At 46.6% G+C, this 461,373-nt stretch carries 402 protein-coding genes, 26 tRNA genes, 5 rRNA genes, 1 riboswitch and 3 other annotated features (2 of these 437 only partly in view); of the genes, 364 read left to right on the top strand and 69 right to left on the bottom strand.

Annotated features, from left to right (window positions below):
• From MKY66_RS25365 to MKY66_RS25285, 17 genes are all read left to right on the top strand, one after another.
• Positions 1-294 carry the 3' portion of a DedA family protein gene (locus MKY66_RS25365; RefSeq protein WP_036607012.1) on the top strand. Its footprint begins 321 nt before the window's first position, so only the last 294 of its 615 coding nucleotides appear in the window; its start codon lies off the left edge, out of view; the stop codon is at positions 292-294.
• Between the two features lie 2 nt (positions 295-296).
• Positions 297-866: a thioredoxin family protein gene (locus MKY66_RS25360; protein ID WP_036607014.1), complete on the top strand. Its 570-nt coding sequence runs from the start codon at positions 297-299 to the stop codon at positions 864-866.
• A gap of 6 nt (positions 867-872) precedes the next feature.
• Positions 873-1,505: an MBL fold metallo-hydrolase gene (locus tag MKY66_RS25355; RefSeq protein WP_036607016.1), complete on the top strand. Its 633-nt coding sequence runs from the start codon at positions 873-875 to the stop codon at positions 1,503-1,505.
• A gap of 511 nt (positions 1,506-2,016) precedes the next feature.
• Positions 2,017-2,283: a hypothetical protein gene (locus tag MKY66_RS25350; protein WP_339806319.1), complete on the top strand. Its 267-nt coding sequence runs from the start codon at positions 2,017-2,019 to the stop codon at positions 2,281-2,283.
• A gap of 104 nt (positions 2,284-2,387) precedes the next feature.
• Positions 2,388-2,918 (top strand): RNA polymerase sigma factor SigY, encoded by a 531-nt coding sequence (gene sigY / locus MKY66_RS25345; protein ID WP_076212623.1) that lies wholly within the window; start codon positions 2,388-2,390, stop codon positions 2,916-2,918.
• A 2-nt stretch (positions 2,919-2,920) separates the two neighbouring features.
• Positions 2,921-3,256 (top strand): YxlC family protein, encoded by a 336-nt coding sequence (locus MKY66_RS25340; RefSeq protein WP_076212620.1) that lies wholly within the window; start codon positions 2,921-2,923, stop codon positions 3,254-3,256.
• Complete coding sequence (locus MKY66_RS25335) at positions 3,249-3,479, top strand: hypothetical protein (RefSeq protein WP_179088545.1); 231 nt, start codon at positions 3,249-3,251, stop codon at positions 3,477-3,479. Before MKY66_RS25340 ends, MKY66_RS25335 begins: the two co-directional genes overlap by 8 nt.
• Positions 3,480-3,611: 132 nt before the next feature.
• A complete protein-coding gene (locus MKY66_RS25330) occupies positions 3,612-3,995 on the top strand; it encodes a hypothetical protein (protein ID WP_024631336.1) in 384 nt (127 codons plus the stop codon).
• A gap of 205 nt (positions 3,996-4,200) precedes the next feature.
• Positions 4,201-4,488, top strand: coding sequence for an Asp-tRNA(Asn)/Glu-tRNA(Gln) amidotransferase subunit GatC (gatC, locus tag MKY66_RS25325; protein WP_036607033.1), 288 nt, complete (start codon positions 4,201-4,203; stop codon positions 4,486-4,488).
• 27 nt (positions 4,489-4,515) lie between these two features.
• A complete protein-coding gene (gene gatA / locus MKY66_RS25320) occupies positions 4,516-5,973 on the top strand; it encodes an Asp-tRNA(Asn)/Glu-tRNA(Gln) amidotransferase subunit GatA (RefSeq protein ID WP_076212617.1) in 1,458 nt (485 codons plus the stop codon).
• A gap of 26 nt (positions 5,974-5,999) precedes the next feature.
• Positions 6,000-7,439, top strand: coding sequence for an Asp-tRNA(Asn)/Glu-tRNA(Gln) amidotransferase subunit GatB (gatB, locus tag MKY66_RS25315; protein WP_076212615.1), 1,440 nt, complete (start codon positions 6,000-6,002; stop codon positions 7,437-7,439).
• A 96-nt stretch (positions 7,440-7,535) separates the two neighbouring features.
• Positions 7,536-8,000 carry a GNAT family N-acetyltransferase gene (locus MKY66_RS25310; RefSeq protein WP_076212612.1) on the top strand — a complete coding sequence of 155 codons (465 nt, stop codon included), beginning with the start codon at positions 7,536-7,538 and terminating at the stop codon, positions 7,998-8,000.
• Positions 8,001-8,032: 32 nt separating this feature from the next.
• Complete coding sequence (locus MKY66_RS25305; RefSeq protein ID WP_076212609.1) at positions 8,033-8,743, top strand: MgtC/SapB family protein; 711 nt, start codon at positions 8,033-8,035, stop codon at positions 8,741-8,743.
• A gap of 147 nt (positions 8,744-8,890) precedes the next feature.
• Entirely contained in the window at positions 8,891-9,484 is a 594-nt protein-coding gene (locus tag MKY66_RS25300) for a hypothetical protein (RefSeq protein WP_076212606.1), read from the top strand.
• A 26-nt stretch (positions 9,485-9,510) separates the two neighbouring features.
• A complete protein-coding gene (locus MKY66_RS25295; protein ID WP_076212603.1) occupies positions 9,511-10,920 on the top strand; it encodes a DUF4097 family beta strand repeat-containing protein in 1,410 nt (469 codons plus the stop codon).
• 167 nt (positions 10,921-11,087) lie between these two features.
• The gene (gene perR / locus MKY66_RS25290) at positions 11,088-11,510 is read left to right on the top strand and encodes a peroxide-responsive transcriptional repressor PerR (RefSeq protein ID WP_026081471.1); all 423 of its coding nucleotides are present in this window, start codon (positions 11,088-11,090) and stop codon (positions 11,508-11,510) included.
• 139 nt (positions 11,511-11,649) lie between these two features.
• The gene (locus MKY66_RS25285) at positions 11,650-13,380 is read left to right on the top strand and encodes a glycosyl hydrolase family 18 protein (RefSeq protein ID WP_083657167.1); all 1,731 of its coding nucleotides are present in this window, start codon (positions 11,650-11,652) and stop codon (positions 13,378-13,380) included.
• Between the two features lie 242 nt (positions 13,381-13,622).
• On the opposite strand, the gene MKY66_RS25280 is transcribed toward MKY66_RS25285, so the two are convergent.
• Positions 13,623-14,003 (bottom strand): DUF2614 family zinc ribbon-containing protein, encoded by a 381-nt coding sequence (locus MKY66_RS25280; RefSeq protein ID WP_036607050.1) that lies wholly within the window; start codon positions 14,001-14,003, stop codon positions 13,623-13,625.
• A gap of 122 nt (positions 14,004-14,125) precedes the next feature.
• Here MKY66_RS25280 and MKY66_RS25275 point away from each other — a divergent pair, with 122 nt between their 5' ends.
• From MKY66_RS25275 to MKY66_RS25185, 19 genes are all read left to right on the top strand, one after another.
• Entirely contained in the window at positions 14,126-15,004 is an 879-nt protein-coding gene (locus MKY66_RS25275; RefSeq protein WP_076212600.1) for a nucleotidyltransferase-like protein, read from the top strand.
• A gap of 457 nt (positions 15,005-15,461) precedes the next feature.
• A 16S ribosomal RNA gene (locus MKY66_RS25270) occupies positions 15,462-17,014 on the top strand.
• 307 nt (positions 17,015-17,321) lie between these two features.
• A 23S ribosomal RNA gene (locus tag MKY66_RS25265) occupies positions 17,322-20,249 on the top strand.
• Together the 16S and 23S rRNA genes with 15 tRNA genes alongside form the textbook arrangement of a ribosomal RNA operon.
• 66 nt (positions 20,250-20,315) lie before the next feature.
• Positions 20,316-20,391 (top strand) — tRNA-Asn (locus tag MKY66_RS25260).
• Positions 20,392-20,394: 3 nt separating this feature from the next.
• A tRNA-Ser gene (locus MKY66_RS25255) sits at positions 20,395-20,486 on the top strand.
• 9 nt (positions 20,487-20,495) lie between these two features.
• Positions 20,496-20,567 (top strand) — tRNA-Glu (locus tag MKY66_RS25250).
• Between the two features lie 67 nt (positions 20,568-20,634).
• Positions 20,635-20,710 (top strand) — tRNA-Val (locus MKY66_RS25245).
• Between the two features lie 17 nt (positions 20,711-20,727).
• A tRNA-Met gene (locus tag MKY66_RS25240) sits at positions 20,728-20,801 on the top strand.
• A gap of 27 nt (positions 20,802-20,828) precedes the next feature.
• A tRNA-Asp gene (locus tag MKY66_RS25235) sits at positions 20,829-20,906 on the top strand.
• Positions 20,907-21,001: 95 nt separating this feature from the next.
• Positions 21,002-21,077 (top strand) — tRNA-Phe (locus MKY66_RS25230).
• A 21-nt stretch (positions 21,078-21,098) separates the two neighbouring features.
• Positions 21,099-21,174, top strand: a tRNA-Thr gene (locus MKY66_RS25225).
• A 9-nt stretch (positions 21,175-21,183) separates the two neighbouring features.
• A tRNA-Tyr gene (locus MKY66_RS25220) sits at positions 21,184-21,269 on the top strand.
• 6 nt (positions 21,270-21,275) lie between these two features.
• Positions 21,276-21,349, top strand: a tRNA-Trp gene (locus MKY66_RS25215).
• A gap of 29 nt (positions 21,350-21,378) precedes the next feature.
• Positions 21,379-21,451 (top strand) — tRNA-His (locus MKY66_RS25210).
• Positions 21,452-21,473: 22 nt separating this feature from the next.
• Positions 21,474-21,548: transfer RNA gene (locus MKY66_RS25205), tRNA-Gln, on the top strand.
• Positions 21,549-21,552: 4 nt separating this feature from the next.
• Positions 21,553-21,627 (top strand) — tRNA-Gly (locus tag MKY66_RS25200).
• A gap of 6 nt (positions 21,628-21,633) precedes the next feature.
• Positions 21,634-21,707, top strand: a tRNA-Cys gene (locus MKY66_RS25195).
• A 6-nt stretch (positions 21,708-21,713) separates the two neighbouring features.
• A tRNA-Leu gene (locus MKY66_RS25190) sits at positions 21,714-21,792 on the top strand.
• 183 nt (positions 21,793-21,975) lie between these two features.
• Positions 21,976-22,902: a methyltransferase domain-containing protein gene (locus MKY66_RS25185; protein WP_083657041.1), complete on the top strand. Its 927-nt coding sequence runs from the start codon at positions 21,976-21,978 to the stop codon at positions 22,900-22,902.
• A gap of 495 nt (positions 22,903-23,397) precedes the next feature.
• Here the strand turns inward: MKY66_RS25185 and MKY66_RS25180 are convergent, their stop codons facing one another.
• Positions 23,398-25,788, bottom strand: coding sequence for a helix-turn-helix domain-containing protein (locus tag MKY66_RS25180; RefSeq protein ID WP_076210919.1), 2,391 nt, complete (start codon positions 25,786-25,788; stop codon positions 23,398-23,400).
• Between the two features lie 559 nt (positions 25,789-26,347).
• Here MKY66_RS25180 and MKY66_RS25175 point away from each other — a divergent pair.
• The 12 genes from MKY66_RS25175 (at position 26,348) to MKY66_RS25120 (ending at position 36,808) form a co-directional block, all read left to right on the top strand.
• Entirely contained in the window at positions 26,348-26,656 is a 309-nt protein-coding gene (locus MKY66_RS25175) for a hypothetical protein (protein WP_017692311.1), read from the top strand.
• Between the two features lie 35 nt (positions 26,657-26,691).
• On the top strand, positions 26,692-27,363 hold the full coding sequence (locus MKY66_RS25170; RefSeq protein WP_017692312.1) for a PspA/IM30 family protein: 672 nt from the start codon (positions 26,692-26,694) through the stop codon (positions 27,361-27,363).
• 5 nt (positions 27,364-27,368) lie between these two features.
• Complete coding sequence (locus MKY66_RS25165; protein ID WP_017692313.1) at positions 27,369-27,602, top strand: PspC domain-containing protein; 234 nt, start codon at positions 27,369-27,371, stop codon at positions 27,600-27,602.
• A gap of 17 nt (positions 27,603-27,619) precedes the next feature.
• The gene (locus tag MKY66_RS25160; protein WP_076210921.1) at positions 27,620-28,129 is read left to right on the top strand and encodes a PspC domain-containing protein; all 510 of its coding nucleotides are present in this window, start codon (positions 27,620-27,622) and stop codon (positions 28,127-28,129) included.
• Position 28,130: 1 nt separating this feature from the next.
• Entirely contained in the window at positions 28,131-28,838 is a 708-nt protein-coding gene (locus tag MKY66_RS25155; RefSeq protein ID WP_076210923.1) for a PspA/IM30 family protein, read from the top strand.
• A 150-nt stretch (positions 28,839-28,988) separates the two neighbouring features.
• On the top strand, positions 28,989-29,636 hold the full coding sequence (liaF, locus tag MKY66_RS25150; protein WP_036605686.1) for a cell wall-active antibiotics response protein LiaF: 648 nt from the start codon (positions 28,989-28,991) through the stop codon (positions 29,634-29,636).
• A gap of 31 nt (positions 29,637-29,667) precedes the next feature.
• Complete coding sequence (locus MKY66_RS25145; RefSeq protein ID WP_076210925.1) at positions 29,668-30,783, top strand: sensor histidine kinase; 1,116 nt, start codon at positions 29,668-29,670, stop codon at positions 30,781-30,783.
• A complete protein-coding gene (locus tag MKY66_RS25140) occupies positions 30,725-31,393 on the top strand; it encodes a response regulator transcription factor (protein WP_091020933.1) in 669 nt (222 codons plus the stop codon). Before MKY66_RS25145 ends, MKY66_RS25140 begins: the two co-directional genes overlap by 59 nt.
• 204 nt (positions 31,394-31,597) lie before the next feature.
• Positions 31,598-32,347: a YwmB family TATA-box binding protein gene (locus MKY66_RS25135; RefSeq protein WP_076210927.1), complete on the top strand. Its 750-nt coding sequence runs from the start codon at positions 31,598-31,600 to the stop codon at positions 32,345-32,347.
• A gap of 215 nt (positions 32,348-32,562) precedes the next feature.
• Positions 32,563-34,113, top strand: coding sequence for a glucose-6-phosphate dehydrogenase (zwf, locus tag MKY66_RS25130; protein ID WP_076210929.1), 1,551 nt, complete (start codon positions 32,563-32,565; stop codon positions 34,111-34,113).
• Between the two features lie 360 nt (positions 34,114-34,473).
• The gene (locus MKY66_RS25125) at positions 34,474-34,872 is read left to right on the top strand and encodes a DoxX family protein (protein ID WP_024634146.1); all 399 of its coding nucleotides are present in this window, start codon (positions 34,474-34,476) and stop codon (positions 34,870-34,872) included.
• Positions 34,873-35,224: 352 nt separating this feature from the next.
• Complete coding sequence (locus MKY66_RS25120; RefSeq protein ID WP_074096423.1) at positions 35,225-36,808, top strand: peptide chain release factor 3; 1,584 nt, start codon at positions 35,225-35,227, stop codon at positions 36,806-36,808.
• A gap of 235 nt (positions 36,809-37,043) precedes the next feature.
• Here the strand turns inward: MKY66_RS25120 and sspI are convergent, their stop codons facing one another.
• A complete protein-coding gene (gene sspI, locus MKY66_RS25115) occupies positions 37,044-37,277 on the bottom strand; it encodes a small acid-soluble spore protein SspI (protein ID WP_036673259.1) in 234 nt (77 codons plus the stop codon).
• A 128-nt stretch (positions 37,278-37,405) separates the two neighbouring features.
• Between sspI and MKY66_RS25110 the strand changes: the two genes are divergently transcribed.
• From MKY66_RS25110 to MKY66_RS25075, 8 genes are all read left to right on the top strand, one after another.
• Positions 37,406-38,107, top strand: coding sequence for a TrkA family potassium uptake protein (locus MKY66_RS25110; protein WP_076211287.1), 702 nt, complete (start codon positions 37,406-37,408; stop codon positions 38,105-38,107).
• A 26-nt stretch (positions 38,108-38,133) separates the two neighbouring features.
• Positions 38,134-38,925, top strand: a complete 792-nt coding sequence (locus tag MKY66_RS25105; protein ID WP_076211289.1) for an RNA methyltransferase — start codon at positions 38,134-38,136, stop codon at positions 38,923-38,925.
• A gap of 215 nt (positions 38,926-39,140) precedes the next feature.
• A complete protein-coding gene (locus tag MKY66_RS25100; protein WP_256704219.1) occupies positions 39,141-39,650 on the top strand; it encodes an SMI1/KNR4 family protein in 510 nt (169 codons plus the stop codon).
• A 326-nt stretch (positions 39,651-39,976) separates the two neighbouring features.
• Positions 39,977-40,735 carry an SDR family NAD(P)-dependent oxidoreductase gene (locus MKY66_RS25095; protein WP_076211294.1) on the top strand — a complete coding sequence of 253 codons (759 nt, stop codon included), beginning with the start codon at positions 39,977-39,979 and terminating at the stop codon, positions 40,733-40,735.
• 60 nt (positions 40,736-40,795) lie between these two features.
• Positions 40,796-41,881: an alkene reductase gene (locus tag MKY66_RS25090; protein ID WP_076210931.1), complete on the top strand. Its 1,086-nt coding sequence runs from the start codon at positions 40,796-40,798 to the stop codon at positions 41,879-41,881.
• Between the two features lie 175 nt (positions 41,882-42,056).
• The gene (locus MKY66_RS25085) at positions 42,057-43,055 is read left to right on the top strand and encodes an NADP-dependent oxidoreductase (RefSeq protein ID WP_076211295.1); all 999 of its coding nucleotides are present in this window, start codon (positions 42,057-42,059) and stop codon (positions 43,053-43,055) included.
• 61 nt (positions 43,056-43,116) lie between these two features.
• The gene (locus tag MKY66_RS25080) at positions 43,117-43,695 is read left to right on the top strand and encodes a TetR/AcrR family transcriptional regulator (protein WP_076210933.1); all 579 of its coding nucleotides are present in this window, start codon (positions 43,117-43,119) and stop codon (positions 43,693-43,695) included.
• 89 nt (positions 43,696-43,784) lie between these two features.
• Positions 43,785-44,567, top strand: a complete 783-nt coding sequence (locus MKY66_RS25075; protein ID WP_076210935.1) for an SDR family oxidoreductase — start codon at positions 43,785-43,787, stop codon at positions 44,565-44,567.
• Here the strand turns inward: MKY66_RS25075 and MKY66_RS25070 are convergent.
• Complete coding sequence (locus MKY66_RS25070; protein ID WP_076210936.1) at positions 44,544-44,837, bottom strand: hypothetical protein; 294 nt, start codon at positions 44,835-44,837, stop codon at positions 44,544-44,546. The two genes, MKY66_RS25075 and MKY66_RS25070, sit on opposite strands and share 24 nt — an antisense overlap.
• A gap of 797 nt (positions 44,838-45,634) precedes the next feature.
• Between MKY66_RS25070 and MKY66_RS25065 the strand changes: the two genes are divergently transcribed.
• Positions 45,635-46,222: a sigma-70 family RNA polymerase sigma factor gene (locus tag MKY66_RS25065; protein ID WP_076210938.1), complete on the top strand. Its 588-nt coding sequence runs from the start codon at positions 45,635-45,637 to the stop codon at positions 46,220-46,222.
• Positions 46,209-46,958 (top strand): DUF3600 domain-containing protein, encoded by a 750-nt coding sequence (locus MKY66_RS25060; protein ID WP_076210940.1) that lies wholly within the window; start codon positions 46,209-46,211, stop codon positions 46,956-46,958. Before MKY66_RS25065 ends, MKY66_RS25060 begins: the two co-directional genes overlap by 14 nt.
• Positions 46,959-47,033: 75 nt before the next feature.
• On the opposite strand, the gene MKY66_RS25055 is transcribed toward MKY66_RS25060, so the two are convergent.
• Positions 47,034-47,909 (bottom strand): AraC family transcriptional regulator, encoded by an 876-nt coding sequence (locus MKY66_RS25055; protein WP_076210942.1) that lies wholly within the window; start codon positions 47,907-47,909, stop codon positions 47,034-47,036.
• A 108-nt stretch (positions 47,910-48,017) separates the two neighbouring features.
• Between MKY66_RS25055 and MKY66_RS25050 the strand changes: the two genes are divergently transcribed.
• The 35 genes from MKY66_RS25050 (at position 48,018) to MKY66_RS24880 (ending at position 89,933) form a co-directional block, all read left to right on the top strand.
• Complete coding sequence (locus tag MKY66_RS25050) at positions 48,018-49,175, top strand: Gfo/Idh/MocA family oxidoreductase (RefSeq protein ID WP_076210944.1); 1,158 nt, start codon at positions 48,018-48,020, stop codon at positions 49,173-49,175.
• A gap of 479 nt (positions 49,176-49,654) precedes the next feature.
• Positions 49,655-50,719, top strand: a complete 1,065-nt coding sequence (locus tag MKY66_RS25045; protein WP_143760312.1) for a hypothetical protein — start codon at positions 49,655-49,657, stop codon at positions 50,717-50,719.
• Positions 50,720-50,733: 14 nt separating this feature from the next.
• Entirely contained in the window at positions 50,734-51,993 is a 1,260-nt protein-coding gene (locus tag MKY66_RS25040; RefSeq protein ID WP_076210948.1) for a hypothetical protein, read from the top strand.
• A 32-nt stretch (positions 51,994-52,025) separates the two neighbouring features.
• Positions 52,026-53,060, top strand: a complete 1,035-nt coding sequence (locus MKY66_RS25035; protein WP_076210950.1) for an SAF domain-containing protein — start codon at positions 52,026-52,028, stop codon at positions 53,058-53,060.
• 14 nt (positions 53,061-53,074) lie between these two features.
• Positions 53,075-53,758, top strand: a complete 684-nt coding sequence (locus MKY66_RS25030) for a hypothetical protein (RefSeq protein ID WP_076210952.1) — start codon at positions 53,075-53,077, stop codon at positions 53,756-53,758.
• 1 nt (position 53,759) lies between these two features.
• Positions 53,760-54,599, top strand: coding sequence for a hypothetical protein (locus tag MKY66_RS25025; protein WP_017692338.1), 840 nt, complete (start codon positions 53,760-53,762; stop codon positions 54,597-54,599).
• Between the two features lies 1 nt (position 54,600).
• Positions 54,601-56,508 (top strand): ATPase, T2SS/T4P/T4SS family, encoded by a 1,908-nt coding sequence (locus tag MKY66_RS25020; RefSeq protein ID WP_076210954.1) that lies wholly within the window; start codon positions 54,601-54,603, stop codon positions 56,506-56,508.
• Positions 56,505-58,577, top strand: coding sequence for a hypothetical protein (locus tag MKY66_RS25015; protein WP_076210957.1), 2,073 nt, complete (start codon positions 56,505-56,507; stop codon positions 58,575-58,577). The genes MKY66_RS25020 and MKY66_RS25015 overlap by 4 nt, the downstream gene beginning before the upstream one ends.
• Positions 58,578-58,595: 18 nt before the next feature.
• Positions 58,596-59,087, top strand: a complete 492-nt coding sequence (locus MKY66_RS25010) for an ABC transporter permease (protein ID WP_076210959.1) — start codon at positions 58,596-58,598, stop codon at positions 59,085-59,087.
• 33 nt (positions 59,088-59,120) lie between these two features.
• On the top strand, positions 59,121-59,501 hold the full coding sequence (locus tag MKY66_RS25005) for a hypothetical protein (RefSeq protein ID WP_076210961.1): 381 nt from the start codon (positions 59,121-59,123) through the stop codon (positions 59,499-59,501).
• Positions 59,502-59,514: 13 nt separating this feature from the next.
• Positions 59,515-60,063 carry a hypothetical protein gene (locus MKY66_RS25000; protein WP_076210963.1) on the top strand — a complete coding sequence of 183 codons (549 nt, stop codon included), beginning with the start codon at positions 59,515-59,517 and terminating at the stop codon, positions 60,061-60,063.
• Positions 60,050-61,033 (top strand): hypothetical protein, encoded by a 984-nt coding sequence (locus MKY66_RS24995; RefSeq protein ID WP_076210965.1) that lies wholly within the window; start codon positions 60,050-60,052, stop codon positions 61,031-61,033. Before MKY66_RS25000 ends, MKY66_RS24995 begins: the two co-directional genes overlap by 14 nt.
• Before the next feature lie 30 nt (positions 61,034-61,063).
• Positions 61,064-65,068 (top strand): type VII secretion protein EssC, encoded by a 4,005-nt coding sequence (essC, locus tag MKY66_RS24990; RefSeq protein WP_076210967.1) that lies wholly within the window; start codon positions 61,064-61,066, stop codon positions 65,066-65,068.
• A 128-nt stretch (positions 65,069-65,196) separates the two neighbouring features.
• The gene (locus tag MKY66_RS24985) at positions 65,197-65,469 is read left to right on the top strand and encodes a WXG100 family type VII secretion target (RefSeq protein ID WP_076210969.1); all 273 of its coding nucleotides are present in this window, start codon (positions 65,197-65,199) and stop codon (positions 65,467-65,469) included.
• 71 nt (positions 65,470-65,540) lie between these two features.
• Positions 65,541-66,290: a vWA domain-containing protein gene (locus MKY66_RS24980; protein ID WP_076210971.1), complete on the top strand. Its 750-nt coding sequence runs from the start codon at positions 65,541-65,543 to the stop codon at positions 66,288-66,290.
• An 18-nt stretch (positions 66,291-66,308) separates the two neighbouring features.
• On the top strand, positions 66,309-66,590 hold the full coding sequence (locus MKY66_RS24975) for an EsaB/YukD family protein (protein WP_076210973.1): 282 nt from the start codon (positions 66,309-66,311) through the stop codon (positions 66,588-66,590).
• Positions 66,591-66,627: 37 nt separating this feature from the next.
• Positions 66,628-67,986 (top strand): hypothetical protein, encoded by a 1,359-nt coding sequence (locus MKY66_RS24970; protein WP_076210975.1) that lies wholly within the window; start codon positions 66,628-66,630, stop codon positions 67,984-67,986.
• 21 nt (positions 67,987-68,007) lie between these two features.
• Positions 68,008-68,817 (top strand): hypothetical protein, encoded by an 810-nt coding sequence (locus MKY66_RS24965; protein WP_076210978.1) that lies wholly within the window; start codon positions 68,008-68,010, stop codon positions 68,815-68,817.
• Positions 68,818-69,093: a WXG100 family type VII secretion target gene (locus MKY66_RS24960; RefSeq protein ID WP_076210980.1), complete on the top strand. Its 276-nt coding sequence runs from the start codon at positions 68,818-68,820 to the stop codon at positions 69,091-69,093.
• A gap of 17 nt (positions 69,094-69,110) precedes the next feature.
• Positions 69,111-69,470 (top strand): WXG100 family type VII secretion target, encoded by a 360-nt coding sequence (locus MKY66_RS24955; RefSeq protein WP_076210982.1) that lies wholly within the window; start codon positions 69,111-69,113, stop codon positions 69,468-69,470.
• A gap of 12 nt (positions 69,471-69,482) precedes the next feature.
• Entirely contained in the window at positions 69,483-74,294 is a 4,812-nt protein-coding gene (locus MKY66_RS24950; protein WP_076210984.1) for an RHS repeat-associated core domain-containing protein, read from the top strand.
• Positions 74,291-74,650 (top strand): hypothetical protein, encoded by a 360-nt coding sequence (locus tag MKY66_RS24945; RefSeq protein ID WP_076210986.1) that lies wholly within the window; start codon positions 74,291-74,293, stop codon positions 74,648-74,650. Before MKY66_RS24950 ends, MKY66_RS24945 begins: the two co-directional genes overlap by 4 nt.
• 709 nt (positions 74,651-75,359) lie before the next feature.
• The gene (locus MKY66_RS24940; RefSeq protein ID WP_076210988.1) at positions 75,360-75,713 is read left to right on the top strand and encodes a hypothetical protein; all 354 of its coding nucleotides are present in this window, start codon (positions 75,360-75,362) and stop codon (positions 75,711-75,713) included.
• Between the two features lie 469 nt (positions 75,714-76,182).
• Positions 76,183-77,418, top strand: coding sequence for an S-layer homology domain-containing protein (locus MKY66_RS24935; RefSeq protein ID WP_143760315.1), 1,236 nt, complete (start codon positions 76,183-76,185; stop codon positions 77,416-77,418).
• Positions 77,419-77,432: 14 nt separating this feature from the next.
• Positions 77,433-78,062, top strand: a complete 630-nt coding sequence (locus tag MKY66_RS24930) for a hypothetical protein (RefSeq protein WP_256704220.1) — start codon at positions 77,433-77,435, stop codon at positions 78,060-78,062.
• 55 nt (positions 78,063-78,117) lie between these two features.
• Positions 78,118-80,799 carry a DUF5704 domain-containing protein gene (locus tag MKY66_RS24925; RefSeq protein WP_256704221.1) on the top strand — a complete coding sequence of 894 codons (2,682 nt, stop codon included), beginning with the start codon at positions 78,118-78,120 and terminating at the stop codon, positions 80,797-80,799.
• 176 nt (positions 80,800-80,975) lie between these two features.
• Positions 80,976-81,284: a hypothetical protein gene (locus tag MKY66_RS24920; protein WP_256704223.1), complete on the top strand. Its 309-nt coding sequence runs from the start codon at positions 80,976-80,978 to the stop codon at positions 81,282-81,284.
• A 28-nt stretch (positions 81,285-81,312) separates the two neighbouring features.
• On the top strand, positions 81,313-81,510 hold the full coding sequence (locus MKY66_RS24915; RefSeq protein WP_339806280.1) for a hypothetical protein: 198 nt from the start codon (positions 81,313-81,315) through the stop codon (positions 81,508-81,510).
• Positions 81,511-81,585: 75 nt separating this feature from the next.
• Positions 81,586-82,560, top strand: a complete 975-nt coding sequence (locus MKY66_RS24910) for a lipase family protein (protein WP_256704224.1) — start codon at positions 81,586-81,588, stop codon at positions 82,558-82,560.
• Positions 82,561-82,653: 93 nt separating this feature from the next.
• Positions 82,654-83,970, top strand: a complete 1,317-nt coding sequence (locus tag MKY66_RS24905; RefSeq protein ID WP_076210992.1) for an S-layer homology domain-containing protein — start codon at positions 82,654-82,656, stop codon at positions 83,968-83,970.
• A 35-nt stretch (positions 83,971-84,005) separates the two neighbouring features.
• On the top strand, positions 84,006-87,341 hold the full coding sequence (locus MKY66_RS24900) for a DUF5704 domain-containing protein (protein ID WP_256704235.1): 3,336 nt from the start codon (positions 84,006-84,008) through the stop codon (positions 87,339-87,341).
• Between the two features lie 171 nt (positions 87,342-87,512).
• Entirely contained in the window at positions 87,513-87,794 is a 282-nt protein-coding gene (locus MKY66_RS24895) for a hypothetical protein (protein WP_076210994.1), read from the top strand.
• 21 nt (positions 87,795-87,815) lie between these two features.
• Positions 87,816-89,111 carry a DUF2974 domain-containing protein gene (locus MKY66_RS24890; protein ID WP_076210995.1) on the top strand — a complete coding sequence of 432 codons (1,296 nt, stop codon included), beginning with the start codon at positions 87,816-87,818 and terminating at the stop codon, positions 89,109-89,111.
• A gap of 31 nt (positions 89,112-89,142) precedes the next feature.
• Positions 89,143-89,418: a hypothetical protein gene (locus MKY66_RS24885; protein WP_076210997.1), complete on the top strand. Its 276-nt coding sequence runs from the start codon at positions 89,143-89,145 to the stop codon at positions 89,416-89,418.
• Between the two features lie 326 nt (positions 89,419-89,744).
• A complete protein-coding gene (locus tag MKY66_RS24880) occupies positions 89,745-89,933 on the top strand; it encodes a hypothetical protein (RefSeq protein WP_339806272.1) in 189 nt (62 codons plus the stop codon).
• A 311-nt stretch (positions 89,934-90,244) separates the two neighbouring features.
• Here the strand turns inward: MKY66_RS24880 and MKY66_RS24875 are convergent, their stop codons facing one another.
• Complete coding sequence (locus tag MKY66_RS24875) at positions 90,245-90,565, bottom strand: helix-turn-helix domain-containing protein (protein WP_036605715.1); 321 nt, start codon at positions 90,563-90,565, stop codon at positions 90,245-90,247.
• 415 nt (positions 90,566-90,980) lie between these two features.
• Here MKY66_RS24875 and zwf (MKY66_RS24870) point away from each other — a divergent pair, with 415 nt between their 5' ends.
• The 4 genes from zwf (MKY66_RS24870) to yunB all read left to right on the top strand — a co-directional run bounded on the left by zwf (MKY66_RS24870) (position 90,981) and on the right by yunB (position 95,741).
• Positions 90,981-92,435, top strand: coding sequence for a glucose-6-phosphate dehydrogenase (zwf, locus tag MKY66_RS24870; protein ID WP_036605716.1), 1,455 nt, complete (start codon positions 90,981-90,983; stop codon positions 92,433-92,435).
• A gap of 539 nt (positions 92,436-92,974) precedes the next feature.
• The gene (gene gnd, locus MKY66_RS24865; protein ID WP_076211001.1) at positions 92,975-93,868 is read left to right on the top strand and encodes a phosphogluconate dehydrogenase (NAD(+)-dependent, decarboxylating); all 894 of its coding nucleotides are present in this window, start codon (positions 92,975-92,977) and stop codon (positions 93,866-93,868) included.
• Between the two features lie 86 nt (positions 93,869-93,954).
• On the top strand, positions 93,955-94,599 hold the full coding sequence (gene fsa / locus MKY66_RS24860) for a fructose-6-phosphate aldolase (RefSeq protein ID WP_036605718.1): 645 nt from the start codon (positions 93,955-93,957) through the stop codon (positions 94,597-94,599).
• Positions 94,600-94,862: 263 nt separating this feature from the next.
• Positions 94,863-95,741 (top strand): sporulation protein YunB, encoded by an 879-nt coding sequence (gene yunB / locus MKY66_RS24855; protein WP_076211003.1) that lies wholly within the window; start codon positions 94,863-94,865, stop codon positions 95,739-95,741.
• An 88-nt stretch (positions 95,742-95,829) separates the two neighbouring features.
• Here yunB and MKY66_RS24850 read toward each other — a convergent pair whose 3' ends face one another.
• Entirely contained in the window at positions 95,830-96,900 is a 1,071-nt protein-coding gene (locus tag MKY66_RS24850; RefSeq protein WP_076211005.1) for a M23 family metallopeptidase, read from the bottom strand.
• Positions 96,901-97,140: 240 nt separating this feature from the next.
• Between MKY66_RS24850 and lipA the strand changes: the two genes are divergently transcribed.
• Together lipA and MKY66_RS24840 are read left to right on the top strand one after the other, a co-directional pair.
• The gene (gene lipA / locus MKY66_RS24845; RefSeq protein WP_017692371.1) at positions 97,141-98,040 is read left to right on the top strand and encodes a lipoyl synthase; all 900 of its coding nucleotides are present in this window, start codon (positions 97,141-97,143) and stop codon (positions 98,038-98,040) included.
• Between the two features lie 14 nt (positions 98,041-98,054).
• Positions 98,055-98,474, top strand: a complete 420-nt coding sequence (locus tag MKY66_RS24840) for a YutD-like domain-containing protein (protein WP_256704225.1) — start codon at positions 98,055-98,057, stop codon at positions 98,472-98,474.
• A gap of 28 nt (positions 98,475-98,502) precedes the next feature.
• Here the strand turns inward: MKY66_RS24840 and MKY66_RS24835 are convergent, their stop codons facing one another.
• Positions 98,503-99,306, bottom strand: a complete 804-nt coding sequence (locus tag MKY66_RS24835; RefSeq protein WP_076211007.1) for an NAD kinase — start codon at positions 99,304-99,306, stop codon at positions 98,503-98,505.
• A gap of 104 nt (positions 99,307-99,410) precedes the next feature.
• Positions 99,411-100,664, bottom strand: coding sequence for a sporulation integral membrane protein YlbJ (gene ylbJ / locus MKY66_RS24830; protein ID WP_076211009.1), 1,254 nt, complete (start codon positions 100,662-100,664; stop codon positions 99,411-99,413).
• A gap of 151 nt (positions 100,665-100,815) precedes the next feature.
• On the opposite strand from ylbJ, the gene MKY66_RS24825 reads away from it, so the two are divergent.
• The 3 genes from MKY66_RS24825 to MKY66_RS24815 all read left to right on the top strand — a co-directional run bounded on the left by MKY66_RS24825 (position 100,816) and on the right by MKY66_RS24815 (position 102,376).
• On the top strand, positions 100,816-100,980 hold the full coding sequence (locus MKY66_RS24825; RefSeq protein ID WP_155984997.1) for a hypothetical protein: 165 nt from the start codon (positions 100,816-100,818) through the stop codon (positions 100,978-100,980).
• A 243-nt stretch (positions 100,981-101,223) separates the two neighbouring features.
• The gene (locus MKY66_RS24820; RefSeq protein WP_036605723.1) at positions 101,224-101,601 is read left to right on the top strand and encodes a globin; all 378 of its coding nucleotides are present in this window, start codon (positions 101,224-101,226) and stop codon (positions 101,599-101,601) included.
• 43 nt (positions 101,602-101,644) lie between these two features.
• Positions 101,645-102,376 carry a DUF2225 domain-containing protein gene (locus MKY66_RS24815; RefSeq protein WP_076211011.1) on the top strand — a complete coding sequence of 244 codons (732 nt, stop codon included), beginning with the start codon at positions 101,645-101,647 and terminating at the stop codon, positions 102,374-102,376.
• Between the two features lie 12 nt (positions 102,377-102,388).
• Here the strand turns inward: MKY66_RS24815 and MKY66_RS24810 are convergent, their stop codons facing one another.
• Positions 102,389-102,622 carry a hypothetical protein gene (locus MKY66_RS24810; RefSeq protein WP_017692378.1) on the bottom strand — a complete coding sequence of 78 codons (234 nt, stop codon included), beginning with the start codon at positions 102,620-102,622 and terminating at the stop codon, positions 102,389-102,391.
• Positions 102,619-102,789, bottom strand: a complete 171-nt coding sequence (locus MKY66_RS24805) for a YycC family protein (RefSeq protein ID WP_017692379.1) — start codon at positions 102,787-102,789, stop codon at positions 102,619-102,621. Before MKY66_RS24805 ends, MKY66_RS24810 begins: the two co-directional genes overlap by 4 nt.
• A gap of 301 nt (positions 102,790-103,090) precedes the next feature.
• On the opposite strand from MKY66_RS24805, the gene MKY66_RS24800 reads away from it, so the two are divergent.
• Both MKY66_RS24800 and MKY66_RS24795 read left to right on the top strand, forming a co-directional pair.
• Positions 103,091-104,890, top strand: coding sequence for a M3 family oligoendopeptidase (locus MKY66_RS24800; protein WP_076211013.1), 1,800 nt, complete (start codon positions 103,091-103,093; stop codon positions 104,888-104,890).
• A 287-nt stretch (positions 104,891-105,177) separates the two neighbouring features.
• Complete coding sequence (locus MKY66_RS24795; protein ID WP_076211015.1) at positions 105,178-105,588, top strand: O-methyltransferase; 411 nt, start codon at positions 105,178-105,180, stop codon at positions 105,586-105,588.
• Positions 105,589-105,668: 80 nt separating this feature from the next.
• Here the strand turns inward: MKY66_RS24795 and MKY66_RS24790 are convergent, their stop codons facing one another.
• Complete coding sequence (locus tag MKY66_RS24790; RefSeq protein ID WP_076211017.1) at positions 105,669-105,902, bottom strand: alpha/beta-type small acid-soluble spore protein; 234 nt, start codon at positions 105,900-105,902, stop codon at positions 105,669-105,671.
• Positions 105,903-106,106: 204 nt separating this feature from the next.
• A complete protein-coding gene (locus MKY66_RS24785) occupies positions 106,107-107,081 on the bottom strand; it encodes an aldose 1-epimerase (RefSeq protein ID WP_036673298.1) in 975 nt (324 codons plus the stop codon).
• 245 nt (positions 107,082-107,326) lie between these two features.
• Positions 107,327-107,594, top strand: a binding site (T-box leader).
• A 73-nt stretch (positions 107,595-107,667) separates the two neighbouring features.
• Here MKY66_RS24785 and trpS point away from each other — a divergent pair.
• The gene (gene trpS, locus MKY66_RS24780) at positions 107,668-108,660 is read left to right on the top strand and encodes a tryptophan--tRNA ligase (protein ID WP_036605729.1); all 993 of its coding nucleotides are present in this window, start codon (positions 107,668-107,670) and stop codon (positions 108,658-108,660) included.
• Between the two features lie 126 nt (positions 108,661-108,786).
• Here the strand turns inward: trpS and MKY66_RS24775 are convergent, their stop codons facing one another.
• Complete coding sequence (locus MKY66_RS24775; protein ID WP_076211019.1) at positions 108,787-108,993, bottom strand: hypothetical protein; 207 nt, start codon at positions 108,991-108,993, stop codon at positions 108,787-108,789.
• A 120-nt stretch (positions 108,994-109,113) separates the two neighbouring features.
• On the opposite strand from MKY66_RS24775, the gene MKY66_RS24770 reads away from it, so the two are divergent.
• Positions 109,114-109,335, top strand: coding sequence for an alpha/beta-type small acid-soluble spore protein (locus tag MKY66_RS24770; RefSeq protein WP_056702318.1), 222 nt, complete (start codon positions 109,114-109,116; stop codon positions 109,333-109,335).
• A gap of 116 nt (positions 109,336-109,451) precedes the next feature.
• Here the strand turns inward: MKY66_RS24770 and MKY66_RS24765 are convergent, their stop codons facing one another.
• The gene (locus MKY66_RS24765; RefSeq protein WP_076211021.1) at positions 109,452-110,432 is read right to left on the bottom strand and encodes a metal-dependent hydrolase; all 981 of its coding nucleotides are present in this window, start codon (positions 110,430-110,432) and stop codon (positions 109,452-109,454) included.
• A gap of 424 nt (positions 110,433-110,856) precedes the next feature.
• On the opposite strand from MKY66_RS24765, the gene MKY66_RS24760 reads away from it, so the two are divergent.
• Entirely contained in the window at positions 110,857-111,468 is a 612-nt protein-coding gene (locus MKY66_RS24760) for an SCO family protein (RefSeq protein WP_036605732.1), read from the top strand.
• Between the two features lie 75 nt (positions 111,469-111,543).
• Here MKY66_RS24760 and MKY66_RS24755 read toward each other — a convergent pair whose 3' ends face one another.
• Both MKY66_RS24755 and MKY66_RS24750 read right to left on the bottom strand, forming a co-directional pair.
• Positions 111,544-111,891 (bottom strand): toprim domain-containing protein, encoded by a 348-nt coding sequence (locus MKY66_RS24755; RefSeq protein WP_036605733.1) that lies wholly within the window; start codon positions 111,889-111,891, stop codon positions 111,544-111,546.
• Positions 111,892-112,415: 524 nt separating this feature from the next.
• A complete protein-coding gene (locus tag MKY66_RS24750) occupies positions 112,416-113,591 on the bottom strand; it encodes an MFS transporter (RefSeq protein ID WP_076211023.1) in 1,176 nt (391 codons plus the stop codon).
• A 190-nt stretch (positions 113,592-113,781) separates the two neighbouring features.
• Here MKY66_RS24750 and MKY66_RS24745 point away from each other — a divergent pair, with 190 nt between their 5' ends.
• The 8 genes from MKY66_RS24745 to MKY66_RS24710 all read left to right on the top strand — a co-directional run bounded on the left by MKY66_RS24745 (position 113,782) and on the right by MKY66_RS24710 (position 123,784).
• Positions 113,782-114,264 (top strand): ATPase, encoded by a 483-nt coding sequence (locus tag MKY66_RS24745; RefSeq protein WP_174806458.1) that lies wholly within the window; start codon positions 113,782-113,784, stop codon positions 114,262-114,264.
• An 18-nt stretch (positions 114,265-114,282) separates the two neighbouring features.
• Positions 114,283-115,428 carry a transglutaminase domain-containing protein gene (locus MKY66_RS24740; RefSeq protein ID WP_036605735.1) on the top strand — a complete coding sequence of 382 codons (1,146 nt, stop codon included), beginning with the start codon at positions 114,283-114,285 and terminating at the stop codon, positions 115,426-115,428.
• 105 nt (positions 115,429-115,533) lie between these two features.
• Positions 115,534-117,570, top strand: a complete 2,037-nt coding sequence (locus MKY66_RS24735; RefSeq protein ID WP_076211025.1) for a penicillin-binding transpeptidase domain-containing protein — start codon at positions 115,534-115,536, stop codon at positions 117,568-117,570.
• Between the two features lie 395 nt (positions 117,571-117,965).
• The gene (locus MKY66_RS24730) at positions 117,966-119,915 is read left to right on the top strand and encodes a penicillin-binding protein 2 (protein WP_179088519.1); all 1,950 of its coding nucleotides are present in this window, start codon (positions 117,966-117,968) and stop codon (positions 119,913-119,915) included.
• 236 nt (positions 119,916-120,151) lie between these two features.
• Positions 120,152-121,096: a zinc ABC transporter substrate-binding protein gene (locus tag MKY66_RS24725; RefSeq protein ID WP_076211030.1), complete on the top strand. Its 945-nt coding sequence runs from the start codon at positions 120,152-120,154 to the stop codon at positions 121,094-121,096.
• Positions 121,097-121,127: 31 nt separating this feature from the next.
• On the top strand, positions 121,128-121,949 hold the full coding sequence (locus MKY66_RS24720) for a metal ABC transporter ATP-binding protein (protein WP_256704226.1): 822 nt from the start codon (positions 121,128-121,130) through the stop codon (positions 121,947-121,949).
• Between the two features lie 3 nt (positions 121,950-121,952).
• A complete protein-coding gene (locus tag MKY66_RS24715; protein ID WP_076211032.1) occupies positions 121,953-122,912 on the top strand; it encodes a metal ABC transporter permease in 960 nt (319 codons plus the stop codon).
• A complete protein-coding gene (locus tag MKY66_RS24710) occupies positions 122,912-123,784 on the top strand; it encodes a metal ABC transporter permease (RefSeq protein ID WP_047841304.1) in 873 nt (290 codons plus the stop codon). Before MKY66_RS24715 ends, MKY66_RS24710 begins: the two co-directional genes overlap by 1 nt.
• 150 nt (positions 123,785-123,934) lie before the next feature.
• On the opposite strand, the gene MKY66_RS24705 is transcribed toward MKY66_RS24710, so the two are convergent.
• A complete protein-coding gene (locus MKY66_RS24705; RefSeq protein ID WP_083657048.1) occupies positions 123,935-125,068 on the bottom strand; it encodes an SMP-30/gluconolactonase/LRE family protein in 1,134 nt (377 codons plus the stop codon).
• Between the two features lie 244 nt (positions 125,069-125,312).
• Between MKY66_RS24705 and MKY66_RS24700 the strand changes: the two genes are divergently transcribed.
• The 4 genes from MKY66_RS24700 (at position 125,313) to MKY66_RS24685 (ending at position 129,243) form a co-directional block, all read left to right on the top strand.
• Entirely contained in the window at positions 125,313-126,008 is a 696-nt protein-coding gene (locus MKY66_RS24700) for a TetR/AcrR family transcriptional regulator (protein ID WP_143760316.1), read from the top strand.
• Between the two features lie 300 nt (positions 126,009-126,308).
• Complete coding sequence (locus tag MKY66_RS24695) at positions 126,309-127,058, top strand: Cof-type HAD-IIB family hydrolase (RefSeq protein ID WP_076211034.1); 750 nt, start codon at positions 126,309-126,311, stop codon at positions 127,056-127,058.
• 54 nt (positions 127,059-127,112) lie between these two features.
• Entirely contained in the window at positions 127,113-127,553 is a 441-nt protein-coding gene (locus MKY66_RS24690; protein ID WP_047841365.1) for a DUF456 domain-containing protein, read from the top strand.
• 61 nt (positions 127,554-127,614) lie between these two features.
• Positions 127,615-129,243, top strand: coding sequence for a polysaccharide biosynthesis protein (locus MKY66_RS24685; protein ID WP_076211035.1), 1,629 nt, complete (start codon positions 127,615-127,617; stop codon positions 129,241-129,243).
• Positions 129,244-129,445: 202 nt separating this feature from the next.
• Here the strand turns inward: MKY66_RS24685 and MKY66_RS24680 are convergent, their stop codons facing one another.
• Complete coding sequence (locus MKY66_RS24680; RefSeq protein WP_076211037.1) at positions 129,446-130,732, bottom strand: DUF2515 family protein; 1,287 nt, start codon at positions 130,730-130,732, stop codon at positions 129,446-129,448.
• A 142-nt stretch (positions 130,733-130,874) separates the two neighbouring features.
• Between MKY66_RS24680 and MKY66_RS24675 the strand changes: the two genes are divergently transcribed.
• The 6 genes from MKY66_RS24675 to MKY66_RS24650 all read left to right on the top strand — a co-directional run bounded on the left by MKY66_RS24675 (position 130,875) and on the right by MKY66_RS24650 (position 136,554).
• A complete protein-coding gene (locus tag MKY66_RS24675) occupies positions 130,875-131,219 on the top strand; it encodes a thioredoxin family protein (RefSeq protein ID WP_017692403.1) in 345 nt (114 codons plus the stop codon).
• A gap of 518 nt (positions 131,220-131,737) precedes the next feature.
• Positions 131,738-132,661, top strand: a complete 924-nt coding sequence (locus MKY66_RS24670; protein ID WP_339806253.1) for a heme A synthase — start codon at positions 131,738-131,740, stop codon at positions 132,659-132,661.
• A gap of 165 nt (positions 132,662-132,826) precedes the next feature.
• Positions 132,827-133,543, top strand: a complete 717-nt coding sequence (locus MKY66_RS24665) for a Cthe_2314 family HEPN domain-containing protein (protein WP_076211040.1) — start codon at positions 132,827-132,829, stop codon at positions 133,541-133,543.
• Positions 133,544-133,679: 136 nt separating this feature from the next.
• A riboswitch (SAM riboswitch) is annotated at positions 133,680-133,821 on the top strand.
• Between the two features lie 126 nt (positions 133,822-133,947).
• The gene (locus MKY66_RS24660; protein ID WP_076211042.1) at positions 133,948-134,979 is read left to right on the top strand and encodes a methionine ABC transporter ATP-binding protein; all 1,032 of its coding nucleotides are present in this window, start codon (positions 133,948-133,950) and stop codon (positions 134,977-134,979) included.
• Positions 134,980-135,639, top strand: coding sequence for a methionine ABC transporter permease (locus MKY66_RS24655; protein ID WP_047841298.1), 660 nt, complete (start codon positions 134,980-134,982; stop codon positions 135,637-135,639).
• A gap of 75 nt (positions 135,640-135,714) precedes the next feature.
• Positions 135,715-136,554, top strand: coding sequence for a MetQ/NlpA family ABC transporter substrate-binding protein (locus MKY66_RS24650; RefSeq protein WP_076211044.1), 840 nt, complete (start codon positions 135,715-135,717; stop codon positions 136,552-136,554).
• A gap of 123 nt (positions 136,555-136,677) precedes the next feature.
• Here MKY66_RS24650 and MKY66_RS24645 read toward each other — a convergent pair whose 3' ends face one another.
• Positions 136,678-137,637, bottom strand: coding sequence for a DUF2167 domain-containing protein (locus MKY66_RS24645; protein WP_339806247.1), 960 nt, complete (start codon positions 137,635-137,637; stop codon positions 136,678-136,680).
• Positions 137,638-137,849: 212 nt separating this feature from the next.
• On the opposite strand from MKY66_RS24645, the gene MKY66_RS24640 reads away from it, so the two are divergent.
• Positions 137,850-138,629: an SDR family oxidoreductase gene (locus MKY66_RS24640; RefSeq protein WP_017692411.1), complete on the top strand. Its 780-nt coding sequence runs from the start codon at positions 137,850-137,852 to the stop codon at positions 138,627-138,629.
• A gap of 138 nt (positions 138,630-138,767) precedes the next feature.
• Here MKY66_RS24640 and MKY66_RS24635 read toward each other — a convergent pair whose 3' ends face one another.
• Positions 138,768-139,013 (bottom strand): NifU family protein, encoded by a 246-nt coding sequence (locus MKY66_RS24635; protein WP_053783253.1) that lies wholly within the window; start codon positions 139,011-139,013, stop codon positions 138,768-138,770.
• A gap of 80 nt (positions 139,014-139,093) precedes the next feature.
• On the opposite strand from MKY66_RS24635, the gene MKY66_RS24630 reads away from it, so the two are divergent.
• A complete protein-coding gene (locus MKY66_RS24630; protein WP_076211047.1) occupies positions 139,094-139,348 on the top strand; it encodes a YuzB family protein in 255 nt (84 codons plus the stop codon).
• Here the strand turns inward: MKY66_RS24630 and MKY66_RS24625 are convergent.
• Entirely contained in the window at positions 139,345-140,406 is a 1,062-nt protein-coding gene (locus MKY66_RS24625) for an NAD(P)/FAD-dependent oxidoreductase (RefSeq protein WP_076211049.1), read from the bottom strand. The two genes, MKY66_RS24630 and MKY66_RS24625, sit on opposite strands and share 4 nt — an antisense overlap.
• Before the next feature lie 234 nt (positions 140,407-140,640).
• Positions 140,641-141,747, bottom strand: a complete 1,107-nt coding sequence (mqnE, locus tag MKY66_RS24620; RefSeq protein WP_076211051.1) for an aminofutalosine synthase MqnE — start codon at positions 141,745-141,747, stop codon at positions 140,641-140,643.
• A 630-nt stretch (positions 141,748-142,377) separates the two neighbouring features.
• Here mqnE and MKY66_RS24615 point away from each other — a divergent pair.
• From MKY66_RS24615 to rarD, 6 genes are all read left to right on the top strand, one after another.
• Positions 142,378-142,734 carry an iron-sulfur cluster assembly accessory protein gene (locus tag MKY66_RS24615; protein ID WP_036605753.1) on the top strand — a complete coding sequence of 119 codons (357 nt, stop codon included), beginning with the start codon at positions 142,378-142,380 and terminating at the stop codon, positions 142,732-142,734.
• 224 nt (positions 142,735-142,958) lie between these two features.
• Entirely contained in the window at positions 142,959-143,600 is a 642-nt protein-coding gene (locus MKY66_RS24610) for an NAD(P)-dependent oxidoreductase (protein WP_047841293.1), read from the top strand.
• 290 nt (positions 143,601-143,890) lie between these two features.
• Positions 143,891-144,256: a hypothetical protein gene (locus tag MKY66_RS24605; RefSeq protein WP_083657050.1), complete on the top strand. Its 366-nt coding sequence runs from the start codon at positions 143,891-143,893 to the stop codon at positions 144,254-144,256.
• A 223-nt stretch (positions 144,257-144,479) separates the two neighbouring features.
• Entirely contained in the window at positions 144,480-144,923 is a 444-nt protein-coding gene (locus MKY66_RS24600) for a hypothetical protein (RefSeq protein ID WP_256704227.1), read from the top strand.
• Positions 144,924-145,055: 132 nt separating this feature from the next.
• On the top strand, positions 145,056-145,565 hold the full coding sequence (locus tag MKY66_RS24595; protein WP_076211055.1) for a hypothetical protein: 510 nt from the start codon (positions 145,056-145,058) through the stop codon (positions 145,563-145,565).
• Between the two features lie 219 nt (positions 145,566-145,784).
• On the top strand, positions 145,785-146,663 hold the full coding sequence (gene rarD, locus MKY66_RS24590) for an EamA family transporter RarD (protein ID WP_076211057.1): 879 nt from the start codon (positions 145,785-145,787) through the stop codon (positions 146,661-146,663).
• Positions 146,664-147,208: 545 nt separating this feature from the next.
• Here the strand turns inward: rarD and MKY66_RS24585 are convergent.
• The 3 genes from MKY66_RS24585 to MKY66_RS24575 all read right to left on the bottom strand — a co-directional run bounded on the left by MKY66_RS24585 (position 147,209) and on the right by MKY66_RS24575 (position 149,893).
• Complete coding sequence (locus tag MKY66_RS24585) at positions 147,209-147,664, bottom strand: hypothetical protein (protein WP_076211062.1); 456 nt, start codon at positions 147,662-147,664, stop codon at positions 147,209-147,211.
• A gap of 482 nt (positions 147,665-148,146) precedes the next feature.
• On the bottom strand, positions 148,147-149,160 hold the full coding sequence (locus MKY66_RS24580) for a glycosyl hydrolase 53 family protein (protein ID WP_051446931.1): 1,014 nt from the start codon (positions 149,158-149,160) through the stop codon (positions 148,147-148,149).
• A gap of 505 nt (positions 149,161-149,665) precedes the next feature.
• Complete coding sequence (locus MKY66_RS24575; protein ID WP_017692425.1) at positions 149,666-149,893, bottom strand: hypothetical protein; 228 nt, start codon at positions 149,891-149,893, stop codon at positions 149,666-149,668.
• A gap of 248 nt (positions 149,894-150,141) precedes the next feature.
• Here MKY66_RS24575 and ppk1 point away from each other — a divergent pair, with 248 nt between their 5' ends.
• The gene (gene ppk1, locus MKY66_RS24570) at positions 150,142-152,223 is read left to right on the top strand and encodes a polyphosphate kinase 1 (protein WP_036605760.1); all 2,082 of its coding nucleotides are present in this window, start codon (positions 150,142-150,144) and stop codon (positions 152,221-152,223) included.
• Here ppk1 and MKY66_RS24565 read toward each other — a convergent pair.
• On the bottom strand, positions 152,183-153,712 hold the full coding sequence (locus tag MKY66_RS24565; protein ID WP_076211064.1) for a Ppx/GppA phosphatase family protein: 1,530 nt from the start codon (positions 153,710-153,712) through the stop codon (positions 152,183-152,185). The two genes, ppk1 and MKY66_RS24565, sit on opposite strands and share 41 nt — an antisense overlap.
• 26 nt (positions 153,713-153,738) lie before the next feature.
• Positions 153,739-153,993, bottom strand: coding sequence for a hypothetical protein (locus MKY66_RS24560; RefSeq protein WP_076211066.1), 255 nt, complete (start codon positions 153,991-153,993; stop codon positions 153,739-153,741).
• A 238-nt stretch (positions 153,994-154,231) separates the two neighbouring features.
• On the opposite strand from MKY66_RS24560, the gene MKY66_RS24555 reads away from it, so the two are divergent.
• Together MKY66_RS24555 and MKY66_RS24550 are read left to right on the top strand one after the other, a co-directional pair.
• Positions 154,232-154,891 (top strand): YheC/YheD family protein, encoded by a 660-nt coding sequence (locus MKY66_RS24555; protein ID WP_076211068.1) that lies wholly within the window; start codon positions 154,232-154,234, stop codon positions 154,889-154,891.
• 355 nt (positions 154,892-155,246) lie between these two features.
• Positions 155,247-155,390: a sporulation histidine kinase inhibitor Sda gene (locus tag MKY66_RS24550; protein WP_017692430.1), complete on the top strand. Its 144-nt coding sequence runs from the start codon at positions 155,247-155,249 to the stop codon at positions 155,388-155,390.
• A gap of 21 nt (positions 155,391-155,411) precedes the next feature.
• On the opposite strand, the gene MKY66_RS24545 is transcribed toward MKY66_RS24550, so the two are convergent.
• Complete coding sequence (locus tag MKY66_RS24545; protein WP_074096361.1) at positions 155,412-155,663, bottom strand: hypothetical protein; 252 nt, start codon at positions 155,661-155,663, stop codon at positions 155,412-155,414.
• Between the two features lie 75 nt (positions 155,664-155,738).
• Positions 155,739-156,740 (bottom strand): NAD(P)/FAD-dependent oxidoreductase, encoded by a 1,002-nt coding sequence (locus tag MKY66_RS24540; RefSeq protein ID WP_036673343.1) that lies wholly within the window; start codon positions 156,738-156,740, stop codon positions 155,739-155,741.
• 630 nt (positions 156,741-157,370) lie between these two features.
• On the opposite strand from MKY66_RS24540, the gene MKY66_RS24535 reads away from it, so the two are divergent.
• The gene (locus tag MKY66_RS24535) at positions 157,371-158,564 is read left to right on the top strand and encodes an NAD(P)/FAD-dependent oxidoreductase (RefSeq protein ID WP_036605766.1); all 1,194 of its coding nucleotides are present in this window, start codon (positions 157,371-157,373) and stop codon (positions 158,562-158,564) included.
• On the top strand, positions 158,561-158,815 hold the full coding sequence (locus MKY66_RS24530; RefSeq protein WP_017692433.1) for a hypothetical protein: 255 nt from the start codon (positions 158,561-158,563) through the stop codon (positions 158,813-158,815). The genes MKY66_RS24535 and MKY66_RS24530 overlap by 4 nt, the downstream gene beginning before the upstream one ends.
• 286 nt (positions 158,816-159,101) lie before the next feature.
• On the opposite strand, the gene hemQ is transcribed toward MKY66_RS24530, so the two are convergent.
• Positions 159,102-159,848, bottom strand: a complete 747-nt coding sequence (hemQ, locus tag MKY66_RS24525) for a hydrogen peroxide-dependent heme synthase (RefSeq protein ID WP_036605768.1) — start codon at positions 159,846-159,848, stop codon at positions 159,102-159,104.
• 274 nt (positions 159,849-160,122) lie between these two features.
• On the opposite strand from hemQ, the gene MKY66_RS24520 reads away from it, so the two are divergent.
• Both MKY66_RS24520 and MKY66_RS24515 read left to right on the top strand, forming a co-directional pair.
• A complete protein-coding gene (locus MKY66_RS24520; RefSeq protein WP_076211070.1) occupies positions 160,123-160,416 on the top strand; it encodes a YuiB family protein in 294 nt (97 codons plus the stop codon).
• Between the two features lie 387 nt (positions 160,417-160,803).
• Positions 160,804-162,339: a helicase DnaB gene (locus MKY66_RS24515; protein WP_076211072.1), complete on the top strand. Its 1,536-nt coding sequence runs from the start codon at positions 160,804-160,806 to the stop codon at positions 162,337-162,339.
• A 111-nt stretch (positions 162,340-162,450) separates the two neighbouring features.
• On the opposite strand, the gene MKY66_RS24510 is transcribed toward MKY66_RS24515, so the two are convergent.
• Positions 162,451-163,269 carry a hypothetical protein gene (locus tag MKY66_RS24510; RefSeq protein ID WP_076211074.1) on the bottom strand — a complete coding sequence of 273 codons (819 nt, stop codon included), beginning with the start codon at positions 163,267-163,269 and terminating at the stop codon, positions 162,451-162,453.
• 255 nt (positions 163,270-163,524) lie between these two features.
• On the opposite strand from MKY66_RS24510, the gene MKY66_RS24505 reads away from it, so the two are divergent.
• Together MKY66_RS24505 and MKY66_RS24500 are read left to right on the top strand one after the other, a co-directional pair.
• Positions 163,525-164,748 carry a sigma-70 family RNA polymerase sigma factor gene (locus tag MKY66_RS24505; protein ID WP_076211076.1) on the top strand — a complete coding sequence of 408 codons (1,224 nt, stop codon included), beginning with the start codon at positions 163,525-163,527 and terminating at the stop codon, positions 164,746-164,748.
• 173 nt (positions 164,749-164,921) lie between these two features.
• Positions 164,922-165,587: a Type 1 glutamine amidotransferase-like domain-containing protein gene (locus MKY66_RS24500; protein WP_076211079.1), complete on the top strand. Its 666-nt coding sequence runs from the start codon at positions 164,922-164,924 to the stop codon at positions 165,585-165,587.
• Between the two features lie 515 nt (positions 165,588-166,102).
• On the opposite strand, the gene MKY66_RS24495 is transcribed toward MKY66_RS24500, so the two are convergent.
• A complete protein-coding gene (locus MKY66_RS24495) occupies positions 166,103-167,749 on the bottom strand; it encodes an RNA polymerase sigma factor (RefSeq protein WP_076211081.1) in 1,647 nt (548 codons plus the stop codon).
• Between the two features lie 617 nt (positions 167,750-168,366).
• Complete coding sequence (locus MKY66_RS24490) at positions 168,367-168,852, bottom strand: hypothetical protein (protein WP_076211083.1); 486 nt, start codon at positions 168,850-168,852, stop codon at positions 168,367-168,369.
• Positions 168,853-169,050: 198 nt separating this feature from the next.
• Here MKY66_RS24490 and MKY66_RS24485 point away from each other — a divergent pair, with 198 nt between their 5' ends.
• Complete coding sequence (locus tag MKY66_RS24485) at positions 169,051-170,451, top strand: fatty acid--CoA ligase family protein (RefSeq protein ID WP_076211085.1); 1,401 nt, start codon at positions 169,051-169,053, stop codon at positions 170,449-170,451.
• Between the two features lie 144 nt (positions 170,452-170,595).
• On the opposite strand, the gene MKY66_RS24480 is transcribed toward MKY66_RS24485, so the two are convergent.
• On the bottom strand, positions 170,596-173,418 hold the full coding sequence (locus MKY66_RS24480) for an endo-beta-N-acetylglucosaminidase (protein ID WP_076211087.1): 2,823 nt from the start codon (positions 173,416-173,418) through the stop codon (positions 170,596-170,598).
• A gap of 445 nt (positions 173,419-173,863) precedes the next feature.
• Between MKY66_RS24480 and MKY66_RS24475 the strand changes: the two genes are divergently transcribed.
• From MKY66_RS24475 to dnaI, 11 genes are all read left to right on the top strand, one after another.
• Positions 173,864-175,651, top strand: a complete 1,788-nt coding sequence (locus tag MKY66_RS24475; RefSeq protein WP_179088525.1) for a sensor histidine kinase — start codon at positions 173,864-173,866, stop codon at positions 175,649-175,651.
• A gap of 19 nt (positions 175,652-175,670) precedes the next feature.
• Positions 175,671-177,185 (top strand): response regulator transcription factor, encoded by a 1,515-nt coding sequence (locus MKY66_RS24470; RefSeq protein ID WP_076211307.1) that lies wholly within the window; start codon positions 175,671-175,673, stop codon positions 177,183-177,185.
• Positions 177,186-177,466: 281 nt separating this feature from the next.
• Positions 177,467-178,939 (top strand): ABC transporter substrate-binding protein, encoded by a 1,473-nt coding sequence (locus MKY66_RS24465; protein WP_036673370.1) that lies wholly within the window; start codon positions 177,467-177,469, stop codon positions 178,937-178,939.
• A gap of 77 nt (positions 178,940-179,016) precedes the next feature.
• Complete coding sequence (locus MKY66_RS24460; RefSeq protein WP_036605780.1) at positions 179,017-179,946, top strand: ABC transporter permease subunit; 930 nt, start codon at positions 179,017-179,019, stop codon at positions 179,944-179,946.
• A gap of 23 nt (positions 179,947-179,969) precedes the next feature.
• The gene (locus MKY66_RS24455; protein ID WP_074096347.1) at positions 179,970-180,890 is read left to right on the top strand and encodes a carbohydrate ABC transporter permease; all 921 of its coding nucleotides are present in this window, start codon (positions 179,970-179,972) and stop codon (positions 180,888-180,890) included.
• A 36-nt stretch (positions 180,891-180,926) separates the two neighbouring features.
• Complete coding sequence (locus MKY66_RS24450) at positions 180,927-183,281, top strand: glycoside hydrolase family 3 N-terminal domain-containing protein (RefSeq protein WP_076211091.1); 2,355 nt, start codon at positions 180,927-180,929, stop codon at positions 183,279-183,281.
• A 4-nt stretch (positions 183,282-183,285) separates the two neighbouring features.
• On the top strand, positions 183,286-186,501 hold the full coding sequence (locus MKY66_RS24445) for an alpha-mannosidase (RefSeq protein ID WP_076211093.1): 3,216 nt from the start codon (positions 183,286-183,288) through the stop codon (positions 186,499-186,501).
• 255 nt (positions 186,502-186,756) lie between these two features.
• Positions 186,757-188,076 carry a glycoside hydrolase family 125 protein gene (locus MKY66_RS24440; protein WP_074096344.1) on the top strand — a complete coding sequence of 440 codons (1,320 nt, stop codon included), beginning with the start codon at positions 186,757-186,759 and terminating at the stop codon, positions 188,074-188,076.
• The gene (locus MKY66_RS24435; RefSeq protein WP_076211095.1) at positions 188,073-191,252 is read left to right on the top strand and encodes a beta-galactosidase; all 3,180 of its coding nucleotides are present in this window, start codon (positions 188,073-188,075) and stop codon (positions 191,250-191,252) included. Before MKY66_RS24440 ends, MKY66_RS24435 begins: the two co-directional genes overlap by 4 nt.
• Entirely contained in the window at positions 191,249-194,032 is a 2,784-nt protein-coding gene (locus tag MKY66_RS24430; RefSeq protein WP_076211097.1) for an alpha-mannosidase, read from the top strand. The genes MKY66_RS24435 and MKY66_RS24430 overlap by 4 nt, the downstream gene beginning before the upstream one ends.
• Before the next feature lie 263 nt (positions 194,033-194,295).
• Entirely contained in the window at positions 194,296-195,246 is a 951-nt protein-coding gene (gene dnaI, locus MKY66_RS24425; protein ID WP_076211099.1) for a primosomal protein DnaI, read from the top strand.
• Positions 195,247-195,425: 179 nt separating this feature from the next.
• On the opposite strand, the gene MKY66_RS24420 is transcribed toward dnaI, so the two are convergent.
• On the bottom strand, positions 195,426-195,581 hold the full coding sequence (locus MKY66_RS24420) for a YqzM family protein (RefSeq protein ID WP_143760318.1): 156 nt from the start codon (positions 195,579-195,581) through the stop codon (positions 195,426-195,428).
• A 263-nt stretch (positions 195,582-195,844) separates the two neighbouring features.
• On the opposite strand from MKY66_RS24420, the gene trxA reads away from it, so the two are divergent.
• On the top strand, positions 195,845-196,162 hold the full coding sequence (gene trxA / locus MKY66_RS24415; protein ID WP_017692451.1) for a thioredoxin: 318 nt from the start codon (positions 195,845-195,847) through the stop codon (positions 196,160-196,162).
• Between the two features lie 293 nt (positions 196,163-196,455).
• Positions 196,456-198,543: an excinuclease ABC subunit UvrC gene (gene uvrC / locus MKY66_RS24410; RefSeq protein WP_076211101.1), complete on the top strand. Its 2,088-nt coding sequence runs from the start codon at positions 196,456-196,458 to the stop codon at positions 198,541-198,543.
• Here uvrC and MKY66_RS24405 read toward each other — a convergent pair.
• Entirely contained in the window at positions 198,512-200,209 is a 1,698-nt protein-coding gene (locus tag MKY66_RS24405; protein ID WP_076211103.1) for a type II CAAX endopeptidase family protein, read from the bottom strand. The genes uvrC and MKY66_RS24405 overlap by 32 nt on opposite strands.
• 606 nt (positions 200,210-200,815) lie before the next feature.
• Here MKY66_RS24405 and MKY66_RS24400 point away from each other — a divergent pair.
• Both MKY66_RS24400 and MKY66_RS24395 read left to right on the top strand, forming a co-directional pair.
• Entirely contained in the window at positions 200,816-202,156 is a 1,341-nt protein-coding gene (locus MKY66_RS24400; protein ID WP_143760319.1) for a TrkH family potassium uptake protein, read from the top strand.
• Positions 202,157-202,210: 54 nt separating this feature from the next.
• A complete protein-coding gene (locus tag MKY66_RS24395) occupies positions 202,211-202,882 on the top strand; it encodes a TrkA family potassium uptake protein (RefSeq protein WP_076211105.1) in 672 nt (223 codons plus the stop codon).
• 60 nt (positions 202,883-202,942) lie between these two features.
• Here MKY66_RS24395 and MKY66_RS24390 read toward each other — a convergent pair whose 3' ends face one another.
• Complete coding sequence (locus MKY66_RS24390; RefSeq protein WP_074096338.1) at positions 202,943-203,866, bottom strand: LysR family transcriptional regulator; 924 nt, start codon at positions 203,864-203,866, stop codon at positions 202,943-202,945.
• Positions 203,867-204,161: 295 nt separating this feature from the next.
• Between MKY66_RS24390 and MKY66_RS24385 the strand changes: the two genes are divergently transcribed.
• The 6 genes from MKY66_RS24385 (at position 204,162) to MKY66_RS24360 (ending at position 210,653) form a co-directional block, all read left to right on the top strand.
• A complete protein-coding gene (locus tag MKY66_RS24385; protein ID WP_036605792.1) occupies positions 204,162-204,830 on the top strand; it encodes a succinate dehydrogenase cytochrome b558 subunit in 669 nt (222 codons plus the stop codon).
• A gap of 43 nt (positions 204,831-204,873) precedes the next feature.
• Positions 204,874-206,616 carry a succinate dehydrogenase flavoprotein subunit gene (sdhA, locus tag MKY66_RS24380; RefSeq protein WP_036673387.1) on the top strand — a complete coding sequence of 581 codons (1,743 nt, stop codon included), beginning with the start codon at positions 204,874-204,876 and terminating at the stop codon, positions 206,614-206,616.
• A 532-nt stretch (positions 206,617-207,148) separates the two neighbouring features.
• A complete protein-coding gene (gene sdhB / locus MKY66_RS24375) occupies positions 207,149-207,913 on the top strand; it encodes a succinate dehydrogenase iron-sulfur subunit (RefSeq protein WP_036605794.1) in 765 nt (254 codons plus the stop codon).
• A gap of 175 nt (positions 207,914-208,088) precedes the next feature.
• On the top strand, positions 208,089-209,063 hold the full coding sequence (locus MKY66_RS24370; RefSeq protein WP_076211108.1) for a metallophosphoesterase: 975 nt from the start codon (positions 208,089-208,091) through the stop codon (positions 209,061-209,063).
• Positions 209,064-209,120: 57 nt separating this feature from the next.
• Positions 209,121-209,852: a metallophosphoesterase family protein gene (locus MKY66_RS24365; protein WP_076211110.1), complete on the top strand. Its 732-nt coding sequence runs from the start codon at positions 209,121-209,123 to the stop codon at positions 209,850-209,852.
• A gap of 168 nt (positions 209,853-210,020) precedes the next feature.
• The gene (locus tag MKY66_RS24360) at positions 210,021-210,653 is read left to right on the top strand and encodes a GNAT family N-acetyltransferase (protein ID WP_076211112.1); all 633 of its coding nucleotides are present in this window, start codon (positions 210,021-210,023) and stop codon (positions 210,651-210,653) included.
• A gap of 486 nt (positions 210,654-211,139) precedes the next feature.
• Here MKY66_RS24360 and MKY66_RS24355 read toward each other — a convergent pair whose 3' ends face one another.
• Both MKY66_RS24355 and MKY66_RS24350 read right to left on the bottom strand, forming a co-directional pair.
• Positions 211,140-211,949, bottom strand: a complete 810-nt coding sequence (locus MKY66_RS24355; protein WP_076211119.1) for a histidinol-phosphatase — start codon at positions 211,947-211,949, stop codon at positions 211,140-211,142.
• 30 nt (positions 211,950-211,979) lie between these two features.
• Positions 211,980-212,882: a LysR family transcriptional regulator gene (locus MKY66_RS24350; protein WP_036605798.1), complete on the bottom strand. Its 903-nt coding sequence runs from the start codon at positions 212,880-212,882 to the stop codon at positions 211,980-211,982.
• Between the two features lie 457 nt (positions 212,883-213,339).
• Here MKY66_RS24350 and MKY66_RS24345 point away from each other — a divergent pair, with 457 nt between their 5' ends.
• The 5 genes from MKY66_RS24345 to MKY66_RS24325 all read left to right on the top strand — a co-directional run bounded on the left by MKY66_RS24345 (position 213,340) and on the right by MKY66_RS24325 (position 218,437).
• A complete protein-coding gene (locus MKY66_RS24345; RefSeq protein ID WP_036605799.1) occupies positions 213,340-213,798 on the top strand; it encodes a chemotaxis protein CheX in 459 nt (152 codons plus the stop codon).
• A gap of 56 nt (positions 213,799-213,854) precedes the next feature.
• On the top strand, positions 213,855-214,628 hold the full coding sequence (locus MKY66_RS24340) for an SDR family oxidoreductase (RefSeq protein ID WP_047841269.1): 774 nt from the start codon (positions 213,855-213,857) through the stop codon (positions 214,626-214,628).
• A gap of 435 nt (positions 214,629-215,063) precedes the next feature.
• Positions 215,064-216,437 carry a DEAD/DEAH box helicase gene (locus tag MKY66_RS24335; RefSeq protein ID WP_076211121.1) on the top strand — a complete coding sequence of 458 codons (1,374 nt, stop codon included), beginning with the start codon at positions 215,064-215,066 and terminating at the stop codon, positions 216,435-216,437.
• Between the two features lie 27 nt (positions 216,438-216,464).
• Positions 216,465-217,217, top strand: coding sequence for an ABC transporter ATP-binding protein (locus tag MKY66_RS24330; RefSeq protein WP_036605802.1), 753 nt, complete (start codon positions 216,465-216,467; stop codon positions 217,215-217,217).
• 2 nt (positions 217,218-217,219) lie between these two features.
• Positions 217,220-218,437, top strand: a complete 1,218-nt coding sequence (locus tag MKY66_RS24325) for an ABC transporter permease (protein WP_076211122.1) — start codon at positions 217,220-217,222, stop codon at positions 218,435-218,437.
• Between the two features lie 156 nt (positions 218,438-218,593).
• Here the strand turns inward: MKY66_RS24325 and MKY66_RS24320 are convergent, their stop codons facing one another.
• The 3 genes from MKY66_RS24320 to MKY66_RS24310 all read right to left on the bottom strand — a co-directional run bounded on the left by MKY66_RS24320 (position 218,594) and on the right by MKY66_RS24310 (position 221,068).
• Positions 218,594-218,722 (bottom strand): hypothetical protein, encoded by a 129-nt coding sequence (locus MKY66_RS24320; RefSeq protein WP_017692471.1) that lies wholly within the window; start codon positions 218,720-218,722, stop codon positions 218,594-218,596.
• Between the two features lie 251 nt (positions 218,723-218,973).
• Positions 218,974-220,272 carry an aminotransferase class I/II-fold pyridoxal phosphate-dependent enzyme gene (locus MKY66_RS24315; RefSeq protein ID WP_076211124.1) on the bottom strand — a complete coding sequence of 433 codons (1,299 nt, stop codon included), beginning with the start codon at positions 220,270-220,272 and terminating at the stop codon, positions 218,974-218,976.
• Positions 220,273-220,450: 178 nt separating this feature from the next.
• Positions 220,451-221,068: a pyridoxamine 5'-phosphate oxidase family protein gene (locus MKY66_RS24310; protein WP_076211126.1), complete on the bottom strand. Its 618-nt coding sequence runs from the start codon at positions 221,066-221,068 to the stop codon at positions 220,451-220,453.
• 157 nt (positions 221,069-221,225) lie between these two features.
• Between MKY66_RS24310 and MKY66_RS24305 the strand changes: the two genes are divergently transcribed.
• Together MKY66_RS24305 and MKY66_RS24300 are read left to right on the top strand one after the other, a co-directional pair.
• Positions 221,226-222,683 (top strand): PLP-dependent aminotransferase family protein, encoded by a 1,458-nt coding sequence (locus MKY66_RS24305; RefSeq protein ID WP_076211129.1) that lies wholly within the window; start codon positions 221,226-221,228, stop codon positions 222,681-222,683.
• Between the two features lie 178 nt (positions 222,684-222,861).
• On the top strand, positions 222,862-223,647 hold the full coding sequence (locus MKY66_RS24300) for an AraC family transcriptional regulator (RefSeq protein WP_036605807.1): 786 nt from the start codon (positions 222,862-222,864) through the stop codon (positions 223,645-223,647).
• A 347-nt stretch (positions 223,648-223,994) separates the two neighbouring features.
• Here the strand turns inward: MKY66_RS24300 and asd are convergent, their stop codons facing one another.
• Complete coding sequence (gene asd / locus MKY66_RS24295) at positions 223,995-224,786, bottom strand: archaetidylserine decarboxylase (protein ID WP_062837904.1); 792 nt, start codon at positions 224,784-224,786, stop codon at positions 223,995-223,997.
• 85 nt (positions 224,787-224,871) lie between these two features.
• Positions 224,872-226,002 (bottom strand): YheC/YheD family protein, encoded by a 1,131-nt coding sequence (locus tag MKY66_RS24290; protein ID WP_076211131.1) that lies wholly within the window; start codon positions 226,000-226,002, stop codon positions 224,872-224,874.
• A gap of 375 nt (positions 226,003-226,377) precedes the next feature.
• Here MKY66_RS24290 and MKY66_RS24285 point away from each other — a divergent pair, with 375 nt between their 5' ends.
• On the top strand, positions 226,378-231,525 hold the full coding sequence (locus tag MKY66_RS24285) for a WIAG-tail domain (RefSeq protein ID WP_076211141.1): 5,148 nt from the start codon (positions 226,378-226,380) through the stop codon (positions 231,523-231,525).
• Positions 231,526-231,695: 170 nt separating this feature from the next.
• Here the strand turns inward: MKY66_RS24285 and MKY66_RS24280 are convergent, their stop codons facing one another.
• Positions 231,696-233,261: a M4 family metallopeptidase gene (locus tag MKY66_RS24280; protein ID WP_076211143.1), complete on the bottom strand. Its 1,566-nt coding sequence runs from the start codon at positions 233,259-233,261 to the stop codon at positions 231,696-231,698.
• A 60-nt stretch (positions 233,262-233,321) separates the two neighbouring features.
• Between MKY66_RS24280 and MKY66_RS24275 the strand changes: the two genes are divergently transcribed.
• The 32 genes from MKY66_RS24275 (at position 233,322) to MKY66_RS24120 (ending at position 266,506) form a co-directional block, all read left to right on the top strand.
• Entirely contained in the window at positions 233,322-233,444 is a 123-nt protein-coding gene (locus MKY66_RS24275) for a hypothetical protein (protein WP_339806199.1), read from the top strand.
• A 436-nt stretch (positions 233,445-233,880) separates the two neighbouring features.
• Positions 233,881-234,837 (top strand): glycosyltransferase, encoded by a 957-nt coding sequence (locus tag MKY66_RS24270; RefSeq protein ID WP_083657056.1) that lies wholly within the window; start codon positions 233,881-233,883, stop codon positions 234,835-234,837.
• A 41-nt stretch (positions 234,838-234,878) separates the two neighbouring features.
• Positions 234,879-235,991, top strand: a complete 1,113-nt coding sequence (locus MKY66_RS24265; RefSeq protein ID WP_179088521.1) for a glycosyltransferase family A protein — start codon at positions 234,879-234,881, stop codon at positions 235,989-235,991.
• A complete protein-coding gene (locus tag MKY66_RS24260; RefSeq protein ID WP_047841258.1) occupies positions 235,991-236,764 on the top strand; it encodes a glycosyltransferase family 2 protein in 774 nt (257 codons plus the stop codon). The genes MKY66_RS24265 and MKY66_RS24260 overlap by 1 nt, the downstream gene beginning before the upstream one ends.
• Complete coding sequence (locus MKY66_RS24255; RefSeq protein ID WP_076211145.1) at positions 236,761-237,492, top strand: sugar phosphate nucleotidyltransferase; 732 nt, start codon at positions 236,761-236,763, stop codon at positions 237,490-237,492. The genes MKY66_RS24260 and MKY66_RS24255 overlap by 4 nt, the downstream gene beginning before the upstream one ends.
• 5 nt (positions 237,493-237,497) lie before the next feature.
• On the top strand, positions 237,498-239,039 hold the full coding sequence (locus MKY66_RS24250) for a GT-D fold domain-containing glycosyltransferase (RefSeq protein WP_339806188.1): 1,542 nt from the start codon (positions 237,498-237,500) through the stop codon (positions 239,037-239,039).
• Between the two features lie 66 nt (positions 239,040-239,105).
• On the top strand, positions 239,106-240,833 hold the full coding sequence (locus tag MKY66_RS24245) for a glycosyltransferase family 2 protein (protein ID WP_256704228.1): 1,728 nt from the start codon (positions 239,106-239,108) through the stop codon (positions 240,831-240,833).
• A 402-nt stretch (positions 240,834-241,235) separates the two neighbouring features.
• A complete protein-coding gene (locus tag MKY66_RS24240) occupies positions 241,236-242,186 on the top strand; it encodes an aminoglycoside phosphotransferase family protein (RefSeq protein WP_076211147.1) in 951 nt (316 codons plus the stop codon).
• Positions 242,187-242,406: 220 nt separating this feature from the next.
• On the top strand, positions 242,407-242,685 hold the full coding sequence (locus tag MKY66_RS24235) for a glutaredoxin family protein (protein ID WP_076211148.1): 279 nt from the start codon (positions 242,407-242,409) through the stop codon (positions 242,683-242,685).
• A 196-nt stretch (positions 242,686-242,881) separates the two neighbouring features.
• Positions 242,882-244,225 (top strand): LLM class flavin-dependent oxidoreductase, encoded by a 1,344-nt coding sequence (locus tag MKY66_RS24230; RefSeq protein ID WP_076211150.1) that lies wholly within the window; start codon positions 242,882-242,884, stop codon positions 244,223-244,225.
• Between the two features lie 172 nt (positions 244,226-244,397).
• On the top strand, positions 244,398-246,041 hold the full coding sequence (locus MKY66_RS24225) for an ABC transporter substrate-binding protein (RefSeq protein ID WP_076211152.1): 1,644 nt from the start codon (positions 244,398-244,400) through the stop codon (positions 246,039-246,041).
• A gap of 41 nt (positions 246,042-246,082) precedes the next feature.
• On the top strand, positions 246,083-247,015 hold the full coding sequence (locus tag MKY66_RS24220) for an ABC transporter permease (protein ID WP_076211154.1): 933 nt from the start codon (positions 246,083-246,085) through the stop codon (positions 247,013-247,015).
• Between the two features lie 61 nt (positions 247,016-247,076).
• Positions 247,077-247,994 (top strand): ABC transporter permease, encoded by a 918-nt coding sequence (locus MKY66_RS24215; protein WP_076211156.1) that lies wholly within the window; start codon positions 247,077-247,079, stop codon positions 247,992-247,994.
• Between the two features lie 123 nt (positions 247,995-248,117).
• Positions 248,118-248,666 carry an NADPH-dependent FMN reductase gene (gene ssuE / locus MKY66_RS24210; RefSeq protein ID WP_076211159.1) on the top strand — a complete coding sequence of 183 codons (549 nt, stop codon included), beginning with the start codon at positions 248,118-248,120 and terminating at the stop codon, positions 248,664-248,666.
• A gap of 69 nt (positions 248,667-248,735) precedes the next feature.
• Positions 248,736-249,608, top strand: a complete 873-nt coding sequence (locus tag MKY66_RS24205; protein ID WP_076211161.1) for a LysR family transcriptional regulator — start codon at positions 248,736-248,738, stop codon at positions 249,606-249,608.
• 128 nt (positions 249,609-249,736) lie between these two features.
• Positions 249,737-250,798 (top strand): LLM class flavin-dependent oxidoreductase, encoded by a 1,062-nt coding sequence (locus MKY66_RS24200; protein WP_076211164.1) that lies wholly within the window; start codon positions 249,737-249,739, stop codon positions 250,796-250,798.
• A 50-nt stretch (positions 250,799-250,848) separates the two neighbouring features.
• Entirely contained in the window at positions 250,849-252,075 is a 1,227-nt protein-coding gene (locus tag MKY66_RS24195) for an amidohydrolase (protein WP_256704229.1), read from the top strand.
• 333 nt (positions 252,076-252,408) lie between these two features.
• Complete coding sequence (locus tag MKY66_RS24190) at positions 252,409-253,269, top strand: diaminopimelate epimerase (RefSeq protein WP_076211167.1); 861 nt, start codon at positions 252,409-252,411, stop codon at positions 253,267-253,269.
• A gap of 43 nt (positions 253,270-253,312) precedes the next feature.
• Positions 253,313-254,107, top strand: coding sequence for an SAM-dependent methyltransferase (locus MKY66_RS24185; protein WP_076211169.1), 795 nt, complete (start codon positions 253,313-253,315; stop codon positions 254,105-254,107).
• 66 nt (positions 254,108-254,173) lie between these two features.
• The gene (locus tag MKY66_RS24180; RefSeq protein WP_076211171.1) at positions 254,174-255,469 is read left to right on the top strand and encodes an opine metallophore biosynthesis dehydrogenase; all 1,296 of its coding nucleotides are present in this window, start codon (positions 254,174-254,176) and stop codon (positions 255,467-255,469) included.
• A gap of 216 nt (positions 255,470-255,685) precedes the next feature.
• The gene (nikA, locus tag MKY66_RS24175; RefSeq protein ID WP_076211173.1) at positions 255,686-257,314 is read left to right on the top strand and encodes a nickel ABC transporter substrate-binding protein; all 1,629 of its coding nucleotides are present in this window, start codon (positions 255,686-255,688) and stop codon (positions 257,312-257,314) included.
• A 79-nt stretch (positions 257,315-257,393) separates the two neighbouring features.
• Entirely contained in the window at positions 257,394-258,326 is a 933-nt protein-coding gene (gene opp1B, locus MKY66_RS24170) for a nickel/cobalt ABC transporter permease (protein ID WP_076211175.1), read from the top strand.
• Positions 258,326-259,213, top strand: coding sequence for a nickel/cobalt ABC transporter permease (gene opp1C / locus MKY66_RS24165; protein ID WP_076211177.1), 888 nt, complete (start codon positions 258,326-258,328; stop codon positions 259,211-259,213). Before opp1B ends, opp1C begins: the two co-directional genes overlap by 1 nt.
• Positions 259,194-260,027, top strand: coding sequence for an ABC transporter ATP-binding protein (locus tag MKY66_RS24160; RefSeq protein ID WP_076211179.1), 834 nt, complete (start codon positions 259,194-259,196; stop codon positions 260,025-260,027). The genes opp1C and MKY66_RS24160 overlap by 20 nt, the downstream gene beginning before the upstream one ends.
• Positions 260,005-260,751: an ABC transporter ATP-binding protein gene (locus tag MKY66_RS24155; RefSeq protein ID WP_076211181.1), complete on the top strand. Its 747-nt coding sequence runs from the start codon at positions 260,005-260,007 to the stop codon at positions 260,749-260,751. The genes MKY66_RS24160 and MKY66_RS24155 overlap by 23 nt, the downstream gene beginning before the upstream one ends.
• A gap of 13 nt (positions 260,752-260,764) precedes the next feature.
• Positions 260,765-261,958 carry an MFS transporter gene (locus MKY66_RS24150; RefSeq protein ID WP_076211183.1) on the top strand — a complete coding sequence of 398 codons (1,194 nt, stop codon included), beginning with the start codon at positions 260,765-260,767 and terminating at the stop codon, positions 261,956-261,958.
• Entirely contained in the window at positions 261,955-263,220 is a 1,266-nt protein-coding gene (locus MKY66_RS24145; RefSeq protein WP_305956059.1) for an MFS transporter, read from the top strand. The genes MKY66_RS24150 and MKY66_RS24145 overlap by 4 nt, the downstream gene beginning before the upstream one ends.
• A 235-nt stretch (positions 263,221-263,455) precedes the next feature.
• A complete protein-coding gene (locus tag MKY66_RS24140) occupies positions 263,456-264,652 on the top strand; it encodes a GTP-binding protein (protein ID WP_076211188.1) in 1,197 nt (398 codons plus the stop codon).
• Between the two features lie 278 nt (positions 264,653-264,930).
• Positions 264,931-265,200 (top strand): 30S ribosomal protein S14, encoded by a 270-nt coding sequence (gene rpsN, locus MKY66_RS24135; protein ID WP_036605831.1) that lies wholly within the window; start codon positions 264,931-264,933, stop codon positions 265,198-265,200.
• A 43-nt stretch (positions 265,201-265,243) separates the two neighbouring features.
• The gene (locus tag MKY66_RS24130; RefSeq protein ID WP_179088522.1) at positions 265,244-265,579 is read left to right on the top strand and encodes a DUF3024 domain-containing protein; all 336 of its coding nucleotides are present in this window, start codon (positions 265,244-265,246) and stop codon (positions 265,577-265,579) included.
• A gap of 207 nt (positions 265,580-265,786) precedes the next feature.
• Positions 265,787-266,263 carry a DUF2975 domain-containing protein gene (locus MKY66_RS24125; protein WP_076211191.1) on the top strand — a complete coding sequence of 159 codons (477 nt, stop codon included), beginning with the start codon at positions 265,787-265,789 and terminating at the stop codon, positions 266,261-266,263.
• A 9-nt stretch (positions 266,264-266,272) separates the two neighbouring features.
• Positions 266,273-266,506 (top strand): helix-turn-helix transcriptional regulator, encoded by a 234-nt coding sequence (locus MKY66_RS24120; RefSeq protein WP_076211193.1) that lies wholly within the window; start codon positions 266,273-266,275, stop codon positions 266,504-266,506.
• A gap of 78 nt (positions 266,507-266,584) precedes the next feature.
• Here the strand turns inward: MKY66_RS24120 and MKY66_RS24115 are convergent, their stop codons facing one another.
• Positions 266,585-267,442, bottom strand: a complete 858-nt coding sequence (locus tag MKY66_RS24115; RefSeq protein ID WP_076211195.1) for an AraC family transcriptional regulator — start codon at positions 267,440-267,442, stop codon at positions 266,585-266,587.
• Positions 267,443-267,617: 175 nt separating this feature from the next.
• On the opposite strand from MKY66_RS24115, the gene MKY66_RS24110 reads away from it, so the two are divergent.
• Entirely contained in the window at positions 267,618-269,690 is a 2,073-nt protein-coding gene (locus MKY66_RS24110) for a beta-galactosidase (protein ID WP_076211197.1), read from the top strand.
• A 130-nt stretch (positions 269,691-269,820) separates the two neighbouring features.
• Here MKY66_RS24110 and MKY66_RS24105 read toward each other — a convergent pair whose 3' ends face one another.
• On the bottom strand, positions 269,821-270,864 hold the full coding sequence (locus MKY66_RS24105) for a helix-turn-helix transcriptional regulator (RefSeq protein ID WP_076211199.1): 1,044 nt from the start codon (positions 270,862-270,864) through the stop codon (positions 269,821-269,823).
• A 237-nt stretch (positions 270,865-271,101) separates the two neighbouring features.
• Between MKY66_RS24105 and modA the strand changes: the two genes are divergently transcribed.
• The 21 genes from modA (at position 271,102) to MKY66_RS24000 (ending at position 288,367) form a co-directional block, all read left to right on the top strand.
• Positions 271,102-271,974 (top strand): molybdate ABC transporter substrate-binding protein, encoded by an 873-nt coding sequence (gene modA / locus MKY66_RS24100; RefSeq protein ID WP_076211201.1) that lies wholly within the window; start codon positions 271,102-271,104, stop codon positions 271,972-271,974.
• A complete protein-coding gene (modB, locus tag MKY66_RS24095; RefSeq protein WP_083657062.1) occupies positions 271,971-272,657 on the top strand; it encodes a molybdate ABC transporter permease subunit in 687 nt (228 codons plus the stop codon). Before modA ends, modB begins: the two co-directional genes overlap by 4 nt.
• Before the next feature lie 272 nt (positions 272,658-272,929).
• Positions 272,930-273,262 carry a hypothetical protein gene (locus tag MKY66_RS24090; RefSeq protein WP_017692504.1) on the top strand — a complete coding sequence of 111 codons (333 nt, stop codon included), beginning with the start codon at positions 272,930-272,932 and terminating at the stop codon, positions 273,260-273,262.
• Between the two features lie 297 nt (positions 273,263-273,559).
• Complete coding sequence (locus MKY66_RS24085) at positions 273,560-274,399, top strand: transporter substrate-binding domain-containing protein (RefSeq protein WP_083657064.1); 840 nt, start codon at positions 273,560-273,562, stop codon at positions 274,397-274,399.
• A gap of 23 nt (positions 274,400-274,422) precedes the next feature.
• A complete protein-coding gene (locus MKY66_RS24080) occupies positions 274,423-275,160 on the top strand; it encodes an amino acid ABC transporter permease (protein ID WP_076211202.1) in 738 nt (245 codons plus the stop codon).
• A 32-nt stretch (positions 275,161-275,192) separates the two neighbouring features.
• Positions 275,193-275,903, top strand: a complete 711-nt coding sequence (locus tag MKY66_RS24075; RefSeq protein WP_036673453.1) for an amino acid ABC transporter permease — start codon at positions 275,193-275,195, stop codon at positions 275,901-275,903.
• Entirely contained in the window at positions 275,900-276,652 is a 753-nt protein-coding gene (locus tag MKY66_RS24070; protein ID WP_017692508.1) for an amino acid ABC transporter ATP-binding protein, read from the top strand. Before MKY66_RS24075 ends, MKY66_RS24070 begins: the two co-directional genes overlap by 4 nt.
• 121 nt (positions 276,653-276,773) lie before the next feature.
• On the top strand, positions 276,774-277,061 hold the full coding sequence (locus tag MKY66_RS24065; protein ID WP_017692509.1) for a hypothetical protein: 288 nt from the start codon (positions 276,774-276,776) through the stop codon (positions 277,059-277,061).
• A gap of 23 nt (positions 277,062-277,084) precedes the next feature.
• Positions 277,085-277,426, top strand: a complete 342-nt coding sequence (locus MKY66_RS24060) for a hypothetical protein (protein ID WP_017692510.1) — start codon at positions 277,085-277,087, stop codon at positions 277,424-277,426.
• Positions 277,423-277,722, top strand: a complete 300-nt coding sequence (locus tag MKY66_RS24055) for a hypothetical protein (RefSeq protein WP_076211204.1) — start codon at positions 277,423-277,425, stop codon at positions 277,720-277,722. Before MKY66_RS24060 ends, MKY66_RS24055 begins: the two co-directional genes overlap by 4 nt.
• 1 nt (position 277,723) lies before the next feature.
• The gene (locus MKY66_RS24050; protein WP_051446920.1) at positions 277,724-278,065 is read left to right on the top strand and encodes a hypothetical protein; all 342 of its coding nucleotides are present in this window, start codon (positions 277,724-277,726) and stop codon (positions 278,063-278,065) included.
• Positions 278,066-278,319: 254 nt separating this feature from the next.
• Positions 278,320-279,414, top strand: coding sequence for a glycosyltransferase (locus MKY66_RS24045; RefSeq protein WP_076211206.1), 1,095 nt, complete (start codon positions 278,320-278,322; stop codon positions 279,412-279,414).
• Positions 279,415-279,474: 60 nt separating this feature from the next.
• Positions 279,475-280,614: a glycosyltransferase gene (locus MKY66_RS24040; RefSeq protein WP_076211208.1), complete on the top strand. Its 1,140-nt coding sequence runs from the start codon at positions 279,475-279,477 to the stop codon at positions 280,612-280,614.
• A 66-nt stretch (positions 280,615-280,680) separates the two neighbouring features.
• The gene (locus MKY66_RS24035) at positions 280,681-282,312 is read left to right on the top strand and encodes a glycosyltransferase family 4 protein (protein WP_143760321.1); all 1,632 of its coding nucleotides are present in this window, start codon (positions 280,681-280,683) and stop codon (positions 282,310-282,312) included.
• Positions 282,313-282,326: 14 nt separating this feature from the next.
• Positions 282,327-283,418 carry a UDP-N-acetylglucosamine 2-epimerase (non-hydrolyzing) gene (wecB, locus tag MKY66_RS24030; RefSeq protein WP_076211326.1) on the top strand — a complete coding sequence of 364 codons (1,092 nt, stop codon included), beginning with the start codon at positions 282,327-282,329 and terminating at the stop codon, positions 283,416-283,418.
• Positions 283,411-284,397, top strand: coding sequence for a polysaccharide biosynthesis protein (locus MKY66_RS24025; protein ID WP_017692517.1), 987 nt, complete (start codon positions 283,411-283,413; stop codon positions 284,395-284,397). The genes wecB and MKY66_RS24025 overlap by 8 nt, the downstream gene beginning before the upstream one ends.
• Positions 284,394-285,221, top strand: a complete 828-nt coding sequence (locus tag MKY66_RS24020; protein WP_076211210.1) for an SDR family oxidoreductase — start codon at positions 284,394-284,396, stop codon at positions 285,219-285,221. Before MKY66_RS24025 ends, MKY66_RS24020 begins: the two co-directional genes overlap by 4 nt.
• Positions 285,203-286,144, top strand: a complete 942-nt coding sequence (locus tag MKY66_RS24015; RefSeq protein WP_076211212.1) for an NAD-dependent epimerase/dehydratase family protein — start codon at positions 285,203-285,205, stop codon at positions 286,142-286,144. The genes MKY66_RS24020 and MKY66_RS24015 overlap by 19 nt, the downstream gene beginning before the upstream one ends.
• Positions 286,141-286,857: a glycosyltransferase gene (locus MKY66_RS24010; protein ID WP_076211214.1), complete on the top strand. Its 717-nt coding sequence runs from the start codon at positions 286,141-286,143 to the stop codon at positions 286,855-286,857. Before MKY66_RS24015 ends, MKY66_RS24010 begins: the two co-directional genes overlap by 4 nt.
• Before the next feature lie 96 nt (positions 286,858-286,953).
• A complete protein-coding gene (locus MKY66_RS24005) occupies positions 286,954-287,670 on the top strand; it encodes a glycosyltransferase (protein ID WP_076211216.1) in 717 nt (238 codons plus the stop codon).
• Between the two features lie 166 nt (positions 287,671-287,836).
• The gene (locus tag MKY66_RS24000) at positions 287,837-288,367 is read left to right on the top strand and encodes a GNAT family protein (RefSeq protein ID WP_076211218.1); all 531 of its coding nucleotides are present in this window, start codon (positions 287,837-287,839) and stop codon (positions 288,365-288,367) included.
• Positions 288,368-288,511: 144 nt separating this feature from the next.
• On the opposite strand, the gene MKY66_RS23995 is transcribed toward MKY66_RS24000, so the two are convergent.
• Both MKY66_RS23995 and MKY66_RS23990 read right to left on the bottom strand, forming a co-directional pair.
• Positions 288,512-288,682 carry a hypothetical protein gene (locus tag MKY66_RS23995; RefSeq protein ID WP_167483784.1) on the bottom strand — a complete coding sequence of 57 codons (171 nt, stop codon included), beginning with the start codon at positions 288,680-288,682 and terminating at the stop codon, positions 288,512-288,514.
• Positions 288,679-289,917 carry a glycosyltransferase family 4 protein gene (locus MKY66_RS23990; protein ID WP_076211220.1) on the bottom strand — a complete coding sequence of 413 codons (1,239 nt, stop codon included), beginning with the start codon at positions 289,915-289,917 and terminating at the stop codon, positions 288,679-288,681. Before MKY66_RS23990 ends, MKY66_RS23995 begins: the two co-directional genes overlap by 4 nt.
• 186 nt (positions 289,918-290,103) lie before the next feature.
• On the opposite strand from MKY66_RS23990, the gene MKY66_RS23985 reads away from it, so the two are divergent.
• Together MKY66_RS23985 and MKY66_RS23980 are read left to right on the top strand one after the other, a co-directional pair.
• Complete coding sequence (locus MKY66_RS23985; RefSeq protein ID WP_076211222.1) at positions 290,104-290,463, top strand: hypothetical protein; 360 nt, start codon at positions 290,104-290,106, stop codon at positions 290,461-290,463.
• A gap of 218 nt (positions 290,464-290,681) precedes the next feature.
• Entirely contained in the window at positions 290,682-292,211 is a 1,530-nt protein-coding gene (locus tag MKY66_RS23980) for a DHA2 family efflux MFS transporter permease subunit (RefSeq protein ID WP_256704230.1), read from the top strand.
• A gap of 65 nt (positions 292,212-292,276) precedes the next feature.
• Here the strand turns inward: MKY66_RS23980 and MKY66_RS23975 are convergent, their stop codons facing one another.
• The gene (locus MKY66_RS23975; protein ID WP_339297880.1) at positions 292,277-293,359 is read right to left on the bottom strand and encodes a glycosyltransferase family 4 protein; all 1,083 of its coding nucleotides are present in this window, start codon (positions 293,357-293,359) and stop codon (positions 292,277-292,279) included.
• 424 nt (positions 293,360-293,783) lie between these two features.
• Between MKY66_RS23975 and MKY66_RS23970 the strand changes: the two genes are divergently transcribed.
• The 9 genes from MKY66_RS23970 to MKY66_RS23930 all read left to right on the top strand — a co-directional run bounded on the left by MKY66_RS23970 (position 293,784) and on the right by MKY66_RS23930 (position 302,327).
• Positions 293,784-294,917 carry an ATP-binding cassette domain-containing protein gene (locus tag MKY66_RS23970; RefSeq protein WP_076211226.1) on the top strand — a complete coding sequence of 378 codons (1,134 nt, stop codon included), beginning with the start codon at positions 293,784-293,786 and terminating at the stop codon, positions 294,915-294,917.
• Positions 294,914-295,630, top strand: a complete 717-nt coding sequence (locus MKY66_RS23965) for an ABC transporter permease subunit (RefSeq protein ID WP_076211227.1) — start codon at positions 294,914-294,916, stop codon at positions 295,628-295,630. Before MKY66_RS23970 ends, MKY66_RS23965 begins: the two co-directional genes overlap by 4 nt.
• Before the next feature lie 4 nt (positions 295,631-295,634).
• Positions 295,635-297,029 carry a GldG family protein gene (locus MKY66_RS23960; protein ID WP_076211229.1) on the top strand — a complete coding sequence of 465 codons (1,395 nt, stop codon included), beginning with the start codon at positions 295,635-295,637 and terminating at the stop codon, positions 297,027-297,029.
• Positions 297,026-298,042 (top strand): DUF4340 domain-containing protein, encoded by a 1,017-nt coding sequence (locus tag MKY66_RS23955; protein WP_076211231.1) that lies wholly within the window; start codon positions 297,026-297,028, stop codon positions 298,040-298,042. Before MKY66_RS23960 ends, MKY66_RS23955 begins: the two co-directional genes overlap by 4 nt.
• A gap of 238 nt (positions 298,043-298,280) precedes the next feature.
• Positions 298,281-299,270 carry a YhcN/YlaJ family sporulation lipoprotein gene (locus tag MKY66_RS23950; protein WP_076211233.1) on the top strand — a complete coding sequence of 330 codons (990 nt, stop codon included), beginning with the start codon at positions 298,281-298,283 and terminating at the stop codon, positions 299,268-299,270.
• A gap of 360 nt (positions 299,271-299,630) precedes the next feature.
• Complete coding sequence (locus tag MKY66_RS23945; protein WP_076211329.1) at positions 299,631-300,239, top strand: type IV toxin-antitoxin system AbiEi family antitoxin domain-containing protein; 609 nt, start codon at positions 299,631-299,633, stop codon at positions 300,237-300,239.
• Positions 300,239-301,159, top strand: coding sequence for a nucleotidyl transferase AbiEii/AbiGii toxin family protein (locus tag MKY66_RS23940; protein WP_076211235.1), 921 nt, complete (start codon positions 300,239-300,241; stop codon positions 301,157-301,159). The genes MKY66_RS23945 and MKY66_RS23940 overlap by 1 nt, the downstream gene beginning before the upstream one ends.
• A gap of 172 nt (positions 301,160-301,331) precedes the next feature.
• The gene (locus tag MKY66_RS23935) at positions 301,332-301,556 is read left to right on the top strand and encodes a helix-turn-helix transcriptional regulator (RefSeq protein ID WP_017692532.1); all 225 of its coding nucleotides are present in this window, start codon (positions 301,332-301,334) and stop codon (positions 301,554-301,556) included.
• Between the two features lie 231 nt (positions 301,557-301,787).
• Complete coding sequence (locus MKY66_RS23930) at positions 301,788-302,327, top strand: DUF4303 domain-containing protein (protein ID WP_076211237.1); 540 nt, start codon at positions 301,788-301,790, stop codon at positions 302,325-302,327.
• Between the two features lie 156 nt (positions 302,328-302,483).
• Here the strand turns inward: MKY66_RS23930 and MKY66_RS23925 are convergent, their stop codons facing one another.
• A complete protein-coding gene (locus MKY66_RS23925) occupies positions 302,484-302,822 on the bottom strand; it encodes a hypothetical protein (RefSeq protein ID WP_076211239.1) in 339 nt (112 codons plus the stop codon).
• Positions 302,823-302,968: 146 nt separating this feature from the next.
• Here MKY66_RS23925 and MKY66_RS23920 point away from each other — a divergent pair, with 146 nt between their 5' ends.
• The 4 genes from MKY66_RS23920 (at position 302,969) to MKY66_RS23905 (ending at position 306,323) form a co-directional block, all read left to right on the top strand.
• Positions 302,969-303,832 carry a MurR/RpiR family transcriptional regulator gene (locus MKY66_RS23920; protein WP_076211241.1) on the top strand — a complete coding sequence of 288 codons (864 nt, stop codon included), beginning with the start codon at positions 302,969-302,971 and terminating at the stop codon, positions 303,830-303,832.
• Between the two features lie 9 nt (positions 303,833-303,841).
• Positions 303,842-304,570, top strand: a complete 729-nt coding sequence (gene nagB / locus MKY66_RS23915) for a glucosamine-6-phosphate deaminase (protein WP_076211331.1) — start codon at positions 303,842-303,844, stop codon at positions 304,568-304,570.
• The gene (gene nagA / locus MKY66_RS23910; RefSeq protein ID WP_076211243.1) at positions 304,567-305,787 is read left to right on the top strand and encodes an N-acetylglucosamine-6-phosphate deacetylase; all 1,221 of its coding nucleotides are present in this window, start codon (positions 304,567-304,569) and stop codon (positions 305,785-305,787) included. The genes nagB and nagA overlap by 4 nt, the downstream gene beginning before the upstream one ends.
• 164 nt (positions 305,788-305,951) lie before the next feature.
• The gene (locus MKY66_RS23905) at positions 305,952-306,323 is read left to right on the top strand and encodes a hypothetical protein (RefSeq protein WP_036673485.1); all 372 of its coding nucleotides are present in this window, start codon (positions 305,952-305,954) and stop codon (positions 306,321-306,323) included.
• 580 nt (positions 306,324-306,903) lie between these two features.
• On the opposite strand, the gene MKY66_RS23900 is transcribed toward MKY66_RS23905, so the two are convergent.
• The 3 genes from MKY66_RS23900 to MKY66_RS23890 form a co-directional block, all read right to left on the bottom strand.
• Positions 306,904-308,490, bottom strand: a complete 1,587-nt coding sequence (locus tag MKY66_RS23900; protein ID WP_076211246.1) for an oleate hydratase — start codon at positions 308,488-308,490, stop codon at positions 306,904-306,906.
• 154 nt (positions 308,491-308,644) lie between these two features.
• Positions 308,645-309,280, bottom strand: a complete 636-nt coding sequence (locus tag MKY66_RS23895; RefSeq protein WP_256704232.1) for a TetR-like C-terminal domain-containing protein — start codon at positions 309,278-309,280, stop codon at positions 308,645-308,647.
• 972 nt (positions 309,281-310,252) lie between these two features.
• A complete protein-coding gene (locus MKY66_RS23890) occupies positions 310,253-311,608 on the bottom strand; it encodes a dipeptidase (RefSeq protein WP_076211248.1) in 1,356 nt (451 codons plus the stop codon).
• Between the two features lie 215 nt (positions 311,609-311,823).
• Here MKY66_RS23890 and MKY66_RS23885 point away from each other — a divergent pair, with 215 nt between their 5' ends.
• The 7 genes from MKY66_RS23885 (at position 311,824) to MKY66_RS23855 (ending at position 324,474) form a co-directional block, all read left to right on the top strand.
• The gene (locus MKY66_RS23885; RefSeq protein ID WP_083657068.1) at positions 311,824-314,229 is read left to right on the top strand and encodes an AraC family transcriptional regulator; all 2,406 of its coding nucleotides are present in this window, start codon (positions 311,824-311,826) and stop codon (positions 314,227-314,229) included.
• Between the two features lie 332 nt (positions 314,230-314,561).
• A complete protein-coding gene (locus MKY66_RS23880) occupies positions 314,562-315,491 on the top strand; it encodes a sugar ABC transporter permease (RefSeq protein WP_026081491.1) in 930 nt (309 codons plus the stop codon).
• Between the two features lie 12 nt (positions 315,492-315,503).
• Positions 315,504-316,391 carry a carbohydrate ABC transporter permease gene (locus tag MKY66_RS23875; protein WP_017692544.1) on the top strand — a complete coding sequence of 296 codons (888 nt, stop codon included), beginning with the start codon at positions 315,504-315,506 and terminating at the stop codon, positions 316,389-316,391.
• Between the two features lie 18 nt (positions 316,392-316,409).
• The gene (locus tag MKY66_RS23870) at positions 316,410-317,915 is read left to right on the top strand and encodes an extracellular solute-binding protein (RefSeq protein WP_076211251.1); all 1,506 of its coding nucleotides are present in this window, start codon (positions 316,410-316,412) and stop codon (positions 317,913-317,915) included.
• Positions 317,916-318,047: 132 nt separating this feature from the next.
• Positions 318,048-321,401 (top strand): glycosyl hydrolase, encoded by a 3,354-nt coding sequence (locus MKY66_RS23865; RefSeq protein ID WP_076211252.1) that lies wholly within the window; start codon positions 318,048-318,050, stop codon positions 321,399-321,401.
• Positions 321,376-322,239, top strand: a complete 864-nt coding sequence (locus MKY66_RS23860) for a polysaccharide deacetylase family protein (protein ID WP_083657069.1) — start codon at positions 321,376-321,378, stop codon at positions 322,237-322,239. The genes MKY66_RS23865 and MKY66_RS23860 overlap by 26 nt, the downstream gene beginning before the upstream one ends.
• 57 nt (positions 322,240-322,296) lie before the next feature.
• On the top strand, positions 322,297-324,474 hold the full coding sequence (locus MKY66_RS23855; protein WP_256704233.1) for a glycoside hydrolase family 88 protein: 2,178 nt from the start codon (positions 322,297-322,299) through the stop codon (positions 324,472-324,474).
• Between the two features lie 190 nt (positions 324,475-324,664).
• On the opposite strand, the gene MKY66_RS23850 is transcribed toward MKY66_RS23855, so the two are convergent.
• Complete coding sequence (locus MKY66_RS23850) at positions 324,665-325,540, bottom strand: DUF72 domain-containing protein (RefSeq protein ID WP_076211256.1); 876 nt, start codon at positions 325,538-325,540, stop codon at positions 324,665-324,667.
• Positions 325,541-325,772: 232 nt separating this feature from the next.
• Here MKY66_RS23850 and MKY66_RS23845 point away from each other — a divergent pair, with 232 nt between their 5' ends.
• The 5 genes from MKY66_RS23845 to MKY66_RS23825 all read left to right on the top strand — a co-directional run bounded on the left by MKY66_RS23845 (position 325,773) and on the right by MKY66_RS23825 (position 329,873).
• Complete coding sequence (locus MKY66_RS23845) at positions 325,773-326,516, top strand: class I SAM-dependent methyltransferase (protein WP_076211258.1); 744 nt, start codon at positions 325,773-325,775, stop codon at positions 326,514-326,516.
• 27 nt (positions 326,517-326,543) lie between these two features.
• Positions 326,544-327,527 (top strand): MBL fold metallo-hydrolase, encoded by a 984-nt coding sequence (locus MKY66_RS23840; protein ID WP_076211260.1) that lies wholly within the window; start codon positions 326,544-326,546, stop codon positions 327,525-327,527.
• 199 nt (positions 327,528-327,726) lie between these two features.
• Positions 327,727-328,143: a hypothetical protein gene (locus MKY66_RS23835; RefSeq protein WP_076211262.1), complete on the top strand. Its 417-nt coding sequence runs from the start codon at positions 327,727-327,729 to the stop codon at positions 328,141-328,143.
• Positions 328,140-329,183 carry an FAD:protein FMN transferase gene (locus MKY66_RS23830; RefSeq protein ID WP_076211264.1) on the top strand — a complete coding sequence of 348 codons (1,044 nt, stop codon included), beginning with the start codon at positions 328,140-328,142 and terminating at the stop codon, positions 329,181-329,183. Before MKY66_RS23835 ends, MKY66_RS23830 begins: the two co-directional genes overlap by 4 nt.
• Positions 329,184-329,219: 36 nt before the next feature.
• On the top strand, positions 329,220-329,873 hold the full coding sequence (locus tag MKY66_RS23825) for a ferric reductase-like transmembrane domain-containing protein (protein WP_076211266.1): 654 nt from the start codon (positions 329,220-329,222) through the stop codon (positions 329,871-329,873).
• Between the two features lie 162 nt (positions 329,874-330,035).
• Here the strand turns inward: MKY66_RS23825 and MKY66_RS23820 are convergent, their stop codons facing one another.
• Positions 330,036-330,602 (bottom strand): phosphatidylglycerophosphatase A, encoded by a 567-nt coding sequence (locus MKY66_RS23820; RefSeq protein WP_017692570.1) that lies wholly within the window; start codon positions 330,600-330,602, stop codon positions 330,036-330,038.
• A 186-nt stretch (positions 330,603-330,788) separates the two neighbouring features.
• Between MKY66_RS23820 and MKY66_RS23815 the strand changes: the two genes are divergently transcribed.
• The 10 genes from MKY66_RS23815 (at position 330,789) to MKY66_RS23770 (ending at position 341,170) form a co-directional block, all read left to right on the top strand.
• Positions 330,789-331,844: a GerMN domain-containing protein gene (locus MKY66_RS23815; RefSeq protein ID WP_076211267.1), complete on the top strand. Its 1,056-nt coding sequence runs from the start codon at positions 330,789-330,791 to the stop codon at positions 331,842-331,844.
• A 302-nt stretch (positions 331,845-332,146) separates the two neighbouring features.
• Positions 332,147-332,902 carry a ribonuclease PH gene (gene rph / locus MKY66_RS23810; protein ID WP_017692572.1) on the top strand — a complete coding sequence of 252 codons (756 nt, stop codon included), beginning with the start codon at positions 332,147-332,149 and terminating at the stop codon, positions 332,900-332,902.
• A gap of 1 nt (position 332,903) precedes the next feature.
• Entirely contained in the window at positions 332,904-333,527 is a 624-nt protein-coding gene (locus MKY66_RS23805; protein ID WP_017692573.1) for an XTP/dITP diphosphatase, read from the top strand.
• A 115-nt stretch (positions 333,528-333,642) separates the two neighbouring features.
• On the top strand, positions 333,643-333,828 hold the full coding sequence (locus MKY66_RS23800; RefSeq protein ID WP_339806148.1) for a hypothetical protein: 186 nt from the start codon (positions 333,643-333,645) through the stop codon (positions 333,826-333,828).
• Between the two features lie 49 nt (positions 333,829-333,877).
• Positions 333,878-334,720 carry an STM4015 family protein gene (locus MKY66_RS23795; RefSeq protein WP_076211268.1) on the top strand — a complete coding sequence of 281 codons (843 nt, stop codon included), beginning with the start codon at positions 333,878-333,880 and terminating at the stop codon, positions 334,718-334,720.
• 21 nt (positions 334,721-334,741) lie between these two features.
• Entirely contained in the window at positions 334,742-335,989 is a 1,248-nt protein-coding gene (locus tag MKY66_RS23790) for an STM4014 family protein (protein ID WP_076211271.1), read from the top strand.
• On the top strand, positions 335,982-336,767 hold the full coding sequence (locus tag MKY66_RS23785; protein WP_076211273.1) for an STM4013/SEN3800 family hydrolase: 786 nt from the start codon (positions 335,982-335,984) through the stop codon (positions 336,765-336,767). Before MKY66_RS23790 ends, MKY66_RS23785 begins: the two co-directional genes overlap by 8 nt.
• A 47-nt stretch (positions 336,768-336,814) precedes the next feature.
• Complete coding sequence (locus MKY66_RS23780; protein WP_076211275.1) at positions 336,815-338,203, top strand: STM4012 family radical SAM protein; 1,389 nt, start codon at positions 336,815-336,817, stop codon at positions 338,201-338,203.
• On the top strand, positions 338,200-339,060 hold the full coding sequence (locus tag MKY66_RS23775) for an STM4011 family radical SAM protein (protein ID WP_076211277.1): 861 nt from the start codon (positions 338,200-338,202) through the stop codon (positions 339,058-339,060). Before MKY66_RS23780 ends, MKY66_RS23775 begins: the two co-directional genes overlap by 4 nt.
• 412 nt (positions 339,061-339,472) lie before the next feature.
• Positions 339,473-341,170 (top strand): methyl-accepting chemotaxis protein, encoded by a 1,698-nt coding sequence (locus MKY66_RS23770; protein WP_076211279.1) that lies wholly within the window; start codon positions 339,473-339,475, stop codon positions 341,168-341,170.
• Positions 341,171-341,317: 147 nt separating this feature from the next.
• Here MKY66_RS23770 and asnB read toward each other — a convergent pair whose 3' ends face one another.
• Positions 341,318-343,162, bottom strand: a complete 1,845-nt coding sequence (gene asnB / locus MKY66_RS23765; protein ID WP_076211281.1) for an asparagine synthase (glutamine-hydrolyzing) — start codon at positions 343,160-343,162, stop codon at positions 341,318-341,320.
• A 192-nt stretch (positions 343,163-343,354) separates the two neighbouring features.
• On the opposite strand from asnB, the gene MKY66_RS23760 reads away from it, so the two are divergent.
• Together MKY66_RS23760 and MKY66_RS23755 are read left to right on the top strand one after the other, a co-directional pair.
• A complete protein-coding gene (locus MKY66_RS23760) occupies positions 343,355-343,654 on the top strand; it encodes a hypothetical protein (RefSeq protein ID WP_017692581.1) in 300 nt (99 codons plus the stop codon).
• 31 nt (positions 343,655-343,685) lie between these two features.
• Positions 343,686-344,042 (top strand): hypothetical protein, encoded by a 357-nt coding sequence (locus tag MKY66_RS23755; RefSeq protein WP_076211283.1) that lies wholly within the window; start codon positions 343,686-343,688, stop codon positions 344,040-344,042.
• A 186-nt stretch (positions 344,043-344,228) separates the two neighbouring features.
• Here MKY66_RS23755 and MKY66_RS23750 read toward each other — a convergent pair whose 3' ends face one another.
• A complete protein-coding gene (locus tag MKY66_RS23750) occupies positions 344,229-344,522 on the bottom strand; it encodes a DUF4870 domain-containing protein (RefSeq protein WP_017692583.1) in 294 nt (97 codons plus the stop codon).
• A 441-nt stretch (positions 344,523-344,963) separates the two neighbouring features.
• On the opposite strand from MKY66_RS23750, the gene MKY66_RS23745 reads away from it, so the two are divergent.
• The 3 genes from MKY66_RS23745 to MKY66_RS23735 all read left to right on the top strand — a co-directional run bounded on the left by MKY66_RS23745 (position 344,964) and on the right by MKY66_RS23735 (position 350,360).
• Positions 344,964-345,037: transfer RNA gene (locus MKY66_RS23745), tRNA-Arg, on the top strand.
• A 198-nt stretch (positions 345,038-345,235) separates the two neighbouring features.
• Positions 345,236-346,006, top strand: coding sequence for a class I SAM-dependent methyltransferase (locus MKY66_RS23740; protein ID WP_076217265.1), 771 nt, complete (start codon positions 345,236-345,238; stop codon positions 346,004-346,006).
• A gap of 394 nt (positions 346,007-346,400) precedes the next feature.
• Positions 346,401-350,360, top strand: coding sequence for a S8 family serine peptidase (locus MKY66_RS23735; protein WP_076217266.1), 3,960 nt, complete (start codon positions 346,401-346,403; stop codon positions 350,358-350,360).
• Between the two features lie 128 nt (positions 350,361-350,488).
• Here the strand turns inward: MKY66_RS23735 and MKY66_RS23730 are convergent, their stop codons facing one another.
• Positions 350,489-351,325 carry an MFS transporter gene (locus MKY66_RS23730; RefSeq protein WP_339807183.1) on the bottom strand — a complete coding sequence of 279 codons (837 nt, stop codon included), beginning with the start codon at positions 351,323-351,325 and terminating at the stop codon, positions 350,489-350,491.
• Positions 351,326-351,501: 176 nt separating this feature from the next.
• On the opposite strand from MKY66_RS23730, the gene MKY66_RS23725 reads away from it, so the two are divergent.
• Positions 351,502-352,788 carry an IS110 family transposase gene (locus MKY66_RS23725; RefSeq protein WP_339807176.1) on the top strand — a complete coding sequence of 429 codons (1,287 nt, stop codon included), beginning with the start codon at positions 351,502-351,504 and terminating at the stop codon, positions 352,786-352,788.
• 290 nt (positions 352,789-353,078) lie between these two features.
• On the opposite strand, the gene MKY66_RS23720 is transcribed toward MKY66_RS23725, so the two are convergent.
• The gene (locus MKY66_RS23720) at positions 353,079-353,531 is read right to left on the bottom strand and encodes a hypothetical protein (protein ID WP_339806136.1); all 453 of its coding nucleotides are present in this window, start codon (positions 353,529-353,531) and stop codon (positions 353,079-353,081) included.
• A gap of 768 nt (positions 353,532-354,299) precedes the next feature.
• A tRNA-Arg gene (locus MKY66_RS23715) sits at positions 354,300-354,373 on the bottom strand.
• 326 nt (positions 354,374-354,699) lie between these two features.
• Here MKY66_RS23715 and MKY66_RS23710 point away from each other — a divergent pair.
• The 66 genes from MKY66_RS23710 (at position 354,700) to yajC (ending at position 420,903) form a co-directional block, all read left to right on the top strand.
• Positions 354,700-355,542 (top strand): hypothetical protein, encoded by an 843-nt coding sequence (locus tag MKY66_RS23710; RefSeq protein WP_256704391.1) that lies wholly within the window; start codon positions 354,700-354,702, stop codon positions 355,540-355,542.
• Between the two features lie 138 nt (positions 355,543-355,680).
• Positions 355,681-357,021, top strand: coding sequence for a trigger factor (gene tig, locus MKY66_RS23705; protein ID WP_076216931.1), 1,341 nt, complete (start codon positions 355,681-355,683; stop codon positions 357,019-357,021).
• A gap of 379 nt (positions 357,022-357,400) precedes the next feature.
• Positions 357,401-357,991, top strand: coding sequence for an ATP-dependent Clp endopeptidase proteolytic subunit ClpP (clpP, locus tag MKY66_RS23700; protein WP_076216932.1), 591 nt, complete (start codon positions 357,401-357,403; stop codon positions 357,989-357,991).
• A gap of 12 nt (positions 357,992-358,003) precedes the next feature.
• Positions 358,004-359,257, top strand: coding sequence for an ATP-dependent protease ATP-binding subunit ClpX (gene clpX / locus MKY66_RS23695; protein ID WP_076216933.1), 1,254 nt, complete (start codon positions 358,004-358,006; stop codon positions 359,255-359,257).
• 120 nt (positions 359,258-359,377) lie between these two features.
• On the top strand, positions 359,378-360,475 hold the full coding sequence (gene ispG, locus MKY66_RS23690) for a flavodoxin-dependent (E)-4-hydroxy-3-methylbut-2-enyl-diphosphate synthase (protein ID WP_076216934.1): 1,098 nt from the start codon (positions 359,378-359,380) through the stop codon (positions 360,473-360,475).
• Positions 360,476-360,642: 167 nt separating this feature from the next.
• On the top strand, positions 360,643-362,397 hold the full coding sequence (lonB, locus tag MKY66_RS23685; protein ID WP_076216935.1) for an ATP-dependent protease LonB: 1,755 nt from the start codon (positions 360,643-360,645) through the stop codon (positions 362,395-362,397).
• 86 nt (positions 362,398-362,483) lie between these two features.
• Complete coding sequence (lon, locus tag MKY66_RS23680) at positions 362,484-364,823, top strand: endopeptidase La (RefSeq protein ID WP_076216936.1); 2,340 nt, start codon at positions 362,484-362,486, stop codon at positions 364,821-364,823.
• A gap of 156 nt (positions 364,824-364,979) precedes the next feature.
• Positions 364,980-365,636, top strand: coding sequence for a ribosome biogenesis GTP-binding protein YihA/YsxC (gene yihA / locus MKY66_RS23675; protein WP_076216937.1), 657 nt, complete (start codon positions 364,980-364,982; stop codon positions 365,634-365,636).
• A gap of 267 nt (positions 365,637-365,903) precedes the next feature.
• Positions 365,904-366,491 (top strand): non-ribosomal peptide synthetase module, encoded by a 588-nt coding sequence (locus tag MKY66_RS23670; RefSeq protein ID WP_076216938.1) that lies wholly within the window; start codon positions 365,904-365,906, stop codon positions 366,489-366,491.
• Between the two features lie 336 nt (positions 366,492-366,827).
• The gene (gene speD / locus MKY66_RS23665; RefSeq protein ID WP_036673526.1) at positions 366,828-367,229 is read left to right on the top strand and encodes an adenosylmethionine decarboxylase; all 402 of its coding nucleotides are present in this window, start codon (positions 366,828-366,830) and stop codon (positions 367,227-367,229) included.
• A gap of 342 nt (positions 367,230-367,571) precedes the next feature.
• Complete coding sequence (gene hemA / locus MKY66_RS23660) at positions 367,572-368,957, top strand: glutamyl-tRNA reductase (protein ID WP_076216939.1); 1,386 nt, start codon at positions 367,572-367,574, stop codon at positions 368,955-368,957.
• Positions 368,958-369,010: 53 nt separating this feature from the next.
• A complete protein-coding gene (ccsA, locus tag MKY66_RS23655; protein WP_076216957.1) occupies positions 369,011-369,799 on the top strand; it encodes a cytochrome c biogenesis protein CcsA in 789 nt (262 codons plus the stop codon).
• Between the two features lie 5 nt (positions 369,800-369,804).
• Positions 369,805-370,455 carry a bifunctional precorrin-2 dehydrogenase/sirohydrochlorin ferrochelatase gene (locus MKY66_RS23650; RefSeq protein ID WP_076216940.1) on the top strand — a complete coding sequence of 217 codons (651 nt, stop codon included), beginning with the start codon at positions 369,805-369,807 and terminating at the stop codon, positions 370,453-370,455.
• 2 nt (positions 370,456-370,457) lie between these two features.
• Positions 370,458-371,414, top strand: a complete 957-nt coding sequence (gene hemC, locus MKY66_RS23645; protein ID WP_076216941.1) for a hydroxymethylbilane synthase — start codon at positions 370,458-370,460, stop codon at positions 371,412-371,414.
• 4 nt (positions 371,415-371,418) lie between these two features.
• Positions 371,419-372,981: a uroporphyrinogen-III C-methyltransferase gene (gene cobA, locus MKY66_RS23640; RefSeq protein WP_076216942.1), complete on the top strand. Its 1,563-nt coding sequence runs from the start codon at positions 371,419-371,421 to the stop codon at positions 372,979-372,981.
• A 102-nt stretch (positions 372,982-373,083) separates the two neighbouring features.
• Positions 373,084-374,085, top strand: a complete 1,002-nt coding sequence (gene hemB, locus MKY66_RS23635) for a porphobilinogen synthase (protein WP_076216943.1) — start codon at positions 373,084-373,086, stop codon at positions 374,083-374,085.
• Between the two features lie 26 nt (positions 374,086-374,111).
• Positions 374,112-375,416, top strand: a complete 1,305-nt coding sequence (gene hemL, locus MKY66_RS23630; RefSeq protein WP_076216944.1) for a glutamate-1-semialdehyde 2,1-aminomutase — start codon at positions 374,112-374,114, stop codon at positions 375,414-375,416.
• On the top strand, positions 375,413-376,321 hold the full coding sequence (locus MKY66_RS23625; RefSeq protein ID WP_076216945.1) for an RluA family pseudouridine synthase: 909 nt from the start codon (positions 375,413-375,415) through the stop codon (positions 376,319-376,321). The genes hemL and MKY66_RS23625 overlap by 4 nt, the downstream gene beginning before the upstream one ends.
• Before the next feature lie 366 nt (positions 376,322-376,687).
• Complete coding sequence (locus MKY66_RS23620; protein ID WP_083657415.1) at positions 376,688-378,223, top strand: LysM peptidoglycan-binding domain-containing protein; 1,536 nt, start codon at positions 376,688-376,690, stop codon at positions 378,221-378,223.
• A gap of 155 nt (positions 378,224-378,378) precedes the next feature.
• Positions 378,379-378,660 (top strand) — a binding site (T-box leader).
• A gap of 61 nt (positions 378,661-378,721) precedes the next feature.
• A complete protein-coding gene (locus MKY66_RS23615; RefSeq protein ID WP_076216946.1) occupies positions 378,722-381,388 on the top strand; it encodes a valine--tRNA ligase in 2,667 nt (888 codons plus the stop codon).
• Positions 381,389-381,466: 78 nt separating this feature from the next.
• Positions 381,467-382,843, top strand: a complete 1,377-nt coding sequence (locus tag MKY66_RS23610) for a folylpolyglutamate synthase/dihydrofolate synthase family protein (RefSeq protein ID WP_076216958.1) — start codon at positions 381,467-381,469, stop codon at positions 382,841-382,843.
• A 56-nt stretch (positions 382,844-382,899) separates the two neighbouring features.
• Positions 382,900-384,219, top strand: a complete 1,320-nt coding sequence (murC, locus tag MKY66_RS23605; protein WP_047841184.1) for a UDP-N-acetylmuramate--L-alanine ligase — start codon at positions 382,900-382,902, stop codon at positions 384,217-384,219.
• Between the two features lie 116 nt (positions 384,220-384,335).
• Positions 384,336-385,565 carry an SPOR domain-containing protein gene (locus tag MKY66_RS23600; protein WP_076216947.1) on the top strand — a complete coding sequence of 410 codons (1,230 nt, stop codon included), beginning with the start codon at positions 384,336-384,338 and terminating at the stop codon, positions 385,563-385,565.
• A gap of 145 nt (positions 385,566-385,710) precedes the next feature.
• Positions 385,711-385,953: a DUF4321 domain-containing protein gene (locus MKY66_RS23595; protein ID WP_036605903.1), complete on the top strand. Its 243-nt coding sequence runs from the start codon at positions 385,711-385,713 to the stop codon at positions 385,951-385,953.
• A gap of 94 nt (positions 385,954-386,047) precedes the next feature.
• Positions 386,048-386,659 (top strand): Maf family protein, encoded by a 612-nt coding sequence (locus MKY66_RS23590; protein ID WP_076216948.1) that lies wholly within the window; start codon positions 386,048-386,050, stop codon positions 386,657-386,659.
• 37 nt (positions 386,660-386,696) lie between these two features.
• Entirely contained in the window at positions 386,697-387,386 is a 690-nt protein-coding gene (radC, locus tag MKY66_RS23585) for a DNA repair protein RadC (protein ID WP_076216949.1), read from the top strand.
• A gap of 183 nt (positions 387,387-387,569) precedes the next feature.
• Positions 387,570-388,604, top strand: a complete 1,035-nt coding sequence (locus MKY66_RS23580) for a rod shape-determining protein (protein WP_017692612.1) — start codon at positions 387,570-387,572, stop codon at positions 388,602-388,604.
• A 185-nt stretch (positions 388,605-388,789) separates the two neighbouring features.
• On the top strand, positions 388,790-389,662 hold the full coding sequence (gene mreC, locus MKY66_RS23575; RefSeq protein WP_047841182.1) for a rod shape-determining protein MreC: 873 nt from the start codon (positions 388,790-388,792) through the stop codon (positions 389,660-389,662).
• On the top strand, positions 389,662-390,195 hold the full coding sequence (gene mreD / locus MKY66_RS23570; RefSeq protein ID WP_036673543.1) for a rod shape-determining protein MreD: 534 nt from the start codon (positions 389,662-389,664) through the stop codon (positions 390,193-390,195). Before mreC ends, mreD begins: the two co-directional genes overlap by 1 nt.
• 74 nt (positions 390,196-390,269) lie before the next feature.
• Positions 390,270-390,932, top strand: a complete 663-nt coding sequence (gene minC, locus MKY66_RS23565; RefSeq protein WP_017692615.1) for a septum site-determining protein MinC — start codon at positions 390,270-390,272, stop codon at positions 390,930-390,932.
• A gap of 3 nt (positions 390,933-390,935) precedes the next feature.
• Positions 390,936-391,730, top strand: a complete 795-nt coding sequence (gene minD, locus MKY66_RS23560) for a septum site-determining protein MinD (RefSeq protein WP_053783092.1) — start codon at positions 390,936-390,938, stop codon at positions 391,728-391,730.
• Positions 391,731-391,879: 149 nt separating this feature from the next.
• Positions 391,880-392,731, top strand: coding sequence for a M23 family metallopeptidase (locus tag MKY66_RS23555; protein ID WP_076216950.1), 852 nt, complete (start codon positions 391,880-391,882; stop codon positions 392,729-392,731).
• A complete protein-coding gene (locus tag MKY66_RS23550; RefSeq protein WP_076216951.1) occupies positions 392,724-393,584 on the top strand; it encodes a M50 family metallopeptidase in 861 nt (286 codons plus the stop codon). The genes MKY66_RS23555 and MKY66_RS23550 overlap by 8 nt, the downstream gene beginning before the upstream one ends.
• A gap of 106 nt (positions 393,585-393,690) precedes the next feature.
• The gene (locus MKY66_RS23545) at positions 393,691-394,941 is read left to right on the top strand and encodes an Rne/Rng family ribonuclease (RefSeq protein WP_036605911.1); all 1,251 of its coding nucleotides are present in this window, start codon (positions 393,691-393,693) and stop codon (positions 394,939-394,941) included.
• Between the two features lie 56 nt (positions 394,942-394,997).
• Positions 394,998-395,082 (top strand) — a sequence feature (ribosomal protein L21 leader region).
• A gap of 14 nt (positions 395,083-395,096) precedes the next feature.
• A complete protein-coding gene (rplU, locus tag MKY66_RS23540) occupies positions 395,097-395,408 on the top strand; it encodes a 50S ribosomal protein L21 (protein WP_017692620.1) in 312 nt (103 codons plus the stop codon).
• Between the two features lie 14 nt (positions 395,409-395,422).
• A complete protein-coding gene (locus MKY66_RS23535) occupies positions 395,423-395,752 on the top strand; it encodes a ribosomal-processing cysteine protease Prp (protein WP_036605912.1) in 330 nt (109 codons plus the stop codon).
• Between the two features lie 23 nt (positions 395,753-395,775).
• Entirely contained in the window at positions 395,776-396,087 is a 312-nt protein-coding gene (gene rpmA, locus MKY66_RS23530) for a 50S ribosomal protein L27 (protein ID WP_017692622.1), read from the top strand.
• Positions 396,088-396,177: 90 nt separating this feature from the next.
• Positions 396,178-396,975 carry a Spo0B domain-containing protein gene (locus MKY66_RS23525; protein WP_256704389.1) on the top strand — a complete coding sequence of 266 codons (798 nt, stop codon included), beginning with the start codon at positions 396,178-396,180 and terminating at the stop codon, positions 396,973-396,975.
• A 17-nt stretch (positions 396,976-396,992) separates the two neighbouring features.
• Entirely contained in the window at positions 396,993-398,303 is a 1,311-nt protein-coding gene (gene obgE, locus MKY66_RS23520; RefSeq protein ID WP_076216952.1) for a GTPase ObgE, read from the top strand.
• 229 nt (positions 398,304-398,532) lie between these two features.
• On the top strand, positions 398,533-398,970 hold the full coding sequence (locus tag MKY66_RS23515; RefSeq protein WP_017692625.1) for an ACT domain-containing protein: 438 nt from the start codon (positions 398,533-398,535) through the stop codon (positions 398,968-398,970).
• Between the two features lie 58 nt (positions 398,971-399,028).
• On the top strand, positions 399,029-400,315 hold the full coding sequence (locus MKY66_RS23510; protein ID WP_017692626.1) for a homoserine dehydrogenase: 1,287 nt from the start codon (positions 399,029-399,031) through the stop codon (positions 400,313-400,315).
• A 115-nt stretch (positions 400,316-400,430) separates the two neighbouring features.
• A complete protein-coding gene (thrC, locus tag MKY66_RS23505) occupies positions 400,431-401,501 on the top strand; it encodes a threonine synthase (protein ID WP_036605915.1) in 1,071 nt (356 codons plus the stop codon).
• Positions 401,498-402,466: a homoserine kinase gene (gene thrB, locus MKY66_RS23500; RefSeq protein ID WP_076216953.1), complete on the top strand. Its 969-nt coding sequence runs from the start codon at positions 401,498-401,500 to the stop codon at positions 402,464-402,466. Before thrC ends, thrB begins: the two co-directional genes overlap by 4 nt.
• Entirely contained in the window at positions 402,463-403,335 is an 873-nt protein-coding gene (pheA, locus tag MKY66_RS23495) for a prephenate dehydratase (RefSeq protein ID WP_076216954.1), read from the top strand. The genes thrB and pheA overlap by 4 nt, the downstream gene beginning before the upstream one ends.
• 148 nt (positions 403,336-403,483) lie before the next feature.
• Complete coding sequence (gene ilvE / locus MKY66_RS23490; RefSeq protein ID WP_017692630.1) at positions 403,484-404,368, top strand: branched-chain-amino-acid transaminase; 885 nt, start codon at positions 403,484-403,486, stop codon at positions 404,366-404,368.
• A 195-nt stretch (positions 404,369-404,563) separates the two neighbouring features.
• Complete coding sequence (locus MKY66_RS23485) at positions 404,564-406,192, top strand: LysM peptidoglycan-binding domain-containing protein (protein ID WP_076216955.1); 1,629 nt, start codon at positions 404,564-404,566, stop codon at positions 406,190-406,192.
• A gap of 549 nt (positions 406,193-406,741) precedes the next feature.
• Positions 406,742-408,294: ribosomal RNA gene (locus tag MKY66_RS23480) — 16S ribosomal RNA — on the top strand.
• A 310-nt stretch (positions 408,295-408,604) separates the two neighbouring features.
• A 23S ribosomal RNA gene (locus MKY66_RS23475) occupies positions 408,605-411,532 on the top strand.
• Positions 411,533-411,608: 76 nt separating this feature from the next.
• Positions 411,609-411,725, top strand: a 5S ribosomal RNA gene (rrf, locus tag MKY66_RS23470).
• Between the two features lie 84 nt (positions 411,726-411,809).
• Positions 411,810-411,885 (top strand) — tRNA-Asn (locus MKY66_RS23465).
• Positions 411,886-411,889: 4 nt separating this feature from the next.
• A tRNA-Glu gene (locus MKY66_RS23460) sits at positions 411,890-411,961 on the top strand.
• Positions 411,962-412,083: 122 nt separating this feature from the next.
• Positions 412,084-412,159: transfer RNA gene (locus MKY66_RS23455), tRNA-Val, on the top strand.
• A 17-nt stretch (positions 412,160-412,176) separates the two neighbouring features.
• Positions 412,177-412,250 (top strand) — tRNA-Met (locus MKY66_RS23450).
• Positions 412,251-412,277: 27 nt separating this feature from the next.
• A tRNA-Asp gene (locus tag MKY66_RS23445) sits at positions 412,278-412,355 on the top strand.
• Between the two features lie 23 nt (positions 412,356-412,378).
• Positions 412,379-412,453: transfer RNA gene (locus tag MKY66_RS23440), tRNA-Gly, on the top strand.
• 6 nt (positions 412,454-412,459) lie between these two features.
• Positions 412,460-412,536 (top strand) — tRNA-Arg (locus tag MKY66_RS23435).
• A gap of 16 nt (positions 412,537-412,552) precedes the next feature.
• Positions 412,553-412,631: transfer RNA gene (locus MKY66_RS23430), tRNA-Leu, on the top strand.
• 7 nt (positions 412,632-412,638) lie between these two features.
• Positions 412,639-412,712, top strand: a tRNA-Pro gene (locus MKY66_RS23425).
• Positions 412,713-412,915: 203 nt separating this feature from the next.
• Positions 412,916-413,608, top strand: a complete 693-nt coding sequence (locus tag MKY66_RS23420) for a BofC C-terminal domain-containing protein (protein WP_076212537.1) — start codon at positions 412,916-412,918, stop codon at positions 413,606-413,608.
• 331 nt (positions 413,609-413,939) lie between these two features.
• Positions 413,940-414,443: a crossover junction endodeoxyribonuclease RuvC gene (gene ruvC / locus MKY66_RS23415; protein WP_017686765.1), complete on the top strand. Its 504-nt coding sequence runs from the start codon at positions 413,940-413,942 to the stop codon at positions 414,441-414,443.
• Positions 414,440-415,054 (top strand): Holliday junction branch migration protein RuvA, encoded by a 615-nt coding sequence (gene ruvA / locus MKY66_RS23410; RefSeq protein WP_036616866.1) that lies wholly within the window; start codon positions 414,440-414,442, stop codon positions 415,052-415,054. Before ruvC ends, ruvA begins: the two co-directional genes overlap by 4 nt.
• Positions 415,055-415,109: 55 nt before the next feature.
• A complete protein-coding gene (gene ruvB / locus MKY66_RS23405) occupies positions 415,110-416,120 on the top strand; it encodes a Holliday junction branch migration DNA helicase RuvB (protein WP_076212534.1) in 1,011 nt (336 codons plus the stop codon).
• Positions 416,121-416,226: 106 nt separating this feature from the next.
• Entirely contained in the window at positions 416,227-418,314 is a 2,088-nt protein-coding gene (locus tag MKY66_RS23400) for a SpoIID/LytB domain-containing protein (protein ID WP_143760338.1), read from the top strand.
• Between the two features lie 6 nt (positions 418,315-418,320).
• The gene (gene queA / locus MKY66_RS23395) at positions 418,321-419,349 is read left to right on the top strand and encodes a tRNA preQ1(34) S-adenosylmethionine ribosyltransferase-isomerase QueA (RefSeq protein WP_076212515.1); all 1,029 of its coding nucleotides are present in this window, start codon (positions 418,321-418,323) and stop codon (positions 419,347-419,349) included.
• 35 nt (positions 419,350-419,384) lie between these two features.
• Complete coding sequence (gene tgt / locus MKY66_RS23390; protein WP_076212514.1) at positions 419,385-420,521, top strand: tRNA guanosine(34) transglycosylase Tgt; 1,137 nt, start codon at positions 419,385-419,387, stop codon at positions 420,519-420,521.
• A 67-nt stretch (positions 420,522-420,588) separates the two neighbouring features.
• Complete coding sequence (yajC, locus tag MKY66_RS23385) at positions 420,589-420,903, top strand: preprotein translocase subunit YajC (RefSeq protein ID WP_076212512.1); 315 nt, start codon at positions 420,589-420,591, stop codon at positions 420,901-420,903.
• Between the two features lie 125 nt (positions 420,904-421,028).
• On the opposite strand, the gene MKY66_RS23380 is transcribed toward yajC, so the two are convergent.
• A complete protein-coding gene (locus MKY66_RS23380; RefSeq protein WP_076212510.1) occupies positions 421,029-421,421 on the bottom strand; it encodes a TIGR04086 family membrane protein in 393 nt (130 codons plus the stop codon).
• 181 nt (positions 421,422-421,602) lie between these two features.
• On the opposite strand from MKY66_RS23380, the gene MKY66_RS23375 reads away from it, so the two are divergent.
• Positions 421,603-422,361 carry a DUF421 domain-containing protein gene (locus tag MKY66_RS23375; RefSeq protein WP_256704262.1) on the top strand — a complete coding sequence of 253 codons (759 nt, stop codon included), beginning with the start codon at positions 421,603-421,605 and terminating at the stop codon, positions 422,359-422,361.
• A 3-nt stretch (positions 422,362-422,364) separates the two neighbouring features.
• On the opposite strand, the gene spoVB is transcribed toward MKY66_RS23375, so the two are convergent.
• Positions 422,365-423,957: a stage V sporulation protein B gene (spoVB, locus tag MKY66_RS23370; RefSeq protein ID WP_076212508.1), complete on the bottom strand. Its 1,593-nt coding sequence runs from the start codon at positions 423,955-423,957 to the stop codon at positions 422,365-422,367.
• 227 nt (positions 423,958-424,184) lie between these two features.
• Between spoVB and MKY66_RS23365 the strand changes: the two genes are divergently transcribed.
• The 6 genes from MKY66_RS23365 to MKY66_RS23340 all read left to right on the top strand — a co-directional run bounded on the left by MKY66_RS23365 (position 424,185) and on the right by MKY66_RS23340 (position 430,696).
• Positions 424,185-424,424 (top strand): post-transcriptional regulator, encoded by a 240-nt coding sequence (locus tag MKY66_RS23365; protein ID WP_036617497.1) that lies wholly within the window; start codon positions 424,185-424,187, stop codon positions 424,422-424,424.
• Positions 424,425-424,515: 91 nt separating this feature from the next.
• Entirely contained in the window at positions 424,516-425,766 is a 1,251-nt protein-coding gene (gene secD / locus MKY66_RS23360) for a protein translocase subunit SecD (RefSeq protein ID WP_076212506.1), read from the top strand.
• On the top strand, positions 425,756-426,664 hold the full coding sequence (secF, locus tag MKY66_RS23355; protein WP_076212504.1) for a protein translocase subunit SecF: 909 nt from the start codon (positions 425,756-425,758) through the stop codon (positions 426,662-426,664). The genes secD and secF overlap by 11 nt, the downstream gene beginning before the upstream one ends.
• A 73-nt stretch (positions 426,665-426,737) precedes the next feature.
• A complete protein-coding gene (locus tag MKY66_RS23350; RefSeq protein WP_076212502.1) occupies positions 426,738-427,697 on the top strand; it encodes a cation diffusion facilitator family transporter in 960 nt (319 codons plus the stop codon).
• Between the two features lie 40 nt (positions 427,698-427,737).
• Positions 427,738-430,146 (top strand): single-stranded-DNA-specific exonuclease RecJ, encoded by a 2,409-nt coding sequence (gene recJ, locus MKY66_RS23345; protein WP_076212500.1) that lies wholly within the window; start codon positions 427,738-427,740, stop codon positions 430,144-430,146.
• Between the two features lie 37 nt (positions 430,147-430,183).
• Entirely contained in the window at positions 430,184-430,696 is a 513-nt protein-coding gene (locus MKY66_RS23340; RefSeq protein WP_017686780.1) for an adenine phosphoribosyltransferase, read from the top strand.
• Between the two features lie 157 nt (positions 430,697-430,853).
• Here the strand turns inward: MKY66_RS23340 and uraA are convergent, their stop codons facing one another.
• Positions 430,854-432,167 (bottom strand): uracil permease, encoded by a 1,314-nt coding sequence (gene uraA / locus MKY66_RS23335; protein ID WP_076212498.1) that lies wholly within the window; start codon positions 432,165-432,167, stop codon positions 430,854-430,856.
• Positions 432,168-432,541: 374 nt separating this feature from the next.
• On the opposite strand from uraA, the gene MKY66_RS23330 reads away from it, so the two are divergent.
• From MKY66_RS23330 to MKY66_RS23275, 12 genes are all read left to right on the top strand, one after another.
• Positions 432,542-434,719: a bifunctional (p)ppGpp synthetase/guanosine-3',5'-bis(diphosphate) 3'-pyrophosphohydrolase gene (locus MKY66_RS23330; protein ID WP_036616894.1), complete on the top strand. Its 2,178-nt coding sequence runs from the start codon at positions 432,542-432,544 to the stop codon at positions 434,717-434,719.
• A gap of 12 nt (positions 434,720-434,731) precedes the next feature.
• Positions 434,732-435,193, top strand: a complete 462-nt coding sequence (dtd, locus tag MKY66_RS23325) for a D-aminoacyl-tRNA deacylase (protein WP_076212496.1) — start codon at positions 434,732-434,734, stop codon at positions 435,191-435,193.
• A 76-nt stretch (positions 435,194-435,269) separates the two neighbouring features.
• Positions 435,270-435,437 carry a hypothetical protein gene (locus MKY66_RS23320; RefSeq protein WP_179088542.1) on the top strand — a complete coding sequence of 56 codons (168 nt, stop codon included), beginning with the start codon at positions 435,270-435,272 and terminating at the stop codon, positions 435,435-435,437.
• A gap of 265 nt (positions 435,438-435,702) precedes the next feature.
• Positions 435,703-436,209 (top strand): type 1 glutamine amidotransferase domain-containing protein, encoded by a 507-nt coding sequence (locus MKY66_RS23315; protein WP_076212494.1) that lies wholly within the window; start codon positions 435,703-435,705, stop codon positions 436,207-436,209.
• Between the two features lie 104 nt (positions 436,210-436,313).
• A complete protein-coding gene (locus MKY66_RS23310; protein WP_076212492.1) occupies positions 436,314-436,760 on the top strand; it encodes a hypothetical protein in 447 nt (148 codons plus the stop codon).
• Between the two features lie 628 nt (positions 436,761-437,388).
• Complete coding sequence (locus tag MKY66_RS23305; protein WP_076212490.1) at positions 437,389-438,657, top strand: SEC-C metal-binding domain-containing protein; 1,269 nt, start codon at positions 437,389-437,391, stop codon at positions 438,655-438,657.
• 781 nt (positions 438,658-439,438) lie between these two features.
• Positions 439,439-440,692 (top strand): histidine--tRNA ligase, encoded by a 1,254-nt coding sequence (gene hisS / locus MKY66_RS23300; RefSeq protein WP_076212488.1) that lies wholly within the window; start codon positions 439,439-439,441, stop codon positions 440,690-440,692.
• A gap of 213 nt (positions 440,693-440,905) precedes the next feature.
• Positions 440,906-442,684, top strand: a complete 1,779-nt coding sequence (gene aspS / locus MKY66_RS23295; RefSeq protein WP_036616911.1) for an aspartate--tRNA ligase — start codon at positions 440,906-440,908, stop codon at positions 442,682-442,684.
• A gap of 18 nt (positions 442,685-442,702) precedes the next feature.
• Positions 442,703-443,461, top strand: a complete 759-nt coding sequence (locus tag MKY66_RS23290) for a tRNA threonylcarbamoyladenosine dehydratase (protein WP_017686791.1) — start codon at positions 442,703-442,705, stop codon at positions 443,459-443,461.
• A gap of 438 nt (positions 443,462-443,899) precedes the next feature.
• Positions 443,900-445,198 (top strand): NCS2 family permease, encoded by a 1,299-nt coding sequence (locus tag MKY66_RS23285; RefSeq protein ID WP_076212486.1) that lies wholly within the window; start codon positions 443,900-443,902, stop codon positions 445,196-445,198.
• 85 nt (positions 445,199-445,283) lie between these two features.
• Positions 445,284-447,062: an ABC transporter ATP-binding protein gene (locus MKY66_RS23280; RefSeq protein WP_076212484.1), complete on the top strand. Its 1,779-nt coding sequence runs from the start codon at positions 445,284-445,286 to the stop codon at positions 447,060-447,062.
• A gap of 225 nt (positions 447,063-447,287) precedes the next feature.
• The gene (locus MKY66_RS23275) at positions 447,288-449,468 is read left to right on the top strand and encodes a UvrD-helicase domain-containing protein (RefSeq protein WP_076212481.1); all 2,181 of its coding nucleotides are present in this window, start codon (positions 447,288-447,290) and stop codon (positions 449,466-449,468) included.
• A 127-nt stretch (positions 449,469-449,595) separates the two neighbouring features.
• Here MKY66_RS23275 and MKY66_RS23270 read toward each other — a convergent pair whose 3' ends face one another.
• Both MKY66_RS23270 and MKY66_RS23265 read right to left on the bottom strand, forming a co-directional pair.
• Entirely contained in the window at positions 449,596-450,498 is a 903-nt protein-coding gene (locus tag MKY66_RS23270) for an EamA family transporter (RefSeq protein ID WP_076212470.1), read from the bottom strand.
• Positions 450,495-451,238 carry an SDR family NAD(P)-dependent oxidoreductase gene (locus MKY66_RS23265; protein ID WP_076212468.1) on the bottom strand — a complete coding sequence of 248 codons (744 nt, stop codon included), beginning with the start codon at positions 451,236-451,238 and terminating at the stop codon, positions 450,495-450,497. The genes MKY66_RS23270 and MKY66_RS23265 overlap by 4 nt, the downstream gene beginning before the upstream one ends.
• A 136-nt stretch (positions 451,239-451,374) precedes the next feature.
• On the opposite strand from MKY66_RS23265, the gene MKY66_RS23260 reads away from it, so the two are divergent.
• The 4 genes from MKY66_RS23260 to crcB (MKY66_RS23245) are packed head-to-tail and all read left to right on the top strand — an operon-like array spanning position 451,375 to position 454,405.
• A complete protein-coding gene (locus tag MKY66_RS23260) occupies positions 451,375-452,265 on the top strand; it encodes a LysR family transcriptional regulator (RefSeq protein ID WP_047844075.1) in 891 nt (296 codons plus the stop codon).
• A 42-nt stretch (positions 452,266-452,307) separates the two neighbouring features.
• Positions 452,308-453,615, top strand: a complete 1,308-nt coding sequence (locus MKY66_RS23255) for a replication-associated recombination protein A (RefSeq protein WP_076212466.1) — start codon at positions 452,308-452,310, stop codon at positions 453,613-453,615.
• Between the two features lie 32 nt (positions 453,616-453,647).
• Positions 453,648-454,049, top strand: a complete 402-nt coding sequence (crcB, locus tag MKY66_RS23250) for a fluoride efflux transporter CrcB (protein ID WP_076212464.1) — start codon at positions 453,648-453,650, stop codon at positions 454,047-454,049.
• Positions 454,046-454,405 carry a fluoride efflux transporter CrcB gene (crcB, locus tag MKY66_RS23245; protein ID WP_076212462.1) on the top strand — a complete coding sequence of 120 codons (360 nt, stop codon included), beginning with the start codon at positions 454,046-454,048 and terminating at the stop codon, positions 454,403-454,405. Before crcB (MKY66_RS23250) ends, crcB (MKY66_RS23245) begins: the two co-directional genes overlap by 4 nt.
• Positions 454,406-454,536: 131 nt before the next feature.
• On the opposite strand, the gene mnmA is transcribed toward crcB (MKY66_RS23245), so the two are convergent.
• Entirely contained in the window at positions 454,537-455,661 is a 1,125-nt protein-coding gene (gene mnmA, locus MKY66_RS23240) for a tRNA 2-thiouridine(34) synthase MnmA (protein WP_076212460.1), read from the bottom strand.
• Between the two features lie 321 nt (positions 455,662-455,982).
• On the opposite strand from mnmA, the gene MKY66_RS23235 reads away from it, so the two are divergent.
• Positions 455,983-456,402: an Rrf2 family transcriptional regulator gene (locus tag MKY66_RS23235; protein ID WP_076212458.1), complete on the top strand. Its 420-nt coding sequence runs from the start codon at positions 455,983-455,985 to the stop codon at positions 456,400-456,402.
• 182 nt (positions 456,403-456,584) lie between these two features.
• On the opposite strand, the gene MKY66_RS23230 is transcribed toward MKY66_RS23235, so the two are convergent.
• Complete coding sequence (locus MKY66_RS23230; protein WP_076212457.1) at positions 456,585-457,001, bottom strand: hypothetical protein; 417 nt, start codon at positions 456,999-457,001, stop codon at positions 456,585-456,587.
• A gap of 132 nt (positions 457,002-457,133) precedes the next feature.
• Here MKY66_RS23230 and MKY66_RS23225 point away from each other — a divergent pair, with 132 nt between their 5' ends.
• The 5 genes from MKY66_RS23225 to alaS form a co-directional block, all read left to right on the top strand.
• Complete coding sequence (locus tag MKY66_RS23225; protein WP_076212455.1) at positions 457,134-458,285, top strand: cysteine desulfurase family protein; 1,152 nt, start codon at positions 457,134-457,136, stop codon at positions 458,283-458,285.
• A 164-nt stretch (positions 458,286-458,449) separates the two neighbouring features.
• Positions 458,450-458,971: a PRC-barrel domain-containing protein gene (locus MKY66_RS23220; RefSeq protein WP_017686814.1), complete on the top strand. Its 522-nt coding sequence runs from the start codon at positions 458,450-458,452 to the stop codon at positions 458,969-458,971.
• A gap of 10 nt (positions 458,972-458,981) precedes the next feature.
• Entirely contained in the window at positions 458,982-459,191 is a 210-nt protein-coding gene (locus tag MKY66_RS23215; protein WP_017686815.1) for a hypothetical protein, read from the top strand.
• Positions 459,192-459,485: 294 nt separating this feature from the next.
• Entirely contained in the window at positions 459,486-460,553 is a 1,068-nt protein-coding gene (locus MKY66_RS23210; protein ID WP_076212453.1) for an AI-2E family transporter, read from the top strand.
• 434 nt (positions 460,554-460,987) lie between these two features.
• Positions 460,988-461,373, top strand: partial view of an alanine--tRNA ligase gene (alaS, locus tag MKY66_RS23205; protein ID WP_074096207.1) — the 5' portion only. Its footprint extends 2,245 nt past the window's final position; the window shows 386 of its 2,631 coding nt (coding positions 1-386); the start codon lies at positions 460,988-460,990; its stop codon lies beyond the right edge, outside the window.

The following is a 461,373-nucleotide window of genomic DNA, read 5'->3' as shown; positions in this document are numbered from 1 at the left end:
ACAGGTGTCATTTTCACGGCTCGTTTTGTTCCGGTGGTAAGACATGCAATCTCCATCCCGGCTGGCATCACGAAAATGCACACAGGCAAATTCATCTTGCTTACTACACTCGCTGTTATACCTTGGACTGCATTGTTTATATATTTAGGGATGATTCTTGGAGATCAATGGAAGCATATTGATGAGAAAGCGGCACCATATGTTATGCCTATTTTGCTTGTCGCTCTCGCCCTTATGATTGTTTATGTACTTATTAAATGGATGAATGTTCGTAAAAAGAAAGGAAGTGTCTAGTCATGGGTAAACCCAACTTGTCTCACAAATTCGGTAAAGGTCTTCCACCAAAAGAGTTTATCGAGAGCATGACCAAGAACCAAAGTGAATTCCAGGCCAACTATGATAGCTTTACTTGGTCGAACGAAGAGGATCGTGAGTTCTTTGAGAGCCTGAACCATCGCGATGATCTGCGTGTGTTAATTCTGGCTGCTGACTGGTGCGGGGATGTTGTCCGTAATATTCCGGTTGTGTTCCAGGCGCTTGAAATCTCAGGAATTCCAACAGAAGTTCTGATTATGGAGAACCATCCGGAAGTGATGGATGAGTTCCTGACGATGGGTGGCCGTTCCGTGCCAGTCGTTATTTTTGCAGATACAGGTGGTCATGTGTTAGGTCAGTGGGGACCTCGTCCGCAGCATGTACAGGAAGTCATGATTGAATTCAAACGCCTTAATCCGGATCGTGAAGCAGCAGATTATCAAGAAAATTTGGCTGTAGCGCGTCAAGAGATTGGTAAACGTTATGGGGAAGGAACGGAGTCACATGCGGCCATTATCCGTGAGCTGCGTGAACTGATTTCGGGTTACTAAGCCGATATGCTTAACATTCGTACGTTTACACTAGGCCCGCTTCAGACCAACGCGTATCTTCTACAAGGAGATGATCCGGGCAAAGCCGTCATTATCGATCCAGGCATGAATCCAGGGCCGCTGCTTAAGGCGATCCAAGACTTGGAGATTGAAGCCATTCTCCTCACTCATGCTCACTTTGATCATATGGGCGGGGTAGATGAGATCCGTAAATTGAAGGGATGTCCCGTTTATCTTCACGACTTGGAGAGCGACTGGCTCACCACCCCGAAATTAAATGGATCTTTGAATTGGCCGCAGGCGACACCACCACTATCGACAGATCCGGCTGAATATGCCATGGACGAAGGGCAGAAGCTGAATCTGATTGGTCATACGTTTAAAGTGTTCCATACACCTGGACATTCCCCAGGCAGTGTAAGTTTGCTTTGTGATAACGACCTGTTTGCCGGTGATGTGCTGTTCCGCATGGGTGTAGGCAGAACGGACCTGACAGGAGGGCGTGAACGGGATCTGATTGATTCAATCCAGAACAAGCTTTACACCTTTGCTGATGAGGTTAAAGTATATCCAGGTCATGGTCCCAAAACGACCATTGGTTATGAGAAACAGAACAATCCTTACGTGTCCGCAAGATAATCCGACATGATATGTGAAGAAAGTCTGGACAAGTGACAACTTTTTCATTAGAATAGCAATTAGTTGTTACAAAGCGTTAAGGCATCATCTAACTGAAGCATTACCAAGAAACACCCAACCTCGCGAAGCACGCAGACTGTGGTCTATACCCGGTTTGCGTTCTTTTTTTGTTTTCAGCCCCTTTTTATCGCAGAATTAGCCTTTTTTACGCTACATAGAGATGTAAGATGCGCTTCATCACAAGCCAGTTTGAGACCAATAGCAAGTTAGCAGCAAGTACAGGTTGATTTAGAAAAAAAGAATTTAAGAAAATATTATATAAGTTGAACTAATCATTTACATGATAACGGAGAGGACAGAAAAAACCTGTAAAAGCGAAGCGTTCGCCTTTATCACCGGATTTTCCCTTTAAGAAAAGGGAATCAAAAAATCTGGGGATAACAGCGATTGGAAGGTTATTCTGTCATCGTAGTGTCAGTGTAAATAATCTTTAGTTCAACTTATATAGATCATGAGAGTGGGGAATATCAAAGTGGAGAAACCAAGAGTTATTCCGTTGGGACAGCGTGTCGAGTATCCGATCATTGAAGAAAACCGTCGTATATTGGAAAGTGGGAAAAGAGAAACGGGTACTGAGCAAGCTTTAATACATAACCCTGGCGTGACCAATGAAGTGATGAAGTCTCAGCAGAATGTATGGACAAGCCGTGTTTTAAGAAACGGAGCCCGCAACCAACCGTGGTTCGACAAGCTGCAGAATTATCGGAATCAAGTCTGATTGCCCGGGAAATTGTCGGGTTTTAATTTTTCTAGAAATTTCATTGAACGTTTTTGCAGAGCCTGTCGTATTAACTCCAGATTGAACGGAAAGCAGGTGATTTCATGATAAAGGCAGCTGAGCTGGAAGAGGTACGCAGAGCGGTATCGGGAGACGATAGCGCACTCGCAGCGTTGTTGCAACGTCACTACACGTTTGTGTATAAGTATCTAGTCAAAGTTACGATGGACGCTAACCTCGCAGAAGAGACGGTGCAGGATACGATGATTCGTTGTATGGAAAATATCCATCGATATGACGGCACGTCTGCCTTTTCATCATGGATGATCACCATTGCTACCCGCATCTATATCGATAAGACAAGACGTAAGAAGAGAGAACAGAACTGGCTTGCTCTCATCCGGGATCAGGCCGTACGTCGATTCCGCTGGCAGCTTGAGACTCGGAATGAAGAATGGACAGATGTCATGGATGCGATGACAAGACTGACACCCGAACATCGTGTTGCAGTGCTACTGAAGCATTATTATGGATACGGGTATGACGAGATCGGGGAAATGCTGGGTATTCCTGCGGGAACGGTGAAGTCACGCACAGCTTATGGTCTCCGTCAGTTAAGAAAGGAGCTGGAATAAGGATGAGCAGATCAGATGATGCACAAGAACAAGAAGTTGTAGAACGATTGCAGCAACACATGAAAGTGCTGGATGATGCATTTGAGCCGACAAGTATTCCTTCCTTGGGTTCACTTGAAGCCCAAGTCAGGGAACGGAGACAGATTAGACGTCGAGCCAATTGGATTGAGATGATATGTTTCTGGTTGGTTGGATTGCTTGCCATTACCTTCGGGGCATTATTTTTTGTATCTGCTCCAGCTCTATATTTGGGAATCCAGGCTCTTGGTACAGCAGTTGCGGTGATTTTGGTTGTGATCTGGGCAGGACGGCGCCGGAAGGAGGTTCGTCATGAATAAAATGCATTATTCATTGGATGAGGTTTCTCCACTGTGGCTTACATTGCTTGGCATTTTTCTTCTGGTTCAGGGCACATGGATCTTTCAGGACGCACGCAAACGTGGACGTTTCCCCTGGTTATGGGGATTATGGGGCATCACAGGATTTCCCACGCCGCTCATAATATACTGGTTTGTCGTAATTCGATTACAGCGCAAGCCAGGTGCACGTAATCTGAAATAACATCATTTTAAAAATGGAAAAAAAGATTTTGCACAAATATGTTGTTTAATTCTAGTATTCCTAGACATCGTTATTCTTTTCTAGTAGACTATACAAATAAATATTAATGATAGACTACCAGGAGGTTAGACGATGCTGCGATTAGGAGAGAAGGTTGTCATCGTCGCGGATGCGTTTGAGCAGAATCTTCCTGTGGGGGAATATGGTTTCATCATCGCTTATGACCGGAATCCGGACAATGCGTTCGATTACGTGCTTCGAGTGCCGCAGGTAAACCGGAACTTTTTTGTTCCATCCGGCGACGTCGATCTGGAAGAGGTTCTGCTGAAGCAGGAAGCTGAGCGGGTCGAGCGAGAAGCGTTGATAGATTACGCCCTTGCGACACACAATGAGAAGCTGTTTCATCATCTGATGAACGGAGATTTTCAAGCTGTGGAAGAGGAAGAGGAAACCGCGAACGATGTTATGTCACAGGCGGATTTTATAAAGCAGGTTAATCTGCGTGCATGGATTTAGAATTTTAAGAGTCGGCTGATGCCGGCTCTTTTTTATTTTATAAGTTTGATTTCAGCTTCCCGGAAGCCTGTCAGGTCATTTGCATTGAATTGTCGAACTATCTCACCTATAATGAAAAAAGTTATCTTGAGACTTTAGCCCGTTAAACGAGCGATTCGTTTCAGGTCGTTTCGGGAATCAGAACGAATGAAGGAGGCATCCGCTAATGAGTATTTCGAATAATGACGTTCAGCATGTGGCCAAGCTGGCCCGGCTCAACTTGACTGCTGAAGAAGAACAGACCCTGACAGGTCAGCTGAACGCGATTTTAAAATATGCAGAAAAGCTGAATGAGCTGGATACAGAAGACATCGAGCCCACCACTCACGTTCTGCACGTAAGCAATGTTATGCGTGAAGATGAGACCAAAGAAAGCCTGTCGATTGAACAGGTGATGCGCAATGCACCGGAAGAAGAAGACGGGCAGTTTAAAGTGCCTGCAGTAATGGAATAACGGATAACCGGAAGGAGGACAAAAACTGTGAGTTTATTTGAACAATCGTTGCCTGAGTTACATAACAAGCTGCATGCCAAAGAACTGTCGGTCAGCGATCTGGTGGATCAGGCGTATCAGAACATTGGCGCGCATGACGATAAAGTTAAGGCATATTTGGCTCTGGATGAAGAACAAGCACGCGCTCGTGCACGTCAACTGGACGACCGTCTTGTTAGCGGCGAGGAGAAAGGTTTGCTTTTTGGTCTGCCTGTAGGTATTAAGGATAACATCGTTACGAACGGACTGCGCACGACGTGTGGTAGCCAATTCCTTCGTAATTTCGACCCGGTGTATGACGCGACAGTTGTCGAGAAATTGAAAGCTGCGGACACCGTAACTATTGGTAAACTCAACATGGACGAATTCGCCATGGGCGGCTCCAATGAGAATTCAAGTTTCTCCCCTGTACGTAATCCATGGGCACTGGATCGTGTTCCAGGAGGTTCCAGCGGTGGTTCTGCAGCGGCTGTGGCTGCGGGAGAAGCGTACTTCACGCTTGGATCAGATACAGGTGGCTCCATCAGACAGCCTGCTTCGTATTGCGGTGTTGTTGGATTGAAGCCAACGTACGGACTTGTTTCCCGCTTTGGATTGGTTGCATTTGCATCATCCCTGGATCAGATTGGTCCTTTGACGAAAAATGTTGAAGATTCTGCTTATGTATTGCAAGCTATTTCCGGATATGACGCCAAAGATTCGACTTCTGCAAAAGTAGAGATCCCGGATTATTTGAGCGGACTGACAGGTGACGTCAAAGGGCTTCGCATTGCTGTTCCGAAGGAATACATCGGTGAAGGCGTCGATCCACAAGTGAAAGAAACGGTTTTGTCTGCATTGAAAGTTCTTGAAGGGCTCGGGGCAACATGGGAAGAAGTATCCCTTCCGCATACCGAATATGCGGTGGCTACGTATTACCTGCTGGCATCTTCAGAGGCTTCTTCCAACTTGGCTCGATTTGATGGTGTACGTTATGGCGTACGTGCAGACAATCCGGATAACTTGCTGGATCTGTACCATCAATCCCGCAGTCAAGGCTTTGGTCCCGAAGTGAAACGACGTATCATGCTTGGAACGTATGCACTCAGCTCGGGTTACTATGATGCCTATTATCTGAAAGCACAGAAGGTACGTACATTGATCAAACAGGATTTCGACAATGTATTTGCCAAATATGATGTGATTATCGGACCAACTGCGCCAACTACGGCGTTCAAACTGGGTTCACAGGTGGATGATCCACTTACGATGTATCTGAACGATATTTTGACGATTCCGGTTAACCTTGCTGGTGTACCTGCTGTTAGCATTCCATGTGGATTCTCGGATGGATTGCCTGTTGGCCTGCAGATTATCGGTAAAGCCTTTGATGAAACCACCGTATTGCGTGTAGCGCATGCGTTTGAACAAAATACAGAATTCCACAAGCAGCGTCCGCAGCTGTAGACTGCCCGGAACGGAGGAATATAGAAATGTCCGCATCTAAATATGAAACGGTCGTTGGACTTGAAGTCCACGTGGAGTTGCATACCAACTCCAAAATTTTCTGTGGCTGCTCCACAGCTTTTGGAGCTCCGCCGAACACGCATACCTGCCCGGTCTGTCTCGGACATCCGGGCGTACTGCCAGTACTGAATCGTCAGGCGGTAGACTACGCCATGAAGGCAGCGATGGCCCTGAATTGTACGATTGCTGATGTCAGCAAGTTTGACCGTAAAAACTACTTTTACCCCGACTCACCAAAAGCTTATCAGATCTCGCAATTTGATCAACCAATCGGTGAGAACGGCTGGATTGATATCGAAGTGAATGGTGAAACGAAACGAATTGGCATCACACGTCTTCACTTGGAAGAAGATGCAGGGAAGCTTACACATATCGATGGCGGATACGCGTCTTTGGTGGACTTCAACCGTGTTGGTACCCCGCTGGTGGAGATTGTATCCGAACCTGAGATTTCTTCTCCGGAAGAAGCGCGTGCGTATCTTGAAAAATTGCGTGCAATCATGCAGTACTGTGATGTATCGGACGTGAAGATGGAAGAAGGTTCACTGCGTTGTGACGCCAACATCAGTTTGCGTCCACATGGACAGGAGAAGCTGGGAACAAGAGCCGAACTGAAAAACATGAACTCCTTCCGTGGTGTTCAGCGTGGTCTCGAATATGAACAATATCGGCAAGCTGAAATTCTGGATGATGGCGGTGAAGTGGTTCAAGAGACACGTCGTTGGGACGAAGCTCAAGGAAAAACACTGTCGATGCGTGGTAAGGAACAGGCGCATGACTACCGTTATTTCCCGGACCCGGATCTCGTGAAGCTGCATATTGATGAAGCCTGGAAAGAGCGCATCAAGGCTACCATACCTGAGCTCCCAGACGAACGTAAAGCTCGTTACACGGCTGATTATGGATTGCCTAGCTATGATGCAGAGGTTATTACTTCATCCAAGGCTATAGCTGATCTTTTCGAAGATAGTCTGAAATACACTCAGGATGCGAAGTCCGTATCCAACTGGATCATGGGCGACTTGCTGGGTTACCTGAATACGAGCAATCTTGAAGTGACTCAAGTTCCACTGACAGGTCAAGGTTTGGGTGAGATGATTGGCCTGCTTGAGAAGGGCACAATCAACAGCAAAATTGCCAAAACGGTATTCAAGGAAATGCTGGAGAGCGGCAAGCTTCCACAGCAGATCGTTGAAGAGAAGGGTCTTGTGCAGATTAGTGATGAAGGCGCCATTCTTGCCATCGTTGAGCAGGTTGTAGCGAATAATCCTCAATCCGTGGAAGACTATAAAGCTGGTAAACAAAAAGCCATTGGCTTCCTTGTTGGTCAGGTTATGAAAGAAAGTAAAGGCAAGGCGAATCCCGCTCTAGCCAACCAACTGCTTGCAGATGTACTGAACCGCTAATCCTTCCGGTGAGGCCGGACAGAAAGAGGCTCGTCCCTGTGACAGCCTCTTTTTGGTATTGATAGATACAAATGCATTTCGGACGGGGGAACGGATATGAACATTCAACCATTGTCACTGCGTGATCTGGAGACGTTGGGACAGTTATGGAGACTACAACATGTAGCTTATCGATTGGAAGCTGAAATCATCGGATTTCAGGAGATTCCTCCTTTGATGGATACGATGGAGACACTTCGGGATTGTGGAGAGAGTTTTTATGGTTGTATCCATGATGACGGAGAACTTATCGGGGCTGTCGCTGTAGCGGAGGAAGAGGAGAATACACTGACCATTACACGAATGATGGTGCACCCGGATCATTTTCGCAAGGGAATTGCGGCATCTTTGATGACGTATGTGTTGGAACAGCATGCGGATCTTCCGCGTTATATCGTCTCCACAGGAACGTTGAATCAACCCGCAGTGAATCTGTACACCAAATTTGGTTTTAATCCCGTGGAAGTCACACAGATTGCACCTGGAGTGGAATTAACGACTTTTCACAAGAATAAACTTTAATAATATTAACAACTTGAGGAGGAATACCGACTTTGGGCGATCCCTGGTTCATTGATGAGTGGCACATTTTATTACGATTATTGCTGGCTATGCTGCTTGGAGGGCTCGTAGGCCTGGAGCGGGAACGGTCCAATCATGCTGCCGGTTTGCGTACCCATATCCTGGTATGTCTTGGCTCTGCACTAATTATGATGTTGTCTGTTTATGGCTTTAAAGATTTTGCTAATGAATTAAATGTAAGGATAGATCCAGCGCGTCTGGCTACTGCTGTAATTACTGGTGTCGGATTCCTGGGAGCAGGGACAATTCTCTTTACGGGAAAATCCATTACGGGACTGACTACAGCTGCTTCAATCTGGGTTGTTGCAGCCATTGGGCTCGCAGCAGGTGCGGGATTCTTTTTTGCATCGATCGTATCCACCGTCCTGGTATTGCTTAATCTCTGGGTATTTAACAAATTAGAGCTGAGGTATTTACGAGGGAACAAGATGCATGTTGTTACACTTCATACGTTGTCAGAACCCGGTTTTCTGGAACAACTGTCTTCATGTATGGAGCAGGAGAAGATCAAGATCCGTAAAATTACTGTGAATGAACAAGACCTGGCATATGCAGAGATGATATCGGTTGAACGCAAAATTGAGATTGTGCTGCATGTCCAGGTACCGCATGATTTCGAAACAGTAGGGCTTGTATCCAAGTTAAGACAGTGGGAACACGTGACCAAGGTGTCGATCGAATAAATGAATTACAACCCTCCAGAGGCCAGTAGTGCCGGAGGGTTTTTGGTCATATCCATATTTCTTCCAGTTACTCTCCTTGCTCTTTAGGGTACTATCTAACCAAATGCATGAAGAGCGGAAGGTCAGATCAGAAGAGAGGAGTATGTTATGAAACGGAGACGTCAATTGAACCAAAAGACCCGTAGAGTTCAGACCAAACCGGTCAGAAATCGGGCTCACAAGTTTATTGCGGGATTACTGAGTGCCATTATTCCTGGCCTGGGTCATATTTATCTGAGATTGTACATGAGAGGTTTGACCTTTATGCTGCTTGTTTTGCTTGATCTGTCAGCAGTATTGTACTTCTCATCCATTGGAATACAAATCAATGTGCCATTGCTCATCTTGCTGGCTTTGTGTATTCCGGTTATTTACTTTTACAATGTATATGATGTGTTGCAATCTGCAGATTGGGTCATGATGCGCAGACGTAGAGCAGTAACCCAGGCAACTTCGGACAAGCCGATAACCAATGAACGTTCTACACGAGATGCAATGATGGTCTGGGAGAGAGGCATATCGTTTGGATTACTTCTGATTGTGGGAGGATCTTTGATGGTACTTTTTTTCCGCAAACCACGTTGGTTTCAAGAGCTTCTCGCCATGTACGGCGGATATTCATTTGCGGTTCTCATGATTGTAGGCGGTTTGCTTCTGTTTGGTCGTGAGTTCTGGGTGATGTTGAACAAGAAAAAAATGTAGTGGAAATGATACGAGGAGGGAACGTGATGAACCGTAAAGTCCGGGTTGGCCGCTATACGGCTGCCGCCTTAATCATAGCGGTCGGTGTGCTGTTGATTTTGGATAAACGGTGGGGAACTGACTATGTATATGAGATGGTGGACTGGTGGCCATTTTTGCTCGTTGTTTTGGGTGTTGAATATATTGTGCTGTTCCTGTGGACACGCAGAAGAAACAAGGTGCAATCGGATAACCCGAGCAATCCTGATGAGCAAATCAAAGTACGTTTCAGACCCGATGCCAAAGGCATTCTAACCTCACTGATTTTGGCAGCTTCCGTATTTATCGTCACCGAGCAGGATCACTACATGCACTTATGGAATAGAGTGAGTCTAAATCTCGGAGCGGCATCCATGGACTACAGTCAAGCGGCAGGATATATGGAGGATAAGGGCACGATTCGTGTACCTGTTCGCATGGATACGTCAGATCTGGTGGTTGAAGGTGTCAACGGAGATATCTCGGTACAACGCGGAGATACGGATGAGATTGAAGTACGGACGGTGATCTGGGTAGATCAGACGACGGAAGTACAGGCAAAGGCCGTTGCAGCAGCCTCTTTTGTAGAGGCCGATGGTACAAAAGTAATTTATATCAAAGCTACAGGCAAGACGTATGGAGACAATGAAAAAACGCAGCCACGGATGAATCTTACCATTACGATCCCGGATGATCGTCGTTTTAATCTGGATATTCGAACTTCCAATGGAGCCATATTATTAAACCGTCCGGAAGCCATTAGTACCATATTGGCCGAAACGGGTAACGGACGTATCCGGATTACCAATGCTGTTGGAGATATCTCAGGGAAAACGTTGAACGGAGATGTCATTGTAGCCAACGCTATTGGTAATGTCGATCTGGACAGTAACCGTGGAGACATGAAGGCTCGCGGTATTTCCGGCGATGTAGATCTTACTACACAAGTGGGAAGTATCAGTATTGCGGACTCCGTTGGTGTATTCACCGCAGAGACACGCAACGGCAATATTACGCTGGATGGAGCCAATCTGGGAATCAAAGCCCAATCGCTTAATGGCAGTATTAACATCGTATCTACCAAAGTCGGAGGAGACTGGGATGTGTACAGTGCTGTGGGAGCCATTAACGTATTACTTCCTGATCGTGGAGACTACAGTCTTGCGGGTTCCAGCAGTTATGGAGATCTAAGTACGGATCTGCCTTTCAAAGTACAGAATAAAACCATAGAAGGCCAGCTCGGTGAGGGTGAATACAGAGTCAAAATCGAAGGAAACAGCGATCTTAGCATTCATCGGAACCCGGCTGTATCTACGCCTGAAACAGTTACACCTGACTCTGAAGATACGGCTGAGAATCTGGAACAGACTACCGAGGACGGACCAAATTCCCAGCAGGATTCTACCGAGGTTCCTTGACTGCCGCGTTGACAATAAACTTGTAATCGCCGTACAATAAATGTACACTGGCAAGATTACACGGCATGAAAGATGGATTGTCGTTCTTAATGGCCGGGAATCAACTCTGAGCGAGGAGACAGTAACTTACTCTTCACCAGAGAATGAAAGGTAAGGCGGTGGGTTTTATGGCAACACGTGTCCAACATGCGTTGGAGCATCTGAAAACGACCGGTGTCCGTATTACACCCCAGCGTCATGCCATATTGAACTATCTGATGGAATCCATGGGGCATCCGACAGCCGATGAAATTTACCGAGCCCTTGAACCCCAATTTCCCAGTATGAGCGTGGCAACGGTATATAATAATTTGAAGATGTTTCTGGAAGCTGGCATGGTCCGGGAATTGACATACGGAGATAATTCAAGTCGCTTCGATGCCAATGTGACGGATCATTATCATGTTATCTGTGATCAATGCGGCAAGATTGAAGACTTCAGCTATCCTTCACTCAAAAGTGTAGAGCTTCAGGCGGAGTCTAGTACAGGATTCGAAGTACACGGTCACCGATTGGAAGTATATGGCGTTTGCAAAAGTTGCAGGGATTAAGAGAGTTGAATTACAATATTAACGTGCAGAATTCAGTATGGATTCTTCACGTTTTTTTTTAGCATTTATGCAAATGCTCATCTTGATAACAACTTATGCGCACATCCTTATGATCAGCATAATTAACGGAGGTAGACGTTTGGGTAGAAAAAGCAGATATACACGTCAGAAGCGACGTTCATTTTGGCCCGGTTTTCTCGGGGCTTGTCTGATCGCCGGGGGGACTTACTGGCTTATAACGAATGTATGGTTGAACCAGACCCATGAAGACCCCGACTGGGTAGGAAGAAGCCAGCCTATTTTTGTAGATGGGCAACTGATGGATGGAGACGCTCTGGGTACAGGAGATCAACTCAAGTTGCCTGTAGATGTGCTGCAAGAAGCAATTGATGCAGGCATACGTTATGAATCAGAATCGGGAGATATCATTATTGCCTCTCCTCAGCGAGTCCTTCATATGAAAGATGGAAGCACACAAGCAGAACTTAATCACAAAGATTATCCCATGACAGTTAAGCCTGAGGTTAAGGACGGAGAAGCCTATATTCCGCTCAAACCTTTGAAAGAAGTATATGGCATAACCGTACAGGAAGATTCAGTAACAGGTGCTGTGCTGCTGATGCGTGGAGGGGACATGATACAGTATGCAGAGATTGATACGTTATCATCCAAAGCGGACAAGACTGTGCCGTTATATAAACGTGGGGGAGAATCCTCACCAATCATTGCCGATATGGAAAAGGATGCAAGGGTACGTGTATGGCAGACGGGTGATAAACAGAGTTTTGTTCAACTCGATAATGGATATGCCGGATATGTAGATAATGATTATATTGTCCTCACCGAGAAAAAGAAGGTGGACTTGCCCAAGTATACGCTGACTGCAGCAGAGAAGAAGTGGCAGAATAAACCGGTAAATCTGGTTTGGGAAGCCGTGTACAATCGTCAGCCTGATGTGGGCTCTATCGGTAAAATGCCAGGTGTAAATGTGGTCAGCCCCACATGGTTTCATATTACGGATGGGCAGGGCACTGTGAAAAGCAAGGGAAACCAAGCTTATGTGAACTGGGCTCACCGTTCGGGTATGGAAGTATGGGGACTCATGGATAACAGCTTTGACCCGGACGTTACAAAAGAAGCTGTAGCTTCTTACGAGACACGCACGCATATTATTGAGCAGATGTTAGAGTATGCACAGACGTATCAACTGGATGGTATTAACATCGACTTTGAGAACGTGTATACAGATGACGGGCCAAACATTACGCAATTTGTGCGCGAGATCAAGGCGATGGCACGTATACATGGATTGATGTTATCGATCGATGTAACACCAAAATCAAACAGTGAGATGTGGTCTGCCTTTCTGGACCGCCGTGCATTAGGTTCTTTTGCAGACTATGTTATTGTGATGGCTTATGATGAACATTGGGCGGCCAGTCCCAAGGCAGGTTCGGTAGCTTCTCTGCCTTGGACCGAGGCTTCCATGAGACGCATACTTGAGGAGGATGAAGTCCCTTCTAACAAGTTGATCATGGCGGTTCCGCTCTATACCCGGATATGGACGGAAGAGAAGAATGATCAGGGTGAGGTTAAAGTATCTTCCAAAGCGGTGGGCATGAATACCATTGTGGAGCTGATCCAAGAGAAGAAACTCAAACCTGAACTGGATCAGGCAAGTGGACAGAACTATGTGGAATATAAGGAAGACGGAGCTACCAAGAAAATATGGATCGAAGATGCCGTGTCCCTTCGGGCGCGTGTGGATTTGATTGCTTCGTTGAAGCTGGGCGGAGTGGCTGCGTGGAATCGGAGTTTTGCTAATGCCTCTGCATGGGAGGTATTGAAGCAGGCTGGTTACCAGAAATAATTTACTTGAACTCTGAGTGTCTGCTTGCTTCAAATTTTCTCATTGGATACCATCATACGTACAGTCTACCGTTTTATTGGTCGTAGAACTTATAACATAATTTCATATCTTAGCTTTTGATAACAGTAATAAGGGCTCACTTATAAGCCAAGTCCAAAAAGGTCCGGTAAACATAATACCGGGCCTTTTTTGTTCTTCAATGAAATTAAGGTAAAACATTTAGCGTTGGTGATCATTTGGTGCTAACCATCGGTGGGGGGAGCTTGTGTAGAAGGCGATTTCAGTTGTTGACTGGTCATATTGGCCTTATTAGGGTCCAGGGTGAGGATGGTATGACAGAACATACAACGATCCGTTTTGCCAAGCATTTTGGTTAACTTCCCGCATTCCGGACAGTCGACTTGTACTGCACTGGTGGAGAGCATACCCGCCCAGAAATAAATGGCTAGACTGGCCATCATGGCAATCAGTCCAATGACGAGTCCTACAGCTGCAAATACTTTGCCTGCATGTCCCCAGAAAACAATCCCGGCTGTTCCCAGTATCATTAGGCCCATACCTAGCATGGTCAGTAGTAATCCCCAAGTGCGAAAAGCATTAATTTTTGCTGATTTAAAAATCATGAAAAATGCTCCTATCGTATGAGTAGTATTGGACCTGGAAAAGAAGGAAACTTCAGTCTGGATGTAGAATTACATTATAACTGACTTGGCGCTTATCTGCCATGAAATGTATGGAGGGAATCGTGGAATTAAAGAACCTTGCTTTTTTGTCCGAACAGTCGGAAGAGACAGGGGCAGTTGGGGCTATCGCTTATTCCCACCCGGTAGAGCGATTCCACGGCTCCCTAATTCAAGATTTCGAATTATTAGTACTTGTTGTTCATAATGATGATCAATTGAAGTCGGCGGTGGGACATTACAGATATGGTGATCTTCGTTATCAGATGATCTATGCGAGCCATCATGAATTAAAGAGTAGTGTAGTTACCGGGAATCATAATAATCTCACCCAGTGTCTGATTGAAGGTGAGATTATCTGGGAAGCGGACAGCACCTTAAGTGATTTGCGAGAAGAACTGTCTGCCTTTGGGGCAGAATTGCGTGAGCAGAAGCTGCTTCATGAATTCACCAGTTTCTTGAGAATGTATGTGGAGGCCAAACGTCATATTCAGGAAGGTCATGTTGTAGACGCCTACTACAATGTATTAGAGGCTCTGGGGAACTGGGCAAGAATTGTATTGATTGAACAGGGGATATACCCGGATCATGCCGTCTGGACACATGTGCAGAATCTGGATCGCGCTTTATGGAAACTATATCAAGAGCTTACCGTGAGCTCGGAGACGCTGGAGCAGCGAGTAGAGCTTGTCCTGCTTGCCTGTGAGTTTTCGGTAATGTCCAAAATGAGTGAATGCTCAGAACTGCTGCTGCGTGTGTTAAGAAGTCGCAAGGAGCCGTGGAGCATGAATGAGCTTGTTCATCACCCGCAGTTAAGATTTGTTCGAGAAGATCTGCCTTTGGTGATACGTAAGCTGGTCTTTCGTTCTATAGTAAAAGAATCGGCAGGATGGCCATCAATCGGAGGAGAGGGCCGGGAGATTCGGTATTGGATTGAGGCATAACCTTCTCCAGAAGCCTGACATTATATTGATCACATAAGGGAGGGGAAACCTTCCTTTTTTGTTTGTTTAATAATTTATAAAAAGATGTTGACTCTCATTCACGATATATGATACATTATATTTCGTTCCTCAAACGAGATTATCGCCAACAAATGATAATTTCTTCAGAGGAAAAGTGAAGAACTAAAGCTTCAAAAAAGAAATTTAAAAAAGTTCTTGACGAAAACAAACGAAATGTGTTACATTATTTAAGTCGCCGCCGAAACTTGGTTGAGACGAAAAAGAAGTAAAACAAATCGTGTTTGATCTTTGAAAACTGAACAACGAGTGAGTAAACATTCTGCTTGCAGAATGAACGCAAAAGTTTGAAACAAGCCTTGGCTTGGATCGACTGGAGCACAAATGAGATTTTTAATCTCGCCAGATTCAAAATGAGCTTATCGCTCTTTTCAATACTTTATTGGAGAGTTTGATCCTGGCTCAGGACGAACGCTGGCGGCATGCCTAATACATGCAAGTCGAGCGGACTTGAAGAGAAGCTTGCTTCTCTGATAGTTAGCGGCGGACGGGTGAGTAACACGTAGGCAACCTGCCCTCAAGTTTGGGACAACTACCGGAAACGGTAGCTAATACCGAATAGTTGTTTTCTTCGCCTGAAGAGAACTGGAAAGACGGAGCAATCTGTCACTTGGGGATGGGCCTGCGGCGCATTAGCTAGTTGGTGGGGTAATGGCTCACCAAGGCGACGATGCGTAGCCGACCTGAGAGGGTGATCGGCCACACTGGGACTGAGACACGGCCCAGACTCCTACGGGAGGCAGCAGTAGGGAATCTTCCGCAATGGGCGAAAGCCTGACGGAGCAATGCCGCGTGAGTGATGAAGGTTTTCGGATCGTAAAGCTCTGTTGCCAGGGAAGAACGCTTGGGAGAGTAACTGCTCTCAAGGTGACGGTACCTGAGAAGAAAGCCCCGGCTAACTACGTGCCAGCAGCCGCGGTAATACGTAGGGGGCAAGCGTTGTCCGGAATTATTGGGCGTAAAGCGCGCGCAGGCGGTCATTTAAGTCTGGTGTTTAATCCCGGGGCTCAACCCCGGATCGCACTGGAAACTGGGTGACTTGAGTGCAGAAGAGGAGAGTGGAATTCCACGTGTAGCGGTGAAATGCGTAGATATGTGGAGGAACACCAGTGGCGAAGGCGACTCTCTGGGCTGTAACTGACGCTGAGGCGCGAAAGCGTGGGGAGCAAACAGGATTAGATACCCTGGTAGTCCACGCCGTAAACGATGAGTGCTAGGTGTTAGGGGTTTCGATACCCTTGGTGCCGAAGTTAACACATTAAGCACTCCGCCTGGGGAGTACGGTCGCAAGACTGAAACTCAAAGGAATTGACGGGGACCCGCACAAGCAGTGGAGTATGTGGTTTAATTCGAAGCAACGCGAAGAACCTTACCAGGTCTTGACATCCCTCTGATCGATGCAGAGATGTATCTTTCCTTCGGGACAGAGGAGACAGGTGGTGCATGGTTGTCGTCAGCTCGTGTCGTGAGATGTTGGGTTAAGTCCCGCAACGAGCGCAACCCTTATATTTAGTTGCCAGCACTTCGGGTGGGCACTCTAGATAGACTGCCGGTGACAAACCGGAGGAAGGTGGGGATGACGTCAAATCATCATGCCCCTTATGACCTGGGCTACACACGTACTACAATGGCCGGTACAACGGGCTGCGAAATCGCGAGATGGAGCCAATCCCAACAAAGCCGGTCTCAGTTCGGATTGCAGGCTGCAACTCGCCTGCATGAAGTCGGAATTGCTAGTAATCGCGGATCAGCATGCCGCGGTGAATACGTTCCCGGGTCTTGTACACACCGCCCGTCACACCACGAGAGTTTATAACACCCGAAGTCGGTGGGGTAACCGCAAGGAGCCAGCCGCCGAAGGTGGGATAGATGATTGGGGTGAAGTCGTAACAAGGTAGCCGTATCGGAAGGTGCGGCTGGATCACCTCCTTTCTATGGAGAATCGTTTCCTGCAACGGAAACATTCAAATATGCAGCTTAGCTGCAAACACTCACTCGTTGCTCAGTTTTGAGAGCTCAAACTCTCAAACAGCTTGCTTTTGCATGGAGCTTGTTCTTTGAAAACTAGATATCGAAACGAAACAAACGCGAATTAGAACATTCCTTTTTAGCTGAACTTGTGTTAAGCAAGTTTCAATAAAAACGGTAGATTGCTGGAGCGAGTGATCGAAATGGAGCGACTTTTGGATTTGGACGTAGTCCAAACCAAGCGGAGCGACAGCTCGAACACGAGCGCAATGGTTAAGCTACTAAGAGCACACGGAGGATGCCTAGGCGCTAGGAGCCGATGAAGGACGTGGCGAACAACGAAACTGCCTCGGGGAGCTGTAAGCAAGCTTTGATCCGGGGGTGTCCGAATGGGGAAACCCAGCTGGGGTAATTTCCAGTTACTCACAACTGAATACATAGGTTGTGTAGAGGCATACCAGGGGAACTGAAACATCTAAGTACCCTGAGGAAGAGAAAACAATAGTGATTCCGTCAGTAGCGGCGAGCGAACGCGGAGAAGCCCAAACCAGAGAGCTTGCTCTTTGGGGTTGTGGGACGTCTCACATGGAGTTACAAAGGAACCGGTTAAGCGAAGAGGTCTGGAAAGGCCCGCCAAAGAAGGTAAAAGCCCTGTAGTTGAAAGTCTGTTCCCTCCGAGACGGATCCCGAGTAGTGCGGGGCACGTGAAACCCCGTATGAATCCGGCAGGACCATCTGCCAAGGCTAAATACTTCCTAGCGACCGATAGTGAAGCAGTACCGTGAGGGAAAGGTGAAAAGCACCCCGGAAGGGGAGTGAAATAGAACCTGAAACCGTGTGCTTACAAAAAGTCAGAGCCCGTTTTAGGGGTGATGGCGTGCCTTTTGTAGAATGAACCGGCGAGTTACGTTCCCGTGCAAGGTTAAGGTGAAGAGCCGGAGCCGCAGCGAAAGCGAGTCTGAATAGGGCGACATAGTACGTGGACGTAGACCCGAAACCGGGTGATCTACCCCTGTCCAGGGTGAAGGTGCGGTAACACGCACTGGAGGCCCGAACCCACGCATGTTGAAAAATGCGGGGATGAGGTGGGGGTAGCGGAGAAATTCCAATCGAACTCGGAGATAGCTGGTTCTCCCCGAAATAGCTTTAGGGCTAGCCTCGGAAAACAGAGTCGTGGAGGTAGAGCACTGATTGGGTGCGGGGCCCGCAAGGGTTACCAAGCTCAGTCAAACTCCGAATGCCATAGACTTACTTCCGGGAGTCAGACAGTGAGTGCTAAGATCCATTGTCAAAAGGGAAACAGCCCAGACCATCAGCTAAGGTCCCCAAGTGTGTGTTAAGTGGGAAAGGATGTGGAGTTGCACAGACAACCAGGATGTTGGCTTAGAAGCAGCCACCATTGAAAGAGTGCGTAATAGCTCACTGGTCGAGTGACTCTGCGCCGAAAATGTAACGGGGCTAAACACACCACCGAAGCTATGGCTTGATGCTTTGCATCAGGGGTAGGGGAGCGTTGTATAAGGGTTGAAGGTGTACCGTAAGGAGCGCTGGACATTATACAAGTGAGAATGCCGGTATGAGTAACGAAAAGATCAGTGAGAATCTGATCCGCCGAAAGCCTAAGGGTTCCTGAGGAAGGCTCGTCCGCTCAGGGTAAGTCGGGACCTAAGGCGAGGCCGAAAGGCGTAGTCGAAGGACAACAGGTCGAAATTCCTGTACCACCGTAAGCCGTTATGAGCAATGGGGGGACGCAGTAGGGTAGTGACGCGGACTGATGGATGTCCGTCTAAGCAGTAAGGCTGATGTGTAGGCAAATCCGCACATTGTAAGGCTGAGCTGTGATGGGGAGCGAAAATTATAGTAGCGAAGGTCATGATCTCACACTGCCAAGAAAAGCCTCTAGCCAGGTGATGGTGCCCGTACCGCAAACCGACACAGGTAGGCGAGAAGAGTATTCTAAGGCGCGCGGAAGAACTCTCGTTAAGGAACTCGGCAAAATGACCCCGTAACTTCGGGAGAAGGGGTGCCCCGGTAGTGTGAATAGCACGAGGGGGCCGCAGTGAAAAGGCCCAAGCGACTGTTTAGCAAAAACACAGGTCTGTGCGAAGCCGTAAGGCGAAGTATACGGGCTGACGCCTGCCCGGTGCTGGAAGGTTAAGGGGAGTGGTTAGGGAGTAATCCCGAAGCTGTGAACCGAAGCCCCAGTAAACGGCGGCCGTAACTATAACGGTCCTAAGGTAGCGAAATTCCTTGTCAGGTAAATTCTGACCCGCACGAATGGCGTAACGACTTGGGCGCTGTCTCAACGAGAGATCCGGTGAAATTTTAATACCTGTGAAGATGCAGGTTACCCGCGACAAGACGGAAAGACCCCATGGAGCTTTACTGCAGCTTGATATTGAATTTGGGTACGATCTGTACAGGATAGGTGGGAGCCTTTGAAGTGTGAGCGCCAGCTTGCATGGAGGCAACGTTGGGATACCACCCTGATCGTATCTAGGTTCTAACCTGGTACCGTAATCCGGTGCGGGGACAGTGTCAGGTGGGCAGTTTGACTGGGGCGGTCGCCTCCTAAAGAGTAACGGAGGCGCCCAAAGGTTCCCTCAGAATGGTTGGAAATCATTCGAAGAGTGCAAAGGCATAAGGGAGCTTGACTGCGAGACCTACAAGTCGAGCAGGGACGAAAGTCGGGCTTAGTGATCCGGTGGTACCGCATGGAAGGGCCATCGCTCAACGGATAAAAGCTACCCTGGGGATAACAGGCTTATCTCCCCCAAGAGTCCACATCGACGGGGAGGTTTGGCACCTCGATGTCGGCTCATCGCATCCTGGGGCTGAAGTAGGTCCCAAGGGTTGGGCTGTTCGCCCATTAAAGCGGTACGCGAGCTGGGTTCAGAACGTCGTGAGACAGTTCGGTCCCTATCTGTCGTGGGCGTAGGAAATTTGAGAGGAGCTGTCCTTAGTACGAGAGGACCGGGATGGACGTACCGCTGGTGTACCAGTTGTTCCGCCAGGAGCACCGCTGGGTAGCTATGTACGGACGGGATAAACGCTGAAAGCATCTAAGCGTGAAGCCCCCCTCAAGATGAGATTTCCCAGTATGTAAGACCCCTTGAAGACGACGAGGTAGATAGGCTGGGGGTGGAAGTGCAGCAATGCATGGAGCTGACCAGTACTAATCGGTCGAGGGCTTATCCAATAGCAAGTTGTAATTCGCATGTTTCGTTTCGAATCTAGTTTTCAGAGAACGATCTCTGAAGCATATTCCCTGATAGCTCAGTTGGTAGAGCACTCGACTGTTAATCGAGTTGTCACAGGTTCGAGCCCTGTTCGGGGAGCCATATGGAGAGGTGTCCGAGCTGGCCGAAGGAGCACGATTGGAAATCGTGTAGGCGTCACAAGCGTCTCGAGGGTTCGAATCCCTCTCTCTCCGCCATAATATTAAGGCCCGTTGGTCAAGGGGTTAAGACACCTCCCTTTCACGGAGGTAACAGGGGTTCGAATCCCCTACGGGTCATAATAACTTCAAAAAAAGAAGTTGATTTTTACAACAAGATTATGGTATGATCATAAATGTGTTGTTCGGAGGCTTAGCTCAGCTGGGAGAGCATCTGCCTTACAAGCAGAGGGTCGGGGGTTCGATCCCCTCAGCCTCCACCATATAAACTTTATAATGACGCGGGGTGGAGCAGCCCGGTAGCTCGTCGGGCTCATAACCCGAAGGCCGCAGGTTCAAATCCTGCCCCCGCAATTATACTTTCCTTTGAGAAAGTGATCTGGAACCGTGGTGTAGTTGGCCTAACATGCCTGCCTGTCACGCAGGAGATCGCGGGTTCGAATCCCGTCGGTTCCGCCATTTAATCTTTACATGAGGCAAACTGTTCACTACATCTGCTGTATGGCACTGATGCCCTATATAAAGTGTAAGGAATTAAGATTAGACTTTATTATGGCTCGGTAGCTCAGTCGGTAGAGCAGAGGACTGAAAATCCTCGTGTCGGCGGTTCGATTCCGTCCCGAGCCACCATTTTTAAAAACAATTTAATAAGCCGGTGTAGCTCAACTGGTAGAGCAACTGACTTGTAATCAGTAGGTTGGGGGTTCAAGTCCTCTCGCCGGCACCATGTAATCCTGGAGGATTAGCGAAGTGGCCAAACGCATCAGACTGTAAATCTGCTCCCGTACGGGTTCGGTGGTTCGAATCCATCATCCTCCACCAGTTTTTAGGGGCATAGTTTAAAGGTAGAACAACGGTCTCCAAAACCGTTGGTGTGGGTTCAATTCCTGCTGCCCCTGCCAATTAACTTTTTAGAAATTAACCTTTTATGGCGGTCGTGGCGAAGTGGTTAACGCACCGGTTTGTGGATCCGGCATTCGGGGGTTCAATTCCCCTCGATCGCCCCTTTGTTTTTTTATTTTTTATTGGGGATTAGCCAAGCGGTAAGGCAACGGACTTTGACTCCGTCATGCATAGGTTCAAATCCTATATCCCCAGCCATTATGCGGACGTGGCTCAGCGGTAGAGCATCGCCTTGCCAAGGCGAGGGTCGCGGGTTCGATTCCCGTCGTCCGCTCCAAAATATGGCGCCATAGCCAAGTGGTAAGGCACAGCTCTGCAAAAGCTTTATCCCCAGTTCGAATCTGGGTGGCGCCTCCAGCATATGCCGGCGTGGCGGAATGGCAGACGCGCTCGACTCAAAATCGAGTGGGAAACCGTGGAGGTTCGAGTCCTCTCGCCGGTATATTGAATAGCCCTACATGTTGCTTATGCAATGTGTAGGGCTATTTTTATTTTATATGAAACGATTTATGTGCAGTAAGAAAATCTAGAGTAAGAGAAGATGGACGTTAATAAAGATTGACGTATGATTATATTGAGTATATTGTAGATAAGTAAAGTCTTTAATATGGAGGAGTGAAGTAGAGTGACTAATGGAAAAAATGTATCGGATACCGATCTGTTATTTGATCTTTCTGTATGGGAAGAGGCTTGGAAGAATCGTCCGAGAAGTTCAAAATATAAGAAGAAAAGCGCCCCCTTTAATATAGAAGGAGCTTTTGAGCGATGGGCCAGGGATTATCATGCACAGTCGTTCACTGAAGAAGGAAAGCAGCGTTCTGAACGCATTATGGGCTGGATTGAAAACCAGGGTGTGGAATTCTCAGGATTATCCATTTTGGACATTGGAGCGGCCTCAGGCATATTTACCATTCCTTTTGCGGAAAAGGGGGCAAGTGTGACGGCAGTTGAGCCTTCTGAGTTGCTTGTCTCCCTTATGAAAGAGACGATACCTCCAGCTCTGGAATCCAAAATCGAAATCGTAAACGAACGATATGAAGAAATCTCCATTAAGGATAAAGGCTGGGAGAAGAAATATGACTTTGCATTTGCATCCATGTGTTCGGCGATGTCGGATTGGGAAACGATTGAGCAGGCGATCAACTGTGCCCGGAAGTATGTGTATATAAGTACTATGGCGGGACAGAAGGAACACACACTAATGGATGAACTTAAAGATGTACTGGGTGTAACTTCTTCATACAAGGCCGGTGATATGGGGTATATCCAGCAGTTGCTGTATTTGAAGGGTTATTCTTATACGATGATCATTACGAGAGAAGTTAACTCATTTGAAGTACCGGTGGAAGAGATTATCGAGAAGCTGCCAGAATGGCTTAATACGTATGAGTTACCATCGGATGAAGATTCCCTCAGATTGGCTGAGGTTTACATTAGCGATAAGTACAAGGATAGTACGGTGACCTTCTCACGTGGAGGAAGATTTGGTAAAATTCTAATTCAACTTGAACAGCCAAATATGAAAACAGTTCGCACTAAGGATAAGCGATAAATCGTATAGGCTTGTTACGTATACAGGAGTAGGAATCGGGACGGGCAACTTAGTCTTACGTCTGAGATAACGCTAGCAAGCAATGCACCGCCACCACAAGAAGATGCACGTGTGAAACATATGAAGTTAAGATTGCAGAAGTGAAGTTGTAAGTGGAGGGAGCAGGTTATGTGCTCCCTCTTTTTTTGAAGTGAATAATTAATTGACTATACTAAAAAAAATCCTCGGTTACTTGAAGATGTTAAGCTGCTTCATGAGACTGCACATGGGCTAAAGCCAACCTTAATTCAAACATCGAGACAACGAAAAACATAACACATACCTAGTTTTCAGAGAATGATCTCTGAAGCATATTCATTCCCTGATATTTCAGTGGTAGAGCACTTCACGGTTAATCGAGTTGTCACAGGTCCTAGCCCTAGCCTTGTTCGGGGGGCCATATGGAGAGGTATCCGAGCTGGCCGAAGGAGTACGACTTACTATCGTGCTCCTTTTCTAATTTCTGTTCGACACTTCTACTTTTTGCTTACGCTCCCGATACTGGCCGGGGGTGATTCCTTCCCATTTACGGAATGAACGGATAAAGTTTTGCGGATTATTGTACCGAAGTCGTGCTGCGATATCTTTAACGGTTAGATCACTTTCATCCAGCCATTTTTTAGCGATGTTAAATCGGTACTTGGTCAGATATTCACTAAATGCACAGCCTGTCTCTTTGCGGAAGACACTACTTAAGTAGTTGGCATTGTAGTGAAGCTTCAAGGCACATTCCTCAAGCGTCAGATCCTTATCATAATCTTGATGAATCATAGCAATCATTTTCTCAGATATATGCTGATACTGGGCGTACTGTCTCGCTTTAAAAACCTGGATGACGGGCAAGATGACTTGATATTTAAACCAATCCTCAACTTCAGCAGCGTACTGCAAACTATGAAGTTCATGAAACATCGAGCCACGACCTTGGGAGATCTGTCCGAGTCGTATGCCAGATTCCTGAGTCATTTGCAAAATATGTGTGAGTAGCCTCGTAAGAGCCACCTCATACTCCTCGGGTGTAACCTCCATACCAAAGATTACTTCAAGCAGTTGTTTCAGAAGAGCAGAGGCCTGGACTTCATCCGCACTTTGAATAGCTTGGATCAACGAATATTCCAATGATTCCGGGTAGGTCATGGACCAAGTGGGAGTGTAATGATCTATGTTCTCATATTGAAAAATAATTCCTGTTCCCAGCTTCATCCGATGCCTCAATGCTTCTATGGCTTCTGTGTAAGCTTGAGGGATGTGATGTAGAGAGTTGTGCGGCTGGCTGAATCCTATACTGACTTGAAGAGCTAGAATCTCATCAATCTGTTGTTGTAACTGGTCTGTTAATACATATAGCTGTTGTGAAAAAATAAACTGGTCCTGTTCAACGGTCCCAATCACCGTGGCTACCGTATGTTCCAGCACAATGGGAAGCAATTGTTGGTTATGCACAACCGTTTCCTCCAATATATTTTGAATAGCGAACAATAAGAGGTCACGATCACTAGCTCTATATTTTGTATGATTAACAAGATCGGCCTGTAGTGTAATAACAGCAATTTGTTGCCATTCCCGAACCTGATGTGTGTAGCCATATTCATGCAGGGTGTCATGAAGAGTATGAACAGGGATCTTATCCTGGAACAGATTCATCATAAAATGATTGCGAATCTGCAACAGATGCATATTAATTGTGTTCTCTAATTGGGAGTGAGAGGCAGATAATTGTGAGACCCCTGCTCTGATCTGTTCGAACTCATCAGAAAATGGTGGTGATTGCTGAGCCACTGTGTTTCCTTCTTTGGACAGATGGTTGTCACCAAGTTGGGTTAAAAGTTTACGAATCGGGACATGCATTCGCTTGGAGCCGAGCCAGGCGAGTAATAATGAAAGTAAAAGTAAGCAGATACTGATATACAAGGTGTGTAATCCGATATTGATATATTCTTGTGTCAGAATATTGGTAGGTGAGATTAGAACATAAGTCCATCCTTTTAAGGTAGAAGGGCTATACGTCAGGGAGTAATGTGTATCGTCGATCTTAACTTCCCGTTTTTCAAAGCCTGTTGAAAATGTGATGGGTGATAGTTTGGTTATGTTGGCTTCCGTATCCCGATCCTGTAATCCAATGGCAGACAACGGTTGTCCAATGTATACAGGATTGGGATGGACCAAGATACGTTGTTCCCGATTCAAAATGATCAGTCCTGAGGCAGCATTGCTTAAGGAGGCTTCTCCTAGTGTATTTTGCAAAGAACATGCAGGAATTCCCGCAATCAGGGCAGCATCGGAAGACGTATTCAGATTCGGAATAGATCTCGCTAGGGCAATATGATAGATACAGCCTGTACCGGGTGAACGCTCATCATTGCTGAACACCGATGAAGGGGAGAGTTGCCATCCAGAGGTTAGCGTATCCGAAATCAATTCCTTCATGGGAAGAGCCAGTGGAAAATCCGTATTACGATATAATCCGGCATGATCAATAAGCCAATTCTGAGATTGATTCACCAGGGTAATATCCAGCAAAGGTTCCCATGACCTCATATTCTGAAATTCGCTCTGCAACTTGTCGGCAAGTAAAGGTCCGTTCCCTTCTAGTGAAGAAGAAGCAGACAGGGAACGAAGGGTTACTGGAGAGCGAACGGCCTGATCAAGCATATAACTGACTGTAGCGAGTTTGTGCTCTACGTTGGATTGCATTTGTTCCAGCAACTGTCTATTGGCCTGTGTACGATGCAGCTCAGTTTGGTTTGATGAATAGATAAATGCGGCAATTCCCGTTAACAAAATGGGCAGGGTGCTTAACAGGATTCCGAAGATGATCATTTTATGGAGATAGCTGATTGGTCGCACAGTTTCAGTTCCACCCCTGACATTAGAAATAGTAACACTTTCTATTTTAGTAAACGCTTACATATAGAACAATCTAAATTTTGTTTATTTGGATAAATAAGTAATTTATTTGAGGCAAAAGAAATTGGCATTGGATTATTGATATGTACTCCTTTTGAAATGAAAACCTGGGATACAACTTCGATGGATTGTCTCGAATACGGAATAAGGGGAAACGAAAGCGAAGGGTAAACGTAAATAGAGACATGGACATCATTCTGTATACCTGGCGATATCGGGTGAAGTGGAGCCAGAATACGGGTAATAGAAGTATCTTGGAGTGCTATTCAGCTTAGGTGGAACGTTGGTCTTATATAGGGACAGTCAAAGGTCCAACTAGATCCCCGACCTGAGTCTAGGATGAAAAACCGTCCACGGTCTGTTTTGAAAAGTCGCGGAATCCCCTAGAATAAGGACATAAGGTTAAACAAGAAACAAAGAAGCAAAAAAACAAGAAACAAACGAACAAATGACTCAACACATTAAAAGGAACGAATGGAAAGGGCGGTGAACAACAATTATGAGATTAAATAAGGGAAATGGCTGGGCGATTGTATTGATTGCGCTGGGTGCACTACTCCTCTTCGGAAAGTTAACTCCACTTCTTGGACACTTAATGGGTTATCTGATTCCGGTCCTGATGATTGCACTGGGATACTACGGAGTTAAACGAGGGAATGTGATGCTTGGCTGGATTGTTCTCATCATCGGTATCATCTCACTGATGGGTAAACTGGCATGGTTGATCGGACCGATCATCGCGATCGGGTTAATCATCTTTGGTATCTCAATGCTAAGCAATAACCGCAGTCGTCGTGGTCGGTACTAAGCTTTCACGATTATGAAAAGGAGGGACAGAACATAATGAGTGTATTTCGTCGAATGCGGGATATTACCGTAGCCAATCTGAACGAACATTTGGAGCAAAGTCAGGACCCAGTCAAACTGATTGATCAGTTCCTGGTCTCGACCCGCCAAGACATCGGTGAAGCCGAGAAACTTCGTCATCAATATGCAAGCCATACCAGACAAATGAAACAACAAGCCGATCAGGCAGCAGGTATGGTGAACAAACGGGAAGAACAGGCATCCATGGCTCTGAAAGCAGGGGAAGAACATCTTGCTAAGCTGGCCTTGCAGGAGAAAATCCTCCACGAGGAAAAAATGGAACAGTACAATGAATTGTATGCACAAAGTTATGCGGCATTACAGGAGCTGGATGAACAGATCGATCAGCTGAAGGTTGAATATCAGAATGTATACAGCAAACGCCAATATTACTACGCTCGTATGCAGACGATTCAGTTACAACAACGTATGAACCAGAGAGGCAATCACAACGGTCAGAATGTACCCCGTATGTTTAACCGACTGGATGATCAAGTCTCTGATCTCGAATATGAAGCACAAAGTCTCCGCGATATCCGGCGGATGAATCAAGATGGTTCAGGAGTGACTGGCAGCATGTCATCCTCTACGTTGGATAAGGAACTGGAACGCTTAAGACAAAAATTGAACAATGACAGAAAGGAGTAGTCACAATGAGTAAATTATACCGCTCGGCGCGTAATCGAATGCTAACAGGTTTGATCGGTGGCATTTCTGAAAATCTCGGATTGAGTACCACGCTGCTACGTATCATTTTCTTCATCAGTATTTTCGCTACGGGAGGTACATCATTGTTGATCTACTTCATCGCTGCATTGGTGGTACCAAAGGAATCCAATCACGTTGATCCATATGCTTATGATTCCAACGTAAGAGGATACAAGTAAACGAAAGGAGCAAGCACATGAGCAAATTATACCGCTCAACGCGTGACCGGATGTTAACCGGCTTGTGCGGCGGAATTTCCGAAACCATCGGAATGGATTCCACCCTGTTGCGTATCATCTTTGTTATCAGTATCTTCGTAACTGGCGGCACGTCGTTGTTAATATACTTTATTGCAGCACTGGTGGTACCAAAAGAACCGTATCCGCCTTATGATCCATATGGCTACGGTCCGGGCCAAGGCCCTGGTCCTGGCAGAGGATACAACAACTATGATCATCAGCCACCAAGAGGTCCTTTTCAAAATAATCACAACCAACAAGGTCCTGGTAACTTCGGTCCCGGCCCTGGATTCAACGGCAGACCTCAATCTGGTCCCCGTTCTTATGACAACAACGCCTACGGAGCAGGAGCACCGCAAGAAAGTGAACTTGATTCCATGATGAAAGATATCGAGAAAAAAGCACTGAAAAAAGAAGTTGAAGAGCTTCGCCAAAAATTATCTCGTTACGAGAAGGGAGAAAAGTAAAATGGGAGTATTTAAACGGATTAAGGATATGACGAAAGCATCGGTAAATGATATGTTGGATAAAGTAGAGGACCCGATTGTAATGTTGAACCAGTACTTGCGTGATATGGAGGCTGAGATTCATGAGGCAGAGGTAACTGTTGCCAAACAAATGGCAAATGAGCGTCGCATGAAACAACGTTTGGATGAAGCAGAGCGTACTTCGGTACAACGTGAGTCCCAAGCAGAAGCTGCTCTGTCTAACGGTCAGGAAGAAGTGGCACGCAAGTTGTTGGAAGAGAAAATCTACTTTGATCAAAAAATTACGGAGTACAGCGAACTGCATGCACAGGCCGAAGCACAAGCAAAAGATCTGTTGCAACAGTTGCATGATATGAAAGATGAGTTCTACAAAATGCGTAACAAACGTAATGAACTTGTATCCCGTGCACAAATGGCAAAAGCCAAAAAACAAATGTCTTCCATCAACAGCTTGCATTCAATCGAAAGTGGCGGCGCATCACTTGGATTCCACCGCATGGAAGAGAAAATCATGCAGCTGGAAGCTGAAGCTGACGTAGCTCGTGCACCTTATCGCAACACATCATCCACGTACACGAATCCTGTAGATGTGGAAAAACAGTTCAAAGTGGATCAGCAATTACAAGCCCTCAAAAATAAAATGGGCAATGGTTCCAAGAATGAAGCGAACGGAACTTCAAAAGAATAACTGTTCGCTTAGTGGACAATATGATATTCTATAAATCGTGTATAATGTACGGTTGGTAGAACAAAAGTTAAGCCATACAGGACTTCATTGCCTGGTATGGCTTTTCCGTTGAATAAAGAGAGATTAACTTACAGAGGGGGTGCGGCAGGGATGAATCAAAAGAGTAAATGGCTTGCAGTTGTCATTATGATTATTGGCACAATGATGTTATTGAATGACAATATTAACTTCCTGACCGCTGCCGCACTGATTCTGTTAACGGTTGGAATGCTTCAAGTCCGCAATGGGGATACCCGCAAAGGTCATCGGTATCTCGGCATTGGTGCGGCACTGTTATTGCTGGATAATTTAATGATTGTATTTTTGATTGTACTTGCTTCTTTAGCTTACTTTTATTCGAAAAACAAAAAGATTCATCTAGACGAAGGCGTTATGAAGAAACAGAATTTCATGGCTCGTTACTACTGGGATCAATCATCTTGGACGTTACGTAGTATGAGTCTGTGGCATGCCATAGGTGAGGTTAACGCAGATCTATCTCTTTCGATTCCGGAGGAGAAACAAACAATTGTGCTGCTGCAAGGAGTTATGGGTAATGTTCGCCTTACACTACCAGAAGATTATGGTGTGGAGATTGAAGCATCGGTTCTTTTCGGCCGGATTAATCTTCTTGGAGAACAAGATAGCGGCATGATGAACAAATTAGTATGGAGAACGCCTGGATATGAATCCAGTGAACATAAAGCAAAATTTGTCATTTCTTATATTGTTGGCGACCTAAACATCAGCAATCCGTAGTAAAATAGATGAAGAGAAGGAGGAGACCCCGATGAAGACAAAACGACATACCGACATGGTAACCCGAAGTATGGGTGAAGGGATCCTCCTGGTTTTCATTGTGCTTGCTGTTATTTTGTATGTATTGTATACATATGGTTATCTTGCTCCGTTTGCAGGCTGGCGGCATCTGATTCAATCGGGTCTGGCCTTATTGCTGCTTCTGATTGGAATCGGTGCGGTCTTTGGGTTCTATCAGAGTTACCGGGTTAAACGCCGGCTCGAACTGCTGAGGGAAACACTTCTACTGTGGGAGAAGGGCTCTCTATCACGCACTGTACCTGATCTGGGCGATGATGATGTGGGCCGTTTAAGTGAGCAACTCGGACGAATCGGCAAAAAGTGGGAAGATCAGATATCTTCGCTCCAGCGATTGTCTACTCATAATGCACAGCTTGCTGAACAAGCCAGAATTACGGCTATTGTGGAAGAGCGGCAACGTTTGGCACGGGAACTGCATGATGCGGTATCGCAGCAATTGTTCGCGATATCCATGACAGCAACAGCCGTTGGACGGAAGATGGAGAAGGATTTTGAACGTGCTCAGCGGCAGGTGGCTTTGATTGAGGAGATGGCTTCGGTAGCTCAGTCCGAGATGCGTGCGTTACTGTTACATCTGCGGCCAGTCTATCTGGAGGGTAAACATCTTGAACAAGGTCTGCGTGATCTGGTGATGGAACTGAAAACAAAAGTACCCATGGACATTGTGCTCGAAATGGACGAAGACATTGATCTGATCAAAGGCATCGAGAATCATCTGTTTCGAATCGTTCAGGAGGCTATGTCCAATACGTTACGGCATGCAAAAGCGGAAAAAATGGAGATACGGATCCAGCGCCGTACTGATGCGATCCGGGTATTGATTCGTGATGATGGGCAAGGCTTCGATCTGGATGAGAATAAACAAGCTTCCTACGGTCTGGCTAACATGCGTGAACGTGTTACGGAGATTGGCGGGGCCATACAATTTGTAACAGCGCCTGGTAAGGGAACGCGGATTGAGATTACGATACCTTTGATGAACGATGAAAGCGAGGAAGAACATGTCAATGGAACCGGAAGTCGAAACGGAGACGGAAACGTCGATCAAAGTATTGCTCGTGGATGATCATGAGATGGTACGTATTGGTCTTGCAGCGGTACTGGATACCGAAGATGGAATTGAAGTTGTTGGTGAAGCAGGTAGTGGAGAGGAAGGCATTCGGCTTGCACAGGAATATAAGCCTGATGTTGTTCTGATGGACCTGGTTATGGAAGGAATGGATGGCATTGAGGCTACTCGTCAGGTACTTAAAATGTATCCGGAGTGCAAAGTCATCGTATTGACCAGTTACCTGGATGATGAAAAAATGTATCCTGTCATTGAAGCAGGCGCATTCAGTTATCTGTTGAAAACATCAAGAGCCAATGAAGTGGCAGATGCGATTCGCGCAGCCGCTCGCGGGCAATCCGTTCTGGAGTCACAGGTGGCTTCGAAAATGATGAATCGCTTCCGGCAGCCACAGGCAGCAGCTCCTTTGCATGATGAATTGACAGACCGTGAAATGGATGTGCTCCGATTGCTCGCCAAAGGTAAATCGAATCAGGACATCGCTGATGATCTGATCATCGGTATCAAGACGGTCAAATTCCATGTCACGAATTTACTGGCAAAATTGGGCGTAGACGACCGTACACAGGCCGCGATCTATGCTTATAAAAATGGACTTGCAGAGTAATAACAAGAACTATATGCAATAACATAATCAAGCCAAAGAACCGTGCATTAATGTGCGGAAGTTATAGAGAATGGAAAGCTCCGATCTGCCATGCATGTGGCGGGTGGGGCTTTTTTGTTGTGTGCAGAAGAAGTATAGCAAATATGCGAAAGGGGCATGCTGTTGATAGATTCATAGAATGCAAGAAAGAAGCGGGGGATTCGAATGTTAAATCGTTGGATGACAGCAGGTATATTGGCAATAGCAATCATAATTCTTATTGGTGTGACACAGGTATACGCGGAGAAAAACGAATCCAAGGCTGCCCAACTGGAACAGTTAATCGATACTGCTGACAGCGTGATTGATAATGTGGATCGTCTAATTATTAAATGGCAAGGAGAAGGCCGGGGAGAAGCACAAGCACAAGCGGCATTACTGGCCAGTCACTTGGGACTGGAACAACCGGTACGGGTACGCCAGACGGGCCATGATGTGTATCGCAGTGAGATGGTTGTCAATGAGGCTACTGGAGCAGCAGGGATGTTGGTTAATGTCATCGAGACAGGAGATAACGGCTACTACGCCATCGTACAAATTTCAGGGGATGCACACACGGATCGGAAGGCATTAATGACAGTACATGAACAGATCGGTCAACTGCTTGTAGACTCAGGGATGAAGGCAAGCTGGAATATGTCTGTGCAAGGTACAGCAGTTACTGCTACTGAATATGATGCGAGTCAGCAACTGGAACTGATCGAAAAACAGCTGTCCACAAAGGTGGATATCGCCTCCGTTGAACGTTATACAGATGCAGGCACTGCAAGTGTCTCTTATAAGGCGGCTGAGCTGCCCCTATCGATCAAGAGTGGCTCGCACATGTTAAATATGCAACTCGCAGTTCACCAGGTTGGGGAAGAGGTCGATAATCGAATTACAGTTGGGTTTCCGGTGATTACGATTGAATATTAAGGGATGGATTTTTCATGAATTGGGACCCAATATTGAGAATCTTTATCAGAAAAATGAGTTTGAAATAGTGCATCCGTTCAGTTGATATGCTAAAATGGCATCACATCCAAGAAGGAACTTGCTGGTAATTGACAGTTGTATGTCGTGCATATATAACACCATTACATAGCTCGGGGAGAGCGTGAAGGTTATCTTCCCGGAAGAAAGAGGAGCCCATGGTTGAAAAACAATTGCAAGATGAAGTACAGACACCAGGCGCAGTATTTTTCATTTTTGGAGCAACGGGTGATTTGGCCCGCCGGAAGCTGTTTCCGGCTATCTACAGTCTTTACCGCGAAGGCAAGCTTGCCGAAGACTTTGCGGTTATTGGCGTAGCACGTCGTCCGAGGTCCCCAGAAGAATTCCGGGAAGACATCTATGAATCCATTAAGGAGTTCTGCCGTTATGCAGCGGGCGAACCTGATGAGTGGAACACTTTTGTCGAGCATTTTGAATACAAAGCACTGGATATCAATAATGTGGAAGGATTCAAAGAACTGCGTGCGCAGACGGAGCATCTGGAATCAAAGTTTAACACGCCGGGGAATCGGTTGTTCTATCTGGCACTGGCACCTGAGCTGTTTGGCAGTGTCTCGTATAGTTTGCGGGACGGCGGTATGTTGGAAAGTCAGGGGTGGAACCGTTTGGTGATCGAAAAACCATTTGGTTATGATCTGCAATCCGCTGAACATCTGAATGAACAGATTCGTGAGGTGTTCCGTGAAGAGGAAATCTATCGGATTGATCATTATCTGGGCAAGGAGATGGTGCAAAATATCGAAGTGATCCGCTTCGGGAATGCTTTTTTTGAACCGCTCTGGAATAACAAACATATTGCCAACGTTCAGATTACGCTCGGTGAAACAGTAGGCGTGGAAGAACGTGGCGGTTATTATGATCACTCCGGTGCACTGCGTGATATGGGGCAGAATCATATGCTGCAGATGCTGACGATGATTGCGATGGAACCGCCAAGTCGCCTGTTCCCGGAGGATATTCGGGATGAAAAGGTGAAGGTATTACGTTCGTTGCGGGCGTTCACATCGGATGAGGAAGTGAGCAACAACGTTGTGCGGGGACAGTATGCCGAAGGGGAGTACCGTGGCAAGCAGCTTCCCGGTTATCGTCAGGAAGATAAGGTTGATCCGCAGTCGAATACGGAAACTTATTTTGCAGCACGTGTATTCGTGGATAATTTCCGCTGGGCGGGAGTTCCATTCTACATTCGGACAGGCAAGCGTCTTCCGGTGAAAACGACCGAGATCGTAGTGGAGTTCAAGTCGATGCCAAACAACGTGTACCTTGGGAAAAAGTATAAATTGGAGCCGAATCTGCTGGTCATTCGAGTGAATCCGATGGAAGGCATATATATCAAAATCAATGCCAAGAAACCAGGCTCAGATTCCGAGATTCAGCCACTTGCAATGGATTTCTGTCAGAGCTGCATGATTGGAATTAACTCGCCTGAAGCATATGAACGTCTGTTGCACGACGCCGCAGAGGGGGATTCTACGTACTTTACCCGTTGGGATGAAGTGGCAACAGCCTGGTCTTTTGTGGATCGGATCGCAGCAGCCTGGGGACAGAATCAGGGAGAGCTTCATACGTACCCTGCTGGAACATGGGGGCCAGAAGCGACAGATAAGCTGCTGGAGCAGGACGGATTCCACTGGTGGCCAGTGAATGGTCAGGACGAGGACAGCGTGATCTGGCAAGTGAATGGTTAGGGTAAGGGCATTAACAATATACACAAGATGACTGAGCCTGGGGAAATCGCAAATATTGCGGTGTACCCAGGCTTTTTAGCGGGGGAAAGGTAGGTATCCATCATAAGGAAATAAGTAATTTAAATTAAGTTGTTGACAAAAAGTAAGTATGTAACTTATACTCAACACATGAGTTAAAGAGTTACGCAAATGACAAACTTCATTCGGGCAAACGTTTCGGATAAGTTATCATTCATGAGATAAAATGTAAACCAGTTGAAGGGGTTTGCGACACAGAGAATCATGAAGAAAAAAATTTAGCATAATATCTTTAATCTAAGAATACTATTTTGTATATATTGAATGGAGGAAAAGAAAATGATGTTGGATGTAGGATTGTTGTTGATTCGTTTGGTGATTGGATTGTCGTTCATGGCGCACGGGGCACAAAAGCTGTTTGGATGGTTCGGAGGTTACGGGATCAAGGGTACAGGTGGCTGGTTTGAATCGATGGGCATGAAACCAGGTGCATTGGTAGCGTTACTGGCTGGACTCGCTGAATTCGGTGGTGGACTGTTGCTGGCTCTGGGTCTGCTTACACCGGTAGGTGGCATTCTGATTGCATTGACGATGGTTATTGCCATTGTGAAAGTCCATGGAGCGAACGGATACTGGTCCACACAGAACGGATTCGAATATAATCTCGCGATTCTGGTGATTGGTGTAGCGCTGGCCCTGACGGGTGGCGGACAATACGCGCTGGATGCATTGATTTTCTAAACCCGATAAATAAAAATGAATGAGGAGTGCCTGGATGCCATGAAAATGGCTGAAGGGTGCTTTTTTTTGCAAGTGAAAAGAGAATAATCTGCGGTAGTAATCGGTTATTTTCGGTAAAGATTATGGTACAATAGGAGAGTTGGGTTAAGAAGCAGTTCACGGTATACATGAAAGCACAGATTTTGAGGAGGATGAACTCCATTGTAAATGTGTAAAATTAATCTAGTGTGTAAATACCTAGTACGTAAAAACTCGTGTACAATCAACCGGCCTCGCCGGATTGCATAAAGATTGAATGATGGACCGGCCATGCCGGATTAACGTGAATGAACGGACGAAAGGGATTAAACCTATGAGCAAAGCTGCAAATGATATTCTTCAACAGGAAGTGGACAAACGCCGGACGTTTGCCATTATCTCTCACCCGGATGCGGGTAAAACTACATTGACCGAGAAACTGTTGCTGTTCGGGGGCGCGATTCGCCTTGCGGGAACGGTAAAAGCTCGGAAAGCCAGCAAACACGCAACAAGTGACTGGATGGAAATTGAGAAACAACGGGGGATCTCAGTTACCTCTTCCGTAATGCAATTTGATTATCTGGATCATCGCGTCAACATTCTGGATACACCGGGTCACCAGGACTTCAGTGAAGATACGTATCGTACACTGACGGCTGCCGATAGCGCGGTGATGTTGATTGACGTTGCAAAAGGTGTCGAGGCACAAACGATCAAGTTGTTCCAGGTATGTGCGAAGCGTGGCATTCCAATCTTTACGTTTATCAACAAACTCGACCGTGAGGGTAAAAGCCCATTTGACCTGATGGAAGAGCTTGAAAATGTACTGGGTATTCGTTCGGTTCCGATGAACTGGCCTATTGGTACAGGTCGCGAGCTGTGTGGTGTCTATGACCGGATGAAAAATCAGGTGGAATTGTTCCAAGGGGACGATCACTCGACGATTAAAGTACAAAAGGTAGATGGCTACAAAGATCCGATTATCCGTGAGATGGCAGGAGAATACCTGCATGATCAATTGTGTCAGGATCTGGAGTTGCTGGATATTGCGGGCGACCAATTCGACATGGAGAAAGTTCAACGCGGCGAATTGACACCTATTTTCTTCGGTAGTGCGATCAACAATTTCGGCGTACAGACTTTCCTGGAGAACTTCCTGGAACTGGCACCGAAGCCTGAACCACGTCGCAGTACGGCAGGAGAGATTCAGCCAACAAATGAGAAATTCAGCGGTTATGTGTTCAAGATTCAGGCAAACATGAACCCGGCACACCGGGATCGTATTGCGTTCCTGCGTATTGTGTCAGGCAAGTTCCAACGTGGAATGAGTGTGAAGCATACTCGTGTGGGCAAAGAAATCAAGCTGTCACAGCCACAGCAATTCCTGGCACAAGACCGGGATATTGTCGAAGAGGCATATGCTGGCGATATTATCGGTTTGTTCGATCCGGGTATCTTCCGGATTGGTGATTCACTGAGCCAAGGCAGCGAGATTGTCTTTGAGGAGTTGCCAACGTTCTCACCAGAGATTTTCGCCAAAGTTACTGTGAAAAATGCGTTGAAACATAAACAGTACCAAAAGGGAATTGATCAGTTGACGGAGGAAGGAACCATTCAGGTGTTCCAAACGGCAAGTTTCGACGAGACAATCCTCGGCGTAATTGGTCAACTTCAGTTCGAGGTATTTGAATACCGGATGAAAGGCGAGTATGGGGTAGATGTGCAATTGCAGCGTATGCCTTATCAGTTCGCTCGCTGGATCGTGGACGAGAATCTGGACCCAAGCAAATTCCGGATTAACTCTGCACTTGTAAAAGATAAAAAAGGAAATTATGTAGTGCTCTTTGAAAATGAGTATGCAATGAGAACGGCTATGGATAAAAATCCTACAGCTCAATTCCTGGAGACTGCGCCTTAAGTGAAGACAGAAGTATTTCGTGGGAGTTGTTAAAAGATTAGTTGAACGTGACAAGCTCATGTGATGAGATAGAGCTTGTTAAAAATAAGATCCCTCCGCCGATTGGCGGAGGGATCTATTGCTTTTGCTATACACCTTACTTAGAGGCGGGTATGATCCAGCCGAATAAGGGAAAGCTTTCTTTTGCAGACAGAACAAACGTAATGATGGTTACCTTACCCCTCCAATGCTTCGATTAACGAAGCGGTTGAACGGGAATGGTGTGCAGATGCTCCTGCGCGATTTGAATGAGTTCTTCCTGCTTGGCAGGTTCAGTGTTCTTCCAGATCATCTCGAAAATAGCGCCAAGTCCAGGTAATGCAGCTTCCGGTCCATCTACTGAACCTTCAATCATCTCCCGGAGCTGATCATCACTCTTGTCATGAACTTTATGAACAATCGCTTCACGCAGGCTTAATGTAATGGGCATCGCAATTCCCTCCTCGTATATTCGGCTGCTTTAATACTGTTCCCTGGGAAGCGCTAGCGCATTCAAGTTTATCAGGCTTTGTGGTATACTACGAAGGATTATTTACGTTAGCATGGGTATCCGTAATGATGCGTCATGCTGAAGTGCAGCGGGAGGTTAAGACCCTAATGGCCAAGAAACAGTATGCCGTAATTGGGATGGGACGGTTCGGATCAAGTGTTGCCAATGCACTGAGCGGTATGGGATTCGATGTGCTGGCAATTGATGCGGACGAGCAGCGGACTCAGGAGATGTCCAATGTGGTGACCCATGCGGTATCGGCAGATTCAACAGATGAAGAAGCGCTGCGTGCGCTGGGCATACGAAATTTCGACGTTGTCGTTGTGGCAATTGGTGAAGATATACAGGCAAGTATTCTGACAACCCTGATATTGAAAGATATGGGTGTACCGGTGCTGATCGTAAAAGCTCAAAATGAGCTTCATGGTAAGGTATTGCAGAAGATTGGTGCAGATAAAGTCATCTATCCTGAGCGGGATATGGGACTACGCGTAGCCCATCATCTGACCTCGCCTAATATACTGGATTACATCGAGTTATCTGAGGATTACAGCATTCTGGAGATGAGAGCTTCCGAGCAAATGATCGGTAAAAACCTGATGGAATTAAACATCCGTGCACGTTTTGGTTGTAACGTGATGGCGATTCGCAGTGGGAATTCGATGAACATCTCGCCGTATGCGGAGGACCGGATCGAGGCTGGAGATGTGCTGATCATTGTAGGTCACAAGGATCATTTGACGAAAATGGAGCTTGCGTATCCGAAGTGATGGATGCAGATGGGAAGGATGGAAAGATGGATATTGTATCACCGCAAAATACACGTGTAAAAGAATGGGCACAGTTGCTGGAGAAAAAGCATCGTACCCGTCAACATAAATATATCATTGAGGGCATTCATTTGGTCCAGGAAGCATTGCGCGCCGGAGCAGATCTGGAGTGTATCGTGTACGACGGAGAGCAAGGCGTACCTAGCGAACTCGCCGGGCTTGAGAATCCGCTACAGCGTGTGGAGTGGGTTAGTGTATCTCCTGCGGTTATCGCCAAATGTACGGATACGATGACACCACAGCCTGTATTCGCGATTGTACGTAAAGGCAGTGAGCCACTGGAAAGCCTGATCACAGGAGTTCGTGGACTTGTGGTTGTGCTGGATGGGGTGCAGGACCCAGGTAATGTAGGGACAATCATCCGTAGTGCGGATGCAGCTGGAGCTGCTGGGGTTGTACTTGGCGCGGGCTGTGCTGATGTGTATAACCCGAAGACGATTCGTTCGACGATGGGGTCATTGTTTCATTTGCTCATTGTGGAGGGCCAGTTGGAATCCTTGCTTCCCGAAGCGAAGGCTGCGGGCGTGAAGCTGGTAAGTACTTCTTTGCAGGCAGAGCACTCATGTTATAGTTATGATTTTACGCAGTCGGTATGGCTTGTCATTGGTAACGAAGGCAAAGGCATCTCGGATGCTACGGCACGTTTGGTAGATGATGCGATTACGATCCCGATGCAGGGACAAGCTGAGTCACTTAATGCGGCAATGGCGGCAACGATTCTGTTGTTTGAGGCGATGAGACAGCGGATGTTTAACTAACTAATAATTCCTGTCCATTTCCCAATTAACTGTCCCTAACTAAAAAATTGACTTTCCCCCAACCACCAAAGGCTGGAACCTGGTTGCCGCTTTTCCCAACCATTTTTCCAGTCTTTTTGTCTTTGTCTTTGAAGTACCACAGCAGGGATTTTCCATTCAAATCCCGAATAGGTGATATAGTTTCTATCTCTTAAGCTGATGGGCAGGTGTATAATTTGGAAATTAATAATGGAAAAGGAAACAATCACTTTAGGGAATTTATGACTTGGGCAGGGGAAAAGGGCTGGGACATAATGAGTAAATCCGGTTCGCAGTCACATTTAAACAGCAGCGTTACTTCAAGATATAAAGGACTTCCAGATGAATATTTAGAATTTCTAAATGTAGTTGAAAAATGCGTTGCACCGGATGAGCAAACCTGGTTTATTTGTGAGGCTGAGTTCAACAATAGCACGGAGACCGCATTCCAATGTAATGAATTTGAAATGCTTAGTTTGGAGGCAGCAGAGGGTGATTCTATTTGGCAGTCAGACATAACGGCCTGGTGGGATCATCACTTGCCGATCGTAATGTCTGTGGAAGATGGATATTCCTTCTATGCCATTGACTTAACAACTGACAGAGGAGCTATTGTCCGTGGATGTGAGCCTGAATTTGAAGAGGTTGAAAAGGTATCCGATTCGTTTGGAGAATTTCTGGCATGGATGATGTCGAATTCAGATTAGCGTAACTAGGAAAGGTTGATGGTTATACTTGTGGCCATTGGCCTGACAGTAGATTATTCAATGAAAGAAAAATTAGTTCTGCTTAATTTGAAGGATTGAAACGATATAGGAATTCTTAATTTATGATATAAATGGTTTATATAGCTATTCTCATTTAAGTATGTTCCAAGCATATGTTCTACATATAAAATAATTCTTTACTGTTCGTTCTAGAAATGATATGCTAACAGCAAGTTAGTTCTAACTGCTTTTTTTTGCACAATAAAGAACGATCGTTCTCAAAACTGAAATTACACTAATCTAAAGAATATGAGGGAGAGAATATGATGAAATACACCGTAATTACAGGAGCAAGTTCAGGAATTGGATATGAAACAGCATTGGCATTTGCAGCACGGGGCAAAAACTTGATTTTGGTAGCTAGAAGATTGGATAAGCTTGAAGAGCTTAAATCGACTATTCAGGGTATCGATTCTAAAGTGAATGTTGTCGTTCACACAAGCGACCTGTCTGTTACCGCAGAGGCTTACGAACTGTATAACGATTTGAAGGAATATGAAATTGAGACTTGGATTAATAATGCCGGGCTTGGAGAAGGCTCGTTCATTGCTGAACAGAATTTGGATAAAGTGGAGATCATGCTGCGTGTTAACATCGAATCTTTGACCATTCTCTCTACATTGTATGTGCGAGATTATGCAAATGTCGAAGGTACTCAGTTGATTAACGTCTCCTCCGCACTCGGATATGCCATTGCTGTAGGTAGTGTTGCTTATTCTGCATCGAAATACTACGTTAGCGCCTTTACAGAAGGTCTTGCCAAAGAACTGGAACTGAAGGGTGCAAAACTAAAAGCGAAGGTGCTTGCACCAGCGATCACGGAAACAGAGTTTGTACAAAAATCAATTGATGCTGAAGGATTTGATTACAAAGCGAATATGTCCAAATATCACACAGCTAAAGAAATGGCAGGCTTCATGATCGATCTGTATGATCACCACGAAGTGGTTGTAGGCATTGTAGACCAGAACTATGATTTTCAGCTGACAGGCGCAATCTACCCGGTCATTTCAGAATTGAATTAATACAGCAGAATCTAGAGGATACATCTACAAAATCTCAAATAAGAAGAGGAGTACATCCAAATGGAAAAGATATGGAGTAAAACGAAGATTGGCAACATGGAATTGCCTCATCGACTAGCGATGGCACCTATGACACGCAGTAGAGCACAAGAAGATGGTACACCTGGAGAGTTGGCGGCACTTTATTATGCTCAGCGTGCAACGATGGGACTTCTGATTACAGAAGGAACACAGCCTTCTGATGATGGACAGGGTTACTTGTGGTCACCTGGCATTTACACCGATAAGCATATTGAAGGATGGAAAAAGGTAACCGATGCGGTGCATGAAGCTGGCGGATATGTATACATCCAATTAATGCATGCGGGTCGCATGTCACATCCGGACAATACCCCGCATCATCGTCAACCGGTTGCTCCATCTGCAATCGCACCTGGTGTAGAAATGTTTACGGCTACAGGGATGCAGGATATCCCCGTTCCCCGGGAATTGAGTCAGGAGGATATTCAATCGACCATCGCTGATTTCCGAAAGGCAGCAGCCGCAGCGATCGAAGCAGGGGCAGATGGCGTGGAAATTCATGGAGCCAATGGCTATTTGATCAATCAATTTTTAGGAGAAAATTCAAATACACGCACAGATGAGTATGGCGGATCTATTGAAAATCGTGTTCGTTTTGCGATTGAAGTAACCAAAGCCATCGTGGAGGAAATAGGCGCAGAACGAACTGGCTTCCGTATCTCACCAGGGACACCGCTGGGTGGAATTCAAGATGGCGAACAAGGCCCTGAACTCTATCGCTATCTTGTAGAAGAATTGGCTCAATTGGATTTGGCTTACCTTCATGTTATGCATCTTGGAGATGAACAACTGCTCCAAGACATTCGTTCGATCTGGCAAAATCCACTGTTGGTCAATCGGGCTGGAAGAACGTTGGATGATCTTAGTGTAGATCTAGATCGTGGTCTCGCTGATCTGGTACCGGTAGGTGTATGGTCCTTAGCTAATCCGGATTTCGCGGAACGACTTCAACAGGGGGTGCCACTGAATGAAGCAGATCCGACAACATTCTTTGGTTTGGGAAGTAAGGGCTACACAGATTATCCTACGTTGGAAGAATTAAAGTCGCAAGAGGGGCTACACTAGCACAAAGCATGGAGCATGGCGTACAACTGAATACTGTGCGCCATGTTCCTACATAAGTTGAACTAATCATTTACACGATAACAGCGATTGGAGGGTTGTTCTGTCATCGTAGTGTCAGTGTAAATAATCTTTAGTTCAACTTATATAGTCTATAAGCAAAGGAAGAGGATAAATGATGAGAGCAGCTCAAATACAGAAATACTCCAAAAAAATCCAAGTGGAAATCAATGATATTGAGATACCTCAGATTCATAGCCGTGAGGTCCTTGTCAGAGTAAAAGCTGCGGGTGTAAATCCGCTGGATATCTTGAATATGAATGGCAGTGTTCGGATGATTGCCGACTATACGTTACCTTTAACTTTAGGGAATGAATTATCTGGTGTCATTGAAGCTGTCGGTGATGATGTTTCGAATTTTAAAGTAGGGGACTCGGTTTATACCAGGTTGCCACTGAATAAAATTGGTGCTTTTGCTGAATATGCGGCTGTGCATGAGGATGACTTATCCATAATGCCTGAAAATCTGTCTTTTATCGAAGCTGCTGCGGTACCCCTTACTGCCCTGACCGCGTATCAAGCATTGCATGATGTACTCCAAGCTGAGCCGAATAAAAAGCTGTTTATTCCTGGTGGAACGGGTGGATTCGGTGCGATGGCCATCCCGATTGCCAAGTCCATGGGATTAACGGTGATTACAAGTGGCAGTGAAAGGGGCAGAGCACGTAGTTTATCCATTGGAGCAGATCAATTCATTAATTATAAGACTGAGCGTTATGCTGATATCCTGTCCGATATCGATTATGTCATTGACACTTTGGGTGCGGACGAGATCAAAGCTGAACTGAGTATTTTGAAACCACAGGGGAAATTAGTTTCTTTGAAGGCGGGACCCAACTATCGCTTTGCAGTGGACAGTCAATTCCCGTTGTGGAAAAGAGCATTGTTTGGTCTCGTAGGTGCACGCCTGGATTCTTTAGCGCGTAAGAATCAAAATGAATATCGTTTTTTATTTGTGCATTCCAGTGGGATCCAATTGCAAGAAATCACTTCTCTTGTAGAAAAAGAAGACATTAAACCTTCGATCGATTCTACGTATACGTTTGAGGACATTGAAAAGGCATTGATCAAAGTATCAACGGGTCACTCCCAGGGCAAAGTCATTGTTACCTTTTAAAGGCTCGTTAAGATCATGCTTGTGTTATTCAATGTTTGTTTTCTGAACAGGAGGGAAGCCAATGGCGAGAAGCAAAGAGTTTGAAGAGTCTGTTGTACTGGATAAAGCGATGAGACTTTTTTGGGAACAAGGTTACGAGAAGACGTCTATGACGGATCTGGTTAATCATATGGGAATTCATCGTAAAAGCTTGTATGACACATTTGGTGACAAACATACCTTGTTTCTAAAGTCAGTTGATCTGTATGATCACAAAATCAGCTCCGCTCTTGCAGCAGGCGTAAAGCGTTCTAAAACGGCAACGGAAGCACTTCAGTTTATATTTCTTTCTTTAATTCATGGAGAGGAATCTCCAGCATCAGGCTGCTTCATTGTTAATTCGACGGTAGAATTGGCGGCACGTGATGACGATATAAACAACCGATCGATAGAGATGTTTGCCAATACGGAGAAACTAATCAAGGACATTATTGTGTGGGGACAGCAGGAAGGTGAATTCACAACCGAGTACAACGCCGAAGTATTGGCGGAATATCTGCATAATGTAGGCGTTGGGTTAAGGGTGATGGCCAAAACTTCGATGACCAAAGAAAAACTTCTTCGTATCGCGATGCTATCCATGGATCTCATACGGAGGTAGTCTATTTTTTTTACTATTATAGAACGTTCGTTCAAATATTGATGTTCCAGATGAAACACATTTTATAGAAAAGAGAGGCAGGCAACAACATGAGAAAGACAGTTCTAATCACAGGGGTATCGGGTGGGATCGGTAAAGAGTTAGCAGATCGGTTTGCCAAAGGTGGACATCATATTGTGCTGGTAGCACGAAATGAGGGTAAAATACAGGATCTAGCTCAGGAGTATCAGAAAAAGTATGGTATTCAGGCAACGGTTATTGCCAAAGATGTAGCGGCACCTGGGGTACCACAGGAGATTTATCATGAGCTGAAGGAAAAGGGCATTGTTGTTGACTATCTTGTCAACAATGCAGGTTTCGGTCTGTTCGGGACGTTTATGGAAACGGATCTGGAACAAGAAGTTAATATGATTGACGTGAATATCAAGGCTTTAACCGTCATGACCAAGCTATTCTTGCCGGATATGATCCAACGTGGGCAAGGCGGTGTGATGAATGTGGCCTCGTTGGTAGGTTTTTTTCCTGGACCGATGATGTCGGTATATTATGCAACAAAGGCATACGTGCTATCGTTCACTGAGGCTTTGGAGAATGAAGTAAGCGGAACGGGCGTTACGGTAACGGCACTGTGTCCAGGTCTGACATCTACCGGATTTGTGGATCGTTCGGGTATGGGGGTCTCAAAGATGCTGCAAGGCCCGATCATGGAAGCGGGACAGGTAGCGGAAGAAGGGTATCGAGGCTTTTTGGTTGGCAAGACATTAATTATGCCTGGTGCTCGAAATCGATTCATCGCGTTTATGCCGCGGTTGTTGCCGCGTAAGATGATGACTCGCATAATTAGATCCTCACAGGACAAGACAGGACATTAAAACATAAAAAGGAACTGGTCGATTTGATCTTTTATGATTCCCCCCAAGTAACCGTTTCATGGAATGAGGATAATAAGGTAGTTGTTTTGCAATGGAAGAGCTTAGTATGGTGATCCATGAATTGATAACTCCCGTGTGACTCAGAATGGCACCGCTGATAATCGTGATCTCATTCGGAATTGGAATTCCGAAAGGCCCTAATGAGAAGGCAAAATAAAAAATCAGATAACCATACTGATGAAGTAGCTCTAAGATCGTATTACTGATCATTGTTTTGCCTCCTCTCTTGTTGATATAGCAATCTTAATGAAAAAAACTAAGGAATTAATGAGCATATTTCTGAAGAAAATCTAAAGAATACATAAGCAAAGCCAAACAACTTATGTTTAAGAGAAAAAAGCCTTGCCAACGTACTGGCAAGACTTGAACAGGTAGAACTACTCAGAAGCGGTGATCAAGTGATATGAATTTCTGAATATCAAATAAAGTTTGCCTCAAAAAGGAACGTATAAGCTAGCTCGAGTTGATTACCTATATCTTTATCTGTAAGGAAGAGGATGAGCATCAAAGAAGAGCCGAGACGTCATAATGACGACTCAGCTCTTTTTTGATGTCCCTGGGGATCAGACTTCTTTGAAATCAGATTATTGTAGGAAGTAGAACCATCTGAATTTGGTACCAGCAACAATAAACAAAACAATCCATCCCCATAAAAACAACAAACGTAGAGGTCGTGGAATCAGGAGATATTCTGAGTACAATTTGCTGAAAAGTTTCATTACAGTAGTGACCACCCTGCTAAGTTACTCCCTTATTTCCGCTTTCGAAAGAAAAAGAGACGATAAGTTAACCAAGATCCCAATAAGTCTATATACCGTGACGTAGGCCTCGAATTAAATTCTGGATACAGAACCTCTAATTATATCAAAATTAGGTATATTATATCATGATAAACACCAGAGGACCTTTTTGTGTCAGATTCAGCCATACCTACTCATTCAATAAATAAATCGAACGATATGATGCTGGCATGCCAATATATAGTGTAAGGAGGAGGGGGATGGATAATGAGTGAGCAAGATGAGTACATAGAACTTGTAACGTTAATACGGGCGGGGCATGAAGAAGCTTATGGAGAATTATATGAGAAAACAGTGACGAGGATATATCAAACTGTGCGATTTCTCATCAAGGACAAGTCTGATGCGGAGGATGTAGTACAGGAGATTTACATTCAGGCGTATCGATCATTGGCGCGATATGATGCGGAGCGTGCTTTTCGTCCCTGGTTGATGGGGGTGACGATGCGACAGGTTCAGAGTTATCGACGCAAAAGATTGATGCAGTTTCGGTTTGGTAAGCGGATCGAGAAATCTGACGTTGGACTAGAATATGATTTTTCCACTGATCTTGTCAACAAACTGGCAAATCGTCCTCTCCTGGAACAGGTGCGTCGTTTGCCGTACAAGCTGCAGCAGGTGGTTACACTTCATTATTTGAATGAATACACGCAAGAGGAGATTGCTGGCATATTGGAGATTCCGATTGGAACCGTAAAATCGCGCATACATGCGGCGCTGGCGAAGTTAAGACAGAAAGAGAAGATGAATCCAAGATTGCGGGGAAAGGTGGAGGATCTGCATGAAACTCGATGAACAGTTGCGAACAGCCTACCAGGAAGAGACCAAAGACTGGTCCGTTCCTGCGAGAATTAAACATAAAATGATGGATGGTATTCGAAATGATTCACACATCAGAAGAAATCGAAGAAAATGGCTGGTCACTGGGCTATTAGCAGTTGTGCTCGTTATTCCCACCGGAGCCTACGCAGGATACACCTATCTCGCAGACGGAATATATGGTTCGAAGGAGAATATCGCTGTTATGGGGGGAACAGCTGAGGATTATATGAGGTTGGAAGCAAAGCTGCAGACGGCAAAGGCCCATTTCAGCGAAGAAGAATTTGTTCAGTATATGGACTTGCTGAAGCAAATGGGGCAAATGGCCGTGAAGCATGCTGATTCTCAGGGCAATATGCATCCAGAGCAGTGGAGTACAGTAGAGCAAGAACGATATAACCTTCTTGTAGCTGAGCTGGAACCGTTTTTCGAGAAGCTGGAAGCTGTGAGTACTGCTTCACAAAAGGATCCTATGAATGAGCAACAATTCTGGACGGAGCAGTTGGCGCGGGCGGAGGAGATGTTAACTAAAGAGGAGTTTACCGAGTTGAAATCTGTGTATGAACAAATGAAGGCGTATGAAGTGATGGTGGTGGACAAGGATGGAAGTATTCATGATGAACGCTTGTCAGTGGAACAGAAGGATGATTTGAGGCAATTAAGAGAGCGACTTATTCCGTATTTGGAGAAGTTGGGGCTTGATGTGCGGTGAAGCAAGTGAAATCGGTTTGTACGTGAAGAAGCGGAGAAGTGAATTCTTTCGCTTCTTTCTTGTTGTTGTGATCCATTACTTCCTCCCCTGCACCTTCAGCCGATATTGATGTGGTGTAGAGCCTGTGGTAGTACGGAATACTTTGCAAAAGTAGGAGGGGCTCGTCATACCGACACGGTGACCGATTTCGGGAACGGTGAGCGAGGATCGAGTGAGCAGCACACAGGCATGACGGATGCGGGTGGCTTGAGCATAAGCAACGATGGTGGTGCCAGTCGCTTTTTTGAATACATGAGATAGATGATAGGGGGACAGATGAAGAGTATCTGCGATATGCTCCAAACGAAAAGGTTCTTGGTAATGCTGCTCAATCCATTGCATGATTGCTTCGGCATGAGGGTGAAGAACGTTTGCACTGGACGAGAGTACATCTCCGGAGCGGCGTTGCTGCCCGTCCTGCCACAGATAGCGAAGTTGTGCGAGCAGATCCAATAAAAAGAGGCGTGTATCCTCCTCTATTTCGTGAGGAAGCAGACCTGGATACGTATCTGCATATTGTTCCATTCGTTGAACGAGTGGGGATGTGGCAGCAAGTCGGATGGGCTGAATGGGGGATTGCTCTTCCAGCAGATCCTGTATGAAGTCGTGAGTAACGATAAATTGGGGCCAATGTGCCTTCAGTAGATCAAGTTCAACCATGAGTACATTTCGAATGAAAGGCTGCTGTCTGGATACTTGAATCTGGATGTGGTGCAATTGAAAAGGTCGAAAAATCATGAGCATACCGGGTTCAAGGGAGAAAACCTGACCTTCGGTTATCAACTGCCCATATCCTTCGTGAATATAGGTTATCTCCAGCTGCGAATGAGCATGGAACACTTCGCGAGACGTAGTGTTGGATGTACGACGACAGACCAGATTAAATTGTTCTCCCAGAAAGATGGACTTCATGAATGCCTCCCTTATCATGCGCAAGATAGTTTTATTTTAGCACAAGATGAACGCATAAAAGCGCTTTATTATTGTGTATTGTGAAGGGAATAAGGGAGGTATGCAACGATGTTAAAAGTGGCTATTATCGGAGCAGGTGCAATTAGTGGAGCACATATCTCAGCATATATGGCGTTCCCTGAGCGATGTCAGATTGTTGCTGTGGTCGATATCTACGTGGAAAAAGCACAGAAGCGAATTAATGAATATGGTCTGGAAGGTGCACAAGCTGTCACGGATTACACAGAGTTACTTGCCCAAAACATTGATCTGGTATCAGTCTGTACACCACCGTATACGCATGCTCCCATTGCGTGTGATTTCATGCAAGCAGGTGCACATGTGTTGGTTGAAAAACCGATGGCATCTTCCCTGGAGGAAGCGGATCTGATGTTGAGAGCAGCGCAAGCAAGTGGCAAGTTGTTATCCGTAGTAGCACAGAATCGTTTTACGACACCAATGATGAAGTTAAAAGGTGTGCTGGACAGTAAACGGATGGGACCGATTGTACATGTGCAGGTTGATTCGTTCTGGTGGCGGGGCCACAATTATTATGATCTGTGGTGGCGCGGGACATGGGAAAAAGAAGGCGGAGGCTGTACGCTTAATCATGCGGTGCATCATATTGATGCCATGCTCTGGATGATGGGACCTCCAGTGGAGTTACAGGCGATGATGACAAATACGGCACATGATAATGCCGAAGTTGAGGATATATCCATGGCGATGCTTCGCTTCCAGGAAGGGGCGCTTGGCATGATTACCAGTTCCGTCGTACATCACGGAGAGGAGCAACAGTTAATTTTTCAGGGCAAAGAAGCCCGGGTATCTGTACCTTGGAAAGTGGTTGCTTCTACCGCGCGGAATAACGGATTTCCGGAACCGAATCGAGAGTTGGAACACCAGATTCAGAAGCTCGCTGACGAATTACCGGAGATCACTCATGTCGGTCACGCTGGGCAAGTTGAGAATGTGTTAAACGCTATTGAGACAGGATCACCCCTTCTGGTGGATGGCCAAAGTGGTCGGAATACGCTTGAACTGATTGTGGGTATCTATAGGTCGGCAAGTACGGGAGAAAAGGTTGTTTTTCCACTAGGGGCGGAAGACGCGTTTTACACAAGAGAAGGAATTATGCAACATGCCGTACACTTTTATGAAAAAAAGAAGACGGTGGAGAACTTCGAGGATTCGAGTATTACACTCGGGAGCAAGTTGGATTTTTAATGCAAATTTTTAGTGTTTTTTAGACTATTTAATCATTTATTTTGTGATAAGAGCAATATGAAAAACTATAGAACAAGTGGGTGAAATATCCAATAAAACGCTGTTAGATCAATTGATCTGGCAGTTTTTCTGGTTGGCTACATACTTGGAAATTTTCTTGTTTTTCAATACCACTCAATTTAATTGGAAATGAAAAAGGAAATTCAGGATCTGAACTTAACAATGTCTAGGACTGTTGTGAAAATAAAGGACTATATTCTTAGGTACAATTGGTCATAAATAACAAAAATATGTTGTAAAATTGCTGAAATGGGTCTATTATTTAATCTGCTGTTACTTATTTATTCAAATGCTAGGTACTAAGAACCAAATTAGATAAGAATTTGATTATATTTGAAATGGGAAAAATGAATGAAAAATTGGAATTGTGAAATTCATGAAATTACATAATTTTCAAGAAAGTGGGTTAAAGGAACTACATGGGGGATTTTGGGAAGTTAACAATCGGTTCTATGTTGTCTATTAATATTGTTTTATTTATCATTGGATTTTTAATGTACAGGAAATGGCGAAACCCAACATACTTAAAGTTTTTGGGAGCTTTTTCTTTAATGTTATTTGCAAATGCGGGTATGGCTCTGATGCCTCATAAGCTCATGTCTGCATATATGTTTTTCATATCACTCTATGCAACGGGAATGATAATTGCTCAAATCGGGATATTTCGACTTTATTACAACAAACGAACAGACAAACTTTATGTACATTTAGGCGGAACTGCGGTTACTTTGATTACTGCCGCAATGTCTTTGTTCTTACCTGTACAAATGAGTTCCTTTTTAGTGTTTCTCTCTGTAGTAGGTGTGACATTGTACACACTCGTCAAGATTTTTCCGGATGTCGGGCTAAATCCGCAGTATTTTATGGTAACGATCCTTTTTGCAATGCAGCTATTGATGCATCTATCAGGCGCATTTACAGGTTATGAACTATTGGCAGAACTTAGTTTGATTTTGAGTGTTTTTGCTAGCTTCATAGTGTTCACGATGATTTTTGAAAAGATTATTGGGGTTATGCAAGCTGCGACATACACATCAACACGGGATGAAGTAACAGGTTTGTTCACGCAAAAACATTTTATTCATCAAGCTAATCAAGCTTTATCCAAAGGGAAGACAGTAGGGGTATTATACATAGAAATTCAGAATCCAGCCCACATTTCGGAGGAAGAGTCCTTTAAAAGAGCGGGAAGAGCCGTGGGAAGGGCTTTGGAAGGTAGTGGATTTGCTGGACGTTACCAAAGTAATGTCATTGTAGCTCTTATAACAAGTTCTAATTTACCATTAGCAGAGCTGGCTAACTCCATAAGGATGAAAATTGATGTTGAAGCCTCAAGTACTGTACTGATTGGGTATATTGACACTAAGCCTGAATTTACATTGGATGATCATATCCGTGAGGCGAAAGAAGGCGCTGTTCGAACGAAGCAAAGTGGGCTTAATAGAATCTTTGATCTAGACCAAAGTAAAATTTTAGCGGATTAATGGAGGCAACCATAGTGAATGCGGTTATCATTTCCAGTAAAGCTTCTACGCTAGTACATGAAGCTATAGGGAATACAGATGTTAGTTTTGAAAAAGTAGGTCGCTTTGAGAGTGGTCAGTTTATCGAATTTTGCCAAGCTGTAGCTAGAATTAACATCAATGCATTTATAACTGATCTAGACTGCACCGATTCAAATACTTTTCTACGTGGAATTAGTCAATATCGAACAGTGCGTTCAAATACTCGAATTATTGTCATTGCTCTTGATCGTTATGAGGATGACGGAGTCGTTCATGAATTGGCAGATATGGGGATCAACGTTGTTACAACCTCGCCAGGAACGAAGCCAAAGTCCATTATTCCAGCACTGCGCAATTTATTGCCAAATCAAGGTGAGGTAACTGGGAATGGACAAGAGGATTGGGAATCCAATGATTCTGATCTTGAAAAGATAAAGGATCGCATTTATCGCTATACAGCGAAATTAACCTCTGCGGGCAGTTTTGACTCATCAGATGTCATGGATTTGGAACTTCCAGATGTACCGATTCAAGAAAGAATCATTCTTAAAGATCGGATCATCGGAACCATTTTAGTAGCAGTTATGGGAGTTGAATCCAAAGTCGGTTCAACTCATCAGAGTATATTAATTGCAAACTATTTAAAACGTAAAGGCTACTCAGTAGGTTTAGTAGAGGCAAATAGTTCAAGTGACTTTACAAGTATTGAGAACGCATATGAAGGAACACAGGATTTCAAAAGCAATAACATTCACTTCTCTATAGAGGGCGTGGAGTATTATAAGAATAATAACAAATTGGATATTAACCATCTGATTACAGCAGGACATGACTACTTAATTTTAGATATCGGGAGCTTTGAAGAGAGTGACTGGAGTAAAGAGTTCTACAGAGCGAGTGTAAACATTGTGCTGGGTGCGGGTAGCGAGTGGCGACAAGGGAAAATTAGAAGATTTAGAGATTTACATAAAAAAATGGATCAGTCTAATTGGGTTTATTGTGTACCATTTGTTGAAAACCTCAGTATCCAAGATATTCGAAAAGATCTTCCAGGGAATCTTGTTTATCGAATTCCACCACATGCAGATCCCTATAAACACCAAGGAGATACAGACTCGGTATTAAACAAGTTGATGAAAAGCTACATGGGGGACTCTAAGAAGATATCTTCAAAAGCATTATTGTATGGTGTCCTTGGACTGTGCATCGTTATTATTATTGTTTTGATTATATTATTGGTCGTGAATAATTAAGTTTAATCATGTTGGATTGAGAGGAGTTCGTTATGTCTAAGATTCGTTTTAGGCAGAAGCAGTTGCTTCTGTCCGCTTCCATTGGGGGTGCGATCATTTTATTTGTTTGTGTTATCGCTGGCTATTTTATTATTGACTATATTCAAGGGAGATATGTTGAGCGAACACTTCAGATTGAGCAACAACTTCAAGATGCACAGAAGAAGTTGAATGAAGATAAGATGAAAGTGATCGTACTGAATGATGATCATAAGGCCGGAGATTTAATTACAGAAGATGACGTGAGTTCTCTAGTTGTACCAGTTAGTACGGTACCCCAAAATACAGTAGAGCAAGCAGAGATTGTAGGGAAAAGGATTAAGATTGATCTTCAGAAAAACTCTATTATCACCACACCAATGTTGTTTGAAGATGGAATAACACCGAATGACCTTAGAAACCAAGAGTTTAGTCTAGTACAGCTTCCTTTAAAGTTGAAAAAAGATGAATTTGTAGATGTTCGGATTCGTTTTGCAACAGGTCAGGATTACATAGTACTTTCTAAGAAAAAAGTAGAAGATTTAAATAATGGGACGATATGGTACAAAATGACTGAAAAAGAAATTTTGACGATGTCAAGTGCTATTGTAGATGCTTACATCAATGATGCCTCTATCTATGCATTAAGTTATGTAGATCCTTACATGCAAGATGGTGCAATCATCAACTATCCATCTAACCCTAAAGTATTGGATCTCATTGAATCTAATCCTAATATTATTGGATTGGCAACCACGGCTCTCGAACGACAAGTAAGAGCAAAATTAGAACAAGATCTTCAGTCCATGAGTGATGAAGATAGACAAAAGTATATCAGTGGACGTAATACGACGGAGATGAACTCAAGGGAGTACATTACGGAGACAGAAGGACAAGGGAACGGAACAACATCCCAGCAAGATAATTCTCTGATGAATGAAAATTCAGCGGATATGAATCAGCAAAGCAATACTGGAGATACACCAAATGCAACTTCAGACTCAGGTAGTATTTTCAATGATAGCAATACACGTGAACCTGCACAGTAAATAAGGAGACCAAGATGAAACAAATACTTGTTATGGGCCACTATGATAAAACGGATTTTATGATGTACCTTGGTAAATTGTTATCAATGGATCATCGGGTTCTGATTGTAGACGCAACGCAAAATAAGGATTACGAGTTCGTATTCCCTAAAATTGATCATTCTCTCACGATGAACACTCATGATCAATTTGATGTTATGGAAGATGTTCACTCGTATGAGGAACTGATGCATAATCTGGAAGAAATGAAATATGATTTTGTACTCATAGATTGTAATGACGAGGCTTCGTTGGTTGATTGGCCAGAAGTGGATTTTGTTTATGTTGTGACTTCCTATGAGAATCCTGTTATTCAGAAAAACGTTAACCTTATTCGCGCGTACTTCCAGGGAGAAAAGTTATCTTCTGTTAACCTTCCAGTAACGAAAGTTATTTATGAGGTTAGTAATCATCTGGACGAAAAATATATGGATAGTCTGCTGGATGAACTACCTTTATTGTGGAAAGAGAGTCTTGTTTATTATCCTGATGAACGTGATCAGACACTGAAGATTATTAATCAATATAAAAATACAGTCATGGTCAAACGTATGTCCAGTTCATACAAGCTAGTCATTAAACAGGCGATAGAGTTCATCCTTGGTTTGGAAACGTCAAAAGTTAACGCATTATGGAAGCGGGCCGAAAGGAGTAATTAACATGGGTAAAATTGCATTATGGGGTATGCAGCATGGATTAGGCGTAACCAGTGCAACCGCTGCTTTGGCTGCATTTATCGGGTTGGAGTATGATGTGAGAACTTTAGTATCTCAGCCGCAGCGGACGGACGGGGATATGGAGCGGTTTTTCAATAAAACAATTAATCAATATAATCGGCAATTTTTTGCCATTGGTGGATTGGGGCTCGACTCATTAGAGCGTGTTGCGAAGAGCAGTAAGCTTGAACGCAATAGTGTTAAAAATTATACGCTAATGGTAGAGCGGAATCGTTTGGACCTTCTTTGGGGAAGTGAACGTCTTAATCGACCACAACAGGGTTCGATCGAAGCTGTGAATATGGTATTTCGTATGGCGGCAGAATACTATGGCATTTCACTTTTGGATGCTAGAAGTGGGCAGGATAACGAGGTCTCTAACAGCCTGATCAGGGATGCAGATTTGGTGGTTATCTGTGTGAATCAAAATATAAGTGTACTAGAAAAATATTTTGACAATCAAAGGAAGCATTGGCCAGAGGTACTTGAAGAAAAGCCACATCTACTTCTTATGACGCAGTATGATCCTATGTCAAAATATAAGATCAAAAATATAGCCAACAAGTACAAGCTCAAAGCTCCTATATTGACAATTCCCTATAATACAAGCTTCAAAGATCATTTAAATGATGGTGACATTAAAGGTTTCTTTGCTAGAAATCGATTTGTCGGCAGCAGTCATGAAAATCATTACTTCATACAGGAAGTTGGCCGTGCTGCAAAAACAATACTGCATGAGATTGGTATTAACACCAAACTGAAGCGAATTGAAAGAGGGAATTAAGATGGGACTGAATTTCACCATTAATTTCCTCGCAATTGTTTTGATCGTAGCTGTTTTAATTGCATATTTATTCTTGAAGCTGAACAGAAAACCTGGTCAGGTTGGAACACGTCAGAAAAATGAAAATGAAGAACGGTTCCAATTTGATTATCTTCTTGAATACGTTAAAACCATGATTAATGAGTACGTAAACAGTAACTTGTTGGATATGGGAATGACAAGCGAGGAATACAATCGTCGTCTGGGAGTTGTAGCTGAGCTAAGAAGTGCCATGAAAAATGCGACTTCAGGTGACATACAAGAGAAGATTTATCTTAAGCAATTTATATCTGATCTTTTGGAACGTAATTATGGTTTTAACGATGATAATATCGATAGAATCATTCCTTTTGAGGATGAAGATCAATTAACACAACAAGATAAATTTGATATTTTGCTTCATTTATATAAAAAGAAGCACGGATTTCAAGGTCTATCTAAGTTAATCGATAAGTATCAATTGGATCAACCAAAAAAAGTTATTGAAGATGGAACGGTAGATTCATATGTAATTACGGGTGATGAGATTGACTCCATTTTTGTCAAAGAAGCACGTGGTGGTTTGGAGTTTGATGATAAGTTAGCTATCGTTGTGCAGCGTGTATACCAGCATTATAAAGGGTTTGGCGTTATTGACGAAATTCGTGATATGTCCATTGATGGCGTATCTGGTGGGGTATCAGGTGTTCCTACCAATATGCAGATTGTGGAAGATGAGATTTCATTACTGCAAGGAATGAAGCAATATAAGTATCCAGGGTACCAGAGCGTATGGATTTTCTTTCGAGGTAAATCTATACATTTATCGTTTTTAAGTTTTGAAACCGACCTAGAATTGAAAAGGGTATGTCAGAACATCTATAAGTATGACAATCCAGGTCAACTAACGGAGACGAACGGTTTTAAAGTAAATGAAATGAAAGATGGATCCAGGGTCGTGGTTGTTCGACCGCCGTTTGCAGAGAGTTGGGCATTTTTTGTTAGGAAGTTTGATCTACCAAATATGAAATTAGATCATCTGATCTCATCCAAAGATGCCGTAAATGCTGAATTAGCTAGAGATATGATTAAGTATCTGATGAAAGGTGCGCAGGTTACTGCATTTACTGGACCTCAGGGTTCAGGAAAGACATCTTTGGTCATGGCCTCAGTTAAATACATATACGCTACGTTAACTTTGAGGATTCAAGAGATGACATTTGAGCTGCATCTAAGAAGACTATATCCACAACGTAACTCACTAGCATTGCGAGAAACCGAGAACATTGCTGGACAAGCTGGACTAGACCTTCAGAAGAAAACGGACGGTTCCGTAAACATTCTGGGGGAGGTCGCTACGGACCCCGTGGCAGCTTGGATGATTCAGATGTCGCAGGTAGCAAGTTTGTTTACGATCTTTACACATCATGCGACCTCTGCACGTGAATTGGTATGGTCTTTGCGGAACTCATTGCTCAAAACCGGTGTGTTCCAGAATGAGCGTATCGCAGAAGAACAGGTAGCAAATGCGGTGCAATGGGATGTTCACATGCGTAAGGAAATGAACGGTAAACGTTACATTGAGCGAATAACTGAGATCACACCTGTTCGATTTGAATCGGATACGTTGGAGCATGAAGAAGTGTTATCTAAAGATGATTCTATTGAGAGCAAGTTGGACGCTTTGGTCAATCTTCAAAGAGAAGTGTACAGAAGAAATAGCGGAAGAGTATGGAATGCACGAAATATCATTGAATACCGTAATGGTGAATACGTTGCTGTGTCTCCAATCTCTCCTGAAAAAATCGAAAAAATGTTGTTTAACATGAACGAGGAAGATCGTGAGAACTTCGGACAGTTTCTGAATGCACACTGGGGGCAGGCTCAATGAATAAGTGGATATGGATTTTTGCCATTGCGGGCGGTGCCCTGCTTATTTCGGGCGGAATACTTCTTTATCTTATTCTCAAAGATCGCAAGCGGAAGAAGAATCGTGAGAATGTATGGCCTTCTTCTAAAAATGTAACAGGAAAAACACCACGACAATTGTTGGTATTTTACCAGAAATCATATCATCAACTGATCAAGGTTCCGATCGTCAAGTCACAGATTCTGAAGATTCGTAAACGTCTGACTGCGATCAACACCTACGATGAGTACTCATTGCGTAAAGAAACGATGCGAATTACGTATTTGACGCTAGGATCTATCATTATTGGACTTATTGTACTGGCAATAATCAGCAAAAGTTGGATGGCATTATTCTTTGGAGCATTAGCAGCTATCGTTATAAACGAACTGTGCATTGATATTTTTGTGAACCGGGTTGAAGATCGTCTGTTAAAACAGTTCTCGAACGTTCTGGAGGATGATCGTCATCATTATCAGGAAGTGCGGATGGTTGATGAGGCCTTGTATCAGGCTGCCCAATCGTCACCACATGACATCAAGCTCCAGACGGAGAGGATTCACGAAGTATTAACATCCAAGGATCCTGCTCGAGAGCTGGAAAAATACTATGCGGTTGCGCCTAACCGTTATTTAAAAGTTTTTTCCGGAGTGTCTCATTTAATTATGGAGTACGGTGACCGCAACGTTCAAAAGGGTTCCATGTATCTGAATGCCATTAATAAATTTGTGCAAGAGATCAGATATGACCTGATGAGAAGGCAAAAATTACGTTACAAATTAGGCGGATTGACCTTACTTGCACTTATTCCAATCCTGCTGTCGTTTCCGTTGCAACGTTGGGCGGAAAACTATTTTCCAATTACGACAGAGTTCTATGACAGCAGAATTGGTTTTTTAGTTCGAATGTTCATATACGCTTCAGCTGTAATCTGTTACTCGCTAATTCGTAAATTATCGGAGAATGATGAAGCCAAATATGTAGCTAAAGGTCCGCGAAAAGAGTGGGAAAAGAAAGCATATTCTTGGTCTTGGGTCAAGTGGATCGTGGATCGTTTGGTCCCATCTCCAAATACGAGGAAGCATCATCGAACCAACATGCTCCTCAAAGAGGCAAACTCTCATCTAACATTGGAATGGTTGTATATTCACCGAATCGTTATCTCTGTCTCCGCGTTTATTGGTGTAATTGTGTTCTCTGTGTTTTTACATTACAACAGCGTACACCATATCTTCAGCAAACCGACGTCAGAAGCAACGAACATTCTTGGATATATGAATGCGGATGAATTGGAACGTGCTAATCAGGTAACGACAATGGACAACCAAATTATCGAAGATCTTCGGACAAATAAAGATTTGACGCGAGAACAGGTTGTTCAGTCCATAGAAACTCATTCAAATGAGCCATTAACAGATGTGGCTATGAATAATACTGTCAATCGGATTATCGGTAAAGTAACTGTTGTGAACAACGAGTATCTGAAATGGTGGGAACTCCTTATCGCTATAGGCTTTGGAGTTACAGGATATCACATCACCATATGGATTTTACAATTTCAGCGTCGGTTACGCGCATTGGAAATGCAAAATGAAGTGGACCAATTCCATGTGTTAATCTCGATTCTGTGTGAATTTGAACGGATCTCTGTGGAGACCGTACTTGAGTGGATGGAACGATACAGTATCATTTTCAGACCAGCGCTACAAAAATGTCTGCTCAATTATGATAGTGGTGCAGAGGAAGCCTTGAAAATGCTGAAATCGGATGCTCCGTTCGATTCGTTTGGTAGAATCGTGAAGCGTCTAATGCAAGCGGTAGATAAGCTTTCGTTACGTGAAGCGTTTGACGATCTGGAGATGGAACAAGAGTACTATGCTGAGCAGAAGAAGGAACGCCTTGAGCGTTTGATTCGAAAGAAAACATCGTATGGCAAGTTATTTGGCTGGACACCAGGTGCACTGCTGATTGCACTATATCTGGTCTTCCCATTCCTTTACATGTCATTCAAACAACTAAGTGATATATCAACACAATTACAAACTATTTAAGAGGGGATTGATTTTTTCATGGAAGAAAATACAGGCGTCGGAATACGGGTCGCAGCGGGGATATTCCTCACCATTATGTTGATTACGATTGTAGTTATTATTACGATCTCGTCGCAGGATGCGGCGAAACAAGGACAGACCAAGATGGCTGCGATTACGACGCAGTTGTCGGATACGGAATATCAGACGTATAGCAATACGACTTTGTCGGGCAGTCAGGTGTTGAATGCAGTGCGACAATATATGAATCAGGAACAATTTGGTGTGCAAGTAATTACAGGAAAACAAAGAAACTCTGAATATGAATATAATAAGAAGGGTCTTTTTTATGGGAATAAATTTGATACTCTAACTGGTGAGATCCCACCATCAAATGAGAAAGAACTTGATCTATCTGGAGCTGAAAATCAAGCTTCGATGGCCTACATTAATCCTAGTGGAAAATTTAAATCCTCTATTGTTAGAGATAAAAATAATATGATTCGTGGGATAATTTTTACCCAAGAATAGTTGTAGAGATGATACTTTACAAGGAGGTCTCCAATGAGCGAAACGATGGAAAAGTTCATACTGGTCGTGGCTGAAATCAGCATTCTGATCGTTGCTTGCATGTTCGCTCTTGGAGGCATTCAGTCTCAGGATGCAGCAGTTAACATTACGCATAAATCTGCAGTAAATGAAGAGCGAAGATTGTTCACAAGTCTTGAAATTACGGAGCAAGTTACCTACACGGGTGCAGAGGTTCTTCAAAGCATAAGACAAATGAAAACCTTGGACGCCAATATCCGTGTAGTTAATAAATACTTCTATAGTTCAGATGATATTGAAAGTATTGATGTATCAGGAGTCGATCTCAGTCGAACCTATGTTGTTTCATATATTCGAGACAGTCAAGGCAAAGTACAAACCATTGTTTTTACATAAAGGGTGAGCTAGTGTGGAAAACTCTTTCTCCAAAATATTAGGCATTTTCATTGCCATCGTGTTGTTATTCTTGTATCCGTTGTACCAACAGGCTCAAAGACAGGATGACTTGTCTCAAATCGTTATCCACTCAGCTGTGACTACATTCGTGGATTCCGCTAGAACCAAGGGGTATATCACTCCTGAGATGTATCTAGAGTTCAACCAAAAGCTCGGAGCTACGGGGAATCAGTATGACATCCAGATGGAACATTTACACAAGAAATATAATCCGGAATATACCGATCCGGCTAATTCGGCTACATTCCGTGATAGTTTCACGACCTACTTCGATGGTCATTATAATCAGGAAATTATGCAGAGGTTGTTTCCCAATAGCCCAGCATCTGATCTGAATCGTAGATATGTCATGGCGGTAGGTGACTTCTTCACCGTGAAAGTGAAAAATGTTAATCGCACCATGGCTACAATCCTTAGTGATGTTTTTACTGGAGGCATCACGGATGGCAACGTTAAGGTCTATGTTCCTTACGGGGGAATGGTAATCAATGAAGATTACTAATCTGGCAATATTGTTTATCTGTATCTTTGTCCCTTTTTATCTAGTCATGGATTTTCGAACAGGAGACCAAAAAACGGCTCAGGCCTTATCTGATCAATATTCAGCTTCACTACATACTGCAGTTCAGGATGCTTCTCAGATGTTAAATATGAATGTACTCCAAGAATATGAGGCGGGTTATCAGTCGAGAAAATTCTTCTTTGCGAATAAAGAGAGAGCGCTGGACACTTTCTTTCGCACACTCTATTTGAATTTTGATGTTGTCAATGACCCTGTTAGACAGGGAGCTCTTGCGGGATATATTCCAGCAGTTGCCGTCATTGATTACGATAGCTATGACTTGTACGCAGTGGATGAGTACAGGGATGCCAATGGAGAGAGGGTATTCAAGCATATGTGGAGACCGAAGAAACCATATTCGTACTCGGACGACAGAGGTAACAGTATTAATTTCACGTTGGACAGTTATGTATATGCGTATGATTCTTACGCAAAGGCTTGGGTTGAAGGGTTCCGTGAAGATTTGGAGGGCACAACCAACATTCCTTTATTAGACAATGCAGCCAATTTTGAAGCGATGCGAAAAAGTGTCATCGTGAAAAGTATTCAACAGGATCTGGCTTATTATATAAACAAACATAATGAGTACGCGACTCGGTACGGAGTCCATTATACCTTTAGCCTTCCACAAATTTCACAGGAAGAATGGATCAACTCTATCGATGACATTGGAATTATGGCATTTATCCAAGGAATTCCGATAGGGGACCAATTCTATAACAACTATGCTCTTGGTGGAGGCCGACTGGTCAAGAAAACAGAGATTAAAGGCGCTGTCGATCTGACAACCGGTATTAAATATTATTACCCTAGTACGTGTTCTTATGGTTATCGGGAAGATGAGACCTTCTCAAGTGAAAGAGATGCAGCAGCAGCAGGTTATTATCCGAAGGGTTGCATGAATCGCTAAAAAATACGTTGAAGAGGAGGCAGACTGAGCATGTCCCATTTTTTCTATAAGAGATCGCCTAGGATTATTAAGGAAACATCGGGAGAGGAAGTGGAAATTTTCTCCCCGCCCTCACTTCCTCAACCACCACAATTGAACATTATCTCGATTATGGTTCCCATCATGGTTACAGTTGCAGGTGGGGCGGCAATGATGACTTTTTACCAAAGTCGGGGGAATGGGCAATTTGTAACCGTACAGATGATTTCCCTCTGTATGATGGTTGTTTCATATTTTGTACCTGTACTGGTTCATTTCCAGAATAAAGCAAAGCATCGTAAGAAAATTAAAGATCGTGAACGTTTATACGACAATCACATTAATGAGAACAGGGAAACGCTGCAGAACTGGAAGAACGAATTGATTTTGAACTGGCACCAAACCCATTTGGATCCACAATTTTGTATCAATATGGTCAAGGAGCGAAGCTCTTCGGTATGGGAGCGAATTCCACAGGATTTTGACTTCTTGAAAGTCCGCGTCGGCATTGGAACCGTGCCAAGTAACTTCGACATTACGATACCTAAGCAAAATGGAGTCGAGAAGGATCCGATGCTTGAAAAAGCGAGGGAAATGACGGAGAAATTCACTACAATTACGAATGCTCCCGCCCTGTTGGACTTGAGTAAATATCGCATTATCGGACTTGTAGGCTACGAAGAAGAACTAAATATGTTCTGTCGTACTGTTGTGACCCAACTTGCGGCACATCATGCACCTGACGAGCTTAAAATGGCCGTATTTATGAATAAGATGCAACGAGAAAATTGGGACTGGATGAGGTGGATTCCGCATGTGTGGAACGACACCCGTTCGGGCAGATATCTGTTCGAAGAACGTGGATATCAACCTCAATTGATGGAGCAATTATTTACGATGTTACAGCGTCGCCAATGGTTGAACAAGGGGGAGAAAGCACTCCCGTTTTACGTGTGTTTCCTGCCGTTCATTGAGATGCTGGAGCATGAGCCTATTCTTTCTTTGATGATGAAGAGCTCGGAGGTCATTGGCGTCTGCAGCATTGTACTTGCACCGAGCAAAGACGTTCTTCCGAAGGAATGTGAACTGGTTATTGATTTGCATTCGGCTGAAGGGGTCATGCGTTCAACGAATGTAACGGGGGGTTCCGCTGGCGATGCTACATATGCCAAGCCTAAGGATGAGATTCCATTTGTACAACCCTTCAAATCAGATCAGATGACACTGGAACAAGCAGATCAATTTGCACGTCAGATTGCTCCGTATCGGATCAAGCGGAATTCTGCGGATGAGATTGTAAATGTACTGACGTTGTTTGAATTATTTGGAATACAGAATATAGAACAGTTTCATGTGGAAAACAATTGGCAGAAGTCACGTTATCCCAATACCCTGCCTTTCCCTGTGGGTGTTAGAGGGGGGAAAAAGCCGGTTCTGCTGAACCTTCATGACAAGATAGAGCGTAAAGGACATGGTCCTCACGGACTTATGGCAGGAACAACCGGTTCAGGTAAAAGTGAAGTTATTCAATCCATTATTGCATCACTTGCGGTTGAATATCATCCCCATGATATGGCTTTTATGCTGATTGACTATAAAGGTGGGGGCATGTCCAACACGTTCCAGGAATTGCCTCACGTTATTGCCACAGTAACGAACCTTGAAGAAGAAGGGTTAATCGAACGGTCTAAGGTTTCCCTTAAATCCGAGCTTAAACGAAGACAGCGGTTATTCATTGCTGCTGGTAATGTACAGCATATTGACGAATATTATCTTACAGAGTGGAAAGATCGGGATCCTCTCCCGCATCTATTCATCGTCATCGATGAGTTTGCCCAACTGAAAAAAGACCAACCGGAGTTCATGAGTGAATTGGTTTCCATTGCGGCTATTGGTCGGACATTGGGTGTGCATCTGCTCTTGGCAACCCAGAAACCAGGCGGCGTTGTAGATGATAAAATCTGGAGTAACTCCCGTTATAAAGTCTGCCTTCGAGTTCAGGACGAAAGTGATAGTCGTGAGATGATCCGAATTCCGGATGCTGCTCATATTACAAACCCGGGTCGTGGTTTTCTACAAGTCGGTAGTAATGAAGTATTTGAATCCGTTCAATTCGCATGGAGCGGTGCTCCGTATCGACCAGATCAGAGTATTACGCAATCTGACCGCAATATGTATGCTTATGAATTAGATGGACGCAAGACCAAGTTAAGTGACCAGCTCGAGTTGCTTCAGGAAACAAAACCTGCTGAAGAAAAGACACTCAGTAAAAAACAATTAAACGTTCTTATTGAGCATATCGCGATGAAAGCAGAACGCGAAGGTATTCAGCGTCTACCAGGTCCTTGGCTGGAGCCATTGCCTAATCATCTGACCTTGGAAGATCTAGCTGTTAGTTCAAGTGAATCAGGTAAAATTTTGAATCCGCAAGTTGGACTTATTGATGATGTAGTGAACCAAAGACAATTTCCACTTCGGATCGATCTCGAATCAGGACATTGGCTAATATATGGTATGCCAGGTACGGGGAAAACAACATTTATCCAAACCTTGCTCTATTCACTGGCAATGGAAACAACACCTAATGATGTGAATATCTATGCGCTCGATTTCGGAAGAATGCTGAAGGATTATACTCTATTGCCTCATGTAGCGGATGTCATTCAGGATGATCAGGAAGAGAAGATGAACCGATTGTTCAATTATCTGGAAGAGACCATTAGTAAGCGTAAAACACTGTTTGCTGAAACAGGAGTGAAATCTAGATTGTCTTACTGTTCCGAAACTGGAAATACGCTGCCAGCCATACTTGTTATTATCGATAGCTATGTTAGTTTCCGAGGACAGTTCGAGAAGCTTCATGAGAAGCTGGATCCCCTTCTTCGTGAAGGACCAGGATTAGGGATATACTTTGTCGCAACCATTAACCGGATTTCAGACATGCTAGAACGAATCCGTAGTAACTTCCCAAATGCTGTCTCATATATGCTTGCAGATGCAGGGGACTATAACTATGCAGTAGGAAGACTGAACAAAGCACCAACACAGATGCCGGAAGGAAGGGCCTTTGTGAAGGGATCCATTCCTCCATATGAGTTCCAAACGGCATTATCCATTAATGCGGTGAATGAGTCTTCCCGTGCCAAGTTATTGCGCGAACAGTTCGCAGCAATCGATGCTTCCTGCATGACGCCTAAACCGGAGTCTATTCGAGTGCTGCCTGAGATAATCACAATTCCAGAAGCGACAGGTAATCTGAATATGGCTTCTAGTCCTGTTTTACCTGTACACATGAACATTGATAGCTTGAACATGCTCGGCTGGAATATGGAGGAGGATGGCCCATATTTCATGGTGGCAGGAAGAATGGAATCTGGAAAGACATCGCTACTTGTTACTATTGGCCTAATGTCTGCTATGAAATATATACAGGAAGAGCTTGAACTCTATCTGTGTGACTTTAGACGTACGCCACAAGGACTGGGAGTGTTGAAAGACCTTCATCATACGGTGGCATTTGCAACCAATGAGGCCACGATGGAGGAAATGATCGAAGCTCTCCGTTCCAAGCTGGAAGAGAGAGTTGCTGATCCAGATGAATTTGCTCCTAAAATGGTGCTGATTATTGACGACGTTGATTTCATCGCGAAGCGTATTTCCCGAACAATCACAGGGCATCTGGAATACATCACCCGAAACGGACGGGAGCATGGGGTGTATATCATTGTATCCGGACAAGCCAATGCGATCAATCGTAACTATGATGATTGGCTTAAAGACATCAAATCTGCTCAGATCGGCTGGTTATTAGGCACCGCAGAGTCTAACGACGCCGAGTTATTCAATATCAAAGTTCCTTATATTTCTGGCAGCCGTTTGTTGCCAGATGGAGAAGGCTTTTATGTTAAACGTAAGTTCGTAAATGTTAAAACGGTGCATGCATTTGCTAATGGTGTTGCACAGATTGAAGAGCAAGTAGTAATACGAAATGAAAACTCGAATCTTGTCGTAAATTAAGGGTTATAAGGAAAAAAGACTCACAAATGAGTCTTTTTTCCCAAAAAATGTTTGGCAATTGTATAGTTCATTGTATACAATAGTAATTGGTTAAAATTTATAAAATTGGTATAAAGGGGAAGATAAGAATGGTAAGAATTAAAATTACACCTGAAGAGATGGATCAAGCATCAAATAAATTCAAACAAGCTCAACAAGAAAGTGAACAGCTTACTCAGCAATTAAACTCACTAATGCAAACAATGCAAGCTGAATGGGAAGGTATGCAATCTAATGCCTTTTATCAACGTTATACGGAACGTCAGAATGAAATGAAATCTTATATTCAAATGCTTGGGTTTGTTTCGGAAGAACTAAGCAAAATTTCAGATAACTTTAGACGCGCAGATGAAGCAAAATAGTTACATAAGAAGCCAGGTAAATTTACCTGGCTTTTTCTATATCCAGAGTATGAAAATGTGAGGTTATTTCTATGAGTTATACAGTACATGCGACGGGAAGCACGCCCGCTCTATTAATCTATTTAATTGATATTAGTGGTTCAATGACACTTGAACTGGAAGGACAACGGAGGATGGACATTGTCAATGAGGGGTTACAGACCATCATTCGTCAGATTGTATATCGGGCAACAAAAGGTTCAAAAGTGTCTCCTCGTTATCGAATTGCGATTCTTGCTTACAGTGATGAGGTATACGATCTACTAGATGGTGTTAAATCTATTGATCGTATCGCTAATCGTGGAAGTCTACCACCGCTATACCCAAAACGATTCACAGACACGGCGAAGGCATTCAAACAAGCGGAGAAGATTATTCAGTCTGAGCTTCGTAACCTGGAGCACTGTCCTGCCCCTCTGGTCTGTCATATGACAGATGGCATTTACACAGGGGAAGATCCTGAACCGATTGTTGAACGGATCAAAACCATGTCTGTCCCTGACGGAAAAGTGCTGGTTGAGAACATTTTTATTACAGAGGATGCTTCCACTAGCCGGATTCGGGATACACGAGCTTGGAAAGGTATGATGCCGGATTCCTTCGTGGTGGACCCATATTCGGAAAAATTAAAACGAATGTCTTCGGTTTTACCCGAAAGCTATCGCGAAATGATGATGGAATCCGGATATTCGATTCAGAAGGGTGCACTAATGATGTTGCCTGGTACAAGTAAAGACCTAATTTCACTAGGGCTGCAAATGTCTGCTTCCACACCGATGTAACCGTAAGGAGGAGAACACATGGATCGAACATTATTGACTTTAATTATTGATGCTACTGGTAAAAAGACAGATATAGAGCTTCCTAATACGATACCTCTGCATGAATTACTTGAACCCATGCTCAAAGGATTAAATGAAGGTATGGCCCTTACGTTTCAAGCATCCAACTATCGCTACTATCTTAGCAGTGATGGAAGCGAGTGGAATAGCATGGACCTTCAGCAGTCTCTGGAGGATGTAAAAGCAATGGATGGAAGCTATCTTCGCATTGAGCAGGTTAACTCCTTCTCAACAATATAATTTCGAATCATTTTTTGTGCAAAGGGGAGCAAGAATCGTGTTTCCACCTGATATAAATACAGAACTACGAATCAGAAACCAAGTTTACAGACTGGTCCAGCACCCTCAATTCGAAGGCATGCCTTATGGTCAGGAGGGCAGGGAAGGCACAGTATACAAGCTTATTAACAGCTCGGGAGAAAATAGTGCCTTGAAGGTGTTCCGCCCAGCCTTCCGACAGCCATCTGTCATGAAGTTGACAGAGCTCATGGCAGACCTCACAGTCCAATCGGGACTGAGCGTATGGTCACGAACGATATTGAATCCGATAGAAGATATGGAGTTGCTCGGACAGTATCCTGAATTACTTTACGGTGCACATATGCCATGGATTGATGGTGTGACATGGAGTGAATTAATGCTTGGCCGAGAAGCATTATCTCGGGAACAATCAATGAAACTGGCAATGGTTTTGGTATCTACCATGGCTGTATTGGAGCAAGCTGGCATAGCCCATGCCGACTTGTCAGCTTCTAATCTGCTGATCGTCAACTCTAATCAAGAGGCGGAGGACATGTCTGTTGAATTAGTTGATGTGGAAGGAATGTACGCTAAGCAATTGGAGGAACCCGATAATCTGCCAGAGGGTGCAACGGGATATACCGCAACTTTCCTTAGGGAGTATGGGGACTGGAGTCCTCTTGCGGATCGATTTGCTGGTGGAATCCTGCTTGCCGAGATGCTGGCTTGGTCGAGTACAGACATATGTAAGCAAGCGTGGGGAGATAGTTATTTTGATCCACAAGAAATCCAGCAACATAGTGAGCGCTATGTACTTCTTCAAGCGACGCTTGAGCAGCAGTATGGCCCTGAAGTAGCAGCGTTGCTAGCCCGGTTGTGGAATGCAGAGCAACTACAGCAATGCCCAACCTTTGGCGAGTGGCAGATTGCACTGGCTTCAGCGAAGCAATTCGTGCAGCAAGAGGAGATTTCAACATCTGAAATGGAAATAGAGTTGGAGCAATCAGCAGAGGAATCTAATCACTTGCCGAGTGAGTATGCTGTTAACGCTTTGAGTCACGCCCAAGAGATTCAATTGTCTCGAGCTCGTCAATTGGAACGTCAGGGGAATCTGACATCGGCCTTCTGGGAATATGGCAAGCTGATTGAGCAATTTAACGATCGTTCGCCATTTCATGTTGAAATCTCCATTGCCATGGAGCAGGTGCAAGAAGGCATAGATCAGACTGTTTTTAACCCTGAACCTAAGCAGACCCTCGTAAAAAAAGGCTGGAATCAACTAATCCAACAGAATAAACAGTCTGCCTATGACCGTATGTGGATCTATGTTATAGGTGGTTCAGTTGGTGCACTGATTTTTGCGCTGATTATTTATGTTATTGGTCTATTTAAATAGTGTTTGAAGGAGTGCTTTATCTTGGAAAATGAATTAACGGAAGAGTGGTCATTCCAACTCTCTCCTGAAGAGTTTTTCTTCTTGACTCAGTTGGTAGGAGTCCGTCATATAGCTAACTTTAATGATCCTTATCGCGGGTATCTGGCTAAGGAATTGGAAGCGGAATATAAGGTGATTGAAAAGACATTTGTGGAGAAAGGGTATCTGGTTCCGAAGCAAGAGGGGGCTGGCTATGATATGAATGAAATGCTCGGCTATTGCATTGCTGCATGCGGCACTGCCGATGTGATGCATGTGAGTAAGAAGATTGAAGGCACTGGAAAATACGAAGGTCACTACTATTTCACTCCTCGAATCGTTGTTGAACAAACAGTAGATGAATTAGGAGGTATCGTCCTTGTTCCTGTGGCAGATGCCCAGTTAACGTTGGAAGCTATGAAGGGGTTCTTTCCGCTGACACTTCAATATAAGAGTGCAGCCAAAAAGGCGGTCATCAAAGACTGCACGTGGGATCAATGGAATCAGCTTACCGAAGTAGACCAGCGTAATAGACTGGTTCAAGCAGGGCATACGGAAGAACAGGCAGAGCTTGCGTTAGACATCTTCAGTAATGGGGAGCGTTCAGGTTCCATGATGTTTATGAAGAGACATAGACTGATGTGGCATCAGGAAGATTACCACTATGCGCAATGGGGAGACAAACTGTATCTGGCAGTTGAACTGACGGAGGGTACACTTCAATTCCAGCCATACAAGCCGGCGATATTGAAAAAAGCGTTATTACGATTTGCGGATCAAATCGAAAAACTGGATGGGAAAGGGGTCAAATAAATGGCAGACCGTATCAAAATTGAGCCTGAACGTATAAAGGAAATCGCTACCCGATTTCTAGCCAGCAGTCAGGAAAGTATTGCTTTGTCCAGAGAACTGAAGTCATTGATCGATGGAATTACGGGGGAATGGGAGGGGAAATCTCAAGAGCGTTTCTACTCCTCTTACAAAGATGCACATGCTCAACTGGAGAGTGTATCTACTGTGCTAAAGGATGTAGGGGACGAGCTTAAAGCCATTTCGGAGAGATTCAGTAAGGCAGATTCATTAAAGTAAAGTAAGGAGATGTACATATGCCAATTCGGCCTGACGTCGGTAAACTGCAGAGCATTGCCTCCAAATTACGCAGCAACAGCAATAAGCTGGAGAATGAACGCTCCAGTATCAATAGTAATGTCCAGTCCATGATCTGGAAGGGTAGAGTATATCAACACTTTATGGATGATTTCAGGGATACAACTCAGCGGATGAGAACAACTGCGAATGATATGGAACAATTCGCACGCCGATTGGAAGCCTTAGCCAATCAGTTCAAGCAAGAGGACCTTGAAGAAGAGCGTAGAGAGAGAGAACGCCAGGAACGTGAGCGTCAGGAGCGCGAAAGACAACGAGCAGCAGCCGCTGCAGCCACCGCTGCTGCGAAGAAGAAATAAGGGGGAAGCAATGTGAAATTGGAAGTCAGCCTATCTGACCTGAAGCGGACCTCAAAAAGTCTGAATGGTGCCGCGGATGAGATGGGGGATCTGCGTGCGGACCTGAATCGTTCGATGAACAGCCTCAGCTACAAAACCCTCAGCCAAGGCGGGGTACAAAGTACGTTCACCCACCTGATGCGGGAACTGGACGGCTTGCAGAGCAAGCTGGAACTGCTGTCGGAGTTGACCCGGCGCAAACGAGAAGAATATGAACAAGCGGACAGGGACGGCAAAAAATTCAACTGGGGCAAGCTGGCTAGTTTCCTCACCTTTGCACTGGGGACGGTGCTGGATTTTACGCCCGTAGTCGGCAATGTGAAAGGTATTATTGAGGCTATAACTGGCCGGGATCTGGTCACGGGAGAGAAATTGGCTTGGTATGAGCGGGGACTCTCCGTTCTGGGGCCGCTGGGGAAGGGTCTAAACAAAGCTACTTCCCTTCTCAAATTTGCGGATGAAGCCACAGATGCAGCGAAAACCGTAGGTCGTAACGTGGGTGAAGCGATCGATGCCGTACCAACCGGTCCGAACAAGGCGGGGGTACCCGGGAACTCGACCCGTGAAGCCGGGGAGGACATTGCAGGGGCGGCGCCGAAGTCGACCAAGGCAGGCGAAGCCCCCGCAGGTTCCAAGGATACAGGCGACGCGCCAATGATCAGTAACAAACCAACGGGCAAAGCAGACGATGCGCCAAGCGATGCCGGGTCCACACGCCACGATACGGGACTCACCGATGCCGAAAAAGCAGCGGCTGCAGCAGGAACGGCGGCAGGAACGGGCTCTGCAGCGGCCGCTTCGATGATAAAGAAGACACCCGGAGGTAATGCTCCGAAAGGGGCAGAGGCACCAGGGGCGCCCAAGTCGAAGGATATCGAAACTTCGTCGCAATCTCCCTCTACGGGGCGAACCACTGAAACGCAGAATCCTCAGAAATCACATGCAGAAAGTAAAGTGGAGGACCCGATTCACGCAGCGACCGGTCATCAGTTTATGAATCACCGTCTTCTGACGCTGCACGGAGCAGCCGACTGGCCCTTCACCCTGATCTACCATTCGGGACTGTTGCAGCGGGGAGAACTTGGCCTGGCTTGGACGCATCAATATGGATTACGTTTGGATTTGACTCCAAAAGACTTCCAGACTACCTTTGAAGCTAGAGATGTATATCAACCCATCGTAGATGTCTATTGGACTCCGGGACGGAAAAACCGATTTACGCACCAAGGGGACGGCCTTTATCGCAGTGATGACCTGGATGTGAACCATGACGAGCTGACCTACACCGAGCAGGGTTGGCTCTATACAGCCCGTAGTCCGCGCGAAACGTACCAATTCGATCTCAATGGCGTACTGCTTCGTCACACCAACAAGGACGGACTGTCACTTGATCTGGTCCATGATGAAGAAGGAAAACTCCAGCAGTTGCAGGACCGGGTCACGGGACGTGTGCTGACACTGGACTACACCGCGGAAGGAAACCTTGCCGCGGTCAGGGATGCCTTGCGTGAAGCGACATTTGGCTATGATAGCGCAGGATTTCTGGTGCGTCTAACCGAACCGGACGGTACAATCACGGAAATGACCCACGACGGCGAAGGGCGTCTGATGTCGCTGAGCGAAGCCGGCGTTGTTCAGTTTACCAATACCTACGATGAGAAGCACCGAATCATTGCGCAAACCGACCCATCCGGTGCAGCAGGGCGGATGGCATATGATACCGAGAGCCATCCGGGTCAGACGTGGACTACCGTGACCAATCGGCTGGGTCAGGCGCGCATCCTTGTGCATGATGACGCCTTGCAGCTCCTCGAAGTGCATGCCGAAGATGGCGGTATTACTCGATATACCTACACGCCACAAGGACAGATAGCCAGTGTCACCGACCCACTGGGCGAAACGACGACGTATGTCTATGATGAGGATGGGCATCTGATCCGCGAAATCGACCCACTGGGTCATGAAACGGAATATCACTATACCTCACACCACCAAGTTGCGCGAGAAACGGATGCTGAAGGCGGCGTAACTACCTACCGGTACGATGAACAACAACGTCTGGCCGAAGTGACCCGTCCAGATGGCAGGATAGCGAAATGGACCTATACTGAAACGGGACAAACGGCTACGTACCAGGACTTCACGGGAGCCATCTGGACCTATTCCTATAGCGAGACAGGGGAACTGCAGCATACGCTGGATCCGGAAGGTCGACGTTTACAGGTTGATTGGGATGAAGCAGGCCGACTGGTCGAACTGAAGGATGCCGCGGGAAGTGTGAGTCGCCGGAGCTACAATGGCGCAGATCGCCTGACATCCATCACCGACCCGCTAGGCCTCACGTGGCAGACCGTGTATGATGCCAGTGGGCAGCGCATTCGGGAGACCCGTCCGTCTGGAGCCTCCATGCAGTACACGTATACGCCGAATGGTGAAGTCGCGACCATCACCGATGCGCTCGGTCACACCCGGCAGTATACCTATGATGCCGAAAACCGACTGATTGCTGAAACGAATGCGCTCGACGAAACGACTCAACTTTCTTATGACGCCGTAGGTCGATTGCAGACCGTGACTGATGCATTGGGACACATCACGAAGTATCACTATGATGGTGCAGGTCGTCTGGTCTCCGTCATCGATGGCGAAGGTCGGACGGTCCAGCAGCTGACCTATGATGCGGCTGGTCGCCCCGTGGCATGGCAGGATGGACTGGGCCACATGACGCGGCTGCGGTTCAATGCCCTCCATCAACGCGTCGAAGATACCGACGCGGATGGGCATACCCGCCATTATCGCTACGATGCCGCGCACCGTCTGACCGAAGTCATTCAAGGCGAAGGCGCAGATGAAGTGACCTATCGCCAGACATTGGATGGGGAAGATCGGAATACGAGCTACACTGATGCCAGTGGAAACGAGACCCGTCTAACGTATGACCGCAGTGGTCGCTTGCTGCAGGAAACAAATGCGGCAGGCGCACGGACGGCGTACACCTATGATGATCGCGGCTGGCTAAGTACCAAGCTGGATGCCAAGGGACAGGAAACTCGGTACGCATATGATGCTGCGGGTCGCCTGATCCGTGCCACGGATGAAGCAGGTGAAATCGTGCTGACCTACACGCCGGATGGACAGGTGACCCGTGTGCTGGAAGCCGAGCAGCATGAGGAACGAACCTACGATGCGGCAGGCCGATTACTTACCCGAACCGATGGGTTTGGACATCTGCTGCAATATGCGTATGATGCGGAGGGCCGGATGACGGCGCTGACCTACCCGGATGGCAAAGTGGTGCAGTATCGCTACCAAGCCACGGGTGAGCTGGCAGAAGTGAAGGACTGGAATGGTCGCCTGACCCGGTACCGCTATGATGCAAGCGGGAAACTTATCGAGACTCGGCGTCCGAACGGCAGCCAGGAGCAACGGGAATACGATGGCGCAGGCCAGCTCATTCGCCTGACCGATACGAGTGGACAAGGAATTCGGTTGCAGCAATTCAAGTATGAATACAGTCCGGGCGGTTTGCTGCTGAAGGAAGAAAACAAACAGTACACGTATGATACCTTGAAACGCCTACGCAGTGGCGCCGAGCCAGGCCGTGTTGTACACTACACGTATGACCCATCCGGGAACCTGACAACCGAACAGGTAGGAACATCTGAAACGGAATCCACGAGTATGTCGCCAACGCAGCATCTGCACTACACCTGGGATAACCGGCTCCAACGGGTGGGGAACTATCCGGTGGAGATCGATGCCAACGGAAATCTGCTGTATGCAACGGATGGTAACACCGCTTCCGCTTACGAATACGATGCTCGAAACCGTCTGGTGAAGGCAGGCAAGCTGAAATATCGGTACAACCCGCAAGGGGACCGAATTGAACTCGCGCAGCGAGGGCAGGTGACCCGCTATGTGATCGACGATGCGCATGAACTGAGCCGAGTGCTGATGGAGCTGGACGGCGAGGGCAATGTGAAGACGCGGTATGTGTATGGACTCGGATTGATTGGAAGAGAAGATGCCGATGGAACCTATCTCAGTTACCACTATGATCTGCGAGGCAGTACGACGTTGCTAACGGACGTGCAGAACCGGGTGACGGACCGCTATACGTATGGATTATATGGGGAACTGGAACAACATGAAGGATTAACCAAACAGCCGTTTGTGTATAATGGTCGAGATGGGGTCATGACGGATGCCAACGGCCTATATTACATGCGAGCACGGTACTATGATCCGAAGCTGAAACGGTTCCTGAACCGGGATGTGATCCGTGGAGAGATTCAGGATGGGCAGACGTTTAACCGATATGCGTATGTGAACGGGAATCCGGTGAGTTACATTGATCCACTGGGATTGACGAAGTTTGAAACGAAGTCTGAGGGGACGGGTAAGATTGATGGAATGCCCCCTATAGTTCAATCAAGAATAAACTTAAGAAATGGAACTGCAGAGGAAGGGGTAGGATTTAACCACGTACTAGATAGGCATTTTAACCCCAATAAGAATGCTTCCCAATTCTCAGTTACACCTGATGGACTAAAGAACATTCTTCAAAGTAAAGAAGTTGTAAGTACCCCAGTTTCAAAAGTTTTATATTCAGATATAAAGTTAGCAGATGGGTCAATTGAAAAACAAGCTAGATATGTGAGGGAAGTTACTTTAGACTCTAACATAGGAATTGACAAGTTTAGTGGTTCTCCAACAAATATTATGACTGTATTAACCGATAAGCATGGAAATTTAGTTACTGCTACACCGGGGGTGATAAAATGAAACTCATAGGAAGTAAACAAGAACAAGATTTCAGAAAGGAACTTGAAGGTTCAAATTTGGTTTTGGCTAAAGACGGAAAAGCCGAAATAATATTGAATGTGTTAAGAGTTACTTTTGGAGAATTAAAAAGTGCATATATTTTGAATTGGACACCTGAACAAAGCGAGGATATATACACAATGTTGGTTGACATTGATAAAATCGCTAAAGTTGAAATCAGTAGAGTCAATCATTCAGAAGTTCCTTTAATCGAAACTTACAATCTGAGGGATTTCCAAAAACGCTTGAGTAAAATATTCCAAATTAAATTAGCAGTGGCGATTGATTTAGCGAAAACGGAACATCAGGAAGGGTAAAAAATTTTGAAACCTTGAATGGCGTCATGCCTTTCAAGGTTTCTTTTTTTGTAGGGATGGGGGGACGAATGAACCCATTAACACATATAACCCAAGTAATACCTATATGGAGATTTTGAAATTTCTATTTTATTTACACATAAATGCTTGGATTTTATACCCGTTAATAATGCTACTCTGTTACATCAAATATGTTGATTTTGGTTAGATACCACTATGATTTGACCTGTTTTTTTTATCTTCGTTTTCTTGCGGATTTTTCAAAATGTATGCGCTTAGTGAATAGATACCCCGATGGATATAGTATCGAGAGCGTCGCAACTAAATTGTAGGATAGTTAGACCACTAATATATTGACAGGACTTGACTGAACTTTTCTCAAGGTCATGTGTTAAAGGATAGCCACCCGCCCTCTAATTAAGCCCGAAATTCATGAAACAATTCGGGAGGGGGGCGGCACATGAAAGGGGGTCACTTTATCCATCGATCGCATTGTCATTTATGGGGGCAAGAGGTTTTCGCATTAAGTAGCTATCGGAACCGGTGTAATGACAGGATATCCAGATTACTCTTTCGGTTTAAGTAAAACGACCACGCATGCAGAAGCTTCGGTAATTCTGTTGAGAATAGTAAATATAGAAGGTAAGAACGCATCATCGTTCGAAGCACTAAATGAAATTAGAGCAGAGCAGTAGGAACAACATCAAACTTGAATCTAGTGACCCCTTTCTTTGTCTTAGAAGAAAATAAAGACTTCTACAAAGAGAACCCTAATGTGATTCCAGTATTTCATGAAATCACTATTTTTCCTAACGTGAAAAATTTCAGTTCTGATCATATTAGAACTGGTCTGACAACTGCATTAAGTGGACAAAGAGTAGCACCATCTTCATTACCTGAAGAATATGGTTATCTTACATTACCATTACCTGTGTATAATACAGAGCAATTTTTCTCCAAGTATAACTCTACTACTGGTGTGAAAGTATGTATAAAAGAGAATATTAATATTGATAGAAAAGGACTAGTTGCCATGTATTATATGGATGATGGTTCATCTTAGTCTCTCAACAATAAATAAAAGCCTAAGGCAGTCTTAGTCGCAACGGGAAATTTCTATAAATAGAAAAGTATCAAAATTAAAGGATAGAATCAAAACTAAAAAACCTTTCAATGGTGTTTAAAAGCCATTCAAAGGTTTTTCATTATTGAGATGAACCTATGTTGTGAGAAAAGATGAGGGAGAGAGTAGCAAGTACAATACGTAAAGCATTGGGTAATCTAAGTAAGGTAAGAAACATTATCCCTGGACTCAGGGGGATTTATACAAGCAGGAATAAGTCTTAATACCTATGAATAGGCATCGCGTTATGGTAAAATATTCATGGAACTTTAATGGGATATATTGCTTAGTAAACTATTTTATTTAAATAAGTCCTATATATTTGATGATAGCAAAATTTAGATTCAAGAAAAAAGATACATAGGCATAAAGGTTCCACAGAAAACAATAAAAATGGAGCGTGAAAGATTTGAAAAAAGTAACACAACTCATATTAAGCGGTGCATTAGTTTTTGGAATGTTCCCTTTTGTCGGAAACACGAGTCAAGCAGCAGTTACCTCATTTAAAGATGTGCCTACGAACCATTGGGCGAAAGCATCCATCGATGCAGCAGTAGAAAAAGGCTACTTCAAAGGATATAGTGATGGAACATTTAAGCCTGGCTCCACCGTCACGCGCGCAGAATTTGCAGCGTTGCTGGCCCGAGTCGCGAAAGGGACTCCAGAGACTGAGCAAGGTAACGTGTTTAAGGATTTGACCGGTCACTGGAGTGAAACAGAAGTGAATCGTGCAGTATCTCTTGGATTTATTAACGTAAAGGATTATCCAAACGGCTTTAAGCCGAGTACGATAATTACTCGTGAAGAGATGGCCAAGTGGATTAGTTCCGGATTAGCAGCTGCTGACAAAGATTTCGAACAAGCTTTGGAGGATACCAAGACATCTTTAATTCCTGTAAGAGAAGCATTTTCTCCAGGGATCTCTCAAAGTAAAGCACCTTATATAGCAGTAGCGATCGGAACAGGTGTAATGACGGGATATCCGGATAAATCATTTGGCTTAACTAAAACCACTACGCGTGCAGAAGCTTCGGTAATTCTATTGAGAATAGCCAATATGGAAGGTAAGAAGGCATCGTCGTTCGAAGCACTAAATGAAATCAGATCTGTCGGGGTAGCGAAATCTAATTTTAAAGAAATTACTCCATTTGAATTTACAACTGGTCGTGATTTTTCAGATGCAAGCGAGAAGAAAGTGACATTTAGCAATAAAAGTGGGAGTCTAGTTCTCCATCGCACTATAGCTGTTGATGCCTCCGATTGGAACAATAAGAAAGGAGTATATGCCCCGTTCTTTATTTCGGAATCGGAAAAAGATTGGTATCAGTCTACTGCAAAAAGAAAAAATATTGTGGCCGTTTTTCAAGAAATAACAATTTATCCAAGCAAAAAAGGATTTAATCTGGATGACTATAGAGGTGGCTTAGCGAACTCATTCTTTGGTCAAAGGCTAGATCAAGACATGACAAGGCAATTCGGGTATAAAACTCTACCGTTTTCAAACGCCGAGAACTTTTTTTCGAATTATTCATCGAACAACGGAGTACGGTTGTGGATTGGTAAGTGGTACGATAAAAACTACAAAGGACTCGTGGCAAGGTTTAAAACAGATGATGGTTCAGGTGTAAGTATTTATGGGAGATGAGTGAAAGGCGATTTATGAAAAATAAAATTCTGCATATTATCTTAATTATGACTGTATTAATGGGAATTTACCCCCACGGTGAAGCGAGAGCTAGTGATTACCATTTCAACAAAGGTTATCCAAGTAATCTTGAAAAATTGATTGCTACTGATGCTCAAGGTAGATCAAGAGGAAAACAAAAAATAAAAGTACTTGTTACTGGGGAGAAAGATCCCAATCCTAAGGTGATATGGACACAGGGGGATGAGGAAGTATGGTCCGCAACTGGAGAGTTACCAAGTAGTAGGGTCACTACGACAACACATTGGAACCAGGGTGGAACTCGTGGATATCCAGTCAGTAAGAGGTTTATTGACAAGATAGATGCTACTGTTTACGCTCCAGATTCTCTGGAAGATATCAATGGGAATGCGTTTGATAGAAGGTTTATGGATGATCTTGGAGTTAAAGATATTAACTATTTAGATGGCCCAGCATATGAACCTGGCAATGAAAAGCCGAGATTTACACAAGGTGATAAATTCATTGAGATTAACGTGTTCACAGGTTACCCGAAACCACTCAGTGAAGAAAAAGAATATGGTACTAGACCTGACGATAAAAAAAAAATGGCAAGTAGCATATTGGACTCCGTTGCATATTGATTATATAGCTCATGTTTATGAAACGAAGGAGATTCGTGTTAACTCGGATAACATATTGCAGGAGGGAGAAACGGTTCAGCTTGCTGCAGAAGTCCGCGAAATTGACTATCAAGGGAATACAACAGACTGGGTAAATGTCTCAACTCGTGAACAAACCGAGTGGAAGACAGATAAAGAGGGTGTTGCAACAGTAAATTCCAACGGAGTAGTGAAGGCAGAGGGCAGAGGGACTGCAAAAATTACTGCTCTTTGGAAAAAAGGTCCGTACTATATTTGGGAAAACGTCACGATAACCGTAGGGGAAGATAACGAGATTCCAGAAGAACCTGTAACTGCATGCTCACAGCCCCAACCCGGACGGACATTAGAAGGCCAGATTATGGATCCAGTCGTTACAGCTATGATTAGGGCAGATCAACGGGGTAATGAACCTTTTGATGTTCTCAAGGGGATTCCCACCTCTGAAAGCCTCTATGGTAACGTATTTAGTCGAGATTATTTGTTTGAACATACCTTTGTACAGATGACGGGCACATGTACATATCAATTTGAAGTTGAGAAAATATGGACCCTGAAGTGGGATCCGAAGAAGAAAGAGACCGATGCGGAAGGCAATGAGAGGGAAGTTCCAGATCCACAGGAAGCGGAAGAACCGGTTAGCAAACAATATACTGTTGAGCGTCCATATGCTTACTGGACGATCGATACGTTAAGTGTATACAGCATCGATGAGGCGACGCTAATCAATTATGCTTTTGGATCTGGACAAATCACGTTGCAACCCGAAGGGGATGTCCCACCGGATTTTCAGGCGGAAACGACGGGGGATTATTATCCGCCACCCAATCCAGTCAAAGTCACAGCTCCGCCTGGCACAAAAACGGGAGGAAAGGATCGACCCTCCCCGCCCGATGAAGATCTACAGAGTGTGGCTGAGGAGGCAGTCCCTGATGTAGAGGTAGAGAATGATGCCTTTTACTTTAATGGAGGTACAGTAATGGATCCGCAGCGGTCCCCTGAATCCGGCCCACAGCCCGGCGAAATTCCAGATCCCGTGCAGATTGATGAGAATGTATTATATAGTCCCTATAACTATATTCCAATCAGTAAGGCGAACAAACAAGATACCATCAGCGAGGGTACCATTCGTTATACCTTAATGGATAACAGTGTGAATGGAGGCGATGACCAAGAGTTCGACATCTATGGTATCAACACTGTCACCGTCCATACCCCAGTCGTGAATTACTCGCTCGTATCGGATGATCAGCCGCATAACCAGAAAACGGTGCCGAACATGAACCGGTCTGCACTCATTTTGGAGCGGCCGTTTACAGTTCGCATCCCGACCAGTGGACAGCATCTGAATGCGGGGTCCTACCCGGGATATGGCGATCGGGATTATGCCAAGTATTATCGGATCAAACAAGTGCGGTTTCCTTTTGACGTGTACAGTGCTGACCGAACGCAATTTTATCCACGAAATACGTGGATCGATGTTCAGGTACCGGTGCTGGATACGACCTTCTATCTGCCCGTGTGGGTGGATGAAGGAGACTACCAAGTGGAATTCCGGAATATTGCTGAAAATGCCCCGTCGAATTTTAGTACCGAGCCGGAGATTGATGCCCAGCCCGATGCCAACACAGATCTGTACTACCACGCCGCTTCGGACGAAGTCTCCGTAGAGGTCATTGGGCGACTATATGACTTTGAGATTACCGATATCGCCGACTATAACTGGGAGCTGGTCTTCCGCCGTTTCAAAAATAGTCTTGCGCCGACCTGGATCACTTACTGGACCGGCACGCAGGATATCGACGGAGACAAGCGGGGGAACAAACCTCAGTTTACCGTCCCAATTCGTCCCGGCAGTCACCCACTGCAAGGGTACCAGAATGTGGCGGTGAAAACGGGATATCACTTCAAGTTTGATTTTAAAACAAAAGGCAACATGTTCGGCCCGCGAGATGGCATTCGTCTCACGCCAACCTTTGATTTTGTGAGTAAGGATGGCCGTACGCGTGTGCCCGTGGATCTGTATTACTCCACCAACCAACGGAACTTTATTCGCATCGGTTCGACAGAAGATCAAGTGAAGCGGTTCGTGATTTTGAATGATCGGCTACGTCAAGTTCCGTCCGAACAACTGCGAGATACAGCGACATACAAATACAACCGATATGGTGAAATCCATCCGGGGATGATGAGTGAACGAGCGTATCAAGAGTACTATCGAGACAAGTTCACGAAAATGAAAACTCCGGTAGGTGGATATAGCCTGCTCTTGATGCCAGAACAGTTGCGGACATTTATCGGTCCGAAAACGAATATTCCCACCACCGCCAGCGCAGATGTACTGCGTGCGAATGCAGCCATTCAACAATGGTACGGGGAATACAGTCTACCTGCCGAGCCCTATGTGGTGCAAGCGGGAACAAACTTGGCTGAGTATGGACGTACGCATGGCGGATTGGATGCTAAATCGCCGATCTTCCTGAAGGATGGGTATGTCGTGGTGAACTTCAACTTTGAGTCCATTCGAGAGGGGAATCTGGCGGCGCCGCATCTGCAGTATATCCATGCCCCACTGATGAATCAATGGTTGCTAGAAGGATTCCAGCGTGAGGTAGAGGATAGCTACGGAAATAGCTTTACGTTGCGGGACGGCGACGTAGTCTTCTACCATGCCGATCGCTCCAGCCGGGATGATTTCAGTGCGCAGGTACCGCATTAAAGAAAACGCAAGTGAGTTTTATTGATTAGATCCTGATAGAAGAAATCCTTTAACCAGAGGATTTCTTCTATCTATTTACAAATAGATCCATAAAGTGAGGGATGGTTGTGTCCCGGATGATAAAAATAATTACATTTACCATAATGATAGTTTTCATTTTAGGAGGGTGTTCAGGAGTGGATACAAAAGATAAAGACCAAGAAATTATAGATCGTTCGGAGGCCATTGCCATTCAGTATTTGAAAGAAAAATTTGACTTGGATGTGACAATTACAGAAAAGAAAATTTTGCCTAAAATGGCGATGAGTTGGGTTACCGTATCTGGACATGTAACAGATCATGAGAATCTTATCTTCAGTGTGTCAGTTGATTACGAGTCGAATGAAAAGGAATCTTTCAGTTTTAATACAGAATTAGAAGAGTTTTTAGTTAATAAGGGCTATGACCCATATATTAGAGATAGAGGTGGAAATAGTGGGAAATAGGGACATTAGTGATCTAACCTATAAAAAAATGTCGAGCGAAGCATACAATGATTTTAAAACTAACAAAATAGATAGTCTCCCAGGCTGGGAAATAATAGACCAAAAACATAATTCATCGGGTATGGATGCAGTGACCTTTTATAATCCTGATACGAAACAAGCGGTCGTTGCTTTCCGAGGAACGGAAGGCTCCAGCACTTGGGATAGAAAAGCTCCTGATCTATAAGCGGATGTTCTAAATATAGGTCTTCCTGAAATTGGAGCAACGATCAATAGAGCTTTTGACGATCTCCGATTTCCATTGGAAAAGAAAATTTCTAAAGGAATAGAAGACTCGCTAGGTCTTTCTCAACTTGAGGATTGGCTAGGGGACACTCAAAAAAACATCAGCAAGGGACTGGGTTTTGAAAATCAGCTATATGAGGCTGAAGATTATGTGAAGGAGATGCAGAGTAAGTATCCAGACGCGGACTTCACACTCACAGGACATTCTTTGGGTGGAGCCAATGCGCAATATGCAGCTGTGTATACTGGGATAGATGCAGTAACATTTAGTGCACCTACCGTCGTCGCATCATTGACGCCAGAAATGCGCAGAAAAGCGGAAGAGGGAGGTTTTGACCGGCAAGTGATCAACTTTATTCATCCGGGAGATTTCATTGCAAGTGGTATGCTTGGAGGATATGAGCGGCATGTAGGTTCGACCTTAGTGATTGATTTCAATTATGACGATTTCAACGCAAGTTATGGCCTCAATGCCCATGAAAAATATAACGATACACTGGAAGGACCTTCATATCACGATATGAAGCATTACAGCTTCGATGACGATGGGTATATCGATAATACCTTGTATGATGAAATTACGGGAGAACGAGTGAGTTTCTCTCCGCGAAAACCTTCGGATCATAACATCCTGGATCATGCACGTGAAGCATGGGATACCCTATCCAAAGGTTTCAAGTCTGTGGTTAACGTTGTAGGTGGGTACTCGGCAGGAACCATCGAGTTAACGCCAGAAGAACTGAAGGAGATTGCAGGGAAGTGGAGTCGCCAAGCGCAGGATATGAGCCGTACCTTCGAGCGAATCCAGCGGAACTTTTTTGAGTACACCGAAAGCAGTCATAGTCAGCGGCTTGTGCCGATTGTATGGGATCTTCAGATGAGTATTAAGCAGCTAGATGAATGGCATTTGGAACATACATCAGATCTTGTAGATTATATCCAGAACAAGGCCGACTTGTTTATCCAGGCCGATAGTGGTGTGGGAATTTAGTAGCTTTAAAGTTTGTTCATTTATGCACATATAACAGCAAGAATTTACATAGCAAAGAAATTAACTATTCTTATTGAAATGAGGCCAACACAGATGAAAAAGAAAGTAATCTTAATGAGTACGATAATTGCCCTTTTAGCAACGACAGTTCAGGTTCATGCAGAACCAACTGTTTCTTTGGATAATAGTTTAAATAGTAAGCAAATGAATCCAAATACAGATCGTGACGCGGGACAAAAAATATCATTCAAGGATATTCAAGGGCATTGGGCAATATCTAGTATTCAGGCGGCGCTGGATAAAGGGATTGTTAGTGGTTATCCTAATGGCATGTTTTATCCGGAAAATAAAGTAACGCGTGCAGAGTTTCTAAAGCTCATAGTTAGTTCACTGGGCCATGAGGCAGAGCCTACAAAGTCCAATGCGAAGTGGTACGATGCATATGTCACCTCTGCCAAAGTCAATAATTTGTATGTTGAATCTGATTTTTCATCTTCAGATTGGTCTAAACCCATGACGCGCATGGAAATGGTACACGTCGCAGCACGCGCCATTGGGCAGATTGGTACAGATGATTATGATTTTCTATATCTTGCTGTAAAAAATGGGTTACTTTCGGGTACGGGAAACGGAAAGCTTGATCCCGAGGGTACAACCACTCGTGCTCAAGCGTTAACCGTTGTAGACCGAATTGGTAAAGTGCGAAGTGGACAGACACTGAAAGTAGATACAGTAGCTTTAAAGAATGCAGAAAAAGCGAAGAACGCGGAGCGGGATCCGTGGGGACGGCTTATTCGAACCAACAATTTGCCTAAAAATGCAAAAGACTTCCCTTTTATTTTGGAAGAGTATCCGAATGAAATGTATGAGATGAAGCCCAATATTATTGTAGATAGAACTTCTGCCCAACTAGCCAAGATGGATAGAAACTTTAACAATAAGGCTCTAATGGATCAATGGAAACAAACAACGGAGAATTACTATAACTTAATGCTTAATGTAGATTACAGAACAATTGATGAAGAATGGGCAAATACATTATTTACATATCATAATCAAGGATTTAGGGTGGTACTTGCGGATATGAGACGATATGTGAAATGGGTTAAGGAGAACAAGATCATCATGACGGGTTCTTTAATAGCGGAGCCTTCTATGGTGACCGAATCGGATGACTTATCGTTTTATTTTATTCGAACTAAATTTAGTTTTGAAATTAAATCCTATATAAAATACAAAAATATCATGTTTGATGAACGTTTCGTAAATGCTGGGAACTTAAAAAAAGGAAAAAAATATGCAGGATATGCAGATATTCCGTTATCCACGAATTCAAATACGTATGATTTGAAGGTTAGTGGCATGACTACATTATTTAGTAAAAACTCAATTTTGCGTGAAATGAAATGAAGAAGCTTGTCAAGAGATTGGTCTTATGTTTTTTGATGGTTTCATTACTGATCGAATTACTGGTTGTATTCAGTATCAAACCTGTAGCATATGCTGCAGATGATATTCGATTTAACCCCTCTGGTTCAATTGAATTTAGTACAACTTCTACACAAGCATCTACATCCATTCGATATAAAACGGTGGGATTCACAATAGCTCGCAATGCAAGATGTACGTCAACCAATTGTGCTCCCCAGCAAGGGGGGCCGTTTGGTGTAGTGAGAATAACCCAATATCGTGAAGTAGATAATGGAGACAGAACAGTTACTACGTATTTTCGAGTGCCAGTTAATCAAGTGAATGATGCTTTAGAAGCTGCTGGACTCGAGAAGATAACCAATGGTGGACAGATTTGGTTAAGCTCTATATTTCATGTTATTAACGGATCCAGACCTAATACGGATTTCGTGACTCTTCAGAGTATAAAGAATGCTGAAAGTTGGGCTGACCCTAGTAAGTTCAGACAGTACTATGATATTCCTGTAAAAGTGAATGGATTCTATCCAGTTACCAAGATATATCGAACTAGTGAAGGTACAGAGATGTATTCTGCAAAAGTAGAGAGCGACATTGAAGATGTAGATAAAAATTGGCCAGTAGGTAAACCAGTAGATACAGTAATGTTAGATAAAACTTTTCCGTTTCAAGGTGATACCTATAAGCTAGTGAAGTCGTATGTTCAGTCTAAACGAAAGTTAAATGAACAGAATTTTGTACAAACGGGTGATCCAGAGAGAAATGCAAAGTTATCAGAAAGAAATTTTACAAATTATCTTGGAGGTACGAATGTAGTAGGTGTATATCGTAAAGTAACGACAGTTATTCCTGAAGATCCTATGCCGGACGGGAAGGCAGCCTGCAAACCTACCATTAATCCACCGAACGAGATAGCTTCACCGCAAGTAGAATATATGGATCCGGGTGCTCAAGGGCATATTCTGGCGGATGATCCCACGAACGACATACATTTTGATGCCACGCGGGGGATACCGACCTCGGAGCACCTGTATGCCAATACGTGGGCGATGAATTATCTGTTCCAGCATACCTTTGGCAAACAGCAAGGCACAATTACCTATGATTGTACCGCCGATATTACCTATGCCCGCACTTGGAAGGTTAAACAACCAGCCCTACCGGGACCTAATGGCACAACGATTCCTCAACCAGATACTCAAGGTTCCGATGAATATCCACACCAGTACAAGTTCAGCTTTGAGAGGAATTACAGCTACTGGAAGATCAATAACGTTGAACTGTATTCCATTGAGCAAGCCGAAATGGAGAATTATGCTCTCCCTGATGGTGGTCGGATCACGCTCTGGCCTCAGGGGTATACAGCGCCCGACCTGGAGATGGAGCATGATGAGGAGGTGGAGATTCATGTGATACCGCAGGAAACGGGGGAAATTAGCTTCATTCCCGATGTGGTGGCAGGCGATGGATATGATCCGCCTGAAGTACCGGATGACACAGAACTGCTTAAAGGCATAGCTGAGGGTCAAACGGGCCCGCCTGATGTGAAGAATGATGCACTTGACTTTACGTGGGAAGGTTTAACCACGAAGGTAATGGATGGCAGCACTGTCGTTGAAAATGGACCGGATCCGACGCAAATCCCAGCACCGACAAAGATCGGTTCGTATAAAAACACCGGAGAGCAGGTGCTTTACGCAGATCAGCTGTTAATCCCCCAGGACCGCTTGAACAGGGCGAATACAGAGTCGACGGGGGAGATTGAGTATGCGCTTCATCCTACGACCTTGGGAGGCAGCGAAGGAATGACTTTTCCGATCAATTCCATTAACTCCGTCACCGTCCATACACCAGTAGTGAACTACTCGCTTGTCTCGGATGATCAGCCCCATAACCAGAAAACGGTGCCGAACATGAACCGGTCCGCGCTCATTTTGGAGCGACCGTTCACAGTTCGCATCCCGACCAACGGACAGCATCTGGATGCGGGGGCCTACCCCGGATATGGTGATCGGGATTACGCTAAATATTATCGGATCAAACAAGTTCGGTTTCCTTTTGACGTGTACAGTGCTGACCGAGCGCAATTTTATCCACGAAACACGTGGATCGACATCCAGGTACCGGTACTGGATACGACCTTCTATCTGCCCGTGTGGGTAGATGAAGGAGACTACCAGGTGCAATTCCGGAATATCGCTGAAAATGCTCCGTCGAATTTTAGTACTGAGCCAGAGATCGACGCCCAGCCCGATGCGAACAAAGATCTATACTACCACGCCGCTTCGGACGAAGTATCTGTGGAGGTGATAGGGCGACTATACGACTTTGAAATTACCGATATCGCCGATTATAACTGGGAGCTGGTCTTCCGCCGTTTCAAAAATAGCCTTGCGCCGACCTGGATCAGTTACTGGACGGGTACGCAGGATATCGACGGGGACAAGCGGGGCAACAAACCCCAGTTTACCGTCCCGATTCGCCCCGGCAGTCACCCGCTGCAAGGGTATCAAAATGTGGCGGTGAAAACGGGATATCACTTCAAGTTTGATTTTAAAACGAAAGGCAACATGTTTGGCCCACGAGACGGCATACGTCTTACGCCAACCTTTGATTTTGTGAGTAAGGATGGCCGTACGCGTGTGCCTGTGGATCTGTACTACTCCACCAATCAGCGGAACTTTATTCGCATCGGTTCGACCGAAGATCAAGTGAAGCGATTCGTGATTTTAAATGATCGGCTACGTCAAGTTCCGTCCGAGCAACTACGAGATACAGCGACGTACAAATACAACCGATATGGTGAAATCCATCCGGGGATGATGAGTGAACGAGCATACCAAGAGTACTATCGAGACAAGTTCACGAAAATGAAAACGCCAGTAGGCGGATACAGCCTACTCTTGATGCCAGAGCAGTTGCGAACATTTATTGGTCCAAAAACGAATATTCCAACGACCGCCAGTGCCGATGTCCTGCGTGCGAATGCAGCCATTCAACAATGGTACGGGGAATACAGTCTACCTGCCGAGCCCTATGTGGTGCAAGCGGGAACAAACTTGGCGGAGTATGGGCGTACGCATGGCGGATTAGATGCTAAATCGCCGATCTTCCTGAAAGATGGGTATATCGTGGTGAACTTCAACTTTGAGTCCATTCGAGAGGGAAATCTCGCGGCACCGCATCTGCAATATATCCATGCCCCGCTGATGAATCAATGGTTGCTAGAAGGATTCCAGCGTAAGGTAGAGGATAGCTACGGAAACAGCTTTACGTTGCGTGACGGAGACGTGGTCTTTTACCATGCGGATCGCTCCAGCCGGGATGATTTCAGTGCACAGGTACCGCATTAAGAAACAAATGTAAGTATTACAATCAGTTACTGGATAGAAGAAATCCTTTTACTAGAGGATTTCTTCTATTTTACAACTACGTCGATAAAGTGAGGGATGGTTGTGTCCCGGATAATAACGATAATTACATTTACCATAATGATAGTTTTCATTTTAGGAGGGTGTTCAAGAGTGGATACAAAAGATAAAGAAATTATAGACCGTTCGAGGGCAATTGCTATTAAGTATTTGAAAGAAACATATGACTTGGATGTGACAATTACTAGGGAGCAAATGCAACCTAAAATGGCAATGAGTTGGGTTACTTTTTATGGCTATGTTTCTCAACATGAAGAACAATCTTTTAATGTTTCCATTAATTATGAAGAAAACAGAGCGGAGTCATTTAGTTTTAGCCCAGAATTAGAAATTTTTTTATTAAATGAAGGTTACGATCCATACAAATTGGAATGACAATGAAAGGTGGGCGTTTAAATGAATAAAGAGAGTTCAAATAATAGAGAAATTACTGATCTTGTTTATAAGAAAATGTCACAAGAAGCGTATAAGGATTATGAAACTGGTAAGAAAATAGGCGTTCTCCCTGGTTGGGAAGTACTAGACCAGAAACACAATTCATCGGGCATGGATGTAGTGACCTTTTATAATCCTGATACAAAACAAGCGGTCATTGCTTTCCGAGGAACGGAAGGATCCAGCACTTGGGATAGAAAAGCTCCTGATTTAAAAGCGGATGTTCTAAATATAGGTCTTCCTGAAGTGGGAGCTACGGTTGCTAGAGAATACTATCCGTGGCCTGAATCTTGGAGAGAGGGTGTTCAAGCTACCGAAGATGCCTTAGGGAGCACCTGGCTCAATAACTTGTTTGGGGATACGGGCAAAAGTATAGATAAAGAGTTCGGACCTGATAATCAGTTGTACGAAGCAGAAGATTATGTGAAAGAGATGCAAAGTAAGTATCCCGATGCAGACTTTACACTTACCGGGCATTCATTAGGCGGGGCTAATGCACAATATGCAGCAGTGTATACGGGATTAGATGCTGTCACGTTTAGTGCACCAACCGTCGTGGCATCGTTAACACCAGAGATGCGTAGGAATGCAGAAGAAGGTGCTTTTGATCGTCAGGTGACTAACTTCATTCATCCTGGGGATTTCATTGCAAGTGGTATGCTCGGAGGATATGAGAGGCATGTGGGCTCAACCCTCGTGATTGATAAAAGTTATGACGATTTTAATGCCAGTTACGGTGCTGTGGATAAAATAAAGGATACACTGGGTGGTCCTGGATATCACGATATGAAACATTACAGCTTCGATGAAGATGGATATATCAATAATACGTTGTATGATGAAATTACGGGAGAACAAGTGAGATACTCTCCTCGGAAACCTTCGGATCATAACATCCTGGATCATGCACGTGAAGCGTGGGATACCCTATCCAAAGGTTTCAAGTCTGTGGTTAACGTTGTAGGTGGGTACTCGGCAGGAACCATCGAGTTAACGCCAGAGGAACTGAAGGAGATTGCAGGGAAATGGAGTTGCCAAGCACAGGATATGAGCCGTACGTTCGAGCGAATCCAGCGGAACTTTTTTGAGTACACCGAAAGCAGTCATAGTCAGCGGCTTGTGCCAATTGTATGGGATCTTCAGATGAGTATTAAGCAGTTAGATGAATGGCATCTGGAACATACCACTGATCTTGTAGATTATATCCAGAACAAGGCAGAACTATTTATCCAGGCCGATAGTGGAACATTAGCTTAACGAACATGTGCAGAAAGGCAGGAAGATGTAAATGAGTGGAAGCAGTATAGCTATGGATTTGGATCAGTTATTACAGGCAGAACAAGAGTTGGATCTTATCCTTAGCGAATTGAGAGAAAACGAGAGAGAAGCACGTGTACTGTATGGGAAGTTGAACACCTGGAAGGGACAATCAGCAGATAAACTTCGAATCAAGGTGGAAGTATTCTTCCATCAGTTGGATAATCGGACACAGTTACTCCTTAAACAAAAACAGGAAATGTTAGATGCGATTAAGAGAATAAAGGATGCAGACGGAAGTTATTGATTGTGTATTGAGATTTTAATTTTACATAAAAATCAGTTTTTTTTTAATAAATTGACTAAAGCTTAAAATATTAATCTAATCCAAAATAATAAGTTATTATTATGAATATCTAAAAATGCCACCTCACGTAATAGTAAGGTGGCATTTTTTTTGCTACGTTTGTTGCTTCTACAACTCCAAAAATCAATTAACCCGGTGCCTTCATCCAATTATCTTAGAGAACGCTTTCAGATAATAATCCCTTTGACGATAATCAACAGAAAGAGGGAGCAGATGAAGCGCTTTCACATCTAGCGGATTCACGTCATCTGAGACACTCGGAGAAGATGATGCTATGGGTTGAAGAGCATTTCAGATATGAGATCAGATTGGACCAGATAGCGGCAGATATTAACCTGTCCAAATCGTATGCTTTCCCGCATTTTCATCAAGAGACAGATAGCAGCATTACGGCGGACTACCTTACAGCTCGAAGGTCGCAGCAAGCCCACTTGCTCCTCTCCTTGAGACAATAACACTTTCGGTGGAGGAGATTGGCAGACGTGCCGGATTTCCGAACGTATGTATTACATCCAGTTATTTCGCAATTCTGCCGAGACGATCCCGCTTCAGTATCGACAACAATTTGAACGGAGCAGTAAGCATTATTTTGGTTTGCAAAATAATAGCGTTATTACGTCTGAATACACAATTAGTATTTACCGTTTGAATTAAAAAAATCCCGGATGCGGATTGCACTAGCCAGTTGCTAAATGCGATACTCCACCTCCGGGATTGCACATCGGTAATCTTCAAGCTAAATAAACATTAAGGATTCCTCAAGTTGTTACAGCCACTTATCAGCCCAACGTTCCACGGCGCTTAGCGCTCTCCCCAGTTCCGTTCCTTTTCGTGACAACATATATTCAGTCCGAACTGGACGTTCCGTGACCACATGGCGAACCACAAGTCCTTCTTCCTCCAATTCCTTCATTCGCTCATTTAACACACGTTTGCTCAAGTCAGGGATATAAGCGTGAATCTCACTGAAGCGTTTGGGTTCCTCCATCAACGCATGGATAATGAGGGCTACCCATTTTCGGCCAATGATCTGATAAGATTGTTCCACTTTTGTGCATATTTGCTTGGCATTCTCATCATCGCTCATGATTGTACTCCTTTGATTTAGTATTGCTTGTAATATCATTAGTATACTTATTGTAACCTACTTGTCCACAGGCCATATGTGTAAAATGTCACATGCCAATTGTTCTTAATGTTACCACATAAAGCGTTATCATCAAATAAAAACCCTATAAACACTGGAGTTCACAGGTTCGACACGATTATTGACGAATTGTGACGACAGGTGTAATATGGGTAACGTTAATTCAAATGGTTACAATTTATAACCTAAACACAGGTTGTGGAGAGAAGGAATGTTCCATGGTTGGATTCAGGTGCGTTATATAAACGGAGGCAAGGCGGGGAACACACCCACTTATTCCGTCTTTTGTCATGCTTGGATTTGAACATTTTGCAACATCATATACTATACTGCACAGATCACAGGAGGCACTCCAATGGATGCAATGACATTTGTCCTGTTCGGGGCAACAGGCGATTTAGCCAAACGCAAGATTTACCCTGCATTATATAACTTGTACATGGATCAGAAAATGCCGAAATCCTTCTCCGTTATCGGATTGGGACGACGTGAATTGTCGGATACGGACTTCCAGGCGAATGTTGAAAAGTCACTGCATGAATTCTCACGTCAGACGCCAGAAGAAGCATCTCAGGTTCGTGATTTCATTGGAGCTTTCCGTTATTGTTCTTTAAATAATACGAAGCTTGAAGATTACACCAAACTGTTGGAACTGGTTCAACAGCGTGAACAAGAGCTTAACATTCCCGAAAACCGCATGTTCTACATGTCGGTGGCACCGGAATTCTTTGAGCCAATCGCATTAAACATTCAAGAGAGTGGCCTGGGTAACACCAAGGGCTGGAAGAAACTTATTATCGAAAAACCCTTCGGACACGACCTGCAATCGGCTCGTGATCTGAACGAAAAACTGAGCAATACCTTTGCGGAAGAAGAAATCTATCGCATTGACCATTTCCTCGGTAAACCGATGGTTCAAAATATTGAGACACTCACCTATGCAAATCCGGTGATTCAAGCGTTGTGGTCTAACCGTTATATTGCCAATGTACAGATTACGGCAAGTGAGACTGTGGGTGTTGAAGAACGTGCTGCGTATTACGACCAAAGCGGTGCCCTTCGTGACATGTTCCAAAACCATATGCTTCAGTTGCTGATGATGATTGGTTTGCATTTGCCAAAACGTTGCACACCCGAAGAAATTCAATTCAAAAAGCAAAAAATTGCTGAAGCACTTCGTCCGTTGACAAAAGAAAATATCGCTTCTGAAGTTGTTCGTGCGCAATATGCAGCAGGTGAGCTGCAAGGTTCCTCCGTTGTTGGATATCTGGACGAGCCTGGCATCCCAGCCGGATCTCAGAATGAGACGTATGTTGCCGCGAGACTGTGGATCGATGATCCATTCTGGAGCGAGGTTCCATTTTATATCCGTACAGGTAAACGCCTGGCTGAGAAATCCACCCGAATCGTTGTTGAGTTCAAGGCTCCACTGAAGACCGGTCATGAATCCGAAAATACAACGGAACCGAACCTGCTGACGATTGAAATTGGTCCGGGAGAAAGCATCTCGCTTCAATTAAATGCGAAGAATCCATTGAACCATGGTGAAGTGGAGCCGATGCATATGACATTTAACTCAGGCAAACGTAACATTCCTGAAGCGTATGAGAATCTAATCTTTGACGCAATGCGTGGCGATTCCACCTTCTTTGCTCACTGGAACGAAGTGGAGCTGGCATGGCAATGGGTGCAACCGATTCAGGAAGCATTTGAAGCGGGCAGCGTACCACTGGATACGTACAGTGCAGGTTCGCATGGACCTGAGTCAGCAGATCGCCTGACCGCAGCAGACGGTTACCGTTGGTGGTAAGTGAAACGAAAAAGTGAGCATAAGAGAACACAATAGTAAAAACAACAGGACAATCCGTTCTGCTCACCAATGAACATTTGCACATTCCAAATTGCGTCTTTCAAGTTAGCAGGATATAGCAAGAAATGTTTTATTCCCTGAGGGCTTTGTCACTTGAAAGCGGGTTGGATCGAAGGTGCAAATTGCTGATATAACAAAGTAACTATTACGAATCATACCGTTCCAATTTTGCATAAGTCCTTCCGGTTATGTTTGCCGGAAGGCCGTGAAAATTTTTGAATATAGATTAGTGATTCAGTTTTAAAATGGGTTGGCTTGAACGCTGAGAATGTAGTGTAGGGGACGAAATCGATTCTGTAGAAGCAAAGCGTTCGCCTTTATCCCCGGATTTTCTCCTATATAGGAGATTCAAAAAATCTGGGGATAACAGCGATCAAAAGAACGATTCGTGACCGGAACGGTTACTTCGCCAAACGTTAAGCACTTAATTTTGAACGCAAATGAAACTTAAACATTGTTTATAACAGGAGGATTTTGAAATGAAACTTGGACTTGTCGGATTAGGAAAAATGGGATTGAACCTGGGTAGAAACCTGATTGATCACAAACACGAAGTGGTTGCTTTTGACCTGAACGCTGATGCAGTAAATGAAATGAAAGAATACGGCGCTGAAGGCGTATCTTCTTACGCAGAGATGGTGGCTTCGCTCGAATCCCCACGTGTATTGTGGATCATGGTTCCTCACAACGTAGTAGACGCTGTATTGGCTGAAGTTAGCCCATTGTTGTCCAAAGGTGACATCATCATTGAAGCGGGTAACTCCCACTACAAAGAATCCATCCGCCGCTACGAAGAGATGAAAACTAAAGGCATTCACTACATGGATGCAGGTACATCTGGCGGTATGGAAGGCGCACGTAATGGAGCATGTTATATGATCGGTGGAGACCCGGAAGCTTGGGCAATTGTTGAACCGGCATTCAAAGATACTTCCGTGGAGAATGGCTACCTGTATGCTGGTAAAGCGGGCAGCGGTCACTTCCTCAAAATGGTTCACAATGGTATCGAGTACGGTATGATGGCATCCATCGGTGAAGGTTTTGACGTATTGGAGAAAAGTGGATTTGATTTCGACTTCGAACAAGTGGCTCGCGTATGGAACAACGGTTCCGTTATCCGCTCTTGGTTGATGGAGCTGACAGAACGTGCCTTCTCAAAAGATGCAAACCTCGATGAGATTAAAGGTGTAATGCACTCTTCCGGTGAAGGACGTTGGACGGTAGAAACGGCATTTGACCTTCAAACCGCTACACCGGTTATCGCGTTGTCCTTGCTGATGCGTTATCGTTCCCTGGAAACAGATACATTCACAGGTAAAGTGGTAGCAGCATTGCGTAATGAATTTGGCGGTCACGCTGTAGAGAAAAACTAATTTTATATATAACTGTTAACATATGATGAGAATCGGGTAATGACTTATATCGTGTTTACGAATTCATCAAGTGGAGGGAACATATCATGAAATTTTTCTTAGATACAGGGAATGTGGAAGAAATCAAACGGATCGAACGTCTGGGTCTGGTGGATGGAGTCACGACTAACCCGTCTTTGATTGCCAAAGAAGGTCGCGTATTTAAAGAAGTCATTCAGGAGATCTGTGGCGTTGTTAAAGGCCCGGTCAGTGCTGAAGTCATCGGTCTCAAAGCCGAGGATATGTTGAAGGAAGCTTATGAAATTGCAGAATGGGCACCGAATGTAGTCATTAAATTGCCGATGACCGAAGATGGGCTGTACGCTTGTCATGAGTTGACGCAAAAAGGGATCAAAACCAATGTCACGCTGATTTTCTCCGCAGCACAGGGCCTGATGGCGGCGAAAGCCGGTGCAACCTACATCAGTCCATTCGTTGGTCGCCTGGATGATATTGCGGTGGATGGTATGAAATTGATTCGTGATCTGCGTCTGATTCTGGACATGTATGATCTGCCTTCCGAGATTATCGCAGCAAGCATTCGCAATATCAAACATGTAGAGGATGCAGCCCTTTCCGGTGCGCATATTGCCACCATTCCGGGTTCGCTTCTGCCGACACTTTGGAAACACCCACTGACGGACAGCGGGATTGAACGTTTCCTGAAAGACTGGGAATCTGTTCCGAAATAAAAGGATAGACATGGCCTGAATCATTTGGTGGTCGGAACATAAAGCCTTTCGCCCTGCAGAGTAATCTGCGGGTGAAAGGTTTTTTTATCTCTGTTTATGTGTTTCCGATTTCCTATTTAGTTTAGCCAATGACGAGTACTTGTCCCTTTCATGTTGTTGTTACTTTCTATAGAGTGTCCACGTACTATCCTTCTTTTTCGGGACAACGGTGCATAAGGTTAACATATAGCCTATAGCTCATCCCGTAGGGGAGGGACACTTCGATGACGAGAAGAAAATGGCGAAGCCGGAGACGCCGTAAGCCGCCAAGCGGCAAACGCAAAATGTGGTTGATCATTTTATTGGTCACTGCGTTTTGTTTGATGCAGGGCTTTGCTTATGTGGATAAAAAGATGAAGCCCCCCATCATGCACTTGGCCAAGATCAGAGTGAAGCAGATTGCGACTGAAGCGATTAACAAGGCGATTACAGCACAGGTTGCCGATGGCAAAACCAACGAAGGACTGATTGACTGGAAGACGGATACCGCCGGGAAAGTGTCCGGTTTCATGCTGAATTACAATGAGCATATGCGAATCACTGCAAGTACGATGAATATTGTGCAATCCACGCTGCAGAATGTACACATGTTAAAAGAAAAAATCCCACTGGGGCAGGCGCTGGGCAGTCCGGTGTTGGCTTCATTTGGCCCGAGTATACCGGTTCGTATTGAGCCCCAAGGCGCTGTCAAAGTGGATCTGAACACCCGTCAACAGAATGCGGGTATTAACATGATTTTGGTGGAAGTGTACATTCACATCATTGCTGAGGTCGCGGTCGTGGTGCCCTTCGACATGGAGCCCGAAACGGTTGATACGGAAATCCCGATTTCCTACCTGCTGGTTGTCGGGGATGTGCCAATGTATTATTACGATAATCAGGGCAAGCCAGTGGGCAGTAACGGTAGTAATGCTCCAGCTATTGCGCTGCCATCAGGTCATACGGGTGTATCAAGCGGTAATGGAGTAACTACGAATCCACCTAGCCAGAACCAGCAACAGACGCCGTCAGACCATATGCAAGGGAATGAACTTGAAATTGAGCCGGATGATCTGCCTGATGTGAATGGGGGATTGCAGCTCAATAAGGACACGCACCCATGATACACACAAATTTGAATTGTAAAACAAAGAAAGGGGCCTCTATTAAAGAGGTCCCTGTTTCGCTTTGCTGATCGTGCATATCCTCGTTTTACTTACTTTTCTTGTTCTTTTGTTTGCGTTCATCCTGTTCCCAATGTTTCAGCTGTGGATAAGGATCGAACGACCATTCGTGCAGTCCGCTGTCCCGGTAGATCCCATAGTGGAGATGTGGAGGGAATTTGCCCTGTGTCCCAGGTTTCCCGTAACCCGAACTACCCACCCAACCTACGACCTGACCGGGGATCACAACTTCACCGACGCGTGCACTTTTGTCAAAACCCGAAAGGTGAGCGTAATAGTGATAATGGTTGTTCAAATCCCGAATTCCGATGCGCCAGCCGCCAAACGGATTCCAGCCTTTGATTTCCACGACCCCATAACAGGTACTGCGTACAGGCAGGCCATGCGGAGCGAAAATATCTGTTCCCTCATGAATGCGATAACCGCCCCAGCTTCTTTTCGTCCCCCAGGTACTGCGATAGGAGTAGTTGGTTCCGAGCGGGACCGGAAAGGCATGTCCGAATAGATCCAGATTGTCAAAATGCTCATATAACTTCGCGAATTGCTGTATCCGTTGCACAGCACGGGAGTTGTGATAATATTCCCACAAAGCAATGTTGAAGTCCTCTTGTTTGTTTCCATAACCTTGAATAACAGAAGCCATGCTGTACAGCACATCCTGATCATTGTTGGCATCCGCTATACCGTCTCCTGAACCATCACGTCCATATCCTTTGAAAAAAAGAATGGATTCCGGATGTTGATCCGTCTCATCGGGATTTAACCATCCTCTCCAGGCCGGAGGGGTCATGAAGATACCTGTAAGCCGTTCAGGATGCTTGCGATCCTTTGGGTGTGCGCGAGTAATCGTTCGTTCATACTGATCAATTGCGGCAAGCCTGTACCAGGGAATCTGGGTCATCTGACCAATGGTTTCATATAAATGGCGACGTGCAGCGAAAATTTCTGCGGGTTTTAACTCGGCAGCCTGTGGTTTGGGAGCGGCCTCGGCGGGTTCACTGTAAACTTCAACAGGCAAGAATGGGAGAAGCAGAGTACCTGCAAGTAATGTTTTGATCCAAAAGTGGTACGTGTACCTGAAGGTCAAGCGTTGTTGCACTGGGAAGCAGCCCCTTTCCATTAGAATGATACAAGGTACCCGATGAACCAAGCTAAAGGTTAGCGTTCTTCAAAAGTTCTCATTTTATCCATGTAAGCTCTTGGGCGGAATCGAATTATACAAATTGTCCATATCGGGCATGAATGCACAAGATGTGACAAATGGGGGTTTTTCCAGCGCTTTCATGGTATAATATGTTCCGAGCAACAGCCTAACTTCAGTAGAAAGAAGGTTTATGCATTGGCAAAACGTGTTAAAGAACCGAAGCCGGATTGGATTCGGATCAAATTGACAACCGGCGATAACTATCAGGAAATGAAAACGATGATGCGTTCCAAAACGCTGCATACGGTATGTGAGGAAGCGCGGTGCCCGAATATTTATGAATGCTGGGCCAATCGAACGGCCACTTTTATGATTTTGGGCGATATTTGCACAAGGGCATGCCGTTTTTGCGCGGTGAATACAGGCTTGCCAACGGAGCTTGATTTGCAGGAACCAGAACGTGTGGCGGAAGCAGCAGAGCAGATGAATCTGCAACACTGCGTAATTACAAGTGTAGCCCGTGATGACCTGAAGGATGGGGGAGCTACGATCTTTGCAGAGACGGTGAAGGCCGTACGGCGACGGTTGCCATTGTGCAGCGTTGAAGTACTCATTCCAGACTTTCTGGGCGATCGGGAATCTTTGCAGATTGTAATGGATGCCAAACCGGACATTCTGAATCACAATATTGAGACAGTTGAGCGGTTGTCAGACAAAGTGCGTGCCAAGGCAAAATATAAACGTTCACTGGAATTGCTTGCTCGTGCCAAAGAAATGCAACCTAACATCCCTACGAAATCAAGCATTATGCTTGGTGTAGGTGAGGAATATAATGAAATTTTATCAACGATGGATGATCTTCGTGCGGTGAACTGTGATATTATGACGATTGGTCAATATTTGCAGCCATCGGAGAAACATCTGTATGTTGAAAAGTATTATCCGCCAGAGGAGTTTGCTGCATTGAAACAGGAAGGATTAAAACGTGGATTCAGCCACGTCGAGTCCGGTCCGATGGTACGCAGCTCCTACCATGCGCATGAACAGGTGAAATCGGCTACCAAACATGCTGAACAGGCGGCAACACACGCGTGATGGAGGATACCGGATTGGAAGAAGAAAAAATCAAAGAACAGATTCAGGACCAACTTCAGGAACAGATCCAGGAGCCAGTTCAGGAATCGGTTGTTGAATCAGTTGAAGAAAAGCCCAAAGAACCGGTCATTGTACAGATCGGCGGCAAAAATTATGAAATCGTCCAGAACCACAAAGAAGGCTGGAATCCAGAGGTCTTCCGTGATCGTTACAGTGAAGTGCTGGAGCGTTATGATTATATTATCGGGGACTGGGGTTATAGCCAGTTGAGGTTAAAAGGTTTTTACCGTGATAACCATCCGAAAGCGACAAAGGATTCCACGATCGCCAGTATGGTGGATTATATCAATGAATATTGTAACTTTGGCTGCGCGTACTTTGTACTTCAGAAGAGCAAGGATCAACCTCAAGCCAAAGCAAAAAGCGGTTCCTGAGAAGGACCGCTTTTTTGCTGTGTTTATTTTAGTCAAGAAATGCGGTGCGAACCCGGTTCCAGAATGGATAAGGGCGGAAACGTGCAAAACTGACCTTGTGACTGGATACCTGACAACGGACGGAAATCAGATCCTCCACCATCACATTCACATGATCAATGGTCATCAGTAACCGCTGATCCTTGCGGGAGAAAATATCACAATGATGATGCTTGGGCAAAATAATCGGTGAACCAAGTGTCCGATAGACCCGGTTATTAATCGATGCAATCTCCGCAATCTGAATCGCCTCGATGGTCGGATGAACCATGGCACCGCCAAGGGCCTTGTTGTATGCCGTGCTGCCTGATGGCGTGGATACACAGATGCCATCCCCACGGAACATCTCAAATGTCACATCGTTAATATCGACCTGGGCCACGACGGTACCGTCTACCCCTTTTAACGTAAATTCATTAAGGGCGATGTAAGAGGTATTCCCCGACTTTTTCCGAATCTCAAGCTCCAGTAGCGGGTATTGCACAATGCGTGGTTTGAGACGCTCCGGATCTCCTTTGCCACTCATCAGCCTGACTAACTCCCGTAATTCTTCCTTCTTCCAATCGGCGTAAAAGCCGAGATGGCCTGTATGAACCCCAACAAAAGCAATATCCGGAATACGGTCGATGAAATTGTGAAACGCCTGTAGCATCGTACCATCGCCCCCGATGGAGATAACAATCTCCGGCGATTCTGCATCCAGCTTGAACCCTTCTTCCTTCGCCAGCGCGTGAAACTGCTGACTGAGATCAATCGATAACTGGTCTCCGCGGTCTTGAACATAGTATCTCAAGATGAAAGCTCCTTTGTGGTCATTATACTACCGATGATAATCAATTCCGCGGAAGAACACAACGTTTGGGCGCATATTCAGTTAAATATAGATGAATCGTTCACTTATTTTTTGGCATGTCGTCTAGGCTTGAGAATGGAACTTAATATCGCAAGGAATAACAACAATACGATGAGGCTTACAAAAACAATCATTCCGGACAAGAAAATCAGTCCCCAATCGGGTGTATACGTTGATAACGATGGGATGAAACCGGGCTCCATGAGAACGGGTGAAGAGGAACGCCCCATCATGGGTGTCCACAACAGCAGGACCAGGACAGGTGCGATTAGCGCATGAATTGCTCTGGCAAATAGAAAAGGACCGTATCTCATGGGTGTGTTGCTAAGAACACTCATAATCTGTGCATGGACGGATAATCCGCCCCAGGAGAGAACAAAGGCTGCTGCAGCTACTTTATAGACGAGTGGGATGGATGCCCCGGCACTCCCGGCCTCTTTGTTCCCCAGCGTTACTTCAAACAGCCCGCCGACCAAGCTAGGAGATAAGGATGGAGGCAGTCCGCTATGTCGTAACAATTGCTCGGTTATCCCGTATAATCCGCCAAGCCAACCGGTCTGGACAAGTAGCTCCATCATGACCGAGAAGAATACAACCAGCCCTCCTACGATAATAATAAGGCGAAGGGATGAGGAGACTGCCGTGCGCAGCAGTTCACCGAATGCCCGTCCGTCAGCCTTTCTTGCTTCATGCATCGCATAGATGGCCCGGACCAGTCTGTTTCTAGGTATCCCCTCCGATGGGGATGCAGAAGAGATGTCTGGCTGTGAGCCTTGCGCTGTACCCCCGTGAAAACGCATGAGCATACCCACCAGAAAAGCTGCAGCGTAATGGCTCGCAACCAATACTGGAGCAATGGCGACATTATGGAAGAATCCAACTGATACCGCTCCAATCATGAAGATCGGATCGGATGATGTCGTGAAGGCAACGAGCCGTTCTCCTTCTTCCCGGGTAACCAGCTTTTGTTCCCATAACTGGGCGGTCAGTTTAGCCCCTGTAGGATAACCGGATGCACAGCTCACGGCAAATACAAAACCACCGCTTCCGGGAACACGAAACAATGGACGCATCAGTGGATTTAGCAAGGTACCTAGAAAATGAACAATGCCAAAGCCGAGCAGCAGCTCGGACAGCACCAAAAAAGGAAAAAGGGAGGGAAACAATACGTCCCACCAGATGGACAGTCCGCGTACACCCGCATGCCAGGTTTCCGCTGGATACAAGACCATTAACACACAAAGGATCAGGAGAGCGAGTGTGACCAGGACATGGGTGAGTCTTTGTGAAGCAGCCATGAATTCTTCTCCTTTATTTTTGGAATGGTCGGTGTGCGAAGTCTGTGATGTTATTGCCATCAATATATGAAAAAAAGTGGACAAACAGTACAAAATTATACGTAGAAAGCGCTTGCAAAAGTGGCTGTGTTTTTGAGTGATGTGTGCTAAAATGAGAAAAACGCCTGAACGTCACCTAATTGTCTCCAAGGTGGAATTCAATTCGGATGGAGTGATGATCATGAGTCTTGTCACCGGAATCCTGGTCTGTGCTTTTGTATATGTGATACGTGCCTCGCTGGTACGCTCTGAGGAAGAGGACTGGCGGAGTTATTAATGGAATATCTAGTGCGCCAACCTATGCGGTTGGCGCTTTTTTTGTGTTATGTTTTGAAGAAAGTCCTATATACAGATGGCAGGTTACATGTCCTGATGATTCATGTTATATAGGACTTTTTGGTTTTTTTTGATAGAATGGAGATAAAGGCTTTTGGAGCCTGGATATTGTTACTGTTTTCACAATGTTCACGGAACGTGTAATATATGGCAAAATTCGACATCAGAAAGGGGAATCAGACGAATGAATCCCAGTTTAAGTATTTATGACAATCTTGGCGGTGAGAAAGGTGTTCGCGCACTGGTCGAGGCATTTTACCCAATCGTTCAGCAGAATGAGCAGCTGGCTCCGCTTTTCCCGGAAGATATTCAGCCGGTCATCGACAAGCAGTATATGTTTTTGTCTCAGTTTTTTGGAGGCCCAGGGCTGTTTTCCGAGGCGTTTGGACATCCGATGATGCGTGCCCGTCATATGCATTTTGAAGTGACGGTTGAACGGGCTGAGGCGTGGCTTGCATGTATGGATCAAGCCTTAACACAGATTGGTGTGGAGGAGCCCTTGCATTCGTTTATCCTGCAGCGTTTATCCGGGCCTGCACATCATTTTGTGAATACACCATAGTTCCGAATATGATTACGAGCGTACGGGAGAGGGATGGAATAGATTGGAATTAGAGCCGCTGTATAAGGTGAAAGTCACCTGCCATTATTGCGAAACCGAGTATGAGACCTCACGGGTAAGACCGAGTTTGAAAAGACCCTACCGGACGGATTCGGATTTTTGTGCGTACTACAAGCTGGAGAATCCAGATTTTTATGTGGTTCGCATCTGTCCGCAGTGCGGGTTTGCCTCGACGGAGAACGCAACGGAGCATTTAAATGATGCTCAGCGCAAGGCTTTTAAGGAACAGATCGGTAACCGTTGGGTAAAACGTGATTATAGCGGAGCACGAACACTGGAACAGGCGTTGGCAACGTACAAGCTTGCCTTGCTGTGCGCACAGGTTATCCAGGAGAAAGATCGTGTCGTCGCTGGTCTGTTGCATCATATAGCTTGGTTGTATCGTTATATGGAGGACCATGCACAGGAACATCGTTTTCTTGAATTTAGCCTGGAAGCCTATGTGAAGGTGTTCGAACGTGAAGGAACGGGTGGCAATGAAGCCAAACTGTTGTATTTGCTCGGGGAATTGAACCGCAGGGTAGGACGGTTTAATGAAGCGGTGCAATGGTTCAGCAAGGTCATTCATGACAAGCGGATCACAGATGCGGCCATGATTCGTGCTTCAAGGGAACAGTGGGCCGTGCTGCGTGAGCAGATGATTTCAAGTAAGTTGGAACTCCCTGAAGAGATGCTGGAAACAGACAAAGAGGCTGCAAAGCGCAGCCCCCTCTAAGTTGATCTTGCATTAGTTACGGACAGGACGGCTGGATAACAAATAGTCACTGTCGTTGTCGATCACGGTCATGCTTGTATTACAGCAGGGAAAGACCAGTAATTTCTTTTTGCCTTCACGAATGAGCACAAGCTCTTTTGGTTTGAGGGGGAGCAGCACGTTGCTTGCATGACAGTAGGGACATTGCTGTACATAGATGTCTCCCATCACAATATCGTAAGGCCAGCTGTTCTCAAACGGAATCATTCTTGTTCGCCTTCTGGTGCGGAAGGTTTGGAGGCTTCTTGTTTGGCGAGTTCCGCAATCTTCTGCATCAGGATATGTTGGGGCATGTGCATCAGGTGCTCCAAAGGTACGCCCAGGGATTCTGCTAATTTGACGGCTGTATCAGCCGATACTTGTAAAGGTTTCATACGTTTACCTCCTGAAAGTTACTATGAATACATGTTCAAAAAGTCTGGTTTTCAGTACCGAGAAGATGGAATGAAGCTAGAAATGGAGTAGCGGAGCGTAGGCAAACTACGTGAGCAACGGACATTTCGGCTGAATTTCATATTCGATGCTGATGATGCCGTTAGGCATGATTCGTAATCAAAAGTGGACTTTTTGAACAACCTCTGTAGCTATTTCTCTAGTATAGAGATATGGCTGACAGAAAACCAGTTTTTAATTCAATCCTAACCATCCAATTTATAGAGAGAGGTGCCTTATTAAATGAAAACGCCATTACACCCCGTATGGGATCTGGAGTCCATTTTTAGTGGAGGTTCTTCCTCCGAGACATTCGCTGCGTATCTGATTGAACTGGAAGAGGATGTACGTAAACTGCAACATCTGTTGAACGAAACACCTGCACCGACTTCATTAGAAGAGACGGCTGCGTTTGATCCGATTTTGGAACTGCTGCAAAGCTGTTATATGCGCGTATCGGAAGGTTCTGCGTTTGTATCCTGCCTCTCATCGCAAAACCAGAAGGACAAAAAGGCAACGCAGCTTCAGGGCGCCATCAGTTCTATTGCAGCGATGCTGAACGGCAGCAAATCGAAGTTCGATAATACACTCAGTCAGACATCGGATTCGGTGTGGGACGCCTGGATTGCTCGGGAAGATATTCAGCCGCTGGCATTTGTACTGAACGAGAGTCGCACGCTGGCTCGTGAGAAGCTGTCGCCTGAACTGGAAGGTCTTGCTCTGGATCTGGGTGTGGATGGTTACCATGGTTGGGGCAAATTCTACAACACGATTGTCAGCAAGGTGAACATTCCATTTGAGCAAGATGGGGAAACGGTGATGCTCTCCGCAGGACAGGCTGCCAACAAGCTGAGCGATAGTGATCGGAATGTACGTGAGACGGTATTCGCAAACTGGGAGCAGGCTTGGACCGATGTCGAAGATTTCTGCGCTGACACGCTGAATCACCTCGCTGGATTCCGTCTGAAGTTATATGAGAAACGTGGCTGGGATGATATCCTCAAAGAACCTCTGGCCATTAACCGGATGTCACGTCAGACACTGGATACAATGTGGGATGTGATTAACGGTGCCAAACCTGCGCTTGTTCAATATCTGGAGCGCAAGGCAGAACTGCTGGGGGTAGACAAGCTCAGCTGGAGCGACGTAGATGCACCTGTAGGTAAATCGAGTGGCAAAATCACTTACAATGAGGCAGCCATCAATATTGTTGAGCAATTTGCCAAGTTCAGTCCTAAACTTTCCTCGTTTGCAGAGATGGCTTTTGAGAAACGCTGGATCGAAGCAGAAGACCGTCCTGGCAAGCGTCCAGGCGGATTCTGTACGTCTTTGCCACTTAGCAAAGCAACTCGAATTTTCATGACCTTCTCCGGGACACCGTCTAATGTGTCGACCCTTGCGCATGAACTTGGTCATGGATATCATCAACACATTATGGAAGAGTTGCCTGCATTGAATCAACGTTATGCGATGAATGTGGCTGAGACAGCGTCCACGTTTGCTGAACTGATTGTAGCAGATGCCTTGGTGCAGGCGGCAACAGATGAGCAAGAGAAGCTGGCTTTGCTGGAAGACAAGATACAGCGAAGTGTGGCTTTCTTTATGAACATCCATGCCCGGTTCCTGTTTGAGAATCGTTTCTATGAACAACGTAAAAAGGGCTTGGTCAGCGCGGATGAATTATCCAAATTAATGGTGGAGGCGCAGCAGGAAGCGTTCTGCGGTGCACTTGCATCAGATCATCCTCATTTCTGGGCATCCAAACTGCATTTCTATCTGACTGGTGTGCCATTCTATAATTTCCCATACACGTTCGGTTATATGTTCAGTGCGGGAATCTATGCGAGAGCACAGCAAGAAGGAACGGCATTTGCAGATAAATACGATGCTTTGTTGCGGGATACAGGGCGTATGACGGTCGAAGAACTTGCTCAGAAACATCTGGGTACCGACCTGACACAACCGGAATTCTGGCAAAATGCTGCGGACTTGGTTATTGCCGATATTGAGCAGTTTCTACAGATGACAGCAACTCAAAAATAGGTTGAACATATATGTTGAATATTTATGAAAAGGCTGCAATCCCCTGTTAACAGACACGGGATTGCAGCCTTTTTTTGTACAGAATCCTCATTTTCGGTTCTCGAAGATTTTGTCGTAATTAAGTGAAAAAGCTCAGTTTAAGGAAGTGGAATGGCAATTAATTGTGCAAATCATAGTTAGAAATACCCAACTTTGCCGTTCTTTGTTGAATGAGCACATATGATGTCATATAATGAGTCGTAAGTCCTTGATGTATAGGACTATAAGCATATAAGGAGAGTGTTAATATGAAAATTGATGAGCTTTCATTAGCGAGACAGTTGGATCTGGTATTCAAAGAACTTGATCGTGAGTTGTCAGGGTTAGATTCAGGGGTGGTTTTTGTGCAAATACGAAACAACGTAATTGGGAAATTCGGTATTCGACATAATCCGATAGCTGGACGAGATGGGCAGATGGATGTGGAGGAAGGGGGGCTAAACGAAACCCAGAGAACTTCTTTCCGGGCAATGGCACTGGAGACGTTGAAATTCAAACGTAATTGGACACATGGCGAAATATCGTACGATTTCACAGTAAGACAAGGTATGATTTTGGTAGATGCAACGATGGAGTCTAATTACAATATGGCAAGTTTGATGATTCGTTACCCTAGAACCAATACATACAAGGATTCAGATATGGAGTCGACCTCATAATTAGTTACACAAGAGAAAGCGGCACTTCCGAAGAAGGCCGCTTTTGTTTTTTTAACGCTACTTAAGCATTAATTACGAGCTTACGAACGACCCGATAATTGCTGCTCAGCGATTTGTACCAGACGTTTAGTGATGTATCCACCCAGAGAACCTGTCTCACGGGAAGTATAGTTACCGTAGTAACCATCTTGTGGAATCGTTACACCCAGCTCTTGTGCAGCTTCCATTTTCAATTGTTGCAATGCAGCATTTGCTTGGGGAACGACCAGGTTGTTGGAGCGGCTACCGCTACCTTGGTTTTGACTTCCGTACATATGTGTCACCTCCTTATGGCTTGGTGATGTTAGTATGGTTAGAGAATACGGAAATATACATGATATGGCGTAAGGGAAAATATGGATAACTATCAGTGCACAGGACACATAAAAAAGCCGACCCAATGCGGGTCGACAAGTTGTATTTGGATATCAAAATATAGGTGATATGCGTAAAAACAACATAGAGGATGATCAGCTCGTTTAGTCTGTAGGAGGTATAACCTCAATACGTGTAAATAACTCAACAGGCTGTTCCGGTTCCAAGCGAATCAACCCGGTTTGTTCATCCGATAAAGCCAAATTAGGTGCATCCGGGAGCCAAGTGTACGGTTCAATGCACAAGAACTGATCGGATTCACCTTTGGTAAAGAGAACCCAATGTTTGAAAAATGCTTCATCTGCTGAATATTTCAATGTATATCCATCTTGCCTGCGTAAGTAAGCCGTAGCCGGTTCACCTTCGGTAGCTTTCAACAGGGTATCCCAGTTACGTCCCTGCAAATTGATGCCTTCGTTCAGAGCAGACCATTCACCCAGGGATTCCAGTTCACCTGTCGGTAGTTGTTCTTCATTCTGTCCGTATATTCCGGAAACAGGCAGTTGCAGTGTCCAGTCGGCAGGTTTGCCGTCTAACAAAAACCATGTATGATATCCCATCCCGAATGGAGCGGGTGTTGAACTCAGATTGGTGACTCGCAGACGCTGGCTAAATACAGCGTTTTGCAGACTGAACGTCATCTCAAGTTTCAGGGGAATCGGGAATTGAGCCATCCAATGCTCTTCATTTTCGGTCAGTAATTCAGTCGTAATTGCACAGCCGTCTTCATCTTCCTCAATGTCACTGACACACCAGGATTGGGTACGGTGGAGACCGTGAATATGGTTGTCATTCGCCGTGTTTTGATCGAACTGGTAACGAACACCTTCATATTCGAATTGTCCACGATGAATGCGCCCTGGTGGAATCAGGAGAGGAACGCCAAAATGATACGGCTTCTGCAGATAAAAGGCAAGATCGTCTTCATCCGGACGGCGGACGACATCTCTGTCCTGCACTAAATCGCGAATAGAAATAATATTATTTCCAAGACGCGGCAGCAGGGTGATTTCCAATTCACGGCTATGTAGGATATACGTGTCGTAACCATTCCATTGGCCTTTGGTCACTTGTTTCATATCGATGCTCCTTTTCCCACTTGAAATCTGTCTGCAAGCAGTCGTGATGAAGCTACTGCTGCAGGCGTGTCGTTGTGTACATGCCAGCTATTTCCTGCGCTATTTCGTGTGAAGCAGGCAACAGGATAAGCAATTCCATCATAACAGATTTTGATGTCTCGGGTAAAAAAGTTCAACTCATTTTGACATTCGCGCCTGTGCGCATTAAGATGGAACTCTGAAAGCATTTATTAGAATTGAATGACATGAAATCGATGACAGGGATAAGTAGGCCAAGAGAATCCTCTTCAGAAAGCCGGTGGTTGATGTGAACCGGTGTGAGCTCTTTACCGAATGGACCCTTGAGTGTAGGTTTGAACAGGTTAAGCCAGAGATGGGCTTGCCTCACTAGAGTCTGCCGTATAATCCACGTTACGGAACAATGAAGGCATTTCATCGGCTTGACTTGATTCAGAGTCAGGAGCAATCGAAGAAATGCGAATAAGGGTGGCACCACGGTCTCACGTCCCTTGCGGATGTGGGGCCTTTTTGCGTTCGCAGAGAATAGCAGGAGTTTATATATATAATCAGGGAGGCGTTATGGGTAATGAAAACAGTACTTTCAGGTATTCAGCCAAGCGGTAAGCTCACATTGGGCAACTATATTGGTGCAATCAAAAATTTTGTAAAACTTCAGCATGACTATCAATGTCATTTCATGGTAGTTGATCTTCATGCCATCACCGTGGCTCAAGAGCCAGCAGCATTGCGTGAACAGTCGGAAGCAGTAGCTGCACTGTTTATTGCAGCAGGTATTGATCCGTCGAAATCTAACGTATTTTTGCAATCCCATGTACCGCAGCACGCAGAATTGGGCTGGTTGATGACAACGCTGACCTCCATGGGTGAGCTTGAACGGATGACTCAGTTTAAGGATAAATCATCCGGTAAAGATTCCGTTGGTGCGGGACTGTTCGTGTATCCATCATTAATGGCGGCTGATATTTTGTTATACAATGCTGACCTTGTGCCAGTAGGTGAGGACCAGAAGCAGCATCTGGAACTGACACGTGATCTGGCAGGCCGTTTTAATCACCGTTATGGAGAGTACTTCACCATTCCAGATCCGTATATTCCGCAGGTGGGTGCTCGGGTCATGTCACTTGATGATGCCTCTTCAAAGATGAGCAAAAGTAACCCTAACGCTGGCAGCTATATTGCCCTGCTGGATCCGCCGGATGTGATTCGAAAAAAAATCAGTCGTGCCACTACAGATTCGGGACGTGAAGTCGTATATGATCCGGCAAACAAACCGGAAGTCAGCAATCTGATGAGCATCTACGCTGAATGTGCAGGTATGACGCTTAAAGAAGTGGCTGAGCGTTATGAAGGCAAGATGTATGGTCCGTTCAAAAAGGAACTGGCTGAAGTGGTTGTATCTGTGATTGAACCGCTACAACAACGATATAATGAGATTCGTGAATCTGGCGAATTGGCGGATGTTCTGGATACGTCAGCCCGTCGTGCAGAAGAAGTTGCTGCTCAAACGTTGGATGCAGTGAAAGAACGTATGGGATTTGTTCCAAGACGTAAACAGTAGTCCTGAACAAGACCTTCATATTTCACGCAATGAATAGTTAACATGAATAAAGAGGAGCCCTATTGAAGGACTCCTCTTTATTTGTGCGTTCATTATTGAACTTTATTGAATTATAAACTGACCCGCTCAAGAAGTGGGCTCTGAAGCTGAAGCAGCCGATTGAACTTCCTGACGTTCTTTTTTGGCACGAATCACAAATCCCCAGCCAATGTTGGCGATGGACAGGACAAACAGTAGTGCAGCAAACCAACCGGAGTAGGAGATCATAATTGCTGAAACCGTTAACAAGATAATCGAAGAGAATGCGAACCATAAGGATAAGCCTTTACTCATTGGGAAAAACCTCCATCTACAAATTTAGTGAAATTCCGTATAACCTGAAGCCTACGAGCCATAATAATCTTGCAAGCTTGCAATACATTACAGACACAGATTGAAAGGAGATTATAAATTATGGCTCAAGGATCTCGTTCTTCAAACAACTTGGTGGTACCTCAAGCGACTGCAGCACTGCAACAATTGAAAATGGAGGCTGCACAGGAACTGGGTGTAACTATCCCACAAGACGGTTACTACGGTAACTACACTTCCCGTGAAACAGGATCTTTGGGTGGATATATCACCAAACGTCTGGTACAAATCGCTGAGCAGTCTCTGGCTGGGTCTGGCAAATAATTTATTTTAACCAACAGCAACAAAACAGGATAAACAGAAAGCCCGGGGCGGAAACGCACCGGGCTTTCTCGCGTATCAGTTCCTAAGTTTGATTGTGCCTTGCCATGCTCACTTCGTCAAGGGCGTGCAGATAAAAGTTTTTTATCCATCTTCTCATCGCTTAACCAGCCTACATACGTATCAATCGTTTCAAAATTCCGATCCATCACAATCACAGCGACAAATGGATATTGTTTCCGGTGTCGATAACGTACATCTGCCCAGCGGACCTTGTACCCAGCAGGCAGTTCTTCAACCTCTGCCACCGCATAGGAGGTGAAATAGAGGAAGGCACTGACTTCCGGTGATTTGCGTGAAGCAGCAACGGCCGCATGAGTAGAAGAAGAGGCGTGCAGACTCCATACCAGATTAGAACCATCCATTTTACCGATCACATAACTGCCGTCCTCAACTCGTTTAACCACATGCCAGCGGTTCCAGGATATCGTTGGAATGACGATGTATCTTGCCTGCTCTGGGCTGTTGTCGAGACGTCTGACTTTTCTGACTGCTTGTGCACGAGCAATCGTTCGCCATATATAATATAAACCGGTCAAACTATACAACGTAACGAAGAGTGGTGCAGGGGCGATCAGATCAAAGGCCCATAACAGGATAGCAATGACATGTGTAGTGAATAGAAACGGATCAAAAATATGAATGATGTTCCAGGCGATCCAGCGTTCCGTAAAAGGCCGGGCGGCTTGGGTTCCATAGGTGTTGAACAGATCGGTGAATACGTGAAAGCCTACGGCCACAGCGGTCCAGGTGGCAACGTGTCCAATAGGGACATCAGGGAATATCAGTGCAATGACGCCGGTGATGAGCAAAACCCATAACAGGAGAAATGGCAGAGAGTGTGACAAGCCCCGATGATTCCGGATGTAAAGCGAATTGCTTTTGAGACGTAAAGCAGTATCAATGTCAGGGGCCTGGGAACCGGCGATCGTGCCAATCATTACCGCAGCTGCAAGCATGGGACTCGCTGCGACGACAGGATCGACATAAGCTAGACCGGCTAGACCAATCCCCATGACAAAATGTGTAGAGGTATCCATAAACGTCTCCTTTGTGTGGTGTATCGTTCTAAGGCATATTACTTCTCTATCTAGGTGATACCCATATATAGTGTATAATATCCGTCTGTCAGGATGCAAAACATCCCTAATTTCAAATTTATAACAATAAACTGTATTATACCCAATAAATGTACGCAGTTTGTCAAACTATTTTGGTGTTTCCTATGATAAACTTTATATCGGATACTGAGAGAAGTTGCATCAGAGAATACGCGGTCGGATATGTTACATAAATATTTATGGGCATTGTTCCTTTTAACCGTTACAATAATATAGAATCTCATAAAAAGTAGGTTTCTTTGAATACATATGTCACAGTAGATGGATGAAGCGAAACAAACGTGATTTTGGGTTCATATATGTATGCGTATTCATAAGAGAAGATACAGAAGGGACGAGGAAGATGCTGAAAAAGTACAAATGGACATGGATGCTGCTCGGGCTCGCACTGATAATGGCTGTGTATCTGATGTGGGGCACTGTATTTGCCAGTAAGGAAAAATTACCCGAGATTCGTGAAATCCAATCCTTTTCTATGGAAAATGTAGATGGCAGTACAGTATCACTGGAGGATACGCAAGGAAAAGTCCGCTTGTTCTACTTTTATTTCACCAGTTGTCCGGATGTCTGCCCGATTACGACGTTTACGTTATCCCAGGTGCAGGATCTGTTGAAAGAGGACGACACCTTTGGTAAAGATGTCTCATTTGTATCCATTTCATTCGACCCGAAAGTCGATACAAGAGAGAAGATTAAGACGTTTGCGGACCGCTTCCATGCGGATTATTCCGGATGGTACTTCTTGCGAGGGGATATGGACAAAACCAAACAATTCGCCAGGGAATCATTCCAGATCCTGATCGATGGGGAGAGTAAGGATGATTTTGCCCATATGAACATGATTGGTCTGGTGGATGAGAACAACCAGCTGCGCAAGGTATATAATGCGTTTAATACAGAGGACGTTGTGCCTGCTGTCATTGCCGAGGATATTCGCAATCTGATTAAGGAATAATCATCTGATACTCATATTGTAAAGGCTGCCTTCAGGTTGGATATCAACCCAAAGGCAGCCTTTTGGTATTTCATTTTAATAGGAAGGATGTTCAGGGTATTGGATGTATGTCTCTAACCCGGCCTTTTCCAGCTGGGCAATGATATACTCATCAGGTGTTCCTTCCACACCCGCATATCCTCGTCGTGTATACATCTGTACTGCATCCGGGAAAGCATCCCGAAGTACACCTCTAATTTTTTTGCCGGAACTGTCATTATCCATAAATAAAAAGACTTCATCGTAACCGACTTGCTTGCGCAGGGTCTCCAGCTTGAGGGAATTAAGTGTTCCAAACGTACATAGAATGTTGATCTCGGGTCCAACCAGACGTTTCAGTTTGCTTCGGTCATTCTTACCTTCCACAATGACATGAATAGGCATGATATTCACCTCTTGTTCGAGAGCTTATGTCGACATTCCCCGGGAAATGTTGCAGCGAAAATCGACTGATTATATAAAATGGACTCCTTTCTTTACACTGTTCACCACGCGGGCAGGAGCACCTCTGATTTCTAAATTCTTTTTCAAATACATCAGGTTAATTCTGATCAGTAGTGGCCGTTACGGTTACGGATCGTTCCTTCGATCGCTGTTGTCTCCAAATTTCTGATTGATTTTATTTTTTATAGGTTGAAATATGGAGACAAAGGCGAACGCTAACGCTTCTTCAAAATCGATTCCGTCCCCTTCACTACTTCCAATGATCGTCCATACCTAATGATGATATTCAAGAAAAAGATGAAATCTTAAAGACGGCGCTGATAATCCCTAGGCCGCTCCGTTCGAGTGTAAAACGTTAGTCCATTTTATATAGTTTAGCTGTAAATGGGGGAATGATGCAAAGCTAATGAAAATACTGGCCTAATTGCTGTTATAACAGTAGGAAAGCAGAGCTTGAAACAGGCCTAATTCAATATACTTTTCGGATCGGACAGGGATGCTTCGCGTCTGGATGTATAGTATGGAAGCAGCAGCATACCAATCATTAATAAAACAAAGGCGATGAAATAGGGTGATAACCCGACACGAAGTTGCCCGGCTGTGATGGGGCCGATGAAAGAGCCGATGGAGGTGGCGATGGATTGCAGCGAGAAAATGCGGCCCAACTTGCTGCCTCCGCTCAGACGGATAAATAGGGTTGCCATAGCTGGAAAGATAATGCCTTTGGACATCCCAAGTACAAATAATACGGTGGACAACGGAACTTGCGGAATGGCTGCCATCACAAAAAAACACAAGGACATTAACAGCACGCCCGCAACCAGACGAAGCTTGGGGGAATACCGGTTGAGGAATAACATGCTGAGTGTGAAGAGTGCCCCAATACTGATAATAGAGAACAGCAGTCCGGTAGACATGATGGACGATTGTCCTCCTCCCCTCAGGGGTAATTCGAAGAAGAGAATTCCTTGGGCACAGGCAATCACCAGAGGCAAGGCAAAGTATCGCCAGGACACCGGCAGGAATGCACTTGTGGCATCTGCTGGTGAAACGTCAGGTTTGGCAGGTTCCGTTACTCTCTCATGCTGCTTGATGATGCCACGAGGCATCGTCATGAAAGCAATGACACCAGTGAGAATAAGCAGATAGCCCAAGCCTGAAAATGTAGCAGAGAAACCCATGGAACCTACAATGATCGCACCGGCTGCTGGTGATATCACAGATGCGAGGGTATGTACTACCCCGTGACCCGACATATACTTCCCCTGTTTCACCGGATCGCTGGATAACTGTGCAAGCAGGGCGAGACATGCAGGAGACAGGAAGGCCAGTACAAAACCGCTGATGGAACGCAGCGCCAGCAGTTGCCATGGTGTCTGGACATAGGCTTGCAGGAGCAGGATGAATCCTGCACCGAGCAGACTGAATACAATGTAGCGGCGACTGCCATGTTTATCGATTTGTGTTCCGGCAATCAGATTGCCAGGAAGATGTGTTAAGGAATAGATGCCCATCATCCAGCCAATGAAGGTAGGGGCGGCTCCCAGCGAGATGGAAAAAGGAGTCAGAATCGGATACTGGGCGTGCAAATCAAATACAGCAAGGAACAAAAACAGGTATAGCCAGATGGCCGTTTTCACATAAGCCCCTCCTTGTTAAGCGATGCATGTTCAAACTACAGGTCTTGAACGTGTTCCCCGTTCGCCCGGCAGAACCTCATGGTACTACTTGTACGCCCGGCGGGACGAACTTAGACCGTTTATTTTTAAGGGAGAGGGCTTAGCTGACAGCAGCTTCGGAAATCATGTATAATATTCGGGAGTGTTACGAATGAATTCTAATACGGAAGGTGTAGTCATGAACATAGAAGTAATCAAAGAGTTTGTGATGCAGAACTGGCTGGTGATCGTGGTTGCATTGATCATATTGTTCTTTGTTCTGAATGTGGTCAAAACCGTATTGAAATGGGCGATTGCCATCATCATTATTGCGGCTCTACTGATATACAGCGGCATCTCCATTGATCAGATCAAACAGACAGTAACAGACGTACAATCCAGCACGATGGACACATTGAAGAAGGAAGCAACCAGCATGATGCTTAAGGAAGCTTCCAAAGCGAAATACGTCAAAGGACAGGATGGAGCGTTCACCATCACAAGTCCCAATGTGGAGATTAAGGGCAGAACTCAATCGGATAAAGTTGATGTGACCTTCCGCGGAATTTCACTTGGTGAATGGAAACTCGACAATGAAACGATACGTACGTTTGTCGAACAGGCACAGGAGAACAAAACAGCACCAGCATCGTAGTAAAGGGGGAATCGGTACGTGCTGCAGAATTGGCTGGACAGCCTGAAGGAATTGAATGGCATCACGATTATGCTGTTGCTGATTGTGGCTGCTTCATTATTGCAGGGTTGGTCCAGAGGGGCTTCGCGTTCAGCAGGCAGACTCTTTGGGTTCCTGATGGATGGCATTATGGCGGTCATTGGTATTCTGTTGTCGATCGGTTTAACGTTGTGGCTTGCGCCATATGTACAGCAGTGGCTGTCTGAGTATGCTTCAGCCATGCCTAACCGTGAGTTGAACCGGTGGGAACAGATGTATTATACGTTGGTTACGGCGATTGCAGATTTTCCGCTGATGCGGTTCGCTGTATTATTTGTACTTAGCTATGGACTCATCCGACTGATTCTCGGGTTTCTCTCTTCATTTATTTTTAGCAGCAGGCAGAGGTCAGCCGAGGAAAGTGCGCCTAAAGGTATGTTTAGTCGCTTGACGGGTGCATTCATTGGCACGATCATAGGCTCCGTCCGCGGAATGATTGTCATCGCAGTTTTGTTCATGATTGTCAGTCTTTACCCTGGAAGCATGTTCAGCCGATATGTGGAAGCATCCCCGATCTATATGCAAGGGGCCAAATCGGTTATCGAACCGTTGTCTGGCACGTTTATCAAGGACAAGCTACCCGTCTTTACGCAGGCTGTGCAGAAGGAACTGGGCGGCATCCTGCAACGCAAATATGAAGTCATCGACCACAATATTCCGACGGACATTGAATCAGCAGCGAGTGAGATTGTCAAAGGCCAATCGACAGATGAAGCCAAAGCAAGAGCGCTATACGACTGGGTAGGTTCACGTATTCAGTATGACTATGGTAAAGTGGATGACTATGAGCAAAAGGGCATATGGCATGAACAAAATCCACAGAATACATTTGATACACGCAAAGGCGTATGTATTGATTATGCCCGTCTTTATGCCGTGATGGCCCGTTCACAAGGACTTGAAGTCAAAGTGGTTACAGGACTTGGTTATAACGGCCAGGGAGGGTACGGTCCGCATGCGTGGAATGAGGTGTATTTGAGTGGTTCCGAGAGCTGGGTTCCGCTTGACCCGACATGGGCGATCAGTGGAGACTGGTTTAATCCTCCGAATTTTGCCGACACCCATCTAAAGGATCAATCAGCTTAGCATTACAACGGACATGGGTCCGGAATATGACGACGTTGCCAGGTTATCATGCCGTTAAGAATTAGTTTGAGCGGTATGCATCAAGTCATGAAAGAGGTAGGATGGATGAAAAAACATTCCAATGAGAAGGATGAACTTACAGACAAACGGCGCTTCAGTTACCGAATGAACGTATTTTTCTTCGCTTCCTTTGTTATTTTTAGCGTTATTATTGTACGCTTGGCCTTTTTGCAATTCGTGGAAGGGCCTGAACTTAGCCAGGAAGAAGCAAGTAACATTACCAAGGATGTACCACTTCCTCCTGTGAGAGGCACAATCTATGATTCTACAGGGGAGGTGAAGTTGGCTTACTCCAAGCCCATTCAGTCTCTCTACCTGACGCTTTATAAAAACTATGGGGATGTTGATGGGAAACCGAGTCCTAACATAGGGGAAGTGCAGGATATTGCAACCCGGTTGCACGATGTATTTGAACAGTACAAGCTGAAGGATTCAGAGTCACTTACGGTGGAGAAAATTATTGAAGAGATGGACTTGAACTCCCGCAAAGCGAACGGTTTTATGCCACGTCTGATCAAGAGTGATCTGTCCGAGGAAGAAGTCGCTTATTTCCTGCAGCACAAGGACGAGTTCAAAGGTATTCAGATCGTCGAGGAGAGTGTACGTTTCTACGATCCAGATACGGTAGCGGTTCAGACCATCGGTTATCTGAAGAAGTTCAGAAGTTCGAAGTCCTTGGACAAATACAAAGAGGTGGACGAGGCCAATAAAACGCAAACGGATCCGGGTCTTGTGTATACGGAAAATGAATTTGTAGGCTTTGATGGACTGGAACTGCAATATCAGGATGCTCTCCGCGGCAAAAGCGGATATACATCCGTTGATGTTGATTTGCGTAACTTGCCTGAAGGTGTAGCAGGTTCTACCCCGCCGCAGAAAGGGTACGACCTGATTTCCAGCATTAACAAGAACGTTCAGGTGAAAACAGAACAGGCCATTCTGGATCAGTTGAGTTGGCTTCATCGGAATCCGGTTTCCGGTCGATTGCATCCAAATGCCAAGACCGGGTTTGCGGTTGCGATGGAAGTGGATACGGGGAAAATCGTATCTGCTGCCAGTATGCCGGACTATGATACCAACATCTGGAGAACAGGCAGTATCACAAATGATCAGTATGATGATATCAAATATGTGTATCAAAATGGTACGATTCGTTCATTCCCTCCGGATGACTCTAAAAAGCGAGCTGAATCGATCGTGTTACTCGGTTCCACCATCAAACCGCTTAGTGTCTTGATCGGTTTGAAAGAAGGTTTCTTCACTACCAATACGGTTTATTCGGATAGAGGTTCAACGACCTTTGGTGGGGACAATCGCAGAGTGCAGAACTCATCAGGGCATGTGTATGGTGCAATGTATCCTCGTGATGCGATTCGTCATTCCTCGAACGTATTCATGATTGATGAGATTGGGAAGAAGATGTACTCAAAATACGGTGCGACCGGAATTGACAAATGGGATGAATACATGAAGCAGTTCGGCCTTGGGGTATCTACAGGGGTTGATCTGCCGAATGAATTCCTGGGCATACGGGATTACATGAACGACACGGAAAGCTCGTTGACTCGTCTCGTGTATGGTTCCTTTGGACAGCAGGGAAAATACACAACCATGCAGTTAGCACAGTACACGACAATGCTGGCGAACAAAGGAAAGCGGATGGAGCCACAACTGGTTAGAGAGTTCCGGGATTCGGAAGGCAACGTGGTCGAGAAAGTAAAACCGAAGGTACTGAGCACGGTGGAGTTTAACGATGCCTACTGGAATGAAGTACAACGAGGCATGGCAACCGAGGTATCTGCATTTAGCGGATTCCCTTATGACTTTGCCAGAAAAACAGGAACATCGACACAGGTAGTAGGCGGTAAACTGGTGGATAACGGTGTATTTATCGCCTATGCACCACGTAATAATCCAAAGCTTGCTGTCGCTGTGGTTATCCCCGAAGGGGGCTTTGGATCGAGCAGTGCGGCTCCGGTTGCACGTGCGATCTTCGATGCCTATGACGAGGAATTCGGTCTCGACGGTGTACCGAAAAAAGACAAAAATAAAGATTCAGAATCGGGATCAGGCACACAGTGATGTGAGGCATTGGTTACAGAGGGGACCCTTCATGGGTCCTCTTTTTTGTTTTTACGTGGAGAATGGATCGTAAGAGTGAATTAATTAGTTGCATTAATATGTAACCATATGAGCTGTACCACGTTTATATAAGGGAAGGGTAAACGCGATCTGGGGAACGTGATAACGTTGATATGTCAGTGTTTACATTGGAATCGGTAGATGGGTTAGTGTAACGGTTCTGTTTACGAAAATGTAACCAAATATTGAAAGACGTGACAGCTAACCTTTGGTAGACTTGTATGAGAAAGGATTAAATATGGATTGAACACGTTCACAAGACGGATTAAATATTTTATTTTTATAGAGGAACGGGAGAGGCTTAAAACATGTTTAACCGATTGAGGAAGAAACCCATGACTGAAGAAGATACACCCGTCAACAAGCCTTCCACCGCAAGGCTGAATCTGTTTTTTTTCGCGGCATTTGTCATATTCAGTATCCTTATTTTCAGATTAGCCTTTGTGCAATTTGTGGAGGGTCCTGAACTGACGTATATGGAAACGAGTCGTAATACCAAAGACATTCCACTCGCACCTGTTCGTGGTCCCATCTATGATGCGACAGGGGAAGTCGCGCTCGCTTATTCCGAACCTGTACAGTCCCTGTATGTGCTGTTATATGAGGATTATCGGAATGATGAACGTAGACAGGAGGCAGAGGAACTGGCTCATGATCTGGCGGCTGTGTTTAAGCAGTTTAATCCAGGGGACAAAGAGCAGCCGGATGCGGAAGAGATCATCAAACGATTGGATCTGGATTACCAGAAAACGTTCGGGTATGTGCCGAGGCTTGTGAAGTCGGATCTATCGACTAAAGAAATTGCCTTTTTTATGGAGAAAAAAGCAGAATATCCAGGTGTTATGGTGCTGGAAGAAAACATAAGAAAATATGACCCGGATGGCGTAGCGGTTCAGGTTGTCGGTTACACAAGAGAGTTCAAACGGGCACCAGATTCCATTGCCAAATATAAGGCAATTCGCGAGGGGGCAAGTACCCAGCGTGATCCTGGTCTTGTGTACCATGAAGAAGAGAAGGTTGGCTTCGATGGGCTAGAGCTTCAATATCAGGAAGAACTCCGTGGACGAAGCGGATATCAGTCCATTGATATTGACGCACGTAATCTGCCAGATGGGACGATGTTACAAACACCACCGGAGAAAGGCTACAGTCTGGTTTCCACCATTAACAAGGAAATTCAGATGGCTGCACAAGAGGCGATAACGGACGAATTGCGCAGACTTCCCAAGGCAATTACCGGATACGCAGTAGCCATGGAAGTGGATACGGGGAATGTGGTAGCTATGGCAAGTATGCCAGATTATGATCCGAACGATTGGGATTATGACAAAATCAAATATGTATTCCGGAACGGAACCACTGAGTCGTTCCCACCGAATGATGCCAAGCCTAGTCGGGCGGAATCCGTTGTACTCCTTGGATCAGTAATCAAGCCGCTAAGTGTGCTTATTGGATTAAAAGAGGGATTATTTACAGCAGGAGAGACCTATCATGATCAGGGATATGCGGTTTTGGGGAAAGACGGGCGACAAGTGAAGAACTCGCATTCTGCGTATAATGGTTCTATTACGGCGAGAAGAGCGATTGAGAAATCCTCCAATGCCTTCATGATTGATATGGTGGGTAAACGTTTGTTACGTAATTATGGCTCAGAGAAAGGCATCGATGTCTGGCACAAACACATGCAGGAATTTGGCTTGGGTGTGTCTACGGGAGTAGATTTACCAAGTGAATACCTGGGTACACTGGAATATAAAAAGGATCATGAATCAGCTCTAACACGTTTGGCATTTGCCTCCTTTGGACAACAAGCCAAGTACACCACGATGCAACTCGCCCAATATACCACGATGCTTGCGAATAAGGGTAAACGGATGGAACCACATCTGGTGAAGGAAATTCGTGACGCGGACGGTAATGTGGTGAAAGAGATCAAACCTAAGGTGCTCAATGAAGTTGATTTTGCCGATGCGCACTGGAATGAAGTGCACAAAGGTATGGTTACCAAAGTAAGTTCATTTGACGGTTTCCCATACGATTATGCACGGAAAACAGGAACATCAGAGCAGGGGACCGGACCGAACAAAAAAGAGAATGGTGTATTTATTGCCTTTGCACCACGAGATAATCCGAAGCTTGCTGTAGCTGTTGTTGTACCGGAAGGTGGATTCGGGTCAGTCAGTGCTTCACCGATTGCACGTAAAATTTTCGATGCATATGATGAAGTGTATGGTCTCGATGGAACGCCGAAAGGTAAGAAAGACGAAGGAAAAGACAAAGAGTAATGCAAAAGAACCTCGCGGAAGTTAGCTCTTTTAACATCGTGACCGAAAGGTTTATGAAGTGAATTAAATATATTTGGACAGGCAGGGGAAATAATCCCTTGCCTTTTTTTTTGGCTTCGGATAAAATTTGCACAAGGGAAACATTATTAGTCTTGATTAAAATTTAATACCTTGTACAACAAAATTAGATGTAGACAAGTATTTTAGGAGAGGGAAAGGGGACGATTGAATTGTTAATGGTGAAAATGAGGAGTATTCAGAGGGGGGTCATTACGCTAGCGGCTCTGGTTCTGGTTATTGTACTTACGGCATGTTCCAGTGATGCAGAGACGAGCAGTGGTGGCAAGTTACAAGTAACCGCTACAACGGGAATGATCGCTGATGTAGCACGTGAGGTAGGCGGGGTATATGTTGATGTTACCGGGCTAATGGGCCCGGGAGTTGATCCCCACTTGTACAAGGCATCCCAAGGTGATATTCGCAAGCTGGAACAAGCAAAAGTCATTTTCTATAATGGACTGCATCTTGAAGGCAAAATGACAGACATTTTGGAGAAAATGTCCTCAAGCAAGCTGGTTACTGCTGTTACAGAGACTATTCCAGTCGAGGAGTTACACTCAGGCAAAGATACAGGCGGCACCGAATATGATCCACACGTCTGGTTTAACGTCAGCCACTGGATGCATGCGGCAGAAGCCGTACGCGATACGCTCGTGGAGGCGGACCCGGGCCATGCGGAAGAGTACAAGGCTCAGGCAGAGGCGTATCTGGCGAAGCTCGAAGCACTGGATGCCGAGGTGCGTGAGAAGATTCTGGAGATTCCGGAAGCAAGCCGGGTATTGGTTACGGCGCATGATGCATTTGGATATTTCGGTCAGGCTTATGGCATGAAAGTGATGGGGCTTCAGGGCATCAGTACAGCAGCCGAATATGGTGCAAAAGATGTTAGCGAACTGCGGGATTATCTCGTAGATAACCATATCAAAGCAGTATTTGTTGAATCGAGTGTACCTGCAAAAGCGATGGAAGCCATCATTGCCGGAGCAGCTCAAAAAGGCCATACGGTCAGCATTGGCGGAGAACTGTTCTCGGATGCCATGGGGGCTGAGGGAACGGAAGAAGGCACATACATCGGTATGATTCGCCACAATGTTGAGACGATTGTAGAAGCACTGAAATAATGAATCACATGAAGAGAGGAGTTACAGGATTATGGAAGATACAACTTTATTGGAACAAACTCCTAAGAAACTGAACAATAGTCACTTGCAGGGAACGCAGCCAACATCGGCTCCTCTCAGTGTGAGGGATCTGGCCGTTGCGTATCACAAAAAGCCGGTGCTTAGCAGCGTATCCTTCGATATTCCGGAAGGACAGCTCATCGGAATTCTCGGACCAAATGGTGCAGGGAAATCAACACTGATCAAAGCGGTTCTGGGACTGGTACCGAAGATGCATGGTGAGGTACGGATCTTCGGACAATCGTACAGGGAGCAACGTCGCCGCATCGGTTATGTGCCCCAACGGGAATCGGTGGACTGGGATTTCCCTACACATGCGCTCGATGTGGTGATGATGGGACGGTATGGTCATCTGGGCTGGTTCCGTCGTCCGGGGAAAAAGGAGCGGGACTTGGCGGCACACTGCCTGGAGCAAGTAGGCATGGGCGACTACATGTACCGCCAGATCAGTCAGCTGTCCGGTGGACAGCAGCAGCGTGTCTTTCTGGCACGGGCACTGGTGCAGGACGCAGATCTTTATTTCATGGATGAGCCGTTTGCAGGTGTGGATGCTACAACGGAGAAAGCTATCATTTTACTTCTGGAACAGCTGAAGAAACAAGGCAAGACGGTACTGGTCGTTCACCATGATCTGGCGACAGTTGAGGAATACTTCGACCATGTGCTGCTGCTCAATGGACGACTGGTGGCTGGCGGACCGACAAGTGAAGTATTTGTACCGGATACACTGCAAGAGACGTACGGAGGCCGGATTGCGATGATCGGAAGCCGGACGGAGAAAGGCCAGGTGTAGTGCATGTGGAACTGGATCATTGCCATCTTATCTGACCCCAATACACGTTGGATATTGCTTGGCTGTCTGTTGTTAGGATTCAGTAGCGGAATTATTGGCTCCTTCACCTTTCTTCGTAAACAGAGCCTGATGGGGGACACCCTTGCTCATGCTGCTCTGCCCGGAATCTGTATTGCGTTTATGTTAACGGAAACGAAGTCCGTAGGCTTATTTCTGTTCGGTGCTCTGGTGTCTGGCATTGTGGCTACATTTGGAATTTCGTGGATTACACGTTACTCCCGGATCAAGCAGGATGCGGCGATGGGGATCGTGCTGACCGTATTTTTCGGGGTTGGCGTAGTCATGCTTACGCGCATTCAGCATGGGGCGAGTGGAAGTCAAAGCGGACTCGATAAATATTTGTTTGGACAGGCGGCATCCATGGTCATGACGGATGTATATGTCATGGGGGGTGTATGTCTCATATTACTGATTGCCTGTCTTGTCTGGTTCAAGGAATTCAAACTGGTGAGTTTTGACCCGGGCTTTGCACGTGGTATGGGACTGCCAGTTGCGATGTTGGAGCAACTCATTTTGCTCCTAACGGTGATCGCGGTGGTGGCCGGGATTCAGGCCGTTGGTGTCGTGCTTGTTGCGGCCTTGCTGGTAACTCCGGCAGCAGCTGCACGTTGCTGGACTGACTCACTCGCACTCATGGTGTTGCTCGCTGGCATATTTGGTGCATTGAGCGGAGCAACAGGAACCATCTTCAGTACGCTTGTACCTAATCTGCCGACAGGACCTGTAACGGTTCTTGCGGCTACGGTATTGTTTGCCGGATCAGCTTTGTTGGCTCCACGTCGTGGACTTTTAGCTCGACGGTTGCGAAGTATTCAGGCAAAGTCGGCATATATGCGTGAAGAGCGAGCTACACTTCAGATTCTCGCCGCACAGCGAAATCAGCAGGAACGGGGGGAGATGTAATGGCAACGTTTTGGATTATTTTGACGGCCGTATTGGTTTCTTCCGCCTGCGCCATTCTGGGTTGTTTTCTGATTCTGCGGCGAATGGCTCTGGTTGGTGATGCGATCAGCCATGCGGTTCTCCCCGGTATCGCGATTGCTTTCCTGTGGAGCGGTTCCAGAGATTCGTTATGGATGCTGCTCGGCGCAACGGTGTTTGGATTACTGACGGTGTTCTTCATACAGAGTTTGCAGGCAGGTGGACTGTCGTCTGATGCCTCGATCGGAATTGTGTTTACAGCACTTTTCGCAGTAGGAGTCATTCTGATTAGTTTGAACGCCCAGCATATTGATCTGGATCTGGACTGTGTCTTGTTCGGAGAGATCGCTTATGTACAGTGGGATACACTAACCCTTGGAGGTACCGATGTCGGTCCGAGGGCAGTCTGGATGCTGGGTATCACTTTGCTAGTCATCCTCGTCGTTATTGGGCTGTTCTACAAACAGTTCAAGCTGTGTGCCTTCGATCCGGCGCTGGCTGCGGCCTGCGGCATTCCAGTAGTGCTGTTCCACTATCTGCTCATGGGACTTGTTTCGATGACGTCCGTAGCTTCATTTGAAAGTGTTGGTTCGATTCTCGTGGTGGGCATGCTGATCGTACCAGCGGCGACGGCTTACCTGCTCACTGATCGTCTGGGCAAAATGATTCTGTATGCCGTCCTAATCGGAGCAGCATCTTCGGTTGGAGGTTACATCATGGCATACGCCCTGGATGCTTCCATTGCGGGCTGCATGGTAGCTGTTGCTGGAATTCTGTTTGTTCTTGCACTGCTGCTGTCACCGAAACATGGCATCGTATTCCGTTACGCTCGTCGCAAATTCGCGGCAAGGTAATTCGTAGAGATTGTTAGCCGCCTGCTTTCCAGGCGGTTTTTTATGATTGGAATGTGAACTAAGAAAAATTCAATAGCAGCCCCTCCTGCTGGAGTGAGCTGCTATTGGGATGCCTAAAGGTGGCAACGAGGTAGATGAATATAACAATCCTTACGGTTTCAAAGGCACCCGATGAACCCCTTGGCTTCCTCCCGGTGCGGTTCCGAGATACACATATTTCCCTTGGTTTACGGCCGTGGTGATGCCATACAATGTTCCTTCTGGATCATGCCAACTACGAATAAGCTCTCCTTCTGGTCCATATTCTGCAACAAGTCCGTGTTTCACTGGGGCACTGGCTCCATTTAACAAGGACTGTGGAACTTTGGACATCGTCGCTGCTAACCAAGGGTGACTATGCATGTAATCGGCAAAAGACAGACGGGTTGTGAATACCCCTACCCAGAAGTGTCCCTCTGCGTCACGGGTGATATTGTCCGGAAACCCAGCCAGATTCTCCGCAAAAATATCAGAGGTGCCTTGTTTGGGACCCTTCAACCAGTACCTGGTCAACTGGTAATGATACGATTCTGCGACTAGCACGAAGTCTTCTTCGGCAGACAGTACCACCCCATTGGCAAAATATAAATCCTTAAGCAGAACGGTCGTCTGCTTGGTCAGTGGATCATATTTCAACAATCGTCCATGCGGTTTATTCTCGGCAATTTCTTTGAACATGACTTTGCCATAGTTAGAGGTATCGGAGAAATAAATCGATCCGTCTTGCGCGATGTCCAGTTCGTTCGCCAGGTAGATCGGCCCCCCATCTACTTCAGTGGTTAGTACTTCGATGTTTCCGTTCGGGTCAATGGACAGGAGCCCTTTCTGAATATCCGCCACAATCAAATTTCCGGCAGCATCAAATTTTAGGCCGTTAGGTGTTCCATGGGTATCAGCGAATACCTCTGCTGGCTGTGCCTTGTCTTCGGCGTCAAAGGTTACTCTGTAGATTTTGCCGTCGGAGTCACCCGTATACAGTCGCCCTTCTTTGTCAAAAGTGATAAATTCCGGGAACTTCGCGCGGTCGGTAACCAATTCAGCGGAGCTAAGTTTGTTGTTCTCTTTCCAGGGACCCTCCTTCTCAAAAGAAGGAGCAGCAGGTGCAGACCAAACAGCGGGTTCTACCGGGGCGGGCATTAGCAGGAATACAACGATTCCCAGCACAATTACCCCTAGCAGAGTCAGGCTCCATTTACGAATTTGTTGACAAGTGGAGCGTTTGCGTTGTTTTTGTTCTGTTGACATATTAATCCTCCTAAATACACTGTTTCTTTTGGGGAACAACGTTACCGAAACTCCAAAAAAATAAAAATGAACTTATGACCATTCTCGGTAACGTTGTTTCCTATAAGAATCATAGTAACCAAAAGAAAACGATTGTGTCAAATTCTTTTTTTTATCATGACTTCATTGACAACTTTTCTGCTAATGGTTAGAATGCCTGTTAGAAGTCGGAAACTTTGTTTCCGGTCAGAAACGTGATAACTAAATGAAGGTGATCCTTATCAGTAACGTAGACAAACCCTCACTATCCAAGGGGCGGGCATTAAAAACATATCAGCAAGCTCGCCTGCAAAACACGGAAAATCTCCGTAAGCTTGTGGTTGATGCGGCTGCAACCATTTTGCAGGATGAAGGGCCGGAGGCTGTTACTGTACGCAGAGTATCGCAAAAGATGGGCTGCTCCACCAAGATCATTTACAGTTTGTTTGTCAATAAAGAGGGTCTGGCCCAGCAGTTGTATCTGGAGGGCTGCAAATTGCTCGCCACGCGTATGGAAGAAGTGCCGCCGTCCTCTGACTTCTCGCAGCATTTACTGGATTTGGGGGAAGCCTTCTGGCAGTTTGCGCAGGATTATATTAGCTACTATAAGCTGATGTTCGGAGGGGCTTTTGCAGAGTTCAAGCCGGATGCAGAGAGTATGCAGGGAACGATGACTGCCATACACCGCTTGCTGATTCTAATTAGCACTGCCCAGAAGCAAGGACAGATTTCGGACCAGCAAGAGACCGAAACTCTTGTCAGTACTATATGGGCATCGCTGCACGGTGTAATCCACCTGCATATGAGCGGGTTCCTTGGTGATGTAAAGGCAGCCCATAGCGTATATAAACAAACCATGAATTTGATGTCCCAATCCTTGTTTGCAGTATCCAAGCCAGACAGAGGAGCGGACAGGGGATAATTGGATTTAATCTTGGCTACAGGTTAGGCAGGGAAATAGGCAGATTGACTAAGGTTAAGCTAAAAGCGGTTCATCTGTAGGAGATGGATCGTTTTTTTATTTAGGAAATTATATATTACATAAAATGTAATAACTTCGAAGTTTAATCCTGAGCGGGTTATTTTGTTGCAGGTCGACGATCTGTGTTAAAATGTCGTTAGCTGTGACGTCCGGAGCGTCCGTTTTTACAGATGCCGGGCGATCTTGTTGTGAGTTTAAAATTAGGGAGAAATAGAGAGACAACCTAGGAGGAACTACTGTATGAGTGAACTGAAATACAAATTGCTTGCATTGGATATGGATGGAACATTACTTAACGATAATCATGAAATTACACAGGAGACCGCCAAGTGGATTCAGATTGCCATTCGTCGGGGTGTACATGTGTGCCTTTCTACGGGAAGAGCCGTATTCCATGCGATGCCTTATGCGGTCCAGCTTGGGCTGGAGACACCGATGGTAACCGTTAACGGTAGTGAAGTCTGGAAAGCACCGCATGATCTGCATATGCGTCATCTGATGGACCCGGCATTGATTCGTAAAATGCAGGAAATCGGTGAGAAATATAACAGCTGGTACTGGGCATACTCCGTGGAAGAGCTGTTCAACCGTGACCGTTGGACGGACAATATTGAAGGTCTGGAATGGTTGAAATTCGGCTTTAATACCGAAGTGGATGAAGCTCGTCACCAGATCATGATGGAACTGCAACAAATGGGTGGTCTGCAGATGACGAATTCTTCACCTGTTAATATCGAGATCAACCCTGCTGGAATATCCAAAGCCAGTGGTGTAGCTGAGGTTTGCAAACTGCTGGGTATCGAGATGTCCGAAGTTGTTGCTGTCGGAGACAGTCTGAATGATCTGGCTGTCATTGAGGCGGTGGGTCTGGGTGTAGCAATGGGCAATGCGCAGGAGCAGGTCAAGGAAGCGGCTGATCTGATCGTAGCGAGTAACAATGAAGACGGTATTGTTGAAGTGATCCGTGAACATATTTTGAAGGGGGAGTAACCTTTGCTCGCAACCATTGCCTGGATTTTAATTGTGCTGCTGTTTGCAGTGGGGATGGCTGGAACGGTATATCCCATATTGCCTGGTGCTGTAGCGATTTTCTTTGCGTTTCTGGTCTACGGCTGGTTCTTCAGCTTTGATCCGTTTGGTGTGTGGTTCTGGATCATTCAGATTCTGATTGTTGTTGTGTTGTTTGTGGCTGATTATGTCGTCAGCGCATGGGGTGTGAAGAAGTTCGGTGGCTCCAAGTTATCGACCACGCTGAGTACCATTGGTGTTATCATTGGTCCATTTGTCATTCCGGCATTTGGACTGGTACTGGGACCATTTATCGGTGCTTTTATCGGGGAACTGATCGGAGGGTCTTCACCTTCCAAAGCGTCGAAAGTTGGATTTGGTTCCGTCGTGGGGCTATTTACGAGTACTGTGATGAAAATTATTTTGCAAATCGTCATGATTGTTCTGTTTATTATCTGGGTGGTAAGATTCGCCTAAACGTTCAGGATTAGCTTCAACGGGATGCACGTCCGGTGTGGAGGAAAGAAGGGGAATTCGTTTGTCTAAGAAAGAAACATTCATTAGGGGTACGCTCATACTGGCGGCCGCTGCGCTGATCGCAAGAGTACTCGGATTGGTTCAACGGGTGCCGCTGGAGCATATCCTCGGCGATATCGGTAACGCATCGTTTACCATCTCCAATACGGTTTATTTAATGCTGTTAACTGTAGCAACGGCGGGCATACCGAGTACTCTAAGTAAAATGGTATCGGAACGCTATGCGCTCGGACGCGCGGGTGAAGCTCAACAGATCTACCGTGCAGCCCTGATCTTTGCGGCTGTTGCCGGGGTAGTCATGTCTGCTTTATTGTGGTTCGCGGCACCTTATTATGCTACGTATATCTCCAAAGTACCGGAGTCGGTCAGCGCCATTCGCGCCTTGGCTCCAGCCTTGCTGCTGTTCCCGGCCATTGCGATGATGCGTGGATATTTCCAGGGACGCGGCAATATGACAGCGGGTGGTATTTCACAGATTGTGGAACAGTTCGCCCGTGTAGGTACAGCCATTATCGTGGCTTATGTCATGCTGCAATGGAATTATGATGACCAGACGATTGCTGCGGGTGCCTCATTTGGTGGGGTATTAGGAAGTGTGGGTGCCTTCGGAGTCATGTTGTACTTCACCTTGAAGCTGCGTCGTAGCGACCGTGCTGCCCAATTGAATTACGAGCGTGCAGAGCAGTTACCAATGCGAGGTATCTACAGTGATATCTTCAAGCTGTCTATTCCAATTGTGCTGTCTTCACTTGCGGTTCCAGCCATTAACTTCATCGACTCATCCCTTGTGGTACCACTGCTTAGTGGCCAGATCGGACTCGAAGAAGCGACTGGTGTACTTGCGATCCTGGGTGCGAAAGCCCAAAGTATTGCGGGTATTCCTCCGATTCTGGCGATCGCTTTGAGTCAATCATTGGTGCCTGTCATATCGGCAGCATTTGCCCGCAAGGATGAAGCGCATCTGAAAAGTCAGGTTACACTTGCCTTGCGCATTTCGATTCTGACAGGTATGCCGATTGTCATTGCACTTTGTGCGGCAGCATATTCGGTCAACGGATTGCTGTTTAGCAATCTGGATGGAACACCGATCATTGCCTTGCTGACATTCGGTACTATTTTCCAGATTACGATGATGACCACCAACTCCATTTTACTCGGGGTAGGGAAACCGCGGATTACGATGATCAGTGTCGCAGCAGGTGTTGTGATCAAACTGATCGCAAGTCTGATTCTGGCGCCGATCTTTGGCATTTACGGCATCATCATTGCAACAGCCCTTTGTTTCCTGGTCATCACGTACCTGAATTTGCGGGTCCTTCGCAAAATCGTTGATTTCTCCATCATGGGAGATCGTTGGAAAGGATTTATCATTACAGTGTTGCTTGCAGCAGGTGTAGGATTTGCAACGAACTGGATTGGCAATACGATCTTTGGACTGTTCCTGCCAGCGCGTGTATCCTTCTTGTTTACCTGCCTTGTGGTTGGTGTGCTTGTTGTTGTGGTGTATCTGGTTCTCATGGTTGTGCTGCGTGTACTGCGCAAGGACGAACTGGGCAGTTACCCTCGTATTCTGCAAAAAATTCTTCGTCCACTTATGCGTCTTCAACGTGGAGCTGGGCAAAGAGGTTAAACATGCAAGGAGCATCATTCAAGCATTAATATTTTGTGATAATAGGATACAAGCTCTGTCTGCTATTGAAGCGGACAGGGCTTTTTGTATAGTTAAAATGAGCTGATCGACTGAGCTCGACATTAGCCTCGCAAGCAAGCATTAGCGGTACATCGGGGTATTCACATCACCCGTCTTTGCCTGCTCTATGTGGTCTTTAGCATTAGTGTGTGATGGCTTTAGCATCATGAGCCAGTGCTGTTTTCAGCATGCCATACCGGTGTTCGTGACTCATCTCAAACAGCCATGGCCGACGCGGTGCCGTCAGATAACCGAGACAATCTCGAGTCTGAAGCCAGTCCTGTCTGGTGATTGGTTCATAAGGCGTGTCCCCCCATACGGAAAGCAGTTCCGGACTATATAATCGTTGCCCTTCTGGAAGCCATTCCTCATCCAGTAACGCCTGAGCGTATAATGTATGTTCACCCGCCTCGTCTTCACGCTGGGTAAACAGGCCAGGCCAATATTCAGCGCGCGAGCCACGATGGGGAACCAAACGTGCGAACTCCAACACTTGTGTGTGTACTTGCTCTACGCCAAACAACAGGGCATATAGGCCTTTGCCAAACAGGATCCGCTCATCCAATTTGCCAAAATGTTCAATGACGCGTCCTGCGAGTCCTGCTCCCCGTCCAAGAGGAAAGACGATATGATTCAGACCGGCCAGATTATGCAGATGGAATGCGGGTTTGGATAGTACTTCTTTTTGAAAATAAGGATGCTGCACCACCCGGCTCTCGATATAGTTCTGCTCATTGATAATTAATGCCACACTAAGCAGTGAACTGCATCGTTCCAGCCAAAAGCGTTCCCAAAACGGTGTCATAAACGCCGATACGTGAAAGTGCGACAAGAGATGGAAACAGCTTCGTCCGATCCGGCGACTGTTCATATACAGCAGAAGCTGGGGATAGGCATCCTGGAAAATGAGTGCATTGCACCGCTCCAGCAGTCGGTACATATGCTCGCGATCGCTTTGATTCTGTAGATTATGCATTAAGTCACTCTGAAGATCTGTCATGTGATATCCGCCGTTACGAGAGACCATATGGGCCAGCAGTGCCCAATGCAGTTCGGGATATTGCTCATAACATTCCAGATAGGCTGCCGTGCGGGTGATATTACTCCGATTGTGCTCCTGGGTCAGTGTCTTAATCTCTTCCAAGATGATGCAATCTTCTTCGCAGACGAGTGCGCTTTGAACCTGGTCCGTGCGTGCAAAAGACTTGCTGCTGGCAGGTAACAAACGCTCCACCTCAGACTGTAAGGCAGCTGCCGTATCTGTATCCCACTCGATGTCACGCAAAGGGTGACGAAGCTGTGCAGAAGCTTGCCATGCAGCCTGTTTGCCACGCCAGATTTCCCGGGCAGCACCCGGAATGGAACGGACCATCTGCAGGAGGGACCCGTGATGTTGTTCGCTGGAAGAATCGGTTCTGGTGGAAGTCATGATGTGACATCCTTTCATGATGTTCTGGGTTTAAATTTACAGACCATGTGGTGTATTCTAAGTATGCGCTGATTATTTGACTTCCACTCGCCAATTTGCTTCACTTAGGGTAAGACAAGGTACAGAAAGGGAGATGAACTGAATGGAACAGATTACTTCCAAACCTGCTTTTGATGTAGCCATCCAATCCCCACGTTTGACGATTGCCGTATTCAAGGCAGACTGGTGTGGTGATTGCAAATACATCGATCCGTTTATGCCTGAGGTTGAAGAGAAATATGCACGTGAACTGACCTTGATTGAGGTCGACGTGGATCAGGTTGGGACGGTTAGTGAAGAACAGAATATTCTTGGCATCCCAAGCTTTGTGGCGTATACAGATGGCCGTGAACTCGTACGGTATGTGAACAAGCTGCGCAAGTCGAGAGAAGAGATTGAGCAGTTCCTGGATCGCGCAGTTGAAGTGTACAACACGATCCATAAATAATGTTATATAAGTTCGATAAATGAATATTTACACAGACACTCCGATGACAGAATAACCTTTTGATCGCTGTTATCCCCAGATTTCTTTGATCCCTTTTATAAAGGGGAAATCCGGGGATAAAGGCGAACGCTTCGCTTCTTCAGGCTATTTCTGTCCTCTCCGTTATTGTGTAAATGTTTCATTGAACTTATATAAAAGTATGACAGGTTCATGTTGTAAAAGGGTATACTAGATGAAACGCCATTTCTCTTGAAATAGGGAAATGGCGTTTGTGTGTTCAGAATTCTGTTTAAGACACAATTCAACTGGCATATCCTTCAATTACATAACCCCAATGACCTGCTGGTCATTATTTCACCAGACGTTAACATTTTGTCACAAAGCGCGACGTCAATGAACATTTTATCCGGTATAATGAATTTAGTTGTGAAATAAGTGTCAAAGTACCGAAACAAGCGGAGAATATTCTTCGCCATCTTAAACCAACAGCGGGTGAGAAAAAATTGAAACACTTAACTTTGTTTAAATGGTTAACCGTATTAACCTGTCTTGTCATGTTTCTGGCCACTTTTGGTGGAGGCATCGTAACCAAAACGGAATCAGGCCTTGGCTGCGGAACAGAATGGCCTTTATGTAACGGAAAACTCGTTCCCGCACATACTGTGGCTTCACTCATTGAATATTCCCATCGCGCTGTAAGTGCACTGGCTGGACTGTTGTCCATTGCCTCGTTTGTGGCTTTTCTGCGGTTTGGCAAATCACGCCGTGACCTGCAATTGTTTTCTTTCTTAACTCTGGTATTTGTTATCGTCCAGGGAATCATGGGGGCTTTTGCCGTAGTCTTCTCCCAATCTTCAGCAGTCATGGCACTGCATTTCGGCTTTGCACTGATTGCTTTTGCCAGTTCCCTAATGATGGCGCTGGGCATAAGGCAGGAGGCCAAAGATGGCGGATTGGAGCGCCTGAATAAATACCCTCGGGTCACTAAAAAATTCAGGAATCTGGTCTGGTTCTCCACCATTTACACATATCTCGTGGTATACACGGGTGCATTTGTGAGCCACACGGATTCTGCCGGTGGATGTTCCGGATTTCCGCTCTGTAACGGGCAGATTATTCCTGAGCTTTCGGGTGGGGTAGCGGTTGCTTTTGCTCACCGTGCAGCAGCTGCGTCGCTCGTGATTGTTATCGCAATCCTGGGTCACTTCGCTTACCGTAATCATCCGGACAACAAGGAAATGCGTACTCTGGGTGTGGTATCCGTTGTTCTCATTCTGATGCAAGTAGTCATTGGTATTTTCATGATGGTGACAATGAACCGTCCGGAAGTATACATGTTCGTAGCTCTTGCTCATATGCTGGATATCGCCATATTGTTCGGAGTCTTAACGTATATGAGTTTCCTGGTGTACAAGCTGCATCGCCCGGCTAATCGTTTTTAAATATGAAAGTCCACCATCCAGTGATGTACATCATTGGACAGGTGGACTTTGTTTGATGTCAGGGGGATCAGGGCAACCTATGGCAAGCAGCAATTACACGGAATGGATGATGTGTTACGTTTACGGTGATGAATTCTTGTTGATTTGGAAAAGAGGAGGTTAGATATGCTGCGAACGTTGTTGGGGGAAAAGCCACGTATAAACGAAGGTAAATTGAAGGCAGCGATGGACGCAATGGCGCATACGCTTGAGCTATTTCAACGACAAATGCATGTGGACCATGATCCCACGCATGACTATCGGAAACTGTATGTGTGGACTCAGGGACTCATCTCCTCACTGGATGAACTGGAGCAAAGCAGTTTCGCTGCTGCTCATTTTCGTAAAAAGGTCGTTGCAGGTTCAACGGATGATATGACGCCGACTGAAAAAGCCGAGTATGCCCGATATGTTTATTTCTACAAAGATGGCTTTATCCGCTGCTTTGCCATTCTGGATAAAGTGGGCACGGTATTAAATGAAATATTCCAGCTGAATACTTCCAATACCAAAGCGCATTTTTCTTATTTTACGGTGTTAAGGCAGTTCGATTATGCGAGGGAGCATCATGATCTTGCGTTGCAATTAATACAGATCAAGGACTCTTATCGTGAACCGATGAGCAAGCTGCGCAAGCGACGTAATATGGAAATTCACTACATGAACTCAGAAATGCACGATGACCTGTGGCAGTTACACCAGACCTTGCAAGGTAAAGTGAAATTGGAGGATCTGAATCAGCATGTGCAGGAAATGCGTCAGGGCGTGGATATGGTCTGTGAAACGTTAACAGCCTCTTATCGTTATATCAACAAAATATGGAAAAGAAATAATTCCCTTTGACAAATCGGAATACTTGGAATATACTGAGTTTCAATCAGAATGTTACAGTGACAAAGATTGAACTGATATTTCAAAAGTTACGTTCACATTATAAAGCATAAACTACATGAACTTATAAAATCCTACAACAACATATTTCTTATCGAGAGCGGCGGAGGGACAGGCCCGATGAAGCCCGGCAACCGATTTGTAACGACATGATACATGTATCATTCGTTATAGATGTTAGGTGCTAATTCCTACAAAATGGTGCGAGACACGATTTTGGCAGATGAGAAGGTATATTCTTTCACGTAAAGAGCCCTCTTTGTATCTGCAAAGGGCTCTTTTTTTGTACTTTAAGGGGAGTTTTCCTTTAGATCGGGTAAAGATACATGTAGGTGGTTGGAAAGGGGCAAGTGCGATTGATTGAATTAAAAGGTTTAACGAAAACGTACGGCAAAGGGGCAAAATCTACAACAGCGTTGTCCGAGCTGAATTTGAGCATCCAAAAGGGTGAAATCTACGGAGTGATTGGCCATTCCGGAGCGGGCAAAAGCACATTGATTCGCTGTATTAATTTGCTGGAACGGCCTACGGAGGGTGAAGTATGGGTTGACGGAATCAACCTGACTGAACTGAGCAAAACCGAATTGCAGCAACAGAGACGCAAAATCGGGATGATTTTTCAACACTTTAATCTGTTATCCTCGGCAACGGTATATGACAATGTAGCTTTTCCACTAAAACTTGTGAATACACCCAAGGAAGCCATTGATCGCAAAGTGAAGGAAATGCTGGCACTGGTTGGTCTGGAGCACCATAGCAGCAAATATCCGGCTCAATTATCGGGTGGCCAGAAACAACGTGTAGGGATTGCGAGAGCACTTGCAAGTGATCCGAATGTACTTCTCTGTGATGAGGCTACTTCGGCACTTGATCCGCAGACGACCAATTCAATCCTGAAGTTATTGCTCGACATTAACGAAAAGTACAACCTTACGATTGTGCTGATTACACATGAGATGCATGTCATTCAGAACATCTGTGACAAGGTGGCTGTCATTCATCAAGGCGGCATTGTGGAACAGGGACCTGTAACAGAAGTGTTCCTGAAGCCGCAACATGCGATTACGCGGGACTTTATGATGCGTGACCATGAAGCTGGACTTGCTCTGGAAGAGACCGCTCTGGCGAATGGCGTTGAATTGCAGGCAGGTGTTGCTTCCAAACTTGTGAAGATATCTTTTCTGGGTAACAAAACATATGAAGCGATTTTGTCCAGAACGGTACGTAAAACGGGAGTGGATTTTGCCATCCTGCAAGGTACAATCTCTACGATCAAACAGGTTCCTTATGGACAGCTGACCGTTCGGTTAGAGGGTGATTCATATGCGATTGATCGGACGATATCAGAACTAACCGCTGAGGGACTTGATGTGGAGGTGCTTCGTTAGATGGATTTTTCAACCGTACGTTGGGAAGAGGTTGGTAAAGCTTCCATAGAGACACTGCAAATTTTGGGTGTATCAGGCTTGTTCACCGTAATTTTTGGTTTACCGCTCGGAGTACTGCTGTTCATGACAGCTCGATCTGCTTCGATCAAATCACGGACGGTGTACATTATATTGTCCTTGATTGTGAATATTTTGCGCTCAGTCCCATTTATCATATTGATTGTTGCTCTTATTCCATTCACTCGTTCACTCGTCGGTACAGCTACAGGAGTGTTAGGTGTTATACCACCTTTAGTTATTTCAGCAGCTCCTTACTTTGCTCGATTGGTGGAGACGACATTGCGAGAAGTTGATCGGGGTGTCATTGAAGCGGCACAGTCGATGGGTGCATCGACCGGACAGATTGTAAGACGGGTATTACTGCCTGAAGCTTTACCTGGTTTGGTTGCTGGGATAACCATTACCATCGTTACGCTTGTCTCTTACACCGCGATGGCGGGTATGGTTGGTGGTGGAGGTCTAGGAACGTTGGCAATCAACTATGGGTATTATCGTTATCAAAATGAAATCATGATCATATCCGTAGTGTCGATGATCATTCTAGTGCAAATTCTCCAGATGGCTGGAGATCGCTTGGTTACATTTTTCACCAGGAAATAACACATAGATAACATGATGGTTATGCAATAATGCGGACGCCACATGACAAAAATGATTAGAGAAGGGGTTTTACACATGAAAAAATGGTCTTTTGCTCTACTTAGTCTTATGTTGATTGCGGTTCTCGCAGCTTGCGGAAACAACAAGGACGCCGATAGCGGCGCAGACAATCCAGCAGGTGCACCACGCACGGTTGAATTGAAAGTTGGAGCTTCCCCTACACCACATGCAGAGATTCTGGAAAGCATCAAGCCTGAACTGGAAGCACAAGGTATTCGTCTGCAAGTCGTTACATTCAACGACTATGTACAACCTAACCAGCAACTTGCTGACAAAAAATTGGATGCAAACTTCTTCCAGCATCAGCCTTACCTGGACACAGAGAATAAAGAACGTGGATTCAACCTCGTTTCTGTAACACCTGTTCATGTTGAACCTTTTGGTGGATACTCCAAGAAGATTAAGTCTTTGGATGAATTGGCTGACGGCGCAAAAGTAGCAATTCCAAATGACCCATCCAATGGTGGACGTGCACTGTTGTTGCTGGCGAAGGAAGGTATTATTACGCTGAAAGACAACACAAATATCTCATCTACGATTCAAGATATCACAGCCAATCCGAAGAACCTGGATATTATTGAACTGGATGCAGCCATGATGCCTCGTCAATTGGATGAAGCGGATCTGGTATTCATCAACGCTAACTATGCGCTTGAAGCGAACCTGAATCCGGCGAATGATGCTTTGCTGATCGAAGATCTGCAAGGTAACCCATACGCAAACATCCTCGTTTCCCGTGAGGACAACAAGGATGCAGATGCAATCCAAAAACTGGCTGCTGCTCTGCACTCCGAAGAAGTGAAAACATTCATCAAAGAACGTTATAAAGGTGCAGTTGAACCTGCAACTGAATAATTCACAATATGTATGATATGATGTGAAGCTATTAACAATAAGCCGTATATCTCTCCAGAAGAGATATACGGCTTATTTTATGTTTTCTAAGTGGGTGCGTGCTGACGTGGGGATCAACATAAGTCAGAGTTTTTCCGATTTATCCGCGTTGGATGGACGCCCAGATTGGCGGTAGTAGGATAATTCATTCTGATCAGCATACTGCTGTTCATCAGCTTCTTGCAGGTACGTCCTCTCGGAGGGAGAGAGTTTCTCTTCTTCTCCGTGTGAGCTTTTGATCTTGTATCTGATCCAACCGATTAACCCAAGGACGACAACGAGGATCAAAGCCCATCCCTTTTTGAGCAAAAGAAGAGCACTGAATTTCTGGGAAGTCGTGTACCCGATCCCGCCCATCAGAAGACTGTTGAGCCCTATGGTGGATGTTTTGTCAGTCGAAGCATTGTACTCCTCGTAGGTATATCCTGCATTGATACTAATTTGATTAAGGACAGTTTCCTCGAATGCCTGGCGGCTCTGTTGAAAGTTGGCCGTATCTGTAACCAGAATGGCTGTAATGTACCCTTCACGCGTCAGGAGTTTTACATTGTAATTGACCATGGCTTGCTGATCAGCGTTCTTGAAACCAAGGGAGTAAACCAACTGATGTTTGGTACTGTCATATGCAGGTTCGATTTCCCACCCCGTTATGTACGTTCTATATTCAGGATCAAGTTCTCTGTTATCTTCTTCTGTGCCTCTGATATAACTGCTTAATAGTTCTTCGGCACTCAAATTCTGATCGTCATCATGGATATGACCTGTTTTCACGTACTCAAACACAACATACCACGAGCCAAATTCACTATTGCTGGTTAGGCTTCCGATTTCATTCCCATTAGGCTTTCCATCACTGTTAAGTATCGAGCGTTGGGTATTGGCCTTATCCAGATAGGAATGGCTCTCAGGGACTTCCAGGGTGGCCTTACCGTCCAGAGAGACAGATGCTGGTCCAGTAATCCAATCATACTCATCAGGTGCTTGTTCAGTCTCATTTGCGGCTGATACCTGTAAGGCACTAGAGACTGTGAATAAACTCAACATTAAAAGTGTAAGAAATGATATCCATCTTTTGTTATTCATATTCATGTAGAGGTCCTTTCAGGTTATATCCTCGACAGTACCATAGGTGTTTGATTTCAATCAAGATATATTTGGAATTAAAGGTGGATAATCCCTTGTGGATAAGTGAGTTGTAGGAGGACGATAAATCTTTTATACTGGATAGTGACTGCTCTTTGAAGAGGGGGATGAACGTGAAGGGAAAGATTGCCCTCATAACGGGAAGTGCCAAAGGTCTTGGTAAAATGACGGCCCTCAGTCTGGCAGATCAAGGGTGTCATATTGCCCTTAACTATGTACACAGCAGAACAGAAGCTGAGGCTTTAAAGGCTCAGATTATAGCCAAGGGTGTGCGGTGCATTGCCATCCAGGCTGATATATCCAAGGTGGAAGATATCTCTTCATTGGTTGAGCAGGTGGAAGGCAACCTGGGTAGCATTGATATTTTGGTGAATAACGCGGGTCCATTTGTCCGTGAACGACGATTATTTGCGGATTATTCTGAAGCTGAGGTCCAGATGCTTGTGCAGGGAAATCTGTTGGGACCGATGTTACTGGATCAGCGTGTATTGCCAGAGATGAGACGCAAGCAATGGGGACGCATTATCCATTTTGGCTTCAGTCATGCTGGAGAAGCAAGATCTTGGCCTCATCGCGCCGTATATGCGGCTGCCAAGGTGGGTCTGGTATCTTTTACAAAGACACTCGCGGTTGAAGAAGCCCCGTATGGAATTACGGTTAACATGGTATGTCCAGGTGACATTCGTGGTGCGAACAAAGAGAAAACGATTGATGAAATGGCAGGCATCACCGACGAGGAAACACCAAGAGGGCGTCCAGGCAGCGGTGAAGATATTGCACGAGTGATTACGTATCTGTGCCTTGATCATTCCGATTTTATAACAGGCAACATTATGGATGTATCTGGAGGACTTGATCCGATTCGTCCGACCATACAGCGCGAGGATACTTAAAAGGTGAATGGATGGATTGTACGTGGAAACCCGTCAAAGGGACAGATGAAATGGACTCTCTGCATATGCACACAAAAAAAGAGCCCTCCGCTTCATGCGAAGCGAAAGGCTCTTGAGGTTTATTTCGTGAAGGATTGATTAGAATACTTGTACGACTTCTTGTACACCCTCTACTTCTTCGAGAAGGGCACGTTCAATCCCGGCTTTTAAGGTAATGGTGGAGCTTGGGCAACTGCCGCAGGCACCGACCAGTTTCAGCTTAATGATGCCGTCCTCCACGTCGACCAGTTCCACGTCACCGCCATCGCGCTGCAGGAACGGACGAAGTTTATCAAGCACATCAGATACCTCATCATACATGGTGCTTTGTGCGTTTTCGCTCATATTGTTCAACTCCTTTCCTTCCTATATTATATTACAAATGGCCACAAATTAAAATGGTCAAACAAAGCAGGTGAACCTAAATGAGACCGATTATTGAATTTTGTGCCAATAATATGCATTTTGGCACAGATGAAGTCATGGATCAACTGGAAGAAAATCCAGACTATGACGTGATTGAATACGGCTGCCTCACCAACTGCGGCCAATGTTCCATGACTCCTTTTGCACTGGTGAATGGTGAAGTTGTCATCACGGACAAAGTGGAAGATCTATATAATGCCATTCTGGCCAAAATTAACGAAGCCGATGTCTGGGACGAGCTCGATCTCGACTAACCGAGATGGCGCTTGGACATCCAGAGCACACCACTTTTCAAAATACGAGGTACACGTCCCATCATGGACGTTTTGCCCATCAGCCCAAACCCAGACTTCTTGCCGAGTGCACCGAGTGTGCCACGAAGCTTGAGTGGATGTGGATTGGGCTTTTCGCCTTTCCAGAGGGCATGCTGAATATGGGCGATCTGCTCACCCTGTACTTCCGCAGCTTGACCGCTAGGTGCATAAGGGACACTGGCACAGTCACCAACGACATACACATCCGTATATTCCGGGATTTGGTAGTATTCATTCAGGACGACACGACCTTGAGGGTCTTTGGTTACGTCCAGATCCTGTACCACTTTTACGGGCTGAATGCCTGCAGTCCACACGACAGCATCCGTTAGGATCTGTTCATCCCGGTTATAGATGGCGTTCGGTTCAACGCGTGAAATGGCGATATGCCCGCGTGTCTCTACCTGATGTTCGTTAAACCATTCATGCACATACACGGATAGACGTTGCGGGAAAGCGGATAATACACGTTCACCACGATCCAGAATGCTGATGTTCAGATCGGGTCTGCTCTCACGAAGTTCGGCTGCCATCTCGACTCCACTTAATCCGCCGCCTACGATATGCACATTGCCATAGGCTTTGACTTCATTGAGGCGCAGGTAGGTCTCGCGTGTTTTGCTAAAGCTCTGAATGGTACAGCTGTAGTCTTCGGCGCCTGGTGTATTGTGGAAACGGTCTGTACAACCAAGTCCAATGACAAGTTTGTCGTACAGGAGCGGGTCTTGGCCTTCAAATTCAATCTGACGCTGTTCCAGGTCAATCGAAGTAACTTCTCCATAACGGTAAGTGACTTTATCGCTCACTGGAAATTGGATACGCAGGTCATAATCAGATACGGTTCCTGCTGCGAGTGCGTAATATTCGGTCTTTAATCCCTGAAAGGGGCTGCGGTCCACCAAAATAATTTGTGTATCGGATGGAATTTTACCCTCCAGAAGTTCCTTGATGATGGTGAGGCCGCCATAACCGCCTCCAAGAATGACGAAATTTTTCATGACTCGGCTTCCTTTCTGCATCAGTCCCACTGAAATGGGGCTGTAAACTGTGGAGCAGCTATGCAATAACATAGCTGCTCCTTTTGTTTGGTTTTGAATAATTGAAAAGTAGACATTGAAAATTAAAGATATTATTCAGCAGTTTGCACCACTCGAATTCAAACGTCTCCCTATAATGAAAGCTGCGTTCTGGAGTGGTGCTGGTGCAATATTGGTTGTGGATGGAGTTATGTCCTATTCGTACACTTGAATTTCATTGTAGAACGTATCACGTTCTACCGGAATACGTCCTGCACCCTTAATGAGCCATATGAGCTCTTTACGTGTAAGGCCTTCAGGTGTGAGTGCACCTGCTGCATGACTAATCCGTTCGCGCACGATCGTGCCGTGTGCATCCGAAGCACCGAATCCAAGGGCAACTTGAGCTAGCTGTGGACCGATGTTAATGAAGTATGCTTTGATATGATCGATGTTATCCAGCATCAGACGGCTGATCGCAATTGTTTTGAGATCCTCATACGCCGAGTTACGACGCATAATGCTCGCGGTTTTACTTTTTGGCTGCATGGAAAGCGGGATAAAGACCATGAATCCGTTGGTCTCGTCTTGCAATTCACGGATCTGCACCATATGGTTGACGCGGTCCTCATAGGATTCAATCGATCCATACAACATCGTAGTATGTGTACGCATGCCGAGATCATGAGCTGTACGGTGCACCTCAAGATAACGATCCACGTTGGCTTTGTCTACACGCATTTTTTTGCGATATTCATCCGAGAGAATCTCAGCGCCGCCACCAGTCAATGTTTTCAGACCTGCTTTTTGCAGCTCTTGCAGAACTTCTCTGATACTAAGTCCGCTGATGCGAGTGAAGAAATCGATCTCGGCTGCCGTGTAGGCTTTCAGCGTAACATCCGGATATTTCTCGTTTAAAGCACGCAGGGAATCGACATAATACTGAAAAGGAACATGGTTATTATGTCCGCCTACAATATGGAACTCACGCACGCCCGGATGAATATGCTGTTCTACATAATCGATCATTTCCTGACCGGATAATGTATAGGAGCCTTCTTCACCCTGGTCTTTACGGAAATTACAAAAAGCGCAGTGGGCTTCGCATACGTTCGTAAAATAAAGACTCATGTTTTCGATGAAATATACTTTCTTACCATTTTTCCGCAAGTTGGCCTCATTGGCCAGCTGGCCCAAAGTTAGCAGATCATCTGTTTCATACAGATATACGCCGTCTTCTACGTTCAGCCTTACGCCGTTCTGCACTTTCTCAACGATTTCAGCCATTCTTTTGTCTGTGAACGGTGTTACCAATGTAGACATACTGTTTCCTCCTGTTCTTAACCGGATTTGAGTTGTGTGTAGGATCTGTGTACAGAACTACATAGCAAAGATGCGGTCAACTGCCGCCTTCTTATATGGACTAACTCTTATTTACCCGGTGCAGCGTGTGCTGCGTACGTAAAGCTAATTTTTTCATTAAAGTGAGTCTTGTGACTCTATATGCATTGGGGACTGCGGACAGTCTCGAAATGTGAAAAAAATTACAACTCTATATATGATCGTCACCTGAATAAGTCATGACAAAATATCGACATTTCATTGCGACCACCTATTCATTATAAACCTCGTGTCGCGGGGGTTCAATACACTGGGAAGAAAAAGGAGTTCAGGGGGAACGCGGAAAGAGGCAAACATGACTTGAGACCCTTGACGGGGTGGAGTATAATTTAAAGAAGAGTTAATGAAAGGTTGTTCAAAAAGTACGCTTTTGATTACGAAGGATGCCTAGCGGCATCTCAGCATCGAATATGGGATTCAGCCGAAATGTCCGTTGCTCACGTAGTTTTGCCTACGCTCCGCTACTCCATTTCTATCTTCATCCCATCTTCTTGGTACTGAAAAGCGCCCTTTTTGAACATGATTTTATATGAAAAAGGAGAGTGACCTGGCATGATTAACATCAGCGAAACGGCTGCTGACAGATTGAAAGAGATGCTTGCACAGCAAGAGACACCTGGTATGTTCCTGCGTCTTGGCGTAGCACCGGGCGGTTGCACCGGATTTTCGTACGCCATGGGCTTTGACGATAAAGAGTCCGATGAGGACCTGTATATGGATATTCAGAGCATGAAGGTTGTAGTCGAGAAGGAAAACCTGAAGTATCTGGATGGTCTCGAAATTGATTTTGAAGAGTCCGGTATGACGGGTGGGTTCACCATCCATAATCCGAACGCGGTAGCCACTTGTGGCTGTGGATCTTCTTTCCGTACGAAGGAAGACGCGGGTGTGCCTGATAAGGATTGTTAAGAAACTGAGTTGTACAGCGGTTTCCCGATTCTGTTTTGAAATAAGCAGTTTGCAATCCCTTTAATAGATAGCCTCTGAATTGTATCCGTTTTGCACGGGCATGATATCAGGGGCTTTTTTGCGTGTACTGATTGTGCATGGTTGACAAACTTAGTTGTAACAACTATAGTTACAATATAAAGTTCAAACATAAACAATATCGATAATTTAAAGGAGAGATCATGATGAACATTGCAATCATTGGTGCAACAGGCAAAGCAGGAAGTGTAATTTTGAAAGAAGCAGCAGACAGAGGGCATAAAGTAACGGCAATCGTTCGTAATGCATCCAAATTGGAAGATAAAAGCCTGAATACGCTGGAGAAAGATGTATTTGATCTTACAGCTGAAGATGTTAAAGCGTTTGATGTGGTTGTAAATGCATTTGGTGCCCCAGCGGGTAAAGAAAACCTGCATGTGGAAGTAGGACAAGCGTTGATCAACATCCTGAAGGATGCACCAAACACTCGTCTGATCGTGGTGGGTGGAGCAGGAAGCCTGTTCACAGACGAGTCCAAAACATTGCGTGTCTTTGAATCCCCAGGATTCCCGGATGCTTACAAAGCAACTGCAACGAACCAAGGCCAAAACTTGCAGGATCTGCAAGCATCTTCGGGTATTCAATGGACATTCTTGAGCCCGGCTGGATTCTTTAATCCAGAAGGCGTACGCACCGGCAAATATCAAGCAGGCAACGACGTTATTCTCGTGAATAGCGAAGGCAACAGCTACATCAGCTATGCAGACTATGCGATTGCTTTGGTTGATGAGATCGAGAATCCACAACACAAAAACGAGCGCTTTACCGTTGTTGGCGAAGTGAAGTAACACTTTTAAATGATAATATGGAAAATACAAACGGACGCTGATCTCCACAGATCGGTGTCTGTTTTTTTATGTTATCGAAGAGGGGGAGTTCTGCAAATAACGTTAGACAGGTTAGATGATGATTATAGTTCAACTTCCAACTACTCCTTTGAATCTATGTTATATTATTCTAAAGATGGGAAGGAAATGTGATTAGGTGAAAACCATCTTTTCTTCATTGGAATTTCTGCGATTTCAAAAGTATAAGGGAGTGAACAGTTGTGAAGATGTATTCTAAAGGAGTTATATTATTGATCTTTGTGGTTTTAATGATTAGTGTATCGAGTGGTTCAGGGTTATCCCAATATACAAACGTTAAAAATACGATGAATCAATTTCACATCACTTCTCTTTATCCGAAAAATAAGAATGGACAGACATATGGTTCTGCCGCATATGCGACTTCTCCAGAAACGGAACCTGATTTAATCTTGGCTACTGGTGTGGATGGTACAGACGGATATCTGCTGAAAAAAGACATGGATGGCGAGCAACCAAAAACACCTGAAGAAGCTATTGCGATACAGAACAGCAGATCACCAGACGGTCGTGATATTCCCCTGTATGACAAAGATGGTGAAACCGTAATTGGTGTGTTTCGTGTTGGAGGAAAGTGAAACGTTACTGAAATGAACACCATTCGGCAGTTGATCATCAGGGTCGGCTGCTTTTTTGTTAATGTAACGGTAGAATAGTGAAACTATTTTAATAAACTAATCGTCAAAAAATGAATAAACTACTGCACGTTGCGGGGGGAACTTGGTGTATTTTAAACCTATCCATATTGTATTGGGGCTAGTTTTTTTTATCATTGCTGGGTGCAATAACGAGGTCACGAGGTTGGGTACAGATGAGCTCACGATCACAGGTGATCAAAAGACTGCCACAGAATATGTTAAGGCAAAAGGTTATAAAATTTCTTCGTACGATGGTCAAGTTCAGAAATACACTCTAAACAAAGACAAACTACTCTACGGGATAACGGAAACGATACCATATAGACAGACCTGGGGGGTTCAAAAAGTAGAACCCGAACAGTATTTCGGGATGGAAATATCGGTATATAGCTTTATAGTAACCAACCATCCTTTGGGAACGTTTGACGATAGTAAATCCAAAGTTTCAATATTACTTTGTGAAGGCAAAGTTATAGGGGGAACATCTTTCCCAAATACAGCAATGGATGGGGCACCATATTCATTGGATGGAGAAACATTGGAAGAAGTAACGGGGAAAAGTTTTCAAAAATGGAGTGAAGAATGGGAAAAGAAATACGGTACTTAAAAAGACAAATGGAGCAAACAATTGTGTCCGATTGGTTGCTTCTTTGTTCATTCATCTAACAGCCAGGAAATGCAACATTTTTCCTGTTAAACAGGTCAATAAAGATGTACCCATTAACATTATGAGAAGAAGGTGGAAAAACTGAAGCTTCGTATATTCACGTTAATATTTTTTATATCCACCGTTTTCTATATCTCAAATTCACAAAATGCTAACGCTTTGTCATGTGCTGAATCGGGAGGTCCCCAAGAACAGTTAGAAATATATGATGGAGCTGTTTATGGTGAAGTAAAGCAAGTAAAGGTCGACTTGAAGCAAGAGGGGTTTACGGGGACAAAAGAGAAGATCAGATATATTTTAGTGGAAGTTGAGAGGAGTTGGAATACTGAAGTTGACTCTCAACTAATTATCGGAACTAACTTCACATGGGGATTTGATTTCAAGGAAGGTAACAAATACTTAATATACTTTAGCGAAGTGGATGGCGAATTAAGTAGTAGTCCGTGCAGTTTGACTATCGAAATGAATAATCTTAATCAAGCAACCGAACTATTCGGGGAAGGATTTACACCAAAACAACAAGTAAACTTAGAACACAAAATGTGGTTCATGTTGAGCAAGATATTGATTTGTTTATCGTAGGTGTAGTCGTATTTGCGGCGATCTTTATCCTCTTTATGAGAGTAAGAAAGAAAAAGCGCAAAGTATAATTTGGTTGCGCTAAACGTTAAGCTTTTGCTCAAAGAAAAAGTCATTTGAACTAGGCATGGACTCCTGTATGACCTAGTACCCCCTTTACTTAAACGAGGATCGAGGCGTATAATCCGTTGAGATATCAGAGCAATAAGAGGGGATACAGTTATGAATAATGGATTAATCAACGCGATCATTGCGTATATCATGTGGGGCGTTCTCCCGCTGTATTGGAAGTTGTTTGAAAATGTACCGGCAGGCGAGATTTTATCGCACCGGGTTGTCTGGTCATTTGTCTTTATGGGGATTTTCGTTGCCGTCCAACGTCGATGGAGTGACATGAAGCGCATTCTGACCAGTCGTTCGACCCTGCTGTCCCTTACCGCGAGTGGGCTGTTAATTGCTATTAATTGGCTTATCTTCATCTGGGCAGTTAACAATGGTCATGTCGTTGAGACAAGTCTGGGCTATTATTTGAACCCGTTACTGAATGTGCTGCTGGCGGTTGTCTTCCTTCATGAAAAGCCAAACCGTGGACAATGGCTCGCGATTGCCATCGCTGGTGTCGCAGTCCTTATCATCGCTATCGACTACGGACGTTTCCCATGGGTTGCGATCTCATTGGCCGTGTCATTTGGCTTGTACGGTCTGGCGAAGAAAAAGATCAAGCAAGATGCTTCTGTGGGTTTATTTTCGGAGACAGCTGTAGTTCTGCCCGTTGCACTGGGCTACTGGATCTACTTAGCAATAGTAGGAAAAGCAACGGCATGGACGTTGCCTGCGCCGATGTTCTTCGAACTGCTTCTTTCCGGTGTGGTGACGGCGTTGCCGCTGCTGTTCTTTGCACGGGCGGCTGCTCGAATGTCATTGTCCACACTCGGCTTTGTACAGTATATTGGGCCAACAATTATGCTGATCCTGAGTGTGTTTGTGTTCAAGGAAACGGTCTCGCCAGTTCTGCTTGTTGGTTTCGCACTCATCTGGACAGCGCTTATCGTATACGCTGCCGCATCGATACGTGCTACGAGACTCGCTAAGGTAAGCTGAACGGATGTATATGGTATCGCCATAATTGCCCTTCCCGCCAATGAGGTGGAGAGGGCAATTTTTTGTTTGTGGGGGAGCGTTAGGTCGATAAAAACTAAAAAGGAAGGCTGATCAACATTATGGTAAAATACAGGAGTAGTAATCAAAAATAGTAACCAAAAAGAGTAATAGAAAAACGAGGAGGCGAAAGATATATGATGGTTAATAACCGTTACCGCAAACGAGAACCATTCTTTGTAAAGAATGCTGTAGTTCAGATACTATTTCAGTTTGCAGTTTCAGCAATAATCGGTAGTATATATGGGCTCATGATGTTCAACGAGACGATAGGCAGATATATTAATAAACTATTACCAAGCACGGATGGTCCGGATCTTCATTTATATCTGCCCGCTGTGATAACGGTGTTCATCTACTCGTGTTTAATTCAGAAGAGACAACGGATTTTACTTGAAAAAATCTCATTTAGTTGTCTCCATATTTTGGTTGCCCTGCTAGGCTGTATTTCTTCAGTTGTTGTGTTATTGGTGATCTAATCCAAATCCCTACGTATCCACACCTTCAGCCCCATCAACTGCATCAATGACACCGACAGCGAGTGTTGTTACCGCAGCAGTAGCTAAAAGATTCTTGGCACCAAGCTTCACTCTATCCTTATCTTCCTCTTTCATGCCCACAACAACATCTTTACCGCTGTTATATACATATTTGGCTGATATCGCTACACCTTTTGCAGTATTGGTTACAGCACCTCCAATATCGGCAAGCCCCGCGTCTATGGCGGTATCATCTTTTCGAATTGCACCACTGGCAAGATCATATGTCCCGCTAGCCAGTTGTCCCACGGTTTTGCCTGTATTAATCGTGGCTTTCTCTACGCCATTTCCGATTTCTTTGATAAAGGGGCTTCCCGCAATCTCACCAACAACCCTTACACTGCCGCCCAACACTTTTCCGGTAACTTCCCCAGCTAACTGACCGAACCCTTTTAAAAAACTCATCCTTATGCCTCCTCTCCAATTAGAAGTTGATCCTATGTGTTATCTCAATTAACTTATTATATTCATATATAAGCCAAAAGAACATCAGTCTCCAGCCCGAGTGATGCACCCCTCCTCGATTGATTGCGACACGCTTTAGGAGTGCCCGATCCGCCCCCGGAACGCCGACCACGCTGCCCCCTCAATGCACTTCATCGCCAAAAGGCGCTAATCCCCCCGGGAACAGCGCCTCAAGCTCTTGTTTTACCTTACTACTTACCATTTGACTACACACGGTTTTAGAAGTGTCTCAAGGAGCAGCAACGTAGTGGAGGGGGCGGAATCGATTCTGAAGAAGCGGAGCGTTCGCCTTTATCCCCGGATTTTCCCCTTATCAGGGGAATTCATAAAAATCTGGGGATAACAGCGATCATAAGAACGATCCGCCACCGGAACGCCACCACGCTGCTCCCCAAAGCCCACACTTCTAACCTCTCCGTGTTCTAGTCAATAAATCCTTCCATGACAACAGTTGGCATCATATTCGACTGCCAAGCGCCCTTACCATATCCACTGTTGTATCCTGGTGTAGCCTGAGGCTCCCAGTAGAATACACCTTTACCTTTGCCATTTGGCAGATTGCGAATTTGGTTTTTCATCGCAGCAACAAAACTTTTACCAGCTGCAGCCTGGTTATTGTCCATGCCAATTTCGGAGATGATGATCTCTTTACCATAACGGTTAATCATATCCTTGGCGTTATTTACCGTATTTGTAACAGCGGTGTTCCAGCCCGAAGCTGAAGGATAGAGGGACATGGCAATCATGTCAAAGTTAGCTCCGTTATTGATCAAACCACCAATATTCCATACATAGAGGGCGTTATCATCCCCACCTGCCAGATGCACAATCGTTTTGGTGCCGCTGCTCAGGGATTTCACTGCGTTATGGCCTGTGTTCACCAACCACGCATAGTTTTTCATGTTGGTGGATGCTTTGCCATCTTCCCATAACATGCCGTTACTTGTTTCATTCCCGATCTGTACCCAGTCCGGGGTAACGCCTTTGCTTTGCATCGCCGTCATAACTTCACGAGTGTGGTTCCATACCGCATCCATGAGCTGTTGGAACGTATAGTTTTTCCAGGCAGCAGGTTTAGTTTGCTGACCAGGGTCTGCCCAGGAATCGCTGTAGTGCAGGGTGAGCATTACACTCATGCCGGCATTTTTGGCACGTTGTGCGAGTGCAGCCGCACGATCCTTATTCATGTAACCGTTCCCATAATCATTCGAAGGATTAACGAATACCCGAATGCGGACGGAATTGATTTGATAGTCTTTTTTCAAAATATCAATGATGTCGCGCTGTACGCCGTTTTTATCTTTCCATTTGTAACCTTGGGCTTCCATTCCGGGAACCCAACTGATGTCGGCTCCTTTGGCGAAACTTGGTGCTGCGCTGGCATGCTGACCTGCGGGCAACATGATGGAGGTGAATAACAAAACAAAAGCCAACATGATGGATGTCTTGAAACCCCTTACATTTTTTAACATTACAAGATGCCTCCTCGGATTTAGGTTGAGTTGCATCCTAATTATAGCCATCCTGGTTTGCTCTACTAAAGGGTCCATTTCCAATATTTTGGGTGTTTTCTCAACCTCTCTACAGAAAAAGAGAAAACAAAAAGCCGTCCGAAGACGGCTTTTCTACCCGTGGCGCTTTTTGAAACATTGATCCGTATCCCGCGCCTCCACCGGACTCTTTTAATTTGAGCTAGTGGATCGGGTAAGGGACACGTTCAACATGACATTAGAAATGTTGACGCACCTCCTTTCCTTGTGGCAAGAGTATACAACACCTTGTTTGGGAAAGCTAGTCTTTTTTACGTATTTAAATCAATTTCATAACTCACTAAAAATGGATTTATGTAACTAGATATAGACAAATTGAACCGTTTTGATCTATATCTAGCCTTGATTGAAGCAGCTAAAGGTATTATGAAATTGATTCATTTAAGCAAAATTATTTTTCAGTCTGGAACATCGTGATATCTCGTGCATAATGGCTCTTGGTTCCGTCATTGTTTCGGATGCGCACACTGTCTTCACTGATCCGCTCCACAATGCCACAACCGACCTCGCAATAGACACCAGCCGGGTCTTCCTGCCACGCGCTTACCATACATTGAGATAGTGCAGCCGTGAAAAACTCTATATTTTTTTGTAACGTTCTAGGTTTGTTGGATTTCATTATATACTCCTTTAATCAACTATATTTGGAATGAGAACAAGCAACCGGACCAAATCACACTGTACTTCACTTTACTCTGTCTATTGACCTTTGTAAAGGGATGGAAAAAGTTGCGGCCATGAGGTATCATTTACATAAATTTTACGTAGCGTTTACACTGCGCTGACGCTTGATGTTGATTACGAATAGTACAATTATATGAGAACTTCTAACCAAGAATAGATATGCAACACATTCGGAGGCCATACATGCATAGAGACGTCAAAACAGGTAACTACGTTAATCGTGATTTGAGTTGGGTTGAATTTAATCGGCGCGTACTTCAGGAGGCCCAGGATCCAACAACGCCTCTGCTGGAACGCATGAGATTTCTCGGCATTGTCGCTAGTAATCTGGACGAGTTCGTCAGTGTAAGGGTGGCGGAGACAAAAGAGAAGATCAAGGCCGGATTCACGCAAAAAGATTTTACAGGATACACGCCTTCAGGATTGTATCGCAGATTGATCAAACGAACCGGGACCATGGTCGCCGAACAGTATAAAACGTATCGTGAACTCATTCGTCTACTCGCCAAGAAAGGCGTGAACATTCAGGAATATACAGATCTTAATGTGACACAGCAGCGCGCAATGGACCAGTACTTTCATGAAATTATTTTTCCGGTACTCACACCGATGGCGATTGACCAGAGTCGTCCGTTCCCACTGGTACACAACAAGTCTGTCTATCTGTCCGTGATGTTACAGAAGGAAGGGGAGCAAGAGGGCGAGCCGTTTATGGCTATTGTTCAGGTGCCTTCCAATCTGCCGCGGGTAGTTCAGGCTCCCATTCGGGCGAATAGCAAAAAGAAAACATTCATACTGATTGAAGACCTTATCAAACATCATATCCATACGCTCTTCAGCGGATATATCTCGCTTGCTGCACAGGAATTCCGAGTGACCCGTAATGCGGATCTGTTTATTAATGAAGAAGAAGCGGAAGATCTGCTTGAGGCTATTGAAAAAGAATTGCGCCGCAGACGCCGCGGGGCTCCTGTACGACTGGAAGTGTGTAAGGATTTTCGTCCGGATGCTTTATTAGAATTGCAGGATGAATTTGATATTCAGGACCCAGTATATGAAATTGATGGACCACTTGATCTGAGTTTTCTGGCGGGATTCGTAGACAGTCTGGAAAGTTTCTCACATCTGAAATACAGTCCGGTGAAGCCAGTCTACCCACTTGAGTTTCTGCCAAGAGAAAGTCATTTTGAGCTACTGCGCAAACGCGATGTACTGGTGCATCATCCGTACGAATCGTTTGAACCAGTCACTGATTTTATATTGGAGGCTTCGGAAGATCCAAGAGTTCTGGCCATCAAGATGACATTATATCGGGTCAATGGCGATTCACGCCTTATTCCGGCACTTGCACTTGCCGCTGAGAGTGGTAAGCAGGTCACGGTGGTGGTGGAACTGAAAGCCCGGTTTGATGAAGAGCGCAACATTGCTTGGGCGCGTAAGCTGGAGAAAGCCGGTTGTCACGTGGTATATGGACTGGTTGGACTGAAGACCCATGCCAAAATCATTCTTGTTGTACGCAGGGAACAGCAGGGGCTGAGACGTTATGTTCATGTAGGAACCGGTAACTATAATGAGAGTACAGCCAAAGTGTATACGGACGTGGGACTGTTCACCTCTAATCCGATTATTGGGGAAGATGCATCCGAATTGTTCAATGAGATTACCGGATACTCCGGTCCGAAGGCATTGCAGGCGTTCCGCGTAGCTCCGGATGGTATGAAGGATGAGCTGTTTGCACTGATTCGTAGAGAAACTGAGCATGCACTGAAAGGCAAACCTTCCAGAATCATTGCCAAGATCAACTCCTTATCCCATCAGGAAATGATTGATGAATTGTACGAGGCTTCTCAAGCCGGCGTGCAGATCGATCTGATTGTGCGTGGGGTATGTTGTCTGCGTCCGGGGGTAGAGGGGCTCAGTGAGAATATTCGGGTCATTAGCATTGTGGATCGTTTTCTGGAGCATTCACGGTTGTTTTATTTTGAAAATAGCGGCAACCCCGATGTATTCATCTCCAGTGCAGACTGGATGACACGTAACCTGAATCGAAGAATTGAACTGATGTGTCCCGTATTTGATCCAGAGCTGAAGAAAATGCTGGTGGATATCCTTAATCTGTCCCTTATGGATAATGTCAAAGCGAGACAACTTATGCCTGGTGGCAATTATGTATTTGTAGAAAATGAAAAGCCCCCGCTGAGAAGTCAGACGGAGGCCATGGGTATTATCCCTTGGAAGCCTGCTGAATGGAGTGCGTTAACGTAACTCCCCAGGCTTCCTTCAGATCCTTGACGGCCTCTTCCAGGCCATCAAGTTCCAGTAACGGCTCAGCTGTACAGGTGAATTGCACCTGCAGCGAGTCGTTTTCTTTTGTTGCTTTGATCGCAGCGATGCTCTCGGATCGATTGATGGCTTCCGCTACGCGCAGCAGAGAGCCAATACGATGAGCATGCCGCTCATCCGAGTTTTTCAGAATGTCCCGGTGCTTATTCAGCAGCTGGGGCGTTCTTTTTTTGGGATGATAATCAGCTGCACTGGCACTTAGAATGGTCTCCCGATGAGAAAGTCCATAAATGCTCGAATTCATAATCCAATAGGCCGAGTGCTGTGTATAACGGAAATAGTTAATCTGTTTACCTGCCATGTGCAGCATGGAGGATGCATACAGGATTCGGGCATCTGCTTGATCAGGAGGGGTACCTTGTAATGCCGTATACAGAGTAACCGTATCCTGATGAATCCGTTGCAGACGTTTCTCTGGAATAGGCGGACCAAAATGGATAAAGTTGCGGATACTGTCCTTCAGCGCGTCCGGAACGACCGGCTGACCTCCAGCCATGTAATCACGCAACAACCCGTCTCGTAGACCCGCACCACTAACCACATAACGATCTCCCTGTATTAACTGGAAGACGGTTCGCAGGATCAGTACGCCGGGCACAATGATGTCTGCGCGATCTTTGGCGAGCCCAGGTACCTTTTTGCGCTGTGCCGAGGTGAGATGTGGCAAGGAGCGAGCAATGTTCTCCATCGCTTCCTCACTGATCTCATAATGATGGCTGACAGGCAAAGAATACTGGGTACGCTTCTGTTCCACTTTGGCGAGTGTACGCATTGTGCCACCAAGTCCGATGAGTGGCAGACCGGGATGCTCACGAATCCAATCCTGTCCACGGAGAGCCTCAATGACTTCGTTGCATAATGCATTTGCATTTTCCTCGGTCCACTGATCTTCGCCCCCGTAACGGGCATGTGAATTCACTGCACCAATAGGGAGGGAGATGCTATGTAACCTTTTCCGATCCCGAAAGACCGTGATCTCTGTGCTGCCGCCTCCAATATCCACGACGTAACCGTCTGCCAGATCAATGGATTGAGTGACACCAAGGAACCCATAATAGGCCTCCCGATCTCCCGATACACATTCAATGGTAAGCCCCGTCTCTGTCTCCAGCCATTCAATAATCTCCAGGACATTGCTTGCATTACGAATAGCTGCGGTAGCTGCTGCGCGAATCAGTTTGGTCTGGTACGCTTCGCAGGTCGCTTTGAATTGACTCAAGATGGTGATGGCTTTATCCAGAGAATGGCGCAGAATGGTTCCATCGGACTCAACAACGCTGCTCAGACGAGCGGCGTATTTGTCTTCATGAATGATGCGATAGGCTGCGTCCTGATCCAGTTCATAGATAACTAGACGAATGGAGTTCGAGCCGATATCAATAATTCCTAAGGTTTCATTAGTACGTGTCATAAGCATCTCCTTCTACAGAGGTTCAACTACCCGAAGTGAAGAAGGGTAGCCATGGCTTCCGGTGAACCCGGCGGTGTGGCAGAGAAGGGCGTAGTTAACATAACAACAATGATAAAGACGATGAAACAGGCAAATATAAGACAACTCACGGCAAAGCCGCGATTACGCTTTTGCATAAACAGTCGAATACCTGTGACAAAGAGAAGTACCGTAACAGCTACCAGAACGATCGACATTGCAAAATAGGCTACACCATAAAGTGATTTGAAAAATGCTTCCATTTGTTCTTAACGCTCCTTAGATCCTCATATTTAAGCCCTTCCAAGCCATTCCTTAGTAGCATACGACAGATTGACTTGTTTGAAAAGCAAACCGGGCGCTTGTTCCCGTTTCCGCCATCACCCCTGGGACAGGTTACATGGAAAAGGGGCCTTTGCCGTGGACAGACATCCAAGAAAGCAAGGCTTCTGTTGAGTATGTATAAGGAAGGACTATTGTTTCAAGGAAGGAGATCAACCCATGTCGAGACAACTTGCAAGCAAATGGCGGAAGACAGCGGCTCTGATGAAATACCCGGTAGCTGCTGTCCATATCCCACAGACCAAGGCATTCAACTCGGGTAATCTGCTGCAAATGCTTAGTCGTTATGGAATGGTGTATGTCAAACCTATTGTCGGTGGTGGAGGTTACGGTGTCATCCGGGTATCGGCGAGCGGTGGGGCTTATCGATACACCCATATGAAAACGACCCGTTCTTTCGCCAGTTTCAGTCTGATGTATCGCTCTCTGGTGCGTGTAAAGGCTAGACGCAAGTACTTGATCCAGCAAGGCATTCATCTGGCAACGATTCAAGGGAGACCTGTTGATTACAGAGTTAAAGTTGTCAAAACCGAACGAGGCTGGGTATTCCGTTCTTTAGTAGGACGACTCGCTCGTCCCGGGCTCTGTGTGACGAATCTGAGCAAGGGTGGCACCATGTTATCCGGAAGGCGAGCTCTTGGTTTATCCCTGCCACATATATCCGGTCGGCACAAACGCCGGGAGATGCGTTCACTTACACTGACATGTACGTACATTATGGAAAGTCAGTTCCCTGGTGTAGGTCAGCTTGGATTTGATTATGGACTGGATTATTCAGGCAAGATCTGGATTTTGGAAGTGAATACCAGACCCCAATAGAAAATGAATGGGAAAGCTCAAGAAAATCCAAGAAAAAACCGATAATATATAGAAGAAAACGGTATGAAAACCGTTTGAAATTTTACATTACGGGGTAATTTACTCGCAACAAGTCTTGAAACTATGAATTTATTCCAAAAAAATACGCTGATAAACGTTCTGACAGTAGTACAAACTTCCTGTGCATAAATATTGTCCACACTATACATGTTGATTACTCTATATATTTTCCATTTATCAACAAACTATGCACAGGATTTCCACATATCGTTGTGGATAACAAGAACGCTTGTTCTCTATATGAATCTCTGATATGATAGTTTTGAGGAAAAAAAAGGAAAGGTTGTGGCGGGAAATGGCTATGTTATCCGATGAGATGTTGTTGGATTCCTACCATAAAGCGATTGAGTTGAATCTCGAACGAGATTTCATCGCACTGCTGTTGGCAGAAATCCATAAGCGCAAACTGGGTACCGACGTATCTGCCATTCTTCACTAGAGATCCTCATTGCAGGCAATGTTACAGGTTTCCGGACAAGTCCCATAGTGAGACTGGCCATGGCGTGCTCGTCTGACAATGGTGACAGTACATCACATGATTGCAAACGTTTTCGACTTCGTCTGCCGTGTCAGAGGAAGGTTGGAATACGTAGGGGCTGTATGGTCCGGTGTAATCATCCAATTTGCCGCATTCTAACAGTCCCTGAAGGCAGTGGGGGCAAGCCTGCTCCGGTACAACCAGACCGTTACACAGCGGGCATATATAAGACAAGGGTATCCCTCCTGATATGGATTCACTCAGGAGTAAGATACCCTTTTTTGTATCAATATAGTTATTTCAGCAAAACTAGCGTTTCATGTTACTGCTGTGTCCTGGGGACAACTTGGCATCCGGATCGAAGTATACCTTCGCATTGTTGACAGCTGTTGGAGCTTCGCCGAATCCGACAGCGATCAGTTTCAGTTTACCCGGATATGTTGTGATATCACCGGCAGCGAAGATTCCTGGAATGGATGTTTCCATGCGGGAATCAACAACGATGGAGTTACTATCAATTTCGATTCCCCATTCGGCAATCGGTCCGAGAGAAGAGACAAATCCAAAGTTAACGATCACATCATCTACTTCGATTTCCTGAGTTTCTTTGGTTTTCACATGGGAAAGGGTTACTTTGGTAATCGTGTCATCTCCGTGAAGTTCCGTGATTTCGGTCGGTGTAACGACATTCACCTTGGAATTCATCAGGTTTTCGACACTGTGCTCATGCGCACGGAACTTGTCCCGGCGATGGATCAGCGTCACTTGCTCAGCGATAGGCTCCAGCATGAGTGCCCAGTCTACCGCGGAGTCACCGCCGCCACTGATCAGTACCTTTTTGCCAGCGAAGGCATTCAGATCACTGATGAAGTAGTGCAGGTTGCTCTTCTCGAACTTGGCAGCACCTTCAAGCTCCAGGCGACGTGGTTCGAATGCACCTACACCAGCTGTAATAATGACGGCTTTGGCATGATATTCATTCTCATCCGTCTTCACGATGAAATGTTGTTCATCCTTTTTCTCCACCGATACAACCTTTTCTTCAAGGCGGATGTTCGGGTTAAAATGATTCATTTGCTCAACGAGGTTATTCACCAGTTCCTGAGCTGTTACTTTCGGGAATCCGGCTACATCATAGATGTATTTCTCCGGGTAAAGAGCGGCAAGTTGTCCGCCAAGCTGTGGCATACTTTCAACCAGTGTAACGGATGCCTGACGCATCCCACCATAAAACGCGGCGAACAGACCCGCAGGGCCTCCACCGATAATAAGTAAATCAGTCATATCATGACTGGAATTTTGTGCAGTCAAGAATCAACAACACCTTTCATATTTTAATAGGTAGTTAACAGAAAGAATGTGCAGGCTACGGAAATCGTAACCGGCATGGGTGCTGAACTGTCTTTCCTATTATAAACGGTGTATTCAGGGTTGCAAAGTTAGCGGCGTCACGAAACTGGGAACAATTGATGAAGATCAGATGAGAATAGGATGAAATTGGAAATGAAAGGTTATGAAAAATAACAAAAAAAACCTTGATCTTTACTAGAAATACAGATATCCTTGACCTGTACTATGTGTTTTTTTGTCTAATTTAGAGTCAATATGTAATATGAAGACAGATCCCGTGTTTTGTAGAATCTTGTGGTTAATTTCACAACTTGAAACGATAACTTGCGTGCAAACGTATCAATTTCATAAACCCTTTAGTTGCTTCAATCAAGTCTAGATATAGATCAAAACGGTTCGATACGTCGATATCTAGTTTCATAAAATCCATTTTTAGTGAGTTATGAAATTGATGCAAACGTTTAAATAAAATTCGCGAAGTTAACATTTGTCGTCATAATGGGCAAGACCTCATCAATATTTGTAAGTATGTGCATTTTGCATCTCACCCAAGATCGGGCTGATGCAAGTGAAACCGGAAGGGGTATAGACATGAGCAGTATTCCCAAAATCGTCATCCTCGGCGCGGGCTATGGCGGGATTCTGACAGCCCAGCGGCTGCAGAAGGAATTGAACTATAACGAGGCCGACGTCACATTGGTAAATCGGCATGATTATCATTATATTACTACACATCTACATATGCCGGCAGCCGGCACGGATACCATTGAGCATGCAAGAGTGCCCATTTCCAAGCTGATTGATGAGTTCAAGATTGATCTGGTCAAGTCTTCCGTGAAGGAGATTCGTCTGCAGGATCGGAAGATTATTCTGGAGGACGGCACGTTATCCTATGATTATCTGATTATTGGACTAGGCGGTGAGCCTGAGACCTTCGGTATTCCGGGGATGCTCGATCACGCCATGACAATCCGCAGCATTAACTCGGTCAGACTGATTCGTGAACACATCGAATATCAATTTGCGATGTACAAAAACGATAACAAACGAAATCGTATTCGGTTTGTCGTAGGTGGAGCGGGTTTCAGTGGTGTTGAATTCGTAGCTGAACTTGCAGATCGTATTCCACAGCTGTGCAAGGAGTTCGACGTGAATCCGAAACACGTGCATATCTACAATGTAGAGGCAGCACCTTCGGCTTTGCCTGGATTTGATCCGGAATTGGTAGAACATGCGATGAATGTGCTCAAGAAGAAGGGCGTTACTTTCAAGATTGGTGTTCCAATCAAGCAATGTCTCCCGGACGGGGTTATTGTGGGTGAGGGTGAAAAGCTCGATGCGGCTACAGTCGTATGGACCGGCGGTATTCGCGGTAACTCACTACTGGAACAGGCAGGTCTTGAAGTGATGCGAGGACGTGTGAAAGTAGACGACTACTTGCGTGCTCCAGGGCATGAGCATGTCTATGTCATTGGTGATAATTCACTTGTGTTCAATGCTGAAGGACGGCCTTATCCGCCAACAGCCCAGATTGCGATGCAGCAGGGTGTGAATTGCGCCAAGAACGTCGTGGCATCCATTCGCAAGAAACAGCCACAACCTTTTGTATTTACAAGCAAAGGCACGGTTGCCTCATTGGGTAAAGGTGAAGCCATTGCCGTTGTAGGCGGCAAGAAATACAAGGGCTGGAAAGCAGCTCAGTTGAAGAAGCTGGTTGATCTGCGTTATCTGTTCATCATTGGTGGTATTCCGCTAGTCCTGAAGAAAGGGCGGTTTTTTGGATGAGACATTGCAGTGTTCAGGTCCGGGGACTACTAACACGTGAAGAGCTGGATCGATACAACGCCCTGATGCAGGTCGGTGGTTATCTGGAGGAACAGGATCAGTATGATCTGGCCTATATCGTGCAGAAAGAAGTGGATATTCTCATTATGCCTGCGATTGAGCGGCTTAAAGAGAAGGGTCGTGACCGTGATCGGGCCACAGCCGAGTTCCTCGAATCGCTGAAAGCGGTAGATGAAGAGGACGAGGATTAGAGACATAACCTTCCAATCGCTGTTATCCCCAGATTTTTTTGATTCCCTTTTTTAAAGGGAAAATCCGGTGATAGCATATGCTTCCGATGCAGCTTTCTTGCAGAAAGCTTGTAGCTTCGCTTTTTCAGGTTTTTTCTGTCCTTTCCGATTTTGTGTAAATAAATAGTTCAAACATTATAGATCTAAATCAAGCTTGAGGTAGTAGAATATAGATAGATAATAAAGCACCGCTGACAATATCCTTTACAGGAGGTGTCGCGGTGCTTTATTGTGCTTTGCATGATGTTTACAGCTTAAGCATGTCTTCCAGTGTTCCTTCGTTCAACAGACTTCCCACATAGAACGAACCGAATTCGCCATAACGGGCGCTAACTTCATCGAAACGCATCTCATAGACGAGTTTTTTGAACTGAAGTGCATCATCCGCAAATAACGTAACGCCCCATTCCCAGTCGTCGAAACCGACAGAGCCGGTAATGATCTGTTTCACTTTACCCGCATAGCTGCGGCCAATCATGCCGTGACTGCGCATCATGGTGCGACGCTCGTCCATGGAAAGCATGTACCAGTTGTCATTCAGCTCACGTTTTTTGTTCATCGGATAGAAGCAGATGTATTGTCGTTGTGGCAGAACAGGTTTCAGACGGGCGATAATATCCGGATTTTGCATCGGGTCTTCGCCTTCTTTGCCAAGATAGTTGCTCAGTTCCACTACACTGACGTAGGAATACGATTTGGTTGTGTATTGGGCAAACATCGTTTTGTTAAACGCGTTCTCAACAGCCTTCAGATCTTCCAGCGTTTCACGCAGGTGCATCATGACGAGGTCTGCTTTTTGACCTACAACCGTATATACAACGGTACTTCCTTTGGATGAATCCTCGACTTCTTTCCATTCTTTCCAGAATTCCTGAAGCTCGTCCAGTGCTACAGCGCGTTCTTCATCATCTGCTGCTTTCCAGGCGGCCCAGTTAATCGAGCGAAAATCATGCAGGGCGTACCAGCCCTCCAGTGTTGATGCGGCTTCGTTCATTGGTTGTGTTCCTCCTGCAAGGTATATTTCCAAATCCCTATAAGAGGTTGTTCAAAAAGTCCGCTTTTGATTTTGAACACGCACTATAAGGGACGGGTGATTGCTTTATCGTTTACATTGTATCCCAACATGAAGCAGAAGGGCAAATGAACAGAGTATAAATATAGGGAAATTTGTCCAGAAAGTTCGTTGCTTCGCCACATTTTTTGCGGTACACTAACTACTATCCAGAAGTGAAACCTGAATGTGTGAAAGAAGAGGTGAATGTCGCCCGATGCAATTTATACCTGTGTTGGTATTGATGGTATTATTTTTCGTTATGATGTTTGGTATCGGTTTCATTCTGAACATGCTGATGAAGACTACCTGGTTTCCTTCCTATCTGTTCATCATTGTAATTCTGCCTATTGTTGTGTACTCTCTATGGGATCATTCGTCATCTCTGATGTCACATCTGGGTTCTTTCCAGATTGTAGACTATATGACGGGCATCGCTGGACTGGCTGGTGCGGTAATCAGTGGCTGGACGATTCAGAAGTTACGTTTGGGTGGGTACAGAATGTTTTAGATTGATGGAAAGAGGCAACACATGTGCCACTGTAATCGCGTGAAAGTCTTGTCTTTGTCGTAAACGCTTACGAGTACAAAGGGAAGGCTTTTTTGCTGTTCATTTTTATTAGAAGGATTATTGTAGACTTGTACTTCATATACATCTGGAGAACATTCTCTTTAGATATTCCCTTGTATTCTGCGGCTACAGCTTTTATAGTATTCTAGCGGCTCTCGACATTTTTATTTTAGAATTTTGCTGAATTCGGCGAAAACGTGAATGATGTCGACCTAGGACGAAACGGAGCGAGAACAGGCCATCTTTTTACCTGTTTTTGAGCATTTGATGATCAGACATTTATGATAGAATAGATAAACATACTTTTGGGGAGAAGGAGATCAGGCTATGCGCATGAAGAATCTGCACCATTATACTGAACATCATCGCTACTGCGTATACAGGGAGTTTGGACTTAGCGCCCTGGATGACCGTATGCTTACAGGAGCATATCAGCCCATGGTAGGTGCTTTTGCGGTTGGCTTGTATCGGCTGTTGTTTCAGCATCTTCCCGGTGAACAGGTTGGTTATTCGCCGCTTGAACAGCAACGGAGGCTGTTCATGACACTTGGGCTAGAGCCAAGTGAGAAAGGGCGCAAATATTTGTTAGAGCAGACATCCAAGCTTGAGGCAGTGGGGCTACTTCAGACTTCACGGCTATATATACCGGAAAATGATGATTACATCTACGAATATGAGCTGCAACCGCCGCTCTCTCCGGCAGAGTTTTTCCGGACACAGCATTTGACACTGCTGCTTCGTGACAAGATAGGCAAATTCGCCGTCCTTTCCCTGCGTTCGGGTTTCTCGGCAGTGGAAAATGGGGACGCGCCTTATCCGGCAGCCAATAAAGAGAATATTTCCGTTCCCTTTTACGATATATTTGAATTGAATACCCACGTGATTGATTACGAGTTGGAGCAGGCTTTGTCGGAAGTATCAACTACGGCCCAGCGGACAGGCACGAATGATGCAGCGGAAGAAAACAGTTTGAACTATGCCGACATTATTTTGCGTTTCCCGCGGGAGTCGGTCAATCGTCGTCATGTAGAACAATTGCGATTTGATCATGAACAACTAGGCATTGTAAATTATGTCGTGAACAAGTTTAATCTCAGTGTGCAGGATGTATGCCGACTGCTGGATGAAGATGATATTTTCAGTCCACAGGGCCAGCTGATTCTGGATGACCTCCAGCATAAGGCGAGCATGCAGTTTAGACAGACGAAGAAGCGTCATGAACAACAGACTGTACAGGCAGCCAAGGTCGTGGCACTGAGACAGCATATGGAGGAGCCTGAACGGAAAGAGGACTCTGGTGAACCACCTGTTGAGCATGGAGTGCAGATGGAATATTACGTCGAAGTACCTCCGCAATTTATGACCAAGTGTGATATTCATCAATACAATATGATGTTGCGCAATGAGCCATACACACGTCTGTTGCAGACATTTTTCCCGGGCGCAGTACCGGACAATCTGATCGATATATTTGAGAAAATTGATCTGAGCTACAAGTTGCCGGGAGAAGTCATCAATGTACTCATTCATTATTTGATGGCATTACTTGTAACCGGCGGAGAGCAGCGGATTAACCGTAACTTCGTTGAGGCCATTGCCTCCAACATGTTGCTTAAGCAGGTAAACTCATATGAGAAAGCTGTGCAATATATTCGCGATCAGGCCAAGGTCAAAGGCAAACAGGCTGCTGGTGCAGCTGGAACCCGTACCCGTACATACGGCAAAGGAACCAAAGCCAAGCCCGAAATTCCGATTGTACAAGACATAAGCACTGATGGAGACGCCGTATCCGAGGAAGAGTTTGAAGAGATGATGAGATTCGCCCAGCAGATGCAGGCGAGTAAGCAAAAAGGCACTTCTTAAATATATTTATTATATAGAAAGAAGGCGAGTCCCCCGATTAATGGAGACTCGCCTTTTTGCTATATAAGTTGAACTGAAGAAACGTATTTTACGTTTAATCCAATTTTTTTATTATTTTGTAGGATATTTATCTAATTTGAACCACTGCTGAAATTCTTTTTTTGTGATTTTTTTTACAGGCTTAACTTTTTTGGTTTCTGTATCATATCTGAAAAGAATCCATTGATCTGAAGGATACTCACTAATGTAATCCATATTCTTTCCGTTCTTATGCCATAAAATTAAACCGGTGCTAATATAGTTGGTTGCCCGAGGGAGATAAACAACACTGTCTTTCTTAGTGTCGTATATTGCTAACGTGCTTTTATCCGTACTTCCATAAGAAAATGCAATGATGTCTTCTTTTGGTGACCAATTATATGATGAAATGGTTTCTACATTTTGTTTACCTGCTTTTTCAAGACGTTCGTTTATAATCGTGTACTTTCCTGTTTTAAGGTTCATGAGAATGAGGTTGCTACCAGCACTTTTTTCTACTTGGATAGTAATCCATTCATTCGATGGAGATTCAGCAACACTAGTTATATCCAATAATTTAACTTCAAAATCTCCCGTTTGTAGGGTGTGCTTTTCTTTACCATGAGTAACTACAATGGTGTCAATGATGTTTTGCTCAAAATCAGCAGCAACATCTAGCTTTAAGGTGTTCGCGGTTATCGTGATGTCGTCACCTCTCCAGACAATTTTGTTTGAGCCTTTTGTTTTTTCAAACTTAGATATACTCTGGTATGTCGAAGAGTTCACAGATGTTGAGTTAGCAGCAATATGTGCTATTTTATCTGAAGTATGAAGTGAAGATGATGCAGTTGATAACGTGCCTAAGCTACCTAAAACAATGACGCTTGATAATAAAACATTGGCGTATTTCATTATTATCTCTCCTTCATTTTGGGAAGTCGGTTACATGATGTGATTCCCTCCAGAACTACTCCAATCTTTGCTTATCATTATAAATTTGTAAAGATATGAAATCATAGAGATGATATGAAGTGAGATTTCAAAAAGGGTGATTAGTCCTGTAAGTAACAAACCTGAAAGATTGAATACATATTTATTTTATATTTATGTGGCCTTCTGACTCTCTCTGGTGTCTAATTCATTGTAAATCAAGAGGAGGTTCTTACCATGTCAGGAGCTCATGACACAAAACCTGTTTATCCGGATAAACAGGAACGTATCACTAACTTTGAAAACACTTATGAGCTGTATCGTCAAAGAATTTGCAAGTACTTTTCGCTGAAATTGAATCCGATGGTTGCAGATGATTTGACTCAACAGGTGTTTTTAAAAGCAGTCGAGAATCTTCACCGATTCCAAGGGAAATCAAATTTATTTACATGGATATTCAAGATTGCTCAGAATACAGTGAAAAACGAATATCGAAGATTATCGCGAAAAAAAGAAACGCCGTTTGATTTTACGGAATATGAATCACAGTCGATCTCCCTTGAATTTACGAAGTATGTTGATTTTCGAATTGATATCGGAGTTGCGCTGAAAAAGTTAAATGAAACCGACCAGGAAATCATTGCATTACGCTTTTTTGTGGACTGCACATTGCTTGAAATTTCTAAGATTGTAGGGATGCGTGAGAGTGCAGTAAAAAACAGACTCTATAGAGCTTTGGAAAAACTTAAAAAGGAACTGAAAGAATGGGGAGGCGTTACGATCATGTCTATTCAAGATTTGATTTCAATTGTTAATAAGGGTGAAAACGAGCGATTGAACAATACGCCCAATAAAGTACACCATGATTTGTTTAATGAACTAAGTGATCATATTGAACGAATCTCGCTAAAGTACAATTATCATCCAACGCGAAAAGTAACGATTGAAGTATATCCTGATATGCCATCGTTTCACCAAGCGGTCGGAGAAGCAGATGCTCCGAATTGGTTCATGGGTACCTATGAAGGGAGTATTCTCAAAATTGTATCTCCATTAAATCCAGGACCGGAGCATACCTATCAATCGATTCTTAAAGGTACGGTTCACTTGTTCGCCATGTGGCTAATAAGTGAAATTAATCCGAAGGCTCCGAAATGGATAAGGCAAGGAATTGGTGGATATGAAGCCAAGCTCATGACTCAGGACTTTATTGAAGGTTCAACAGAAGAGTCTATTCACAATTTAGAGATCCCAACGTTCGAACAATTAGATAATGATACCTGGGAATTCGAAACGATGAAGGGTTTTCAGTTTTCGTTCCTATTTGTGGAGTTTGTTGTTCAACAATATGGAATAGACCAGTTAAACAAATTGATCCGTGACCCTCAGGATTTTAATGGTATTTTTCAATGTTCCGAGAAGGAATTACATCAGAAGATGGTAGAGTTTATAAGTAAGTAACCCATACAAAAATGTATGTTGCCCGGGGGAAGAACCGGGCTTTTTTTAACGTGGTTATAGTTATGTTAAATGTACTATCAATCAATTGGATTATTTTGTATAATGCATATAAAAAGAGGTTTTCTATGAATCCTATGGATGAATGTAAATAATACATATGGAGGTAATTAAGTTTGAAAACTCACTACTATTTCAGTTGGTTTAATCATTTTTTTCCTGAGAAGCTGGTCCATTGTTTGCAGGAGGATATACAAGACAGAAAATCGCTTGTTATGATTAGTGCTAATCCGTCTGGTTATAAAGATGAGCAAGTTAACTTTGATGATATTTCTGAATGGACATGGTTGAATCAGGCTAACATTATTTTTGATGAATATCATTTCATCGATTACCGTATGCAGAAAGAAGATGCTCAGCGATTCATTCAGAACGCTTCTGTCATTTTTTTATGTGGTGGATATCCTGTTTTGCAGAATGATTTTTTGGCGGAATATGAATTATCCAATGTTATTAAGAATAGCAATGCCATTATAATGGGTGCAAGCGCCGGTGCGTTAAACATGGCTGCAAAATGGTTAAGCTTGAATAACACTGATGAAGTTGAAACAAGTACTATTTATGATGGTATTGGCTTTGATCATTTTGCCTACGAATCTCATTCTCAACGCGATTACGCCACGTTTGTTCAAGGCTACCTGTCCCCCTTGTCTGAAGAGATTGAAATTTATGCGGCAGAACAGGAGAGCGCTATACGTGTAAAGGACGGCAAAATAGAAATAATGGGACCTGTATATTTAATTTCCCACTCAAAGATTCAGAAGTTGGTTGAGACGCTCTAATTAGGGTGAGTGGCTTTGACACCTTACATAAGTAATTCCTTTTAATGTATAAAATCATGGCTAACAGGCGGGCAGGTTAGTTTTAAAATAGAAGATCCGTCTTGAAATGTGTAAGTTGCCTTTAAGTAATCATTAAGCTAACGGGAAACGTTAGCTCAATAACAACAAGAAAGTAGCTGTTCATTGTGATTGGCTGCTTTTACTCAACTAACGGGAAGTTTTGCTGAATAGATCTGCTGAGTATGTGGAGCATCTGGCCTCTCACGGTTGATTGCGGACAAGAAAGATAAAAAACGTAAGGTAAAGGAGAAATCTGGCAGATACGATTGCGATTAAAAAACTACCCATGACGCACATGCGTCATGGGTAGTTTCTAATCATTTCCATACGTTTAGGAGGGGGCCGTGTGAAATAGCGATGTCCTAATCACTTCGTTGGACAGGACAGACAAAGTTTTGTGTAAAAATTGCCACCGCTCGGGAACGGCTATTCTTCGTATACATTTCCGAACCGACTTACTTGACCGGCCCCATCCAAGTTGAAATCGTCTTCTGCTGGTGGGGCAACGGCGGTTTCAACTTTCCGTTATCGATTAAATGCTTCAAAATATAAGCGACAAGTCGGCCTCCGCCGGTGTTGCCTCTCACCATATAAGCAAGCTGCGGCTCCAAATGCTTCGGCTGATTTTGCAGGAACAGGTTGAGCATTTTATCGTAGAGCTTGCCGACAGCAGGCGCGTACAGAGCGGACAAATCAGGCATTGCCTTGTTCAACCGATCCAACGTTTGCGGAGAGTCGATCCAAACCGCATTGAACTTGTACCCCTCCTCCGTCTTGCGGATGTACCCCTTCTCCAGCAGGAACGAATATTGCTCGGCGTTCTCTTCGTTGTCGGGCAGTTCCCCTTGTTGGAACGCATGACAAATCTCGACATTCCGGTATTCCAGGAAACGCCAATCCATCTGGCGGTCGCTCCAGTACGTATTGAATTGCCACAAGTATAAGGGAGTGTCTTCGACGTAGCGGAGCGACGGACCGAAGGTGACGTAACTACTCAAATCAAAACCCGGATCGGAACTGTGGCTCTGGTTTAACGCCGCATAGGCAATATACTGACCTCCGTCCTTTCGCATTGGTGCGACCGCATCGAAGTTTTCGCCCGCCGGCATGCTCCGCCATGATTGCTCCTCAACGTTCTTGGGCAGCAAGGTCCAGAGCAGGAAGTTATAGTCGCCGTCCGGAACGTACACTCCGCTATCCTCGACTTGCTGGCGAACTTCCATTAACGCGTCGAAATGAACATCGGCCACTTCGGCGGCGCAATCTTGCCAGAATTGATGACCGGCTACAGCCAACTCGAAGAGGTCCCAGACGATGGTATTGCTTTGATATTTGCCGGGAGAGGTTTGGGTGAGAAAATTGTAATCGGCTAGGTGCCGGACTTCGCCTTCCAGTAAAGACGGCGGCATTCCTAGCTCCTCCGCGATTTGATGTACGGTACGCGCCTTGTGATAAGCCGCGTAAACGATATTTTGCGCCAAGGCGCGTCCAAGAAAATCGTTGGTTTCGCCCAGACTGCCGGCCGAACCGGAATGGCCCATTTCCCCCATGCTGACCGGATTGACACTTAAAGTTCCTGTTGCACGCATACGTTTCATCCCTTTCCGTAACTTCTTTTTAGCCTCGCTCAAATGCCACTTCACCGTGTTGACAGGAATGTTCAGAGCAATCGCGATATCGCCGATTTTAAGCTCGTCGTAGTAATGCATAACTACGATCCGGCGATGGATGTCGGATAGAAACGCGACTTCTCGGCGCAGTTCGCGGTAAGCTTCGGTTACCAGCAGCCGGTCAAGCGGCTCCCGGGAAGGGGCGGCAGACAGTTCGGATATGCCGTTGATTTCAATCGCTTGGGGAGCGTGCGCACGCTTTTTCAACCAATTCACCCAAGTGTATCGGGCAACCGTCCAGACGTAAGCGTCAAGGTTTCTAATGTCCCGCAACCCAGAGAAGGATTTCAACAACTGCAGCATAATCTCCTGAGCCAGATCCTCCGCCTCGGCCCGATGCTTGACCCGGTTTAAGGCAAAACCGAAAATCGGTTTGACATAGCTCCTAATCGCTTCCGCCGCTTCTTTTCCGTTTTTACCAATTGAATCCATAATTTGCCTCCATAGTTGCATCTGTAATTCCTGACAATTATATAGTGTGCCAGGCGAAATAAAGGTTGGGATTATTTTTGAAAAATTTTGGACTTCCTACCGGATCACTCATACACGTATAATTACAAACATCAACATCATGAGTAGGTCATTTAAATGGTTAAAGAGACGTTATGAACTTTTTGTTAAACAAGATGAAGATTACTTTAGATGTAAAGGTCTCACTTTTAGTATATAAAGATACTTCTTTTCCGTTCAACTATGGGAGGATACAAACTAGGAGCACCAGCCGAAGTTCTCCTTCGGGTACTTGGGGTACTCCTTCGTTCCGTAGTTAACCAGGAGTTGTCTCGATTAATTATTCAAATGCATAATTGAGGTTCATTAAACTAACGGGAAAGGTTAGCTTAATGTTCAAAGAATCAACGTAATCAACTGTGGTTTACAACTAACGGATAACAATAGGGATTGTTGCAAAAATGCTAACGATCCTTTTGGTACACCTTTAGGGGTAGTATATAATCCAGAAAATGCGGACAAAAAAAGCCCTAAAGGGCTACTTCGATAATTGTCATAGTAAACTTTTCCTAGTACTCTCACTGGTGAAATTATATCCTTTAACTTTCCCTTGTAGGAGTATGAGTAGCAACTTTCCATTTACCTTCCTCATAGGTTAATGTTATTTTTGCAGAGAGCGACCCCTCATTGGTACGGTACTTACTGACCTCTATGGCAATATTATTATCTGATTCATTCTCCTGCTTTTCAATTTTCAGTAAAATCCCTTTTAGCGTGTTTTCAGACTGTTCAGACTGTCCATCTTCAATCAATTCTTCATAGGTTAGGTTATAAATTTTTACGTTATATTTGCTGTGAAGGTAATCCTCAATGCTTTTCTTATCAGAATCCTTTAATGGAATTCCTTTATCAAAATCTAATGAGATATACTCCATGTTTTCATTAAGAGCCGTATCTGTTGAAATTAACTCCTCCAACGCCATACGATAAGGTTCACCTAGTTCATTCTGCTGACTAGAGCCAGTAACAACACCTGCGCAAGCTGATAGTAAAAATAACGCTACAACACTGAAAATAAAGTACATTGTCTTTACTTTTATGACAATCCCCTCCTGGGTACTCGTTTCCTAAATAAACTTAATGATAACGAGAAATGTTGGATTTCAGTTTAAAAAGCAGCCCAATTTGATCTGCCTAATCAAGCTAGCAAGTAGGTTAACGGCAAGGATCGTCTATGGGCAGAACTGTAATATCAGCAGAATTTATGAGTTTAATAGGGGATAATGATTACTTATTATTCCAGATATATGCTACTCTCTGTTGGGATCGGCGCTATACCGCTCGTTCCTTCTCCTATGCTAACAGTGCCTGAACTCGCTGCCATATTTCAGGATGCAGAACCACATATGGTTATTCATGATGACCAACATGCTAACGTAGCTAACGCCACGGTAAAGCTTCTTGAGTATTGTCCAAAACTGTTCACGATGGACGAAGAAGGGACGAATAGCAGTTCGCTCGCTGCTCTTTTACAGCAGGAACCTGCGTTCTCTCCAAAAGACCTTTCCAAACGAAGTGTAGACGATACGGCAGTCCTGATTTATACGGGTGGGACAACTGGTCGACCAAAAGGGGTCATGCATTCGCATCGTGGTATGGCTGCTTGGAATCAACTTACGCCTTCTGCAGGCTTCGGTCATGATCTCAAGCGTCGTGTGTTAGTGCTCAACTTATCCCATCTGGTGGGTCAGTTCCAGTTGTGGGCGACCATGGCTGCTGGAGGCTGTCTTGTATTTCTAGATGAATACCCAGCGGATGTACACCGCATTATGGAAGCTATTGAACGTGATCAGATTACACAACTCAGCACAGTAGGCCAACTGCTACGTGATCTTACCCGCGAGGTATCCGTAGGAAGTAGAAACTTGAAGAGTCTTTCGCTTATTGGCTGCGGAGGGTCCATTATTTCCCCGGATACACTACAGGAGGTCGTATCGCAATTTCCTGAAATTATCATTGTGAACAACTACTCACAAGCGGAATGTGGAATGTCCATAAGCCGCCTTTTTCCTGCTCAGCATATGGGCGATCCCCATCGCCTTCGATCCGTAGGTCGTCCTGCTGACTTGGCTGCCCAAGGTGAGCAGGCCTTTGAAGTTCGGATATTAGATACGGACGGAAGTGAGACAGTTACGGGCGAGGCTGGAGAAATCGTTGTTCGAGGTGCACAGACCATGCTGGGGTATTGGCGCCAGTTGGAGGTTACTGCCGAGACCATGTCCGATGGCTGGATTCGAACTGGGGATGTCGGTTGTCTGGATGCCGAAGGTTACCTTTATGTGTTTGACCGCTTGAAGGATATGGTTATTGTGGGCGGTTCCAATGTGTTTTGCGCCGAAGTGGAGCATGTTATTGTGAGCCATCAGTCGGTAAGCGAGGCGGCCGTAATCGGACATTCTCTTCCTGACGAAGGAGAGGAACTCGTCGCTTTCATAGTGTTACAGGATGGTGAAAGTATGGATCTGACGCGGATGCGGGCGTTTTGTGAGCCACACCTTGCTCCGTACAAATGGCCGACTCAACTGTTCATTGTGGATACTTTGCCGAGAACAGCCGTGGATAAAATAGATAAAAAGCAGTTGCGCAAGCATCTATCCTCAATTTCATCCGAAGGACTATGCTAACGGGAATGCTGTTTAATAGCTGTTGGGCAGAGTATTTATTGTTAGATCAACAAAAACAGCCCTTCAACTTCCTTTTGGAAGTGAAGGGCTGTACGTTTTTATCTCAACTGGTATGCTGGTGTACACAAAAAATACTTTGCAGTATTACCTCAAAATTGTAGTAGCCTGATTGCCTGCATAATCCTCAATGACCAGCTTCAAAGAGCTGTTGCTGAACGCTGGTGTGAAGGTCAGTTCACTCAGCTTTGTTCTTCCCCGAATGATATACGGGAATTTTTGCGATACGTAAGTGACTCCGAACTCGCGTGGCACCCCATTTTCATATACATAGATCTTGTACCAGTCCTCCAGATCCGGGAGGGCCAATGTGTATTTTCCATCTTTTACCGTGACCTTTTCCTTGGCGTATGGTGTAATCTGAAGATCTGCGAGCTGTCCGGTACGGGTTACCGGGTTCTGCCCGCCAATGGCGATGTTCAGCACGTAATGTTCACCATTGGTAGGAAGTCCGGTCAGGACGGCAGATTGTTTTCCTTTTTTGACCTGAAGTGACTTGGTGAATGGTTCTTTCGTGTATTCAGTTTCTAGTGTAAGCTGAATCGATTCGTTGCCTTTATCTTTGTCTTTATTTTTATCCTTGTCTTTACCGGTATTCTTATCTTTGTCTTTGCCCGAATCTTTTGCTTTTTTCGGGTTTTTCCAGCTTACGATGGCATCGCCATTCTTTTTGAATTTCACATCGATATTCTGAATGGCTGCATTCAGATCGTAAGGCAGGACGTTTGCTTCACTTTCGGTACCATCTGCACCAACAGCACGAATGGACAGTTCACCAGAAGGCTGTTTTAGCGATTTGATATAAAAAGTGGAATCATACACGCCGCCTACATAGGCGCCATTTTCATATAAATTGTATTGTTTGACCTCTGAATAGTCCTTCATGTCCCATGCGACAACCAGTTCATCGGTGTTGGTCAGTGCTTTGGCAATATGGAATCCGGTCGGTGCATCCGGTACAGCCGCTGAACCGTCGAACATACGGATCTCGCCAATATTTATCTGATAATTCTCAATTGTCTTACCGTTCGGGTCAAAGGATAATCCCATAGCGGCAATGGTTTTGCCTTGATAAGCGCTCAAGTCCAATGAAGCCGTCTTCCAGCCTTTTGTATGCTGGCCTGCATTAGGCACATTTACGTTGACCACGTTGGATGGATCATCTTCGAAGATCAACCCAACATGCAGGGAGGAAGCGTCACTAGTCGACGGTTTGTTATACGTCAGTTCCAGTTTCGATTGTCCGTTGACGGACAGATCGGTCTTGTACAGGCGCAGGAAGTTGTCCGCGTTCAGTGTACCGTTCACCACGAGAGAGCTGCCGCCATTAAACGCGCCAATGGAGTCATATGTGTATCTTGCGCCTTTCTCGTAAGATGGACCGTAGTCAAAATCGACACTTAGCTTGTCGCCTTCACTATCCATCCACCATTGCCAAGTGACAGGGATATCCTGAATGTTGATATTCGACCATTCTTTATCGTTCGAGACAGCGCCGTCTTCATAATATTTCAGGCCGTGGCCCGTATTGAAGCTGGTTGCAAAATTGGAGCCATTGATAACGGATCGCTCGGTAAGATAAGCGGCAATTCCATCCCAATTTGCACCGGATGCATACACATCCGACAGATCAGCAGAAGCATTACGACGTGCATCTGTCGGGTCTTGATTTGGACCAGACCACCAGGCACGATCGCGTACAAAGGTCATCCACTGGTACTCATCCTCCGCACGATGATTGGTGCTGCCATCGCCCATCTCTTCATCCAGAGCGTTGTGGGTGAAGTCGGCACCCAGTGTCGCAATGCTATTCATCGGTTGACCGTTCTCATCCAGATTATGGCGCAGGTCATAGGATTGCTTCCAGCGGCCGAATTTGTCATGTCCACCTTCAACACCAGCAAATACGGTTTCCAGTGGATCCAGTCCCAGGCTAAGGGCATGATCACGGGAATCGCGGAGCATCTTGTGGTTCCAGACATAATTCAGGAAGATGGAATCCGAGACTCTGCCGAGAACTGAATCCTGCACAAAAGGGCTATTAAGCCCATTAAATTGGTTCTGATATTGAATTTTGCCTGTTGTATTGATGGTGGAATCATACCACTGAACGTACAGGCCTTTATCTCTTAGATATTTCATGAATTTCTTGTAGGATGCGATATCTTCAGGGGCTACACCCCGGGCAACTTCTTCCTGATTGAAGAAATATCCATCGTAGTTGTAGTATTCTGCCATCTCGGCCAGTTTCTCGGCCACAGGGAAATTACCGTTTTCATCCTGGATCAGCATTTGTTTGTACGTCTGTGGTCCACGGTCATTGTCTGAGAAAAAGATGTTAGCAATGGATTTGACGCCATTCTTGTGGGCTGCATTGGTGTAGGCCGGATTCGGAATGTTCAAAATGCCAAACTCGAAGTATTTCTCCGTCCACTCTTTACTCGGGTCATACAGCTCCTCAGGTACTCCCGCAGAGGCCATGCCGTGCCAATAGCTGTAGTAGTCTGTATATTGCCAATAATTAAACAGATACTGGCTGAATTCATTGGTATAAGGTGTGCTATCGAAGAATGCATTGCCGTAATCGCCACTCATCGTGAATAACTGGGTGTCCGGACTAAGCTCAGGATAAGCCTGTGTGGCAGCGAACGCTTCATTACGGGGCTGCAAGGGAACATGGGCACGAAGTAAATCGCCATGGATATCACTTTCCGGTGTCCAGTTCAGAATCTGGGCCGAGGTGTATCCATGTTGATAGGGCTGATTCACCCCTTTGGCACTTTCACCGGTGTAAGGGAGCGTGTCTCCGGCATAAACGGATGATGCAACAACTTGTCCAAGCAGAGCCGTGGTCAGGACCATGGCAGTGACCTTGGGAATGAGGCCTTTTGGTTTGAGTTTGCGTGTCATGCTGTTCCTCCTTCAAGTGGAATGAATGTAAGGTATTCTTTTACACAAAGCTAAACTTATGGTTAACGATAGTGGATGAAAGCGTTTTTAAATAGGGTGAAATTAAAGAAACACAGATATAAACTAAAGAAAAGTTGCAGGTGACAAGTTAATGTCAGAAGCCTGATGATATAATTCAATATAAAGTTGAACTAATCATTTACACGAAAACGGAGAGGACAGAAAAAACCTGAAGAAGCGAAGCGTTCGCCTTTATCCCCGGATTTTCCCTTGGGAAAAGAGAATCAAAAAAATCTGGGGATAACAGCGATTGGAAGGTTATTCTGTCATCGTAGTGTCAGTGTAAGTAATCTTTAGTTCAACTTATATAGTCAGGAAAACAGCATCGGAGGGAACATGCGAATTGAAAATTGTTAGCGTTTACAATAATTTCTTCAAAAATAATATGTTTATGAAAATGCTCCTGATCTTCTCGATGATATCTATTGTCACGATCATTACGTTATCTTATATCATCTTCCTGTCGGTGTCCGATTCCACGATTCGCCGGGAACTGGCGATCCAGAAAGCGGCGATGGAACATGTGGATCGATACATTCATCAGCAGTATGAATCGGTACAAAACATGGTGAGGGACATGCATCAGAATGAGGCACTCTCAGCCAACATTACTTACCTGATGAATCATTCGTACGCTGAATATGTTCAGCACATGACCAATGGATATTACGCTAATCAGGACGACTATTCGGCCGATGTGTTGAAACATTTTCAGAACATTATGGATCGTAATTCGCAGATTAACCAACTCATGTTATATAGCGCTGAGCAGCAGGATTTGTCTACCTTTAATCAACACAAGCAGTTCCGCAAGCTGGACGCCAATGTAGCTCATTCCTATATTCCGGACGTGATGGCGATGGAAACGCCCAATATCAGTGCACCCAACTACTGGATTCGCAAAGAGATTAATCAATGGGACCCTGCGCTCTACTCCATCCGCGTACCGATTAACAATACACAGACTCTTCGGAATCTGGGCCAATTTCTTGTTTTCTTTGACTCAGAAGGAATCGGTAATGCGCTGGATAACTACGAGAGTAATCTCAAGGGAGAAATCGTGGTGTTATCGGCGAAAGGGACCGTGTTATTTGACTCCAACAATCATTATTACGGGAAGAAGTATCCCTACGTGAATGTGGCCGATTCGCTGTTTGATCAGACGGATATGGATTCATTGAAAAAGGAGCAGAACATGTACGTGAACAAGTTTGTCTCCGCCGATCAGGGGTATGTGGTCATTGGTACCGTTCCGGTAGAAGAGATGGCTGAAACCTATGCGGGTATTCGCAATACCATCATCTCGATCAGTATCGTGTGTATTCTGTTTGCCGTGCTGGTTCCGGCATTTTTCATTATTAACTTTGCCAAACGAACCCGTCGAATTATTCGCTTCACCCAAAAAGTGAAATATGGCAACTTGACGGCTCGCATCGACGATCCGCGAGATGATGAACTGGGGCAGATCTCACATAGCTTCAACGACATGCTGGATGAGCTGAATCTGTATATTGAACGGGTCTACAAGGCCGAGATCAAACAGAAGGAGACCGAGCTGGTCGCATTACAGGCGCGCATCAACCCTCATTTTCTCTACAATACGCTTGAAGTGATTCGGATGAGGGCCATATCCCAGGGGGCGAGAGATGTTGGCGAGATGATCTATAGTTTATCCGTATTGTTCAAGAGCCTGGTACAGCAGAAGAAAAATTATACGCTGAAGGATGAGATGGAAGCTTGTCGATTGTATCTGGAGTTATTCCGAATCCGCTACAAGGATATTTTTATATACACGATCCAGATCGATGCTGCTTATTATCAACACCCTGTGGTCAAACTTTCGCTGCAACCTATCATTGAGAATTATGTTGTACACGGCATCCAGACAGAACGTTCGGATAACCGATTATCGATTGTTGTGGAAGAGACAGATGATGTGGTGCAAGTGGAAGTGAAAGATAATGGCAAAGGCATTGATCCGGCACGCCTGACGGAAATCCTTGAAGAACTGGAACGTCCTGAAGAGTCTGGTCAGATGTTCGGGCTGCGCAGTGTCCATAGTCGATTGCGCTTCCTGTATGGGCCAGAGTTCGGTATCACCATCGAGAGCACCCTCGGAGAAGGAACACGGATCAGGGTGCGTTATCCACATACAGAAGGGACAGGTGTTTAACATGTACAAGGTGTTTAACATGTACAAGGTGTTTATTGTGGACGATGAGCCATTCATCATTGAAGGTTTATACGATATTGTGGATTGGTCTTCATTTGGTATGGAAATTGTGAGTCATGCAGGTAATGGGCAAGCAGCGTTACAAGCGCTCTCTTCTCAGCCTGTGGACATTCTGATTACGGATATATCCATGCCACTCATGAATGGTCTCGATCTGATTCGGGAAGCAAGGCGAGTGCAACCCGAGATTAAGGTCATTATCCTCAGTGGTTTCAATGAGTTCGAATATCTGAAGGAAGGCATGCAATTAGGGATCGAAAACTATCTGCTCAAACCGATTAATGTGGAGGAACTGGAATCCACGCTGAGCAACACGGCGTCCAAGCTGGATCATACGTTATCACCTCAAGCCGATGATGCGTATGGTATCCAGATTCTAAAAGATAACATTCTTCATAGATGGCTTACGGGACAGATTGCAGCTACCGAATTTGAAGAACGTGCCCAGTTTATGAACCTTTCGCTAGATGCACCTTACGTTGCTGTGGCTGTCTTGCGGGACAAAGGGCAGACAGCTGGCATGTTTGAACGCGTTGAGGAAATGCTGAGAGACAAACGCCATTTGAACGTATTTCATGATATCGATGGAGACATCGTCATTATTGCCAATATTCAGGGTACGAGTGACGAGGAACAGGAGCTAATGGATGGCCTTCAGGCATTATCTGATGCGATAACCCTAACCCATCCGGCGGCACGCATTGGAGCAGGCAGATTGATGAAAGGGTTATACCATGCGCCGACCAGTTATGCGGAGGCCAAAAAAGCACTCCAGTATGTGATGATTTATCCCGACCTTAAAGTCATCGACCATGCCATGCTGGAAAGGTGCGGAAATTCAACGGCGACCTTTTTCATTGAATGGAGGGAGTATGCCAAACTCATTCTATCCCGCAATACAGAACAACTTGCCGACCGGATTCGCATGGATTTTGAACAGCATCGCGATGGGCTTACACCTGGGGAGTTACAGAATACCGCATTGGAAGTTGTGATTCGCTTCAAAATGGAACTGGAGAGCATCAAACACTCGGATGAGTCTGCCATATACCAACAAGGGCTTCAACTTGTACTGGACAGTGGCACTTTTGATGAACTCGTGCGGGCACTTCAGCAGGTTGGGTCGCAGACGATCCAATCCCTATTGCAGGATCTGAAGAATCCGATTGTGAACCAGGTGCTTCAGCATATCGACAAACACTACGCAGAAGAACTTTCCCTGAAGCTGCTGGGTGCCCATTATCATCTTCATCCGGTGTATTTGGGACAATTGTTCCATAAGGAGACCGGGGAGACATTTGCCGAATATATCAACAAATACCGGATTGAACGTGCGAAGGAGCAACTACGTAATTCCAATCTGAAGGTACATGAGATCGCACGAAATGTGGGGTATTGGGAGACGGGGTATTTCTATAAACAGTTCCGCAAATATGTGGGGATTTCACCGACGGATTTCAAGGTGTTTGGTTAATTCGGTGACGGGTAGATCCAACTATGCGGACAGAGAGCCAAGAGACATATCGGGAACAGGAATGGCATGGATGAAAATCATGGCATACGTTACCCGGCATGTCTCTTTCATGTAAGCGATTTATTTAAATAGGTACAAAATAGATGCCCAAGGACGATTTCTCTTTAATTTGTACCTCGAAAACTTAAGTTTATCTTCTTTTTGTAAATGCTTTCATTCGATAAGGTTAAAGCAGTTAGTAAGTAGAGCCTAAGGGAACACGAAAAGGGAGGATCAAAGAAATGAGTAAACAAAGAAAACGCTTCTCACTCGTTCTTGCATTATTAATGGCCGTTACACTTGTTCTTAGTGCCTGTGGAGGAAGCAAAGATGCTTCAGAATCCGGGGGAGCTGGAGATGACGCGGTAGAGTTGATCTGGTATACCATCGGTACCCCTCAGAAAGACGTCAATAAAGTGATGGAAGAAGTGAGCAAGTATACCAAAGAGAAAATTAATGCCACGGTAACAATGAAGATGGTTGACTGGGGTGACTACCCGCAGAAGATGCAGGTTAACGTAGCATCCGGTGAGCCAATGGACATTCTGTTCACTTCTTCTGGTGGATTCGATTATGTACAAAATGCCAGAAAAGGTGCATTCCTCGAACTGGATGACCTGCTTGCTGAATACGGTCAGGATCTTACCAAGACCATTGATCCTGCATTCCTAAGTGGTTCCAAGGTAGATGGACACAATTACGGAATTCCAGCCAACAAAGAGCTGCCACAACAAGAGGTATGGCGCTTTAACCAAATGTTGGTTGATAAATACAAGCTGGATATCTCGGGCGTTCGTACGTTAGACAGTCTGGAGCCTCTGCTCAAAACAATTAAGGAAAACGAGGCAAGTGTAACACCATTTGCCATGGATAAAAACTATGTTCCTTACGTGCCTTATGACTATGTCATTCAGAATCTGCCGATGGCAATCAAGCTGGATACAACAGACTATAAGCTTGTAAACATACTGGAAACACCTGAAATGAAAGAAGCACTTACCACGATGCACAAATACTACAAGGCTGGTTATGTGTCGGCAGAAGCGGCAACAACAGGTTCCACGAACGACCTGACAACATCGGGTAACTGGTTCCTGGATCGTGCACAGACTCAGCCGCTCGCGGACAATCAATGGTCTGCAAGTTACGGTTATCAAGTCGTTTCCACACCTGCAAGTGAAGCAATTATAACAAATACATCTGTACAAGGTTCCATCATGGCCATCTCGGCCAACTCGGAATATCCGGAGAAAGCAATGGAATTCCTGAACCTGCTGAATACAGATCCTGTGCTGCGTAATATGGTGGACTCCGGTATTGAGGGCACACACTACAAAAAAGTGGATGACACACATATGGAAAATCTGCCTGAATCGAAAAACTACGATATGCCTTCATACTCCCTTGGGAACAACATGCTGCTCTATCTGAACAGCAATGACCCGGATAACAAATGGGATGAGTTCAAGAAGTTTAACGCTGAAGGTGTCAATTCCCCGATCCTCAGCTTTAACTTTGATGCAAGCAATGTATCTGCCGAACTGACGGCGGTACAGAACGTGAAAGAGCAATATTGGGCAGCACTGATGACAGGTACACTGGACCCGGCAGCCAATCTGGATCAAGTGATTGAGAAGTTCAATCAAGCCGGACTGGAGAAAGTAATGGCTGAAGCCCAAAGCCAGCTGGATGCCTGGAGAGCGGAAAACAAGTAACAGTACATCGTAAGGATCGGGCGGCTGCTTATCGCGTCCGGTCCTTTTTCATTCAAGCCTGAAGGAGGATATCCACAATGACTACATTTTTGAAAAACCTGATTAGAAACCGAGTCATGCTGCTCATGGTGCTGCCAGGCGCCATCTGGTTCTTCTTCTTCTCCTACTTGCCACTTGTGGGCACGGTGGCTGCTTTCAAAGAATATCGATTCAGCCGTGAAGGGTTCTGGGCAAGTCTGATGAAGAGTGAATGGGTTGGCTGGGACAATTTCAAATTCCTGTTCAGCACAAGTGACGCATGGCTCATTACACGCAACACCCTCTTTTATAACATCGCCATTATTTTCCTGGGACTGGTGTTTGCTGTGGCATTGGCAATCCTGCTCTCGGAACTAGTGAATAAACGACTCGCCAAACTGTATCAAACCGGCATGTTTCTGCCGTATTTTCTATCCTGGGTTATCGTTGGTTACTTCGCATTCAGCTTCTTGAGCATGGACCGCGGGATGTTGAATCAGATTATCGGCTGGTTCGGGATGGAACCGATTCAGTGGTACTCTGAGGCAAAATATTGGCCGTATATTCTGGTATTCGTAGCGTTATGGAAAACCATCGGGTATAGCAGCGTTGTCTATCTGGCTTCCATACTGGGGATTGATAAATCACTCTATGAAGCAGCCATGATTGATGGAGCAAGCAAATGGCAGCAGATTCGCAATATTACGATTCCGTTGCTGTCGCCCATCATCACGATTATGACCTTGCTGGCCGTAGGCCGCATTTTCTATGCCGACTTTGGACTGTTCTATCAGGTGCCAAGGGATTCGGGTACGCTCTATTCCGTGACCAATGTTATTGATACGTATGTATATCGGGGTTTGAAAACTAGTGGTGAGATCGGCATGAGTACGGCTGCCGGATTGTATCAATCCGTGGTGGGCTTTGTGCTTGTTATTATCTCCAACTATGTTGTTCGCAAAGTAGATAAAGACAGCAGCCTATTCTAGGACAGGGAAAGGAGTGAACCACTATGGCTCAAGCAAGGCTCGTTAAAAAACGCGACTTCCACCACGTATCCAGCGGATGGAACGTGATTATGAACATCATCGCCGGTCTATTCGCTCTGATCTGTGTATTTCCTTTTATATTTGTAGTTATCATCTCGTTTACAGACGAGAAAGCACTGGCCCGTGATGGGTATCGTCTGATTCCGGCAGAATGGAGTCTCGCGGCATATCAGTTTGTCTGGCAGAGTGGGGACACGCTGCTGCGGGCGTATGGAGTTACCATTCTGGTGACGGTACTTGGTACCATCATCAGTCTGATTCTCATGTCGCTGTATGCGTATGCGGTTTCCCGCAAGAGCTTCAGGTATCGGAGATTTTTCTCCATCTTTGCAATTCTGACCATGCTGTTCAACGGCGGGATGATTCCAACCTATATGGTCGTATCCCAGCTGCTTGGATTGAAAGATACGTTATGGGCACTGATTCTGCCGCTGGCGATGAATGCCTTCTATATTATGATTCTGCGTACATTCTACTCGACTAGTGTACCGGATGCAGTCATTGAATCGGCGAAAATTGATGGCGCTGGTGAGTTCTATACCTTTATGAAAATCGTGGTTCCACTCTCCTTGCCGGGGCTTGCAACCATCGGGTTGTTCAGTACACTCGGTTACTGGAATGATTGGTTCAATGCGTTATTATATATCGATAATCCGAATCTGGTACCGCTGCAATCCATGCTGATGCGGATTGAGTCGAGTATCCAGTTTATACAGCAGAACTCTGCTAACAGTTCGATGAGTCTGGCAGCCATGCAGTCCATTCCGCAGGATACGTCCCGAATGGCGATGGTTGTGCTTGCTACGTTGCCAATTATATTCGCTTATCCGTTCTTCCAGCGTTATTTCGTACAGGGTCTGACGGTGGGCGCGGTCAAAGAATAACCGGATCAGGTTATAGGATTGGAGAGATGCAGATTGATGACTTATAAGGACCAAAGCAAATCCGTAGAGGAACGGGTACAACACCTGCTTAGCCTGATGACTGCGGAGGAAAAGGTAGGCCAACTTACGCAGCCATTTGGCTGGCAAACATATACGAATGATCAAGGGAACATCACGTTAAACGAATCCTTTAAACAGCAAGTGGAAAATGGGGGCATCGGCTCCCTCTATGGTGCACTTCGCGCAGATCCGTGGACGGGCGTTACGCTGGAAAATGGACTATCCGCCAGAGAAGGCGCTGAGGCGGTCAATCTGATTCAACGTTATGCAATAGAACATTCCAGACTAGGGATTCCCATTCTGATCGGGGAAGAGTGCTCGCATGGTCATATGGCTATTGACGGAACGGTCTATCCTGTCCCGCTTTTACTGGGGAGCACCTGGAATGTGGATCTGTATCGGGAGATGTGCCGGGCAGTAGCACGGGAGACACGTGCTCAAGGTGGTGCGGTCACCTATTCTCCGGTACTGGATGTTGTGCGTGATCCGCGCTGGGGACGTACGGAGGAATGTTTCGGTGAAGATCCGTTTCTCATTGGAGAGCTGGCAGTTGCTTCCGTGGAAGGTCTTCAGGGTGAAAGTCTTGACCGTGGAGATACAGTAGCGGCAACGCTGAAACATTTTGTTGGTTATGGCAGCTCGGAAGGCGGACGTAATGCAGGGCCTGTACATATGGGCTGGCGCGAGCTGCTGGAAGTGGATCTCTATCCATTCCGAAAAGCGGTGGAAGCTGGCGCTGCGTCGATCATGCCAGCATATAACGAAATTGATGGCACGCCTTGCACCGTGAATACGGAATTGCTGGAAGATGTTTTGCGTAAGGATTGGGGCTTTGACGGTCTGGTCATTACGGATTGTGGTGCGATCAACATGCTGGCAAGTGGGCATGATGTCGCGGCGGATGGAATGGAAGCTTCCGTACAGGCGATTGAGGCAGGCATCGATATGGAAATGTCCGGCGAGATGTTTGGGCAATATCTGGTGCAGGCGGTGGCAGAAGGCAAGCTTGATATGCAGGTTCTGGATCAGGCTGCTTCTCGCGTTCTGGCGTTGAAGTTCAGACTGGGCTTATTCGAACAGCCATATGTGGATGCCGATCGCGCAGCAGAAGTGATTGGTAGTGAGACGCATGTTCAGTTGGCACGCCAGTTGGCTGCGGAAGGCATTGTGCTTCTCAAAAATGAGGCAGACACATTACCTCTATCGATAACAAATGTGGGCCGGATTGCCGTCATTGGCCCCAATGCGGATCAGGCCTACAATCAACTGGGCGATTACACATCTCCGCAACCCAAGTCGAAAGTGGCGACGGTACTGGATGGGATTCGCAGTAAGCTGGCTAATCATGTGGATGGGCAAACGGAGAAGAGTTCTGTTGGTCCTTTGACTGGTGACAGCAGTACAGATCAGGTTCTTTATGCACCAGGCTGCCGGATCAAAGGTGATTCGAAAGAAGGATTCGAGCGTGCGATCGAAGTTGCCAGTCAAGCAGATACGGTCATTATGGTGGTTGGCGGCTCCAGTGCACGTGACTTTGGAGAAGGAACAATTGATCTGAAAACAGGCGCTTCCAATGTATCGGATAACTCCTGGAATGATATGGAGTGTGGCGAAGGGATCGACCGGATGACGTTGGGTCTTGCCGGAGTACAGTTGGAGCTCATTCAGGAGATTCACAAGCTCAGCAAGAAACTTGTCGTTGTTTACATTAATGGTCGTCCCATCACTGAACCTTGGGTGGATGAACATGCCGATGCAATTCTGGAGGCGTGGTATCCGGGTCAAGAGGGCGGTCATGCCATTGCAGATATTTTATTCGGTGATGTGAATCCGTCAGGCAAATTAACGATCTCCATTCCGAAGCATGTCGGCCAATTACCGATCTATTATAACGGCAAACGTTCCCGAGGCAAACGTTACCTCGAAGAGGATCTGGAGCCAGGTTATGCATTTGGATACGGACTGAGTTATACCACATATGAGTACAGTGAACCGCAGCTGAGTGCTGCGTCCATGACAACTGATGATTCAGTTACGGTATCGGTGAACGTGACCAACACCGGCCATTATGCAGGTGCAGAAGTTGTACAGATGTACATCTCTGACATGGTCAGCTCACTAACTCGTCCGGCCAAGGAACTGAAGGGGTTTGCAAAAGTGAACTTGGAGCCGGGAGAGACACAGACCGTGGAATTCCACATCGGGGCCGAGCAGCTTCAGTATATTGGTCGTGATTTGAAGCCTGTCGTTGAACCGGGACAATTCCATATTCATATCGGCAGCAGCGTAAACGATACGCAAATAGCCGAACTGACCGTAAGGGAGGCGTAAGACGTTGGAACGTATCAGACGATTTATTCGCGAGTTGTCCGAACATCAGTGGCTGGAGCAATTACAGCTGCGCAGCTGGGACATTACCCGCGCTTATTATAATGTGCCAGGACAGTATGAGGATCAGGGTGAGTACCCCGAAGGGCAAGATTTTGAGCGTTTTCCGAGCAAACAGGGAACGACTTATTTTTTCAGAACACGTTTGGAGATCCCTGCTACATGGCAGCAAGCAACTTATGGGCTTGTATTTGAGACAGGCGGAGAAGGCTTGCTTCGGGTAAATGGGAACTCTTATCAGGGTCTGGACCGCAATCATACCTACGTCACGCTTGATCCATCCAAAGTTGGAACCAATCCCGAACTGGAGATCGAGATGTTTGATCCGGTACCTGAACCTGTAGACCCGTTGAATCAACAGGCGGTTATTCAGCCACCGATCACATCAATTACGAGCCTGCTGGTGAGACCCAATGAAGCGGTTCGTAGTCTGATGTATACCGTCATTATTGTGCGTGATTCGGCTGTGTTGCTACCGGAAAGTGACTTTCGGCGGGTTCGCCTGTTAGAACTGGTATATCGTGCGATGGATCAATTTGTAGGCATGTCAGCAGAAGAGATTGAGCAGGGAGAGGGTATTTGTCAGATTGAGAATAATCTGAAACATCATGTGCGTGAGATTGGCGGAAACGCGGAAGGTCTGGAGCATATGGTGGGACAGTCCCATATTGATATTGCCTGGCTGTGGCCTGTACGTGAGACGGTACGCAAAACGAGCCGTACTTTCTCCACCGTGGATGCACTCATGAATGAATATCCGGACTATGTTTATTCCCAGAGCCAACCCTTACTATATGCGTTTCTGAAGGAGCATGATCCCGAGCTGTACGCGCGGGTGAAGCAGCGGATTGTAGAAGGTCGCTGGGAACTGGTTGGCGGCATGTGGGTTGAGCCGGATCTGAACATCCCAAGCGGGGAGTCCCTGATTCGCCAGATGTTATATGGTCAGCGTTTCTATATGGAGGAGTTTGGCAAGACATCACAGATTGAATGGCTGCCGGATACGTTTGGGTATTGTGCCTCCCTGCCGCAGATTTTGAAGCATGGCAATGTGGAATATTTCATGACAACAAAGCTCGGATGGAATGACACAAATGTGTTTCCGTACGATCTCTTCCACTGGGTGGGCATTGACGGCACACCGATCCTGTCTTACCTCAATCATGGTGTTAACGAGCATACATTGCCGAAGGACATTCATGATCACTGGCAGTCCTACCGTGAGAAATCGGCTCATCCGGAGCATATGCTTCTATACGGACACGGAGATGGCGGCGGCGGAGTAACACGCGAGATGCTGGAGTATGTGGATCGCGCAGACCTGATGGTAGGCCAGCCTGCGAGCCGTTATAGCACAGCTGGAGCTTTCTTTGCCGGGATTGAAAAGGAGCAACCTGTACTGCCGAAGTGGCATGGGGATCTGTATCTGGAGTTACATCGGGGAACCTACACGACCCATGCGCGCAATAAGCGTAACAATCGGAAAGCGGAGGTTCTGTATCGTGAAGCCGAGCTGTGGAATACACTTGCTCTTCCAGATATGGAGGCAGATGCAGAAGCTGAAGTGCGTTCAAATCTGCTTGACGGCTGGAAATTAATTTTGCTGAATCAATTCCACGATATTATTCCGGGATCGGCGATTACGGAATCCTACGTCACTTCGAATGAAGAATATGTACAGGTATTTGAATTGGGCAGAACCGGACTGGATCAAGGCATTGCAGCATTGACTACGGATATCAAAACAGAGGGACCGGAAGGTTCATTGGCCTATGTTGTATTCAACAGCCTGGGCTGGAAACGGAGTGCAGTTGTTCAATTGGCTGTGCAGGATAGCTTGGATCGCTACGGCATCGATGAAGAAGGCCAGCGCCTGCGGATGGATCGGGAGGATGGCAGTATGTCTATTCTCGTGACAGACATTCCGGCGTTTGGATATAAAACAATTTGGCTGGTACCGGAAAATACAAGGGAAACGAATGTACGGGAAATGACGAATCTTGCCGCACAACCAACCTTTAATGATACATGGGATACCGCCTTTTATCATGTGCAGTTCAATGAACGTGGGGAGATCATCCGCCTGTGGGATAAAACCGCAGAGCGTGAGATGTTGAAGCCGGGTGAACGAGGCAATCAACTTCACTTCTTCCACGATCGTCCAACGCTCTGGGATGCATGGGATATCGACAGTCGTTATGAGGAACAGATTGCTGGCGAAGTGGAACTGTTGGAGAAAAAGCTGGTGCTGGCGGGTACAACGAAGGATATCCTGCGTTTCCGCTGGAATCTCCATCAATCGGAAATCACACAAGATATCGTCTTTTATCATGACTCACGGCGAATTGATTTTCAAACACAGGTGAACTGGAACGAAAATCACAAACTTCTGAAAGTTGGTTTCCCGATTGATGTGGTGACCTCCAAGGCCACATTTGAAATTCCATTTGGCGCACTGGAACGCCCAACACATCGCAACACAAGCTGGGAACAGGCCCAGTATGAAGTCTGTGGACATCGCTTCGCAGATGTATCCGAACATGGATACGGCGTGAGCCTTCTCAATGACTGCAAGTACGGGTACGATGTGCAGGGCAGCACCATTCGTTTGTCCTTATTGCGTGCACCCAAATGGCCTGACCGCACCGCCGATCTGGGAGAACATGAATTCACGTATTCCCTATATCCGCACGACGGAGACTGGAGAATTGCACATACCGTACGTCAGGCTGCCGAGCTGAATCATGAGGTGACGGTACAGCAGGTGAACCAAAAGGGTCAGATACAACAAGAGCAACAGATAGAGCAGGTACAGCAGAGGGAAGAAGTACAGCAAAGCACAGGGACTGGAGTCGATCCAATTGCAGATGCAACTGCAAATACGGCACCTGTACGTCCAGCAACAGGCTCCTGGATTAACTTTAATAGTAATCATGTCATTCTGGATACCGTCAAATTGGCAGAGGATGGACAGGGCACCGTGCTGCGTTTCTATGAATCTTCTGGCAAACGCGAAGACATCACATTGCAATGGCCACATGCCTTTGAACAGGCGTATCACTCCAACGCACTCGAAGAACCGGTCCAACCACTGGCCCATACCAATGGCCAGATCACATTATCTTTTAAACCTTACCAAATACAAACCGTGCTACTGCGGTAAACCTGTTTGAAATATTTTTGAGCTATATATGTTCAACTAAAAATTCACACGATAACGGAGAGGACAGAAAGAATTCGAAGAAGCGAAGCGTTCGCCTTTATCCCCAGATTTTACCCTTTAGAAAAGGGAATCAAAAAAATCTGGGGATAACAGCGATCGGAGGATATTTCTGACCGCGCAGTGGTCCCGTGTAAATTTCTTGTTTCATCCTGTATAGCTACACCATTCAATTTGTTTAAGGAGTTGCACTCATCCATGGAACAGTTCAGATTACCCAAAATACCCATGCCGCCTGTTGCTTTGCCACAATCCATTCAGGCCGTGCTCGAAGAAGCAGAACAGAAGCTGGCTCACCGACCGAAACTGCTTCAATTATTCAAAAACTGCTTCCCCAACACTATCGAAACAACAACCAAGTTGATGGAGGACGGTACGACTTTTGTGATCACAGGAGATATTCCGGCTTCCTGGCTACGTGATTCCGTGGAGCAGGTGGTACATTACATTCCGTTTGCAAAAGAAGACGAGGACCTGCAACGCATTATTGGCGGGCTGATCAAACGTCATATCCAGTATGTTCACATCGATCCATATGCTAATGCCTTTAATGAAACAGCCAACGACTGGCATTGGAACACCACGGACGAGACCGAGATGTCACCTTGGGTGTGGGAACGCAAATTTGAGATTGACTCATTATGTTTTGTTGTACGTTTGGCGTATTTATATTGGAAGGAAACCGAGCTAACCGATATTTTCGATTCAAGCTTCAAAGCAGCGATGCGTAAAATCGTGGACCTGTTCAAAGTCGAACAGCATCACATGGAACAATCTCCATATCGCTTCACTCGCAATAACGGTATCCCAACAGATTCCCTGCGCAATCATGGAAAAGGTATGCCAGTCAACTACACGGGGATGATCTGGTCCGGTTTCCGTTCCAGTGATGATGCGTGTGACTTCCACTACAATATCCCTGGCAACATGTTCGCAGTTGTAGCTCTGCGCCAAATGCAGGAGTTTGCCGAGTGGGTGTTCCGGGATATGGAACTTTTGCAGGAATTGAAGGATCTGGAGCAGGACGTGGATCACGGCATTCAGTTGTACGGGATTTATCGTCATCCGGAATTTGGACCGATCTATGCATACGAGACGGACGGTTATGGCAACCACTGTCTCATGGACGATGCCGGTACACCGGGACTCATGTCCATTCCATATCTGGGTTACGTCACAGCGGATGATCCGATCTACCAGAATACGCGCCGCTTCGCTCTGAGCAAAGAGAACCCATTCTATTATGAAGGCAAGGTTGCCAAAGGGATCGGAAGCCCGCACACACCACCAGATTATATCTGGCATATGGGCTTGTCCATGCAGGGACTGACTGCGCAGTCTGCCGAGGAGAAATTGGAGATTATTCGCATGCTCGAAGCGACAGATGCGGATACAGGGTATATGCATGAAGGCTTCCACGCGGATGATCCGACGATTTTTACACGAAAATGGTTTGCATGGTCCAACAGTCTGTTCTCCCAGTTGGTCTATAAATCCATGAAGGATGGTCTGTTATGAGTATCCAACTTCATGATAAAAAGCTGATTATCTTCGCTGATCCTGCGTTTCCAATGGAAGGTGCTTCTCCAACTCATGAGGCTCTGAATACATGGAAAGCAGTCGAAGAGATCACTGTTGTAAACGCCGAAGAACTCGCAGAGGTTTTGAAGACTACAGCAGGTGAAGGATGTCTGGTCAATCTGCATGCACCCTATTTTCCCAAGTCCGCCTGGACGGAGATTGCAGCTTACCTGCATCAGGGCGGAAGCCTGATCAGTGTTGGTGGTGCGCCCTTTAAACGTCCGGTTCGATATGAGAATGGGGCTTGGGTTGTAGAGTCCGAGCAGACCGCGTATCATCAGGAACTCTATATTCATGAGGCACTGAACGTATCTTCTGCCAATGTGCAATCGTACAGTTCATCCGAACAGATCCCGCTTCTCACTGGGAAAGAGGGGCTGTTCGAGAAGGCAGATACATGGAATCTGGTTCCACATACAACCAAAACAAGTGATCTGCCTCATCAGATGGGATCATCCGGCCCGATGAGTACGCAGATTTACCCATTACTTCGTGGCATGAGTAAGGATGGACGCAGTGTCGCCGCTCCGGTCGTTCTGTGGGAGAATTCCCGCGGGACTTTCGTTGGTTCACGCTGGATGTTTGTGCATTTGCCGCTGACCACCTCATTCTGGACGCAGGATGGCGCTGATGAGATTGTGAAGTGGGCGCAATTCTGTGCGGCAGGTGTAACCGAGTTCTCCCTGATAACAAATTATGCTTCGTACGAACCAGATGAGCGGGCTGTACTCACACTGCAAGGCCAGATTTTACAGCGAGCAGGCAATAGACTTATCGAGTCCGAGCTGTGGACATTCGACATAACGGTGGAGCATGAGGATCGCACAAGTGGCATGACAGAGAAGGTATGGAACCATCGATTGGAGATGAAACTTTCCGGTGAGCAGCGGTTTGAACGCATACTTCTCCCGGTTTCCATTGAAAGTGGGCTGTATCGGATCATATGCCACGCGCAGGCACCTGACGGGGAAGTTCGGACCTTGCGTCAAGGCTTCTGGGGACAAGATGCAGCACTGCTGGCAGAAGGAGAAGTGATTAGCCGCAGCAGAGATTATTTTGTAAAAGACGGACGTCCTCTGCCTGTTGTGGGCATGACCTACATGACCTCCGATGTGGCAAGGAAGTTTCTGTTTCTGCCAAATGCGGATGTTTGGGATCGAGACATGGCTCAGATGGCAAAAGCAGGAATCAACTGGATTCGGACGGGAATCTGGACCGCCTATCGCAACATGATGCAGGTGGACGGACATATGGCAGAGGATGTGCTTCGTGCCATTGATGCATTTATTTTAACGGCGAAGCGCCACGGCTTACAGGTCACGTTCACTTTCTTCTCCTTTACACCGGAGACATGGGAAGGCACGAATCCGTATTTGGACCCGCAGAGTGTCGAAGCACAGAAACGTTTCATCCGCAGCATCGTTAGTCGTCACACGCATACAACACATGTGGACTGGGATCTGATTAATGAGCCATCGATGTTTGATCCGGTGCGTATCTTCTCGGCAGGCCCACGCTCGGCGAGGGATTCGTATGAACAGCAGGCCTTTATCGCTTGGCTTGAACAACGGCATCAGACGATTGAGGCGTTGCAGGAGGCATGGAACATGTCACCGAAGCAGCTTCCGAACTTTGCTGCCGCGGTGATCCCGGAGGCGGAAGAGATTAACTTTGATGTTCAGGACATGCACAAGGCCAAAAAGGGAACACGCTGGCTCGATTACTGTCTCTTCTCTATGGAGATGCACAATGTTTGGGCAAGAGAGCTTGTAGGTACGATCAAAGACCTGGTTCCCGATCATCTGGTTACCGTGGGACAGGACGAAGCCCTTGGTGCACAGCGTCCTTCTCCGTTCTTCTATGAACGTGAAGTGGATTATACAACCGTGCATTCCTGGTGGTTGAATGATGATCTGATCTGGGACGGTATTTTCGCCAAAACGCCATACAAACCGAATCTCATTCAGGAGACGGGCATCATGTATGTGGAAACCCCGGATGGGCGAGCCAAACGTACGGAAGAAGAGCTTCGTGGCATTCTCGAGCGCAAGTACGCCTATGCTTTCTCGACAGGCGGTGCAGGTGCGGTGCAATGGATCTGGAACACCAACTTTTATATGGATAACGCCAATGAGTCTCATATCGGAGCCCTTCGTGCAGATGGTACGGAGAAACCAGAGGCGGATGTGTCTTATGATTATGGCCGATTCATGCATGGCATTCGTGATCTCTTTGAAGACCGCGAGCTGGAGGATATTGCTGTGGTGTTCCCGTATTCCAATGACTTCTCCAACCGTGCCCTGGCCTATGATGCCACAACAAAGCTTACTCGTGTGATGTCCTATGATCTGAAATTGCCATTCCGTGCATTATCCGAATATCATCTGGAAGCGCTGGAGCAGCTGCCACCGAAGCTGATTATCGTGCCGAGTCCACACAATATGGACAGCGATGCACTTCAACAATTGCTCACGTTTGCAGAGAAAGAAGGCACGAGCCTGCTCATCACTGGACCACTGGGGCTGGATGCGTACTGGAAGGCAACTGACCGTGCAGATCATATTGTAGGCAAACGCAGTCTGGGTAACGTACAGCGGGAAGAACTGCTGAATATTAATGGCGTGAATCACCGGGTGACCTATGGACGGCGTCGGATCGCCGAGGTGGCAAAGGAGACGTTGCTTCATGGGGATAATGGTACAGCAGATGAAGTACACGTTCTACCTTTGGGCAAAGGGAAATTAATCTGGACCCCGCTGCCGGTGGAGTTAAACGGACGGGACGAGCCACTAGCTGAATTATATCGTTATGCAACCGAGATTTCGGGTATCGAACAGGAGTTGGAATGGATATCTGGCGGAGATATCGCAGGGATCTATGGCCGGAAGCTGAGTTTTCCAAAAGGAAATCTGTATGTATTTGTATCGGAGTTTGCCTTGAACCATGAAGTTCATGTGAGAGATCAACGTACAGGTGTATCGTACTCGTTCCAATTGGAGAAAAATCGTTCGGTGCTGTTTGCCACGGATGCTTCTGGAAACCTGACTGCGGTGTATCGCCCGGATGAGGTTGAGATTGTACAACAAGACGAACGAGGTGGGATAACACGATGACCAAGAAAAAGAGAGCACATATTATTTCGCATACCCACTGGGATCGGGAATGGTACTTGCCGTATGAGAAGCATCATATGCGTCTTATTCAGCTCGTCGATTCACTGTTGGATCAGCTTGATGAGGGATCGGACTACAAAAGCTTTTATTTGGATGGACAAACGATTATCATCGATGATTATCTTCAGGTTCGCCCGGAACAAAAGGAACGACTGGAGAAACATATTCGCAATGGACGGATTGTGATTGGTCCATGGTACATTTTGCAGGATGCCTTTTTGACGAGCGGAGAAGCCAATGTGCGCAACATGCAGGTTGGTCATAAAGATGCCAAACGTTACGGTACACCTTCGAAAATTGGTTACTTTCCAGATACATTCGGATTGGTCGGGCAGACTCCACAGCTGATGCAGCAATCAGGCATTGATAATGTGTTTTTTGGTCGTGGCGTGAAGCCTACGGGATTTAATAATACGGTATCGGATGCCGGATATGAATCAAGCTTCTCGGAGCTGATGTGGGAAGGACCAGACGGATCGAAAGTGCTTGGCGTATTGTTTGCCAACTGGTACTCCAACGGAAATGAAGTTCCAGTAGACGAGGAATCGGCCCGCAAGTTCTGGGAAACCAAGCTTGCAGACGCTGAGAAATATGCATCAACGAATGAGTTGTTGTACATGAACGGATGTGATCACCAACCAATTCAGCGGGATCTGCCAGAAGCCATCCGTATGGCTGAACAATTATATCCCGATATCGAGTTTGTTCACTCGAATTTTCCAGATTATCTGGAAGCTTTGAGAGCATCGTCTGAACATGAACTGTCCACGGTCAAAGGAGAACTGCGCAGCCAGCGAACTGATGGCTGGGGAACCCTGGTGAACACCGCCTCGGCTCGTGTGTATTTGAAACAGATGAACCAGCTGGGCCAGTCCATGCTGGAAAAAGTGGCTGAACCCCTAGCATCCTACGCCTATCTGCTTGGACATGCCTATCCACATGATCAACTGACGTATGCCTGGAAAACGCTGATGCAAAATCACCCGCATGACAGCATCTGTGGATGCAGTGTGGATGAGGTGCATCGTGAGATGGTGACACGGTTTGATAAGAGCCGTCATGTGGCAGAGGCTTTAATTGAAGAGAGCACCAGCCAGATTGCTACAGCTGTCGATACCTCCATCTTTGAGCGTTACGGCGAAAATGCCCGCCCTGTGGTGGTGTTTAATACAACGGGATGGGAACGCAGCGGTGTGGTCCAGATGGAACTGGATGCGGCTCGGTTGTATTTCCGGGATGGACATACATTGGAAGAGATGGCGACGCAGATGAAAGCCGTTGACCTGTCAGATCGCATACTGGTAGATGAAAATGGTAACCACATTCCATGTACGGTGGAGGATCTGGGTCTGCAATTCGGCTATGATCTGCCGGATGATCGCTTCCGCCAACCGTATAGTTGTCGGCGAGTACGTATTCGTTTTGAAACAGAGCATGTAGCTGCATTGGGCCTGAAGACGTATGCTTTGGTGAAATCAGTGGATCATGCTAAGAGTGGTACTTCGTCGAAAAAGACTACGCTGTTGCGTGGTGAACGTGGCATGGAAAATCAACATATGATCGTCACGATTGAAGACAATGGTTCATTCACACTCACAGACAAACGAACAGGCCGGACTTACAAGGACCTTGGCGTGTACGAAAATGTGGGCGATATCGGTAATGAATACATGTTCAAACAGCCAGAGAACGAAGTGGCGCGGACAACACACGAGCTTCAGGCCGAGATTCGGGTCCTTGAGGATACATCATACTTGGCCTCGTTTGAAGTGATTCATCATTGGGAAATACCGGAGTCTGCGGATGAGATGCTGGATCAGGAACAGCGAGAACTGATTTATTATCCACATCGCAAAGCCCAGCGTTCAGCGAAAATGACTCCACTTCAGATCCGTACAGTGATATCGCTTAGTCGTAGTGGAAAAGGTGTCCAGGTGGAGACAACCTTCAACAATCAGGCGAAGGATCATCGGGTGCGTGCTCTTTTCCCAACGGATCTTGTATCTGCTGTTCATCATGTGGATTCCATGTTCGAAATTGCAACACGTGATAACAAGCCTGCACCGGAGTGGCAAAATCCAAGCAATACACAGCATCAACAGAATTTTGTAGATGTAAGTGAACAAGACGTCGGATTGGTCGTTGCCAATCTGGGTCTGAATGAATATGAAGTCCTTCAGGATGGACGCAATACCATTGCGGTTACGCTGCTACGTGCTGTGGGCGAACTTGGAGACTGGGGCTTGTTCCCGACACCGGAAGCACAATGCCTTGGTGAACATACATTTCAGATCGAGATCATTCCGCATGATGGCAATGGTGCAGCATCAGGTGCATATATCGAGGCCTATCAGTTCCAGGTTCCTTGGACGCTGGCACAAACCGAAGTACACCCGGGTTATTTAACACCTAGCAACACACCGTTTGCATGGCAAGGAGACGGCTTGGCTTTTTCTTCACTCAAGGTAAATGAGGATTCCGGTGATGTGATGCTACGCTGGTTCAATATGACCACCGACTCTGCCACTTTGAATCTTGCTGCATCACAAGCGAATCCGCAGCCATTCGAAACGGCATATAAGAGCAACATCCTGGAGGAAGAGGGCGAAAGGCTTCATTCTCACAACATAGAAGAGGCATCGACATTATCATTTGCCAGCAAGGAATGGAACATACAGACAGGTTCATGCGAGATCGTAACTGTCGGCTTGCGCCGCTGATAAAAGTTGTTTAAAGAGTCGAAAAACAGACTTTTGAACACACACTAGAAGGTACAGGAATGCAAGTGTGCTCTAAACTAAGCATTAGGCACGGTGGCGGAAGGGTTACGCTATTTACCAGATGTATCTGTTGAGTTATTGGTTGTTTTTCTATAGAATGAACAGTAGAATTGCAAATGATCGAAAGTACCTATGCCATCAAGATGGTCGCAGGTACACTTCATTGTTCATTCTATATTGAAACATTAAGGGGGCTTGAAGCCATGGAATCCTTGGGAGGACTGCTTCAGCAGCTGAACCCTGCCTTTCGTGAGCAATCGCGGCGGATTGCGGCGGAATTGATGGAAAATCCGTACGTACGCGAATTCCGCGCAGGTCATCCTGAACTGCAAGATGCACAGCTCATGACCGATCTGAGCAAGCTGTTTCAGTACGCCAAAGACTCTAAGAACTGTGCGAATTGTCCGGGACTCGACAACTGTCCTAACGATTTTCAGGGCCACTTTTGCAAACTGGAAGTAGAACATTTTAACGGTAAACCCGAAATCATAGATATAAAAGCGCCTTGTTCCAAACATATCGCCCGGCAAAATGAACATATCATTAAGCAACGCATTCGCAGTTTCTATGTGGACGAGCGTGCGCTCAGTGCTGGATACAACGACGTGGAGATTATGGGCAAGGATCGGATGCGTGCTCCGGCAGTGAATCAGGTGCTTCGGTATATTAGCGAGACCAAGGAGAACGGATTATCTCCGCAAGGACTGTTTCTGGAGGGAACATTCGGGACGGGCAAGACGTTTCTGATGTGTTACCTGCTGCATGAACTGGCGGTTGCAGGCCACACGGGTGTCATTATTTATATGCCTGACTTTGTGGAGGATCTGAAATCCATGATCAGTGAAGGGCAGAAGCTGAAGGAAATGACGGATATTTTGAAAAGTTGTGATCTGCTCATCTTTGACGATATCGGGGCAGAGAATCTGAACCCTTGGGTTCGAGATCATGTGATGGGGTCCATTCTGAACTATCGGATGAATCGCAAACCAACGTTCTATACGTCCAATTACAATCTGGATGGGCTTGAAAAACATCTGAGCTTCACCAATCGGGACGGCGAGGAATCGAATAAAGGCCAGCGTCTCATGGACCGGATTCGTCCATTCGTGGATGTCATCTCCGTTCGGGGTGAGAATCAGCGCGGCAAACGTTAAACCTATCTATTTGAACGAAATGGTTCTGGACAAGGTTAATCTTCAAATTATCGGTTGAGCTTACGATTTAAAAGCTGAGCTGATTGCAATCAAAAACTAAAGTAGTCCCAAAAAAAGCCTGGCTTTCGCATTGTCGCGAAAACCGGGCTTTTCTGGTCCTGCGTGAGCCTGGAAGCATCCTATTCAGTGAGGAATTTGAAGATAACCATACCGAAAAAGATCACTGTCATCAGGCCGGCCATGCCGGCAACACCCGCGATCAGATCAAACAGATCGTTGCGGGGTTCCTCGTTCACATGTTCACGCGGGTCGCTGATCTGCACATTTGCATCCATGTTATTGCCTCCTTATGGGGAAACAGCTTGCCCGTATGGGGGCTGAAACCCGGAGTAATTTTAGTATACTTGGAAAAGAAAGCGTTTGTAAAGATTTTGCAGTTAGTATGCGACATCCTGTAATTGTGAAGATTTGATGTTGGGAAGATGAACATTGCAGCGTTCAATTCACAAGTTTGACGTACCTGTGTTATACTGGAAGTGTCGTTCACGACGTTACAGGTTAAAATAAAACCGTAAGTATATATAAGGAGGACAATTTCATGGCTATTGTTAACGTATCCGATCAATCCTTCAACGCTGAAGTAGAAGGCGAAGGAACGGTTCTTGTTGATTTCTGGGCGCCTTGGTGTGGTCCTTGTAAAATGCTCGCTCCAATCCTGGAAGAGCTGTCCACAGAAGTTGGCGATGCAGTGAAAATTGCTAAAGTTAACGTGGATGAAAATCCGGAATCTGCTTCCCGCTTTGGCGTAATGAGCATTCCAACTTTGATCTTCTTCAAAGACGGTCAACCGGTAGATAAAGTGGTTGGTCTGAACTCGAAAGATGCGCTCAAAGGAATTATCGCAAAACACCAATAATTTACAGGCTTACACATACGCCTCCGGTTTACATACCGGGGGCGTTTTGCGTCGAATACCTTTATATAGGACAATATTTTTTATAAAATGAAACTGGAAATTTACATGTTAACGGAGAGGACAGAAATGAGCTGTAGAAGCGAAGCGTTCGCCTTTATCACCGGATTTTCCCTTTTAAAAAAGGGAATCGAAAAAATCTGGGGATAACAGCGATCGAAAGATCATTCTGTCATCGGAGTCACTCATGTAAGGTGAGGATTTCAGTTTTTTCGGGAAGGAGGATTCACCGAATTATGGATCAATTCATGAATGATTTGCAGGATCAGGAGAAGGCATTGGAGCAGATTCGCCACAAGCTCGCTTTGCTGCCAGATATGTCTGGATGTTACCTGATGAAGAATAGTGAAGGCACCATTATCTATGTAGGTAAGGCTAAAGTGCTGAAGAACCGCGTACGCTCTTATTTTATCGGCAGTCATAACGGAAAGACCCAGCGTCTGGTGTCTGAAATTCGTGATTTTGAATATATCGTGACGGGCAGCAACATGGAAGCACTCATTCTGGAGTGTAACCTGATTAAGAAACATATGCCGCGGTACAACGTGTTGCTTAAGGATGACAAGACATTCCCATATCTAAAAATTACAAATGAAAAGCACCCCCGGCTGGAAGTAACCCGGCGTGTGCTGAAAGATAAAGCCAAATATTTCGGACCTTATCCGAACTCGTATGCGGCACACCAAACAAAAAAATTGCTCGACCGCATGTATCCACTGCGCAAATGTGGTGTAATGCCCAAAGAAGTTTGCCTGTATTATCACATGGGACAGTGTCTTGCCCCTTGTGTGAAAGAAGTGGAGAAGGAGCAGTACGACCAGATTTCACAAGAGATTGGTTCATTTCTAAGCGGTGGTCACGAAGAGATTAAGAAGGATTTGCAGCGTAAGATGCAAGAGGCTGCGGAGGATCTTTATTTTGAACGTGCCAAGGAACTGCGCGACCAGGTAATCGCCATCGATGCGATGATGGAAAAACAGAAAATTACGATGGCCGATGCCAGAGACCGTGATGTATTTGGTTTTGCCATTGATAAAGGCTGGATGTGTGTCCAGATTCTATATATGCGTCAGGGTAAAATGATTGAACGTCACGTATCAACCTTCCCGTTTTACGGTGAGGCGTACAGTGATTTCATGTCTTACGTAACACAGTATTACAGCGATAATCCGGCATTGCCACAAGAAATTTTGTTGCCGGAAATGCCTAAAGACCTCGCAACAGATCGTGACAGTGAGGATTTGGGATCTGTTGCAGACGGAACAATACCTGCGGCTGTTACAGCGGAATTCGAACAGACGGGACAAGTGGAGCAAAAAACTGCTTCCCAGCCACTGGTTGCCGAGACTCGTGCAGCTTATGGAAGTTCTGCTGAGGTAGAAATTGAACAACCTGAGAGTGTGCAAGAGGACGCTCCCATAACTAATCCATCTGTATCAGCTGAGAAACTTTCTGCAGGGTTGGAAGACCCCACTCAGGTTGCCGCTGCTTTACAGGAGTGGTTGGAGATCAAAGTGCTCATTCCGCAACGTGGATTGAAACGCCAGATGATCACGATGGCTGTGGATAACGCACGTGTGGCATTGGAAGAGAAGTTCCGTTTGATTGAGCGAAATGAAGAACGAACATCCAAAGCTGCCGAAGGACTGGGACGTTTTATTGGATTGGATCAGCTTCACCGTATTGAAGCGTTTGATAACTCGAACATTCAGGGTACAAACCCGGTATCTGCCATGATCGTATTTACCGATGGTAAACCGGATAAGAAGGAATATCGGAAGTACAAGGTCCGTTCGGTTGAAGGGCCGGATGATTATGAAACGATGAGAGAGGTCATCCGTCGCCGTTACGAACGGGTATTAAAAGAAAACCTGACCCAGCCTGACCTGATTGTGGTCGATGGTGGTAAAGGACAGATCTCGGCTGCGGTCGATATTTTGGAAAATGAGCTGGGGTTGTTTATTCCGGTATGTGGTCTGGTGAAGGATGCGAAGCATAAGACTTCACAGTTGATGATCGGTAATCCACCAGAAGTCATCTCCCTGCCACGGGATAGTCAGGAATTCTACCTGTTGCAACGGATACAGGAAGAGGTCCACCGTTTTGCGATCTCGTTCCACCGGGAACAGCGTGGCAAATCGATGGTGACATCACGTTTGGATGCCATTCCGGGAATTGGAGAGAAGCGGCGTAAGCTGCTGTTGAAGCATTTTGGCTCTTTACGCAAAATAAAAGAGGCCAGCGTTGAAGACTTCCGGCCTCTATCTATTGGTGACAAGTTGGCAAATCAGATTATTGCAGCACTTCGTGATGAGGAGTCGTAACATACGGCTTCTCTTTTTGTTTTGGATTGAATTTGTAGACCACATATCCAACAATGGCTGGGAGTACAATCCAGAAGAGTCCGGCAGCCATATTCAGGGCATCACCCATAAAGACCAAGCTGAGTCCCATCAACAAGCTGTCGAAGATCACATGCGCGAATACAACGGCAATAAAGCCGTGACGCAACATGATCAGACTGAACAGCAATCCAATCACCATCAGCTCAATGGGACGGGTGATTACTGGATAGATCGGATACAATGTGTGTCCAAGTGCCCAAATGATGGTTGGGATCAGACAGGCAATAAACGTGTTACGCACAATCTTCTGCATCATGCGAATGCCAAACAGTCGATAAACAGTTTCTTCACCAATACCGGCCATCCAAGCCATGATCGGGAAGAGCCAGGCATAGGTCATATTAAATGTAGATTGATCTGCTGAAGTTGTTGACCATGTGCCGATGCTTCGCTCCAGAATGAAGAACAGGATGGATTGCACACCCAGTAGAATGAATGCCCACAGGTAACCAGCAACCATGCTGTGAAGTACATATTTTCCATATCCGGGTTCTTTGGCACGAGGCCATGGGTTCAGACCTATTTTACGCCACATGCCGTCACCTGCAACAAGGGACAGATAGATGGTTGCACTCATGACCAGTGTAATACCCGTCTGCATTAACATCAGGAACGCTAACATGAAGCTGGAGAGCCCTTGTGCCTGAAAGAGTGGAATCATGTTCAGCGTACCAATTACTGAAGCTGCGAAATACACCAGCGAGAGAATGATTCCGCGTTTGAAAGACGTATGTGCTCGGGTCAGAATGCTATAGATGATTGCCAGCACGCCCAGAACAAAGGTCAGGAATGCATAGCCGCCATAGGTCATCCAATTGGCTTGACGCGTTTGATCTTTCACATAATCGGTATGGGATTCCGGGACCGAGAAGCCAGGATCGAACGATCGTACCGCACCCTCTTCAAACGTAAAGTTCAGTTCAAGCTTGGAGTCTCCAATGGCTTTTTCAGAATCCACATACTTCAGTCCCGCTTCACCATCGCGAGTCTCCAGTTGGAGTGCCGGCACTTCATAACCGAATTCGGTCAGAACGCCAGCCGCGAGCTGTTGTTTCTCATCCAGAGACATATTACCTTCTGCAAGCACTTGCGATGTGGTCACTCGTCCACTAACCTGCTCCGCCTCAATGGCGGTATACAGGGAAGAAGGCGGTTCACGTTTGAAGCCGACCACTTTTCCTGTTTTCATATGTACGTCAATATTAAGATATCCGCCTTTGTGTTGATCAGGCAAACGAACACGGAATACATCGTAAGGATAGTTTGTTTCCCATTTCTGGTTATAGGTATCAAGTTGTTTGGTTTTGGCCATATACCCATAGATATCGGAATGTGTCTGGTAGGTTACCAGAGTTTTTTCATCATCATTTGGCAGTGAATAGTCATTCACAGAAGCTGCGAATGATCGTGCGGATTGCTTCGCCTGCTCCTTGGTTATGAAGGACGTGGACGGAATTTCTGTCGTTTGTGATGAGGTAGCTGGAAAGATCTGAAATACAAAAAATAGAATCAGGCCAATCGCCGCAAGCAACCCCAGCCGCTTGAAGTTAGCCTTGAGTAGCAAAGGCTGCCCTAAGGGATTCATGTAATGTTGTTCCTCCTTAATTAATAGAGGTAGTTCAAAAAGTCCGCTTTTGATTACGAAGGTTGCCTAACGGCATCATCAGCATCGAATATGGAATTCAGCCGAAATGTCCGTTGCTCACGTAGCTCGATCTACGCTCCGCTACTCCATTTCTATCTTCATCCCATCTTCTTGGTACTGAAAACCGCCCTTTTTGAACACGCACTAATATGGATATTAAAGTTAACATAGCACAGGCCAAGCACCGAATGCCAATGATGTAACGAAAACAGGTGTAAATCCTTGAAAATGAATGAAAAGGACCGAAAGAATCTGATCCATCCGTCGCCATATCTGAGTTCTTCCCTTTTTGGCGGAATTCGATGCTATTTACACAAAAAACGTTTTGTCTACAAACGTCGCAGCGCTTATAATTTTGAAGCAAATGTGCAATGATTCGCATTTCTTTCGCCCAACAAGGGAACGAATAGAATATATTCCAACTTCATTATATATGTCGTATTAATCTGAATCATACTTGTTTAACGTTTGGCAACAGCATTTCAATGAAGAAGGCTCCACCGGTGTGGAGTTATTTTCATTTTAGAAGAGGTGGAAGATACTCAAGTGAAACTGAATGTTCAATGGATGCGATTATCGCCACCCCGTATTCTTGTGTTAGGGTTTGCTGGCATCATATTGGTAGGCACACTATTGTTAATGCTTCCGGCATCCAACCGTAACGGTGACAGTCTTGCATTTATTGATGCGCTTTTTACAGCAACTTCGGCTGTTTGTGTCACCGGTTTGGTAGTGGTGGATACAGGGACTCATTTCTCGGTGCTGGGTCAGGTTGTGATTGCGATTCTGATTCAGATTGGCGGACTGGGCTTCATGACAATGTCCACATTGGTTGCCATTGCGTTCAAACGGCGGATTTCGCTTAGAGAGCGATTGATTCTACAGGAAGCGATGAATCAAAGCACGATGGAGGGCATCGTCCGACTGATTCGTAAAGTTGTGATTTACTCACTCATTATCGAAGGCATATGTGGCACACTGTTTGCCATCCGCTGGTCGTTCGACATGCCGGTCGGACAGGCGATCTATTATGGCTATTGGCATGCGATCTCCTTGTTTAACAATGCGGGCTTTGATATGTTTGGGGAGTTCCGCAGTCTGACCGGTTATGTGTATGACCCGTTGGTTAATTTTACAGCAATGTTCCTCATTGTCTCTGGCGGTATCGGTTTTGTGGTGTTGTCAGACCTGGTGGATTACCGTAAAACACGGAAGCTGTCTCTGCACTCCAAAGTTGTACTGTTAACAACTGGATTGTTGATTGTGTTTGGTGCACTTGTCATTTTCGTATTTGAATTCAGCAATCCCCGGACCTTGGGTGGCCTGAACTGGGGTGGCAAAATTCTCGGTTCATTCTTCCAATCCATTACGCCGCGAACAGCAGGAGCTAATACGGTAGATATTGCCGGGCTGAGACAGGCAACACAGTTCTTTATGATCATTCTGATGTTCATTGGTGCTTCGCCGGGTTCTACCGGAGGCGGGATCAAAACAACGACATTTATGATTATGGCTGGAGCGGTCATCGCCATGATGCGTGGACGTGAAGATATCGTGTTTTTCCGCTATCGGCTCGTACAGGAACGGATTTTCAAGGCGCTTACCATTACATTGCTGGCGCTTTTGTTCATCATAGCTGTAACGATGGCACTGAGTACCACAGAAGACGCCAGTTTTATGATGATCTTATTTGAAACGACATCAGCCTTTGGTACTGTCGGATTATCGCTCGGACTGACGCTGAAGCTGACTACTTTGGGCAAACTCCTGATCTGTTTTACGATGTTTGCAGGAAGGCTTGGACCGATCACATTAGCGTATGCACTTGGGCAGAAAAAGGGTAAAGAGTTATACAGGTACCCGGAAGGCAAGATGATTATTGGATAAATCTATTTTTAGTGAGTTATGAAATTGATTTGGATAAGGGGTTCGTGAAGAACAATGAAAACACAGCAGTTTGCGGTGATTGGGCTTGGGCGGTTTGGCTCCAGTCTGGCGCAGGAATTAATGGAACTCGGCTACGAGGTGCTCGGGATCGATAAAAATGAAGAAGTCGTCGAAGACATAAGTGAACTGGTCACCCATGCCGTTGTAGCTGATGCCACAGATGAGGAAGTGCTGCGCTCCCTGGGTATTCGAAATTTCGACTGTTGCATCGTAGCCATCGGGGATGATATTCAGACGAGCATTCTCACTGCCATCCTGTTAAAAGAACTGGGCGTCAAGACGGTCGTGGCCAAGGCCATATCCGTCCTTCACGGACGAGCATTGGATAAACTGGGGATTGATCGTGTCGTTTATCCAGAGCGGGATATGGGCATTCGGGTTGCCCACCAGCTGGTTACCCCGAGCTTGCTGGATTACATTGAATTATCCAATGATTACAGTATTGTGGAGATGAAGGTACCCGCCTGTCTCCACAACAAAACCCTTTCGACCCTGAATGCACGCGTACGTTTTGGTTGCAGCATTGTAGCGTTACAGAAGGAAGCCGGGGTCATTATCGCTCCGACGGCACTGGATTCGCTTCAAACGGGGGATATCATGGTCATTATTGGTAATAATGCAGATATCGACCGATTTGAAGAAGAGGTTATCAGCCAGGAGAGCTGATAATTAAGATGAGTTAAATATGGAAGCCAGGCGTTAGAGCCTGGCTGATTCAGATCAAAACTAAGGCGTCGTAGTCCTCCGTGAGGGCAATGGCGCCTTAGCTGTAAAGAGTGCAGCCGTCTCCTTGACCCATTGTCTGGAGGTCTCGCTGAGGTCCTCTTTTTCCCCATAGATCATGCAAGTTGTTCTGCGGGTCTGCTGTAATTGAGGCAAATGAACAGAAACAAGATCATTGTCTGCGAGCAATTGTGGACGAAGATATGACTTGGGCAATAGAGCAGCTGCTTTGGCGGAAGGCAGAAGTCGGATGATCGCTTCAAAGGAGTCAATCTCCATGCGAATATCCGGCATCACGGCACAGCGCTGGAAGAGATCGTCCGTTAATTTGCGGTACCAGGTGCCTTTGGAGAACGTAATCATCGGCAGATCCTGCAAATGCTCCATCCCGGCTTCCTTGCCGGACAAGGGGTGTGTAAGCGGCACAACCAGTTCCAGGTGATCGTCAAAGAGCGGCACACAGTTAAGCCCCACTTCGCTGATGGAGGAGGCGACAATGCCCACATCGGCTTTTTTGTCACGCACAAACGAGACAATCTCATGTGTTTTACCCGTCAACAGTTTCAGTTCGGCATTTGGATGTTTCTCCATAAAGGCATTGACGAGAGGTGGTAACGTAGTTTGAAGCGTCGTCAGACTGGCTCCGAGTGTAATGGTGCTCTGTTCTTCGTCTTTATACTGGGCCAGCATGGTGAGGAACTTCTGTTGCTGCTGCTTCTGTTCTACAGCGTAGGTATAGGTGAACTGGCCCACACTGGTTAACTCCAGCCGTTTGCCACGGCGGTGGAACAGGGCAACCCCGAGTTCATCCTCCAATTTGGCAATTTTACGTGAGAGTGCGGGTTGGGACAAGTTTAGTAACTTGGATGCACGGTTCAGGCTGGACTGCTCCACGACCGCTGCAAATGCATTTAACTCCTCAAACATGAACAATAACCTCTTTTCCATGAATGTGATTCTTGTCCTTGCTTAATCGTTTTCCATGTTGTATAGCCTGTAAACCCAATGTTTCACTGCTTATACCTATAGGTTATAACATTTAATAATTATATTGCAATTCCCTTATAAGAAAAAAAGGAGTAACATGAATCGTGACACAAGTTGTTCACACCTGGGGAAAACGGAACAATTTGTCGAACCTTTTCAGGGAAAAGGATTCGTGTCATGATAAGTGAAATCATTTATGAAAACGTTGTATTTAGCGAAAGGGGATCGACATTTTATGAAAGGGTTTTACTCCAGAAAGCTGCACTCCTTGCTTGGCGTCATTCCGCTCAGTCTGTTCTTTGTTGAGCATTTGGTGACGAACTTCACGGCAGTTGAAGGCGGCAAAGAAGCTTTTTACGGTGCCGTTGCATTTCTGAACGGTTTGCCTCTTGTTATTGTAATTGAGGCATTACTTATCTGGCTGCCGTTGTTCTATCACGGTGTTTATGGTCTTTACATTGCCTATCAGGCCAAGCCTAACGTTGGGCGTTACGGTAATGAGCGCAACTGGCGCTACACGTTACAGAGGGTAAGCGGTATTATTACGTTTGTATTCGTCATCTGGCACGTATGGGAGACGCGAGTACAGATTGCGCTGGGTAATGTATCCCATGAAGAGATTGGCGGCGTCATACATGATGCGGTGACGAATCCGATAACCTTTGCGATATATATGATCAGTGTGGTTGCAGCGTCATATCACTTTGCCAATGGTCTGTGGTCATTCCTCGTTAGCTGGGGAATTACAGTTGGTCCGCGTGCGCAACGTGTATCCTCTTACGTATGTATGAGCTTGTTCGCTATTGTTTCCATCATGTTTATTGCTTCACTATTTGCTTTCCGGAGCATTGATTTCCAAACAGCTACTTCGATGATTGACGCAGTAAAAACAGTTCTAATTTAAGCATTTAGCGTTTAAATGCTGACTTATAAGGGAGTGAACAGCAATGGCATCAACGAATGTAATTATTGTGGGCGGCGGTCTCGCAGGCTTGATGGCGGCGATCAAATCGGCTGAAGCCGGAGTCCATGTTCATTTATTTTCACTGGTTCCTGTTAAACGATCCCACTCTGTATGCGCACAAGGCGGTATTAACGGAGCGGTAAATACCAAGGGTGAGGGTGACTCCCCATGGGTACACTTTGACGATACGGTATACGGCGGTGACTTCCTTGCGAACCAACCTCCGGTTAAAGCGATGTGCGAAGCAGCACCTGGCATCATTCACCTGATGGACCGTATGGGCGTAATGTTCAACCGGACACCGGAAGGTTTGCTTGATTTCCGTCGTTTCGGGGGAACGAAGCATCACCGTACGGCGTTTGCCGGAGCGACAACAGGGCAACAATTGCTCTATGCATTAGACGAGCAGGTACGTCGCTGGGAAGCAGCGGGTCTTGTTACGAAATATGAGAACTGGGAGTTCCTGCAGGCGGTTTTGGATGATGAAGGCGTATGTCGCGGGATCGTGGCTCAGGATCTGAAAACGATGAAGGTACAGACCTTCCCGGCAGAAGCGGTTATTCTGGCGAGTGGTGGTCCGGGTATCATCTTCGGTAAAACGACCAACTCGGTTATCAACACAGGTACAGCGGCAAGTGCGGTGTATCAGCAAGGTGTTAATTATGCGAACGGTGAGTTCATTCAGATTCACCCGACAGCCATTCCAGGGGATGACAAGCTGCGTCTCATGTCTGAATCCGCACGTGGTGAAGGTGGACGGATCTGGACGTACAAAGACGGCAAGCCTTGGTACTTCCTTGAAGAAAAATATCCATCCTACGGTAACCTGGTTCCACGTGATATCGCGACTCGTGAAATCTTCAGTGTCTGCGTAGACATGGGTCTGGGTGTGAACGGTGAGAACATGGTTTATCTCGATCTTTCGCACAAAGATCCGAAGGAACTGGACGTTAAACTCGGCGGAATCATTGAGATCTATGAGAAGTTCATGGGCGATGACCCGCGTAAAATCCCAATGAAAATCTTCCCGGCAGTCCATTATTCCATGGGCGGTATGTGGGTAGATTACAACCAAATGACTAACATTCCGGGGCTGTTCGCAGCTGGTGAATGTGAATATCAATACCATGGTGCGAACCGTCTGGGTGCAAACTCATTGGTATCCGCGATCTATGGTGGTATGGTGGCTGGACCAAAAGCGGCTGAATATATCAAAGGACTTAAAAAATCGTCCGCTGATATCCCATCTTCCGTATTTGAGAAACACACCAAACAACAAAGCGACAAATACGAAGGCATCTTGAAAATGCAGGGCACGGAAAATGCCTATGTCATTCATAAAGAGCTTGGCGAGTGGATGACAGCCAACATGACGGTTGTACGCTACAACGACAAGCTTGAAGCCACGATTGGCAAGATCAAGGAATTGAAAGAGCGCTATGGCAAAATCAACATGTATGACAGCTCCGGTTGGAATAACCCGAGCGCAGCGTTCACTCGCCAACTGTGGAACATGATTGAACTGGCAGAAGCAATGACTCTCGGGGCACTGCTGCGTAACGAAAGCCGTGGCGCCCATTACAAACCGGAATTCACGGAACGTAATGACGAAGAGTTCCTGAAAACGACTATCGCAAGCTGGTCGAAGGAAGGCCCGAAAATCTCGTACGAGCCAGTAGACGTATCCTTGATCCCACCACGTATCCGGGATTACTCCAAGGATTAAGAAGTACCACACTATTCATGTAATGAATAGTTAAGCACCTGAACGAAGAGGCAGGACAACTTTGGAGAAGCAAAGCTTCTTCAAAGTTACTGCCATCAACGTGAGGGAAATGCCCAGAAGAAGCAAGCGCCTAGCGATGCTTCAGAACTTGAATACTGCTCATCCAGCATGAATGGAGTGCAGTTTCCAGCAAAGTAACCCACGTGCACGGCGTAGCGAAGGAAACAGCAATGCCCAGAAGAAGCAAAGCGCCTTGCGATGCTTCAGAACTTCAATACTGCCTCCAGCATGAATGGAGTGCAGTTTCCAGCAAAGTGACCCAGTGCACGACGTAGCGGAGGAAGCGGAAATGCCCAGAAGAAGCGAAGCGCTCGCCTTTATCACCGGATTTTAACCCTGGAAAGTGTTGATCAAAAAAATCCGGGGATAACAGCGATCAGAGGGGCATTCCGCTGACGAAGCGTCTCCCGTGCACCAAAACATTTTGCGCATCAGCAATACAATCATCGTCACCAGAGGAGGGGACTACGATATGGCGGAACAAGCTACAGCCAACAAAACCGTCAAGTTTATCATCACCCGTCAGGATAGCCCGGAGTCATCTTCGTACAACGAAGAATTTGAGCTTCCGTACCGTCCCAACATGAATGTGATCAGCGCCCTGATGGAGATTCAGCGGAACCCCGTCAATACAGATGGCAAATCCATTGCTCCCGTGTGCTGGGATTCCAACTGTCTCGAAGAAGTCTGCGGTGCCTGCTCTATGGTCATCAACGGCAAGCCACGTCAAGCATGTGCAGCCCTGATCGACAAGCTCGAACAGCCCGTTCGTATTGAACCGATGAAGACATTCCCGGTGGTTCGTGACTTGGTCATCGACCGTAGCCGGATGTTTAGCGCCCTGAAACGCGTAAAAGCATGGATTCCGATCGATGGGACCTATGACCTCGGTCCAGGTCCACGGATGCCTGAGAAGAAGCGTCAGTGGGCATACGAGCTGTCCAAATGCATGACATGTGGTGTATGTCTGGAAGCATGCCCGAACGTCAATGAGAAAACAGACTTTATCGGTCCAGCAGCACTGTCCCAAGTGCGTCTGTTCAATGCTCACCCAACAGGGGAGATGAACGCCGACGATCGTCTGGAAGCATTGATGGAAGACGGAGGCATTGAGGGCTGTGGTAACTCACAGAACTGCGTGCAATCCTGTCCAAAAGGCATTCCACTGACAACCTCCATTGCCGAAATGAACAAACAAACGACCAAGCATATGTTCAAACGCTGGTTGGGAGTTTAATCTCGTCATAACATGTGCAGAAGTGTAATCTGCAACTTAGAAGAAGTCGTGATCCCGTGCAGCAACATGCCGGAGATCCCGGCTTCTTTTTGTGATGAAGCAGAGGAACCGGGCTATCCATGCAGAATATGGTATACTAAGGGGATGGATTAAGAGCGTAGAAGGAGGGGGAGATATGGCAGAGACACCGCGTCAGGGCAGGAACAACTCGCCGTCCCAGCGCTCGTACAAAGCACCAGGTGCAGAAGAGTCTGTGTTTCCTGGAGAAGAAAAGGATCATGATCCCTCTCGCCGAAGTTTCTTATTGCGTATGGTTTTGATGACAGCGGGTGCCAGTTTGCTCACAGGAGGTTATGCCTGGCTATGGGAACCGCGTCGTCTGGAGATCAAGCAAGTGGAGCTGAAACTTCCAAAGTTTCCAAAGGCATTTGACGGTTTGCGTGTAGTTCAGTTCAGCGATGCCCATCTTGGTTTTCATACCGGGGTGAAAGAGCTGAAGAAGCTGGCAGCAACGATTGAGGAGCAGCAACCAGACTTGATTTGTTTTACCGGAGACATCGTCGAGAGGGAAGCAGAGCCGATGCGTGAATGTATTCCCGTACTCGCCTCCATGCAAGCCAAGTATGGCAAATTTGCTGTTTTGGGGAATCATGATTATCGGGGCGGACAGCAGAATGAAGTGACAACCATGTTTCGTGAAGCCGGATTCACTTTGTTACGGAACGAACATGTGGTGATTGAACAAGGGGGCGAACGTCTGGCCATAGCTGGTCTGGATGACGCACTTACAGGCAGGCCTGATCCTGCACAAGCCATCAAGGGATTGGATCATGATGTGTGGAAATTGTTACTTATGCATGAACCGGATTATGCCGACATTGCCACTCCCTATGGTTTCGGATTACAACTTTCCGGTCATAGTCATGGTGGACAGGTACGTTTTCCCTGGATCGGGGCACTGACAACTCCGCGAGGTTCACACAAGTATGTTCAAGGATTGTACTACACGGATGTCCAGGGGGTATATTACACCACCCAGACACAGATGCCTGTGTATGTGAATCGTGGTTTTGGCATGACTCAACTGCCCATTCGTTTTCTGTGCAGACCAGAATTGACGGTGTTTGAGCTTAAAGGATTAACCACATAAAAGAATATAAGATGAATGTAAAACATAAAGGATTCAACATGAATGGAGGTTATCCAGATGGAACGAATTGCGATTGTATCCGACATTCATGGCAACATGACTGCCTGGGAAGCAGTGTTAGGAGATATCCGAAGTCGTGGCGTGGAGCGAATCTTTTGTCTTGGTGACCTTGTGGGCAAGGGGCCAGAACCGGTACAGGTTGTGGATCAGGTGAGAGCGACGTGCGAACTTGTTATCCGTGGCAATTGGGATGAACTGGTTGCGGTTAACCAAGACAACGAGAACTTTACGTGGCAAGCAGAACGGCTGGGTGAGGAACGATTGGCGTACTTGGCGGGCCTACCCTTCAGTCATCAATTTCAACTGAGCGGTCGCACCATCCGTCTGGTCCATGCTTCACCTCAAAGTGTATACCATCGTGTACAGCCGTGGGACGCGATGGAAAAGAGGTTGGCAATGTTTGATCCTCCGGCTGATGAGCCTGAGCAAGGTATTGCAGATGTTGTAGGTTATGGGGATGTGCATAACGCATACTTGCAGTATATGAACGGCAAGTTACTGTTTAATGCAGGCAGTGTTGGTAATCCACTCGATCTTCCCCAAGCTTCCTACTGTATTCTGGAGGGTGAAGACTGCAACGATAACAACACCCCATTCAATGTTCAATTTGTGAGGGTGCCTTATGATATTGAGCGAGAAGTAAAGGTTGCGCAGTCGGCGAATGTTCCTGCATTGGATTTCTATATTCGTGAGATTCGTACGGGTATCTATCGCGGGCTGCAGGAGTAGTCAGCATCTGGACCTTTTAGCGTGAGGAATTGAATGATGCAATATATTAATACTAAAATGCGAATACTAAAGTTCGTGGATCAGTTCAAATGGTATTACGCCGGATCATCTTCAGAGCATGCTTGTCTTACCGGACTAGAGCCCGTTTAGGCAAAAGGAGCGATTGTCATGCTTACCCGAAAAATGCTGCTTCAAGGCCTGCCGGCTTTGTGGACAGAGCGTCTTGTCCTGCGATCATTACGTCAAAGTGATTACAGCACATTATCGGAACTTTTCTCCGATCCTCAAGTCATAAGATATGTGAATAGGGGAAGCCAGCCCACGTCAATCCGAGCGAGACGGTTATTGAACCAGATACGGAGCAGCAGCGCCAAGCTGGATTCGTTACATTATGGGATCTGCTGGAGAGGCAAGGAACAGGTGATTGGGATCACCTCATTCCAACACTGGAATGATCAGAATGGTACCGCACAGATTGGTTATATCCTGAACAGGTCCTGTTGGGGCATGGGTGTGGCTACCGAGGCGGTACAGCGGCTGCTGCAGTTTGGATTTGACGATCTTCATCTGGGGAGGGTGGAAGCACGTTGTTATGAGGCCAATGTATCTTCACAACGGGTGCTAAGCAAAATAGGGATGTCCTATGAGCGGAGTCTTCCCTCGTTCGGACTGCATGATGAGGATGACGAGGGATCAGAATCCCTGATGGATGTTAAAGTGTACAGTATGTACCGGGAACAATACGCCAGACCGCTTCAGGAAAAAGACCTACAAACCCTGGTATCTGACAAGCCGCAATGACATAGAGTAAGAGTAGTCAAACGTGAATGAATCGAACTTCAATCATTTGTTACACAATTGAAATATAGCTGCAATTGAACTCTAACAGACAGGGGGTAAACTTATCTCATGACCCCCTTTTTGATAATAGATAATGCTGTTGGGACCCGCGTGAGCGGGTTCATTTTTTTTGCCCATATAAGTTAACTGTGGATTATTTACACTGGCCACTCCGATGACAGATTAACCTTCCGATCGCTGTTATCCCCAGATTTTTTGATTCTCTTTTGAAAAGGGAAAATCCGGGGATAGCGTATGCTTCCGATGCAGCTTTCTTTCAGAAGGCTTTTAGGCGAACACTTCGTTTCTTCTGGTTATTTCTGTCCTCTCCGTTATCGTGTAAATATGTAGTTTAACTTTATATAATATTTTTTTATTTAGAATTAAACCCAAAACCCCCACTGCGCTTGTTCACGCTGTGGGGGTTTCTCTGTGGTTCTATATTTTTTACAGGGGTACAACCTGCATTTGTTTCTGCTTGAAGTATACCCAGTCGGTGAATCCGATCTCCTTGAGACGTGTACGAACGTCATCCAGCTCGTCTGCAACCCGCTGCGGTTTATGAGCGTCCGATCCAAATGTCACCTTCACCCCATAATGATGGGCCCGTTCCAGAATGGCATCTGAGGGATACCAGCCACCACTGATCTTGGTTTTGCCTGAAGTGTTAATTTCGATGGCTACGTTGGATTCTGCAATAACCTGCAACGTTTCATCAATGGCCTGATCAGCGATAATTTCCGAGAAGGGTGGATAGTTTCCTTTCATCGCATCAATATGCCCTAGGATCTGGAACATACCGCTGCGAGCCGATTGCCGGATCAATGAATAATAACTCTCTTTCACTTCAACTTTGCGAGCATCGCTCAGTCCTTTCCACCGGGTTTTGTTGAAGATACTCACATCCTCGGTATGATGAACTGAACCAATAATATAGTCAAAAGGATACTGTCCCAGTGTGGTACGGTACAATTCTGCATGAACAGGGAAATAGTCGGATTCAATGCCGAGCAGCACATCGATTTTACCAGCGTATTCTTCTTTCAAAGCAAGGACTTCTTCCACATAATGCTGCAATTCAGACTTGCCCATTGCGATCCGGGGAAATGCCTGCTCAAGCTCACTGCCAAAGTACGGCGTATGATCCGAGATACCGATCGCCTGAAGTCCTGCCTTAATACCTGCCTCTATATAATCGCGGATGTTGCCGTCTGCGTGACCACAACGAAAATGATGTGTATGAAGATCAAATTTCATATGGAATCCTTCCTTTCTCATGGCTCATTGTCATTCTGAACTGATGAATTGGGTTTCCGGCATACCTTTGAGGTCACTTATGAATTGTTGCATTGCTGAGTTAAGGTATCGACTGGACTTATAGATGACACCAACAGGGTGACTGACCTCCAGCTCACTTAAGGGTATCATTCGCAATGTACCTTGACGCAACTCATGCGCAACAGATTGTTTGGAGATGACAGCTGCCCCGAGATCAATCTCGACCATCCGTTTCACTTCTTCGCTGCTCGATAACTCCATTACAATATTAGGTTCAATATTATGTTTCTTGAAGATAGTTTCCGTAAACCTTCGTCCTACTGTATCAGGGGACAGCAGAATCAATGGTGTACTGCGGAGCACATCCACTGCAGCATGTTTTTTCTTCGCCAGCGGATGGGAAGGAGATACCACGAGTTCAAATGTGTCATAGTACAGCACAGATGTATTCAGGTTGGGATTACGCTCCGTGAGATAACCGATACCAATATCAACCAGACCATTTTCGACCTGGGTATAGATCTGTGATGAAGGAAGGGATTGGATACTGGTTTTGATCAGCGGGAATTGATCTTGGAAATAGGATAACACCCTTGGCAAGATCTGAATAGCAATGGAAGTTGTTGTGCCTAATACGATACGTCCCTGAGGCGTTTCATCAAGATCGGACAATTTTTGTTTCAACTCATCAACGATATCGAGCATCCGTTCAGCGTGCTCAAGGAATACCTGTCCACGGTCTGTCAGGGTAACGGGTTGGTTACGATCCACAAGCACGGTGCTGAATTCGTCCTCCAGACTTTTGATCTGGGCTGAGACGGCAGGCTGGGTCAGGTTCAGAAGTTCTCCCGCTTTGCGGAAGCTCATCGTTTTGGAAATGGTAATTAGTGTCTCCAGTTGGCTTATGTTCATAGGTGACCTCCTTGCAGGCAAAATAACTTGATTATGTAGTGTTTGGTGCGATGTAATCCCGTAACTGGTTATTGTTCCGTTATCTTAAATTATAGGTGATTCAGGACAGCAGAGCAATGAAGGTAATTCTCAGGATCAAAAGTAGTTCAAGAGACTGTGAAAAAAACGCGAATACAAGAATTTGATTTTTTTAACAGTTGTGAGAAAACAGTAATAAAGTCCTAAATGCCTTTTACCACGCACAATGAACGAAAATCTTTCTTCAAAAGAAGTAAAAAGCGCTGTTTATTCGCTAGAATCAGCTATAAACATTTGCCCCACGGATGACGATAAATTATAGTACACATGGTTTAACGAATTCTTAATGAATTCTTGTACGTGATAAAGTATAATAAATTTAATGAATATGGGACTTTTGGTGTGTGACCAATAACCCAGTGTGAGGGGGACATAGACAGTGAAAGCGGAAGTGATTAATCCTTTCCTGGAATCGGCACGGAACGTATTTGAACAGCTCATCCAGGTTTCGCCTTCCACCGGGAGTCTTGGCGTGAAAAATGTAGAGTACATTGCAGACCATGTCTGGATCGTGATCGGAATGACCGGACAACTTAGCGGAAACATTGTATTTGGAATCAATGAACAAGTTGCATTGAAAATTGTATCTGCGATGATGGGTGGTTTTGTCATTACAGAAATGGATGAAATGAGCAAAAGTGCGATTTCCGAACTGGGGAATATGATCAGTGGTAACGCCAGCACGATCCTGTCAAACCAGGGTGTTGTGGTCGATATTACACCTCCACAAGTGATGAAGTCCGAACATCTGACTACATTTAGTGCAACGAAAGCACTGAGCATTCCTTTGCTGATGGACGGCATTGGGGAGATGGATATTCAGGTCATGATCTCGTAGAATAGAACCAAACGCCTCAAAAGGCAATATGTGTTCAATACGGGAGGACATCACGGATGCTGAAAGATCAGGTAGTGTTTATCACAGGTGCATCGAGTGGTATCGGTGCGCTGTGTGCGCAGATGCTGATAGAAGAAGGAGCCATCCCAATTCTGGCTGCCCGTTCACGGGACAAGCTGGAAGAGATTGGTGCCTCGCTGAAAGGGCCGCATGAATTACTCACACTTGATGTTACGGATAGTGAGCAAGTTCAGGCAGCTGTGGATGCGATATTGCATAAATACGGACGAATCGACATTTTGCTGAACAACGCAGGTTACGGGAAATTCGCAGCGATGACAGAGATGTCTGTACAGGAATTCGATGAGATGATGGACGTTAATTACATGGGCATTGTCCGCTGCACCAAAGCAGTGCTTCCACAAATGCTGGAACGTGGCAAAGGTCAGATTGTGAACGTGGCCTCCATGGCTGGCAAAATCGGTACGGCCAAATCCGCTTCCTATACAGCTACGAAACACGCTGTACTCGGATTTAGTAATGCGCTGCGTCAAGAGCTTCGCAAGACTGGCGTCATGGTGACAACGATTAATCCAGGTCCAATTGATACACCATTTTTCCATCGGGCTGACCCATCTGGCAATTATGTGAATAATGTACGCTGGATGATGTTGAAACCGGAAGACGTTGCGGGTCATATGATTCGGGCGATGAAAAAGCGCAAGGAAGAAGTGAACCTGCCAAGACTAGCTTCTGCTGGCATATGGCTGTACCAGCTATTTCCGCGTCTTGCAGATCGATTATCGCACGGTGTAATGAATCAGAAGTAAATGTGATACGAGGCATCATATACGGAATGAAAGAAAGGCTCCGCCGAGGGGCTTTTCTTTTTTTTGGCGTGTATATATACAATTCTGGAATAAGATTTGGTACACGGGCTTTTTTCGCATATAATGAAAGGTAATGTGATGACAGGCTTCGGTTTTATACAAGCAACTTATATGTTCAACTAAACTTTTTACACAATAACGGAGAGGACAGAAATAACCTGAAGAAGCGAAGCTAAAAGCTTTCTGAAAGAAAGCTGCATCGGAAGCATATGCTTCACCTTTATCCCCGGATTTTTCCTTTTGGAAAAAAGGAATCAAAAAAATCTGGGGATAACAGTGATCGGAAGGTTGTTCTGTCCTCGTAGTGTCAGTGTAAATATTCATTAGTTGAACTTATATAACATCAAAATGAATAAATTAAAAGGATGGACATACATGACGAATCAAACATTTGCTTCAATTGGCGTGGAACAGGATCTGGAGGCCGTTTTGGCGAAACACGGCATTAACGAACCTTCACCTGTACAGGCTCAGACGATCCCGGTTATTTTGGAAGGCCGTGATGTCGTATCCAAATCCCAGACGGGAACAGGAAAAACGCTGGCATATCTGCTGCCACTGTTACAATCCATCAAAATGGATATCAAAGGTACGCAGAAACTCATTATTGCACCTACGCAAGAGCTGGCGATGCAAATTGTACGTGAAGCGCAGCGTTATGCGGAAGAACGTAAGATCGGCGTATTGGGTCTAATTGGTGGTGCAGCGGCTAAACGTCAGATCGAGAAGCTGCGTGAGCATCCACAATTGGTTGTGGGTACACCGGGACGACTGAAGGAATTGATTACACTTAAAAAACTGAAAATGCACAACGTTTCCACCATTGTTATCGATGAAGCGGACCAAGTGTTCCAACTTGGCGGCGTAAGTGACGTAAACTTTGTACTCAAGAGCGCATTGCGGGACCGTCAGCTGATCTTCCTGTCAGCAACCATTGATGAGCATACAGCTGGACTTGCCAAGCGTGAGATGAAAGAGCCTGTTCAGATCGGAATTGAACCGGATCGAGCTACGGCTGCGGGCCTTGAGCATTATTATTTTGTAGAAGAAAACCGTAACAAAATTGACATGCTGCGTCGTCTGGTTAGACAGTACAATCCGGATCGGGCAATCGTATTTGTGAATGCAACCGAAGATATTGGTGAAGTTGAAGCAAAAATGAATCATCTGGGCTTGTCCGCTGCTGCGCTGTATGGGGATGCTGACAAAGTGACCCGCAGTAACGTATTGTCTGCTTTCCGTAATGGCAAACTCCAGTTGCTGATTGCCAGCGAAGTCGCTGCCAGAGGACTGGATATCGAAGGCTTGCCAATGGTCATTAACTATGACCCTGCCTTTGACTCGGAGCACTATGTTCACCGTGCAGGTCGTACAGGCCGGATGGGACGTTCGGGTATCGTTTTGTCCATTGTGGATGAAACACAGATCTTTATTATGCGTAAATTCGCACGCGAACTCGGAATCGAACTGTCAGAACGTGTACTCTTTGGCGGTAAAGTACTGGAGGCTGACCCGCGTCCGGACACGCGGCCTGAGGGACATTCGTTCTCCAGAAAACCAGGGCAATCCAGAGATCGCAAACCAGGTCAGGGCAATCGTAATGGGGGAACCAGAGCTACAATCTCCAATTCGCGTCCGGCAGGTAACAAACCAACGGGCAATACAGGCCGCACGGAGCGCGACCAGGATCGTAAAAATAAGGGAGCACCCAAGTGGAGTAAAGATAAAACGCCACGCTCCGAAGAATAGAATCTGACGAAAGGGGTGCAGGGATAGATGGAAAATGTTCAATCGCCTGTTCTGCAAATCAGCGGGTTAAGCGGAGGTTATAGTGCCAAACGGCCGGTCCTTCACGGCATCGATCTGGAAGTTGGACGTGGAGAGATGGTCGGACTAATCGGCTTAAACGGTGCTGGCAAAAGTACAACCATGAAACATATCCTCGGCTTGATGACACCTCAACAGGGCGAAGTACGAGTGATGGGCAAGAAGCGGGACGAGGATGCGCAGATCTACCAATCGGCCATGGCATTTGTACCGGAATCACCCGAACTGTATGATGAGATGACGGTGATGGAGCACTTGGAATTTACGGCAAGAGCGTACAATGTGTCAGAGGCTGATTTCAAACAACGTACGGAGAAACTGCTGGAACTGTTCCGTATGAATGAGAAAAGCACAAGTTTGTCGACTCACCTGTCCAAGGGGATGCGACAAAAGGTTATGATTATGTGTGCTTTTGTGGCCGGACCACCACTGTACATCATTGATGAGCCTTTCCTGGGACTGGACCCGCTGGGTATTCGCTCTTTGCTTGATTTTATGCTGGAGATGAAAGCTTCGGGATCATCCATCCTGCTCAGTTCACACATTCTGTCCACGATTGAAAATTACTGTGACCGTTTTATCGTTCTGCACCGTGGGCAGGTTATTGCTCAAGGGACGCTGAATGAATTGCGCTCCCAATTCGGGGAATCGGATGCCACGCTGGAGCACATGTTCTATTCCCTCGTACAAGGCAGGGATTGAGCATGGATCTCAAGCTGCTATGGAAGCAAAGACGCACAGGATTCTGGAACGGAATTCTTCCTTATCTGGGTTATGTGATCCAGAGCGGTGTAGCTATGGTCTTTTTATTTCTCGTCATTGCGTTCTCCGCCTGGTATACATCATTTGTCCAGAACATTCCGGCGGAATTTCCGATTCGCTGGATTGCATTGCTGCTGCTGGCACCGCTAGTGCTGTTCAGCAGTTATCGTACATATCTGCTTCCGGCAGATATTGTGTTCCTGCGACCACAGGAATACCGGATGCAGGAATATTTGAAGAACAGCTTTGCCCGGGGCATCATCTATAAAACTCTGGGCTTGCTGCTTGTGTTTGTTACACTGTGGCCGCTCTATGTCAGAGCAGATCTGGATGCACGGCCATTTGGCTGGTTCATCGTGTTCCTGCTGCTGTGGAAAGGGTTGTCCAGTTATGGAGCATGGCAAGAGCTAAGAATGGTTCAGGTTGGGGCAGCAAGAGGATATCGTCTCTTACGATGGGCTCTGGCAGTGCTGGCGGTTGGCGCCTGGTTATGGCAACCACCGCAGCGCAGCGTCTGGTTCCTGCTGTTGCTGGCTGTTGTCTACATCGTCGCCCTGCGTATACCGGTGAAACATCGTGTAGCGTGGGAACGACTGATTCAGGTAGAGCAGGGTCAGGCTGGCAGGGTTATGCGGACGCTCGGCTGGTTTGTGGATGTACCTTCATCTGGACAGAAAGTAAGTTCGCGTCGCTGGCTTAGCAAATTGGGGAGTGGTCTTCCCTGGAATGCAGGGAAAGCTTACCGTTACTTGATCACCAAAACGTTTGTTCGAACCGAAGTGTTCTCAATCGTGTTACGCCTAGTTGTACTGGGCATGTTACTATCCTGGTGGACAGCAGGCAGCTACTTTGGTGTCGGGGTGTATTTGTTCTTCCTGTTGCTTGCAGGTGTACAACTTGGTGCGCTGCGTCGCAGTCATAGTGAATCGTTCTGGATTATGATCTATCCAATCTCGGGTGAGAGTCGTCGTTCTCAGGTGTTGGGATTCATATTCCATCTACATGCACTGGTTGCGTTACTCATGTGGTTGCCTATGCTGGCTGCCGGAGCAAGCGGACTGACTGTCACCGGAGTAGCACTTATTTTGGGTATACTGGTGATTGTGATCATGCGGCGTTCGCAAGGTAACAAGTGGTTGAAGGAAGAAGAGGACGAGTAAACAATCGGACACCTGACCAACTCGGATTATTACATTGGGTTCATCAGTGAGAGGTACAAAAGATAACAAAAGAAGGGTATTCCGGGCTGTGTCCCGGAATACCCTTCTTACTGCTGCAATAAGATCACTTGGTTCTCGCGCAAGTGTGTATTGGTACTAACAGAGGAATGATTTAGTGATAATCACGAGCAAGATGAACAGAACGAGAATGGCACCTGTGTTTGTAAATCCTCCGCCGTAACCGCCGCATCCATAACCGCCTCTTGTATCTTCAACTCCAGACATGGTCATTCCCCTTTCAAGTGGTTGTTTGGCACGCCCTTGCGTACATCGTATATTATGTGCCGTGGGGGTAGGCTGATTGGGCCGATGCCCGGTAAAGCCAGAAATTAAAGCTTTTGGGCAGCTGTCCGGGGGAGTGGAGTAGTCTCATGCGAATTGTAAAACACAAAAGAACCCTTTGTATATTCAGTGACATGAAACGTCGCCGTTATACAAAGGGTTCTTATATCATTCAGGATACAGGTCTGTGTTAACTAAGTCGTCCGCAGATCCTGAACTCCACGATATATGGTTTCATACAGATCTTCCAACCCGGATTCTTCAATACAGGAGAAGGCGATTCGCAGATCCGATTCACCCAGTGCGATTGTACCCACACCATATTGGTGCAGCAAATGGCTTCGAAGTTCTTCAGCGCCAACTTCTTTCAGCTTCAGGCACATGAAGTAACCGGAGTTGAACGGATAATAGTCCCATGCATCTCCATACTTGCCGCTATCGAGAATGGCTTTTACCTTATTGGCGCGGCCTTTCATAATCTCGAACTTCTCCTGTTTCTGTGCTTCAAACTCCGGTGCTTTGAGCGCATCCAGTACAAAAGTCTGGGAAGGATGCGGGCCACTGGAGATCGTTGCCCGGATAATACCGAGTGTTTTTTGTTCCAATGCATGCAGAACGGCTGCATCTTCATGAGCATACGTAATGAATCCAACGCGGAAGCCCCATACAAACTCCTCCTTGGTTGCACCATCCACTTTTACAGTCAACACACGTGGATGAATGTTGGCAAGTTTGCCAAACAGGGATTCATGAATGGAATCTTCGAAGAACAGCCCGAAGTACGCATCATCTGTTACAGCAACCACGTTAACGCCAGCTTCAGCTGCCTGACGAATCGTGTTCACAATTGCATCTGCTTCTTCGGCTCCAGGTGTATAACCTGTAGGGTTATTCGGGAAGTTGAGCAGCACGATCGCTTTACCTTTGTCCTTTTGATCAAGCAAAGCCTGAAGCAGACCTTCACTGTTGAAGTTCAACTGATCATCGAACAGGGGATAATGAACCAACTGGCCATGACGACGAATTCCGAAGGTCAGCTCGTAATTTTCCCAATTTTTATCCGGATATATGACAGCGTCCCCTTCATCGGCGAACAGGTCGGCTACGATACTTAGTCCATGGGTTAATGCATTGGTTACAATCGGATTGCCAAACGTTTTGCCTTCAAGCGAAGGTGTTTCCTTCAGCATCTTGTCTCTCCAGACGGTCCGCAATTCAGGTTTGCCTGCAGGTGGAGCGTAAGGATACAGATCCTTTGGCTGGAATGCAGACAGCTTCTCCTGAATAACCTGAAGATGCATCGGCACACCACCCTCCAGGGCGATACCAATCGTGGCATTATGGGTCTTGGCCAAGCTTGCTGCTTCAGCAGATTGACTCAAAATCCCCTCTTTAGGAAAATAAATTTCTTTGCCAAGCTGTGACAGCATGGAGTAGACGTGACTGCTGCCTGTCTGAATACTTTCGTTCAACTGTTCAGCCAGTGGATTCATTCTTTTCATCCTTCCAAGTCTTTGTGATTCAACTGCCTAACATTATATCACCTTGACATGCCCCCGTCACGGAAATTACGCAATATGACAGTTATATCGCTTTACCGCGTTGTTGCAGAGGGTTTTCGGGTGGGTAATCGTTGAATTCAACCTTGGAGTAATCCTCAGAAAATGAAACTTACTGCTGATGAAATGGACAGTATTTCCGCATCATTTCAGCAGTTTCAGTATCTCTTCCTTCATTGCGCTGTTCTAACTGACCACTGATATGATCGAATCTTTCACTGGAGAGGTTTTGTCCGAATTTAAATTTGGCACTGATCTTTTCAGGAATAATTCGGACTACGGCTACAGCTTTGAGGTTTCCTGTGTAACGCGAGTCAGTAGCGTCAATGGGTACATATCCGCCTTGCGGCTGGAGTTTCTCCATAAATCGTTGTAGTACCTTACCTTTGATGTCCAGATCTTTAACCGGTTCAGCCTCACCGAAGGCCATGACACTTTTGAAGAAAGAAGTCGCCGGACAAGCAAGCTCAGGATCACTGAAGTAGGATGGAATTAGGGAGAACTCTTCAGCTACTGTGAAACTGACCGACGAATCCTGTTTGATCTGTTTCATCTTCTCGCCAGCCAGACTGCCGTGGAAATAAAAGCAACCGTCCATATATACGAAATTCAGCGGTGTAACCCGTGGTTGTCCGTCCGGACTGACCGTTCCCAGAAACCCGAAGGAGCACTGATCCAGAAATGTGGTAATCTCCTGTTCTTCATCTACTGTGAATTCTTTCCGTCTCATGTGTATTCCCCCATCATTGAAATGTATAATAGAACGCCATATCTTATGGATAACAATAGTTCATACATTGACAATGAAATAGATCCAATTTACATTCACTTTAGTAGGCCAATTTGTCGGGAATCACATAATGAAGAAAAATGAAGAGAGGTGCATGATGGAATTGTGGCTGCCCATGGATACCTATGAACTTCAGCATCGATACAAGTATGAGGCACTGTACCATGCGTTACGTGATGCCATTCATGCAGGCACATTGGTAGGAGGCACGCGGCTTCCTTCCACCCGTGAGTTGGCAAGGCAATATGAGATGTCACGTGGTTCGGTAGCTCAGGTATACGACATGCTGCTTGCGGATGGTTATGTCCATGCACATCGGGGAAGAGGTACATTTGTAACTGAAACATTATCCACTCAGGAAAATGAAAAACAGGAAGCCGTTTTCAAGTTGTCTGCCTGGGGCGAACGAGTACAGCGGTTGAATATGCAACATGAAGTCCTGCGGACTCAGATGTATTCAACGAAGCCGTCCGTCATTAATTTTCAAATGCAGCGCATGCCTGCAGAACATTTCCCGTTAGGGGAGTGGAAGAGTGCACTCGCTGCGGTTCATCGCAGTGGTTGGCGAGAATCGAGCGGTGTAGCCGGTGATCCGGAGCTGCGTGAGGCCATCGCCTCCCATCTCAGATGGACACGTGGTATCCAGGCTGAACCCTCTCAGATTGTATTGTTCAGTGGTTCAATGCAAGGCATCACCTTGTTATCTCAATTGCTGATAACGGAGAATACAGCAGTTGTATTAGAGAATCCGGGGTATCCGGGTATCGCCCATGCCGTCAAGTCCTGTGGTGGGCATATCATCCCGGCAGAGGTGGATGCTGCAGGCATTATTCCTCAGCCTTGGGAGGCACAGACGTTATTTGTCACCCCTACCCGGCAGTTTCCAACAGGGGCCGTGCTGGGGTTGGACAGAAGACGTGCCTTGCTTGCGTGGGCCTCAAAGCGTAATGCGGTCATTATTGAAGATGATTATGACAGTGAATTCCGATGGGGCGGAAGACCGATTGAACCCCTCAAAGTGCTTGATCGTGAACAGCGCGTCATCTACGTTGGTTCATTCTCACAAACGATGGTTGTTTCGTTCCGACTTGGCTATGCTGTACTGCCACCTGGTCTGGTAGAACCTCTCCTTGCCGCCAAGGCGTTGTATGAACCGGTACCTCCCGCACTGCTGGAGCAGCGCGCACTGGCGAAGTTTATGACCCGAGGAGGTTACCTGAGGCACTTACGACGGTTAACCCGGTTATACGGGGAACGGCATGATTTTTTTGTGCGAGAGATGGAACTACAGTTGCCTGAAGCATTCACGATGCAGCTTGGTGATGCAGGACTACATATCTATGCTACCTGGAATGGCGATGTGGACAGTTATCATCGATTTAAAAAGCTTGCCGAGGAGGATGGCATATTGTTCCGTGATGCAGAGCGATATCGGTTGACTTCAGGTCATCCGGCGGCCTGCTTTGCTTTTGCACATCTGGAGAAAGAAGAGATAACAGAGGGAATCCGGCGAATGCGGCTAGCCTGGGAGAAGTGCACATTTTCGTTTCGGTGAATTCCGCTGTATAATGGGATAAGACATTTCGCTCCTGTAGGAGCAGAGATCATATATGAGCAGGTTGTATTGAATGATGCAAGATACTGATATACATATGGCCTTGATTGAAGAAGTGAGATTCAGATCAGAATGATGCCATATGCAGAGAGATTAACTATCAAGGGGGAGTGGCGACATGCTGCAGGCATCGCCGTCATCATTTGTTATTTTGCCCGCTGTCGCCAAAATTGTCTGTGAACCGGGCTGGAAGTGGCAGAAGCGCGAAAAACCGATGCAAAACTATGATTTATTTTATGTATGGAGTGGTGAAGGAACGCTTGTACTGAATGACCAGTCGTATGAAGTTGGCAAGGGTAGTTGTTTTCTGTTCAGACCAGGAGATCATCCTACTGCAACACATAATAAGCAAAAACCGTTGGTACTTACGTATATTCATTTTGATGTGGACGTGCCTGTTGCTGATGTTCCGCAGTCCTATCGCGAGGTACAGGAAACGGTGGAGTTTGAGCATTTGCTGGCACGTTATGTAAGACTGTTCTTATCGGATGTGTACGGACGTGATGAAGAGAGCCGATTGATTCTGAAACAATTGATGATTCATTTGCTGCGCGCTGATACGGAAGAACCTGTGGAGAAAAAGGTGAGCAACCAGTTATCCGATGTGATCCAGGAGGTCGCCAATTATGTGCGTCAGCATCCCGGGATTACGCATCGGGTGGAAGATCTGGCTGCGCGGGCTGGCTTATCGCCCCGATACTTCTCGATCAAGTTCAAGGAACTGGTGGGATCATCGGTGCAATCTTATATTATCCGCATGCGTATTGAACGGGCGGAACATCTGCTGGTGCATACCGGCATGAATGTGACCGAAGTGGCGGATGCTCTGGGTTACCGGGATATTTTCTTCTTCAGTCGTCAGTTCAAGCAATATACCGGCAAAAGCCCGTCCGAGATTCGTTGAAATTCTGATGAGAAAAACAGGAAACCGTTTCAAGTCTGAAACGCAAGGGTAATGATCTAGCATTCCAGATGACCAAAAGGGGGAACTTGTGATGAACGGAAAACGTCGGGTCCGCAACCGGGGATGCTCTACGAAGGGATGCAATATTTTCCGGAACCGTCTGCGTCGCTTCAAACCGGCAGAGGACTTGCAAGATGTGTGGTTTTGAGGAGAACTCAGCAGACCAATAACGACGGAGCGAAGCTTCGTATTGCATGTATACATGGATGAATATGAATGCATAAAGAGGATGGCGCAATACCTGGTTACAGGTGCTGCGCCATCCTCTTTATTTGCGTATGGACTCATTAGTTCTTCGGTTTCAAACGACCAAGCAATGCGCCCATTTTGACCGAATCGCCTGGCTGTAAGCCCGGTTTCGGTTCGAATGTGCCACTCTGCGTCAGCAGAACAACGGTGGAACCGAATTCAAAATAGGCCAGATCATCGCCTTGTGCCCAGGTACTTGTGTCCGTATCAGCATATTGTATGCTACTCACGTTCATCGCACCTACTTTGACAACCGCCACTTCACCGTAATCATGTGCGATATACGTAATGAGCCGTTCGTTTCGACTAAGCACGGATCTCATATGGGTCAGGCCAAAGTCATTCACGGGATAAACTTTGCCCTTGATGTGTTCGCTCTCTATTTTGCGGCCGCTGACAGGTGCATGAATGCGGTGATAGTCGCGAGGGCTGAGATAGAGGACGAACCCGTACCCGTGCTTGTACTTCTCCAGATGGGGAGAATGGTTTAATAATTCAGCAAGTGTATAATTTTGTCCCTTAACATTCAGGAGTGTCCCTGCAGATATTGGACCGGCTGCCGTAATCTTGGCATCTACCGGGCTGATCAGTGCATGCTCTGAAAGTTCCAACGGGCGCATGCCCGGCTTTAATTTGCGGGTAAAGAAATCGTTCAGTGAACGGTATTCCTTCCAGTCTTTCTCGGCCTCCTGAACAGGGATGTCGTAAGTCCGGACAAAATAAGGGATAAATGCCTTACTTCCCCGGCTTTTGGAGAAGGCTCCCACAGTCCGGGAGATCCATTTGCGCGAAGAAAGCTCGGTCATTAATCGCAACAGCGTTTTTGCCATGAATATCCCCCTTAGGGTTAATGCGAACTTCAAGGCCGGCAAGACCGGCCGTTCTGCATAATATTGACACAGAATGCACACGAAATCAATATAGTCTCCTATCGTATGTCTGCGGTTGTCTCGGAATTCTCGAATTCTGTTCCAGCAGCAGACGCCCATAAGCCATCGGTTTGCTGTACGTTGCCTTCCAGTGTTCCGACATTCCCGCCTTGCGAAAACCGTAACGCTGATCCCGTCCATTGCATTCAATAAAGTAGATCTGGCCGCTGCGCGTTATCCCGAGATCAAGACCCAGATCAGCCAGATGTGGCAGACTGGCAGCCAGGTTCTGGGCAATTCGAAGTGCAACGAGTCCGATTCTGTATTCCAGTCGAGCCAGGTCGAAGCCAGATTCCCCTAATCCAAGGGCCTCCGCGAGCTTCATGACTTTACCTCCCTGGGCGATATTGCTGACAAACGTATGGGCAGGAGCCGCTTTGGCAAACATGCCTGTTATTCCCCAAAGACCATCGCCGCCACGTTGTACAGATACCCGCAAATCTACCGGCCTGCCCTCATAACGTACCAGTGGGATACGCTCTTCAATGAGGTAGGCATGGCGAAATATCCGCCTTAGGGTGGCGGAAGGAAGCTGTCCTTTGCTCAATCGGAAGGTAGCCCACCCTTTGCGTGCAGCCTTCGTCTCACAGGTTAGTTTCCACTGTCCATCTCGCTCAAAGACTCGCATAATCCCATGACCGATGCTACCGCTGCATGGTTTGATGACGAGGTCATCATGTTGTTCCATCATATAGGCCAGAGATTCTGGCGTAGCTTTAACTGCATGGGGCAGGTGTTCTCTCAAGGCGGGGTCCTGCTGAAGCATGTCATGAATGTGATCTTTACGGTACCGGTTGCGAACGTTGAATACCTGGATACCCTGCAACATCAGCTTGGTAATCTGATGCTGTTCCGTCCGGCGAAGCTGGAGTGAGCGGTTATGAATGACGGAGGGCAGTGGCATGCGCTCGCGAACATATCTGCCTTCTTTTTTTACATAGGCAAGACATGTTTTTTGATCCGAATCGATATCTTCCAGCCTCAAAAAGCAGGGAGTTAATCCATAACTGGCCGCTGCCTGTTCATAATTCGCGAGTGATTCCTGACCGGTCCTTCCGGCCGGTATCCCCCGGTACATGCGTGAATCGAACATAATGCCGATCGTTTCTTGGAGCATGACCGTTCCTCCTTCGATGTTATCGCGACCATGGATCGTCCATTCATGGAATGCCGGCCTGTCACCGCATGGCTCAGACATCGCGATAACGCAGACCGGTGTATATATGCATAGCCATGCACTAGTGCTTGCTCAGCGCGTTTTCAGACATGACCTAGACATAATATCCTATGACATGACTGGGACGGGGGCGTGGACAGCCGCCTTTCCTCTGCTGCCCTGACACGCCTATTTCCACAAAGATCATCGAACCTTCCTGTCTTGACGCCTGTACATTCGTGCTCTGGAATCCGCAAAAGTCATAAATGAAGTGGCAGATGCCCATATGGGAGCATATGATGCCGGAGATGAACGTTAGAGGAAGGAGCAAGCTGCATGAGTAAAAATGGCAAAAAGAAGGTTCCAACGCCGAAACTGCGGCATGTGAGCCCGAAATTTAAGGAATTGGAACTGACTGATCGCCGGGCAGACAAGATGAACTCAGGTTTCACTGTGAATAGGGAAGAACGCTTGAATACGAATAAAAGGGATTCGAGAGCTGTTCAGGAGTCGGAAGAATTCCTATTCGAATCAACGGAGCTACCTGCTTCAACAAACGAGCTGGAAGAGCTAGAGATTGAAGCCAAAATCATGCCGGAACCCGTAGAGTCTGATCGCAAGGAAGTCGAGACACAAGATAGCTCGGAAAAGCAGATTCAGGTTAGCAGCTTGGCTCCGCTTGCTCTGGAAGAAGAGCAGGACATCAAAAAGCAGGAGGTGACAAACAAGGACCGGCTGCAGATCCTGAACCAAAACCAGATGCCGGGTCATACCGGACATTACATCTACACGGACGACTTGAGTGAATTTGCTGTTACGGAGAGCAAGTTGGCTCCTTTCTCTGTAGATGCTTCCAAGCTGAAACCGGATGCGGTCGGCAGTGAGGCATTGCAGGATTATGCGGTGACCAGCATTCACATTGCCGACGGGGCCATTGTTTCGGCGAAACTTGCGGAAGCGTCTGTATCTGAGGAGCACCTGATTGACGGTTCTGTGTCTGGTCATAAAATACGAAATGCTTCTATTGCCGGTGAGAAAATCAGAGATGGCAGTATTACTTCTCAGAAGCTTGGCAACCAGGTCATCGATTCGGCCAAAATTGCCGACGGTTCCATTGGCACAAGACATCTCAGCCGCATGCTGGTCACGGAAGAATTAATTAAGAATCATGCCGTGACCGGAGACAAGATCGCGATTAGCGGGGTGGATACAAGACATCTCACGGGGGGAGCTGTGAATACCTCCAAACTTGCTGACGATGCAGTGACTACGTCCAAAATTCGGGAAGCTGCTGTCACAGGCAGCAAAATCGAAGAACTATCCATCGAATCTCACCACATTCAGGCAGGTGCTGTTAAACAGACACATCTGGCAGAAGGGGCTGTCGGTCGTCCACAACTATTAAGTGGCAGTATTGGAAGTGACCAGATAGAGGATGGATCCATACAAACAAGACATTTAGCTGAGGGTTCACTAACTGGAAGACATCTCCTGGACGGTTCAATCGGATCAAGTCAGATTCGAGCTCATTCCGTTGGCAAGGAGCAGATTGGCAATGGAGAAGTGGGCAGTGAGCATTTGACGGAAGGTGCAGTAACCAGCAGCAAACTGGCAGACCAGTCTGTGGGAACAGCCAAATTGCTGGAGCAGTCCATTACGGCATCCAAGATCTCTGATCAGAGCGTCATTTCTTCCAAAATCGCGGATGAAGCCGTACAGGGTAAACATCTTGCCAAAGGGTCCATTCGTGCGGAACACATTGCGAATCGGGGAATTACACCGGTACATGTGGACAATTCCGCAATTCACTCTATTCACATTGCAAGTGGAAGCATCGAGGCAGCTCATCTATCTGCCGGAAGTGTGTCCGGAGACGCTCTTGCAGACGACGTGGTGTGTGAGCGGCATCTTGCAGAGTCGGCCGTGGGTACGTATGAATTGCAGGATGCTGCCGTTACAGACGTTAAACTCGCGGATGGAAGTGTGACAACAGAAAAGCTTGGAACGGCATCAGTAAGTAGCAGAGCGCTTGCCCCGGGAAGTGTTATATCCTCGCATCTTGCGAGTGGTGGAGTCACAGGGACACATCTGGCTCCAGGCAGCGTGGGTTCCGAGGCCCTAAGACCTTATGCAGTGAAATCAGAACATCTGACAGAACATGCCGTAGGTGTACCTCATCTTCAGCCGGGCAGTGTTGAAACGGATGCGATTGCACGGTCCGCGGTCACAACAGACAAATTGGCTATTGATAGTGTAACTTCAGCCCAGCTGGCTGGCGGGTCCATTTTTCCGCCTCATCTAACAGATCATGCGGTTACCTCCCCCAAGCTCTCACCAGAAAGTGTTGCCACAGATAAACTGGCGGATTTTGCTGTTACGTCAGCTAAACTGGCAGACGGCAGCGTGACTTCTTCCAAGATTATGGCAGAGAGTATTAACGCCAAACATATTCCAGCAGGAACCATTCGCGGATATCACCTGAAGCAGCATGCCGTTTCACTGGAACATTTGTCGGAAGAAATACGCTCGCCCGAGTTATTCGCTGATGGCAGTATTACCGGCAACAAACTTCGGCATGGCTCCATAAGTGCGGACCATTTGACAGCAGACTCGGTATCCGGGACAGAACTGCAACAGGCTGCTGTAGGTAGCGAGCACTTGCAGCCATCCGTTGTACAATCCGTCCATTTGGCTGAAGGCAGCGTGAAGTCTGATCATTTGGGGACTCAAGTAGTGGGCTCACAGCATCTGAAGCCAGACATTATTCATGAGGAGCATATTGCTGAACAGGTGGTTACGTCGCATCACTTGGCACCCGGATCTGTCGAAACAGACCATCTGGCACCTTTATCCATTACAGCAGCTCACCTTCAGCCAGGTTTGATCAGTGGTTTGCATCTTCAGGCAGAGTCAACAAGTGCTGTTCACCTGCAGCAAGGAGCTGTGCATTCCCGTCATATTCAAGATGGTGAGATTCTTCCTCATCATATCCATGAACGCAGCATCGGAACATCTCATCTGGAAGAAGAAGCGGTAAGTACGATTATTTTGCAGGATGAATCTGTAACACGCTCCAAATTAGCAACGGGTAGTGTGGATGGCAGCAAATTAGCTGCAGGAACCGTATCGGCTACTCACATTGCCAATGAAAGTGTGCAAACCCGTCATATCCAAGAAGGCGCAATCCTTGCTGATCATATTCAAGAGTGCAGTATTGGCTCAGTTCATCTGGATGAGGAGGCTGTAAGTTCGGTTCATTTGCAAAATGGATCTGTAACAAGTGCCAAACTGGCGGATGGCAGTATAAACGGCAGCAAATTGCTTGAAGGAACCGTATCGGGGATTCATATTGCGTCCGAAAGTGTGCAACCCGGGCACATTCAGGCAGGGGCTATTCATGCTGACCATATTCAGGAGCGGAGCATCGGCACAACCCATCTGGAGGAGGAAGCAGTAAGTGCGATTCACCTGCAAAATGGGTCTGTCATCAGTGCCAAACTGGCCGACGGCAGTGTAACCGGCAGTAAGTTGATCGAAGATGCGGTGTCAGGAATCCATATCGCCTCTGAAAGTGTGCAATCCCGCCATATCCAGGCAGGAGTAATCCTTGCTGATCACATTCAGGAGCACAGCATCGGCATGCTTCACTTGGAACAGGAAGCAGTAAGTGCCATTCATCTGCAAAATGGATCTGTAACAAGTACCAAGTTGGCCGATGGCAGTGTAACCGGCAGCAAGTTGCTTGAAGGAGCAGTATCAGATATCCACATTGCAGACGATAGTGTGCAATCCCGTCATATTCAAGAGGGAACAATCCTTGCTGATCATATTCAAGAGCGGAGCATCGGCACAGCACATTTGGAAGAGGAGTCGGTAAGTGCCATTCATTTGCAAAATGGATCTGTAACGAGTGCCAAACTGGCGGATGGCAGTATAACTGGCAGCAAGTTACTTGAAGGTACGGTATCCGGGATTCATATCGCATCGGAAAGTGTGCAATCCGGGCATATTCAGGCAGGAGCTATTCATGCTGGTCATATTCAGGAGCGAAGTATCGGCACAGCCCATCTGGAAGAGGAATCAGTAAGTGCGGTTCATCTGCAAAATGGGTCCGTCACAAGTGCCAAATTGGCTGATGGTAGCATTAGCGGCAGCAAATTGCTCGAAGATGCTGTATTGGGGAGCCATATCGCATCGGAAAGTGTGCAAAGTCGCCATATCCAGACAGGAGCGATCCTTGCTGATCATATTCAGGAACATAGCATTGGTACGTCCCATCTGGAGGAGGAAGCAATAAGTGCGGTTCATCTGCAAAATGGGTCCGTAACAAGTGCCAAACTGGCCGATGGCAGTGTGAGCAGCAGCAAACTGCTTGAAGATGCGGTGTCGGATGTCCATATTGCCAATGGAAGTGTGCAATCCCGTCATATCCAAGAGAGAGCCATACATGCTGACCATATTCAAGAGCGAAGCATTGGGATCTCCCACCTCAAAGCGGAATCGGTAAGTGCGATTCACCTGCACAATGGTTCCATAACAAGTGCCAAAATGGCTGACGGCAGTGTGAACGGTAATAAATTACTTGAAGGTGCGGTATCGGCTATTCACATAGCAGACAAAAGTGTGCAATCTCGTCATATTCAGGATGGAACCATTCTTGCTGATCATATTCAGGAACGCAGTATTCGCACAGTCCATCTGGAAGAGGAATTGGTAAGCGGAATTCACCTGCAGAATGGATCCGTAACGAGCGCCAAACTAGCTGATGGCAGTGTAACTGGCAGCAAACTGGGTGACCAAAGCATTACCTCCAATCACTTGAATGCGGGAATTGTTGGTCCTGCCCATTTAAGTGTAGAGATCTGGAATGCGATTCGTCAGTTCAGTGGAGAAACGCTGGAGCAGCTGGCAGCTATCAAAAGACAAGAGGGATTGCTTCAACCACAAAATGAAGGTGTACAGCAATCACAGCAGGTCATTGTCGAGGCATTGCCGAGTGCTGGTCTGGAGCAACAACAAGAGCTGATATCCCAAACAGATCAGGCTCAGCAACCACAGCTTGAACGGTCACAGGAGATTGTTGGAACTACGGAGTTTATGTTAAGTGAACAATCGATTACACAGGAGCATCTGTGTGATGATGCTGTGGGCAGCAGCCAGTTGCAATCGGGGGCAGTTCAGGCCAAACATCTGGCCTTCCAGCCCGTTCGCAGCGTAAGCAAACAACCGGTTGTACAACAATTCGGGATGGAAGCTTTTGTACTGCCAGAGAGTGAAGTATGCACAGAGGTAACTGTTGTTTTTGAAGAATCATTTGCTTCAGAACATTATGTGATTGTGGGCATGAGCAATGATCGGGGATTCCAGATTTCCCTGCTCTCGCAGAGTGAGGATGAAGCGGTACTTGAAGTGTCACGTACAGCAGATTGCAAGCATACGTACGGATTGTTGTCATGGATTGCTGCGGGACCTTCGCAAGGATAGTGCAGGATTGTATCCGTAATAAACAAATGACAAAAGCGGTGTCCAGAGTTGTCCGGGACACCGCTTTTGATTGATATCAGCTTAATCCGTTCGGACGGTGAGGGGTGTCTGAACGTTTTGTTACCATTAGGATAAGTACATTATAAGTTCAACCGCATTAAAATAAAATTTTACAGGCCTACAGCTTGATACGCTTTGGTAATGGCAGTAGCTTCAGCAGAATTCGCTCCGTACAGATCTTTGGCAGCTTGGATGGTAGCTGTTTTGGCAGCTGCAAATTTGGACGTTGGTGTCAGGTAGTTCACCAGTGTGCTGTAGAAAATCTGGATCGCTTTATCCCGGCCGATTCCAGTAACAGTTACACCATTATGTGTTCCGCCTTGAGCAGCAAGGTAGTAAGCTTTGTTAATGATACCACTGTTGATATGGACACCGCCGTTGTCCTGTGAGCCTGTGTAGCGATCGCTGTATTTGTCAGGTTGACCATACAATGTAGGGTTGGAGAGGGAGCGCAGCGCATCTCCTGGAATGTTAGGTGTGTAGATATCATCACCGAGCAGCCAGTTTTTGCTTTGGATCGTATTACCGAAAATATCGGCAAAGGCTTCATTAAGTGCACCTGGTTCATTGCGGTACTCCAGATCGGCTGTATATTCAATAACGCCATGCGTCAATTCATGGCCCACAACATCCAGATCACCAGACAGGGATCGGAACGTCGTTCCATCTCCGTCACCAAAGACAATCTGTGCCCCGTTCCAGAAGGCGTTATTGTAATTGGAGCCGTAGTGCACGGTTGATCTGATCAACAATCCGTTACCATTAATACCGTTACGGTTGAATTTGTTTTTGTAGAAATCATACGTAGCAGCCGCATGAGCGTGAGCATCTACACCTGCACGATCGGTCCATACATTATCCGAATCCGTGAGCAAGCTACCAGGCAGTGAGGAGCCATTGTTTGCCGTGTACGTTTGGATGCCATTGCCGCGAGTGGTGTCTTTCAGTTGGAAGGTGCTGCCGGATTGGGTGGTTGTCAGGGTTTTGGTATCTCCAAGCACACCTGTACCTGTTCCGGTGGCAAAGTTAATGAGGTCAAACTGGGATACGATACTGCCATCCACTGCGTTAATGAAATATTTGGTCCGTAGAGGGGCAGGTTCCAGTACGTTTACTTCCGTAATGTAAACCAGATACGTCTGGCCATCTTCTTCATGATGATAGATGTTCAATTCAGCTTGAGGCGTGATTTCCGCGGCACCAAGCTCTCCAATCCGGGAGGTTGCTTCTTCGGTTGCAATCTGGATCGCGTCTTCTCCGCTGATCTCGGCTACACCATCATTCGGAATGGCCTGCTCTTCAATCGGCGGAAGATCGCCAAGTGCGGAGCTCACGGCTCCGGTTTTGTCCAAGTGGACCGTCTGTTCTGCACCATAAACCGGGATACCTTTAATATACTGTTTCAGGCGGAAGTGTCTTACGCCAGATGTATCTGTGTTTCTTTTGACAATTTTGAGCTGGGATTTCACATCGGAATTCAGAAATTGTTCCTGCTGTCCAAGATAATTAAAGATAGTGTCATCTGTTCCACTGTTCAATGGAATACCCTCCTCAGAGGCATAAGGGGCCTGAAGTGGAATGGATTGATCAGACACTGGAGCTGCAGTAGCAGAGGACACGGAAGCGAGCAAAAGAGCTCCTCCAAGAATTGTTGGCATAACTTTGGCAAATTTCATAGTAAACTCTCCCATTCTTAAACTTATTTTTTGGTTGGAAAATGTTCATGCCAGTCTCGGTTGGAATTCCGTCTGCAACTTGGGCAGCGCGGAGCGTGGGGCTGGACCGCCGGGGGTTGTCCAATTGCGCAGGTAGAAGATACGTTCACGGAAAACTGGGGTGTTCAATCCGGGTTTGCGTAAATGACAAATGCAGTGTGTTCTGAACGGCATCACTCCTCTCAAGAGTAGAATGTATCTGCTTAACAAGTTCTGTGAATGAGGTCATCATCTAATCAACCTAAGGTCAATAAATTGATTTAAAAAATATAGGGGAACTTATGTTCACCACAAGGTTATTTTTGTAAATAAATCTGCTTGGATCGTATATTATCACAATGTAAAACTTTGGAAAAGATACAATTTTAGATTTTTGTTAAAATTGTGTCTGAAGTAGGGGAGAGGTAGCGTTTTCCACATATTTTGACGTATTTTGTCTAGAAGTAAGGCCTGTACCCTCGTGTTCACAGGGAGAACCTGCTTAGTGCAAGGACAAACGCCGTTTCCACGGCTCCACGAATACATAGAATAACGTGTACTCCCTTGGCATGCCGATGATCGAATGCGGGAGGTGAAACTGTTGCGCAAAACCCGTGCCACAGCACGTTATGCAACCCGATCCAATGTGACACGAAGAAAAACAGTACTGAAGAAACGAAAATGGAAGTCTGGACACAAAAAGGGTACAAAGGCCTATACGTTCGTTATTCCATCCAAACAGCTGATGTCACAGGCTAAGGATGGAGTAGAGAATGGAGCGGAAAATGGCATGAGTGATGCTCCTTCACACAGGGATGTTTCTCAGCGACCGATGCTCTCGGTCATTATTCCTGCTATGAATGAGGAGAAAAGGATTGGTGCAGTTGTCCGTGAAGCGCGGCGGATATGCCGTGATGCTGAAGTGCTTGTCGTTGTGAATGGTTCAACAGACGGTACGGCTAACGCAGCCAAACGGGCTGGAGCACGAGTGCTCACGTATGCAGAAGCGCTGGGGCATGATGGAGGACGAAAAGTAGGCGCGGCAGCTGCCTATGGTCAGGTGTTGTTATTTACTGATGCAGATATCGCAATTCCCGCAGAGCACCTTGCGCCTTACGTGAAGGCTGTGCTGAAGGGAACGGATGTGGCGCTTAACGACTACCATGGGCCGGTCACTCATCATCCCGTTCATCCGGTAGTGGAGGCCAAACACATGTTGAACAGCATACTCGCAAGATCCGATCTCCGGGGGGCATCCATGACAGCTATTCCACATGCAATAAGCCGAAAAGGACTTGAGGTCATGGGCATATCCTCACTGGAAGTTCCGCCACTCGCACAAGCCAAGGCTGTGATCGGCGGACTTCGGGTACGCGCTGTTCATCACGTACCTGTGGGTAGAATGAATGCAGTACGAATCAAGAAGCGAAGCGGACCTGATCCGCTAAGTCAGGTGGTACTGAATGATCATATGGCAGCGATCAAGTGGATTACGGATACGCTCGGTCCCCGCGGAGGTTATACCGATCTGAAACGTGTTCGCAACCTGGCGAGGTAAGCATGTCGCATCGGATGATGCAGCATGCTGGAGGTGAGGAAATGAAGGGACGTTCAGGGGTTGTCCGCCGCAGGCGGACAACAAATAGACAAACGACAGCAGGAAGAACAGTAATGAACAAGCGTTTTAGGAAAAAGAAACATGTAGATATTCAAAAAACAAGAAGAAGCCGAGCAAAGTCTGGCCAAGTAGATCTGCACTTGATGTGGAAAGCGGGGCAAGTTGCAGGAAGCGAGGCAAAGGCAAACAACACAGTATCAGAAAAACATGCACGTCTCGTATGGAATGCACACGCGGTGAACGTTGCGGAGCTAAGCAACTTCGAGCTAGCCCTGAAAGCAGGTAAGGCATTTATGCAGGGTTATGCTCAGGCCTCGGGACATTCCTTCCAGATCGTGCCACTCCCTCTTCGTCATTCGGCTGCTGCCATTGTCTGTGCCTGTAATGAGGAACACACACTGGGGCAGGTGTTATTGCAACTAAAGCGGTTGCCTCTGACGGATATTATTGTGGTACTGAATGGAACGACAGATGACAGTTTGAAGCAGGTACTAAGGCAGCCGGGACTTACCGTAATCTATGAACCTGATCGGGCAGGACATGATGTCGGCCGGGCACTTGGAGCCAAGATGACGGATGCGGAGACGGTACTTTTTGTGGATGGAGATATGGTCGTCTCGGCTGAACAGCTTGCACCCTTTCTGTTCGCGGTTGATCGGGGACAGGATGTGGCGTTGAATAATCTGACGTCTCTGCTTCCTGCGTTTGCAGGGCAGGATGAGGTAAGCCGGATCAAAGCATATCTGAACCGAACATTAGGCAGGGCAGATCTGGGTTCCAATTCCATGACAGCTGTGCCTCATGCATTATCTCGTCGTATGATTCAGACCGTGAAGCCAGCATCACTGGCCGTTCCACCTAAGGCACAAAGTCTAGCTATTCAGCATGGAATGAACGTCTCGGCACCAAGTCAGGTGGATGTTATTCGTTCCAATCGGTTGCGTCCTGGTAACACGGGAAGTGGGAATGATGTCGCCAAATTGATCATCGGAGATCATCTGGAGGCACTGGCTACATTGCTGGGTACAGGTTGGAATCCAGCCCAGGCACATACACTCTCCCGTGTAGAAGTCGCTTACAGGAGGAACGCCTAATGACACTGACGAGTATGATTATCCCAACTTACAATGGGCTGGATCTGATCAGGCCCTGCATCGATGCCATACGTCAATACTCGGGCGATCCTGCGTCATATGAAATTATCGTGGTAGATAACGGTTCGACGGATGGAACGGCTGAATATTGTGCGCTGGAGCGAATTCGATTTGTAAGGTTCCCGGACAATCGGGGGTTTCCGGCAGCGTGTAACGCTGGACTTCGTGCAGCTTGCGGGGATGAGTTGTTGCTGTTGAACAATGATGTTACGGTCACGCCCCGTTGGCTGGAGAACCTGCGAACGGCTCTGTACAGTGACGCAAGTATTGGAATCACGGGTCCTGTTACGAATTATGCAAGCGGCATCCAGCAGATTAAACTGCAGTTTCGGGACATGGAACATTTTCAGGAGTTGGCCAATTCCAATAATGTTGCGGATTCTTCAAGGTGGAGGGAAGTACGCCGGATCGTCGGTCTGTGCATGCTGATGAAACGAGATGTCGTGGAATCGGTTGGACTGCTTGACGAGGCATATTCTCCGGGACACTATGAGGATGACGATTATTGTTATAGAGCAAGATTGCAGGGATATCGCCTGCTGGTATGTGGAGATGTTCTCGTGCACCATCAGGGAAGTGCCAGCTTCCAGAAGACAGATCCGGTAGCGTGGAAACAGCTGCTTGAGCGTAATCGTTCGATTTTTATGAACAAATGGCATGTCGATCCGCTTGAATATATGGACATATCCGATGAAGGAGGGAACGTGGAATGAAAGGTGTAATTCTTGCCGGCGGAACAGGAACTAGACTGTATCCGTTGACCCGGCTCATTAACAAACATCTGCTTCCAGTCGGTAAACATCCGATGATTATGTATGGCATCGACAGGCTCCGCCAGGCAGGCATTGATGAACTATTGATTGTGATCAACAAACATTCCGCCGGGTTATATACAGAGTATCTTGGTGGCGGAGCGGATCATGGCGTGAAGTTGACTTATCGCATTCAGGAAAAGGCAGGCGGGATTGCGGAAGCGTTGGATCTGGCGACCACTTTTATTCTTCCTGGCGAAAAATTTGTAGTGCTTCTCGGAGATAATCTCTTCAGCGATGATCTGAAGCCTTATGTGGACCGTTACATGCAGCAACCTGCTGGTACAGCGCGAGTTCTGCTCAAAGAGGTGGATGATGCACGACGTTACGGGGTGCCTGTTTTTGATCCAAAGCATCCAGAGCGAATCTCGTACATCGAGGAGAAGCCAAGCCAGCCGAAAACCTCTTATTGTGTGACGGGCATATACATGTATGATGATCATGTATTTAACCTGATTCGCAACATTGCGCCGTCTGCGCGCGGAGAACTTGAAATTACGGATGTGAATAATCACTACGCGTCTGCTGGCGGACTGGAATACGACATTTTGAAGAAATACTGGAGTGATGCAGGTACATTTGATTCGCTCCAGGAAGCAGCTGTCCGTATGAAAGGACAACTGCCTTAAAATATATGCGCCTGATGCTGCCGCTGTGCGGTGCCCCATGGGAGCAGAACACTCTGCGCCGGAGCTGGAAGGATGCTCCGGCGCTTTGCGCAGCGACAATCCTCGTGCATGCCAAAGGAGGGAATGGCGTGAGAGTAGTGACACGCACCGGGGCCGCTAGGGCCTCCGTGTCGGGTAAGCCCCGGGGCATCCACCCGGCCGTATTTATGGGCAGTGGCACTCCGGCAGCAGCAGATACAGGGTCTGCTGGAGTCAGAGGTGTGAAGTCAGGGAAACGTAGTACCCTGACCAAAGCGGGTACATCTGCAGGCGCAGCGCATAAGGTCCGTGCAAGGAAAGCGAGCAGCACAGGCCGTGTTGTTGGCAGAGCAGGCAAAGCTGGCTCTGCGCGCGCGAGTAGAGCGGCAAGAGCTAGCCGCACCGGCAAGGGCAAAGCCGGCCTGCGCCAGGCCACTGCTGGGCGCAGGCCGGCATCAGCGCGGGGCCGGCGTGCCGCTGCCCGCGCCAAGCAGCGCACGGCGATGCGCCGTGCGCCCATGCCAGCACCGCAAGCCAGCACGCCACAGGCGATGCCTGCCAGCGGTGCTGGCCCCGCCCCGCGCCAGGCGACACACCCGAAGGGTGTCGCCCCCGCAGGGCGGGGAGGCGCTGCCGGCGCGAATGCGGGCAGCGCGAAGGGCTTGCCGCCTCCGCCCGCGGAGCACGCAGTGCAGGCGGAGGCCGTGCCCGGCGGCTACGCCGAGGGCTACCGCGACGGCGTATTCGCCGGCGGGGAGGCGCTGGTGGCGCAGCACATCCCGCCGGATCACATTCTGCCTGCCGTGGCGGCGGCAGATCTGATCGCGGCGGGATTCCGCCAGTACGCGCCCAGCCTGACCCGGCTGTCCAGCCCTCATGAGATGGCTGGACACATCACGGCGGCGCTGGATGCGCAGCGCCCCTTGTCTGTCGTTCGCCTCGGAGATGGCGAACTGCTCACGCTGGCAGCTGATACGGTGCTGCCAGGCCAGGAAGTGCAGGAGCTGGCACCGTTTCTGCCTTATGCAGGGGTGCCATGCTCAACCCCCGACATCCGCGCGATGCTTGCGGAAGCCATACAGGCCGCCGACTGGGTTGGCGTGCCGATCTCGCGGGCGCCGACATTCCAGGGGCTGTTATTCCCGGTATTGCGCCACTTCGGGATCGACTGGTCCCGGCTGAAGTTGACTAGTTCCACGATCAATTACAGTCTGCATCAGTCCGGCTTGGTGTTGCCCTTGCTGCAAGGACGACGGGTTCTGCTCATAGGCAGCCAGGCACCAGAGCTTGCGGCACTGCTGCATAACCGGGGGATTCATGTCACAGGCATCATTGGTTCTGTGGCGGGAGTTATGGATATTCCGAGGGTGATGCAGCAAACCGCAGAACATGCTTTTGATATCGCTTTGGTGGCAGCGGGTATTCCGGCGGTCATTCTGTGTCGGCGAATTGCAGGTGAACTCGGCAAGGTCGCTCTGGATTTTGGACATTTGGCTGACAAACTGGTAACAGGAGAGCTTCAACTCTAGTGGACCGTCCGGGGGCTGGTCATGTGCGTGTTAGCCTCACGGACAAGTGGAAATGGAGGGAGCAACATGAGCACACCCGATCAACAGCGCGGGGAAGAACGTCATAGCCGCAGCAACAAGGTTAAGGCTCGAAACGTCGTCCGTCGAAAGGGTCACAGTCATCTGAACATCATTCCAAATATCAGCACTCACAGTGACAACAGCCGCAGTGAAAACAACAGGAATGGCAGCATAAGCAGCGAAAAAAAAGCGGCCCGCCGTGCCACACAGCACGATGTCTCGCGACCTGACATAGCAGTCCTGCATGCAGCAGGTCGCCGCTCAATGCGGAAATCCAGACGTAAAGGCAAAAGCAGGCGCACAGCCAAAGGCGCCAGGCTCTACAAACAGGGGTATACCAGAGGATACAACGAAGGTGTCCGCCAGGGACAGAGCTCGTTTGGTCTTGTTTTTGAAGGAGTTAGCATCATTATCCCCACGTACAATCAGCGGGACTATGTGCTGCAATGTGTGTCCAGTATCGAAAAGCATACCCCTGCCCCCTTCGAGATCATTGTCGTGGATAATGCCTCCAAGGATGGAACTGCCGAGGCCATGCTCCGCAAAGGCGGCATGGTGAGGGTGGCTGCCCTGGATAAGAACCGGGGGTTTGCCGGAGGTGTCAATCATGGGCTGATGATGGCGAGAGGACGACATATCATCGTGCTGAACAATGATACGCTCGTTACTCCAGGCTGGCTGGATAACATGATGACTTGTCTTGCCAGTGATCCAAAGATTGGTGTGGTGGGTCCGGTGACCAACTATATTGGCGGGGATCAGCAGATTCAGGTTCCGTACCGTGAGATAGAAGAGATGTGGCCTTTTGCCGCCACACATAATCGTCCGGATGCAGACAAACATCGAATAACCGATCGCCTGGTCGGATTCTGCTGGCTGTTCTCACGGGAGCTGCTGGAACGGGTAGGTTATCTGGACGAAGGGTACGCGGTAGGCAATTTCGAAGATGATGACTGGATCATCCGGGTGAAGCTGGCAGGATACCAGCTTGCGTTAGCCGGGGATGCCTTTATCCACCACTTCGGAAGTGTCAGTATGAAAGCTTTGGGTGAGCAAGACTTTGCTGTAGTGAATAAGGATAACGAGCAGTTTTATAGCCAAAAGTGGGGAGATCCCCATGCGCTGGTTGCCGAAACCTGCCGCTTGGCTAGACAGCAAACCTCTGGTACCCCATCCGGTCAACAAGAGGATGGTGACACCAACCCAATGGATCCGCGTCAGCGAATCTCAACGCAGGGCAGCCAAGATCCAGCATTACAGTTCAGACACAGTTATGACTTCTACCCGGAAGGTTCGTTCCTGTCAGATGCCAAAGGAGATGTCTATACTTTAACTGGCGGTCGGCGGCGTAAGCTGAACATCCCTGTACCGCGTGGAATATCTCCTGTTCAGGTTGCCAAACCGGATCTGCTCGCCATTCCTGCCGGAGAAGCACTGATATCAGCGGGGGACGTGCAAGGATGGCCGAGGGAATCACAACAGGTGCATACGACAGCGGTTCATGGTTCTCACAATGGATGGGCAGAAGGAAGTATTGTTGCCGCAGTGGATGCACCCGAGATTCGATATCAGATCAGTGGAGACAAGCGGAGACGATTTGTATCGGTCTATGCTGCAGAACGTTGGGGTGTCCATTCTGGGCATATTATCAGTGTGTCTGCGGACCAACTGAATTCGATGGAAGAAGGCTGGCCGATTATCGCCCCACCTCAGCTCTTGAACCCCGATCTGTAATGTCAGGCGATCTAGTTATGCGAATCAGCAACATGATGCGGAATGGTAATCACTCTGATTCATTCCGCATCCGAATATTACATATGAGTTGGTAGCTATATAATTTGAACTAAAGATTATTTATACTGACACTACGATGACAGAATAACCTTCCAATCGCTGTTATCCCCAGAATTTTTCGAATCCCCTTTCTCAAGGGAAAATCCGGGGATAGCGTATGCTTCCGAGGCAGCTTTCTTTCAGAAAGCTTTTAGGCGAAGTGTATGCTTTCGAAGTAGCTTTCTTTCAGAAAGCTTGTAGCTTCGCTTTTTCAAGTTTTTTCTGTCCTCTCCGTTATCGTATAAATGATTAGTTTAACTTATATAGACCACTTAAAATAAAGCGATTGAGGGAGGATGCGGGATGAAGAATTCTATAGTCAGACAAGCCGAACAGATTGCCAGTGAGTTTCTGCTGGAACAAGTAAAATGCTCACATCAAATCGTGGGTAAAGGCTTTGTTAATCAGGTCTGTCTGGTGGAGACAGCAAGTCATAAAGTGGTTGTACGCATGAACGATCCAGATACATATTCTACCTTTGTGAAAGAAAAATGGTGCATCGAACAAGCGGCGAGTGCCGGTATTCCTGGGCCAGAGACATTGTCCGTTGGGGTCAACGCTGAACATGCCTATATGATTCAAACGTATGTGGAAGGGGATAACGGGTTGGACACGACAGTGCCCACGTCTGTGATTTGGAGGAAACTCGGTGAGTACACACAACGTATGCAATCCATCCAGGTGGCAGGTTTCGGAAGGGAAATGCATGATCCCGTACAAAACCAATTTTACTCTCCCCCTCATGCAGGATCAGATGGCAGTTGGCAAGGATATGTGCAATACAATATCAATAGTCTCACGGAGCAAGATCCATTGATTGAGCTTGGTGTCATTACGATGAAGGAATCACAGCTCGTAAGGCAATGGTTCGAACAATTGAAATTGCAAAAGTTCCGTTTTGGTTTATGCCATGGCGATCTCTCCTTGAAGAATACAATCGTAAGTTCAACGGGTGAGATTACCCTTCTGGACTGGGGGAATGCGGAGGTCACCGTCGTGCCGTATGGCGATATCACTCAACTCATGCAATGCCAGCTAAGGGGTGAGGGTCCTGACAAGGAAGAATTGAAAGCGTTTTTAGAAGGCTATGGGACAAGTACACAAGAGCAAGAGCGCGAACTGAATCAAGCGAGCCGTGTGTTGTTATTGAAAGCTTTTGATACCCTGAGGTGGGCCATAGATCGAAGTCCGGATCAGATCGAGTTCTACACTGATTTAGCAAAACATGCTTTTAAACAGGTTAGGAGGGGCTAATAGCGATTCATCCCTGTAAAATAAGCCATCTTTCAAATTGATAATTTAATCTTTCTATTTGGTTATAGGTTTATTCTATTAGCAGATCCATTGACGCAGGAAGGGCACAGGGGTACATTTAGAGCCATAATTCTTATTTAACAGATGGGAATTGAAGGTCTAGGGCGTTAATAGTTAATCACCCAGACCTTGATCTTAAAACCAATCAGGAGGTATGTCGATGTCATCATCAACCAAAAAAGTCGTGCTGTGGAGCAAAACAGGCTGTCATTTCTGCGGGGAAGTAAAAGCATTTTTGACAGAGCGAAACCAGCCTTTTGAGAACATTGAAGTGCAGGGCAATGACGTGCTGCGTGATGTGCTTGAAGCAAAATATGGCATTCGGCATGTACCTGTCATTGAAGTGGGAGGGGACGGCAAGTTTGAAGCCTTGATGGAACCTGATCTGGAGAAGCTGGCGGAACTTCTGGCACGAGCGGACGAAGCGGCAGCAGTCTAGCGGAAAAAGCACATATAGAAAATATCTATTAGTCGCGCTGTTGACCCTTTTACGGGGCAGTGATAAGATTTGTGAAATTAAAACAAACCAAACTCATAGGAATAGTTAACTTTTAAGTTATTTCGCATACGTAATCAGTTCAGTTGGCCCTTGATCACTCGTTTGAAGATTCTAATCCAAGGAAGGCGGAGTGCATATGACAGCGAAACGCAGTTTGAAATTTGGAGCCATTATTCATGGGGTTGGAGGAAGCAACACCACATGGAGACACCCGGAGGTTCTGTCGGATGCCAGCGTTAACTTTGGATTCTACAAACGTCAGGCACTGAAAGCGGAGGAAGGCAAGTTCGATCTGGTCTTTATCGCAGACGGTCTGTATATTACCGAGAAATCCATTCCGCATTTCCTCAATCGCTTCGAACCAATCAGTATCCTCTCCGCTTTGGCTGCCGTTACTTCACGTATTGGACTGGTAGGCACCCTCTCGACATCCTATAGTGATCCGTTCACCGTAGCCAGACAGTTCGGTTCCCTCGATCAGATCAGTGATGGCCGTGCTGGCTGGAACGTCGTGACTTCTCCGCTGGAAGGTACAGCGAAGAACTACAGTAAGAGTAATCACCCTACGCATCCGGAACGTTACCGTATTGCCGCGGAATATTTACAGGTAACCAAAGGGTTGTGGGACTCTTGGGAAGATGATGCCTTTGTAAGAGACAAAGAGAGCGGTGTATTCTTCGACCCATCCAAACTGCACACGCTTAATCATGAAGGAGAGTTTTTCTCCGTACAAGGTCCGCTCAATATTGCCCGTTCACGGCAAGGACAGCCGGTGATTTTCCAGGCAGGTTCATCGGAAGATGGCAAAACGCTGGCGGCGCAAGAAGCGGATGCTGTCTTTACCGGACACGATACGATTGAAGATGCACAGGCATTCTATAAGGATGTGAAAACACGTGCGGCTTCCTATGGACGTTCTTCACAGGATATTGTTATTCTGCCAGGCATCAATCCTATTGTTGGACGGACGGAAGAGGAAGCTGAATTGAAATATCAGGAGATCGCGAGCCTGGTTACCATTGATAAAGCGCTGGATTATCTGGGACGTTTCTTCGAACACCATGATTTCTCCCAATATCCACTTGATGAACCGTTCCCGGAGCTGAATGGCATTGGAAGCAACAGCTTCCGCAGTGGAACTGACAAGATCAAGAAGGATGCCAAGGAGCAAGGATTGACCTTGCGTGAAGTGGCTCTGCGGGCAGCAACACCGCGCAGCAAATTCCTGGGAACACCGGAGCAGGTCGCTGACAAGATTCAGGAATGGTTTGAGACGGAAGCAGCGGATGGTTTCATTATTGCTTCGGAACTGCCGAGTGGATTGTCTGATTTTGTGGAACTCGTTGTGCCGATTCTGCAAGAACGCGGCCTGTATCGTACGGACTATGAACACGATACATTGCGAGGTAACCTTGGGGTGCAAATTCCAGTTAACCGTTATACGGCTGCCAAGGAACAAGTCGTATCTGATTTGGCATAACTGATAGGGAGCGAACGAGCGTCTGATGTTGTCTGGCTGTTTTCTCCAACCGGTAATGAAATCAATTACTACGTTTCGTACTGCTTTAAAACCTACTTAACTCATAGGATATATAGAGTATTGGTATAAACATCAATTTAATGACACCTGTATACACAGAGGGGGAAGCGATATGAACAGGTCTATCTCATGGATGAAATATATGGCATTGGCAGCAGTGTTGGTGATGGTATTATCCGGTTGCGGAGCGGCGGGAGGCAGCACGAACAGTACGGCACAGGCATCAGGCGGGGGGCAGGCCGGGCAAGCCGAAGGAGGCAACCTGACTTTTGCACTCGCGACTTCACCGGATACGCTTGACCCTCATCGTAGTGGGCTTGCCGTAACGGTACGCGCCATCCGGACGATCTACGACAATCTGATAGTACAGTTGCCGGACGGTTCCATCAAACCTTGGCTCGCCACGGAATGGAGCGTATCCGAGGATGGCAAGAGTTATACGTTCAAGCTGCGTGAAGGCGTGAAGTTCCATGATGGTACACCGTTTAATGCGGAAGCCGTGAAATACAATCTGGACCGGGTGATTGATCCGGCCACCAAAGCTGCCAATTCCCTTGCCCTGATTAGACCCTATAGCTCCTCCGAAGTCATTGATGAATATACCATCAAGGTAAATCTGGAATCACCATCGCAAGCCTTTCTCGGCAACTTAAGCCAGGCGCTGCTAGGGATCGTATCCCCTACGGCTGCCCAAAAATATGGCGACCAGCTGGGTAAAAATCCGGTGGGAACAGGACCGTATACCTTTGTGAAATGGGATGAAAATGCGGATATCGTCGTTGCCAAAAACAAGGATTACAACTGGGGACCTGAGACGGTTGAAAATAAAGCTGCACCACATGTGGATACGATCACATTCAAGATTGTACCGGAAGAAGCGACGCGTATCGGAAGTGTTCAGAGTAGTCAGGTACTCGCTGCCGAGACGGTTCCCCCGCAAAATATCGCTGCATTAAAAAACGATCCGAACCAGCAATTGTTGCAGGCCAACACAGTTGGGTTGCCATATACACTCTTTTTCAATCTGCGCAAAGCGCCTTGGGATGATGTGAAAGTAAGGCAGGCGGTACAATCCGCCGTAGATGTAGAATCGATTGTCAAAACATTGTATCTGGGCAACTACGAACGAGCATGGTCTGCACTGTCTCCTGGAATCCTGGGTTATGATGCATCGCTGGAAGGTAGCATTAACCCGGACATCAACAAAGCGAATCAAATGCTCGATGAACAAGGCTGGGTGAAAGGCACTGACGGTATTCGTGCCAAAGACGGCCAGAAACTGACCCTGCGTTATGTCGATGGTTCGCCAAATCGGGAGAAACGCAATGACATTGCCGCCATTATCCAACAACAGTTGAAAAAGGTTGGCATTGCTGTTGAAGTCGAGATTACAAAAGATATCGCAACAGTCATCTATCAGAACTGGGATTATGATCTCTATGGCAACAGTCAGGTCAATTCTGACCCAAATGCCTTGTACGCTTTCTATCATACGAGTGCAGAGGGCGAGCGTCCGACATTGTCCGGTTTGTCTGATCCAAAGATCGATGAACTGTTAGAGCAGGGAGCGGTTGAGACAGATCCTGATAAACGTGTCGAGATCTACAATCAGATCCAGCAATACCTGATTGAGCAAGCGGTAATTCTGCCGATCTATGTATTCCCGTATACCGTCGCAGCATCCAAAAAGGTCGAAGGCATCAAGTTTGATTCATTAGGTTATCCACTCTTTAACGATGTTCGCATTCAGCCCTAACATGAACGGCCAATCCAGATTCAGGAAGGAGATATCCCGGTATGGTTCAAACGATACTGTCACGACTCGCAACATCGCTTCTGGTTATTTTCGGAGCTTCGGTGCTGGTGTACTGCATCATGTATCTTCTGCCGGGTGATCCGGTTCTGCTCATGCTGGACCCATCCTCGGCTACCCCGGAGATGATCGAAAATATGCGGGTTCAGCTTGGACTGGATCAGCCGTTTTACATCCAGTTTGCGAACTATTTTGGTGATATGCTGCGTGGGGATTTCGGTAAATCAATGATCAATTCGGATCCGGTTTTGCCGAAAATACTGGAACATTTTCCAGCAACACTGGCTTTGACCGCACTTAGCTCAATCATTGCCATTACGATCGGAATTACACTTGGTGTATTGTCTGCGATTCATCGCAATGGCGTGATTGATTTCGTTGCCCGGCTCGTTGGACTGTTTGGCATTTCCATGCCAACCTTCTGGACGGGGATATTGCTCATCCTGTTATTTTCAGTACAGCTTGGCTGGTTCCCGGCGATGGGTTCCGACGGATTCAGCTCACTGGTTCTTCCGGCTGCAACACTGGGTCTCGTAGGTGCAGGATTTATCGTACGGATGGTACGGAACAGCATGCTGGAAGTGATCAATGAACCGTTTATCGTGGCATTACGGGCCAAAGGACTTTCGGAACGTGCCATCATGTATGGTCATGCACTGCGTAATGCGCTTATTCCTACTGTAACGGTAATCGGCATGCTGATTGGTGATCTGCTTGCGGGAACCGTGGTTGTGGAGACCGTCTTCTCCAGACAGGGGATCGGCCGAATTATTGCGGATGCGCTGATGGCCAAGGATCTGCCAGTGGTGCAAGGTGTGGTTTTCTTTACATCTATCATCTACGTTGTCTTGAACCTGCTGGTGGATATCTCGTATTCGTACATTGATCCCCGGGTTCGGCGTGCAGTCCGAACATAATATTGGATGGAACAGTCAGAAGTGTCCTGACGCGGAGTTATGAAAGGAGGAGTTGTTGCTCATGAGCATGAAACCTTTGGCTGGTGACAAAAAAGTATGGGCGGGCAGTGTAGGACGTATCCGTCTGTGGAATCGCCGTCCTTGGCGCTATCGCGTCTCATTCGCGGTATCCCGATTATTCTTTTATGCAGCATTGCTGGTGGTGGTGTTTACCGTGGCATGTGCGATTGTACCAGGCTGGATTGCTCCCTATGATCCAACTCAGATGATGACGGATGCCATACTGCAGGCTCCTTCTGCTGCGCATCTGTTCGGGACGGACTATTTTGGCAGGGATATCTTCAGTGTGGTTGTGCATGGAAGCAGGGATTCGCTGCTCATTGGATTTGCTTCGGTTCTGGTGGGCGGTATTGTCGGTAGTGCTCTTGGTATTATCTCCGGTTATGCCGGAGGAGTTGTCGATACCATCACCATGCGGACTGTTGATATTCTGATGGCTGTACCCGGTGTGCTCCTGGCATTGTCTGTTGCAGCTGCTCTCGGGCCAGGACTAATGAATATTGCACTGGCTGTTGCTGTTTCCTCCATTCCGGGGTACGCAAGGGTGATGCGTGGGCAGGTCATATCGGTCAAAGGTCTGCCTTTCATTACAGCGACACGTTCACTGGGCGGTTCCAATACGCGTATTTTCTGGAAACATGTACTGCCGCATTCGTTGTCACCACTGCTGGTCATGGCTACGCTTGGCGTAGGGACATCGATCCTGACGGGCTCCGGACTCAGCTTTCTGGGACTTGGGGTGTTGAAGGAAATTCCGGATTGGGGCGCATTGCTCTCGCAAGGTAGAGGTTATCTGACGGTTGCCTGGTGGATCTGTACATTCCCGGGTCTGGCGATCACTTTGTTTGTACTGGCGGTTAATCTGATTGGAGACGATATTCGCGATCGGCTGGACCCCAAAGTAAAAGGAGCGGCTTGACCGCTATTCCAAAATATAAGAATTTATAAGTTTCACCCTATCCATTTTTATATTTCACTGCGAAACGGTAGCTGTGCCACCAGAGGACGGCGACAGCCGTTTACGCTTGAGGAGGAGAAATTCATGTCACATGTTGTCATTATTGCAGGATCACCATCCAAACGTTCGCGTTTGACAGGTCTGACGGATTACAGCAGCCAAAAATTAACGGAGGCAGGCATCACCGTTGAAGTCATTCATGTTGTGGATCTGCCCGCTGACGATCTGGTGCAAGCCCGGTTTGACAGCTCATTCATTCGTGATGCACTTGCTGTCGTGGAAGCGGCGGATGCAGTTATTGTGGCTACACCGGTATACAAGGCATCGTACTCGGGAGTACTCAAGCTGTTCCTGGATCTGATTCCGCAAGAGGGGCTACGGGGTAAGTTGACACTTCCACTCGTTATCGGTGGCTCTATTGCTCATCTACTCGCGATTGATTATGCATTGAAGCCTGTTCTGGCAGCCCTTGGTGGAAGACATATCTTGGGTGGCGTATATGCTGTGGATCAGGGAATCGAACGACTGGATGATGGGGAATTTGTGCTCTCGGCGGATATTACTACACGTCTAGATCGCTCACTGGATGAATTGATATTGACACTGGAAAAGGATGGGATTACGATATCGTAAAACCAAGTAAATATATTGGATAAATCAATATAAGATCAAACGTCTGCGGACGTGGATACGGAGGCGCTCATGAATATCGAGAATATTGAAGCATTTGTATATATCAATCATTATGGAAGCTTCAATAAGGCTGCCGAAGTACTCTTCTTGTCCCAACCTTCGGTCACAGCTCGCATTCAGTCACTGGAAAGGGAGCTGGGCTGCAAGTTGTTTGATCGGCTTGGCAAACAAATTGTGCTGACAGAGGAAGGTCGGAAATTCCTGCCATATGCGCAGCAAGTGCTGCAAGTGATTCAGAAGGGCAAGCAGAAGATTCAGCAGCGCCGGACAACACCGGATGCTCTTCGGCTCGGTAGTACAGTATCGGTATCCAACTATGTCATTCCCGATTTTCTACCCAAGATCAAGGAAGCTTACCCCGAAATTAACATCAAACTGACGACAGCAACGACGGATCAGCTGATTGCCAAACTGCTTGGTCAGGAGATCGATCTTGCTTTTGTGCGCAAGGTCATGCATCCTGCGATCCGTACGGTTGCTTTTTATGAAGATCCGATCCAGCTCTATGTGTACAAAGGGCATCCATTCATTGAGAGCGGACATGTCAGCATGGAAGCCATCCGGAATGAGCAACTGGTCTTTTTTGAATGTGGTTCACTGGACTGGCTTCGCATTCACCGGGCTTTCGACTCGCTGGAACATCCGCCGAATATTACATATCATGTCGATAATTCGGAGACGGCGAAGAAACTGGTTATGCAAGGGGCAGGCATTGCCTTTCTCCCGGGACTCACGGTGAAGAAGGAAGTGCAGAATCAGGAGTTGTTCCCCATTCAGGTACATGAGGTAGCAGGTGTATCGTTGCAGATCAGCGTCGTCACGTTAAAAGAAGAATATTCGCCATTGGCAGAGCCCTTCGGGGAACTGCTGCGGCAGTTATAGAGCGTCTAAGGTTGAATCTGACTTTTACACCAAAACGGAGAGTGCAGAACCAATCTGAAGAAGCATCTCAAGTTCAACTTAATAGTGATTCAAGAAAGTGGTTCAGCACAATCAAGGAGGAGAAGGATATGAGTATTCGTGTTGGCATTTTGGATCAGACCCCGATCTATGAAGGGGAAACGGCAGTGGATGCTTTTCGACATACGATTGAGCTGGCACAGCGGGCAGAGCAGCTTGGATTCCATCGATTCTGGGTGTCGGAGCACCATGATTCAGGGCATGTTGCAGGTTCCTCCCCGGAGGTACTCATCTCCCACTTGCTTGCGCATACAAAGCGGATTCGGCTGGGGTCCGGCGGAGTAATGCTCCAGCATTACAGTCCATACAAAGTCGCCGAAAATTTCAATATCCTCGCAGCGCTCGGACCAGGAAGAGTTGACCTGGGAATCGGTCGTGCACCAGGCGGGTTACCACGTTCGACACAGGCGTTGCAGGAAGGTATTCAGGAAGCCGCATCTCTTCAAGAGAAAATTGTTCAGGTGAAACGATACATCCACAATGAGTCGCTTGAAGATCCATCACATCCACTTGCAGGTCTCAGCGCTTCGCCTGTGTCGGATATTCCAGCGGAGCTGTACGTACTTGGAGCAAGTGTCGATAGTGCAGGTATGGCTGCGGAACTGGGACTCCCATATGTCTTTTCACTGTTCATTAAAAGTAATATAGAGGTAGCGCTTCAAGCGATCCGTGTATATCGTGAACAATTTGATCGTTCCCAAGGACGGGAGCCCTACGCTGCACTAGCCATATCGTTAATTGTGGCCGAGAGTGAGGAGGAAGCGGAAGGACTTGCGAGCGAGCATATGCTGGTGAAGATCCATCTGGAGAGTGGGAAAGTACTCACTGTCGGTTCTGTGGAACAGGCGGAAGAATTTGGCCGTCAATCAAACGAAACCTATCGGATCGAGATTCTGGAGCCAAGTGTGACCCGAGGTACGAAGGAAAGCGTAGGTCAGGCACTGCTGAAGTTCCAGCAGGAGTTTGCTGTAGAAGAGTTCATTGTGACTACAGCTACACGGGACTTTACCAAGCGAATTCGTTCATTCGAATTGTTGCGTGAGATTCTGGCAGAGCAGGGACTCAGTGAATTTGCACTGGAATCCAAGGAACAGGAAGTTGCAATCTTATAGAGTTAGGCAGTTAATATAGCAACGAATATATACGAATGGGAGGCCATGTGATGAAAAGTGATCTGGAACAGCCCAAGCAGCATTCTGAGCAACAAATACAGGGCCCCGAGTATGAACTTTACGGTGAACGGGCGGAAGAATTCGCGGAACGTTTAATCACCATTCGGCGACATCTGCATCGTAACCCGGAATTGTCCGGCGAGGAAAGGGAGACGACGGCAGCCATTCGCAGTTGGCTGGAAGAGGAAGGCGTCCGTATTGCAGACGAATATGCGCTGCGGACAGGGCTTGTCGCTGAAGTGGGTCAAGGGGATGGTCCTGTGGTTGCCCTAAGAGCAGATATTGATGCGCTGCCCATTCAGGAAGAGACAAAGCTGGAATTTGCCTCCCAGGTAGATGGAAAAATGCACGCTTGCGGACATGACGCACACACGGCAATTCTGATTGGTGCTGCACGATTACTGAAACAGCGTGAGTCCATTCTACCGGGAAAAGTACGGTTGATATTCCAGCCATCGGAGGAAAAAGCAACGGGTGCTCGGCAAGTGATCCAGAGCGGCGCATTAACCGATGTTCGGGCCGTATTTGGTTTGCATAACAAGCCTGATCTCCAGGTAGGTACGGTGGGCATTCGGGAAGGCGCATTGATGGCAGCAGCAGACGGTTTTGTTGTCAAAGTGGAAGGTGTAGGCACCCACGCAGCCGTGCCTGAAGCAGGCATTGATCCAATCGTGGTTGCCGCACATATTGTTACGGCTCTACAGGCGATTGTGAGCCGTAATGTTGGAGCACAGGAGAGTGCCGTAATCAGCGTCACCAAGCTCCACAGCGGTACAGCCTGGAACGTCATTCCCGATGAAGCGATCCTCGATGGCACAGTGCGTACCTTTGATGAGAAAGTGCGTGCACGGATTCGCGAGCGTTTCAATCAGGTAGTCGCTGGTGTGGCAGCAGCTTATGGCACACGGGCTACGGTTCGCTGGATTCAGGGACCTCCTGCTGTGGTCAACGATGAATCTCTTGCATCTGCGGCGGATCAAGTTGCAAGTGAGATTGGATTGAATAGTGTTAGACCGCTACCTTCTCCAGCAGGTGAGGACTTTTCCTTTTATCAAAAAGAAGTTCCCGGCCTGTTCCTCTTCCTGGGCACCTCTGGCCCGCATGAGTGGCATCACCCTGGCTTTGATGTGGATGAACGGGCTCTGCCGCTGGGAGCACATCTTCTGGCAGCACTGGCTGAACGGGCACTGCACAATGTGCAAGCACATCAAGAGTGATGAGTACAGTTAATCACTGGATCATATCCAGATCGAAACGGTTCCGTTCGACGGCAACCGTTTTTCGTATTCCCTTTTTTAAGTGAGAGCAAGGTAGGAACGACGATTCGTTGAATCTTATCAGACGGTGTAGTTATGGCTAGGGCTGGCGCATAAGCGTCAGCTCTGTTTGGGTTTTCTTACAGGAGGGGCAGCTAAAGGTATTATGAAATTTTATTTTTTAAAATGGAAATATTTGTTGACGCTTTCCAAAAGGATGTGCTATATTTTTCTCGACGTTTAATCGTAATAATTACTATTAGATAAAAAAGGAGAACAGGAGTAGTCGCTGCGATGAAACAGGAGATCGATTTTATCAAGTTCAGTCCCACTCAAAACATGACGATTCTGGTTAAAACGGATCATGCAGCCGAGCAATACAGTCATATTGCTACCCGCCTAATGTCGTATGACAACGTTTATGCTGAGCAAGTGGGATTCATTGAACCAACGAGGAGACCGGAAGCCGCTTCTCATCTGGAAATGGCCGGAGGAGAGTTCTGTGGCAATGCCTGTATGGCACTTGCAGCACACCTCGCATCTGAAGCAGAACTGGCACATCAGGAATCTATGGATATCATGTTGGAGGTTTCCGGAACCGACCAATTGATCATGTGCCATGTGAAGAAGCAGCAGAACGAATACGACTGTCAGGTAACCATGCCGATTCCGAAGCAGATCGAACAACGAACAATCCGATATGAAGGCATGGAGCTCGATATGGTGATCATCCGGTACGCTGAGTTCATCCATATCGTGATCGAAGTTGATGACTTCGACGATACGATGAAGAAGAGGGCACAGACCCTTGCAAGATTACTGGGACTAACCCTGGGAGATAAGCTGATTGGTATCTTGTTATATCAATCACACTTGGAAGAAATGGCCCCACTCATCTATGTTCCGGAGCTGGACAGTCTGATCTGGGAAAGAGGGTGTGGTTCGGGTACGGCCTCCGTAGGAGCGTATCTCGCATGGAGCCAGCAGAGGCAGATTACGCAGTACATCAAGCAGCCCGGTGGTGCGATCAAAGTGGTAGCCCAGTGGGATGGCGCAGAACTTGGGAGTATTACGATTGAGGGATCGGTTGGCATCGTGGCTCAGGGCAAAGCCTTCATAGATGCTCCAGCAGAATGGAGCGTTGTAAACGCATGAGGTACATGATACATGATCGAGACAACGTATAGGGGGAAAAGAAATGATCACATTGGTTCATTTTCAGACATGTTTGAGTGAATTTGCAGAGAAATTCGATAAGCTCGCGAGTAAGTATGATCATACGATTCAGCATAGTTCAGAGCTGGAGGCTGTGATCAATGACTACTCCCGCTTTGTGACCGATCCGGAGAATAAGGCAGCCTGGGAACAGTTAGAGCAGTCGGAGCTCGAAGAGCTGGATACGCTTGTATGGGAATTAAGAAATAAATCAGCCCTGTGTGTGGCGATCATGGAGAAATATCGTGCATTGAAGTTAGAGAACGGGGATGTGCAGATTGCCGATTATTTCAAAAACATCGAAGAGTGCATCGATAAAGAATTTGGCAGTTTCCATGTTACCTCTGAATCCAACGTATTGCTGGTAGGCTCCGGTTCATTCCCCATGACACCATTACTTATCGCCAAGCGAACAGGTGCACAGGTCGTAGGGATCGATATTGATGAAGAGTCCATTACACTCGGGCAAAAAGTGCTGGAGACGCTGGGCACGGGTTTGAAGATTCGTTTGGAGTCAACATTGCTGGAGAATTTGGATTATACAAGGGAAGCAACCCATATCATTTTCAGCTCTACGGTGGCCCCTAAATATGAGCTGCTTGATCAACTGCATGCCCTGACGAATGCGCAGGTGGTTGTAGCCATGAGATACGGTGATCAGCTGAAGTCCTTGTTCAATTATCCGATGAGAGAGACGGACAGTAACAAGTGGAAGCTGGTGGATACGATCCTGCGCCCGGATGATGTGTTCGATATTGCGTTGTATCAAAAAGCATAGGTATGCAAGTGCATCCAAGTGCGTCCAAATGGATTACAGATTGAACTTTGAATATAGGAGGCTTATATGAGCAATCTTCAGCGAATTCTGATACTCGGAACCGGACCTGCATCCATTCAGCTTGCGATAACACTCAAAGATCATCTCAACTGCTGTATAGGCATTGCAGGGAGACAATCGGTTCGTTCAGCGTCCGTATTCTCAGCCCTCGAACAGAGCAATGGGCGTATTCAGGTCAGCATTCAAAATGAGAAGCATCAACCGCTCGAAGGTGAATGTGTCGTTGATCATGTGTTCAAGGGATATGACACCATTAAGGGGGAATGGGACACACTCATTTTGGCGGTTACCACCGATGCTTATATCGATGTAATGGAACAAATGAAAAATGAATTCATCAAACAACTGAAATGTATCATTTTGGTTTCTCCAACGTTCGGGTCGAATCGACTCGTGACCCATTACATGAGAGAGCGGAATGCAGCGCCGGAAGTGATCAGTTTCTCTACCTATCTTGGAGATACCCGTTGGATGCACGAACATCCGTCGAATCATGTGATTACTACAGGGGTTAAGAAAAAGGTCTATATCGGTTCCACTCTTTACCCGTCTGAACAGGTCAGTAAGCTATGCCAAGTGTATGAGCGTTTGGGTGTTGTGCTGGAAGTGATGCGATCTCCATTGGAGGCGGAAACGAGAAATATCTCGTTGTACGTGCATCCCCCCTTGTTCATGAATGACTTCTCATTAGAGGCCATCTTTGGAGCTTCGGATATTCAGAAATACGTATACAAAATGTATCCTGAAGGTCCGATTACACAAGTTTTGATACGGGAAATGCGGGCACAGTGGCAGGAGATTATGAATATTACGGACCGACTTGATATTCAGGGAGTCAACCTGCTTCAGTTCATGACGGATGACAACTATCCGGTTCGATTAGAGAGTATATCACGCCAGGATATCGAGAATTTCAATCAGCTGCAGGTCATTCATCAAGAGTATTTATTATACATACGATACACCTCATTATTGATTGATCCATTCTCGGAACCCGACTCGGAAGGGAAATATTTCGACTTTTCAGCAGTCCCATTCCGTCAAACGTTCATGAACCGCGAAGGGGAACTGGACATCCCCCGCATGCCCAAGGAAGATTACTACCGCATCAAAATCATTCAGGGCATAGCCAGACATCTCGATGTGAGCTGTCCAACCATTGATCAATTTATCGCCAGGTATGAAGCGAAGCTTCAGGTAGTGGCTGACGCACACCCGAATCAACGCTTGTCCGACGCCTTTGTGATCCAATCCTTTGACAAGGAGATCCGCATGATCTGCACCGGACTTTCAAGGGTCTAATTACATTTAAATAATGCAAATTAAGTTTTGTTTTACACAGTAACGGAGGGGGCAGAAAGAACCTGAAGAAGCGAAGCGTTCGCCTTTATCACCGGATTTTCTCTTTGGAAAAGAGATCAAAAAAATCTGGGGATAACAGCGATCGGAAGGTTGTTCTGACCACGTAGTGGTCTTGTGTAAAGTTTGAATTTAATTTGCTCATCAGGAGGAAATATTGTGAAAAAGGGTCTTACTTTTACATCCATACTATTGCTGGTATCTGCCATTGCGCTGCTCGCCGGATGCGGACAGAGCCCAAAAGAGACAGAGAGCGCCCAAACGGAGCCTGCCAATAGCCAGGTACAAACAGAACTTATCTATGCTTCTGCCAAAGATATTAATGATATGAACCCCCATCTGTATCCCGGCTCGATGCCTGCCCAAGGGATGGTATACGAGTCTTTGGTTGAAAACACGGTTGATGGTATCAAGCCTTTGTTGGCTGAATCATGGGATATTTCAGAAGATGGCAAAACCTATACGTTTCATCTGCGACAAGATGTGAAATTCCATGATGGAGAGCCGTTCAACGCAGAGGCGGTTAAACAAAATATCGATGCAGTACAGGCGAATGCCGAAAAACACGCATGGATTAAGTTGTCTACCAAAATCACGAGTGTAAAAGTTATCGATGAGCATACGGTGGAGCTGAGGCTGTCGGAAGCCTATTATCCGGCACTGGTGGAATTGTCCATGACAAGACCTTACGTCTTCATATCACCCAAGGATTTCAAGGATGGTGGAACCAAAGACGGAGTAAGTGGTTTCAACGGGACAGGGCCCTACAAGCTTACAGGACATAAAATCGACGAGAATGCTACCTTTGAAGCGAATGAGGCCTACTGGGGTGGCGCACCTGAAATTAAGAAAATCACATCCAAGGTTCTTCCTGCTGGAGAAACAACATTCCTGGCATTGCAAAAGGGAGAGATCAACTTTGTGTTCACCGATGACCGGGGAGCAGACAGCATTGATATTAAAGCGATGAATCAATTGGCTGAGTCTGGCGATTATCAAATCGTTCGAAGTGAACCTATGAATACGGCCATGATCGTAGCCAATAGTAGCAAGATGGATAGCCCTGTTCAAGATCAAGCTGTTCGTGAAGCTGTATGGTATGGCATCGACCGGGAAAGCATCAGTAACGATATTTTTGATGGAACGCAAACGGTAGCGGACAGCTTGTTCTCATCCAACGTAAATTACGCGGATGTCGACCTGAAAAAGCGCAATTATGATCCGGAAACCGCGAAACAACTTTTGGAGAATTCGGGTTGGACGCTGGCGAATGGTGAAGCTGTGAGAACGAAAAATGGTAAGTCTCTAGCCATGAACTTGTATTATGACAGCAACTCCTCTTCCCAAAAAACACAGGCAGAATTTATCCAAAATTCGTTAAAAGGAATAGGCATGCAAGTGGAAATTGTTGGGGAGGAGTCCACTTCCATCGCAAACAGAAGATCAACCGGTGAGTATGATCTATTATTCAATCAGACCTGGGGACTGGCGTACGACCCACAGAGCACAATCTCTGCGTTTACTTCGGATGCATCTTATAAACATACGACAAGCGGCCTTCCCCAAGCAGAGGAATTGTATAAAAAAATTGAGGAAGTCATGGTGTCAACAAATGAAGAAACAAGAAAAGCGTTATATGCGGATATTATGAAAATCGTTCATGACGAAGCGGTATTTATTCCTCTTACCAACGGGCGTGTCACGGTAGTGGCTCCCCAAAGTCTGGACGGAATTTCATTCAAGCAGACTCAATATGAATTGCCATTTGAGCAGATGAATTTTAAATAGGAATGACATCAATAGGGGGGAGGGTAATCCCCCCCTTTATTTGTAAATAAACTTGAATTTGTCCGAAAAGGAGATGGATATGGGAAGTTATATCGTCAGAAGAATATTACTGGCCATACCTTTGCTGATCATTATTTCATTTATAACGTTTGTTTTAATTAATCTCTCTCCTCTGGACCCGGCCGTAGTGGTCTTACAGGCACAGGACGTTCCCCAGATCACAGATGAATTAATCGCCCAAACCAATGAAGCATTAGGGTTCGATAAACCGTTCATGATCCAGTATATAAACTGGATGATTGCCGTATTGCAGTTTGACTTTGGCCATTCCTATGTATCCGGTGAAACCGTATGGTCTATGGTAGGTCCGGCCTTTCTGAATACGCTAAAGTTAACACTGGTCTCATCCATTTTTATTATTGTGTTCTCGATCCTTTTGGGCGTGATCTGTGCCATGAGAGAAGGGAAAGTCATCGATAAATCGGTAAGAGGCATCTCCTTTTTCCTCACGGCGATGCCATCCTATTGGCTTGCGGCAATCATGATTTGGTACTTTTCTGTCAAGTTGGATCTGTTGCCAACCAGCGGGATGGACTCCTACAAAAGTTATATCCTTCCGGTTATTGTGATTACGGTAAGTTACACGGGCATTTATTTTAGAACAGTACGAAGTTCTATGTTGAGCAATCTGAATGAGGACTATGTGCTCTATGGAAGAGCCAGCGGATTAAGCGAGAAAAAGGTGACCCTGCATATTTTAAGAAACTCACTGCAAGTGGCGGTGTCAATATTTTGCATGGCGATCCCCATCGTGCTCGGGAGCACGGTCGTCATCGAAAATGTGTTTGCATGGCCGGGACTCGGGAGACTCAGCGTGCGATCGATTCTAAGCAGGGATTTCCCGATTATTCAGGCATATGTTTTGATTTTGGCGGTAACGTTTGTGTTGTTTAATACACTTTCGGACATTATCAATGCTGCGATGAATCCCAGGTTGAGAAAGGATATCTGATGAGAATATTGAAAAATTTGAGCAAAGACAAGCTGGCTATTACATCATTGGCGATTATCGTGGTCACTATTGTTGCTGGTATATTTGCCCCTTTATTCGCACCACATGACCCCGAGGCAGTGAATATGAAGCTTCGATATGCATCTTCATCCTGGGAGTACCTGTTAGGGAATGATCACTTGGGCAGATGTGTTTTATCCAGGCTCATTTACGGTATTCGTCCCAGTGTTTTATGGGTCTTGGTTGCATTGAGCTTCTCTGTTTTTGTTGGGGCTATTGTCGGATTTATCGCTGGTTACTTTAAGGGGAAAACAGATGCTTTGATTATGAGGATCTGTGATATCATGCTGTCCTTCCCTGGATATGTCATGACCTTGGCAGTAGTCGGCATTTTGGGTGCAGGGCTGGAAAATATTTTAATTGCCTTTGTATTCATGAAATGGGCCTGGTTTGCCCGCGTCATTCGCACCTCTGTGATGCAGTTCTCCGAAATGGATTATGTGAAATTTGCCAAAGCCTCTGGCACGCCCAATCTGAAAATTATAACCAAGCACATTGTTCCGGTTACATTTGCCGATATCGCGGTGATCTCAAGTGGTTCCATGTGTTCGATGATGCTACAGATCTCGGGGCTCTCCTTTCTCGGACTTGGCATTCAGGCTCCCCATGCTGAATGGGGCATGATGTTAAACGAGGCAAGGGAGGTCATGTTCTCCAGACCTGAATTAATGTTGGCACCTGGCTTGGCCATTGTCATTGTGGTGTCCGCTTTTAATTTTCTGTCGGATGCACTTCAGGTTGCTTTGGATCCCAAATTAATGACCTATCAAGGCAAAGTTCGCAAGAAAGAGGTGGGACAAGCGGCTTATGAATATAGTAGAGGTTGAAAATTTGAAAGTATGGGATACGCGTACAGGCAAAGTCATTATTCATGATAGTTCATTTCAGGTAAAGCAAGGAAGCTGTCTGGCCATTGTGGGAGAGAGCGGGAGTGGCAAGTCCGTGACGTGCAGGTCCATTATTCGACTGAATAAAGCGTGGCTTCACCAATCTGGAACCATTTTATTCAAAGGTGAGAATCTGAACCAGCTTACTGAAAAAGAGATGAGAAAAAAAAGAGGAAGAAATCTCTGCCTGATTTTGCAAAATGGCATGAGTGCATTTGATCCTTCCTGTGTGATTGGTGTTCATATCATGGAGACACTTCAGGAACATTTTGGCTGGAATACCCGGGAGATTGAGCGGAAAATAAAAAATGCCATGGAAAGCGTCATGTTGAAAAATCCGCAAGACATCCTGAATCAATACCCGCACGAACTGTCTGGCGGGATGCTGCAGCGAATTATGATCGCGCTGGCACTGGTGTTAGAGCCGGATATGATTATTGCGGATGAACCGACAACGGCGCTGGATACGATCTCTCAGTACGAGGTCGTTGAACAATTGATTCAATTACGCGAACGCATGGGATGTTCGATGATGTTTATATCACATGATCTCGGTGTGGTGCAGAAAATTGCGGACGAAGTTATGGTCATGAAGGACGGAGCTATTGTCGAAAGAGGAGATATTCAGTCCGTGTTTTCAGAACCGGAACATGCATATACCCAATATTTAGTGTCTACCCGACTGGAGCTGAGCAACCATTTCAAGAAATTGATGCAAGGAGGGGTTATAAGTGCTGAAGGTGGATGGCATTGAGAAATCCTATAGGCAGAGCGGGCTGTTTTCCAAACAAAGACAGCGGGTTCTGAAGAATGTTGCATTTGAATGCTATCATGGTGAATGTTTGGGCATTATCGGTGAAAGCGGAAGTGGCAAGTCCACCTTGGGACGGTTGATCTTGGGCATTGAAAAGCCGGACCGAGGAACCATTTTGTTTGAGGGGAAAAATGTGAAGGATCGCAGTGTGAGAATGGGAAACATCAGTGCGGTATTTCAAAATTATACGTCGTCCATTAATCCGTTCTTTAACGTTGAAGAAGCGATCATCGAGCCCTTGAAGGCTCAAAAAAAGGTTCAGCAAAATATGCAAAGCAAGGTTGATGAGTTGTTATATCAAGTTGGATTGGACCCGTCCTACAGACGGAAATATCCTCATGAATTATCCGGAGGAGAGGCTCAGAGAGTATGTATTGCAAGAGCCATTTCCACAGCACCAAAATGTATTTTATTGGATGAAGCCATCAGTTCTCTGGATGTGTCTGTTCAGATCCAGGTGCTGCAATTGTTAAAACAATTAAAGGAAATCTACAAGATGAGTTATGTGTTTATCACGCATGATATTCAGGCGGCAGCCTATATTTGCGACCGGGTCATTATTTTTAGAGAGGGTCAGATTGAGGAAGTGGTCCCGATTGGGCAACTCAAGGATGTCCAATCCGAATATGCGAAGAAATTGTTGAAGCATTTAATTACATTTTAGGGGGAAACCCATTGTGAGTGGAGCGATGTCTTGGCCTTTTCTACGTTTGTACATACTGGTTCTTTTATATTTTAGTGCAAATGCTATTCTCAATGTAATTATCCCTTTGCAGGGGGAATCCCTGGGCGCCAGCAGTACAACCATCGGGCTAATCATGGGAGCCTACATGTTTACAACGATGTTTTTCAGGCCATGGGCAGGTCATATCATTCAAAAAAAAGGGCCGATCAAAGTATTACGCTTTATCCTGATCGTCAACGGATTTGCCCTGATTTTATATACGTTTACGGGACTCGGTGGCTATTTGGTCGCTCGTATTTTACAAGGGGTATCGACCGCTTTCTTCTCCATGGCGTTACAGATCGGCATTATCGATGCCCTCCCGGAGAAAGATCGTTCCCAGGGCATTTCATATTATTCGTTATTTAGCTATATACCGGGCATTGTGGGTCCTGTTCTTGCATTGGGAATTTGGCAGACCGGAGGAATGGATTATTTTACAGTGGTTCTGATTGGTATTGCCATCTGTACAGGCGTGTTTGGATATAGCGCCAAAATGGACAAGAGCACGGAGCAGCCTGCCGAAAATGTTCCTGCTCAGAACGTAGGCGTATTCCAATCCTTTAGTCAGTTGGTCAAAAATCCGTTCCTGTTCAAATGTAGTGTATTGATGCTTAGTGCCTCCGTTGTATTCGGAGCGGTTACGACCTTTATTCCTTTATATGCCGGCCAACTGCCAAGCGGTAATGCGGGTATCTATCTGATGCTTCAAGCAGGAACCGTAGTGCTAGCCCGGATTATGCTTCGGAAAAAAATCCCTTCGGACGGAAAATGGCACGCTCCATTTATTATGGGAACGATGTTTCTTTTGGCAGTGGCTGCGCTGTGTGTAAGCTTTTCGATAACAGGAGGAGCTGTTTTTTTCTATGTGGGGGCGATATTGATGGGAATAGCTCAATCTATCCTGTATCCGACGTTAACCACCTATTTATCCTTTGTGTTGCCACAGCTTAATCGAAATGTGCTGATTGGATTATTTATAGCGACGGCAGATCTGGGCGTTTCTCTGGGCGGTGTCGTTATGGGACCCGTCGCTGACTTCTCTTCCTATTCATTTATGTACATGATCTGTGCTATCCTAGGAGCGGTAATGATCGTTTTTGCCTATGAACGGCGAAGACCCGTGACAGGTACATCTGTGAGTTGAGTGCCAGGAGAGAAAGTGGTGACGAACGTTTGAAGGCTTCAATGACGGCAACATCCAATGGAAAATTAAATCCGGTATCCTTTTCGTTTATCCGGTTTTATATGCTGGCCTTTTTATTTTTTGCGGCAAATTCAGCTTTGACGATTATTCTGCCTCTGAGAAGTGAGGCCGCTGGATTAAATCAGGCTGAGATTGGTTTGATGATGGGGGCATACATGTTCACCTGTATGCTCTTGAGACCTTTTGCAGCGCAGTTGCTGGGTAAGCATGGGCCACTTCGAGTGATGCAATGGTTATTGCTTTTGCATGCGGGCACGCTGCTGTTATTTGTTGTTTTTGGTGTGGAGACGTATCTGTGGTTGCGAGCCCTCCAAGGGGTAGCTACGGCCTTTTTCTCCATGACGATGCAGGCAGGCATTGTGGAAAAGCTGGAGGACAAGGACCGGGCACAAGGGCTGTCCATGTACACCCTGTTTACGATGGTTCCTTCTCTGGTCATTCCGATCCTCGCCATACAAATCTGGGAAAATGCCAGTGATCTGGCGTTTACGCTGCTGATGATTGGACTGGCGGCTTTGCCACTTCTGATTGGATATAATGTGGATCTGCCGCGGAGTACCGTACAGAACAAATCGTACACCTTGGTTGATATGTTTCGTTCCTTCGGCGGCATCTGGCGTAGTACGCCACTGCTGATTAGCAGTGTAGTGATGTTGTTTGCGTCCTGCGTCTTTGGGGCAACAGCGACCTTTCTTCCCCTGTATATGGTATCCACCGGAATGGCGAGTGCAGGCATATTTCTGACGATTCAGGGATTGGTTGTGATCCTGTGCAGGTTTATTTTACGTAAAAAAATTCCGTCTGATGGTAGCTGGAATACCTGGCTGATGGCAGGCTTAATGTTGTGTGCTGCACTGGGAACCCAGTTGCTCAGTCTGATGGAGATCATCGGGCCATTGGTGTATCTCTCCGCGGTGTTCAGCGGTTTTGCCCTGGCACTGTTGTACCCGACATTAACCACATATCTGTCTTTTGTGCTGCCTGCGGATTCCAGATATGTACTCATGGGGATTTTCATGTCCTCGTATGACCTTGGATTCTCTCTGGGAGGACTGGCGATGGGATTCATTGTACAGGTGAGTTCGTATTCGACCATGTTTATGATCTGCACGTTGCTGTCTATTGCAGCGATGTTTCTGGTGTTGGTGTTCAGGCAACGGATGGAAGCGGGCAATAAGGCCAGATCTGGGGTGGCTATATAAATTGAACTAAAGAACATTTACAGAGGAGGTTTATGACTCACTTCTTGCCAAAACGTATCCTCAGGATGCGAAAGTGCAAGGGCTGGTCATCAGCCTTTTTTTGTTTTTTTGCAGGTTGAAATCAAAAATAGTTTGACAACGACCGTGAAACAGGATTATAGTCAATGTTGTTAATCGTAATAATTACTATTAAGGTCTGGATTACACAGACTGCACATATAAGGAGTAGATTTCTATGACACAAAAGCAAGTTCCGGTAACCGTACTGAGTGGTTACCTCGGTTCAGGGAAAACAACGGTTTTGAATCATGTGTTGAACAACAGACAGGGGCTCAAAGTTGCGGTGATTGTCAACGACATGAGTGAGGTGAACATTGATGCTGCACTGGTCAAGGGGGAGGCAACCTTGTCTCGAACCGAAGAGAAGTTGGTGGAGTTGTCGAACGGTTGTATCTGCTGCACCTTGCGTGATGATCTGATGCAAGAGATTGAGAAGTTGGTGAACGAAGGCAAGTATGACTATATTTTGATCGAATCCACGGGCATCAGTGAACCTGTTCCAGTTGCACAGACCTTTACATACGCCGATGAGGAGTCGGGTATTGATCTGACTCGCCTGGCCCGATTGGATTGTCTGGTAACGGTGGTGGATGCCAATCGATTCTGGCATGATTTTGGATCAGGACAGAGTCTTCTGGATCGTAATCAGGCAACTGGAGATGAGGACACCCGTGACGTCGTAGACTTGTTGATCGATCAGATCGAAACCTGTGATGTGCTGCTACTGAACAAATGTGATCTGGTCGATGACACCGAGCTTAACAAGCTGGAAGGCATCATCCGCAAGTTACAGTCTAACGCCAAGATCATTCGGACTGAGAATGGACAGGTGAATCCGTCTGAGATTCTGAATACAGGCCGCTTTGATTTTGAGAAAGTGAGCATGTCCGCTGGATGGATTCAGGAACTGGAGAAGGAGTCGCACACACCGGAAACGGAGGAGTATGGCATTGGTTCCTTCGTTTATCGTCGCAGAAAGCCATTCCATCCTTCCCGTCTGGCTGAGTTCATGAGTTACTGGCCGGAAGAAGTGGTACGTGCCAAAGGTTTGGTATGGCTCGCGGCTGAAGGGGATGTTGCTGCAAGCCTCAGTCAGGCAGGGCCATCCATTCAGTTTGGTCCTGCGGGACATTGGGTCGCGGCGTTGCCGGAAGCGGACAAAGAAGAGATTTTACGTAACGAGCCGGATGTTCTGGAGAAATGGGATGCCCAGTGGGGAGATCGTCAGACGGAGCTTGTCATGATTGGGATCGAAATGGAGCGTGAGAACATTGAAGACGAGCTGGACCAGTGCCTGCTTAGTGATGAAGAAATGTTAGCCGATTGGGGTCATTTCGACAATCCGCTGCCATGGCCTGTGGAAGGCGTATAATTCGGAAGTTGATGTTTGCATTGGGAGTAGCGTTGTATAAGCACATCTATATAAATTGAAATAACATTTACACAAAACGGAGAGGACAGAAAGAACCTGAAGAAGCGGAGCGTTCGCCTTTATCCCCGGATTTACCCTTTGTAAAAGGAATCAAAAAAATCTGGGGATAACAGCGATCGGAAGGTTGTTCTGTCATCGGAGTGTGCAGTGTAAATATTCTTTAGTTCAATTTATATAGATAAATAAACATAAATTCAATCAATAAGGAGCTGTCATTCATGGCTAAAAAATCTAAAGTGGTACGTGAGAAGCAACGTCAGGCGATCGTGGCAAAATATGCGGACCTGCGCCGGGAGCTGAAGGAAAAAGGGGATTATGAAGCATTGCAGAAATTGCCACGGAATGCATCTCCAACTCGTTTGAAGAACCGTTGTGAAGTGACAGGTCGCCCGCGGGGTTATCTACGCAAGTTCAAGGTATCTCGAATTAAGTTCAGAGAACTGGCTCATCAAGGTCAGATTCCTGGGGTAACAAAATCCAGTTGGTAAAATGATCAAAGGGTGGTATTTTGCTGAAAGGATGTGCATGTTCATGCTGGACTCGTTTACGTTACGAAGAATTCAGTCGGTAATGAACGGATATATTCACGAGAAGGTACCTGCGCCACTGCGTACGATGGTGAAGTTGACATATGAGATGAATGACAATGAATTAATCTTGACCGAAGAAAGACCCGCCGAGGAACGGTATCAATGGGACAAGATGCATATTGCCCGATTTTACTGGGAAGAAAATCAGTGGAAAGTGTATGCCAGAGATGAACATAGCAGCTGGAATCCGGTAGATGTTATTACACCTTGTTCCGATTTTGAGAATGTGCTTGAACAGGTGGAACGGGATGAAGCTGGACTGTTCTGGCGTACGTGAGCGAGTTCAAAGATAACCACATTCAGTGGCTATCTTTGGGCTTTTTTTGTGTCCAAGGATCACTGATGCAAAGTGGGGACGATCTTTTGATCTTCCTTCTTTAATGGACAAAAAAATAAATAAAATCTGTTTTGCAATAAAAATTTATTGTAAAACGATAAATGATGTGATAAATTCATATCACTTAAAACAAGTGAGGTGCTTTTTGTGAAGCGAGGTACGACCCTCTTTTTAAAATTGGCTGTGTTGCTTATTGGTGTTCCCATTCTTGCCTTGTGTATATTCGGCATACCCTGGTTAGCGAACAATCCAGTGAATCCGAATTATGCAGGTGCACTATACCCCATAGTGATTATTATGTATGTGTCCGTTATTCCGTTTATTGTTGCACTGTACCAGGCATTCCGTCTGCTAAGTTACATCGACAAAAATGAAGCATTCTCTCTAATGTCGGTGAAATCCTTAAAAACAATAAAATATTGTGCTATTGTAATCAGTAGTCTCTATTTTGTGATGTTGCCATTTGTTTATGTTGTCGCAGAGAAAGATGATGCCCCAGGCCTCATTCTTATGGGGATGGTTCCTGTTTTTGCTTCATTGGTCATTGCAGTATTTTCCGCTGTGCTCCAAAGATTGTTACAGGAAGCGATTGATATCAAATCAGAAAATGACCTAGTGGTCTGAGGTGAATATATGGCCATTATAATCAATATTGATGTGATGTTGGCAAAGCGGAAAATGACAGTTACCGAGCTTGCCGAGAGAGTTGAGATCACGATCGCCAATATTTCCATATTAAAAACAGGAAAAGCCAAAGCGATCCGTTTATCCACTCTGGATGCCATCTGTAAAGCACTGGATTGTCAGCCTGGAGATATATTGGAATATAAGGCTGACGAGGACGAAGATACGAATGAGCATTTATAAAAATGACCGAAGAAGACTCTGCATGTTGTATGCAGAGTCTTCTTTTACGTCGTCTTGATCAAGAAATACGTGCCATGCCTATAACGAATGATTGTGCATCATTCGAAATTGCATAGGTGTTACGTTTTCTTGGGTTTTAAAACATCGGATGAAGTAACTTGACTGTGAAAATCCCGTTTCCAGTGTGATTTGTTTAATGGAAAGATTGGTTGTTGCGAGCAGCTGTTTCGCATGCAATAACCTGGATTCCAAGAGGAATTCCGGGAAAGAGATTCCAAACGTCTGACTGAATTTTCGGCTAAAGTATGTTGTACTGTATCCGGCAATCCCGGCAGCATGGTCTAGTGTAATGTGCTCGTTACTATGGGAACGAATATAATTCCCTGCTTCACGAATTCGCTCTGAAGTGTGATTGAGCGAAACATTAATTTGGCTCGCTGCGGATTGCAATCGGGTCAGAAGTTCATATAGTGTAGCTGCCACACTGTGCTCGTCCTCCACCTGATAGCCTCTGCCGAGCTCCAGTAATCGATCCATGAGCGCGGTAACCACCGGGAAGTTGGAACATTGAAATAGCCAGGGCTCGTCAACGCCTTTTCCATTTAACAGTTCTTCGAGACGAATTCCGTAGAAGTGAATCCAACGAATACTCCAAGGATCATCCAAATCTGAGTAGTAGGTTTGTCTGAGACCGGGACCATAGAGGAATCCCTGCCCTCGTGTTAGCTCATAACAAGTGGTTCCCGTATCCAGGAATCCTTTACCGTCCAGGACAAGGTGCAAATTGTAGCATTGATCCAAGTTGATTTCGGTTGTGCCATATTCTCGATGTACACGATGTTTCGGAAAGTCACTGTATCCTCCAATAAAATCGGGAAAGCATACATGTCTGGGAAAAATCGGCTTGGGGAGAAAGATGTGTTCTTTCACGTGCATCCTCCGTTTGAACGCAATATTTTTATGTAGTGAACTGAAATGGATTCATCCCACTGTTATTTGAATATTCAGCAATGACAATATTTTATTATAAGTCGCATAATCTTGTCATTTATTATATGTGAAGGTTCCAATAGAATGGAGGCAATATGGCAGGTTAAGGGGGCAATTAAAGGTGGCAAAATCAATCCAAATGGATGAATTAAAAATGGGGGTCTGTTATTACCCTGAGCACTGGTCGGAAGCGTTGTGGGAGGACGATTTCCGTAGAATGAAAGAGATGAATATCACAGTTATTCGGATGGCTGAATTTGCATGGTCCATCTTTGAACCGGAAGAAGGTCAGTTCGATTTTAGTTTTTTCCAGAAGGCATTGGATCTGGCGCATCAATACGGTTTAAGTGTTATTTTAGGAACACCTACTGCAACTCCACCAGCATGGTTAACATCCAAATATCCTGAAGTATTAAACGCAAATAAGGACGGGGTGTTGTATCAACACGGTATGCGGCGTCATACCAATTACAGCAGCCCAATCTACAGACAGAAATGTGAGAAAATCGTGCGCAATATGGTGATTGCCTATAAAGATCATCCGGCTCTTATTGGCTGGCAGATCGATAACGAATTCAATTGTCATATGGATGTTTTCTATGCTGAGGCTGACCATGTCGCCTTCCGTGAATGGTTAAAGGATCGTTATGAATCGTTGGAGAACCTGAACCAAGCATGGGGAACCGTTTTCTGGAGTCAGACCTATACTGACTGGGAGCAAGTTCACCTTACCCGAAATATGGTCAGCCAATCGCCAAATCCTCATTTGGCACTAGATGAAAAGAGATTCATCTCCGCCAATGCCATTTCATTTGCCAAGCTTCAGGTGGACATCATTCGCGAACTGGACCCGGAACATTGGATCACAACAAACGGTACGTTTGGACACTTGGATAATCATGAAATGACAGAGGATTTATTGGATTTCTTCTCCTATGATTCGTATCCGCAGTTTGCCACGATCTTCCCAGGGACAGACGATAACTCATTACAAGATCGGGCCTGGAGCATGAAACTGTCCAACGTACGCAATATGTCACCGAACTTCTGCGTCATGGAACAACAGTCTGGGCCGGGAGGCTGGGTCGACAGTATAGGCATGGGAACTCCGAGACCGGGGCAGATCCGATTATGGTCATATCAATCTGTTCTTCACGGAACAGATCTGCTCGTCTACTTCCGCTGGCGGACGGCAACATTTGGCACCGAGATGTACTGGCATGGCATCAATGATTACCATAATCAACCCAACAGAAGAGTACGCGAGGTTGCACAAGTAGGGGAAGAGTTTGCCAAGATCGGGCGTGTTATTGCGGGCACTACATATCAAGCCGATGTTGCGATCCTACAGGATTACGATAACATCTGGGACGGAGAGTTGGACGAGTGGCACGGCCCGCTTCAGCAACAGAGTGTACGCTCCTGGTATAAACAGCTCCAGTATCGTCATATTCCGACGGACATGGTTACACTGCAACCAACGACAACACTGGAGGAGTTATCCGAATATAAGGTGATCATCTATGCTCATCCGGCCATCATGACAGACGAGACAGCAGAACTTCTGCAAGCCTATGTCAGTCAAGGGGGAACCCTGTTTTTCGGTGCGCGCACCGGATATAAGGATCTCAAGGGGCATTGTTATATGAGACCGTTCCCTGGGGCTGTCGCTGAGTTATGTGGTGTAACCGTAGAGGACTTTACCTTAATCAAAGGAACCATTCCCGCAGCCAAACTGCAATGGAGTGGGGGGAGTGAGCGACTTCGGGAGGGTACGTCAACGGCCGGATTTAATGAAGTTCTTCATGTGGAGCATGCTGACGTACAGGTTGTGGCTGAGTATACATCCGAATATTATGCAGGTAGTCCTGCATTGACCAAACGTGTGGTAGGTCAGGGGCAAGTATGGTATTATGGGGCGGCTTACAATGAACCGGTCGTAGATGCTCTCCTGGATGAAATAGGGCTATCTTCACCTGTAGGTGACCTGGTAGAGGTACCTTCCGAAGTTGAGCTTGGTATCCGTTCCGGTAAGGATAAAGCTTATGTATTTTTACTGAACTACTCGGATCAACAAGTGGCTATCAAGCTTAAGAAGCAAGCAAAAGAGTTACTGTCAGGTACAACACTTCAGAATGAGATCAACATGCCCGCGTATGGTGTGTTCATTTTTGAGATCGATTTGCCACATTAAGAAATTCATTCATATATATAGAAAGAAACACCAAAAACGCCTTGCAGCCATTGCAAGGCGTTTTATATATGCAGGATGTAATGTTGAATACACGATGAGTATGGGCTGTTATTGTCTACATTTGGTATAACTATGCTTCGTACAAAATCTCACCTGTCCGGGATACATCATATCCCTCGAATGATTGCAGTTCCTGTCTGAACTCCGGCGATTGGAGAATTCGCAGTACAGATTCTGTCCAGGCTTCATTACCTTGCTTCCTCAGCATGACCAGATCATAACGTTCCTGAATGAGCGGGATAAAATCAACCTGTCCCACAAGTCGCGCAGCCTTCTCAATGCCAACTCCGACATCAGCTTCACCTGAACTGACTTTGGCCGCCACGCCCATGTGACTGGTTTCTTCGACTTGATATCCGATCAGACCTGCGGCAGGAATTCCATGCAGTCGAAGTTGCTCATCCAGCAATACACGCGCGCCAGAACCTATCTCCCGATTAGCGAGTCGAAGCTCAGGCTTGCTCAGATCGGTCCAATTCTGTAAGTTCTGCGGATTACCACGCTGTACGTACAGTCCGGCAGGACGTGATAGCAAGTTCACCACAACATAAGATCGTCCTGTCAGAATTTTGCGAATATACGGCAGATTATACTCACCGGTATCTCCGTCGAGCAGATGGGTGCTGACCAGATCGGACTCACCGCGATACATCGAGATAAGCCCATCCAGACTACCCATGAACGAACGTAGCGGACGAATGTCCCGAGTTTGTTTTTCCATATGGCGCATTAAAATGTCCAGACTGACATCCTGACCTGTTATGACCAGATGCCGTGGTACAGCAGTCATTGCATGGGCAGAACTCGCTGGAGTAATCGCATGCGCAGACCCAACGGGTGTAGTTGATTGTAAGGAAGTTCTCTGAAAATCACCCTGACCTGGGTGAGTTCCTGATGCCGAGGTCTGATGAGGAGTCGGGATACGCTGACCTGAGGACTGAAGTTGCTTGGAGCGACGTTTATATGCCTCCAGATCGGTAGCATCAATCCGCATTTGTTTACCTACACGGTATGCGACGAGGTCTCCTTTTTTGATCAGGTCATAAACTGTCAGTTTCGATATTTTGAGTAGCTTGGATATTTCTTCGGTTGTGTAGGATTGCTCCTCCGTCATAAGTGAAGATCCTCCTTCAAAGGTATAGAGCAATGATGGTTTTGTTATGAATGTTTCTTGTACTATATCATTAATTGAGGGATGCCATAAACCTGAGAACACGCAATACACGCATAGGACAGATAACAAAAGCCAAATGTGATCTTAATCACCTTCCCATTTTTTTTGTCTTGTGTATAATTAGATATAATCAATTATAACTAGTTATATCTAAAGATAACGTTGGGGGAGAAATGAATGAGAAAGAGAATTGGATATGTGTTGGGAAGTATGTCACTGGGACTGGCTCTTGTATTGGCTGGTTGCGGCGCAAACACGGGCACTACGGATACATCCACGGGTGCAGAACAAACGACCTCAACACCAGCGGCATCAGGTGAAAGTTCATCAGCAGAAAATACCGATCCGCAGGAAACGGTAGATCTGACAATCTCTGCGGCGGCAAGTCTGACCGATGCGATGAAAGAGATTGAAAACAATTATGAGCTAGCTAATCCTTATATAGAACTTAATTTTAACTTTGGCGCCTCGGGTGCCTTGCAACAGCAGATTGAACAGGGTGCCCCGGCTGATGTCTTTGTATCGGCGGCAACAAAAAATATGAATGCGCTAGTGGATGAAAACCTGATTGCATCGGGCGATCAGAAGAACTTGCTACAGAATTCACTGGTGGCGATTGTGCCAGCAGATGGGACCCACACAGTAACCAGTGAAACGGATCTCACCAGCGACTCCATCAGGACGGTAGCGATTGGGATTCCGGAAAGTGTGCCTGCGGGAACCTATGCCAAGGAAGCTCTGACCAATGCCAAGCTGTGGGATGAACTGGAAAGCAAACTTGTGCAGGGGAAAGACGTTAGACAGGTTCTTCAATATGTAGAGACAGGTAATGCAGATGCAGGATTTGTATATAAAACGGATGCTCTTACTTCGGATCAGGTGAAAATTGCGTTTGAGGTGGAGAAGAATAGCTACACACCAGCCAATTATCCGGTAGGTATTATTGAAGGAACGAAACACCGTACGGAAGCCGAACAATTCTATGCGTATTTACAAACCCCTGAAGTGCTCGATATCTTCAAGAAATACGGATTCACAATTCCGGAATGAATGTGAACGCCATAGACTGGTCCGTATTCTGGTCACCGGTGCGCTTATCACTTCAGGTTGCGCTGTTATCCAGCGTGGTGGCCACGGTGCTTGGAATTGCGATAGCCTGGAAGATGTCACGTTCTTCATTTCGGGGAAAGATTCTGCTGGAAACGGCATTTATGCTGCCGCTAGTCCTTCCTCCGACGGTGGTTGGATTTCTGTTACTTGTCATACTGGGGCGTAAAAGTCTGTTTGGACAATGGATCGAAGCCATATTCTCCGCACCGGTTATTTTCACCTGGTGGGCTGCGGTGATTGCTTCGGTGGTGGTTGCTTTTCCACTCGTGTATCAGACGATGAAATCGGGATTCAGTGGTGTGGATCGTGATCTGGAGGATGCGGGTCGTTCGATTGGGGCGAATGAGTGGCAGGTCTTTCGTTACATCTCCCTGCCGCTCGCAGGCAGAGCATTGATGACTGCTTTCATCCTGGGCTTTGCCCGTGCACTTGGGGAATTCGGAGCCACACTGATGATTGCAGGCAATATTCCGGGCAAAACACAAACGGTACCTACGGCAATCTATGTCGCTGTGGATTCGGGCAATCAGACCATGGCCTGGGCATGGACTGTTTCCATTATTATCATCTCGTTTCTCATGTTACTGATGACCAGACAGCAGCGAGATGGGAAAAGCGGCTGATTTTATATGTGCTAATATTATATATAAAATGATGAAAAACCCGTTTTGAGGAAAGAACTTGTTTCCTTAACGCGGGTTTTTATTACCAATTTCATATGTACCAATATCAATATCCTGCCAGATTGGTCTTAATGGAAATGTAAAGCTGTTTTAACATAAAAAAATAAAAATTTTCCCGAAATTTAATCGTTCAGTACTCGCTTTCAGTGGGCTTGTTCCTGTAAGATAGAAGTAATGATTCCAGCCAAGTACTGAAATAAGGAGAGACGACGATGAACACTAAATCTGATTGCGGCGTTTCGTTGCAAATTGATGACTATCTGGATCTTTTGCATTTTGCCATCCAAATTCAGGATCAGGAATGGCAACAATCCCTTATCCGCCAACTCAAAATATTTCAGACGGCGACGGAGCAGCAGCGCACACCTGAAGAGGAGTTATGGACACGGTTTGATTACATCAACAGCAAACTGACAGGTCTGTGCCACCAGATTCATGCCGCTCATTCCATGGACGAACGCAAGAAGTTCGAGGAACGGATCGGTCTCTTACAATTACAGCGAGTGGAAGTTGCACGTAAAATTAAATGGGCGAGTCGCAGATAGATGAGTAGTGTATACACCAGGTGATGCACCGCCAAAATGGTATAATCAGTGAGAGTCATACAAGAAGAAGCCATCCACCAATTGATATGGAGGATGGCTTCTTCTTGTCCTATAGAGAAGTTCTATAACCTTATCAGGATGTCCTATTAGTTTAGTTATTGCCAAATATAACTTGTAATGATATTCTTTGTTCAACCTAATTCCGAGTATACAAGTATGAATGGTTTGTTAAGGGATTTGAGGATGGGGAGTACACATCATATTCGCTGTGATAACAGCCTGTGGAGGAGATTGGGAATGGTTAAAAAACGGGGGATTCAAAAATTCCGGACAGCACTGCTGTTCATTACAATGCTGGCGGTACTGGCTGGATGCAGCACAGGAACTGCAAGTAATGATTCAGAATCTGCTTTGGCAGCAGGCGACACCAAAGTGAAAAAGATCATTGTAGGAACAGGTACACAGTTTCCGAATGTCTGCTTCATTGATGAGAATGGCAAGTTAACAGGTTATGATGTGGAACTGATCCGGGAGATCGACAAACGTTTGCCTGAATATGAATTCGAATTCAGCACGATGGATTTCAAAAACCTGCTGCTGAGTCTGGAAACGAAAAAAATTGACCTGATCGCTCACCAGATGGAAGTGAATGATGAGAGACAGGCCAAGTTCCTGTTTAATGATGAAGCCTATAATATTTTTCCAAATAAAATTGTCGTAAGTCAGAAAAATGAGGAAGTAAAATCGATTGAGGATCTCAAAGGGAAAAAACTGATTGTTGGTGCTACAAGTAATGCGGCTGTACTTGCTGAGAAATGGAATGCAGCGAACGGCAACGGGATTGATATCGTTTATTCCGGAGCGGGTGAGGATACCAATACCCAGATCAAAACAGGCCGGGTGGATGCCACCATCAGCACTCAGTTTGCCATTGATTATCAGAATAAGGCGGTTGATGCTCAGCTGAAAACGGTAGGCGATGCCCTCTCCAACTCCAAAGTGTACTTCATTCTGAACAAAGATGAGCAGGAACTCAAAACCAAAGTGGACGAAGCGCTCAAAGCGATCAAAGAAGACGGAACGTTAGGCAAACTGAGCACAGAGTGGCTTGGAGCTGACTATACGGTTGAAGAGTAGTCTGAGAAAGGTGTGCAGCGGTAATGGGAAAATCATTTGATCTGTCATTGGTTCTGGATTTCATCCCGGAACTGCTACGATATTTGCATATAACACTGATTGTACTGGGGGGTTCCATCGTGCTCGGACTGGTGGGCGGCGTGCTTCTGGCCGTTCCCCGGCTGTATCGAATCCCGGTACTAAGCCAGTTGGCTACCCTGTACGTCTCATTCATGCGGGGCACACCGATCCTGATCAAATTATTCCTGGTGTATTACGGACTTCCCGAGTTGCTCAAACCCATTGGCATCGACCTGTCGAGAACCGACCCGTTGTTATTTGTCATTGTGACCTATGCGCTTAGTGATGCGGCATCCTTTGCCGAGATCTTTCGCGGAGCGGTGCGCAGTGTGGATAAAGGCCAGACGGAAGCAGCCTATGCTGCGGGTATGACCACATTCCAGTCTTTTCGGCGGATTGTTGTTCCGCAGGCTCTGATTGTTGCTTTTCCGAACATGGCCAATACGTTAATTGGCTCATTGAAGGATACATCTCTGGCCTTCTCCATTGGTGTCATGGATATGGTGGGCAGAGGGCAGACGTTAATTTCGGCTACATCGCACGCACTTGAGGTGTATATCAGTCTGTCTGTGGTCTATTATGTCATTGTGATTGTGCTTGAAAAAGGATTTGCCTTTGCAGAACGCAGACTCCAGCGTCATGAACGCAAGAGAGTTGTACACAAACCGGCCATTCGAGCCAAACGTCTGAAAGAGGTTTGAACTCGCACTGAAACGAATAGCGGGGTGAGCATATGTCGATTGATCTCCAGTTTATCTATACATCTTTTTTTCAAATCCTGAAGGCATTGCCACTGACACTTGTCATTACGATTGTTCCGTTGATTGCAGGCTTCGGAATCGGTCTGGCTACGGCTCTGATCCGTATCTATCGCGTGCGGTGGATTCACCGCATTGCTGACTTCTACGTTTCATTCCTGCGTGGAACACCGATGCTGATGCATCTATTCCTCATCTATTACGGCATTCCGATGATTATCGATAAGCTGGCGGAACGTTACGGTTGGGCTTTCCAATCCTCGTCGATTCCTATTCTCGTATTTGTACTGATTGCTTTCTCGCTCACTGCGGGCGCCTATATGTCCGAGATTATCCGTTCAGGCATTCTTGCTGTGGATATCGGCCAGATGGAGGCGGCTCACGCTGTAGGCATGAGCACATTCCAGGCTTTAAGGCGCATCATCATCCCTCAAGCGATCGGGGCTGTATTGCCAAACCTGTGCAGTATGTTTGTTGGGTTCCTGCATGGATCAACACTTGCTTTTACCGTGTCTCAGATGGACATCCTCGGTAAAGCGGATGTGGTGGCATCCGTCAGTCTGAAGTTTCTGGAGGCCTTTATCGCCGCAGCGTTTATCTATTGGGGGCTGACTATCATTGCCGAGCGGATCACTGCTCTGCTTGAGCGTCGGGTTGCCGTGTACAGCAAAGGAGGCGTGTCATGATTACACTAACCAACATACACAAAACTTTTGGCAAGCAGGAAGTATTGAAGGGAATTGATCTGACCGTGGAACAGGGTGATGTCGTAGCGATCCTTGGACCGAGCGGATCAGGTAAAACAACGCTGCTGCGCTGCGTCAATTTTCTGGAACGTGCCGATGAGGGCGAGGTTCAGATCAGTGGATTAACCGTCGATTGCAAGCATGCACGCAAACATGACATTGTGCAGTTGAGACGAAAAACAGCGATGGTGTTCCAGCATTATAATCTGTTCAAACACAAGACAGTGCTGGATAACGTCACCGAGGGATTAATTATTGCCCAGAAAATGTCCAAAGCCGATGCCCGCACTCGTGCCTTGCGCGTGCTTGAACAAGTTGGATTGTCTGCCAAAATCAATGAGTATCCAAGTATGTTGTCAGGTGGACAACAGCAACGGGTGGGCATTGCCAGAGCACTGGCACTGAATCCCGAAGTGATTTTGTTTGATGAACCGACCTCGGCGTTGGACCCCGAGCTTGTGGGTGAGGTGTTGTCTGTCATCCGCTCCATTGCTCAAGAGGGGATTACCATGATTGTAGTTACCCATGAAATGGGGTTTGCCCGTGAGGTGGCAAATCGGGTTGTATTCATGGATGGAGGTTCCGTTGTGGAGGAAGGAACCCCGGAGGAGGTGTTTGTACGTCCCAAGCAGGAACGTACTCGCCAATTCCTCAGTCGATATTCTTCCGACTGGAGTTATGTCATCTGACGATATAGGCGCAAGCTGTAGTAACTGACGATCCCGGCCCGGCATATGCTGTAACAGGCAAATGCTGATAGGCCGGGTTTTTCTATGGGTGAAGCAGGCCGTGACGGTAAGGAGGAGGACCATGCAGAGCAAAATCGATGAAATCATCACACATATTGCACACTCTCACCAGCAGATCGCACGTGTGCTGGATGCCAAACGCCAAGTCGCTGTACGCATGTCTGAAATCATCAATCATTTGCCAGATATCGAACCGGAGTTGGATGGCGTTGACGGTCTGCTGGATAGCTCTGGGCAAATCAACAAAAGCATTATCTCTTACTTGGGGGGCCTTGCAGATCTGGAAGAGGCTGTAGCCGAAACACTGACCCAAGTCATGCGGGAGATCGCGGTTCAAGAAGAAGAATAAGCCCGGAAGGCGGGTGAAGGAACATGAGTAGAGAACAGAGCCTCATTCTGATGCTGGACGCAGCAGCCAAAATGCAGTGGAATATTGCCCTGATCCTGGAGGCAAAAGCGATTGAGGCCGAGAAGGTACGGAACTGGACGCTGAATCATTTGAATGGAGATACCTTTCTGACGCATGGGGATCAGGTAGGCGAGCCGCTCAAAATGCATGATCAGCTGGTGGAATTGCTGGAAGGATTAACCCGGATGGAGACCGGACTGTGCAACAATCTCAAAGCGGTGATGGTGCAGAACGATAGCGAAGATGGCGGCGGTATGGACGGGGGCATGTTTGGCGGCATGGATCTGGGAGACATGGGAAAATGAGTCTGATGCGGCGTGAGCAGGAAGCCAAACTGGCGCTCATTGAATCCATTGCACACAGTCAGCAGGCGCTGGCACGCATTCTGGACAGTGTAGCCAGTGTAACTGCTCATTCGGAAGTATCCGCCCGCAGTCTGGCCGAGAACATTCGTTTGCTGAGTCGCTATCAGGAAGAAATGTCTCGTATGGTTACGGGAATCAGGCTGGCCCGAATCCAGCATGGGGAGCCTGGCTTGCCGTGGCTCAAAGACCCCGGGTGTGCAATTCGTATCGTTCGGGACATACAGGAGGAATGTTGACATGTTAAAAAAGAAGAAAATACGACTGAGAACCAAAAGAGCTTTGTTAATCCGTGGAGCCCGTCTGCGCAAAATTCGCAAACTGCGTGCGCTCAGAGCCAAACGTGTTCTTCACAAACGCCCACTTAAAGGACGTAGTGCGTGGCTCAAAAAAAAGAAACGTGCGGTACGGCGGCACCGGAGTCCAAAGCCCGTACAACCAGTCGTCCCGGCTACCCCTACCGATCCGAACCCGGACGGTGCGTACAGCCAGGGATACAACGAGGCGTACAACGAGGGATTCAACGCGGGTTTCGCCAAGGGATTCGAGGACGGACATCAGCTGGCGTACAAAGCACAGTAACCGAGTAGACACGATTATTCCTGCATGGAATGATACCTGTATAACAGTTAGCCCGGGGGGGTACAGATCCCTCCGGGTTATTTGCATCGCCGCAAAAGCGGACATGCCCGTACAGGCGGATGTGGAGGGCATGCGCCAATTTTGCGCCTTGCAGGACACCCGTCCATGATGCATCTGACCCCGAGGCATATCCTTTAGAGGGAAGACCAATCTCGGGGAGAGTCTGGAAGTGAGATCTCCTGAAGGAAGACAGGGTGAAGAATGTGGCAAAACGAAGGCACCGTCCGCTGACCGAAGCGGAAACGGCTTACCGCGGCGGATATGCAGAAGGCCGCAGATTTGGCGGCTGTCAAGCCATGATGGAGCGGGTGCAGATGTTTGAACCGACCCTGCGGGACATGAAGGTGTTATATATCCCGCAAGGATTCGATGCCATCGATGAAGGTGTCACCTTGGCTCTGCAGCAATCTGTACGTGAATGCGTTGTTGGATCGCCAGCAGCGATGTTGCAGGAAGCCAGTCAGCATCGGCCCGATGTTGTGCTCGTCATGAATGGTCTGCATGTATTTCCCGCAGATCATGTAGAGCAGGTGAATGGCATACGTGCACTCGGTATCCGAACTGCCGTGTGGTTTGTGGATGATCCGTATTTCACAGAAGATACAACGTCCCTTTGCCAGCACTATGATATCGTGTTCACGCATGAAGAGGCCGCGGTGCCCTTCTATCTGGGACATGGAGCGAACCAGGTTATCTATATGCCACTCGCGGTGAATCCAGGCATGTTTCAACCGCGGCGTGCGGCACCGCAGCATCAGCACGACATTTGTTTTATCGGTACCGGATTCTGGAACCGGATTGCCTTGTTTGATGAGCTGGCCCCTTTTCTAGCGGACAAAAAGGTATTCATTGCGGGTAGCCAGTGGAATCGGTTGGCACGCTTTGATGTACTAGGCCGTTTCATCCACGAAGGATGGATTGCTCCTGGAGAGACAGTAAATTATTACAATGGCGCCAAGATTGTCATTAACATTCACCGGACTTGCGAGAATGGGGAAGACAATCGCAATACACATCATCTTGAAGGTCACTCGATTAATCCACGCACGTATGAGATCAGCGCCTGCGGCACAATGCAGATTACGGATGCACGTGCAGATTTACCCCGTTATTATAAGCCGGGATATGACATCGAGACGTTCACCAACGCAGCGGAACTTCAGCGCAAGATCCACTATTATCTGAAGCATGAAGAAGAACGACAAGCGATGGCGTGGCGTGGACTTCTCACCACAATGAACCAGCACACATTCACTCGGCGCATCGGTCAGTTGCTGGAACATTTGTAATCCCCGTCTGAAGTGCAGCATCAACAAGAACCCTATCCCAAAAAATAAAGGAGTGGCGGTATGTCTCTCAAACACCGTAAAACCAAAAAGGTTCATTCACCCGTACTGAGCCTGGCTGATCAAGCGCGCAAAAATGGGCAACATGCCGGATATGACGCAGGTAAGGAAGAAGGATATCTGCGCGGTCGCGCCAACTATATTGTGAATTGTGCACAGGAACCGTTGCCTTTCCGACAGCTTCATGTGCTGTATGTATCCTCGGGTAAAGGCTTCCCTTATTCCCCGTTGGATGAGGCCATTATGGCCACGCTACAGGGTATGGTAGCTCAAGTAACCCTCTCTGATCCGCGTCAACCGATTTCTGAAATTGCGCTGCAGACGCGTCCTGATCTTGTGCTTGTGCTGGATGGAATGGATATTCCCATCGAGCATATCGATGCGATTCGCCAAGCGGGCATTCAGACGGCGATCTGGCTGACGGATGACCCGTACTATACAGATATGACGCTGGATATTGTGACACATTTTGACCATGTCTTCACGTTGGAACTGAACTGTATCGATCTATATCGACAAATCGGCTGCGCGTCAGTTCACTACCTCCCTTTTGCCGCATTCACTAATCATTACTTTCCGATTACAACCCCTTCCCCGTTAAAACGGGATGTTAGCTTTATCGGCTCGGCTTACTGGAACCGTGTATACTTCTTCAATCCGATCATGCCTCAGTTGATGTCACACAATACGGTATTTAACGGAATCTGGTGGGATCGCCTGCCTGACTATACTGCCTATGGCGAGAAGATTGAACTCGGTCGCTGGATGAGTCCGCCGGAGACCAATGATGTGTACAATGGCACCAAAATTGTCATCAACCTGCATCGATCCCACGAAGATGATTCCGTCAATAATAATCACCTCAAAATCGCGCCAGCTTCACCAAACCCGAGAACGTTTGAAATTGCCGCGTCCACGACACTGCAGCTGACCGACGCCCGGGATGACATTGCGCGCTTCTACAAACCAGGTGTGGAGATTGAGACGTATTCCTCGCCGCAGGAGTTACTCGACAAAGTGGAATATTATCTTACTCATGAAAAGGAACGCCGTGAGATTGCACTTCGTGGACTCGAACGTACACTGAAAGACCACACGTATGGCAAAAGAATTAATGATATGTTAACCATCATATTCCCTTAATTCTGGCCGGGAGGAGGTGTGCACAGTACCCTGTATCGGATACCCGTGTACAGGGTCCGTGCGGCCATGGCAACGAAACCAAAGCTGATGTTATTTTCACATGTGTGTAATACTCGCAGCATTACAGGCGCCGAGAAGCTGCTGCTTCATTTTATGAGAGAGATCGGTACGATCTTTGAATGTGTGCTCGTAGCCCCTCAGGAGGGGAAGCTTGCGGGGCTTGCGCGAAGATTCGGCATTCAGGTCAAAATATGCACTCTGCCGATGCTTCACGGTGTGTACACACCTTACTTGGGCATTGCAGATGATGCGGAGCAACTTCGCCATACACCAGCGTATCAGGAAGCGGTCTCCCTCATACGGGAGACTGCTCCCGATATGGTGTTAACGAACACCTGCGTTAATGTGCTGCCGGCTGTAGCGGCAAAATCCCTTCAGATTCCGGTCATCTGGAAGATTACCGAGATCATTCATACGAATGAACATACAACCGAGGCGATCCAGATGATTGGCCGTTACGCGGATTGGATTATCGGTATATCCGAGACAGCGGTAGCCCCATTCCAAGAAGCCGGCATAGGTGACAAAGTGACCATTATCTCCCCAACTTGGGAACCCGCGCTACCAGAACCGGACCGCTGGGTTCATCTGCGCGAACGCAAGCGTAAGGAGCTCGGTTTCAAATCATCACAGACCTGTATCGGTTATATTTCTTCATTTATATATGATGCTAAAGGGTTGAAACCTTTTGTGGATATGGCCTTGAGGATCTGTGAAACGCATTCGCGTTGTCGCTTCTGGATCATCGGGGCACCATCGGATAAAAAGTATTACGACGAGTGTGTATCACGGGTGAGAAAATCCGGGTATTCACGCCGGTTTACCTTCACCACATTTGAAGAGAACGTATCTCTGGCATATACCGCGATGGATATCCTGGTCATCCCAAGCATGGTCAAAGAAGGATTTGGCATGACCGCACTGGAGGGTCTCTATTTTGCCAAACCGGTCATCGCTTTTGCTCAGGGTGGACTGAAGGAGTTAATGGAATCCGTAGGCAGTGATGCATTTTTGGCCCCGCCGGGCGATACCGAAGCGCTTGTCACCTTGGCAACAACCTTGCTGAATGATGCAGAGCTGGCCTCAAATACAGGATGGCGTAATCGGACAGAAGCGGAAAGGCTCTACGGCGTTGAAACCTACCGAACGAAACTGCATACGATGGTGACACAGTGGTTATTGCGTTTTCCCGGATGGTTTGCTTATATCCAACCTCCGAATGGACCTGTGTATACCCATGGGGAGGGAGGACTACGCACTGTACTGGTTCTGGAGCCGACTACGGTTCGGGCACTATTATTCCCACTGACCGTCATACAGGCGTTGCCACATTCCTCATTACCTCCAATCGCATTGGGTCACGATGCTCCTGTTGCCTCAGGTACTGGCCCAGCTGCAAAGCCAAAGCCCATTCTACAGAGGGGCAAAGCACGGAAGCGTCGTCGCAAGCCACTTGCACCTCATTCTCGCCGAGACCGTGGGGGGCTGAAACGTACTTCCGGAACTGGCAGACGTAAGGGGAGAATCCGTACAACGAAGGGACCACGTCCACATATGGGGAAATCGGCTAGTCGCAGACGCAAATCTGCCAAGGCAGGACGTAGCCGAGCAGGGCGCAAGGGTTCCAATACAAGATGAAGGCAGGGATTACGATGAAGATCATGACGGTGCTGGGTACGAGACCTGAGATCATACGGCTCAGCCTGATCATCTCCAAGCTGGACCAGTACGCGTCCAAACATATTCTGGTGCATACGGGACAGAACTTCACGGAAAGTCTCAGCGGTCTCTTTTTCAAGGAAATGGGCCTGCGTGCACCGGATTACGTTCTTCAGGATGAAGCGGCCACTCTGGGACGACAGCTATCCTCGATGTTTACGCAGATGGAAGATCTGATATTGCAGGAGAAGCCCGATAAATTGCTGCTGCTTGGCGATACCAATAGCGCATTATGTGCAGTATTGGCTGAGCGCATGGGTGTTCCTGTTATTCATATGGAAGCAGGCAATCGTTGCTTCGACCTGGATGTGCCTGAGGAGAAAAATCGCAAGGTTATTGATGCCATCTCTACCGTTAATATGCCTTACACGGAACAGAGCAAGAAACATTTGGTCAGTGAAGGGGTACCAAGCAGGCGCATCGTGCTAACGGGCAATCCCATCTATGAAGTCATGCAGCACTACGACGCGCAAGTAAGTTCCAGCAAAATACTCAAAAAGCTCAAGCTGAAGTCCGGGCAATACTTCCTGGTTACTGCCCATCGAGCCGAGAATGTGGATCATGCCCCTCATTTGCTGGAGATTATGAAAGGACTGAACCAGGTCGCAGAGGAACACGGGTTGCGTGTAATCTGCAGTATTCATCCCCGTACAGCGATCCGGATTGCGGAGCATCTGCAATTGGAGATGAACCCGCTGGTGGAGTTTCACGAGCCGTTTGGATTCTTCGACTTTGTAATGCTTGAACGTCATGCACGCTGTGCACTTACGGATAGCGGTACTGTGCAGGAGGAGTGTTGTATTATGGGCGTGCCGACCGTAACGATGCGTCGAACTACCGAACGGCCGGAAACGGTCGATTGCGGCAGCAATGTAGTCTCCGGTCTGGATGCCGCGCGCATCGCTGATTGCGTGAACGTCATGACAAAGATGTCTAGCGACTGGGATTGCCCGCAAGGTTACAAAGCCACAGATGTATCCAGTAAAGTGGTTAAATTTCTGCTTGGAGGGAAAATGCATGTTTGAAAATAAGCGTATACTCGTGACTGGCGGTACGGGATCATGGGGTTATGAACTTGTGGCTCAACTACTGCCCCAGCAGCCCAAAGAAATTATTGTATATTCCCGGAACGAGTCCAGCCAAGTGGCTATGAGTCGTGAATTCGAAGACCCACGTCTTCATTTCCGGATTGGAGATATTCGTGACAAGGATGCCTTGACGGCGGCTTGCCAGCATGTGGACTATGTATTTCATCTGGCTGCGCTCAAGCATGTTCCGGTGTGTGAAGACCAACCGTACGAAGCACTCAAAACCAATGTGATTGGTACACAAAACGTAATTGAGGCTGCTATTGAGAACAAGGTGGAAAAAGTAATCTATATCTCGACTGACAAGGCTGCCAATCCGTCCAACTTCTATGGCATGACAAAAGCGATCGGCGAGAAATTAATTGTATATGCAAACTTGTTACACAGTGATACCAAGTTTGTTACGGTACGGGGTGGGAATGTACTGGGAACAAACGGTAGTGTGGTACATCTGTTCAAGAATCAGATCCGCCAGAAAGGGCAGGTCTCCATCACGGATATGAGTATGACTCGATTTTTTCTTACGCTGAAGGATGCAATTACCTTGCTGTTCAAAGCTTCGGTGGAAAGTGTCGGCGGAGAAATCTTTGTCATGACGATGCCTACCTGCAAAATCGTTGATCTCGCGGAAGTACTGATTGAGGATTCCGGTGTGGAGAATGTGAGCATTGTGGAACGTGGCATTCGTCCAGGGGAGAAAATCCATGAAATATTGATGAGTGAATTCGAGAGCATGACCACCGTTGTCTACGATGAGCAGTACCTGGTAATTCTTCCTACCCTGGGCATACCGGGTCTGCGTGAACATTATACCAATTGTCCCCCGGTCTCCTTTAACAGTTTCAGTTCTGAACACCAACTCATGACCAAAGAGGAGATTCGTGAAATTCTGAAACGCGGAGGATTCTTGTCATGAAACTGCTGATACTTGGTGGAAACGGAATGGCCGGCCATATTTTGGTCGACTATTTCCGCCGTCAAGGTGTACACAGCGTCTTCTACACATCTCGGGATGTAACAGACCCCAATGGTCTGCTCCTGGATGTGAACGACAGCTTCATGGTTGATCGATTGGTAGAAGCTGTGCACCCGGATGTGATTATTAATGCTGTAGGTGTGTTGAACAACTTTGCAGATGAGGACAAAATTACTGCATATCATATTAATGGTTTCCTGCCACATCGTCTGCGTCGGGTTGCAGATACGATTGGTGCACGCCTGATTCATATCAGCACAGACTGTGTGTTCAGCGGAGAACGGGGATCATACCGGGAAGATGATGTTACGGATGGGACTTCAGCTTACGCCATCACCAAAGCACTTGGCGAAGTTCAGGATGAAGGTCATCTGACGATCCGTACGTCCATCATTGGACCCGAGATCCGCCAGGGCGGCATTGGTCTGATGCAATGGTTTATGTCCAGCACAGGTGAAGTCGGAGGGTATACTCGCGTATTCTGGAACGGTGTGACCACACTTGAGCTGGCTAAATGGGTAGACCATTACATGGCCTCATCGGTTAGTGGTCTGATCCACTTAGCTCATCCGGCACCTGTCAGCAAGCATGACCTGCTTGTATTGTTCAAGCAGACCTGGGATAAGCAGGATGTGACGATTGTTCGTGATGATAGTGTAGTGCAGGACCGTACGCTGGTGTCCACTCGCGAGGATGTGAAGACAGACCTGCCGGATTATTCTACAATGCTGAAGGAGTTGGCATTATGGATGGAGCAGAGCTGAGAGGCAAGAAAGTTCTGATTACAGGCGCCTCCGGTTTTACCGGGCGACATGCCGTATCTTATTTTCGGGAAGCGGGTGCAGTGGTTGCGGCGGTAGTCCGGAGGCCGGATGTGTATTCATTTGGTAAAGGTACTCAGGTCCATGTCTGTGATCTGAATGATAAACAGCAAGTGCGTCATCTGATCGGCGAGGTGCAGCCCGACTATGTGCTGCATCTCGCTGGCAAAAATTCAGTGCCTGATTCGTGGTCTGATCCGCTACTGGTCCTGGAGACCAATGTGATGGCCGTGCTGTATCTGCTGGATGCGCTTCGCAGTTGTCCGACAGCACGAACCGTTATTGTAGGATCGCGGTTAAAATATACGCCGGAACCTGGCCGGATTCCCCAGCCTCCACATCCATACAGCCTCAGTAAAGCGCTGGAAGAGATGGTGTCCTTGTCGTGGATGTCGCTCTTCGGACAACAGATCATGCTGGCGGAGCCAGGCAATCTGATTGGTGCGGGTCCTTCCACAGGCATCTGTTCACTGCTTGCACGCCATGTTGTTGCCTGTGAGCAGGCGGGCAAAACCGAGGCATTCCGTCTGTCCGGACGGGACAATACCCGTGACTTTCTGGATGTGCGGGATGCCGTCAGAGCGTATGCGACCCTCCTGGTACACGGGTCCAGCGGTACAGTATACCCGGTGGTGTCTGGAGTCGAGCGCAGTCTTGGTGAAATTGCAGATCTGCTGTTGTCCATGACAGAAGCGGAAGTCCCTGTTCGCTGGGATGGGGCATCCTCTGGTCCGGATGGTTCGGGGAAACAGGAGGAATTATCACTGCTGCGCAAGCTTGGCTGGCAGCCGATGATTCCATTTGCCACATCACTTCAGGATATCCTGAGTGATGTTCGGGTCCAGCAAGGGAGGACGACAAGTTGAATCCAAGAGTATCCATTGTCATTCCATTCTACAACTGCCCTTATGTGCCTCAGGCAATTCAGAGTGCGCTGAACCAGACGTATCCCCATGTGGAGATCGTTGTTGTGAATGACGGTTCAACCCGGCATGCAGAGTTGCTTCAACCCTATCTTCCTTATATTAATGTGCTTGGCAAAAGCAATGGTGGCACGGCTTCAGCACTTAATCATGGCATCCGCCATGCCTCTGGTGAATATGTGGCCTGGCTCAGTTCGGATGATTATCTGTACCCGGATAAAATTCGTTATCAGCTGGAGTTTATGCAGCGTGAGAATGTGCTCGTCTCACATACCAACTTTCATTATATCAACGAGCATTCGGCAGTTACCAGAATGCATGGTGGGCCTGAACCGATGGCCGATCTCGATTGGCTGCGAGTGTTCGTTAATAGCAATCCGGTCAACGGTTGCACTGTCATGATCCGCAAGGATCTGTTCAGCGGAGTGGGATTGTTTGATGAGCTTCTGCCCTACACCCATGATCTGGATCTCTGGATGCGGATTTTGCTGAATGGTCATCGGTTCCCATACCTGAATGAACCACTTACTGCCTATCGGTGGCATGGGGGAATGGGATCGGTACGTCATGCGGATGTCATCGGCAGAGAGGCATCCATGGTATGGTCCAGATATCGCGAACCGCTGTTGCAGCGAATAGCGACGCTTGGCGGGTAGCGTAGGGAGGGCGGTTAAGAAAGCCAAAAGATGGCTGATTAACGCCCTCTTTGCGCAGCATTTTACCTAAGACAGTAAGAGGAGGGGAAGGCCCGAATGGAGCCAAAAGTATCGATCGTCATTCCTTTTTACAATTGTGCTTATATCGAGCAGGCTGTTCACAGTGCCATTCACCAGACGTATCCGCATATCGAAGTCATCGTGGTGGATGATGGGTCAACCGAGCACGTGGAGCGGCTACAGCCATTCATGGATTCCATCCGCTATATTCACAAAGAAAACGGTGGAACCGCGACAGCATTGAATGAGGGCATCAAACATGCAACAGGGGATTACTTTGTCTGGCTCAGCTCGGATGATGTGATGCTGCTGGACCGGGTGGAGAAACAACTGAAGTTTATGCGAGAGGTCAAAGCTTCATTCTGCCATGGTGCCTACCATTATGTGAATGAGAAGAGTGAATGGTTGGATACGGTGCATCCGGAAGTGGGAAGTCGTCTGGAGATGTTGCAGGTACTGCTGGAAGGTTGTCCGATCAACGGCTGTACTGTCATGTTAGAGATGGAAGCATTTGAGCGGTTTGGACTGTTCGACACTGATTTTCGCTACACCCATGACTATGAGATGTGGATGAGGCTGTTTCCAATGTATGAGTTGTTCTACTACAATGAACCTCTGATGTGTTACCGATTGCATGAGTCGATGGGAACCAAACGTCACTTCAAGGCACTGGTTGCCGAAATGGAACGGGTTCAGGCGAAGCATAGACCTATTTTACTCAATTTGCTTCAGGTTGGCGGGTATTGGAAGTAGATGGATTTGGCAATGATGGCTGAATGGACAGATTCGTGGACAGAAAGGGTGATCTATTGCTGAAGTCTCTGTATAATGAAATGATTCATACACGGAAGGGACTGGACTATGCGCAGATATCAATATCTTAAACCCAACTATTAATAAACTAATGGAGGTAAGAGTATTGATTACAGAGTTACACACAGAACGGTTATATTTGCGAAAAATGAACGTATCGGATGCGGCCAGCTTGTTTAAAATTTGGTCTGATCCGGATGTAACTAGGTTTATGAATATCACTCATTTTACGGATGAAAATCAAGCCATAGAAATGATTAATCTTCTGAATGATCTTGCTCAGGAAAACAAGGCTATTCGGTTCTCTATCCTTGCGCAAGAGTCCAACGAAATCATAGGTTCCTGTGGTTATAATTCACTGGATTTTGACAATCTTAAAGCAGAAATCGGGTATGACATTGCCAGATCACACTGGGGGAAAGGATATGCTACGGAAGCGATCTCTTCTTTGGTAGCTCATGCATTCTTGACTATGAAGCTGAATCGAATGGAAGCAAAGGTTGACCCTGACAATGTGAATTCTATCAAGCTATTACAAAAGCTGAATTTCACATATGAAGGCACTCTTAGAGCATACGAGAGGGTAGGCGAAACGTTCAGTGATCTGAATATGTATTCCAAGTTGGCGACAGATTAGAGAGATCTGTAATAGCGTGTTCTAGGTCCGTTAGAACACATTTGAAGCAAGTAAGGGGTGTCCTCAGTCATTCATATGACAGATGGGGCACCCCTTGTTTGATATTTCGGCATGTTATATGAAGACGGCATATCATTGGACAACTCAATCTTTTGAATTCATGATCGCCATGGATGCAGGATCGGGAAATACATATCCTTTAGGCAGCTTCTTCATCAATTCATTCATTACAGCGTAATCCACGTCGATATGAGGTGTGGAAACTGGAGTCGAAAACCAGCGATTGTATAGATCACTTGGTACAAGTAACGTCATATTGTATGTCCTCCTCTGTAGATGGCTTCTTGGTAGACTTGAAATGTACGAAATCCCATCACTTCCAGTGAACGATTTTGTTCAGCCCAAGCTTTCGCCGCCGCCCCCACTGTTCTTCGGGTAACATCATCCTCAAGTAGTGCATCCAACAGTTCACGGAGCGAGTCGACATCCTGCGGAGGAACAACCCATCCCGTACGTCCAGGTTCAACCATCTCAGGCATGCCAGCTGTACCACTGACGATAACGGGTACACCCGCCAGTTGCGCTTCGGTAACGGAGAAAGGCTGGGTGTCCTGCAGGCTGGGCTGGACATAGATATCTGCATGGCGCAGGAAGGAAGGAATATTGTCCAGCTTGCCCCAGAACACAACATCGGCTCCAATCCCCGTTGACGTGGCCTGTGAACGCAATTCATCGGTTAAGTTGCCTTCTCCTGCGATCCAGCAGACCCAATCGGAACGTTTGTTTTTCAGACTGGCTAAGGCCCTGATTAACACATGAACGCCCTTGATGTATTCAAGTCGTCCGGTAAAGGCAATGACTTTCTTGCCCGCAGGTGGTCGCTGGCGGAACTTCACAGCTGCTGAGGCACGGTAGGCTGGGAGATCTACAGCATAGGGAATCTGTCTGAACTTTGATTCAGGAACAGCAAGCTCTGTAAGCGTACTCTTGATCCAGTGGCTTGACACGAGAATGAGCTCGGACTGTGCCGCACTTCGCTCTTCCAATGAGAGAAAATAACGTCCACGCTTGGATTGCAAATATGAAGGGAGAGTAAGCTGTGGGTTGGAATTTTGAGCATCGTAAAAGGCTTCGCGTGCAAGAGCGCCATGATAGCTTGTAACCAGTGGGGTATTGCGGTTCAAGATGCGTTTTATGGCTACGGCAGCTACTGGATCTTGTGCATGAATAACGTCATAATGGTCCACCCCCAGATAAGCGGCCGCCATCTCGAAGGCATATCTATTCAGTTCATAATAAGCGAGAAGAGGATCGGCAGTGAATTGTGGCAGATCAGTCGGATTGAGTTTGGCTTGCAGCATGGGCCACACCTTATCCTTGGAGAAAGCGCGGTTCAGATTACGAACATATACTTCGTTATTGGCACCATTTGTGCCCATGATATCAACCTCTACACCAAGTGCGATTAACCTGTCGGCCAATTGTTTAACATATGTCCATATGCCTCCCATATGTGTAAGCTCCCAATACGTAACGAGCAGAACTTTCATAGCTACCTCCTTGTCACGGCCTGCACCGGCCGAGCTTCTATCCTTTTATTCTATGAAAAAAGAGGACCGGAAGGTCGGGCATTTCCGTGTAATTGGTCGAAAATGGGTGAATGCAAATGGCAATGGACGAGAGGAAGCATATCCTATGTACAGGAAGGTTCATGTGCTCCGAAGGAGGGATCTACAGTGGCGGTATATTTACTTGAGATTCATGAGAATCTGTTACACACATTTGTTCCCGTCAAGTACATGGATGTGGAGTTGGCCTATGTGGGTGGCGAGGGAGGGACAGATGTATTTGTTGGTGGAGCCAGTATTCACGGAGAACTGTACCGACAGCTTTTTCACCTAACGTCAAATTCGGGGGGAGCGGGTGGTAATCAGGTCATTCATAATCTGGATGTGTCATCCGAGCCTTATGAACTGAGGGTCATCAGCAACAGTTCTTCACCGAATCATCTGGTTATTCGAATATATTGCAGAAGTATTCACGGTCAGACATTGGGCATACTGTCAGAATATCAGATGATGAAGCTTGCAGATTGATATGGACATCATTGCATAGTCATGATTACCCACGTGTGGAGCAGGGAAGGTGCCTGTTCCCTTTTTTTGTGGTGCATTCATAGTAGAATTGTCTAAAAAAAATAGCTTGACAGCAAAGGTATTTTCATTAGAATTAGATCAGTATTAAACGAAAGTTTAAAACGACGATTTAAAACGATAGTTTGAAATTAGTCGTCAATATAGGCTGAGTGAGACGCATGGATACGCCTGCGATCTCCTGGCTGGAAAAGAGTGTGGAGAACGTGAAAGAACAAACAGCAGGACTCCAGGAGCCCGCAGAGTTTTCAATCAAAACGATTATACTGCCACTCCTGGCTATTATCGTCGGTATGATCATGGTTATACTGGACAGCACGGTGGTGAACGTAGCCATTCCGAATCTGGTTCAATATTTCGAGACCGACCTGAAGACCATCCAATGGACGGTTACGGGTTATACCCTGGCTTTGTCTGCGGTTATTCCACTGGCAGGCTGGTTAACGGACCGTTTTGGTGCCAAAAGAGTATTCCTGTTCACCATTGCCATGTTTACCTTGGGTTCAGTGTTATGCTCGATCGCTCAATCACCTGAGCAATTAATCATTTACCGTATCATTCAGGGTCTCGGTGGAGGCATGGTTGCTCCTATTGGTATGGCGATGGTCTTTCGTCTGGCTCCGCCTGAGCGAAGAGGTTCCATCATGGGGATGCTGGGAATTCCGATGTTGCTTGCCCCTGCATTGGGTCCGGTGTTGTCTGGGTGGTTTATTGAATCACTGAGCTGGCACTGGATTTTCCTGATTAACTTGCCCATTGGTATTGCAGCTTTCATTCTATGTATCAAGTTTTTGCCGGATACAGATCGTGGACGCACACCTGCACTGGACCTGCTCGGCATGATTCTGGCGCCAATTGCGTTCTCGATGCTGGCTTACGGTGTGAGTGAGGGTGGAACGAGCTGGACGTCTGCAACAACTTTGACGGGTGTCATTGTGGGTGGTGTAGCGCTCATTTTGTTCATTATTGTGGAGCTTCGTCATCAAAATCCATTGCTCGAACTCCGGGTATTCAAATCATCTGATTTCTCACGGGGAATTATTCTCGCATGGGTGTCACAAGTGGCGCTGTTTGGTGCGATGATCCTGATCCCGCTTTATTTGCAGCAGATCAAAGGGTACACTGCACTGGAAACAGGATTGATTCTGCTACCACAGGCGTTGGCTTCCGGAGTGGGTATGCCGCTTGGTGGTCGATTGTTTGATAAAATCGGTGCTAGACCTCTGGCCTTCGTGGGTCTGGGTATTATCTCGGGAGCATTGTTTATTCTGTCCTCCATCACGGCAGAGACAGGTCTTGGCCTGATTATAACGGCTCTGGTCATGATGGGGCTGGGTATGGGCTTGTCCATGATGCCACTCAATACGCATGTATTAAATGCAGCACCGCGCAAGTTGGTTGGACGGGTTACACCGCTCACGGCTGCTGCACAGCAAGTGGTTGTGTCCTTTGCGGTTGCAGGGCTTACAGGCTTCCTTACTTCAAGAATCGCAGACAATACAACGAGTACAGAGCCGACAGCTATCGTTCATGGTTTGGTGGCTGGTTTCAATGATACGTTTTTCCTGGCCGCTTGTATTGCATTGTTCGGATGTTTGCTCAGTCTGATTCTGCGCAAACCAAAACCGATGCCGGAAGAAGAACTTCAAACTGGCGACAAGCCTGATCCCGCTATGATGATGGGACACTAAGACTCTATAAAAACCATACTAAGGCAGTTCAGAGAAATTTTGCTGAACTGCCTTTTTTGCTATGCTCAATGGAAAATTCGCAGTGCTGTCATCATTTCACGAAAAGAAATGGCATATCGATCTGGTGAAAAAGACAAGCTCATATGCTGTCTGCCCTGAATGCGAATATACTCACGCAGTTTCTTGTTATTCATCAGGTCCCTTGCTTCAGCTACAGCGGCCTCTACATTTCCAATTGGATAAAACTTTCCAGTCTTATTATGTGTGATAAATGAACGCACACCATCCGAATCCGTGCTGAGCACCGGGCAGCCACAACTGATGGCTTCAGCGACTGCATAGCCGAATCCTTCAAGCAGGGAAGTGGATAACATGATGCCCCCTGAAGCGGCAATCATGGAATAATATGCAGGCATCTGAGAATGAGGAACATTGATGAAGATCCCAATCCGATCCTCAAGTCCGTATTCTGCCAGCATGTGCCGGAACATGACTTCATCTTCTGGATTAGCCAAAGTTGGATCGTGGAATAACCAAAGTCTGGCTTCCGGATTTTTTTTGACGATTTCACTCGATATGATTAAATATTCACGCCAGTTTTTGTTGTGTTCAAGTCGTCCTACCCAAGCCAGCACCGGATAGGGTGGGGTATCCACCAAGATTGGTGCGAAGGTGTCCGTATCCAGCATATTGGGAATAACAAACCGATGAAGCCAAGGACAGATATGAATGAACATATCCAGCAGGTGGTCTGTGGGAGGTATAACAGCAGCATCACAATGAGCTTGAAGGTAAGGGACACCCATCAGTATTGTTTCGAGAGCCTGATCGCGTGTTCCGAGTCCCTGCGCTTCAAAAATAATTCGTCCCGTATAACCAAGTCCTCTCAAGCGGCCGGGCATAGCGATGTCTGAAGTGGCAATGATGGCATCATAATGATGCGTATGGATGATATGATGGATATCCTCGTCACTGGACGCGGTGAAAATGGGTGTATCACTGTTGTTCTGCAATCCCGAGCCTGTGTTGAGATACAATAGGTGCGCTTCAATGCCATGGCGTTTCAGAACAGCGGTGCGCAGTCGATTCAACGTATCCACGCCACCGCTCGGAACATAAAACGTGAATAATACTTTCACACGATTCACCCTCTGACTTTTGGTCAGGAGCACATTCTCCTGTACTCTATGTTACGTTGGCTTTAAGCGCAGGGTGTGGGTGTTGGTCAGAATGTTCACATTTTGGACAAAAATTTTTAAGCTGCCTTTTAAGTGTCATTAAGCTGAGGCTAGGATAGCTCACGTAAGATACAAGGAACTTCCCGTGCCCAACATCTATTACATAAGTTCAACATAACATTTACACGATAACGGAGAGGGCAGAAATAACTTGAAGAAGCGAAGCGGTCACCTTTATCAACGAATTTTTCCTTATAAGAAGGAATCAAAAAAATCTGGGGATAACAGTGATCGGAAGGTTATTCTGTCATCGGAGTGTAAGTGTAATATTTTCAGTTGAATTTATATAACGAACGATGGTGCACGGGTATTTTAACGGGAAAGGATGAATGATGTGCTCGAAGTGAAACAGGTCAGCAAAGTTTACGAAGGGCAACGCGGCGTACATCAACTGGATTTCACCATGGAACGTGGTGAGATTGTTGGCTTTCTCGGACCCAATGGTGCCGGAAAAACAACAACGATGCGTATGATTACGGGCTATGTGCATCCAACCGCGGGTTCCATTATGGTGGATGGGGTATCGGTGCATGAGCAGGGTCAGCGTGTTCGTTCCAAAATTGGGTATCTGCCTGAAACGCCGCCACTCTATCCGGATATGACGGTGCAGTCCTATCTTAAATTCGTAGCCAATTTGCGAGATGTCCCGGCACGTGAGGTTAAACTGCGGGTCAGTGAGATGGTTAGCAGACTGGGACTTCAGGGTCGGGAAAGGCAAATGGTACGTGGGTTATCCAAAGGATACAAGCAACGCCTCGGGCTGGCAGGAGCCATTATTCACAAGCCAGATCTGCTGGTTCTGGATGAGCCAACATCGGGCCTGGATCCAAATCAGATTATCGAAATCAGAGATCTGATTCGGGAACTTGGGGAGAACCATACGGTGCTGCTTAGTACGCATATTTTGCCTGAAGTGAGCACGCTCTGTAATCGAATGTTGATCATCAATCAAGGACAGCTCGTGCTGGATGGTTCACCTCAGCATTTCGGATCAGCAATGGGGGATCAGTTCAAGGTGTCGATTGAAGTGAAGGCGACTGCGGAGCAATTACATAATGTGCTGACACCATGGGAGAAGGTGCGGATTGAAGTCATTCAAGCGTCGGATGCGAATACTGCCAAAGATACTTCACTTAATTCTGATTCGGCGAATACGGTTAAAATGTTGCTTACTGGAGAAAACTCGGAAGATTTCCGGGAGGAGCTGTTCTACCTTTTGTCAGGTGCAGGATTACCGATACTGGAGATGAAGAAGGAGAACCTGAGTCTGGAGCAAATCTTCCTGAAGCTGACCACAACCGAGGCAACAGACACAGACGCAAATTCGGCAGATGTGGATAAGGTTGCTGGGGCAGAGATGGATCAGGACGTAACTCCGGACATCGACTCTTCGAGTATATCGGGAACTTCAGTTAGTACATCAGCCGATGCTTCGCCCCAAGCTCGCAAAGGGGAGGAGACCAAATGAGTCGAATGATGGCGGTATGCAATAAAGAGCTTCAAGCTTATTTTCTGTCACCAACGTCCTATTTTGCTTTTGCCGTATATGTACTGATGACCAGTCTGCTGTTCTATTCAAGCTTTGTATATTACCAGCCAAGTATTATTGATTATCGTCTCGTGTTGGGCGATACGTTGTCCATGCTGCTGTTTGTTGTGCCATTGTTAACGATGCGACTGGTTGCAGAGGAATTCAGACAAGGAACGGATGAATTGTTGCTGACTTCTCCGGCACGAGTAACAGAAATTATTTTTGGCAAATATCTTGCTTCTCTCGCCATTCTGGTCGTGCTCATCCTGTGTAGTCTGGTGTATCCATTCATCATGTCGTTCTATGGGACACTGGATATGACGACGGTATGGATGTCTGCGCTGGGGTTATTTTTCCTGGGCGGAAGCATGATGGCGATTGGACTGTTCGCTTCTACATTATCCCAGCATCAGATGGTGTCTGCGGTGGCGGGTTTTATTATTTTGCTCGTTTTGTGGATGCTTGATTCATTCGCAGGTAATACAGGTTCTGCTTTGCAACAGTGGCTGGACCCGTTTGCCCTGACCAACCGGTTCGACAGTTTCATGAAAGGTGTGCTTAGTGGGCCGGATATCTTGTATTATGTCACCCTTTCGGGTGTGTTTCTGCTGTTAAGCATTCAAATTGTGGAACGGAAGCGGTGGAGGTGAGAAGATGAAAAAATGGTTAAGTCATACCAACAGTACCGTGCTGTCCGTAGCGGTGATTGGCATCTTTATTTTGCTAACACTGTTCCTGAATTCACTTGGCGGCTTCCAGCTGGATCTGACCTCGAACAAACAATACACATTATCTGACCAATCCCTTACTGCGATCAAAAATGTGAAGGATGACGTCAACATTCTGGTGTTAACCGTCGAAAATGCCAACAACACCGTCCTGAACCGTGAGGTCACGGATATGGTTGAGGAATACACGAAACGTAACAGCAAGCTGAAAATAAAACAATATAATCTGACGCAGGAACCTGCGCTTGCATCCAAATATGGCATAACAGGCAGCTCCATTGTGCTGGAGCAGGGAGATCAACACAAAGTGATTGATATCGCCAGTTTGTTCACCGCGACAGGTGACGGCAGTGACGGATCATATCAGTTCACAGGTGAGGAAAAGCTTACGCAGGCGCTCATGAATATGTCATCCACGGAGATGCACAAAATGGTCTTTTTGACTGGACATGAAGAGTTGAGTCTCGCTCAGATGACTACGCTGCAATCCTCCTTGGAACAAAATAATGTGCAGACGGAAGAGTTGCAGCTGAATCAAGCCGGGAAGGTTCCGGAAGATGCAGATGTGCTCGCGATCATTGGTCCACAACGTGATCTCAGTGATACGGAAATGAAAGCCGTTCGCACCTATCTCAGTAACGGAGGCAAGTTGTTATTATCCCTCGGATTCGTAGAAGATATGAAATCCAGTTGGAAAAACATCGATGCCCTCATGGCTGACTATGGCGTTGTTGATGAGCATGCGGTCATGGTGGATAATCAGCAAGCCAGTACGATGGGGCCCCTCTGGGTGGTGCCAGAGTATGGTACACATGCAATTACGGACAAACTTGCTGCAAGTCAATTGTATCCGATGTTGTCGCTGTCGATTGCGTTGACCAGCAAAGAACAGGATAAATATACCCTTTCACCGTTAATGCATTCTTCGAATGACAGCTATGGGGAGACGAATATCGGTGGCTTATTGCAGAATGAAACAACCAATGATGCCGCAGAGGACATTCAGGGACCCGTTGAATTAGGGTATGCAGCCGATACAACGGATGGTAAACCGAAGGCGGTTATTCTGGGCTCGTCCATTTTCATGCAGGATTCGGAAATTGCAAATGGCGGCAATCGGGACTTTATTTTGAATACGGTGAACTATCTGAGTGAGAAAGAAAATGGATTGACGATTCGCCCACGGGTACAAGCCGGGTATGAGATGGCATACCTGAATGGTGAACAGGCCAGAACGATTTTCTTCGTGGCTATTGTAGAATTCCCACTCATCTTTGTTATCATTGGTGTACTCTTATGGTGGAGGCGCAGACGGGTATGAGAAAATGGATCCCAACAATTCTGGTGGTCATCGTACTGATTGTGGGCTGGGTGTACGCCGCCAGTCAAAATTATTTTCGGGAAGAAGAAGCGGTGCAAGCCAAGTTGCTCGGTATTCAATCCGGGGATATCCAATCCATTACAATACATGACACAAGGGAGGATACGACTGGTGCAGCATCATCGTCGACCTTGAAGCTTGAGAATGGGGTCTGGCAGATGGTTGAGCCAAAAGCCTATCCTCTGAACGGTTACAGTATTAGCAGTTGGCTGGATGCACTGAGTGGTGCGAATCAGGAACTGGTGGTGGAAGAAGCGCCATCGGATCTGGATAAGTACGGATTGGGAACAGATGCTACACGTGTGGATATCAAACTCAAAGATAATCGGGAGATCAAACTGGCTATTGGCGGCCAGCTTCCAGCAGATGATGCACGTTATGTGCGTGTTGATTCGGGCCCTGTGGTTGCTGTGCAGACAGAGGTGATTACCAGCATTGCTTTGTCTCGTCGTGATCTGTTGGACACTACACCTTTTAACATGGATGAGACAAATGTTGGGTCTCTGGAGTGGGAAGGGGAAGTAGCTACCTGGATGTTAACATCGACATCGGAGAACGATGCGGCAGAACAGACCTGGACACTGAATGGAAAAACGATTGAAGCCACAGATGCCGTATCTCTTATCGGCAAAATCAAAAACCTGTCGACAGCAGATGATGTGCGTAAAGCGTCCGAGCTGAAGAATTCGGTTCCACGATTCACCTTGTCTGTTGAACAGACAGTCAATGGGCAAGAAGTTAGAGATGTGTATCGGGGACTTACGGTGCCATCCGGACCAGATCAGATCTGGGTCATTACGCCGGATGGTCAATGGGCATATGGCATGGATGCGACGAGTCTAACGGAAGCCGAGAAATTCCCGGATACAATTAAAGCATCCACTACTTCTTCGGAAGAGTCATCGAGTTCTGCAAATGACGAAACGACTTCCTCATCAACAGATGAGAAATGAGCAGGGCGGAAGATAAGTGATTTTATTGTGTTGAGATGTAAATATGATTTCGAGGCAGTGCTGCGAACAAGCAGCACTGTTTTTTATTTTATAAAGCGAAGAAACTCACGGTCCACAGATCAAAACAAGAATACCTGAATCTACAGGGTAAGGTACCATATCCTTTCAGCATATCGGTACGTACAGAAGCGCATCCTATCTTTGTGACCAAAACCAACATACATTGGAGGATGAGTACATGCCAGCAGTCAAAAAGGCAACAGCTATTACGTTATCATTATCTACTGCAATCTTTGTAATGGCCGGTTTGACAGGATGTGGCACGAATCGGGACACCAACAATATGCATACGCAAAGTGTTCGTCAGCAAGCCAACGGCATTAACCGTTATGGTGTGGAAACAAATGGAATGGATGGCATCCGTGCGAAAAGTTATCGCATGCATAATGTGACTGACCTGAAATCCAGTGAAGAGCTGGCAAAACGTATCACGGAGATGAAGGAAGTTAAATCCGCCCGTGTCATGTTAACGGATCGTAATGCTTATGTGGCGGTTCGTTTGGCAGATGGTCATGCAGGCAAGTTGGAAAGCAAGTCCAATGGTCGTACGAGCATGCTGAATGGCACTATGCGTAATCATGCCAGTGATACCATGCGTGGGGGCAACATGAATCACGATATGGGTGGTATGCGTGTGAATGGCGGTACGGGCACAATGTCTCCGTACAGCACTAGCGGGATTGCTCCAGGACTGAACACAAATTCAGCAACGGATCGCAGCCATATGGGGAATGACCGCAGCATCTATGGAACTATGGGCACAGGCACAATTGGCATGATGCGTGGTCTGACAAACAGTGGCAAAGCACGTGGGACAGACGATGGGCATTATGGCATGAAAAGTGAAGGACAACGTGTAGATAGCACGGACGATAACACATCAGCTGAGATAAAGGGTAAGATTTCAGCCAAAATCAAGCAGTTTGCACCAAACATCGAGAATGTATATGTATCAGCCAATCCGGACTTTGTGGAGCATGTCGAGAACTATGCCACAGATATTCGTAACGGTAAGCCCGTTAGTGGCATGATCGATACGTTCCAATCGATGGTGGAGCGCATCTTCCCAACGAACGGAACAGATACGAATCACCGCGATGGCATCCTTGACGATGGCCTGATGAACCGTAATCACAACGGTGGTGTCATGAATCGAATGAATCGGTAGTTCTGAAGACAGATGAACAAGTGTGCCTTTGCGCAGATGGTAACATCCGCTGCAGGGGCATGTTTGTCTTACATAATCTCAACAGGATTCACTTTGAATGTATCTTCAATAAATTCAGAATATTTGTCTTCCATATAGACTAAATAGACTAACGAAATGAAGTACCATCTAATATTCTTCCGCTCCTAAAAGAATTATGTTCTGCTCTTACGTCTAAGTGCAGATTTTTTAGTGAATAATAAAGGGGATTGAAATTAGGGTGTGGAATAGTTATGGATTAGAATGAATTTGGGAAGAAAATTTCGAAAAAATCCAGATAAGGCAAGAAATGAACGCGCAAATGTGAATGGTGGTGAGTGTATGAACGAGAAAATTGTAGTTGCTGCAATGCGAGTATTTGAAGAACAGCATGGTTTTGCTCGAACAAAAGATTTTATAGAAGCGGGCGTATCCCCTTACTACATAAAAAAACTGGAGTCCGCTGGTGAAATTGAACGGGTAAAACAGGGGATTTACCGACAGTCTGGTCAATTTAATGAACCGCCCCATGAAATGGTTGAGGTATCCAAACTTGTTCCCAAAGGAGTTATATGTCTTCTCTCTGCGCTCTCCTTCTATGAACTGACAACTTACAATCCATGGGAATATCAGATTGCTATTCATCGTGGCGGTAAAAAGCCAAAGCTTCCAGACTATCCTCCTATTAAAGTAATCTATTTGGCAGATGCCCAATACAAAATTGGAATTGATGAAGTCTATATTGATGGCTCGGCAGTTAAAATTTATGATCGTGAGAAAACAATTTGTGATATGGTGAGGTATCGTGAGAAGATTGGAATTGATTTGATGAAGGAAGGGCTGAGGAATTACCTTCAATCCCCCCACAAGAATATAACAAGGCTTGTCTCCTATGCTGATAAGCTACGAATTCGAACGGTTTTGCAAAAGTATCTGGAGGTGCTGATCTAATGAGTGAAATTAAAAATATTCCCGCCTCTGTTTCTGAACGTTTGAAAAATATAGCTAAAAAATCAGGAAAAGCATTTGATACCTTGCTGTTGCTTTATTTTCAGGAGCGTTTCTTATATCGTTTATCCATTTCTGAGTACAGGGATAAATTCATTTTAAAGGGCGGGTTGTTTTTGTTCTCACAAACTCAATTCAAGGCACGTCCAACCAAAGACGTTGATTTTCTCGCCAGACAGATTGCTAATGAACTGGATTTATTAAGAGAGTCGTTTGTCTCCATTTGCTCAATAGCGGTTCCTACGGATGGTATTGCATTTCAGTTGGATGAACTGACAACGGAGAGAATTAAAGAAGATGCTGATTATGAGGGAGTAAGAATTAAAGTAACTGCTCTTTTAGGGCGGATGAGAAAAAGTTTGCAGTTTGATATCGGATTTGGTGATGTGGTGGTCCCGAAGCCCCAGCTTATTGAATATCCTGTTCTACTGGATATGACAGCACCACAAGTTCAAGCCTACTCGAGGGAATCCGTCATTTCAGAAAAATTTGAAGCCATGATCACATTATCTGTGATGAATAGTCGGATGAAGGATTTTTATGATATTTATACGCTGTTAACAACGAACAACTTTGATGGTCGAATCCTTCACGAGGCAGTGTCCGAAACCTTCCAACAACGGGGCACAATATTTGAAAAAGAGCATCCTCTGTTTCATGAAGAATTTGCTGAAAATGAAGGTCGGACAAAACAGTGGCAGGCTTTTCTGCGTCGTTTAGGGGTTGAAGAACAACTTGCATTTCAGGATGTGATGGATGCTCTTGTTTCTTTTCTTGAACCTGTTTATCATTCAATAATTGATGAGAAAGAGTTTTTTAAGCGTTGGAGTTATACCGAAAAGGCTTGGAAGAACAATAACTGATTAATACATAATTTTTTGAACTATGCACCAACTATTTTAGAGGGATGTATGCAAATTACTGCCCATTTTTCTTATAAAACTGAACCAACGCCCTTGACCTGACATAAGATGAGTTGACTGTATCCCCTTAACCTTGTTACACCAACACAACCCGAGCAAGGAGGGGTGAACATTGAAGGGTATCGATCATAAAAGCAAATTTTTGTTGACCCACCGTGAACGCGAAGTATTCGAATTACTGGTTCAAGACAAAACAACGCGTGACATCGCAGGGCAGTTATTCATCAGCGAGAAAACGGTGCGTAACCATATTTCGAATGTGATGCAGAAACTCAATGTTAAGGGTCGTTCGCAGGCAGTTGTCGAGCTGATTAAGCTTGGAGAACTGAAGATTTAGTTGCGAATTACAGTTAGGATTAAGTAGCAGCATGAAAGCCTTTCTCTATTCTTTGTCATGAAGAATGGGGCAAGGCTTTTTTGCTGTGTTGGATCATGAATTTAAGAAAGATCCGAAACGTAGCATCGCTTGTTTTCATTATTTTAGTAGACCATAATGATTACATATAGGAAACAGATAAGGCAGTAGGTAAGGCTTGAAATTGAAACAATGGTAGAAAGGATGATCTAAATGGACCTTGTCTTAAATGAATTTGAAGACCATTTTCGTGCGAGTTTTCTGCCCGATCTGGAACAAACGCTGTCTAAAGTGCAGGATGAGAAAGTATATGCTTGTGCATTTGGAACAGACAGTGATTGGGTAACGCTGTTCATGGCGTTAAATACAGAGGAGTCATTGAGCAAACATATTACGAATATGAAGGAACAGGGGCTGTGTGATAGCGAGCAGGACGAGATCTATTACAGATGGGGCTGCTCCGAATATCAATATGGCGAGGATACGCACTTTAACCACATCAGCCGATTGTTGTATGGAACAGAGGAGGTCCAGAAGCATAAAGATGAGATCATTCGAATCATCGCCAAAGTTGTGAATGAGACAGTAGATGACGTTTTTGCCCGATATGGTCAAACCAAAGCAGACATTACGTTTTTCGTTTCTCTAACAGATGACGATCTGGCGGAGGAAATTGAAAATCAATCGGTTCATCAAATGACTGTCTCCAGCTTAGCCAGCAAGTTCTTAAAACGATATGATGGCATCAACTAGAACGAGTTAACTTGAGTTAAATTGAATCAAAAGAATTGAATCGTTGTACCGCGAAAGTCTTTCCTATTCTTTATCTAAAGAAGGGAAGAGGCTTTTTTGTTTTAGCGTGAAAAAATGAAACAACCGAATCCATAATAGTTTATCACTTATAGATTCCTATTCGTTTGAATGAGCATCCTCCATCTTTTCTTCGAAAAAGACTGATAAAAGAGCTGCTCCAATTCCTCGAACTCTGCTTCGTTCAGATGAAGATGGAGTGCTCTTTTCGCAAATTTTGGCGGCAGGCTGGGAAGAAGATTTTCGGCCTCCGGCTTTTCGTTTGATCGGAATATGAAATTGCAGCAAGTCTTCGAGTTGATTCCAGCCTTCCCAACTCAATCGACCTCCGCGTTTCCAGTCAATAGCATAGAGGGCATAATAGGCATGTGCTTCTGTTTGTTTGGTAGCAATAATCCAGGTGGAAGGAATGAATTTTCTCCGTTGTATTCGATTCATTGAATTGCTCCTTCTTTTGATATTACAAAAGTCATGTTAAATTCCTCTTGATTTGCAGGATCGACTTGATTAGAATAAAGTTATAAAAATGATTTTCTTAAATTATTAAAAATAAATAAAAATAATTTTCATAAAGTGAGGTCCTCATGGCAGCCATATTACGTGCGTTGCAGCAAGAACTGAATAACCTTCCTTCTCAGGAGCGACGTATCGCCGAAGTCATTATGCAATCCCCATCGGACATTCCCGGCTGGACGATTAGTCATCTGGCAGAGCAGAGTGGCACAAGTGCGGCGACGGTAACCCGCTTTTGCAAGTCGTTTCATTTCAAAGGCTTTCCTGATTTCAAAATGAAACTCGCCGCAGAATTGTCCCACGCATCTGATGAAACGGCGTATCAGGATATTGTAGCGGGCAATTCCCTATCCAAAATTGTTGAAGCTATCGAAGCCAACCACCTCGCGTCTATTGCAGATACCACCCGTTTGCTGGATTTGGGCAGATTGGAGCAAGCCGTTCAATTATTGTGCCAGGCTCGCCGCATCGACCTGTACGGTGTGGCAACCTCTTCGATTGTTACACAGGATTTCTATCAGAAACTTGTGCGGATCGGCAAGAGCTGTACGGCTTTCTCCGACTCACACATGCAGATTACATCCGCATCTTCGCTCGCAGAGGGAGATGTGGCGATGGCCGTATCCTATTCAGGCGAAACACCAGAGACCATCGATGCCCTGCATTGTGCCAAACAGGCCGGAGCTTCTACGATTTCACTGACTTCCTATGGCAGTAACAAGCTTGCAACGGTATCCGATATCCCACTCTTTACGTCCTCTCTGGAAGAAGGCATGAGGCGTGGAGATATGGCTTCCCGTATTGCACTCCTGCATGTGGTCGATATTTTGTTCACAGGCATGGTAAGTGCCGACTTCGACCGTTTTATCCCCAGACTGGAACAATCCTATCACAATGTGCAATCTTATCGAGTCCAACACAACGGAGGTGCCTGACAGATGAAGATGAATATACGCATTTTTGAAAATGAAGAAGATTTGAACGCCACAGGTGCTGGCCTCATTGCCAGCTTGTTGCAAACCAAACCACGGGCTGTACTGGGGCTTGCGACAGGAAGTTCTCCTGTAGGCATATATAAACAGCTTATCACGTTGTACCAGAAGGGGCTGGTCAGCTTCTCACAGGCTTCTTCTTTTAATCTGGATGAGTATGTCGGTCTTCCAACAGAGCATCGTGAAAGTTACCGCAGTTTCATGAATGAACAATTATTCAATCATATCGATGTAGATATTGCTAGAACGCAAGTGCCTGATGGTCAGGCTGCAGATCTGGAACAGGAATGTAATTCTTATGAACAACGGCTGGACGATCGTGGACCGGTAGACCTTCAACTGCTGGGCATTGGACATAATGGTCATATTGGCTTCAATGAACCGGGAACGGAGCTGACTGGACGAACACATGTCGTGGATTTGAAAGAAGAGACGAGAAAGGCAAACGCACGCTTCTTTGACAGCATTGATGAAGTTCCGGCTCAGGCGATTACAATGGGTGTCGGTACCATTTTGAAAGCCAAACAGATTCTGCTCATTGCCCGTGGCGAGGAAAAAACCGAGATTATTCGCGAAGCGTTCATGGGTCCAATCACAACGGCCTGTCCTGCATCGCTTCTGCAATGTCATCCAAATGTGGTGGTATTGCTGGACCGTGCAGCTGGGAGGCTGGTGAGATGACCGAGGAGAATAGCCATGAACCTGGGAGCCAGCGTGATGAAAATATTTCTCTTCTTCGGGGCAAGCTGCTCCTTTCAAATGAGATGTTGGAAGACGGTGTATTAGCTTGGAGGGATGGGAAAATCCTCTATGCTGGAATACCGGAAAGTCTTCCTGAACAGATTCGGCGAGAGGCTTTGCCGCTGTCTGTACCGGAACGCGGCCTCATTGTGCCTGGATTTATTGATATCCATGTGCATGGTGGGAACGGAGAAGACTTTATGGACGCAAGCCCGGAGGTGTTGGACAAGATCACTTCTTTCCATAGTACGCAGGGGACAACAGCGATGCTTGCGACTTCGATGACGGCTCCAAAAGAGCGACTGGATAACGTACTTGCTGAAGTGGACCGCTATCGTTCGAGTGAAATGCCATATGCACAGCTTGAGGGTGTGCACCTGGAAGGCCCGTTTTTCAGTCCAAAATGGCCTGGTGCGCAAAATCCGGAACATATCATTCTGCCTGATGTATCTTGGCTCGAAGCATGGGAAAAGCAATATCCCGGCCTGATCCGTCAAGTTACACTGGCACCGGAACGTGAAGGCGCACTGGAAGCCATTTCGTGGCTGCGAGAACAGCGGATTACAGCGGCACTCGGCCATACCGATGCGACCTATGAAGAGGTGGAACGGGCAGTGGAAGCAGGACTTCATCATGCCGTTCATACGTTCAATGCCATGACACCGCTGCATCACCGGCTACCGGGAGCTGCCGGAGCCGTGCTGAGTGATCCACGTATCAGTGCCGAGGTGATTGCTGATGGTATTCACGTACATCCTGCGGCGATATCAATCCTCGCTCAGCTGAAGCAACATAACGATCAACTCGTGTTGATCACAGATGCCATGTCTGCTGCGGGATTGGATGACGGGGAATACAAGATCGGTGACCTGCCCGTAATCGTGAAGCATGGCGAGGCCAGACTGAAGGACGGCGGCGCACTGGCCGGAAGCACGCTGACAATGATTCGCGGTTTCCGTTACCTGATACAGGAAGTGGGCTTGAGTCTGAACGCTGCATCAAGAGCAGCAAGTCTGACCCCGGCTCGCCTGCTGGGTATTGATCATCGGACAGGTTCCCTGGCTCAAGGAAAACAGGCAGATATCGTTTTGCTGAATGCGGAGCTGGATATTGAGGGTGTGTGGGTGAAGGGCAGACGGATCGGCGAGTCATATTAGATTTAGAAAATTAGTATTTTGCTAATAACTCTCATTTGTGATACATCAGTCTTCGGAGTTAAAACTTGGCTTTTATCTGTGTAGAGGCAACACCTTGCGCAATATGTTAAAATAGATCTCAAAAAGACGGGATCTGCGGATCACGCATAACGGAGGCGTGAAACATGGAACGTAACGCTATGCTCGAACATGATCCGTTCATCACAGTGCTGGCGGAGAAGTTGCACATACACGGATATTATGCCTTTTATGGCGAGCATTACAATGAGACCGATATGGAGCTGTACCGCAGGCATCTGTTCACATCATTCAGCAACATCGTATGGGTAGAGCTGGATGCACGCAAAAAGTATATGATTGTCGATCATCGTGGACGCAACACGGTCATGAAACTGATTGAAGGTATGCTGAACACACGTAGAACGCTGCGAGCAAATCAGGCAATGGCAGGTACGGACACCGCTGGAGTCCAGCAGGAGATCGCACATTTATCCAAGCTTGTGCACATGCTGAAGTTCACAACATTCCGCACATAAGTGGCGTGAGTAGCGCTAACGAATCTGTGAAGCCTTATTCCAATGATTTTGCTGTCATACAAAATGTAACGAAACTCAGCCACGCTATTTAATGCAATTTAGCGATATTTCGGTACTTAAACATGCTTACAGCACAAATAAAGTGTCTACGATTCGTTAGATTATCAAACCTGCGAAATTTCGAGAAATAAGGCTTGTGAGGTTCTTTAGACGACAGTTGGCAATCTCGATGAAAGCTATATGTCAGGCTTAGATAGTAAACGAGTAAACGAAAGAGAGGGTCCTGTCATAGCTGACGGAACTCTCTCTATTTTCTTTATACAACGACTCTTCAGTTCAGCAACAACGATATTCACTCATTGACTCGTTCGACGGGAATGCAAGCTTCTGAAGCTCACTCATGTATTAACTCTTATCTTACTAGTTTGGCACAATCAATAGAATTATGATAACAAAGCTTCCTAAAAGATCACAAAGTTACTCACCGAATCCTACAGATATCTCCAAAGATCTATCCGCATCCACAGATCCATCCAACATTCCTTCATTCATCTTATGTCTGAATCGTCATTAAAAGCAGTCATCTAAACGAAGTCACAAAACTACTGAACAGCGTCCGAACATCATACTGATACTTGTTGATCGGCTCAATTGGCCGGTTCTCTCCGAGAAGAGTGTAGACGGCGATCCGTGCTGCCCGGACTGAATATTCTTCCGTGAATACCACGTCATCGGGAATATCGCAGAACTGACTGATGAAGGCCAGATTGGTGGAGCCTTCAGGTACAACCTTCGGTCTGTCGCTGTTTAGTCTAGGCATGAATTGCGCTGTAATGTATGGCATCATGCATGGAATGCAGTTGGCGGTAGCCATGATGTCCTCTTGATGTTCCTGGAAATGAAGATGGCCGATCAACTCCTGCATAATCTCTTCCCCGGTACAGTCGCACATTCTTTTCTTCACGTAATCGCCCACGTTATCCGGGGATAATCCGTATCCCCAGAATACGTTGACATGCTCCGGCTGACCGCGGAAGTGCGGCTGGAAGGCGAGAACGACAGACATGAACCAGCTGGAATCCTTGAAAGTAACCAGAGCACCGGTACCTGCCCGGTTGCGTGTGAATTTCTCCATCAGATCAAAGAAGACCGAATCCTGGAAGGTGACCGTAAACGATTCCCATTTGGACTCATCCACATGATCATTAAAAGAAGAAGGGTTGCCCAGCATCGGTTTCTTGGCGGCAATGTTCTCCCACAGCTTCCATGAGCTGCCCTTGCCGTTCAATTTTGGTGCGGAGGTCATGGAGCCGATATCGGCTCCTTCGGTCATCGAACCGTTTGTGACAATGACGAGATCACCTTCGAGGATGTCAATGACTTCCTCTTCACCTCCCCTGAGCACATGCATCCGACTTACCGTAATGCCGTCGCCGTCTTTGAAATCCAGATCGGTAACCGTACATTTCAGCGTGAAATCAACGCCAAACGGCTCCAGGTAGTTATGCAATGGCAGGATAATCGAGTCATATTGGTTGAACGGTGTGCGGGTGACACCTTCCAGCGTCTGAATTCTTGGGAATTCGTGAAAAAAGCGAAGCATGTATCTTTTGAATTCCACGGCGCTATGCCAAGGTTGGAAGGCGAAGGTCGTCGCCCACATATACCAGAAGTTTGTTTTGAAAAAATGAGGGCCAAACCAGTCGTTAATTCGCAATTTCCCCAGCGTGTCTTCAGGAGTAATAATCAGTTTGCCCATCGCCAGACGATCGGCCATATCAAAACCCATGGAGAGCACATCTTCGACCTTGCCTTCACGGTTAATGAGCCGCGCATTGGAATGTGTGGGATTGGCATCGTCAAATTCGGTAATTTCCTGTCGGACAGATATGCCCGGACGGTCGATGGAAGGGATGGAAGCCAGCAACTCCCAGAGATTCTCATAGGCCTCGTCATTGAGCATCCGTCCGCCGCGGATGATATATCCTTGATCGGGATTACCAGCACCGTCATTGCTGCCGCCGAGAATCGGCATTTCTTCGATAATGTGAATATGTTCTCCGGGAAAGTCACAATCTCTAACCAGATAAGCTGCACCCGCCAAAGATGCAATGCCGCCGCCTACAAAATAGACCTGTTTATTACCATGTTCTTTCTTCACGATCATTCGCCTCCAAAAGTTACTGTAATCACATCCCTAATGTAAACCTTGCAGGTTCCGTAAGGTATGATCAAAAGAAAGGGAGCGTCCAATTTTTGGTCACTTTTGGAAAAATGTCTAAAATATAGGCTTAGATCACATACGAAAATAGCCGCGCATCCTAATCAGATGGCAGCTTATTCTCATACTTGTGCAGTGCCCTCAGGACATTGCCTTCGATCAGCTCGCTGAGCTTCTCAATAATCTGTTTTGGCGGTTCTTGCATGTCGCCTCTCATCCACTGAATGATCAGCCCAGTAAAAGCCAGGGTATAGAAGTTGGCGACAAACTCTTTGTCTTCACCGCGGACCTGTATCCCACAGGCCAGCTCATCAATAACACCCATGATCAGATCATGAGTTACTTCATAGAGGTATACATCCAAGTGGGTGCGCCCGAGCGAGTTGAGCGTGTTACAGCAGAACGTTTTGTTGTTCTCGATGTAACAAAAGATTTTATAGAATCCGTCCGTCCATGTGCTGTAGCTTCGGTACTCCGTAAGACTCTCCACCGCTTCAGTCTGATAGATCCACCCAAGCAGCGCGTAAATATCCTGAAAATGATAATAAAAGGTTTGCCTGTTCACTCCGCAATTCTCCACCAGATGTTTGACCGTAATTTTGTTCAGTGGAGTATGCTCCATCAGTAATTTAAGCGAGTGAGCCAGCGCATTTTTGGTCAGATGAGAAGCAGACACAACATTCACCTCATCATTTTGGATTAGCTTGCCGGGGCGCAACAGCACGTAAACACTCATGGCAAAAGCCCCGCGCCGAAGTTGCTGAACATAAGCAAGTCAAAACGCAGAAATCCCGAAAGATCCTCCATCCACAAATACCCCTGTAGTCATCAACAATCTTCGTTACAGCATCCGCAACATACTCCATAAGGGTAAATTCTAAATATCAATCGATTAAACCAAACAGCCGAAGACCACGGCTTGAGTTATCTCTATCACAACCTTAAAAGTTAGCCGTCGTCTAAAACCAGTCACAATAAAGCAACCGCTGTAAAAGCTGAAACCTAGTGAAGGAGACCGAATCAAAAAAAGGCTATAAGGTCGCGTATGTTATCTCCCATACACTAAACCATTAAAACCGAGACCTCGTCTATAAAATCAGTCATAGGAACAATGATAACGAACTTATCGAGAAAAAAACGAAAAAAACGAAAAAATCTAAAAAGTGTTCAGCAGCCCATCGTTAAGGTAATCTATCACACTAACCCATCAAAGTGAGACCCAATCCTTCGAAGCAGCCGCGATAAGGCTCCAACGTAACGATCGCGACAAAATCCAAAGAAACGGCCTATAAGGTCACCATGTTGTTATCACTAATACACTAACCTTTTTAAAAGTAAGCCTCCATCGTCTCCATCATAAAAAGCAACCATCAAAAAAACTACAATTTCACCAAAGAAACAAAGAAACAAAGAAAAAAAGAAATAAAATAAATAACAAAAAAACGACCCGAAGGCCGTCCTTTTGTTCTCCTAATTACACTAACCATTCAATAGTTAGCTCAATCTTAAAATCAGTCATGCGAGAAGCTGCAACGTAGTGGAGGGGACGAAATCGATTCTGAAGAAGCGGAGCGTTCGCCTTTATCCCCGGATTTCTCCCTTTAGAAAGGGAATCAAGGAAATACGGGGATAACAGCGATCTAAAGAACGATTCGGCCCCGTAACGTCCACTCAGCACGCTCTCATGAACTGGTTTTAAACACGATGATTACAAACTCTTCAGAAATTGAACAATCGTCAACAACCCTTTATCAAAGTTCTCCAGGTTGAAGTGCTCGTTCGGTGCATGCAGATTCTCATCCGGCAAACCAAAGCCCATCATAACAGCAGGGATTTCGAGTACACGGGAGAGCTTCTCAACAATCGGAATGGAGCCGCCATCTTTGGTAAAGAGGGCACGAACGCCATACACGTGCTCATACGCATCTGCCGCTTTTTGCAGAATGGGATTGGAAGGATCAGTGTTGAAAGCAAAAGCTTTCTCGATCTGTTTCACATGCAACGTTGCACCCGGTTGAACGTTAGCGCGCAGATGTGCTTCGATACGATCCAATACATGTTGTGGATTTTGATCCGCCACGAGGCGGCATGTAATTTTGGCATGAGCTTCCTTCGGAATAACCGTTTTGCTGCCTTCGCCTTGGAAACCACCCCATACGCCGTTTAGTTCCAATGTTGGACGAGCGCCAACACGTTCCACGAACGAGTAACCTTCTTCGCCGTACAATTGCTCCAGCCCGAGGTCTTGACGAAGCTGTTCTTCATTGAAGCCCTGTTTTACAAATTCTTCTCTCATCTCAGGAGACAGTGGCAGTACGCCGTCGTAGAAACCATCTACACTCACACGACCTTGCTCATCATGCAACGAAGCGAGCAGGGATACGAGTGCGTGCAGTGCGTTGGGTACTCCGCCGCCAAATGAACCGGAGTGCAAGTCGGTATTGGCTGTGTTCAGATCCACATGCATGGAACATAGGCCGCGCAGGCCAGTGGAGATTGCCGGTTTTCCTTTTTCAAGCAGGGAAGTATCCGAGATCAGTATCATGTCTGCACGCAGCTTGTCTGTATGTTCATTCAGATAGATGGGCAAGTTCGGGCTGGAGATTTCCTCTTCGCCTTCAATGCAGAACTTGATGTTAACTGGCAGTTCTTTGTTTTCGGCGAGAATGGCTTCAACTGCCTTGATATGTAGGAAAATCTGTCCTTTGTCGTCCGTTGCACCACGGGCATACAGCTTGCCATCACGAACGGTAGGTTCGAAAGGAGGCGTGTCCCACAGATTAAGGGGGTCTACAGGTTGTACATCATAGTGTCCATAGATCAGAGCCGTCGGTTTGCCGGGTGCATGCAGGTGATCTGCATAGACAATCGGATGTCCAGCCGTTTGAATGACCTCTACGTTTTCCATACCTGCACGTGTGAGCGCATCTGCTGCCCATTGTGCTGCACGATTAATATCCTCTTTATGCTCTGAAATGGCAGAGATACTTGGAATGGACAACCATTCATTCAGTTCTGCCAGGTGTTTTTCTCTATTTTGTTCAAAATAAGTCTGTTCTTTCATTAAAAAGGCCTCCTTCATGTTTGCTATATCTCATTGTAATCCATTTTGTCATGTTAATAAAACATTGGTTAAAAAAATGATCGGTTACAGATCGTTTCATTCACCAGAAGATTGTGCGTATAATACAAGAAAAGGATTTCATCCATATATTCTCAGGGGAGTTGAGGAAGTTTCCATGACAGTCAGACCCGATGCAAGCAGGCAGGTGAGCAGCGATGGAACCGATTAGGAGCGATCGAATATTTGGCAGATTCAAGCGGTTATCCGATTTGAAGGCAGGAAGGCATAAAGGACGATTTTATCGGAACAGCCTCATGCTTATTTTGCTCATTGCCAGCATTCCCGGACTAATCACAGGTATCATCATGTATCAACAGGTTGTTGGCCGGATGGAAACCGAGTTCAATCAGATGCACCAGAACCAGATTGAGAACCGGGCACGTAATGTGGATGACCAGCTGGCTTATCTGGAGATGAACTTATCCCATTGGGCTTTTGAACCGAGGTTTGGCAATGCACTGCGAACGTTGGATTTTGTATATTATTTCAATGAAACGCAGGAGATTGTGACTACCTTATACGTATTACAAGGTTCCCATCCACTGATCAAGTCAGCACAGCTGTATTTGCAGGAACCGAAGCCAATCTTGTTTAATCGGGATTATACCGAATTGAACGATGAAGCCAAAGTACAAGCATATGATCGATACCTTTCCATGGGGAACCACGTGTACTGGACAGACTGGGTTTCCGGCATCAACAGAGATACCGAACCTTCGACCAACGATAGTCCACTGCATACGGATGCAGGCAATGCACTTGTTCTAGTACATAAGATACCGGGGGAGAGCATTAATCCGTTTGGTGCACTGATCATCACGCTGGATAACGAGAAAGTTGCTAGTTTATTGAAAACGCTTACTCCTTACGACGAAGGGTTAACGTTCCTCATGGATCAGGAAGGAAACACACTGGTTACCGGGAATCCGGGAACGGCGGGAGAGACTTCTGCTTTTGAGCAGCAGCTAAAAGAAGAAGTAGCCCTGCATGCGGGCAGCCGCTCATTCCTGTTCCGATATGAGGATCAGACCTATTCTGTCTCATACGGTTCATTGAGTCGGATCGATTCAGACTGGACTTACGTCTCCGCAGCGCCTTTGACCTCAGTCACTTCGCCAGTCAAACTGGTGTCCAAAATCATCGTCATTGCGAGTATAGGCAGTCTCATCCTGGGATTATTGTTATCCTGGTTTGCTTCACGCCGCATATATTCACCTGTAGCGCGGATGCTGCATCTGCTTACGCCTGGCAGAAACGAAACAACACCAACGGATGCCAAGCTGGATGAGTTTGAGCTGCTGGAGCAACAGTGGAACGAACTGACCTCCCGCAGTGTTACGGCACATCGTCAGTTGCAGGAGCAGCTTCCCCATCTGCGCGACAGTTTTGTCTTACAACTTGTACAGGGGCATTTATATGCCTATAACGAGCAGGATCTCCAGCAGCGCATGCGTCATCTTGGATTTGAGCTGGAGGGCCAGCAGTATTTGCTGGTGCAAATGTATTTTACAGGGTACGAGCAACTGCAAGGCAGATTTGGGAGCCAGGACACGGGATTAGTCACCTTTGCAGCCGTGAATATCACTCAAGAAGTGGCAAAGAATTATTTTAGACAGATCAGTGTCATGAATTTTCATGACCTGTCTTCCGCCATGCTTGTGATTGCTCCCCAGGACGAACCTGTGAAATCACAGGCGCTGTTATGGGGACAGGAGCTAGTGGAGGTCATTGGACGTACGCTCAAAATGAAGGTTACCTTGATGATCAGTCGCCCGGCGGCTTCACTTCAGGAACTGCCCAGACGATTTGTCGAGATGGAACAGGCCGTGGCTTATCGCAGTGTGGAGGAAGGAAGTCAGATTCTCGATCTGGAGGATGAGGCGTGTTTCCGCAGAAATGAAGCAACTTCCTATCCGCTTGGATTGGAACGGGAGTTGTTACAGGCGGTCAGGCTGGGCAAACAAGCCGAAGCAGAACGTGTGCTGGAACAATTCATGAGTGAGATTACGCGGACGGGCAGTACCGAATTCCAAGTTCAGCAAATGATGCTTCAATTGCTCGGCAGTATTCAGCACATGATGCTGCAAACGGGTGTCACACCTTATAAACTGTTTGGTGGTTACAACATGTATGAGCAACTATCCGGTATTCGTGAACCTGTACAGATGAGGCAGTGGATGATGAATGAGGTATTCATACCTTATATACAAGAGGTTGAGGTACGATCGCAGGAACCGCTGAAGCTGGTGGTGGAACGAACGATGTTGTACATCGATACACATTACCGCAGCGACATTTCGCTGGAAAACTGTGCTGACGAGGAGCAGATGACACCCTATGCACTGAGTAAGGCATTCAAACAGGTATCAGGCATCAACTTTATTGATTATCTGACACGTGTGAGAATGGATGCGGCGAAGCAATTGTTACGGGAGACAACGATGAAAATCAATGATGTGTCGGCGGCTGTGGGATATCAGCACAGTTATTTTAATCGGATCTTCAAGAAACAGGAGGGAGTTACCCCGAGTCAGTATCGCGATCAATGGTTTGGACAATAACCTTTTATATCTTTGTCATTTCAGACCGGCATTCAGCTTTAGTGGATGTCGGTTGTTTCTTTTTTTACCGTGATACAAAGAAGGATAAACCCGCAAAAATGTGCAATTCTACCTGCTACGTTATGTTCAGTTTCTTGTGAAAATGGCGTTATAGCGGGCTTTCCGACCATCATGCCGTAGTGATGCAAAAAATGAAGGTTGCCGGAAAAAGATCGGCTGTATAGTCTGAGTATCAGGTTAATTGATAACGCTTACATCGTTGAGGGAGGGGAGACATGATGAACGGGAAGACGGACTGGAATACCAACGCCACTGCAACTGCTCAAGCGAATATGGCAACAAGACCATTAAAACAGGAGTCCAATTGGAAAAGGCAGATCAAACGAAACAAATGGTTATATGTGCTTGTGCTTCCCGGCTTTTTGTACTTTGTTATCTTTAAATACTTGCCCATGTGGGGGATCATCATTGCCTTTCAGGACTACCAGCCTTTTCTGGGCATCCGGGAGAGTAACTGGGTAGGGCTAGAGAACTTTACGAACTTTTTCTCCAATCCAGACTTCTTTCGACTATTACGTAATACGCTGGTCCTTGCCCTGTATGATCTTATCTTCTTTTTCCCGGCACCGATCATTATCGCCTTGTTATTAAATGAAATTCGGGTGGCTTTCTTCAAAAGAACGATTCAAACGCTGGTCTATGTACCCCATTTTGTATCGATGGTGATTATCGCCAGTATCACGTACGTGTTCCTGACCCCGCAGGGCGGGGTGTTATACGACCTGATCGCCTGGATTACAGGCAAGCCCATTGATGTGCTCTCCAGCCCGGGTTCGTTCCGTCCGCTCATTATTGTACAGATGATGTGGAAAGAGATGGGATGGGGCACAATTATCTTCCTGGCAGCCCTTGCAGGTGTGGATACGGAACAATATGAAGCCTCCATTGTGGATGGCGCCGGACGATTACGGCGGATGTGGCATATCACGCTTCCAGCCATTCGTACGACCATAGTCATTTTGCTCATTCTCAGACTGGGGAATTTCCTCGATACCGGATTTGAGCAGATCTATCTGATGACCAACTCCCTCAACCGGGATGTGGCAGACGTATTTGATACGTATGTATACACGGTGGGGATCACGCAAGGTGCATTCAGTTACAGTACCGCTGTTGGACTATTCAAGTCTGTGGTGGGGATCATTCTGGTACTTGGCAGTAATAAACTTGCGAAAAAATTCGGCCATCCCGGAATTTATTAAGGAGGAGCGCCCATGAACAGCCGTCTATACAACAGCCCTGCCGGCAAGGTATTTGATATCTTCAATTACGTCATGCTGGGGATTCTGGGCATATTAACTGTCCTTCCGTTCCTGTATATTATAGGGAATTCTTTCGCAACGGAAGCCGAGATTACCGAACGCAGTTTTTTCCTCATTCCGAAGGTGTTTTCCTTCAGCGCGTATGAGTATATCTTTTCATCGTCCACGATCTTTCGCAGCATTGGTGTTTCTATTTTCATCACGGTAGCAGGTACACTGGTCAATCTGTTCTTCACACTAACGATGGCCTATCCACTATCCAGAAGTGACTTCTGGGGCCGTAACGTCATGATGAACATGGTGATCTTCTCGATGTTATTCGGCGGTGGCATGATCCCGACGTATCTCGTCATTCGTGGACTGGGACTGCTCGATTCTTACTGGGCTCTTATGCTTCCTGGCGCGATCAGCGCTTTTAACTTAATAGTTGTCAAAAACTTTTTTCAGCAAATGCCGCCCGGACTGGAGGAAGCGGCCCGCATCGACGGCTGTTCGGATCTCGGGGTGCTGTGGCGAATCGTTCTGCCTTTATCGAAGCCGGTCATCGCCACGTTTGCCTTGTTCTACGCCGTAGGCCACTGGAACAATTTTTTCTCGGCACTGCTATACATTTCCGACAGTGACAAATGGCCGTTACAAGTCATGCTGAGACAGATCGTGTTGCTCTCGCAAGCCAGTGTCGGAGATATGGCTAACATGGACCCCAATTTTGTTCAGCCACCAGAGCAGTCGATTAAAATGGCGGTGATCGTTGTAGGTACCATTCCGATTTTGCTGGTGTATCCGTTTTTGCAGAAGCATTTTGCCAAAGGTGTCATGTTAGGTTCAATCAAAGGCTAAAGCCAAGGGGGAGAACGTATGGGACAAAAAACGGGATTCAAAAAAGGTGCACTGTTACTCTCTGCGTCACTGGTATTGAGTACAATTTTGGGAGCATGCTCCACGGATAAAACAGGTTCAGGGAGCGCTGCCGGTGGCACAGACGAAATTACCATTATGCTGCCGAACTTTGAAGCGGAGAATCCGCCGGAGAACAGCCCGGTCATCCAGAAGCTTGAAGAACTGACCAAGGTGGATGTGAACCTGCAGTGGGTGCCAAGCAGCTCGTATGAAGACAAATTCAACATTACACTGGCCTCGGGAAAGCTGCCTCAGATTATGGTGGTGTTAGGGAAGTCTCCAAGTTTCATTAATGCGGCCCGAACCGGAGCATTCTGGGAGCTTGGTCCTTATCTGAAAGATTATCCGAATCTGAGTCAACTGAATGAAATCATCACCAACAATGCATCAATCGATGGCAAAACCTATGGGATCTACCGGGCACGGGCCCTGGGACGTAATGGGGTTACAATCCGCAAAGATTGGCTGGAGAATCTGGGGCTGGAAGAGCCAAAGACGATTGACGAATTTTACAATGTATTGAAAGCGTTCACGAAGGATGATCCAGACGGTAACGGCAAGGATGATACGTACGGTCTGGTTGCCAGCAAATTCACGGGTCCATGGGATAACATGCAGGTATGGTTTGGTGCACCGAACAAATGGGGAGATGATGGTAGCGGAGGCCTGATCCCGGCGCATGAGACACCAGAATACATGGAAGCCCTGAAATTTTTCCGGCAAATCTATAGCGAAGGTCTGGTGAACAAGGACTTTGCCGTGATGGATGCAACGAAACTGCCTGATCCATTTGTGAATGGGCAAGCCGGTGTCATGGTGGATGTAGCAGATAATGCACAGCGCATGGATCAGAAAATACTCGATAAAGACCCCAATGCGACAGGACGTGTGGACGTGCTGCAAGCGATGGAAGGTCCAAAGGGATTGCGTGATATGCCAACGTCTGGCTACTCTGGCCTGATTGCGATCTCCAAAAGCAGTGTCAAAACGGAAGAAGACTTGAAGAAGGTACTGAGCTTCCTGGATCAGTTGAATGAACCGGAATTGCAGGCATTGTTGTACAACGGACTGGAAGGCAAGCAGTATGAGAAAAAAGAAGACTACATCATACCGAGCACTGACAAGCTTGCGCTCCGCGACCTGCAAGGATTAAATCAGATTTTGATGTTTGTGCCGGAAGACAGAACGCTTCGTGTCCAACAGACACCTGTCCGTGAAAAGGTTGCACAGGTGCAGAAAGCCAACGAAGAGATTGTCATTGCCAATCCTGGCGAACCGCTGATCTCTGATGTTTACGCTCAGAAAGGACCGCAGCTGGACAATATCATCAACGATGCGCGGATCAAATATATCGTAGGTCAGATTGATGAGAAAGGATTCGAAGATGCTGTTGCCCTGTGGAAGAATAACGGCGGAGACGATTATGTCAAAGAAGTTAATGAACTGTACGCTGCACTGAAGTAGTTGGAAAACACGACTTCCTGAATATGGTTTTTGATGTATAATCAAAGCGAAAAAAACCTATATGAACTTAAATGAACGTTATTGGTAAAGCTGGACACCACACACTCTTGGACACGCAGGGAGGAAGGCGACATGTGGAACGGGGATGCTTTTGAAAATCCCGAGGCGCAGTACAGGGTCCATCCTTTTTGGTTCTGGAACGGGGAAATGGAAGAAGAACAGCTTAAGCGGCAAGTGGCTGAGATGGCGGCGCAAGGTGTAGGTGGATTCTTCATCTGTCCGCGTCAGGGACTACAGATTCCCTATCTCTCTGAAGCATGGTTTGATAAGGTACGGGTTGCAGTGCGGGCAGCTGCCGACCATGGCATGCAGGTATGGTTATATGACGAATATCCATATCCAAGCGGGATGGCTGGTGGGGAAGTGACCCTTGATTTCCCTGAAGCGAAGCAGCGACAGCTCGTGCATCACCAACTGGTGGTTCAGGGCGGAGAAGCTGTAGATCTGGAGTTGCCGTGGGGACGAGTGTTGGTTGCCAAGGCGATTCCCAAGGACTCAGAGGGCAAACGGTTGTGGCATGAATCCATTGACTTGCGCAGTAAAATCGGCAATTTCCAGACCGATCAAGTCTATCAGGAGACAGGACTCACCTCGTATAATCGCAAGCGGTTTTTCACCTACCGAACAGCGTTCCGCTTGTTGTGGGATGTTCTCCCAGGTGATTGGGAGTTGATTATATTTCAAGAAATGGAGATCGACGATTTCAAATATTACGGCAACTTTGTTGATCCTTGCCACAAGGAAGCGATGAGTCGTTTTATTGAACTGACACATGAGCGTTATAAGTCAGCGGTTGGAGATCAATTTGAAAGCGTAATCAAAGGTATGTTCTCGGATGAGATTGCACCGCTGGGTCGTATCCCCTGGTCCCCACAGCTTCCCCGTTATTTCAGCGAGCGTTGTGATTATAGTCTGATCGATTCGCTACCGGCGCTGTTATATGGTGATGTTCCGGACGCGCATCATATTCGGTATGACTATTATCAGTCACTGCATCTGCTTCTCAGGGAGTCCTATCACAAACAAGTGCATGACTGGTGTGAGGAAGCAGGAATCCAGTACGCGGCAGAGGTGCCTGGCGTACGGATGACCACCCAGTTGTTCAGTCATATGCCAGGTGGTGATTCGGCCCATGAGAAAATCGGACGGTCCTTATCGTGGATTCTGGAACGGTATGGTCAAAAGATGCGTGACAATCCCAAGATGGTCAGTTCGCTTGCCCGGCAATTGGGCCGAAGCCGCAATCTGATTGAATGTTTTCACAGTGTAGGCTGGTCCATGACGCTACAGGATGCCAAGTGGATGATTGACCGAATGGCCGCCATGGGCACCAATTTTTATAACTTTCACGCCTTTTTCTATACGATTGGTGGGCTTGCGAAGCATGACGCACCGCCGTCTCAATTTTTACAGAATCCCTACTGGAAGCATTTCCGGCAGTTGGGGGATTACACCGGACGTTTGAGCTATCTCATGAGCACCGGAACAGCAGACATTCGTATTGCCGTGCTTGACCCAACGACGACATTCTGGAGTCTGATGGGTAATCCGCTGCATGGATTTGAGTATAGCGGCGAGGACGAAACTGAGCGAGTACAACTGGATCGTCTAACGAAGGACTGGATGCGGATCACGACACATCTGCTCGAAAACAGACGTGACTATGATCACCTTGACCCCGAATTGTTGGCTGAAGCTGACTTAACGGATGGCACCATTCGGATCGGCGTTGCCCGTTATGACGTATTAATTCTGCCACCGATGCTGAATCTGGAGGCCGCGGCCTGGGAACAGGTGAAGCGATTGGTTCGGCAGGGAGGAACTGTCATCTCTGTTGGGATGCCCCCGCATATTGCGATTCAGCCGGGAAGTCCAGAGGGAGAGGAAGCTGCCCAGTTCTTTGGTGCGGGTGAGCAGCCTCAAGAAGTGTACTGGGGCCGTAACGTGACAACAGATCATGATAACCGTGAAACCATGTGGCATCAGGGTGAGGGAAATGCTTATTTTCTACCCGCAGGAACGGGCCAAGGAGATGACTTTTCGCTGGAGCTGATCTCTCTCCTACTCGATCAGGTATTGCCCGAACCCATCTGCTGGATCATGGAGGAGGAAAGCGCCTCCCTGCTGATGCACACCCGTCAATTGTCGGCTGGAGAGCACATGGTTTTCTTGACTAATCAGGAGGGTCAGGAATTAAAGGGTCAATTGAAGCTGGTCGCCAGACAGCTGTGGGATGGAACGGAGTTGACAGAGGGTGCTTGTATTGTGGCAGAACGACTTGATCTGGAGACAGGGCGGCTTCAGACATTGCCGTATACGAGCAGTGGTGGGGAATGGTGCATTTCACTAACGCTGGCGCCGTATGAAGCACATGCTATTCGTCTTACTTTACAACCTGCGAAGGAAGAGGCATTAACAACGAAGGTGGATGTAACAGACAAAACGGGTTCGACGTTCGTAACGGATGTATCGGCAGGAGCTAATCAGGCCCGTAAGATCATGGTCCCTTCGGAAGGGCCATGGCGACTGGAAACGGTGCAGCCTAACATTTTGCGAATGGGACAATTCCATCTTCAGGCTTCCAATGTTAATGGTGTGATTCTGGAAAGCCAGCATGTAGCTGTAAAACCGTTTATTGATCAGGCGGCAGAATTATCGGAGCAGAAGCATCTGCCAGTCCAGTTTAATCAGGTATTTGGCACACCGAAAAAATCATCTATTGCTTATTCGATCGAGTGTCGATATACGACCACATTTGAGCTGAGAACGGCATTGCCTGCATGCTTGTTATTTATGGACAGAGCGGCGATTTCGGGCACTTGGTCGATGGAGATTAATGGGCAACCGCTTGAAAAGGAACAATTCGATCCAATCGAAATAACCGACCACAATAACATCGCATGTGAGATTACGGAACTTCTGCATAGCGGTCTCAACGAAATGACGGTGATTGTGCAGGTAACGAAAGATGAGGATGGTATCGTTGATCCCTTGTATCTACAGGGAAGATTCGGCGTGGAGTTCCATCATGAAGGCATGGCTTCGCTTGTGCGGGAATCGGACACGGCCCTTTGTATCGGACCTGAACCGCAACCGCTGTATCCCCATTTTGCCGGGGAAATGAGTTATAAACGTACGTTCTGGCTGGATGAGTCAAGGGAAGATATTACCTCGTTTGAACTGGAATTTAGCGATTGGCGTGTGCAGGATGTGGTGGAAGTGCGGGTGAACGGACATAGCCTGGGTGTGAGATGCTGGTCTCCGTATCGTTGGAAAGGAGAGGCCTCCTGGTTGCGTCCGGGAGACAACGACATTGAAGTACGGATCACGAACACATTAATTGGCCTGCTGGAAGGTACGTATTTTGATTCAGAACATCATCGATTACAGGATGCAGGTCATGTACCTGTTGAAGAATTCGGATAAAGGAGTGGTAGCAGGGATGGGACATCGTATTCAGTTTGACCGCTATCCAGGTGGTGTGATGAAAGCGTTAACGCTCAGTTATGACGATGGAGTGGTGCATGATCGCAGACTGGTGGAAATCTGTAATCGGTATGGTCTGCGGGGAACCTTTAATCTGAACTCCGGTACCCTGGGTAATCCAGGCCGCATTGAGGCAGGGGAAGTCGCTGAACTTTATACGGGGCATGAAGTAGCCGTTCACACGGTTACTCACCCTACACTGCCTTATGTTCCGAATGAACTATTGACCGAAGAGGTTATCGAAGACCGAAAAGCATTGGAGCAGCTCGTCGGTTATCCGGTACGAGGCATGGCTTATCCCAACGGAGGGTATAACCGTGCGTTAAGTACAAAGCTGGAGTGGCTTGGCATTGATTATGCCCGTTCCGTTGAATCACATGGCAGATACACGTTGCCAGATCGGCCGCTTGAATGGCATCCGACGTGTCATCATAACCATGATCTGGCGGCTCATGCCGAACGTTTTATCCAACATTCCAAAACAGGTACGCCACTATTACTCTACGTCTGGGGTCACAGTTATGAGTTCAATGACAATGATAACTGGGAGATTATCGAACAGTTTGGTGAGCATATTGGCGGCAGGGATGATATCTGGTATGCCACGAACATCGAAGTGATTGCCTATTGGAAAGCGGTGCAACGATTGGAGTGTTCAGCTGATCGATCCATCATCCATAATCCGTCTGCCATCCCGGTTTGGTTCACGGCAGATCAGCGGGTTGTTGAAGTGCAGGGCGGAGAGACATTGCGGCTAAGCGAACGAATCAAGGTATAAGGAAGGGGGCTGACGATCATTCGTTATTTTCATGAGAACGAGGCAATTGCAGGCAAGGTGTACGATTCAATTCCGGATATATTGACTACGCTGGCTCAGCGTTATATTGGCGATCATCCGAAACATTCCTTTTTGTTCAGAGCTTATCATCAGGGTGGTTTTCGTAGACTTGGGGACTATCGCTACGACCTGAGTCTGAATGAGAAATGCGTAGAGGCGCATGCAGGGCAATACGTGTATGTATGGGGCAAGTTATGGAGCGAGCAGAATACAACGTTAAATACGGGCCTGAACTGTTATAGTCCGGTGACAATCTATGTGAACGGTGAAGAGGTATTCAAGTCTGAGTTGATACAGGAGTTATTTCCCGAGCGAAGAACCCAGATTCCAATTTCCGTGAACTATGGCTGGAATGATGTATTGCTGTGTTTTGTCAAAACAGAAGTGGGATTCGGCGGTATATACGGAACAGCCTCGTTCAAAAATTTCCCGCTGCACTTCCTCACTCCTGGGGCAGATCGTCAGGGTCAGGAAGGCTGGTTATATTCGGAACCCGTCGATGAACCTGTATTATCTCTTCCTCGTGACGGCATGACGGAAGAAGAAACGGGCCTTTCCTGGTATCCGCGCAGGGGCTGGACAGATGAGGAGCAGAGCATGGGTTCTTTTGCCCGCATCTTTGGAAAAGAAAAGCCCGCTGTGGCCTACGCATGGTCCAAACTGGATGTAACCTTGCCAGGATCAACGCCAATTATTTTAAAAGGTCGTCATGATGGAGCTTTGACCCTGTATGTGGATGGCACGGAAGTATACTCTGCTGGAAGCAGCGGTAATTTCCACGTTGAACTCCCACGCCGTTACGGTTCCTCGGATTTGGTCGCAAAAGGTGAAATTCAAACACTTGGTGTCTCCTGGGGATTCACGTTGGAAGATGCCGAGCGTTCGGGTTCCAAAGGCTGGAGACTGAAATCGCCTCATCCGGTTGCGGGATGTTCTGACCCCTGGCTGTACACGGGTGTGTTTGCTTCCGGTGATGAACCATCCCACGCCGACATCGTGCGAACCGATACCGTATTTGATGATGGCGCACAAGGTGTGTATTGGCGGGTAGATCTTCCCGACACCCATGTCCGTCCTTACCTGGAAAATACACATTACGGAAAGTGGAATTATCCGCTCGGCGTCACCCTGCTTGGACTTCTCCAAACGGGACAGGAATTGGGGCGGGATGATTACATTCAGTACGTGCGGCAACATATTGAACTGAGCACTTCATTTGACCGCTATGGTCTGTGGGATCGGGAAGGGTACGGTGCGGCAGGAATTAATAATCAACTGTCTGCCATCGACAGTCTGGATGATTGCGGTTCGTTTGGATCTACACTGCTTGCTGCGATGGAATTTGGCGATATTCGTGGGGGAAGAGATACTGCGGATCGGATTGCAGGTTATATTACGGATGAGCAGGAACGTCTGGAGGATGGCGCCTTTTACCGGGTTCGCGGCAGTGGAGAGATGCGTCAGGAAACGATGTGGTGTGATGACTTGTACATGAGTACACCTTTTCTGATGCGTTATGGTCAATTGACAGGCGATGCGACGTATTGGGATGATGCGATCAATCAGTTTCTGATGTTCCGTAAATACCTCTACCTTCCCGAACAACAGATCATGTCCCATGTGTATGATTTTGTGCGTGGTCGGGCGACAGGTATTCCATGGGGACGAGGGAACGGCTGGGTGCTATTTTCATTAACCGAATTGTTATCCATCCTGCCACATGATCATGTGAAACGGTCGGAACTACTACAGTTCTATCGTGATTTAAGTGAAGGTTATTTGGCGCTGCAAGGGGAAAATGGACTATGGCATCAGGTGCTGAACCGCCCGGATTCATATGAAGAAACCTCTTGCACGTCCATGTTCATCTACGCTTATGCCCGTGGTATTCGGGAAGGCTGGCTGGAACAGCCAGAGCCTTATTTGGAGGCAGTACGCCAAGGATGGCACGGCATGACACGTTTGTCGATTGACTATAAAGGCAATATATACGGGGTATGCCGGGGTTCCGGGTACTCGTTTACCGCCTTGTATTATCGCGATGATCTGGGCTGGAATCTGAACGATACCCATGGGATCGGCATTGTGCTCTTGGCAGGCATTGAATTGTATAAAATGAACCAGAAGCTCCGTGAGGCGCATATCGATTCTTCGGTTACAGCCGCGCAGCGCTGATGTTTGACACAACGAAACGGCTGTATGTGGATAGCCTTCTATAGGTAGATTACCAGCTAAAGAAAGCGGCAAAGCCCTCGGGCTTGCCGCTTTTAGTTTGTTTCCAATTTCGAATCCGATCTGCATAATAGCAATGATAAATACACTTACCTTCACCCAATAATATGAATAACTCCGTTTTTAGCACGTATTAAAATAGCTCCAGCTGCTCCGGTCCTTCTTCCTTCTCCGGTTCAGAACGGTCAGGGAAAGGCTTCACCGGCTGATCCAGCAGGTCCATCATCATCTGGGCATTCGCCGCTGCATCGCCACCTGAGTTGTTGTTGAAAATAACATAGACATCCTTGCTCTGCTCCTGCAATTGCTCCAGATATCCTTTCCACTCCAACAGCTCTTCCTTGTTGTAACGGTACAGGTAACGGGTCTCGCGCCAATTGGGCGCACCATTCTGATGCCACCCGGACACATTGCGTCCGTGCATGCGCACCAGCGTCATCTCCGAATCCGTCGCCTGTGGAACGATGGGAATGGAACCTGTACCCGCCTGAGGTTCGTCACAGACACTGTGAATCCAGCCTTGCTCTTTCAGGAACGAAAGCGTCCGCTCGCGCATGTCACCTTCATACCAGCTACGATGACGGAATTCCAGGGCACACGGAATGCCCTCCATTCGAAGTTTCACTTCACGAAGCTCTTTCACGTTGTCCTTAGTGCACTCAAACCAAGGTGGATATTGAAACAAGGCTGCCTGCATCTTGCCAGCTTCAATGACAGGCTCCAGTGATTCCCGAAAAGCCTTATACATCTCCGACGTGCTGGTGAAGTATGGTTTGCCTCGCAGATGTCCGGTCATTCCCTGATAGGCTTTGATGATAAAAGCAAAGGATTCGGGCGTCTCTGCAACCCACCGTGCCATTCGATCCCGCGGCTGAACGGCGTAGAAAGAACTATCCACCTCCACGGTGGAGAAGTACTGTCCGTATAGACTGAGCTTGTCTTTGGCTTTGGTACGGTTTGGGTAGAGATCTTCCTGATCCCCCCATCCGGTAAGTCCGATGCGAATCATAAGAACACCTCCTGTTGCTTTTTGAACAACCTCTTATAATTAACCGATTCGCAGGGGTATGTCTAACATTATATCGTGTGCATTTTGGCTCTTCAATGTTGGAAACTTACTGGAATTTTTTGAGTTTGCAGAATAAAGACGTTACAATACATTAAAGCTAGGGGAAATGATCAGGCCTGTACAAAGCGTACTATAGATAGAGAGCCAGTGACCAAGTGGAGGGCGAGAATGGATGACGGAATGGTATGAAAAGAGTTTTGGAGAAGATTATCTGCTCGTATACAAGCACCGGGATGTGCAGGGTGCCTATCAGGAAGTACATAAAATGATCAAATGGTTGAAGCTTGAGCCTAACTCTGAAGTATTGGATCTATGCTGCGGTATGGGAAGGCACTCATTGGCACTTGCTGATGCGGGATTAAGAGTGACCGGGGTCGATCTGTCTGATGTGCTTTTGCGCGAAGCCCGACTAATGGATGACGAACACCGAGTAACGTGGTGTCATGCAGACATGCGTGAACTCCCCCTGAAAGGTGGCTTTGATGCCGTAGTCAATCTGTTCACATCGTTTGGTTATTTCCTGGAGGACGGAGAACAATTGAAAGTATTACGTGCCATTCATCGGATGCTTCGCCCGGGTGGTAGCTTTATAATTGATTTTATGAATACGGCTTATGTGACTCGTCATCTGGTACCGCACTCCGTCCGAGAGGATGAAGGGCAGCGGATTGAGGAGTTCCGCAAGATTGAGGATGGATTTGTGCAAAAGGAAATTCGCATTACGGATACCACATCCGGACATGAACCGCGGGTATATCAGGAGCGTGTGAAGTTGTATACAAAGGATCAACTGAGTCAGATGTTAAGTGCCGCCGGACTCCGGGTAGATCAGGTACATGGCGGCTATGACGAAGAGAAATATGACGAGCAGACTTCTCCACGCATGATTTTTGTTGGTCGTCGTCCTGTGGAGTGAACAGAGATAGTCTGGAAGGGGGATAACATGAAGCGCACAGAAGAGATGCCCATGACAGAGGGCATACATCGGGTCAAGATCAGCATGTCGTTTCCCTTACGATGGGTGAACAGTTATGTCTTATCAGAATCGGATGGGAAGATAACTATTATAGATCCGGGACCGCGTAATTCGGAAACAGAACAGGAGTGGAGTGAAGCGCTGGCAGATCTCGGCCTGACCTTTAGCGATATTCGTCAAATTGTACTCACCCACCATCACCCCGATCATCTTGGGTTGTCGGGTTGGATGCAACAGATGACGGGGGCACCCGTTCGAATGTCCACACGCTCCCGCCAAGAGGCCGACTATATGTGGGGACCTGATTCACGTATTAATACATTATTACCTGATTATTATGGAAGCCACGGAATGCCGGAAGACAAGACTGAGCAGATACATGAACATATGAAGGCATTTACTTCGCAGATCACACCACTTCCGAAGGTGACACCCATTGAAGATGGCGAGTGGCTTGATATGGGCGGGAGACGTTGGGTTGCTGTGGAGACGGGTGGACATGCCCCAGGCCATTTATCCTTTTATGCGCCGGAGTCCATGGAGATTCTGTGCGGAGATGCAGTTTTGCCACAGATTTCACCGAATATCAGTCTGCAACCCGGCAGTGACCCTCAGCCATTATTGTCTTATATGGAAGGATTGCAACGTCTTGGGGAGCTGAATGTCAAGCAGGCGTATCCGGGGCATCGGAATCCTTTTGCCCAGTTCAACGAACGGACAGTTCAATTGCTGGCTCATCACGAGGAACGTCTTCAGAAGATGACGGAGCGAATTCAGGAGTCACCGGCGAATGCGTATGACATCTGTGTGCACATGTTTGGCAACCGGCTGGGTACCCACCAACTGCGGTTTGCCATGAGTGAGACGTTGGCCCATTTGCAGGAGTTAATTCGACGCGAACTAGTGAAGCAAGAGCAACAACCGGATGGCACGTTCTATTTTCAAATCTAAACGGAATGATGACATCGATATGAAAATGATAATACGATCTTATATAGAGGCTCGGGACAGGAAATTCACCTGTTCTGGGCCTTTTTAGCCTCTCTTAACGGTTCATTCATCTATTTTTAAGCCAGCGCGCCTATGATACATCTATGAACTTCGCTAGGGCGTGTCTTGAGACACACCCTAAAGAAAGCAGGGAAGAGCGATGACCAGAAGAAAACGGAATCAATGGAGAAAATGGCAAGCTTCAGCGGCAGCAACGTTGACTGTGGCTGCACTTTTTCAATATGTAAGAACTTCGGATGCCTTTGATGTGGCCTATGCAGCAGCGAATGGCACAGATACAAGCGTTACTGCTTCAAGCCAAGTGGATACGCATGATGATGTGATGGATGAATGGATCAACAGTACAACGGACAGCAACAACTGGAACACGCAGGACAATGACAATAATGATAGTCAATATAACGGAACATCCGATAGCACACAAGCAGTTCGGCCAGATCAGAGCACGAGTAACGAGGGGAATTATTCAGATTCTGAGCGTATCGGGCAAAATAACCAGGGTACAGACTCCGGATACAGCAGTGGCAACTATCAATCACGTACAGGTGCATCATGAGCCGCACGGAGCAAGTTGCTCGTCCGCTCCGATTTCAATTCCGTGCGATGAACACGGATGTTGAAGTGCAACTGTCCGCTGGGCGGGAAGAAGCTGAACATGCAGCAACCGTGGTGAAGAATTGGTTTGAGACGCAGGAGCAGCGCTTCAGCCGATTTATGGCAGACAGTGAACTGAATCGTCTGAATGGTTCGACGGGATGGATGCCGATCTCGGCAGCGATGGATGAGGTTTTGAGTCTGGCCTATGGATATATTGGACTGACCGAAGGGATTTTTCAACCGGGTATCTCGCAGGCTCTTCAGGCTTCGGGATACGATCTAAGCTTTGAGAAGGTGCAGCAACGACAATCGCAACGTCCATTGCTTGAACGCATATTGCGAACGAGAACACCTGAATCATCAGGCGGGATGGAAGATCGATATGACCACAGCCGTCCGAGCTGGATCCAGCGGGAAGGTAGCCGGATGGTTCATCTGGACCCCGGAGCTGAGTTGGACTTGGGAGGCATTGTTAAGGGCTGGGCAGTAGAGCGTATCGCAGACTGGTTGCAGCGAACATTGCATATTCCAGCGGGTTTGATTAACGCGGGTGGAGATATTCAAGTATGGGGTTCACCAGACCATTCCCAATGGACCTTGCAAGTAGCAGATCCTTTGCAGAATCAGGGTGCTATGTCGGGAGCGATCCGTTTACAGCGAGGAGCTGTTGCCACTTCGGGTATTTCCCGCAGACAATGGCAGAATACGGATGGAAGCTTTGCACATCACCTCATTGACCCCCGGACGATGGAGCCTGCAGATACGGATGTATTGCAGTGTACCGTTATGGGACAGCATGCTTCGCAATGCGAGATCATTGCCAAGACGCTATGCATTCTGGGAAGTGCCGAAGCCGTGGGCTGGTTAAACCGACATTACGATCGGTATGACGTCCTGTGGATGACACGGGATGGGAGTAATTATTTTAGAGGGAATACGGATAAGCTTGCTGAGCACTGGCCCGGTTTTGATCCGGATCATCGCTTCAGTCTATTATAAACGAGGACAAGTCTAACAGATATGGGGGAGCCGGTTATGGCACAATGGATTGTAGATTACCTGCCAACGTGGAATATCATTCGAATTAGTGGAATTGCTGCTTATGTGTTGCTCTTTGCCGGTGTGTTTCTGGGTATTGCGCAAGGGATGCCTATGGCCAAAGGCAAACCAAAAGCAGCCATGTTCAAATGGCATACCCGTACGACCTGGCTCGCCTTCGGACTTGGACTCGTGCACGCATTAACGTTATATATTGATCATTACAGCCCATTTACCTGGGGAGAACTTCTGATTCCTTTTACCGCCTCCGTACATCCGATCGGCAGTGGTCTGGGAACGTTAGCCTTCTACGGATTAGTGATTGTCCTGTTATCCAGTGATCTGCGGAACAAGCTGGGCCGTAAATGGTGGTTCATGTTCCACATGTTGTCCTATCCGGTGTTCATTGGTCTGCTGGTTCACGGCATGGTGACCGGAACGGATTCTGGCAACATCATTATGCGGATGATATATGTATTTACCGGACTCAGCATACTCGGTATCACCGTGCTGCGTGGCATGTTGAGAGAGCGTAGAGGCCCGGAAATCACGATTGGACCGAAACGGGCAGCATCTGGTTCACCTTCCGAGCAGAATTGGGTTGAAGGTTTTGGTTTGGTGGGAACGGTACGACCTAAACATCTGAAATAATAACATGTGGATTATCCAATATGTATCGTTACACATGCAAAAGAAGCGGCCATGAGGCCGCTTTTTCCATGAACAGTTAATTTCCTCAAACAATTCTTTCACGAAGCATCCATACACATGTCCAATGTTCCACATAGCTTCAGGTATGAAACGAGTTACGCATTATACGGCGTCATCACTAACAGGTTTTTCTCCCAGTGCTTCTTCAAGCTCGGATTGTTTGCGATGGGCGATCCGACTGCTCGCTGCTGATGCAATCGCACCGACAATATCATCGAAAAACGTGTGGACAGGGCCCAGGCTCTTGTCATTCAGTCGTTCAAGCACCCCTGGTTTCAGCTTGTCCACATAACCATAATTCGTAAATCCAATACTGCCATATACATTGACGATGGAGAATGCCAAAATCTCATCCACGCCATACAGTCCTTCATCGTTCTCAATCATCTCCTGCAAAGGAGATATGAGCTGCCCCTGTTCTGCCAGAATATCAAGCTGAATCCCGGTCAGAACGGCGTTCTGTACCTCACGTTTACGGAGAACCATCTCCACATTTTCGATACATTCTTCCATCGTTAGACCTGGATAATATTTTTGCTGCAATAACATGACCAGCTCTGCGATCTCAGGGATCGTGACGCCCCGCTTATGCAGCCATTCCCTTGTTGCCTCCGCCACCTTGCGGCTATTCAGGCTGTAAGGGATTTTTTCTTGCTCAGGATGTTCCATGGGCGATTCCTCCTCTGAAGTTAGCAATGTCCCTACTCTTGCTTCCTAATACGTTATTATCCTGTTTACGTTTCTTAAAGATAATTATAAGTTTTCAGCGAAGCGATTATCTTTTAGTTATTTTTTGGACAAAGGCTCGTATACATGGTAGTACAAACTGTAAAAATGATGAGGGGGAACGTGATCATGAGAAAGATCCAATCTTTGCGTACGGTATCGGCAGCAGCGCTGCTGAGTATTCCTATGGTATTGTCAGGCTGCGGCATGTTTGGAGCACAGTCTTCCGAAGCTGTTGATCCACCACCGCCCATTCAGGAAGCAGCCATGATTCAGGCAGCCGAAGGAAATGGTGCACTCGCAATGCTCCCGTTAACGACGGTATATCTGCAAGACCAGCAGGGGCTGCTCGCTCCGGTATCCCTGACACTTCCTTCTGGAACAGACGCAAGCAGTCCAAAGACAGCACTGGATACACTTGTCACAGGCGGGGCCTATGCGGGTATGCTGCCTGAAGGATTCCAGGGCGTTCTCCCGCAGGGAACGGTTGTGCAGAATGTAACGATTCACGCGGATGACAAGCTGGCGGTTGTTGAGTTCTCGGGTAATTTTTCCAAGTATGATGCGAAGGAAGAACGGAAAATGCTAGAAGCTGTCACGTGGACATTGACGGGAACACCTGATGTGGAGAATGTGCAGATCTGGGTGGATGGCAAAAAGTTAACGCAAATGCCGGTAAACAGTACGCCGCTGCCTGAACCGCTGAATCGGGCTGTGGGAATCAATCTGGATCTGGGTGATACGTTTGTGACGAACAGCAGTCCGGTCACGGTCTATTTCTCCGCTGCTTCACCAGCAGGCATCCAATATTATGTTCCGGTGACACGTCTGGTTACACCAGGTGAAGATCGGGTGCAGGCAGCATTGAATGAGCTGATCAAAGGACCTGACAAAGGCGGAGAACTGGAAGAGGTCATGACAGGCGGAACGGAGCTGCAATCGGTCAAAACGGCAGAGGATGGCACGGTCACGGTTGCCTTGAAAGATGATATGTTTGCCGAAGGGGATATCGTGCCAAGTGAGCTGTTACAGTCTGTCGTATTAACGACTGCGGAGAACACAGCCAGCAAGGATGCCAAAGTACAGATCGAATGGAACGGCCAAAAAACGGTCATGGGTGACGACAACAGGGATTATAGTGCGCCAGTTTCCAAGCCTGAATATATCAACGAAATTCCGATTTAATGAACGAAGGAATGCTTAAGGATGCTTTTAACCGAACTCTTTGGTAAAATATAAGGGATTCGTAAAAATACGTGTTCAAAAAGATCGGTTTTCAGTACCGAGAAGATGGGATGAAGCTAGAAATGGAGTAGCGGAGCGTAGGCAAACTACGTGAGCAACGGACATTTCGGCTGAATTCCATATTCGATGCTGATGATGCCTTAAGGCATTTTTCGTAATCAAAAGCGAGCTTTTTGAACAATCTCTAAAAGTGTGAATAAGTTCAACATTACAGGATGCTTAAGTCGTAGGAGGCAGAAAATATGAGATCAAACGGACGAACCAGCGAACAGCTGCGCCCGCTGAATTTAACAGTGAACACGAATAAATACGCCGAGGGCTCTGTACTGATTGAAGTTGGAGATACAAAGGTGATCTGTACAGCTACAGTAGAGGAACGTGTACCTCCCTTTATGAAAGGGCAGGGTAAAGGCTGGGTAACAGCTGAATATTCCATGTTGCCACGTGCAACACATACCCGGAACCAACGTGAAGCCAATCGCGGCAAATTAACTGGACGCACCATGGAAATCCAGCGTTTGATTGGTCGGGCGCTGCGCTCAGTGGTCAATTTGCAGGCACTTGGTGAGCGTACAATTACACTGGACTGTGATGTTATTCAAGCCGATGGAGGCACACGCACAACGTCCATTACCGGTGCCTTTGTAGCGCTGGCGCTTGCTGTGAACAAGATTTCCCAACAACACAAACTGCAAGTGTTCCCGATTACGGATTTCATTGCTGCGGTAAGTGTGGGTGTTGTGGGTGAACAGCCTGTACTGGATCTGAACTATGATGAAGATTCCAAAGCCAAGGTGGATATGAACCTGGTGATGACAGGTGGCGGTAAATACGTCGAGCTTCAGGGAACAGGTGAGGAAGCACCATTTGATCGCCGTGAGCTGAACGCCATGTTGGAACTGGGCGAACAGGGAATTCTGGAAATGATCGAGCGTCAAAAAGAAGTGCTTGGACCGATTGCGCTCAAGATCGGCGCGCGTGGATTAGGGGAAGCTTAAGATGAGTTTGGACAGCCCGATCCTCATTGTTGCCACCCGCAATGCGGGTAAAGTCCGTGAATTCGCTCATGCTTTCGCACCGCTTGGCAAAGAGGTTAAGAGCATGTTTGACTATCCGGAGCTGCCGGATGTGGTAGAAGATGGCGTAACGTTTGCGGAGAATGCCTGGAAGAAAGCCAAAGCGGTTGGTGATGCGCTTGGTTTGCCCGTTCTGGCAGATGATTCAGGTTTATGTGTAGACCTGTTGGATGGTGAGCCAGGGGTATATTCAGCGAGATATGCAGGCGAAGGAGCAACGGATGCACAGAATAATGCGAAGTTGCTGGAGACGCTGGAATCGTTGAAATCCGGTGAGGACACCGAGCAGCCGCTACTAAGTCCGGCTCGTTTCGTTTGTGCGCTGGTCCTGTACGATCCGACAACAGGTGATAAGTATGAATCAGAAGGCACTGCGGAAGGCTGGATTACGGCTCAAGCTGCAGGTGCTGGCGGTTTTGGATATGACCCACTCTTCTATGTACCTGAATACGAGATGACAATGGCAGAGCTGACGCTTGAGCAAAAGCAAGCGATTAGCCACCGCGGTCATGCGCTGAGAGCGCTTGTATCCAGACTTGAAGGCTGAGACTAAACGAAACATCTTGATTTAACTTCATGATATGTGAACATCAAAGCGTTAATGGAAGGACAGAAGCATTCCGAAGGGATGGTTCATCCGCCATTAACGCTTTTTGTATGAAATGAAGTGTTTGATCGGGTTTGGTGAAGGTCCATCCATATACCTAATTGAAGATAGCTATTTCTGCGACTACATATCAGAACGTATGTTCTTGTACCTACATGAGAAATGGTTTACATTGCACGATTGGGAATCTCATTGGGACTGGAGTTGGAAGAAGTTGCAAGCCTTGTGTGGTATGGGTTAACATTCAAATTAACGAATCACATATGAACCTTAAACGGAGGGATCTACTCATGCAAGAAGTGAAGCTTGTTGTATCTTACGATGATTATGAGGACGGCATTCGTATGGAAAAGTTAATTAAGGAACTGGCAGCTAAACCGGAGGCTAGCTCATTGGAAAGTCTGGTCATCGGAGATTGGGGACAGGCTTATGAAAATTCGCCTGATGAGTTTATGGGTACGCTCGTCGAGTCGGCTCCAAGCTTTCCGTCATTGAAGAAACTGTTTATTGGAGATATGGGATTCGAAGAATGTGAAGTATCGTGGATTATCCAGACAAATCTCACACCACTGTTAGGTGCTTTTCCACAATTAAAATCATTCTCTGTAATGGGCAGTAGCGGCCTCAGTCTGGAACCACTCCAGCATGCCAAGCTTGAAGAATTAATTATTATTTGTGGTGGTCTCCCGAAAGAAGTATTATCTTCAATCACCCATGCCAAGTTGCCTGAATTGCGTAAACTGGAACTGTATCTGGGTGTGGATAATTATGGTTTCAATGGATCACTTGAAGATGTACTTCCTTTGCTAGAAAAAGGATTGTTTCCAAAGCTGGTTTACTTGGGTCTAAAAGACAGTGAAATTCAGGATGAGATTGCCAAAGCAGCAGCTGAAGCGCCTATTCTGGATCAACTTGAAGTACTGGATCTATCGCAAGGAACGTTGTCCGATGAAGGGGCTGAGGCGTTGCTTGCCAGTGACAAGATCAAGAAATTGAAACATCTTGATCTAAGTTACCATTACATGACCAATGAAATGATCAGTCGCTGGAACCGATCGGGTATATCTGTAGATGTTAGCGACCAGCAACAGAGTGATGAGGATGACTGGCGTTATCCATCGTTAACGGAATAGTCGATGTCAGGTGTAAAGGAAATGAATGAAAGCCTGCATCAACCAATAAATGTAACTGATCTAACGCAAGATCAGCCCTTTTTATTGGTCGGAAACCCTGATAACCGACGAACACGAGGGCTGCAAGAGGCGAGGCATAGATTGGGTTTGAAACCTGCGGTTGTACTGCCATATGCTCAATTGCTGCAGAATTGGAGACACGGACGAACCATCGCTGATACAGTAGATTTCAATCTGCCTGTACCCCTGATTCGGATTGATGCTCCTGGAGAGGATTGGGACGTGGAGCGTGAACTACTGTTCCTTGGAGCTATGAATGATTCGTCAACATTAACGGCTGGGATGGGTACAGAAGCATTTTCCGCAGAACAGGCACTTGCGCTGGAACAGGAGTGGGGAAGAATCTACGCTCCTGCTCAATGGTTCCGTGGCTGGAAAGCATGTCTGGATCGAATCGGCCGTGAGTCTCGGGAAATATGGCCTGAAGTCCGATTCATGAATGATCCTGCCGATATCCAATTGATGTTTGACAAGAGAACATGTCAGCAGCATCTATCTTCACATGGAGTTGATGTACCCCCGGCGCTTCAATCTTCGCAGCCAATCCGCAATTATATGGACTTGTGTGCCTCAATGAAGGCTGCCGAAATGCATCGTGTGTTTGTGAAGCTTGCGTACGGCTCCGGGGCTTCAGGAGTTGTTGCCTATCAAGTCAATCCCCGAACGGGTGATGAAATCGCTGTAACAACGATGGGGATGGAACAGAGACAGGGCAAGACGATTTTCTTCAATGAAGGACGTCTACGCAAGTATACCCGCAGTGAAGAGATTGCTACGCTGATGAACTGGTTATGTGCAGAAGGTGCACAGATTGAACGATGGATGCCAAAAGCCACGCTTGATCAGCGGGCCTATGATATTCGCCAACTGGTTGCAGGTGGACAGGCAGGTCACGCGATTATGCGGCTGAGCCGTACCCCGATTACCAATCTGCATCTGCGCAATGAGCGTATGCTGCCTGCTGAAGCAGGCCTGGATGAACAGCGGATGTCGCTGGTACGGTTGGCAGCGCAAGCAGCCATGTCTGCATTTCCCAACTCGTGGTCAGCTGGGATTGATGTGATGCTTACTAGTGGTTCGAATCCGCGTGCCTATGTGCTGGATGTGAATCCATTTGGAGATCTGTTATACAGAGTTGAGCATCATGGCCTCGGAACCTACGAGTGGGAAATGGAACTTTTACGAAAGGAGCCTATTCAACATGCCTGATATGAACACCATTGTGGGCTCCCATGATCTGTTAATGATTACGCTGGATACGTTACGCTATGACGTAGCCAAGCTGGAAGAGGAGAATTGTCCTAATCTGTGTGGTTCGGGTCCGTGGGAGAAGCGCCATACCCCAGGCAGTTTTACATATGCGGCACACCATGCTTTTTTTGGTGGTTTTATGCCGACTCCTGCCAATACAGACAAGGCATCTCATGTAAGGTTATTTCATTCCCGGAATACCGGACTCAAGACACATCCGCACACCTGGCTGTTTGATACACCGGATATCGTATCCGGGTTCGCAGCTGAAGGTTACCGTACCATCTGTATTGGCGGCGTCATCTTTTTTACGAAAAAAAACCCACTTGCGAAAGTATTGCCTGACTATTTCCAACACAGCTACTGGAGAATGAACTTTGGGGTAACCAACCCCAAATCGACAGAGCATCAGGTACAGCATGCATTAAAGCTACTTGAACAGACAGCGCCGGATGAAAAGATATTTATGTTTTTGAACGTGTCCGCCATTCATGGACCCAATCGTTACTTTGTAGAAGGAGCGAAGGAGGACTCGGTGGAGACTCAGCGAGCTGCACTTCGATATGTAGATGAGGCTCTTGGGCCATTGTTCGAGGCGATGAGGAGACGCGCCCGGCCTGCGTATTGCCTGGCTTTTTCCGATCATGGTACAGCTTACGGTGAAGACGGGTATCAAGGACACCGGCTTGCGCATGATGTCGTCTGGACGGTGCCTTATCGTGAATTTTTAGTATAGAATGTATTGATCTTATGAGGACAACAACCGGAGACAGGAGGAAACCGATGGAGAAACATATACAACATATAACAACAGGCCATTCCACACAGTCCGGATCCAATATAGCTACAAGTCTCAGTGAAGTACTGGCATTCCCTTATCGTTCTTACTTATACTCGTACCCACACAAGACCGCCTATCGGGAGCTTGACCCACCACTGCCGTTAGGGCCACTGTGGGAACGAGAAAATACCGATACGTATTTTTTATATATGCACATTCCCTTTTGTGCTGCTCGTTGCGGATTCTGTAATCTGTTCACACTGCCGGATCGCCGTGATGATACGCATGAACGCTATGTAGATGCGCTGGAACGTCAAGCGAAGCAGTGGGCACCTATTACATCTAGAAGGCCGTATTCGAGGTTTGCGATTGGTGGAGGAACGCCGACATTATTAAATGAGGTTCAGTTGAATCGTCTGTTTGATATTGCTGAACATGTGATGGGGCTGGACCCTGCGCAAGCATCGATTTCGGTGGAAACGTCGCCGGATACCGTTACGGAAGCCAAGCTGGCCATCATGAAGGAACGAAGTGTGGATCGTGTCAGTATGGGCATCCAGAGTTTTATTGAAGCTGAAGCATCTGCCATCTATCGTCCACAAAAACCGCAGGAAGTTGAACGAGCGCTTGAGAAGCTTACTCGGTATGATTTCCCATTGTTAAATCTGGATCTGATCTATGGTTTGCCGGGTCAAACGGTGGAATCGTGGATATATTCATTGGAAAGAGTCCTGACCTACGAACCGGGCGAAATCTTTATCTATCCCTTGTATACACGGGAAAATACAATCGTGAAGCCTGATGACATTCGACGTCAGGGACCTGATATTCGGATGGAACTGTATAAAGCTGCACGTGAGACTTTAAAAAGTAAAGGTTATGTGCAATATTCGATGCGCAGATTTGCCAAAGAACAGTCGTCCTCCAAAGCGCTTCTGCCTTATAGCTGTCAGGAGGAGGGCATGGTTGGTCTGGGATGTGGCGCACGCTCTTATACGAGTGAAGTACATTATGCTTCCAAGTATGGCGTGAGTTACAAGGCCACACAGAGCATCATTGCCGATTATGTGGCAACTGAGCGCTACGATGTAGCAGATTATGGCATCGTGTTAAGCCGTGAGGAACAGAGACGTCGCTTTATTCTGAAAGCCTTGCTGCATCGGGAGGGATTGACGTTGTCTGATTACCAACAGCGCTTTGGTACCGATGTGATGTCCGACTATGTCTGGTTGGCTGAACTGTTGACAGAGGGCATGGCGGAGTTGGTGAGTGATGAGGGCAAGCAGGTGCTGCGTCTGACAGAAGAAGGACTGGGTTACTCCGATGCCATTGGAGATTGGCTTATATCTGCCGAAATTCGTGAACAGATGGAAGGGTTTGTTTTCTCATGAGAGCGACTTTGTATTATCGGGGGAAGTTGTCTTCCTGTAATTACGACTGTCCCTACTGCCCTTTTAGCAAAACCGTGGATTCCAAAGAGACGTTGGAAGTGGATGAACAACAATTGCGTCAATTTGTGAATTGGGTGAGGGAGCAAGAGAGTGCCGAGCATCAATTTTCGATTTTCTTCAATCCCTACGGTGAAGCTTTGGTGCGTCGTTGGTACCGGGAAGCGATGGTTGAACTGTCACATATGCCACATGTGGATAAAGTTGCAATTCAAACCAACCTGTCCGTCAAGCTGGATTGGGCGAGGGAGCTGGATGCGAGCAAAGCAGCCTTTTGGGCGACGTATCATCCTCGTGAGACAAAAGAGGCTTCTTTTGTAAAACAATGTCTGACCTTGCGTCAGATGGGACTTGCTTTTAGTGTCGGTACTGTCGGACTCCGTAGTGCTTTCCCCGCAATCGAGTCCATGAGACAGGCTTTACCGGATGATGTGTATATGTGGGTCAATGCCTTCAAAGATCGGCCCAAGTATTACACACCGGAAGAGATTCAGTTTTTACGTGGGCTTGATCCGCTTTTTGAAGGTAATCTGCAGGATTATGAAAGCTTGGGCAAACGATGTGCTGCCGGTTCGGAAGTATTTTATGTACAGGGGTCCGGGCATGTGAAGAGGTGTTACAAGGATCGCCGGATCATTGGACATCTATATCGCGATGGTTTGCAGGCTTTGTCTGAGGATCGGCCTTGTCGCATGAAAAAATGTGGCTGTTACATCGGTTATATCCATATGGAGGATTCCCCGTTCAGAGAAACGTTTGGCAGCGGGCTGCTTGAACGAAATCCGTTATTGATTCGTTGACCGGCATTTCATATTTAGCTATTCCACTGGGGAGCTGGAATAGGTTTATTCGTTTCTAAACCACATATCAGCGTAACTTCAAACGCATCTTTTAGTATAGGCAGGATCAGACCTTTGGTTTGGACTTGCCTTCTGGAAGGTGTTTTTTTTGTTTTACCGGACCAGAGTTAGTGTTTGTGTTCTTTATTAAAAGGGCCTTGACAATTTTGAAAAATAATATTTTTAAGTTTATGATTCAAATTTTATATTTTTTGGGTTAGTATGAATAGGAAAAAAGACCCTGTTATGAATAGTATTTGTACATATAATCGCGAATTATATTTTTAATTGGGTCTAAAGTCTCAATTTAATTGAAAGGAGGGTGGATGTAGGAAGTATCATGCACGTTATCTGAACTTTCGGGGGAGTACACATGAAAAAAATTTCAATTAGCCGTAAATTACTTATGGGTTTCTCATCTGTCCTGTTATTATTGGTGGCTATAACGGTTATAACATATACGCAGTTTATAGCTGTTGAGAAAACGTATACAGAATTAATTAATGATAGAACAAGCAAACTACTACTCATTAAAAATATGTCGATTGATCTTAAATCACAGCAGATTGCTTTGAGAAATTATATTCTGGAAGACAGTGCGGAGAACGAACAGGCATTTAATAAAGCTTATGAAGATTACATAGCATTAAATGAAGAATTAAAATCATCAGTTTCAAGTTCAAAGATGAAAGATTACCTTTCACGATCGGATGAAGCGATGAGCCAATATTATGAACTTGCGCAGCAGATTATGACATTGACAAGACAGGGGGATAACAGTGAAATCTCAAGATTACTGAAGGATACAGCCCCAAGTCTGATCTCTGAATTTGAAGGCATTGTAGAAGAGATGGAAACACATCAACAAGATGCCATGAACTCAGGCGTTGTGGAGGCTAATCTTCAGATTGTGCAGGTCCTTAGGTGGATTGCAATTATAGGAGTGACTTCTCTTCTCATCGGGGCACTTGTGGCGTATGTTATTGGCAGAATGATATCCTTACCTGTTGCTGCTATTGCCCAATCCGCGAGCCGGATTGCAGACGGAGATCTGACTGGTGAGCCTATCGTGGTCCGTAACAAGGATGAAATTGGTGATCTCGCCCAAGCCTTTAATATCATGTCTGCCAATTTGCGTAAACTCATTCATCAGGTAGGAGACAGTGCAGAACGGGTAGCTGCCTCTTCAGAGGAGTTGACAGCAAGCACCGAACAGACAGCAACCGCCACAGAGCAAGTGGCCATCACAATGGGTGAGATTGCAACAGGTATGGATACACAGGTTCGAATGGCGAGTGATGGATTCCAGACGATGAATGAGTTAACGACAGGCTTTCAGCAAGTTACGGAGAACACACTCCATATGTCTGAAGAAGCTACCAAAGTCTCCGTAAAAACAATATCGGGTAGCGAGTCAGTTCAGTCTGCGATAGGTCAAATGAATTCTATACAAGGAACGGTGTCGAATCTGTCGGTCGTGATTCAGGAACTGAGCAGACACTCTCAGGATATTGTGAAAATGGTGGACAGCATCTCGGAAATATCAGCACAGACGAATCTCCTATCCCTTAATGCCGCTATTGAGGCTGCACGAGCTGGCGAACAGGGAAGAGGGTTTCAGGTTGTTGCTACAGAGGTTCGGAAGCTGTCTGAGCAGTCTGCGCTTTCTGCTAATCAAATTGTTCCATTGGTGGCATCGATTGAGAAGGGAATGCGAAATGCTGCTGAATCTATGGGGGTTGTATTCGCAGAGGTTCAAGAGGGGATTACACTTGTTCACCAAGCGGGAGCCACATTTGATGAAATTCGTGAGGCGGTTGGGGGCGTAGCGGGACAAACACAGGAAGTCTCTGCTTCAATTGAGCAAATGTCAACAGGTGTAGAACAGATTAATAGGTCTATGAAAACAATTATGGAAGTGACCGAAACGGGGGCCGCTGGAACAGAAGAAGTGAGTGCATCTTCAGAGGAGCAGTTGTCTGCGATGCAGGAGATCGCTTCCGCAGCCAATGATCTCTCCTTGATGGCAGAACAGTTGCAACAGACCATCAGTCGTTTCAAAGTGCAATAAATTGAACTGAGTGGAATGTGGATGAAGAACGAGCGCATACGTACAGAGATTCTTATAAAAAAGTAATAAAAGGGTGTCCAAACACAGTAGTTACTGTTTGGGCACCCTTAAATAATTCATCATGCTGAATCAATGCATAACATGATCTTAACGAATAGCGACTTTATATGTCCGCAACCAGGTATTGATCTGAGTCAGGTAAGCAAATAACTGTGGCCCCGACATTAACTGTCCGAACCAGGGAAGATTGGAAGCTGCATCTGGTGAAGACGCAAGATTGCGGATCTGAGCTTTGTCGATCAAAGGCAAAATCGGCGAGGTGGGATCATCCAGGATATCAAGTACCTGTTGTTTGACCGCGGCCAGATATTGCGGATTATGTGTTTTCGGGTACGGACTTTTTTTACGATATAACACATCGTCAGGCAGGACACCTTCAAGTGCTTTACGCAGAATACCTTTTTCCCGTCCACCCGTTATTTTCATTTCCCAAGGGATGTTAAACACATACTGGATCAGACGATGGTCACAGTAAGGTACCCGCACTTCCAGTCCTGCCCCCATGCTCATGCGGTCTTTGCGATCCAGAAGTGTAGGCATGAAACGTGTAATATTCAGGTAGGACATCACCCGCATTTGTGCAGCTTTACCCGTTTCCCCATCCAACAGAGGCACTTCAGCCACTGCATCCGAATAGCGGTCTGACAAATAGTCGAGTGGCCGAATCCATTCCCGAATATCCGGGGATAACAACGCTGCTCGCATATCAGGCGCTACAGACCACGGAAACGTACCGGAGTTCAGCATATCTTCTCGATGGAACCAGGGGTAACCTCCAAACACTTCATCCGCTGCTTCGCCTGAAATGGCAACGGTGGCCCCTTTTTTGATTTCTTTACAGAACAAATAGAGCGAGGAGTCTACATCTGCCATACCTGGCAGATCCCTGACTAACATGGCCTGTGTCAGTGCATGAATCAGTTCTCCGTTCTCAATCTCAATCCAGTGATGGTCGGTCTTGAGTTCATCCACCATTCGCTTAATCCAGGGTCCATCTGCACCCGGCTGAAAGGAATGCGCCTGGAAATGCTTGGCGTTATCCACATAATCGACAGAATACGTACTGATTTGGCCTTGCCCGGTTCGCTTGTAATAATCAACGGCTAATGCAGACAAGGCGCTGGAGTCCAGTCCTCCTGATAAAAGAGAGCATACTGGAACATCCGAAGCCAACTGGCGCTCCAGTGTATCTTGCAAGAGAGAGCGTACCTCTGCTGCCGTCTCTTCCAGGTTATGTTCGTGATTCTGGCTTTCCAGTTTCCAGTAGGCATAGGTTCGGATACCGTTTCGGTTATAGATCAGCGCGTGCGCAGGCTTGAGTTCGCTTAGTGAAGAGTATACGCCGTGTCCTGGTGTCCGTGCAGGCCCTACGATAAACACTTCGGCCAATCCTTCCGGGCCTACAGCGGCTTCCACATCAGGGTGAATAAGCAGAGCTTTGGGCTCTGAACCAAATACGAGAGTGTCTTTGTTATTACTGTAGAACAGAGGTTTCACGCCAAGGCGATCTCGTGCGATAAAAACCTGTTCGCGTCCCCCATCCCATATGGCAAAAGCAAAAATACCGTTAAACCGGTCAACACATGCCGGTCCCCACTCAATATAAGAGGCGAGCAACACTTCCGTATCACATTGCGTGCGGAACTGATGCCCCCGCTGGAGCAATTCCTTTTTCAACTCGGGTGCATTGTATAGTTCTCCGTTATACACGACGGTATAGGAGGTATCTCCCTGTAACGCATGCATGGGCTGTGCGCCGTTCTCGGGGTCCATTACACTAAGACGCCGATGTCCAAAGGCACAAGGATTGGAGATCCATGTACCTGAAGCGTCGGGCCCCCGGTTCGACAAGCTATCCGTCATACGGACCAGCAGCTCTGATTCCTGGGTCAAATCCCGATTCCACTGTATGAAGCCGGTAATACCGCACATGGTTTGTTCATCCTTTCTTGGTCGAGTCATTCATCCGTATGGCTGCTTAGTTACTGGCAACCAGCAAATGTTGTCTTTTCGTCAGAGGTCGTAACAAATATATGCCGAATGCAGGCATAAAATGTCTGTCCTCTTCGGAAACTAGTTCTAGGGACAACGGCCTCAACATGCCTGTGAAGGAGAGAACATGCAATGGACAGTATGAAGTATTATGTGTCTGTCATGGGCCGCTCCGTTATTCCAGATCCGTCGGTAACATCATATGAATGGATCATTCAGGCAACGCCGCAGGAAGCGGAGCAATTACTGGGACTGCTGAGCCTCATGCAGGAAAAGGAGGAAGAGGCCTTTCCTGGCATGGTATTCCCATGGCCAGATACACCGGAGGAGTCCGTAAACCGAGCTTATGAAACGGTATTACAACAGGTGTATCGGGAGATTTATCGATTGGGCACACCAGAGACACGATACCAGATTGAACAAAGTACATGATAAGCACAAAGGAAAAGGAGCGCGATAACGAATGTATGCCATTCAAGATGCCAAAATACGCAGATTAACCGAGGTAGATGGATTGTCTTGTGCAGAGGTTGAAGTGCAGCCTGGAAATGCCGGAGACCCGTCATTACTTGTATACGTGGCCTCCACTCAGCCCGGAAATTCGCTGGAAGTTGTTCGGATTGTACGCAATCACTCCGATTCGGCGATCGACTGGTATAACAATAATATGCATACTGCATTTGAAGAGGCGACAGATACCGCATTTGAGAACAGTGAAGGTATGACAGTCGAAGAAGATAAAGCTCGGTTTCAAAGTGAATTGTTCGCCTTTGGTTTACTGGGTCCAACACTCCAGCGTTATCTGATCGGGCAAGCTTAACAGGTAATGCTCCAGCAATACATGTGGTGTTAGCGGAATAGAGTTCGATGTTGAGTTATACGTAGACAATGACCTGTTGCTGTTGCTGTTGCTGGGTTGCTGTGACTGCATCTGTAACTGGAAAAACCCGCCGTTGTTGAACGGCGGGTTTTGTTACGCGATGGTCAGATCAGGTGGAGATGTTGATCAAGCATACTCGCGCAGCACTTGAATCCCTTTGACCACGTTGTACACAAAGCTTAATCCGTAAATCACAAAGAATAGAATGACAAACCCGACGGCGGAACCCAGACTATGCGCAGTCACGAAGAAATAAAATAACGGAATGGCAGCGAGAAAGGGGAATACATGTGAGAATAAGGCGCGTTTTGCATGTCCCTCAATGTAATCATCCTTGGCAACAATCCATATAATGATGGGAAACAGGAACGGAGCAAAGAAAATACTGAAATAGGATAGGGCTGATAAAAGTTGTCTCATGACGATTCTCTCCTTCAATGGAACATTGAATGTATGTATGCAAAAGATTACCCAGCAATTCTGACATTGAAAATGTCTGATGTTAATCTTACTCTAAATGTCCCAATCTCCTCAATATAACCTGGTTCAAGCTATCATATTCTCAAAGGGACTGGAGTATGAGAATAACACCGAAAAGTACATTTATCGCCTTTGATTACGAATGATGCCTAGTGGCATCATCAACATCGAATATGGAATTCAGCCGAAATGTCCGTTGCTCACGTAGTTTGCCTACGCTCCGCTACTCCATTTCTAGCTTCATTCCATCTTCTCGGTACTGAAAACCGGAGTTTTTGAGACCGCATTTAAGTATAATTATTAATTTTTTTATAAAACTATTGAAAAATATAGAAATCAGAGTATAATAAGAACCGCGCCGAAAATTTATTATACATATTTGTCTCAGTAGCTCAGCTGGATAGAGCAACGCCCTTCTAAGGCGTCGGTCGGGGGTTCGAATCCCTCCTGGGACGTAAAGAACAAGAAGCTTCCTTCGGGAAGCTTCTTCTTTTTCGTTCAGGGGAAGAGAACCCCAATGGTTCGTCGGAGCATCCGCTTCGTTAGCACTTTTATTGGTTATACCTATAAACAATATAGAATCTATATATTTAAAGAATAAGCAATTCTGTGCCACAATGAGGATATCAATAACGAAAGCGACGGTGGTATCCATGAAATCATTAAATCAATGGCAAGCAGATGAGTATGACAACAAACTGGCTTTTGTGTCCGGATACGGCAAAAACCTGATCTCATGGCTTCAACCCCAAAAAGGGGAATATATCCTTGATCTGGGTTGCGGGACGGGGGATTTGACGCATGAAATTTCTCTGGCCGGAGCTGAAGTTATTGGCATGGACGCATCGCCAGACATGATTCGCCGAGCGAGGGAGAAATTTCCTGAACTTGAGTTTGTGGAAGGGGACGGTCATCAGTTTGAGACGAATAGACTATATGATGCTGTTTTCTCCAATGCAGCCCTGCACTGGATGCGAAGTCCGCGATTAGTGGTCGATAGTATATGGAAATCTTTGAAGCCTGGAGGGCGTTTTGTAGCAGAATTCGGTGGTAAAGGGAATGTGCAGACCATTGTGAATGCATTAGAGCAGGTTATGGAGCGAAATACAGGCATTCGTGCTTCAGAACGCAATCCCTGGTATTTTCCTTCGATCGGAGAATATAGCCATATTTTAGAGCAACGTGGATTTGTGGTGCGTCATGCCTATCACTATGACCGTCCTACCAGATTGGAAGATGGTGAGCAAGGTATAGTAGGCTGGTTGACTCATTTTGGAGGGGACTATTTTGAGGGTCTCAGTCATGAAGAGATACAACAAATATGCAAGGAAACCAGTCAGATCGTGATGCCACACCTTTGGAAAGATGATGCCCTGTATGCTGATTATAAGCGTCTGCGTATTGAAGCTGTGAAGCCAGAATAAAGTAAAATTTTGTGAATATAAAGCAATTTTATCGATGTTAAACGAATTATCGCAATCCTTTATATGCTAACCACGCTTCACCTATACACCAGGAATCTCTTTCGGATAAAGAGGCTCTTGGTTTTTTTTGATGCATTATTTTAAAAGTGGAATATTCAAACGACAAATAATTACAAATGGGTAATTTTATCATACTCAAGACCCATATAAGTAATTTCTATATCATATTTGTAAGTATTTAGAAGGAAAATGTGGTATTTTGATAGAATAATTTACCAAGGGTCAATCCTTCTTGCAGATAGGCGGTGAAATTGGAGTGTGTATTGCAGTACGCACAAACAGCAGGAACCCATCATTTGGTGAGGTATTCACATTTAAAAGGAGGGGCTAAGCCTTGAGTAAACGATTGATATCCACGTTATTAAGTGTTCTGATGGTCTTTTCCATTATTCTCCCCGCGGCTGGAGCCGCTCCCGCAGATTCAGTTATTCAGCTTGAGAACTTACCCAGTACAGCCGAAGCCAAACAATGGAGAGAGATTCTTGCAGGACGGGAAGCAAAACTTGCCGCAGATCCATTTTTGGATAAAAGCTTGGAAGGCCTGGGTGGAGAGAACACTCGAGTGATCGTTGAGCTTTCCAATAAACCTGTTGCAGTAGCGCAAGGTGAATCAACCCTCTCCGGAAAATCTTTTACCTCCTCTATGGAAACAAAGGCTGTGACTCAAGTTGAGCAACAACAACAGTCATTTGTACATAGCCTCACTCAGAAGAAAATCAAACATGAAGTATTGGAAGAATATGCATATGCCCTGAATGGTGTAGCGATTGAGCTAAAAGGAAACCAAGTGGGACAATTGCTTCAAATACCTGGCGTGGTCAGCGTATATCCTGACCTTGAAGTTACAATAGCGCCTGAGACAGATGAAGTGAACCCGTACATGAAAGACACAGCGCCTTTTATTGGTGCACCTGAAGTATGGGATCTGGGTTACAAAGGAAATGGCATTAAAGTGGGTGTCATCGATACAGGTATTGACTATGAACATCCTAATTTGCAGGAAGCCTACAAAGGTGGATGGGATTTTGTTGGAAACGACAATGATCCGTATGAAACAACATATCAAGAATGGAAAGGATCGGGCGAGCCTGAGCTTAATGAGCTTGGAAGCCCCTATTACACATCTCACGGTACGCACGTAGCGGGTACCGTTGCTGCTCGCGAAGCGGGGGACTACGGTATTGTTGGTGTGGCTCCTGAAGCAGATATCTATGCTTACCGTGTACTTGGACCGTATGGTAGTGGTCAAACCTCATGGGTACTCGGCGGAATTGATCGTTCTGTTCAAGATGGCATGGACGTAATCAATCTCTCGTTAGGTAACGCCGCCAACGACCCGAGTTATATTACTTCAGTTGCCCTTAACAATGCGATGTTGTCTGGTGTGACAGCGGTTGTGGCAAGTGGTAACAGTGGACCTAACCGTTATACACTCGGATCTCCGGGTGCGTCTGCAATGGCCATTACGGTAGGTAACTCTACAGGACCTAGCCAGGTGATTACAGCCGATACTCACTTCTGGATTGGTGAGGAAGGCAAAGAGACACAACCTGAACAACAACCGGTGCCAGAGGTTGAACAATCTCCTGAACTGGGTACAGCACCTGGAACAGAAGCACCAGAAGGTTCAGAGCAAGGTGTACCCGCAACTGCTATTGAGGAAAGTGCAGCAGCTGTGGAGGACACAGTTTCTAACGAAGCTGAAGTTCCGAATGTAGAAGAGGTTACAACAGAAGAAAATACTCCATCTGTATCACCTTCTGCACCCGTTGAAGCTTCTCCTGAAGCTGCTCCTGTGGAAGAAGCGTCTGTAATTGCTCCGACTGAAGCTCCACTGGCTGTTACAGAGTCGGTTTACCGTCTGGATCTGATGGGATGGAGCCTTTCAGCAGACCCTGAAACTGTTTTGACTGGCAAATATGAGCTTGAATATGCAGCACTGGGTAAGCCAACTGATTTTGAAGGCAAGGATTTTACAGGTAAAGTGGCATTAATACAGCGTGGTGAACTCGCATTTGTAGAGAAAATCGCCAATGCTAAAGCGGCTGGAGCCTTGGCTGTTATTGTATATAACAACATTCCCGGTCCAATCGGTGTAAGTCTGGGAGATAACTTTGAACTTATTCCAACACTGAGCATGTCCAAGGAAGATGGAGATGTGATCAAGGCTGAGCTGGACGCAGGCCAAGCCGTTGAAGTGAGCTTTAGTGATTTTGAACGTTCCCAAACTCCGGGTGATGAAATGAATTCATCCAGTTCACGTGGACCTGCTAAGGTCACACTGGACATCAAACCGGATATTGTTGCACCAGGTACAAGCATTTTGTCTACGATTCCTGCCTACGGCAAGGATGAGCCGGACGCAGATTACGCACAAGCTTATGATCGTAAATCAGGTACAAGTATGGCTACACCTCATGTAGCAGGTTTGATTGTGTTGCTGATCGAGAAACATCCGGAATGGACACCATTTGATATCAAAGTTGCACTGATGAACAATAGTAAGGTGCTGGATACAACCAAGTTTGATGTATTTGATCAAGGTGCTGGCCGTATTCAGGCTGTTAATACCATTGATCCTGCGGCTTTTGTCAAAGTGCTTGATGTAACTCAGTACACAGAAAGTGGCTCTGTTGTTGAGAAGGAGAATATCACCGGAAGTATCAACTATGGTAATTTCCTGAGCACAGATGAAAAGACGATTACCAAAACGATTAAAGTTGAAGCGCTGAATGGTAGTGGCGGGGATTACACCGTAAATGTGAATCCAACTCGTAATGTCGCTGGTGTATCCGTTGCCGTAGACAAGAGTTCCTTTACATTGAATGGTGAGGAAGAACTTGCAGTAACAATCACCGTTCCAAGAGGGGTTACTGCGACTACAGAAGCACAAGGATACATTGAGTTCTCAAACGGAACCAATACTTTTACTGTGCCATATGTTGCTCATTTCAACGTTACGTTGAGTGGAGTTAAGTATATCGAAACCGTAAAAGGCACTGAGAAAAATCCATTCCACTATCCATTGAAGGCTGATGGTACGTTGGATACGCTGAATGTTGCGATGGAATTCTATAATCCGATGACATTTGCCCTGATTGAGGTCTATGATGGTCTTAATCCGGAAGGTGGATATTATCAAGATGGTTATATCGGCTCCATCTTTGGTAACTATTTTAACTTCAATGCCAATGCAAGATACAACCTTGCTTGGGACGGCTCCTATGCAGATTACACAACCGATGAAGTGACTGAGATTCCGGATGGTTTATATACGGTAGACATCACTACTATTGGTACGGACGGCAAAACCTATAAGGAAGACACTTCGCCATTTTTGGTAAAAAAGACAGCTCCGGCTGTAACTGCACCAGAAGCGTTGGAGTTCAAAGAGGATGAGCCTGTTGTTCTTAATGGTAGCGTGGAAGACTTGTACTTCCGTGTAGCTCCTGCGCTTGCCAGCGGATGGGACATCACGTTTGATCCGGCCGCTTCCCTGGAAGCAACGTATGTTGTGAAAAAAGAGGATGGTTCGGTTTATAAAGAAGGAGTCTTTGAAGTACAAGCTGATGGCAGCTTCAGTCTTCCTTTGGAGGGGATTGTAGCCGGTGAGTATGCTGTTGAACTTACAGTAAAAGACCAACAGGGGCTTGCGGGCACAGCCAATACGGCACTGAAATTGGAAGCCGTGGAGACTGAACCTGAAACTCCGGCAACCAAGGCCCCAGGTACGCCTGTGTTGTCTCACAATAACTGGGTAGGCAACGGCCTGCCAGAGGGCTCGTATATCGTTACAATGAACCTGTGGTGGGGTGAGAACGGAACTAGCTACAAGTTATATGAGGACGGGGTTTTGATTGATACGCAGAAGCTGACTTACAACGCACCTTGGGCGCAGTTTGCTCAGACGAAGATCACGGGCAAAGCCAATGGCACGTATACGTACGTGGCTGAGCTGACCAACGACAAGGGAACAACGCGGAGTCAGACGTTGACTGTTCGGGTTACCAACGCTACGCCAGGCAAAGCGGTTCTCTCTCAGGATAACTGGGATGGCGATGGAAAATATAAGGTGACCATGAACCTGTGGTGGGGGACCAACGCCACAGAGTATCGTCTCTATGAAAATGATAAGTTGATTGATACGCAAGAACTCCGTTCGGCTACACCTAATGCGCAAAGTGCTGTGACTACACTGTCCGGGAAAGCATCGGGCACGTATACGTATCGGGCAGAATTAATTAACGCAGCCGGAGTGACCAGCACAGACACGATTAAGGTAAAAGTGAAGTAAGTTCATCCCTCATTGAAATTGATTAAAATTGATTAAATTAATGAAGGAATTGTTTTATGCATAAACAGCCTCCATCCTGATTTGCAGGATGGAGGCTGTTTTGTTTTTTTTATAAATGAATTGTATGACTAACCGATCATTCTATTTTTGCTGGCCTGAATCCCTGCGATTAGCAAAGCGATGGCCAGAATGACTTGTATTAGCAACGGCAGGGTCCATCCTTTTGTCCAGTCATGAAGCATGCCGAACAGTAGAGGTCCTAATGCCGCAAGCATATATCCGAAGGACTGGGCCATACCGGACAGGCTGGCATCTTGTCTGGCATCTTTTGTGCGAAGGACGAAGAACATGGTTACCATGCCAAATGAAGCTCCAGCACCTATTCCTGCCAACGTGACACCAATGGTAACGAGCGAAGTGATGCCACTTAACAATAAAGCATACCCGACAATCAAAGAAGAGCACGTAATCGCGGTTAGAACACGCTGATCTCGCGTTCGGCCGGCGAGGATTGGAACGATAAAGGTAGCCGGTACACTAACCATCTGCATTAGGGAGAGCATCCACCCTGCTGAGGTGGGACTGAATCCTTGCTCAGCGAGAATCTCGGGAAGCCAGGTAATCGTTGTATAGAATATTAGAGATTGCAGACCCATAAATAAAGTAATGAACCAGGCAAGGGAAGAGGTCCGTAGACGTACAGGCGTCCCTTCACTCTGTGTGGCTATGAATAACATTCGCTGACGTCCTGCGGCGATCTGGGGGAGCCACAAGAGAAGCGCCAATATGGACAACAAGGCCCACATGCCTAACGAAGCACGCCAACCCATAGATGTGGCTCCTGCTACGGGTACACTCACACCTGAGGCGATGGCGCCAAATATGTTCATGGATACAGAGTATAATCCGGTGACGATACCTACTCGCAATGGGAAATCACGTTTGATCAAACTTGGCAAAAGCACGTTGCTTAATGCAATGCCGCACCCCAAAATTGCGGTTCCTGCATATAAGGAGCCATTCCTGTAATGAAGTAATTTGAGCTTTGAATGAAAAATGCGCCTTTAGTATACTGGGAATCGTTGTTCCGACCAAAGAACAATACCCACACACGAAAAGAGGCGCACAAATGAAGTATAAGATGAAACAGAAACAGAATCAACGTATTACGCGAATTACAGAAGATACGCTAGTCATTGGAGCAGACATTGCCAAAAAGATTCACGTAGCTAGAGCGGTAGATTTCCGTGGCATTGAATTAGGAAAAGACTGCGTGTTCTACAACGATCAGGAAGGGTTAACTAGGCTAGTAACATGGATGAAAGAACTTCAGGAGGTTCATCTGAAAACGGACATTGTTTTCGGAATTGAGCCTACCGGGCACTACTGGTTTCCGCTAGCCGCTTTCCTGGAAGCTCGAGATATCAAGATCGTCATTGTGAACCCGCATCACGTAAACAAGAGCAAGGAACTTGAGGATAACTCGCCGACGAAGAGTGACTATAAGGATGCCAAAGTCATTGCAGATCTCATTCGAAACGGGAAGTACTCGGAGCCCAAATTGCCGGCAATGGAATATGCCGAACTACGCATCCTCATGAATTTCCGTGAGAAGGTTATGGTGAGTTTAAACCAAGTCAAGGCACGTGTGCATAATTGGTTCGACCGCTATTTTCCAGAGTATTTGAGCGTGTTTAAAGATTGGGAAGGCAAAACTTCCTTGATGACCATGCGCCAGTTTCCGACACCGGAAGAGATCGTCTCTACAGGCGCCAGAGGCGTTCTCGCACACTGGAAAACGGAAGTGAAGCGTGGAGTTGGTATCAAGAGAGCGGAAAAGCTCTTTGCAACAGCCGGGATATCCATCGGGCTTACCGAAGGGTTACGAGCTGCGAGACTGGAGCTTCTGAGCTTGCTCGACCAGTATGAGCTTTTCTCTAAACAGGTGGAAACGACCATGAAACAGGTCATGGATATCTTGAGTGAGATACCGGGAACGACGCAGATGTTGAATATCCCAGGCGTTGGCGCGGTTACCGTTGCAGGATTTCTGGCTGAGGTTGGCGATCTGAGTCATTACGACCACGGGCAACAAATCATCCGGTTGGCGGGCTTGAATCTAAAAGAAAATAGTTCTGGTAAGCGTAAGGGTAAAACGGGCATTACCAAGCGTGGACGATCTCGACTAAGAGCCCTATTGTTCCGTTGCGTCATGCCAATGGTAGCTAAGAATGAGGAGTTCAAGGCCCTTCACAAGTATTTCACAACACGAAGTCAAAATCCGCTGAAGAAAAAGCAGTCGCTCATCGCGCTCTGCGGCAAACTGATACGCGTCCTGCACACGCTGGGGACGAAGGAAATAGAGTACAACGCAAACGAAGTTCTTGGTCCTGTACGACAAGCGCAGTTACAACAGATTGCAGCTTAGTTCAAAGAATCAATAGCCTGAAATCTCCACTCGTTCACAGATGTATAACGAGACAATTGAAGCACCGGAGAAGCCGAAGAATACCATTCCATAAGGGCAACGACCCCGTTTAGGAGCAAGAATCGGCCTCCACCCCTTGGCAGGTAGAACGAAGGAATGTAAGGGCAATGACCCCGCGTGACATGGGAGGGTGAACCCCGAGGGAGATGTGGAGATCCACTGTGCGATCATAAGCATGACCACAGTTTGGATAAAAAATGGAGTCCAAGCTCTGTTCCCGTCACCGGTCATTACAGCAAAATCTGGTTCTGAACCAATATTCCTCCATCAATCCAAGATGTCGAGGTTGTAAATCTACGAATGGACGAGAAAACAGGCGAAAACGTTACTTTATAGTGGGAGAGAACGGAAGGCAACAAACGTAAGGCCACCCCAATGGTTACAATCATAACAGCCAATAGCAGAGCAGATTCGAGTCCTAACCGCTTGGCAAGACGTGGTACAAAAGGAGAGACTGCTGCAAAGGCGAGCAAAGGAAGTGAGGTCAGAAGCCCGACCATTGTATGGCCGATACCTGTATCTGAGCGGATCATCTCCACAACGGGACCCGTTGCAGTGATCGGTGACCTCATGGTAGCGGCGATGACGATAATGCCTGCTAACAACAGGCCGAATCTTTTGGATGTTGAAGAATGTTCTTCCTCAGTATGGATAGATGAGTGTTGCTGTATTGATGATGACATTGATAAAATCTCCTGTTTCCAAAGAAGTTAATATGTATGGATTGTTACATAATCCACTCCGTAAGCATAACATTCTATGTCAATATTGAGCAATGAAATGAAAAAACACCCAATCGACAATGGGTGCCTTGACTAACCTGTGAATTCTAACGAATCCACGAGGTCTTATAATGGGTAAAACTGCTATTTTCAGATTCTAACGAAACTCAGCGACGTTAATCCAGGCTATGAAGCGCAAATAAGTGAGTTAATACCCCGGAATGGTGAAATAAGTTCTCTAAGGTTCGTTAGAATTCCACAATGCTGAATTGGGAGCAAATAAAGTGTCCTATGTTCGTTAGAACATCGATACTTCAACGTGTTGCTTATAGAGTGAGCAAATGCGGGCGCTCCAATACAGCGACATAGAGCATGTAACGAAGTGAACGCTCCGACGAACCGTTGGTGTTCTCATCCCCAGAACGCAAAAAAAGCTTCCCGAAGGAAGCTTCTTTATAATACGTTCCCAGGAGGGATACTCTCCTTGCAGTCGAGACTGCGAAGTAGTGCTAACGAAGCGAATGCTCCGACGAACCGTTGGTGTTCTCATCCCCAGAACGCAAAAAAAACTTCCCGAAGGAAGTTTCTTTTTAATACGTCCCAGGAGGGATACTCTCCTTGCAGTCAAGACTGCGAAGTAGTGCTAACGAAGCGAATGCTCCGACGAACCATTGGGGTTCTCATCCCCAGACGCAAAAAAAGCTTCCCGAGGGAAGCTTCTTTTTTTTACGTCCCAGGAGGGATTCGAACCCCCGACCGACGCCTTAGAAGGGCGTTGCTCTATCCAGCTGAGCTACTGAGACATGAATTTTTTCAAGCAAAATTGATTTTATCATATGCATACAGGAATATCAAGTATTTTATTTTAAACTATTTTTCGTATATGATATTTGGCGTCAGTAACGTTTTTTTCATTATATTTAAGGTTATGTTAGAATATCAGGAGAACTCAAAAAAATAGATCAACAATCGTTTTAATATATATCTATTTAGGTTGATTCCAACTGGAGATTCAGGATATAGAGGAGGTGCTCCCATTAAGGAATCCACGACCCCGGAAACCGAGCATAACAACAATATTGTGCTGTTTCCTAAGACGCTGGACTATTACCAGATTCAATTGACAGTTATGCTTGAAAATGAACGGTATGGTGAAGCGATGAAATTGCTTCACTTTTTGCTGCAATGTCAGGGACAGGAAGAGCGCCATTACGATGAATGGCGGGCCCTGCTCGAATGGCTTCAGGCTGCGTTTCCACAATATGAAGAAACCTCGCCTGCTGTTCTTGAAGAACGAGAAGAGGAAGAAGAGATTAGTGAGGAGGACATGGCACGGCAGCATGCCCGAATGAAGCTTGAACAGGATGATGGCTATGCTGATAAGATGCTTCGCACAGTAATGGAAGAGCCGCTGTCTGAACAGACGATGCTGGCTTTGGAGCAGCTGGCCTATCTTGATCTGCCGAAGATTGACGAGGCACTTACCAGTTGGTTAAAAGAGAAGTCGCTTCACCCTCTGCTTCAATTTCGGGTGTTGCAAACCTTGCGTCGACGAGGTGTTCAAGGTATGATCCTGTTTACGAGAGGCGAAGAGCAGGTTGAAGTCGAGATCGACACCGTGCCTCTTAAACCAGAGGAATTCCCGCTCCAGATCGTTCAGATTTTGGAACGAGTGGCAGATCAGACGGAGGTTCATGAACCTACGCTCTTTTATTTTGCTCAGGAGTTATGGATACAATATGTCATGGCCGTGTATGGAACTCGTGATTATGTATCCATGTTGGAAGAAAATGATTCCATGACAGATATATGGGCAGCAGCTCTACATATGACCGTTGCAGACAGTCTGGGTGGCTCGCATGATGAGGAAAATACTCGCTCAATGTATGCTGTGACAGGGGCAATGCGCTTTCGGCTGGAGCAGGCTTATCGTTCCATGAAGCAGTTTGTATCTGCCGGATTGGATGGTTAATAGAGGCCGGAAACGTTTTCCTTAAACCGTATCAAGGGATTACCCTTGAAAAAGAATCTAATCTTGTTTATACTAAAATGGTTATTTTGTACGTGATTGCCTACGTGAACATGTGAATTTTGGAGGGGAAAGTATACAATGAAAGCAACTTGGGAAAAGATAGAGAAGAACCTTGGGGTTCTTGAGGTTGAAGTGGATGCAGATCGTGTAACTGCAGCACTCGACAAAGCTTTTAATAAAGTGGTTAAACAAGCAAACGTACCTGGATTCCGTAAAGGTAAAGTACCACGTTCCATCTTCGAAGCACGTTTTGGTGTAGAGAGCCTTTATCAAGAAGCAATCGACATTTTGCTTCCTGAAGCCTATACAGAAGCAATCGACCAAACGGATATCTTCCCGGTTGATCGTCCTGACGTAGATGTTGAACAATTCGCTAAAGGACAAACTTTCAAGTTCAAAGCAAAAGTAACTGTGAAACCTGAAGTTACTCTTGGTGAGTACAAAGGAATCGAAGTTGCTGTAGCAAAAGGTGAAGTAACTGACGCAGAAGTGGCTGAAGAACTTGAGCGTCTTCAACAACGTCACGCTGAACTCGTTGTAATCGACGAAGGTTCCGCTGCTAACGGCGACGTTGCAGTAATCGACTTCGACGGTTCCGTTGATGGTGTACCTTTCGAAGGTGGACAAGCTGAGCGTTATTCCCTGGAACTGGGTTCCAACACATTCATCCCTGGATTTGAAGAACAAGTTGTGGGTCTGTCCACAGGTGACTTCAAAGACGTAGAAGTGACTTTCCCAGAGAGCTACCATGCAGCAGAACTTGCTGGCAAACAAGCGGTATTCAAAGTGAAAATTCACGAAATCAAACGCAAACAGCTTCCTGCATTGGATGATGAGTTTGCTAAAGATGTTAGCGAATTCGACACACTTGAAGAGTACAAAGCTGACCTGAAAACACAATTGGAATCCCGTAAAGCTGACGAAGCCAAAGCTGCACAAGAAAACGCAGTTGTAGAAAAAGTGGCTGAGAACGCTGAAGTGGACATTCCTGCTGTAATGGTTGAGAGCGAAGTACAAAACATGATGCGTGATTTCGATAACCGTTTACGTAACCAAGGTATGAACCTTGAAATGTTCCTGAGCTTCTCTGGCCAGACTCAAGCTGACCTGAGAGGACAAATGCAAGAAGATGCTTCCAAACGTGTTCGCAACAACCTGGTGCTTGAAGCTGTAGGTAAAGCGGAAAACATTGAAGTATCTGACGAAGAAGTGAATCAAGAACTCGAGAAAATGGCTGAATCTTACAAGCGTCCTGCTGATGAGATCCGTGGCATCCTCGAAGGTAATGGTTCCCTGGACAGCCTTCGCGATGAAGTTAAGCTGCGTAAAACGATTGACGTTCTTGTTGAGAACAGCACAGTTGTTGAACCGGTTGAAGCTCCAGCTGAAGAAGTTGTTGCAGAAGCTGACGAAAAATAAGACAAGCTATTATCAACTTGTCAGTTGAATAAACGATAAGGCACGTGAATTATTGCGTGCCTTATTTTTAAATTATGACATCCATTTTATAGAAAATGAAGTAATTATATGGATGAACACTAATTTTATTGATCCCTGTACACTTTTTACATACCTATGTACTTCATGCAAATAAAAAAAGGCAATACGGCATAGGATGGCTTCAATTTGCACATACATAGAAAACATGGTTAAATATGATCAGGCTAAAAAAGTAAACAAACGGATGTCTGACTCCTCTTGTGAAAAATGACATTGTCACAGGAAAGTGTTAGAATGAATTTGGGTTTGCTTTACAGGTGGCCTATGTCTAATTACATGTAGAAAAGAGGTTGGTCTCATGAGTCTGGTGCCAATGGTTATAGAACAAACCAATCGAGGCGAGCGGTCTTACGATATATATTCACGTTTGCTGAAAGATCGCATTATCTTTCTAACCAGTGCGATTGATGACGATGTAGCCAATCTTGTCATAGCACAGCTTTTGTTTTTGGCAGCCGACGATCCTGAGAAGGATATCAGCTTGTACATTAACTCACCTGGTGGTTCTGTCACCGCAGGGATGGGTATATACGATACGATGCAATTTATCAAGCCGGATGTATCTACCATTTGCGTTGGGATGGCAGCAAGCATGGGCTCGTTATTGCTGACAGCCGGTGCACCTGGCAAGAGATATGCGCTGACAAATAGCGAAGTAATGATTCATCAGCCGCTTGGCGGCATTCAAGGACAGGCTGCGGATATTAAGATACACGCAGAATGGATTATTAAAACACGTCAGAAACTGAATCAAATATACGTCGATCGTACGGGTCAGTCTCTTGAGAAAATTGAGCGGGATACAGACCGTGACTTCTTCATGAGCGCTGAAGAGGCTAAGACGTACGGCATTATTGACCAGGTGCTCAGTAGACCGATCAATTCCTAAAGGGGTGGTTTCATGTTTAAATTTAACGATGAGAAAGGGCAACTGAAATGCTCTTTTTGCGGTAAATCTCAGGAGCAGGTGCGTAAGTTGGTCGCTGGACCAGGCGTGTACATTTGTGATGAATGTATCGAACTTTGCACCGAAATCGTTGAGGAAGAACTCGGTCATGATGAAGAAGTAGACCTCAAAGATATTCCAAAACCAAAAGAGATTCGTAATATCCTTGATCAATATGTTATTGGACAGGAGCAAGCGAAGAAGTCATTGTCTGTTGCGGTGTACAATCACTACAAACGGATCAACACACAAAGCAAGATTGAAGATGTTGAACTGTCGAAGAGTAACATTTTGCTGTTAGGACCTACGGGTTCTGGTAAAACGTTGCTTGCGCAAACGATGGCAAAAATTTTGAATGTTCCTTTTGCTATTGCGGATGCTACGTCATTAACAGAAGCGGGTTATGTAGGTGAGGATGTAGAGAACATCCTGCTCAAACTGATTCAAGCTGCTGATTATGATGTGGAAAAAGCAGAGCGTGGCATTATTTATATCGATGAGATTGATAAAGTAGCGCGTAAATCCGAAAACCCATCCATTACTCGTGATGTATCGGGCGAAGGTGTGCAACAGGCTCTCTTGAAAATTCTTGAAGGAACTGTGGCTTCTGTACCACCACAAGGTGGTCGCAAACACCCTCATCAAGAATTCATTCAGATCGATACAACAAACATCCTGTTCATTTGCGGCGGTGCCTTTGATGGTCTGGAGCAAATGATCAAACGCCGGATCGGTAAAAAAGTCATTGGCTTTAATACCGTTTCTGAGCAAAAAGATCTGAAACCAGGTGAATACCTGGGTATGGTATTGCCGGAAGATTTGCTGAAATTTGGTCTGATTCCGGAATTTGTAGGCCGTCTGCCAGTCATCTCCACTTTGGAGCCACTGGATGAAGATACGCTGGTACGGATTCTTTCCGAACCAAAAAACGCGCTTACCAAACAGTACCAAAAACTGCTTGAGCTGGACAATGTGAATCTGGTATTTGAACCAGCTGCATTGCTCGCGATTGCAAAAGAAGCAATTAAACGTAACACAGGTGCACGTGGATTGCGTGCCATCATTGAAGGTATCATGCTTGAAATCATGTATGAAGTGCCTTCACGTGATGATGTTACGAACTGTGTCATTACCGAAGAAGTTGTTGAGAAAAGAGTCGTGCCTGAACTAAGCCAATCGAAGGACGATAAGCAGGAAGAGAGCGCCTAATAAAGGCCTGAATCCCGTTGAACTCTGAAATATAGACTTGTCAGTTCTCCACTTTGGCAGAAGGCGAATTCATGTCTCTGTCAGGGTGGAGCTTTGACGTTGTGGGGAGAGAAATCACTCATGTATTTAAGACAGGATACACGTCCCGTGAAAGTGGGAAACGTAACGATCGGTGGCAGTAACGAAGTCATTATCCAAAGTATGTGTACAACCAAAACGGCAGACGTTGAAGCAACGGTTGCAGAGATTCTGCGACTGGAAGAAGCGGGTTGCCAAGTGGTACGTGTAACGGTTAATAATGAGGAAGCTGCCGCAGCCATCAAGGAAATCAAAAAACGCATTCATATACCGCTCGTAGCGGACATTCATTTCAACTATAAGCTGGCTTTGCTTGCGATTGAGAACGGCATCGATAAAGTTCGGATTAATCCAGGTAACATCGGTAAACGTGCGAAAGTGGAAGAAGTGGTTAAGGCTTGTAAAGACCGCGGCATTCCGATTAGGATTGGAGTAAATGCGGGTTCTTTGGAAAACCATCTCCTTGAGAAGTATGGGTATCCTACGGCAGATGCTATGGTAGAAAGTGCATTGTATCACATTGGTATTTTGGAAGAACTTGATTTCCATGATATCATCGTGTCACTCAAAGCATCGGATGTGCCGATGGCGATTGAAGCTTATACCAAAGCAGCTCAAATCATTCCGTATCCGTTGCATCTCGGGATTACCGAAGCAGGTACACTGTTCTCCGGTACGATCAAAAGCTCCGCAGGTATGGGAGCCTTATTGTCCATGGGTATTGGTTCAACGATGCGGATCTCACTGAGTGCGGACCCGGTAGAAGAAATCAAGGTCGCTCGTGATCTGCTCAAAACATTTGGACTCATTACAAATGCAGCTACATTGATCTCCTGCCCAACGTGTGGACGATTGGATATCGACCTGTTCTCCATTGCCAACGAAGTGGAAGAGTATATCTCCAAACTGAAGGTGCCGATTAAAGTATCGGTGTTGGGTTGTGCGGTTAATGGTCCAGGTGAGGCCAAAGAAGCGGATATCGGGATTGCCGGTGCTCGTGGAGAAGGTCTCTTGTTCCGTCACGGCAAGATGATTCGTAAAGTGCCTGAAGAAATCATGGTTGAGGAATTAAAAAAAGAGATCGACAAAATCGTCGAAGCCTACGAAGAGACAGGTGTTATTCCTGGTCGTTCGCACTGATTGATTCATATCTTGTTACAGCAAAAGCTCGCCAGCGATGGCGGGCTTTTTATTTTCTCGCATACAAATTCCGCATCGCCCGTTTACGTCGCGTTGAAAAGGCTATACTACCAAGTATTAGCATGATCTCATATGAGAATAGCGACAAAATAGGAGGATGTGAAGACATGGAATTTGGTATGGTCATCATGTTGATTCAGTTATTTTTTGGAGTGGTGATTGGTTTGTATTTCTGGAACCTGCTGCGTGGCCAGAAAACGAACCGCAGTGCCGTTGAGCGAGAATCTCGCAAGGAACTGGAGAAGCTGCGTAAGTTGCGTTCAATCTCACTCACCAAGCCGTTGTCGGAGAAGACGCGTCCAGCTACCATTAACGATATTGTTGGGCAAAAAGACGGGCTGCGTGCCCTTAAAGCTGCTTTGTGCAGTGCTAATCCGCAACATGTTATCATTTATGGCCCACCCGGAGTCGGGAAGACAGCTGCCGCAAGGGTTGTGTTGGAAGAGGCCAAGAAGAATCCAACATCGCCTTTCAAGCCAGACGCCAAATTCACGGAGCTGGATGCAACAACAGCCCGTTTTGATGAACGTGGTATTGCGGACCCCTTAATTGGTTCGGTTCATGATCCGATATATCAGGGAGCAGGAGCCATGGGCGTTGCAGGTATTCCCCAACCGAAACCGGGTGCTGTCACGAAAGCGCATGGGGGAATGCTTTTTATTGATGAGATTGGTGAATTACATTCGATTCAGATGAATAAGCTGTTGAAAGTGTTGGAGGATCGCAAGGTGTTTTTGGAGAGTGCGTACTATAACTCGGAAGACACGCATACTCCTGCTTATATCCACGATATTTTTCAAAATGGCCTGCCGGCCGATTTCCGCCTTGTTGGAGCAACGACTCGTTCGCCTCATGAACTGCCACCAGCTTTGCGTTCACGCTGCATGGAAGTTTATTTCCGTCCTTTGTTGCCTGAGGAGATTGGGCGAATTGCAGAGGATGCTGTTCAGAAAATAGGGTTCAGTCCATGTCCGGATGCCGTTGATGTGGTCAAGCGATATGCAACCAATGGACGCGAAGCGGTTAATATCATCCAGCTGGCTGCGGGGCTTGCGCTGACAGAGAAGCGTGAGACGCTTCAGGCGTCTGATGTGGAGTGGGTGGCGGGTAGCAGCCAGATTCAGCCACGGCCTGATCGGAAGGTCCCTACACACCCGCAGGTGGGGTTTGTTAACGGCTTGGCGGTATACGGACCGAATATGGGAACCATTTTGGAGATCGAAGTGTCTGCTGTTCCGGCTCTTAAAGATCAAGGCCGAATCAATATTACAGGCGTTGTGGATGAAGAAGAGATTGGAGGCGGTTCGCGTACACTCCGGCGAAAAAGTATGGCCAAAGGCTCGGTTGAAAATGTGTTAACCGTATTAAAAGCCATGGGTATTCGTCCGAATGATTACGATTTACACGTGAATTTCCCAGGTGGGACACCTATTGATGGTCCATCTGCCGGGATTGCCATGGCGACTGCCATTACATCAGCGATTCAGGGACGCCCTGTGGATCATGAGACAGCGATGACTGGCGAGATCAGTATTCATGGTCGGGTTAAGCCTATTGGTGGCGTGCTGGCCAAGGTGGAGGCTGCCTTTCAGGCAGGAGCGAAGACCGTTATTATTCCCGCGGAGAACTGGCAGTCCATTTTTGAGAATCTGGATGGCTTGCGCGTTATCCCGGTAGATACCGTAGAGGACGTATTCCGTGAAGTGTTCGCCTGGGTCCCGGAATCACAACAGATGGAACAGACGAAGCTTGCAGAGGAGACAGTTGCACCTGCACCGGAGATTTTTCCACCGGCATCCGCTTCCTATTTGCGTGCGGACGTGCCTCGTCCAGGACAGGTTACAGATTCGGGAAGCTGCTAAGCGCTTCCCTTCATTGGTTTTTTATGTGAACATTTGATAGAATAATGAATGACTACAACCTGAGAGCCATTGGAGGTGCGAAAGCGATGGGACCGAGCAAAGCGAAAGGTCGTCGTTTTCCTTTACTGCCTTTAAGAGGACTTCTCGTCTACCCGAGTATGGTACTGCATCTCGATGTGGGCCGGGAGAAATCGGTCAAGGCTTTAGAAAAAGCGATGGTAGAAGAACATCTGATTCTCCTATGTTCCCAAGCCGAAGTAAATATTGAAGAACCAACACAAGAGGACATTTTCAGAATCGGAACCGTGGCCAAGGTCAGACAGATGCTGAAGCTTCCAAACGGTACGATTCGTGTACTCGTAGAAGGCATGGAACGGGCTGAAATTATTGAATATACGGACAACGAGGAATATTATGAAGTACTGGCAAAAGAGCTGCCTGAAGAGGAGAACACCCATCCGGAGACGGATGCCTTGATGCGTACCGTTCTGAACCAGTTCGAGAATTATATTAATCTGTCCAAAAAAGTGACACCAGAGACACTCGCAGCGGTGTCTGACATCGAAGAACCAGGGAGGCTGGCCGATGTCATCACGAGTCACCTGTCCTTGAAGATCAAGGATAAACAGGAAATTCTGGAGACCATCGACGTTCGGGAACGTCTGGAGAAATTGCTGGATATCCTGAACAATGAGCGCGAAGTGCTGGAGCTTGAACGCAAGATCAGCCAACGTGTGAAGAAACAGATGGAGAAAACGCAGAAGGAATATTATTTGCGCGAGCAGATGAAAGCGATCCAGAAAGAACTGGGTGAAAAAGAAGGCCGTGCGGGTGAGGTTGAGGAACTTCGCACACAGATGGAAGAACTCGGCTTGCCGGACAAGGTGAAAGAAAAGGTCGAGAAAGAAATTGATCGACTGGAGAAAATGCCTGCAAGTTCAGCTGAGGGCGGAGTCATTCGCAACTACGTGGATTGGCTGCTTGGCCTTCCTTGGAGTCAGATGACAGCGGATGATCTGGATATCCAAAAAGCCGAAGATGTGCTGAATGCAGATCATTACGGATTGGAAAAGCCCAAAGAGCGTGTGCTTGAATATCTGGCTGTCCAGAAACTCGTCAAGAAGCTCAAAGGGCCCATTCTCTGTCTGGTTGGACCTCCAGGGGTTGGTAAAACATCACTTGCCCGTTCAATCGCGAGATCGCTGGGTCGGGAGTTTGTAAGAATATCTCTGGGCGGCGTGCGTGATGAAGCCGAGATTCGTGGTCACCGACGCACCTATGTAGGCGCGATGCCTGGGCGTATCATCCAGGGGATGAAAACGGCAGGTTCACTGAATCCGGTATTCCTGCTGGACGAGATTGATAAGATGGCTTCAGACTTCCGCGGAGATCCTTCCGCAGCGTTACTTGAGGTGCTTGATCCAGAACAGAATAATACGTTTAGTGATCATTTTGTAGAATTGCCGTTTGACTTATCCAACGTTATGTTTATAACAACTGCCAACACGGTACACAATATTCCGCGTCCATTGCTGGATCGGATGGAAATGCTCAACATCCCTGGTTACACGGAGCTGGAGAAGCTGCAAATTGCGAAAAACTATTTGCTGCCCAAACAGAAGCAGGACCATGGTCTGGAAGAAGAGCAATTGGAAATCCCGGATGACGCGTTGTTGCGTGTAATTCGTGAATATACACGGGAGTCAGGTGTGCGTAATCTGGAACAGCAGATGGCTTCGTTGTGCCGGAAAGCTGCCAAGAACGTCGTATCTGGCGTGGAAGGTCAGATTAACATCTCATCAGATAAGATCAAAGACTACCTTGGACCTGGCAAGTTCCGTTATGGTATGGCCGAACTGGAAGATCAGATTGGTACCGTAACGGGTCTGGCGTGGACTGAAGTGGGTGGAGATACCCTTATCATTGAAGTGACTGTTGTGCCTGGAACAGGTAAATTGACTCTCACAGGTAAACTGGGGGATGTCATGAAGGAATCGGCACAAGCCGCATTCAGTTATACCCGCTCCAAAGCTACACAGCTTGGAATTTCGCCTGACTTCCATGAGAAGAACGATATCCATATCCACGTTCCGGAAGGAGCGATTCCGAAGGATGGTCCATCTGCCGGGATTACGATGGCAACAGCGTTAATCTCAGCCTTGACAAACAAACATGTGTCCAAGGATATCGCGATGACTGGTGAAATAACACTGCGTGGACGTGTACTGCCGATTGGTGGTCTGAAAGAGAAATCACTGGCAGCCCATCGTGCCGGTTATAAAAAAATATTATTGCCTAAGGATAACGAGCGGGACCTGCGTGACATTCCAGACAGCATCAAGGAAGATGTGGAGTTTGTACCTGTAGCCCATATGGATCAGGTATTGCAGCATGCACTTGTGGAGCAGACAGGAATTCACCTGTAATCCACGTATCCGAAAGGTTCGTATGAAGATTAGACCGTTCTGCGGAGGCTTCGGCGTCCGCTGGAACGGTTTTTTTGGTATGATAGAACAATCCATGGCATAATACCTTCAACAGGTGATGCATAGCACAGGTTTTCAAGAGAGGAAAGATACAATATGAAAGTAAATCAATCTGAATTTATTATCAGTGCCGTTCGGCCTGAACAATACCCCGATGACGGTTTGCCCGAGATAGCTTTGGCGGGACGCTCCAATGTGGGGAAATCTTCCCTGATCAACCGTTTGATCAATCGTAAAAATTTGGCTCGGACGAGCTCAACACCGGGTAAGACACAGCAACTCAACTATTATAAAATTAATCAGGATCTCTACTTCGTCGATTTTCCGGGATATGGCTACGCTAAAGTTTCCAAAGAGCAACGCTTTGCCTGGGGTAAAATGATGGAGAAATACTTGTTGGGACGCGAAGAATTGAAACTGGTTATGCAGATGGTGGATATGAGACATGAACCGTCCAAAGAGGACAAGATGATGAACGAATGGCTTCGTCATAATGGACTGCCTTTGGTTGTTGTAGCAACCAAGATGGACAAGATTCCAAAAACACGCAGAGCCAAATATATCAAAGTCATTAAGGAATCACTGGGTCTTCGTTCAGGGGATTTGTTTGTGCCGTTTTCATCCGAAGAGGGATTGGGGAAAGAAGAGTTATGGGACATCATTACCCGCCATGCCCGCATAGATAAGTATGCACCAGTTCTGGATGCAGAGAATGCTTCTGAAGAGGAAGAAATTAACGAAATTAACGGATAACCGAGATAGTATACTGTTTTAGTGCAGGAAAGTGAGCATACTAAGTGAATCGTTGATAAGATCAAGATTCATCCGGTTTTTTATGGATTTTCGTGAGAATTCATTATGTGGCTCTGGAGCGAATTAGCTTTATGGTAGTGTATAATGAGCATAGGTGCATATTGCCAACAGTACCAAACATACCGGCTTAGCCGGCCTGAAGAATTTTGAGATGACTGCTACATGTGCAGGAAGACAAAACAATCGGGAAAGAATTGAGGGATTTGTATGGCTCAGCGGTTAGCCACAGAGTATGTTAAGGCCACTATGAAATTGTCAGAACCCCAGATGCATCAGTTTTTGCGCATGACAGAAGACGGCAGGCTTCATCATCGGGTTAAGGTGTTGGACAATGGTTGTCAGGAGGTCGTGCTGGGGGATGTAAGTGGAGAAGAAGTGCATTTCCCTTTTGACCGCATAGAAGGGTTCTATATCTGTGAGTTATCTTGCCGCCTAGTGAATCTGCATCTGACCAACGTTGTCCGGAAGCTCTTTGTGACTTTTAAGGGTGACGGGGTCGTTCATCGGATCTATAAAGGGTTCACCATGACGTATGTTTATGCTCAAGGCACTGTCCACAAAATTGTGGAGAAGACCGGGGAGAACACCCGAGTGATCTATGAATACAAAAATACGTTGCTTGAATTGCAACATCTGTTCCAGGCCAGAGATGTAGAACGCGAAATCAACCGTGTGTATGCCGAGATCGATTCACTGCTGGACACTAGAAAAGATGCGACTGCTGATCAGCTCCATCAGATTGATGAGACCCTTGCTCGTCATCAAAAACGGTTGTTTGAGCTTGAAGCCTATTAGCTTAAAATTGTATGTTTATAAACGTATGTGTATATAATGAATTCCCTTGTATCTTCCGGGCAGTGGCACTCGCCAATGTGGAGGTTTCAGGGGAATTTTTTGATGTGAGATCAAATATTCCGCATTGAACATATTTATTTTACAATCTTCTGGAAAAGGGTTGATTTCACTCTGATTCAATGTTATTTTTAATCTCGTTGAAAACAATATAGGAACCAGGATTCACTCAGGACATTATATGTTGCGAGAGATTTTTCCCTCGGGAAGTGAATGACGTAGGTCCTAGCGGATGAAATTTTTTCAAACATTTTATTCCTAGGAAGGGGGAACCGAAGGATGGAATATTCAACTTTCGGAAGACACGTTGCTGTTGATACTTGGGGTGTCGACTTTAATCTACTGAACAATGCAGAGTATCTGGAAGCCCAAATGGTTGAAGCAGCGGAGGCATGTGGCGCGACAGTAATGTCCGTGCAGTCCAAGCAGTTTGACCCACAGGGAGCGACCGTACTTGTACTATTGTCTGAGAGCCATCTCTCCATTCATACGTATCCTGAGAGAGGTTTTGCAGCGATTGATTGTTACACTTGTGGGGAGACCGTAGATCCACAGCTTGCTATTGACTACCTGGTATCCGTATTAAAGCCTGAAAAAACGTATGCAAAGAAGTTGGTACGTGGATTGGGCGAATTGCAAGTTGAAACACCAGACATGAACAACCAGACGGAACGGGTTTAAATAAAAAGTATATTGCATACACAATGTTCACATATCGGGATGGACACATAACCTCCCAAACTCTAATAGTCATGGAATAATTCCATGGCTATTTGTTTTAATATGCGTATCGTTATGAATATTCATAATCGACACTTTTTAACGCATAACGGTGAAGTTTGGTGAGACACTACAATAAATGACAGTGCATATGATGATGAACATGGTGATTTCATAAACATTTCATAAAAATGACCCGGTCACGGCTATGATGTGTGATATAATTAACCTTGTCAATCATAAATGGATAGACATATGCAGTAAGCACTTTGATTGGAAATTTATTAGGCAGGTGAACTTGCAATGCACATCGTTGTCGTTGGTTTGAATTATCGCACGGCGCCTGTAGAGGTTAGGGAACGATTCACATTTGCAGAAAAGGATTTGTCTGAAGCGCTGCAGCAGCTCAAGCTGACCAAGAGTGTATTGGAAGGTGTAATCGTAGCCACATGTAACCGTACCGAGTTGTATGTTGTGGTGGACCGTCTTCACATGTGTGGTTATTTTATTCGAACATTCATGGAACAATGGTTTAACGTACCACGGGAAGAATTTACGCAACACTTATATATATATGAAGATGATCAAGCCATGCGCCATTTGTTCCGCGTCATCTGCGGACTAGATTCTATGGTCATCGGTGAGACTCAGATTCTTGGACAGGTGAAACAGGCTTTTCTTAAAGCGCAAGAAGAGAAATCAACAGGTACCTGGTTTAATATGCTGTTCAAACAGGCCGTTACGCTGGGCAAACGGGCACATTCGGAGACTTCCATCGGGGAGAGCGCCGTATCTGTCAGTTATGCTGCTGTTGAACTCGGTAAGAGGATTTTTGGCATGTTCACAGACAAGAAGGTGCTCATTTTGGGTGCTGGCAAGATGAGTGAACTAACCGTGAAACATCTCTATGCCAACGGGGCATCCGAGGTCATCGTGGCGAACCGTACGCTCGCAAGAGCTGAAGAATTGGCAGCCAAGTTCCGGGGTACACCTTGTACGATGGAACAGGCACTAGATCGACTTAATGAAGTTGATATTGTGATTAGTTCCACTGGAGCTGAACGTTATGTCATGGATGCAGTAGTGGTACGGGAGAGCATGAAGCGTCGTCAATCTCGCCCATTGTTCCTGATTGATATTGCGGTTCCACGCGATATTGACCCAGCGATTGGTGAATTATCCAACGTATTTCTCTATGACATTGATGATCTGGAAGGAATCGTGGAGAGCAACCTCGAGATGCGTAAGGTGGAAGCTGCAAAGATTGAGAGAATGATTGAGCTTGAGATGGAGGATTATTACCATTGGCTCAAAACGTTGGGTGTTCGTCCCGTTATTCGCGCTTTGCAGGAAAAAGGTGTCTCCATTCATGAAGAAACGATGGATAGCCTGTTTAATAAACTGCCTGAGCTCGATGAACATCAACGTAAAGTCATTCGTCGTTTGACTAAGAGTATTGTGAACCAAATGACGACAGATCCGATTAATCGGATTAAGGAAATGGCAGGCACGAAGCAAGGTGATGAAGCTCTGCGCATGTTTACTCAGATTTTCGCTCTGGAAGATGCATTAGAGATGGCCGCTGAAAAAGTGAGTCAGAGTGATGCCACAGCTCTGGCGAAACCAGCCGCTCACCTTAACGAAAACCGGCAAGACCCCGTGCCGGCTTATGCTCCGGCAGGCGTATAAGGCGGGTGGGCAGCTTGACCCTTGCTGAACAAGTTTATGAAGCTCTAATCTATATGTATGCCCTGAGCCTACTGTTCTATTTCTCGGACTGCATTCGACGCAATGCGGGGGCGAAGCGGACAGGCACAGGGTTTCTTGTCGTTGTTTGGGGATTGCAGGTAACGCATGTCATATTGCGCATGTGGACTGAAGGCCATTTCCCCATCTATACCACCTTTGATTTTTTGTTTATATTTTCATTCAGTATTGTGCTGATGTCTCTCGTCATGACTCGCATCCAGCGTTCCGAATTTGTGATTTTGTTGCTGAATGTTGTAGGTTTTTCCGTTACGGTATTAAACCGACTGTGGTTTACGGCCGGAGAGATATCACTGCATAACTGGCAAACGGTACATGGATTACTCATTATGCATATTACCTTGGCGAATCTTGGTTTTGCGGCGTTAACCGTTGCTACGGTATTTGCCATGTTATATCTGTTCCTGCACCGTAAGTTGAAGAAAAAAAAGTGGAATGAAACGATGCGACGGATGCCAAGCCTGGAAGTGATCGGCAAATACATGGATGGTGCTAATTTCATAGGTACACCGCTTCTTGGCGTTTCTGTGATGCTTGCCGTATTATCCATTGTGGCGGAAAGACGCTGGATTCTACTCTTGGATCTCAAAGTTATTGCGACAGGTCTTGCTATAGCCATCTATGTGGGTTATTTCGTATCCAAGAGAAGGAAACAGTTCTCTACAATTATCATGGCAAGATGGACACTGATCGGGTACGGATTTGTCATTATAAGTTTTTTATCCAATGCGTATTCAGCGTTTCATCGTTGGACGGGAGAGTGAAGGGGATGGACCGTTACACGCCGATATTTGTGAATACTTCAGGCAAGAAATGCTGCGTGGTTGGTGGTGGACGTGTTGCCGAACGTAAAATTAAGGGATTACTGCATGCCGAGGCACAGATTACGGTCATTAGTCCGGAGCTTACTCCCATATTAAAACAACTGCATCATGAATCCCGAATTCAATGGATAGACCGGTCCTACCGCAATGGAGATTTGCGGGGGGCCTTTCTCGTATATGCAGCGACTGACCATTCAGAGGTCAATTCAACTGTGGTTCGGGATGCTGAGGCTGCGGGCATATTGGTGAATAACGCAATGTCTTCGGAGCACAGCAGCTTTATTACGCCAAGCGTGGTAAGGCGTGGGAGATTAAGCATAGCGATATCCACAGCAGGAGCGGGACCGGCAGCAGCTGCGGAGATACGTGCCACACTCGAACGACAGTTCGGTGATGAGTATGAGACGTACCTTGAGTTTTTGCACCAGATGAGGACTGAGGTGAAGTCACGCGTATCTTCTTCAAGTCTCAGAAGTACGTTGCTTCGGCAATTAACTGAAATGCACATATTAGAAGATATTCGTACAGGCCATTTTCGGTGGTGGACCGAAGAAGAAATCGGGGACTGGATATCCCGTAATCAGGAGGAAGTGTAGATATGCGTACAATTAAAGTTGGAAGTAGACAGAGCGCGCTTGCGCTAACCCAGACAGGCCATGTCATTCAGGATTTACGCGATATTTGTGAGCGGGAAGGATTAGCTTTTGACTTTGAAGTACATAAGATTGTTACCAAGGGAGATCTCATTCTGGATGTAACGTTGTCAAAAGTGGGAGGCAAAGGTTTGTTTGTCAAAGAGATTGAACAGGCGATGATTGATCGTACGATTGATATGGCTGTTCATAGTATGAAAGATATGCCTTCCGAGTTACCCGAAGGATTAACGAATGGGGCTATACCTCGTCGTGCAGATCCACGGGATGCGCTGATCTCCAATGGTGGGCTTACTCTGGATCAACTGCCAGAAGGAGCTAGAGTCGGAACAAGCAGTCTGCGCCGGTCGAGCCAATTAAAGGCCTATCGTCCAGATTTGCAATTGGAATCGATACGCGGCAATATTGATTCCCGTCTGCGGAAGCTGGAGACTGAAGGGTTCGATGCGATTATTCTGGCAGCTGCAGGATTGTACCGTATGGGCTGGGAAGACCGAATCACAGAGTACCTGACGGAAACAGCTTGTCTTCCGGCAGTGGGTCAAGGCGCGCTTGGTATCGAATGTCGTGAAGACGATGAGGAACTGTTGCACTTGCTGCAGCTGTATAACGATCCCGAGACAGCATTTCCTGTACAGGCGGAACGCCGTTTTCTCAGTGTATTAAATGGGGGCTGTCAGGTTCCGATCGGTGCTCATGCGGTATGGGTGCCTCAGCAAGATGCAGATTCCCTGAATGGTGAAAACACGTTACAATTAACAGGTATGGTCGGCACGCCGGATGGTGGACTGATTCTTAAGGAAGCTCTGATCGGCAAGGACCCGGTTCGTCTGGGTGAAGAAGTGGCTTGGAGATTGATCGAACGGGGAGCAGAGCAGATACTGGCAGAAGTTAGGGGATGAAGACATGGTGGGAAAGGTCTTTTTGGTAGGGGCAGGTCCTGGGGATGCAAAGCTGATTACGGTAAAAGGGTGGGAATCCATCGGTAAAGCCGATGCTGTAGTCTATGATCGTTTGGCAAGTCCGAGATTGTTGAAACAAATGAAACCCGGCGCAGTCAAGATTTACGTGGGCAAGCGCCCGGATCGGCATACGATGAAACAGGAAGAGATCAATCAACTGTTGGTTGATCTGGCGCTTGAAGGCAAGGTTGTGGTTCGGCTTAAGGGCGGCGATCCAACGATCTTTGGACGTGTGGGCGAAGAGGCGGGTTTGCTGCACAAAAACGGAATTCCGTTTGAGATTGTACCTGGGGTTACCGCTGCAATAAGTGTACCTGCGTATGCCGGAATTCCCGTCACTCACCGTGACTATGCATCTTCCATCTCTATTATTACGGGGCACGAGAGTCCGGACAAGCTTGATCGCAGTATCCATTGGGATAAAGTGACGAACGCAACGGGCACACTTGTATTTATGATGGGGGTTGCCAAAATTGGATATATCAGCGAACAATTGATTCGTCATGGTCGTCCAGCGCAAACACCGGTAGCTCTAATTCGTTGGGGAACACGAGCGGAACAGGATACCCTTACAGGTACCCTTGAGGATATAGAAGCGAAAGTGATCGCAGCCAATTTCCAACCACCAGCTGTTATTGTGGTGGGAGATGTCGTCAATCAGCGGGAACAGTTGAAATGGGCAGAAGCGCTGCCGCTGTTTGGCAAACGAATTCTGGTAACCCGTGCTCGCAGTCAGGCGAGTGAACTGGTGAATCGCATTGAGGAACTCGGCGGCGAACCGTATGAGTTTCCGGTCATTGAGACGGTCATGCCATCCAGTGAATCTGCGCAGCAAAGTGTCAAAGACGCCTTCAGTGCTTTAAATACCTATGACTGGGTGTTTTTCACAAGTGTGAACGGCGTGGAGTTTTTCTTCCGCCATCTGGAACAGGAAGGCAAGGACATTCGCTCGATTCATCAAGCGAGAATTGCTGCCGTAGGACCTTCTACAGCAGACGCTTTACGCAAACATGGTATCGTTGCAGAGGTTGTCAAAGGTCCTTTCCAGGCCGAAGGCATGCTTGAGGCTTTTGAAAGCGAACTGAAAGAAGGGGAGAGAGTATTGCTTCCGCACGGTGATCTTGCACGTACGTGGTTGCGTGACCAGTTGAGAGAACGAGGAATTCAGGTCACCGAAGCCATCACCTACGATACGATCCTCGCTGGTGAGGATGATGACGAACTACTCAAGCTACTTGAAGAAGGTGGTATTCATGCGGTGACCTTTACAAGTTCATCGACGGTTACCAACTTCATGAGTATGTTGAAACGTATGGGGTTGCAAGATCCATTGCCTTTATTGAAAGATGTGGAGGTTGCGTGTATCGGACCTGTTACAGCGAAGACGGCAGAAGCCGCTGGACTAAAGGTTACACTGATGGCAGAGGAAGCAACGATGGATAGCTTGATCACAGTGCTATGCGACTGGAAACGGACAGGCACCCAAGAAGGCGCTCTTCGAAATTAATACACATGTAATCATGTCAACATATGAAGCGTGCTGAATTCGATAGGATACCAGCGCGCTTCCCTTTTTGCTCTATTTAACTTTCAAGGAGGTTTTACTCGTATGAGTTTTCCAATTGTACGGCATCGCCGTTTACGCCAATCCACAGGTATTCGTAATATGGTCAGAGAGACCCATCTAACCGTGGACGACTTTATTCAACCGATCTATGTGACGTATGGAGAAAATGTAAAATCTGAAATTAAATCCATGCCTGGCGTGTTCCGCTTCTCGTTGGATCGTCTTCAAGAGGAAGTAACGGAAATTGCTGAGTTGGGGATTCCAGCCGTGTTATTGTTCGGTATTCCCGAGACGAAGGACAGTGTGGGTTCATCTGGCTTCGCTGAAGATGGCATTGTGCAGGAAGCGACGAGATTGATCAAATCCTGGTACCCGGAACTGCTGGTTGTTGCGGATACTTGTCTGTGTGAATTTACGGATCACGGTCACTGCGGTATGGTACACACCGTGGAGATTGACGGTCACATCTGCGGAGATGTGTTAAATGACGAATCACTTGATCTGCTCGTGAAAACGGCAGTGTCTCAAGCCAAAGCAGGAGCGGACATTATTGCACCATCCAACATGATGGATGGATTTGTGCAAGCGATCCGCGCGGGGCTGGATGAGAATGGATTCAGTCATATTCCGATTATGTCTTACTCTGTTAAATATGCATCTGCATTCTATGGTCCATTCCGTGAAGCTGCGGATTCCACACCACAATTCGGAGACCGCAAGTCATATCAGATGGACCCGGCGAACGCGCGTGAAGCCTTGCGTGAAGCAGAGACGGATGTGCTCGAAGGAGCGGACATGTTGATGGTAAAACCATCCCTCTCCTATCTGGATGTTATGCGCACGATTAAGGATCAATTTGATCTTCCGCTTGTTGCCTATAATGTAAGTGGCGAGTATGCCATGGTGAAGGCGGCGGCGATTCAAGGCTGGATCGATGAGAAAAAAGTTGCCATGGAAATCCTGCTCAGCATGAAACGCGCAGGTGCAGATATGATCATTACCTACTACGGAAAAGACGCTTCACGCTGGTTGGCTGAGAAATAAAATACATTACATTAAGGAGGATATTCATGACTGCACAACAAGGTAATCGTCGCAATGATGAGCGCTCACGCAGCGCGTTTGAGGAAGCGAAGCAGTACATACCCGGGGGTGTGAACAGCCCTGTACGCGCATTCAAATCGGTAGGGCTTACTCCGATCTATGCAGAACGCGGTGAAGGGTCCAAAATCTACGATATTGATGGCAATGTTTTTATTGACTATGTGGGATCGTGGGGCCCACTCATTATGGGACATGCACACCCTGACGTTGTAGAAGCTTTGCGTGAGACAGCCCTCAAAGGAACAAGCTTTGGTGCGCCTACCTTGCTGGAGACCGAGATGGCAAAACTGGTCTGTGAGCGTGTACCTTCTATCGATATCGTGCGGATGGTTAATTCCGGTACGGAAGCAACGATGAGTGCCATTCGACTGGCACGCGGGGTAACCGGACGCAGTAAAATTCTGAAGTTTGAAGGATCATATCATGGACATGCGGACAGCTTGCTGATCAAGGCTGGTTCAGGTGTTGCAACACTGGGTCTACCGGATAGTCCAGGTGTACCTGAAGGTGTAGCTGTGAATACAATTACGGTACCTTACAACGATCTGGAGTCCGTTAAGCTTGCTTTTGAACGTTATGGTGAAGAACTGGCCGCTGTTATTGTGGAACCTGTGGCAGGTAACATGGGGGTTGTACCTCCGGCTTCCGGTTTCCTTGAAGGCCTGCGCAGTTTGACAACCCAATATGGCAGCCTGCTTATTTTTGACGAAGTCATGACCGGTTTCCGCGTAGGGTTGAACTGTGCCCAGGGACGGTATGGGGTTACACCTGACCTGACTTGTCTGGGTAAAGTTATCGGTGGCGGACTTCCGGTTGGTGCTTATGGTGGTCGTCGGGATCTGATGGAACAGATTGCTCCAACAGGACCAATCTATCAGGCGGGTACACTTAGTGGGAACCCGCTGGCTATGGCAGCAGGATATACCACGCTCAAATTGTTAACACCAGAGGTCTATGACCGTCTGGAGACATTGTCTGCACGTCTGCAAGCCGGATTCGAGAAAAATGCAGCTGAGACGGGTGTTGCGATAACCATTAACCGTGTGGGTTCCATGGTTTGTCCATTCTTCAGTGCCGTTCCAGTAACCAATTATGATATTGCCAAAGAAAGCAATCTGGATCAATTCCGTCGTTATTTTGCGGCCATGATTGATCAAGGTGTGAGTGTTGCACCTTCGCAATACGAAGGCATGTTTGTCTCTGGTGTGCACACGGAGCAGGATATTGACGATACGATTGAGGCGAATCGTAAAGCTCTTCAATCGTTATGACCATCAAAAGTTGGAAACGCCGCGGGGAATGGCTGGAGCTGATGCCAGGGAAAGCCGTAACAGGCAGTTCGGACAAACCGATGGCCGCAGAGCAATGGTTATTGTCTGAACTTCAGTTTCCGGAGAAACTGCTTCGTCAGCTGAAAGCAAACCAAGGAATACAACTTGCAGGGGACCGGCTTCGGCTGGCCCTTTTTGCGTCCCAGCCAATCGATGTTGAGACACGCTGGGCTGATGTGGATGTATTGTATGAGGATGATTTCTGTCTGGTTATGCACAAACCGGCAGGCATGAAACTGCATCCAGATGGAAGCCGTGCTGATCAGGCCATCACGCTGGATCATGTGGTTGCCTCTTATTATGAAATGAACGGAATCCAGGCGAGCGTACGCCATGTTCATCGACTGGACGAGGATACAACCGGACCTGTCCTGTATGCCAAAAATGCTTTTGCTCTCGCCAAACTGGATGAAGCGATGCGTCGCAAAGAGATTGGCCGCCATTATGTAGCCATTGCAGGTGGACAAATCCCTCTTGAACTCCACAAAATTGATGCTCCGATTGGCAAGGATAGACATCACAAGCAGCGCAGACGTGTCTCGGAAGGTGGACAGGAAGCTGTTACCCATTTGGAGATCGTCGAAGTGTGGGAACGAGCAACCCTTGTACGATTAAAGCTGGATACAGGACGAACACACCAAATTCGTGTACACCTGAGTTACGCGGGACACCCGCTTATTGGTGATTCGTTGTATGGAGGTAGAGCGGATGCCATTGGGCGACAAGCACTTCACGGAGAGGTGCTTAAGTTTAGTCATCCTTTAACCGGAGCGATGATTGAAGTGAACGACCCGTGGCCGTCCGATTTCACACAATTGGCAGAGCGTGAGCGTCAAAATTATTAATACACTATATAAGTTCGACTAACTGGTTACACGAGAACGGAGAGGACAGAAACAACCAGAAGAAGCAAAGCGTTCGCCTAAAAGCTTTCTGAAAGAAAGCTACTTCGGAAGCATAAGCTATCCCCGGATTTTCCCTTTATAAAAAGGAATGAAAAAAATCTGGGGATAACAGCGATCAGAAGGTTGTTCTGTCATTGGAGTGACAGTGTAAATAACCATGAGTTGAACATATATAGCAAGGTTTTTCAAAAGGTGGCATGCTCCCCTCATTCAAGGCATATAGATGGGGTAACGAAGGATTTGGACCATGGATCAGTCCCATGAGAAGGATCATGGTGAACATATGCCGAAAGGAGGACGCCACCTTTGTTGAATCAACCTTATGGTTTGCGGTTCGATATTTATGAGCGCGTTCATTTGTCTGAGGGAGTCCCTGCGATTGAGGAATTGGAGGAGATTGAACTATACCCGCGCATTCAAGTCATAGGGCAGGATGATCATGCCACGTTAAGAGGGCATCTTTTACTTACAGGTGCGTACAGAGGAGAAAATGAGGCTTCAGAGGAGCTCAAACATTTCATTCCCGTGGAGATCACAGTGCCGCTGAACCGGGTCAGATCGATTGAGGATATTTCTATCGAGATCGAAAATTTTGACGTGGATCTGTTATCCAATCGCAGTCTGAACATTACAGGCGTATTGTCGCTGCGAGGCATCGAGGGTTTTCCTGTTGAAGAGCCACAAGTGTGGTCAGCAGATGAGTTTACAGTTGTTCATTCACCTGATGCTCAGCAATCCAACCGTTCCGATGAAGCAGCACAGACAGGCAGCGATCCCAACACATTTGCACAAGAGTACCTGCTCCAGCGGAGTGAGGAAGAGAGACTTGCGAATGCAGCAGAACTTGCATATGGTGCTCCTGAATATCATCAGCAATATGCGAATTCGTCATTGGCCGAGCCACTTCAATCCGAGGAGCAAAGTGCGGAGTATGCTAACGAAAACAGACAACCTGATGCAAACGAAGATCCCGCATCTCTGACGGCGAATGCAGATGAATTGGCATCTCATGAGCAATACAGCGAACCTTCTCCGATCTCATCATTTATGGCTGAGACCGCTGATCGGTTAGCTTCTTACCCTGAGTCGGAACCATTGCTGCCTCTGGAAGACGAGTCTTCGGGTTGGTCCGAGCCTTCCGTGGATGTATTGCCTGCGAACTCGAGAAGTGCAGATCAAGCAGTCTCAGAGCCTACTGCTCAATCATCTAATGAGTTGGCAGCACCGGATGTACCGGACGCACCAGAGGTATGGCACTTCGAATCAGCGAGATCTGTACCTCAGCAGGAGAATCAGGCGGTTGCCGATGTCCCGGGCGAATCACAGGCGGAGAACTGGCAAGGTGTATTTGCTTCGTCCGATCCAGGCAATGCGGAGGAAGACCGGCCGTCTTTTGAAGCGACTGGGGTAGACGAGTTCGTACAGAACGAAGCATTTGTTCCTGAACCTGTGGCTGAGACGGAAGACAAGCCGGAGCTGAAGGTTGCTTTTGGCAGCAAAAAAGAATCCGCACCCCGGCAAGAAGAGGGCGTAGGTATCTCTTCCTTGTTATCCTCGGGCAGAGCGGCACGTGATGCTGAAGTGGAGCGAGGTGATGAGGTTCCTGCGGGTGAGGTACAGGAAGAAACGTATCCAGCTGATGATGTGGAATGGAAGAACCTGTTCTTGGGAACAATCGTGGACCAGACCCCATTCCGCAAGGTGAAACTGTGCATCGTTCAGCGAGAAGATACACTGGATGCCATTGCAGATCGTTATCAATTGAGCACGAGGGAACTTCAGTTGTATAACCGATTATCTGAGCAGGTTGTGGAAGAAGGTCAGATATTGTACATCCCTTAATCCGTAGTTAAAGCCTTCGTTACGACCCGTGATCCCCTTGAGGATTGCGGGTTTTTGCATGATTCGTCCTAAACCTGCATTCCAGCGCTCTTTATCCGCTGTTGTCAGGTTGACTATCGCGCACGAGCAAGGTATGATGTGTGTAGGTTTTTTGAAGAACAACGTGGAACGGGAGTAGTAGACAGTATGACCTTTCAGAGAGTGGAATTGCAACGCTGTGAGATTCCGCAGGAACCAACTGATCGAAGTCGCCCGGGAGTTGCCTGTTTGAATACAAGGGATGAATGAGATTTATCGTCATTTATTACTGAGGTAGGATGGGCCGGTAGCAGCCGTTATCTGCTTGAAGTGTCACGTCATGTACAGAGGGTGAAGTCTATCTTGCTGTAGGCGTGAAACAAAGGTGGTACCGCGAAAGCTAACCTTTCGTCCTTTGATGGATGAAAGGTTTTTTTTGTTTTTTTTGGCGAAGATGATGAAGTAACGGAGGAATGACACATGTCTGAGGAAAAAAAATCAGCTGCAACAGAAATGCCGACCACTTACGATCCTAAGGCGGCGGAGGATAAATGGTACGCCACCTGGATGGAACGTGGATATTTCAAAGCCGGTCAACGTAAAGATGCCGAGCCGTATACAATTGTAATTCCGCCCCCGAATGTGACCGGGATGCTGCACATTGGGCATGCGCTTGATTTTACACTGCAGGATATTCTGATCCGCACCAAACGGATGCAAGGTTATGATGCGCTGTGGCTTCCGGGTTCCGACCATGCAGGTATTGCTACCCAAACCAAAGTGGAGCAGAAGCTGCGTGAAGAAGGTCTGACTCGTTATGATCTGGGACGCGAGAAGTTTCTGGAGAAGGTATGGGACTGGAAAGATCAATATGCCACTACCATTCGTCAGCAATGGGGCAAAATGGGATTGTCGCTTGATTACTCACGTGAACGTTTTACGCTGGATGAAGGTCTGTCCCAAGCGGTTCGTAAAGTATTTGTTCAACTGTATGAAAAAGGCCTTATTTACCGAGGCAAACGCATCATTAACTGGGACCCGGTGAACCGGACAGCTCTGTCCGACATTGAGGTTGAATATAAAGAGGTTCAGGGTCACTTGTACCATCTGCGGTACCCGCTCAAAGACGGAAGCGGCTACGTTACAGTGGCAACAACGCGTCCTGAAACGATGCTGGGTGATACAGCGGTTGCTGTACATCCGAAGGATGAGCGTTATGCAGATATGATTGGTAAAGTACTTGTACTGCCTATCATTGGACGCGAAATTCCAATTATCGCTGATGATTATGTGGATAAAGAATTTGGAAGTGGCGCAGTTAAAATCACGCCTGCGCATGATCCAAATGACTTTGAAGTAGGTCTTCGTCATGATCTTCCTCAGATTACGGTCATGGATGAGAGCGGCACAATGAATGCTGAGGCAGGCAAGTATCAGGGACTGGACCGCAGTGACTGCCGCAAGCAGATTGTTGCTGACTTGAAAGAGCAGGGCGTATTGATCAACATTGAGGATCACACGCATCAGGTTGGACACAGTGAACGTACCGGAGCTGTTGTTGAGCCGTATCTTTCTACACAGTGGTTCGTTGAGATGAAGCCACTTGCAGAGAGAGCGATTAAGAAACAACAGAGCGGCGAAGGGGTTAATTTTGTTCCGGATCGTTTTGAGAAAACTTATCTGAACTGGATCGAAAACGTTCGTGACTGGTGTATTTCCCGTCAACTGTGGTGGGGACATCGTATACCTGCCTGGTATGATGAAGAAACGGGTGAAATCATCGTATCTGCTGAAGATCCAACAACGCTGCCAGAGTATGCTGGACGCAAGCTCAGACAGGACGAAGATGTACTCGATACTTGGTTTAGCTCCGGCTTATGGCCATTCTCCACACTAGGCTGGCCGGAAGATACGGAAGACCTGAAACGTTATTATCCGACAAGTGTACTTGTGACAGGGTATGACATCATATATTTCTGGGTTGCACGTATGATTTTCACTGCATTGGAATTCACCGATGAGATTCCGTTCAAGGATGTGCTGATGCATGGTCTTGTTCGTGATGCAGATGGACGCAAAATGTCCAAATCACTGGGCAACGGTGTAGATCCGCTGGATGTGATTGAGAAATACGGTGCAGATGCAATGCGTTACATGATCTCAACCAGCAGCACGCCAGGTCAGGATCTGCGTTTCCGTTGGGAACGGGTGGAGCAGGCTCGTAATTTCGCCAACAAGATCTGGAATGCTTCGCGCTTTGCATTGATGAATCTGGAAGGATTCACCTATGAGGAACGTGACATTAGCGGAGAGCTTGGTACAGCGGATTATTGGATTTTGCACCGTCTGAACGAAACTTCCCGCGATATTACGCGTCTAATCGAAGCGTATGAATTTGGGGAAACGGGTCGTGTGTTGTATAACTTTATCTGGGATGACCTGTGTGACTGGTACATTGAGTTTGCTAAGCTGTCCTTCTATGGGGAAGATCCGGTTGCCAAGAAGAAAACACAATCCGTACTTGCTTATGTGCTGGATCAGACGATGCGCCTGATTCATCCGTTTATGCCATACATCTCCGAAGAGATCTGGCAGCATCTGCCGCATGAAGGTGAGACCATTACGCTGGCATCATGGCCGGTATATGATCCTGCTCTGGAGAACCCAGAGGCTGTTGCCGAGATGAACCTGCTGATGGATACCATTCGTGCAGTTCGAAACATTCGTGCAGAAGTGAACGTGCCGATGAGCAAAAAGATCGAGTTGATGGTCAAAGCAAACAGTGCTGAGACGTCCAGCATCATTGAGCGTAACAGTCACTACATCAAACGTTTCTGTAATACGTCCGAGTTCGATAGTGGGCTGGATTTAAACTCACCGGATAAGGCAATGACTGCGATCATTACGGGGGCAGAACTATACTTGCCGCTCGCAGGTCTTATTGATATCGAGCAGGAAGTGGCTCGTTTGGAGAAAGAGTTGGAGAACCTTGAGGGCGAAGTTCTCCGTGTAGAGAAAAAGCTGGCGAACGAAGGCTTTGTTGCCAAAGCTCCTGCCAAAGTTATTGAGGAAGAGCGCGCCAAGCAAGCAGATTATTCCGATAAACGGGATAAAGTGATTGCACGAATCAAGGAACTTAAAGGTTAATATATTTGGGTCGGATGGAGAGCCATTATGCCATCCGGCCGCTTTTTTCACTCAAACTCGGGACCGAAGGTGAATCAGATGACGGAATTAGACGCGACAGATGCAGCAGCTCCTTTACTTACGTACAACGAGGCCGTGGACTGGATCAATGGCCTTATTCCTTTTGGCATCCGACCTGGATTGGAACGAATCGAGAATCTGATGTCCATGTTAGGCAATCCACACCAACGTCTCAAGTTTATTCATGTCGCGGGAACGAACGGCAAAGGTTCGACTTGCGCTTTTTTGACGTCAGTGCTTCTTCAGGCTGGATATGATGTGGGTACCTTTACGTCGCCTTATATCACCAAGTTTACAAACCGTTTTCAATACAACGGTGAGGATATTCCTGAAGAAATCCTGCTTAAGCTCTCGAACCGATTACATCCACTGGTCATGGAAATGGCCTCCACTCCGCTTGGATCACCCACGATGTTTGAGGTGTCCACAGCTCTGGCGCTTCTGTACTATGCAGAGGAGTGTTACCCTGACGTTGTGGTATGGGAGACGGGGCTAGGGGGAAGGATGGACGTAACGAATATTGTCGCACCTGTTGTGTCCGTCATCACCAACATTGGTATGGATCATACGGATGTGCTTGGAGATACGATTGAGCAGATTGCTGGAGAAAAGGCAGGTATTATCAAGCCGGGAGTACCCGTTGTGACATGCGCGACTCAACCCGAAGCTGTGAAGGTGATTCAGGAGAAAGCTCAGCAGCTTCAATCAAGCGTGTATTTGGCCGGAGATCAATTCTCTTATCATAGACTGGACAGCAATGAGAACGGACAATCTTTTCATTTTACAGGCCCGTTCCGTGATCTGGACGTTCGCATCCGCATGCAGGGCTCACATCAATGTGACAATGCAGCGGCCGCACTTATGGTGCTTGAATTGCTTAGACAATACATGGCATTTATGCTGGATGACAACGATATTGCACTTGGACTGGAGAATGCTTTCTGGGCAGGAAGATTCGAAAAAGTCGTCGATGAACCCCGAATTGTGCTTGATGGAGCACATAATCCGGAAGGGGCAGAGTCACTGGCCAAGAGCATTATGGATGTCTATCCGCACAACAAGTTAATTTTGATGATGGGTATGTTGGCAAATAAGCATCACGAAGCGTATTTGCAGCATATACTGCCACTAGTGGATACGCTGATCCTGACCGAGCCAGATTTCCGACGCAAAATGGATGCAGCCGAATTGCTGCAGATTGTCGAACGGGTACGTCCCGCCATTGCGAAGCAGGAACTGGAAATCATCGTCGAGCCCGAATGGGCAAAGGCACTTGATCTATTGAAGTCACGGACGGAAGCGGAAGATCTGGGGGTGGTCTCCGGCACACTGTACCTGATTGCGGATGTGCGGGCAGCCCTTTTGCATCAAACCGATTCTGAAAAAGGTTGGTGAAAGTTTTGTTAAATACATCGGAACACGTTCATTTTATAGGGATTGGCGGATATGGCATGAGTGCCATCGCAAGAGTTATGTTGGAAATGGGATACACCGTTACCGGATCGGATGTCGCTTCACAGGAGTTGACCGAGAAGTTGGCAGCCAAGGGAGCGAAAATATATATCGGACATACAGCAGAGCACGTCACTGGAGCAGACCTTGTTGTCTACTCTACGGCAGCGCCTGCTGATAATGTGGAACGGGTAGCAGCTGCAGAGCTGAACATTCCGATTCTGCATCGTTCCCAGATGCTTGCACGTTTGTTGAACGAACGTAAAGGTGTGGCTGTTGCTGGAGCTCACGGTAAAACAACCACCTCATCCATGATTGCACTTGTTATGGATAAATGTGATACGGACCCGACATACATTATTGGCGGAGAAATCATGAATGTGGGTACCAACGCGAAGGCCGGTCAAGGCGACTGGGTAGTCGCTGAAGCGGACGAGAGCGATGGTTCGTTTTTGCAGTACCATCCATGGCTCGGTATTGTAACCAATATTGAGGCAGATCATCTGGAGAATTACAACAGTGATTTTGAGGAGCTCAAAAGGGCTTATGTGCAATTCCTGAGCCAGATTCGTCCGGAAGGAACAGCGATTGTGTGTTCTGACGACGAGAATGTTCAAGCGATTTTGCCGGAACTCAAGTCACGGATTACAACCTATGGTATTGATCGTGCTGCAGATTATACGGCAACGGATATTGTATTGGGCGATCGCCGTATCTCCTTTACGATGAATCATCAGGGTGCTGCTATGGGCACGGTGGAATTATCAGTGCCGGGTAAGCATAACGTTTATAATGCAATGGCTACTGTGATTACCTGTTTGGAAGCGGGCATTCCATTTGAGAAGATTGTAGCAGCCATCATCCAGTTCCACGGAGCCAAACGCAGATTCCAGGTATTGGGCGAGGCGCGCGATATGCTGATCATCGATGATTATGCTCATCACCCGACTGAGATTGAAGCTACCATTAGTGCCGCCAAAGCAACGGGCAAACGCATTATTGCGGTATTCCAGCCACAGCGTTATACGCGGACGTTCTTCCTGCTGGATGCGTTCAGTCGTGCTTTCGCGGAAGCGGATGAGGTGCTTATTACGGACATCTATTCTCCTGCGGGCGAAAAACAGATCGAAGGGGTAACCTCAGCCCGACTGGTTGAACTGATCGTTCAAAACAGTAATGCTTCTGCACGTTACCTCCCTACAAAAGAAGAAGTTGTCGCTGATCTGCAGCATCGTCTGCAGCCAGGAGATCTTGTGATTACGATGGGTGCAGGTGATATTTGGAAAGTCGGCGATACACTTGCCAAAGGTTTGAAATAGATCAATTGAGAAAACGCCTGTCTTCGATACGAAGCAGGCGTTTTTTGCGTTATATGGAATGTATTCTCCAGTCTCTGCATATAGCTTATATAAATGGGACAAAGGAGAGGGTACGGGTGAGCAATGCTAGAATGACGTTTCGCTTCGGGGATCATGAGTCGGACAAGCCTGAAAACAAGAGGATATCTGCGTCCAGTTCATTGGTGACGTTAAGTGAAGAATTACCGCATAATCAACCGCTAACGCCTAAGCAGATGGATACAACCCCATCATGGACGCCTGAGGATATCCCCGGAGACTGGGGAGAGACGGTGCTGACAAGCTCTACTGTACCTGAACCTGACGAGCGGGTGAGCCATGATTCGAACTTGAACTTGGATGAGGCCCATTATTTTGGGAACCGCACCGGTTACGGTTATGTTAATCACACCGATAATCCGGAGGAAGAGCGTCGTGATCTGTCCAATACCCATGATGATCAAGGCCACGACTGGCTTGCAGATTCCGAGAACTATTCCTATAAACGCAATCGCCCCCCAAGGGGCTGGAAAATGATTGGCTCTGTTACCGGGGCACTCGTTACGGGAGCACTATTCGGCATGGTTATTCTTTCATTTTTCAATAAAGAAGGAGCCGTCAAGCCAGGAGATCTTCTGCCCGTCAATCAGGCAGTTTCCACTGTGACGGGTCAGGAGGGGGCTGCAGGTACAGAACAGCAACTTCAGACAGCGGCGACTGGCAGCACGTATTATGCACTTCAATACGGCGTGTTCAGTTCTCCTGAACGAGCTGAGCAGGCCAAGCTTGAGCTCGCTCAGGCAGGTATAGCCGCAGGTTCTGATCCTGAAGATGGCAATCGAGTATATGCAGGCATTTCGGCTGATCGTGAAGAGGCCAAGCTACTTAGCTCCAGGTTAAAAGCGCAGGGAGTTGAACTGTACGTCAAGGAGATCGTGAACCCTGAGATCAATCCGGCTATATTCGGTGGCAAACAAGAGGATGTGCAGCTTTTCTTCACAAACAGTTCTGCACTGGTGGAACAATTATCTACCTTGTCCATTCAGCAGCTGGGACAGTCTGCTCCGGCAGCAGTCTCTACAGAAACGATGACCGCGCTTCAAAATAAGCACCAGTCATGGCTGACCGGATTGAATAGTCTTACACCTGGCCTGACCGCAGATGTACAACCTCTTATTGGTGGAATGGAGAAATCAATGAACAGTGCAATTACGGCTATCGCAGAGTACAACAAAAACCCGGATGATGTACACATGTGGTCCGTGCAGTCCGATCTGATGGAATATGTACTGCAGCAGAAAAAATGGCTCGAAGCGATAAAGCAGTAACATGCTCTTTCCCATAACAACGCTTGGAAATACCCATCCGGCAAGGAACTGGAAATAGTTCCCCTTGCCGGATTTGTGTTTGTATTGACGTACAAAACCCCGTATAATAATGTGGGTGTCAAAAAATGGCGAGGGAAGATTACCGATGAAAAAAAACTTCGGCATGTTATTGCTGTTTCTGCTGCTCGGCTGGATGGCCGGAGCGTGGATCGCCAAGGCACTGCAGCCTGTTAAGGCAGTAGCCTTTCTTACGAAAGCCACGACCATACGTTGGTCGCCACAGGCTGATCTGGATATTATCAGTTATAATATTTCACTTCAATTTCAAATGAGCCTTCTGAGTCTGATCGGTATGATTGCCGCTGTGTGGCTGTATCGCAGACTGTAGGAGAATGACGAGTTATGACGAAAAAAATTAAACCAGTGACATCTATTATCGTGATCCGGACAGGATGTTGCCGTGGCATAAGGAGCCGTTCATTTTGGATAACACACAACAGCGCCCTATTATTCTGGCTTCCACATCGCCTCGGCGCAAAGAACTGATCGCATCACTCCACCTAGCGTTTGATGTAATACCAAGTCATGCCAATGAAGATACACCACCAGAGTGGACACCTGAACAGACTGTGCAGGAGCTTGCTTTGCGCAAGGCGCTTGCCGTGTATCGCGGGCTTGAAGGCCGCGAGCAGGAAGCCATTATTGTTGGTAGTGACACCGTTGTTGTTCTGGATGGTGAGATTCTAGGCAAACCTGTAGACGAAGCGGATGCTGAACGTATGTTATCGCGGCTGCAGGGCCGCGTACATCGGGTGTTTACAGGTGTCGCTTGTATTGATGCGGGCAATGGACAGTCGTTAGTTCATTACCGCCAGACCGATGTAACAATGAAAAAGCTGTCGGATGCTACCATCCGTGCTTATGTGCAGACAGGTGAGCCTTCAGACAAGGCAGGATCATATGCCATTCAGGGCATTGGTGCTTCACTGATCGACCGCATTGAAGGATGTTACTTTAATGTGGTTGGCTTGCCGCTATCTTTGCTAAGTGATATGTTGGACGGGTTCGGCGTACATGTGTTGCCACGAACATGAATGAAGCCAAATGTTGTGAAATGAAAAGAGGGAACATATGGAGTCGCCTCAATACATGATGCGCGACATCCCCCAGGAAGAACGCCCGAGAGAACGCATGATGGAATACGGGGCGGGCGCCTTAAGCCATGCTGAATTGCTGGCAATTTTACTTCGAACAGGCACAAGACAGGAATCCGCGGTGCATATGGCACAGCGGATTCTGGCCGAAGCGGGTGGCATTCGCTCGTTGATGGATTTGAGTCTGGAAGAACTGACCGCGATGAAAGGGATCGGCAATGCCAAGGCTGTGCAATTGAAAGCTGGCATTGAGCTGGGTCATCGGATTGCCAAGAGCAGACTCACACAGTCGACTTCAATACGTACACCCCGTGATGCAGCTGATATCCTGATCGAACAATTGCGTTACTTGCAAAAAGAACATTTTGTGTGTCTCTTTCTGAATAGTAAAAATCATATTATTGCCCAGGAAACACTCTCCATGGGCAGCCTTAACGCTTCGATTGTACATCCACGTGAAGTGTTCCGGGCTGCCATCAAATGCAGCAGCGCATCGATTGTGTGCGCACACAACCATCCGAGTGGTGATCCTACGCCCAGTCCAGAGGATATCCAAATAACCAAGAGACTGATTGAAGCAGGCGCTATTGTTGGCATTGACGTGCTTGATCATATTATTATCGGAGATGGAACGTACGTAAGTTTGAAGGAGAAGGGCTTAGTATAATATAATGGTTGGCGTTGATGTTTTCCTATGAATGTTAACGGCGTTGTCCGTAAAAGATAGGTTCACTTTACAAATGCAAAAAAACAAATGCGAATATTAGCTCCACGTGTTACGTGGGAATGAAATTATTACGCTCTGGATCAGAATGGAGCGGCTATATGAGGCAGAAAAGGAGATTATGTTATGTTTGGTGGTTTTACGAAAGATTTGGGTATTGACTTGGGGACAGCAAATACGTTGGTTTATGTACGAGGAAAAGGAATTGTGGTGCGCGAACCTTCGGTTGTCGCTATACGGACAGATACAAATAGCATCGAGGCAGTAGGTGAAGCCGCTAAAAAAATGATTGGACGTACACCAGGTAACATTCGTGCCATTCGTCCAATGAAAGATGGCGTTATTGCCGATTTCGATACAACGGCAACGATGATCAAATATTTCATCCGTGAGGCGCAAAAACAACGCTCCATGTTCCAGCGTCATCCAAACGTGATGGTATGTGTACCATCCGGGATTACTGCAGTAGAACAACGTGCGGTTGAAGATGCAACCAAACAGGCTGGGGCACGTGAAGCCTATACAATTGAAGAGCCTTTTGCAGCTGCAATCGGTGCAGATCTGCCTGTATGGGAACCAACGGGTAGTATGGTTGTAGATATTGGTGGCGGTACAACGGAAGTGGCTGTTATCTCTCTTGGTGGTATTGTAACGAGCCGTTCGGTTCGTGTAGCAGGTGACGAGATGGATGAATCCGTTATCCAGTACATCAAACGCCAATACAATCTGATGATCGGTGAGCGTACATCGGAGCAATTGAAGATGGACATCGGATCAGCTATGCCATTGGAACAAGTAGAAACGATGGAAATTCGTGGACGTGACCTTGTAACAGGTCTGCCGAAGACCATTACGATTACTTCGGACGAGATCAGTGAAGCGCTGGCTGATACCGTGAATGCAATTGTTGAAGCGGTAAAAGTAACACTGGAAAAATGCCCGCCTGAACTTGCTGCCGATATCATGGATCGGGGTATCGTTCTTACAGGTGGTGGGGCATTGCTTCGTAACCTGGACAAGCTTCTCGCTGGTGAGACAGGAATGCCTGTCATTGTGGCTGAGAATCCGCTGGATTGTGTAGCAATCGGAACAGGTAAAGCGCTAGAGAATATTCATTTGTTCAAAAGCAGAAGCAGTTCGGCAGTTCGTTCCAAACGTTAATTGGTATTTGCCTAACTTGGCATAGCGACCAAGTGGCAAGATATCTTTATAGAGGACCCGGTTAACCCCGGGGATGAGCTATTACCCGCTTAACAGGGGAGGATCGGCTGATATTCTCGCAGGGACTACAGGTCTGACAGTCTCCCCGCCGGGCATGGCTCGGAAGAGAATATGGATGTTAGAGGGTGTTCGAACTGTTTAAACTGCTAGGCAACAAAAGACTTTTTGTTTTGCTGGTGGGCCTTGTTACATTTATCGCGTTAATGGGCTTTACGCTCAGTCCGCGAACCACTCTATCCTGGCCGGAGAAATTCCTGAAGGATTCAGTTGGATTTGTACAATACGTATTTTACAAGCCCGCTTCCTATGTAGCGGGCTTTTTCAAAGATGTAGCGAACATGCGTACGGTATATGAAGAGAATGAAGAGCTCCGCATCGCAATGGGTCACTATACCCGGGATCGGCTAAAGTACAATGATATGGAGCAAGTGAATGAGCAACTTCAGAAAGCGCTCAATTTCACAGAAGAACAGAAGAATCGCTATAATTACGGTTCACGAATTGCTCAGGTTATCAGTGCCAATTCGGATCCAAATAGCAGAACCATTAACATTGATATCGGTGAAAATGCGGGAATCAAGCCGGGGATGGCCGTTACCTCCCAGGAAGGGCTGGTCGGCGTGATCAGTCATGTCAGCTCATATACATCAACGGTTAATCTGTTAACATCCATGGACGCCAATGATCCGACATCCAATGCCATTGCAGCAACGGCGGTAGGTAAAGAGAAAGTGTTTGGTATGATTGAGAGCTACGATCCGAAGACGGGCATGCTCAAGATGACCAAAATCTCGGAGGATTCAAACATCAAAAAGGGTGATGAGATCATCTCTTCGGGGATCATCAATAACTTTCCCAAGTATATGCGGATTGGTGAAGTGGAAAAGGTTGAAGTTGGGGAGTACGGTTTAACGCGGACTGCGATTATCAAACCATACGCAAGCTTCCTTGATTGGAAAGAGCTGATTGTCATTATCCCACCTGAGGTAAAAGAATAATGGTAACACGCAAGCAAGTTTTGTTCCTGTTACTATTCCTTTTGTTCATTGCGGAAGGCACAATTTTGCCGCTGCTCATCCCTTCTGGCTGGCAGATGCGTATTTCTGCCAATCTGGTCTATATCGTAATTTTGTTTATCGCTGTATATCATCATCGACACACGGCACTAGTGCTCGGTATATTTTTTGGACTATTGCATGACGTTGTATTCTATGGCGAGATGATTGGACCTTATGGATTCTCGATGGGATTATCGGCATATATGATGGGACTCATTTTTCAAGCACCACGTGCGCCACTGCCGGTTATGGTATCGGTTGTCATTTTGGGAAGTCTGCTTAATGACACCATGCTATTTTTCCTGTACAAGCTCTTCCAACTTAACCACGTGACCTTTGACTGGGCGTTGATTGAATACATGATTCCTAATTTGTTCATTCATTTTGTGTTTGCCTTGATCATATATGTCCCGCTTCGGAAACAACTGGAGCGGATCGGCAAGAGACGGAGCAAGACAGAAGAAGCTTCCTAAATACATTTATGGAGCGCAAAGCAGGAACTTGGGGCCCCGGGCACGAAATGTAATGAGATGGGAGGGACAGGCTTATGACGGTAAAATCGAATCACGTAACGATTAAAGGCATCCGAGACGGCCTGGTTTTCCTGTTGGACGATCAATGTGAATTCGAGGAATTGCTCTATGAGCTCCGCTATAAGCTGGAACACAGCCATCAAAATATTTTGACCGGACCGATTGTTCATGTGGATATCAAGTTGGGTGCCCGCGAAGTGACAGAGGACCAGAAAGAAGCAATCCTCGATATATTGAAGCAAAAAGGGAATTTGCTTATTCGATCCATCGACTCACCTGCACTCCAACCGGAGGTTAAAGGACCACCGCCGATTGTAACCATGTGTGGTATGGTGCGTTCAGGTCAGGTGCTTCATCATGAAGGAAATCTCCTGTTTCTTGGGGATATCAATCCGGGGGGCACAGTGACGTGTACCGGAGATATATATGTGTTGGGTTCACTCAGAGGTATGGCTCATGCCGGAATTGGCGGGGACGAGGAAGCGATCATTGCCGCTTCGGTATTTGCACCGACGCAGCTGCGGATTGCGGATATTATCAGTCGTCCTCCCGATGAATGGGAGAGCCGAGAGACCGGAATGGAATTTGCTTACTTACAGGACAATCAGATGCAGATAGACAAAATGAGCAATATCGTTCGGTTACGCCGAGATTTTAATGTGTTTAAAGGAGTGTAGCTCATGGGAGAGGCGATCGTGATCACTTCGGGTAAAGGCGGCGTGGGTAAAACAACCACCTCGGCAAACATCGGGACAGCGCTGGCGCTGCTCGGCAAAAAGGTTTGTCTGGTAGATACCGATATCGGCCTTCGTAATTTGGATGTCGTGATGGGACTCGAAAACCGTATTATTTACGATCTGTGCGACGTTGCGGACGGCCGCTGCCGTCTGAATCAGGCTTTGGTCAAAGACAAGCGTTTCGAAGAATTATACATGTTGCCTGCGGCGCAGACGAGAGACAAAAACTCAGTGTCGCCAGAACAGGTCAAGGATATTATCCTTGAATTGAAAAAAGATTTTGAATACGTCATTATTGATTGCCCAGCCGGCATAGAGCAGGGTTTCAAAAATGCGGTAGCAGGAGCAGATCAGGCCATCGTGGTCACTACACCGGAAAATGCTGCAGTACGTGATGCGGATCGTGTCATCGGCCTGCTGGAGAGTTCGCACATTCAATCACCAAAGCTGGTGGTGAATCGAATTCGCAATAATATGGTTAAATCGGGTGACATGTTAGATATCGATGGTATTTTACAAGTACTTAATATTGACCTGATTGGCATTGTGCCTGATGATGAACTGGTCATCAAAGCGGCCAATTCAGGAGAACCTACGGTCATGAATCCGGATTCACTTGCGGCGATTGCGTATCGAAATATCGCACGACGCATTCTGGGAGATACGGTCCCATTGATGCAGCTGGAGCAGAAAAAGGGTGCTTTTACTCGTTTCAAAAAGTTCTTCGGAATGGGTTAACTCATTTAAATGAACTTATTCATTATCTGATTACATGACAGCCGTGGCTTATAGCCCGGCTTTTTTTGTTACCTGCGGGCAGGCTTGTTCATATTATTAACCACCTCTTCATAGGATGTAGTAAACAAGCCTCGGCGGGAGGACATTCCATGAACACGAAACTCAGAATCAAGCAGAGACGAGAAGAACGTATCCGGCGACTGATGGATGGTGCCACTGTGGAGGTCTTACAGGAGCAGAAATTAGGTTCACTGTTGGACAAGAATGAGATCATACACCCGAAACCATTTACACCGCCTAGTGAGGGGACACAGGAAAGAGATCCGGAATGGTTGTGGAAAAAAGAGAATGGTCATTTCGTTCCAGGGGGGCATTCGAGATTCAACCTGTTCAAGTCACTTCTCAAACGGACGGTTATTAGCGCTTTGATATTTGGCGGAGTATGGGGTCTATTTCAGTTGGATACATCGTGGACGACATCACCCAAAACAGTAATTGCGGATGCACTCCATCGGGATATGGATTTTGCCTCAGCAGCGGCTTGGTATGAACGGCATTTTGGAGGAACGCCTTCGTTTCTTCCGGTCCTCGGACATACGACAGATGCCGTGAACGGATTGAAAGTAAGGCAGTTACTGGGCAAACCAATCTCAGGCACAGTGGTTCAGCCATTCGCGCTGAGCATGAAGGGAATTGAGATCGTTCCGGATGCCGCAGGTGCAGAACTTATACAGGTCGCAAGTTCTGATGCTGGGCGTGTCATGGAGGTTATCGGAGATGCAGCAAGTGGATTCACAGTTGTCATCCAACATACAGGCAATGTCACGGCAATATACGGTCGGCTGAACGAAAGTGAAGTGAGCGTGAATGATTGGGTGGAAGCGGGGAATCCAGTGGGGAGTCTCAAGTCTACGGGTGGTGAACAACCGGCCACGCTCTATTTTGCAGTCAAAGAGGGGGAGGAGTACGTAGACCCGGCGGAAGTTGTTGCCCTTGATTAGGGTGTGGGGAGTCCGTATTACGTTTCATCCGTTTTTTGTAATTATCATGATGGCCTCCCTTCTGACTGGACATTTTATTGAACTTATTACGTTGTTTGCCATCGTATTCATTCATGAATGTGGACATGCTGCGGCGGCAGCACTTCTGGGCTATCGTGTCTTGTCGATCCAGATGCTTCCTTTTGGAGGAGTAGCGGTTATCGAAGATGGAGGTACGATCACGGCCTACCGGGAAATCATGATTGCTCTGGCTGGTCCATTACAAAACATCCTGATGGTTGGCGTGGTTATGTTGTTGCAGTACGGCAATCTGGGGGATCCGGTATTTCTCAACTATATCATTCAGGGGAACCTGCTCATTGCTCTCTTTAATCTGCTGCCTGTACTTCCTCTGGACGGAGGTAAAGTTGTTCAGGCACTTGTCAGTCTGTGGGCACCTTACTATACAACATTAATGTGGACTTACAGAATTAGCATTCTGTGTAGCGTAGGGGTTATTTTATATGCTATCAGCCGATGGTTTACTGGCGACTACGGCCTACCGCTCAACATTCTGTTAATCGGCCTTTTTTTGTTCTATTCCAACGTAACGGATTACCGAAATGTGCCCTATCGCTTTATTCGTTTTCTGATGAATCGAGAGGGTGCGTTTGCTCGTCACGCGGCTACTGGCAGTTTGGCGCAGCCAATAATCTCATTCCCGGCGAAACCTTTGGACACTATTTTGCGTCTATTAAAGAGAGAAAGATACCATATGGTATACGTGATGAACAGACAGGGTCGAATTATGGCCGTATTGCCTGAGCAACGGATTATCGGTTCCTATTTTCAACAAAATGGTGATAAATTGTAGTGTTCTGGTGGACCTGTTCTGAAATGGGTTAATATATGTACAATGAGAATTGAAAAGATACTGAAATGGATGTGGATGATTTGAATTGTCTTCTAGAGGTGAAGCCATGAAACAAATGATAGTACATAATGAACATAACCTCATGCAAATGGCGCTTCTGGAAGAAGGCAAAGCTGTGGAATTTACGGCAGAGCGTACACGCGATCGTGGACTGCTGGGTTCCTTTTTCAAGGGACGGGTCGTGAATGTGTTACCAGGTATGCAAGCTGCTTTTGTGGATATCGGTCAGAAAAAGAATGCGTTTCTCTATGTGGACGATGTGTTGCATCCCCATCTGGAGAAACAGCCCAAGGTGAAGCCTTCCATCTCGGAGTTGCTTCGTCCGGGTCAGGAAGTCATTGTTCAGGTTCTGAAAGAACCGGTAGGAGGCAAGGGAGCCCGGGTGACGACTCATTATTCACTCCCGGGCCGTTGGCTTGTCTACATGCCTGTTGCTGATTATGTAGCGGTATCCAAGAAAATTGCCCGTGAAGGGGATCGTTCCCGTCTTAAGGCACTTGGGGAGCAACTGAGGCGGGATGAAGAAGGACTTATTATTCGGACCGTATCTGGAGAAGAGCAGCATGAAGCCATTAAGTCGGACTTGGAAACATTACGCGCGCAGTGGTATCTGATTCGTGAAAAAGCGGACAGTTTGCCTTCACCAAGCCTCTTGCATAGGGATCATAGCATGGTACAGCGAATCATCAGAGATGTGTATACGCCAGGGAGTGACGAAGTCATCACTGATAGTGAAGGACAAGCCCGTGAGGTAAAAGCATTGCTCGAAGAGATTAGTCCTGGTCATCAACCCAAAGTACAGGTGTATCGGGGAACAGAATCCATCTTTGCTGCCTATGGTGTGCAGGAACAGTTGAATAAGGATTTTGCCCGGAAAGTGTGGTTGCCCGGAGGCGGATACATTGTTATTGATCATACCGAAGCTCTGACTGTAGTGGATGTGAACACGGGTAAATATACGGGAGCTGGCGGTGACAGTCTGGAAGAGACCGTGACAGAGACCAACATACAGGCAGCAGTGGAGATTGCCCGTCTAATGCGCCTGCGGGATATCGGTGGCATGATTATTGTCGACTTCATTGATATGGAGGAAGCTTCGAATCGGCATGAAGTCGCAGCAACCTTGGAGGGTGAGCTCAAGAAGGATCGGACCAAAGCGTTTGTAATGGGTTGGACCAAACTGGGTTTGCTCGAACTTACCCGTAAGAAAGTGCGGGAAGAAAGTACGTTGCCCTATGTGGAGCCGTGTTCTTCCTGCCATGGAACGGGAAAAAGATATATTTCACCTTTGCATTGATTTTTGATATATTGCGTGATATAATCTTCAAGTATGTGTTTAGCCTAATGGTCTTGCACATGCTGTAACCGCACTGGCCGGGTATAAGAACAGTTCCGCAAGGACACTGTCACCTGAGAACGGGCGAGTCTGAGACATGAGGAGGTGCAAGGCAAATGTACGCAATTATTGAAACAGGCGGCAAACAGTACAAAGTCCAAGAGGGCGATGTTCTGTTCATCGAGAAATTGACTGCGAACGATGGCGAAAGCGTAACGTTCGACCGTGTCCTGGCTGTATCTAACGATCAAGGTTTGACAGCAGGTACACCATTGATTTCCGGAGCTACTGTAACGGCTAAAGTGGAGAAACATGGCAAAGGACAAAAGGTTATCGTATACAAATACAAACCTAAAAAGAACTACCATGTGAAGCAAGGTCACCGTCAACCGTACACTAAAGTAACTATCGAAACAATCAAAGCGTAAAGAAGGTGCGATAAGTGATTATCGTTCAAATCTTTCGTGATGAGGACGGGAACATCGAACGTTTTTCCATTGAAGGGCATGCTAATTTTGCCAAGCGGGGAGAAGACATCGTATGTGCCGGGGTATCCGCTGTTACAGTGGGTACGGTGAACTCGATTGAAACATTGACCGGTGTCGAAATGGATGCCAAGATGAAGAATGGCTTTTTAAGCGGTTCTTTACCTTTGTTAGAGAGAGGGGAAACCTGGTCCCAGGTACAATTGTTACTCGAATCCATGGTGGTTATGCTCTCTAATATTGCAGAGTCATACGGGAAGTATATTAAAATACAGCAATTCAAATAAGCAAAGAAGGAGGACAACCAATCATGTTGAAATTAAATCTTCAGTTATTCGCATCGAAAAAAGGTGTAGGTTCCACGAAGAACGGACGTGACAGTAATGCTCAACGTCTGGGTGTTAAACGTGCTGATGGTCAAACTGTAACTGGTGGTAGCATTCTCGTTCGCCAACGCGGAACGAAAATTCACCCAGGAACTAACGTTGGCATCGGTAAAGATGACACTTTGTTCGCGAAAATCGACGGCGTTGTAAAATTCGAACGTTGGGGACGCGATCGCAAAAAAGTAAGCATCTATCCTGTTAATGTTGCTCCTGTAGCAGCAGCAGTAGAAGCGTAATATCGGCATTCCGCCTAAGGAGCCTTCGGCATTTTTGCCGAAGGTTTTTTGTATTCAACGGTTATTCGATAATGAACTGGCAGAAAAGACATGTTATACTTGGTTACGGTGGGTGTAGACCAACCGAGTTTTGTAGAACGGGGAGAAGCCATGAAATCTTGGAAAAGAGTGCCGTGGATTGCGGCATGTTCACTTCTGATTCCTTTGGTTTTCGTTATGTTGTATCCGGCGATGATCTCAAGCGTCGTGTGCGCATTGTGGTCCGTCGCAGTATTGCTCATTTCTGTGAATGCGATGAAGAAACAGGCGGAGGCGGAACGCAGAGCCATCATACAATCCATGGAAAAAACAGCAATCGCTTCATTAAATCATCATCGACACGACTGGATGAACGACCTTCAGGTGTTATATGGATATCTTCGGCTGGGCAAACTTGATAAATCCTTGCAATGTGTGGAAAGAATAAAAGAGCGGGTTACAGAAGAAAGCCGAATCTCCAGATTAGGCATTCCTTCCCTCGTATTTTATCTTCAGTCTTTTCGCGCCAGTGGAATTGCGCTGGACTTGCATGTGGAAATAGAAGATGAGTTGCAGCTTAGTGCTCTGGTCTCTCCCGAGGATGGCGAGTCACTTACCGGGGCGATTGCGGATGCAATCAGGGCCTATCAATATGGCGGCGGCCGGTCTTCTTGGGGAGAGGTTCGCAAACTGACCTTAAACTTCGGACAGGATCATGGAGATGTGGTTGTCCGACTGGATGGGGATCAAACACCCGATCCGGAAACACTGCGGCAGCTTTCTGCCGTACTCAAAGGAAAAAAAGTCAGAACGGAGCAGTTTCCGTCTGAGGATACGTTTATACAATTCAGAATGCCGTGTGGAATATAGGAAGAAGGGGTTAACCAATGTTTGTAGATAAAGCGAAGATTTATGTAAAAGCCGGAGACGGAGGGGACGGAATTATTTCGTTCCGTCGTGAGAAATATGTACCAAACGGCGGACCTGCCGGGGGCGATGGAGGCAGAGGAGCTGACATCATTTTCCGTGTGGATGAAGGTTTGCGGACGTTGATGGATTTTCGTTACCAGCGTCACTTCAAGGCCCCACGTGGTGAGAAGGGACGTAATAAGAGTCAGCATGGTGCAAACGCGGAGAACATGATTGTGCGCATTCCACCAGGAACTATCATCTTGGATGAAGACAGTGGAGAAGTATTGGCGGATATGACACGTCACGGTCAACAGGTTGTTATTGCTCGTGGTGGACGGGGCGGACGAGGGAACATCCGATTTGCCACGCCGAACAACCCAGCCCCTGAACTTGCTGAGAACGGTGAAGAAGGACAAGAGCGTTACATCGTACTCGAACTGAAAGTTATGGCAGATGTTGGTCTGGTTGGTTTCCCGAGTGTCGGGAAATCCACATTGCTTTCTGTCGTTTCGTCAGCCAAGCCAAAGATCGGTGCATACCATTTCACAACCATTACACCGAATCTGGGTGTAGTCGGTGTAGGAGAAGGCCGAAGCTTTGTCATGGCCGATTTGCCTGGACTGATTGAAGGTGCGCATGAAGGTGTCGGACTGGGACATGAGTTCCTGCGTCATGTCGAGCGTACTCGTATTATTGTTCATGTCGTAGATATGTCGGGTTCGGAAGGACGCGATCCTTTTGAAGACTGGCAGAAAATCAATGACGAATTGAAGTTGTACAATCCGCTTCTCGCCGAGAGAACGCAAATTGTAGCAGCTAACAAGATGGATATGCCAGACTCTGAAGCGAACCTGGAGCAGTTTTTACAGCAAGTTCGTGAAGTTCAGCCTGATATTGAAGTGATGCCAATTTCATCCTTGACCCGGAAAGGGATTCAAGAACTTCTGTATCGTGCAGCTGATCTGCTGGATCAGGTTCCAGACGAGCGAGTGGTTGAAGAGGTAGCAGATGTATCTGAACGTAAAGTATACAGTCTGGACAAAAAAGAAGACGATGGTTTCAAAATTGTGCGTGAGAACGAAATGTTCGTTGTTGAAAGTGCCAAGATTGACCGCATGATGAAACGGATGCAATTGAACTCACATGAAGCTATACTGAAACTCGCACGTACACTGCGTTATATGGGTGTGGACGCTGAGTTGCGTAAGCGTGGAGCTGTAGAAGGCACCATCGTGCGTATTGGAGACTTTGAATTCGAATTCGTGGAAGGCAGCAGTTACTACTAAGTAGCCGTCTTCCGTGGAGAGACAGATCGATATAGGAACGCAGAGAAGTGGGAAGTTGACCCGCAACTCTGCGTTTTTTTTGTTTTTTCCTGACATGGAAGAGGGATAAACTTGTATACTGTGAGGAACGTATTTCAAAAAATAGGCGTGTCATGTATTGCCCTTTTGTCATAGATCCTATATAATGTCCACTATATGAATACATGAGTCTTTGAGGAGAGGACGTTCTGTGAACGAACGCTATTACTTAGTACGGGAAGATATTTTACCAGAGGCAGTGGTGAAGACCATGCAGGTCAAAGAACTACTGGCTTCTGGTGATGTTAAAACAGTGCATGAGGCGGTTGAACAGGTCGGATTAAGCCGGAGTGCCTTTTACAAGTACAAGGATGGGATTCATCTGATCAACCAGCTTGAGCGCGAGAGAATTGTAACGATCTCCATTGATCTGGAGCATCAGTCAGGGATCTTGTCTCGTGTGCTTGGACATGTAGCTGGTTATGGAGCTAATGTACTCACGATTAATCAGAGTATCCCGCTTCAGGGAAGAGCCAATGTTGTCATTTCGGTGGAAACAACACATCTTCATGGCGAAATTGGTGAAATGCTGGATCGAATGCAAGATATGCCTGGCGTAAGACGTACGCGTATTGTAGGCCAAGGGTAATTAGGCTTTAACATACAGGACTGACAGACAAGAATAGACATTAGGGGGTAGATCGTTAGTGAAACCAGTAAAAGTCGGATTGTTGGGTCTGGGAACTGTCGGAACGGGAGTTGTTCGCATTGTGGAAGGGAATCAGGAGGATCTGAGCAGTCAGGTTGGATCGCCGATTGTCATCGAGAAGATCGCAGTGAAAAATACAGAGAAAGAACGTGTTATTGCTGTAGACCGTGCCAAGCTTACGGAAGATCCTTGGGAAGTCATTCGTCATCCGGATATTGACGTCATCGTTGAAGTCATGGGCGGCATTGATCAGACGAAGGAGTATATTCTTGAAGCGTTGGAACGTGGGAAACATATTGTAACAGCGAACAAAGATCTCATGGCACTGCATGGTACAGAGATTTTGGCAAAGGCGCAGGAAAAACAATGTGACGTGTTCTATGAAGCGAGTGTTGCTGGAGGGATTCCGATCATTCGTACGCTGATTGAAGGTTTCTCTTCTGATCGGATTACCCGCATTATGGGGATTGTGAACGGAACAACGAACTTTATTCTGACCAAAATGAGTCAAGAAGGTGCATCCTATGAAGAAGTACTGGCTGAAGCACAGGCTCTGGGATATGCCGAATCCGATCCAACTTCCGATGTGGAGGGACTTGACGCAGCTCGCAAAATGGCCATATTGAGTACACTCGGTTTCCGCACCAATGTGGAGTTGAAGGATGTAACCGTTAAAGGAATATCCTCCGTAACTCGTGAAGACATTATGTATGCCAAAAGACTGGGATATGAGATGAAGTTACTTGGTATTGCGGACCGTATTGGCGATGAGATCACGATCAGTGTTCAGCCGACTATGGTTAGACAGAATCACCCGATTGCTTCAGTCAACGGTGTGTTCAACGCAGTATATGTACACGGTGAAGCTGTAGGGGAGACGATGTTCTATGGTGCAGGTGCGGGAGAACTCCCAACGGCAACTTCGGTTGTAGCTGACATTGTGGCGGTTACCAAAAACCTTAAACTTGGCGTGAACGGTCTCAAAGCAATTGTGCCTTATAAGATTAAGCGACTGCAAAGCGACGAGCAGATCGTGTCGAAAAACTTTATTTTACTACACGTAGACGACAAAGCCGGTGTATTGGCACAAATCACACAAATTTTCGCAGAGTATGATGTCAGTCTGGCGTCGGTTGTTCAACAGCCGAATGAGCACAACCCGGATGCCGAGATCATTATCGTTACACATAATGCAAGTAAGGCAAGCATGGATAAAGTGTTAAAACATTTTGAATCACTCAGCGTCATTCGCCGCATTAAGAGTGTCTACCGGGTCGAAGGATAAGTGTCCGTATCCCATACGGCATCTCAATTATTTCAGTTATTACGTACAAGTTAATCATATCCGGTTCAACAGGTCATCATTTCAGATTATTAAAACATAAAGGAGTTTACCCACAATGAGATATCAAGGACTTTTGCAAACGTACAGAGAGCACCTTCCAGTTAATGAAAATACCCCCCTGCTTACGCTTCAGGAAGGAAATACACCGTTGATTCATGCAGAGAATCTGTCTGAGGAGCTCGGTTTGAATGTTTACTTCAAATACGAAGGTTTGAACCCTACGGGATCTTTCAAAGACCGCGGTATGGTTATGGCAGTTGCCAAAGCTATGGAAGAGGGCAGCCGTACGATCATGTGTGCATCCACAGGTAATACGTCAGCAGCTGCAGCGGCCTATGCCGCACGTGGTGGCCTCAATTGTATCGTACTGATCCCGAATAACAACATTGCACTGGGTAAACTGGCCCAAGCCATGATCTATGGAGCTAAAGTGATCGCGATTAATGGTAACTTTGACCGTGCACTGGAGATTGTGCGTGAGATCACAGCCAAACATCCAATCACGCTTGTAAACTCTGTGAATCCATTCCGGATTGAAGGACAGAAGACAGCGGCGTTTGAAGTTATTGAACAACTTGGCGAAGCGCCTGACGTTCTGGCTATCCCAGTCGGTAATGCGGGTAATATCTCGGCTTATTGGAAAGGCTTCAAAGAATATAAAGAGGCAGGTAAATCCAACACGCTTCCACGTATGGTTGGTTTCGAAGCAGAAGGTGCGATGGCCATTGTCAAAGGTGAGCCGATCCTTGAACCTGAAACGGTAGCAACAGCAATTCGAATCGGTAATCCGGCGAGCTGGAAAACGGCAGTAGCTGCAGCTGAGGAATCTGGTGGACAGATCAACTATGTAACAGATGAACAAATCCTGACAGCGTATCGTACACTTGCTTCTCGGGAAGGAATTTTTGCTGAACCTGCTTCTGCGGCTTCCCTTGCCGGTGTATACAAACTGAAGAGTGAAGGGTACTTTAAAGGCGGAGAGACTGTAGTTTGTGTACTGACAGGTAATGGCCTGAAAGATCCTAATATTGCGATCAAAACAGTAGCGACTGAGCCACTTGTTGTTGAAGATACGGAAGAAGCAGTAATGGCGGCCATTGCACAACTGGAGCAGCAATCTGTATGAGTTTGCGTGAAAAGGTAACCGTAAAAATACCTGCAAGCACAGCCAATCTCGGTCCGGGGTTTGATACCCTGGGCATGGCATTGTCTTTGTATGCCTGGTTGGAAATGAAACCTGCCGAGCAGACAACATTTCATCTTCACGGCAATCATTTGACAGGCCTGCCTACAGACAAATCGAATTTGATTTACGAAGTGGCACAGATGGTATTCAATGAAGCTGGGGTGTCCGTGCCTGAATTGGAAATCTCCATGTATTCCGATATTCCGCTTACGCGGGGACTCGGGAGTAGTGCATCAGCCATCGTTGGGGCATTGGCAGCGGCTAATGCATTAATTGGTGCTCCTTTATCCGATGCCAAGCTTCTGGATATGGCCACATCCCTCGAGAAACATCCTGATAATGTGGGAGCATCTCTGTATGGCGGTATTATTACGGCTGCATGGAATGGTCAACAGGTAGATCATATACGTATTGAACCACACCAGGATCTGCAGGCTTTGGTTATTGTACCTGAATTCCAGCTGTCTACTTCCAAAGCAAGGAATGTAATTCCAGAGCAATTTGGCATGTCTGATGTGGTGCATAACATTAGCAGATCTTCACTGCTCGTTGCCGCTTTGGCGAGTGGACGACTGGATATGATTCAGAAGGCGATGTCAGATCGAATTCACCAACCATATCGGGCATCATTGGTGCCAGGCATGGCTGAGATATTGGAACAAGCTGTTGATCATGGAGCGTTGGGAGCTGCCCTGAGCGGAGCTGGACCGACTGTATTGACTTTGGTAGATCGTCATGACACCCGAAAAGCGGGATTGGAACAATATTTGCTGGACACCATGGAGCGGGAGGGCATATCTGCTTCTGCACTGTGGCTCGATCCGGATTTGGACGGTGTAACCGTGCTGCCTGATCAAGACGAACGTCCTTTTCTGGACAGAATCAAAGGGGAAGTTAATGCATGAAACGAATTGCAGTATTACCTGAAGGCTCAGTCTCTCATGAGGCAATTGATTTCCTTTTCAACGGGGAACCATTAGACTTGCTTCATTCCAAGCTGATTTCGGATGTTTTTCGAGCAACGGATAGCGGGATTGCACAATACAGTGTCATTCCGATCGAAAATACCATTGAGGGTTCCGTTAGTCTTCATATGGACTGGCTTGTGAATGAAGTGGACATTCCGATGCAAGCAGAGTGGGTATACCCATCCATCCAGAATGTTATTGGACATGGTTCGGAATTTAAGACAGAGAGTGGCGATTATGACTTTGGTAGAATCACCAAGATTATGTCTCATCCTGTGGCTATTCCACAGTGTCAGAATTTTATTCGGCTGCATTCGCCTGGGGCGGAGCTTGAAGGTGTGAATAGTACAGCCGAAGCTGTAGAAATTGTGAAAAAAAATCCGGGTAAGGGCTGGGTGGCGATTGGTACAAAACTTGCTGCTCAGAAGCATGGTCTGGACATTATGGCTGAACGGGTTACAGATCATGACAACAACTACACCCGTTTTGTGCTCATCGGCCATGAACCTGTGAACATTCCACGTGAACCGGATCATGTAAAAACCAGCTTGCTGGTGACGTTGCCAGAAGATGCACCGGGTGCGTTGCATCAGGTATTGTCAGCTTTTGCATGGCGGAAGCTGAACTTGACCCGTCTCGAATCTCGTCCAACGAAGAAACGATTGGGCAGTTACTATTTTTACATTGATGTTGTGGAAACGGTCGATTCGGTATTGCTTACCGCAGCCATGGCAGAGATTGAAGCGTTGAATTGTCAGGTGCGTGTTCTGGGTAGCTATCCTTGTTATACATATCCTTCGAGATAATTGACCTGATGGTGTTTGGGAATGTTAGAAGGTTGTCATAAGTCGGGGTAGAATGAGCGAGTAATGGCTTGTCATTTGGTGTACAATGGACGGGTTAATAACGTTTCGGAGTACTGGGAATGGATATTTTATGGAGGTGCAGTCATCGGTGGCAGAACAATGGATCTATTTGGATGGTCAGTATGTGACCAAGGAGAACGCAACCGTTTCGGTATATGATCATGGATTTTTGTATGGAGACGGGATTTTCGAAGGTATTCGGATCTATAACGGAAATATTTTCAGATGTAAGGCCCACTTGGATCGTTTGTATGATTCGGCAAAATCCATTAGTTTGAACATTCCGCTGTCCATTGATGAGATGCTGGAAGTCATGGCTGAAACGGTGCGCCGCAATGATATGCGTAATGGTTATATTCGTCTTATTGTATCGCGCGGCCCTGGTAATCTGGGGTTGGACCCGTTACGTTGCCCTAAGGCATCCGTAATCATCATCGTGGAGCAATTGGCGATCTATCCGGAGGAAGCGTATCTTACTGGATTGAAAGCCGTGTCCGTATCCCAACGCCGGAACATTCCGGACGCATTGAATCCAAAAATTAAATCGTTGAACTATCTGAATAACATCCTGGTTAAAATCCAGTCTAACTATTCAGGTGCTGGTGAAGCAATCATGCTGAACTCCCAAGGTTACGTTACTGAGGGTTCAAGTGATAACATCTTCATCATCAAAAATGGTGTAGTGTACACGCCGCCTTGTTATCTCGGAGCACTTGAAGGGATTACACGTCAAGCGATTATCGATCTATGTGGCGAACTGGAGCTTGAATTAAAAGAAGTGCCATTCACCCTGCATGATGTGTATATCGCAGACGAAGTCTTTTTCACCGGGACAGCTGCAGAAGTTATCGCTGCATATGAAGTCGATGGAAGAACAATCGGCACGGGAGTAGCAGGTCCGGTAACGCTGAGACTGCTGGAAGCATTCCGTCAGATTGTTGACAAAGATGGATATAAAGTGTGGGAATCTTAAGTTAGAATTGCATAACATAGGGAACAGGAATCCTCCTTGTCCGATAAAATTCTGCATACCTGGTGTATGGGGATTTTAGAGACAGGAGGATTTTTTTTGTTTAGTTGATGTCATTAGCCCGGTTTCTGCATAGGATGTAGTAACGGTATGGGCGAATGTACTGCCCAAGTATGACGTCTAGGAGGTTAGTTCCCTGTGAAAATACACATGGTGAAAAAAGGCGACACATTATATCTGCTGTCCCAAAAATACAATGTAGCGCTGGACAAATTGATCGCGGCTAATCCGCAAATCACAAATCCCGACAAGTTGGATATTGGCATGAAGGTCAAAATCCCTGCCGAGCCAGTAACACCGAAGCCGGAGGGTGTGCTCCACAGTCACAAGGTGCAGCAAGGAGATTCGTTATGGAAGTTGGCACAAGCTTGGGGAGTTCCTTTAAAAGATATGATCAATGCCAATCCGCAGTTGAAAAATCCGAATGCTCTGCTGGTGGGGGAGACAGTTTATATTCCATCTATGCACGCACAAGGAAACAGCACATCTAATTCGGGTGCCGGCAACATTGCTGCTCATGAAAAGTTGTCACCTGAAGGTAAGGAATATACGGGAGTCAAAGAACCGGAGCCCCCGGCTCCAGTTACGCCAACTCCCCCTGCTCCGGTAGCAGAGGTTCCTGTTCCGGTCCCGGTGCCTGCTCCACCACCTGCCAATCCGGTAATGCCGAATGTAATGCCGGAACTGGAGGTACTGCCGCAGTTACCAGAGCTTCCTGAAGTGAAACCCGAAAAGGAGACACACAAAAAAGAAGAGGTTAAACCCGAAGTTCATGTAAAACCGGTAGCGGAATCCAAGAAATACACAATGCCTAATCTTTCGCCTGAAATTATGCCTTTGCCTGTAATGCCTAATACAAAGTCTCCAACTGAGGTTGCACCAGCAACGAAAAAGCCTTGTGGTTGTGGTAATAAGTTGCATCATGCACCAGCCGAACACCCTTATGTTCAAATCCCGGTTCCTGTACAAGAGGTGTACGGTGCTCAGCAAGACATGTACACGGCAGGAGCGAGTAACAATACGTCGTTTCCAGGGATTCCGGAAGTTAGTCCTTATAGTGGCAGTGATCTGCCTAACAGTCCGTGGACTGGCGCGGAGCAGGGTTATAACCACAATAACGTTATGCCGAATCTGTCCGCAGAAATGCAAAACAACTCATTTCCGATTGCGCCAGCTGGCGAAGTGAATAGTCCATTCCCAACGTATGTAGCACCTAGTCACATGAATCATCAGCCGCCTTTCATATCTCCATACTCAATGCTTCCGTACCCTCCATGCGGATGTGGCTCACATACACATATGCCTCAGTATACTTATCCTTCTCATGGTTATCAGGATCCGGCATGGAATATGTACGGTCCTTCGTACGGTATGCCGCCTGAAATGTCCACATCAACGATGCCAAACCAGCCTATTGAGTATGCTTATCAGAATCCGTACCCTACTCAGAACATGGTTCCCCCGTCCCCGCTTGGAGCATTTGGTGAAATGTATCCTTCTCAAGGGCAAGGGAAGGGTGGCAAAAAAGGGGGGCGTGAAGACGCTAACTTAAGTCAGGTAGCAATTGAAGAGGTTGGATCAGATTTGGAAGGGAAGTCGAAGCAAGCAGGGAATAAGCCGGCCGCTGCAAAACGCAGAACAACCAAGGCTCCTCTGAAAAATAAATCCAAGGTATCCGTGTCCGGGAAAACATCCAGAGAGGGTGCAGCTACTTCCACCCAACGGAAATCCGATAAAAAGCGTCGTAATCCATGGATACAAAACTAACCTAGCGCGGATTGCGATTGATGAAAAAGTCAGGTGCATGTTTTATTTAGTGGGAAGTCTGCTCTGTAATGGAGAGAGGCTTCCCGCTTTCCTTAATAAACATTGAGTTTCGCATTACGGAGATACAGCTGTTCTGGAAATGATAAAGAGCATTTTATTGAGAAGTTGTTGTAAACCTTTTCATAAATGTGTTAAAATATTTGTACCCTATGAGCGTAACCTATTATGATAGGACAAAATAGGGAACGGATATGGTAGCTTTAGCTAATACAAAACTACTAAAGAAAAGAAATGAAAAAAACTGTTGCATTACATTCAGCCGTATGATATATTATTTAAGTCGCCGCTGAAACACAGTGCTGACACGGGGAACACAAGAGATAATGAAATAAGTTTGATCTTTGAAAACTGAACAACGAGTGAGTTAACATTCTGCTTGCAGAATGAACGCGAAAGTTAGAGAAAAGCCTTGGCTTGAATCGACTGGAGCACAAATGAGATTTTTAATCTCGTCAGATTCAAAATGAGCTTATCGCTCTTTTCAATACTTTATTGGAGAGTTTGATCCTGGCTCAGGACGAACGCTGGCGGCATGCCTAATACATGCAAGTCGAGCGGACTTGAAGAGAAGCTTGCTTCTCTGATGGTTAGCGGCGGACGGGTGAGTAACACGTAGGTAACCTGCCCTCAAGTTTGGGACAACTACCGGAAACGGTAGCTAATACCGAATAGTTGTTTTCTTCGCCTGAAGGAAACTGGAAAGACGGAGCAATCTGTCACTTGGGGATGGGCCTGCGGCGCATTAGCTAGTTGGTGGGGTAACGGCTCACCAAGGCGACGATGCGTAGCCGACCTGAGAGGGTGATCGGCCACACTGGGACTGAGACACGGCCCAGACTCCTACGGGAGGCAGCAGTAGGGAATCTTCCGCAATGGGCGAAAGCCTGACGGAGCAATGCCGCGTGAGTGATGAAGGTTTTCGGATCGTAAAGCTCTGTTGCCAGGGAAGAACGCTTGGGAGAGTAACTGCTCTCAAGGTGACGGTACCTGAGAAGAAAGCCCCGGCTAACTACGTGCCAGCAGCCGCGGTAATACGTAGGGGGCAAGCGTTGTCCGGAATTATTGGGCGTAAAGCGCGCGCAGGCGGTCATTTAAGTCTGGTGTTTAATCCCGGGGCTCAACCCCGGATCGCACTGGAAACTGGGTGACTTGAGTGCAGAAGAGGAGAGTGGAATTCCACGTGTAGCGGTGAAATGCGTAGATATGTGGAGGAACACCAGTGGCGAAGGCGACTCTCTGGGCTGTAACTGACGCTGAGGCGCGAAAGCGTGGGGAGCAAACAGGATTAGATACCCTGGTAGTCCACGCCGTAAACGATGAGTGCTAGGTGTTAGGGGTTTCGATACCCTTGGTGCCGAAGTTAACACATTAAGCACTCCGCCTGGGGAGTACGGTCGCAAGACTGAAACTCAAAGGAATTGACGGGGACCCGCACAAGCAGTGGAGTATGTGGTTTAATTCGAAGCAACGCGAAGAACCTTACCAGGTCTTGACATCCCTCTGATCGATGCAGAGATGTATCTTTCCTTCGGGACAGAGGAGACAGGTGGTGCATGGTTGTCGTCAGCTCGTGTCGTGAGATGTTGGGTTAAGTCCCGCAACGAGCGCAACCCTTATATTTAGTTGCCAGCACTTTGGGTGGGCACTCTAGATAGACTGCCGGTGACAAACCGGAGGAAGGTGGGGATGACGTCAAATCATCATGCCCCTTATGACCTGGGCTACACACGTACTACAATGGCCGGTACAACGGGCTGCGAAATCGCGAGATGGAGCCAATCCCAACAAAGCCGGTCTCAGTTCGGATTGCAGGCTGCAACTCGCCTGCATGAAGTCGGAATTGCTAGTAATCGCGGATCAGCATGCCGCGGTGAATACGTTCCCGGGTCTTGTACACACCGCCCGTCACACCACGAGAGTTTATAACACCCGAAGTCGGTGGGGTAACCGCAAGGAGCCAGCCGCCGAAGGTGGGATAGATGATTGGGGTGAAGTCGTAACAAGGTAGCCGTATCGGAAGGTGCGGCTGGATCACCTCCTTTCTATGGAGAATCGTTTCCTGCAACGGAAACATTCAAATATGCAGCTTAGCTGCAAAACACTCACTCGTTGTTCGGTTTTGAGAGCTCAAACTCTCAAACAGCTTGCTTTTGCATGGAGCTTGTTCTTTGAAAACTAGATATCGAAACGAAACAAACGCGAATTAGAACATTCCTTTTTAACTGAACTTGTGCAAACAAGTTCAGTGTATAAAGGTAGTTAAATTGCTTTTGTGATGGTATCGGGTGAGAGCGACTTTTGGCTTTGCGCAAGCAAAACAAGGGAAGCGAGCGACCGAAACCGGAACAAAATGGTTAAGCTACTAAGAGCACACGGAGGATGCCTAGGCGCTAGGAGCCGATGAAGGACGTGGCGAACAACGAAACTGCCTCGGGGAGCTGTAAGCAAGCTTTGATCCGGGGGTGTCCGAATGGGGAAACCCAGCTGGGGTAATTTCCAGTTACTCACAACTGAATACATAGGTTGTGTAGAGGCATACCAGGGGAACTGAAACATCTAAGTACCCTGAGGAAGAGAAAACAATAGTGATTCCGTCAGTAGCGGCGAGCGAACGCGGAGAAGCCCAAACCAGAGAGCTTGCTCTTTGGGGTTGTGGGACGTCTCACATGGAGTTACAAAGGAACCGGTTAAGCGAAGAGGTCTGGAAAGGCCCGCCAAAGAAGGTAAAAGCCCTGTAGTTGAAAGTCTGTTCCCTCCGAGACGGATCCCGAGTAGTGCGGGGCACGTGAAACCCCGTATGAATCCGGCAGGACCATCTGCCAAGGCTAAATACTTCCTAGCGACCGATAGTGAAGCAGTACCGTGAGGGAAAGGTGAAAAGCACCCCGGAAGGGGAGTGAAATAGAACCTGAAACCGTGTGCTTACAAAAAGTCAGAGCCCGTTTTAGGGGTGATGGCGTGCCTTTTGTAGAATGAACCGGCGAGTTACGTTCCCGTGCAAGGTTAAGGTGAAGAGCCGGAGCCGCAGCGAAAGCGAGTCTGAATAGGGCGACATAGTACGTGGACGTAGACCCGAAACCGGGTGATCTACCCCTGTCCAGGGTGAAGGTGCGGTAACACGCACTGGAGGCCCGAACCCACGCATGTTGAAAAATGCGGGGATGAGGTGGGGGTAGCGGAGAAATTCCAATCGAACTCGGAGATAGCTGGTTCTCCCCGAAATAGCTTTAGGGCTAGCCTCGGAAAACAGAGTCGTGGAGGTAGAGCACTGATTGGGTGCGGGGCCCGCAAGGGTTACCAAGCTCAGTCAAACTCCGAATGCCATAGACTTACTTCCGGGAGTCAGACAGTGAGTGCTAAGATCCATTGTCAAAAGGGAAACAGCCCAGACCATCAGCTAAGGTCCCCAAGTGTGTGTTAAGTGGGAAAGGATGTGGAGTTGCACAGACAACCAGGATGTTGGCTTAGAAGCAGCCATCATTGAAAGAGTGCGTAATAGCTCACTGGTCGAGTGACTCTGCGCCGAAAATGTAACGGGGCTAAACACACCACCGAAGCTATGGCTTGATGCTTTGCATCAGGGGTAGGGGAGCGTTGTATAAGGGTTGAAGGTGTACCGTAAGGAGCGCTGGACATTATACAAGTGAGAATGCCGGTATGAGTAACGAAAAGATCAGTGAGAATCTGATCCGCCGAAAGCCTAAGGGTTCCTGAGGAAGGCTCGTCCGCTCAGGGTAAGTCGGGACCTAAGGCGAGGCCGAAAGGCGTAGTCGAAGGACAACAGGTCGAAATTCCTGTACCACCGTAAGCCGTTATGAGCAATGGGGGGACGCAGTAGGGTAGTGACGCGGACTGATGGATGTCCGTCTAAGCAGTAAGGCTGATGTGTAGGCAAATCCGCACATTGTAAGGCTGAGCTGTGATGGGGAGCGAAAATTATAGTAGCGAAGGTCATGATCTCACACTGCCAAGAAAAGCCTCTAGCCAGGTGATGGTGCCCGTACCGCAAACCGACACAGGTAGGCGAGAAGAGTATTCTAAGGCGCGCGGAAGAACTCTCGTTAAGGAACTCGGCAAAATGACCCCGTAACTTCGGGAGAAGGGGTGCCCCGGTAGTGTGAATAGCACGAGGGGGCCGCAGTGAAAAGGCCCAAGCGACTGTTTAGCAAAAACACAGGTCTGTGCGAAGCCGTAAGGCGAAGTATACGGGCTGACGCCTGCCCGGTGCTGGAAGGTTAAGGGGAGTGGTTAGGGAGTAATCCCGAAGCTGTGAACCGAAGCCCCAGTAAACGGCGGCCGTAACTATAACGGTCCTAAGGTAGCGAAATTCCTTGTCAGGTAAATTCTGACCCGCACGAATGGCGTAACGACTTGGGCGCTGTCTCAACGAGAGATCCGGTGAAATTTTAATACCTGTGAAGATGCAGGTTACCCGCGACAAGACGGAAAGACCCCATGGAGCTTTACTGCAGCTTGATATTGAATTTGGGTACGATCTGTACAGGATAGGTGGGAGCCTTTGAAACGTGAGCGCCAGCTTGCGTGGAGGCAACGTTGGGATACCACCCTGATCGTATCTAGGTTCTAACCTGGTACCGTAATCCGGTGCGGGGACAGTGTCAGGTGGGCAGTTTGACTGGGGCGGTCGCCTCCTAAAGAGTAACGGAGGCGCCCAAAGGTTCCCTCAGAATGGTTGGAAATCATTCGAAGAGTGCAAAGGCATAAGGGAGCTTGACTGCGAGACCTACAAGTCGAGCAGGGACGAAAGTCGGGCTTAGTGATCCGGTGGTACCGCATGGAAGGGCCATCGCTCAACGGATAAAAGCTACCCTGGGGATAACAGGCTTATCTCCCCCAAGAGTCCACATCGACGGGGAGGTTTGGCACCTCGATGTCGGCTCATCGCATCCTGGGGCTGAAGTAGGTCCCAAGGGTTGGGCTGTTCGCCCATTAAAGCGGTACGCGAGCTGGGTTCAGAACGTCGTGAGACAGTTCGGTCCCTATCTGTCGTGGGCGTAGGAAATTTGAGAGGAGCTGTCCTTAGTACGAGAGGACCGGGATGGACGTACCGCTGGTGTACCAGTTGTTCCGCCAGGAGCACCGCTGGGTAGCTATGTACGGACGGGATAAACGCTGAAAGCATCTAAGCGTGAAGCCCCCCTCAAGATGAGATTTCCCAGTATGTAAGACCCCTTGAAGACGACGAGGTAGATAGGCTGGGGGTGGAAGTGCAGCAATGCATGGAGCTGACCAGTACTAATCGGTCGAGGGCTTATCCAATAGCAAGTTGTAAATCGCATGTTTCGTTTCGAATCTAGTTTTCAGAGAACAACAACTCTGAAATGTAAGCTACGCGTTTGGTGGCGATGGCGGAGGGGTTCCACACGTACCCATCCCGAACACGACCGTTAAGCCCTCTAGCGCCGATGGTACTTGGACCGCAGGGTCCTGGGAGAGTAGGACGCCGCCAAGCGAACTCTTTCATCATACATAGAAAACAGGCTCTGCATGTTGATGTTGTACGATGAATTGCATTTGCACTGCAAATGCATATTATTCCCTGATAGCTCAGTTGGTAGAGCACTCGACTGTTAATCGAGTTGTCACAGGTTCGAGCCCTGTTCGGGGAGCCATTAAGGCCCGTTGGTCAAGGGGTTAAGACACCTCCCTTTCACGGAGGTAACAGGGGTTCGAATCCCCTACGGGTCATAGCTATATTTATAGCTTCAACAAGGGATGAGAATCCCAAAGGTTCGTCGGAGGATATACCTCGTTAGCAACTGCTTCGCAGTCTCGAACGAAGTGAGAGTATCCCCTACGGGTCATATTATGGAGGCTTAGCTCAGCTGGGAGAGCATCTGCCTTACAAGCAGAGGGTCGGGGGTTCGATCCCCTCAGCCTCCACCATATAAACTTTATAACGACGCGGGGTGGAGCAGCCCGGTAGCTCGTCGGGCTCATAACCCGAAGGCCGCAGGTTCAAATCCTGCCCCCGCAATTATACTTTCCTTTGAGAAAGTGATCTGGAACCGTGGTGTAGTTGGCCTAACATGCCTGCCTGTCACGCAGGAGATCGCGGGTTCGAATCCCGTCGGTTCCGCCATTTTTATATTAATAATACCGTGTGCGGAAGTGGCTCAGCGGTAGAGCATCGCCTTGCCAAGGCGAGGGTCGCGGGTTCGATTCCCGTCTTCCGCTCCAATATTTGCGCCCTTAGCTCAGCTGGATAGAGCGTTTGACTACGAATCAAAAGGCCGGGAGTTCGAATCTCTCAGGGCGCGCCATTATAACTTCAAATTTGCCGGCGTGGCGGAATGGCAGACGCGCTCGACTCAAAATCGAGTGGGAAACCGTGGAGGTTCGAGTCCTCTCGCCGGTATATATAACGGGATGTAGCTCAGCTTGGTAGAGCACCTGGTTTGGGACCAGGGGGTCGCATGTTCAAATCGTGTCATCCCGATCTCTAAAAACACTGTCTATAATTAGATAGTGTTTTTTTATATTTATCTATATAAGATTCTATAAATGTAGGTTCTGGTGTTCACTATGACAATTTCTCTAAGCTAACACACGCGTGTTCCTTCTTCAGTCAACAAGTTAGTTGTGCATAAAGCCTCAATCTTTAGGTCACAATAGGTTTAAAAAGTGATAGAAGGGGTTCATGTGAACACGTTTAACTTCAGAAAACAATTCAAGAGACGCTGGCGAAGGTGGAAACGAACAGTATGGATGACGGCGGCTTTGCTTGCAGTTACGATATTGGCTTACAGCGGGTTGTCTATCTCATCGGCGATAGAGCGTTTGCTGACAACTAATTTTAGCGAGGCAACAAGTGTGATGGGTCCTGTTACGCAGGAAACAAGATCTGAACAGGAGATTCAGGCGTTAGTAGAGCAACTTGATTCTGATCCGGAACATTTAACGAGTGTGGTTTTGGAGACACAGTACATCTGCGGAGTGGAGACAGAGCAGTTAGGCAAAATGGCTAGACCGCAGTTGAAAATGCTGCTGGTTCAACATCCGGAATGGGATGCTACCGTTGGAACATCAGATGAGTTGCATTTGAAGCAACGTGTAGATGACCTTTCACCGCTATGTAAACAACAGGCTTATATCAGCATTGATGCTGTAGGGAACCTTAATTTGTACGAGGGAAAACCTGGAGAAGAGAAGGTTATTCGTACGTTCTTTCAATTGGATGTTGGGACATTGGAGAGTTCTTTGCCAGAAGGGGTACTGGAGCAATTGCAGCAGGGTATTCGGATTCAGGACAAGGATGAATATGATAGCGTAATCTCTACGTTCAGTGACTATGCCGTGGATGAAGACCATCATTTAATCCGTAATGGCGGGTAATCCAAACGTCCTCACCTACGGTATCAAAATTGTGAAGTACTGAAACGATGGTGGCAATAGCAATAACATTGGTGGTTTACGTAACCAAGCGATAGAATCTAAAATACGATACGTGGAATGTGGTGAAGGACATCGAAGAGATGTCCTTTTTGTCGTTTGAACTGAAATACATGAAAATACGTATAAACATGAAAATACGTATAAACATGTAAAAAATTCACGAATAAAGACGAGTAATCAGTTAGACAAAGTTTTTCCTGCCGCAGGGTCTATCTTTTGTTATAATGAAATGAACGATACATATGTTCGCTTTTGTGAGGGAGAGATGGTTTTGCGTTTTTTGGGAATTGACCCGGGGATTGCGATTGTTGGTTTTGGTTTTGTGGATAAAATCGGCAGTAAGGTGGTACCCGTACAATATGGATGTATTCAGACGGAAGCTCATACCCCTGAAGAGGAACGGTTGCTTCACGTATATGAAGGTATGGTGCAATTGATTGATAAATACAAACCGGACGCAGTAGCGCTGGAGAAACTTTTTTTCAATCGGAACGTTACAACAGCGATGTCTGTGAGTCAGGCTAGAGGAGTTATGGTACTCGCTGCCGCACAGAAGGGTCTGCCTATTGCAGAGTATACGCCAATGCAGATCAAGCAGGCTGTTGTGGGGTACGGTAAAGCAGAGAAGAAGCAAGTACAGGAAATGGTCAAAATGTTCTTGCGTCTTCAGGTCGTTCCTAAGCCGGATGACGTAGCGGATGCATTGGCTGTAGCCGTGTGCCATGCACACTCTTATACATTAAATTCCAAGTTGAATGAGGTTTTGCGAAAATGATTGATTTTCTAAGAGGACAGTTCATTCATGTAGAGAATGATTATATTGTGCTGGATGTTCATGGTGTAGGGTATCGCGTATTCTGTCCAAATCCATTTGCGTTTGCGAAGCAAGAAGGCGAAATTACCGTGTACACACACCATCATGTGCGTGAGGATGCGATGTTGCTGTTTGGATTTGTTACACGGGATGAGCAGCGTTTGTTCCGTAAACTAATTGAAGTATCTGGTATTGGTCCAAAAGTGGCACTGGGCATACTCGCTGGAGGTACACCAGAACATGTGGTTACGGCGATTTACCAGGAGAATCTTACGTTCTTGACCAAACTGCCAGGCATCGGAAAGAAGACTGCACAACGCATGATCCTGGATCTCAAGGATAAGCTGGATAGCTTTGGCGCGGCAGCGTATGCAACGGGGTTGTTCGCTCCTCCATCGGAAGAGTCGGGAAGTGGTTCAGCCTGGGATGAGGCACGTGAAGGTCTCAAGGCACTTGGGTATACTGACAGTGAGCTTGATAAAGTGTGGCTCAAATTGAAAAAGGATGTTACTACAGCAGATTCCGTTGATGTGTTGATGAAAAAGGCGCTGCAAATGCTGTTTACGGGATAATCCAAATTGCATATTATAATATAGCTGTAGCCTGCAAAAAAAGGTAGGGATGAACATGGATGATCGGATTATTTCCGCGAACCTGATGATGGAGGACCAGAATGTTGAGTTGAGCCTTCGTCCCCGGTATCTGAATGAATATATCGGGCAGAATCAGGTGAAGGAAAATTTAAAGATATATATTGAAGCTGCCAAATTTCGTAATGAGGCATTGGATCACGTTTTGTTATATGGACCACCTGGACTGGGTAAAACAACACTTGCCAATATTATTGCCAACGAACTGGGCGTTAACTTACGAACTACGTCGGGCCCGGCCATTGAACGCCCGGGTGATCTTGCAGCATTGTTAACCAATCTGCAGGAAGGCGATGTCCTGTTTATTGATGAGATTCATCGTTTGCATCGTACAGTTGAAGAAGTCATGTACCCTGCTATGGAAGATTCGGCATTGGATATTATGATTGGTAAAGGTCCAAGTGCACGTTCCGTTCGGCTGGATCTGCCGCCATTCACTCTGATTGGGGCTACAACGCGTGCTGGCTTGCTGTCTGCTCCACTTAGAGACCGATTTGGTGTTATCAGTCGCTTGGAATTCTATACGGTTGACGAGCTTGCTTATATCGTCTCACGCTCTACCGAAATTTTGGGTGTGGAGATTGTGGGAGATGCTGCGCAAGAGATTGCATTGCGCTCACGTGGGACACCGAGGATCGCCAACCGTTTGTTAAAACGAGTACGCGACTTTGCACAGGTGCGTGGTGACGGGATTATTACGCAGACACTGGCGGAAGAAGCACTGCAACGTCTCCAGATTGATCCGCGTGGCCTGGATGAGATTGATCATAAGATGCTCAAATCGATGATCAACAGCTTCCGGGGAGGCCCGGTAGGGCTGGATACAATTGCTGCTACAATCGGTGAAGAAAGTCAGACGATCGAGGATGTCTATGAACCGTATCTGCTTCAGATTGGTATGATTCAGCGTACACCAAGGGGCAGGATCGTAACAGATCTCGCCTATCGTCATTTGGGTCTTCCTGTTCCACCAAGAGACGGGAAATAATCAAATCTGTTGAACATGCTCATTTGAACGTTCACCATAAACATTGAAATAATCACATGTTAACCCGATATAAAAGTGAAGAAAATGCATGGAGAGGAGTCTGATTGTGGGAAAAGCAATACGAACGAAGAAGTGGAGTCGTCGATTGAAGGTACTGGCGGCAGCTCTTTTGACAGTAGGTTGTCTTCAAGTGCCTGCATATGCAGCAGGAAATGATGGACAGACGATCCGTGTAGCCATGTTTGCGAATCTGGGCAGTACGTATAAATCAACTACACCACTCATTACGCTTGAATCGACAGGACAATGGAGCATCCAATCGGAGAGCGGCGCAAATGTAAGCCTTCCGGCAGGGCAGGTTCGTTTCAGTGCAGATGGATTCCGAGTGAAAGTGTTGGAGACAGCGGATTTCAAGGTAGCATCTGCAGCAGCAAAATTGTTGCAGGCAACCGCAGATAAACCGTTGCTGTTCACAACGTCTGTGAATGGAAATGCCATTTACCAGCTCTACACAGGCAACTATGCAACGGAGGCACTGGCTGGACAAGCAGTTACACGAGTACAAAAGGTAGCAGCAGCTCAATTGGCTGGTCAAAAGCCAGCTGTAACGGGAAGTAAACGCCTGTCTGCTGGAACCTATGGTTCGATTCAGGAAGCAGAGGCAGCACAAGCCAACCTTTTATCAGCAGGGGTTAGCAGTGCCTATCCAGTCCTTCAACTGAGTGGAGGAAGCCAAGCCTATGCGGTATGGGTGGGTGAAGCTTCAACGGATGCGGAATTAACCGCATTGAAGAACAGTGTTGAAGCCAAAGCCCCAGGGGTGAGCCTTTCACCTGTCAACAATAGTGCAGGGCTCATCATCCGTCAGGATGCAGGATTAAGTACGGATGCACTGAAAACAGCTCCGCATTACACCGTTGCAGGTACTGAATCCAAAGCATTGGTACAAGGGAATGGCAATGGTATCAAAGTAGTGGAACGTTCCCAACGAACGTATCGTGGAGATATGGAAATCAGCATCGTAAGTGGTGATCTGGCGTTGGTCAACGTCGTTCCACTGGAGCAATACCTGTACTCTGTCGTAGGGGCAGAGGTGTATTCCTCCTGGCCTGCTGAAGCTCTGAAAGTTCAAGCCGTAGCTGCTCGATCCTACGCGCTTCAACAGGGTGAACGGTTCAAAATTGCGAATGTCGTGGATACAACACTCAGCCAAGCCTACAACGGGATTGGTTCGGAGAACGATAAAGTAACCAGTGCAGTGGATGCAACTGCTGGAGAAGTGGTCAAGAGCGGTGGGAAAATCATCGAAGCTGTATTCTCCTCCAATGCTGGCGGCCAGACGGCTCATCCTTCTGAGGTATGGAACGGCGGAGCAGGTGTGTTCACCAATGTGGTTAGCTCAGGGGATACATCAGCCCAGGCAGGATTACATACGTGGTACCATGTGCTGCTGGGTACAGGCGTTAGCGGGTACATTCGTGAGGATAACATCAAAGAATTAACGACCAAGACCAATGCGGGACTGGCAAAAGTGACGGTAACGGCTCAGAATACCAATGTGCGTGCCGTTCCGTTAATTCAATCCACCGTTGAACCTGTAGCCAAAATGAATCCAGGCAACGAAGCTGTTGTGTTGGCAAAAGTGGCTCAATCCAACGATTATGCTTGGGTAAGAGGACCTTTCACGTCTGCCCAGTTGGTTAAATCCCTTCAGGGTAAAACAACAGCGTCTGTTCCTGCTTCAATCTCAACCTTGGAAGTGACCAAGCGTGGACCTTCCGGAAGAGCACTTGAAGTCACTGCCAATGGACAGGCTATGACGGTGAAATATGCCGATACATACCGCTCTGCGCTCGGTGGATTACCGAGCACTTTATTTGATATTGCAGGGACCGGAAGTTATACTGTATTAGGCGCTGACGGCAAAACAACCAGTAAAACCGGCTCAAATGGTGCCTCTGTATTGTCTTCTTCTGGCGCAGGAACATCATCCAGTAATGCACTTGTGGTTATGAGTGGTGATGGTCAAGCGAGAGCGGTAACGCAGGGTCAGACCTTCATGTTCATTGGTCAGGGCAATGGCCACGGATTGGGCTTGTCCCAATGGGGAGCCAAAGGTATGGCAGATGAAGGGTATGATTACCAGGCAATATTGAAACACTATTATCAAAATGCGACTATTGTTAAGGAATGAAACTAAATGAATGTGAACTTATATGATTTTGAATTACCAGAGCAATTGATTGCACAGACGCCGTTGCTTGATCGCACGGCATCCCGGTTGCTTACCTTGAACAAAGATAGTGGTGAGATTAATCATCAGACGTTTCCCGATATTATCGATTTTCTGAATCCCGGCGATACATTGATTCTGAATGATACACGTGTTCTACCAGCCCGTCTATTCGGTACAAAAGAAGATACCGGAGCAAAAGCGGAAGTGTTATTGCTCAAAAATGTGGAAGGTGACAGGTGGGAAGCACTGGTTAAGCCGGGTAAAAAGCTGAAAGCTGGTTCGGTCATCGTATTCGGTGAGGAACTGAAGGCAATCATTGAAGAAGAGGGCGAGATGGGGGCACGTACACTTACGTTTACGTATGATGGAATCTTCCAAGAGATTTTGGACCGTCTGGGTGAGATGCCGTTGCCACCTTATATCAAGGAGACATTGGATGACCGCGAACGGTATCAGACCGTGTACGCCAAGCATGAAGGATCGGCGGCTGCACCTACAGCGGGACTGCACTTTACGGATGAATTGTTGGATCAGATTCGTGCCAAAGGTGTTAATGTGGCCTTCATCACGCTTCATGTAGGACTGGGAACATTCAGACCGATGTCGGTTGACGTTGTTGAAGATCATGTCATGCATGAGGAGTATTACTCTTTGTCACAAGAAACGGCAGATCTGATTAACCAGACCAAAGAGAATGGACACCGTGTTTTTGCGGTTGGGACAACGAGCTGTCGGACTTTGGAAACGGTAGGCAGCAAATTTGAAAATGGCATACTGCAAGCGAGCAGCGGATGGACCAGCATTTTCATCTATCCGGGCTATTCCTTCAAAGTGATCGATGGGATGCTTACGAATTTTCATCTCCCGAAATCCACGTTGGTTATGTTGGTTAGCGCACTAGCAGGCAGGGAACATATTATGCAGGCATATGAGGAAGCCATCCAAGAGAAATACCGGTTCTTCAGCTTCGGCGATGCCATGTTGATATATTAGTATAACGATTAACTTTTAGAGGATGATTAAAACCAATGGCAGCAATTACGTATGAACATATCAAAACTTGCAAACAATCCGGTGCACGTCTGGGACGTGTACATACACCTCACGGTGTTATTGAGACACCAACCTTTATGCCTGTAGGTACACAGGCGACTGTCAAAACAATGAGCCCTGAAGAGTTGAAAGAAATGGATGCTCAGATTATTTTGAGTAATACCTATCACCTGTTTCTGAGACCAGGACATGAAATCATCCGTGAAGCTGGCGGGTTGCACAAATTCATGAACTGGGATCGTCCAATTCTGACGGACAGCGGCGGATTCCAAGTGTTTTCTCTCAGCGAGATGCGCAAGATTACGGAAGAAGGTGTTAACTTCCGTTCTCATCTGAATGGAGACAAGAAGTTCCTTTCTCCTGAAGTGGCGATGGAAATCCAGAATGCACTTGGCTCCGATATTATGATGGCTTTTGATGAATGCCCACCGTATCCGGCTGAATATGAATATGTAAAAAAATCACTCGAAAGAACAAGCCGCTGGGCAGAACGTTGCCTCGAAAGTCACGCTCGTCCGCATGACCAAGGTCTGTTTGCCATCGTACAGGGAGGCATGCATGAAGATCTTCGCCGTCAGAGCGCTGCAGATTTGACTTCCATGGATTTCCCGGGGTATGCTATTGGTGGACTGAGTGTTGGAGAACCGAAACATTTGATGTATGGTGTATTGGATTATACGTTACCTTTGTTGCCGTCCAATAAACCACGTTATTTGATGGGGGTAGGTTCGCCCGATGCGTTGATTGAGGGATCTATTCGTGGAGTGGACATGTTCGATTGTGTTCTGCCTACTCGGATTGCCCGTAACGGAACAACGATGACCAGCCAAGGACGTCTGGTAATTCGTAATGCCAAGTTTGCAACTGATTTTGGACCATTAGATCCTGAATGTGATTGTTACACTTGTCGCAACTATTCCAGAGCTTATCTGCGTCATTTGATCAAAGCAGATGAAACATTTGGCCTGCGTTTGACAACGATCCATAATCTTCATTTCTTGCAGAATTTGATGCGTAATGTACGTAAAGCCATTATGGAAGATCGTTTGCTTGATTTCCGGGATGAATTTTTCGATCAATATGGTCTTCATGACAATGACAAAGGTTTCTGATTGAGCTTTTGACGAAACCGGCGTAACAAGCAATATCTGTATGTATAGTCGATAAGGGGGAGTTTGAATGTTTCAGGGAATGACTCTAGCAGGAACACAAGCGGGTGGAGGCATTGTATCTTTGATTGTACCTTTGGTACTCATGGTTGCAATTTTCTACTTCTTGATGATTCGTCCACAGAACAAAAAGCAAAAGCAACGGAATTCGATGCTGAGCCAATTGAAAAAGGGCGATAAAATTGTAACGATTGGTGGCCTTCACGGTACGATCGCTGAGATTACGGATGATGTGGTTGTATTGCGTGTAAACGATGTAACTAAACTGACGTTTGATCGTAATGCAATCAGCAGTGCTGTAGCTCGTGATACGGCTGTTGAATAGTTGCTGTAACATAGAATAACGAGGGTGCGTTTGTGGCGTATTCCCTAGTAGAGAACCGGATCTCCTTGGAGACCCGGTTCTCTTTTTTGATTTATGAGGGAAGGTCGATGTTCTTTACCTGTCAGTTAGGAGCGATGCGTATTAACACCGAACATGCCACCGAGAGCTGAAATGAAGAAAGCACTAAGCAGTTGTAAACTATCCTTCCAATTAAACGAAGCATCCAGCGCGAGAAATCCGATCAACAGCACAAGGAGTCCATATACGATTCCTGTAATGCCTCCGTAGTACCATCCTTTTTCACCAGAACGTTTGCCTGCCACAAAACCACCAATTAATAATGACAAGCCATGAACAACATAGGTATAGAGCGAGAGGTCCTGTTCCCGCATTCCGCTCATCCAGAGAAACAAGGAGAGAATTAATGCCCCGATAAACATCCATACAAAAGCCTGACAGAGGCCTGACAGAATCGGATTGGACACTCGAAACGAAACCAAGCGGCGGATCAATTGCATGAAACAACCCCCTTGTACAAGTTATAAGTTAATACAGTGTATGGTCAAGCCTTCGGACTTATGAACTGTTTTCCATTAAATGAACGGATTATTTCTGCATGAGCCTGTAAGGTTCAGGTCAAAATAGGGATTACACTACAGCTAACTGTTAAAAACTCAGTTTCGAAGGAGGACCCCTGTTGTGAACTTCCCAGATGTCGGATCACATATCTTTCGAACCATTCTCATGTACTTTCTGGTGTACTGTGCAATGAGGGTTATGGGTAAACGTGAGATTGGAAAGCTGTCCATGTTTGATCTGGTCGTGTCGATTATGCTCGCTGAGATGGCTGCCTTTGTTATTGCAGATATAGATAAACCCTTGTATCATGGGATTGCCCCCATGCTTACCTTGATCATTGTACAGATCGGAATGGCCTTTATTGGTCTTAAAAGTCGGCGTCTTCGCCTGATGATTGATGGCAAACCTACAGTTTTGATCTCCAAAGGCGTTCTTCACCGGGATGAGATGCGGAAGCAACGATATAATCTGGATGATCTATTGCAACAACTCCGTGAACAGAATGTAGACAGTATCGGTGAGGTTGATTTCGCTATTTTGGAGACCACAGGCAAGCTGACCGTTTTTCCCAAGGATGAGAATACTTCAAACGATAGCAATTCTTCCGGTTCTGACTCAGAAGATTCTTCCTCCAGTAGATCCAAAACGGGAAAAAATCAGATTGACGGATTTCCAAATATCAAATATGAAGGTCTACCACTCCCCTTAATTATGGACGGAAAGGTCCAGGATCAGAATCTGGAGATCATCCAGAAAACGAGATTTTGGCTGAAAAATCAAATTCAAAATAATGGAATTCTGGATTTCAAGGATGTATTTATATGCTCCATTGACCACAATGGGAAGATATATGTTAGTCCAAAAGATGATAAAAAATGAAGATCATTTGCCTGATCGGCGCTTGAACCATGAACCAATCAAAGGAGCACGGGACAGATCATGAAAGTCAATCATTTTGGTCCAGCCCATGACGATGAAATACACGATAAGCCCGACAAAAGGAGCGAGAAGCATCCTGACCCAAAAAGGCAATATCATTGCAGTCTCTTCGTATACGAGTAGGGTCGCTGCCCCCATGATAAACATTCCTGCGCCCGTCTTGACCCAATCCAACATTTTGAAGCGGAACTGTAGCAGTTTACGTACGCTTTGGGCATGTAGTAGGGTAACCACAGTAGAATTTACACAGATAGCAATAACCGCACCGAAGATGCCATACTCGGGCCGGGAAGCGAGTGTTAAAATTAAGGTGATTTTGATAACCGCACCGATAAACGTATTCAGCAGTGCTTTACCTGGACGGTCAAGAGCTTGTAACGCAGCTTGAAGAGGAGCTTGAATATAAATGAACAACGCAAAAGGAGCCATTAGCTTCAGCATGCTTCCGATCGATGCATCATTATACAGAACAAGACACATCGGTTCGGCAAGCACATACATAAATACAGAAAATGGAGCACCTGTCACAAGTGCCAAGCGTAATGCCTGATGCATTCGTTTGTGAATCAGTGCGCGATCTCCCTGGGCAGAAGCCTCGGACAGTGAAGGCACAAGTGATGTCGCGAGCGATGAGGTTAATGCCCCCGGCAACAGCAACAAAGGAATAATCATACCTTGTAATGCACCATATTGTGCTGTAGCAAGCCCTTTGGATATGCCTGCCAGAGCCAGACTTTGGGCAGTAACAATAGTTTCGGCCAGATAGGATAAGGAGCCAACCAATCGGCCTGCTGTAACAGGAATAGAGATTGCAAGCAAACGCCGGATTAATCCGGGCTGTGGAGTACCCGAAGGTTTGGTTGTGAGATTGGGCATGTTCTGTTGCTTAGCGAGCGGTAACTCTTTCTTCTGCCTGTTATACTTCCACAAGAGTACAAGCATACCGCCGAATTCTCCAACGAGGGCGCCCAGCATGGCACCAGCAGCAGCTTGGGCAATACCGTGGGGGAGGAGAAGCCAGGCAAACCAAATGACACAGACGATACGAATGATGGTTTCAACAATGGATGAAATGGCAGTAGGCATCATGTTTTGCTTACCTTGGAAATACCCTCTGTAAACAGCAGATACAGCGATAATGGCAATCATAGGGCTCATACTAACGAACGTATGGTACACCCGCTCATCTGTGAGCACGTACTTGGTAACCCAGGGTGCAAATAGGATGCACAAAAACATGAATACAACACCCAGAGTTAGCGTAAAGCTTAAGCTTACTTGCAGGATTCGCTGAGGGGAATAACGATTGGCACCGGTATCAGCTTCGGCTACGAGCTTGGCTACGGCGAGCGGAATACCACCCGTAATTAATGTCACCAGTACAATAAAAAAGGGATAGCTCAATTGGTAGATGCCAACACCTTCTGCACCAATGACTCGTGGCAGCGCAATGCGCGGAATGAAACCAAGTATTCGATTAATTATGCCTGCCGCGAGCAGGATCATGGCCCCCTGGATAAATGTCTGTTTCTTCAAGACTACCCCTCTTTCCCGGTTGAAAGTACAGGCTATCAACATAAACGGGACAAAGCCGTTGTTCTTCATCCTATGCCAGTCCTTTATCTTCTCATGACAACTTGGACACGATTAACAAAAAGAACCATAATCAGCAAGAAGGAATATGATCAGGCGAAGTCGAATCATGTAATATTGATGCCGCATAAAGGCTTGGATGTACGAAGGGAGGCTCCCCGTTGGAAGAAATGAATGATGTGGAGTTGGAACAGTCAATAGAGATGCTCTGCCGTAGCAAAGCGGAGGAATTAAGGCTTGTCGGTTACGAATATGTCACCAGCAAAGATGTCTGGAATTGCGTCAGTCATAAATATGAAAAACAGGGCATTCCACCGCTTCACCAGCTGGTGAACGACATTTTGTCACTGAAAGCAACAAGCTTTATGAACTTTATGACCGTGTCTGCATACCGGGGGTCCTCTTTCTAGACGAAAGGGATCTTTTTTGTTGAAAATTGACTGCTTTTTACGGCATCGCTATAATAGGAATATTGAGAACGAAAGGGGATCTAGGAACGGCATGAAAAGAATTATCAGTTTCATTCTGGTCGTGCTTGTCACCACAGGGGTAATGGTGGGAACAAGCCCGGAACTGCTCAAAAATATACGCTTGGGCCTTGATTTAAAGGGAGGCTACGAGATCTTATATGAAGCAGAGCCGCTCGAAGCAGGTCAACAAGTCACCAAAGCATCTTTGGTGCAAACGGCCAAAAGCCTTGAAAGCCGCGCCAATGCGCTCGGAACAAGCGAACCGGAGGTAACCACTGAAGGAAGCAACCGGATTCGATTGAAGTTGGCAGGGGTTACGGATGAGGCTGAAGTTAGAGCCAAAATGAAAGAGCCGGCTGTTCTGACCTTCCGTAGTAAAGCTGAGAACGACAAGGAAGGCGAATACACCAAAATTGAGCTTCGCGGAAATGAATTTGTTGAGAATGCAGCCAAAGTTGTGTTCACTCAATTGAATGAGCCGATGATTGACATTCAAGTGAAAGACAAAGCCAAATTTTCCGAGATTACCAAACGTTTGATTGGACAACCTCTCGCTATTTATTTGGACGATGAGCTGCTCTCTGCTCCAACCGTTAGACAACAGTTGACAGATGGTTCCGCTCAGATTTCGGGTGCTTACACACGTGATGAAGCAAACCAGCTTCGTGACACCATTAACCTGGGTGCATTGCCACTGAAACTTACAGAGAAGTATTCACAAAGTGTTGGTGCAACACTTGGTAAGCTTTCTCTGGATCAGACGATTAAAGCGGGATTGATTGGTTCCGTTATTATTCTAGTGTTCATGATTGGGCTTTATCGCATTCCTGGTATTATCGCAAGTTTTGCCTTGATTACACATACGTGGCTGGTACTTGCAATTTTCTATTTAGGAGAATTCGTGCTTACCCTTCCAGGTATTGCGGCGTTTATCCTGGGTATAGGGATGGCGGTGGATGCCAATATCATCACGTACGAACGGATTAAGGAAGAGATGCGCAGTGGTAAGTCGATCTTGTCATCGGTTAAAGCGGGTGGTAAACATTCCTTCCGAACAATCATTGACTCCAATGTCACAACCATTATTGCAGCCGCTGTTATGTTCTTCCTAGGTACAGGTGCGGTTAAAGGGTTTGCACTCGTGCTGATTTTTGATATTGTCACCAGTATTATCACGAATATTTTCTTCTCCCGCTTCCTGTTGACCCTGCTCGTACGGGGTAACGTGTTGAAGAAGCCTAAGTACTTCGGAGTGAAGGAGAGTGAAATTCGTGCGCTTTAATTGGAATTTTGATTATATTAAAGGAAGTAAAATTGCCTATACATTCTCGATCATTTTGACTGTAGTAGGGATTATTAGTTTGCTCTCACTTGGATTGAACTACGCCGTTGATTTCCGTTCAGGATCAAATGTGGATATCACCGTATCCAAAGCCATTACAGCGGAGCAAATCAATCCAATCGTGAATGAACTGGGTGTTGACACAAAGGAAGTCCAGATCACGACTGGATCTGATCGGGTTAATGTTCGATTCTCGAACGTACTGGATGAAAACCAAGAAAGCAAATTCAAGCAAGAATTTAGCAAACTGGATGAGACGGCTTCCTATGAAGTGAATACCGTTGATCCAGAGATGGCCAAAGAGCTTGAGCGTAATGCGATCTATGCGGTAATGATTGCCAGTATCGGAATCATGATCTATGTTGCGATTCGATTCGAATGGCGATTCGCTTTGGCAGCGGTTGTTTCCATATTCCATGATGCTTTCGTAGTTATAAGTGTATTTTCTATATTCCGTCTTGAAGTGAATCTGACCTTTATTACGGCGGTATTAACCATTGTCGGATTCTCGATCAACGATACCATCGTTATCTTTGACCGGATTCGGGAGAATCTGCGTTTCGCCAAAAAATCAACGAAAGCTGATCTGCGTGAAGTGGTCAACCGGAGTTTAGCCCAAACGATGACGCGCTCGCTGAATACAACATTTACTGTATTTATTGCTTCACTCTGTTTGTTTATTTTTGGTGGAGAGTCTATTCGTATGTTCTCTCTGGCGATGGTGATCGGAACATTCTTTGGTGCCTATTCTTCAATCTTTATCGCGGCACCATTATGGTTCACGCTCAAAGGTAAACAAGTGGATAAGCCAAAAACAGTAGCTAAAGAATCTAACTAAACATCTTATTGTGAAGCCGCGTCTGCCAGGCGCGGTTTTGCAACTTTATGTACAGAATTAAGGGGGAATATTCATGACCAGAGAACATATCCCATCTGCCCAGGCTGCCACATGGAGCGGTATTGCCGGTAATATGGGACTTGCGGTGATCAAAGCGGGAGTCGGTTATATGGCAAACAGCAAATCATTGCTCGCTGACGGCTTATATTCTGCTTCTGAAGCTGGTTCTGCCCTGGCTGGTCTCTTTCCCTCCAAGTCTGTACGCGATAAGAGCAAGGCTCGCAGGGAACGCTTTAAAGAACATTCACGTGTTGCTAGACCCGGGATCTCAGTATTGTTATCTGTGCTGATCCTCATGGGTGGTTTACAGCTTGCCATCTCCGCATTGGGTAGTCTCTCCGGAATTGAACCGGAAGCACCCGGCAAGTCGGTGCTTTTGGTGGCTGTAGCAGCTCTGGCTGTGAAAGAAGCGATTTTTCAATTTCAGTACAGATATTTCCGTAAACGAAACCAGTCTCAGGCGCTGGCCTATGCACAGCAACATCGCCGTGCACTCTATTGCTCGCTCACTGTGTTAATCGGCATTATAGGATCCATGGCTGGTGAAGAGACGGGTTTGAGCATGCTGCTCTACCTGGACCCAACGGCTGCGTTGATTGCTTCCTGTTTTGTGCTTCACAAGGGTTACCGAATGATTGTGGACACAGTCTATGGCTCACTCGTTCAGGAGCTGGAGCAGGAAGAAGCCTCAGATTTCAGGGAGACCGTACAGCGGGTATATGGCATCATTACCATTGAGCATTTGGTTGCACGTGAACAGGAACATGACGTTACGATTGAGCTGGTCATTAGTGTGAATCCGAGAATCTCAATACTGGAAGCACAGGAGATTGCTAATCGGGCCAAGACTCTACTGCTAACCCGTTTCAGTCATGTGAAAGAAGTACAGATTCAAGCGATACCTTATGATCCAGGCTATCCTTATAAATCCAATCATGAACTGCCCGATCACGAAGCGACATTAATTCAGTAGTGAAGCGCGGGTCCAGTAGATCAGGAAAGGAGCGTTATCATTGCTTTATTCGCAATACCGGTGGAATACACCGAATATCGATCTGGAGGCGGCTGCGGGACTCTCGCAGGCGCTTTCCGTTTCACCCCTTGTTGGACGTTTGCTTGTGAGTCGAGGAGTGCACAATGAGAAGGAGGCCGAACGTTTTTTGCATCCTGATCTGAATCAGATGCATGATCCGTATCTGCTACTCGGCATGAATGAAGCTGTCCCTCGAATTAAACTGGCTTTGGAGCGGGAAGAACATATTTTAATCTATGGGGACTATGACGCCGACGGCGTATCCAGTACAGCGCTGATGATCCACCTGATGCGTCATCTTGGGGCCTCGTATGATATATATATCCCTCATCGCTCGAATGAAGGGTATGGTTTGCACAACCATGCGTTGGATTGGGCCCATCATCAAGGCGTTTCATTGATTATTACCGTGGATACCGGAATCAGTGCTGTTGAACAGATTGCCTATGCGGCAACGCTGGGCATCGAGGTCATTGTGACAGACCACCACGAACCACCTGAAATTTTACCGGAAGCTTACACGTTGATTAACCCTAAACTTCCGGGATGTCCTTATCCTTTTAAAGGTTTGGCCGGAGCGGGAGTAGCCTTGAAGCTCGCTCAGGCATTGATCGGGGAAGTGCCCGGTGAATGGATGGAGATTGCAGCCATCGGCACCGTGGCCGATCTGATGCCTTTGGAAGGGGAGAACCGGGTTATCGTCAGTTATGGAATAGAATCCATGCGTGGCTCGCGTCTTCCAGGTGTAAGTGCATTGCTGGAAATCAGTGGTGTGGATCAGAGTCAGGTGACTTCAATTAATATTGCCTTTGCCATGGCGCCTCGTATTAATGCCAGTGGACGTTTGGATCATGCGGGACGGGCGGTGTCGCTGCTCACAACTGAGAATCTGGATGAAGCTCATACGCTAGCCGGTCAGCTTGATCTATTGAATCGGGAGCGGCAGCAAGTCGTAGAGGGCATATTACAAGAAGCAACTGCACAGTTGGAACAAAAGATACAGCTTCGTTCAGGATCCGTTCCAGATGTAATCGTATTGGCTGGGGAGGGCTGGAACGTCGGAGTGGTTGGTATCGTGGCTTCCAAATTGCTGGAGCGTTATTACCGACCTACACTTATCCTTGGGATCGATCCAGAGAGCGGTGTCTGCAAGGGCTCTGCGCGCTCCATTGAGGGCTTGGATATCTATCAGGCACTCACAGTCAATAAACACACTATGGATCATTACGGAGGACATCCGGCTGCTGCAGGGATGACCCTGCATCGGGATCAACTGGAAGAACTTGAGGCGGGCTTAAATGAGTTTGCTGCAACCGTGTTGACCGAAGAGGACTTTGTACCTCAACGTCTTGCGGATGATGAATGCAGAATTAGTGATGTTCCGCTGAAAGTGATCCAGGAGATCGACAGATTGCAACCTTTTGGGATGAGCAATCCTTCGCCCCGGTTTGTATTGAGAAGTGTGACTGTGAAGGAAACCAGAACAATGGGACGAGAGAAGCGACATCTGAAACTGGTTCTGGAACAGGATGGTCAGCAACTGGAAACCGTTGCTTTTGGCAAGGGAGCGTTAGCAGAGTTTCTTCTCCCGGGTTCCGTTATTGATGTGATGGGGGAACTGTCTATCAATGAATGGAATGGGATGAGAAAACCTCAACTAATGCTTCAGGACATTCATGTTCCTCAGGTCCAAGTGTTTGATTTACGCGGTAATGCCGAGCCACTAAATGCAATGAAGCATTTCTTGAGCTCACTTGAAGTGCACCTGCGATATAAATCAGGTTCTGTTGGTGCTATTGTTCGGAAAGAAACAGATGTTTCCGAGGGAAATTCATTGTATGAACCTTGCCTTTGGGTATATGATAGAAAGGTCGGGTTATTTCCGTGTAATGCTGCTGCACAGCATTATGGACAGGAACAAGTCCGGACGTTATTTGTGTTTGATACGCCGGAAACCCCGGAACAACTTGATGCCATGCTGGCTTTGTTCAGTGGAGCTGAGAATATCATCCTTCTGCACGGATCAGGCAACCGCCGAGATCGCCTTCAGATGCCTTCCAGAGAACTCTTTAAGCGTATTTATATGCAGGTGTTGAAATGGAAAGCTGAACCCGTGGAAGAACAAGAGATTACTCCTGTGCTCAGTCGTCAGTGTGGTTGTTCGCCGCGCATGATTACGATGATGTTGGATGTATTCGAAGAGTTATCCTTCATTACCCGTGATAACGGCAAAATTGCGTTTGTGGATAACCCGCCTAAGCGTGAACTAACCGCTTCACGTCACTATCAGGCACTCGAAAATATGGCTGAGATAGAACAGGTGATGCTGGATGCAGCCACACCGCAACTGACACAATGGATGATATCCCGGATGAAGGGCGTATCTTAGATGGAAGTTTGTGTATTTATTTTAGGAGGAGATTATTTTGGATTTTAAAGATTATATTCGTGTCATTCCTGACTTTCCACAACCGGGAATCAGCTTTAAGGACATTACAACATTGTTGAAGGATGGAGAAATGTACCGCAATGCGATCAATGAACTGAAAGTGATGGTTTCTGATCTCAAAATTGACGTTATTGCTGGACCTGAAGCACGTGGTTTCGTTGTGGGCGCCCCTCTGGCATATGCTCTTGGTGTCGGTTTTGCTCCGATTCGCAAAAGTGGAAAACTGCCAGGAGAGACGATTGAAGTTGGTTATGATCTCGAGTATGGCAAGGATACACTCGCGATGCACACAGATGCGATTGAAAAAGGTCAGAATGTCCTGATCGCAGATGATCTGCTCGCAACGGGTGGAACGATTGCGACTTCCATCAACTTGATTGAACAATTGGGTGGGAAAGTTGTTGGTGCTGCCTTCCTGATCGAGCTGTCTGATCTGAATGGTCGTGCTAAATTGCCTGAAATCGATGTATTCACATTGATGAACTATTAAGCTGAAATCTCCACATGTATCGCTGTGATGAAACATTGAATTGTTTTTCCGTTTCCCGGGAAATAATATACAGCATTAATGATTATCAAAAAGCCTGTTCTTCCAACCGTAAGGTTAGGGAGAACAGGCTTTTTGATGTGTATACGATGGAAATTAATCAGGTGTTTTTTTCAGTAATAGGCTGTTTTCTGGAGTCTTCATTCAACCAACCCAGCACTTCAAAAAGCTTAAACAACAAGCTCATCAGGATTCCAACGATGGTTGCGAGTGCCATCCCTTTCAGATGAACGCCGTAGAAGATAACTTCTGTACCACTCAGTCCGATGACCAGTACAAGTGTAGTGAGAATCAGATTGGTTGGTTTGGCAAAGTCAACTTTCTGTTCAACCAGAATACGCAGACCGGATGCCGCAATTACCCCGAACAGGAGCAGGGATACGCCGCCCATAACGGGTACAGGAATGTTGGCTACAAGCGCCGAAAATGTTCCTGAGAAGGAGAGTACGATTGCAATAACCGCTGCGCCTCCAATAACATATGTGGAGTATACCCGAGTCAGAGCCATAACACCGATGTTCTCGCCATAGGTTGTATTGGGAGTAGATCCTACAAAGCCGGACAGTATGGTGGATACGCCGTTACCAAGCAGGGAACGATGAAGCCCAGGGTCCTTCGAGAGATCTTTGCCTACAATGCTGCTCGTTACAAGCAAATGTCCAATATGTTCTACAATAACCACAAGCGCTACAGGTAAAATGGTAAAGACAACAGACCAGTCAAATGTAGGAGTGGTTACGGTTGGTAGTGAGAGGAAATCAGCATTTCCAATAGCCTGTTTATCAACCAAACCCATAGAATAACCAAGGATATAACCCACTACGATACCGATTAGAATATGAATGATTTTGGGGAATCCACGAAATGTTACGGCACCAATGACAGTGATCCCGAGCGTGGCCATGGAGAGTATAATAGGTTTTGCCTGAGGAACCCAGTTGGGATTAGCTAGCGGATCGGAATTAATCAATCCGGCCATACCAGCTGCAACAGGTACAAGCTCCAGACCGATCAAAGCAACGATGGCACCCATAACTGCCGGTGGGAATACCACGTTAATCCAGCCTGTTCCGACATATTTCACAATGAGAGCTACCAGACAGAAAACAAGTCCTGTTATGATAAAGGCGCCAAGAGCCATCGAGTAACCGTTCTCTGGATGTTCTTTTAATACCATCGTGACAGGAGCAATAAAAGCAAAGCTGGAACCCAAATAGGCGGGGATTTTTCCTTTACACATCAGTATGTACAGCAGGGTTCCAATTCCGTTCATCAGCAATATCATACTAGGGTCGACACCGAACAGGTTCGGTACAAGCACCGTACTGCCAAACATGGCGAACAAATGCTGAAGGCTAAGCAGTGAACCTGAGCCGAGTGGCATCTTTTGATTAACCTGAATTTCGCGTTGCAATGAATTTCATCTCCTTTTCCGAAACACAAACTTTCAATAGATTACAGAGTTTCTCTTAATTAAGCAATAACATTTTTGACGTAGCAGAGCGATGGAATTTATATTTTCATGAATTTTCCTTCTATTTCAGCAAATAACGGCAATAATACATAAGAAAATAAGAAATACATCCAATCCCCTGTGAGTCATAGGGAAACGGGTTAGAAGTAATTCAGATCACCAATATAAAAATTGGATAAGCGCTCTTATTCGTCAGCAGTTGACGGGAAACGGGCGAAGCGTCATAATTATAGGAAATTACTTTTACGGGGAACCTGTGTTGCAGCACTGTCACGGGTTCCATTTGGTATAGAAAGGACACGGAACAGATCAGAATGGGCATAGAGCAATTACTCGAGAAGGCCGGGGCATATATCAAAGAACCCGATCTGGTGCGCATACGAGAAGCTTACGAATTTGCTGATCAGGCCCACCATGGACAGACGCGAAAATCGGGAGAACCGTATATTCTGCATCCGCTTGCGGTTGCCGACATTGTTGTGAACATGCAGATGGACACCATCTCCATAATAGCAGCGCTTCTTCATGATGTAGTAGAAGATACTACGGTCTCACTTGAAGAGATTCGCAATCATTTCGGCAATACGTGTGCCATGCTTGTTGACGGCTTGACGAAGCTGGAACGTATTCAGTTTCGCTCCAAGGAAGAACAGCAGAACGAGAACTACCGCAAAATGTTCATCGCCATGGCGCAGGACATCCGTGTCATCGTGATTAAATTGGCTGACCGTCTGCATAATATGCGGACACTCAAGTTTCAGTCGGAAGAAAGCCAGCGCCGGATTTCATATGAGACGCTGGAAATTTTCTGTCCGATTGCAAACCGTTTGGGTATCTCTGCAATCAAATGGGAAATGGAGGACATCGCCCTCCGTTATTTGAATCCGCAGCAGTATTACCGAATTGCAAACCTGATGCACAAAAAACGTGCAGAACGGGAGCAATATATTGATACGGTTATGGACGGAATTACGAATAAGCTCGATGAGATGGGAATTCAGGCAGACCTTTCGGGCCGCCCGAAACATATCTACAGCGTGTTCAAGAAAATGACCACCAAAAACAAGCAGTTTAACGAAATTTATGATCTGCTTGCCATTCGTATTATTGTGGATAATATCAAGGATTGTTATGCTACCCTGGGAATTATACACACGCTATGGAAACCGATGCCTGGACGCTTTAAAGACTACATTGCTATGCCGAAGGCGAATATGTATCAATCGCTTCATACAACGGTAGTTGGTCCCAATGGCGAACCAACGGAAGTACAGATCCGGACATGGGATATGCACCGGACTGCTGAATTTGGTATTGCTGCCCACTGGGCCTACAAAGAAGGCGCTGCGAACGGAAATCATTTTGAAGATAAGATTACGTTCTTCCGTGAAATTCTTGAACTTCAAAACGAAGCACAGGATGCTTCGGAATTCGTAGAATCACTTAAAATGGATTTCTTCTCGGATCTGGTATTTGTATTTACGCCAAAAGGAGAAGTTATCGAATTGCCGATTGGCTCTGTTCCTTTGGATTTTGCTTATCGAATCCATACGGAGGTTGGTAATCGGACCATTGGTGCCAAAGTAAACGGTCGGATTGTTCCGCTCGATTATCATCTGAAGACAGGTGATATCATCGAAATTTTGACGTCCAAACATTCTTACGGACCAAGCCAGGACTGGATGAAAATTGCGAAATCTTCTCATGCACGAGCGAAGATCAAGCAATGGTTCAAGAAGGAACGCCGTGAAGAAAACGTTGAAAAAGGTCGGGAAAGCTGTGAGCGTGAACTGAAACGCATGGGGCTTGATCCTTCTGCGTGGATGACCGATGACAAGTTGATGGAAGCTGCCAAAAAATATGCGTTTAACGATATTGATGACATGCTTGCGGCTGTTGGATTCGGTGGGATTACTGCTGCACAGATTGTAACCAAAGCAACCGAAAAACTGCGTAAAGAGCAGGAAGAGTCCAGTTTGCTGGAATTAAATTCCGAGATGCGCGAGCTGAAACCTGCACCTGAACGCAGAAATCGACCAACCAACGGTATTCGTGTCAAAGGCATCGATAATCTGCTTGTTCGATTTGCACGATGCTGTAATCCTGTACCTGGAGATGACATTATCGGATACGTTACACGTGGACGCGGCGTTTCCGTACACCGTAGTGACTGTCCGAATATCCCGACAAGTGCAGACGGTGAAGAAGCAGCACGTGTTATTGAGGTCGAGTGGGAAGAGAATATCGAAGCAAGTTACAGTGTGGATATTGAGATTACAGGCCATGATCGGAATGGCTTGCTCAACGAGGTACTTCAGGCTGTATCCGAAAGTAAAACCAATATATCTGCCGTTACAGGACGGACAGATAAAAATAAATTAGCATTGGTGCACGTCACAATTCTGATTCGTAATACGGATCATCTGCAATCCGTTGTAGAACGGATCAAACGTGTGAAAGATGTCTATTCGGTGCATCGGATTATGCAGTAAGGAGCCTGTAAGATGAGGGTGCTTGTACAACGTTGTAAAGAGGCTCAGGTGACCGTGGGAGACGAGCTTACAGGTAAGATCGAATCCGGATTAATGCTGCTCGTAGGCATTACCCATGAGGATACCGAGAAGGATGCCCAGTATCTGGCTGACAAAGTTAGTGGGTTGCGGATATTTGAGGATGATCAGGAGAAGATGAATCTCAGCCTGCTTGATGTAGGCGGTGCTGTATTGTCTGTTTCCCAGTTCACCCTGTACGGAGATTGTCGCAAAGGAAAGCGTCCGAGCTTTGCGGCTGCGGCCCGACCTGAAGCGGCAGAACTGTTATATGAAACATTTAATCAACTACTACGGGATAAAGGTATTCCGGTTGAAACCGGGCGTTTTGGAGCGATGATGGATGTAACATTTACCAACTGGGGACCCGTGACTTTGATGCTTGAAAGTCCGGTTAGTCAGGAACCACGTGCATAATTTCATAGGGTTCAGGCCATAATAAGTGATAATTCGTTGATGACTATTTCATGATCAAAGGAGTATCCATCCAATTATGCGCCAATCTGCGAAAGAAACACGTAACCGTACAGAACCTTTGTTACTCCCTGGCAACCTGTATGAGTCATTGCACCTTGCCCGTTCGGCTGCTGAGTATGTTGCAACGATCTGGGCACTTCAGGATTCGGACAAAGGGAAGCAGAGTCATCTTCCGCGATCTTGAATGTTTACACAGGTATATAAATATCCGATATTTGGATTATACAGATTCTAAAAAGTCCTGATTCCTTCCCGAATCAGGATTTTTTGTCGTGAGTTGATTATTTTAAGTATTCGTTTGACGACTTCGTTACAAAATGAAATTAGATTGAATTGTTATAAATTGCTCTGGTGAGGGTAATAACAAAACGAGGCACAACGAAGTGCCAATGTACTGCAAGACCCGATTTTATAAAGAAAGTTCGAACACGGAAAGGAGAACATACGTTATGAGTAAAGTTGCTTTTTTATTGGCGAATGAATTTGAAGATTCGGAGATGCAGGTCCCGTATGACGAAGTGAAAAAAGCTGGACATGAAGTGGAGATTATCGGATTAAAAGCCGGTGAGACCCTTAAAGGTAAAGGAGGAAAGGCCTCCTATACCACAGATAAGGCGATTGGTGATGCATCCGCTTCAGATTATGATGCAGTCGTGATTCCTGGTGGATCATCCCCAGAGAATTTGCGAACGGATGCGCACATCTTGAAGTTTGTCACCGAGATCAACAGTGCGAAGAAACCAATTGCAGCGATCTGCCATGGTCCGCAAATTTTGGCTAGTGCCGGTCTGTTGAAAGGCCGCACCATTACATCCTATCCACCACTTAAGGATGACATGGTAAACGCAGGAGCAGAGTTCAAGGATCATGAGGCCGTTGTGGATGGAAACTATATTACATCCCGAACACCCGAAGATGAGCCAGCGTTTGTACGTGAACTGCTAAAAGTTATATAACTTCACCCAGTTCAACTGACATACATGGATGTATCTTAACTACGTTACGTCGTGACGTTTACAAACTTCACGTTGCATTTCATTCCGAAAAAGGAGGGTTTGACATGACAAAACATATTCAGGCGTATTTTCGAACCGAAGACGAGGCAGAGGGCGCAAGAACTTCACTTCAGACGTTCCGTACAGAGCATTTGGAAGTAGGTCAGCTCGATAGTGCGATAGGTAGAGACACGCGTGTTATGGTGCCACTGGTGCCTTATAATACAGCAGGTGGCGTAGGTACCAACGGAGCTATGGGTGTAGGTGCAGCCCCGGGTGTTCCAGCCAGCGAAAATGTGATCCCTGTGGTAGCCAATGTGGACCGTGATGCAGAACGGGATACTCGTGACAGAGTGAATGAGGATGGAGACATGCTGAATGCTGCGGATGTGTCTTCGGCCGATTATGATGATCTGCATTATGTTCTGTCTGCCAAAGTAAGGGATGAGGATTATGACGAGATTGTCCATAAGCTTCGTTCCAACCATGCCTATGTGGAAGAGTTGAATTAACGTGTAGATACTTCTAGGCCCTTGCACTGCTTGACTACCGAGTCGAGTAATGTACAAGGGTTTTTCAATTATAAATATATTAAAAAACACAATTATAAAGCGCTATCATTTTTGTAATATTACTGTAATATTAGTTACATAAGCCTTTAACATAGTGGGCTTATAATAACACACATGACCCCCTTTTTTTATATATCCTTTGAGCCTGCACACCGTGTGCAGGCTATTTTTTTTGAGCTGAGAATGTGTATGTTTTGGGCAGAGCTTACCCCTTTATTCAATTTTTGCTAGAATAGAGAGATGGGTTTATATATTCTACAGCGAATTGTTTTCATAGTTGGGCTACATTGGACGGTAAATCTAGCTCCAGCGATTGGGTTCAGGCGAATCCAATCCTATGACAGAGAGTATGAGGAACTCATCGCCAGAGTGATCCGTCATATTCCAGATGAACATATACTCGCTGAAACGGCCCCACCTTTTTTATATAAGTACGGGGCAGCCGTTTCTGCTTGATCGCTGGAAATTGAAAGTTATATAGAATGCCTCATTTGAGATGACACCTATAGTGATAAAGCTACGTGTTCTCAGGTGAATGGTTAGAGACAGATTTAAGGGGGAATTAGTTTTGAGTAAGGTTGGAAGAAATGATTTATGCCCATGCGGAAGTGGGAAAAAATATAAGAAATGTTGTCTGAACAAGGAGTCCTCTGCTGTAGAATCCATACTGGGGATAATATCAACGGAGCAACCGGTTCGGGAAGCCTCCATTCAGCCTGAGAGCAAACTGACCTTGACCAAGCTGAAAAAGATGGTGGCAAGCGATTTGAAATGGGAGCACCCGGCTCACGAACAGCTGGCCCTGCAGACTATTGAGAACATGAGGAACCAATACGAGCCAGAGGTAATTTTGGAAGCTCTGGTGCTATGGAACGGCTACTCCCGTCAGACCCGCCCTACTGTGAAGAAGACAGGTTCGTTCTCTGCTGCAATTGAGTATTTGCTGTCCGAGGAGTACGGTTTCAATGTCTCAAAGGCTGAGCTGGCTGATAAATATGAGGTAACGACAGGCACGATCTCCCGGAAGGTTAAGGAGATGAATAGTTACATCGAAGAATACGGCATGGGCGGTGAAACGGACGAGCTATTGATGCTGAACGGTCCAGGCACATCGAAAGACAAAGCACAGGCTCTGCTGTCTAAGGCGAGGGAAGCGAGCTCTTCCAAACGGAGAGTACATCTGGCGGAAACAGCGCTGGAGATGTATCCTGACAGCTCTGATGCGTATCTTATTCTAGCTGAGGAATCGGACAGTGAGGATGATGCACGATCTTACCTCAAGGAAGGAATCGCTGCTGGCAAACGTGAACTGGGCGAACTGTTCTTTGAGGAGAACAAAGGGGACTTCTGGGGGCTTCATGAGACTCGTCCCTATATCCGGATATGTAAAAGTTATGCCGAATCCTGCTGGTTTGGTGGAGATACGAAAGAAGCAGCACAGATCCTGGAGCATATGCTAGAGCTTAATACGGAAGACAATACCGGAGCACGTTACCTGCTCGCTGCTGTGTATTTGTACAGTAACCAATTGGATCAGGCAGAGCAATTGCTGGAGGATTATGGAAGAGATGACGCCGCAACAGCCTTTGCCTATGACAAGATCATTCTGGAGTATAAGAAAAACGGAATCACCTCCCAGCTCAAAATGCTGTACCGTGTGGCCCGGGGTGTGAACAAACATGTGCCTGATTACCTGTTGGGTTTGAAACGGCTGCCGCATAACCTCCCTGACTTTGTCGGAATGGGCGACTCCGACGAAGCGATTGAATATGTCATTATGCATTCCCGTTTATGGGCGAGCGCGCCGGATCTGTTGAAGTGGATGCTGCAACAATAGAGAAATATGAAGCGAATAGAAGTTGGAATTCATATGATGAATCCAGCTTCTATTATCCGTGATTTTTGTGTACGTCCCATCCCGTGCAGCGTGTGAGCAAATTTTTTAGAGCTATCTTTTCGTGTTAACCCTTGACTTTAGCACTGCGGTTCATTACAATCAGAAAATAATACGTTGACTATAGTCAATACAAGTCGATTTTTGAACTATATTACTGATTTGATGACGGGACCAAGTACTCCGTGCCCACATGACCAGAGAGGAATCCCTAGGCTGTAAGGATTCTCTTGATGAGCGGACGAATGACTTCCCCGAGAACAGACGGCGAACACAGCAGAGATGATCTGTTGACCAGTAGCCGGCCTGCGCAGGACGTGCGTTACACGTAGAGCGGAATATCTGCTTGATCAGAATGCTTTAGGCAAACCTGAATCACAGAGATCACCTGAACGGCTAAAGTGTCAGGTTTCCGGAATGTGGGTGGTACCACGGGTGAATGTATATTACACAATCTCTCGTCCCTTTGTTTGCTGTATATACAGCGACAGGGCGAGGGATTTTTTTGTTATATAAGTTGATTTAAAAGAAATACACGAAAACGGAGAGGGCAGAAAAAACCTGTAAAAGCGAAGCGTTCGCCTTTATCACCGGATTTCCACATTGTAAAATTAATTCAAAAAATCTGGGGATAACAGCGATTGTAAGGTTGTTCTGCCCGCGCAGTGATCACGTGTAGAATTTTTAACTTTTAGAGAAAAAAATCAATGCTGGAGGGATTAAGATGGCTTTTCAAAAACCGACTGGAACGCAGGACTTACTGCCTGGAGTTGTCGAGAAATGGCAGTACGTAGAAGAAAAAGCACGAGATCTGTGTCGACGGTTTAATTACCGTGAGATTCGTACACCGATCTTCGAACAGACTTCTTTATTTGTACGCGGTGTAGGAGAGACTACCGATATCGTTGAGAAAGAAATGTATACCTTTGATGACAAAGGCAATCGCAGCATGACTCTTCGTCCGGAGGGAACAGCGGGTGTTGTCCGTGCGTATGTAGAGAATAAAATCTACGGCGAACCGGATGTGAGCAAGCTCTATTACATCGGTCCGATGTTCCGGTACGAGCGTCCCCAGGCAGGCCGTCAGCGTCAGTTCCACCAGTTTGGTGTAGAAGCCATCGGTGCGCTGGATCCGGCGATTGATGCCGAAGTAGTTGCACTGGGCTACCAATTGTGCGTAGAGCTCGGCTTGAAGGATGTCAAAGTGGAGATCAACTCCGTTGGTAACTCAACCAGCCGTGCAGAATATCGTGAGACGTTACTTGGATTCCTTAGACCGATGAAAGACAGCCTGTGCAAGGACTGCCAGTCACGCATGGAGCGTAATCCGCTGCGTGTGCTCGATTGCAAAGTTGACCAGAACAAATTCGTTGGGGCACCTTCCATACTGGATAGCCTCGATGAAGAGTCTTTGAATCACTTTGCCAAGCTGCAGGCATACCTGGATGATTTCGGAGTAGATTATGCTGTGAATAATCGTCTGGTACGTGGCTTGGATTATTACACACTGACTGCTTTTGAATTAAAAGCGCAAGGTATTGGAGCAATAGATACGGTTGGCGGCGGTGGTCGGTACAATGGTCTGGTTGGAGATATCGGCGGACCGGATCAGCCCGGCATCGGCTTCGGTATTGGTCTGGAGCGTATTCAACTGATTCTGGAGCACCAAAACATTGAGGTTACTACGCTGGCTCCACTGGATGTGTATTTTGTTGCTCTGGGAGAGGCAGCTGATCGTGAAGTGAACCGTCTGTTGTTCAAACTTCGTCAGTCTGGACTGTCTGGTGAACGCGATTATCTGGGCCGCAAGATGAAAGCACAGATGAAATCAGCTGACCGGTTCAAATCCCGCTATACCGCCATCCTTGGTGATGACGAGCTGGAGCGTGGTGAGATCGCCCTCAAGTCGATGGATACGGGTGAGCAACAAACCGTGAAGCTTGATGACCTGGTAGCGACAATTCGCGAAGGTAAATAAGCACGAAGTGTTACATTAAGTCTTAAACATTCAAGTAAAACAATTGATCCGGCAAAAGTATTGAGGTTCACCGACGTTTCCAATTAAGCGGAAGTTGGCGAGCCAGAGGTAACATGCCTTTTCGAATACATGATCTACACGTAACCGGACTGTTGAAGAGCAGGCACTAACTGCCCATACAGAACGGAAATTCACATAATGAGGAGTTTGGTTATGAAAAGAAGTCATCATTGCGGCGCATTAACACCCGCACACATCGGTGAAACAGTAACATTGAACGGTTGGGTTCAGACCCGTCGTGACTTGGGGGGCGTACTCTTCATCGACCTGCGTGATCGCAGCGGGATTGTACAAGTTGTCTTTAACCCAGCTTACTCCGGTGAAGCTCTGCAAATCGCAGATCGCGTACGTAGCGAGTATGTTATCGCTGTAACGGGTAAAGTTGTTAAACGTGATGCTGAAACAGTTAATAAAAACCTGCCTACTGGCGAAATTGAAGTTCAAATTACAGAAATCGAAGTGCTGAACGCAGCTAAAACACCTCCATTCTTCATTGAAGATGGTGTTGAAGTTGATGAATCCCTTCGTTTGAAATATCGTTACCTGGACCTGCGTCGTCCGGAAATGTTCGAAACATTAAAACTGCGTTCCAAAGCATCCAAAGTGTTCCGTGACTACCTGGATGGAGAAGAGTTCGTTGAAGTGGAAACACCGATCCTGACTAAGAGCTCCCCGGAAGGTGCGCGTGATTATCTCGTACCGAGCCGTGTGCATGAAGGTGAATTCTTCGCCTTGCCACAATCCCCACAAATCTACAAACAGTTGCTGATGGTGGGTGGCGTTGAGCGTTATTATCAGATCGCTCGTTGTTTCCGGGATGAGGATCTGCGTGCAGACCGTCAACCAGAATTCACTCAAGTCGACATCGAGACTTCTTTTTTGCAACAGGATGACCTGCTGCCAATGATGGAAGAACTGATGGCCAAATTGCTGCGTGAAACGAAAGGTATTGAGCTGGAACTACCTTTCCAACGGATTACGTATGCAGATGCAATGGGTAAATATGGTTCAGACAAACCAGATCTGCGCTTTGGTATGGAACTGGTTGAAATGAACGATATCGTAGCAAACAGTGGTGTAAAAGTATTTGCTTCTGTCATCGAAAAAGGTGGAGAAGTGAAAGTGCTGAACGCTAAAGGCTGTGGCACATGGAGCCGTAAAGAGATCGATGATCTCGGACCATTTGCTGCACGTTACGGTGCGAAAGGTCTGGCTTGGATTCAAGTGAAAGACGGCGAGTTCAAAGGGCCAATCGTGAAGTTCTTCACGCCTGAAGAAATCGAAGCTGTCAAAGAACGTACTGGTGCTGAAGATGGCGACTTGCTGCTCTTCTCCGCAGACACCAAAAAAGTGGTTGCTGACGTTCTTGGCGCACTGCGTCTGAAAATCGGCCGTCAACTTGGATTGATCGATGACAGCAAATTCAAATTTGCTTGGGTTGTGGACTTCCCACTCCTCGGATATGATGAAGATGCGAAACGTTATGTGGCAGAACACCATCCGTTCACACGTCCAAAAGATGAAGATGTACATCTCTTCGACACTGATCCGGGTGCAATCCGCGCTCAAGCCTATGACCTTGTTCTCAATGGTTATGAAGTAGGTGGCGGTTCAATGCGTATCTACAAACGTGATGTTCAGGAGAAAATGTTTGCTGCCCTTGGACTCTCTACAGAAGTAGCGAATGAGAAATTCGGCTATCTGTTGGAAGCATTCGAATATGGAACTCCACCGCATGGTGGTATTGCCTTTGGTCTGGACCGTCTCGTCATGTTGCTAGCAGGCCGCACGAATCTGCGTGAAACGATTGCCTTCCCGAAAACGGCAAGTGCAACGGATCTGCTCATGAATGCACCTTCTGAAGTGGATGACTCTCAATTGGAACAACTTCACATCCGCGTAGCTCGTAAACCGGTAGCGGAAAAGAAATAAAGGAGGCATCGATTCTCAATGCTCCATCAATTTTCAAGAACAGAACTTGCGATCGGACCTGAAGGTCTGGACACGCTGAAGAATAGTACAGTCGCTGTGCTCGGTATTGGCGGCGTAGGTGGTATTGCTGTAGAAGCTCTTGCCCGTAGCGGCGTTGGGCGCATCATCCTGATTGATAAAGACGTCGTGGACATCACCAACATTAACCGCCAGATTCATGCGCTGACCACGACAGTGGGGCAGAAGAAAGCGGATCTGATGGTGGAACGTGTGAAGCTGATCAATCCGGAATGTGATGCGATTGCCCTGAATATGTTTTATACGGAAGAAACGTATGAGGAATTGTTCAAATATGAACTGGATTATGTGCTGGATGCATCCGACACGATTATCTACAAAATCCATCTCATTAAAGAGTGCCTGAAACGTAAAATTCCGATGATTTCCAGCATGGGTGCGGCGAATAAAATGGATCCAACGAAATTCCAGGTTGCGGATATTTCGAAAACGACCATGGACCCGATTGCCCGTGTTGTGCGTACCACACTTCGTAAAGACGGCATTAAAAAAGGCGTGAAAGTGGTCTTCTCGACTGAAAAGCCGATGAAACCGCGTGAGGACGTAACACAAAAAATCGTTCCCGAGAATGCTCCGGAAATTCGTAAGGCTAAACAGCCACCTGCGAGTAACTCATTTGTGCCTCCAGTAGCTGGACTGATTATGGTCAGTGTTGCGATTAAGGATTTGTTAGAAATTGCAGAGAACGAGCAGCAGTAACTTGTTGCCAACTGAAGAAGCGTGGATGCTGATAAGGCATCTGCGCTTTTTTGTGTGATCATACTTCGCAAGACCGGAGCGGATGGGACGTCAATCGTCTATGATAGCCGAACTGTATTCATAGATAAATGTCAGAGTTACGTCATGTACTTCAAAGTCAAAACCGTGTATGATATTCACTGCTGCGCGAAATGATGATACATACATAATGAATTTACGGCCATATAGGTTCAACTTAACTTTTTACACGAGAACGGAGAGGACAGAAAAAAGCTGGAGAAGCGAAGCGTTCGCCTTTATCACCGGATTTTCCCCTTGGAGAAGGAAATGCAAAAAATCTGGGGATAACAGCGATCGAAAGGTTATTCTGTCATCGGAGTGGCAAGTGTAAACATTCTTTAGTTGAATTTATAATTAGAGAGAGGGGAATAGAACGAAATGAAACACGGATGGATGACCAGACGTCTTGGCATGGAGCCAGGAGACCAGTGGAAAAAGGAAGTTGTGGCGGGAGCCATTTCCTATTTTGCCGTGGTCTATATCGTTATGGTCAATGCTACAATTCTTTCCGATGCCGGGATGCCTTTGCAGGCAGCTATGGTTGGAACACTGCTGACGTCCATTGCAGGCTGTTTGCTCATGGCATTTGGCGGAAAATCACCGATTATCGTTGTGCCCGGCATGGGAATTAATGCATTTTTTACGTATACACTCGTACATTCCATGAAATTAAGCTGGCAAGAAGCGCTGGCCGTTGTAGCCGTTACAGGTATACTGTTTGCCATTGTTGCGTTTACGTCACTATACAAAATGATCAGCGAAGCGATCCCGAAAAATCTGCAGCATGGCATTACGGTCGGGATTGGTTTGTTTCTGACATTTATCGGTTTGCAAAAAAGTGGAATTGTTATCGCACATCAGACCACGTTTGTCGCGATTGGGCATTTCAATGATCCAAATGTCATTACAGCCTGCGTTACGCTGGTGCTTGCCTTGATTTTATTTATACGGAACGTACAGGGTGGACTTCTCATCAGTATTCTAGTCGGGACAGGTCTTGCCTATGTACTTGGAGCAGTGAACCCGGGTGAGTCCGTATCAGCAATGGATGCGCTGCGTCAATACGGTGGGTTGTTTGGCGAATTGTCTTTGATGAAGCTGGCGGATGTTGCGTTCTGGATCGCGGTATTTTTGCTACTGCTAATTGTGGTGTTCGAAAATATCGGATTAATTACGGCTCAGACACAGATGATTGGTCGTCCAGAGCGGTTCAAAGGAAGTCTGCGTGCTCTATCCATTAGCACCGTGCTGGCAGGTATATTCGGAAGCAGTCCTCCAGTTGCCGCAGCCGAGACTACAGCCGGAATTGCAGCAGGTGGTCGCACAGGTTTGACTCCGCTCGTTACAGCCGTGTTATTCGGAGCTACTTTTTTCTTCATCCCACTGCTGGGTTACATTCCGGACAGTGCAATTGCGCCCATTTTGATCATTATTGGTGGCCTGATGGTACAAGGTGTGAAAGATATGGATTTTGGTGACTTCACAGAGGCGTTCCCGGCATTTCTGATCATGGTGATGATTCCATTTACATATAGCATCGTGGATGGTATGGCGTTTGGATTTATTGCCTATCCATTAGCGAAGCTGGCAGCAGGTCAAGGTAAACAGGTACCTGTGGTCATGTACGGCATTTCCATCCTCTTTTTAGCCAATTTTGTGTTACATGGTATCTTGTAAAGCTGTGTTAAACAACAAAAGGCAACGTCATGTAACTTCATACGTATGATCTCTGGTGAGCAGATGGAGAACGGGAGGAACGGGAATGGAAGAGCAGCAACAAATAGGGCAGAATGAACCGAAGGTAGGAAAAAAGGGATTTAAGGATTTCGTCAAGCTTATCGCCTCCACGAATCCGCCAAAACTGATTTTGATTCTTGCCCTCATCTTAACCCTGATTCAAACAACAGCCGGACTGATCGTGCCATTGATGACCAAAGGTCTGATTGATGGACTAACGACTTCGGCACTGAACAAATCTGTGATTTTATTGTTGCTGGGGGCATTTGTGATTCAAGCGATTGCCTCGGGTATCAGCATTTATATGTTGAATTACGCCGGACAACGCGTGGTCGCGACGCTTCGCACCAAGCTGTGGAACAAGGTCTTGTCGCTGCGAATGCCATATTTCGATCGCAATCGGACAGGCGATACGATGAGCCGGATTACGAATGATACAAGCCAGATCATGACGTTGATCGCAGATTATTTGGTGTCTTTTGTATCCAACATTGTTGCCGTTGTGGGTGGTGTGGCATTACTGTTCTACTTGGATTGGGTGATGTCACTCATTATTCTGAGTCTGGTCCCACTTACGCTGCTGATTCTTCTGCCTGTGGGTAAGAAGATGTACAAGATCTCCAAGAAACAACAGGACGAAATGGCAGGTCTTACATCCGTCCTCAGTCAGGTTATTGGCGAAATCCGATTAGTCAAAGCCTACGGTACGGAGAAACAGGAAGTGGAAGCAGGGGATTCCCGGATTCGTAAAATGTTCGCTTTTGGCTTGCAGGAAGCACGCATTCTTGCTCTGATCGGTCCTTTGTTTACATTTGTCATGACTGCCGTTCTAGTCGTTATTCTGGGTGTGGGGGGAATGCGCGTAGCGTCTGGACTGTTGTCGCCTGGTGAACTGGTTGCGTTCATTTTACTGTTGTTCCAGGTCATTATGCCAATGGGACAATTCACGACGTTATACTCTCGTTTGCAAAAAGTCGTAGGTGCAACAGAGCGCATACAAGCGATCCTTGCTGATGAGGAAGAGCCACATGACAGCACTAAGGTAGCGCCAAAAGGAAATGAGACGATTGCATTCCAGGATGTACATTTTTCCTATGTTACAGGTGAGGAAGTGTTGCACGGAATCAATTTGACGGTACCTACACAAAAAGTGACAGCCATTGTCGGTCCAAGCGGTAGCGGCAAATCAACACTGTTCTCTTTGATGGAGCAGTTTTATATGCCCGATTCAGGCCATATTTCATATGGGGGACAAGCCATAACAGATTATTCTTTGGCCTCCTGGCGCAGCAAGATTGGGTATGTGTCTCAGGAAAGTCCCCTCATGGCGGGTTCAATCCGAGATAATATGACCTACGGATTAAACCGTGAGGTCACGATGGATGAGATCCGACGAGCTGCTGAGATGGCCTATTCTTCCGACTTTATCGACAAGTTGCCACAGGGCTATGACACGGAAGTGGGCGAGAGGGGAATCAAGTTATCCGGGGGCCAACGTCAGCGGATTGCTATTGCTCGTGCCTTACTGCGCAGTCCGGATATTCTTATGTTGGATGAAGCGACATCCAGTTTGGACAGTACCTCAGAGTATGAAGTACAACGGGCTTTATCCAACCTGATGGAAGGCAGAACTACGATCGTGATCGCGCACCGATTGTCCACTGTGGTGGATTCCGATCAGATTGTTGTATTGGAGCATGGACATGTTACCGGAACAGGAACTCATGCGGAATTGATCAGCAACCATACGGTATATCGTGAGTTAGCACAGAAGCAGTTTGTGGCACAGGAAGGACAAGATTGAAATTAGAACCAAATTGATTACTATTTCAAAAGCTAAGATTCAAATATAGTTCAACTTAAGACCGTTGTTCATTCGTTCAGTACGAGCGTGAGCAACGGTTTTTTTTTATGAGATCACCAGGTTGCTGTAGCTTTTTACACATCAATATGATATAGTGGGTATCCTTTTGCGTCGTCAGTGATTGGCGATGCAGAGCAAAACATATTCTTAGGAGGTAACTGAAACATGTCAGACAGCTTTCAAAGTGCCTATCAAGAAGAAGAGTACAGGTTAGAGCGAACGATGGAAGAAGTGGATAGTCAGCTGGAACGACTGCAGAACATTCCGGTGTATACCGGCCACGACTTCACAGAACAAGTGCTGGAAGCTGGACGCGAAGAGCGCCGCACCGCCTTGTCCAAGAGCGCGCAGCAACCCTATTTCGGACGCTTGGATTTTGAAGAACAGGGCAGTGGTGCACGGAAACCGCTGTATATTGGCAAAATCGGCGTAGACCGCGAAGAGGTGGGAGAGCATCCGCTCGTCATCGACTGGCGTGCTCCTGTCGCAAGCCTGTTTTACTCATTTACCGGAGGGGAAGCCTCCGCTACGTATGAAGCCCCGGAAGGGCTTATCGAAGGTCTGGTGTACCTCAAACGAAACGTTGTCATTCGGCAACGGATATTGGAACGTGTGGCGGATACATATAACCGTGACAGCGACCAGCCAGCGGTATCTGATGAATTCCTCGTTTATCGTCTGGGAGAGAACAAAGATAACAAACTCCGTGACATCGTATCGACGATTCAGGCGGAGCAGGATCTGATCATTCGTGCGGCGAGAAATACCGCATTAATCATTCAAGGTGTAGCCGGATCCGGGAAAACAACGGTTGCCCTGCATCGGCTGGCCTTTTTGCTATATCAGTACAAGGAGCAGGTATCTGCAGAGAAAATGGTTATTTTTGCACCCAACCACATGTTCCTGGATTACATCTCGGATGTGCTTCCGGAACTTGGAGTAGGGGACATCCAGCAACGGACATTCCCGGATTGGGCGATGAACTTGCTGGGGCTGGAGATGCCTTTGGCGAATACGTCGGATACATTGAACACCTGGTTCGAAACTCCAGATGCACGACCTGAATTGAATGATGATGTACCTGGACGTTACAAAGGATCGATCCGTTTCATGGAGCTTATTCGAGAGTGGCTGTCGGGCATGGAAGCGGATTCCGTACCGGATATGGACTTCAGTCCATGGGATGGTAAGGTGCTCAGCAAGACGGAGATCGAGAACTGGTTTGGTGAGGAATACAAACATTATCCGCTGGCCAAACGCAAAGAACGGGTCATGGCGAGAGTTCACCGCTGGATTGAGATGGAACTTAAGAAACCGATGCCAGAAGCTGTGCGCAAAGAACGCAAGAAAAAAGCATCTACTCGTGAGAAAGCTTATGCCAAAAAATGGCCGCAATACGAGCCGCTTACGTTATATAAACAGCTGTTTAAAGCTGCAAAGGGTGGTTCTGTGCCAGCCTCGCTCAGCGGGCTCATCCCCAAAGGCGTAATGAAACAAACGGCAGCAGATCTGAAACAGGATATCGTCCGTGAAGAGGATCTGCCTGCATTGGTATACATTCATACATTGGTTCATGATATTGAGGGTTCGGAGCGGTTTGATCATGTCGTGATTGATGAAGCGCAGGACTTTTCACCATTCCATGTGGCGTTATTGGATCAGTTCGTCAAAGGGCATTCCTTCACCATACTGGGTGACTTGTCCCAAGGCATTCATGAGTACCGTGGTGTTCATGCGTGGGAAGAGATGAGTTCTCTGTTTCCTGAGGAACAGAATGCATACTTTGCGTTAACCCGAAGTTATCGTTCGACGATGGAAATTATCGATTATGCCAATACGATTCTGGAACGTGGTGTCAAGAGCGGGATTACGGCGATTCCTGTTTTCCGCAGTGGTGATCCGGTTCGGACGTTGGCTTATGGAGGCGAAGGGCGGACGGCGAGCCTTGAAGAGGCTTTGAAGGTGTTAACCGTCAAAGACTACCGAACGGTCTCCATTCTGACCCGTACACTGCATGAAGCAGAGGAACTTCATCGTGAACTTCAGGACGCAGGCTGGGATCTGAATCTGATCGATGGTGGCAAAAAGCAGTACACGGGTGGACACTCCGTTTTACCAGTCTATCTGTCCAAAGGGTTGGAGTTTGATGCCGTTATTGTGGCAGACGTAGACCAGAAGCATTATTTGCCCAATGCGGGTGATGCAAAGCTGTTGTACGTTGGTTGTACACGGGCCTTGCACGAATTGTGGTTGTTCCACGAGGGTGAACTGCCGATCTATGCGGCTGCAACACATAATCCCGATGGCGAACCCGTAACCATTCAGGGTTGGCCAGAGCTTGGTTAGATAGATAGAGTTTACTAATGCAACAAAAGGCATGACGTTCATGGGAAAGTCCCATAAGCGCATGCCTTTTTTGCTTTTGTACGAGAAATGATTCATCTTCCAAGGAAGAACGATAAAGAAGTTTAAGTTATGTTACGCTATTTCTCAATCTGGATGAGCGACGGTTCACCAGGAATATGCCAACACCAATGAATAAACCGCCTGCCAATGCAAACCACTGAACGTGCTCTCCCAGCAAAATCCAACTCGATAGTACACCAAAGAACGGTGCCAGAAACAGATACGAACTGGTTTGGGCTGGGTCACTATTCTGCAGCAGGTAAAACCAGAGTGAAAACTGAATGATGGAGCACACAAGCGTTAACCAGAGCAGCGCCATAACCGAGGTGGTATTGACCATAAAGTGAGGCTGTTCAGTCCATACGCTCAGCAGAAGCAACGCAGCACCTCCAGCAAGCATCTGATAGGCTGTTAAGACAAAAGTATCATAGCCATTACCCCAGCGTTTGATGAGCAATGTGGACACGGCAAAGGAGATCGCTCCACCAAATCCAATCCAGGTTCCGGGGCTAAAGCTCATCTGCCATCCAAAAGTTAACATAATCCCGATGAAACCGAGTATAACACCGATCCACTGACTGAAACGGTAGGTCACTCTATATAAGAGAGCACTGAGGATAATGACCAGTAACGGATTGGTAAACGTAATAATGGCGGATTCACCGGATGTAATCCAGTTCATGCTGTAGTAGGCGCAGCCCATCACTCCTGCGGATTGGAACAGACCAATGAGGATTATTTTCAACCAAGACTGCCATCCAGTAGGCAAAGGACGTTTACGAAGGAACAAGGCCATCAAGCCACCTGCCAGTATATAACGTATGCCCATGAGCAGGAAAGGTGGGGCATATAACATGCCGATCTTGCCAACTGGAAAAGAAGTACCCATGATTAGCGTTGTCAAAATGATCAATAGTGTATATTTTAATGGTTCTATGACCCGGGTATCTTTATCATGACTGGAGCTCATAACGTCTGTCCGCTATCTACAGTAATTAGCTGCCCGGTCATGGATTGCTGTTCCAGCGCAGCACAGATCATGTGCGCGATATCCTCAGGTGAGGCAATGTGCTGTAATAACAGCTCTCCACCGAGACGATGCATTCGCTCCTCATTTCCAGCCCACCACCTTGTAGCAACTGCGCCAGGGACGATAGCATTCACCCGAATGTGTGGTGAGAGTGCGTGCGCAAGTGATAAGGTCAGACCATGAACTGCCGCTTTGGAGACGGCGTAAGGGAGGGAGGAGCCCGAACCCGTACTGCCTGCGATACTGCCCAGATTTACGATAGAACCAGCGCCAGCCTGTCTCATACCTTCCGTCACTGCACGAGCGCAATGAAACATGCCTTTCACATTCACATCAACCAGCTCATTCCAGATGTCATCAGTAACAGACTCCAGATCGTGCATGGGGATATGGTGCGTGATTCCGGCGTTATTTACAAGTGCAGTGATTGGGCCATAGGTTTCAGTTACTGTAGTGACCATCCGCCGGACATCAAGATCATTGGCAACATTAGCTTGAACGGCGAATGCATGGCCTCCCGTATCCAAAATGTGTTGAACAGTCTCTCTTGCTGCATCTTGTGAGCGGGAATAGTTGACAGCGACCAAGGCTCCGCGTTCAGCGAGCACCTCACTTACAGCACGTCCTATACCTGTTCCACCACCTGTGATCAGAGCAACTCTATTTTTCCAGTATGTCATGCTGAACACTCCTTATCATCATCCAGTCAGATGACTGGTTAGGGATCTACATGAATTGTAGTCCGGTTTACACATGAAGTATAATGATTGGTAATGAATCGGATATCATTATGAATGATGTCAGAGTGGAGGGACCATGGAGAGCGGGGATCTTAGAATATTTCAGTGTGTTGCACAGGAAGGGAATCTGACCAAAGCTGCTTCTAAACTGGGGTATGTTCAATCCAACGTAACGGCACGAATCCGGCATCTGGAAGCAGAAGTAGGTACAACGTTGTTCATTCGTCATAACCGAGGTATGACGTTATCTCCAGCCGGAGAAATGTTGCTGACCTATGCGGATAAAATTATTGGTTTGCTGAATGATGCTTCCAAGGCGCTTCGGGCGACAAGTACACCATCGGGTCCAATGCGAATAGGGTCTACACAAACCGCGGCGGCCGTGCGACTACCTGAACTTTTCGTCAGATATTATAAACAGTATCCAGATGTCTCCTTGTCACTGGTTACTGGCAATTCGCAGATGCTTATGGATCAGGTTATTGGGTATGAATTGGAGGGAGCATTTATAGGCTGTCCCTGTGATCATCCTGATATCGTTTCTATTCCCGTATTTGATGAGGAACTATTTGTTGTCTATTCTGGTATGGGTCCTACGGATGAAGATCTTAAGAGTAAGCCCATTCTTGTCTACAGCATGGGGTGTTCCTATCGTCAGGTTTTGGAGGAATGGTTAGAGGTGGGTGGTGTTACCCGCCCAGTAATTATGGAATTCGGAACTCTTGAAGCGATTATTAGTGGAGTTACGTCCGGTATGGGAATTTCCTTATTACCAGAGATTGTGATTAGGCATCAGATCAAAAATGGATTATTGCGCACGCATACACTCCCCGTAGGTATGAATCGCATGATGACTCATTTTATTACTCGCAAGGATGCCTTTGTCAGCAGTGCACTTCATGCATTTATGGCTATGTTACCGCGAGAGTATGATATGATAGAGAGTGGAGAACCATCAGAAGTGTAATTGTAATCAAGGCAAGGCAATCCGTTAAGGAAGTGATGAGCAATGGATTTATTTTCGTTCCAACAAGACTCAAAACCACAAGCTAGATTGCTCGCGGACCGCTTGCGGCCAGAGCATCTGGATGAATATATTGGACAGGAACATATTATTGGACCAGGGAAACTACTCCGGCGCGCCATCGAGGCTGATCAGATTTCGTCAATCTTGTTATATGGCCCTCCGGGATGTGGCAAGACAACCTTGGCACATATTATTTCCCAGCAAACGCAAGGACAGTTCGTTCGCCTGAATGCAGTGGAAGCTTCCGTCAAGGATGTGCGTGAAGTCATCGAACAGGCCCAAACGAACAAACAGCTGTATGGAACCAAAACCATTTTGTTCCTCGACGAGGTACATCGGTTTAACAGTTCACGTCAGGATGCGCTATTGCCAGCGGTAGAGAAGGGCACTATTATTTTTATAGGCGCAACAACAGAGAATCCCTTTCATTATGTCAATGGAGCCTTGATGAGTCGCTCCACCCTATTCCAGCTGGAATCACTGAACAAGGATCATTCCCTTATTGCGATGCGCAGAGCATTGAGTGATGCCGACAAAGGTCTGGGGTTCATGGAACTCGAGGCGGACGATGAGGCGCTTGAACATATTGCCACGATGGCCAACGGGGATATTCGGCGTGCGCTTAACGCGCTTGAACTGGCTGCGTTGACCACGCCACCGGAGAAGGATGGGTCCATTCATATTACGCTTGGTGTGGCAGAAGAGTCTATTCGGCGCCCCATTGTGAAGGCGGATGAATCGACACAGTATGATGTGTTGTCTGCATTTCACAAGAGTATTCGGGGTTCCAGTGATGCTGCGCTATTCTGGTTTTTATACGCGGTGGAGAAGCTCGGCATGGACCCGATGACCTTTATTCGGCGCCTGATTGCAGCAAGCAGTGAAGACATTGGACTTGCGAACCCGCAAGCCATGACTCAGGCCATTGGAGCACTTGATGCGTACCGGAATAACGGCTGGCCCGAAGCCAAGCTGAACATTGCACAAGCGATTCTGTTTGCAGTAGAAAGTCCAAAATCCAACGCGGTGTACACCGCCATTTCCAAAGCCATGAACGCGATTGATGAGGTGAAATCGGCAGAAGTTCCGCTTCACTTGCGAGATACGCATTACTCGGGTGCTGTAAAACTTGGACATGAGGGCTATCAATATCCACACAACTATCCGGGGCATTACGTGAAACAAGAATATTTGCCAAAGCAACTCTCACGGAGAGTATTCTATGAGGCCACGGAGCAAGGCAACGAATCGAAGATCAGGCTGAACCAACAGCGGCGCAGAGAACTGTAATACAGACAGATCACTCGGGAGATGCACACAACATGAAAGAGCTTTTGTATATAGGGGCGGGTGGATTTATCGGTACATTAACCCGATATGCCATACAGTTAGCGATACCAACTGTCCATGGGGGGTTCCCTTGGGCAGTGCTGTTAATCAATGCGATGGGCAGCCTTTTTTTAGGTTGGTTCTTTACCATAGCTGTTCCAGGCAAAATAACACCACAACTTCGACTGGCGATTGGTACAGGTTTTACTGGCGCATTTACGACATTCTCCACGTTTACACTGGATGTTGTTCGTTTATCCGAAGGGGGCGAATGGGTCCATGCCGCTATTTATATGATCGTAAGTCTGTTGGCAGGATTAATGCTATGTGCGCTGGGAATGAGCCTTGGACAGCGTATGTTGGGAGCACCAAGACAAGAAGGTGATGCCTCATGATCCTATGGATTGGTTTTGCAGGTGTGCTGGGTGCGGTACTGCGTTACAGTCTGGGAAAATGGGTCTCTGGCTTGGTGGGAGCGGCTTTTCCATGGGGAACATGGATCATCAACATCAGTGGTTCACTGCTTCTTGGGCTGTTATACGGGTGGCACCAATCTGCAATGATCTCAGATGGAATCTGGGTGATGTGGGGAACCGGATTTTGTGGTGCTTATACCACGTTCTCTACCTTTGGTTATGAGACGTTAGGACTTATGGGTCGACAACGATACGCAAGCGCGGCGCTCTACGTTGTCAGTTCGGTTGTAGTTGGGGTGTTGGCCGCCTGGGCAGGAGTCTGGTTGACTGCATAACGAACTATTTTTAATTTTTTTGCAAAGAAAAGCAGGAAAAAAGCCATCCTTCATGGTATACATGAAAGACGGCTTTTTTAATAGGGATACATGGTATTGTGTATAATCCGCATTTTAATGGACAAGCTCTATTATTGCATTGCGGGTACAGGTACTTTTTGCACCTGATCGATCGTACCCCCACCCAGGCAGACCTCTCCGTCGTAGAAAACAACGGCTTGTCCTGGTGTAATGGCTTTTTGCTGCTGATCAAATTGTACATCCACACTTCCATCTTCCTGCCAGGTCAATGTTACACCTTGATCCGGCTGACGATAGCGGAATTTGGCAGTACAACGGTATGGCACATTAGGCATGTGCTCTGCACCAGCAATCCAGTTCACACCCGTTGCGGTTAGACCTGTGGAGTACAGGCTTGCATGGGCATCGCCCTGAACAACAAGCAGTTGATTCTTCTCCAGGTTCTTGTCTGCAACAAACCAGGGTTCACCATTGCCGGAACCACCAATGCCCAGACCTTGGCGCTGTCCAAGTGTGTAGTACATCAGACCGTCATGACGACCTTTGACTTCACCGGTTGCGATATCAACCATGTCTCCGCCTTTGGCAGGCAGATAGTTACTCAGGAACTCTTTGAAATTACGCTCACCGATGAAGCAAACACCTGTGCTGTCTTTTTTCTTGGCGGTATACAAACCAGCGGCTTCTGCGATTTTGCGCACTTCCGGTTTGGGTAGATGACCAATCGGGAACATGGCTTTGGACAGCTGGTTCTGATTGAGTGCGTTAAGGAAATAGGTCTGATCCTTATTGTTGTCCACGCCGCGCAGCAGCTTGAACGTACCATCTTCTTCAATCAGGCGAGCATAGTGTCCTGTAGCTACATAATCTGCGCCGAGATCCAGAGCTTTGTTCAGGAATTCACCAAATTTGATCTCACGATTACACATGACATCCGGATTTGGCGTGCGACCCGACTTATATTCATCAAGGAAATAGGTAAATACTTTATCAAAATACTCTTTCTCGAAGTTGACAGTGTAGTATGGAATGCCGATCTGTTCACATACGCGGCGTACATCCTCTGAATCTTCTTCAGCGGTACAGTGGCCGAACTCGTCGGTGTCATCCCAGTTTTTCATGAAAATGCCGATGACATCGTACCCTTGCTCTTTCAGCAACAGTGCGGTAACGGAAGAATCGACACCTCCGGACATGCCAACGACGACCCGTGTATTTTCAATTGTTTTGGACATCGTTATCACCATTTCTATATATAAATGTGTTTCGTTTCTTATTCTAGCATAACCGGACTCAAGATACGATACACCCGGCCAATTTTGGATAGTGTCCACCACAGACGCACATTTTGGAATATCGTCAATCTTTCTTTTCCATAAAGCATGCAGATATGTTAACATTAGCTGAGGGTTATGATCGGAATACGGAGGATTAGAAGATTCATGCTAATTTCTATGCTTCTCTGCTGTGGACAGGTCGTGAAACAGACGGTCATGGACCACAGGATTAAATATAAAGTTTCCAATCGTTTCTGAAAATTGAAAGAGGTGACTCCTTTGAAAATATCGACAAAAGGCCGTTACGGCCTCACAATCATGATGGAGCTTGCTGCCAGAACAGGCGAAGGCCCTACATCACTTAAAAGCATTGCCGAGCGCAACCAGCTCTCGGAGCATTACCTGGAGCAACTGATCGCTCCACTACGTAATGCAGGACTGGTGAAGAGCATTAGAGGTGCTTACGGCGGTTATATCCTTGCGGGTGATCCTGCAACCGTGACTGCAGGCGATGTAATCCGTGTACTGGAAGGGCCAATCTCTCCAGTAGATTTCACAGAGGAAGATGATCCGGCGAAGCGTGATCTATGGTTGCGTATTCGTGACGGCATTGCGGAAGTGTTGGATTCCACAACACTGAAAGACCTGATTACATTCCAGGATCAGGACAAAAAAGACAGCTACATGTTCTACATTTAAGATCATTAATTCGCATCACAGAAGACACAATAAAGCCCCCAAATTGGGGGCTTTAGACATGCCAATGGGTACTTTGTTCTGTTCTTCAATTTCTACAGATCATTTTAATTGAGCAGGGCTATGTATTCAGCCGCGGGATTTACAAGATGGTCAAGTGTGAACTTAACTGGATGACTTATAAATCAGCGACTTTTTAAGGTTTCTATATCAGCTTCCATGCGTAACTGACGGCGATTCAAAATATCAATGCTGTGCTGATGGGTATTTAATTCGGTAGTTACTTTGCGTTCAGAGGCAGAGTGGGAAGTGTCAAGACGTTTCGTAATAGTCAATGTTTCCAGAACAGCTTGTTGAAGAAGCGGAATGTTTTTAGTTTGTTCCTCGATGGTGTCCAATCTGCCATCTACCTTATCGAGCCTGTCGTCAATAGCATTAAGTGTGCGATCAACAGTGTCGAGTCTGCTCTCTACGGCACCGAGCCTCTCTTCCATAACATCGAGTCGGTTGTCTATTTTTCCAAGATGTCCATCAATGCTGTCGAATCGTTTGTCCATTTGTTGAAGCTGATTCAGAATCTGCCCGAGAATGGGATCACTCATGTCTCTCTCTCCTTTATGAAATGGATATAGAACATTATACACGAAGATGCAACAACAGAGCATCCGTTTCAATTTCCAATTTTAATAGTTTGCCATGAGATAGAAATTTAACATATAACGGGGTGAAGATAAATGAAACGAATTTATTTGGATCACGCCGCATCGACACCTATGCATCCACAAGTCGCAGAAGCGATGATGAACGTCATGACAGGACAATTTGGCAATGCATCAAGTATCCATGCCTTTGGGCGTGAGGCCAAACGGACTGTCAGCGGAGCAAGGGATGTCATTGCGGCGTCTTTGGGCTGTTTCCCGGACGAATTGGTATTCACCGGAGGTGGCACCGAGAGCGACAATCTGGCAATCTTTGGAGCAGTCTCATCCAGGCAGGATAAGGGGAAACACGTCATCACGACCGCAATTGAGCATCATGCTGTTTTGCATACGTGTCAGGAATTGGAGCGGCAAGGTTATGAAGTAACCTATCTATCTGTTGATCGTTATGGACGAATAAGTCTGGATGAGCTGCGAGAGGCTATTCGACCGGATACGGTGCTGATTACCATGATGTATGCCAACAACGAAGTGGGCACGATTCAGCCTATACTTGAGGTGGGTGAGCTTGCCCGTCAGCATGGTATTCTTTTCCATACCGATGCAGTTCAGGCTCTGGGCAGCCAGAATATTTCCTGTAAGGATCTGCCTGTGGATCTGATCAGCTTCTCTGCGCATAAAATCAACGGACCTCAGGGCGTGGGTGCACTCTATGTACGGCGAGGAATTGTGCTGGAAGCAAGAGCTCACGGTGGGCTGCAAGAGCGTCAGCGTCGCGCTGGTACGGAAAATATCGCAGGTATTACCGGATTTGCAGAGGCTCTCAAGATTGCATCAGCACAGACGGAGATGCATCGTCAGCATGATTTGGCATTGCGTAAACTTTTGTTGGAACAGCTTGAAATTCATGTGGGGACGGAGCACTTTCACGTGAATGGACACCTGGAGCATACGCTGCCCAACATCCTGAATATCAGCTTCCCTGAAGTGTCCACAGAGACGATGTTAATGAATCTGGATATGGAAGGAATTGCTGTTGCAAGCGGTTCTGCCTGCACTTCAGGTTCACTTGAAGTCTCTCATGTGCTCAAAGCGATGAAATTGCCTGAAACATTTTTACACTCTGCGATTCGATTTAGCTGGGGATTGGGTAATACTACGGAAGAAATCATGATAACCGCCGAAAAAATTGGAACCATTCTTGGACGACTGCGTAATAGACCCTAAGGGGAACTTTACACATGGAACAGAAGGAGGGAAGAAGTTCCATTTCATCGGTTGGATAGAAGCGGTTTTGATGATCGGCGTCTGATTGCCACTCATCAACTTTGGGCATACCTAGCAATAGCGCCGCGCCTATTTAATGATAAGAAGATGAGGAGGACCCAGCGATGAAGCTTCAGGAAATGATCGGACTTGCCGTTTTTGATGTTGAGGACGGGAAGCAGGTCGGTAAAATCCAGGATTTCATTGTGAATGATGATTGGGAGATCGAAGGCATTGAGCTTGAGAACAAAGGTCTGTTTACCAATCATGTCAAAATCGTGCAGTGGCAAGATATCGTTGCCTACGGCGAAGATGCCGTCATGATCCGTAATCAACAGGCTGTCCGCAAGACGGGAGCCGACGACATAAAATACACGTACCTCCTCGGTCGGTCTAAATTGAAGGAGATGTCCGTGCTCACCGAAGAAGGTTTGCTGCTTGGGCGTGTCTCCGATGTTTATTTTGACCAAGAGTTGGGAAATACAATAATAGGGATTGAAATTACGGACGGTTTTGTGTCCGATCTGATCGAGGGCCGCAAATGGCTGCCATGTACAAGCGATATGTCCATCGGGGAAAGTGCCATTATGGTGCCGTCGCTGAGTGAACAACGCTTGGAAAATGCCATTCATTCTGTTAATGGATAGGTGAATGAATATGAAATGTCCAAACTGTAGTTCCAAAGATATCGGGAAAATTGGTTCCCACCAGTTTTACTGCTGGGGATGCTTTATCGAATTAACGGTGAACGGTGAGAAAATGTCTGTATATCAGGTGGAAGAAGACGGTACGCTGAGTTCCCTGGATGATCTGTTTTTCGGGGACGAGCTGCCACAAGACTTCCCTCATCTTCACGCTTCTTCTTAATAAGCAGAATAACTTCCTCTATATGCGGTTTCATGACAATGTATGTCATGGGAGGCTGTCGTTAATTGTTGGCAGATGTATATAGATGCGGTTACATAGTGGTTCGGCTGGTGTATGGTTGATTATATGCTAACCCGTACTGCAAAATGCGCTTCCTTCTCTGATGAAGGAGGCGTTTTTTGGTTTGAGGAAAAAATGTTCGGATTACTCCTTTCCACTTCTGCGCTGTGTTAATAAATATTACCTTTCCTACATATACTGACTCTCAGAGCCAGTCCAAAAGGAGAGATGCAAGTGGAGCAATTAACCAAAAACAAGCTGTTCCGTTACGCGATCTGGCTACTGCTCGGATTGATCATTTTATATTTTATATGGCTACTACGGCCTTTACTGCTTCACATATATGCGTTCCTGAAAACAGTGCTGGCACCCTTTATCGTAGCCCTTATCATATCCTATGTACTTAATCCGATTGTCAGCATGCTGGGAGGGCGCAAGGTGCCGCGTACAATTGCGGTTCTACTCATATATGCCTTTTTCCTGACCTGCCTTGGTGTCATTTTGATGAATGTGATTCCGGTATTAATTGAACAGCTGGGGGAACTCAACGAGCATATGCCGGAACTGTCCATGCGTGCCCAGAGCCTGATGAACAATATGGATCACAAATTAATGCCGCCAAGTGTGCGAACAGGTATGAACAGTTGGTTTTTTCAGATGGAGGATCGATTAACTCAGGGAATTACCGTGCTAATGGACAATATCGGGGCGACGATTAATGTGTTATTCAATGTGTTTATCGTGCCATTTCTGATCTTTTATATGTTAAAAGACTTTGAGGTATTTGAGCGCACCATTGTGGCGTATCTTCCGCGTTCACGTCGTAAAGCGATTGTCTCGGTGATGAAAGAGATCGATACTGCACTGGGGAACTACATTCGGGGACAGTTTATTGTCTGTGTCATTGTTGGTATCTTTGCCTACATTGGTTATATCGTCATTGATATGCCGTATGCTCTGCTGCTTGCAAGCATTGTAGCTGTGTTTAACATTGTGCCCTACTTGGGGCCGTTCCTCGGAGCTGCTCCTGCTGTGGTCATGGCATCAACCGTATCGTTCAAAATGGTACTACTTGTTGTCATTGTGAACACACTGTGCCAGGTGTTGGAGAGTAACGTTATTTCTCCTCAGGTGGTGGGACGTACGTTGCATCTGCATCCACTGTCGATTATATTTGCACTGCTCGTCGGAGGTGAACTGGCAGGCATTGTAGGTTTAATTCTGGCAGTACCGGTTTTTGCCGTGTTGAAGGTGATTGTGCAACACTTTTTCGCCTATTACATCAAACGAAGGACCGACTAAATAGCAGGGTAAAACATCAAAGAGGCCGCGTTGACACCCGCTTGTGCTACCGATATAATGAGTGTGTATGTTGAGAACATGAAATCGATGATGAAATAAAGTACGCCGAGGGTCCCTTTCCTCAGAGAATAGACTTCATCGGATCAGGGTGAGCCTGAACAGATGGCTGGAAGAGTCTTGAAAGATGAAGCGGCGGAAAGCTAATTTCGGAGTGCAGGACAACCCTGCCGGGAGCGACCGTTATTTCGCATGAACGAGGAGATTGTTTGTTTGTCCGGGCAGCAAGGGATGAACAGCAATAACCAGGGTGGTACCGCGATAACATCGTCCCTGATTATTCAGGGGCGTTTTTTGTGTTTATTTTTACAAAAACAATGTTGACCAACCGGAGCGAATACGCAACGGACTATTATAATTTAATGGGGGCATCCAGTATGAAAGCCAGTGAAATCCGGTCTAAATGGATAGAGTTTTTTGCAAGTAAAGGTCACAAAATCGAGCCGAGCGCATCGCTCGTGCCTCACAACGATCCTTCTCTTTTGTGGATCAATGCAGGTATGGCACCGCTCAAACCATATTTTGACGGACGTGAGAAGCCGGAGAACCCGCGCCTTGCGAACTCCCAAAAATGTATCCGTACCAATGATATCGAGAATGTTGGTAAAACGCGTCGTCACCATACGTTCTTCGAAATGCTCGGCAACTTCTCTATTGGAGATTACTTCAAGGAAGAAACGGTTACTTGGGCGTGGGAATTCTTGACTAGCAAAGAGTGGATCGGATTCGATCCGGAACGTCTTTCCGTAACGGTATATCCGGA

Origin of the sequence: Paenibacillus sp. FSL R5-0766 (assembly GCF_037971845.1) — a bacterium.
GTDB lineage: Bacteria > Bacillota > Bacilli > Paenibacillales > Paenibacillaceae > Paenibacillus.
Note: the sequence above shows the minus strand (reverse complement) of the source record. Positions and strands in the feature narration are given on the sequence as shown.

Bases quoted from the DNA above. Each gene is read 5' to 3' on its own strand.
- MKY66_RS25360 (WP_036607014.1), top strand. From the start codon at position 297: ATGGGTAAACCCAACTTGTCTCACAAATTCGGTAAAGGTCTTCCACCA.
- MKY66_RS25355 (WP_036607016.1), top strand. From the start codon at position 873: ATGCTTAACATTCGTACGTTTACACTAGGCCCGCTTCAGACCAACGCG.
- MKY66_RS25350 (WP_339806319.1), top strand. From the start codon at position 2,017: ATGAGAGTGGGGAATATCAAAGTGGAGAAACCAAGAGTTATTCCGTTG.
- sigY (WP_076212623.1), top strand. From the start codon at position 2,388: ATGATAAAGGCAGCTGAGCTGGAAGAGGTACGCAGAGCGGTATCGGGA.
- MKY66_RS25340 (WP_076212620.1), top strand. From the start codon at position 2,921: ATGAGCAGATCAGATGATGCACAAGAACAAGAAGTTGTAGAACGATTG.
- MKY66_RS25335 (WP_179088545.1), top strand. From the start codon at position 3,249: ATGAATAAAATGCATTATTCATTGGATGAGGTTTCTCCACTGTGGCTT.
- MKY66_RS25330 (WP_024631336.1), top strand. From the start codon at position 3,612: ATGCTGCGATTAGGAGAGAAGGTTGTCATCGTCGCGGATGCGTTTGAG.
- gatC (WP_036607033.1), top strand. From the start codon at position 4,201: ATGAGTATTTCGAATAATGACGTTCAGCATGTGGCCAAGCTGGCCCGG.
- gatB (WP_076212615.1), top strand. From the start codon at position 6,000: ATGTCCGCATCTAAATATGAAACGGTCGTTGGACTTGAAGTCCACGTG.
- MKY66_RS25310 (WP_076212612.1), top strand. From the start codon at position 7,536: ATGAACATTCAACCATTGTCACTGCGTGATCTGGAGACGTTGGGACAG.
- MKY66_RS25300 (WP_076212606.1), top strand. From the start codon at position 8,891: ATGAAACGGAGACGTCAATTGAACCAAAAGACCCGTAGAGTTCAGACC.
- MKY66_RS25295 (WP_076212603.1), top strand. From the start codon at position 9,511: ATGAACCGTAAAGTCCGGGTTGGCCGCTATACGGCTGCCGCCTTAATC.
- perR (WP_026081471.1), top strand. From the start codon at position 11,088: ATGGCAACACGTGTCCAACATGCGTTGGAGCATCTGAAAACGACCGGT.
- MKY66_RS25280 (WP_036607050.1), bottom strand. From the start codon at position 14,003: ATGATTTTTAAATCAGCAAAAATTAATGCTTTTCGCACTTGGGGATTA.
- MKY66_RS25175 (WP_017692311.1), top strand. From the start codon at position 26,348: ATGAGATTAAATAAGGGAAATGGCTGGGCGATTGTATTGATTGCGCTG.
- MKY66_RS25170 (WP_017692312.1), top strand. From the start codon at position 26,692: ATGAGTGTATTTCGTCGAATGCGGGATATTACCGTAGCCAATCTGAAC.
- MKY66_RS25165 (WP_017692313.1), top strand. From the start codon at position 27,369: ATGAGTAAATTATACCGCTCGGCGCGTAATCGAATGCTAACAGGTTTG.
- MKY66_RS25160 (WP_076210921.1), top strand. From the start codon at position 27,620: ATGAGCAAATTATACCGCTCAACGCGTGACCGGATGTTAACCGGCTTG.
- MKY66_RS25155 (WP_076210923.1), top strand. From the start codon at position 28,131: ATGGGAGTATTTAAACGGATTAAGGATATGACGAAAGCATCGGTAAAT.
- liaF (WP_036605686.1), top strand. From the start codon at position 28,989: ATGAATCAAAAGAGTAAATGGCTTGCAGTTGTCATTATGATTATTGGC.
- MKY66_RS25145 (WP_076210925.1), top strand. From the start codon at position 29,668: ATGAAGACAAAACGACATACCGACATGGTAACCCGAAGTATGGGTGAA.
- MKY66_RS25140 (WP_091020933.1), top strand. From the start codon at position 30,725: ATGGAACCGGAAGTCGAAACGGAGACGGAAACGTCGATCAAAGTATTG.
- MKY66_RS25135 (WP_076210927.1), top strand. From the start codon at position 31,598: ATGTTAAATCGTTGGATGACAGCAGGTATATTGGCAATAGCAATCATA.
- zwf (WP_076210929.1), top strand. From the start codon at position 32,563: ATGGTTGAAAAACAATTGCAAGATGAAGTACAGACACCAGGCGCAGTA.
- MKY66_RS25125 (WP_024634146.1), top strand. From the start codon at position 34,474: ATGTTGGATGTAGGATTGTTGTTGATTCGTTTGGTGATTGGATTGTCG.
- MKY66_RS25120 (WP_074096423.1), top strand. From the start codon at position 35,225: ATGAGCAAAGCTGCAAATGATATTCTTCAACAGGAAGTGGACAAACGC.
- sspI (WP_036673259.1), bottom strand. From the start codon at position 37,277: ATGCCCATTACATTAAGCCTGCGTGAAGCGATTGTTCATAAAGTTCAT.
- MKY66_RS25110 (WP_076211287.1), top strand. From the start codon at position 37,406: ATGCGTCATGCTGAAGTGCAGCGGGAGGTTAAGACCCTAATGGCCAAG.
- MKY66_RS25105 (WP_076211289.1), top strand. From the start codon at position 38,134: ATGGATATTGTATCACCGCAAAATACACGTGTAAAAGAATGGGCACAG.
- MKY66_RS25095 (WP_076211294.1), top strand. From the start codon at position 39,977: ATGAAATACACCGTAATTACAGGAGCAAGTTCAGGAATTGGATATGAA.
- MKY66_RS25090 (WP_076210931.1), top strand. From the start codon at position 40,796: ATGGAAAAGATATGGAGTAAAACGAAGATTGGCAACATGGAATTGCCT.
- MKY66_RS25085 (WP_076211295.1), top strand. From the start codon at position 42,057: ATGAGAGCAGCTCAAATACAGAAATACTCCAAAAAAATCCAAGTGGAA.
- MKY66_RS25080 (WP_076210933.1), top strand. From the start codon at position 43,117: ATGGCGAGAAGCAAAGAGTTTGAAGAGTCTGTTGTACTGGATAAAGCG.
- MKY66_RS25075 (WP_076210935.1), top strand. From the start codon at position 43,785: ATGAGAAAGACAGTTCTAATCACAGGGGTATCGGGTGGGATCGGTAAA.
- MKY66_RS25070 (WP_076210936.1), bottom strand. From the start codon at position 44,837: ATGATCAGTAATACGATCTTAGAGCTACTTCATCAGTATGGTTATCTG.
- MKY66_RS25065 (WP_076210938.1), top strand. From the start codon at position 45,635: ATGAGTGAGCAAGATGAGTACATAGAACTTGTAACGTTAATACGGGCG.
- MKY66_RS25060 (WP_076210940.1), top strand. From the start codon at position 46,209: ATGAAACTCGATGAACAGTTGCGAACAGCCTACCAGGAAGAGACCAAA.
- MKY66_RS25055 (WP_076210942.1), bottom strand. From the start codon at position 47,909: ATGAAGTCCATCTTTCTGGGAGAACAATTTAATCTGGTCTGTCGTCGT.
- MKY66_RS25050 (WP_076210944.1), top strand. From the start codon at position 48,018: ATGTTAAAAGTGGCTATTATCGGAGCAGGTGCAATTAGTGGAGCACAT.
- MKY66_RS25045 (WP_143760312.1), top strand. From the start codon at position 49,655: ATGGGGGATTTTGGGAAGTTAACAATCGGTTCTATGTTGTCTATTAAT.
- MKY66_RS25035 (WP_076210950.1), top strand. From the start codon at position 52,026: ATGTCTAAGATTCGTTTTAGGCAGAAGCAGTTGCTTCTGTCCGCTTCC.
- MKY66_RS25030 (WP_076210952.1), top strand. From the start codon at position 53,075: ATGAAACAAATACTTGTTATGGGCCACTATGATAAAACGGATTTTATG.
- MKY66_RS25025 (WP_017692338.1), top strand. From the start codon at position 53,760: ATGGGTAAAATTGCATTATGGGGTATGCAGCATGGATTAGGCGTAACC.
- MKY66_RS25020 (WP_076210954.1), top strand. From the start codon at position 54,601: ATGGGACTGAATTTCACCATTAATTTCCTCGCAATTGTTTTGATCGTA.
- MKY66_RS25015 (WP_076210957.1), top strand. From the start codon at position 56,505: ATGAATAAGTGGATATGGATTTTTGCCATTGCGGGCGGTGCCCTGCTT.
- MKY66_RS25010 (WP_076210959.1), top strand. From the start codon at position 58,596: ATGGAAGAAAATACAGGCGTCGGAATACGGGTCGCAGCGGGGATATTC.
- MKY66_RS25005 (WP_076210961.1), top strand. From the start codon at position 59,121: ATGAGCGAAACGATGGAAAAGTTCATACTGGTCGTGGCTGAAATCAGC.
- MKY66_RS24995 (WP_076210965.1), top strand. From the start codon at position 60,050: ATGAAGATTACTAATCTGGCAATATTGTTTATCTGTATCTTTGTCCCT.
- essC (WP_076210967.1), top strand. From the start codon at position 61,064: ATGTCCCATTTTTTCTATAAGAGATCGCCTAGGATTATTAAGGAAACA.
- MKY66_RS24985 (WP_076210969.1), top strand. From the start codon at position 65,197: ATGGTAAGAATTAAAATTACACCTGAAGAGATGGATCAAGCATCAAAT.
- MKY66_RS24980 (WP_076210971.1), top strand. From the start codon at position 65,541: ATGAGTTATACAGTACATGCGACGGGAAGCACGCCCGCTCTATTAATC.
- MKY66_RS24975 (WP_076210973.1), top strand. From the start codon at position 66,309: ATGGATCGAACATTATTGACTTTAATTATTGATGCTACTGGTAAAAAG.
- MKY66_RS24960 (WP_076210980.1), top strand. From the start codon at position 68,818: ATGGCAGACCGTATCAAAATTGAGCCTGAACGTATAAAGGAAATCGCT.
- MKY66_RS24955 (WP_076210982.1), top strand. From the start codon at position 69,111: ATGCCAATTCGGCCTGACGTCGGTAAACTGCAGAGCATTGCCTCCAAA.
- MKY66_RS24945 (WP_076210986.1), top strand. From the start codon at position 74,291: ATGAAACTCATAGGAAGTAAACAAGAACAAGATTTCAGAAAGGAACTT.
- MKY66_RS24930 (WP_256704220.1), top strand. From the start codon at position 77,433: ATGAAAAATAAAATTCTGCATATTATCTTAATTATGACTGTATTAATG.
- MKY66_RS24915 (WP_339806280.1), top strand. From the start codon at position 81,313: ATGTCGAGCGAAGCATACAATGATTTTAAAACTAACAAAATAGATAGT.
- MKY66_RS24905 (WP_076210992.1), top strand. From the start codon at position 82,654: ATGAAAAAGAAAGTAATCTTAATGAGTACGATAATTGCCCTTTTAGCA.
- MKY66_RS24900 (WP_256704235.1), top strand. From the start codon at position 84,006: ATGGTTTCATTACTGATCGAATTACTGGTTGTATTCAGTATCAAACCT.
- MKY66_RS24890 (WP_076210995.1), top strand. From the start codon at position 87,816: ATGAATAAAGAGAGTTCAAATAATAGAGAAATTACTGATCTTGTTTAT.
- MKY66_RS24885 (WP_076210997.1), top strand. From the start codon at position 89,143: ATGAGTGGAAGCAGTATAGCTATGGATTTGGATCAGTTATTACAGGCA.
- MKY66_RS24880 (WP_339806272.1), top strand. From the start codon at position 89,745: ATGATGCTATGGGTTGAAGAGCATTTCAGATATGAGATCAGATTGGAC.
- MKY66_RS24875 (WP_036605715.1), bottom strand. From the start codon at position 90,565: ATGAGCGATGATGAGAATGCCAAGCAAATATGCACAAAAGTGGAACAA.
- zwf (WP_036605716.1), top strand. From the start codon at position 90,981: ATGGATGCAATGACATTTGTCCTGTTCGGGGCAACAGGCGATTTAGCC.
- gnd (WP_076211001.1), top strand. From the start codon at position 92,975: ATGAAACTTGGACTTGTCGGATTAGGAAAAATGGGATTGAACCTGGGT.
- fsa (WP_036605718.1), top strand. From the start codon at position 93,955: ATGAAATTTTTCTTAGATACAGGGAATGTGGAAGAAATCAAACGGATC.
- yunB (WP_076211003.1), top strand. From the start codon at position 94,863: ATGACGAGAAGAAAATGGCGAAGCCGGAGACGCCGTAAGCCGCCAAGC.
- ylbJ (WP_076211009.1), bottom strand. From the start codon at position 100,664: ATGGCTGCTTCACAAAGACTCACCCATGTCCTGGTCACACTCGCTCTC.
- MKY66_RS24825 (WP_155984997.1), top strand. From the start codon at position 100,816: ATGAGAAAAACGCCTGAACGTCACCTAATTGTCTCCAAGGTGGAATTC.
- MKY66_RS24820 (WP_036605723.1), top strand. From the start codon at position 101,224: ATGAATCCCAGTTTAAGTATTTATGACAATCTTGGCGGTGAGAAAGGT.
- MKY66_RS24810 (WP_017692378.1), bottom strand. From the start codon at position 102,622: ATGATTCCGTTTGAGAACAGCTGGCCTTACGATATTGTGATGGGAGAC.
- MKY66_RS24805 (WP_017692379.1), bottom strand. From the start codon at position 102,789: ATGAAACCTTTACAAGTATCGGCTGATACAGCCGTCAAATTAGCAGAA.
- MKY66_RS24800 (WP_076211013.1), top strand. From the start codon at position 103,091: ATGAAAACGCCATTACACCCCGTATGGGATCTGGAGTCCATTTTTAGT.
- MKY66_RS24795 (WP_076211015.1), top strand. From the start codon at position 105,178: ATGAAAATTGATGAGCTTTCATTAGCGAGACAGTTGGATCTGGTATTC.
- MKY66_RS24790 (WP_076211017.1), bottom strand. From the start codon at position 105,902: ATGTACGGAAGTCAAAACCAAGGTAGCGGTAGCCGCTCCAACAACCTG.
- MKY66_RS24785 (WP_036673298.1), bottom strand. From the start codon at position 107,081: ATGAAACAAGTGACCAAAGGCCAATGGAATGGTTACGACACGTATATC.
- trpS (WP_036605729.1), top strand. From the start codon at position 107,668: ATGAAAACAGTACTTTCAGGTATTCAGCCAAGCGGTAAGCTCACATTG.
- MKY66_RS24775 (WP_076211019.1), bottom strand. From the start codon at position 108,993: ATGAGTAAAGGCTTATCCTTATGGTTCGCATTCTCTTCGATTATCTTG.
- MKY66_RS24770 (WP_056702318.1), top strand. From the start codon at position 109,114: ATGGCTCAAGGATCTCGTTCTTCAAACAACTTGGTGGTACCTCAAGCG.
- MKY66_RS24765 (WP_076211021.1), bottom strand. From the start codon at position 110,432: ATGGATACCTCTACACATTTTGTCATGGGGATTGGTCTAGCCGGTCTA.
- MKY66_RS24760 (WP_036605732.1), top strand. From the start codon at position 110,857: ATGCTGAAAAAGTACAAATGGACATGGATGCTGCTCGGGCTCGCACTG.
- MKY66_RS24755 (WP_036605733.1), bottom strand. From the start codon at position 111,891: ATGCCTATTCATGTCATTGTGGAAGGTAAGAATGACCGAAGCAAACTG.
- MKY66_RS24745 (WP_174806458.1), top strand. From the start codon at position 113,782: ATGAATTCTAATACGGAAGGTGTAGTCATGAACATAGAAGTAATCAAA.
- MKY66_RS24735 (WP_076211025.1), top strand. From the start codon at position 115,534: ATGAAAAAACATTCCAATGAGAAGGATGAACTTACAGACAAACGGCGC.
- MKY66_RS24730 (WP_179088519.1), top strand. From the start codon at position 117,966: ATGACTGAAGAAGATACACCCGTCAACAAGCCTTCCACCGCAAGGCTG.
- MKY66_RS24725 (WP_076211030.1), top strand. From the start codon at position 120,152: ATGGTGAAAATGAGGAGTATTCAGAGGGGGGTCATTACGCTAGCGGCT.
- MKY66_RS24720 (WP_256704226.1), top strand. From the start codon at position 121,128: ATGGAAGATACAACTTTATTGGAACAAACTCCTAAGAAACTGAACAAT.
- MKY66_RS24715 (WP_076211032.1), top strand. From the start codon at position 121,953: ATGTGGAACTGGATCATTGCCATCTTATCTGACCCCAATACACGTTGG.
- MKY66_RS24710 (WP_047841304.1), top strand. From the start codon at position 122,912: ATGGCAACGTTTTGGATTATTTTGACGGCCGTATTGGTTTCTTCCGCC.
- MKY66_RS24705 (WP_083657048.1), bottom strand. From the start codon at position 125,068: ATGTCAACAGAACAAAAACAACGCAAACGCTCCACTTGTCAACAAATT.
- MKY66_RS24700 (WP_143760316.1), top strand. From the start codon at position 125,313: ATGAAGGTGATCCTTATCAGTAACGTAGACAAACCCTCACTATCCAAG.
- MKY66_RS24695 (WP_076211034.1), top strand. From the start codon at position 126,309: ATGAGTGAACTGAAATACAAATTGCTTGCATTGGATATGGATGGAACA.
- MKY66_RS24690 (WP_047841365.1), top strand. From the start codon at position 127,113: ATGGCTGGAACGGTATATCCCATATTGCCTGGTGCTGTAGCGATTTTC.
- MKY66_RS24680 (WP_076211037.1), bottom strand. From the start codon at position 130,732: ATGACTTCCACCAGAACCGATTCTTCCAGCGAACAACATCACGGGTCC.
- MKY66_RS24675 (WP_017692403.1), top strand. From the start codon at position 130,875: ATGGAACAGATTACTTCCAAACCTGCTTTTGATGTAGCCATCCAATCC.
- MKY66_RS24665 (WP_076211040.1), top strand. From the start codon at position 132,827: ATGCTGCGAACGTTGTTGGGGGAAAAGCCACGTATAAACGAAGGTAAA.
- MKY66_RS24655 (WP_047841298.1), top strand. From the start codon at position 134,980: ATGGATTTTTCAACCGTACGTTGGGAAGAGGTTGGTAAAGCTTCCATA.
- MKY66_RS24650 (WP_076211044.1), top strand. From the start codon at position 135,715: ATGAAAAAATGGTCTTTTGCTCTACTTAGTCTTATGTTGATTGCGGTT.
- MKY66_RS24645 (WP_339806247.1), bottom strand. From the start codon at position 137,637: ATGTTGAGTTTATTCACAGTCTCTAGTGCCTTACAGGTATCAGCCGCA.
- MKY66_RS24635 (WP_053783253.1), bottom strand. From the start codon at position 139,013: ATGAGCGAAAACGCACAAAGCACCATGTATGATGAGGTATCTGATGTG.
- MKY66_RS24630 (WP_076211047.1), top strand. From the start codon at position 139,094: ATGAGACCGATTATTGAATTTTGTGCCAATAATATGCATTTTGGCACA.
- MKY66_RS24625 (WP_076211049.1), bottom strand. From the start codon at position 140,406: ATGAAAAATTTCGTCATTCTTGGAGGCGGTTATGGCGGCCTCACCATC.
- mqnE (WP_076211051.1), bottom strand. From the start codon at position 141,747: ATGTCTACATTGGTAACACCGTTCACAGACAAAAGAATGGCTGAAATC.
- MKY66_RS24615 (WP_036605753.1), top strand. From the start codon at position 142,378: ATGATTAACATCAGCGAAACGGCTGCTGACAGATTGAAAGAGATGCTT.
- MKY66_RS24610 (WP_047841293.1), top strand. From the start codon at position 142,959: ATGAACATTGCAATCATTGGTGCAACAGGCAAAGCAGGAAGTGTAATT.
- rarD (WP_076211057.1), top strand. From the start codon at position 145,785: ATGAATAATGGATTAATCAACGCGATCATTGCGTATATCATGTGGGGC.
- MKY66_RS24585 (WP_076211062.1), bottom strand. From the start codon at position 147,664: ATGAGTTTTTTAAAAGGGTTCGGTCAGTTAGCTGGGGAAGTTACCGGA.
- MKY66_RS24580 (WP_051446931.1), bottom strand. From the start codon at position 149,160: ATGTTGGCTTTTGTTTTGTTATTCACCTCCATCATGTTGCCCGCAGGT.
- MKY66_RS24575 (WP_017692425.1), bottom strand. From the start codon at position 149,893: ATGAAATCCAACAAACCTAGAACGTTACAAAAAAATATAGAGTTTTTC.
- ppk1 (WP_036605760.1), top strand. From the start codon at position 150,142: ATGCATAGAGACGTCAAAACAGGTAACTACGTTAATCGTGATTTGAGT.
- MKY66_RS24565 (WP_076211064.1), bottom strand. From the start codon at position 153,712: ATGACACGTACTAATGAAACCTTAGGAATTATTGATATCGGCTCGAAC.
- MKY66_RS24560 (WP_076211066.1), bottom strand. From the start codon at position 153,993: ATGGAAGCATTTTTCAAATCACTTTATGGTGTAGCCTATTTTGCAATG.
- MKY66_RS24555 (WP_076211068.1), top strand. From the start codon at position 154,232: ATGTCGAGACAACTTGCAAGCAAATGGCGGAAGACAGCGGCTCTGATG.
- MKY66_RS24550 (WP_017692430.1), top strand. From the start codon at position 155,247: ATGGCTATGTTATCCGATGAGATGTTGTTGGATTCCTACCATAAAGCG.
- MKY66_RS24535 (WP_036605766.1), top strand. From the start codon at position 157,371: ATGAGCAGTATTCCCAAAATCGTCATCCTCGGCGCGGGCTATGGCGGG.
- MKY66_RS24530 (WP_017692433.1), top strand. From the start codon at position 158,561: ATGAGACATTGCAGTGTTCAGGTCCGGGGACTACTAACACGTGAAGAG.
- hemQ (WP_036605768.1), bottom strand. From the start codon at position 159,848: ATGAACGAAGCCGCATCAACACTGGAGGGCTGGTACGCCCTGCATGAT.
- MKY66_RS24520 (WP_076211070.1), top strand. From the start codon at position 160,123: ATGCAATTTATACCTGTGTTGGTATTGATGGTATTATTTTTCGTTATG.
- MKY66_RS24515 (WP_076211072.1), top strand. From the start codon at position 160,804: ATGCGCATGAAGAATCTGCACCATTATACTGAACATCATCGCTACTGC.
- MKY66_RS24510 (WP_076211074.1), bottom strand. From the start codon at position 163,269: ATGAAATACGCCAATGTTTTATTATCAAGCGTCATTGTTTTAGGTAGC.
- MKY66_RS24505 (WP_076211076.1), top strand. From the start codon at position 163,525: ATGTCAGGAGCTCATGACACAAAACCTGTTTATCCGGATAAACAGGAA.
- MKY66_RS24495 (WP_076211081.1), bottom strand. From the start codon at position 167,749: ATGGATTCAATTGGTAAAAACGGAAAAGAAGCGGCGGAAGCGATTAGG.
- MKY66_RS24490 (WP_076211083.1), bottom strand. From the start codon at position 168,852: ATGTACTTTATTTTCAGTGTTGTAGCGTTATTTTTACTATCAGCTTGC.
- MKY66_RS24485 (WP_076211085.1), top strand. From the start codon at position 169,051: ATGATTACTTATTATTCCAGATATATGCTACTCTCTGTTGGGATCGGC.
- MKY66_RS24480 (WP_076211087.1), bottom strand. From the start codon at position 173,418: ATGACACGCAAACTCAAACCAAAAGGCCTCATTCCCAAGGTCACTGCC.
- MKY66_RS24475 (WP_179088525.1), top strand. From the start codon at position 173,864: ATGTTTATGAAAATGCTCCTGATCTTCTCGATGATATCTATTGTCACG.
- MKY66_RS24470 (WP_076211307.1), top strand. From the start codon at position 175,671: ATGTACAAGGTGTTTATTGTGGACGATGAGCCATTCATCATTGAAGGT.
- MKY66_RS24465 (WP_036673370.1), top strand. From the start codon at position 177,467: ATGAGTAAACAAAGAAAACGCTTCTCACTCGTTCTTGCATTATTAATG.
- MKY66_RS24460 (WP_036605780.1), top strand. From the start codon at position 179,017: ATGACTACATTTTTGAAAAACCTGATTAGAAACCGAGTCATGCTGCTC.
- MKY66_RS24455 (WP_074096347.1), top strand. From the start codon at position 179,970: ATGGCTCAAGCAAGGCTCGTTAAAAAACGCGACTTCCACCACGTATCC.
- MKY66_RS24450 (WP_076211091.1), top strand. From the start codon at position 180,927: ATGACTTATAAGGACCAAAGCAAATCCGTAGAGGAACGGGTACAACAC.
- MKY66_RS24440 (WP_074096344.1), top strand. From the start codon at position 186,757: ATGGAACAGTTCAGATTACCCAAAATACCCATGCCGCCTGTTGCTTTG.
- MKY66_RS24435 (WP_076211095.1), top strand. From the start codon at position 188,073: ATGAGTATCCAACTTCATGATAAAAAGCTGATTATCTTCGCTGATCCT.
- MKY66_RS24430 (WP_076211097.1), top strand. From the start codon at position 191,249: ATGACCAAGAAAAAGAGAGCACATATTATTTCGCATACCCACTGGGAT.
- dnaI (WP_076211099.1), top strand. From the start codon at position 194,296: ATGGAATCCTTGGGAGGACTGCTTCAGCAGCTGAACCCTGCCTTTCGT.
- MKY66_RS24420 (WP_143760318.1), bottom strand. From the start codon at position 195,581: ATGGATGCAAATGTGCAGATCAGCGACCCGCGTGAACATGTGAACGAG.
- trxA (WP_017692451.1), top strand. From the start codon at position 195,845: ATGGCTATTGTTAACGTATCCGATCAATCCTTCAACGCTGAAGTAGAA.
- uvrC (WP_076211101.1), top strand. From the start codon at position 196,456: ATGGATCAATTCATGAATGATTTGCAGGATCAGGAGAAGGCATTGGAG.
- MKY66_RS24405 (WP_076211103.1), bottom strand. From the start codon at position 200,209: ATGAATCCCTTAGGGCAGCCTTTGCTACTCAAGGCTAACTTCAAGCGG.
- MKY66_RS24395 (WP_076211105.1), top strand. From the start codon at position 202,211: ATGAAAACACAGCAGTTTGCGGTGATTGGGCTTGGGCGGTTTGGCTCC.
- MKY66_RS24390 (WP_074096338.1), bottom strand. From the start codon at position 203,866: ATGTTTGAGGAGTTAAATGCATTTGCAGCGGTCGTGGAGCAGTCCAGC.
- MKY66_RS24385 (WP_036605792.1), top strand. From the start codon at position 204,162: ATGAAAGGGTTTTACTCCAGAAAGCTGCACTCCTTGCTTGGCGTCATT.
- sdhA (WP_036673387.1), top strand. From the start codon at position 204,874: ATGGCATCAACGAATGTAATTATTGTGGGCGGCGGTCTCGCAGGCTTG.
- sdhB (WP_036605794.1), top strand. From the start codon at position 207,149: ATGGCGGAACAAGCTACAGCCAACAAAACCGTCAAGTTTATCATCACC.
- MKY66_RS24370 (WP_076211108.1), top strand. From the start codon at position 208,089: ATGGCAGAGACACCGCGTCAGGGCAGGAACAACTCGCCGTCCCAGCGC.
- MKY66_RS24365 (WP_076211110.1), top strand. From the start codon at position 209,121: ATGGAACGAATTGCGATTGTATCCGACATTCATGGCAACATGACTGCC.
- MKY66_RS24360 (WP_076211112.1), top strand. From the start codon at position 210,021: ATGCTTACCCGAAAAATGCTGCTTCAAGGCCTGCCGGCTTTGTGGACA.
- MKY66_RS24355 (WP_076211119.1), bottom strand. From the start codon at position 211,949: ATGAAATTTGATCTTCATACACATCATTTTCGTTGTGGTCACGCAGAC.
- MKY66_RS24350 (WP_036605798.1), bottom strand. From the start codon at position 212,882: ATGAACATAAGCCAACTGGAGACACTAATTACCATTTCCAAAACGATG.
- MKY66_RS24340 (WP_047841269.1), top strand. From the start codon at position 213,855: ATGCTGAAAGATCAGGTAGTGTTTATCACAGGTGCATCGAGTGGTATC.
- MKY66_RS24335 (WP_076211121.1), top strand. From the start codon at position 215,064: ATGACGAATCAAACATTTGCTTCAATTGGCGTGGAACAGGATCTGGAG.
- MKY66_RS24330 (WP_036605802.1), top strand. From the start codon at position 216,465: ATGGAAAATGTTCAATCGCCTGTTCTGCAAATCAGCGGGTTAAGCGGA.
- MKY66_RS24325 (WP_076211122.1), top strand. From the start codon at position 217,220: ATGGATCTCAAGCTGCTATGGAAGCAAAGACGCACAGGATTCTGGAAC.
- MKY66_RS24320 (WP_017692471.1), bottom strand. From the start codon at position 218,722: ATGTCTGGAGTTGAAGATACAAGAGGCGGTTATGGATGCGGCGGTTAC.
- MKY66_RS24315 (WP_076211124.1), bottom strand. From the start codon at position 220,272: ATGAATCCACTGGCTGAACAGTTGAACGAAAGTATTCAGACAGGCAGC.
- MKY66_RS24310 (WP_076211126.1), bottom strand. From the start codon at position 221,068: ATGAGACGGAAAGAATTCACAGTAGATGAAGAACAGGAGATTACCACA.
- MKY66_RS24305 (WP_076211129.1), top strand. From the start codon at position 221,226: ATGGAATTGTGGCTGCCCATGGATACCTATGAACTTCAGCATCGATAC.
- MKY66_RS24300 (WP_036605807.1), top strand. From the start codon at position 222,862: ATGCTGCAGGCATCGCCGTCATCATTTGTTATTTTGCCCGCTGTCGCC.
- asd (WP_062837904.1), bottom strand. From the start codon at position 224,786: ATGGCAAAAACGCTGTTGCGATTAATGACCGAGCTTTCTTCGCGCAAA.
- MKY66_RS24290 (WP_076211131.1), bottom strand. From the start codon at position 226,002: ATGCTCCAAGAAACGATCGGCATTATGTTCGATTCACGCATGTACCGG.
- MKY66_RS24285 (WP_076211141.1), top strand. From the start codon at position 226,378: ATGAGTAAAAATGGCAAAAAGAAGGTTCCAACGCCGAAACTGCGGCAT.
- MKY66_RS24280 (WP_076211143.1), bottom strand. From the start codon at position 233,261: ATGAAATTTGCCAAAGTTATGCCAACAATTCTTGGAGGAGCTCTTTTG.
- MKY66_RS24265 (WP_179088521.1), top strand. From the start codon at position 234,879: ATGAAGGGACGTTCAGGGGTTGTCCGCCGCAGGCGGACAACAAATAGA.
- MKY66_RS24260 (WP_047841258.1), top strand. From the start codon at position 235,991: ATGACACTGACGAGTATGATTATCCCAACTTACAATGGGCTGGATCTG.
- MKY66_RS24255 (WP_076211145.1), top strand. From the start codon at position 236,761: ATGAAAGGTGTAATTCTTGCCGGCGGAACAGGAACTAGACTGTATCCG.
- MKY66_RS24250 (WP_339806188.1), top strand. From the start codon at position 237,498: ATGCGCCTGATGCTGCCGCTGTGCGGTGCCCCATGGGAGCAGAACACT.
- MKY66_RS24245 (WP_256704228.1), top strand. From the start codon at position 239,106: ATGAGCACACCCGATCAACAGCGCGGGGAAGAACGTCATAGCCGCAGC.
- MKY66_RS24240 (WP_076211147.1), top strand. From the start codon at position 241,236: ATGAAGAATTCTATAGTCAGACAAGCCGAACAGATTGCCAGTGAGTTT.
- MKY66_RS24235 (WP_076211148.1), top strand. From the start codon at position 242,407: ATGTCATCATCAACCAAAAAAGTCGTGCTGTGGAGCAAAACAGGCTGT.
- MKY66_RS24230 (WP_076211150.1), top strand. From the start codon at position 242,882: ATGACAGCGAAACGCAGTTTGAAATTTGGAGCCATTATTCATGGGGTT.
- MKY66_RS24225 (WP_076211152.1), top strand. From the start codon at position 244,398: ATGAACAGGTCTATCTCATGGATGAAATATATGGCATTGGCAGCAGTG.
- MKY66_RS24220 (WP_076211154.1), top strand. From the start codon at position 246,083: ATGGTTCAAACGATACTGTCACGACTCGCAACATCGCTTCTGGTTATT.
- MKY66_RS24215 (WP_076211156.1), top strand. From the start codon at position 247,077: ATGAGCATGAAACCTTTGGCTGGTGACAAAAAAGTATGGGCGGGCAGT.
- ssuE (WP_076211159.1), top strand. From the start codon at position 248,118: ATGTCACATGTTGTCATTATTGCAGGATCACCATCCAAACGTTCGCGT.
- MKY66_RS24205 (WP_076211161.1), top strand. From the start codon at position 248,736: ATGAATATCGAGAATATTGAAGCATTTGTATATATCAATCATTATGGA.
- MKY66_RS24200 (WP_076211164.1), top strand. From the start codon at position 249,737: ATGAGTATTCGTGTTGGCATTTTGGATCAGACCCCGATCTATGAAGGG.
- MKY66_RS24195 (WP_256704229.1), top strand. From the start codon at position 250,849: ATGAAAAGTGATCTGGAACAGCCCAAGCAGCATTCTGAGCAACAAATA.
- MKY66_RS24190 (WP_076211167.1), top strand. From the start codon at position 252,409: ATGAAACAGGAGATCGATTTTATCAAGTTCAGTCCCACTCAAAACATG.
- MKY66_RS24185 (WP_076211169.1), top strand. From the start codon at position 253,313: ATGATCACATTGGTTCATTTTCAGACATGTTTGAGTGAATTTGCAGAG.
- MKY66_RS24180 (WP_076211171.1), top strand. From the start codon at position 254,174: ATGAGCAATCTTCAGCGAATTCTGATACTCGGAACCGGACCTGCATCC.
- opp1B (WP_076211175.1), top strand. From the start codon at position 257,394: ATGGGAAGTTATATCGTCAGAAGAATATTACTGGCCATACCTTTGCTG.
- opp1C (WP_076211177.1), top strand. From the start codon at position 258,326: ATGAGAATATTGAAAAATTTGAGCAAAGACAAGCTGGCTATTACATCA.
- MKY66_RS24160 (WP_076211179.1), top strand. From the start codon at position 259,194: ATGAATATAGTAGAGGTTGAAAATTTGAAAGTATGGGATACGCGTACA.
- MKY66_RS24140 (WP_076211188.1), top strand. From the start codon at position 263,456: ATGACACAAAAGCAAGTTCCGGTAACCGTACTGAGTGGTTACCTCGGT.
- rpsN (WP_036605831.1), top strand. From the start codon at position 264,931: ATGGCTAAAAAATCTAAAGTGGTACGTGAGAAGCAACGTCAGGCGATC.
- MKY66_RS24130 (WP_179088522.1), top strand. From the start codon at position 265,244: ATGCTGGACTCGTTTACGTTACGAAGAATTCAGTCGGTAATGAACGGA.
- MKY66_RS24120 (WP_076211193.1), top strand. From the start codon at position 266,273: ATGGCCATTATAATCAATATTGATGTGATGTTGGCAAAGCGGAAAATG.
- MKY66_RS24115 (WP_076211195.1), bottom strand. From the start codon at position 267,442: ATGCACGTGAAAGAACACATCTTTCTCCCCAAGCCGATTTTTCCCAGA.
- MKY66_RS24105 (WP_076211199.1), bottom strand. From the start codon at position 270,864: ATGACGGAGGAGCAATCCTACACAACCGAAGAAATATCCAAGCTACTC.
- modA (WP_076211201.1), top strand. From the start codon at position 271,102: ATGAGAAAGAGAATTGGATATGTGTTGGGAAGTATGTCACTGGGACTG.
- modB (WP_083657062.1), top strand. From the start codon at position 271,971: ATGAATGTGAACGCCATAGACTGGTCCGTATTCTGGTCACCGGTGCGC.
- MKY66_RS24090 (WP_017692504.1), top strand. From the start codon at position 272,930: ATGAACACTAAATCTGATTGCGGCGTTTCGTTGCAAATTGATGACTAT.
- MKY66_RS24085 (WP_083657064.1), top strand. From the start codon at position 273,560: ATGGTTAAAAAACGGGGGATTCAAAAATTCCGGACAGCACTGCTGTTC.
- MKY66_RS24080 (WP_076211202.1), top strand. From the start codon at position 274,423: ATGGGAAAATCATTTGATCTGTCATTGGTTCTGGATTTCATCCCGGAA.
- MKY66_RS24075 (WP_036673453.1), top strand. From the start codon at position 275,193: ATGTCGATTGATCTCCAGTTTATCTATACATCTTTTTTTCAAATCCTG.
- MKY66_RS24070 (WP_017692508.1), top strand. From the start codon at position 275,900: ATGATTACACTAACCAACATACACAAAACTTTTGGCAAGCAGGAAGTA.
- MKY66_RS24065 (WP_017692509.1), top strand. From the start codon at position 276,774: ATGCAGAGCAAAATCGATGAAATCATCACACATATTGCACACTCTCAC.
- MKY66_RS24060 (WP_017692510.1), top strand. From the start codon at position 277,085: ATGAGTAGAGAACAGAGCCTCATTCTGATGCTGGACGCAGCAGCCAAA.
- MKY66_RS24055 (WP_076211204.1), top strand. From the start codon at position 277,423: ATGAGTCTGATGCGGCGTGAGCAGGAAGCCAAACTGGCGCTCATTGAA.
- MKY66_RS24050 (WP_051446920.1), top strand. From the start codon at position 277,724: ATGTTAAAAAAGAAGAAAATACGACTGAGAACCAAAAGAGCTTTGTTA.
- MKY66_RS24040 (WP_076211208.1), top strand. From the start codon at position 279,475: ATGTCTCTCAAACACCGTAAAACCAAAAAGGTTCATTCACCCGTACTG.
- MKY66_RS24035 (WP_143760321.1), top strand. From the start codon at position 280,681: ATGGCAACGAAACCAAAGCTGATGTTATTTTCACATGTGTGTAATACT.
- wecB (WP_076211326.1), top strand. From the start codon at position 282,327: ATGAAGATCATGACGGTGCTGGGTACGAGACCTGAGATCATACGGCTC.
- MKY66_RS24025 (WP_017692517.1), top strand. From the start codon at position 283,411: ATGTTTGAAAATAAGCGTATACTCGTGACTGGCGGTACGGGATCATGG.
- MKY66_RS24020 (WP_076211210.1), top strand. From the start codon at position 284,394: ATGAAACTGCTGATACTTGGTGGAAACGGAATGGCCGGCCATATTTTG.
- MKY66_RS24015 (WP_076211212.1), top strand. From the start codon at position 285,203: ATGGATGGAGCAGAGCTGAGAGGCAAGAAAGTTCTGATTACAGGCGCC.
- MKY66_RS24005 (WP_076211216.1), top strand. From the start codon at position 286,954: ATGGAGCCAAAAGTATCGATCGTCATTCCTTTTTACAATTGTGCTTAT.
- MKY66_RS23995 (WP_167483784.1), bottom strand. From the start codon at position 288,682: ATGACGTTACTTGTACCAAGTGATCTATACAATCGCTGGTTTTCGACT.
- MKY66_RS23990 (WP_076211220.1), bottom strand. From the start codon at position 289,917: ATGAAAGTTCTGCTCGTTACGTATTGGGAGCTTACACATATGGGAGGC.
- MKY66_RS23980 (WP_256704230.1), top strand. From the start codon at position 290,682: ATGGATACGCCTGCGATCTCCTGGCTGGAAAAGAGTGTGGAGAACGTG.
- MKY66_RS23965 (WP_076211227.1), top strand. From the start codon at position 294,914: ATGAGTCGAATGATGGCGGTATGCAATAAAGAGCTTCAAGCTTATTTT.
- MKY66_RS23960 (WP_076211229.1), top strand. From the start codon at position 295,635: ATGAAAAAATGGTTAAGTCATACCAACAGTACCGTGCTGTCCGTAGCG.
- MKY66_RS23955 (WP_076211231.1), top strand. From the start codon at position 297,026: ATGAGAAAATGGATCCCAACAATTCTGGTGGTCATCGTACTGATTGTG.
- MKY66_RS23950 (WP_076211233.1), top strand. From the start codon at position 298,281: ATGCCAGCAGTCAAAAAGGCAACAGCTATTACGTTATCATTATCTACT.
- MKY66_RS23945 (WP_076211329.1), top strand. From the start codon at position 299,631: ATGAACGAGAAAATTGTAGTTGCTGCAATGCGAGTATTTGAAGAACAG.
- MKY66_RS23940 (WP_076211235.1), top strand. From the start codon at position 300,239: ATGAGTGAAATTAAAAATATTCCCGCCTCTGTTTCTGAACGTTTGAAA.
- MKY66_RS23930 (WP_076211237.1), top strand. From the start codon at position 301,788: ATGGACCTTGTCTTAAATGAATTTGAAGACCATTTTCGTGCGAGTTTT.
- MKY66_RS23925 (WP_076211239.1), bottom strand. From the start codon at position 302,822: ATGAATCGAATACAACGGAGAAAATTCATTCCTTCCACCTGGATTATT.
- MKY66_RS23920 (WP_076211241.1), top strand. From the start codon at position 302,969: ATGGCAGCCATATTACGTGCGTTGCAGCAAGAACTGAATAACCTTCCT.
- nagB (WP_076211331.1), top strand. From the start codon at position 303,842: ATGAATATACGCATTTTTGAAAATGAAGAAGATTTGAACGCCACAGGT.
- nagA (WP_076211243.1), top strand. From the start codon at position 304,567: ATGACCGAGGAGAATAGCCATGAACCTGGGAGCCAGCGTGATGAAAAT.
- MKY66_RS23905 (WP_036673485.1), top strand. From the start codon at position 305,952: ATGGAACGTAACGCTATGCTCGAACATGATCCGTTCATCACAGTGCTG.
- MKY66_RS23900 (WP_076211246.1), bottom strand. From the start codon at position 308,490: ATGATCGTGAAGAAAGAACATGGTAATAAACAGGTCTATTTTGTAGGC.
- MKY66_RS23895 (WP_256704232.1), bottom strand. From the start codon at position 309,280: ATGAGTGTTTACGTGCTGTTGCGCCCCGGCAAGCTAATCCAAAATGAT.
- MKY66_RS23890 (WP_076211248.1), bottom strand. From the start codon at position 311,608: ATGAAAGAACAGACTTATTTTGAACAAAATAGAGAAAAACACCTGGCA.
- MKY66_RS23885 (WP_083657068.1), top strand. From the start codon at position 311,824: ATGGAACCGATTAGGAGCGATCGAATATTTGGCAGATTCAAGCGGTTA.
- MKY66_RS23880 (WP_026081491.1), top strand. From the start codon at position 314,562: ATGGCAACAAGACCATTAAAACAGGAGTCCAATTGGAAAAGGCAGATC.
- MKY66_RS23875 (WP_017692544.1), top strand. From the start codon at position 315,504: ATGAACAGCCGTCTATACAACAGCCCTGCCGGCAAGGTATTTGATATC.
- MKY66_RS23870 (WP_076211251.1), top strand. From the start codon at position 316,410: ATGGGACAAAAAACGGGATTCAAAAAAGGTGCACTGTTACTCTCTGCG.
- MKY66_RS23865 (WP_076211252.1), top strand. From the start codon at position 318,048: ATGTGGAACGGGGATGCTTTTGAAAATCCCGAGGCGCAGTACAGGGTC.
- MKY66_RS23860 (WP_083657069.1), top strand. From the start codon at position 321,376: ATGTACCTGTTGAAGAATTCGGATAAAGGAGTGGTAGCAGGGATGGGA.
- MKY66_RS23850 (WP_076211256.1), bottom strand. From the start codon at position 325,540: ATGATTCGCATCGGACTTACCGGATGGGGGGATCAGGAAGATCTCTAC.
- MKY66_RS23845 (WP_076211258.1), top strand. From the start codon at position 325,773: ATGACGGAATGGTATGAAAAGAGTTTTGGAGAAGATTATCTGCTCGTA.
- MKY66_RS23840 (WP_076211260.1), top strand. From the start codon at position 326,544: ATGAAGCGCACAGAAGAGATGCCCATGACAGAGGGCATACATCGGGTC.
- MKY66_RS23835 (WP_076211262.1), top strand. From the start codon at position 327,727: ATGACCAGAAGAAAACGGAATCAATGGAGAAAATGGCAAGCTTCAGCG.
- MKY66_RS23830 (WP_076211264.1), top strand. From the start codon at position 328,140: ATGAGCCGCACGGAGCAAGTTGCTCGTCCGCTCCGATTTCAATTCCGT.
- MKY66_RS23825 (WP_076211266.1), top strand. From the start codon at position 329,220: ATGGCACAATGGATTGTAGATTACCTGCCAACGTGGAATATCATTCGA.
- MKY66_RS23820 (WP_017692570.1), bottom strand. From the start codon at position 330,602: ATGGAACATCCTGAGCAAGAAAAAATCCCTTACAGCCTGAATAGCCGC.
- MKY66_RS23815 (WP_076211267.1), top strand. From the start codon at position 330,789: ATGAGAAAGATCCAATCTTTGCGTACGGTATCGGCAGCAGCGCTGCTG.
- rph (WP_017692572.1), top strand. From the start codon at position 332,147: ATGAGATCAAACGGACGAACCAGCGAACAGCTGCGCCCGCTGAATTTA.
- MKY66_RS23805 (WP_017692573.1), top strand. From the start codon at position 332,904: ATGAGTTTGGACAGCCCGATCCTCATTGTTGCCACCCGCAATGCGGGT.
- MKY66_RS23800 (WP_339806148.1), top strand. From the start codon at position 333,643: ATGAAGTGTTTGATCGGGTTTGGTGAAGGTCCATCCATATACCTAATT.
- MKY66_RS23795 (WP_076211268.1), top strand. From the start codon at position 333,878: ATGCAAGAAGTGAAGCTTGTTGTATCTTACGATGATTATGAGGACGGC.
- MKY66_RS23790 (WP_076211271.1), top strand. From the start codon at position 334,742: ATGAATGAAAGCCTGCATCAACCAATAAATGTAACTGATCTAACGCAA.
- MKY66_RS23785 (WP_076211273.1), top strand. From the start codon at position 335,982: ATGCCTGATATGAACACCATTGTGGGCTCCCATGATCTGTTAATGATT.
- MKY66_RS23780 (WP_076211275.1), top strand. From the start codon at position 336,815: ATGGAGAAACATATACAACATATAACAACAGGCCATTCCACACAGTCC.
- MKY66_RS23775 (WP_076211277.1), top strand. From the start codon at position 338,200: ATGAGAGCGACTTTGTATTATCGGGGGAAGTTGTCTTCCTGTAATTAC.
- MKY66_RS23770 (WP_076211279.1), top strand. From the start codon at position 339,473: ATGAAAAAAATTTCAATTAGCCGTAAATTACTTATGGGTTTCTCATCT.
- asnB (WP_076211281.1), bottom strand. From the start codon at position 343,162: ATGTGCGGTATTACCGGCTTCATACAGTGGAATCGGGATTTGACCCAG.
- MKY66_RS23760 (WP_017692581.1), top strand. From the start codon at position 343,355: ATGGACAGTATGAAGTATTATGTGTCTGTCATGGGCCGCTCCGTTATT.
- MKY66_RS23755 (WP_076211283.1), top strand. From the start codon at position 343,686: ATGTATGCCATTCAAGATGCCAAAATACGCAGATTAACCGAGGTAGAT.
- MKY66_RS23750 (WP_017692583.1), bottom strand. From the start codon at position 344,522: ATGAGACAACTTTTATCAGCCCTATCCTATTTCAGTATTTTCTTTGCT.
- MKY66_RS23740 (WP_076217265.1), top strand. From the start codon at position 345,236: ATGAAATCATTAAATCAATGGCAAGCAGATGAGTATGACAACAAACTG.
- MKY66_RS23725 (WP_339807176.1), top strand. From the start codon at position 351,502: ATGAAACAGAAACAGAATCAACGTATTACGCGAATTACAGAAGATACG.
- MKY66_RS23720 (WP_339806136.1), bottom strand. From the start codon at position 353,531: ATGTCATCATCAATACAGCAACACTCATCTATCCATACTGAGGAAGAA.
- MKY66_RS23710 (WP_256704391.1), top strand. From the start codon at position 354,700: ATGCTTGAAAATGAACGGTATGGTGAAGCGATGAAATTGCTTCACTTT.
- tig (WP_076216931.1), top strand. From the start codon at position 355,681: ATGAAAGCAACTTGGGAAAAGATAGAGAAGAACCTTGGGGTTCTTGAG.
- clpP (WP_076216932.1), top strand. From the start codon at position 357,401: ATGAGTCTGGTGCCAATGGTTATAGAACAAACCAATCGAGGCGAGCGG.
- clpX (WP_076216933.1), top strand. From the start codon at position 358,004: ATGTTTAAATTTAACGATGAGAAAGGGCAACTGAAATGCTCTTTTTGC.
- ispG (WP_076216934.1), top strand. From the start codon at position 359,378: ATGTATTTAAGACAGGATACACGTCCCGTGAAAGTGGGAAACGTAACG.
- lonB (WP_076216935.1), top strand. From the start codon at position 360,643: ATGGAATTTGGTATGGTCATCATGTTGATTCAGTTATTTTTTGGAGTG.
- lon (WP_076216936.1), top strand. From the start codon at position 362,484: ATGGGACCGAGCAAAGCGAAAGGTCGTCGTTTTCCTTTACTGCCTTTA.
- yihA (WP_076216937.1), top strand. From the start codon at position 364,980: ATGAAAGTAAATCAATCTGAATTTATTATCAGTGCCGTTCGGCCTGAA.
- MKY66_RS23670 (WP_076216938.1), top strand. From the start codon at position 365,904: ATGGCTCAGCGGTTAGCCACAGAGTATGTTAAGGCCACTATGAAATTG.
- speD (WP_036673526.1), top strand. From the start codon at position 366,828: ATGGAATATTCAACTTTCGGAAGACACGTTGCTGTTGATACTTGGGGT.
- hemA (WP_076216939.1), top strand. From the start codon at position 367,572: ATGCACATCGTTGTCGTTGGTTTGAATTATCGCACGGCGCCTGTAGAG.
- ccsA (WP_076216957.1), top strand. From the start codon at position 369,011: ATGTATGCCCTGAGCCTACTGTTCTATTTCTCGGACTGCATTCGACGC.
- MKY66_RS23650 (WP_076216940.1), top strand. From the start codon at position 369,805: ATGGACCGTTACACGCCGATATTTGTGAATACTTCAGGCAAGAAATGC.
- hemC (WP_076216941.1), top strand. From the start codon at position 370,458: ATGCGTACAATTAAAGTTGGAAGTAGACAGAGCGCGCTTGCGCTAACC.
- cobA (WP_076216942.1), top strand. From the start codon at position 371,419: ATGGTGGGAAAGGTCTTTTTGGTAGGGGCAGGTCCTGGGGATGCAAAG.
- hemB (WP_076216943.1), top strand. From the start codon at position 373,084: ATGAGTTTTCCAATTGTACGGCATCGCCGTTTACGCCAATCCACAGGT.
- hemL (WP_076216944.1), top strand. From the start codon at position 374,112: ATGACTGCACAACAAGGTAATCGTCGCAATGATGAGCGCTCACGCAGC.
- MKY66_RS23625 (WP_076216945.1), top strand. From the start codon at position 375,413: ATGACCATCAAAAGTTGGAAACGCCGCGGGGAATGGCTGGAGCTGATG.
- MKY66_RS23615 (WP_076216946.1), top strand. From the start codon at position 378,722: ATGTCTGAGGAAAAAAAATCAGCTGCAACAGAAATGCCGACCACTTAC.
- MKY66_RS23610 (WP_076216958.1), top strand. From the start codon at position 381,467: ATGACGGAATTAGACGCGACAGATGCAGCAGCTCCTTTACTTACGTAC.
- murC (WP_047841184.1), top strand. From the start codon at position 382,900: ATGAGTGCCATCGCAAGAGTTATGTTGGAAATGGGATACACCGTTACC.
- MKY66_RS23595 (WP_036605903.1), top strand. From the start codon at position 385,711: ATGAAAAAAAACTTCGGCATGTTATTGCTGTTTCTGCTGCTCGGCTGG.
- radC (WP_076216949.1), top strand. From the start codon at position 386,697: ATGGAGTCGCCTCAATACATGATGCGCGACATCCCCCAGGAAGAACGC.
- MKY66_RS23580 (WP_017692612.1), top strand. From the start codon at position 387,570: ATGTTTGGTGGTTTTACGAAAGATTTGGGTATTGACTTGGGGACAGCA.
- mreD (WP_036673543.1), top strand. From the start codon at position 389,662: ATGGTAACACGCAAGCAAGTTTTGTTCCTGTTACTATTCCTTTTGTTC.
- minC (WP_017692615.1), top strand. From the start codon at position 390,270: ATGACGGTAAAATCGAATCACGTAACGATTAAAGGCATCCGAGACGGC.
- minD (WP_053783092.1), top strand. From the start codon at position 390,936: ATGGGAGAGGCGATCGTGATCACTTCGGGTAAAGGCGGCGTGGGTAAA.
- MKY66_RS23555 (WP_076216950.1), top strand. From the start codon at position 391,880: ATGAACACGAAACTCAGAATCAAGCAGAGACGAGAAGAACGTATCCGG.
- MKY66_RS23545 (WP_036605911.1), top strand. From the start codon at position 393,691: ATGAAACAAATGATAGTACATAATGAACATAACCTCATGCAAATGGCG.
- rplU (WP_017692620.1), top strand. From the start codon at position 395,097: ATGTACGCAATTATTGAAACAGGCGGCAAACAGTACAAAGTCCAAGAG.
- rpmA (WP_017692622.1), top strand. From the start codon at position 395,776: ATGTTGAAATTAAATCTTCAGTTATTCGCATCGAAAAAAGGTGTAGGT.
- MKY66_RS23525 (WP_256704389.1), top strand. From the start codon at position 396,178: ATGTTATACTTGGTTACGGTGGGTGTAGACCAACCGAGTTTTGTAGAA.
- obgE (WP_076216952.1), top strand. From the start codon at position 396,993: ATGTTTGTAGATAAAGCGAAGATTTATGTAAAAGCCGGAGACGGAGGG.
- thrC (WP_036605915.1), top strand. From the start codon at position 400,431: ATGAGATATCAAGGACTTTTGCAAACGTACAGAGAGCACCTTCCAGTT.
- thrB (WP_076216953.1), top strand. From the start codon at position 401,498: ATGAGTTTGCGTGAAAAGGTAACCGTAAAAATACCTGCAAGCACAGCC.
- pheA (WP_076216954.1), top strand. From the start codon at position 402,463: ATGAAACGAATTGCAGTATTACCTGAAGGCTCAGTCTCTCATGAGGCA.
- ruvA (WP_036616866.1), top strand. From the start codon at position 414,440: ATGATTGATTTTCTAAGAGGACAGTTCATTCATGTAGAGAATGATTAT.
- ruvB (WP_076212534.1), top strand. From the start codon at position 415,110: ATGGATGATCGGATTATTTCCGCGAACCTGATGATGGAGGACCAGAAT.
- queA (WP_076212515.1), top strand. From the start codon at position 418,321: ATGAATGTGAACTTATATGATTTTGAATTACCAGAGCAATTGATTGCA.
- tgt (WP_076212514.1), top strand. From the start codon at position 419,385: ATGGCAGCAATTACGTATGAACATATCAAAACTTGCAAACAATCCGGT.
- yajC (WP_076212512.1), top strand. From the start codon at position 420,589: ATGTTTCAGGGAATGACTCTAGCAGGAACACAAGCGGGTGGAGGCATT.
- MKY66_RS23380 (WP_076212510.1), bottom strand. From the start codon at position 421,421: ATGCAATTGATCCGCCGCTTGGTTTCGTTTCGAGTGTCCAATCCGATT.
- MKY66_RS23365 (WP_036617497.1), top strand. From the start codon at position 424,185: ATGAATGATGTGGAGTTGGAACAGTCAATAGAGATGCTCTGCCGTAGC.
- secD (WP_076212506.1), top strand. From the start codon at position 424,516: ATGAAAAGAATTATCAGTTTCATTCTGGTCGTGCTTGTCACCACAGGG.
- MKY66_RS23350 (WP_076212502.1), top strand. From the start codon at position 426,738: ATGACCAGAGAACATATCCCATCTGCCCAGGCTGCCACATGGAGCGGT.
- MKY66_RS23330 (WP_036616894.1), top strand. From the start codon at position 432,542: ATGGGCATAGAGCAATTACTCGAGAAGGCCGGGGCATATATCAAAGAA.
- dtd (WP_076212496.1), top strand. From the start codon at position 434,732: ATGAGGGTGCTTGTACAACGTTGTAAAGAGGCTCAGGTGACCGTGGGA.
- MKY66_RS23320 (WP_179088542.1), top strand. From the start codon at position 435,270: ATGCGCCAATCTGCGAAAGAAACACGTAACCGTACAGAACCTTTGTTA.
- MKY66_RS23315 (WP_076212494.1), top strand. From the start codon at position 435,703: ATGAGTAAAGTTGCTTTTTTATTGGCGAATGAATTTGAAGATTCGGAG.
- MKY66_RS23310 (WP_076212492.1), top strand. From the start codon at position 436,314: ATGACAAAACATATTCAGGCGTATTTTCGAACCGAAGACGAGGCAGAG.
- hisS (WP_076212488.1), top strand. From the start codon at position 439,439: ATGGCTTTTCAAAAACCGACTGGAACGCAGGACTTACTGCCTGGAGTT.
- aspS (WP_036616911.1), top strand. From the start codon at position 440,906: ATGAAAAGAAGTCATCATTGCGGCGCATTAACACCCGCACACATCGGT.
- MKY66_RS23290 (WP_017686791.1), top strand. From the start codon at position 442,703: ATGCTCCATCAATTTTCAAGAACAGAACTTGCGATCGGACCTGAAGGT.
- MKY66_RS23285 (WP_076212486.1), top strand. From the start codon at position 443,900: ATGAAACACGGATGGATGACCAGACGTCTTGGCATGGAGCCAGGAGAC.
- MKY66_RS23280 (WP_076212484.1), top strand. From the start codon at position 445,284: ATGGAAGAGCAGCAACAAATAGGGCAGAATGAACCGAAGGTAGGAAAA.
- MKY66_RS23275 (WP_076212481.1), top strand. From the start codon at position 447,288: ATGTCAGACAGCTTTCAAAGTGCCTATCAAGAAGAAGAGTACAGGTTA.
- MKY66_RS23270 (WP_076212470.1), bottom strand. From the start codon at position 450,498: ATGAGCTCCAGTCATGATAAAGATACCCGGGTCATAGAACCATTAAAA.
- MKY66_RS23265 (WP_076212468.1), bottom strand. From the start codon at position 451,238: ATGACATACTGGAAAAATAGAGTTGCTCTGATCACAGGTGGTGGAACA.
- MKY66_RS23260 (WP_047844075.1), top strand. From the start codon at position 451,375: ATGGAGAGCGGGGATCTTAGAATATTTCAGTGTGTTGCACAGGAAGGG.
- MKY66_RS23255 (WP_076212466.1), top strand. From the start codon at position 452,308: ATGGATTTATTTTCGTTCCAACAAGACTCAAAACCACAAGCTAGATTG.
- crcB (WP_076212464.1), top strand. From the start codon at position 453,648: ATGAAAGAGCTTTTGTATATAGGGGCGGGTGGATTTATCGGTACATTA.
- crcB (WP_076212462.1), top strand. From the start codon at position 454,046: ATGATCCTATGGATTGGTTTTGCAGGTGTGCTGGGTGCGGTACTGCGT.
- mnmA (WP_076212460.1), bottom strand. From the start codon at position 455,661: ATGTCCAAAACAATTGAAAATACACGGGTCGTCGTTGGCATGTCCGGA.
- MKY66_RS23230 (WP_076212457.1), bottom strand. From the start codon at position 457,001: ATGAGTGATCCCATTCTCGGGCAGATTCTGAATCAGCTTCAACAAATG.
- MKY66_RS23225 (WP_076212455.1), top strand. From the start codon at position 457,134: ATGAAACGAATTTATTTGGATCACGCCGCATCGACACCTATGCATCCA.
- MKY66_RS23220 (WP_017686814.1), top strand. From the start codon at position 458,450: ATGAAGCTTCAGGAAATGATCGGACTTGCCGTTTTTGATGTTGAGGAC.
- MKY66_RS23215 (WP_017686815.1), top strand. From the start codon at position 458,982: ATGAAATGTCCAAACTGTAGTTCCAAAGATATCGGGAAAATTGGTTCC.